This window comes from Pseudomonas sp. HAR-UPW-AIA-41 (assembly GCF_002304225.1).
Taxonomy (GTDB): Bacteria; Pseudomonadota; Gammaproteobacteria; order Pseudomonadales; family Pseudomonadaceae; genus Aquipseudomonas.
The window spans coordinates 115,344-569,354 of sequence record NZ_NSLB01000001.1; the positions used below are offsets into that span (position 1 = coordinate 115,344).

The following is a 454,011-nucleotide window of genomic DNA, read 5'->3' on the forward strand; positions in this document are numbered from 1 at the left end:
TTGTCGGGTGGAACAGTTTTTATATCGTGGCGCAGACCGAAAGGGCTGTGCTGCTGAAGTTCGGTCGCATCGTCAAGGCTGATGTGCCTCCAGGCCTGCATGTGAAAATGCCGCTGGTCAACTCGGTGCGTAAGTTTGACGGGCGTCTGCTGACGCTGGATTCGCCGACTCAGCGCCTGCTGACGCTGGAGAAGAAGGCGGTCATGGTTGACGCTTACGCCAAGTGGCGGGTGGCTGACAGCGGGCTGTTCTACACCGCTACTTCGGGCATGAAGCAGATCGCCGATGATCGCCTGTCGCAGCGTCTGGTGGCAGCGTTGTCCAACCAGTTTGGTAAGCGTTCCCTGCATGATGTGGTGGCCGGTGAGCGTGATGCGCTGATGGGCGATATCACCGAGTCGCTGAACAAGATGGCGAAGAAGGAACTGGGCATCGAAGTGATCGATGTGCGGGTCAAGGCCATCGACCTGCCCAAGGAAGTATATGCCAGTGTGTTCGAGCGTATGCGCTCGGAGCGTGAGCGCGAGGCCCGCGAGCACCGCGCCAAAGGTCGTGAGCAGGCGGAAGGCGTGCGGGCAGATGCCGACCGGCAGAAGCGTGTGATTCTGGCGGAGGCTTATCGTCAGGCTGAAGAGGTACGAGGTGATGGCGATGCCAAGGCCGCTGCCATCTACGCCAAGGCTTTTGGTCAGGATGCCGAGTTCTACAGCTTCTACCGCAGCCTCAAGGCTTACCGCGAGAGCTTCTCCAGCAAGAGCGACGTGCTGGTGCTGGATCCGGGCAATGACTTCTTCCGCTATCTGGAGAAATCCAAGCCTTAACTGCTGACCCCGGCAGAGCAAACGCGCTGCCGGGGTAGTCTGCGGGTAATTTGTGGTACCATAAGCCAGCCGGGAAAACCCCGGCTTTTTTGCGTCTGCGGGAATCATGTGGCAGCAACTGGGTATCGCGCTTTGTCTCGTGCTGGTGCTGGAAGGCATCCTGCCCTTTCTTTGCCCGCAGCAATGGCGCAGCGCAATCATGAGTCTGGCTCAGCTGAGTGAATCTCGGCTGAGGCTTATCGGGCTGGCCAGCATGCTGCTGGGAACCGGTCTTCTTTACCTGCTGCACTGAAGACCTGCCGCCTGGGCAAGAGGGGAATGTGGAAATGGCAACGGTAGATCGCTGGCTTCTGCCAGATGGCATCGAGGAAGTTCTGCCGCCGGAAGCGGCATGCATCGAAGCAGCCCGCCGTCAGGTGCTGGATCTGTTCCAGCGTTGGGGCTATGAGCTGGTAATCACCCCGCACATCGAATTTCTGGAGTCGCTGCTGTCCGGTGCCGGTCAGGACCTGGATCTGCGCACCTTCAAGGTAACCGATCCGTACAGTGGTCGTTTGATGGGGTTGCGTGCCGACATCACCCCGCAGGTGGCGCGTCTCGATGCTCACAGCCTGCGCCGCGAGGGGCCGAGCCGTCTGTGCTATGCCGGAAGCGTGCTGCACGCGAAGCCGCGTGCGCTGTCCACTTCGCGCAGCCCGATTCAGGTCGGTGCGGAACTCTACGGCGATGCCAGTCCGGCGAGTGATGTAGAAGTCATCAGTCTGATGCTCGATACCCTGGAGCTGAGTGGTGTTGCCGATGTTCACATGGATCTTGGGCATGTCGGCATCTACCGCGGTCTGGCGCGTGCGGCCGGCTTGAGTGGCGATGCCGAGCAGCAGTTGTTCGATGCCCTGCAGCGCAAGGCGGTCGATGAGGTTGAGGCCCTTACCGCCGGTATCGACGGTCCGCTGGCCAATATGCTGAGTGCGCTGGTCGAACTGTGTGGCGGTCGTGAGGTGCTCGATCTGGCCCAGGCCTGCCTGGTGGAGGCGCCGGCAGAGGTGCATCGCGCGCTGGATGAGTTGCTGGCGATCGCCGATGAGCTTGAGCTGCGTTATCCGGAGCTGCCGCTGTATTTCGATCTCGGCGAGCTGCGTGGTTACCACTATCACACGGGCGTGGTGTTTGCCGCCTTCGTGCCGGGCATGGGGCAGGCAATTGCTCAGGGTGGCCGCTACGATGATATCGGTGCGGATTTCGGTCGGGCGCGTCCGGCAACCGGCTTTTCCACAGACCTGAAGACTCTGGTGACTCTGGGCAACATGGCACCACCGGCGGCTGAGCCAGCCGTGTGGGCGCCCGATCACCATGACCTGTACCTCTGGCAGGCAGTTCAGCGTCTGCGTCGCGATGGGGTGCGGGTGGTTCAGGCTTTGCCTGGGCAGGATGTGGCTGCAGCGCGAGAGTCGGGTTGCGACCGCCAGCTGCAATGGCAGAACGGTAATTGGCAGGTGGCGCCTCTGGCGTCCTGATGAGATTTTGCTGGCTGCGGCCGGTGCAGGCTTTTCCGAAGAGGATACGTTTATGGGTAAGAATGTCGTCGTCCTGGGCACCCAGTGGGGTGATGAGGGCAAAGGCAAGATTGTTGACCTGCTCACTGATCAGGCTGCAGCGGTCGTGCGCTATCAGGGTGGCCACAATGCGGGTCACACGCTGGTCATCGATGGTGAGAAAACCGTTCTGCACCTGATTCCCTCGGGCATCCTGCGTGAAAACGTCGAGTGCCTGATCGGTAACGGCGTGGTTGTGGCGCCGGACGCACTGCTGCGTGAAATCACCAAGCTGGAAGAAAAAGGCGTGCCGGTGCGTGAGCGTCTGCGCATCAGCCCGGCCTGTACTCTGATTCTGCCGTACCACGTGGCCCTGGATCAGGCGCGCGAGAAGGCGCGTGGTGATGCCAAGATCGGTACTACCGGTCGCGGTATCGGCCCAGCTTATGAAGATAAGGTGGCGCGCCGTGGTCTGCGTATCGGTGACCTGTTTCACCGCGAACGCTTTGCCGCCAAGCTGGGCGAGGTGCTGGACTACCACAACTTCGTGTTGCAGAACTATTTCAAGGAGCCGGCCGTCGACTTCCAGAAGACCCTCGACGAGGCGCTGGAATACGCGGAAATCCTGCGTCCGATGGTGACCGACGTGGCTGCACGTCTGCACCAGCTGCGCAAGGAAGATGCCTACATCATGTTTGAAGGTGCCCAGGGCTCGTTGCTGGATATTGATCATGGCACCTACCCCTACGTGACCAGCTCCAACACCACTGCTGGTGGTACGGCTACCGGCTCCGGCTTTGGTCCTCTGTATCTGGATTACATTCTGGGCATCACCAAGGCCTACACCACGCGCGTTGGTTCCGGTCCGTTCCCGACCGAGCTGTTCGACGACGTAGGCGCCTACCTGGCCAAGCGTGGTCATGAGTTCGGCTCCACCACCGGGCGTGCCCGCCGCTGTGGCTGGTTCGATGCCGTGATCCTGCGTCGTGCCATCGAGATCAACAGTATTTCCGGTCTGTGCCTGACCAAGCTGGATGTGCTCGACGGTCTGGAAACCATCTGCATCTGTGTTGGCTATCGCGATCAGAGCGGTCAGGTCATTGACGCGCCGACTGATGCCGACAGCTACATCGGCCTGCAGCCGGTGTATGAGGAAATGCCGGGCTGGAGCGAGTCGACCCTGGGTGCACGCAGCCTGGAAGAACTGCCGGCCAATGCCCGTGCCTACATCAAGCGCGTGGAAGAGTTGGTTGGTGCGCCGATCGACATCATTTCCACTGGTCCGGATCGCAACGAGACTATCGTTCTGCGTCATCCCTACGCCTGACACTGTCAGGGGTAAGTAAAAGGGCCGCTATGCGGCCCTTTTGCATTTCTGTGCATCCGTCACGCTACCGGCTGGCTGGGCTATAACTTCCTGTGGGGCGCAATCAGTGCCAGTGGAGGTTTGCCGTGTCCGCCATTCTTGCGTTGCTGCAAAGTCGATTGCTGCGCCCGGCCTTTATTGCGCTTGGCGTGGCGTTCGTCATTCAGGTGCTGGTGGCGCTGATGCTGACGCGCTCGACCGTCAGCGGTCTGGTTGATGAGCTGGCCTCAGGTCTGGCGGCAGATACCCAGCGTGTGGCCGGCGGGCTCGAATCTGCGACGGCTGAAGTGCGTAAAAGCCTCGATGGCATGGCAGCCAGTACCCGTGACCGGCTGACGACAGGGCTGACGGCGCGCCTCGAGGAAGAGCAGCAGGAGCTGCGTGTCGAGCTCGAGCGCAGTCTCAAGCAGTCTGCCGATGACATGGCGCAGCTGCTGGCCTCCGTGGCGCCCAAGGCGATCTGGGATAACGATGTGCCCGCGTTGACTGAGCTGGCGCGGATGGCGCAGCGCAATGGCAATGTGCTGTTCGTGGTGTATTTCGATGCTCAGGGGCAGCGTTTGACGCGCCACCTTAATCGACAGGATTCACGCGTGCAGCAGTTGCTGGACAAGGGGGAAGGCAAGGGGGCCATGGATAAGGTGCTCAATGCTGCAGCAGAGGATCCCTATGTCTATGTCACCGAAGCGCAGATCAGTCCCATGGGCAGTGTGATCGGCAAGGTGCTGCTCGGTGTTTCCACGGCTCAGGTTGACGATACCTTGTCGGCGCTTGACCGGCGTTTTACCGGGTTGATCGAGAGCAGTGGTCAGCTGGTGCAGGACGGACTGAACGGGGCTGCCAAGGATAGCAGTGCGATTCTTGCCGCGCGCCTCAGGGTGGCTCATGAGGCTGCGCTGGGAATGGCCGGCAGCAGCCGGCAGTTGGTCGAGTCGGCGGCAGAGCGCTTGCTGTGGCGGGTCAGTGTCGGGTTGGTGATTGTGGCGGTGCTGGTGTTGCTGATTCTGGCGGCCATTCTGGGTTGGCGGGTCGTCAATCGTCTGCGTCTGCTGATTGGCGCGCTTGGCGATCTGGCAGCTGGCGAGGGTGATCTGACCCGGCGGGTTGAGATGCGCAGCAGTGATGAGCTGGGTGAGATGGCGGGTGTGGTCAATGGCTTCGTTGCCCGTCTGCAACCGATCATGCGTGAAGCCAGTCAGGTGGCGCAGCGGACTGATTCGGAGATTGCGGGGCTCGGGCGGCGCGGCGCGGCAGCGGAGGCTGCCACAACACGGCAGCGCGACGAGGTTGCCGGCAGCCTGCAGGCGCTGGCGCAGATGAGCAGTGATGCGCAGGCGGAAAGCCTGGCCATGCAGGATGCGCTGCAGCGTGTGGCGGCCATTCGTCAGGCGGCGGAGGAGAATGCGGCGATTGCGGTACGGGTCAATGGTCTGATCGAAGGCTTGGTGTTGCGGGTGGAAAATGGCGCCGCGGTGATTGAGCGTCTGGCCCAGCAGAGTCAGCAGATCGAAGTGGTGCTCAGCGTGATTCACGGCATTGCCGAGCAAACCAATCTGCTGGCATTGAATGCGGCCATCGAGGCCGCGCGGGCTGGCGAGAGTGGGCGGGGCTTTGCGGTGGTGGCCGATGAGGTTCGTGCGCTGGCAAGCAAGACTCAGCAGTCGACTGGCGACATCCAGAGCCATATCAATGCGCTGCAGCAGGGGGCAACTGAGGCGGTTGCTGCTGTTTCGCAGGCTGCGCTGCAGGCCCGAGAAGGGCAGGCTGCCTTGCAGCAGAGTGCTGGTCTGCAGCAGTCAATCCAGCGTTCGGTCAGTGATGTGCACGGAGCGATCGACTCGGCGTCACTGGCTGCCAGGCATCAGGCCGAAGGGGTGGATGCCGTGCGCGGGCGGGTCGAGATCATTCATGGCGAGGCGCAGCGCGTTGCCGACGTGGTCGGTGAGATGGTGGCCAGTGGTCGGGTGCTGGAGGGGTTGGCTGAACAGTTGCGCGGCAGTCTCGGCCAGTTCAGGGCCTGAAACGAAAAAACCGAGCCAGAGGCTCGGTTTTTTCTTGAAGAGTGGTGCCCAGGAGAAGACTCGAACTTCCACGGTGTTGCCACCGCTAGGACCTGAACCTAGTGCGTCTACCAATTCCGCCACCTGGGCACATTGCAATGATCGCTCATCGACTACGCGGTTTACCTGGCAAGCCAAGGGGTACTGCGCCGACCTTTACAGAATCAAGTCAGTGACTCGACTCTTTGAATAAGTGGTGCCCAGGAGAAGACTCGAACTTCCACGGTGTTGCCACCGCTAGGACCTGAACCTAGTGCGTCTACCAATTCCGCCACCTGGGCACTGGATTCGATGATTCCTCATCGTTTCCGTGTTACAACGTCTCTGCAACGCTGTGGGCGCGAACTATACGGAGCGGGTTTTGTCTTGTAAACCCCTGATGGCGAAAAAATTATTCTCAGGATTAAAGCTGACCGACAGGCGGGTTTCGCGCTTCAATAGACAGTAGATAGAGATGCGATATCGCACACACAAAGGTGACACCTGACTAATGGCCGATTGGCAATCCCTCGATCCCGAGGCCGCCCGCGAGGCGGAAAAATACGAGAACCCCATCCCCAGCCGCGAACTGATTCTGGCGCGGCTCGATGAGCGTGGCGCCCCTGCCAGCCGTGAACAGCTGGTAGACGAGTTCGGGCTGACCACCGAAGAGCAGCTGGAGGCCCTGCGCCGCCGCCTGCGCGCCATGGAGCGCGATGGACAACTGATTTATACCCGGCGCGGCACCTACGCGCCGGTCGACAAGCTGGATCTGATCTGTGGGCGTGTCAGTGGCCATCGTGATGGCTTTGGCTTTCTGATCCCTGACGATGGCAGTGATGACCTGTTTCTCAGTCCGGCCCAGATGCGTCTGGTGTTTGATGGTGACCGCGCCTTGGCGCGAGTTTCCGGTCTGGACCGACGTGGTCGTCGCGAAGGCGCGATTGTTGAAGTGCTGACCCGCGCCCATGAAACCATCGTCGGGCGCTACTTCGAGGAGGCCGGTATCGGCTTTGTCGAGGCGGATAATCCGAAGATCCAGCAGGAAGTGCTGGTTTCTCCGGGGCGTACCGCCGGCGCGCGCATCGGCCAGTTCGTCGAGATCAAGATCACCCACTGGCCGACGTCACGTTTCCAGCCGCAGGGCGACATCATCGAAGTGATCGGCAACTACATGGCGCCGGGCATGGAAATCGATGTGGCGCTGCGCAGCTACGACATTCCGCATGTCTGGCCCGAAGCGGTGATCAAGGAAGCGCACAAGCTCAAGCCGGAAGTCGAGGAGAAGGACAAGGAGAAGCGCGTCGATCTGCGTCACCTGCCGTTCGTCACCATCGATGGTGAAGATGCCCGCGACTTCGATGATGCCGTGTTCTGTGAGAAGAATGGCAGCCGCTGGAAGCTCTTTTCCGGGGGCTGGAAGCTCTATGTGGCGATCGCCGATGTGTCGCACTACGTCAAGGTGGGCTCGGCGCTGGATGAAGAAGCGACCAGGCGCGGTAACTCGGTGTATTTCCCCGAGCGCGTGGTGCCCATGCTGCCGGAAGAGCTGTCCAATGGCCTCTGTTCGCTGAACCCGCATGTCGACCGTCTGGCCATGGTCTGCGAGATGAGCATCTCCAAGGCCGGCAAGATCGTCGACTACCAGTTCTATGAGGCGGTGATTCATTCCCATGCTCGTCTGACCTACAACAAGGTCAGCACCATGCTGGAGAAGCCGAAGAGCACTGAAGGCAAGGCCCTGTGTGGCGAGTACAAGGAGGTGCTGCCGCACCTCAAACAACTCTATGCCCTGTATCAGGTGTTGCTGGCGGCACGTCATGAGCGTGGCGCCATCGACTTCGAGACCCAGGAAACCCGCATCGTCTTCGGTGAAGGGCGCAAGATCGCTGAAATCCGTCCGACGCAGCGCAATGATGCGCACAAGCTGATTGAGGAATGCATGCTGGCGGCCAACGTCGCCACGGCGCTGTTCATGCAGAAGCATGCCATTCCGTCGCTGTATCGCGTGCACGATGGTCCGCCGTCCGAGCGCGTGGAGAAGCTCAAGGCTTTCCTGGCAGAACTGGGGCTGGCCCTGCACAAGGGCAAGGAAGGTCCGACGCCGAAGGATTACCAGAAGTTGCTGCAGGGCATTCAGGATCGTCCGGATTTCCATCTGATCCAGACCGTCATGCTGCGCTCGCTCAGTCAGGCGGTTTACAGCGCGGATAACAACGGTCACTTCGGCCTGAATTACGAGGCTTACACCCACTTCACTTCGCCGATCCGTCGTTATCCGGATCTGCTGGTGCATCGCGCGATCCGCAGCGTCATTCGCTCCAAGCAGGAGACGCCGCATGTGCAGCGCGCAGGTGCGGCGACGATGCCCAAGGCGCGCATCTATCCGTATGACGAAGCTGCGCTGGAGAAACTGGGTGAGCAGTGCTCGATGACCGAGCGGCGTGCTGATGAGGCCACCCGTGACGTGGTCAACTGGCTCAAGTGCGAGTTCATGCAGGACCGCGTCGGCGAAAGTTTCGAGGGCGTCATCACGGCAGTCACCGGCTTCGGCATTTTTGTCGAGCTGCGCGATATCTATGTCGAGGGTCTGGTGCATGTCACCGGATTGCCGGGCGATTACTACCATTTCGATCCTGTCCATCACCGTCTCTCTGGGGAGCGCACCGGCCGTACCTTCCGGCTGGGTGACAGTGTCGAAGTGACGGTCATGCGGGTCGATCTTGATGAACGCAAGATCGACTTCGAACTGTCCGGCAAGCAGCTGGCGGCGCCGATCGGGCGTAAAGGCGCTGGCAGCGACAGGCGAGAGGCGGCGCCCGCCAAAGGTAATGCCAAGGGCAGCAAAACGCGTAGTCGTGGCAGCAAGCCGGCGGCACAGGCCAAGCAGCAGGCTCAGGCCGAGCGCCATGCTGCGCCGCCGCCCGCCAGCTCGCCGCGCAAGCGGGGTGCCGGCAAGGTGCAGGCGCTGGATGTGGCGCCGGAATTGTTGGCGCAGGCTGAAGAGATGCTCGGCAATACCGATGTGAAGAAAAGCCGGACGGTCAAGCAGGCCCTGCTGGCCGACGCCAAGTCGGGTGGCAAGGCAAAGACTTCGGCTGCCGGCAAGGGTGCCGGCAAGAGTAAGTCGGGCAAACCGTCCCGGCATCGCAAGGGCGCTGCCAAGCCCAAGGCAGAGGGTGCGCCGAGTAAACCCAGAGCGAAATCATGAGTCAGTTGGAACGAATCTACGGTGTCCATGCCGTAGAGGCGCTGTTGCGTCACCACCCCAAGCGGGTCAAGCAGTTGTGGCTGGCAGCGGGGCGTCAGGACCCGCGCGTGCAGGTGCTGGTGGATCTGGCTGGTCAGCAGCGCATTGCTGTTGGCCAGAAGGACCGCCGTGAGCTGGATGAGTGGGCCGAGGGCGTGCACCAGGGCGTGGTGGCCGAGGTCAGTCCCAGCCAGGTCTGGGGCGAGAACATGCTCGATGAGCTGCTCGATCGCGCTACCACGCCGCCCTTGCTGCTGGTGCTGGACGGCGTGACCGATCCGCACAACCTCGGTGCCTGCATGCGCACGGCCGATGCGGCCGGTGCCCATGCGGTGATTGTGCCCAAGGACAAGTCGGCCACCCTCAATGCCACGGTGCGCAAGGTGGCCTGTGGCGCGGCGGAAGTGATTCCGCTGGTGGCAGTGACTAATCTGGCGCGGACTTTGGAAAAGCTGCAGCAGCGCGGCCTGTGGATTGTCGGCACGGCCGGTGAGGCCGAGCAGGAGTTGTATCAGCAGGATATGACCGGTCCGACCGTGCTGGTCATGGGCGCCGAGGGCAAGGGCATGCGCCGGCTGACCCGTGAACACTGCGATTACCTAGTCAGACTGCCCATGGCCGGCAGCGTCAGCAGCCTCAATGTCTCGGTAGCGACCGGGGTATGCCTGTTCGAGGCTGTACGTCAGCGTCAGGGCAAGGCCGCCGGTTGAGCGAATCAGCTGGCGATTGTTCAAATAATCGCCAGTTTTCCTTGCGCCTACAGGGGCGCTTTCTCTAGAATGCTCGGCCTTGCCGGATTGGCAGGCGCTCGCGCGTCTTCAGTCTGACAAGTTCATCGAGTCATTCACTCCTTGCCTGACCGCGTTAGTCGGCAGGCTACAACCCGTAAGGAGCATTTATGCGTCATTACGAAATCGTTTTCCTGGTCCACCCGGATCAGAGCGAACAAGTCGGCGGTATGGTCGAGCGTTACACCAAAGTCATCGAAGAAGACGGTGGCAAGGTTCATCGCCTGGAAGATTGGGGCCGTCGTCAGCTGGCTTACGCCATCAACAACGTCCACAAGGCTCACTACGTGATGCTGAACGTTGAGTGCAGCGCCAAGGCTCTGGCCGAGCTGGAAGACAACTTCCGTTACAACGATGCCGTGATCCGTAACCTGGTCATCCGTCGCGACGAAGCTGTTACCGAGCAGTCCGAGATGCTCAAGGCTGAAGAGAACCGCAACGAGCGCCGTGAGCGCCGTGAGCGCGTTGAGTCTGACGTTGCCGATGGCGACGACAGCGACAACGCTGACGAGTAATCCACGGATCTTATTGAGGAGCCAATCTCATGGCACGTTTCTTCCGCCGTCGTAAGTTCTGCCGCTTTACCGCAGAAAACGTCAAAGAGATCGATTACAAAGATCTCAACACCCTGAAGGCCTACATCTCCGAAACCGGCAAGATTGTTCCTAGCCGTATTACCGGTACCAAGGCCAAGTATCAGCGTCAGCTGGCTACCGCTATCAAGCGCGCTCGCTACCTGGCCCTGCTGCCCTACACCGACAGCCACGGCCGTTGATAACGGGCCGTCGACGTAGGTAAGGGATAGACGCATGCGCCCACTCGCTGAATTCATTATGCGTGGACGCATGCAGGCCGCCCTCGTGGTGGTCGGTGCAACGGCATTGCCGTTGCTCTTCTGGCTAGGTGCTGCAGCAGGGGCTTTGGTTCTGTTGCGGCGCGGCCTCAGTGATGCTCTGGGCGTAGTGGCCTGGGGGCTGCTGCCGGCGCTGGCCTGGTGGTACTTCGGCGAGCCGCGCGCTCTGCTGGTACTGCTCGGCACGTTGGCACTGGCTGTGGTGTTGCGGGCTACGGCGTCCTGGACGCGTGTGCTGCTCGCCAGTGTTGCTGTTGGGGTGTTGTATGGCGTGACCCTCGATGCGGTGTTTCAGGAACCGATCCAGGCCCTGGCCAAGGAGCTGCAAGCTCTGTTGCCCCAGGTTCTGCAAGGTGTTCAGGAACTCAGTGCCGAGGAACAGGCCCGCTTGCACAGTTTGCTGGTGCCGGTTCTGACCGGGCTGCTGGCCTCGTTGCTGCAAGCAGGCAGTCTGCTGGCCCTGGCGCTTGGGCGCTGGTGGCAGGCCGCGCTGTACAACCCTGGTGGATTCGCTCGTGAGATTCACGAGATGCGTCTGCCGCCGGCGCCGATGGCGCTGCTGCTGGCCGGCATGCTGTTGGGCCCCAATCTCGGGGTGCAACTGGCCATGCTGACGCCGCTGTGCAGTGTGCCGTTGGCCTTCGCCGGTGCGGCGTTGCTCCATGGCCTGGTGGCCCAGGGGCGCTCGCTCGGTTCTGGCTGGTCGGGCTTTATGTGTCGCTGCTGATCTTCATGCAGCTGGTTTATCCGTTACTGGTGGTCCTGGCCATCGTCGACAGTCTGATTGATTTTCGCGGCCGCTCCGCGCGCAACAACGGCGCCGGGCCTGCGAACGGTGAAGGTTAAAAGTTAAGAGGTAAGACCCAATGGAAGTTATTCTGCTGGAAAAAATCGCCAACCTGGGCAACCTGGGCGACAAGGTAAACGTCAAGTCCGGCTACGGCCGCAACTACCTGCTGCCGCAAGGCAAGGCCACTGCCGCGACCGCTGCGAACATCGCTGCGTTCGAAGAGCGTCGTGCCGAGCTGGAAAAGGCTGCTGCCGAGAAGAAAGCATCTGCTGAAACTCGCGCTGCCCAACTGGCTGAGCTGGAAGTGACCATCACTGCAGTAGCTGGTGACGAAGGCAAGCTGTTCGGCTCGATCGGTACTCACGACATCGCTGACGCTCTGACTGCTGCCGGCGTGCCGGTTGCCAAGAGCGAAGTACGTCTGCCGAACGGCACTATCCGTCAAGTTGGCGAGTTCGACGTAGCTGTGCACCTGCACACCGACGTAGAAGCTACCGTCAAGCTGATCGTGGTAGCCGCCTAAGTCGAGGCGACTTGCAGGTCTTGCGTGAAAGCGCCGGCCTGCTGACAATCGGGCACGACATTGCATTTGCGGTGTCGTGCCCGTTGTTTTTTCAGCCCCGGGCAAGTGTCCGCGGGCCGCTGTGATTGAGAGTTTCAGGTGCCATGAACGATATCAGCCTGCCGCAACAGTACGATCTCGAAACCGCCGCACTCAAGGTGCCGCCTCATTCGATCGAGGCCGAGCAGGCCGTGCTGGGTGGCCTGATGCTCGACAACAACGCCTGGGAACGGGTTTCCGATGCCGTCTCTGATGGCGACTTCTATCGCCACGACCATCGCCTGATTTTCCGTGCCATCTACAAGCTGGCCGAACGCAACGAACCCTTCGACGTGGTGACCCTGTCCGAGCAGCTGGACAAGGAGGGGCAGCTGGCTCAGGTCGGCGGTCTGGCCTACCTTGGCGAGCTGGCCAAGAACACCCCGTCGGTGGCCAACATCAAGGCCTACGGGCAGATCATCCGCGAGCGCGCGACCCTGCGTCAGCTCATCGGTATCAGCAACGATATCGCCGATATGGCCTATGCCCCGCAGGGCAAGAGTGCCGTGGAGGTGCTCGACGAGGCCGAGCGGCAGATCTTCCAGATTGCCGAGGCACGCCCCAAGGCCGGTGGCCCGGTGGGGATCAACGAGATTCTGGTCAAGACCATCGACCGGATCGACGAGCTGTTCAACACCAATGAAGGCATTACCGGTATTTCCACCGGCTTTACCGATCTGGACGGCATGACCAGTGGTCTGCAGCCGGCCGATCTGGTGATCGTCGCCGGTCGTCCGTCGATGGGTAAGACCACCTTCGCCATGAACCTGGTGGAAAACGCCGTACTGCGCACCGATAAGGTCGTGCTGGTGTTCTCCCTGGAAATGCCCAGCGACTCGATCGTGATGCGTATGCTCTCGTCGCTGGGGCGTATCGACCAGACCAAGGTGCGTTCTGGCAAGCTGGATGATGACGACTGGCCGCGTTTGACCTCGGCGGTCAACCTGCTTAATGAGCGCAAGCTGTTCATCGACGATACCGCCGGCATCAGTCCTACCGAGATGCGCGCCCGCGCCCGTCGTCTGGCCCGCGAGCACGGTGAAGTGGCGCTGATCATGGTCGACTACCTGCAGCTGATGCGTATCCCCGGCTCCAGTGGTGACAACCGCACCAACGAGATTTCCGAGATTTCGCGCTCGCTCAAGGCGCTGGCCAAGGAGTTCAACTGCCCGGTGGTGGCGCTGTCGCAGCTCAACCGCTCGCTGGAGCAGCGGCCCAACAAGCGTCCGGTCAACTCCGACCTGCGTGAATCCGGGGCGATTGAGCAGGACGCCGACATCATCATGTTCGTTTACCGGGATGAGGTGTATCACCCCGAGACCGAATACAAGGGCGTCGCCGAGATCATCATCGGCAAACAGCGTAACGGCCCCATCGGTACCTGCCGCCTGGCGTTCCTCGGCAAGTACACGCGCTTCGAGAACCTGGCGCCGGGTATCTATAACTTCGACGATGACGAATAACCCCGCGCGGCTGAGATAGCCACACAGGGATCAATGAAAACGGGCGCCCAGCGGTTAAGATGGCGCCCGTTTGTTTTAGGGTGTCCTCATGCGTCCGCTCGTTGCTTCCATTGATCTCGCCGCAGTGCGGCACAACTATGCCGTAGCCAAGCGTTGTGCGCCGGGACGTCAGGCATTTGCGGTGGTCAAGGCCAATGCCTACGGACACGGTCTGCGCGAAGTGGTGACGGTCCTGGCTGATGATGCCGACGGCTTTGCCGTTGCCTGCCTGGAAGAGGCTGCGCAGGTTCGGGCCATGCATGACAGTGCACGCATACTGTTGCTGGAGGGCTGCTTCGAGATCAGTGAATACCGCATGGCTGCTCAGTTGCAGCTGGATGTGGTGCTGCACAGTGTTGTGCAGGTCGAGCAACTGCTGGCCTCTGAACTGGCCCGGCCGGTGAACGTCTGGCTCAAGCTGGATAGTGGCATGCACCGCCTGGGGCTGGATGAGGCGGCACTGCGCGACTGTCATGCCCGCCTGGAAGGGGCCGCGCAGGTGGCCGAGCTGAATCTGCTCAGTCACTTTGCCTGCGCCGACGAGCGCGGCCACAGCGTGACGGAGCTGCAGCTGGAACGGTTCCTCGATGTACTGGATCTGCCTTTTGATCAGCGGAGCCTGGCCAACTCGGCCGCCGTGCTGATGATTCCGGCGGCGCACATGGACTGGTTGCGTCCCGGCATCATGCTCTACGGCGCCAGCCCGTTCGCCGAGCTTTCCGCCGCCGAGCTGGGGCTGCAAGCAGTGATGAGTCTGACGGCCGAACTGATCGCTGTGCGCGAAATCGCCGTAGGCGAAACGGTCGGCTATGGCGCCGGCTGGCAGGCTGAACGACCTTCGCGCATTGGCACGGTGAGCTGTGGCTACGCCGATGGCTACCCGCGTCATGCGCCGGCAGGGCGCCCGTCTGGATTGCAGGTGCCTGCGTGCCGCTGGTGGGGCGGGTGTCGATGGATATGCTCACGGTTGATCTGAGTGATCATCCCACCGCTCAGGTTGGCGATGCGGTGGAACTCTGGGGGGCGAATCTGCCGGTCGATCGCGTGGCGCAGGCCAGCGGCACCATTGGTTATGAGCTGCTGACCAAGGTCACGGCGCGGGTGCCGCGCCGCTACCGCTGATCAGAGCAACCCGCTGGGGACTCTGAGCAGGTCCAGCTGCAGGCAGGTATCGCTGGACAGTTCGCCATCATCGCCGAACAGACGATAGCTGCTGCGGCCGGAGCTCTTGGCTTTGTACAGGGCCAGGTCGGCGGTCTTGTACAGCGCGCTGAACTGGCGTGCCTGCTGAGGGAACAGGGCGATGCCGATGCTGATCGAGACCTGCAGCTGATGGTCTTGATAGGAGACTGGCTGGGCCAGCTCGCTGATCAGTCGCTCGGCAATTTCCACGGCATGTTCCTGGGCATTGGGCCCGCTGATCAGTACGGCGAACTCGTCACCACCCAGGCGCGCCACCATGTCGTGGCTGCGCACGACCTGGCGCAGGCGCAGAGCTTCGGTCCGCAGCATGACGTCGCCGGCATCATGGCCGTAGGTATCGTTGATCGGCTTGAAGTGGTCGAGGTCGATCAGCAGCAGGGCCAGACTTTCCTGACGGCGAGTGGCGTCAGCCATCTGCGCTTCGGTGTGCTCAATCAGGTAGCGGCGATTCGGCAGGTCGGTCAGCGGATCGTGCCAGGCCGCGTGTTGCAGCTCCTGCTCGCGTAGCGACAGGCGCTGATTAGCGCTTTCCAGTTCGGTGGTACGGCTGTCCACTGCGGCCTGCAGCTCCTCAGCGAAATGCTGCATCTGCTCCAGGCGCGCACTTTTCTCGCGGTCAGCCTCCTCCAGAGCTGCCGCCTTCTCCTGTTTGAGTATCTGGATGCGGTAGGCCAGGGCGAAGGAGAACAGAATCGACTCGGCGGCGATGGCCAGTGGATACAGGTAGGCCGTGAACGGACCGGGCTGGATGATGCCCGCGGCGCGCATCACCAGCACGGCGGTGCTGACCAGTACGGTGCCATAGCCGATCAGGTATAGACGCGCCGGGAAGAAACCTTGGCGCATACGGATGGCGGCGCAGATCAGGGCGACCGGCATGCTCAGGATGGGGGCCAGAGCGATGATCACCGCACCGGTATGAGGGTAGCCAAGGGCGTTGATGAGGATGGCGCTGGCATACAGCAGGCAGCCCAGATTCAGCAGCCAGTGGCCCCAGCGCAGGCTGTCGCGGGTGTACAGCAGTTCCTGGGTAAAACGCATGACCAGAATGGCCCAGAGCGCCGGCAGGGTGATGCGGTCGATCCAGAACGGCACGGCCTGCTCCGGCCACAGGTACTGGAAGCCATGGCCGCTCATGCTGAGGATGAAGGTGAGTGCGCAGCCGGTGGCCAGCACGTACCAGAAATAGGCGGCGTCGCGCAGGCTGATGAGAATGAACAGGTTGTACAGCATCAGCGCCAGGATGATGCCGTAGAGCAGGCCCAGGCCGAGGTTCTCGGTGGCGGCGTACTGATTGAGGTCACTGAGCTGCCAGACCTTGAGCGGGAAGGAGTTGCCGCGGGGATCGTAGCTGCGCAGGTAGAGCGTCAGCGGCTGCTCATCGAGCAGTGGCAGGCGGAACACCTGACGGCGGTATTCATGATCGCGGCCGACGGCATAAGGCACCTGCTCACCGCTCAGGCGCTCGATCCAGCCACCCTTGCCGTCGGGCAGGTAAAGGCGCAGGTCCATGATGGTGATGCCGCTGTTTTCCAGCCACCACTGAGCCGGTGCATCGGCGGCGCGCTGCAGGCTGATCTTGATCCACCAGGCGCTGCGGCTTAGGCCGACGCTGGCGCTGTTGCTCGACGGCACGAAGCGCTGCTGCACCTCAGGGCGGGCCATATCGGCGATGTTCAGTGTGCCGCTGGTGTCCTCCAGCAACTCGATCTGGGTGTTGATCGACTGGCCACTGCTGGCGGCTGACAACAACAATGCCTGCGCCTGCTGGTATGGCAGGCAGCACAGAAGGCAAAGCAGGGCAATCCGTCGCAGCATGAAATCTCCGAGTCAAGTCGGGTCTGGATGGCGGTGGCCCGAGTATAACCACATTGTGTGTCTGTGATCACAGTTGCCCGGGGCCGATAGCGCGACGCGACTTGACCGAGCGTTGCACTCGGGTTCTGTATATTTTTTGTGCTATGATCCGCGCCCGTTTTTTTGAGTCCCGGTCGCCGCCATGCACGCCGCCACGCCGTTGTTCGACTATCCCAAGTACTGGGCCGAATGCTTCGGACCCGCGCCTTTCCTGCCGATGAGCCGGGAAGAGATGGATCAGTTGGGCTGGGACTCCTGCGACATCATCATCGTTACCGGTGACGCCTACGTCGACCACCCGTCGTTTGGCATGGCCATCATCGGTCGTCTGCTGGAGGCCCAGGGCTTCCGCGTCGGCATCATTGCCCAGCCGGACTGGACCAGCAAAGCCGACTTCATGAAGCTGGGCGAGCCGAACCTCTTCTTCGGGGTCGCGGCCGGCAACATGGACTCGATGATCAACCGCTACACCGCGGACAAGAAGATCCGCTCGGACGATGCCTATACCCCCGGTGGCGAAGCGGGCAAGCGGCCGGACCGCGCCAGCCTGGTCTACAGCCAGCGCTGTAAGCAAGCCTACAAGCATGTGCCGATCGTGCTGGGTGGCATCGAGGCCTCGCTGCGCCGCATCGCGCACTACGACTACTGGCAGGACAAGGTTCGCCATTCGATCCTGATCGATGCCAGCGCCGACATCCTGCTGTTCGGCAATGCCGAGCGCGCGATCGTCGAGGTGGCTCAGCGCCTCGCCGCCGGTGAGCCTATCGAGGCCATCAGCGATGTGCGCGGCACGGCGTTCATTCGCCGCGATACGCCGGAGGGTTGGTTCGAGGTCGACTCCACCCGCATCGATCGGCCGGGCAAGGTCGACAAGATCATCAACCCTTATGTGAACACCCAGGACCTGCAGGCCTGTGCCATCGAGCAGGAGAAGGGCGCGTTCGAAGACCCCAACGAAGCCAAGGTGGTGCAGCTGCTGCCGCACCCGCGGCTGGAGCGCGACAAGACGGTGATTCGTCTGCCGTCCTTCGAGAAAGTGCGCAACGACTCGGTGCTGTATGCCCATGCCAACCGCGTGCTGCACCTGGAAACCAATCCGGGCAATGCCCGTGCGCTGGTGCAGAAGCACGGCGAGGTGGATGTGTGGTTCAACCCGCCACCCATTCCGCTGACCACTGAAGAAATGGACTACGTGTTCGGCATGCCCTATGCGCGCGTGCCGCACCCGGCCTACGGCAAGGCGAAGATTCCGGCCTACGAGATGATCCGCTTCTCGGTCAACATCATGCGTGGCTGTTTCGGTGGCTGCACCTTCTGCTCGATCACCGAGCACGAGGGGCGGATCATCCAGAACCGTTCGCACGAATCGATCCTCAACGAGATCGAGGAAATGCGTGACAAGGTGCCGGGCTTCACCGGCGTGGTGTCCGACCTCGGCGGGCCGACGGCCAACATGTACCGCATCGCATGCAAGGACCCGGAGATCGAGCGCCACTGCCGCAAGCCGTCCTGCGTGTACCCGGGTATCTGCGAGAACCTCAATACCGACCACTCTTCCCTGATCGAGCTGTACCGCAAGGCCCGCGCTCTGCCGGGGGTGAAGAAGATCCTGATTGCTTCCGGTCTGCGCTACGACCTGGCCGTGGAGTCGCCGGAGTACGTCAAGGAGCTGGTTACCCACCATGTCGGCGGTTACCTGAAGATCGCTCCGGAGCACACCGAGCGCGGCCCGCTGGACAAGATGATGAAGCCGGGCATCGGCAGCTACGACAAGTTCAAGCGCATGTTCGAGAAGTACTCCAAGGAGGCGGGCAAGGAGCAGTACCTGATTCCGTACTTCATCGCCGCGCACCCGGGCACCACCGACGAGGACATGATGAACCTCGCCCTGTGGCTCAAGCGCAACGACTTCCGTGCCGACCAGGTGCAGGCGTTCTACCCGTCGCCGATGGCCACCGCCACGGCCATGTACCACTCGGGCAAGAACCCGCTGCGCAAGGTCACCTACAAGAGCGAAGGCGTCACCATCGTCAAGAGCGAGGCGCAGCGCCGCCTGCACAAGGCCTTCCTGCGCTACCACGATCCCAAGGGCTGGCCGATGCTGCGCGAGGCGCTGGAGCGCATGGGCCGCAGCGACCTGATCGGCAACGGCAAGCACCAGCTGATTCCGACCTACCAGCCGCAGACCGACGAGTACCAGAGTGCGCGGCGGAAGAACTCCACACCGGCCGGCAGCAAGAAGGTCGGTGCTCAGGGCAAGACGGTCGGCAAGATCCTTACCCAGCACACCGGTCTGCCGCCGCGTGGCAGTGACGGCAGCAAGGCCTGGGACAAGCGCGAGCAGGCCAAGGCAGCTGCCGAAGCCCGGCGCAAGGCGGAGAAATCCGGCGCCGGCAGGGACGCCGGCAACAAGGGTGGCAAGAAGGGCGGCAAGCGCCCGGTAGCTCCGCGCTAACTTGGTGCGCCCGCCCGCCGCTGGTGCGGCGTCGGGCGCGCTTGTGGTGCTGCAGCCCGCCTGGCGCGGGTTTGAGCCTGTGGCATAAGTCTTGCGCTGGCAGAGTCATTCCCGCCGCGCAGGAGACTCGCCGTGTCGATCCATGTCGCACTGCACCATGTCACCCACTATCGCTACGACCGCCATGTGCAGCTCGGTCCGCAGATCGTCCGTCTGCGTCCGGCACCGCATAGCCGTACGCGCATTCTGTCCTATGCCCTGAAGGTTGAACCGGGCGGTCACTTCGTCAACTGGCAGCAGGACCCGCAGGGCAATTACCTGGCGCGTCTGGTGTTCCCCGAGAAGACCGGCGAGTTCAAGGTCGAGGTCGATCTGGTCGCCGAGATGGCGGTGTTCAACCCGTTCGACTTCTTCCTTGAGCCCTACGCCGAGCAGATTCCCTTCGCCTACACCGAAGGCGAGGCGGTGGAGCTGGCGCCCTACCTGCAGAAGCTGCCGGCCACGCCGGCCTTTGCCCGCTACCTGGCGGGTATTTCCCGCGAGCCGGTGGCCAGCGTGGATTTTCTGGTGGCGCTGAACCAGCAGCTGGCCCACGACATCCAGTACCTGATCCGCCTGGAGCCCGGTGTGCAGACGCCGGAGGAAACCCTGAGCAAGGGTTCCGGTTCGTGCCGCGACTCGGCCTGGCTGCTGGTACAGCTGCTGCGTCACCTGGGGCTGGCCGCGCGCTTTGTTTCCGGTTACCTGATTCAGCTCAGCGCCGATGTGAAATCCCTCGACGGTCCGTCCGGTACCGAGCATGACTTCACCGACCTGCATGCCTGGTGCGAGGTGTATCTGCCGGGCGCTGGCTGGATCGGTCTGGATGCCACCAGCGGCCTGTTCGCAGGCGAGGGCCATATCCCGCTGGCGTGCAGCCCCGAGCCTTCATCGGCCGCGCCGATCAGCGGTCTGATCGACGAGTGCGAGTGCGAGTTTGCCCATGCCATGAGCGTCGAGCGGGTGTGGGAGGCGCCACGTGTCACCAAACCGTACAGCCCCGAGCAGTGGCAGGCGATTGTCAGCCTCGGCCAGCAGGTCGACCGCGATCTGGCTCAGGGCGATGTGCGCCTGACCATGGGTGGCGAGCCAACCTTCATCGCCCTCGATTACCCCGATGATGCCGAGTGGAACACCGCCGCGCTGGGGCCGAACAAGCGCCGGCTGGCCGCCGAGCTGTTTCACCGGCTGCGTGCACACTATGCGCCGCAGGCGCTGGTGCATTTCGGTCAGGGCAAGTGGTACCCCGGTGAGCAACTGCCGCGCTGGTCGCTCAACTGCTTCTGGCGGCGCGACGGCGAGCCGATCTGGCAGGACCCGGCGCTGTATGCCGATGAGCAGACCGACTACGGCGTGGATGCCGGTAAGGCGGCTCTGTTCCTCGCCTGTGTGGCCGAGCGCCTTGGGGTGAGCGGCGAGCATGTGTTCCCGGCCTACGAGGACTGGCTGTATTACCTGTGGCGCGAGCGCCGTCTGCCGGCCAACGTCACCCCGGATGATCCGCGTCTGGCTGATCCGCTGGAGCGCGAGCGGCTGCGCAAGGTGTTCGATCAGGGGCTGGAGCAGGTGGTCGGACATGTGCTGCCACTGGCGCGTAACCCGGCCAGCAATGCCTGGCAGAGCGGCCCCTGGTACCTGCGCGAGGAACACTGCCGGCTGCTGCCGGGCGACTCGCCGCTGGGCTACCGCCTGCCGCTGGATTCCCAGCCCTGGGTCAGTCAGGCGGACTACCCCTACGTCAATCCGGCCGATCCGTCGCAGCTCCATGGCAGCCTGCCGCCGGCTGCGCAGATCCGTCAGCAGGTCAGGGGCGTCTGGCCGGAAGGCTTCGGTGCGTCCAGTGCGCCGGCCTCGGGCATGGCGGGCATGAACGGCTCGGCTAAACCCTTGCCGGGGCAGTCGGCCAGCTGGATCACCCGTACCGCGCTCTGCGCCGAGCCGCGTGGTGGCCGCCTGTACCTGTTCCTGCCGCCGCTGGCGCACCTGGAAGACTATCTGCAGCTGGTGGCCGCCATCGAGGCGACGGCGGCCGAGCTGCAGTGCCCGGTACTGCTGGAGGGCTACGAGCCGCCGGCCGATCCGCGTCTGCTGCATTTCCGCGTCACCCCCGACCCGGGCGTCATCGAGGTGAACATCCACCCGGCTGCGAGCTGGGACGAGCTGGTCGAACGCACCGAGTTCCTCTACGAGGCGGCGCGCCTGACCCGCCTGAGTAGCGAGAAATTCATGCTCGATGGCCGTCATACCGGCACCGGTGGCGGCAATCACTTCGTCTTAGGTGGTGCCACGCCGGCCGACTCGCCCTTCCTGCGTCGGCCCGATCTGCTGCGCAGTCTGCTCAGCTACTGGCATAACCACCCGTCGCTGTCCTACCTGTTCAGCGGGCTGTTCATCGGCCCGACCTCGCAGGCGCCGCGGGTGGACGAGGCGCGCAACGATGCCTTGTACGAGCTGGAAATCGCCTTTGCGCAGATGCCCGAGCCAGGGCGTGAGTGCCCGCCGTGGCTGGTCGACCGGCTACTGCGCCACCTGCTGGTGGATGTCACCGGCAACACGCACCGTGCCGAGTTCTGCATCGACAAACTCTACTCGCCGGACTCGGCCAGCGGCCGCCTCGGCCTGCTGGAGCTGCGCGCCTTCGAGATGCCGCCGCATGCGCAGATGAGTCTGGCGCAACAGCTGCTGCTGCGCGCGCTGGTCGCCCGCTTCTGGAAAACCCCTTACGCGCCGGCCAAGCTGGCGCGCTGGGGCACCGAGCTGCACGACCGTTTTCTCTTGCCTCACTTCATCGAACAGGACTTTGCCGATGTGCTGCAGGAGCTGGGCGCGGCGGGTTATCGCCTGCGCGCCGAGTGGTTTGCCCCGCACTTCGAGTTCCGTTTCCCCAAATGCGGCGACTTCCACGTCAAGGGCATCAGCCTGGAGCTGCGTCAGGCGCTGGAGCCCTGGCATGTGCTGGGCGAAGAGGGCAGCGCCGGCGGCACCGTGCGCTATGTCGATTCCTCGCTGGAGCGGGTGCAGGTCAAGCTCGAAGGCATGGCGCCGGACCGCTACCAGCTGGTGTGCAACGGCGTACCGGTGCCGCTGCGGCCGACCGGCAAGGTGGGCGAGTTTGTCGGCGGGGTGCGCTTCCGCGCCTGGCAGCCGGCCAGCTGCCTGCAGCCGACCATCGGTGTGCACGCGCCGCTGGTGTTCGACCTGCTCGACACCTGGATGCAGCGCTCGCTGGGCGGATGCCAGTACCATGTGGCCCATCCCGGCGGGCGCAACTACGAGAGCCTGCCGGTCAACGCCTATGAGGCGGAAAGCCGTCGGCTGGCGCGCTTCTTCCGCCATGGCCATACGCCGGGGGCACTGGCGCCTAAGCCCGTTCTGCACAATGATGAGTTGCCGATGACCCTGGATCTGCGCCGCTCCTGACCTTACCCAGCCCTCCGCCGGAGGGCTGGGGGCTGCATTACTGAGACGTTCATGCCTGACCTGCTTGCCGACTACCCGCGCCCGGACGCGACCTACCATGAAATGCTCGATGCCGGGGGCAGGGTGCGTCCGCACTGGCAGCGCCTGCACGAGAGTCTGGCGCGCAGCACGCCGGCACAGCTGCAGCAGCGTCAGGCGCTGGTAGAACGGCAGATTCAGGAAAACGGCGTGACCTACAACGTCTACGCCGATCCGCAGGGCAGTGACAGGCCCTGGGCGCTGGATCTGCTGCCCAACCTGATCGACGCCGAGGAATGGCAGGGCATTGCTGCCGGGGTGGCGCAGCGCGCCGGCCTGCTCAACCGTGTGCTGGCCGATCTGTATGGTCCGCAGCAGCTGCTGCGTGACGGGTTGCTGCCGGCCGAGCTGGTGTTCGGTCACAACAATTTTCTCTGGCCCTGTCAGGGCGTGCAGGTGCCGGGCGACACCTGGCTGCATCTGTATGCGGTGGATCTGGCGCGCGCGCCGGACGGCCGCTGGTGGGTGCTGGCCGACCGTACCCAGGCGCCTTCCGGTGCCGGTTACGCGCTGGAGAACCGGCAGATCGTCTCGCGGGTGTTGCCCGAGCTGTACCGCGACCTGCGCGTGCAGTACCTGGCCGGCTTCTTCCGTACCCTGCAGGAGCAACTGCGGGAGCAGGCGCCCAGCGAGGGTGAAACGCCGCTGGTGGTGCTGCTGACGCCTGGTCGTTTCAACGAAACCTATTTCGAGCACCTTTATCTGGCCCGCCAGCTGGGTTTCCCGCTGGTCGAGGGCAGCGACCTGACGGTGCGCGATGACACCCTCTACCTGAAAACGCTGGATGGCCTGCAGCGCGTGCATGCCCTGTTGCGCCGGCTGGATGATGACTTCTGCGACCCGCTGGAGCTGCGCACCGACTCCGCCTTGGGTGTGCCTGGCCTGCTCGAGGTGGTGCGCCAGGGCCGTGTGCTGGTGGCCAATGCCCTGGGCAGCGGCGTGCTGGAGTCGCCGGGCCTGCTCGGTTTCATGCCGGCCATTGCCGAGCAGTGGCTGGGTGAGGAGCTGCTGCTGCCCTCGATCGCCACCTGGTGGTGTGGTGAGCCGCCGGTGCTGGAAGAAGCGCTGGGCAAACTCGGCGAGCTGGTGATCAAGCCGGCGTTTCCGTCACAGAGTTTCGAGCCGGTATTCGGCCGCGATCTGGATGCTGAGGGGCTACAGGCCCTGGCCGAGCGGCTCAAGGCCAGGCCCTACGCCTACATCGCCCAGGAGCTGGCGCAGCTGTCGCAGGCGCCGGTGTGGGATGGTCAGGGGCTGCAGCCACGGGCGATTGGCATGCGGGTGTACGCGGTGGCCAGTCGTGACGGATACCGTGTGCTCCCCGGCGGCCTGACCCGCGTGGCCGGCCAGGCCGGTGCCGAGGTGGTGTCGATGCAGCGCGGCGGCGCCAGCAAGGACACCTGGGTGCTGGGCGAGCGTGCTCAGGGTCAGGAGCCCTGGCACTGGAGCAAGCCGCTGGGTGTGCGTGACCTGATCCGCAGTGACCCCTACTTGCCGTCGCGGGTGGTGGAGAACCTCTTCTGGTTCGGCCGCTACAGCGAGCGCTGCGATGACGGCGCGCGCCTGCTGCGGGTGCTGCTGGAGCAGTACGTGGACGATGGCGACGATCCGCTGGCGCTGCAGGCGGCGCTGGCGCTGGGCGAGCAGACCGGCTGGCTGCCGCCGGGCGAGCGGCTGGAAGAGCGTCTGCGCGAGGCTTTGCTGGGCGATGAATGGCCCTTCAGCCTGCGCAGCAACCTGCAGCGGCTGCAGTGGTCGGCCAGTCAGGTGCGCGGCAAGCTGTCCCAGGAGAACTGGCAGGCGCTGGTGGAGCTGCAGCGCGAGGCACAGGCGCTGGAAAGCCGCGACAGCGATCTTGGCGAGCTGCTGGATTTCCTCAACCGCCTGCTGCTGCAGCTGGCGGCGCTGACCGGTTTTGCTCTGGACGACATGACCCGCGACGACGGCTGGCGCTTTCTGATGCTGGGGCGGCGTATCGAGCGTCTGCAGTTTCTGGCCGACAGCATGGCGGCTTTTCTGCGCGGCGCAGGAGCCCGCGATCAGGCGGCACTGGAATGGCTGCTGGAGTTGGGCAACAGCATCATCACCTACCGTTCGCGCTACCTGGCGGCACCGCAGCTGATTCCCGTGCTCGATCTGCTGCTGTTCGACGAGCAGAACCCGCATTCGCTGAGCTTCCAGTTGCACATGGTCGAGCGTTCGCTGGTTGCTCTCGACGAGCGCTTCGCCACGCCGCTGGAGCACAGCCTGACACTGCTGGCCGGCCAACTGGCGGCTTTCGATCTGGGCAGCCTGGACGCGCGTGGGCTGTTTGGCGAGAGCGGTGTGCAGGCAGTGCTGCACGGGTTGGCCAATCTGCTGCAGGCCGTTTCCGGAGCGGCAGGGGAGCTGTCCGACCGGCTGGCGCTGCGCCACTTTGCCCATGTCGATGCGGTCAGTCAGCAGACCCTGTCCAGTTGAGGTGGCCATGACAGCCAGCGCGCGTTACCAGATTTTCCACGACACCCAGTACCGCTACGCCGCGCCCGTGTCGCTGGCCCAGCAGCAGGCGCACCTGTGGCCGCGCGAATGCGCCTGGCAGCGGTGCCTGTATCAGGAGCTGGAGATTCAGCCCGAGCCCAGTCGCCGTCAGGATGGCCGGGATGTGTTCGGCAATCCGCTGACCCGCCTGGCCTTCGAGCGCCCGCACGCGGCGCTGCAGGTCAATGCGCGCCTGCTGGTCGAGGTGTTCGCCCACGCGCCGCACAGCCTGGCGGATTCGCCGGCCTGGGAGCAGGTGGTGGCGCAGCTGACCTACCATGGCCAGCCATTGAGCGAGGCAGAACTGGAGGCTGCGGTCTATCGCGTGGAGTCGCCCTTTGTGCGCCTCAAGCAGGCCTTCGCCGATTATGCAGAGGACTGCTTTGCACCGGCGCGGCCGTTCCTCGAGGCGGTGGCGGCGCTGATGGACAAGATCTTCCGCGAGTTCACCTACGATGGCGAGGCGACGCTGGTGGCCACGCCGCTGCTGGAAGTGCTGGAGCGGCGTCGCGGCGTCTGCCAGGACTTTGCCCACCTGATGCTGGCCTGCCTGCGTGCCCGTGGTTTTGCCGCGCGCTATGTCAGCGGTTATCTGCTGACCCAGCCGCCTCCGGGGCAGCCGCGGATGATCGGTGCCGATGCCTCGCATGCCTGGGTGTCGGTGTATTGCCCGCAGCTGGGTTGGGTCGATTTCGATCCGACCAACAACTTGCTGCCGGACCTGCAGCACATCACCCTGGCCTGGGGGCGTGATTTCGCCGATGTCTCGCCGCTGCGCGGGGTCATTCTCGGTGGCGGCAGTCACGACCCCGAGGTGCGCGTCACCGTGCTGCCGGCCGGCGAGGTAGCGCTGGAGGCGCTGTAAATTCAGGCAGGTACAGGACTCAGGGTTCCTGGCTGGCCAGGCTGACCCTGTTGCGGCCTTCGCGTTTCGAACGGTACATGGCCTTGTCGGCGTTCTGCACCAGGCTTTCGGCATTGTCGCCATGCTCGGGATATAGGCTAATCCCCAGACTGGCCTGCACCAGCACTTCATGGCCCCCGAGCAGCAGTCTGTTTTGCAGGTGGCTGAGGAGCTTCTGGGCAATGCCAGTAAGGATTCTGCCATCCTCGATCTGATCAAAGAGGATGGTGAACTCATCGCCGCCTAAACGTGCCACGGTGTCGCCCGTGCGGGTTATTGAACTGAGCAGACGTGCCATGTTGCATAAAACTTCATCGCCGATGGCATGTCCCAGCTCGTCGTTGATCTCCTTGAAGTGATCGAGATCGACGAACAGCAGGCCGACACGCTTGCCGCTGCGCTTGGCATTGGCAATGGCGTGCTCCAGACGGTCGAAGAACAGCCGGCGGTTGGGCAGCCCGGTCAGCGGATCGTGGTGGGCCATGCGCTCCAGTTCGATGCGATTTTCGTTGAGCTCGCTGATCTGACGCAGGATCTCTTCCTGCATTTCGCGCAGGTTGCGGGCCAGGCTGCCGAGCTCATCCTGACGCTCGGTGGGGAGCGGGTGCAGGCTGCGGTTGCGGGCGAAGCGGGCCATGGCCAGGCCTATCTGGTTCAGCGGGCGGGTCAGGGCGCGGGCCAGCAGCAGAGCCAGCAGCAGGGTCAGCACGCTGAGGGCGACAACGATCTGCGCACTGCGCTGCCCGAGCTGCTGGGATTCGCGCAGGATGTGTGCTTCGGGAATGGCGATGCCGAGCAGCAGCACGCTGTTGGGGCTGCGCTCGTCGATGCGTACGCGGGTGAAGGCAGCGATTCGCTCCGGTTGCCGGCGCGTGGCCGGCAGGCGGGTCAGCAGGTTTTGCGCCTTGCCTTCGACCAGCTCCCGGGTCAGCGGCAGCTCCTCTTGCAGTCGGTACTGCGGGCCGTGCGCACTGGCCTGGCGGTTTTTGCCGTCGGGGTAGAGCAGCAGGTCGCCCTGACTGTTGGCGAGAAACACCTGATAGTGTTCCGGTAGCTCGCTTTCCAGGCGCTGGAACAGCGCCTGCACATCGATGCTCAGCAGGATCAGGCCCAGCGGTTCTGTTGCCTGATCCCAGATCGGGTTGCCGATATGCAGGGTCATGGCTTCGGCGGAGCCACTGCTCGGCTGGGCAATCTCGGAAAAGTACTGTTCGCCACGCGCCAGCCGCAGTGTCTCGAAGACATAGGGAAAGTGGCCTTTCTCCGCCAGACTGCCGGCATCGGCCGGGCCCTGTGGGGTGACGCTGATGCGTTCAAGGCCATGCTCACGGGCGGTGATCAGGCGGATGCGCCGGTACTCCGGGTGAACCGCCAGCAGCGCCTGAAACAGACCGATCAGCTCTTTCTCTTCCTGGGCGCTGGCTGGACGTTGCAGCAGCACATCGCGGGGTTGCGACTGCTCGGCCAGTACCCGGGCGTCATTGGCAAAGCCTTGCAGGCTCAGTTGCAGGTTGCGGCCGAGTACCTGGCTGGCGGTCTGCAGGTCACGCTTGGCCGAGTCGATCAGAATCTGTTGGCTGCTGCTGAACAGGTAATAGCTGGCCAGGCCGGTCAGCAGCAGGCCAAACAGGCTGAGCAGGGCGGTGAGCTTGACGCTGATGCCCAGCTTCATGACGGTGAGGGCTTCATGGGCGGGTCAGATTCTCCGGGCGCTCGCCGGCGACAATGCGTTGCCACAGCTGGGCGCGTTGCTCGGCGTTTTCCACCGGCTCCAGCCAGATCAGCAGCGGCGCATTGCTGCCGCCGGGCAAGGGTTCGAGGGTATTGCCCAGGCCCTGGCGCTCGGTCAGGGCGCGGCTGACCGCAGGGGTCAGGCTGTAGTCGATCCAGCGCTCGGCCAGCTCCCGCTGCGGTGTGGCCCGGCTGACGGCCCAGCAGTCGAGCCAGGCCAGGGCGCCTTCGCGGGGCAGTACGTAGTCGACGTTGGCCCCGGCATCGCGCAGCAGTTTGAGCTGCTGGCGGCCGTAGTTGGCCAGCATCAGCGCGACCTTGTGCCGCTGGTACAGGGCCACCGACTCTTCCGGCAGGCTGTAGAAGCCCAGCACGTTGCGGCGCAGGGCTACCAGCTGCTGCAGGGTTTCACCGAGGTCGGCCTGGGGGATGCTGAAGGGCGGCTTGCCCATTTTCAGGCGCGTCAGGGAAAAGTTGTGGCTGCTGCCGTCATAGGCCAGCACCTGCCCCTGCCAGCGTGGATCCCACAGGCTGCTCAGCGAGTCAGGTGGCGTGCTGATCAGGTCGCGGTTGTAGATCAGGCCCATCTCGCCATAGGTATAAGGGATGCCATAGGTCTCGCCATCCTTGAGCAGGCCCGGGATGTCGCTGAGCTGGCGGAACTGGCGCAACTGACGGTTACGGTTGGGCAGGTTGTCCAGACGCACCGGCTGGAGCAGTTGCTGTTCGGTGAAGTGGCGGATTTCCGAGGTGTTGGCGGCAATCACATCGTAGTGGCTGCCCTGATCGGCGGTGAGTTTCTGGCGCAGCTCGTCGTCGCTGCCCACCAGGGTGACTTCGACCTCGACATCTTCCTGTTCGGCAAAGGCGCGCACCAGATCCGCATCGGCATAGCCGGGCCAGGCAAGGATGCGCAGCAGCGGCTCGGCCTGCAGCGGCAGGCTGAGCAGGCCGAGCAGCAGCGCTGGAATCATCTGACGTAGTGGCATAACTGCTCCCGCGGCTGGAACTTCTTGCAGTGTAGGCCAGCTTTATCCGCTGCAGGCAGGCGAAGGGGGCTCCGCCTGCCTGTGCAGGGCTCAGAAACGTGCGGGTACCAGCTTGAACGGGTAGGGCTTGGCCTTGACCTTGGGCTTGCCGCGCTTGGGCAGCTTGACCTTCTCGGCGGGCAGATCCTCGTAGGGCACCTGCTCCAGCAGATGATTGAGGATATTCAGGCGCACGCGTTTCTTGTCCTCGGAGTGGGCCATGAACCAGGGCGCCCAGCTGGTGTCGGTGGCGGCGAACATGGCATCGCGGGCTCTGGTGTAGTCGTCCCAGCGGGTGAACGACTTGACGTCCATGGGCGTGAGTTTCCAGGTCTTGCGGCCATCCTCGATACGGTCGCGCAGGCGCCGTTCCTGTTCTTCCTGGCTGACTTCCAGCCAGTACTTGATGAGGATGATGCCGGATTCGACCATGGCCTTTTCCACCAGGGGCACGCCCTTGAGGAACTTGTCGGCCTGTTCGTCAGTGCAAAAGCCCATGACCCGCTCGACGCCGGCGCGGTTGTACCAGCTGCGGTCGAAGATCACCACTTCACCGGCCGCCGGGAAATGCTGGATGTAGCGCTGCACGTACATCTGGCTCTTTTCCCGCTCGGTAGGCGCCGGCAGCGCGACCACACGGAACACACGCGGGCTGACCCGTTCGGTGAGCGCCTTGATGGTGCCGCCCTTGCCGGCCCCGTCACGCCCTTCGAAGACCACGATGACCTTCAGGCCCTTGGCCTGGACCCACTTCTGCAGTTTGACCAGCTCCACGTGCAGCCGCTTGAGTTCCTTCTCGTATGCCTTGCGGGACAGTTTCTCGCCGGTGGTTGCCTTGTCGGGCGTCGCGTCCTTATGCTGCTTGCTCATTGCGTTGTCCTCGTATGGTTTGCAGATCCCTGGCATCAGGCCTGAGCTGCACGGTGCGGGTAAAAAACGTACTCTGCAAGAGTAGCGAGGCTCCGGAGCGTTTGACCATGCTCCAGATCACTGCAGGCAGTTTCTTCAGGGTGGATTGGCTTCTTTACGATCACTCAGCAGGAGCTTGACCATGGAAGAAATCGGCCTCAACAACCTGTCTGTCGAGAAGGCGCAAAGCCTGATGGATCTGGGTATCCACTACGCCACCAGTTTCGGCGTGAAGATCCTCGCCGCCATTGCCTTCTGGGTAATCGGCCGCTGGCTGATCGGAACGGCGGTGAGCATGGTGCAGCGTTCGCTGGAGCGGCAGCAGGCCGATCCGACCGTGCTGCGCTACATCGGCTCGTTCATCACCGTAACCCTCAATATCCTTCTGGTAATCGGCATCCTCGGTTATTTCGGGGTGCAGACCACCACCTTTGCCGCCCTGATCGCCGCCATCGGTGTGGCCATCGGCATGGCCTGGTCGGGGCTGCTGGCCAACCTCGCGGCCGGCGGCTTCATCATCGTCCTGCGTCCGTTCAAGGTGGGGGATTTCATCAGCGCCGGCGGTGTCACCGGCACGGTCAAGGAGATCGGTCTGTTCGTCACCACCATCACCACCCCGGACAACGTGCTGACGCTGGTGGGCAACAACAAGATCTTTGCCGACAACATCCAGAACTACACCGCCACGGCGTTCCGTCGCGTCGATCTGACGGCTCAGCTGTCTGGCGCGGCCGACTACAAGGCGGCGATTGTCCTGCTCAAGGAGCGCATCGCCCAGTTGCCCAATGTGCTGGCCGAACCGGCCGTGGACGTGGAAATCCTCGAGTTCAATCTGGTGGGGCCGGTGCTGGCGGTGCGTCCGTACTGCAAGCCCGAACATTACTGGCCGGTGTATTTCGCCACCAATCAGTTGCTCAAGGATGCGCTGGGCGGGGCTGCGTTCCCGGCGCCGATGGCGGCGCAGACGGTGATCGTGCAGCAGAGCTGATGGCGTCAGGTGTAGCCAGACGGGCGGCCAAGGCCGCCCGTTTGCGTATCAGATCGGTTGCCGGGCATCCCATTTGGGCGTGACCGAGCCCTGTTGCTGTTGCAGCAGATCCAGCAGCTGTGCCGGGTCTTCGGCCTGATGCAGCAGGCCGCGATGAGGCGGGCGGATGAAGCCGGCGCTGACCGTCTGATCGAGAAAGGCGCTGAGGCCCCGGTAGAAACCGGCGACATCCAGCAGGCCGATGGGCTTGGTGTGATAACCGAGCTGGGCCCAGGTCCACACTTCGAACAGTTCTTCCAGGGTGCCGAGACCGCCGGGCAGGGCGATAAAGGCGTCGCTCAGTTCGGCCATGCGCGCCTTGCGCGCGTGCATGCCGTCCACCACCTCCAGGCGCGTCAAGCCCTTGTGGCCGATTTCCGAGCGTTGCAGGCTCTGCGGGATGATGCCGGTCACCTCGCCGCCGGCGGCCAGCACGGCATCGGCCAGTTTGCCCATCAGGCCGACTTCGCCGCCGCCATAGATCAGGCGCAGGCCGCGTTCGGCCAGCGTTCTGCCGAGAGCCTCGGCTGCCTGCTGGTAGGCCGGGTCATGCCCCACACTGGCGCCGCAGAACACGCAGATCGATTGCAGGGGCATAGGCTTCTTGTTACCTCAAGTGCTTGTCAATGCACGCTGGACTCGCCGTCACAGCCGCTACAGGCGCAGGCGTAGGCTGCGAGCAGGCATTGCAGAACAGTGGGAATGAACATGGCGCTGACTCCATGGGAGGGACAGGCTTAAGCCTAGTCGAGCCAGAGAGTGCGCGTGGTTGATTGTCTCGATCAGCGCAATAGTCAGGGTTTGACGCTGAAATCCGGCGCGCTGCCCGGGTTCTGGATGTCCTGCAGGTAGTTGCGGAAAATCTGGCTGAGCACCTGATTGGCGGCCTGCAGCTCTTCGCGGCTCATCTGCTGGGCCAACTGGTCAGCGCTGTCCATGGCTTCTTCGGCGCCGTTGATGGACGCCATCTTCAGCACGATGAAAGCCTGCACGCGGTTGGCCGGGACGCCTTCGCCGCGGGCGAACATCAGGCCCAGACGCCACTGGGCCTGAGCATGGCCCTGAAGGGAGGCCTGCTCGAACCAGGCCAGCGCCCGGGGCAGGTCCTGCGCGGTGAGCTGGCCATTGTAGTAATACTCGCCCAGTTCGAACTGGGCCTTGCTGTCGCCGCTTTTGGCATAGGCCTCGCAAGCGGCGAGCGCCTCGCCGCGCTGCTCAGCCTCGGTATTCAGGGTGCAGCGGCCGAGCGCCGGCACCAGCAGCGAATTGCCTTCGGCCAGTAGCAGGCTTGGCGAGAGTGTCAGGGCCACCCCGATCAACAGGGCGCGGCAGGTGCCGTTCATGGGCGGTTCCGTCTGATTCGGCCGGTCGGCCGCAACTGCCGTCATTATGGAGCAGTGCGGGCGACCGGACCAAGCATCACTTGAGCTGGGCGAAGGCGCGCTCGGCGGCATCCAGCGTCAGCTTCAGCTCGGCATCGCCGTGGGCAATGGAGGTGAAACCGGCCTCGAAGGCGCTCGGTGCCAGGTACACGCCGCCTTCCAGCATCAGGTGGAAGAACTTTTTGAAGCGCTCGGCATCGCTGGCCATCACGTCATCGAAGGTGACGATATCGGCCGCTTCGCTGAAGTACAGACCGAACATGCCACCGGCCTGGGTGGTGACGAAGGGGATGCCGGCGGCATCGGCGCGCTCCTTGAGACCGGCCAGCAGGCGGGTGGTGTAGTCGGAGAGTTCGGCGTGGAAGCCCGGGCGGCTGATCAGCTTGAGGGTGGTCAGGCCAGCGGCCATGGCCAGCGGGTTACCGGACAGGGTGCCGGCCTGGTAGACCGGGCCGAGCGGAGCGATGCAGCCCATGATCGCGCGCTTGCCACCGAAGCAGCCGACCGGCATGCCGCCGCCGACGATCTTGCCGAAGGTCGACAGGTCCGGGGTGACGCCGTAGTGCGCCTGGGCGCCGCCCAGGGCAACGCGGAAACCGGTCATCACTTCGTCGAAAATCAGTACTACACCGTGCTTGTCGCACTGCTCGCGCAGGCCTTCGAGGAAGCCCGGCGCCGGCGGCACGCAGTTCATGTTGCCGGCCACCGGTTCGACGATGATGCAGGCCACGCTCTGGCCGACTTCGGCCAGGGTCTTCTCGACGGCGGCGATGTCGTTATAGGGCAGTGTCAGGGTGTGCTTGGCAAAATCTGCCGGCACGCCGGCCGAGCTCGGTACGCCCTGGGTCAGCAGGCCGGAACCGGCTTTGACCAGCAGGCTGTCGGAGTGGCCGTGGTAGCAGCCTTCGAACTTGATGATGGCGTCGCGGCCGGTGTAACCACGGGCCAGGCGGATGGCGCTCATGGTGGCCTCGGTGCCGGAGCTGACCATGCGTACCATCTCCATGGACGGCACGATGCTGCAGACGAGGTCCGCCATCTCGGTTTCCATGGCGGTCGGCGCGCCGTAGGACAGGCCGTGCTGCAGCTGGTTGCGTACCGCATCAAGCACGTCCGGGTGGGCGTGGCCGAGGATCATCGGGCCCCAGGAGCCGACGTAGTCGACATAGCGCTTGTCGTCCTCGTCGATCACATAGGCGCCTTCGGCGTGCTTGAAGAACAGCGGCGTGCCGCCAACGCTCCTGAAGGCGCGTACCGGCGAGTTGACGCCGCCGGGGATGTGCTTCTGGGCATTGGCAAACAGGGTTTCGGAACGGGACATGGAAGCTCTCTCTCGAATCAGGATGAGGGGAACAGCGCGCTGAAGGCGCGCGCGCGCCTCTCCACTTCGGCAGCGGAGGGGGCAGAAAACAGGGCGTGGACCACGGCCAGCAGATCGGCGCCGGCGCGGATCAACTGGCCGGCGTTATTCAGGTCGATGCCGCCGATGGCCACCAGCGGCAGATTGAACTGGGCGCGGGCCTGACTCAGCAGTTCGATGCTGGCGGCAGGCGCGCCGGGTTTGGTCTGCGAATTGAAGAAACGGCCGAAGGCCAGGTAGCTGGCGCCTTCGCTGCTGGCGCTGGCCGCCAGCTCAAGCTGGGCGTGGCAGGTGGCTCCGATGATCGCCTTGCGGCCCAGCAGGGCGCGGGCGCGGCCAGCGAGCCGTCGCTCTTTCCACCGGCAGTAGGCGAGCCAGATCTGCAAAAGGAGCGAGGGCTGCGAACAGGCGTGGGCATTCGCCTTCGGCCAGATGAAACGGATTGCTAAGAGCCAACAGCAGCATCTGTTGGTAAATGCCGCGCAAGGTGCAAGCCGGGATAGGCTGGAAGGCTGCCGCAACGTGCTCGTCCAGGCACTGTTGGTGCTCGCCGATCCAGTAGAGCAGGTGGCTATCCAGCCAAAGGCCACGGGGCGGCTCCTGATACAGCTGGTAGTGGCGCATCACGCACTGGGCAAGGAAGTGCTGGGCCATATACAAGCACCAGGCCAGGTGAGGCTTAGAGGGTGTGCGCCCTTGTAGTATCTGCAGTAGCAGGCGTTTGAACCCGGTTGCCAGCTCATGACAGAGGCGCAGAAACAGAAGTGGCGGTGGGTTGCCATCCTGATAGGCGCTGGCGTAATGACGGTACTCATCACTGAAGTTTTGCAGCACTCGCTGTCTTTCCAGTAAGGTCAGCGCGCTGCGGTTGAGGCGGAACAACAGCTCCAGGACTTCGCGCAATGCGGCGTCCTGGGCCTGGCCGCGAGCCTGCAGCAGGCAGGCTGGCAAAGTCGCCAGCGGCAAGGCGTTTTCTTCCAGTATGTCCGGCACTTCCAGGCGCAGGGCATCCAGGGTCATAACCACCCCGCTTCAACGAGGAATAAAGGCATGCGAAAGCAGCTCCAGACTATCGTGATGATCGCAGGCAGCTTCTGGCTGACGGCGTGCAGTGAGGACTATGGTACTGACCAGCATGGCCGAATGGTATCTGCAGCACAACTGCAAGATCGCTGGTTGGTCATCAATTACTGGGCCGAGTGGTGCGGGCCGTGCCGTAAGGAAGTGCCTGAGTTGAACCAACTGGCTGCTGGTCGTCCTGATCTGGCCGTTCTCGGTGTCAACTACGACGGTTTGCAGGGCGAGGAGTTGCTCAAGGCGTCCGAGCAGTTGGGCATACGCTACAGCGTGCTTTCAATGGATCCAGCCGAGCGCTTGAAGTTGCCGCGAAGTGATGCATTGCCCTCGACCTATCTGATCGACCCGCAGGGGCGTGTGCGCGATCAGTTACTGGGTGAGCAGACCTCCGCGGGATTGCAGGCGCGACTGGCGCAGTTGCAGCAAGAGGAGTGACAGCAATGACCAGACAGTGCCGGCATGCCTACGTCAGCGGCAAGGTGCAGGGTGTGTACTTCCGCCAGGCAACCCAAGAACAGGCCGATGCGCTGGATCTGGATGGCTGGGTGCGCAATCTGGCCGATGGTCGGGTTGAGGTGTTGTTCGAGGGCGAGGCCGAGGCCGTAGAGCGCCTGCAGCACTGGTTGCAGCAAGGGCCGCAACAGGCGGAAGTCAGTGGGCTGGAGGTCAGCGAGGCGCCGCTGCAGGGGATTGCCGGTTTCATCGTGCGTCGCTAAACGCTGAGCTACTCGGCTCCGGGGTCAGCGGCCAGTCGGCCTGCCTTCTTGAGCAGCAGGTCGAGAAACTCTTTCTGCAGCTCGGGATCATTGCGCGTCAGCTCGATCAGGCTTTGTTCCAGCTCGCTGGCTTCCTCTTCCAGCCCGAGTTGGGACAGGCGCTGAACCCGGTGCACCCAGCGCTCGACGTCATCATCTTCCAGGTCGTCATAAATCAGCGCATGGGCTTCCTGCAGCTTACCGCGCAGGTTACGACTGACCAGCAGGCTGGCCTCGCTGTGGCTGCCATCTTCTGGCGCTTCCACACGCAATGTCAGCTTGCCGATGCGGCTGGCGTCCTGTTCGGCAAAGGGGCCGTCGAGCAGATTGAGATGCAGGATGCCCCTGCGGTCGGTGGTCAGCTCGAAGGACTGTTTGCCGGCACTGACCTGCACCGGGCGTTCTGCCCAGGGCAGGGTGGTGTATTCGGTGCGTTGGTCGAGACGCTTGTCGCTGAGCAGCGCCAGGTTCTGTTCGGCGCGACCGTTGGACTCGACGTTCATCGCCGGATTAAGTCCGGCAAAGCCGTATTCGATCCAGCCACGGGTAGCGCTTTCCGGCACATTGCCGAGCAATACCACGTTCAGAACGTTGGCGCCGACCCCGGCAACCACGGCCACGGCCCCCAGCGGTACCTCATACAGCTCGCGCCAGGCCTGATAGGGCGTGTAGCGGTCGTAACGGCGGGTGACCTCGTAGTCGGTGACGGCAAAGGTCTTCTGTTCCTGTATACGGATGCGCCGTTGTGGCAGCTCCAGCGTGGCTGGTTCGCCCACGTCGATGCTCAGGCTGTGTTCAAGCAGCTTGCGCTCGCTGCGTGCCTCCTGATCGCTGCGTTGCGGCAACTGGTTGGCGCAGCCGCTGAGGAGAAGGCTGCCACCCAGGGTGGCAGCAGCTGTCAGGCGGAGGAGGCAGCGAGTGGGCATGGCGATCAGCAGGTCTGTTGGGCCAGGAAGTCGAGAATGTCACCGATGGCGATGTTCTGGTTCTCGCCAGCGCGACGGTTCTTGTACTCAAGGGTACCTTCACCGAGGCCGCGCTCGCTGACCACGATGCGGTGCGGAATGCCGATCAGTTCCATATCGGCAAACTTCACGCCGGGGCTGGTTTTCTTGTCACGGTCATCCAGCAGCACTTCGTAGCCGGCGGCGGTCAGGTCGGCGTACAGCTTGTCGGTAGCGGCCTTGACCTGCTCGTTCTCGTACTTCATCGGCACCAGTGCGATCTGGAACGGAGCCAGGGCCTTGGGCCAGAGGATGCCGCGCTCGTCGTAGTTCTGCTCGATGGCAGCGGCCACTACGCGCGACACGCCGATGCCATAGCAGCCCATGGTCAGGATCACCGGCTTGCCGATCTCGTTGAGAACCGACAGGTTCAGCGCCTGGCTGTACTTGGTACCGAGCTGGAAGATGTGGCCGACTTCGATGCCGCGCTTGATCACCAGGGTACCCTGACCATCCGGGCTGGGGTCGCCGGCGACCACGTTGCGCAGGTCGGCAACCGCCGGCAGCGGCAGGTCGCGCTCCCAGTTCAGGCCGAAGTAGTGCTTGTCGTCGATGTTGGCGCCGGCAGCGAAGTCGCTCATCAGAGCGACGCTGCGGTCGATCACGCAGCTGAACGGCAGATTCAGCGGGCCCAGCGAGCCGGGGCCGGCGCCAATGGCAGCGCGAATCTCGGTTTCCGAAGCGAACACCAGCGGGCTGGCGACCAGCTCATGGTTGGCGGCCTTGATCTCGTTGAGTTCGTGGTCGCCGCGCACGATCAGGGCGATCAGCTTGCCTTCCTCGGCGGCGTGAACCACCAGGGTCTTCACGCTCTTCTCGATGGCGATGCCGAACTGGCTGACCAGTTCCTCGATGGTTTTGGCATTCGGTGTGTCGACCAGACGCAGTTCTTCGGTGGCCGCGCCACGCACGGTTTCCCGTGGAATCGCTTCGGCCTTCTCGATGTTGGCGGCATAGTCGGAGGTGTCACTGAACGCGATATCGTCTTCGCCGGATTCGGCCAGCACATGGAACTCGTGGGAGCCTGTGCCGCCGATGGAGCCGGTATCGGCCTGCACGGGACGGAAGTTCAGGCCCAGGCGGGTGAATACGTTGCAGTAGGCCTGGTGCATGCGGTCATAGGTTTCCTGCAGGGAAGCCTGGTCCAGATGGAAGGAGTAGGCGTCCTTCATGATGAACTCGCGACCGCGCATCAGGCCAAAGCGCGGACGGATTTCGTCGCGGAACTTGGTCTGGATCTGGTACAGGTTCATCGGCAGCTGCTTGTAGCTGTTCAGCTCGTTGCGGGCCAGATCGGTGATGACTTCCTCGTGGGTCGGGCCGGCGCAGAACTCGCGACCATGACGGTCCTTCAGACGCAGCAGCTCGGGGCCGTACTGTTCCCAGCGACCGGACTCCTGCCACAGCTCAGCGGGCTGGACCAGCGGCATCAGCACTTCCAGAGCGCCGGCGGCATTCATTTCTTCGCGTACGATGGCTTCGACCTTGCGCAGCACGCGCAGGCCCATGGGCAGCCAGGTATAGAGGCCCGAGGCGAGCTTGCGGATCATGCCGGCACGCAGCAGCAGCTGGTGACTGATCACCACGGCATCGGACGGGGTTTCTTTGAGGGTCGAGAGCAGGTACTGACTGGTACGCATGTTTGGCCGTTCTGTCGGTTGCGATAGGCGGGAGGTGCCCGGCATTGTACGGCGCCCGGGCCCCTGACGTACAGGCGGGCCCGCTGAAACGGAGAGCTGTGGAAATGTCGGTGTTGACTGCTGAGCAGGTGCAGGGGCTGATTCGTCTGGGCGTGCCCATGGCCGAGGATATCGACCTGTGCATCGATCATCTGGATGCCGAGCGGGCCATCGCGCGCGTGCCCTTCCACGGCAAGCTAGTCAGGCCGGGCGGCACGCTGTCCGGGCCGACCATCATGGCGCTGGCCGATGCGGCCATGTATGCCGTTGTGCTGGGGCGGCTAGGACGAGTTGAAATGGCCGTGACCTCGAACCTGAATATCAACTTCCTGAGCAAGCCAAAAGCAGTGGATCTGATTGCCGAGGCGCGGATTCTGAGGCTGTCCAAGCGACAGGCAGTGTGTGAGGTGGAGCTGTATTCGCTGGGCGGTGGGGATGATCTGGTGGCACATGTGACAGGCACATACGCTTTGCCGCTTTAAGCTTTTCGGCAGGCAAAAAGAAACCCGGCCTAGGCCGGGTTTCTTCGATCAGGCGTAAACCTGCAGGACTTAGATGATGTCCAGCGGGTATTCGATGATCAGGCGGGTGTCGTTCATGTCCGGGGCGTAGTTTTCGTTCTGAATACCGTTGCCGCGGTAGATCGAGTGACGCAGGCGGAAGGAGAGATCCTTGGCAGCACCATCCTGGATGATGTACTTGGACTCGAAGTTCCACTCGTTTTCTTCGCCGTTCGGCAGTTTCTCGCCGGCGTTGTCAACACCGTAGTCCACGTCTTCACCAGTAATGTAGCGGGTCATGAAGCTCAGGCCCGGTACGCCGTAGGTTTCCATGTCCAGATCGTAACGAACCTGCCAGGAGCGCTCGTCCTTGCCGTTGAAGTCAGAGATCTGCACGGAGTTGGCCAGCCAGATGGTGCCGTTACCGTCGATGCCGTAGTAGTAGCCGGTGTCGCCAGTGGAGCGCTGGTGGGCCAGGGTCACAGTGTGTGCGCCCAGAGTGTAGGCAGCGGCCAGCGACCAGATCTTGTTGTCGATTTCGCCGGCAATTTTCTTGCCATCGTCGTCGGACTTGTAGTAGTTCAGGTCGAAGTTCAGGGACTGATCATCGGCCAGCGGCAGGGTGTAGTTCAGGTTCAGGTACTTCTTCTTGACGAAGTCTTCTACGTCAGAAGCGTGAATGGCGCCGCTGAAGTTTTCGCTGAACTGATAGGCAGCACCGAAGATGTTGGCCGACTTCAGTGTGTAGATCTCGTCAACATCATCGCCATCCAGATCTGCTTCGGCAGTCAGGGAGTCGCGGCCGGTGGCTACCTGGCTGCTCATGGCGGTGAAGTGACCAGCGCTCAGCTCCAGGCCTTCGATCTCGTTGCTGACCAGATAGGTACCGGTAGCGGTTTCCGGCAGGATGCGCGAGTCGTCGGTGCTGAATACCGGCGAGGCAACAAACTGATTGCCGTACTTCAGAGTGGTGTTAGACAGGCGAGCTTTAACGGCGGCGCCGGCTTGGCTTTGGGTATCTTCAGCGCGGTCTTCGCTGTTGGTGCTGAACTGGCCCAGGCCTACACGGCCGCGGCCGGTGTCCAGTTTGGTGCTGGCCAGAACAAAAGTGTCAACGCCGAAGCCTACTGTGCCCTGAGTGAAGCCGGATTCGAACAGAACGCGTGTGCCGAGGCCAAACTCTTCGGCGTAGCCACTCTTGAACGAGGAGTCCTCTTCGCCGTCACCGTCGGTATCGACAGTCGGAATATGGCCAGCGCCGTTTTTGAAATCACGGTTGTGATACAGGGCGCGGTTGAACAGCTGCAGGTCGCTGTCTTCGATAAAGCCTTTTGCTTCGGATTGTGCGCTGGCCATCGCCAGTTGTGCAGTACCGGCGGTGACCGCGAGGGCCAGAACGCTCCACTTCATCACTTGCATTGTGATTGCTCCTTTGGTTTAGAAGATTCTCGCTACCTATTGATTTAAGGCGGCTCTTTCTTTTTGTGTCGGCGCCAAACTTATAGCATGTGACGCGCAACTGATAACAGTTCTGGCTTATTTTGCTCGACTAGGCGGCACTTCGTGTCGCTTTTTTGCAAGTCGTCTGTCGCAAAAATAAATCCCCCAACCTTCTTCTTAATCGCTACCGCTTTCTTTTCCGTGCTTAAGGGTCGGTTAAGACTGCCGCCACACACTGCTCCCATCACTTCCATGCCACGAGGTTCGATCATGGAGTTTCAGGGGGCACCGGCCACGCTGTTGGCTAAGATCGGTCAACAGTCTTCCCTTACGCTGAGCTTGGTTAAGCAAGACGCGTGCACAAATACACGAGAGCGCCTGGAATTTTTTATTCGTGAGCGCTTTGCCGAGCACTACGGCGCACGTATCCAGCATTTTATGCCATGCCTGCTCGGTCTGGATGATGAGCACGGGACGCTGCGCGCGGCTGTGGGGGTTCGTAACGCTGCACAGGGTGTGTTGTTTCTTGAACGTTACCTGGATATGCCTATCGAGGAGGCCATTGCCCTGCGCAGCGGCCGCTCGATTGCGCGCGATGAAATCGTCGAGGTGGGCAATCTTGGTGCGCTTGAGGCGGGGCATGCCCGCTTGTTGATCATCGCTATGACGCATTTTCTGGTCAGCCAGGGTTTCCGGTGGGTGACCTTTACCGGGACCCTGAGTCTGCTCAACAGTTTTCAGCGTCTGGGGCTCAGCCCGATTTCGCTGGGCCTTGCTGACCCTCAGCGTATGGGTGCCGATCTGGCGGATTGGGGCAGCTACTACGCCACCAAACCGCAGGTGATGGTCGGTGATATCTGGGGCGGGCATACGCGCCTTGAGGCTCATGGCCTTTACCGTCGACTGGGTCTTGAAGCCTTTTACCCGTCGCTGGAGGTGAGCGATGTCGCCTGTGGTTGAGCAGTTCTTTGCCGGCATGGCCGCGCATGGCGATCTGCCGGCCCTGAGTGAAGGTCCACGGCAGCTGAGTTATGCGCAGTTGCTGGAACAGGTTGGTGCGCGTGCCGATCTGTTGCTGCGCCATGGTGCGCGCCGGGTCAGTCTGGCTCTGGATAACGGCATTGACTGGGTGCTGTGGGATTTGGCCTGCCTGCAGGCCAACTTGCCCTGTGTGCCGCTGCCGGGCTTTTTCTCCTGTGATCAGCAGCGCCATGTTCTGGACAGCGCGGGTGTGGATACGCTGATCAGTAGCGATCCTGAGGCCTTTGCCGGATTTGGGTTTGCAGTGACTGAAGCCGGTCTGGCTCAGCGTACTCTGTCGCAAGCCGCCGAGTTACCTGCCGGCACCCTGAAGATTACCTACACCTCCGGCACCACCGGGCAGCCCAAGGGCGTGTGTCTGGATGCCGATGTGCAGCTGCGCGTGGCCCATAGCCTGTGGCAGGCGAGCCTGAGTTGTCAGGTCGAGCGCCATCTGTGTGTGTTGCCGCTGGCGACCCTCCTGGAAAACATCGCCGGGGTTTACGCCCCGTTGCTGGCCGGTGCCTGTGTCGAGTTGCTGCCCCTGGCTCAGGTAGGCCTGAAGGGCGCGAGTCAGTTCGATCTGCCGAGCTTTCTGCAAGCCCTCAACAAGGTCCAGCCGCATAGCCTGATCCTCCTGCCACAGCTGCTTCTGGCGCTGGTCACGGCTGCCGAGCGTGGGCTGCCTGTTCCGAGCTCGCTGCGCTTTATTGCCGTGGGTGGTGGCCGGGTGGCTCAGCCGCTGCTGGAGCGCGCCGGGGCGCTGGGGCTGCCGGTATTCGAGGGATATGGCCTGTCGGAGTGTGCATCGGTGGTCTGTCTTAACCGGCCCGAGGCCCGTCGTCCGGGGACTGTCGGCGAGCCGCTGGCACATGTCGAGGTGCGTCTGGCCGACGATGGCGAGGTGCTGGTGCGTGGTGCGCGGATGCTTGGCTACTTAGGCGAGCCTTGTGTTCATGACGAGTGGCTGGCGACTGGCGACCTTGGCCACTTCGAGGATTCCTTTCTGGTCCTGCATGGGCGCAAGAAGAACCAGTTCATCACGGCCTACGGACGTAACGTCAACCCCGAGTGGGTTGAGGCGGAACTGGTTCAGCAGTTGCCGATCGCCCAGGCCTGGCTGCATGGCGAGGCCCAGCCGGCCAATGTGGCGGTGCTGACGCTGCGCTTTCCCGGCACCTCCGATGCGGATGTGCAGGCCGCCGTTGATGCGGTCAACGCCGGCCTGCCGGATTACGCCCGGGTACATCACTGGATCCGCGCCGAACAACCTTTTACTGCCGACAACGGCCTGGCCACCAGCAATGGCCGGCTGCGTCGAGTTGCCCTGTTTGCTCACTATCAGACCGCCATCGAAACCCTGATGGCTACTCATACTCTTTGAGGATTGAACATGAACTTCTTTGATCTGCTGCAACAAGAAACCGCTGCCGAACGTGAATACCTGCTGGGCGCGCCAATCATTCAGCAGGCGATGGCCGGCACTGTCAGCCTGCCCAGCTATGTGGCGTTTCTGACCCAGGCCTATCACCACGTCAAACATACCGTGCCGCTGCTGATGGCCTGCGGGGCCCGTCTGCCAGAGCGTCTCGAGTGGTTGCGTGAGGCGATTGCCGAGTACATCGAGGAGGAGTACGGCCATCAGGAGTGGATCCTCAACGATATCCGCGCCTGCGGTGCCGACGCCGAAGCTGTCCGTCATGGCCAGCCGCATCTGCCGACCGAACTGATGGTCAGCTATGTCTACGACCGCATCAATCGCGGTAACCCGGTGAGTTTCTTCGGCATGGTCAACGTGCTGGAAGGCACTAGCATCGCTCTGGCCACCCAGGCCGCCGGTGTGATTCAGGGCAAGCTGGGATTGCCGAACAAGGCCTTCAGCTACCTGACCTCTCACGGCAGCCTGGATATCGAGCACATCAAGTTCTACGAGAACCTGATGAACAAACTTGAAAGCGACGAAGACAAGCAGGCCGTGATCCATACCGCACGGGTGGTTTACCGCCTGTACGGCGATATGTTCCGCAGCCTGCCGCTGTCGGCCTGAGGAGATAACCATGCAGCTCAATGAATGTCGGGCGGTGGTCACCGGTGCCAGTGGTGGCATTGGCCGTGCTCTGGTGTCGGTACTGGCTGAAGGAGGTGCGCGCTTGCTGCTGGTCGGCCGCACGGCGGCCGCTCTGGAACAGATGGCCGCTGCGTATCCGGGACAGATCGAGTGGGTGGTGGCAGACATCCGCGAGCGCGTTGGCCGCGAAGCCGTACAGTCGGCGGCTCGGCGCTTCTCCGGTATCAATGCCCTGATCAATGCCGCCGGGGTCAATCAGTTCAGCCTGCTCGATCAGCAGGATGAGGAGGCCATTGCCGAGCTGGTACAGCTCAATGTCACCGCAACGCTGCAGCTGACCCATCGCCTGCTGCCGATTCTGCGTCAGCAGGGGCGGGCGCTGGTGGTCAATATCGGCTCGACCTTCGGCTCTATCGGCTATCCCGGTTTTACCGCCTATTGCGCCAGCAAGTTCGCCATCCGCGGCTTTTCCGAGGCGCTACGCCGCGAACTGGCCGACACCCAGGTCAAGGTGCTCTATCTCGCGCCAAGGGCTACGCGTACCAGTATGAACAGCGACAGCGTAGTGGCCATGAACACCGAGCTGAAAGTGGCCATGGATGATCCACAACTGGTGGCCAGTACCGTGCTTGCGGCAATTGAGTCCGAGCGCGAGGAACTGTACATGGGCTGGCCGGAGAAGCTCTTCGTGCGTCTTAACGGCCTGTTGCCACGGGTCGTCGATCAGGCGCTGCGCAAGCAGCTGCCTGTCATTCAACGCTTTGCCCGCAAATAACCAAGACATTCCTGGGAGGAATCGCCATGCGCAAGATGAAAACGACCGCGGTATTGCTGGCCGGACTGCTGGCAGCGCCGCTGATGAGCTGGGCGGCAGACGTCAATGAGACGCTGACGCGCTTGCAGAGCCGCTGGGCCGAGGTCAATTACCAGTTGCCGGAGAAGCAGCGCGAAGCGGCTTTCGCCGAGCTGGCCGCGCAGGCCGAGACCGAGGTGCGCAACAACCCGGCTGCGGAGCTGCTGATCTGGCGTGGCATCATTCTGAGTACCTATGCCGGGGCCAAGGGCGGTCTGGGGGCGCTGGATCTGGTCAAAGCCTCGAAAGCCAGTCTGGAACAGGCGCTGGCCAAGAATGATCAGGCTCTGGATGGCTCGGCGTATACCAGTCTGGGCGCGCTGTATTATCAGGTGCCGGGCTGGCCGGTTGGCTTTGGCGATGATGACAAGGCCGAGGCCATGCTGAGCAAGGCGCTGACCCTGAATCCCGATGGTATCGATCCCAACTACTTCTACGGTGATTTCCTCTATCGTCAGGAGCGTTATGCTGAGGCTCGCGCGGCCTTGCTCAAGGCGCAGGCAGCCAAACCACGCCCTGGGCGTGAGGTGGCCGATCGTGGTCGTCAGGCGGAAATCCAGGCGCTACTGGACAAGGTCGCGGCCGAATTGAAGTAACCAGACTCTAAGGACTGCGCATGCGTTTGCTGCTGGTGGAAGATGATCCGGCCCTCGGTGAGGGTATTCGTGCAGCCCTCAAACCGGAGGGCTACACGGTGGACTGGCTGCAGGATGGTTTGAGTGCCGTGCACGCCATCGAGCAGGAAAGTTTCGACTTGGTGATTCTCGATCTGGGGTTGCCGCGCCTGGATGGTTTGCAGGTGCTTAAGCGCGTGCGCAGTGGCAAGCATCAGTTGCCGGTGCTGGTGCTCACGGCCCGCGATGCCACGGGAGATCGTATTGCCGGGCTGGATGCCGGAGCCGACGACTATCTGGTCAAACCCTTTGATGTGGCCGAACTCAAGGCGCGTTTACGCGCCTTGTTGCGGCGCAGTTTCAACCGCTCCGAACCGCTGCTGGAGTACCGCGGCATCGTCCTCGATCCTTCTAGTCAGCTGGTGACCTGGCAAGGCCAGAGCCTGAGCCTGCCGCGCAAGGAGTTTCTCCTGCTGCATGAGTTGCTGGTGCAGCCGGGCCGGGTACTGACACGTGATCGTCTGCAGCAGGTGCTGTATGGCTGGGATGAGGACGTTGAAAGCAATGCTCTGGAGGTGCATGTGCACCACCTGCGCAAGAAGTTTTTCCCCGAGCTGATCCGCACCGTGCGTGGCGTGGGCTACATGGCGGAGAAGGCCTGATGCGCTCGATTCGCGCCCGGATTCTCGGTCTGGTACTGGGCGTGCTTGTGTTCTCGTTGACGGCGATCTCCCTGAAAAGCTACTTCGACGCGCAGCATGAGATCGAAGAGTTGTTCGATGCCCAGTTGGCACAGACCGCACGCATTCTTCAGGGCATGGTCGGGGGGGATATGCCGCTGGCAACACGGGAGCTGATGCAGCGTGCGCTTAATAGTGCTCTGCTCAGTCAACGCGCTGCCAGTCCGGCATTGCCGGCAAACGGACATCCTTACGAAGGCAAGCTGGCCTTTCAGGTGCTCGACGATAACGGGCAGGTACTGCTCCAGTCCGCCAGTGCCCCTGCTGATCTGCTGCGCCGGATGATTGTGGATTTCCATCAGCAGACTGCTGAGGCGCATGCTCATCAAGGTGGCGAGCCGCTGAGCAGTACCGGAGCAGATCTGCTCGGCTATCACACCGTTCCTCTGGGGCACTACCACTGGCGGGTATTCATGTTGCACGACCAACTGGCGGGCAAGTGGATCATGGTTGCCGAGCGAGGTGATGTGCGCGGCGAGTTGGTAGAAAAAATAGCCATGCGCAGTCTGCTGCCTGATTTGCTGGGTTTGCCATTGCTTGCCCTGCTGGTTTGGGTAGCGGTGGGTATGGGCTTGTTACCCTTGCAGCAGATGGTCAATTTTCTAAAAAGTCGTGACCCGGATAACCTGGCACCGCTGGTGCTGGCCCCATTGCCCTCCGAGCTGGAGCCGATGGCTGCCTCGCTCAATCGTCTGCTGCAGCAGGTCAATGTGCTGCTGGAGCGGGAAAAGCGCTTTCTGGCCGATGCCGCTCATGAGCTGCGTACACCGCTGGCGGTGCTGCGGATTCATGCGCAGAACGCCGTTTCTGCTGTGATTGCTGAAGAGCGCGATGCTGCCCTGGCGCAATTGATCGGTGGCGTGGATCGCGCTACTCGGGTGGTCACGCAACTGCTGACCCTGGCACGGCTTGAACCCAATGCCGTGCAGCTGGCCATGCAGACCTTCGATCTGGCGGCCTTTGTGCGTCAGGAGCTGGCCGAGCTGATTCCGCTGGCGCTGGAGCGTGATCAGGAGCTGACCCTGGACCTCGATGAAACGGCCGATCTCCTGCTGCGGGGCGATGCGCCCAGCCTTGGGATTCTCCTGCAGAATCTGGTCGGTAATGCCTTGCAGTACACCCCGGAAGGCGGTCGTATCCAGATCGCTTTGCAGGGACAGGGTGACAGTCTGCTGCTCAGCGTTCAGGACAGTGGCCCCGGGGTGCCGCAGGAACAACGGGAACAATTGTTCCAGCGCTTCTACCGGCAAGGTCCGGGGCAGGGGGCCGGCCTGGGGCTGTCCATCGTGCAGCGCATCGTCGAGCTGCACCGCGGCGAAATCAGTCTGCACACGGCAGCACTAGGCGGCCTAGAGGTGCGCGTGCGCCTGCCGCGCCACTGATCGCTGCGGTATTCTCTGCGCCACGTTGCCGTCACTGATGCGGCTACGCTGAATTCGAAGGCCTTTGCGGAGAAATGCCATGTTCACCCTGGATCAACGTCTGCAGCAGGACACGCTGCTGCTGGGAGACTTCCCTCTCTGTCGCCTGTTGTTGATGAACGATGCCAATTATCCCTGGTTCATTCTGGTGCCACGCCGTGATGAGGTGAGCGAGCTGTTCCAGCTGGATGCTCAGGAGCAGCAGCAGTTGTGGCGCGAGAGCACCGAGCTGGCGGAGGTACTCAAGGACACCTTCAAGGCGGACAAGATGAATGTGGCCACACTGGGTAATGTGGTCAGTCAGCTGCACATGCATGTCATCGTGCGGCGCAAGGATGATCCGGCCTGGCCCGCGCCCGTCTGGGGCAAGCACCCGGCCAAGCCCTACAGTGACGAACAGGTCGCTGCGCTGCGGAGCAAGCTGCGTATGGTGCTGGACGATGATTTTCAGTTTGCCGGAGAGTCGGCATGAGCGTTGAGCTGCGTTTGATGGAGCTGGAGACCCGGGTGGCCTTTCAGGACGATGCTCTGCTGACCATGAGCGATGAAATAGCCCGCCAACAGCGCGATATCGAGCGGCTGCAGCTGCAGTTGGCGGCGCTGGCGCGGCGACAGGAAGACCTGGCCGGTCAGGTCGGGGAACCTCTGGGCGACGAGCCGCCCCCGCATTACTGAATCACAGACATGAAAAAGCCCAGCATTGCTGGGCTTTTTTGATCGCCTGTCTACATTAGCGGCGATTGGGTGCAGCGGCGATCACATCTTCGGCCTGCAGGCCTTTGTCACGCTGAATCACCGAGAACTCCACGCGCTGGCCTTCGATCAGGATGCGGTGGCCTTCACCGCGGATAGCGCGGAAGTGCACGAAGATATCGTCGCCGGTGTCGCGGGAGATGAAGCCGAAACCCTTGGAGGTATTGAACCACTTGACCGTGCCGGTCTCGCGATTGCCCTGGGCACCACCGGTTTCTCCGGGGGTATAGGCGAAGCTGTCACGTTGCCCGGCTTCGCTGCGGAAGTTGTTGGCAACGTGCAGCAGGGTGGCGATGGCGGCGCTGAGCAGGCTGAGCAGAATCACCGGTTGGCCGGCCAGGGTGCTGAGCGGAGCGAGGACGCCCAAGCTTTGCAGGGCCACGGCTGCAACCAGCAGGGCGGAGCAGAAGCTCTGCAGAAGCTGGCGATTACCCTGCCACTGGGGCAGTTGCGGGGCCAGCAGCAGGTTGAGCAGGCCCAGCAGGGTCAAGTAGATGGCATCAGCTTGTTGCAGATAAGGAACGGCTTCGGCACGCAGGGAGGGAATAAAGGACAACAGCAGGGCGGTAACGCCCGTCAGCAGATGGACGATTTTCAGCATTGATAATCAACTCGTGGCATGGATGGTAAATACAAGAGCCAGCAGCGCCAGCGGTGACGCTGCTTGCCTATATCGACAGGAGGGAGCTCGCTGCGACACGCGCGGTATTTAACCGCAAAGCGTATCGCCACTCAAATCAAGCGGTTAGCGGTGGCGTCTCGAGCGCTGGCTGGACCTGATTGCGGCCATTGCGTTTGGCTTGATAGAGGGCATCGTCGGCACGCTGCAGCAGTGTTTCCGGAGTGTCGCCGGTTTGTGCCATGGCAATGCCGAACGAAGCCGTAATGGTGTTGAGTACCTTGTCGGTACTACGCACCTTGACCCGGAGTGCTTGCAGCTTCGTGCGAAGCTGTTCGGCAAACGCGTGAGCGGTCTGCATGTCGGGGCAGTTGAGCAGAATGACGCTGAACTCCTCACCACCATAGCGTGCCGCTAGCGCGCCAGGCGGAAGCAGTTCACGCAGCAGCTGGCCAACATGCTGCAATACACGGTCGCCTAGCGGATGACCATATTGATCGTTGAAGCTTTTGAAATGGTCAATGTCCAGCATCAGCAGAGCCAGGTTCTTGGTGCCACGTTCTACAGCCTGGTGCAGAAGACGGTTAAATGAGCTGCGATTAAATACCTGAGTCAGTCCGTCGAGGGTGGCGGCCATATGCGCACGCTCGAGCTGATCGCGCAGGTGCTGGATTTCCGATTGAGCGGCTTGCAGACGATAGAGGAACTTTTCCTGCTGATCCTGCATGGCTTGGGTGCTGATTTGAAGGTCGTTAAGCACGTTGGGCAGTTCATCTACCACTGGCTCGCGCAGTGCATCCAGCCCGGCAATCAGGCTCTGCTGATATGCCTTGCTGCCAGCCACACTGCTGACCACATCACCTTCGATTTCGTCGACTAGTTCGATGACCTGCTGCTGCCCTGCACGGGCCTCTTCCAGTTCGCCACGGATAATGTGTTCACGAAAGAGCTTGCTGGCCGACTCTGGAGGAACTGAATCGAAATCCTTGACGATCTTGTCCAGGCGGCGGTTCAGCTCTTGGTCCTGGCCCCGGCAATAGCTGTACCAGAGGGCAAAATGCACAGGTGTGGGTGCAATGTCGTGCCGCATCATCAGGGGTACGGCATGTTTGAGCAGATCAGCAGCCTCCCGAGTCTCTTCAGGAAAGAGGTCAAGAATGGTGGGGGCTTTAGCAGGCTGAGTCATGCACGTCACTGTGAACAGGTGGGCGAATGCGCCAAGCATAGAGCAGCGCGCTTTGCGTAACCAGTCAAAGGCCCGCTTTTGCGGGCCTTTGTGAGTTGGTTAGCTGTCCAGCAGGCTGCGTAGCATCCAGGCGGTCTTCTCATGAACCTGCATGCGTTGTGTCAGTAGATCCGCTGTTGGTTCGTCGCTGACCTGCTCGATCAGCGGGAAAATACCGCGCGCAGTACGGACTACCGACTCCTGGCCCTGAACGAGCTGGCGAATCATGTCCTGAGCGTTGGGCACGCCTTCCTCTTCCTTGATCGACGACAGTCGGGCATAGGCGGCATAGGTGCCAGGTGCGGGAAAGCCCAGCGCGCGGATGCGCTCGGCGATCAGGTCAACGGCCAGAGCCAGTTCGGTGTACTGCGCTTCGAACATCAGGTGCAGGGTATTGAACATTGGCCCGGTGACGTTCCAGTGGAAATTATGGGTCTTCAGATACAAGGTGTAGGTATCAGCCAGCAGGCGCGACAGGCCCTCTGCGATGGCGGCGCGGTCTGCCTGGGGGATGCCGATATTGATTTCCATGGGATATGCCTCCTCAGGGGTAAAGGTTCATGACAGGTTAACAGTGCGGCAGCTTAGCCTGGCATGCGTTGTGTCAATGGGATTGATGTATTGCCTGCGTCAATTGCTACGACTGCCCGTCAGCCTGGCCAGAATACGGGTGTAGCTGACGGGCATCAGGCGTTGCAGGCGGTCGAGCAGGCGTGCGTCAGCGCCGATTAGGATGCGAGGGTTGTTGCGTTTGATGCCGTCGATAATGACTCGGGCCGCTTCGGCTGGCGTGGTGCGGGCGATCTTGTCGAAATTGGCGGCCGAGCGCGCGGCATCCTGATTGCCGCTCATGTCGCGGTAAAAGCGTGCGGACTTTGCGATGTTGGTCTTGATGCCGCCCGGGTGCACGCAGCTGACCTTGACCTGGGTGCATTGCACCTCCTGGCGCAGCGCTTCGGTAAAGCCGCGCACGGCGAACTTGCTGGCGTTGTAGGCGCTCTGGGTGGGCACGCCGATGATGCCGAAGATGCTGGAGATGTTGACGATGTGGCCATCGTTGTTCTTGAGCAAATGCGGCAGGAAGGCCTTGGTACCGTGCACCACGCCCCAGAAGTTGATGCCCATCAGCCATTCGAAATCGTCATAGCTGAGGTCGGCGACCGTCTGCGAAACCGCGACGCCGGCGTTGTTGATGATGATCTGTGCGCTGCCATGGTGGGCCAGCACTTCATCGGCAAAGGCATAAACGGCCGCGCGATTGGCCACATCCAGCACATGGCAGCTGACGTCGGTGTTGGTCAGGCGCAGTTCGGCAGCCAGGCTTTCCAGATTTTCCTGGTTGATGTCGGCCAGCGCCAGAGCACAGCCTTCCTTGGCCAGTTGTTCGGCCAGCGCGCGGCCAATGCCTGAGCCTGCGCCGGTGATCACGGCAACCTTGCCACTGAGTACTTGCATCTGTGCGCCTCTTTTTATGGGTCGTTATCGGGAAAGACTGGCGCAGAGTAGTCAGGCCCGCCCCTTCAGGGCAACCGGCTCAAAGCCGTGTGAGCTCCGGCTGTTGCTGGAGTGTGCGGTTGAACACTTCGACCCAGTGAGCGCTGAACTGGCGTCCGGCCTGGTTGTTGATTTCCAGAATGGCGCGCAGTCGTGGGCGTTTGCTCAGGGTCTGGTGGGCACGCTCGTGAGTCCGGGCATCGAAAGTGTCGGCAATCGCCAGAATCAGCGCGCCCGGCACAATCTCCGCTTCGTTGTGGCCCTTGGGATAACCATTGCCGTCGGCGTGTTCCTGATGCTGCAGGATGATTTCGGCTGCGGCCTGCCATTGCGGGAGGCGCCGCAGCAGGTCGTAGCCCAGGCGGGGGTGGCTCTGTACCTGGCGGCGCTCTTCGCGACTGAGGCGTTCCTGTTTGTGCAGCAGGCTGAGTGGCAGGAATGCCATGCCCAGATCATGCAGGCAAATGGCGGCAGCCAGTTGCGCGGGCTCTGCCGGGTGTCCGCCGAGGTGATTCATGGCCAGAGCCAGGGCCAGCAGGCGCAAGCCGCGTCCCTGCCAGTAGTGCGAACGCTTTTCGCTGGCCTGCATCAGTTCGATGAAGAAGGCCATGTCCTCGTCCAGCGGGATGCCGTGTCGAGCCAGGATCTGCTGGCAGTCGGGCGGGCTCTGGGCGGGAGACGCTGGCTGCAGGGGGGTAGAGGGATCAAGTTGTTGAAGCAGCAGGTGGCGCAGTTCGTCCTGACGTCCTGCCGGAGCGCCGGCCAGGGCGTGCAGGGCCTGACAGAAACTGCCGATCTGGGCGCTGGAAAGACCGCTGGGCGCACCGCCGAACGCCTCGCGCAGCAACGCGCGCAGCTGATCGAGGCTCAGAAGCAGGATATCGCCCAGAATGCTGTCGAACTGCAGTTGACCGTCACGCAGGCCCGCCAGTACGTCCTCCATGGCCTGGGGCAGGGGCGTCAGTTGCGGCAGGCCAACCACGCCAAGGTTGCCCTTTACCGTGTGCAGCAGACGGAACAGCTGGCGCAGTCGCTCGCGGTCCTGAGGATGCTGCTCCAGCTCTATCAGCAGTTGCTCGCAACGGGGCAGTTGTTCGGAGGACTCCAGGCGGAATTCCTCGAGCAGTTCGGCCGATGTGTCGGCTGATGGATTCAGGGCCATGACAGCGCTCCGGCGACAGTGAAAACTGAGTATAGGAGAGCTGCCGGCCGGCGGCTGCAAGTGCCCGGCCTTTCAGTCTATAATCCGCGACTTTGTCCAGGCAGGTGGCTTGGACATCAGGTATTTAGCGGGATTTGTGGGAAAGCAGCGATGCCAATCTACGAATATCAATGCAGTGCCTGCGGTCATCAACTGGAAGCCATTCAGAAATTCAGTGATGCCCCGCTGGTCGATTGCCCGGCCTGCCAGGCGGCAGGTTTGAAGAAGCTGTTGTCCGTGCCCGGCTTTCGCCTGAAAGGTGGCGGCTGGTACGAGACCGACTTCAAGACCGGGGCGAAGAAAAACCTGGCTGGCAGCGATAGCGCGCCGGCCTGTCCGGCCGGTGGCTGTGGAGCGGCCGGCGGATGTGGTGCCGGCGAATAAGCGGCCCTGACGACTTAAAGACTAACGAGAAGCGAACGACGATCATGATGCGCAGCCACTATTGCGGCCAGTTGAACGAGAGCCTGGACGGCCAGGAAATCACCCTTTGCGGTTGGGTGCACCGCCGCCGTGACCATGGCGGGGTGATCTTCCTCGACATCCGCGACCGCGAGGGTCTGGCTCAGGTGGTGTTCGATCCGGATCGCGCCGAGACTTTCGCCAAGGCTGACCGTGTGCGCAGCGAGTACGTGGTCAAGATCACCGGCAAGGTGCGTCTGCGTCCGGCTGGTGCGGTCAATCCGAACATGGCTTCCGGCGCCATTGAAGTGCTGGGTTATGAGCTGGATGTGCTCAACGAAGCCGAGACTCCGCCCTTCCCGCTCAACGAATACACCGACGTTGGCGAGGAAACCCGCCTGCGCTACCGCTTCATCGATCTGCGTCGCCCGGAAATGGCCGAGAAGCTCAAGCTGCGCTCGCGCATCACCTCGAGCATCCGTCGCTACCTCGACGAGAACGGCTTCCTCGACGTCGAGACGCCGATTCTGACCCGCGCCACGCCGGAAGGTGCCCGTGACTACCTGGTGCCGAGCCGCACCCACGCCGGCAGCTTCTTTGCTCTGCCGCAGTCGCCGCAGCTGTTCAAGCAGCTGCTGATGGTGGCCGGCTTCGACCGCTACTACCAGATCGCCAAGTGCTTCCGTGACGAGGACCTGCGTGCCGACCGTCAGCCGGAATTCACCCAGATCGACATCGAGACCAGCTTCCTCGATGAGAAAGACATCATGGACATCACCGAGACCATGGTGCGCAACCTGTTCAAGGAAGTGCTGGACGTCGAGTTCGGCGAGCTGCCGCACATGACCCTGGCCGAAGCCATGCGTCGCTTCGGTTCGGACAAGCCGGACCTGCGCATTCCGCTGGAACTGGTGGATGTGGAAGATCAGCTCAAGGACGTCGAGTTCAAGGTATTTGCCGGCCCGGCCAACGACCCGAAATGCCGCGTCACCGCGCTGCGCGTACCGGGCGGTGCGAGCATGCCGCGCAAGCAGATCGACGATTACACCAAATTCGTCGGCATCTACGGCGCCAAGGGCCTGGCCTATATCAAGGTCAACGAGCGTGCGGCCGGCGTTGACGGCCTGCAGTCGCCGATCGTCAAGAACATCCCGCTGGACAACATTAATGTCATCCTCGACCGCGTTGGCGCTGTCGATGGCGATATCGTGTTCTTCGGTGCCGACAAGGCCAAGATCGTTTCCGAGGCTCTGGGCGCGCTGCGTATCAAGCTGGGCCATGACCTCAATCTGCTGACCTGCGAGTGGGCCCCGCTGTGGGTGGTCGACTTCCCAATGTTCGAGGAAAACGACGACGGCAGCCTGACGGCCATGCACCACCCGTTCACCGCGCCCAGCTGCACCCCGGAAGAGCTGGAAGCCAATCCGGCCGCCGCGCTGTCGCGTGCCTATGACATGGTGCTCAACGGCACCGAGCTGGGTGGCGGTTCGATCCGTATCCACGACAAGGCCATGCAGCAGACCGTGTTCCGCGTACTGGGCATCAGCGAGGAAGAGCAGGAAGAGAAGTTTGGCTTCCTCCTTGATGCGCTCAAGTACGGTGCGCCGCCCCATGGTGGTCTGGCCTTCGGCCTGGATCGCCTGGTCATGCTGATGACCGGTGCCAGCTCGATCCGCGAAGTGATTGCCTTCCCGAAAACCCAGAGCGCGGCCTGCGTCATGACTCAGGCACCGGGTGTGGTGGACAACAAGGCGCTGCGCGAGCTGCATATTCGCCTGCGCGAGCAAGCCAAGGCCGAATAAGCCGACACAAGAAGCCTGGTTATCCAGGCTTCTTCGTTATGGGTTGTCGATAAAGTACAAACGCAACAATCGGAGTGAGTTATGGCTGGTCATTCCAAATGGGCCAACATTAAGCACCGCAAAGGGCGCCAGGACGCCAAGCGCGGCAAGATTTTCACCAAGCTGATTCGCGAGCTGACCGTGGCCGCCAAGCATGGCGGTGGCGTGCCGGCGGATAACCCGCGCCTGCGTCTGGCCGTGGACAAGGCGCTGACCGCCAACATGTCCCGCGACGTGATCGACCGGGCGATTGCCCGCGGTGCCGGTAACGATGCTGCCGACAACGTCATCGAGCTGAGCTATGAAGGCTACGCGCCAAGCGGTGTGGCTATCATCGTCGAGGCCATGACCGACAACCGCAACCGCACCGCGGCGGCTGTGCGCCATGCCTTTACCAAGTGCGGCGGCAATCTGGGCACCGATGGTTCGGTGGCCTACATGTTCGACCGCAAGGGGCAGATCAGCTTCGCGCCGGGCGTCAACGAAGATGCCCTGATGGAAGCTGCGCTGGAGGCTGGTGCCGATGATGTTGAAATGGGCGAAGACGGTTCCGCGCTGGTGTCCACGAGTTTTGCCGAGTTTCTTGCGGTCAATGAAGCGCTGACGGCGGCTGGTTTCAAGGGCGAAGAGGCAGAGATTGCCATGATTCCGTCGATCATGGCTCCGATCACCGATCTGGAAACCGCGAAAAAGGTGATGAAGCTGATTGATATGCTCGAAGACCTCGATGATGTGCAGGAGGTCTATCACAACGCGGAAATCCCGGACGAGATCATGGCTCAGCTGGACTGATCCTCGCGTTAACGCGAAAAGCCGGAATCGCTCGCGCGCTTCCGGCTTTTTTATATCAGCGCCACTCCGTATACTGGCGGCTGGATAAATAGACAGTATGTCGACCTCGGTCGGCAATGGAGCGCGCGGCGGCATGACCCTGATCCTCGGCATCGATCCCGGCTCGCGCATTACCGGTTACGGCGTGGTTCGTGATACCGGGCGCAGCTGTGAGTATGTCGCTTCCGGTTGTATCCGTACCGGGGAGGGCGCCTTGCCCGAGCGGCTACAGGCCGTCTTTCGCGGTGTCAGCGAGGTGATCCGCCTGCATGGTCCGGTGACCATGGGCATCGAACAGGTGTTCATGGCCAAGAATGCCGATTCGGCGCTCAAGCTGGGTCAAGCCCGTGGTGCGGCGATTGTGGCCGGTATCGAGGCGGGGCTGGATGTCAGCGAATACACCGCGACCCAGGTCAAACAGGCGATTGCCGGTACCGGCGGCGCCGACAAGCAGCAGGTACAGCTGATGGTCATGCACCTGCTCAAACTGGTACAGAAACCGCAGATCGATGCCTCCGATGCCCTGGCCATTGCCCTCTGCCATGCCCATCATCGGCAGAGTCTGATTCCCCACGGCCTTGCCGGCGCCAAGCGCCGTGCCGGCCGTCTGCGCCTGTGATGACGAAGGAAACCTGAAGTGATTGGACGCCTGCGCGGCACCCTGGCCGAGAAACATCCCCCGTTCCTGATCCTCGATGTCGGCGGTGTCGGCTACGAAGTCGAAGTGCCGATGACCACGCTCTACCGCCTGCCATCGGTCGGCGAGCCGCTGACCCTGCACACCCATCTGGTGGTGCGTGAGGACGCCCAACTGCTCTACGGCTTTGCCGAAAAGCGTGAGCGCGAGTTCTTCCGCGAGCTGATCCGTCTCAATGGCGTGGGCCCCAAGCTGGCGCTGGCGCTGATGTCCGGGCTGGAGGTCGATGAACTGGTGCGCTGCGTACAGGCCGGCGACACCTCGACCCTGGTCAAGGTGCCGGGGGTCGGCAAGAAAACCGCCGAGCGTCTGTTGGTGGAACTCAAGGACCGCTTCAAGGCCTGGGAAACCCTGCCGGGCATGACAGGTCTGGTGATTGAACCGAGTAGTGTTTCGCCGGTCTCAAGTGCCGAGAGTGATGCGCTGAGCGCCCTGATATCCCTGGGCTACAAGCCGCAGGAGGCCAGCCGCGCGGTGGCGGCGGTGAAGGAAGATGGCCTCTCCAGTGAAGAAATGATCCGTCGAGCCCTCAAGGGAATGCTCTAAGTGATAGACGCCGACCGCCTGATAACCGCCAGCAGCCGCGACCGCGACGAACAGATCGACCGGGCCATCCGGCCGTTGCGACTGGCCGAGTACATCGGTCAGCCCAGTGTGCGCGAGCAGATGGAGCTGTTCATCCAGGCCGCGCGCGGACGCCGGGAGGCGCTGGATCACACCCTTATTTTCGGCCCGCCGGGGCTGGGCAAGACCACCCTGGCCAATATCATCGCCCAGGAAATGGGCGTGGCGATCAAGAGCACGTCCGGGCCGGTACTGGAGCGTCCGGGGGATCTGGCTGCCTTGCTGACCAATCTGGAAGCCGGCGATGTGCTTTTTGTCGATGAAATTCATCGTCTGTCGCCGATTGTCGAAGAAGTGCTGTATCCGGCCATGGAAGATTTCCAGCTCGACATCATGATCGGTGAGGGGCCGGCGGCGCGTTCGATCAAGCTGGATCTGCCGCCGTTCACCCTGGTGGGCGCCACCACCCGCGCCGGCATGCTGACCAATCCGCTACGCGACCGCTTCGGCATCGTCCAGCGCCTGGAGTTCTACAGCACCGCCGATCTGGCCACCATCGTCAGTCGCTCTGCCGGCATTCTCGGTCTGGCCATTGATGAGCAGGGCGCGGTGGAAATCGCCCGCCGTGCGCGCGGCACGCCGCGCATTGCCAACCGTCTGCTGCGCCGTGTGCGGGATTTCGCCGAGGTACGCGGCAGTGGGCATATCAGCCGGCAGATCGCCGATCAGGCGCTCAATCTGCTGGATGTCGACGAGCACGGCTTCGATCATCTCGACCGTCGCCTGCTGCTGGCCATGATCGACAAGTTCGATGGCGGCCCGGTAGGCATCGACAGCCTGGCGGCGGCCATCAGCGAAGAGCGCGGGACCATTGAGGATGTGCTGGAACCCTATCTGATCCAGCAGGGCTATATCATGCGCACGCCGCGCGGACGGGTGGTGACACGCCATGCCTACCTGCATTTCGGGCTGAATGTGCCCAAGCGGCTGGGCGAGTCGTCGACGCCAGATCTGTTCGGGGGCGACGAATGACAAACAAATTGTCGAAATCGCCGATTGGCAAGCGAAGGGGCTGGCACTAGAGTATGCGCGCGCCGAAAGAGGGTGGGCCGTTCAGCATTCGTCTGCGGGTCTACTACGAGGACACCGATGCCGGGGGCATCGTCTACTACGTCAACTACCTCAAGTTCATGGAGCGTGCTCGCACCGAGTGCCTGCGCGCTCAGGGCTATTCCCAGGCACAACTGGCGAGCGAGGTGTTGTTCGTCGTGCACAGTGCCGAGGCGCGCTACCATGCGCCGGCCAGGCTGGATGACGAGCTGGCGGTAACGGCCGAAGTAATTGAGTTAAACCGTGCCAGCCTGCGCTTTCGTCAACAGGTGAGGCGGGTAACGGATGATGCGCTGCTCTGCGAAGGGCAGTTCGTGGTGGCCTGTGTCAGGGCCGAGAATTTGAAGCCGCAGGTGATACCGGCGGCATTGCGTGCGGCTTTTGCCGCCGTACAGAGCATGTCAGCAGGAGATTGAGTGTGGAAGTGACCGCCGCAACTGCAGCAACTGCAGCCGCAGACCATATGTCGATGTGGAGCCTGATCAGCAACGCCAGCCTCGTGGTGCAGCTGGTGATGCTTGCCCTGGTGGCCGCCTCGGTTACCTCATGGGTGATGATTTTCCAGCGCAGCACCATGCTGCGCGCCGCCAAGCGCGCACTGGACAACTTCGAGGAGCGTTTCTGGTCGGGCATCGATCTGTCCAAGCTGTACCGCCAGGCTGGCAGCAACCCGGATCCGGACTCCGGTGTCGAGCAGATCTTCCGCGCCGGTTTCAAGGAGTTCTCCCGTCTGCGTCAGCAGCCGGGCGTCGAGGCCGATGCGGTGATGGATGGCGTCAACCGCGCCATGCGCGTGGCCATCTCCCGTGAGGAAGAGAAGCTGGAAACCGGTCTGCCGTTTCTTGCCACTGTCGGTTCCACCAGCCCGTATGTCGGTCTGTTCGGTACCGTGTGGGGCATCATGAACTCCTTCCGCGGTTTGGCCCAGGTGCAGCAGGCCACCCTGGCCACTGTGGCGCCGGGTATTGCTGAGGCGCTGATTGCCACGGCTATCGGCCTGTTTGCGGCCATTCCGGCGGTTATCGCCTACAACCGTTTCGCCGCGCGCGGCGAGATGCTGATCGGCCGCTATTACACCTTCGCCGACGAGTTCCAGGCGATCCTGCATCGCAAAGTGCATTCCAGCGAAGACTGAGGCGACGACAGCAGATGGCCAGGATTCGTCAGAGACGCAAACCGCACGCGGAAATGAACGTGGTGCCTTACATCGACGTGATGTTGGTGCTGCTGGTCATTTTCATGGTGACCGCGCCGATGCTCAATCAGGGGGTCAAGGTTGACCTGCCCAAGGTCTCGAGCGAGGCGCTGCCGCAGGACAACAACTCCCGCGTGCTGACCATCTCGATCAAGGCCGACCAGAGCTACTTCTGGAACATGGGCGAGGAGGTCGATACAGATCAGGGCAAGCAGAGCGAAACCGCGACCGAACTGCCTGCGTTGATCAACACCGTGCGCGCGATCATGGCGCAGAACAGCAGCCAGGGTAAGCCGGTGCAGGTGTTCGTGCGTGGCGACAAACGTGTGCCCTATGAAGCAGTGATGAAGGTCATGGGCGGTCTGCAGCAGGCCGGCGTGGCCAATGTCGGGCTGATCACCGAGGCCCCTTGATGCATCAGCAACGCGAGAGTTCTCCCTCGGAAAGCTACTTCTGGCCTGTCGTCTGGGCTGTGGCGCTGCACGCGCTGATGTTCGTCATGCTGTTCGTCAGTTTCGCCTTCACGCCTGAGCTGCCACCGGCACGGCCGATCGTGCAGACCACGCTGTACCAGCTCAAATCCCAGAGTCAGGCGACCACGCAGACCAACCAGAAAATCGCCGGCGAGGCCAAGAAAACCTCGGCACCTAGCCATCAGGTCGAGCAGCTGGAAACCAAGAAGGTCGAGCAGGAAAAGCAGGCGGCCGCCGAAGCGGTGAAGAAGAAAGCCGAGCAGGCCAAAGCTGCCGAGCAGAAGAAAGCTGCCGAACAGAAGGCGGCTGAGCAGAAGAAGGTTGAGCAGGCGGCGATCGCCAAGAAGAAAGCTGAAGACGAGAAGAAGAAAAAGGCAGCGGAAGAGGCCAAGAAAAAGGCCGAAGCCGAGAAGAAAAAGAAGGCCGAGGAAGCCAAGAAGAAGGCTGCTGCCGAGGAAGCCAAGAAAAGGGCCGCCCAGCAGGCTGCGCGCAAGGCCGCCGAGGATAAGAAGGCGCAGGCGCTGGCTGATCTGCTCTCGGACGATACCCAGTATCAGCAGGCGCAGGCTGACACCGTTGGTGATCAGGTTGCCGGCAGTCTCGACGATCTGATTATCCGTCTGGTCAGTGAGCAGTGGCAGCGTCCGCCGTCGGCACGCAACGGCATGAGTGTCGAAGTGCTGATCGAGATGCTGCCCGATGGCACCGTCAGCAATGCCAGCGTGACCCGTTCCAGCGGCGATGCCCCGTTCGATAGCTCGGCGGTGGCGGCGGTGCGCAACGTTGGTCGCATTCCTGAAATGCAACAGCTGGATGGTGCAACCTTCAATGCGATGTATCGTCAGCGTCGAATGATTTTCAAACCGGAGGATTTGGCTCTGTGAATACCTTGATTCGTATCGCCCTGCTGGGCCTGAGCTTGCTGGTCGGTGCCGTCCAGGCAGCCGATCCGCTGCTGATCACCGCCGGTAGCGACCGCGCCACGCCTATCGCCGTGGTGCCGTTCGGCTGGCAGGGCGGCAGCGTGCTGCCGCAGGACATGGCCGAGATCATCGGCAATGACCTGTACAACACCGGCATGTATGCCCCGATCCCGCGGCAGAACATGATCAGTCTGCCGACGTCGCCGGCCGAGATCATCTACCGCGACTGGCAGGCCCTGGGAGCCCAGTACGTGATGATCGGCAATATCACTCCGGCCGGTGGTCGCCTGCAGGTGCAGTTCGCCCTGTTCAACGTGGCCACCCAGCAGCAGGTGATGGCCGGCAGCGTCAGCGGCGGCACCGATCAGCTGCGCGACATGGCTCACTACGTGGCGGATCAGGGCTTCGAAAAGCTCACCGGCATCAAGGGTTCCTTCTCCACCAAACTGCTGTTCGTGACCGCCGAGCGTTTTGGTGTGAACAACACCCGTTACACCCTGCAGCGTGCCGACTATGACGGCGCCCGTGGTGTGACCCTGCTGCAGTCGCGTGAGCCGATCCTGTCGCCGCGCTATGCGCCGGATGGTCGTCGCATCGCCTATGTGTCTTTCGAGCAGCGCCGTCCGCGCGTGTTCATTCAGCACGTGGACACCGGCCGTCGCGAGCAGGTGACCAACTTCGAGGGCCTCAACGGCGCGCCGGCCTGGTCGCCGGATGGCACCCGGCTGGCTTTCGTCCTGTCCAAGGACGGCAACCCGGAAATCTACGTGATGGATGTGGCCAGCCGTCAGCTGCGTCGCGCCACCAATCACATGGCCATCGATACCGAGCCGTTCTGGGGCAAGGATGGTCAGACCATCTACTTCACCTCCGACCGCGCCGGCAAGCCGCAGATCTACAAGCTGAACCTGGCCAGCGGCGCTACCGAGCGGGTTACCTTCACCGGCAACTACAACGCCAACCCGAAGCTTTCGGCTGACGAAAAGGCGCTGGTGATGGTGCATCGCCAGGACGGTTACACCAACTTCAAGGTGGCCGTGCAGGACCTGCAAACCGGGCGTTTGCGCATCCTCTCCGAGACCAGTCTGGACGAGTCGCCCACTGTCGCCCCCAATGGCGTCATGGTAATCTACGCCACCCGTCAGCAGGGCCGTGGCGTACTCATGTTGGCTTCCGCCAATGGTCGAGTTCGCGTGCCTCTGCCCGTGGCCCAAGGTGAGGTCAGAGAACCTTCCTGGTCCCCTTATTTGAATTAATGCCTGTAAAACCTGACTTCCTTTAGGAGTTCCACAATGGAAATGCTGAAATTTGGCAAATTTGCGCCCTGAGCCTGGCCCTGGCTGTTGCAGTTGGCTGTTCCTCCAAGAACGGTGACGAGAATGGCGACGGCGCCATCGACCCGAACGCTGGCTACAACGCCAACGGCAACGGTCTGGACGCTGGCCTGGCTGATGAAGCTGCTCTGCGCGCCATCACCACTTTCTACTTCGAGTACGACAGCTCCGACCTGAAGCCGGAAGCCATGCGCGCTCTGGACGTTCACGCCAAGGACCTGAAAGGCAACGGCGCTCGCGTCGTTCTGGAAGGCCACGCTGACGAGCGCGGCACCCGTGAGTACAACATGGCTCTGGGCGAGCGTCGTGCCAGCGCCGTTCAGCGCTACCTGGTTCTGCAGGGCGTTTCCCCGGCTCAGCTGGAACTGGTTTCCTACGGCGAAGAGCGTCCGGTTGCTACCGGCAGCGACGACCAGTCCTGGGCTCAGAACCGTCGCGTAGAGCTGCGCAAGTAAGATGCGTAGTCGCCGTCTCCTGACTCTGATGGCTCTCGCCCTGCCGCTCGCGGCAGTGGCCGAGGTTCCGGTGATCGACAGCAGCAATGCCGGCTACGGCAGCAGCTATCCGCCGGCAGGTTACGGGACGGCGGGCGCCTACGCTGGAGGCGGGGCTCAGGCCCCGGCTTCGGCGCAGAGCGAGCTGTTCATGCAGTTGCAGCAGATGCAGGCAGAGATTGCCCAGCTGCGCGGCATGGTCGAGGAACAGCAGAACGAGATCCAGCGCCTCAAGCAGGAAGGTCTGGACCGTTACAAGGATCTTGACGCACGTTTAGCCGGTGGTGCCGCAGGTGCGCCCGCCGCTCAGAATTCCCCCGCAGCTGGCGCCATCAATGCCGCCACTGCTCCGGTAGCGCCGGCAGGCCAACAGCCTGTGGCCGCTGCCCCTGGCGACCCCGCCAAGGAAAAACTCTACTACGAGGCCGCCTTTGATCTGATCAAGGCCAAGGACTTCGACAAGGCCAGTCAGGCCTTTACCGCGTTCTTGCGCAAATACCCGAGCAGTCAGTACGCCGGCAATGCGCAGTACTGGCTGGGCGAGGTGAATCTGGCCAAGGGCGATCTGCAAGGCGCCGGTCAGGCGTTCGCCCGTGTCAGCGCCTCCTACCCAAGTCATGCCAAGGTGCCGGACTCGCTGTATAAGCTGGCCGATGTCGAACAGCGCCTGGGTAACAAGGACAAGGCCAAAGGCATTCTGCAGCAGGTGATTGCGCAGTTCCCCGGCAGCTCCGCCGCGCAGCTGGCTCAGCGCGACTTACAGCGTCTGTAACGCGGCTTCCGGCTGTCCTGAAACCCGCGCCTGGCGCGGGTTTTTTGTTGGCGGCGACGGGTAGTCTTCAATGCTGTGAGGGCGATTAAAATTTCACCAGTAGCGGTTTTCGTTTAGAATTCGGGCCCCTTTTTTCGCAACGGAGGCGGATGGCCTGTTTCGCTGTCACGCCCGGTGCCTTATGACTCAGACTCTTCGTATCACCGAGATTTTCTACTCGCTGCAGGGCGAGACGCGTACTTCGGGTTTGCCCACAGTATTCGTACGCCTCACCGGTTGCCCTCTGCGCTGTCAGTATTGCGATACCGCCTATGCCTTCAGTGGCGGCGAGCTGCTGGAACTCGACAGCATTCTTGAGCGTGTCGCCAGCTACAAACCCCGCTATGTTTGCGTGACGGGCGGCGAGCCGCTGGCCCAGCCCAACTGCCTGCCATTGCTGGAACGTCTGTGCGATGCCGGTTACCAGGTCTCCCTGGAAACCAGCGGCGCGCTGGATGTCGCGGGCGTTGATCCGCGGGTGAGCAAGGTGGTTGATCTGAAGACGCCCGGCTCGGAGGAGGTGGGGCGCAACCGCTACGAGAATATCGAACTGCTGACCAGCAATGATCAGGTCAAGTTCGTCATCTGTTCGCGTGAGGATTACGACTGGGCGGTTTCCAAGTTGATCCAGTACGGTCTCGATCAGCGTGCCGGCGAGGTGCTGTTTTCGCCCAGTCACCAGCAGGTCAGTGCCCGCCAGTTGGCCGACTGGGTGATTGCCGACAACCTGCCGGTGCGCATGCAGCTGCAGCTGCACAAGATTCTCTGGAACGATGAGCCCGGACACTGAGGAGTTGCGCATGAGCGAGAAGAAAGCCGTCATCCTGCTGTCCGGTGGCCTGGATTCGGCCACGGTGGTCGCTATGGCCAAGGCCGAAGGCTACCAGTGCTACAGCATGAGCTTTGACTATGGTCAGCGCCATCGTGTTGAGCTGCAGGCCGCCGAGCGTGTGGCACAGCAGCTGGGTGTGATTGAGCACAAGGTGGTGGGCCTGAACCTCAACGGCATCGGCGGATCGGCCCTGACCGATCTGAACATCGACGTCCCGGAGGCGCCATCGGAGGGCATTCCGGTCACCTATGTGCCAGCGCGCAACACCGTGTTCCTGGCCCTCGCGCTGGGGTGGGCCGAGGTGCTGGAAGCGCAGGACATCTTTATCGGCGTGAATGCCGTGGATTACTCCGGTTATCCAGATTGTCGTCCCGAGTTCATTGAGGCCTTCGAGCGTATGGCCAATCTGGCCACCAAGGCCGGGGTCGAGGGTGAGGGGTTCCGCATTCGCGCGCCGCTGCAGTATCTGTCCAAGGCACAGATCATTCAGGCTGGCCTGGCCAACGGAGTGGACTATGCTTTGACAGTGTCCTGCTACCAGGCCGACGGGGAGGGCCGCGCCTGTGGCAAGTGCGACAGTTGCCGCCTGCGCGCCGAAGGCTTTGCCAATGCGGGTGTGGCGGATCCGACACGGTATTTCTAGTTTTTTCTCGCGGGGTGTTGATTTCTTCTTAGAAATCAGTATTATGCGCACCGCATTGGGTCGTTAGCTCAGTCGGTAGAGCAGTTGGCTTTTAACCAATTGGTCGTAGGTTCGAATCCTACACGACCCACCAAATCGCAAAAGCCAGTCGAGAGACTGGCTTTTTTTATGCCTCGAAAAAGTCCGGTGATGCCTTGTCCGCCAGCGTGTCGCGACCTCGCACCGCCCTGAGGTGGCCGAGGCCGATGGTATACTCGCCACTTGCCAACCCGCGCCTGCAGGTCTGATCAAAATGACGCATATTTCCGAACGTCTCCTGGTTCAAGCCCACCTCGATGCCAAGCAGCCTGTGCCGCTGACGCCCGAGCAGGAGGCCTTCTACCGCAGTGAAATCGCCGCCGAGCTGAAGAAGCAGAATGCCGTGCTGGTGGCGCACTACTACTGCGATCCGGTGATTCAGGCGCTGGCCGAAGAAACCGGCGGCTGCGTTTCCGATTCCCTGGAGATGGCGCGCTTCGGCAGTCAGCATCAGGCGCAGACGCTGATCGTTGCCGGGGTCAAGTTCATGGGCGAGACGGCGAAGATTCTCAACCCGGAAAAGCGTGTGCTGATGCCGACGCTGGAGGCGACCTGTTCGCTGGATCTGGGTTGCCCGGTGGAGGAGTTCTCGGCCTTCTGCGACCTGCATCCGGAGCGCACGGTGGTGGTGTATGCCAACACCTCGGCAGCGGTGAAGGCTCGGGCTGACTGGGTGGTAACTTCCAGTTGCGCGCTGGAAATCGTCGAAAGCCTGATGGATAACGGCGAGAAAATTCTCTGGGCGCCCGATCAGCACCTGGGTCGCTACATTCAGCGCGAGACGGGTGCTGACATGCTGTTGTGGGACGGTGCCTGTATCGTCCATGAGGAGTTCAAGGCCAAGCAGCTGGCCGATATGAAGGCGCTCTATCCGGATGCAGCGATTCTGGTACACCCCGAGTCGCCGGAAGCGGTCATCGAACTGGCCGATGCGGTGGGCTCTACCAGTCAACTGATCAAGGCGGCGCAGACGCTGCCGAACAAGAAATTCATTGTCGCCACCGACCGCGGCATCTTCTACAAGATGCAGCAGCTGTGTCCGGACAAGGAGTTCGTTGAGGCGCCAACCGCCGGTAACGGCGCTGCCTGCCGCAGTTGTGCGCATTGTCCGTGGATGGCCATGAACACACTGGAACGTACGCTGCAGTGCCTGCGTGAGGGTAGCAATGAAATCTTCGTGGATGCCGCGCTGATCCCCAAGGCGGTCAAGCCGCTCAAGCGCATGCTGGATTTCACTCAGGCATTGCGCCTGCAGCAGAGTGGCAACGCCTGAGGCATTTCAGGCAGAAAAAAGCCCGGCCTAGGCCGGGCTTTTTTATGGATGCGCTTAACGCATCATCTTCTTCACTTCGCGCTGCTCTTCAATGAACTGCTGCTGCCGCGCGTCGATGCGTGAGGCCAGTGGGAAGTTGTTGACGCTGGCCTTGCGCTTGGCCAGATCCAGCTGCTCGATGGCCTGGTCGTAGTCGCCAACCAGTGCGAAGAATTCGCCGCGAGCCTGGTGCAGGCCGATGATGTTGCCGTCCAGGCCGCGCACTTCCGCTACCTGATACCAAATGTCCGGATCGTTGGGGCGGTCACTGACCAGTTGGTTGAGGACCTGCTCGGCGTCCTTGGCCTTGTTTTGCTTGAGCAGCAGCTCGACCTGGGCCTGGCGCACGGGGTAGTTGCCCGGATAGCGGCTGCTCAGCGTCTTCAGTCGAGCCTGGGCGTCGCCAAGGCGAGCGGCCGCCAGATCCAGGTCAACCATCGACAGGTTGTAGATCAGCTCATTGGGCGATTTTTTCAGCAGTTGCTGCAGGTGGCTGCGCGCTTCGTCCAGCTGGCCGCCCTTGATCTGTGCCAGCGCCAGGCCATAGCGCGCCGGCTCCGAGTTGGGGTGCTCGTCCAGTACGGCGCGGAAACGCTTGGCGGTCATGCCGGGCGTGGTTTCGTACTGCAGGGCCACGCGGCTGCGAATCAGCTGGTATTGCAGGCTGTTGTTGCGGCCGCCCTCAGGGTACAACTCGGCGCGGTTGCGGGTGTCGGCGATGCGGCTTTCGGTCACCGGGTGGGTCATGAGGAATTCAGGTGGCTTGCTGTCGTAGCGGTACTGACGCATCAGGCGCTCGAACATGCTTGGCATGGCGCGTGGATCGTAGCCGGCCTTTTCCAGGTTGATGATGCCGATGCGGTCGGCTTCCTGCTCGTTCTGGCGGGAGAACCGACGTGACTCCTGAATGGCTGCCGCTTGGGTGGACGCGATGGCCGCGATGCCGGCGTCACCGGCGCCCGCTGCGGCGGCTACGATGCCGGCTAGCATGGCGGCCATCATCGGGATTTGCATGCGCTTCTGGGCTTCGATGCCGCGGGCAAAGTGGCGCTGCGACAGGTGCGCCAGTTCGTGGGCCATGACCGAAGCGTATTCGGCTTCGCTGCGGGCATTCAGAAGCAGGCCGCCGTTGACCCCGATAATCCCGCCGGGGGCGGCAAAGGCGTTGAGCTGCGGGCTGTCGAGGAGGATGAACTCCAGGCGGCGATCCTGCAGCTGGCTGGTTTCGGCCAGGCGATAGACGCTGGTTTCGACGAAGTCCTTGAGCAGCGGATCGGACAGTTGGGGGATCTGTCCGCGCAGCATGCTCAGCCAGGCGCGGCCCAGTTGGTGTTCCTGTTGTGGGGAGACGATCGAGGAGCTGGAGTCGCCCAGCGAAGGCAGATCGCTTGCCGTCAGTGCCGGACTGGCGAGCAGGCAGGCGAGGGACAGCAGGGTGGGGCGCAACAGTTTCATCCGTGGGCTACTCGTCAAGCGAAAGGCCTTACTTTAGCCGGCTGGCCGTGCCGCTGGCCAGTCCGGCGGGGCTTGGTTAAGCTGCGCGCCGGTCTGGAGATAGCTGATGAGTGAACCTTTCGAACTGGTGGTGGATGCCGAGCTGGATGCGTGTGGGCTGAACTGCCCGCTGCCGCTGCTCAAAGCCAAACTGGAACTCAATCGACTGCCTTCCGGTGCGGTGCTCAAGGTGAGTGCCACCGACGCCGGCTCGCAGCGAGATTTTCGCGCCTTTGCCCGACTGGCCGGGCACGATCTGTTGCGGGAAGAGGTGGTCGACGGCGTTTACCGTTACTGGCTGCGCAAGGCCTGAAATGCACAGGGGCCGCAAAAGCGGCCCCTGTGGCGAATCGGCATGGCTCAGCGGTGGGCCAGTGCCTGGGCCGCGGCCAGAACCTCGTCCACATGGCCGGGAACCTTGACGCCCCGCCACTCATGCTGCAGGACGCCGTTGGCATCGATGAGGAAAGTGCTGCGGTCGACGCCCAGGTATTCCTTGCCGTAGAGCTTCTTCAGCTTGATCACGTCGAACAGCTGACAAACCGCCTCGTCCTTGTCGCTGATCAGCTCGAAGGGGAACTCCTGCTTGCACTTGAAGTTCTCGTGGGACTTCAGGCTGTCGCGCGATACCCCGAAAATCAGCGTGTTGGCGGCCGCGAACTGCGCATGGGCATCACGAAAGCCCTGGCCTTCGGTGGTGCAGCCCGGTGTGCTGTCCTTGGGGTAGAAATAGATCACGACCTGCTGGCCCTTGAGGGCAGACAGCTGGATGCTCTGGCCGCTGGTGGCGGGTGCAGTGAAGTCCGGTACGGCCTGGCCGATGGCAACGGGCATGGGCATGGGCATGGGCATGGGCAATTCTCCTGCTTTACGGGTTTTGTGGGCGCCACGGCTCGATCAGAGCGTCGAGGTTCATGGCGTCGGCAAAGTCGAGGAACTGGTCGCGCAGCCAACTGATCTGGGTGCCGGCCGGCAGGGTCACGGTGATGTTGGCGTTGAGCATGGTGGTGCCGGTATGCGGTGCCAGATAGGTATCGCAGGTCAGGCTTTCCAGCTCGAGGTGGTGGTCGGTGAAGAACTGGCACAGCTCGCTGATGATGTCCGGGCGATAGGCGGCGCTGACATAAACCACATAGGGCAGCGCCTGTGGGCGACTGGTGGCATTGGCGCTGCGGGTGACATTGATGCTCAGCTCATGGCGCTTGGCCAGGGTTGGCAGCAGGCCTTCCAGGCGTGCCAGAGCATCCCAGCTACCGGAGGCCTGTGCGGTCAGTGCGCTGAATTCGCCGTGGCGGCCCAGGCGGCTGCTGATGATGGCGCAGCGGCTTTCCTGGGCGGCCTTGTTGATAACGCTGGTGAGCTCCATGGCGTTGGCGCCGTGGGCGCTGATCAACAGAAATTGTTCACGGGGCTGGGTGGTGGACATGCCGCATTCCTAAAACGTGAGAGCGCCGGCCTGCGCCAGCAAAGGTGCAGGGTAGCGAAAAGCGCTGCCAAGGGGAATCTCGCGGCAGTGTGCCGGGCTTTCCAGATGGTAGTGGTGGCTACTCGCAAAGCAACCCGGAGCCTTGTACCATTACGCCTTTCTTTATTGCGGCAGGAGCGGTTGCATGATTGCGGGCAGTATGGTGGCGCTGGTAACGCCCATGGACGCACAGGGTCGTCTGGATTGGGACAGCCTGACCAAACTGGTGGACTTCCACCTGCAGGAAGGGACCAATGCCATTGTCGCGGTCGGCACCACCGGTGAATCCGCCACCCTGGAAGTGAGCGAGCACGTTGAGGTGATTCGCCGCGTGGTCGATCAGGTTGCCGGGCGCATCCCGGTTATCGCCGGCACCGGTGCCAACTGCACCCGTGAAGCCGTCGAGCTGACCACAGCCGCCAAAGAGGCTGGCGCCGATGCCTGCCTGCTGGTCACCCCGTACTACAACAAGCCGACTCAGGAAGGCCTGTACCAGCACTTCCGCCACATCGCCGAAGCTGTGGCCATCCCGCAGATTCTCTACAACGTACCGGGTCGTACCGTGTGCGACATGCTGCCGGAAACCGTCGAGCGTCTGGCCAAGATCGCCAATATCATCGGCATCAAGGAAGCTACCGGCGACCTGCAGCGCTGCAAGGAAGTGCTGGACCGCGTGCCGGCCGACTTCCTGGTTTATTCCGGCGACGACGCCACCGCTGTCGAGCTGATGCTGATGGGGGGCAAGGGCAATATCTCGGTGACTGCCAACGTCGCACCGCGCGCCATGAGTGAACTGTGCGTTGCTGCCATGGCCGGCGACGCGGCTACTGCCCGTGCGATCAATGACCGCCTGATGCCGCTGCACAAGACGTTGTTCATTGAATCCAATCCGATTCCTGTGAAGTGGGCCCTGCATGAGATGGGTCTGATTCCGGAAGGTATTCGTCTGCCGCTGACCTGGCTCAGCCCGCGCTGCCATGAGCCGCTGCGTCAGGCCATGCGCCAGACCGGCATCCTGGCTTAATCCGAGGAATTCACACGCATGAAGCGACTGGTCGGCCTGTCCGCACTTGCCCTTGTTGTCTCCGGAACCAGCGGTTGTGGCTGGTTGTGGGGCGAAGACGGCTATTTCCGCGATCGCGGCAACGATTACCTGGAGGCGCACGAAACGGCGCCGATGAAGATGCCGGCCAATGTCGAGGCCAAGCGTCTCGATCCGCTGCTGCCGATTCCGCGCAATGTCGGTACGGCTCAGGCCAATGCCGACTTCGAAGTGCCACGTCCGCTGCCGCTGGCCAACAGCACCGACATCAGCGATTTCAGCCTGCAGAAGAGCGGCGAGTCGCGCTGGCTGGTGGCGCAGAAGACCCCGGCTGAAGTCTGGCCGGTAGCGCGTCAGTTCTTCGAAAGCAACGGTTTCCGCATTGCTCAGGAACGTCCGCAGACCGGTGAATTCACCACCGAGTGGCAGCGTTTCGACGCGCTGTCTTCCGGCATGGCGCGTCGCCTGAGTTCGCGCGTGTCCGGTGTTGATCCCGAGGCCGAGACCCGTGTGCGTGTGCGCATCGAGCCCGGCGTAGTGCGCAACACCAGTGAAGTCTTTGTCCTCACTGCCGAGCGTCCGGCCGGTACCGTGGCGGATCTCGACTGGCCGGCACGTTCCAGCAACGCCAGCCTGGAAGCGGCGCTGCTCGATGAAATGCTCTCCAGCATGGCGCGCTCTTCCGAGCAGGGCGGCTCGGTATCGCTGCTCGCTGCTCGTGATTTCGATGCGCCAAACCGCGTCAGCATGAGCAAGGACGGCAACGGCAACCCGCAGCTGGTGCTGGGCGCCAGCTTCGATCGCGCCTGGTCGAGTGTCGGCCGCGCTCTGGAAATGGCTGATGTGCGGGTCGACGACCTCAACCGCAGCCTGGGCGTTTACTACGTCAATCTCGCTGAGAAGGCCGAGAAGAAAGGCGAGGAGCCTGGCTTCTTCAACAGCCTGTTCTCCAGCGAGCCGAGCGAGGAAGAGGTCAATGCCCGTGCCGAGCGTTATCAGGTTCGCCTGACCACCGTCGGTGACGTTGTTCAGGTGACCCTGGACAAGGACCTCAACACTGTGGCCCCGGCCGAGGATGCCGAGCGCGTCCTGCAACTGATCCAGCAGAACCTCGGTTCCTGATCCACAGCCGTCATGCCATGGCATGACGGCGGACAGCTAACCGACTAATGGGCGAAATCCTTCGGGGTTTCGCCTGTTTCGTTTGATAAAGGCGGAAATCACCATGACCACCCCCAGCAGCCTCAGCCTGAAAAAGCTCTACTCCGGCAAGGTCCGTGACCTCTACGAAATCGACGACAAGCGCATGCTGATGGTGGCCAGTGACCGCCTGTCTGCCTTCGACGTGATCCTCAATGAGCCAATCCCGGATAAGGGCAAGATCCTCACCGCGATCTCCAACTTCTGGTTCGACAAGCTCAAGGACCTGGTGCCCAACCATTTCACCGGCGACAAGGTAGAAGACGTGGTGTCGGCCGCCGAGCTGCCGCTGGTTGAAGGCCGTGCCGTGGTTGCCAAGCGTCTCCAGCCGGTGGCCGTTGAAGCCATCGTGCGTGGTTACATCGTCGGCTCCGGCTGGAAGGAATACCAGAAGAGCGGCACTGTCTGCGGCATTGCCCTGCCGGCGGGCCTGAAGGAAGCGGCCAAGCTGCCTCAGCCGATCTTCACGCCCTCGACCAAGGCTGCTGTCGGCGATCACGACGAGAACATCACCTTCGCCCAGTGCGAGGCCATCATCGGTGCCGAGCTGGCAGCCAAGGTGCGTGACACGGCGATCGCCCTGTACAGCGCGGCAGTCGAGTACGCCGCCACCCGTGGCATCATCATCGCCGACACAAAGTTCGAGTTCGGACTGGACGAAGACGGCACCCTGACCCTGATGGACGAGGCGCTGACTCCGGACTCCAGCCGTTTCTGGCCGGCTGACAGCTACGCCGAAGGCAGCAATCCGCCCAGCTTCGACAAGCAGTTCGTGCGTGATTGGCTGGAGTCCACCGGCTGGAACAAGCAGCCGCCGGCGCCTCGTGTGCCGGACGATGTGGCGCAGAAGACCGCCGACAAGTACCGTGAAGCTCTGGTTCGCCTGACTCGCTAAGGCTTCGGTCGATCTGGAGAAGGGCGCCATGGCGCCCTTTTCTTGTCCGTGTGCCGGTGCAAGCACCTGAGCAGACAAGAAAAATCCTCTCCTGGGGGTTCGCCAACGCGTTTCAAACTGCTATGATGCGCGCCGACTTGGGGGAGATGCCGGAGTGGTCGAACGGGACGGATTCGAAATCCGTTGTGTCAGCAATGGCACCTAGGGTTCGAATCCCTATCTCCCCGCCAAACTAAAAAGCCCCGTAATTCAATGAGTTACGGGGCTTTTTCTTTGGTTTTGGCATGCTCAAAATCGCCTTGGGGGCAAAAAGGGGCGTTTTGGGGGCAAAAATCGCTGCTTCCAGGCCGTTACAGGCCGCTGTAGCCCTCCCCAAAACCCATCTGCTCAGACGCTCGGGGGGCCATTCGCTTGGCATCCTTCGGGATGAACTTTCCATAGTGTTTCTTGATCATGGTGGTGTCCGCATGCCCCAGCTGCTTGGCAAGCCACTCCATGTTCACGTGGCTGGATAACGCCTGGCTGGCGAAGGTATGGCGACACTGATTGATGCCTCGGTGCCGAACCTTCGCTTTAACCAGATGCCCTTTGAACCACTTGTCTAGGTCATCAGGCTTCCAAGGTTTTCCTGTCGAGCTATCACGGAACAGGAGGGTAACCGTCTCTTGTTCGCTCGTGAGATTATCCCTCTGGGTGACCTCAATCTGCTGTACTTGGCACTTGGCGGTGTCCTTCAGGATCTGGCGCATCAGTCTGGCTGCTGGCACGATCAGTTCGACACTGCGCTCGCGGAGCTCTTCCTTGGGGACGCGGAACTCGCCCTCTACGTGAGCTCGCCTCACATGGATCAGGTTGTTGGCCAGATCGATGTCTTCCCGGGCCAGGCCTAGTAGTTCAGATCGTGATAAGCCAGTCCAGCAGTTGAAAACAACCATGCGTGCCTCAGGCATGCGTCCAGCATCAGCGAGTAAGATCTGCTTGATCTCATCCCGGGTGAACGGATCAGCTTTGCTCTTTGAGTTCGGCTTATGGTTGCTGATCTCCAGCATATGGTTGTGCGGAATCAGTTGGTTGGCTTTTGCATCAGTCCAGACACCACGCAAAATGATCAGAATGTCATTCACCGTTTTGGCAGAGAGACCTTTCTCCCCAGTTTCTGGCTTTACCAAGTGATTTCTGAATAGTTTCAGGTCTTGGATTGTTACCTGGTTGATAGGCGTTTCACCGAAATGACGAGTCACATGGCCTGCTTTGCAGCGGTAGTTGATGTATGTCGTTTTCGCTGTTTGCCCCTTCATGACTCGGAGCCATTCCCTTACGCCGTCAGCCACCGTCAGCGTCTTTGGTGTCTGCGCACCAGTGCTAGCCATGGGGGGTGGTGTTGAGGGTGGCGTGGGAGTGGCTGGGGTGGATGTAGCAGCGTTCACCCGACTGCTCAGTTTAGTTGATTCGGGGAAACGCCTTTCATAGTCAAAAATCCCCTGCTCTATTTCTTCGACCACCAGAGCTCGCATCTTGCCGGCATAGTCGATGGTCTTCTGGTTGACCGGCATGTCTTTGAACACTTCGCGCTCTCGCTTGCCGTTCAGCGTGAAGCTGATGCGCACCTTGCCGCTGTGGATTTCTACCCCTTTGGGCATCACAAATTTCATACAGCACCTGCCATCCATCGTTCGATGGCTTCTCGGTTGTAGACGATCCGGTTAGCCGGGTCTCTGTTCCAGTGCTGGCCCTCATGCCATTGGTATGTTGATCGGTATTTCCTGGCCGCTTCGGGGCTAATCCCGAAGATGGGGAAAAGCAGTTCCTGCCTGACCCATTTTGCGGGCTGGACTACGATCAGCTCCTTGGTTCTTCTGGCTCGTATTGGTGTGGGTTTAGATGGTTCTGATAGTGGTTCCATAATGCACCTCTGCTGTTAATAAAAATGCAACTGCTATTATTTTAGGCAAAAAAAGGGCGCTTAGGTCATCTCCTAGCGCGAGGCCGCCTCACCATTCCGCTGACAACGCCAACAATCCGCATGTTTTCTTCAAGCTTAAGCATTCTGTCGGGATAGCTTGGATTGAGGATTTCAATGTATTGGTTGTTGAAGTTATGCCGCAGTCGCCCGAATCCTGGTCCTCCGTGAGGGTTCAGGATCACGATGTCATCGCCATTGCATGCGGTTAACTGGGGGTCGATCAGGATCAGGTCATTCTCTCGATACTCGGGTTCCATCACGTCTGTGGGTACCCTCATCCAGAAGGCAAGCTCGCTGTGGCTGAATGGGCTGTTAAAGAATCCTCTCTTGAGATGGCTCATGTGGGCACTTTCCGGGCTCGATAGAGCTTCGTCATGCCAGTCAATGATGGGTAGGAGCCTCAGTCGGTTATGCGCTTCTGCTGAGTTGTGTGGAGTTGGCTCCGCCTGCATGTTGACGAATCGCTGCAGCATTTTTTCTAGCTGCTGCTCCTTACTGAGTACCCCCATGTCGTAGCGTAAAGCGTCCCCTTTAGCCTCCTCTAGGTTTCCTCCATGCAACAGCCACTCGGGGGTTACATGTAGTGCTTTCGCTAGCTCAAGTATGCGCTTGGTGCCTTTGTTCCTTCCGGTTTCAAGGTTGCCTACGGTTGCCTGTGAAAGGCCTGCTTTTGCGGCGAGTTGTGCTTGCGTTAGTCCGCATTGCTCGCGGCGGATGATCAGGCGAGATGCCAAGCTGGATTGCTTTACGGCTAGTACAGATTCTTGGGCAGGATCTTCTGGAATTTGTGTTGGCACAGGACCTTCGCCGTTGATCAACCATTCAACGGGTACCTGTAATGCACTTGCGAGCTCAAGAGCTCGCTTAGGTACTTTGGTCGAACCACTTTCAAGCAGTGCGATGCTCGACTGGCTTATTCCAGCAAGCTTTGCTAGCTCTGACTGCGTCAGGCTCAATGACTTGCGCGCAAAGGCTATGCGGCCGCTTATGGTTTTTAGGTCGAAAGGGTTCATGGAAAGATTCCTCTAAGGATTGATCCATGATGATTGCGATCTAAAGCTTTGTCAATATATGCTATTAATAAATATTGCTTGAGGGGTTGATTCGTCTGATCGGGCGCGTTTGAGTTGGCGACCAGCGCAGCTGCAGCGAGGTAGCAAGAAAGCCAGTCAAGTGGCCGCATTTTTTGCCGGCGTGGAGCGTAGGATTTTCAGTCCTAAGGTCAGAGTTGCATGCGAGTGGTAGCAGTTGTTTGAAGTGATTCTTTCTGAGGGGGGCTGCCGGCCAAAAGCAGTCGTACCGACATCGCTTCACCCGAGTTGAGCATGCACAGTAGCGATCGAATGCAGTCACTAAATCAGGTCTGCATGGAGACTATCCATTTCGTCGACTGCCTTACGTCCTCTTCAACTCTATAAGGCAGTGATGCTTTTCCGCTCTGAAGGATTTACTGCTAAAAGAAGTGATCCACATCATTCCTCCTGCAGAACGTTGCCTAGGCATGATTTTGATCATTTCCGATGAGGTATCTGACTTCACAATTCAATCTCATTTCGTCCCTGGAGCAACCTGTGCATCCCTTGGTTGGATTTGGAGATTGTTCAGCGCTGATACTCTGCGGTGGCCAGGGCAGTCGCATGGGCGGGCGTGACAAGGGACTGATCGAGTGGCAGGGTCGACCTATGGTGAGCTGGTTGAGTCGCCTAGTGCGGCCGTTGACCGACGAGCTACTGATTTCCTGCAATCGCAATGTTGAGCGTTATGCGCCCTTTGCCGATCGTCTCTTGCGCGATGAGCATGCAGATTTTTCCGGGCCACTGGCCGGAATCCGCGAAGGCCTCAGGGGCATGCGTCATGGCTGGTTGCTGGTGGTGCCCTGTGATCTGCCGAATCTGGACCGCACGCTGCTTGATTCGCTCTGGCAGAAGGCACAGGTCAGTTCCGGCCGGCCGGTCATGCTGCGCCAGGGGGTGCACTGGCAACCGCTGGTGAGTCTTTTGCCACGCACGGCGTTGTCACTGCTTGAGCAGGCCTGGAGCGATGGCGAGCGCAGCCCTCGTGAGCTGCTGTTAAGGTTGGACGCTGTGGCGCTGGACTGTGCGGGCGATGACCCGCGTCTGCTGAATATCAATACACCGCACTTGTTGCATCAATCGCCGGTTGCGCTGCCCAGCCAGGGTAGGCGGCTGCCGGTCAGGGAGCTGACATGCTGATCGTCGACAAGCGCACTGCGCTGGCCATTCCTCCCTTGCTGCGTCTGGGGTTTCGCCCGTTCTTCTTGCTCGGCAGCCTACTCGCAGCGCTGGCGTTACCACTATGGATTTTCGCCTGGCTGGCTGGCTGGCACAGCCTGCAGCCTCAGGGTGGGTGGCTGGCCTGGCACCGTCACGAGATGGCGTTCGGTTTTGCCGGCGCGATCATTGCCGGTTTTCTGCTCACGGCCGTGCAGAACTGGACCGGTCGTCCTGGGCTCAGTGGACGGCCGCTGGGCGGTCTGGTCGTGCTCTGGCTGTTGGCCCGAACCGCCTGGTGGCAACCCTGGGCGCCGCTGTTGTTGCTGAGCAACCTGGCGTTCTTTGCTGCTGTAGCGGTGGTCATGGCCCGCCAGCTTTGGGCGGTGCGGCAGGTACGTAACTACCCAGTCGTCGGCGTGTTGTTGCTGCTGGGCCTTGTCGATGGCCTGAGTCTGGTTGGCGTGCAGCTGCGGGATGACGGCCTACAGCGCCAGGGCGTCCTGGCGGCGGTATGGCTGGTGGCGGCGATGATGGGGCTGATCGGCGGGCGGGTAATTCCGTTCTTCACCCAGCGCGGCCTCGGCCGGGTGCAGCAGGTGCCGGCCTGGGAATGGCTGGACCAGAGCCTTTTGCTCGGCAGCGTACTGATTGCCCTGCTGCATGCGGCAGGTCTGGCGCTGCGCCCCGGCCTGCTACTGGCGGTACTGTTTGCCCTTCTGGCGCTGGGCCATGGCATTCGTCTTGTGCGCTGGTTCGACAAGGGCCTGCTGCGGGTACCGCTGCTGTGGTCGCTGCACCTGGCCTATGGCTGGCTGGTGCTGGCCTGTGCCGGTATGGCGCTGTGGCATCTGGGTCTGCTCGATACGCCGAGCCCGGCGCTGCACGCGCTTACCGTCGGCGCCATGGGCGGGTTGATTCTCGGCATGCTGGCGCGGGTGTCGCTGGGTCACACCGGCCGGCCACTGGAGCTCCCGCAAGGCTTTGCCCTGGCCTTCGTGCTGCTTAATGTGGCTGCCATACTGCGCGTGTTCGGCGTCGGCATTCATTACTCGCTGGCCCTGTGGCTGGCGGCGGCTCTGTGGACGGCCGCCTTCGCCCTCTATCTGTACCGCTACGGGCCGATGCTGTGTCGCCCCCGTGCCGACGGTCATCCAGGTTGATGACTATTAAGAACGACTGTCGACCTAGCTGATGGCCCGGGCGGCGGGTTGTGTCGACCTGCCTTGATGGCGGTCAAGTTGCGAGGTGGCTGATGGGGGCGCATCAGCGCGACGCAACATGCTTCTAGCCCTGGTCTGCAAGGCATAGCTTGATCTCATCTCAACCGAGAGGAGCCGATCATGAACTTTGCCTACAGCCCGCGCGTGGAAGCCTTGCGTCAACAGCTCAACGATTTCATGGAACGCTACATCGTGCCACGTATCGGCCAGTGGCACCGAGAGGTGCAGGCCGGCCAGTATCCGGTGTCGTTCATGGGTGACCTCAAGGCGCTGGCACGCAGCGAAGGGTTATGGAACCTGTTCCTTCCTGCACTGGGCGAGGATGAGCCTGGCACGCGCCTGAGCAACCTCGAGTACGCCCCGCTGGCGGAGATCATGGGCCGAGTGGGCTGGGCCTCCGAAGTGTTCAATTGCAACGCCCCGGATACCGGCAACATGGAGCTGTTGCACCTGTTCGCCACCGAACAGCAGCGCGAGCAATGGCTGGTGCCGCTGCTGGCCGGGGAGATCCGCTCGGCCTTTGCCATGACCGAGCCGGATGTGCCGTCCTCCGACGCCAGCAATATCCAGACGCTGATCCAGCGCGACGGAGATCACTATGTGCTGAACGGGCGCAAATGGTTTATCACCAATGCCTCGCACCCCAACTGCAAGCTGTTGATCGTCATGGGCAAGAGCGATCCGCAGGGCGAGGCGCATCGTCAGCAGAGCATGGTCTTGGTGCCGTTCGACACGCCGGGCGTCGAGCTGCTGCGTAATATCCCGGTGCTCAACCATGTCTCGCCCGAGGGTCACAGCGAGTTGCTACTGCGCAATGTACGGGTGCCAGTGAGCTACCTGATAGGGCGCGAAGGCGATGGCTTCATGATGGCCCAGGCACGCCTGGGGCCAGGGCGCATCCATCACTGCATGCGCGCCATCGGCATGGCCGAACTGGCGCTCCAACTGATGCTGGAGCGCTGCCAGGAGCGCAAGGTGTTCGGCCGTTACCTCAGTCAGTACGCCAACCTCGGCGACCGTATCGCCGAGTCGCGGATTGCCATCGAGCAGGCGCGCCTGCTGGTGCTCAAGACTGCCTGGATGATCGATACGGTCGGGGCCAAGGCCGCCGCCCGGGAAATCGCCATGATCAAAGCGCTGGTGCCGCGCATGCAGGCCGAGGTGGTCGACCGGGCCATGCAGGCCTTCGGCGCCATGGGGCTGACCCCGGACACACCGCTGGCCGACCTGTATACGGTGGCGCGCGCCCTGCGTTTTGCAGATGGCCCGGACGAGGTGCACCTGCGCAGCGTGGCGCGGCTGGAGCTGGCAGCAAGCCAGGAGCGTCGTGGGGGCACGGCGGCCTGGCTGAAACCGCCGCACTGATGCGATTACCGCGCGGGGTGGCCAGGCAACACTGGCCGCCCCAATGTCGCGGCGGCGGGATTACTGGCGCAGGAAGAGGATGTTGTTTTCTAGGTGGATGTGCTCCATGAGGTCGTCATGCAGTTCCTCCAGCCCGCGGTACAGCGCACGCCAGGTGTTGCAGGCATGTTCTGGCAGCTGCAGGCCGTGGCTCAGCTCCAGCAGACGCTCTAGGGCATCGCCATGCTGATCGTGCTCGTAGCGCATCACCGAGATCGGTCCGTCGGCCATGGCGCCATAACCCTGTTCGAGCATGGGGAACAACACCTGTTCCTCTTTCTGCATATGGTTGTCCAGCTCTTCGCCGAGCACCGTGAGAAAATCGCCCAGACCACGCGGGCAGGCGGGGTTGGCGCCATGCACCTGCTCCACGCGGTCGGCCAGACGCGTCAGTTCTTCCAGCTGCTGGCGGTGACGGGCGTGATAGCGGGTAAGGATATGGGCGATCAGCGCCGCAGTCGGCTGCTCGTTCCAGTCGGTGTCCTGGCTCGGCTGCCGGCTGATTTCGGCCAGGCGCTCGGCCAGTTGCTCGGCATCCAGGCCGCGCACGCTGGCGGCGTGGCGCAGGCTCTGATCGCCGCCGCAGCAGAAATCCAGACGATGATCGCGGAACAGACGCGTGGCGCCGGGAATCTGGCTGGCCAACTGGCCCAGGGTTTGATCGACAAGTGGGGTGGTCATGCGGCAATCCTCGGTAGTAAAGACTTGCCCACCATCCTAGGCAGCACTACCCGACGCTCCTTGATGACAATCAAGGGCGTGGGAGCGGGCTGCGTTTAATCTGCCGGACAACGAGCGCTACGCAAGCGCCCACTCCATTTAACCCGGAGCAGAACATGCTGACTCATCTGGACAGCCAGGGCCGCGCGGCCATGGTCGATGTCACCGACAAACCGCCGACCAGCCGCGAGGCTGTGGCCGAGGCGCGTGTTCGCATGTTGCCGGCGACCCTGCGCCTGATCGTCGAGGGCGGCCACGCCAAGGGCGATGTGTTCGCCGTGGCGCGCATTGCCGGCATCCAGGCGGCGAAACAGACCCATGCGCTGATCCCCTTGTGCCATCCGCTGCTGCTCAGTCGCGTGGCGGTTGAACTCGCGGCCGAAGGCGAGGACAGCGTGCGCATCCGCGCCACCTGTCGGGTCAGCGGCCCGACTGGGGTGGAGATGGAGGCGCTGACGGCGGTCAGTGTCGCGGCCCTGACCATCTATGACATGTGCAAGGCGGTCGATCGTGGCATGTGCATCGAGAGCGTGCGCCTGCTGGAAAAATCCGGCGGCGCCTCCGGGCACTATGTTGCACCGTGACCGGCCCGGGTTGATGGCTCAGGCAAGGCTGATATTGCCGCAGGAACGGGAGGTGGACGATGAGCGAACAACCGGCCGCACGGTGGTCTGAGCCTACGGCCGCGGGCCTGCAGGATGGCGAGCTGCCGGGCCAGCCTTGGCCGTTGCTGCACTGCTGGCTGAGCGAAGCTCAGTCTGTGGTGGCGGATGAGGGCTTGGCCATGTTTCTTGCCAGCGTCGATGCCCAAGGCCGACCTCATGCCAGGATGTTGCTGCTTCGTGGGGTGGACGAGCACGGCCTGCTGTTCTTCAGCCACTACCAGAGTGCCAAGGGGCAGGAGTTCGCCGGCAACCCGTATGCTGCGGCGGTATTCCACTGGCCGGCGCTGCAACGCCAGCTGCGAATCGAAGGCGTGGTTGAACGCCTCGGCGCATTGCAGTCGGACCAGTATTACCAGACGCGGCCGCGGGCCAGTCGGCTGGGGGCCTGGGCCAGCGAGCAGAGTCAGGTGCTCAGCGGGCGTGGCGAGCTGGAGGCGCAGTTCGCCCTGTGCAAATACCGCTTTCTCGATCGCGAACCACCACGGCCGGCAAACTGGGGTGGTTACCGCCTGCTGCCGCAGCGTATGGAATTCTGGCAGGCGCGCCCGGCGCGCCTGCATGACCGTCATAACTACCGATTGCAGGATGGCCAGTGGCTGCGCGAGCGACTGGCGCCCTGACGAGGAATGAGCCGATGATTCGTATCAGTTATTTCGCCCGCTACCGCGAGCATCTGGGCCTGAGCGGCGAGCAGCTGGAGTGGCAGCCGTCGCTAACCAGCATCGAGACGCTGCGCCAGTTGTTGCTGGAGCGCGGCGGGGCCTGGCAGGTGCTGGCCGAGGGCAACCTGATGTGCGCGCGCAATCAGGAACTGGTCAGTCCGGCCGAACCGCTGGCCGATGGCGACGAGATCGCCTTCTTCCCGCCAGTGACCGGAGGCTGAGATGGCGGTGCAGGTGCAGACCGCAGGCTTCGATCCGGGGCAGCTTCTCAATGCGCTGCATCAGGCCGACGCCGGTGTCGGCGCGGTGGTCAGCTTCGTCGGCTACATGCGCGACTTCAACGACGGTCAGGCGGTGGCACGGATGTTCCTCGAACACTATCCGGGCATGACCGAGAAGGCCCTGCAGGCCATCGAGGCGCAGGCGCGCGAGCGCTGGCCGCTGCTGCATGTACACATCCTGCACCGGGTCGGTGATCTGGCGCCGGGCGAGCCGATCGTTTTCGTCGGGGTCAGCAGCGCCCATCGCCAGGCAGCGTTCAGCGCCTGCGACTTCATCATGGACTACCTCAAGACCCGGGCGCCGCTGTGGAAAAAGGAGCAGGGCGCTAACGGTGCGCACTGGGTAGATGGTCGCGACAGCGACCAGCAGGCTGCGGCGCGCTGGTAGTCGCTGCCGGCGGAGATACCTCCAACGGGGAATGGGCGCAGGCGCCGCTTGGGTGCAGGCTGCAGGCAATTAATCTGTGGAGATTGCCGTCATGGCCCACCTTGCTTCCAGCCAGTTCCAGGCACTGCGCATCGCCGTGCTCACCATCAGCGATACCCGAACACTGGAAACCGACACCTCCGGCCAGGTGCTGATCGATGGCCTGACCGCCGCCGGACACCAGTTGTACGAGCGGGCCATCGTCATCGACGACATCTGGCAGATCCGGGCCCGCGTCAGCCAGTGGATCGCCGATTCCAAGGTTCAAGTGGTGCTGCTCACCGGCGGTACCGGCTTCACTGCACGGGACAACACGCCGCAGGCGGTGGCGCCGCTGCTGGACAAGCAGGTCGATGGCTTTGGCGAGCTGTTCCGCCAGGTCTCGGTGGCCGAGATCGGCACCTCCAGCCTGCAGTCACGGGCGCTGGCCGGCATCAGCAATGGCACCCTAGTGTGCTGCATGCCCGGCTCGCCGAATGCCTGCCGCACGGCCTGGAGCAAGATCCTGCTGGAGCAGCTCGACAGCCGCACCAAACCCTGCAACTTCGTGCCGCACCTCAAACGTCTTGATACCGAGGCCGCCGCCTGCTGCGGTAGCCGCTCATGAGTGTCGCCTGCGGGTGTGACAGTCACGGCCTGCGCCCGGTCGACGAGGCCATCGGCGAGCTGCTCAGTCAGCTGCCGCCGACCCTGCCGGTCGAAGCCGTGCCGCTGGCCGAGGGGTTGGGGCGGGTGCTGGCCGAGCCGATCAGCAGCCCCTTTGCCGTGCCGCAGTGGCACAACAGCGCGATGGATGGCTACACCCTGCGCGCTGCCGACCTGCCGGCGGAGGGGGGCTGGTTGCCGCTGGGTGGGCGGATTGCCGCTGGCGATGCGGCGCAGGAACGTCTTGCCGCCGGCCAGGCGCTGCGCATCTTTACCGGCGCGCCACTGCCGCCGGGCGCCGACACGGTGGTGGCCCAGGAGGATTGCCGGGTGGCTGACGGCCAGGTGTGGCTGCCCCCGGTTCGGGGTGGTGAGCATGTACGCCGCCAAGGCGAGGAGCTGGCCGCCGGCACTGAGGTGCTGGCCGTCGGCAAGCGCCTGCGTGCCCAGGAACTGGGACTGCTGGCCAGCCTCGGCGTGGCCCGTGTGGTGGTTTACCGTCGCCTGCGCGTCGGCCTGCTGAGCAGCGGGGACGAGCTGCGTGAGCCGGGCGAGCCGCTGCAGCCGGGGCAGATCTACAACGCCAACCGCTACAGCCTGCTCGGCGTGCTGCACAGCCTGGGCCTGGAGGTGCGCGACTACGCCACGGTGGCCGATGACCTAGCCGCCACGCGGGACCTGCTCAGCCAGGCAGCGGGCGAGTGCGATGTGCTGCTGAGCACCGGTGGCGTGTCAGTGGGCGAGGAGGATCACCTCAAGCAGGCGATCAGCGAACTCGGCGCGCTGCAGCTCTGGCGCCTGGCCATCCAGCCGGGAAAACCGCTGGCCTTTGGCCGGGTGGGCCGCACGCCCTGGCTCGGTCTGCCGGGTAATCCGGCGGCGGCGCTGATCACCGCCCTGGTGGTGGCGCGGCCCTACCTGCTGCGCGTCCAGGGCTGTGTCGACGTGCTGCCTCAGGCCCTGCGCCTGCCGGCCGGTTTCAGCTGGAACAAGGCCAACGGACGTCGCCAGTACCTGCGCGCACGCCTGCAGTACCAGGGCGGCGAGCTACGCGTCTGCCTGCATCCACAGCAGGGCTCGGCCATGCTCACCTCGGCCTGCTGGGCCGATGGCTTGGCGCTTGTTGAGTGCGGGCAGACCCTGGCCGAAGGCGCGGCGATAGATTACCTGCCCTTCAGTCAATTGCTCTGTTAGGGGGGGAGATGGGCAACCTTGATTGCCATCATGGCCCTTACCGGGCCTGCGCCTAAAGTGGCCGACACCGATCAGCGGGGGAGCAAAACCCATGCAACTGGTATGTCCAGCAGGCAGTCTGCCTGCGCTCAAGGCCGCCGTACGCGAGGGCGCTGACGCCATCTACGTCGGCTTTCGCGATGACACCAATGCCCGGCATTTCGCCGGCCTCAACCTTGACGAGCAGCAGCTCGATAGCGGTCTGCAACTGATCCGCCAGCACGGGCGCAAGCTCTATGTGGCGGTTAACACCTACGCCCAGCCAGGTGGCTGGCAGCGCTGGCAGCGGGCGGTGGATCGCGCCGCCGACCTTGGCGTGGATGCGCTGATTGCCGCCGACCCCGGCGTGCTGGCCTACGCCAGCCAGCGCCACCCGGATCTCAACCTGCACCTCTCGGTGCAGGGGTCGGCGACCAACGCTGCGGCGCTGAGCTTCTACCAACAGCGCTACAACATCCGCCGCGCGGTGCTGCCGCGAGTGCTGTCGCTGGCCCAGGTACGCGTGCTGGCGGAAAAGACCACGGTGGCGCTGGAGGTCTTCGCCTTCGGCAGCCTGTGCATCATGGCCGAAGGCCGCTGCCATCTGTCGTCCTACCTCACCGGCGAGTCGCCTAACCTCTGTGGCGTGTGCTCGCCGGCCAAGGCGGTGCGCTGGCAGGAAGAGGCCGATGGCCTGAGTGCGCGCCTCAATGGCGTTTTGATCGACCGCTATGGGCTTGGCGAGTCGGCCGGATACCCAACTCTGTGCAAGGGCCGTTTTATGGTCAATGGCCAGCGCTTCCATGCCCTGGAGGAGCCGACCAGCCTGAATACCCTCGACCTGATCCCGCAGCTGGCCGAAATCGGCATACGCGCGGTGAAGATCGAGGGCCGCCAGCGCAGCCCGGCTTATGTCGAGCAGGTCACCCGGGTCTGGCGCGCCGCCCTCGACAGCCACGCCCGCGCGCCGCAGCAGTTTGTCGTGCGGCCGGACTGGAACGCCGCGCTGCAGAGCGTTTCCGAAGGCAGCCAGACCACCCTGGGCGCCTATCACCGGGCCTGGCAATGAACGCGAGGAGAAGCCAATGAAACTGTCCCTGGGGCCTGTGCTGTTCTACTGGCCGCGTGACCAATTGCTGGACTTCTACGCCGAGATGGCAGGCCAGCCGCTGGATGTCATCTACCTGGGCGAAACCGTGTGCTCGAAGCGCCGCGGCATGCGCCTCACCGACTGGTTAGGGCTGGCCCGCGAGCTGCGCGAATGCACCAGGGCCGAGCTGGTGTTGTCGAGTCTGGCGCTGGTGGAGGCGAGCAGTGAACTGTCCAGTCTCACGCGCCTGTGCGACAACGGCGAACTGCTGGTCGAGGCCAGCGACATGGGTGCGGTGCAGCTACTGAGCGCGCGCCGTTTGCCCTTTGTCGCCGGGCCGGCGCTGAACCTGTACAACGGCCACGCCCTGGCCGAACTGCAGCGCTGCGGTCTGCAGCGCTGGGTGCCGCCGGTGGAGTGCTCTGGCGCACTGCTGCGCGACTGCCTGGCGCAGCTGGACAGCCTCGGCCTAGCGCGTCCCGAAATCGAGCTTTTCGCCTATGGCCACCTGCCGTTGGCCTATTCGGCGCGTTGTTTTACCGCGCGGGCTGAGAACCGGCCGAAAGACGACTGCCAGTTCTGCTGTATCAATTACCCCGAGGGTATCGCGCTGCACAGTCAGGAAGGCGAGGCACTGTTCACCCTCAACGGTATCCAGACCCTCTCGGCCAAGGTCAGTAACCTGTTGGGTGATTACCCCGAACTGCAGCGCAGCGGTATCGACCTGTTGCGCCTGAGTCCACGGGCGCAGGGCATGAGCGAGGTGATCGCGGCATATCGTGCGGTCATCGATGGCGCGTTGCCGCCGCTTGCCGTGGATGGCTGTAACGGCTACTGGCATGGCCGCCCCGGCATGCTCAGCGCAGAGGAGGCGGGACTATGCTGACATTGAGCCAAGCTCTGCTGCGCCTCAGTGAACCTTTGCTGCCACGCGCCCGATATCTTCCATTCGCTGTACAACAGCAGTTATTGCAGTACCTGACAGGGCGTCTCTTTGCGGCCCCGCTTGCCAGCGGTTCATTCGATCTCTTGTGTGGACGTTGGCTCCGCTTGCAGATCAGCGATCTGAATCTGAGCTGGTGTCTGACACGGGCTGGCGGCGGGCTCAAGGTTATGCGTGAGGCACCGACAGATGTGACCATTCGAGGTAACTGGCGTGAGTTCCTTTTGCTGGCCAGCCGCCTGGAAGACCCCGATACCCTGTTCTTTCGTCGTCGGCTGGTGATCGAAGGGGATACTGAGCTGGGACTTGCACTGAAGAACCTGATCGACAGCCTCGATCCGGACGATCTACCGCCGCGCCTGTGGCAACTGCTTGGCGAGCTGGGTGCGCAGGTGAAGTCTGAGCAGATACGGGGCTGCTGAGTCATTTGCCTGGTTGTGCTGACAGAGAAAACGAAGCGCTGGCAAAGACCGGCGACCTGAGTGATGACCGTGAATGGGCTGGGGCTATGTAACAGATGGAGACTTGACCATGTTCGATGTCATCACTGATCTGATTCAGCGCAGCCTGCGCATGCTTGGCTTTCGCAGCATCAATGCGCAGTTCTTTTTTTCCTATCTGCTGATCTTCTGCTGCGCGGCGCTGACTGCGGCGGTGCTGTTCCTCTCCGTTCGTGATGCTACCCAGCTGGATATGGCTGGTGCCCAGCGCATGCTCAGTCAGAAGATGGCCAAGGAAAGCATCCTGGTGGCGCAGAAAGTACTGCCCATGAGCCAGCTTGAGCAGACCGTGCAGCGCTTTGAGAATAGTCATCGCCTGCTGCTCAAGGGCGATGCCGGGCAGAAGATCCAGCCACTGAAACTGGCCAGTGCGCGCCGGCAGTTGGAGGTTGTTGATCGTGAATGGGCACAGTACCGTCAACGGGTTATGGCGGTGGCGGGCGGCGCTGCCTCCGAGGCCGAACTGCGTGGTCTGGCGAGCGAGTCCGAGCAGATTCTCAAGGACATGAACGAGGTGGTCGGCCTGATGTCGGCCGATGCCAATAGTACTGCCGCCAGCCAGCGCTGGCTGGCTATGGGATCGACGCTGATTATTCTTTTACTGGTCGTTCTGGGCCGACTGGCCGGGATGAACTGGCTGATGGCGTCTATTGGCGCATTGCGTCACCGTCTGGAGCTAGTTAGCTCTGGGGATTTTTCGCAGCCGCTCAAGGCAAAATTCACCGACGATGAGATCGGCCAGATCACCCAGGCGTACAACCAATTGTTGATCCAGGTGGGGGAGATGATTCGTGCTGTGCGTGAGTCGGCTCAGGCGGCCGACGAAAGCTGCGCACGTATGGCTAGCATGGCATCGATTAACTCCAGCAATGTGCGTGAACAGCAGGCCGAGATCGATCAGGTGGCCACGGCGATGAACCAGATGCTGGCGACCTCCCACGAAGTGGCGCGCAGTACGGTAGAGGCAGCCAGCGCCGCCGATACCGCCGAGCGCGAGACCAGTAATGGTCACGCGGTGATGCAGGTCTCGGTCGATGCCATCCGCGATCTGACCCAGCATGTCGAGGGGCTGGCCGAAGTCATGCAGCAATTGCTGGCGGACAGTGAGGAGATCGGTCGTGTGCTGGAGGTGATCAGCAGCATCGCTGCGCAGACCAACCTGCTGGCGCTGAACGCGGCCATCGAGGCGGCACGTGCCGGCGAGCAGGGACGGGGCTTTGCCGTAGTGGCCGATGAGGTACGCAATCTGGCGGCGCGCACGCAGACCTCGGCCGGTGAGATCAGTGGTTTGATTACCCGACTGCAGACCCAGGCGGGGCGCGCCAGTGCCGCCATGGGTGAGTCACGTCAGGGCAGTGAGCTGACCTTGCAGCAGATCGAGGCGGCGCAGAATGCCTTCGAGCATATTGTCGGTGCGGTACAGACCATCCGCGGCATGGCCAACCAGATCGCTACGGCGGCTGAGGAACAGTCTCACGTGGCTGAGGAGATGAACCGCTCGCTCAATCGCATCGGTGAGGTCGCCGAGCAGTCGGCGCACTCCAGCATAGAGACCGAGAGCACCAGCCAGAGCATCAATCGCAGCATGGATGGTCTGCGTGATCTGACTCTGCGTTTCCGCCTCTGAGGCAGTCCGGCTGAGGAGCAGATGTGGGTTGCATTGAACCGCAGGGCGAAGGAGCCCAGTGTCGTCCGGTTCAGACTTATTTCACCGCCTGCAGCGGTACGCGCCGCTGCAGGCGGTCGCTGGCAATCAACTGGCTGACCTCGGTAAACAGTTGCTCGGCATCCTCGCTGGAGCAGTCTTCGCCGTAACGTTTTTTCAAACCGTACTGACTAAGGATCAGGTGCAGGTCGGCCTTCACATCATGCTGCGCCAGACAACCCTTCACGCATTGCAGGTTGCAGCCGTCGATGGCGAGGATGGGGCGTCCGGAGTTTGCCTTGTTCACCAGCGATGCGACGCGCCCGCCGACCCCGGCGATGCACGACATCTCTGCAAGGCCCGCGCGGTCTAGGCGCACCGCCAGGGTATTGGCCAGTTGCGCCACATTGGAGCAACCGGAGCAGGAGTAGACAAGCGGAAGGAGAGTGTCGGACATGGCGTCGGCTCCGTGAGGGCCGGCCCGGACGCCGGCCGGGGAAAGGTTCAGTCGCAGTAGTTGACCAGGCTCGGAGTGTCGAGGATGCGGATATTGCGCCTCTCCATGGCGATCACCCCAGCGTCGATCATGCGGTGCAGGATGCGCGAGAAGGTTTCCGGCTGGATGCCGAGTTGCGAGGCGATCAGACGTTTGGGCACATTGAGCTGGATTGCTCCGCTGCTGGCCTCCTGCTCCTGACAGAGGAAACGCACCACGCGGCGGCTGGCGTTGGCCAGGGTCAGGGTATCGATCTCGTTCAGACGCTGGTGCAGGCGGATGCTGAAGGTGGCCAGCAGATCCAGGCAAATCTTCGGCTGCTCTTCGAGGATGCGCCGGTAGTGAGAACCGTCGATGCTGACCAGACTGCTGCCCTTTAGCGCGCTGGCCGACACCGGGTAGTTCGGTGCTCCGCTGAACAGAAGAGCCTCGGCGAAACTCTGGCCAGCGTGGATGACCTCAACCAGCTTTTCGTGACCTTCGGGCAGAACTCGGGTGAGCTTCATCTGACCATCAATCAGCAGATAGAAACGGTCAGCCACATCGCCCTGGTGGAACAGGATGTCACCGCTATCCAGGCGTCTGAAGATGGCCAGGCCACAGACCTCATGGAAGGCTGCTGCCGGCAGTTTGCCAAACAGATGGTGTTGGCGAAGCGCGGTAATCGTATTGCTATCGGTCAGCATGGGGCACCTCCTTTTGCGTCCATGTTAGGAGGATGGCCCGCGGGCTCCCATTCCTCTGCCGCGCTACCGCCAAAGAGGTAGCTGCGGGCATGGGATTAAAAGCGCGAGGCCCCTGTTAAGGGGCCCCGGGAGTAGTTGGCGGAGGTAGTGGTGGTTGGTCGCAGGCGTCTGTCCCCAACCGGGATGGTTCAGTAGGTGTACTGCAGCTGCAGCCAGAACTTGTCGGTATCGACGGTCAGAGCATCGTCATCCGAACTGTAGGTGGCGTACTTGGCTAGGGCGACCAGGCCTTTTACCCCGGGGATGGGGTGGCCGTAGGAAAGGTCGATTTCGTCACCATAGCTGTCGCTGCCTTGTTCGGCATCGAAGTCGTGGTACCAGGCCTGCAGCTGGCCGCCCCAGAGCGGCGCGGTAACGCCGATGTAGGCGTCCTCGATGCCGTCTGCAGGGGTGGTCAGAAACACGTCGGCCCAGCCCTGGAAAGCATGCTTGGTCGCCAGCGGCGTCTGGAAGGCGCGGTTGCCGGCGCCATCGTCACCGCCGAGCACTTCATAGCCGCCCTTGAACAGCACGCCCTGCCAGGTGTAACCCAGCTCTGCCAGGTAGTAATCGCTGTCCAGGTCCAGCGGGTTGTCGGCGTAGTCTTTTTGCTGGGCGTATTCGGCGGCATAACTGAATGCACCGAGGGTGCCATTGGCGCGCAGGCCGTTGGTCTGGCTGGCCAGACTGCCAAGCGGCGAGGCGGCGCTGGCGGCGATATTGTCCAGACCAAGCAGGTAGCTGTAGGCGGTGAGGGTCAGCTCTGGCATGACCGCGTATTGGGCGTTGATCAGGTGGCTGTGGCCTTCGATGTTGGCCGGGTTGGTCTTGTTGTCGAAGCGGTTGTCGTCCGGTCCGAAGATGGTGTTGATATTGTCGATGTAGGCGTAGGTCAGCGTCAGGCCGGCCAGTGGCTTTAGCTGGGCCAGGGCGCCGTCATAGGTCTGCTCGTTCTGCCGCCAGGCCACGCCGCCGACGAAGCGCTGGTTATCCAGGTTGATGCGCTGGCGGCCGAACACGGCATTGCCGTACTGATGGTCGTAGCGCAGCAGGGCCTGGTTGATCTCGCTGCCGTCGGGGTCGGCGACCACCGAATAGTCGCCCTGGCCATTGCGGGTGCTGTTGTAGGAGGCGTCACCGATGCGGCTGACGTTGTCCGCTTCCACCAGGCCGGAAAGGCCGTACCACTTGCCGCTCTGCAGACCGATACGCGTGCGCAGGGTCTGGGCGTCGGCATTGTGGAGGGCGTTGTCCTGATCGACGTTCTCGTAGCGGTAGCGCGCATCGACGCTGACCTTACCCTGATTGACCAGATTGGCCAGGTCCTCGGCGGCGAACGCTGGTGCGCCGAGGGTCAGCAGCGCCAGGGTGATGGGTGTGAGTGTGGCTCTTGGCATGGCAACTCATCCTTCTAGTGTTTGGCTGAGGCCGACAATAGAACGCAGGCGGAATCTGCCCTTGATGGTTATCAAGAATGACCGGGCGATGGCAGATTTATGACGTGTACGCGATGAGCTTGAGATCTGTTAAAGCCGTGGCGAACGGGCGTTCTTGATTGCCGACAATTTCATGCGTGCGATGCCGTGTTTAGGTGGCACTGACCAAACGAGCGCGACAGAGGAGGCCGCATGGACGTCAGGCAATTGCTTAACAACAACCGTTTTTGGGCCGAATCGCTACGTGCCCGTGATCCGGACTTTTTTGCCCGTCTGGCCCGCCAGCAGCGACCTGAATTCCTCTGGATTGGCTGTTCCGACAGTCGTGTGCCGGCCAATGAAGTGGTCGGCTTGATGCCCGGCGAACTGTTTGTGCACCGCAATGTGGCCAACATGGTGGTGGCCACCGATATGAACTTTCTTTCGGTGCTGCAGTTCGCCGTCGACGTGTTGCAGGTCAAGCAGATCATCGTATGTGGCCACTATGGTTGTGGCGGTGTGCGTGCAGCTCTGGGGCATGAAGAGTTGGGACTGATCGACAATTGGCTACGCGCCCTAAAGGCGCTGTACCACCAACATCGTGAACAGTTTGTCGGGCTGTGTGACGAAGAGAGGGTCAACCTCCTCTGCGAACTCAACGTACAGAGACAGGTGCGTAATGTTTGCCACACCACCATCGTGCAAAACGCGTGGAAACGTCATCAGCCGTTAGAAGTACATGGCTGGATCTACGGCCTAAGTGACGGTCTGCTTAAGGACCTGGGCGTGACTATCAACTCTGCGGACTTGCTGGACGATACCTTTCTGTATCAGCTCTGACGCCCATATAAACCCGATTCTTTGGGGCTTATATGGTCATGAAATGCAGTCAAGAAACTGCTTTTGCAGTTTTCAAAACCAAAGGAGCCATGAGTGGCCCTAGATCCTGAAAGCATCGTACTAGCGTTCGTTTTGTTCCTGGCAGCGGTGTTGTATTCATCTGTAGGGCATGCTGGCGCTTCCGGATACCTGGCGGCCATGGCTCTTGTAGGCGTTGCGCCTGAGGTGATGAAACCGACGGCATTGGCGCTCAACATTCTGGTTGCGTTGATTGCCACAATTAAGTTTTACAGGGCCGGCTCATTTTCCTGGAAGCTTTTCATCCCTCTTGCCGTGACAGCCGTACCTATGGCGTATCTGGGGGGAAGTTTTGTTCTGCCGGCTCACTACTACAAGCCAGTGATTGGCTTGGTGTTGCTCTATGCCGCCTGGCGATCATTAGCGACCGCCAAGCAAGCTTGCTCTTATGAAGCTCGTTCCCCACGTACGCTGGTTCTGCTTATAACCGGCATTGTGTTGGGTTTTTTGGCCGGGCTTACCGGTGTTGGGGGAGGTATTTTCTTGAGCCCCTTGCTTTTGTTCATGCGCTGGGCTTCGGTAAAAGTCATATCTGGTGTTGCAGCCGCATTTATCCTGGTCAATTCAATTGCAGGGATTTTTGGTGTCCTTTCCACCACAGCAGAGTTTCACCCAGCACTGCCGTTGTGGGCGGGATTTGTCATATTGGGCGGATATATTGGCGCAGAGTATGGCAGTAAACGTCTTGGAAACCCGGCGATACAGCGGTTGTTATCGGCGGCATTGGTTTTGGCAGGCATCAAGATGATTGCGACCGCTTGATACTGCAGCTCTAACGTTTAGCGCATATGCTCCATCGCCCAAACAGCGGCTTCCACCCGTGAGCGCAGGCCAAGCTTGTGCAGCAGGTTCTTCACATGAACCTTCACCGTGCCTTCGGTGATGCCGAGCTTGTTGCCGATCACCTTGTTGCTGCTGCCTGCAGCGATCATCTTGAGGACCTGACGCTCGCGGTCGGTGAGGTCCAGCTGGCTGGCGCTGGGCGGATTACGCAGGGCCTGAGCCAGCACTCGGGTGAGTGCGGGGCTGATCACCAGCGCACCGCCCAGTGCCGCGCGGATCTGCTGGATCAGCTGTTCGGGTTCCATGTCCTTGAGCAGGTAGCCATCGGCGCCCAGGCGCATGGCATCGCGCACATCGTCCTCGTCGTCGGAAACGGTGAACAGCAGCACCTTGCCTGGGAAGTTCTGTTCACGCAGGCGCTTTAGGGTTTCCACGCCATTCATCTCGGGCATGTTGTTGTCCAGCAGGACCAGTTCGGGCTGCAGGCTGGCGACCATCTGCAGGGCCTCGACGCCGTTGTTGGCTTCGCCGATCACCACCAGGTCGTCTTCCAGTTCGAGCAGCTGGCGCATGCCGCGGCGCATCATCGGGTGGTCGTCAACCAGCAGCAGGGTGTGGGCTACAGGGTTATTCATGACAATTCCTTGTGGCTGTGGTGGCCGAGAAATTCGGGACGGAACCTCAGCAGCAGCCGCGTACCCTGAGGTTCACGCGCGCTCAGCTGAAGGCTGCCATGCAGGCTGCGGGCGCGCTCCTGCATGATGGTCAGACCGTGGTGCTGGCGTTGGTCGAAGCCCGGGGTGACGCCGCAGCCGTCGTCCTCAATCAGCAGCTCGACTTCCTCGCCGAGCTGTTTGAGGTGGATCCAGGCCTGGCTGGCCTGGGCGTGGCGGGCGCAGTTGGAGAGGGCTTCGCGGGCGATCTGCAGCAGGTGGATCTGTTCGGTGGCGCTCAGGGTATAGGCCAGCGGCTCGCTGTCCAGCAATACGCGGAAGTTGCCGCGCTCGGCGAACTCGCGGGCGGTGTCGTCCAAGGCCTGGTCGAGGCCGCCGTCCTGAATCTGCAGGCGGAAGGTTGTCAACAGCTCGCGCAGCTGACGGTAGGCACTGTTGAGGCCCTCGCGCAGTTCCTCGCTCACCTGTTCCAGTTGCTCGGGGCGCTCGCCCCGGCGAATCAGCGTCTGCAGACGGCTGACCTGCAGTTTCATGTACGACAGCGCCTGGGCCAGCGAGTCGTGCAACTCACGGGCGATGGTAGTGCGCTCGTCGAGCAGTAGCAGGCGGTTGTCCTGTTCGCGCTGGCGCTCCAACGACAGCGAGGTACCGATCAGGTTGGTCAGCGCCTCGATCAGCTCGCCTTCCCAGGCTTTCGGGCTGTGGCCGTCGAGGTAGCGGGCGCGCAGTTCACCCAGGCTGTTGCCCTGGCTTGTGATCTGGTAGGTCTGCTGATTGGGCAACTGGTGACGTTCGCAGGTGGCGCAGTCGTTGCGCGAACAGATCTCGCGTGACTCGCTACCGTGCAAGGCGATCAGGTGTTCGGCCGGCTCGCTCGGGTTACCGTGCAGGCACAGGGTCAGGCGCAGGCCGGGAAGGCGCTGCTGGAAACTGTCGATCAGCTCGTCGAGCTGTTCGGCATTGGCCGGACTGCTGGCAATGTGGCGACTGCTCTGGTAGAGCAGTTCCAGCGCCGCATTGCTCTGCGCCAGGCTGAGGGTCTTTGCCGCTACCCGGCTTTCCAGGGTGCGATGGGATTCCTCGATGGCATCGGCCATGGCGTTGAAGCTTTCTGCCATCTGCCCAAGTTCATCATCGGACCGGTATTCGATGCGCGCATCCAGGTCGCCATTGCGGAAACGTTCGGTGGTGCTGACCAGTTCCTGCAGCGGATTGATCACGCTGTTCTGCAGCTCGAACATGCCGACGACCAGAATGATCACGGTGATGATCAGCGCCGCGCCCTGAATGCTCTGCTGTAGGCCCTGGCGTTTCTCGCTCTGCTTCTGCAGCAGCAGAACAAAGCTTTCCAACTGGCCAACAAAAACTTCTGCCTGTTGTTCGAAGGTTGCCTTGTCGCCGCGCTCAAGAGCCGGGCCGAGCTGCTCCTGCCAGAGGTTGTGCAGACGATCATAGGCCAGGCGCAGTGGGTCGCTAGCGTCGTCGCCCAGCAGGTGGGTGAGGGCGGGGCTGTTCAGACGCCGTTCCAGATCGCTCTGCAGATCAGCGATATGCGCCGGGCTGGCGTCGGCTTCCAGTTGCCAGCTCAGGCGGTAGGTGGCCATACGGAGAGAGCCGGCAGTATTGATCGCTGCGGCGTCGTCCTCGCTGATCCAGGCCAGCAGGCCGGCGCTGATGGCGCTGGACAGTGCCAGCACCGCAATCAGGATCACCGCGAGGCCGGCGCGGGCGGGTAACGAGCTCTTCAGCCATTGCAGCATGGCGTTCTACCCCCAAAGAGTTCCGACCTTCGCCAAGGCTTCGGTGGCACTCTGCTTTGTGTATATAAGTGGCTGAAAATAATGGGTTTATCGGCCCTTTTTGGAACTACCTCTTTGGAGGTAGAAAGGCCTTGCCGTACTCCTGAGGCGCACTGGAGGTCTTGATATGGATCAAGTTTGAGCGCCGCTTAAGCCCTAGCCTGCAGCCATGACAACCGCATAAGGAGTCTGTCATGGCAGGCCAAAAACTACAGCAAGGCCTCGTTTTGGGCATGAGCACCTTCGCTTTCACCATGTGCTTCATGGTGTGGATGATGTTCGCCGTGCTCGGGGTGCCGATCAAGGAACTGCTGCAACTTAACGAAACCCAGTTCGGCCTGCTGGCGGCCACGCCGGTGCTGACTGGCTCGCTGGTCCGTCTGCCGCTGGGCATGCTGACTGACCGCTTCGGCGGCCGCATCGTGTTCTTCATACTGATGTTGGTCTGCGTGCTGCCGATCTACATGATCAGCATGGCCACCGAATTTTGGCACTTCCTGGTGCTGGGCCTGTTCGTCGGTCTGGCCGGCGGTTCCTTCTCAGTAGGTATCGCCTACGTTGCCAAGTGGTTCGACAAGAGCACTCAGGGCACGGCGATGGGTATCTTCGGTGCCGGCAACGCCGGGGCTGCGGTAACCAAGTTCGCCGCCCCTGCAATCATCGCCGCCGCCAGCTGGCAGATGGTACCCAAGGTCTACTCGGCGGTGATGTTCATCACCGCGCTGCTGTTCTGGTTTCTCACCTACGAGAAGAAGGAACACCGGGTGCCGAGCAGTATCTCGCTTGCTGAGCAGCTCAAGACTCTCAAAGACCCGCGAGTGTGGCGCTACTGCCAGTACTACTCGATCGTCTTCGGCGGTTATGTGGCCCTGGCCCTTTGGATGACCAAGTACTACGTGCAGGAATACGAGCTGACCCTGCAGAGCGCTGCTTTGCTGGCTGCCTGTTTCTCCCTGCCGGGCGGCGTTTTGCGTGCCATCGGTGGTTGGATGTCGGACAAGTGGGGCGCGCACAGCGTGACCTGGTGGGTGATGTGGGTGAGCTGGATCTGTCTGTTCATCCTGTCCTACCCGCAGACCGACTTCACTATCCATACGGTCAACGGCCCACAGACTTTCCACATCGGCCTCAACGTGTACGTCTTCACCGCGCTGATGTTTGCCATGGGTATGGCCTGGGCTTTCGGCAAGGCTTCGGTCTTCAAGTACATCTCCGACGAGTTCCCTACAAACATGGGGGCTGTGTCCGGAATCGTCGGTCTGGCTGGCGGTCTGGGAGGTTTCGTCCTGCCGATCATGTTCGGCGCTCTGGTGGACCTCACCGGCGTGCGCTCCTCCTGTTTCATGCTGATGTACGGCGTGGTCTGGGTCTCTCTGATCTGGATGTATGTCAGCGAAGTTCGCAAAACCCCTGTCATGGGCCATGGCTCTGCCAGCCCGATGAACGCCAGTTCCGATGTCTGAAGGAGTCTGACCATGTCTGCAACCAAGAATGCCCAGGCAGCACCGCTGCCCAATAGCGGGCCAGTGATTCATGACTGGCGTCCAGAGGATGCCCACTTCTGGGCTAGTACCGGCAAGGCGATTGCCACGCGCAACCTGTGGATTTCGATTCCGGCGCTGTTCCTCGCCTTTGCCGTATGGATGGTGTGGAGTGCTGTGATCGTCCGCCTGCCGGCAATCGGTTTTAGCTTCAGCACCGACCAGTTGTTCTGGTTGGCGGCTCTGCCGGGCCTTTCCGGCGCAACCCTGCGAATCTTCTACTCCTTCATGGTGCCGGTCTTCGGTGGCCGTCGCTGGACCGCACTCAGCACCGCTTCGCTGATGGCCCCGGCGCTGTGGATGGGTTTCGCTGTGCAGGACAGCGGCACACCTTACAGCGTGTTCGTGATCATCGCCCTGTTGTGCGGCTTCGGTGGCGGCAACTTCGCCTCCAGCATGTCCAACATCAGCTTCTTCTATCCCAAGGCACAGCAAGGAACCGCCCTGGGCTTGAACGCGGGGCTCGGTAATCTAGGAGTGTCGGTGATGCAGTTCGCCGTGCCATTGGTGGTGGGCATGGGCCTTTTCGGTGCGGTGGGTGGCAGTCCGCAGGAACTGGCTGGTGGCGGCCAGCTGTGGCTGCAGAACGCCGGCTTCCTCTGGGTACCCTTCATCCTGATCGTCAGTCTGGCCGCCTGGTTCGGTATGAATGACCTGAGTTCGGCCAAGGCATCCTTCAGCGAGCAGGCCGTTATCTTCAGTCGCAAGCACAACTGGCTTATGTGCTGGCTGTACCTGGCCACCTTCGGTTCCTTCATCGGTTTTGCGGCCGGCTTCCCGATGCTGATCAAGACCCAGTTCCCGGGTGTCGATCCGCTCAAGTTCGCTTTCCTCGGCCCGCTGGTCGGCGCGCTGGTGCGCCCGCTGGGTGGCTGGCTGTCCGACAAGTTGGGCGGCGCCCGCGTCACCCTGTGGAACTTCGTGCTGATGATCGCGGCGGTGTTCGGCGTGCTGCAGTTCCTGCCGCAGGCCGGCAGCGAAGGGAACTTCTATGGATTCCTGGCCATGTTCATGCTGCTGTTCGTCACCACCGGCATTGGCAACGGTTCGACCTTCCGCATGATTCCGGTGATCTTCCGCACCCTGCATGAGCGCTGGAGCGCCGGCAAGGATCGCGTGGCCCGTGACGAGGCGATCAAGAGCGCCGGCAAGGAGGCCGCGGCGGTGCTCGGCTTCAGCTCGGCGGTGGGGGCCTATGGCGCCTTCTTCATCCCCAAATCCTTCGGCACCTCAATGGCGCTGACAGGCGGGCCTCAAGCCGCACTCTACGTTTTTGTCGGCTACTACGTCAGCTGCATCCTGGTGACCTGGTGGTGGTACTCGCGCAAGGGTGCTGAGACTCCCTGCTAAGACCGGCGCACGCCTAATCGAATGATGACGAGCGCCGGGTTAACCGCCGGCGCTCAGCCTGAGAGGAAAAGAAAATGAGCCACATACTCGACCAGCTGCGCTTCTTCAACCGCAAGCAGGGGGAGTTCGCCGATGGTCATGGCGAGACCCGCAAGGAATCTCGTGACTGGGAGAACGTCTACCGCTCGCGCTGGCAGTACGACAAGATCGTGCGTTCCACCCACGGGGTGAACTGCACCGGATCGTGCTCCTGGAAGATCTACGTGAAGAACGGTCTGATCACCTGGGAAACCCAGCAGACCGACTACCCGCGTACCCGCAATGATCTGCCCAACCACGAGCCCCGTGGCTGTCCGCGGGGGGCCAGCTATAGCTGGTACATCTACAGCGCCAACCGTTTGAAGTATCCCAAGGTCCGCAAGCCGCTGCTGAAACTCTGGCGTGAGGCACGCATCGATAAGAGCCCGGTAGAAGCCTGGGCCAGCATCGTCGAAGACCCGGTCAAGGCGCAGAGCTACAAGAGCAAGCGCGGCATGGGCGGCTTCATTCGTTCCAGCTGGAACGAGGTCAACGAGATCATCGCCGCGGCCAACGTATACACCGTAAAGCAATACGGCCCTGACCGCGTGGTCGGCTTCTCGCCGATTCCGGCCATGTCCATGGTCAGCTATGCCGCAGGCAGCCGTTACCTGTCGCTGATCGGTGGCGTGTGTCTGTCGTTCTACGACTGGTACTGCGACCTACCGCCGGCCTCGCCGCAAGTCTGGGGCGAGCAGACCGACGTGCCGGAGTCTGCCGATTGGTACAACTCCAACTACATCATCGCCTGGGGTTCCAACGTTCCGCAGACCCGTACCCCGGACGCCCACTTCTTCACCGAGGTGCGCTACAAGGGCACCAAGACCGTGTCGATCACTCCGGACTATTCCGAGGTGGCCAAGCTCACCGACCTCTGGCTCAACCCCAAGCAGGGTACCGACGCCGCGCTGGCGCAGGCCTTCGCCCACGTCATCTTCAAGGAATTCCACCTGGAGAAGCCGAGCGAATACTTCCGCGACTACGCCAAGCGCTACACCGATCTGCCGGTTCTGGTGCTGCTCAATGAGAAGGACGGCAGCCAACGCGCCGAGCGCTTCCTGCGCGCCTCTGATCTGGCCGGCAACCTCGGCCAGGAGAACAACCCGGAATGGAAAACCATCGCCATCGATGCCAATGGCGAGCTGGTCTCGCCGCAGGGTTCGATCGGCTATCGCTGGGGCGAGAAGGGCAAGTGGAACATCGAGGCCCGTGAAGGCGGCGCCGGTCGTGAAATCGATCTGAAGCTCAGCCTGATCGACTCCGGCGAAACTGCCGAGGTGGCCTTCCCCTATTTTGGCGGCCAGGTGCACGAGCACTTCACCCATGTCGAAGGCGAGGAAATCCAGCTGCGCCGCGTACCGGTGCGCTCGATCACCCTGGCCGACGGCAGCACCGCCAAGGTCGCCAGCGTGTTCGACCTGATGGCGGCCAACCTCGGTATCGACCGTGGCCTGGGCGGCAGCAACGTGGCACGCAGCTACGACGACGCCAGCGTGCCGGGTACTCCGGCCTGGCAGGAAAAGATCACTGGTGTCAGCCGCGAGAAGGCGATCCAGATCGCCCGCGAGTTCGCCGATAACGCCGACAAGACCCATGGTCGCTCCATGATCATCGTCGGTGCGGCGATGAACCACTGGTACCACATGGACATGAACTACCGTGGCCTGATCAACATGCTGATGTTGTGCGGCTGCGTGGGGCAGACCGGTGGTGGCTGGGCTCACTATGTGGGCCAGGAGAAGCTGCGTCCGCAGTGTGGCTGGCTGCCGCTGGCCTTCGGCCTGGACTGGAGCCGTCCGCCGCGCCAGATGAACGGCACCAGCTTCTTCTACAACCACAGCTCGCAGTGGCGCCACGAGAAGATGAGCATTCACGAGGTGCTCTCGCCGCTGGCCGACAAGTCGCAGTTCCCCGAGCACATGCTCGACTACAACATCCGCGCCGAGCGCGCTGGCTGGCTGCCGAGCGCACCGCAGCTCAACCGCAACCCGCTGCAGATCTGCCGTGACGCCAAGGCCGCCGGCCTGTCTCCGGTGGATTACGTGACCAAGTCGTTGCAGGACGGTTCGCTGCGCTTTGCCTGCGAGCAGCCGGACAATCCGGTCAACTTCCCGCGCAACATGTTCATCTGGCGCTCCAACCTGCTGGGCAGCTCGGGCAAGGGCCACGAGTACATGCTCAAGTACCTGCTGGGTACCAAGAACGGCGTGATGAACGAGGACCTCGGCAAGCGCGGTGGCTTCAAGCCGCAGGACGCCGAATGGCAGGACGAGGGCGCCATCGGCAAGCTCGACTTGGTCACCACCCTCGACTTCCGCATGTCCTCGACCTGCGTGTATTCCGACATCGTCCTGCCGACCGCCACCTGGTACGAGAAGGACGACATGAACACCTCGGACATGCACCCCTTCATCCACCCTCTGTCGGCCGCCATCGATCCGGCCTGGGAAGCGCGTTCGGACTGGGAAATCTACAAGGGCATCGCCAGGAACTTCTCGGAAATGGCCAAGGGACACCTGGGCGTCGAGCAGGATCTGGTCACCGTGCCGCTGCTGCACGACAGCCCCGGCGAACTGGCTCAGCCGTTCGGCGGTACCGACTGGAAAACTGCCGGAGTCGCACCGCAGCCGGGCAAGAACTGCCCGAACATGACCGTGGTCGAGCGCGACTACCCCAACACCTACAAGAAGTTCACTTCCCTCGGCCCGCTGCTGGACAAGCTCGGCAATGGCGGCAAGGGCATCAACTGGAACACCGAACATGAGGTCGAGTTCCTCGGCGAACTGAACTACAAGGTGCGCGAAGAGGGCGTAAGCCAGGGCCGGCCGAAGATCGAGTCGGCCATAGATGCGGCTGAAGTCATCCTCAGTCTGGCTCCCGAAACCAACGGCCATGTGGCGGTCAAGGCCTGGGCGGCGCTGTCGGAATTCACCGGTCGCGATCACAGCCACCTGGCACTGCCTAAGGAGCACGAGGCTATCCGCTTCCGTGACATCCAGGCGCAGCCGCGCAAGATCATCTCCAGTCCGACCTGGTCGGGCCTGGAAGACGAGCATGTGTCGTACAACGCCGGCTACACCAACGTCCATGAGCTGATCCCGTGGCGCACCATCACCGGCCGCCAGCAGTTCTATCAGGATCACCCGTGGATGCAGGCCTTCGGTGAGCAGCTGCAGAGCTACCGTCCGCCGATCAACACCCGCACCGTCGACTATGTGAAGGGCAAGAAGTCCAACGGCAATCCGGAGATCGCCCTGAACTGGATCACCCCGCACCAGAAGTGGGGTATCCACAGCACCTACACCGACAACCTGATCATGCTCACCCTGAGCCGCGGTGGTCCGATCGTCTGGCTGAGCGAAATCGACGCCAAAAAGGTCGGCATCGAGGACAACGACTGGGTCGAGTGCTTCAACGCCAACGGCGCGCTGACCGCCCGTGCGGTGGTCAGCCAGCGTGTCAAGGAAGGCATGGTGATGATGTACCACGCTCAGGAACGCATCGTGAACGTGCCTGGCGCCGAAAGCACCAAGACCCGCGGTGGCCACCACAACTCGGTGACCCGCGTGGTCCTCAAACCCACCCACATGATCGGCGGCTACGCCCAGCAGGCCTACGGCTTCAACTACTACGGCACCGTGGGCTGCAACCGTGACGAGTTCGTGGTGGTGAGAAAAATGAACAAGGTCGATTGGCTCGACGGCACCGATGTGGGAGGCCTGGGTGGCGACGCCCTGCCGCAACCGCTGCCGACCGAGATCGAGTGAGGAGCACAGACATGAAAATTCGTTCCCAAGTGGGCATGGTCCTGAACCTGGACAAGTGCATCGGTTGCCACACCTGCTCGATCACCTGCAAAAACGTCTGGACCAGCCGTGAAGGCATGGAATACGCCTGGTTCAACAACGTCGAGACCAAGCCTGGTATCGGCTACCCCAAGGAGTGGGAGAACCAGGACAAGTGGAAGGGCGGCTGGGTGCGCAACAAGGACGGCTCGATCAATCCTAAGATCGGCGGAAAGTTCCGCGTGTTGGCGAACATCTTCTCCAACCCGGATCTGCCTTCGATCGACGACTACTACGAGCCGTTCGATTTCGATTACCAGAACCTGCATACCGCACCGCTGGGTGACCACCAGCCGGTGGCCCGGCCGCGCTCGGTGATCTCCGGCAAGCGTATGGAGAAAATCGAGTGGGGTCCGAACTGGGAGGAGATTCTCGGTACTGAGTTCGCCAAGCGCCGCAAGGACAAGAACTTCGACAAGGTACAGGCTGATATCTACGGCGAGTATGAAAATACTTTCATGATGTATCTGCCGCGTCTGTGCGAGCACTGCCTCAACCCGGCGTGTGCGGCGTCCTGCCCAAGCGGCGCGATCTACAAGCGCGAAGAAGACGGCATCGTTCTTATCGACCAGGAGAAGTGCCGCGGCTGGCGTATGTGCATCAGCGGCTGCCCGTACAAGAAGATCTACTTCAACTGGAAGAGCGGCAAATCCGAGAAGTGCATCTTCTGCTACCCGCGCATTGAAGCCGGTATGCCGACCGTGTGCTCGGAGACCTGTGTGGGCCGCATTCGCTACCTTGGCGTGCTGCTTTATGACGCCGACCGCATCCACGAGGTGGCCAGTACGGCGAACGAGCAGGACCTGTACCAGAAGCAGCTGGAGATCTTCCTCGATCCGTTCGACCCGGCCGTGATTGAGCAGGCGCAGAAGGACGGCGTGCCCATGTCGGTGATCGAAGCCGCGCAGAAGTCCCCGGTCTACAAAATGGCGGTGGACTGGAAGCTGGCTCTGCCGCTGCACCCGGAATATCGCACGTTGCCGATGGTGTGGTATGTGCCGCCGCTGTCGCCGATCCAGAACGCCGCCGCCAACGGCAGTGTGAGCATGGATGGCGTGCTGCCGGACGTCGACAGTCTGCGTATTCCGCTGCGCTACCTGGCCAACCTGCTCACCGCCGGCGACGAGAAGCCGGTCAAGCTGGCTCTCAAGCGTCTGTTGGCCATGCGTGCCTACAAGCGTGCCGAGCAGGTTGACGGTGTGCAGGACCTCAAGGTGCTGGAGTCGGTGGGGCTGTCCGTGGCGCAGGTCGAGGACATGTACCGCTACCTGGCCATTGCCAACTACGAAGACCGCTACGTGGTGCCGTCGGCCCACCGCGAAGAGGCCATGAGCGACGCATTCGCCGAGCGCTCCGGCTGCGGCTTCAGCTTCGGCAGCGGTTGCAGTGGTTCGTCGGACACCAACATGTTCGGCGCCAAGAAGGCCAACAAGCGCGACGTGCTGAAAACCGTCCAGCTGTGGGAGGAATGAGTATGCAAATCCTCAAGGTGATTTCCCTCTTGCTGGATTACCCGACCGAGGCGCTGCAAAGCGCCCGCGACGAGCTTAACGAAGCCATCGGCCGCGCCCGCGAGATCAGCCCCGCGCAGCGCACGGCGCTGATCGCGCTCCTCGACGAGCTGGCCGGCGGTGACGTGATGGACGTGCAGGAACGCTACAGCGAGCTGTTCGACAAGGGCCGCTCCCTGTCGCTGCTGCTGTTCGAACACGTGCATGGCGAATCGCGCGACCGTGGCCAGGCTATGGTCGATTTGATGGCTCAGTACCAGGACGCCGGTTTCGCCATCGACGTTCGCGAACTGCCCGATTACATCCCGTTGTACCTCGAGTACCTGGCTACCCGCGAGGATCTCGAGGCCCGCGAGGGCCTGGCCGATGTATCCCATCTGCTGGCGCTCCTCGCGGCCCGACTGGTTGAGCGTGACAGTCCTTACGCCGCCTGTTTCCAGGCCCTGCTGCAGATTGCCGGCGTGCAGCCGCAGCAGGCCGTGGCCGAGGTGCGTGAGCAGGTCGCCGCCGAAGTGCGCGACGACTCGCTCGAGGCGCTCGACAAGATCTGGGAAGAGGAAGCTGTGGACTTCATGAAGGCCGAGCAGCAGGACCGCTGCCCGAGCCAGACCTCGATGCCGGGCAAGGCGCGTGAAGAAGTGCCGGTGCCGCTGCACTGGGTGGATTTCAAGCTAGAAGGACAGGCCGCCGCGCCTGCCCAGGAGGTACGTCATGTCTAACCTGAACCTGCTGGCCTTCGGCCTGTATCCCTACATCGCCCTGGCCATCTGTCTGATCGGCAGCTGGGCGCGCTTCGACCTGTCGCAGTACAGCTGGAAGGCCGGCTCCAGCCAGATCTTCAACCGCACCCCGGCCGAACAGCGTTACATGCGCATCGCCAGTAACCTGTTCCATGTCGGCGTGCTGTTCGTGCTGGCGGGTCACTTCGTGGGCCTGCTGACCCCGGCCTCGGTCTATCACCATGTGATCAGCACCGAGAACAAGCAGCTGCTGGCGATGGTCTCCGGTGGCCTGTTCGGCGGCCTGTGCCTGATCGGTCTGCTGATGCTGCTCAAGCGTCGCCTGTGCGATGACCGCGTGCGCGCCAGTTCCAGCTTCTCCGACACCATGATCCTGGTCGTGTTGCTGGCGCAGTTGCTGCTCGGTCTGGGCACCATCTACGCCTCGACCCACCACATGGATGGCTCGGTGATGGTGATGCTGGCCGACTGGGCCCAGTACACCGTCACCCTGCAGCCAGTGAAGGCCGCCGCGTCGATCGCCCCGGTGAGCCTTGTTTACAAGCTGCACGTGTTCCTCGGCCTGACGCTGTTTGTGCTGTTCCCCTTCACCCGCCTGGTGCACATCGTCAGTGCTCCGGTGTGGTACCTGGGCCGGCGCTATCAGATCGTACGCCAGAAAGGTTGAGGTTTGTTTGGATCGGCTGCGCGTCGGCCAGCCGATCCGCCTGACCTGCTACGAGGATGGAGAGAACCGTGTGTTGCGGCTCCATCGCCAATCGAATGTGTGGAGGTGTGAAATGGGTTGTGGATGCGGTGGTAACGGAAGTGGTGGCGGCTGCGCCGGTGGCACGGCGAGGGAAGTGCCACTAGATGTCAAGCAGGCTGGCGTCCAGGCTTTTGAGCCTGCTGCCAGTGAAGCCAGCGAAGCAGTGCAGGAGCAGGATGACGAACCGGCCTCAGGGCCTGAACTGATCGTCACCAGCGAGCAGGAGTGGCCGCGGATCAAGGTCAATGGTGTGGCGCTCAGTCAGGAAGCTATTGCTCAGGAACTACAGTACCACCCGGCCAGCACCCGTCAGGAAGCGATTTTCCTCGCCAGCCAAGCGCTGGTGCTGCGCGAACTGATCCAGCAGCGTATCGCCGAGCTTGGCCTGCAGGTTGAGGTGGGCGCCGGCGAGAGCGAAGAAGAGGCTCTGACGCGCACTCTTCTTGAACTCGAAGTCCCGTTACCGCATGCCGATGAAGCGGTCTGCCGCCAATATTTCGAACGCAACCGCCAGCGTTATGCCAGCGCACCACTGCTGGCCGCCCGGCATATCCTGCTGGCCTGTCCGGCCGATGACCCCGAACAGCGCAGCGAGCGGCGCGAGCAGGCTGAGGCCTTGCTGGCTCAGCTTCAGGTTGATGGCGCGCGCTTTGCTGAACTGGCGCTCGCCCATTCGTCATGCCCCTCGAAAGAGCAGGGCGGTGCACTCGGCCAGATCAGCCAGGGGCAAACGGTGCCCGAGTTCGAGCGTCAGTTGCTGCGTCTGCCGCTGGGGCTGGCCGGCCAGCCACTAGAGAGTCGCTACGGCTTTCACGTGGTGTGGGTTGATCAGCGTATCGAAGGACAGCTGCTGCCTTTCGAGGTAGTGCAAGGTTCGATTCGGGCTGAACTGGATCAGCGTGTTTGGCAGGTGGCGGTGGCTCAGTACCTGAAGAACCTGGTCAGCATGGCCGACATTCAGGGCATTGTTTTGGATGGTGCCGAGTCACCGTTAATGCAATAAAAATGACAGTGCCAGTGTTTCTGGCTTCTGATCAGAAGCCATCGGGCAAGGCGCGGTGGGGAGTAAGTCATGATCTATAGACAATTGCAGGATGGCTTTGGCCGCAGCATTGAGTATCTGCGTTTGTCAGTGACTGATCGTTGTGATTTCCGCTGTGTCTATTGCATGGCCGAGGACATGACCTTTCTGCCGCGTCAGCAGGTATTAAGCCTGGAGGAAATCCAGCGGGTAGCTGCATTGTTCGTCGCCAACGGGGTGAAGAAGATTCGCCTGACCGGCGGCGAGCCACTGGTGCGTCAAGGGATCGTAGGCCTTTGCGAACAGATCGCCGCTCTGCCGGGCCTGCGTGAGCTGGTGATGACTAGCAACGGTTCGCAGTTGGGCAGGTTGGCACGCCCGCTGGCCGACGCCGGTGTCAAACGCATGAACATCAGTCTCGATAGCCTGAACGCCGACAAGTTTCGCGCCATCACCCGCACAGGCGATCTGGCCCAGGTGTTGGCCGGGATTGAGGCCGCCAGCAGCGCCGGCTTTGCCCGGGTCAAACTCAACGCGGTGGTGATGCAGGGACGCAATGCCGACGAGGTGGTCGATCTGGTCGACTTTGCGGTCAACCGCGGGTTGGACATCAGCTTTATCGAGGAGATGCCGCTGGGCGAGGTGGGGCGGTCTCGTGGCGAGAGCTTCTGTTCCAGTGACTGGGTGCGCGAGCGCATCGCCGAGCGCTACAGTCTGATAGACAGCGCCGAGCAGAGCGGCGGGCCGGCCCGTTATGTCCGACTGAAGGATTTCCCCGAGAGCCGCATTGGCTTCATTTCGCCGCACAGCCACAACTTCTGTAGCACCTGCAATCGTGTTCGTCTGACTGCCGAGGGGCGTCTGCTGCTGTGTCTTGGCCACGAAAATTCCATCGACCTGCGCGCCTTGCTGCGCCGCTACCCGGAAACGGACCAGCCTCTGCTCGATGCCCTGCAGGTGGCCCTTGCGCGTAAGCCGCTGCGCCACGAATTCAGCGTGGATGGTGAGGTGCAGGTGCTGCGCTTCATGAATGCCAGCGGCGGTTAATTCCGCTGGCGTGAAAATTCATACCCTCCCTTTGGGGCGCATAAGCGCCCCGTTTTTTTGCGCCAGTCGTGCTTTCTGGTGATTTTTCGTCAGCGCCTTTCCGGGCTTGACTGCAATCAAGTTGATCGCTTCGATTGCTCGTAGATTACCCATCATCTAGTGCCTGTTTATTAAATCGACAACAGCATATGGTGTTTCAGGGGGTGTCTATGCGTGACCTATCCGAGGCTGGTCTGCCAGCATTGCTGTACAAGCGTGATGGCAGTGAGGTGTGTTTCGATGCCGGGAAAATTGCCCGTGCCATCGCCGCCGCCGGGCAGGCCACCGGTGAGTTCGCGGCGGAGGAAACCGAGGCGTTGACCGCCGCCGTGCTGCAGCGCCTGAAGGGTATCCGCGCTCTGGACGTCGAGCAGGTGCAGGACCGCGTCGAGCGGGTGCTGATGGATGCCGGCTTCTACAAGACGGCGCGCGCTTACATCGTTTACCGCGAACGCCATGGCCGCCTGCGCCGTGAGCGCAAGACTCTGGTGGACGTTGCTGCCTCGATGAACGAGTACCTGAAGCGCGAGGACTGGCGCGTGCAGGCCAACGCCAATCAGGGTTATTCCCTGGGCGGGCTGATTCTCAACGTGGCTGGCAAGGTTACCGCCAACTACTGGCTGGATGAGGTCTACAGCCCGGAGATTGGCTGGGCCCACCGCGAGGCCGACCTGCATATCCATGACCTGGACATGCTCGCCGGCTACTGCGCGGGCTGGTCGCTGCGCACTTTGCTGCATGAGGGGCTAAACGGCGTGCCCGGGCGCGTCGAGGCAGGGCCGCCCAAGCACCTGTCCAGCGCCCTGGGGCAGATGGTCAACTTCCTCGGTACCTTGCAGAACGAGTGGGCCGGGGCCCAGGCTTTTAGCTCCTTCGATACCTATCTGGCGCCATATGTTCGTAAGGACAGCCTGAGCTTTGAGCAGGTGCGCCAGTCGCTGCAGGAGTTCATCTACAACCTCAACGTGCCGTCGCGCTGGGGCACCCAGACGCCCTTCACCAATCTGACCTTCGACTGGGTCTGCCCAGAAGACCTGCGCGAGCAGGTGCCGGTGATCGGTGGTCAGGAGATGCCGTTCTGCTACGGCGAGCTGCAGGCCGAGATGGAGCTGATCAACCGCGCCTACATTGAGGTGATGATGGCCGGCGACGCCAAGGGCCGGGTGTTCACCTTCCCGATCCCGACCTACAACATCACTCATGATTTTCCCTGGGACAGCGACAATGCCACGCGCCTGTTCGAGATGACGGCGCGCTACGGCCTGCCGTACTTCCAGAACTTCCTCAACTCCGACATGCAGCCCAACCAGGTGCGCTCGATGTGCTGCCGCCTGCAACTGGACGTCCGCGAGCTGCTCAAGCGCGGCAACGGCTTGTTCGGTTCGGCCGAGCAGACCGGCTCGCTAGGCGTTGTGACGATCAACTGCGCACGTCTGGGCTATCTGTACCGGCTGGACTGGGAAGGGCTGATCCTGCGTCTGGACGAGTTGCTGCAGCTGGCCTACGAGAGCCTGGAGGTCAAGCGCAAGGTCATCCAGCATCACATGGACGCCGGGCTTTACCCGTACACCAAGCGTTACCTCGGCACGCTGCGCAACCACTTCTCCACCATCGGCGTGAACGGCCTGCACGAGATGCTGCGCAACTTCACCTGCGATCAGGAGGGGCTGCACACCGAGGCCGGACGTGAGATGGCGATCCGTCTGCTCGACCATGTGCGCGGGCGACTGGTGCAGTTCCAGGAGGACAGCGGCCATCTGTACAACCTCGAAGCCACCCCGGCCGAGGGCACCACCTATCGCTTCGCCAAGGAAGACAAAAAGCGATTCCCCGACATTCTCCAGGCCGGCTCCCTCGAGGCGCCTTACTACACCAACTCCTCGCAGTTACCGGTGGGCTTTACCAGCGATCCGTTCGAGGCGTTGGAGCTGCAGGATGCCCTGCAGTGCAAGTACACCGGCGGCACCGTGCTGCACCTGTACATGGCCGAGCGGATTTCCTCGGCGCAGGCCTGCAAGCAGCTGGTGCGCACTGCGCTGGGCCGCTTCCGCCTGCCGTACTTAACCATTACCCCGACCTTCTCGATCTGCCCGGTACACGGCTACCTGGCCGGCGAGCACGAGTTCTGCCCGAAATGCGATGAAGTGCTGCTGCAGCGCCAGCATGCCTGCAGCACCTGTGCCTGACAATGACCTCTACCTCACAGCAAGGAGCAACACCATGAATCAAGCCATGCAACTGCCAGAAGCCCAACGCCAGCGCTGCGAAGTCTGGACTCGTGTGATGGGCTACCACCGCCCGGTGGCGGCCTTCAATCCAGGCAAGCAGTCCGAGCACCGCGAGCGCCAGCACTTCTGCGAACCCAAATAAGTCGCCAGCGGCGCCATCCGGCCAGGCCCGTGCGTAGATTTGCGCGGGTCTGGCTTTGTCATCTGTAACCTCAGGAGCTGGTCATGAACAGTCCTTGTCAGTCCTTCGGCAGTGGCCCGCTGGATGCTCCGCTGCGGGTGGGCGGATTGCTGCCGATGACCACCCTCGACTATCCCGATCATCTGGCCTGCGTGCTGTTCTGCCAGGGCTGCGCCTGGCGCTGCCGTTACTGCCATAACCCGGAACTGATCCGTGCCAAGGTGCCCACGCCGATCACTTGGGACGAGGTGCTTCGCTTTCTGCGCAAGCGCCGCGGTCTGCTCGATGCGGTGGTCTTCAGTGGTGGCGAGGCGACCTTGCAGAAGGCCCTGCCCGGAGCGATGCGTAAGGTGCGTGAGCTGGGTTTCAAGGTCGGCCTGCATAGCGCCGGGATCAAGCCGGCCTCATTCAAGCGCGTGCTGCCGCTGTGTGACTGGGTCGGTTTCGACGTCAAGGCGCTGGAAGAGGAGGCCGAGCTGATCACTGGTGTTACAGGTAGTGGCCAGGCCAACTGGAACAGCCTGGAGGCTCTGCTGGAAAGTGGCGTGGATTATGAGTGCCGCACCACCGTGCACTGGCAACTGTTCGACTGCCAGCGCCTGCAACGTCTTGCTGAACGTCTGGCGGCGCTGGGGGTGCAGCGCTTCGTGGTGCAGCTGGCCCGCCCTCAGCAGATGCTCGATCCGGAACTGGGCGCCGCGCCGATGCCGGTCGAGGCGGCCCAGCTTTGGCCCTACCTTGAACAACTGTTTCCCCGCTTCGAGCTGCGCGAGGCCTGAGCTGCTCTTACCAGCCCCAGAACTGCAGCCACCAGGCTGTTGCGATCAGCAAGTTGGCCAGCACCAAGGCGCTCAGGACTGGCAGGCGCTGGGCAGGCCTCAGGGCACTGCAAACCTGCCAGCCCAAGTGCAGACTCCAAAGGATTGCGACGCTCAGCAGCGCACCGCGCACGTTTGGCATCCATAGCAGGGCCAGGCCCTCGTAGCGCAGCAGTTTGACCGTGGTGGCGGAGAGACCGAGAAACAGCCCGGCCGCGCCGGTTGGCAGCAGGCACAGGGCGACCTGGCGAGCGAACACCGCGCCTTGCCCGGCCAGCCTGGCGGCGCCGGTGAGCAGCAGGTGCAGACCACCGCCGAGTAGCAGACTGCCGGCGCCCAGGTACAGGCAGATGCTCAGGCCATCGAGCCAGGTGAAGGCGTCGTTGAGCTTGGGATAATGAGTCAGCAGCCACCAGGGCGCGTCGGCCTCCAGCGGCCAGAAGATGCCACAGCGCACCAGCCATTCGGCCAGCGCTTGCTTCAGGGCGATGAACCATGGGCTGACTGTCCACTGGAAGGCGCCAATGGCCAGGCCGATCACCCCGTATAGCAGCAGGCGCACCTCCCAGGTGGTGTCGCCATCGGCGCCGTAGCGGACGATTTCCTCGTTACCGGAGCGGGCGATAAGGCGCACCGCATCGCGCTGGCCGCTGCAGCGGCCGCAGGCATGACAGGCCGAGGCGCCTCGCATGCGGCGGATATCCAGCAGCGGCGCACAGTTGGGTGGCGGTAGATGGGGCGGCTGGTTCTCGCGCCAGCGTTGTTCGTCGACATGAAAGTGCAGCGGGGCGAGCTTGGCCAGAAGGGCGAATACCCCGCTGACCGGGCACAGGTAGCGGCACCACACGCGCTTGCCGCGACCGTACAGGTAACCCACTAGCATGGCCGCCAGGGTCGAGCCGCCAAGGATCAGCAGGGCGGCCTGGGCGTAGTCATAGACGCTGATCAACTGGCCGTACAGAGTGGTCAGCAGAAAACCCAGGGTCGGCCAGCCGCCCCAGCGCATCCAGCGCGGGGTGCCGCGGCCGAGGCCGTGCTGGCTGGCCCATTCGCTGAGCGAGCCTTCCGGGCACAGCACGCCACACCACAGGCGGCCGAACAGCACGATCGACAGCAGCACGAACGGCCACCACAGGCCCCAGAAGACGAACTGGGCGAATAACGTCAGGTTGTCCAGCAGGCGTGCCGAGCCGGGCGGCAGGGGTAGCAGGGCGGGGATCACCAGCAGAGCGGCATAGACCAGCACCACCAGCCACTGCAATTTGCGGATCAGCGCGCCATAGCGGCGCATGGCGTGGCCCAGGCGGGTGAGCTGGCGGTTGATCGCCGCGTTCATGCCAGGCGACTCTGCAGGACCCTCCGCGGTTGCCGCAGCAGGTTCCAGGCGAGTAGCCAGTAACTGCCCAACAGGCCCACCTGCAGGGCGGAGGGCATGGCCCGGTAGCCGCTCAGGCTGGCCAGCAGCGCGCCCGGCTTGCTGCCGTCGTCAAGCAGCGCCGAGCTGTCCCACAGCGGCTCGCTGAGCAGGGTGTAGAGCTGTTCGGGCAGGTCCATGGCCATCCACTGACCGCTGGCGCGGTCTACAGCGCTCATCAGCAGGGCGCCGCCAAGCAGCAACAGCAGCACTTCGCTGACCAGGAAGAACTGGCGCCAGGCGATGAAGCGGCTCCCGGCCTGCAGCAGGGCGAAGCACAGCAGGCCGAGCAGCAGGCCAAGGCCAGCGCCAAGCGCCAGGCTGGCCAGATCGGCTTGGTTGGCAGCGGAGGCGCTGACGCCATACAGGAAAATCACCGTCTCGCTGCCTTCGCGTGCCACCGCCAGGGCCACCAGCAGCGACAGGCTGGCCAGACGGCCGTGCTGCAGGGCGCTATCGGCCTGCTGTTCGAGCTGGTGGCGCAGTTGCCCGCCATGGCGGGCCATCCATTGCACCATCTGCAGAATCAATGCGCAGGCGAGCAGGCTGAGGCCGGACTGGAACCATTCCCCGCCCGGTCCACTCATCCAGTCGCCGGCCAGAGCCATCAGCGCGGCCAACACCCCCGCCAGCAGCAGGCCGGCGCCGACGCCGCCCCACAGATGCAGCAGGGCGTGCTGCTGGCCGCCCTGGCGGTGCAGCCAGGCATACAGAATGCCGATCACCAGCAGGGCCTCGACGCTTTCGCGCCAGACGATTACCAAGGCTTGCTCCATAATGTTTGCTCCTCGAGGAATGCGGGTCAACGGGCCTCGATCACGCCTTGCGGCAGTTCGGGGTGGAACTCGTCGAAGAACTGGTAGCGCCCGGGCTTGAGGGGGTGGATCACGACGAAGGAGCTGACGCCGGGGCTGAGCACCTTCTCCACACGCAGAGGTGTGCTCTCGAATTCGATGGGGCCCTGGCCGACGTTGTGCACGACGATCTTGAAGCGTTGCCCGACGGGTACCTGCAGGCTGGCCGGGGTGAAGTGACCGTCACGAATGCTCAGCTCGTAGCTCGGTAGCGGGGCGGCCAGAAGGGCCCCGGGCAGGGCGGCGAACAGCAGGCAGAGGGCTTGGTAATGCATAGGGCACTCTCCGGGGAGAATGGCGCGCATGGGCGCGCCGCGGGGGATTAGTAGCCGCCTTTCTTGCCGATGCCTGCGTAGGTGAAGCTGTAGTGCAGCTCGCAGGTGGCGAACCAGGGCGCCACACCGGTTTCCTTGTCGGTGTGGCGGCCGAAGTGCTGGGCGTGGCTGCCGACGGGAGCACCGACCCAGTAGGTCAGTTCATACTGGCCGGGGCCCATGAGCTTGATGTTGTCGCCATAGTGCGGGCCGTCGTTGGCTACCATGGCGTGGAAGTCGCCTTGCAGGGTCTGCTCGCTGCCGACCTTGCTCAGGCGGTAGCGCACGCTCAGATAAGGCACGAAGCTGCCTTCCTGGAAACCGTGGGCGTTGTTCTCCAGGGCGCTGATGTCGGCCTCCATGTGCACGTCGGAATCTACCGCCGGGCGCATCATGCCCGGTGGGTCCATCTCGATCGGTTGAAGGTACACAGCACCTACTTCCATCCCTGCGCAGGTCTGGGGTTCTCCGATGGGGTATTCCTTGGCGCTGAGCAACGGAGTGGCGAGCAGGGCGCAGAGAGACACAAGGGCAGGGCGTAGCATGACGAACTCCTGAAGAGAGGTAGATGGCGTCATGCTAGAAGGCATTAATCTTTATGATAATGATTATCGTCAATTTCTCTGAGCGGTGAGCAACAAGAAGCTCTACCTTTCAGCCAAAGGTCTCGAGCGGAAATTAGAAGCCACTGCAGAGGATGAGGGGCAGATCTTTATCTGGCTGAAATCGGCCAATAGCGGTCATCTGTCGATTTTGAAACCAATAGCAATTTATGCCCTTACGCTCGTATCAACTAGATACGGGTGCTGGGGTAGCTCGATGTGAAAACCTGTGAGGCCCTCTACCGAAGTACACCAGATGCGGCCTTTGTGGGCTTCGATGATGGAGCGGGTGATGGCCAGGCCCAGGCCGGCATTGCTCGGGCTGCCTTCGCGCCGGGCAGGGTCGACCCGGTAAAAGCGGTCGAAGAGTTTCGCCAGGTGCTCCGGGGCTATTGTCCCGCCCGGGTTCTCGATGCTGAGGCCAGTGGTGTCGGCTGTCTGGTGGATGCATAGCGCAATCGTCTGTCCCGGCGGCGTATAGCGCAGGGCATTGGACAGCAGGTTGGAGATCGCGCGGTCGAGCATCAGCCGGTCGCCCTGCACTCGACCTGTTCCCGTTACGGCGATTCGGATGTCGCGCTCTTCGGCCAGCAGGCGGTAGTACTCGGCCAGCTTGGCGGCAACGTCCGCCAGTTCGATGTCGGTTTGTTCCGGGACGATCAGGCCGTTATCGGCCTTGGCCAGAAACAGCATGTCGTCGATCATCCGGGACATGCGCTTCAGGTCTTCCAGGTTGGCGTAGAGGTTCTCCTCGTAGGCCTCGGTATCGCGCTTTTGACTGAGCACCACCTCGGTGTGGGTCATCAGGTTGCTGAGCGGAGTGCGCAGCTCGTGGGCGATGTCGGCGGAGAAATTGGAGAGCCGGACGAAGGAATCTTCCAGCCGGGCCAGCATCGCGTTGAAGGATAGAACCAGTTGCTGCAGCTCCTGCGGTACCGGTCCCAGGGGAATGCGCTCCTGCAGAGAGCGGGCAGACATCGCGGTGGCTACCTGGGTGACCTGGCGCAGGGGGCCAAGGCCACTGCGTGCCACTGCCCAGCCCAGCGCGGCGCTGACCAGGGCGCTGAGGGTCAGGCCGATCCAGAACCAGCGCTGCAGGTTGTCGAGAAAGTGTGCGTGACTGGTGACGTCGAGGGCGAGTATCGCGGTGAGCGGCTGGGGCTGCCCCGTGACCTGGATTTTGGCGGTCACGCCCTGATATGTGTGCTCACCGTCTTGCCAGTCCCACATCCCGGCTTCGGCTCGCTTGGCAATGTCGGGAATCTTGACGGCTGCGGGCGCGGAAAACAGCACGGTGCCATCGCCGGAGAGGATGGTCGCCAGCAGATCCTGATGAGCGCCCAGCAGGGCCCGCAGTTGCGGTAATTCGGCGGCCAGGTTCGCGCCCTTGGCATTGCCGAGGATGTAGCGGGTGGATTCGAGTTTCTCGCTCAGTGCCTGCTGATCGAGCATCTTGAAGTGGTGCTGGCTGAGCATGTTGAAGCCCAGCCCCGCTGCGGCCAGGACGGCAATCACCACGGACATGAACATCAGACTCATGCGCGCGGTCAGCGACAGGTGACTGAACCTCACTCCGGCGCATCCATCATGTAGCCCATGCCACGGGCGGTATGGATCAGCTTGAGCTCGAAATCGTCGTCGATCTTGGCGCGCAGTCGGCGCACGGCAACCTCGATGACGTTGGTATCGCTGTCGAAGTTCATGTCCCAGACCTGGGAGGCGATCAACGACTTGGGGAGCACCTCGCCGCGTCGGCGTAGTAACAACTCCAACAATGAAAACTCCTTGGCTGTCAGGTCAATTCTTTTACCACCGCGGACAGCGCGCCGCTTCATCAGGTCGACTTCCAGGTTGGCTATCTTCATTGTGGTCTGTGACGTAGATGCAACACCCCGGCGCAACAGCGTTCTGACCCTGGCTAGCAGCTCTGAGAAAGCAAATGGCTTGATTAGATAGTCGTCCGCGCCAAGCTCCAGGCCCTTGACGCGATCCTCCACGCCGTCGCGAGCGGTCAGGAACAATACGGGAACATCCTTGCCTGCGGCGCGCACTCTGCGCAGCACCTCCCAGCCGTCCAGCCCCGGCATCATTACATCCAGTATTAGCAGGTCATAAGAGTCATTCAGCGCATGCTGAAGAGCATCTGTGCCTGTCATAACTCGGTCGACGTTAAAACCAGCCTCGGTGAGGCCTTGCTGCAGGTACGTACCGGTTTTGGGCTCGTCTTCAGCAATCAGTAGTTTCATGCGCGAACACTCCTAGGGTCATGGGCCTTGAAGTTTGCAGGCAGTAAGTGGTGGTAACCAGACGCTTACGAAAATGTAATTCTGGCTTCAGCTCGCTGACAGGGTGGCTTGTCTAAGGTGCAAGCATGAGCACTAGGTTGTGCTCTCGGCCCTCGACAGACCAAAAGCAGAGGTGCCGGCCATAGTTTGCACTGATGGAGACTGTCCCATGAAATCGCTGAAACCTTTGCTTCTGGTTGGCTCGCTACTGCTCTCTTCTATGGCTTGGGCCGAAGGGGGCAGCGACCGTGTATTCGAGCGCATCCAGCAGATGCGCGACAAAGCAGAAGTCGTGCTGATCCAGGCGGAGAAGGCCCCGGTCGGCGAGCGGCATGTGCACATGAAGGCGCATATGAACATGCTCGAAGACATCATGAGCCAGCTGCACAACGAGCATCCCGCGCCGAACATGTCTGCCGAAGAGCATCTGGCCTGGATGGAAAAGCATGACAAGTTGGTAGACGACGTGCTGGGTCAAATGATTCGAGAGCACAAGTTGATGATGGCCGATAAGGAATGCCATCAGTAAAGATTTCCCCCATCTTCCAGGCCTTTCGTGATTGCTCCTTTGGCCTAGCGGCGCCTTTGTGGCGCCGTGCTTTTTCCCAGCTGACGCAATTGTAGTTCTGGGGTCAGCGGCCTGGCAGCAAGCGGGGAATAGCATGAGATTTCCAGCACCCATCGCGAGGTCTCACCATGAAACGCTTACCCCTTAAACTGCTGATCAGCACTCTGTTCATCAGCACCACCTTTCCGGCATTTGCCGAGGTCGGCGGCAGTAGCAATGGCATTGGGCAGCAGGCCCAGGCGACGCCAGCGACTCGTACCATCTTGGTAAAGATGGACGACATCAACTACAGCCAGAAAACGATCGATGTGAAGCCAGGTGAAACCGTGCGCTTCGTTCTGAAGAACGAGGGCGCGTTGATGCACGAGTTCAACATCGGGCAGGCAGCGTCCCAGCTGGAGCACCAGCGCAAGATGGCGTCCTTGTTCAAGGACGGCACACTGACCCCGACCGGCATGGCCGAGCGTATTGTCTGGCATGAGCGTTATGGCACGGGAGACTCCAACCCTCCAGGCTATCCGGAAGTCATCAAAGCCAAGCATGACGACCCGAACGCGGTTCTCGTCGAGCCCGGCACAACTAAAGAGTTCGTGTGGACCTTCCCTCAGGCGGGCAGTTTGAGCTTCGCCTGTACATTGCCTGGGCATTACCAGGCGGGAATGGTCGGTGAGTTTGCTCTGCGTTAGTCCGGCACCGGTGCTACCCGTTGGCCGCGGGCTGGGTAGCACCGATCTGACGAACCTTACTGCGATGTAGTTTTCGCGTCAGCGTACCGCCAGTTGCACCTCATTAGCATCGGGACTCATCCCTCCTCAACACCTCAGAGGCACACCATGAAACTCAGACCCGCTTTCATAATCACCACCCTTGGTTTACTGCTCAGTGCTGCCAATGCGCTGGCCAGCCCGGGCCACAAGAAAGACAGTATCGGGCAACCGGGAGACAGTCAGGCAGTAGATCGCACCATCGAAGTCCGGATGGGGGACATCTTCTTTGAACCCAAGGCAATGGAAATCAAGGCGGGCGAGACGGTTCGCTTCGTACTGCTGAACGAGGGAGCCCTGCTGCACGAGTTCAACCTTGGCAAAGCGGCATCCCATGCTGCGCATCAGAAAGAGATGGCTGCGATGTTTCAGAACGGCACGCTGTCCCCGACTGCAGCGCATGACATGAGCAAAATGGACCACGCCATGGGCGGCATGAAGATGGTCGGCATGGAGCACGACGATCCCAACAGCGTTCTGGTCGAGCCAGGTGCACGCGAAGAGCTGATCTGGACCTTCTCCGACGCTACTGATCTGGAGTTCGCCTGCAATGTTCCTGGACATTATCAGTCGGGAATGGTCGGTAAGGTGACCGTACGCTGAACTCCATTGATACGCGTCAACTCTGCCTGGCTAGAGCAACCTATGCTGATTCTATGGTCATTGAACCGAGGCTATTGTCATGGATCACACGCACCACACTGGCACTACGGAACCACCTTTTTGGAAGAGCAAGATTGGCATCGCACTGATCATGCTGGCCGTAATCGGCATCTTCTATGTCGCGCGCGAGCATTACGGTCATCTTTCGCAGGCTTTGCCATACCTCATCCTGCTGCTATGCCCGCTGATGCATCTGTTTGGCCACAATCATGGCGGGCACTCCCACTCCAGCGGAGCCGCAGTTTCCAAGGACGAGGATAGGAAGTAACTCGAATGCAAAAGACCTCCTGCCATCATGACCAGGGCCATGCACATCACTCGCACGGCCATCCAGAGAGCCCACGCGATCCGGTGTGTGGCATGGAGGTCAAATCTGATAGTCCTTACCAGGAGAACTTTGAGGGAAGGGCCTATCGGTTCTGCAGTACAAAATGCCAGGAGAAGTTCCAGGCAGCCCCTCATCAGTACATGAGCCATCAATCGCATGCCGGGCACCACCAGCATGCCGCTCGGCCAGAGTACTCAACTCAGGCAGGACTGGGGGCTGAATACACCTGCCCGATGCATCCCGAGATTCGCCAACCGAGCCCTGGCAACTGCCCGATCTGTGGGATGACGCTCGAACCCGTCATTCCAGAGCTGGAGGACGAAGAAAATCCGGAGCTGAAAGACTTTTCGCGACGGTTCTGGTGGACCCTGCCATTGACCGTCATCGTGACCGTGCTGGCGATGGCTGGTCATTCCTTGCAGCTGTTCCATGGAACATCCCAGAACTGGGTTGAGCTGGTTCTGGCAACGCCCGTGACGCTTTGGGGTGGCTGGGTATTTTTCACTCGCGGAATAGACTCCATCCGGCAACGCAGCCCTAATATGTGGACCCTGATCGGATTAGGAACTGCAGCCGCCTACCTCTACAGCGTGGCAGCCACCCTGGTGCCGCAGTGGTTCCCGGCGGCCTTCGTTCAGGATGGACGCATCGGCGTCTACTTCGAGGCCGCCGCGGTGATCATCTCGCTCACGCTGTTGGGCCAGATGCTCGAACTCAAAGCCCGCTCGCAGACCTCTGCCGCCATTAAGTCACTGCTGGGATTGGCCCCCAAGACTGCCCGGCGCATCAGGCCTGACGGCCAGGAAGAAGATATTCCGCTGACCCACGTCCATCAGGGTGACCACTTGCGTGTCCGGCCGGGCGAAAAAGTCCCGGTGGATGGCACCGTGCTGGAGGGCGAGAGCGCTGTCGACGAGTCGATGCTCACCGGCGAGCCGGTGCCCGTCACCAAGCGGGCAGGGGATACCCTCATCGGTGCCACCCTGAACACCCACGGCAGCCTGGTGATGGAAGCGCAGAAGGTGGGCGCCGAAACCATGTTGTCGCAGATCGTCCAGATGGTGGCTAAGGCCCAGCGTTCCAAGGCGCCCATGCAGCGTATGGCCGATGCCGTGGCAGGGTATTTCGTGGTGGGGGTGATCCTGATCGCGATCCTGACATTTTTTGGCTGGGGGGTGTTCGGGCCGGAATCAGGTTGGGTATTTGGCCTGATCAACGCTGTGGCCGTACTGATCATTGCCTGCCCATGCGCCCTGGGCTTGGCAACGCCGATGTCGGTCATGGTCGCGACCGGCAAGGCCGCCAGCAGCGGTGTGTTGTTCCGCGATGCCAGCGCTATCGAGAACCTCTGCAAAATCGACACCTTGATCGTCGACAAGACCGGGACACTGACGCAGGGGCGGCCGGCCTTTCATAGTGCAGAGGGAACCGGGCCGTTCGACTCGGTCGAGGTTCTGCGCTTGGCCGCAAGCCTGGACCAGGGCAGCGAGCATCCGCTGGCGCATGCCATTGTCGATCATGCGCGTGAACAGGGTCTTGCCCTGGTGAAACCGGAGACCTTCGAATCTGGCTCAGGTATTGGTGTACGCGGACAGGTCGATGGCCATCAACTGCAGCTTGGGAACACAGCGTTGATGGAGGAGGCGGGCGTCGATATTACTCCGCTGCGTAACCGTGCAGAGCAACTGCGCCTGGAGGGCATCAGCATCATCTATCTGGCCGTCGATGGTCGCCTGGCGGGTCTCCTGGCCGTTTCCGATCCAATCAAACCGACCTCCCAACAGGCTGTTGCTCAACTCCAGAACGCTGACGTGAAGGTCATCATGGCCACTGGCGATGGCCTCACCACAGCAAGAGCCGTGGCGAAGCAGTTAGGCATCGAGGAGGTGCATGGCGAGGTGAAACCGCAGGACAAGGAGAAATTAGTCGCCGAACTGCAGAGCTATGGCCGGCGTGTTGCCATGGCGGGCGACGGCATCAACGATGCGCCGGCCTTGGCCAGGGCCGACGTAGGCATCGCTATGGGCACGGGCACCGACGTGGCGATGAACAGCGCCCAGGTGACCCTGGTCAAGGGAGACCTGATGGGCATCCTGCGGGCGCGCACCTTGTCGGTGGCCACGGTGAAGAACATGAGGCAGAACCTTGCCTTTGCATTCCTCTACAACGCGATGGGAATCCCGCTAGCGGCCGGGCTGCTGTATCCGCTGACAGGACATCTTCTGTCGCCCTTGATCGCTGCGCTGGCGATGAGTGTCAGCTCCGCGTCCGTGGTGTTTAACGCCTTACGGCTGCGGCAGTCACGGATCGATTAGACCTTGCGGTAGCTAACATCGTTTGCCTCGGTCGACGAAGGGCAAGCTGACGCCATTTCATCGTAGGGGCATTCCCCATCGCCCACGACATAGCAATCTAAGAGCCTCGCCATCAGGCGAGGCTCCTCTTGGGGCTAGCTCAGAGTATCGGCAGGCTGTAGCTGACGATCAGGCGGTTCTCGTCCTGGTCGGCGGCGCTGGTGTTGCCACGCAGGCTGGCGTTACGCCAGGAGAAACCGAGGCCTTTGAGGGCACCGTCCTGAAGCACGTAGTCGAGGCGGAAGTCGCGTTCCCATTCCTTCTTCTCGCCGTCGGCCGAATCGATGTTGTCGCCGGATAGATAGGTGACAGTGGCCTTCAGACCTGGTACGCCGGCCTTGGTGAAGTCGTAGCCGTACTCGGCCAGCCAGGTGCGCTCGCCGGCACTGGCGAACTTGCCGATCTGCCGGTCGGTGATCAGGTAGGCGGTGGCGCCGTCGCCCTGGTTCAGGTAGGGGAAGTTGCTGTCGCCGGAGACTTCCTGGTAGCCGGCGCTCAGCCCGTGGCCGCCGAGGCTGTAGGTGAACAGGGCGCTCCAGGTGTCGTTGTCCACTTCGCCCTTGGTGATCGCCTTGCCGGCCGCGTTCAGACCGTAGTAGCCAGTGCTGGCATAGCCTTTGGCCACCCCGGCGGCGCTGTCGTTCTTGCCGTCGGCGTCGCTCTTGAAGTAGCGCAGGTCGGATTTCAGCGCGCCCGGGCCGATGGCCAGGCTGTGGGTCAGGCCGAGGAAGTGCTGGCGGTAGAACTCGTTCAGCTCGCCGTAGTAGTACTGCGCCAGCAGGTCCTTGCCGATCTTGTAGTCGCCACCGGCGTAGTAGAACTTGTTGCTGAACTGGCCGGTCTTGGCGTTGTTGGCTCCGGAGATGGACAGGCCTTCGTTGTTGCTCGAACTGCGCCCCTTGGCGTGTTCCAGCTGGCCGCCGACCAGGGTCAGGTTGTCGATCTCGGCTGAAGTGATCTGGCCACCCTCGAAGGTCTGCGGTAGCAGGCGACCGTCGCTGAAGGTGACCACCGGCAGCTTGGGCTGCAGGGTACCGATGCGTGCCTCGGTCTTCGACAGACGCACCTTGCCGGTCAGCCCCAGGCTGCCGAAGTTGTCCACCGCGCGACCGTTCTCGTCGGTGGGGAACACGGTGCCGCCGTATTTGCTGGAGTCGGGGTTGTAATGGCGACCCTTGCCGGAATCCAGCTTGACGCCGAGCAGGCCGAGAGCGTCGACGCCGAAGCCGACGGTCCCCTCGGTGTAGCCGGAGATGTAGTTGAACTGGAAGCCCTGACCCCATTCTTCCTGGGTGGCGCCGTCCGCGTTGCGGGTGTCCTGGTTGATGTAGAAATTGCGCAGGCCGAGGCTGGCCTTGCTGTCTTCGATGAAGCCGGCGGCGTATACATGCTGGCTCAAAAGTCCCAGTGCTAGGGAGGCACTTATTTTTTTCATGGTGATGCTCCGGGGTAAAGGCGGCTCAGCCGTATGTGAGATCACAGCGGCTAAGGCGATAGAAGTCAGCTCAGCTGTCTTCTCTGCTTTCCGATTCCGGCACGCACCAGGCTCGTTGGAGTTTCTGGCGCGCGAGGGAACAACAATCGGAAAACGGTGTAGTTGCCCGGCACGCTGGACACATCGACGGTGCCTTGGTGCAGGCTCATGATGGAGCGCACGATGGCCAATCCCAGGCCCGTGCCTCCCTCTGCTCGGGATCTACTGGTATCTACTCTGTAGAAGCGCTCGAACAGATGAGGAATGTGCTGGGCTGGGATACCAATCCCTGGATTGCCAACAGACAGCGAGACCGTCTCATGCTGCTTTTCAATCAGCAGCGAGATGCTGCTGTTGCGGGGGCTGTGACGTATGGCGTTCGACAAGAGGTTCGAGACGGCCCTTTGGATCATCAATCGATCACCGAAGGTGTGGCCTGCCCCACTGATGTCTATCGCAATCTGCTTTTCCTCGGCGGAGATAGAGAAGAGGTCTACAACTCGCCGTGCTTCGTCGTCTAAATCAATTCGCTCGAAAGGCACCAACGAAGCGGGGTGACTTACCTGAGCGAGGAAGAGCATGTCCGAGACAATGCGTGTCACGCGCCCAAGCTCCTCGGTACAGCATTCAAGGACCGCCTTGTACTCTTCTGGTGGACGCTCTCGTGAAAGCGTTACTTGAGCCTTACCCATCAGATTGCTGATGGGGGAACGTAGCTCGTGGGCCAGGTCGTCAGAAAACTGCGAGAGCTGTTGAACGCCACTGTCCAGGCGATGGAGCATGAAGTTGATGCCGTGTGCCAGCTCGCTTAGCTCTTGAGGCAGTCGATCTATTGGTATGCGATGGGTCAGGTCCTGAGTGGAAACCTGTGACGCTATTTTTCTGAACTGGCGCAGCGGTGACAATCCGCGTTGGACAATCCACCAAGCTCCAACGCCAATGAAGAGCAGAAGAAAAGGCAAGGCGATCATGGTGGATCGCAGGTACGCCGTTAGCAGTGCGTCGTCTGCAGAGCGATCTATAGAGAGCTGGATCGTGACTTCATTGCCATCTTTCAAGCGCACATGCTTCGAGGCCGTCAGAAAACTGTGCTTGGTGCTATCCAGCCATTCGTGGAAGAAAACGCCCACGGCGCCTTCAGAATGCAGTTTCGGAGCGTTCGACCTGTTGCTAACGCTCAGCAGCTTCTTCCCTTCAGGCCCTCGCTCATAGATGGCAAGTTGTAGGTTGTCGTGGCCTACAACAAGGTCGAGCAGTCCATGCGGTTGCTTGGCGATGTCGGCACTCGATATCGAATCTTCTTTGAGTCGGTGCTGGATCTGCTCAAGCTTGCCGTTCAGGCTGCTTCGGGCCAGCGAGGCCAGCTCGTGCGTCAGCGAGAAGTAAGCAAGGGCGGCCAGGAGCACCACCAATGCGGCTCCCATCAGGGCGACAGATAGCCCTAATCGCATGGAGAGGCTGGCAGGTTTCATTCCCGCTCCTCGAGTACATAACCAACCCCTCTGAGGGTATGGATGAGCTTCCTTTCAAAGGCGTCATCGATTTTGGCGCGCAAGCGGCGGATGGAGACTTCGACCACATTGGTGTCGCAATCGAAGTTCATGTCCCACACCAACGAAATGATCTGAGTGCGTGAAAGCACCTCACCCGAACGCCTCATCAACAAGTGCAGCAGCGCAAACTCTTTGGTCGTCAGGTCTATCCGTTGCTCACCGCGGAAGGCTCGATGTCTGGCAGGGTCCAGCTCTAGGTCTGCTACACGTAGAGTTTCTGGTGCCGGAGCCTGCTCGCTGCGACGCAGAAGGGTGCGAACTCGGGCCAGCAGCTCAGGAAACTCAAAGGGCTTCACCAAGTAGTCATCCGCACCTAGGTCCAGGCCCTTGATCTTGTCTGCCAGCCTTCCTCTGGCGGTGAGCATCATGACCCTTGTGTTGTTATCACGGCGAAGGTTTTCTAATACGCCCCAGCCATCTATCTCTGGAAGGTTTACATCCAGAATGACCAAGTCGTAAGTGTGTTGGCGCACAAGATGAAGACCATCTAATCCAGTAGAGGCCTTGTCGACTACATAGCCACTCTCGGTCAGTCCTTGATGCAGATATTCGGCAGTTTTGGGCTCGTCCTCGATAACTAGGATTCGCATATTAAATTTACCCAGGCAGGCGGCATATTGTTGTTTATTGGGCCGCGTAAAGTTTCATAAATTAATAATGACGTGGCATGAAGAGGCTTTTAGCGCACGATAGGAGTAGACAATCCTAAAGCCTGTAGCGGCTACAGGGTCAATGCGCAAGCCTTGCTGTGACTGGCATTGCGACAAGCTGTCACATTTAGCGAGTATTTCAGGCAGATTTCCCTGGTGGGGTTACTGATTTCCCTAAAGGTTCCTTCGCTGACGCTATATTTGTATCAGCATGTAACTTCACAGGACTCTCTGATGGGGGCATCTTAATCCAGCGAAATAGCCTGTAGGCCTTGATTACATATTTGTAATTTTCCAGTCACCTTGGCGATATGAACTGATATCTAAATTCTGCGGCTAACTCATTTCCTGTCTTCATCAGCTGACCGCTACTGCCGGGTCGAGCCGTTTTAGTCAGGGATGATCATTGGTTGCGGAGGATTAACCCTTGCTCTCTTGCGATGGTGGTGTTGCAGGTTTTTATCGGAAGTTGCTTCCGGTGTTACTGGTGTCCCTATGGGTGGTTGGCCGGCCAGCAGTCGCTGCGTCCTCGGAGCTGTCGCTGGCTGAAGCATTGCGCCAGGCGCAAGACAACAGTCCGACTCTCTCGGCTGCGAGCCGATTGGTAGACATCTCTTTGGGCGAGCGGCAGCAAGCCGGCCTGCTGCCAAACCCAGAGCTGTCATGGGAGGTGGAAGACACCCGCAGCAACACGCGGACCACTACCACCCAGATTACGCAGCCGATTGAGCTTGGGGGAAAGCGAGGGGCACGCATCGAGCTAGCGGAGAAGGGGCAGAGTGCGGCATCGGTCGAGCTAGAGCGCAGCCAGAATGAGCTGCGCGCCGATGTCATCCAGTCGTTCTACGACAACCTGCAAGCAAGGATGCGCGTCGAGCTGGCGGAGCAATCTCTCGCGCTGGCTGAGCGAGGAGTTCAGGGGGCCGAGGGGCGAGTCAAGGCGGGCAAGGTTTCACCAGTTGAGCTAACTCGGGCCCAGGTGCAGCTCTCTGAGGTCCGACTTGAGCTACGTCGAGCTCAACGGGATCAGGCTAGAGCCCATTCTCGACTGCAGGCTGTCATCGGTGGCAACGCAGACATCAGGGTTGTTGGGAGTGCGACCAGCATCCCAGAACCGCCAACAGTCAATCAGCTGTGGTCTGCCTTGGAGACAACCGCAGAAATGCGCCTAGCCCGGCTGTCTGTGGATCAGCAAGAGGCTTCATTCGAGCTGGAAAAGACCCAGCGCATTCCAGACCTGAATGTGAGCCTGGGCAGCCAATACAGCGCTGAAGATCGGGAGCGAGTCAACGTAGTTGGCCTATCGATGCCGATCCCTCTCTTCAATCGTAACCAGGGCAACATTCTCTCCGCTGCACGTCGCGCCGACCAAGCCCGCGACCTGCGCAACGCGACCGAGCTACGCCTCAGGGCAGATGTAGAGCAAGCCATGGATCAGTGGGTCGTTGCGAAGGAGGAGATCAACTCGTTCGACCAGACGATTCTCCCATCGGCCAAGAGCGCTGTTGATAGCGCTACCCGCGGATTTGAGATGGGCAAATTCGCTTTTCTCGATGTGCTGGATGCTCAGCGCACGTTGATTAGTGCCCGCACGCAGTATGTCGACGCCCTGGCCTCAGCCACCGCGGCATGGGTGCAGTTAGAGCGCGTGTATGGCGATGTATCAGCCATCCCCGCTGCACGTTGAGCCGCTGAGTTTCTACCGACCTTCTTGGTGACCCGCATCTGGAGTGCGGGTCGCTGCATTTCCTTTAGGAGTTGCTTATGAGCAAAAAATTACCCCTCGTACTCGCGATCATTGCAGGCATAGGGCTTGTTAGCGGCGGAGTACTCCTCATGGATAAGGAGAAAGGCCAGAGATCTGATGGGCATGCCGAGACAAGCAGCCATCAGGACACAGAGCACCATGGTGAAGAAGCGAAGCCGGGGCACGGCGATGCTGGTGATCACGGGGATACCGAGCATCACGCCCGCGGCCCTAACGGTGGAACGCTGTTCACTCAAGATAGTTTCAGCGCTGAGCTAGTTGCACCGGAGAGTGCAGATGGAAGTACTCCCATGTCGTTGTATCTAGCGCAGGGAGGGCAGCAGATTCTGCCTGGCGACAACACTCGGGTGTCCATGGAGATCAGGCGACCTTCAGGGGAAGTGAATACCCTTCGGTTCGAGCCAAAGGGTAACGCCTTCGTCAGTGCAACAGGTATCGCCGAGCCGCACTACTTTGAGGCTCGCATCCTGATTGAGCGAGTAGGAAGGGCTTACCGTTTCAGCTACTCCAAAGAGGAAGGCCTCATCGAGCTCAGCAACGAGCAAATCGATGCCGCTGGAGTCCAGTTGGCTAAGGCTGCTGCTGGAGTGATGAGCGCTACTATCACCCTCCCCGGTGAGATTCGCTTCGATGAGGACCATACAGCTCACGTGGTTCCTCGAACGGCCGGTGTCGTGGAAAGCGTCAAGGTCAACTTGGGCGAGTCTGTTAAGAAGGGCCAACTCCTGGCAGTCATCGCAAGCCAGCAAATATCCGATCAGCGCAGTGAGTTTGCTGCGGCCCAGCGCAAAGTCGAGCTGGCCCGCACAACCTTTGAGCGGGAGCAGCAACTGTGGAAGGAGAAGATTTCTGCAGAGCAGGATTATCTGCAGGCTCGCCAGTCGCTACAGGAAGCAGAGATTGCTCTTGGTAATGCCCGCCAGAAAATGGGGGCCCTGGGCGAAAACGTCGCTCTTGCAGGCGGTAACCGCTACGAGCTGAGAGCCCCGTTCGATGGCATTGTGGTGGAGAAGCACCTAGTACTTGGCGAGGTCGTGAACGAGGCGAGCAATGCCTTCACCATCTCAGATCTCAGCCGTGTCTGGGCAACCTTCAGTGTTGCACCTCGGGACTTGGGCAAGATTCAGGTCGGCAAGCCGGTCAAGATCAGTGCCCCGGAGCTGGAGGCTGAGGTTGTAGGCAACGTTTCGTACGTGGGTAACTTGCTTGGCGAGCAGACACGCACGGCGACTGCCCGCGCCACTCTCGAAAATCCAAATGGCGCATGGCGCCCAGGCCTCTTCGTATCCGTCGCGTTGTCAGCCGACTCCCGCCAGGCCAACGTCACCGTTCCAGTCCAGGCAATTCAGACCATCGAAGAGAAACCCACGGTTTTCGTTCGCGTGGACGATGGATTCGTGGCGCTTCCCGTGGTGCTAGGCGCCCGTAGCGAAGGGGCTGTGGAAATTACCCAAGGCTTGGCCGCCGGAGCGCAGGTAGCGACAGAAGGGAGCTTCATCCTCAAGTCCGAGCTGGGCAAAGGCTCCGCCGACCACGCCCACTGACCTGCCATTGACGGGAAATTCGTATGTTCGAACGCATAATTCAGTTCGCTATCGAGCAGCGCATCATCGTGATGCTTGCCGTACTGGCGATGGCTGGCTTAGGTATTGCCAGCTACCAGAAGCTCCCCATAGACGCTGTCCCTGATATCACCAACGTTCAGGTACAGATCAATACCGCAGCAGCAGGCTTCTCACCTCTAGAAACCGAGCAGCGCATTACCTTTCCGATCGAGACGGCCATGGCCGGCTTACCGCACCTCAAACAGACCAGGTCGCTATCGCGCTCTGGTTTGTCGCAGGTGACCGTAATCTTCGAAGACGGCACGGATCTCTACTTTGCCCGCCAGCTCGTCAATGAGCGCCTGCAGGTTGCCCGCGAACAACTGCCAGAAGGAGCAGAGGCAATCATGGGCCCAATCTCGACAGGATTGGGTGAGATCTTCTTGTGGACGGTCGAGGCTAGAGAGGGGGCGTTGAAGGAGGACGGCACGCCATACACGCCCACCGACCTGCGGGTAATCCAGGATTGGATCATCAAACCTCAGCTGCGCAATGTTCCAGGCGTGGCCGAGATCAACACCATCGGTGGCTTCGCGAAGGAATACCAGATCGCCCCGGACCCCAAGCGTTTGGCCGCTTATAAGCTCACCTTGGGAGACCTGGTCACTGCGCTTGAACGCAACAATGCCAACGTTGGTGCCGGTTATATCGAGCGCAGTGGCGAGCAGCTGCTGATTCGGGCTCCCGGTCAGGTCGCCACTGCAGCGGACATCGCCAACATTGTCATTAGCAACGTCGACGGGACCTCCATTCGGGTCAGCCATATTGCGGATGTGCAGATTGGCCGAGAGTTGCGTACTGGCGCTGCCACCGAGAACGGTCGCGAAGTTGTGCTCGGCACGGTGTTCATGCTCATTGGCGAGAACAGCCGCAGCGTCTCGCAGGCAGTTGCCGCCAAGCTGGAGCAAATCAATCGATCGCTCCCTGATGGGGTAGTAGCCATCGCGGTCTACGACCGAACCGATCTGGTGGACAAGGCCATCGCCACGGTTAAGAAAAACCTCATCGAGGGCGCGATCCTGGTAATCGCCATCCTCTTCCTGTTCCTCGGCAATATTCGTGCAGCGATCATCACCGCGATGGTGATCCCGCTGTCGATGCTCTTCACCTTCACTGGCATGTTCACCTACAAGGTGAGCGCTAACCTGATGAGCCTCGGTGCTTTGGACTTCGGCATCATCGTTGACGGCGCGGTGGTCATTGTCGAGAACGCCATTCGCCGGTTGGCTCATGCACAACAGCACCATGGCCGGATGCTTACCCGCTCCGAACGCTTGCATGAAGTGTTTGCCGCCTCACGAGAGGCGCGCAGAGCCCTGATCTTCGGCCAACTGATCATCATGGTGGTCTACCTTCCGATCTTTGCGCTGACAGGGGTTGAAGGGAAGATGTTCCACCCCATGGCGTTCACTGTGGTGATTGCTCTGTTGGGAGCGATGATTCTTTCCGTGACCTTCGTTCCAGCTGCGATTGCGCTCTTCATCACCGGCAAGGTCAAAGAGGAAGAGAACTTCGTTATGCGTGCCGCCCGCAAAGGCTACGAGCCGGTACTGGGCTGGGTCATGGGCAACCGAACCGCAGTATTTACCGGTGCAGTTACCTTGGTGGTGTTGTCCGGTGTATTGGCAGGTCGCATGGGCAGCGAGTTCATCCCTAGCCTCAGCGAGGGGGACTTTGCTTTGCAGGCGTTGCGGGTACCAGGAACTAGCCTGACGCAGTCGGTGGAGATGCAGGCGCGCTTGGAAAAGAGACTGGTAGAGAAAGTGCCGGAGATCGAGAGGGTATTTGCCCGGACCGGTACCGCTGAGATCGCCTCTGACCCAATGCCGCCGAATATCTCGGATGCCTACGTCATGCTCAAGCCCAAGGACCAGTGGCCTGATCCGGACAAGTCGCGAGAAGAGTTGATAGCTGACCTGCAGCGTGTGAGTGCGGAAGTTCCAGGTAGCAACTACGAGCTTTCTCAACCCATCCAGTTGCGCTTCAACGAGCTGATTTCAGGTGTGCGCAGTGACGTCGCGGTGAAGGTGTTTGGTGACGATATGGGTGTGCTCAACAGCACTGCTGCTGAGATTGCGGAAACCTTGGAGAAAGTAGAGGGCGCTTCCGAGGTAAAGGTGGAGCAAACCACTGGGCTGCCCGTGCTGACCATCAACATTGATCGTGACAAGGCTGCTCGCTTTGGCCTGAACGTAGGCGATGTTCAAGACACTATCGCTTTCGCGGTGGGAGGCCAGCGTGCAGGCACCTTGTTCGATGGCGACCGCCGCTTTGACATGGTGGTGCGGCTCTCGGATCGGCTGCGTACGGATATCGAGGGCCTTTCCCGCCTGCTGATTCCTGTTCCTGCGCTATCAGGCGGAGCGGCAGAACAGATATCGTTCATCTCACTATCTGAAGTCGCCAGCCTCGACCTGGTACTTGGCCCCAACCAAGTCAGCCGTGAGAACGGCAAACGCCTGGTGGTGGTCAGTGCCAACGTGCGGGGACGGGATATCGGATCCTTTGTTCAAGAGGCCAGCGATCGCCTGCTGCAGGATGTGAAGGTTCCGGCTGGATATTGGACCACCTGGGGTGGCCAGTTTGAGCAGCTGCAGTCAGCAGCCAAGCGGCTTCAGATCGTAGTCCCGGTCGCTCTGCTCTTGGTCTTCACCTTGCTATTCATGATGTTCAATAACGTCAAGGATGGCCTAGTGGTGTTCACAGGCATTCCCTTCGCGTTGACTGGTGGTGTACTCGCCCTTTGGCTGCGAGATATTCCCCTGTCCATCTCGGCTGGCGTCGGCTTCATTGCCTTGTCGGGCGTCGCGGTTCTGAACGGCTTGGTGATGATTTCCTTTATCCGTAATCTGCGCGAGGAAGGAAAGACGCTGCACGAGGCAATCATTGAAGGCGCTCTGACTCGCTTGCGGCCGGTCTTGATGACAGCGTTGGTGGCGTCGCTGGGTTTTGTGCCAATGGCGCTGGCGACAGGTACCGGGGCCGAAGTGCAGCGACCTCTGGCATCAGTCGTCATCGGAGGGATCCTATCCTCCACGACCCTCACGCTCTTGGTACTGCCGGTGCTATATCAGTGGGTACACCGGCGGGATGAGGAAGAGGAAGAGGATTCTGAGTCGGAAACCGATGGAGATGTAGCCTTGCACAAGGGCTGACGTTACTCGAATGAACCAGGTGGTCCGTACCCCAGAGAGTATCGGACCATCACATGGTCAACCCACCTTCGCTTTCGCAATCTCATCGAGAGCCATTTTGCGCAGGACTTCTGGGCCGAACTCCTGCAGCGGCTAGCCGTTCACGAAGAGCGCGGGCGGACCTGAAACACCGATCCCTGATACAGCCTGCAATCGGCTTCGAGCTTTTCATCGATGCCAGGTGAACTCATCTCAGCCGCGGTCAGCTCCACATCAAGGCCCGCTGTAACTGCCCAAGTCTTCTAGCATCGGATCGCCAGGCCTACCAGGTTGGGCTGCCAAGGCAGCTTCAAACATCTCTGGGTATGCATCTGCCCCCATCTATTGCACCCAGCGCAAGGTGTAACGTCAGACTCCTAGCGTCGATCGGCAGCAGCAACCGCGAGGATTACCGTCATAAAGGCGCGTTGAATCAGCCAGAATCGCAATGGGCTACCCCCGCTCCTGGCCAACAGCAAAGCCAACTGCTGGAATGGCTTATTGGGGCTTCGCCTCCGCAGCGGCTGGATCTGAGATCGCGTGATGAGTTACGTGATGCGCACTGACGCCATAGCAAAGCCGCTGAACTCGGTTTTTGAGCATGAGGGCTGTAGCTAAGAGGTAGGCAAAGAGGCGAGTTTCTGTCCAGCCGGGGATGGCAGAGCTCAGCGGAGACAGGGATAAAAAAAGCGCCCTAGTAGGGCGCTTAGGGTACACCTCTTTCCAAAGGAGCTCGTGGAGCTTCTAGAGGTGGACTCGGTAGGGGAAAAACAATTAGCCTTCGTTGGTTGTGTTGTTGCCTTTGGCAGCGTCTTTTTCAGTAGCTCCGCTTTTCTGGCTTTCTACTTGAACCGCCTTATTGTCTTTCCCGTGAATTTTTTCTTGGTTTTCTCGAAATTTTTTCACCGCCTCCAAAGAGCGTCCGTAGCCATCTTCTGCAAGTGCAGAAGTAGCGGTGCCGAGTGCGAGAATTCCAATAAGTGCAATATTTGCAATCTTCATAAGTTAGGCCTCGTTCAGTTGCAATGAGCTATTTATTTACGCTCTGTGAAGATGCCTAGATCTTACGAAGGTGAAGCTAACGGGAGCATGAGCTCAAAATTACAATATTGACATGCAGCGCTAGAGAGAGCGGGCAAGTAGTTGCCCGCTCCACTTTCTAGTCAGAGCACTTCCAGTGGGTACTCAACAATCAGACGAACTTCATCCAGGTCGGACTCGTAGTCGGTAGCGCGAGTGGTCATTTGGCGAACACGGAAAGACATATCTTTCAGCGAGCCAGACTGCACTACGTACTTCGCTTCGATGTTTCGCTCCCAGCGTTTCTGATCGGTCAGCGGGTTGCCGTTTTCATCACGGCGCATGTAGACGTTGTTCGCATCGGAGTAGTCGGCATCGGTACCAAAGGCGTAGCGGGTCATGAAGCTCAGGCCAGGGACGCCAAAGGTGGCCATGTCGAGATCGTAGCGAAGCATCCAGGAGCGCTCATTCGGGGAGTTGAAGTCGCTGTACTGGATCGAGTTGTCGAGGAAGATCGAGTCGGACTGACGCAGGTAGTCGAAGTCATCATCGCCGTTGTTGCGCTGGTGGGATAGGGCCAGGGAGTGGGCACCGAACTTCACACCGACCTTGCCGCTGTAGATGTCGTTGTCGAACTCGCCCAGCAGCTTCTGCCCCTGGTCAACGGCCTTGTAGTAGTTCAGACCGCCGAACAGCGAGACGTTCTCAGAGAGCGAGTGGCTCCAGGACATGCCGGCATAGTGCTGATTCCAGGCATCTTCCAGGCGGCTGGTGTAGAGGCTGAACGCCAGGTTGTCATTCAGGGTGTAGTCGCCACCAAAGTAGGCTGCCCACGGCGCATCCACGCCGCCGGCGTAGAAGGTGGCGAAGTCTTCGCTCATGCCGCTCTGCTGCGGTTGGCTCATCGCATGAACTCGACCACCCTGCAGGGTCAGACCATCAACGCTGTTATTGACGACGGTGACGCCCTTGAAGCTTTCCGGAAGGAGGCGAGAGTCGCCATAGTGAAGAACCGGGGTCATCGGGAACACATCGCCGGCCTTGATGACCGTATCGAAGAGCTGAGCTTTTACGGCTCCGCCCAGCTTGGAGTACTCGTCTTCCGCTTCCCCATCGCTGTTCACGGGAAGCAGGTTGATGCTGCCGCCTGGGCCAAAGCGACCATCACCGGTATCCAGTTTGATGCCCAGCATGGCGAACGCGTCGATACCCACCCCGACGGTTCCCTCGGTAAAGCCGGACTCAAAGTTCACCATGACGCCATGCGCCCATGCCTCGGAATAGCCATTTCCAGTTGAGCTGGACTGACCATTGCGGAAGTCACGGTTCATGTAGAAATTTCGATTGAGGATATTAAGGCTGCTTCCTTCTACGAAACCTTCGCCTTTTGTTTCCTCAGCAGTGGCCACCATGGGGCTGATTCCAATGATTGCCGAAAATACTGCAAGAGATAATTTGGTCTTGCTCATTAATTGCTCCTTTATTCTTGGCAGAATTGGATATTTGCCATGACTGTTCTTGTAGGTATGGAGCCCCGGTGCGAGAGCAGCCAGAGGCGGTCGCACCTATCGTTGCAAGCCGTAGATAACTTGAAGATGATTGGAAAATTACAATTTTGTAATCTTCGAAAAGATGAGGGAGGGGGCTACTTAATTTGACATTTTTTGCACAAACGACGCCCAGCGCGCACGCGAATGGTGCGCATGGCCGAGGGCATCAGTTCTGGTTTAGTTATCGTTTGCGAGGAGCTGCTGCAGATCTTCTGGGACGGGCATGGGGAGGAATGCGCTAACTCGTGCACGCCCAGTATTGCCAATGGGAACCCAGATGCGTGAGAAAAGTAGTGCAGCCACTATGCGAGGTATTTGCCCAAGGACCTCCCGATAGTCCTTGGTCTGCAGGCCCAGGCGTAGCATCAGCCAATGTGACTTTGCATGCAGGTAGGGATGCCGTTGAGTCAGGATGTGGGCGCGCTCTAACCACTCGAATGCTCTGCCAGGCTGCTTCAGCCGCAGGTTTGTATCGGCTTGCGCAAAGGCCTCTGCAATTGCTGATTTCAGTTGAGATTGCATGGCTACCTCCCATTACTGTCTGAGCAGCCTCAGGCCGTTAAACACCACGAGCAGGCTGACGCCCATGTCAGCGAAGACAGCCATCCACATGGTGGCGCCTCCTGTGATGGCCATGCCCAGGAAGATCGCCTTGATGCCAAGTGCCAGGGCGATGTTCTGCTTGAGGATGGCAGCAGTACTACGAGATAGACGGACGAACGTAGCGACCTTGCGCAAGTCGTCATCCATCAGTGCAACGTCCGCGGTTTCTATCGCCGTGTCGGTCCCTGCACTACCCATGGCAAAGCCAATCTGAGCTTTTGCCAACGCTGGGGCATCGTTAATGCCGTCTCCCACCATGCCAACCGTTAGACCTTGGGCCTGCATGTCAGCGATGACTGTGAGCTTGTCTGCCGGCAGCAGGTTGCCACGAGCCTCATCAATACCCACCTGCTGGGCGATCGCCAGGGCTGTGTGCTCGTTATCGCCACTGAGCATGCAAGTCTTTACCCCAAGCTCGTGGAGCTGCCGCATGGCATCGGCACTGGTCTCTTTCACGGTGTCTGCGACTGCGAATAGAACAAGGGGCTGTTGGCCGTCGCACAGGATGACGACGGTCTTACCCTGACGCTCCAGCCGCTCCAGCGTAAGCTCCAGTTCCTTCGAACAGAGCCCCAGCTCCTCAACCAGACGATGGTTGCCTAGATACAACAGTTGGCCTTTCACACGGCCTTTGACTCCCCGTCCAGGAAGCGCTTCGAACTCCTTGACGTCCAGTAGCGACACATCGTTATCCATCGCATGTCGAGCGAGTGCTTTTGATACCGGGTGATCAGAGCGAGCAGCTAGGCTAGCGGCACTGACACGATGCATTTCGATATCTGTTTCTTTGAGCGGCAGGAAGTCTGTCTGAACCGGCCTCCCTTGAGTGATGGTTCCAGTCTTGTCGAGTGCAAGCAGTGCCAGATCTTTGCCGCTCTCCAGATAGACCCCACCTTTGATGAGGATGCCTTTGCGAGCCGCCGCTGCCAGGCCGCTGACGATGGTAACGGGAGTGGAAATGACCAGCGCGCATGGGCACGCGACGACCAGCAATACCAGCGCTCGATAGATCCACTCCTGCCATGCGCCACTCAGCAATAGCGGTGGGAGCAAGGCGACCCCTAGGGACACCAAGAACACGGCGGGGGTGTAGATCTGAGAAAAGCGGTCAACGAAACGTTGGGTCGGCGCCCGAGAGCCCTGAGCCTCCTCCACCGCATGAATGATCCGAGCCAGGGTAGTGTTGGTAGACGCTGCTGTTACCCTGAACTCCAACGACCCTGCCTCGTTTATCGTGCCCGCAAAAACCTGATCTCCAATGCTCTTATCTACCGGCAAGCTCTCGCCGGTTATAGGTGCTTGATTGACGGTGGAGGTGCCTGCCGTCACCTCGCCATCCAAGCCAATTCGCTCACCTGGCCGTACCCGAACAACAGCGCCAAGTGCTACCGCCTTGATGTCCGCATCTAGCCAGGATCCATCCGCCTGCAAAACAGTGGCCCGCTCGGGGCTTAAGTCCATGAGTCCACGGATGGCGTTACGTGCACGCTCCAGTGAGCGCGCTTCAATAACCTCGGCTACCGCGAAGAGCACCATAACCATGGCCGCTTCGGGCCATTGGCCAATCAATACGGCACCGGTTACAGCAATGCTCATGAGGGCATTGATGTTCAGGTTGCGGTTCTTGAGCGCAATCCAGCCCTTCTTGTAGGTACCGAGCCCACTTAGCGCTATCCCCACTATTGCTAAGGCTGCAACCGCCCATTCGGGGGCCAACTGCCCAAAGTGGATTATTTCGGCTGAAACCGCAGCGATCCCCGCGATCGCCAGCGGCCACCAATGCTTCTTCTTCGTTGGGGTAGGTTCCTGGCGGTCGGCACTCTCCTCGACAACCGGTGAAAGCCCGAGCTCCTGGATGGCTGCCATGAGCTGAGGTAACAGCTCTGGAACATGGTCTACGACCAGAGTGCGTTGCAGCAGGTTGAACTGCAGATTGCTGATGCCTTTCTGGTTAGCGAGCTTGTCGCGAATGAGCTTCTCCTCAGTAGGACAGTCCATCTGCTCGATGCGAATTCGTGTTTGTACATGAGCGTCCGTGGGCTCGGCCTGCATACCCAGGGAGGCGATCACATCAATGATGGGGGTGACCGAAGGGAGACTGTGCTGTACCCCTAGAACGCGAGTCATCAAGTTAAAGTCGAGCTGGTGTATCCCGGCCAGCGAGCCAAGCTTGCTCTGAATCAGGCTCTGCTCTGTCGGACAGTCCATCGCCTGGATGTGGAAAGCGCTGAATGTCGTTCCTGGTGGCGCTGGCTCGCGCTTTTGGTCTTCAGGTTTATGATGATCCGAGTGGTCGTGACTGCAGCAACTGCTCATGGCGGGACCTCTTATCTAAGTCATTGCAGAGTCAACACCCTGAAGCCACTATAGGGTCAAGCATTGATCAGGAGATTCGTCCCATGAAGATTGGTGAGCTCGGAAAGCAGGCTGACTGTCAGGTGGAGACTATTCGTTACTATGAACGTGAAGGGCTGCTGCCTGTTCCTGGTCGAAGCGAGGGGAACTACCGGGTCTACGGGAAGGAGCACCTAGAGCGGCTCGTATTCATCCGTAACTGCCGAACCCTGGACATGACGCTTGATGAAATACGGCGGCTGCTTTTGCTCATCGATCGTCCGGAGGAGAGCTGCGATAGCGTTAACGGCTTGGTAGACGAGCACATTCGCCATGTGGAGCTTCGGATCAACAGTCTGTTAGCTCTGCAGAAGCAGCTCGTTGAGTTGCGCCATCGATGCGCCGCGGAGAGAAGTGTCGATGCATGCGCAATCATCCAGCAACTTAGTTCGAGCGGAGGGGTTCAACCTTTGCCTGAGGCAGAGCATACGCACGTTGGCAAGAGCCATCGCCACTGAAGCATCAATCAACTCGTTGCTGTGTTTCCCCACATGGAATGAGGTGTTCTGGGCCTATTCATAGCAAGGATCTTCATTGGCCTTCCTTGAGCGGACCAGTAGCTCGTCACTTCAGCCAGATCGCAGCCTGCATTGGCGCTTGAACCTCTTGTAGAGTACGGGCTTGACCTTGCCATCGTGTCAAGGTCGATGCTGTCCGTGCGGTAACTTGAGCCGCGGACGAAATGAGGTGAAAGACATGTTTAGTCTGAGTGTTGCGGGGATGGGCTGTGGCAGTTGCGTGAGCAAAATCACGAAGGCCATTCAAGCTCTGGATCAGGATGCACGAGTAGAAGTGGATCGAGCGGCCGGCAAGGTCACCGTTGAGAGCACAGAAAGTGCCGAATCGATCCGCGAACTCATCCAGGAGCTTGGCTATTCGGCCCAGGTCAGCGCTTGAGCGCTGACCTGCTATCCCACTAAATCTCCAGTTCTGAGAGCTCTTTTAGCCCTGGGATACTGGTGACCTCGTTGGTCATACCTTCTGAACCATCTCGGCCGCGAAGCCAGTTTGAGTGATCGCCTGGCTCGCGCATTTCCAGCGTGTCATAGGAGTACCGCTTGCGCTTGAACAGGCTTTTCAATGCAGCGAACTCGTGGCTTTTTTCGTCTTCTATGCCGACGACTTCTCCTGCAAGCCGCTCCCAGTGACCAACGCCGTCGGCCAGCATTGCCTGATAGGTCTCCGGGTCAAGCAAGGCTTGCTGTTTGAAATGAATGATGCGGTGAGTCATAGAAGCGCTCGGAGTGGCCAAAGAGAGAGCGCTAGCCTAAAGGTTCCGGGTCATTCGTGTAATAGCTGGCCGCGCTTTAGCAAACCGTCGTTGACCCACAACTTCAACCAGGTCGCGGCTTGCAAGGGAGCTTGCTCGCCATGCGTGGCGCTCAACGACTCGCAGAGTTCAGCGAACGATCCGCCCTCGATGAGAAACTGCAATGCCGAAGCCTCCGCTGGCTCCAGGCTCCGGTACTGGCAGACGAGTTCATGACGCCAAACAAGACAGGCTAGGTTCGTTGGCAGGCGGGTAATATCAGGCAGCAAGCTGCCGGACTTGGCGGCTTTCCACAACTCCAGCGTGTTGTACTGCAGCTGCAACCACCGGGCAGATGCAGTCAGGGAAACCCTGAGTGAAATCCAGTCTTCAGCCGAAAAATCACTGATGGCCTGCAGTGAAAGCACTTCGACGTCCTGAGCATCGAAAGCCAGTGTAAAAGCCCACTCAAGCTCCGCGAGTTCGCGCATCGGCGATAGTTGGGGTTCTTCGACGTAGCTGCTAATGAACTCGGGCAGCTTCTCGCCCAGCCAGCGAATGCTGAAATGTCGTGGTGGCCAGGCGGCCAAGTAGGCCAGTGCGAGCTGCTCGAATGATTCGTTGCCGATCCAGTGAAGCAGGGCAGGGAAGTCTTCTCGCAAGACCGCAAGCAGGCGCGAACGGTAAGCGTTGTGGTAGATCTGCAGGCCTTCGAGAGCACTCAGCGCTGTGCTACCTCGGATCTGCTCCAAAAGCTCGTTGGAGGGCAGGGCACTGCCACCTGTCAGGTAAGTTTCAAATGCAGTCTGTAGGGCGATCAGGCTCAAGGGGTGGCCCCCGATATCACAGATTTGGCGATAGCACGGGCATGTGCTAATTCGGACAACAGCTCTTCCAGCGGCGGAAACTGGTCATCCCGCTCGATCAAGGTCGATGTCGGGCCCAAGTAGCTCAAAGTCTTGCTGTAGAGAGACCAAACCGGATCAGCGATGGGCTGGTCATGGGTGTCGATGAGGTACTGCCCGTAATCGCTGTGCCCGGCCAGATGAATTTGACGAATCCGCTCGTGCGGCAATTCCAAGATGAACTGCCATGGGTCGAAATCCTGATTTCGTGCGCTGACGTAGACGTTGTTCACGTCAAGGAGCAATTCGCAACCGGTCAGGAAACTCAGTTCCGAGAGAAACTGCGATTCGCTCATGCTGGACGTCTTCCACTGCACGTAAGAAGAAACGTTCTCCAGCACAATGGGACGTTCCAGAACATCCTGCACTAGACGCACCCGCGCGGCGACATGCAGCAGGCTTTCTTGGGTAAACGGCAGCGGCAGCAGGTCGTGGAGTTGATGGGCGTTGCCGCGACTCCAGCACAAGTGGTCGGAAACCCACTGGGGCTGTATCCGGTCCGCCAGTTGCTTGAGCTGTCGTAGGTAGCCCATGTCCAGGTTATGCGAACCGCCGATCGACAGCGATACTCCGTGCATCACCAACGGGTATTGCTCGCCAATCGCATCGAGAAAGTAGAGGGCCTTGCCACCGCCCACCAGGTAATTCTCGGAAATGATCTCAAACCAGTCGACCGCAGGTCGCTGTTCAAGAATCTGCTGGTAATACTCACTGCGAAGGCCAAGACCGAAACCCAGTGTTTTGCGCTTACTCATTCAAGACTCCAGCAGGGGAGTGGCAGGCACTCCCCGCAACGGCATTATTCGCTGGTCTTGCCACCGGCCTCATCGCACTTGGCCTGAGTCATCAGCTTGAAGCCCTGGCCTTTGCATTCTCCCTGGCCTTTGCAGGCATTTTTGGCGGTCATGCAGTCGTTCTGGCCCTTGCAACCGTTGACGCCGAAGCACTTCACTTCAGCTGCTTTGGTGTCCTGGGCGGCCTGGACAGGCAGGGTAGCAAACAGGCTGGCGGCCACGAGAGCCAGAGCGGCACCGGTAGCGACGTTGGATTTATTCGACATAGTGACAATCTCTCTTAATTGTTGGTGGTCTTATCCGCGGGTGCGAATGACCCTGAGTAGCTTAGGCATCGCTGCCGAGCATGCCCTCTCAAGAAATTCGCAAGGCTTTATGAGGGCATGAAAGACAGTACCGAGCCTTCTGGATGGGCTACAAGAAAGAAATAGCAACCTGACAGAACTGTAATGTTCGGCTCAGGTTGCTGACAGGCCCTCTTAGTTAACGTGACATCGAGCCTAAAGCTCGGCCTCTGCAGTTGCAGGGACCACTTAACTTACGAGGAATACCCAAAATGAAATCGATCAAAGCTCTGCTTGTAGTTACTGCTCTGAGCATCTCCAGCTTGGCAATGGCTGAAGGTGGTGCTGACCGAACCTTCGCGCGCATGGAGCAGGCACGCCAGACGTCTCTGGAGGCCTACCGGGTGGCCCAGCAGCAGAAAGTTGAGGCTCCTGTAGCCAGCAGTCCAACCGAGCAAGCAGAGCACACCAACTGCTGAAGTCATCTACCTTACAGAAATGTAATCACCCGGATGGTTGGGATATGGCAGTTTCATACTGCTCATCGTCGGTAAGGCTTGTGCAATGCACCGACGTGGAAAGTTGAGGGGTAAATCCCCGACATTGAAGCAGCCATGAACCCGAGACCGGGCACACCATCACCGGCTCATTTGACGGATTGGACAAAACGGCATGCAAAGCAAAACCACAAGGCGCACCTTCGTCAAAGGCCTGGCAGCCACCGGTATTATCGGCGGACTTGGCCTGTGGCGCACGCCGGTCTGGGCGGTGAACAGCCCCGGCCAGCCCAACGTACTGACTGGTAACGAATTCGACCTATTCATCGGTGAAACCCCGGTGAACATCACCGGCGCAGCGCGCACGGCCATGACCATCAACGGCTCGCTCCCTGGGCCGATTCTTCGTTGGCGCGAAGGCGATACCGTCACATTGCGCGTGCGCAACCGCCTCAAGGAGGACACCTCCATCCATTGGCACGGCATCATCCTGCCGGCGAACATGGATGGTGTTCCTGGCCTGAGCTTCCATGGCATCGCCCCTGACGGCATGTATGAGTACAAGTTCAAGGTCAACCAGAACGGTACCTACTGGTATCACAGTCACTCGGGGCTGCAGGAGCAGGTCGGCGTATACGGCGCGCTGGTCATCGATGCCAAGGAGCCCGAGCCCTTCAGTTACGACCGTGATTACGTCGTGTTGCTGAGCGACTGGACGGATGAAAATCCAACGCGGGTACTGGCCAAGCTCAAGAAACAGTCGGACTACTACAACCAGCACAAACGCACCGTTGGTGACTTCATCGATGACGTAAGCGAGATGGGTTGGTCCGCCGCCGTAGCCGATCGCAAGATGTGGGCCGAGATGAAGATGAGCCCGACGGATCTCGCTGACGTCAGTGGCTACACCTACACCTACCTGATGAATGGCCAGGCACCCAATGGCAACTGGACCGGCATATTCAAACCAGGCGAAAAGATCCGCCTGCGCTTCATCAACGCCTCGGCGATGACCTATTTCGATGTGCGCATCCCGGGCCTGAAGATGACTGTGGTTGCGGCCGATGGTCTGCACGTCAAACCGGTCAGCGTCGACGAGTTCCGTATCGCCGTGGCCGAGACCTACGACGTGATCGTCGAACCAGACAGCGAACAGGCGTATACCGTGTTTGCACAATCCATGGATCGTACTGGCTATGCGCGCGGCACCCTTGCTGTACAGGAGGGGTTGAGTGCACCAGTACCCAGCCCCGACCCGCGTCCGCTGATTGCCATGGGCGACATGGGTATGGATCACGGCAGCATGGGCGGTATGGATCACGGGAACATGGCCGGGATGGATCAGGGCAATATGGCGGGAATGGATCATGGCAGCATGCAGGGTGGCATGGCTGGTATGGATCACAGCCAGATGGCCGGAATGGATCATTCAAACATGGCTGGCATGGCTGGCATGGCTGGCATGGCTGGCAACATGCAGGCACACCCGGCCTCAGAGACCAACAATCCTTTGGTCGACATGCAGACCATGACGCCGACGCACAAGCTGGACGACCCAGGTATCGGCCTGCGTGATAACGGCCGGCGCGTGCTGACGTACTCTGACCTGCGCAGCACCTTCCCTGATCCGGACGGGCGTGAGCCAAGTCGCACCATCGAGCTGCACCTCACCGGGCATATGGAGAAATTCTCCTGGTCCTTCGATGGAATCAAGTTCTCTGACGCCGAGCCTCTACGCCTCAAGTACGGCGAGCGTGTTCGCATCACGCTGGTCAACGACACCATGATGACTCACCCGATCCATCTTCATGGCATGTGGAGTGATCTGGAGGATGCGAACGGCAATTTCCTGGTGCGTAAACACACCATCGACATGCCGCCAGGTTCCAAGCGCAGCTATCGGGTGACCGCCGATGCGTTGGGGCGTTGGGCCTACCACTGCCACCTGTTGCTCCACATGGAAATGGGCATGTTCCGTGAAGTCCGTGTGGATGAGTAAAGGAGATTTCTGATGAGTACTTTTATGAAGCGTAATGCCCTGTTTGGCAGCGCAGCGATGTTCAGTTTTTTGGCTGCTTTGTACGCGCCGACGTCATTGGCAGGTGAGGGGCACAGCGAGCACGAACAACATGCTGCCGAGTCGGCTGCGCCCGAGGCCATCAGTGACAAGCCTGCAGATCAATCGAAAGGCAAGGCCGCTGGCCAGCAGATGGATCATGGCACCATGGATCATGAGGGCATGAACCATGACGATATGGGGCACGAGAAGATGATGGATAAGCATGGCGGCACCGAAGCCGAAGCAGGTTCGAACCATGACCACTAGGTTTTCACGCCCGTCCCTCATAGCGCTGGTCGTGTCGCTGAGTGCACTCAGCGGCGGCGTTACCCAGGCTGCGGAAGAAATGGATCATTCGGCAATGGGGCACGGCTCCATGTCGATGGACCACAGCCAGATGGGCCACGGTTCCGCCAAAGCGCCGATGGAGGGCATGGATCACAGCAAGATGGATCATGGTGCCATGCAGAGCGAATCGGGCAGCATGGATCATAGCCAGATGGGCCACGGCCAGAGCCAAGAGAAGGCCCAGGCTATGGATCACAGCAAGATGGGGCATGGCGCCATGCAAGGACAGATGGAGGGCATGGATCATTCAAAGATGAACCATGGCTCCGCTGAAGCCCCGAGAACCACCAGCCGTACGCCGATTCCCGTTCTGACGGATGCTGATCGCCAAGCGGCTTTCCCGCCATTACCTGGCCACAAGGTGCATGACAGCGCCATCAACAGTTTTTTCCTGCTCGATCAGCTCGAATACCAGGACGCAGATGAGGGCAGCACCCTGGCCTGGGATGCGTCGGGCTGGGTAGGCGGTGATATCAACCGGGTCTGGTTCCGCTCCGAAGGCGAGCGTACCAACGGCGTTACCGAGGACGCTGAATTACAGCTGCTGTACGGCCGCTCGATCGGCCCTTGGTGGGATGTCGTCGCGGGCGTTCGCCAGGACTTCAAACCGGAGTCGCCGCAGACTTGGGCCGCCTTCGGTATCCAGGGCATGGCGCTTTACGCCTTTGAGGCCGAAGCCACGGCCTTCGTCGGCGAGAATGGCCAAACTGCTGCCCGACTGGAGGGCGAGTACGACATTCTGCTGACCAACCGGCTGATTCTCCAGCCAACTGCCGAAATGAACTTCTACGGCAAGAACGATCCTGAGCGAGGTGTGGGGTCCGGGTTGGCCAATACCGAGCTCGGCTTGCGTCTGCGTTACGAGATTGTCAGGCAGTTTGCCCCCTATATCGGGGTTTCCTGGAGCCGCTCCTATGGCAACACGGCAGACATGGTGCGCGACGAGGGCGGTGATGTAGACGAGGCGCGTTTTGTCGCCGGTATCCGGATGTGGTTTTGAGAACCTGACATGAAAAGAACAATTAAAACTTTGGTGGCGGCCGGCGTGGTCGGTAGCACAGCTGTCCTGGCCGGCGCCTACTTTGGCGTGGTCAACGTGGGGGCCGACGATCCCCATTTTCCTGCAGTGCATGCGTTTCTCACGATGGCCCGTGACCGCTCTATCGAAGTCCGTTCGCGGGACATCGAGGTTCCCAACCTGGATGATCAAGCTCTTATTCGCGCCGGTGCGGGCAACTACAACTCCATGTGTATCGGCTGTCATTTGGCGCCAGGTGTGGCGGAGACCGAGCTAAGCCAATCGCTTTATCCTGCGCCCCCCAACCTCGCCAAGATCGGTGTCGATGGCAATCCGTCAGCAGCGTTCTGGGTGATCAAGCATGGCATCAAGGCAACGGGTATGCCTGCGTGGGGCAAGAGCATGGGAGACGAGTACATCTGGGGCATGGTTGCCTTCCTCAACCAACTGCCGACGATGGATGCCAAGCAATACCAAACACTCGTCGCATCCAGTGGCGGCCATCAGCACGGTGGTGGGGAAACGCAGATGCATAACCATGAAGGACAGCACGGCGACAACAAGCCTGGCCATCATGACAATAGTGGCGGTGGCGATGACCATCATGGATCAGGTGATGCTGGAGAGCCTGGTCATCACGATGCCGCGGCTACGGATAGCGAGGGTGGCTCCGCACCTAAGGCAGGTCACCATTCGGATATGAGTGGCGATGACCACCATGCTGGGGATGAGGCGTCGTCCAACGGAGATGATCATCACGCCGAGCAGGCTCCGAACGCCTCGCCCAAGACCCACACCCACGCCGATGGCAAAGAGCACGTGCATGAAAGCTAAATATCTGGCCTTGCTGGCCGCTCTCTCCGTCACAACTGGAGTTCAAGCCGCTGATGCCCTGACGATTGATGTCCATCGTGATGCTAATTGCGGATGTTGCAAGAAGTGGATCTCACACCTCGAAGCGAATGGCTTCAAAGTCGTCGACCATGTCGAAAGCAACATGTCGGCAGTGAAGCAAAGTCTGGGCGTTGCGCCGCGGTTGGCGTCTTGTCACACCGCGGTGATTGACGGCAAGTTCGTCGAAGGTCATGTGCCGGCGGCTCAGGTCATCGAGCTCACCAAGCGCGATGATCTCGTGGGCATCGCTGTTCCCGGGATGCCGGCGGGCTCCCCCGGTATGGAAGTCGATGGCGTACAGCATGCCTACCAGGTCATTGGCTTGACCAAGGCGGGGTCTGATCAGGTCGTTGCAGAATATCCCGCTCAGTAGTACTGCCTGCCAGCACGGCCGCTTGTGTGTAGTGGCCGACTCTTTTTCATACGCCCTTTAACCTAAGTAAAAAAGGCGCCCGAGGGCGCCAAGGGCTGTCTCCAAACCAAAGGAGCACTATGAGGGGACAGCAGGACCAAGGCGCGAGCGGGCAATCAACCCGCCCGCTTGCCAGGGTTAGAGAACTTCCAGCGGGTACTCGACAATCAGGCGGACTTCATCCAGATCCGACTCGTAATCGGTCGCGCGAGTGGTCATTTGGCGAACACGGAAAGACATATCCTTCAGTGATCCAGTCTGCACAACGTACTTGGCCTCGATGTCCCGCTCCCAGCGCTTCTGGTTGGTCAACGGATCGCCGTTGTCATCACGGCGCATATAGACTTCGTTGGCCTTGCTGTAGTCGGCATCCCAGCCTTGGGCATATCGAGTCATGAAGCTCAACCCAGGCACACCGAAAGGCTCCATATCCAGGTCATAGCGCACTTGCCATGACTTCTCCTTCGGCGAGTTGAAGTCGCTGTACTGGATGGAGTTGTCGAGGTAGATGGAGTCCGATTGGCGCAAGTAGTCGAAGTCATCATCGCCATTGTTGCGCTGGAGACCCACCAGCACTGTGTGAGCGCCGAATTGGATGCCGACCTTGCCGCTCCAGATGTTGTTATCGAAGCTCCCGAGGAGCTGCTTCCCTTCATCGACCGCCTTGTAGTAGTTCAGCCCGCCGATCAAGGCGACATCGTCCGCAAGCGGGTAGCTCAGCGTGGTGCCCGCGTAATATTGATTCCAGGCATCCTTGAGGCGGCTGGTGTAGAGACTAAAGCCGACGTTGTCATTAAGCGTGTAATCACCACCGAAATAGGCGATCCATGGCGAGTCCACTTCGCCTGCGTAGAAGGTAGCGAAGCCGTCGCGCATGCTGCTGGTATTGGGTTGGCTCATCGAGTGGAGGCGACCACCTTGAAGCGACAGTCCTTCCACGCTGCTGTTGAGCACGGTGATACCTCGGAAACTCTCCGGTAAAAGCCGCGCATCACCGTATTGGACGACAGGGCTGACAGGAAAGACGTCGCCTACCTTGATCTCGGTATCCATGAACCGAGCTTTCACCGCGCCACTCAGTTTGGAGTAGTTATCCTCAGCCTGCCCGAGGCTGTTGTAAGGCAGCACATCGACTGAGCCACCGGCTCCTGAACGGCCGTCGCCGGTGTCAAGTTTGAGTCCTAGCATGGCAAAGGCATCGACACCGAAGCCTATGGTGCCCTCGGTGAAGCCAGACTCGAATCGGCCTATCACGCCATGCGCCCACTCTTCCGAATAGCCATTACCCGAGCTGCTGGACTGGCCTTTGCGGAAGTCACGGTTGAAGTAGAGATTTCGATTGAGGATGGTCAGGCTGCTGCCTTCGATAAATCCCTCGCCTTTCTCGTCGGCGGCCATTGCAGCTTGCCCGGTACTGATGCTCAGAGCGAGTAGAGAAAGTCCTAACAGGGTTCTGTTATTCATAAATGCTCCTGATGTTATTGGCAGTTGTCATTGTGTGGTTGCATATATGTGCCAAGCGCGCCGGGCATAACCAGGCGCGCCTTGGCCATATTTCCACATGCCAAATAACGTCAGGGTGACTTGAAAATTACTTTTCAGTCAGCGCGATGTCATTTATTAGTTTTGGTTCCGGCAACCTGTTCCGGCTGCACGGTATTCAAGAATATTCAGATCGCCGTTGGAGTCCTCGTAGGTCATCTGGGCTGGCATCACATTGCAGCTAGAGTCCGTTGAGGTAGTGGCCACGACCCTGGCGATATCGAGCTTCATGCCGTAGCGGTAATGAATAACTTCAGGCGGATTCTTTCCGTTAGCGGCAGCATACTCTTGCATGGCCTGCTCATTGGCCTGAATCATCCGACCATAAACACGATCAGCGCCGCCTTCTGCCAGAGTGGCAGAGGAAACAACCATAGCGGCAAGGGCTGCAATAACTTTGAGGCTTTTCATGTTTAATCACTCCTTCAAGGTGGTGATTAAAATATATCCGCTCAACCTGTCATAAAAATGAAGTCAAAGTTACATCGCCGTAATGCTTCCTGCCGCGTTACCCGGGCGAGTCAGCTTGGCGCGTGGCTTGCCCGGGTTTGTAAAGCTATAGCTCCTGCGGTGCGCGAACCTTCTGTGTACGCTGCCTTCGCATCAGCCAGTACGCGGCCGGCAAAACCAACATGGACATCAGCGGCGCGGTAATCATGCCGCCGACCATGGGCGCGGCGATGCGCTTCATCACTTCAGATCCGGCACCTCCGCCCCAGAGGATTGGCAACAGGCCGGCGATGATCACGGCCACCGTCATCACCTTGGGCCGCACGCGCAGCACTGCGCCTTCACGAATTGCCTCCAGTAGTGCCGAACAGTCGCCGCGTCCGGCATCCACTCGCGCCTGCCAGGCGTTCTTCAGGTACAGCAGCATGATCACCCCGAACTCGGCCGAGACCCCGGCCAGGGCGATGAAGCCCACCCCGGTGGCCACCGACAGGTTGAAGCCGAACCAGTAGAGCAGCCAGATGCCGCCCGACAGGGCGAAGGGCAGGGTGGCCATGATCAGCAGGGCCTCGCCGAAGCGGCTGAAGGTCAGGTAGAGCAGCACGAAGATGATCAGCAGGGTCGCCGGCACCACCCAGGTCAGCCGCGCATTGGCGCGCTCGAGGAACTCGAACTGGCCGGAGTAGGAGACGGTCATGCCGGCGTCCAGCCGCACACGCTCGGCGACGCGCTGTTGCAACTCGCGCACGGTCGAGGCCAGGTCGCGCCCGCGGACGTCGACATATACCCAGCCGGACAGTCGCCCGTTCTCGCTGCGCAGCATCGGCGGCCCCTCGCTCAGGGCAATCTCGGCCACCGTGCCCAGGGTGATCTGCTGTCCGCTGGCGGTCAGCACCGGCAGGCGCCGCAGCGCCTCCGGGCTGTCGCGCCACTCCCTGGGATAGCGCAGGCTGATGGGAAAACGGGCCAGTCCCTCGACCGTCTCGCCGATGTTGCTGCCGCCGATGGCGCCGGCCACCACCGACTGCACGTCGGCGATGCTCAGGCCGTAGCGCGCGGCGGCCAGGCGGTCGATCCGGATGTCCACGTAGCGCCCGCCGGTGAGGCGCTCGGCCAGCGCCGAACTCACCCCGGGCACCGCCTTGGCCACGGCCTCGATGTCGCGGGTGATGCGCTCGATGTCAGCCAGCTTGGTGCCGGCAACCTTGACCCCGATCGGGCTCTTGATCCCGGTGGCCAGCATGTCGATGCGGTTGCGGATCGGCGGTACCCAGATATTGGACAGGCCGGGAACCTTCACCGCGCGGTCCAGCTCCTCGATCAGCTTCTCCGGCGTCATCCCCTCGCGCCACTGCTCGCGTGGCTTGAACTGCACCGTGGTCTCGAACATCTCCAACGGCGCCGGGTCGGTGGCGGTTTCCGCCCGTCCGGCCTTGCCGAATACCCGCGCCACTTCCGGCACCGTGAGGATCATGCGGTTGGTCTGCTGCAGCAGCTGGCTGGCCTTGCTGGCCGGCAGGCCGGGCAGGGCCGAGGGCATGTACAGCAGATCACCCTCGTCCATGGGCGGCAGGAACTCCCCGCCGAGCTGGCTCAGCGGCCAGAGGCTGGAGAGGAACACCAGCACGGCCATGGCCAGCGTGGCCCTGGGCCAGGCCAGCACCTTCTCCAGTACCGGCCGGTAGGCCTCGATCAGCCAGCGATTCAGCGGGTTCTGCTGTTCGTTGGGGATGTGCCCGCGGATCCAGTAGCCCATCAGCACCGGCACCAGGGTCACCGAGAGTCCGGCCGCGGCGGCCATGGCATAGGTCTTGGTGAAGGCCAGCGGGCCGAACAGCCGGCCCTCCTGGGCCTCCAGGGTGAACACCGGGAGGAACGACAGGGTGATGATCAACAGGCTGAAGAACAGCGCCGGGCCGACCTCGGCCGCCGCTTCGCCGATCACCCGCCAGTGCGCCTCGCCCTGCAGCTGTTCGCCTGGGTGCCGGGCCTTCCAGGCCTCGATGTGCTTGTGCGCGTTCTCGATCATCACCACGGCGGCGTCGACCATGGCGCCGATGGCGATGGCGATGCCGCCGAGCGACATGATGTTGGCGTTGATGCCCTGGTAGCGCATGACGATGAAGGCCATCAGGATGCCCAGGGGCAGGGTGATGATCGCCACCAGCGAGGAGCGCAGGTGCCAGAGGAAGATCAGACAGACCAGGGCGACCACCGCAAACTCTTCCAGCAGCTTGTAGCTGAGGTTGTCGATGGCGCGGTCGATCAGCTGGGCGCGGTCGTAGGTGGTGACCACTTCGACGCCGGCCGGCAGGCTGCCCTTCAGGCTGTCCAGCTTGGCCTTTACTGCGGCGATGGTGTCGCGGGCGTTCTTGCCCGAGCGCAGGATGACCACGCCGCCGACCACTTCGCCCTGACCGTCCAGCTCGGCGATGCCACGGCGCATCTCCGGCCCCAGCTGAATGGTGGCCACCTGGCCCAGCAGCACCGGCACGCCGCTGGCCGAGGCTCGCAGCGGCACCTGGCGGAAGTCCTCCAGGCTCTGCAGGTAGCCGGAGGCCCGCACCATGTACTCGCGCTCGGCCAGCTCCAGGATGGCGCCACCGGTCTCCTGGTTGGCGCTCTTCAGCGCCGCCTCGACCTCCTGCTGGGTCACGCCGTAGGCCACCAGCTTCTGCGGATCGAGCAGCACCTGATACTGCTTGACCATGCCGCCGAGGGTGGCCACCTCGGCCACGTTGGGCAGGCTTTTCAGCTCGTACTTGAGGAACCAGTCCTGCAGCGCCCGCAGCTGGGCCAGGTCATGCCGGCCGCTGCGGTCGACCAGGGCGTACTGGTAGATCCAGCCGACGCCGGTGGCATCCGGGCCGAGGGTGGTGGTGACGCCTTCGGGCAGGCGCTCCTGGGCCTGGTTGAGGTACTCCAGTACCCGCGAGCGGGCCCAGTAGAGGTCGGTGTCGTCCTCGAACAGCACGTAGACGAAGGAGTCGCCGAAGAACGAGTAGCCGCGCACCGTCTTCGCCCCCGGCACCGAGAGCATGGTGGTGGCCAGCGGGTAGGTCACCTGATTCTCGACGATCTGCGGTGCCTGGCCGGGGAAGCTGGTGCGGATGATGACCTGGGTGTCGGACAGATCCGGCAGCGCATCCAGCGGCGTGCTGCGCACCGACCAGATGCCCAGGGCGGTGATGAACAGGGTCGCCAACAGCACCAGGAAGCGATTGCCGATCGACCAGTGGATCAGGCGCGCGATCATGGCTGCTCCCCCTGCTTGTCGAGCTGCTCGATCAGCAGCCCGCCATCCGTCAGCCGGGCGCCGATGCGCACGTGGTCGCCGAGCTTGAGGCCGGCGGCCACCGAAGGACTGGCCAGGGGAAAGGGCATGGTCATGCCGGGCATGTTCAGGCTCTCGAAGGGGCCGTGCTCCAGGGTGACCCGCTGGCTATCCAGCGCCCGGATCACGCCATGGGACTCGTGCAGCCCTGGGGCGAGCGCCTGCTCCGCCTTGCCGGCCATGACGCCCTGCAGGCTGGCCTCCGAGTCGATCAGGAACTGGCCGGAGGTGACCACCGCCTGACCTTCCGCGAGACCGGACAGCACCTCCAGGCGGCCATCGGCCTCGCGGCCCAGGGTGATTTCCTGGGGGCGGTAGCGTCCGTCGTCTTCGGCCAGCATCACCAGCGCGCGCTTGCCGGTACGGATCACCGCCTCGCTGGGCACCAGCAGTGCGGGCTGCTCGGCTGCGCTGTTCAGGCGCACGGCGGCGAACATGCCGGGGCGCAGTTTGCCGGTCGGGTTGGGCAGTTCACTGCGTACGGTGACGGTGCGGGTCTGTGGGTCCGCACTCGGCAATAGGGCGATGACGCGGCCCTGCAGCGGCTGCCCGGGAAAGGCCGTCAGATTGGCGTGGATCTCGCTCCCGACCGTAACCGTTCCGGCCATGGCCTCGGGTATCGCCGCATCGAGCCAGACCGTGGACAGCCCGTTGATCCGCGCCAGGTCCTGGCCGGCGGCCACGGTCATCCCGGCGCGCACTTCCAAAGCCTGCAGTTCGCCGGCGATGGGCGTGGTGAGGGTCTGCACTGCCCTGGGTTTGCCGCTGCGGCGAACCTGCTCGATCAGCTCGCGGGGCATGCCGAGCAGGCGCAGGCGCTCCTGGGCCGCGGCGATCAGGCGGGCGTCGGCGGTCGCCAGCACGGCGAGGAACTCCAGCTGCGCGGCGGACCACTCGGGAATCAGCAGGTCGACCAGGGGCGTGCCGGCGGGCAGCACATCACCCGGCGCGCGGCCGTAGATCCGCTCGACGAACCCGCCGGCGCGGGCCTGCAGGTTCGCCACCTCGCGCTGGTTGTAGGCCAGCGAGCCGACCGCCTCGATGCCCGAGGGCAGCACGCCGCGCACCACGGTCGAGGTGCGCATGCCCAGGCTCTGCACGGCCTGGGCCGGCACGCTCAGGGCGGCGGAATCCTGCTCGGCGCCCGCGTATTTGGGCACCAGCTGCATGTCCATGTAAGGCGATTTTCCCGGCTTGTCGAAACGCTGCTCCGGCTGCATCGGGTCGTACCAGTAGAGCACCGGACGCTCCTGCGTCGCAGTCGCCTCTGTCTTGGCGCCATGCCCGGCCTGGCGCTGGGCCAGCCAGTAGCCGCCAGCGGCCGCGCCAATGCCAACGGCCAGCAAGGCGAGGGTGAATCCTGCTACCGAGACTCTCATTGCAGACCCTCCACATAGGCGTAATGCAGGCCGGCGGAGAGCTGGCTCAGTTTGCGTTGTTGTTCGATCTGCCGCAGCTGCGCCTCGATCAGCTCGCGCTGGGTGGCGATGACGGCGCCCAGCTGGCTGTTGCCGGCCTGGTAGGCGGCCAGTTCCAGGTCGGCCCGTTTGCTCGCCAGCGGGATCAGGCTGTTTTCGGTGCGGGCCAGGGTCTTGCGCAGTTGTTCGAGCTCGGCCAGGCCGCTTTCCAGGTCGGCCCGATGGGCGCGCAGCAGCACCTCCTGCTCGGCCTCCATCTGCGCCAGGCTCTGCTGCTTGGAGTCAATCCTGGGGCCCTGGCGGGTGCCGACGAACATCGGCAGGTCGAAGGTGAACTGCACCATCAGCATGTCGCCGAACTGGTTGTCGCGGTTGTTGTAGGCCAGCTCGACGCCCCAGTCGGGCGTTTTCTCGGAGATGGCTTCATCCAGCTCGGCGCTGGCTTCGCCAACCCGGGCCGAGGCGGCGCGCAGCTCGGGGTGTGAAGCCATGCGTTGCTTCAGATGCGCAGCCTCCAGGCTCAGGTCGGGCGCGTCCCCGCTCAGCGGCTGGTCGGCCTCGTTGCCTATCCAGCGGCGCAGTTTGGCGCGGGCGATTGCCGCATCGCGGCTCAGCTCATCGCGCCGATCCTGCAAGGCCAGGGCTTGCTGGTCGGCCTCCAGCAGCTCGCCAGGCTGGGCGTTGCCACCGGCGATCCGGGCCTGCACGGTCGAGCGGAGCATGTCGATCTGCCTTGCCAGTCGATCAAACAGGTCGACGCTGCGTTCGGCGTAGTAGACATCCAGCCAGCTTGCCGCCGTCTGACGCTGGATCTCCAGTTGCATGGCGCGCTGCTCGGCTTCGGCCCGCACCACGGAAGCTTCGGCCAAGTGGCGCCGGGCCAGGCGCTTGTCGCCGTTGGGGACCTCCTGCATGAGCCCGATGCGGCGCATGGTCATGAAGTCCCGATTCAGGGTGTAACGGTCAGGGCCTTCGACGGGCAGGTTGTCGACGCCGAGAATTAGTTTGGGATCGGGCAGGGCATCCGCCGGCTCCACCGCCTGTTGTGCCGATGCCACCTGCGCCTGGCGCGCGAGGTTCTCGGGGGCACTCTGCTCGGCCAGTGCTTGAGCCCGTTCGAAGGTCAGCGGCTGCGCCTGCGCGGCAAGCCAGGGAGCCGCCCAAAACGCGGCAGCCAGCACGCCCATGCAGGCACGGCGTGCGAAAAGGAAAGCGGACATGCTTTCGCCTCCAATGCGATTGATCGAAGTTGCTACCTCGCAGTGCAGGGTAGCCACGGCGCGCCAGCCATACCGGCGCGGTGGATCACGGCATCAGGCGAAACGGGGAGGGCGCCAGAGTTCGGCGGGCTCGCGCTCGATCACCGCCTGGCTCGGCAATGCCTCGGGGCGGGAAAGGCGTGGGGGGAAGGTCTTGATCACGACGGTCTGCAACAGGCTGGCGGTCTTGCAGTCTTGGCCGGGTTTGCAGGGGGACTTGCTGGCCAGCCCATCCGCCTGGTCCGCGTGGTCGCAGCAGGGGGCGTCGGCCATCGCGTGCCCCGGATGATCGCCGCTCTGCATCGGGCAGGGTTGCGCCGGCATGCTGAATGCCATGCCACCGAAAGCCGGCAGCACGAGGCTGACAATCAGAAGCAGGACCAGACCAATTCGGCGCACGGCAATCCATCACATGAGGTTTCAAACGCGACGATAGCAGATAGTTTTATGTGGCGGCGTATTTCTGCAATAGGTAATGGATGTGTGTTGATCTGGGTCAGAAAATTGAGCTCGGAAGGTCTGTCCTGATCATCATGAGCAACACATCAACTCGGAGGCTATAGGACACCAAAAAACCTTGAAGGCTGATGACTGCTTTTGGCCGATTCCAGCCTGTTGCAATCAGTATTGGGTATGGCCGTCTGCTTTCTCCCACGGGCGATAGCTTATTCGTTTTGATGGTTTGGGCCCGTTGAGGAGCCTGGAAGCCAGCCACGAGTAGCGGCTGGAAATTCAATCAGGCCAATCACCCTACCGTTTCCGTATCGTGGAGGACTCTTGGGTTTTCGTACCCTGGACAGGTCAATGCCCTCTGCGGGTCTGATGTGGCTTTTTCGGTCTGCGCCAGAGCGCCCATCGCCGTAGACGCTGATCGATTCTGTGGACTGATGCCCCATGATGTAAGCCATGCCGGCGGGGCTTTCTCCGGATGCTTTCAGAATTGAGCCTACCTGGTGGCGGAAGCTCTTCAGCGTTGGATGCTTCTTTCTTCTGGGCCAGAGGCTTCGGCATTCTTTGCGAAAGCGATCTCTGATCGCTGTGTTGGTGCGTAGGCACTTCGACATTCGATGTGCGGCCCATTCCACCAGTTTTAAAATGTTGGGCTTGTTGATCAGTAGAGTGCGGTCAGCACCGCGGTGTAGCTCGGCAGACTTTTTACCGCCGATGATGTGGACCAAATTGCCTCCGACAGTGATCGTGCGCATTTCGCAAGGGCGTACACCCAGGTAATTGGCAAGCACCAGAGAGGCGGCCTCGTCGAGGTAGCCGCATTGATGCAGGTGCTTGTAGAGCACCTTGAAATCCTCGAAGGGGACTTTCCGAATCTGTTTGAGCTTGGGCTTTTTCGCTATCTGACTGCCTGGTGCCGTGACCGGGTTGACCAGCGCTCTGATGGTGTTTGCTGCCTCGATGTTTCGTCGGGCAAGCTGGTCATTCACCAGGGTGTTCTTGAGGGTGCTGAACGCATTCGGTCGATAGTCCGGCGCACAGGCAAGCAAAGCCGCGCAGATCTGCGCTGAAGTTGGATCGTCCTCACCGCAGTGATTCCGATAGAAGTTTTGTGCTCGGGTTTGGTACCGCTGCAATGTCGTTGGCTGCATGGCTGTCATCTCTTTCTTGTTGTTTTGATGACAAAGCTAAGCCGCTTCGCGAATGGCGTTGGTGCGGCTCAGACTCCTCTGAAACCCCTCCGCCTTCGCTACGTGTTTTCTCGTTCCGTCTGAACCGCCCCAACGCCCTCTTACTCGCGCCGCGAGTAAGAGGTGCGCGCTCTCACTCACGCGACACGCTTCATCTTTATTCAGCGTGCGCTGTGAGCAAAAGCGCGCGCAAGCCTTTTGTCATCAAAATCAAAAAGCAGCCAGCGCCTGGGGCGCTGAAGGGCGAGCCTGGTGAAGCGATTCGCCAGCGTATCGCTGACGCGCCGAAAGCGGTGCATTCAAAATGCTAGCCACAAGGTTACGATTTGGTTATGAAATAAGTCATTGAATTGTTATTTTTCAATGACTTAAACGATTTTATAACCGAAAAAAGCAGTGCCAGTACGGGCACGTTTAGTGCCACAACTGGCCTGCTCGGTGACGATTCAGGCTTGATTCAGCGCCGTATTGGGCACACAAACTGCCGCTAGCGGCACGATGCTCGTGTCGCAGGGCTATGTTGCGACATACAGGGTGTATCGCTGCGACATGGCCGGGGTGTCGCAGCATGCGCGTGCGATACTCCGAGTGTGTCGTATAGGTGGTTCTGCGACACTCGCTGAGTGTCGCAGTGCTTTCCTGCGATACTCAGGCTCTGTCGTAGCCTGTGATCACATCACTGCCAAATGTGTTGGCTCGATCAGAAAATGCTTGCAACAGCATCTGAGTTGGCTTGGATGCGGGTGCCTGGGCCTAGCAGCAGGTAGACGCTGTTGAGCGTTTTGAAGTGGAAGCCCTCATAGTTGTGCAAGAGTGAGGTTCGTACGAAGTCACCAACGTCCCAGCGACGTTCGCTGTCATAGATGACCTTATGCGCATAGATCAAAGCAGGCCGCCTTTGGGTTGTCGCCAGCTGTAGACGCTGGCTTTCGGTCACCTGCAGTTCAATCCAGCGCCAGTTTCGTACCAGGCAGTAATTCCCGTAAGGAAAAGACTGCCTGGCATAGGCTAGGGCTTCATCGTCGCTCATGCTGCTGCCGCTCATGGGCTCACCTGTCGAGTACAGAACGTCCATCACTTCCCTAAGTGTCGTCACGGGCTGGGCGTTTCGTGCTGAGCGCTACGGTGGTACTGCTCCTCAAGTTCGATGCCGCACAGCAAAGCTGCGAAGTCCGATTCGAGCAAGTGGATGCGTTGAGGCCGGGCATCGATGATTGATTTGATAATCGTATCGACACGCTGCGATACAGGCGTATGACTTGGTGTCTTCGCGCGATCATGCTGATAGATGATCGTGCTCAGTGACGCAACAGCTCCGCGTAACTGGTGCTCCCGGGCATCGCAGATTTCAAAACCGTTCTTCTCGCGAAACTGGCTAGTGATCTGCTTGGACAATTCCGGACGGTCAGAAGGCTCAGTCTGCTGCAGGCGCCAGTTCAGAATGCGGCTCAGGACCTTAGGCGCAGCAGCTGCCAGTCCCTCTGGGTGCTTCTTCTCGGCTGAAGCATCGCCGAAGAAATGTGCGCGCAACTGGTCCACGCGCAGTCGGGCAGTGCGATTCACTTTGCGCGAGTTCAGCCCTTTGAGCCAGAACTCGAATTCTGCCTGCGACAAGCAGAGTACCTGCTTCATGGGTGGCTGCCCTGGCAAGCACACATCGTGCTCGCGGGGGGTATACCTAGGCGGATGTAACTTTGCAGCTTGGCTGTGCCAGTTCAGCTCGATGGCTTCGCACAATGGGCGCATCGGCCAGTAGCGCTCCCCGTTACTGCTGGTCAGAACAGGAATAGTCATCGCCTGAACTTTGATTTTGGACGTACGCATCTAACTACAGTGCCCCCTGAGTGGTGTTGGCAGAAGCAATTCCCTGCGAAGGCTTTAGGGGGGAGGCGTTATGAAGCACGTAGTCTGGGTCAATTCCGCCATCTTCAGGCTTCTTGGATAGCTTCAGCATGGCTGCTATGGGGATTACTGCCGACAGGGCGTGACTTCTGTCCCTAAAGAGGATTGCTTGAGCCCTACTTTCAGCGCTCAACTGATCAAGGATTTGATCAATGAAATTGGGAAGCATTGAAACGGGCAGGTAGTGAAGCGGATGCCCTGTGTCAGGATCTTCTTTGGTCAGGATGTTGTCCTCCCACATGGCGATGGCTGCCTGGCTCTGAACGAGAGGCAAACCAAACCACTGCAGTAGGGCGTTCAGCTCCATGAGTACTTCGAGTGTCTCTAGGTTCAGCTGGAACTGCATATTGCTGTTGGGTGGTGAAGGTTGATTTGGGCTTTTCATGATGGGCTCCTGTAAATCGAATACCTGAATATCTGTAAATCGGATATCCGAAGATTAGATATACCTTTGAGGCTTGTCAAGGAGCCAGGTGCGTTACGTGGAAAAGTCGGTGTATCGAGATGAGAACCTAATTCTGCTTAGGTTGCTAAAGCAGTGCCGCGTGGAGGCAGGGATGACCCAGGCGGCGTTTGCCCAAGCGCTTGAGCGTCCGCAGTCATTCGCGAGTGATATCGAGCGCGGCTTGCGCCGCCTCGACCTCGTTCAGCTGCGCGATATTTGCGAGGCGTTAAATATCAGCCTGGTCGAGTTTGTGCAGCGATTTGAAAATGAACTGGCGTTATCAAATCGAGCAGGCGAGTAATGCCTGCTCTTGCCGCAAGGGGCTAGTGGCGCTCGGCCTGCAGTGCTTGCCAGGCTCCGGCATAGAGGGCGGCAGCATCTTCGCTGAGGATGCGTATAGCTTGGATGCAGCACTGCAAGCTTGAAGGGCTCAGTTCGTTAGAGGCTGGGGCGCTGCTAAGCGCGCAAAGCACGCCGAGGAGGGCGGACTGGCGAAGCGTTGCTTCATCGTAAAGGTCGGGCGCTGATGCGCTGCTGAGATAACCGATCACGCAGTGAGGTTCATCGTGACGGAGCGGGGTGAAGCCATTTTCTGTGCCGCTATCGGAAACAGCTTGGCCGGCTTCGCTTTGCAAAGTGATGGTTTCATTCATGGTGTGATCCTCAGAACGGAAAGTTCTGCCACCCAACGCCAATTGGGTGAGCAGACCGCACGGGTTGGCGTACCGGTCTGAGGGCCGGCGCATCCGAAGATGCCCCGCACGGCCCGCCCATAAAGACACAGCCATGCTCAGAGCTAAGCCTCGCTTAGCCCTGTCTCAGACCGGAACGCCAATCCCGTCCCCTTTAAAGGGGAGCACAAACCTATTGGAGTGCTGCCTGAGTGTCAATCTGCGAGGCGCTCTGCCCGATAGGTCGTTTCTATCATTGGCCCTGGAGTGCCGCGTGCGTAATAGTGGGCTGCGCAGCTAAAAGGTCGCACTAGGTGGATAGCACGGTGCGATTTGTTGCCCCCGCAGATTTGGGGACAAAATTTGGGGCAAAATCGGCACCGCTGCAAACCGTCTCATTCCGGGGAGCCCCGAAAGCACTAGGGTTGGCATGGCCTCAGACGATCTGTATAGGCCGCTGGAAGCGTTCGAATCCCTATCTCCCCGCCATATTCAAAACCCCGATGCCTCCCCGCATCGGGTTTTTTTATTGTTTGCGATTTATTCCGCTTTGACGCTCCAGAGCTGATCGAAGCGGGTGGTGTAGCTGGGGCTTTTCATCTCGCGGCGCATGCTCCATTCGGCCTGTTGTGGGACCCGTGCGGGGCGCAGGGTGTCGCGACCCCAGCGAGCATTGATCTGGTCGAGCACCTGCATGGCTTTCTGGCTGGCGTTGCTCTGGCGTGGCTTGAACAGGTCGTCGCTGAATTCGCCGGGCTGGCAGAGGTCGAGCAGGTGCACTTCCGCCTTGCTGTAGGACTGATCCTGGCGATAGATCGCCTGCAGCAGGTGCTGCGCCGTATCGCTCAGCTCGCGCACGTCATTGCTCGGGTAGGGCAGTGGGCAGGCGGCGCTCCAGCCGCCGCGTTGCCCATCCATCTGCCGGGTGCGCAGGTTCAGTTGCAGCTGGCGGCACAGTGAACCTTGTGCCCTGAGTCGAGTGGCCGCCTGGTGGGTGTAGCTGGCGACGGCCTCCTGCAGCGCCTTAAGGCTGCTTTGCGGGCGATTGAACATGCGACTGCAACAGATGCTTTGTCGTGCGCTGACGGGCTCATCCAGCTGCAGGCAACCAATGCCGGCGAGTTCGGCGGCAGTTTTTTCCACCACCACGCCGAAGCGCTTTCGTATTAGCTGTCGGTCGCTTTGTGCCAAATCCCAAGCCGTGCGGATACCCAGAGCAAGGAGTTGTGGCGCCAGGCGCGGGCCGATCCCCCACACGCAATCAACGGGGAGTTTCCTGAGCACTTTCTCGCGGAGGGGCTGCGGGCGGATATCCAGCACGCCGCCGGTGCGCTCCTGCCAGCGTTTGGCGGCGTAATTGGCCAGCTTGGCCAGGGTCTTGGTCGGTGCAATACCCACGCTGACCGGAATTCCGGTGCTGCGCAGCACCGTCTGCTTAAGGTGCTCACCAGTCTGCTGCAGGGGCTCGGGCAGACCGCTGAGGTCGGCGAATGCCTCGTCGATCGAATACACCTCTATTTGCGGCACCAGGCTTTCGATCACCTGCATGACGCGGGCGCTCATGTCGCCGTAGAGGGCGTAGTTGGAGCTGAAGGTGGCCACCTGCTGCCGTCGCAGTTGCTCGCGCACCTGGAAGTAGGGGGCGCCCATGGCAATGTTGAGTTTTTTGGCTTCTTCGCTGCGGCTGATGATGCAGCCGTCGTTGTTGGACAGCACCACGATCGGCTTGCCGTTCAGATCCGGGCGGAAGACGCGCTCGCAGCTGCAATAGAAGCTGTTGCAGTCGATCAGGGCGATGGCCGGTTCAGTCATGCTGGCCGTGCCGGTGGATGCTGTGGCGTACCACGCCCCAGATTTGCAGCTCGTCCTCGGCGTTGATCTGGCGCGGCGGGTAATGCGGATTGGCCGAGTGCAGGCTGATACCCCGTGCATCCTGTTGCAGACGTTTGACGAAGACCTCACCGGCCAGCGCGGCGATGACCACGGCGCCGCTGTATGCCGGCAGGGCGCGGTCGACCACCAGCAGATCCCCGTCGTAAATGCCAACGCCGGTCATGCTGTCGCCGCTGGCGCGGACCAGATAGGTGTGCGGCGCGCGAACGTTCAGCAACTCATCCAGCGATAGCTGGGCCTCCAGATGGTCCTGGGCGGGTGAGGGGAAGCCCGCGGGAATTCGTGAGGAAAGAAAGCAGCTCGTGAGCCGAGCTGCCTGCTGGCCCGAGAAGGATTGCGTTGGCCATGAGGGGACTTCCGTAATGCTGTATTTATATACAGTATTGTCCGCTCGGGTATGTCGTCAAGCGTCAGTGACAGCCGTTTGCCTTGAGCACACGTTCCGTCGAGGCGGGATAGCGCTCCAGCTTGTTGAGTGGACGACGCGGACGTGGCTGCAGCTCGCCGCCGCAATTGGGGCAGCGCTGGCCGAGCCGTTCCGCGCACTGGGCACAGTAGGTGCACTCGAAGGAGCAGATGCGGGCATCGGCGGAGTCGGCCGGCAGGTCACAGTCACAGCATTCGCAGTTGGGGCGTAGTTGCAGCATGGTCCGCGTCCTCGGTGGGTGTTGGTACTGTAAAGGCAGGTGCCTGTGCCTGCCCAGTCCGGGCTCCACGGGTTACCATCGCTGGCCTGGATTGCCATGACAGAGGAGTCGGCCAATGAAATACCTGCATACCATGGTGCGAGTCACCGATCTTGAGGCTTCGCTGGCGTTCTACCGTGATGCTCTGGGGCTGGAAGTGATCCGTCAGCGCGAGTATCCCCAGGGGCGTTTCACCCTGGTTTACCTGGCCGCGCCGGGAGACAGCGATGCGCAACTGGAGCTGACTTACAACTGGGACCCGGAGGTTTATACCGGCGGCCGCAACTTCGGCCATGTGGCCTATGAGGTGGACGATATCTATGCCCTGTGCCAGCGCCTGCAGGAGCATGGCGTGACCATCAACCGCCCGCCCCGTGACGGTCACATGGCCTTCGTGCGGTCGCCGGACAATATCTCCGTCGAGCTGCTGCAGAAGGGCGAGCCGCTGGCTCCGGCCGAGCCCTGGGCGTCGATGGCCAATACCGGCAGCTGGTAAGTAGGCTGACTGCCTTGAGCGATTCCTGGACGAGCCGACTGCTGGCCCTGCTTGGTTCTCCGGCGGCGATGGCGGGCAGTTATGTCGAGTCGCTGCTGCCGGCTGCCGCCGCTCAGGGCTTGCCTGTCGATACCTTGCTGGCCGAGGCTGGCATCGAGGCCGGGCAGCTCGCGCTGCCGGGCTATCGCCTGCCACTGTACAAGGCCTTCCGCCTGCTGCTGGCCGCCGAGCGCCACAGCCAGGATGACCTGATAGCCCTGCGTCTGGCCGCCGCGGTGCGCCCGCGCTCGTTTCAGGTGCTGGGGTATGCCGCGATGAGCTGTACCACCCTCGGCGAAGCCATTCAGCGGCTGCAGCGTTTTGAAGCGCTGGTCTGGGATATCGGAGATACCCGTCTGGAGTTGCAGGATCAGTGGGCGGTGCTCAGTTGGCAGCCCCGGCTGTTGCCCTGGGTGCCACGCCAGGCGGTGGAAATGGCTCTTGGGGGCTGGCTGGCCTTTGGCGACTGGCTGAGTGAGGGGCGAGCCAGGCCGCAGCGCGTGGAGTTCCGCCATGCGGTGAATGAGGCGGCCTGCAGCGCGTTGCTGGGTTGCCCGGTGCAGGGCAACGCCGCACGCCATGCCGTGATCTTTGCCCGCGAACTGCTGGATCTGCCGCTGCGCGAGGCAGACCCGCATCTGCGCAGCCTGATGGATGCCCAGGGCGAAGCCTGCCTGGCCAATTACCGCCTGCACAGCAACCTGGCCAACGAGGTACGCGCTGCGCTCTGCACCGGTCTGGGGCAGGGAGACTTTTCGCTGGAGTGCACGGCGGAGCGTTTGCAGCTCAGCCCGCGGATGTTGCGCCGTCGCCTGAGCGAGGCCGGTCTGAGCCTGGCGGATCTGCTGGACGAAGTGCGCCAGGATCTGGCGTTGCTGTACCTGCGCCATACCGACTGCAGTCTTCTGGAAATTGCCTGCCTGCTCGGTTTTGCTGAACAGAGTTCCTTCTCCCGCGCCTTTCGCCGCTGGACCGGACGCCCGCCGGCCGAGTATCGCCGCGAATACAGCCCACAAAGCCCCGAAAAAGGGCATGCGCAGTGCCCCTAACAGAGACTTGTGCACAATCGCAAGGCATCTCTGCCGGGTGCGGCAAAAAAGCTGATTTTTTCTGTCACCAACCCTGTTGACTTTTTAACTTATTGAAAAATAAAGATTTTTTATTGTGGTTAAAAAGTAGCCAGTTTGAGCGGGAGGCCCATTTCATCGGGGGTCGGCTGGGTTTTCACCTTCTTTCCCACAGAGTTATCCACAGCTTCTGTGGATTGTCCCGAGCGCTTGCTCCGGGGCCGCGAAACAGACGCTTTGCACGACCGTGCCAGCATTTCGCCAGCCTTATTTTTCCTCTGGTCTGTCAAAAATTCCCGGGCAATTGCGCCGGGTAAAGAAATGCGGCTGCGTATAATCGCCGCCATCTGATTGGGAGAACCGCACATGATCCTCGACCCCGCCAACCTGCTGTTGGGCCTGCTGCTGGCCGCTGCGCCGCTGACCCTGCTGCTCTGGCGCCAGCATCGCCAGCTGCTGGAGCAGGGCGCCACCCTGGCTCTGCAGGAGGAGCGTCTGAGTACCGCCGTACTCGCCCGCGAAGGGCTGCAGGTGCAGCTGGAACAGGCGCAGACCGAGGCTCGCCAGCAGAGTGAACAGCTGGCGGTGCAGCAGGCCAGCGTGGCGGCCCTGCGCAAGGAGGTCGAGCTGCTCCAGCGCGAGAGCCAGCAGTTGCGCCAGCAGGGGGAAGGTCAGGAGGCCGTGCGCCTGGCGCAGGAGGCCGAGTTGCGTCGCCTGGAGGCCGAGCGGGCCGGCTTGAGTGCCGAGCTGCGCGAGCAGCAGGAGCACCAGCAGCAGCGTCTGAATGATCTGCAGGGCGCACGCGATGAGTTGCGTGCGCAGTTCGCCGAGCTGGCCGGGAAGATCTTCGACGAGCGCGAGCAGCGTTTTGCCGAGACCAGCCAGCAGCGCCTTGGCCAGTTGCTCGACCCGCTCAAGGAACGCATCCAGGCCTTCGAGAAGCGTGTCGACGAGAGCTACCAGCAGGAGGCGCGCGAGCGTTTCTCCCTGGGCAAGGAGCTGGAGCGTCTGCAGCAGCTCAACCAGCGTCTGGGCGATGAGGCGACCAACCTGACCCGTGCGCTCAAGGGCCAGAAGACCCAGGGCAACTGGGGCGAGCTGGTGCTGGAGCGGGTGCTGGAACAGGCCGGGCTGGAAAAGGGTCGCGAGTACGAGACGCAGGTCAGCCTCAAGGGCGCCGATGGCGAGCGCTTTCAACCGGATGTGCTGATTCAGCTGCCGGGCGACAAACAGGTGATCGTCGATGCCAAGGTCAGCCTCACCGCCTGGCAGCAGTTCATCGGTGCCGAGGACGAGGCGCAGCGTCAGCAGGCACTCAAGCAGCACCTGCTGTCGCTGCGCAATCACCTCAAGGGTCTTTCCGGCAAGGACTACAAGCGTCTGGAGGGGCTGCACAGCCTGGATTTCGTCCTGCTCTTCGTGCCTATCGAAGCGGCGTTTTCCGCCGCTCTGCAGGCCGATGCGGAGCTGTTCCAGGATGCCTTTGCCCAGCAGGTGGTGATTGTCAGTCCGACCACCCTGCTGGCCACCCTGCGGGTGATCGACAGCCTCTGGCGTCAGGAGCGGCAGAGTCAGAACGCCCGCGAGATCGCCGAGCGCGCCGGCCAGCTGTACGACAAGTTCGTCGCCTTCATCGGCGATCTGGACGAGGTCGGCAGCCGCCTGCAGCAGCTGGACAAGGCCTACGCGGCGGCGCGCAACAAACTGGTGGAAGGGCGCGGCAATCTGGTTGGCCGGGTGGAAAACCTCAAGCTGCTGGGGGCTCGCGCCAGCAAGGCGCTGCCCGGCGAGTGGCTGGAGCGCGCGGCGCTGCCGGTGGCCGAAGCCGACAGCGACTGAGCGGACTCAGGCTGATTGTGCCAGCCGTATGCGTGACTGCTGGCGAGCCAGATAGTCGAGGATCAGGCGGGCCATGCTGTTGGCTTCCACCAGCAGTTGCCAGTGGCCGGCCGGCAAGTCATGACGCTCCAGCTCCGTCACCCAGTTGGGTAGGTCATCGAGCAGTTGCGGGCGGACGAACATATCCTTCTGCGCCACCAGCAGGTGCACGGGCACGCGCGTATGACGTGGCTGCGGATGCAGCAGGCGTTCGATGAAGTTGGCCCGGTACAGGGCGATGCCTCGGCAGGCATTGCCCAGCTGATCCGGATCGGGGGCCGGCCGGTAGCCTTCCAGAGCGCCGATCAGGGCATTCCAGTGTTTGGCCATACCGGCGCGCCAGCTCCATTCGGGAATTCTCGGCAGCTGGAAAAAGGCGATATAGCCCGAGTGCAGCAACTGGCTGATGGCCTGCCACCACAGGCGCGGGCTGCGGCTGGCAAAGCAGCGGCGCAGCCAGAAACTGGCGTGATCCAGGCAGGGGCCGGAGAGGCTGGTGAACGAGGCGAACAGCTGCTCCATGCCGTCGGCGCAGATGGCTTCCCAGCTCTGGATGGAGCCCCAGTCGTGGGCGATCAGGTGTACCGGTTGGCCATGGCCGACAGCACGGGCCACCGCGCGCAGATCGTTGGCCAGGTGTTCCAGGCGATAGTCGCGCACGGCAGCGGGGTGTGAGGACTGGCCGCTGCCGCGCACGTCATAGGCCACTACCTGATAGTGAAGGCTCAGGCGTTCGATCAGCGGCAGCCAGGTATGGTGACTGTCCGGGTAGCCGTGTACCAGGAGCAGCACCGGACCACTGCTGCGGCCCCAGCGGTAGCAGGCCAGGCGCACACCGTCGCCGTCGACGAAAAAACGGGTGGAGGTAGACATGTTGTTTCCTCGGCAGGCAAAGCCTGAGTCTGCCTGTGCCCGGCGTGGCCCCGACACCGGCGCAAAGTCGGGTGGGGTGGGGGACGATTGTTGCCGGGGGGCGCCGCGGCTATCATCGCGCCCCATGAACAGTCCCACCCAGCTACTGCAGCGTCTGCTTGGCCGCCTGCCGCCGGTTGCCGATGAGCGCGAATACAGCGTCGACGAGCTGGCCCGGGCTGGCGAAACCACCGTGCGCAACGTGCGCGCCTACCAGGACAAGGGCCTCTTGCCACCACCGGAGCGACGTGGCCGGGTGGGGGTTTACCGGGGCGAGCATCTGGCCCGGCTGCGTCTGATCGGTCAGTTGCTGGAGCGCGGTTACACCATCGCCAGCATCCGCGAGCTGTTCGATGCCTGGGAAAAAGGCCAGGGTCTGGCTCATGTGCTGGGGCTGGACGAGGCGATCCGTGGCTCTGCACAGCCGGAGCCCGTGGCGACCCTAGGCTTTGATGAGCTGCAGGCAATCTTCGGCGAGGCCCTCGACGACGAGATCATCGACCGCAGCACCGAGCTGGAATTGCTGGAGTTCGCCGGTGATCACCTCCGGGTCAAGAGCCCGCGCCTGTTCGCCGCCGGCGTGCAGCTGCATCAGGCCGGCCTGCCGCTGCCGGCGCTGCTGGACGAGTTGATTGCCATTCGCGGCCATGTCGAGCAGCTGTCGACGGGCATCGTCCAGCTGATCGTTGCCAATCTGGTCAATCCGCTGCTGACTTCCTCCTTGCCCCGGGTGGACGAGTTGGAAGGTCTGAGCCGGCAGATTCACGCGCTGCGCCCGCTGGTCGAGCAGGTGGTCGAGGCGGAACTGGCCCGCGCCCTGCCGCTGGTGGCCGAGCGCGAGCTGAGCGGGCGGGTGCAGCAGTTGCTCGAAGGCTTCCTTCAGCCGGTCAGGCCCACAGCAGACTGAGCGCGGCCAGCACCAGGCCGGCGGCCATCACCGGCAGTGTGCGCCAGGCCAGGGCGCGACCACCAATCAGGGCGATCAGCCCTCCCTTGACCAGGCTGTTGCTCAGCGCCGCGAGGAAGATGCCCTGCACGGCGACCTCGGCGGCCAGCTCGTGGCGGGCATTGCGCGCCAGGGTCAGGGTGATCGCATCGACATCGGTCAGCCCCGACAGCAGCGACACCAGATACACCCCCACATCGCCGAAACCGCGCCGGGCGGCCTCCACCAGAAACAGGATGACCACCAGCAGGGCGGCAAAGCGCAGTGCCGGGCCCAGCTCGAAGGGGTTTTTCAGCGGTGGTTCGGCGTTGTTCTCCAGTTCGTTGCCGGCCTGACGGAACAGCAGCAGCGCGCCCAGGGCATAGACCAGCGCCGCAATGCCCAGTGGCCAGCTGAGCTGACCGAGCAGGGCCGGGTTGAGCAGGCCGACCGCTAGCAGGATGCGCGGAAACATCAGCGCCGAGGTGGCCAGCAGGCCGGCGCTGAGCAGTGCCTGCAGGCGTTTGCCGTCGTGCAGGCGAGCCAGGGTGATGGTCATGGCGGTGGACGACACCAGACCGCCAAGCAGGGCGGTGACCAGCAGGCCGTAGCGTGCACCGATCAGGCGGATGGCGATGTAGGCGGCAAAACCGATGCCGGCGATCAGCACCACCATCCACCAGGTGGCGTAGGGGTTGAAGGCCTCCCAGGGACCGAAGCCCTGGTTGGGTAACACCGGCAGCAGCACCACGGAGATGAACAGCAACTTCAGCGCGCCGGACAGCTCATCCGCGCTGAGACGACGCAGGCCCTGATGCAGCGGCTCCTTGAGACTGAGCAGAAGAGCAATCACCACGGCACAGCCGGCGGCCAACGTGCGCTGGTCGTTCATCGCCAGACTGCCGAGCAGGAAGGTGGAGAGCATCGCAAATTCGCTGGTCAGCGACAGGTCGCCAACCTTGCGCTGCTCACCCAGGTAGCGAGCGATCACCAGTAAACCGAAGATCAGCAGGCTGGCGCCCCACGCCAGCAGCCCCAGTTGCTGGCCGAGCAGTGCGGCCAGACCGCCGAGCAGGCCGGTCAGGCCGAAGGTACGGATGCCGGCGATCAGGCGGGCATCCTCGGTGGCGCGGGCGCTCCAGCCGCGCTCGGTACCGATCAGCAGGCCGACACCCAGGGCCGTGGCGAGGTTGAGCAACTGGTCGTGGAACAGAGGCATGCAGGCATCCTTGAGCGGTGGGGCATGCTGGGAAGTGTAACGGTCTCACTTCGCCTCTGCCTGCCGTGCATCAAGGCTTGCGGTGATTTCAGGCCACGTCGACCAGCACCACTTCACTGTCTTCCAGAGCTTCAATCAGCAGCTCCGGCTCGCCGCTGACCGCCACACCATCGCGATCCCCGGCCAGTACGCCATTGACCCGGATGCTACCGCCGCAGGCTACCAGATAGGCCTTGCGTCCCCCGGTCAGGCTGTAGCGGCATTGCTGGCCGGACGGCAGGGTGGCAGCTGCCAGACGGGCGTCGGCCCGGATCGGCAGTGCTTCATGGTCGTCGGCAAAACCGCTGGCCAGGACCACGAACTGCCCGGCGCGTTCGCCCTTGGGGAAGGGCTTGTTGCCCCAGCTCGGTTCGCCGCCGCGCTGTTCGGGAATGATCCAGATCTGGAATATCTTGGTGGTGATGCGTTCACGGTTGTATTCGGCATGGCGGATGCCGCGGCCAGCGCTCATCACCTGCACATCACCGGCCTCGGTGCGGCCCTGGTTGCCCAGGTGGTCCTGATGGGTGATGGCACCTTCGCGCACGTAGGTGATGATTTCCATGTCGCTGTGCGGGTGCGGCGGGAAGCCTGTGCCGGCGGCGATTTCGTCATCGTTCCACACGCGCAGGTGCCCCCAGTGTACCCGCGACGGGTCGTGGTATTCGGCAAAGGAAAAGTGGTGCCGGGCATTGAGCCAGCCGTGATCGGCATGGCCAAGGCTGGCAAATGGGCGGATTTCGATCATGGTCATCTCTCCACGGCCCCGGCAGGGGCCTCGCTGGAGGTGATGATCTATCCGGCCTGATCGATTTAAAAGCGCAAAAAATGCGCTATTTGAATCGATCTATTCGATCAGTTGATGGGCAGGTGCCGGCTCAGAAGGGCGCGCAGGGCGGCGGGCTTGACCGGCTTGGCCAGGTAATCGAGCCCGGCGGCATGCACCGTGTCGATCAGCTCCGGCCGGCCGTCGGCGCTGATCACCACTCCGGGCACCGGTTCGCCCAGACGGGTGCGCAGCCAGGCCATCAGCTCGGTGCCGGTTTCGCCTTCGTCGAGGTGGTAGTCCACCAGCGCCAGGCGCGGGCGGACGTCCTCGTCGAGCAGGTGCTCGCACTCCAGGCGGTTGCGCGCCGTCCACACCTGACAGCCCCAGCGTGACAGCAGGCTGTGCATGCCGGTGAGGATGCTGTCCTCGTTGTCCACACAGAGCACCTGCACGCCACCCATGTCGTGCCCGGCGCTGACCGGCGTGGCGGCCTGGGCCGGCTCCAGACGGGGCTCCGGAAGGCAGGGCACGCTGACGCTGAAGACGCTGCCCTTGCCCGGCCAGGAGCGTACCTGCAGTTCATGGCCGAGTACCCGGCACAGGCCGTCGGCAATCGCCAGGCCCAGTCCCAGTCCCTTCTCGGCACGGGTCTGGTGGCTGTCCAGGCGTTTGAATTCTTCGAAGATGAACTGGCGCTTGTCTTCGGGGATGCCCGGGCCGCGGTCCCAGACTTCAATGCGCAGGCGTTCACCTTCACGGCGCACGCCCAGCAGCACGCGGCCACTGGCATAGCGGAAGGCGTTGGTGAGGAAGTTCTGCAGTACCCGGCGCAGCAGTTTCTGGTCGCTGTTGAGCCACAGGCGGCTGCCGCGCACGCGAAAGTTCATGTGCTGCTCGACGGCCAGGGCCTGGAACTCGACCTTGAGGGTGTCGAGCAACTGGTTCAGGGGGAAGTGCGCCAGGCTTGGGGTGACCCGGCCGCTTTCCAGGCGCGAGATGTCCAGCAGGTCGGTGATCAGGTCTTCGGCCGAGCGCAGCGAGCTGTCCAGGTGCTGCACCAGCTCGCTGGCATCGCGGGGCAGGTCGTTATGGTGGCTGAGGGCGGCGGAGAACAGCCGCGCGGCATTCAGCGGCTGCATCAGGTCATGGCTGACGGCAGCAAGGAAACGGGTTTTCGACTGGTTGGCCGTTTCGGCATGGGCCTTGGCTTCACCGAGCGCCTGGTTGAGCAGTGACAGCTCGCCGGTGCGCTCGGCCACGCGCTGCTCCAGCCCTTCGTTGGCCTCCTTGAGGGCGCGTTCGGCTTCGCGGAAGGCGGTGATGTCGGTAAAGCTCATGACGAAACCGCCGCCCGGCATCGGGTTGCCGATCAGCTCGATCACCCGGCCATTGGGGAACAGCCGTTCGGATTTGTGCGGCGTACCCTGGCGCATCCAGGCTAGGCGCTTGCGCACGTGCAGGTCGGGGTCGCCGTCGCCGAGCAGGCCGCGCTCGGCGTTGAAGCGGATGATGTCGCCAATCGGCCGGCCGACCTGGATCAGGCCCTCGGGGTAGTCGAACAGCTCGATGTAGCGGTGGTTCCAGGCCACCAGTTGCAGGGACTGGTCGACCACGCTGAGCCCCTGGCTGATGTTCTCGATGGCACCCTGCAGCAGGGCGCGGTTGAACTGCAGCACCTCGCTCGCCTCGTCGGCGATGCGCACCACGTCCTCGACCTGCATCTCGCGGCCTTCAATGGCCGCCTTGACCACCGCCCGGGCCGAGGATGCCCCCAGCACGCTGGCCAGCAGGCGCTCGGTGTGGATGATCCACTCGGCGTTGGCGTTCTGCGCGGGGTTGAAGCCCTTGCCCTGCTTGAAGGCGAAGCGGGTGAAGCTCTGCCGCGCGCGGTCTTCGCCAACGAAGCGCGCGGCCAGCATCAGCAGGTCCTGCAACTGCACGGCAAGCAGCGAGCGGCTGCGGCTGGGCGAGCCGACTTCCTGGCCGATGAAGCGGCTGGCCTGCCAGTGCTCGGAGACGCGGGTACGGGAAACCAGCGACACACCGATGAACAGGGCGAAGTTGCCGATCAGTGAAATCACCACGCCCTGGGTCAGCGGGTCCATCGGCAGTCGCCAGGGGTTGGCCTGCAACCAGGCCAGCAGCGGCCAGCCTTCCAGCGACCAGCCAAGGCCCCTGGCCAGAACCGGCAGTACCAGGCAGTAGGCCCAGAAGAAGGCACCGGCGGCCAAACCGGCAAACACGCCGCGGCGGTTGGCCTGTTTCCACAGCAGGGCGCCGATCATGGCCGGGCCGAGCTGGGCGATGGCGGCGAAGGCAATCTGGCCGATGGTGGCCAGACTGGCGCTGGAGCCGAGCAGGCGGTAGATCACATAGGCCAGCAGCAGGATGACCACAATGGTCACCCGGCGCACCGACAGCAGCCAGTGGCGGAACAGTTCGAACGGCCGCTCGGCGTGCTGTTTGCGCCGCAGCAGGGCGGGCAGGACCATGTCGTTGCTGACCATGGTCGAGAGTGCGACGGCCTCGACGATGACCATGCCGGTGGCGGCCGAGGCACCGCCGATGAACGCCAGCAGTGCCAGACCGGGATGAGCTTCGGCCAGCGGCAGGTTGATCACGAAGGAGTCCGGCATCACCCCGCCGGGCAGGTGCAGCATGCCGGCCAAGGCAATGGGGACAACGAACAGTGCGGCGAGAATGAGGTAGGCCGGAAATACCCAGCGGGCCATCCGCAGATCCCGGCTGTCGGTGTTCTCCACCACGGTGACATGGAACTGGCGCGGCAGGCACATCAGGGCGGTCATGGCCACGCCTACCTGAACGAGCAGCCCCGGCCATTGCGGGTCGTTTTGCCAGAAGGCCTGCAGCTGCGGCGCGGCCAGTGCCTGGTCGAACAGATCGCCCGGCCCATCGAACAGGCCCCAGGTGACGAAGGCGCCAACCGCGAGGAAGGCCAGCAGCTTGATCAGCGATTCGAAGGCCACCGCCAGCACCATGCCACGGTGATGCTCGGTGACATCCAGGCTGCGGGTACCAAACAGAATGGTGAATAGCGCCAGCACTAGGCTGACGATCAGTGCCGTGTCCTGAGCACGAGCGCCCGCCGATTCGGCGCCGGCGCCGGAGAGCAGGTTGACGCCGAGGACGATGGCTTTGAGTTGCAGGGCGATATAGGGCAGCACGCCGACCAGGCAGATCAGCGCCACCACTACCGCCAGTGACTGCGACTTGCCGTAGCGCGCGGCGATGAAGTCGGCAATCGAGGTGATGTTTTCCTGTTTGCTGATGGCCACCATTTTCTGCAGCACCCAGGGGGCAAACAGCATCAGCAGCACCGGGCCCAGGTAGATCGGCAGGAACGACCACAGCTGGTTGGCCGCCTGGCCGACGGCACCGAAGAAGGTCCAGCTGGTGCAATACACCGCCAGCGACAGGGAAAACACCCAGGCGCGCAAACGCGGGGAGAGCGGCGTCTTGCGCCGGTCGCCCCAGAAGGCGATGGCGAACAGAATGGCCATGTAGACCAGGGCAACGGCGGCGATCAGTCCGCTGGACAGCGACATGCAGGCTCCAGGCGCGAGGGGATGAAAGTGCTCCACACCTTACCGCAGTTTTGTCGTGGAGGCGGTGATGTGCCAGCGCACATCGACCAAGGTCTAGAGTGCCCTTGAGTGGTGCGCGGCAGGCTGCTAGCGTGGCGGGCCGATTTCTGACCGAACGGACGATTATCATGTCTCTCGCGGCACCGGCCGAGCAGCATCTGTCTCCCCATCAAGAGTTCCTGCAGGGCATGCGCGACATGCTGCCCATGCTGATCGGGGCCATACCGTTCGGCATCATTTTCGGCAGCCTAGCGGGCAGTGCCGGGCTGACGCCGTGGCAGACGGTGGGGATGTCGCTCCTGGTGTTTGCCGGGTCGGCGCAGTTCATTGCCCTGAGTCTGCTCAGCGGTGGAGCCAGCCTGGCGGTGTTGCTGCTGACCACGCTGGTGGTCAATCTGCGTCATGCGCTGTACAGCGCCAGCCTGCAGCCATTTGTGCGTCATCTGCCGGTGCGCTGGCGCATGCCGCTGGCCTTCTGGCTGACCGACGAGGCCTTCGCCGTGGTCCAGCACCGCTATGCCGAGCTGGACGCCTCGCCGCACAAACACTGGTATTTCCTTGGTGCGGCATTGGCCATGTATGGCAACTGGCAGCTGTGCACGCTGATCGGCCTGTGGTTTGGCCAGAGCGTGCCGGACATTGCCCGCTGGGGGCTGGATTTCGCCATGCTGGCCACCTTCATCGGTATTGTTGTGCCGATGCTCAGAAACCGGCCGCAAGTGGCGGCAGCGCTGGTCGCCGGAGCGGTGGCGCTGGTCTGTCACGGCCTGCCTTATCAGCTGGGGCTGCTGGCGGCGGCCGCCTGTGGCATTGCGGTCGGTGTCTGTCTCGAACGCCGTGTGGCGGTCTCTTCTGTGGAGGTGGCGTCATGAATCACTGGCTGTTGATCATTGGCATGCTGGCGATCACCTTCGCCACCCGTTACAGCCTGTTTGCCTTTCCGCACCTGCAGTTTCCGGCTGTGGTCCGGCAGGCCCTGCATTACGTGCCGACGGCGGTGCTGACGGCGATCGTGGTGCCGGGGATGTTCTATCAGGAAGGGGCGCTGGCGCTGCGCTGGGACAATGCCTATCTGCTGGCCGGTCTGGCCACCATTGCCATCGCCGGGCTGACACGTCATCTCCTGGCGACCATTGGCGGCGGCCTGCTGCTGTTCTTCGTGCTGCGCTGGCAGCTCGGGCAGTTGCCCATCTGAGAGGTCGGTAGAAAAAGCGCGTGCAGGGAGTGGCTTTTTAGTCCGGTTTTGCCGTCCAATTCAGGACGCCACTTCTGGCCTTCTGCATCGGGTATCAAGGGACCATGACTTCCGAATCGCAATTTGCCTTGCTCGGTAAACGCCGCTTCCTGCCATTTTTCGTGACGCAACTGCTGGGCGCGTTCAACGACAACATCTTCAAGCAGTCGCTGATCCTCGCCATCCTCTACAAGCTGGCGGTGAGCGCTGACCGGCATATGCTGGTCAACCTCTGTGCCTTGCTGTTCATTCTGCCGTTCTTCCTGTTTTCCGCCCTCGGCGGGCAGTTTGGCGAGAAGTTCGCCAAGGATGCGCTGATTCGGGCGATCAAGCTGGCTGAAATCGTGATCATGGCCGTGGGCGCCGCCGGCTTCATGCTGGATAACCTGGTGCTGATGCTGTTGGCCTTGTTCGCCATGGGTACCCATTCGGCGCTGTTCGGCCCGGTCAAGTACTCCATCCTGCCGCAGGCGCTGCAGGAGCAGGAGCTGATTGGTGGCAACGCGCTGGTGGAAATGGGCACCTTCCTGGCCATCCTCGCCGGCACCATCGGGGCAGGGATCATGATGTCCTCAGCCGATTACCAGCCGGTGGTGGCCGTGGCCATTGTCCTTGTGGCTACCTGCGGCTACCTGGCCAGCCGGCAGATTCCCCGTGCCCATGCGGCCATGCCGGAGCTGGTGCTGGACTGGAACATCTTTCGCCAGTCCTGGCAGATCCTGCGCCTGGGGCTGGGACAGCGGCCTTCGGTGTCGCGCTCGCTGGTGGGCAACTCGTGGTTCTGGTTTCTTGGCGCGGTGTACCTGACGCAGATTCCGGCCTTCGCCAAGGAGTTCCTGCACGGCGATGAAAGCGTGGTGACGCTGATCCTCACCGTGTTTTCGGTGGGCATCGCCATGGGCTCGATGCTTTGTGAGCGTCTGTCCGGCGGCAAGGTGGAGATCGGTCTGGTGCCGTTCGGCTCGATTGGTCTGACTCTGTTCGGCATCCTGCTCTGGTGGCACAGCGGCGGTTTCCCGGCCGGCAGTGAACCTTACGGCTGGCTCGCGGTGCTGGGGCATGCACAGGCCTGGTGGATACTGGCCGACATCTTCGGCATCGGCCTGTTCGGCGGCTTCTACATCGTGCCGCTGTATGCGCTGATCCAGGCGCGCACGGCTGAAAATGAGCGGGCGCGGGTGATTGCCGCCAACAACATCCTCAACGCGCTGTTCATGGTGATCTCGGCGATTGTCTCGATCCTCTTCCTCAGCGTGGCCGGCTTCAGCATTCCCGAGCTGTTCCTGGTGGTGTCGCTGATGAACGTGGCGGTCAACAGCTACATCTTCAAGATCGTGCCCGAGTTCAGCATGCGCTTTCTGGTCTGGCTGCTGGGCCACTCGATGTACCGCGTCGAGCACAAGGGGCTGGAGGTGATTCCGGAGGAGGGACCGGCGGTGCTGGTGTGCAACCACGTCTCCTTCGTCGATGCACTGCTGATCGGTGGCGCCATCCGCCGTCCGGTGCGCTTTGTCATGTACTACAAGATCTACAACCTACCGGTGCTCAACTTCATTTTCCGCACTGCCGGCACGGTGCCGATTGCCGGACGCAGCGAGGACCTGCTGATCTATGATGCGGCGTTCAAGAAGATCGCCGAGTACCTGCGCAATGGCGAGGTGGTGTGCATCTTCCCCGAGGGCAAGCTGACCAGTGATGGCGAGCTCAACGAGTTCAAGGCGGGCGTTGAGCGAATCGTCGAGGAGAATCCGGTGCCGGTGATCCCCATGGCGCTGCAGGGGTTGTGGGGTAGCTTCTTCAGTCGCGATCCGAACAAGGGATTCTTCAAGCGCCTGTGGTCGCGCATTACTCTGGTGGCCGGTCAGCCGCTGGCTCCGGAGCTGGCCAAGTGCGAGGTGTTGCAGGCGCAGGTCAGTGCACTGCGGGGCAGTCAGCGCTGAGACTGTGACACCCAACAAAAAGCCCGGCATGTGCCGGGCTTTTTGTTGCGCGTGGCATCAGATGCCCTGAGGGATTTCCTCACCGCCCATGGCTTCGATCAGCTGCGGCAGGAACTCGATGAAGGTCAGCATCATCAGGGTGAAGCTGGCATCGAGCTGGCCCAGCGCATCGTCGCCGCCGTCCTGTTCGGCCTGATCCTGCAGCAGGTCTTCAAAACGCAGACGCTTGAGCGCCAGCTTGTCGTCGATCAGCAGGGACAGTTTGTCTTCCCAGGCCAGGGCCAGTTTGGTGACGATCTTGCCGTTGTTCAGGTGCTGCTGGACCTCGTCGCTGGCCAGGTCGTGGCGCTTGACCCTCACGATGCCGCCGTCTTCCTGAACATCACGCAGCTCGCACTCGTCCAGCACGGTCAGGCCATTGCTGGCGCGCTGGTTCTTCAGCCAGTCGGTGAAGGTGGCTGTGGGCGCCATCTTCACCGAAAGCGGCCGTACCGGCAGGCTGCCAAGCACTTCACGCAGGGTGGAGAGCAGGTCTTCGGCGCGCTTGGGGCTGGAGGAATCCACCAGAATCAGGCCCTGGGCCGGGGCGATGGCGGCAAAGGTCGCCGATTTGCGCACGAAAGCGCGGGGCAGGAATGCCTGGACGATTTCGTCCTTCAGCTGGTCGCGTTCCTTCTTGTAGACCTTGCGCATCTGCTCGGCTTCGATCTCGTCGACCTTTTCCTTCAGCGCGTCACGCACCACGCTGCTGGGCAGGATGCGTTCTTCCTTGCGGGCAGCCAGCAGCAGAAACCCCTGAGAGCTGTGTACCAGCGGGGCGTCGGCACCTTTGCCGAAGGGGGCAACAAAACCGTAGGTGCTCAGTTCCTGGCTGGCGCAGGAGCGGGCGGGCTTGCTGGCCAGAGCCTGTTCCAGCTCCTCGGCAGTGAGGGGCAGGGGCTGGGTCAGACGGTATACGAGCAGGTTACGAAACCACATGGCGGCAAGACTCTCCCTTGATAAAGGCCCGCATTATTCCGCCCCGGTGAGCATTGGCCAAGTGCGATGCGTCTGCTGGCAAGAAATGTCCGGCATGACCCTGCAGTCAGCCCAGTAAAAACGCTAGGCAGCGCTAAGCCTTTGGAACAACAGAAAATTTTTTTCAGAAAAGGCTTGCCAGGGTTCGCTCTCGTCCGTATAGTTCGCCCCACTTCGAGAGCAAACGGGTGATTAGCTCAGCCGGGAGAGCATCTGCCTTACAAGCAGAGGGTCGGCGGTTCGATCCCGTCATCACCCACCACTCTTGAAGAGTCGCGCAGCGGTAGTTCAGTCGGTTAGAATACCGGCCTGTCACGCCGGGGGTCGCGGGTTCGAGTCCCGTCCGCTGCGCCACTTTTTCCTCCCTCCCTAAGTGACAATCTTCTTAATTTCCCTTCTGTCGATTACTTCAGGTTTGAGTTGATCATCCTGGGGATTTTTGCATTTCCCATAGCCCCTCCCGATGTGCCCTGATAAGCTCGCGTGCTGTTTAGCACCAGCCGTAAGGCGTTCAATCCTAAGGAAGCTACATGAAACAAAATCGCTTGGCGGCGGCTGTCGCCCTGGCCGCTCTGGTTCTCGCCGGCTGCGACTCGAAGACCACCGTAGAGCTGAAAACCCCGGCCCAGAAAGCCTCCTACGGCATTGGCCTGAACATGGGCAAGAGCCTGGCTCAGGAAGGCATGGATGATCTGGATTCCGCTGCCGTTGCCCAGGGCATTGAAGACGCCATTGGCAAGAAGCCGCAGCAACTGACTGATGAAGAGCTGGTTGAGGCTTTTGCCTTCCTGCAGAAGCGTGCCGAAGAGCGCATGGCCGCTCTGAATGACGAAGCCGCCAAGGCCGGCAAGAAATTCCTCGAAGAAAACGGCAAGCGCGAAGGCGTTATCACCACCAAGTCCGGTCTGCAGTACGAAGTGGTGAAGAAAGCCGAAGGCGCACAGCCCAAGCCCACCGACGTGGTGACCGTTCACTATGAAGGCAAGCTGACCGATGGTAGCGTGTTCGACAGCTCCATCCAGCGTGGTAGCCCGATCGATCTGCCGGTCAACGGTGTGATTCCGGGTTGGGTTGAGGGTCTGCAGCTGATGCACGTTGGTGAGAAGTACAAGCTGTACATCCCGAGTGAGCTGGCTTACGGCGCACAGAGCCCGAGCCCGGCCATTCCGGCCAACTCGGTGCTGGTATTCGATCTGGAGCTGCTGTCGATTAAGGACGCAGACAAGGATCAGCCGGCGCAAAACTAAGCCGTGTTTCCTGGTTAACACCAACGCCCCGCAAGTCGGGGCGTTGGTGTTTCTGCGGGGCTGTAAAAGCAGGTGACTGCAAGGTCATAATGGGGCGTTTTCGGTTGATGTGTTACGGTTATGCACATTCAGCGGTTACCGGTAAATGCTGACACTGTGGCGTCGGTTCAAGTTGTTACATGATTTATAAGTTGTTGATTTTAAATGGCTTTTGTTGCTGAGCAAAAAACGCGCGATCTGTCCTGAAGCCGCGTGGTGTCTCGCTCGCAGCGATTCATTCAACATCTGCTCACAGACTTATCCACAGCTTCGGTGGATAACGTCAGCCAGCCCGCCAGGCATGCGGGGAGGAGAAAAGACCACATGGCGATGCCTCTGAATTTTTCCCGTTACCTGCACATTGCACAGGCGTTTCTCGCGCGTGGCCGATTGCCGGCGCTGTTGCTGGCAGTGACACGCAAGGCGAGTAAAGGCGGATTGCGCATGCGTCCGTTGCAGGATGATCTCAAGCTCATGCGCGCACTTTGTGTGGCCTGGTGGCGTGGCGAATACCGCGAGGTGGATCGCCAGACCTTGCTCGCAGTCATGGCTGCGCTGGTGTACTTCATTACCCCTGTCGATGCAGTGCCGGATTGGGTTTTGATGCTGGGTTTGCTGGATGACCTGGCCGTGCTCGGCTGGGTGTTGCGGCGCTGGCGCAGTGAACTGGATACCTTCCGTGGCTGGTATGACACTCAGCCCCGGCAAAGGCAGCAGATGCTGCAGCAACTGCCCGAGCTGCCGGAGCGAGTGGTGGCGGAAAACCCTCCGGTGAACAGCTAGACTGTGCACATGGGCGGCTGAGAGCTGTATGGCATTTGCCGGCTTTCTGGCCTGTTAACATGCAGGCCGGAAGGGCGCTGAGGTACAGGGAGTAGAGGCATGAATGCACTAGCGCGTGTAGGGGTTGAACAGTGGCGGAGGGCTGGCGAATGAGCGTACGCATCAGTCGTCAGCACTGGCAGGCGCTGCTCGATGAGCTGGATGATGCCCGGCGTCAGCGCCATCTCCTGACCTACAGGGCGCTGGTCGAGCGTCTGCAGCTGCCGACCCCGGCGATGCAGACCCTGACGGCCGCTCTGGAACACCTGGCCGCGCTTGATGCGCGTGCCCAGCGGCCAATGCGCAGTGCTCTGGTGATCAGTCAGGGCGCCAGTCGTTTGCCGCGCCCGGGTTTCTTCGAGTGCGTGGTCCGTCTCGGACGCTTTCAGGGCCCGGTCGACGGACTGGCCGCTGCCGCCTGGCATGCGGCCGAGGTGGCACGAGTGTTTGAATTCGATTATCGCGAGGCGGCATGAAAGTTTGGTGGCATCTGCGGGCGCTGTGTGGGTATTGGGTGGCGCGCCGTTTGTTTGCCTGGCGCTGGCTGGTTGCTCAGCCCCGTGCCTGGACATGGATGCAGGGGCAATATGCGCGCATGGCCGCGCTCGGCCACGTCGGGGCGCAATCCTTCTATGGTCATCTGCTGTTGTTCCGCGGCCAGGGCTTTGGTGTGCGCGGCGAAGCCTTGCGTCTGCTCAAGGCGGCGGCAGAAGCTGGCGACGGCAAGGCGGCCTATCAGGTCGGCCGACAACTGCTTGCCGGCGATGTGCAGGAAGCGGCCGATGCTACTCAGGCGGCGCACTGGTGGGTGTTGGCCGCCGAGTCTGGCCATGCGCTGGCGGCCCACCAGCTGGCTGAGCTGTACCGTTCCGGCCAAGGCAATCTGGCCGCCGATGCGCAGGCTGCCGAGCTCTGGCAGCGGCGGGCCACCGAACTGGGGCTTTAGAGCCCAGGGTCCTCAGGCCGCCTGAATCACATGCAGGCTGTAACCCGGAATCGCCTTGGCCTGCCGTTTGGCTTCCGATGCCAGGCTGGCGAGCTGGTCTGCATCGAGGTTTTCGCAGGCCGCGCCCGTTAACTGCACCACGCCCAGCGATAGCGACAGCAGCGGATACTCTTCGCGTTGTCCCTGGCGGTTGCGTGCAATAAAACAGCCGGCCAGCAGGTCCTCTGGCTTGTAGAAACGTCGGCACTGGCTCTGGAAGTCTTCCAGCAGGCGGTTGAGGCGGGCGCGCCAGTCGGCTGAGCCGAGCACCAGCATGAAGTCATCACCGCCGATATGGCCGACGAAATCGCGGCTGGGGTCTACCGCCTCGTTCAGGCATTGCGCCAGACATAGCAGCACTTCGTCGCCGCGGGCATAGCCGTACAGGTCGTTGAACGGCTTGAAACTGTCGATGTCGACGTAGCAGATGACCGCATCGCGACTCTGCTCCAGCAGGCGTGTGAAGCATTGCTGGATCGGCACGTTACCCGGCAGCAGGGTCAGCGGATTGGCGTGACGTGCCTGCTGGATCTTGCGTTCGGTGATCAGCTTGAGCACGTCGATTACCCGGCCCAGACCGCAGTACTGGCCCTGGCGAGTGATGATGAAGTCTTCTTCGATGCGCTGGCGCGCACGACTGGTCAGCAGGCGGCTGACCTGTTGCAGCGACTGGCTCAGCTCCACGGCCAGGTAGTCGCTGCTCATCAGGCGACTGATGGGTTTGCGTGCCAGCAGGTCGGTGGCAAAGGGTTTGAGCAGGGCGTCGGAGAGGCTGTGGCGGTGAATGATGCCCACTGGTTGCAGGGCTTCATCGAGCACGGCCAGTGAATTGAGATTGGCCTGGGCGCGAAAGGCTTCGAGTACACCGGCAATTGGCGTGTTCTGATCAACGGCCGGCTGCTCCAGCAGCAGGGCCTGCAGGTCACCTGTGTCTTCGCCGAGGCTCGACTGGCTGGCACTCAGCAGTGGCAGCAGACCGCCGATCTCGCGCGGCGGTTTTTCCTGAGGCCGGCAGAGCAGGTAGCCCTGCACCAGATCGACGCCCATCTCCACCAGCACGGCCAGCTCTTCGGCCAGCTCGATGCCTTCGGCGATGACCTGAGCGCGCGAGGCGCGGGCCATCTTCAGAATCGACTCGACGAACTCGCGTTTGACCGCATCCTGGTGAATGCCGTCGATGAAGTGACGGTCGATTTTCACATAGTCGGGGCGCAGCTCGGACCACAGGCGCAGGCTCGAGTAACCGGCACCGAGGTCGTCCAGGGCAATGGAGAAGCCCATGGCGCGGTAGTGGTGCAGCGCGTTGTCGAGCAGGCTGAAGTCTTCGGTCGGTGATTGCTCGGTCAGCTCGATCACCACCCGGTCCGGGGCAATGCCCAGGTCCTGCAGCAGGCGCCGGGTCCGCCCGGGCTGATGCCTTGGATCGAGCAGCGACTCCGGCGAGACGTTGAGGAACAGCTTGCCGTCCAGCTTGAGGTTGTCGAAGCGCAGGCAGGCATTGCGTCGGCAGGCCTGCTCCAGTTCGCTCAGGCGACTGGCGTGGCGGGCCACGGCGAAGAGCGTCAGCGGTGAGTGCAGCGGGCTGTTCGAGGGGCCGCGGGTGAGGGCTTCATAGCCGTGGATGCGCCGTTCCGATAGCGACACTATGGGTTGGAAGAGCGTGTGCAGATCGCCACTGGCGAGAATCTGCTGCAGCGCGCTGAGCTGCTCGGTGACCGTCATGATGCAATCCGCAGGCGAAAAAAACGGGGGCCGGTGTGACCGGCCCCCGCATTTCAGCGCAGCGATATGACTGTCTGATGACAGATCAGTGCTTGGCCAGGCTGTTGGACAGCCCCAGGTAGTCGATGAGGATCTTGCCGGTTTCGGCCAGGTAGGCGTCGTCTTCCGGGGTCGATTTGTCCGGCTCGGCTGCAGCGGCCTCCTCGTCCTCCTCGCTCTTGATTTCCTTGAGCAGCTCCTCGCCCTTGGCCTTGCGCCGGGTGTTTTCCAGCGCCAGCTGTTGCTGTTCGATGCTCAGTTGCAACTGGCGCCGCTCGGATTCCTCCAGCGGTACGCTGGTGTCCTTCATCAGGCGCTGGGCCAGGGCCAGACGTTCGCGGGTGAAGACAAAGTCCGGGTCGTTGGCGGTACGCGCCTCATGGCGGGCAGTCAGCTCGCTGAGGAAGGGCTTGAACGGATCACTGACCGGCTTGACTACCGGGCGGATGCTGTCCCACGGCAGGGCTTCGGGCAGTGCGCTTTCGCCGATTTCATGGGTGTCGACCATGGACGGGTAGGCGATATCCGGAAGCACGCCCTGGTGTTGAGTGCTCTGCCCGGACACGCGGTAGAACTTGGCCAGTGTCAGCTTCAGTTCGCCGTGGTTGAGCGGCTGCACGGTCTGCACCGTACCTTTGCCGAAGGTCTGGCCACCGATGATCAGGGCGCGGTGGTAGTCCTGCATGGCGCCGGCGAAAATCTCCGAGGCCGAAGCGGACAGACGGTTGACCAGCACGGCCATCGGGCCGCGGTAGAAAACGCCGCTGTCCTCGTCGTTGAGCACGTCGACGCGGCCATCGCTGTTGCGGACCAGCACCGTCGGGCCCTGATCGATGAACAGACCGGTCAGTTCGGTGGCTTCCTGCAGGGAGCCGCCGCCGTTGTTGCGCAGGTCGATAACCACGCCGTCGACCTTTTCCTTTTCCAGTTCACCAAGCAGGCGCTTCACGTCGCGGGTGGTGCTCTTGTATTCGGGATCGCCGGCGCGGTAGGCCTTGAAATCCAGATAGAAGGCGGGAATCTCGATGACGCCGAGTTTGTAATCGCGACCGTCGTGGTTGAGCTTGAGCACCGACTTCTTCGCTGCCTGCTCCTCCAGCTTCACCGCTTCGCGGGTGATGCTGATGATGCGGCTGGTCTGGTCGCTCGGGGCGTTGCTGGCCGGAATCACTTCCAGACGCACCAGCGAGCCCTTCGGACCGCGGATCAGCTTGACCACCTCGTCCAGGCGCCAGCCGATCACGTCGACCATTTCCTTGTTGCCCTGAGCGACGCCGATGATCTTGTCGGAGGTGTGCAGCTGCTTGCTCTTTTCCGCCGGGCCGGCCGGCACCAGGCGCATCACCTTCACGTACTCGTTGTCGTTCTGCAGCACGGCACCGATACCCTCGAGCGATAGGCTCATGTTGATATCGAAGTTTTCCGCGTTATCCGGCGACAGGTAGTTGGTGTGCGGGTCGTAGGTCTGGGCAAAGGCGTTGATGTAGGCCTGGAAGACGTCCTCGCCCTTGGTCTGCTTGAGGCGCTTGAGCTGATTCTCGTAGCGCTTGGTGAGCAGCTCCTCGATGGCCTTGGGTTCCTTGCCGGCAATCTTCAGGCGCAGCACTTCATCCTTGAGTTTTTTGTGCCAGAACGCATCCAGCTCGGCGACGTCCCTGGCCCAGGGGGCCTTTTCGCGATCGGTTTCCAGGCGTTCGCTGACGCTGAAGTCGAGCTTGTCGACGCCCTGATTGAGCAGGCCCAGGGTGTATTCGATGCGCCCACTCAGGCGCTCGAGGTGGCGCTTGTAAATGGTAAAGCCAGGCTCTAGGTCGCCGCTCTTGAGGAAGTCGTCGAAGCGCAGGCGCCAGGCATCGAACTCCTGGATATCGGCGGCGGTGAAGTACATCCGCGCCGGGTCCAGCAGCTTCAGGTAGCTCTCGTAGATCATCTGCGAGCGCGCATCATTGAGCGGCGGCTTGTTGTAGTGGTGACGCTTGAGCAGCTCCACCACGTTCAGGCTGGCGATCACCTGCTCGCGGTCGGGCTCCAGGTAGTCCCAGTTGGTTGTGCCGGGGCTGGCCCACAGCGACAGACTGCTCAGGCTGAGAACGAGTGACAGGGTGGAACGGGTGAGGATGCGCTTCATGCTGAATTCGACGTCGTGGCGGGCTTGCCGCATAGTGGGCCGCAGAGAATGTCGGCCGGGGTTGTCGCGTCCTGCGACGACTCGTCCGACTTTCCAGTCGGTACCGGGGACAAAAGAACTATGGGGGCACTGTGAAGGCATTGCAAGGCGTCAAGGGCCAGTTGCACTGGCAGGAACAACCCAGCGAACCACTGGCTGCAGGGCAGGTCAGGATCAAAGTGGCGGCAGCCGGGCTAAACCGGGCTGACCTGCTGCAACTGGCCGGGCACTATCCGCCGCCGCCCGGAGCTCCCGGGACGCTGGGGCTGGAGTGCAGCGGAATCATCAGTGAAGTGGGGGCCGGTGCCAGCTGGCAGGTGGGTGAGCGGGTCTGTGCTCTGCTCGCCGGAGGCGGCATGGCCTCGGAGGTCGTGGTCGACGCCCAGCACGTGTTGCCGGTACCCGAAGGCATCAGTCTGGCCGAGGCGGCGGCATTGCCGGAGGTGTATGCCACCGCCTGGCTCAATCTTTACCGTCTGGCGGCCCTGCGTCCGGGCGAGAAGGTGCTGCTGCATGCCGGGGCCAGTGGCGTCGGCACGGCGGCTATCCAGCTGTGCAAGGCCTTTGGCAATCCGTGCTGGGTCAGTGTCGGCTCGGCCGAGCGCTTGCAGCATTGCCAGAAGCTGGGTGCCCGTGGTGGCGTGCTGCGCGGTGAAAACCTGCAGGGCCTTCGTGACTTTTCGCCTTTCGACGTGATTCTGGATCCGGTCGGGGCGGCTTATGCGGCGCTCAATCTGCAGTTGCTGGCGCTGGACGGGCGCTGGGTGAATATCGGCCTGATGGGCGGGCGCGAGGCTCAGCTGGATATGGCGCTGCTGCTGGGCAAACGCATCCAGCTGACAGGCTCGACGCTGCGCAACCGCGACGAGGCCTTCAAGGCCGAGCTGGTCAGCGAGCTGGCGCGTGAAGTCTGGCCACTGTTTGCCCGTGGACAGCTCACGCCACAACTGGAACAGGTCTATCCGGCTACCGAGGCGGAGGCTGCCTTTGCTAAGCTCGCCAGCAATCAGGTGGCAGGCAAGCTGGTGTTGTGCCTCGACGATAGCCTGAGCTGATCATCCGCTGGCGGTGATTGGCAGAAACAATCACCGTCATCGTTTCAATCAATGGGCCAAGAAAGCCGATGGGGCCTATTATCCTCCCCGTCAACTTTCAACCGCACATTTCAACCCTCACAAGGAGTTCACTGATGTCTCTGATCAACACTCAAGTTCAGCCGTTCAAGGCCAATGCTTTCCACAACGGCAAGTTCATCGAAGTCACCGAGCAGTCCCTGAAGGGCAAGTGGTCGGTACTGATCTTCATGCCGGCAGCATTCACCTTCAACTGCCCGACCGAGATCGAAGACGCCGCCAACAACTACGCCGAGTTCCAGAAGGCCGGTGCCGAGGTCTACATCGTTACCACCGATACCCACTTCTCGCACAAGGTATGGCACGAGACTTCCCCGGCTGTCGGCAAGGCTCAGTTCCCGCTGATCGGCGACCCGACCCACGTGCTGACCAACGCCTTCGGCGTGCACATTCCGGAAGAAGGCCTGGCCCTGCGCGGCACCTTCGTGATCAACCCGGAAGGTGTGATCAAGACCGTGGAAATCCACTCCAACGAAATCGCCCGTGACGTCTCCGAGACTCTGCGCAAGCTGAAAGCTGCTCAGTACACCGCTGCTCACCCGGGCGAAGTGTGCCCTGCCAAGTGGAAAGAAGGCGAGAAGACCTTGGCTCCGTCCCTGGATCTGGTTGGCAAGATCTAAAAACGGCCGGAAAGCTACTGCACTTGCTGTGGCGTTGTTGAAATCAGGCTCGGGCTGCTCATTTACAGCTCGTAAACTCCGCGCCCTCGCCTGATTTCGCCTAGCCCCAGCTTCGTTCGCGACGCTTTCCAATCCGTTTTACCGCGCTTGGAGTCGTAACCCGACTCAGACAAGTGCCCGAACGCCCGGGCGCGATCCGTCCGGGCGTTTGTTTGTCCGAAATTTGCTTTGAGGAACCCCGTCATGTTGGACGCCACTCTGAAATCCCAGTTGCAGGCCTACCTCGAGAAGGTCACCCAGCCGTTCGAGATCGTTGCTTCCCTCGATGACGGCGAGAAATCCCAGGAGCTGCTCGGACTCCTCAACGATATCGTCGGCCTGACCGACAAGATCACCCTGCGGACTGATGGTAACGATGCACGCCGTCCGTCTTTCGCCCTGAACCGTCCGGGCGCCGATATCGGCATTACCTTCGCCGGTATCCCCATGGGCCACGAGTTCACCTCGCTGGTGCTGGCACTGCTGCAAGTCGGTGGTCATCCGTCCAAGCTGGACGCTGAGACCATCGAACAGATCAAGAGCATTGAAGGGAAGTTCGAGTTCGAAACCTACTTCTCGCTGTCCTGCCAGAACTGCCCGGACGTGGTCCAGGCGCTGAACCTGATGGCGGTGCTCAACCCCAATATCCGCAACGTGTCGATTGACGGCGCGTTGTTTCAGGAAGAAGTCGAGCGTCGCCAGATCATGGCGGTGCCGAGCATCTACCTGAACGGCGAGGTCTTCGCTTCCGGCCGTATGGAAGTGAAGGAAATCCTCGCCAAGATCGATACCGGTGCGGCCAACCGCGATGCCGAGAGAATGAGCGCCAAGGAAGCCTTCGATGTGCTGGTCATTGGTGGTGGCCCGGCTGGCGCTGCGGCGGCTATCTACGCCGCGCGCAAGGGCATCCGCACTGCCGTCGCCGCCGAGCGTTTCGGCGGCCAGGTGCTCGATACCATGGCCATCGAGAACTTCATTTCGGTGAAGGAAACCGAAGGGCCGAAACTGGTGCGCGCCTTGGAAGAGCACGTGCGTGAATACGAAGTCGACATCATGAACCTGCAACGCGCCTCCGCCCTGGTTCCGGCCAGCGCCGAAGGTGGCCTGCATGAAGTGAAGTTCGACAATGGCGCCAGCCTCAAGGCCAAGACCGTGATCCTCTCCACCGGTGCGCGCTGGCGCGAGATGGGCGTGCCCGGCGAGCAGGAATACAAGGCCAAGGGCGTGTGCTTCTGCCCGCACTGCGACGGCCCGCTGTTCAAGGGCAAGCGCGTGGCGGTCATCGGTGGCGGCAACTCCGGTGTGGAAGCGGCGATTGATCTTGCCGGTATCGTCAGTCATGTGACCCTGCTGGAGTTCGCCGACACCCTGCGTGCCGACGCCGTGCTGCAGAAGAAGCTGTACAGCCTGCCCAACGTCACCGTGATCAAGAGCGCGCAGACCACCGAAGTGGTGGGCGACGGTCAGAAGGTTACCGGTCTGGTATACAAGGACCGCACCAGCGAGGCGCTGCATACCGTCGAGCTGGAAGGCATCTTCGTGCAGATCGGCCTGCTGCCCAACAGTGACTGGCTCAAAGGCACCGTGGAGCTGAGCCGCTTCGGCGAGATCATCGTCGACGCCAAGGGCGCCACCAATATCCCCGGCGTGTTTGCTGCCGGTGACGTGACCACCGTGCCGTACAAGCAGATCGTCATCGCCGTGGGCGAGGGGGCCAAGGCTTCGCTGAGTGCCTTCGATCACCTGATCCGCAGCTGATAACGCGCTGCAAGGCAAACCGGGGGCGGACTGGTGTGAACCAGCCCGCCCTCGGCGTTTCTGCGACGCCGCTACACATAGGCCCGAAGCGGTACTCGGTGTACGCTTGGCCAATCATTGTCGTGGAGTTGCACCGTGTCTGCTGCCTCATCCCTTGCTGCGCAGATTGCCCTGATCGAGAAGAAGCGGGCAGTGCTGCTTGGCCTGACCCAGCTGGTGATCAGCCTTGAGCGACTGCATGCTTCGCTTGAGGCGGTACTACTTCTTGGCGGTAACCGTCAGCAACTGACTGAAGCCGAGTTGCGCTCGGTTGAAATCATTCGTCAGCGTGTGGCCAGTCTGAGTGATACGGAACTCAGGGCCGCCGTGCTCAATCTTGATGGGTTGGTCAGCGACAGCCTGCTCAACCTCAGTCGTCTGGCCCTGCAACTGGTGGATGATCCGCTGGTGCGCCTGGATCAACTCGAGTCCATTCACCCGCAGGTCAATACCTTCAACCGGAATGCGCGAACGGCTATCGCTTTGCGCGCTTTGCTGGCCAAACGTGGGGAGGTAGTAGCTGCCCTGCATCTACCTTTGCCCCGTTTGGCGATCCAGCAGCGACTGCAACAGGTTGATGCACGAGAGCAGGTGATTCGCCAGCGAGTTGTCGAGCACATCAACGAGATGCGATGTGATATTGCGCAGGTTCTGAACAACCCCGAGTGTTCGGCAGCACAACGTACGATGTATGAAGTTCTGGACCAGTCTCTGGCTGATAACCTCGCGCACATTCAGGCAGGGCTGAGCCTCAGTGAACTGCCTGTAATGATTGAGGATATTGAAGTGGTTGAGGCCGACCACATGGCTGTCCAAGAGTCGCAACCAGTGGATGTTCCCGACGCTCCGAAGCTGACCCCGGATGCCGGAAGCCCGGGGCTTGTGCGTCGGGTACGCGATTGGTTGAACGCTCCGTGGAATTCCGGCAGCTGGCGGCGCTAAGGTTTGAGCAGCTGTTCGCGGCTCAGCCATAGCTCTTTGCGTTGTAGTGGGGTGGCTTTTGGCAAAAGCGGGTTTCTCAACTCGATCAGATGGCGCTCGGAGAGTCGCGCGCGCTTCAGCGCCTCGCCGTGGTAGTTCAAGAACAGCTGATCAAAGGAGCCGTCTGCCCGTGCTTTCTCCAGACCTTGCTGCAGTTCTTCGGCCAATGTCTGGTTGTCGGGGGCGACGAAAAAGTAGAAGGCCGTCGGGTAGAGGAGCAGCAGGTTAGGGTCGACCTGCAGTGCACTGTTCTGTGGTTGATCAGCCTCTTCCCAGATTTCCAGCAGCGAGCGGGGGAAGTATTCGAAGCGTCCTGCTTCGAGCATCCTGAATAGGCTCGGGTAGCTGGCGCTGGTGACCACGGGCAGGCCGTTTTCACTGAGGATCTGGGTATCCGGCCAGTCATGGCCCTGGCCGGCGCGCAGTTGTGTCAGGTCTTGCAGATCGTCGACGGCCGCCAGCGGCTGGCGCGCCTGCTTTTTCACCAGAGCCAGGCGCCAGCCGAGCAGGCCCTTATCCAGCGGGAAGCGGATTGGCCGCAGCTGAGCTTCACGCTCGTTGCTGGTCATGCTCCAGACCACATCCACGCTGCGGTTCTGCTGCAGCTCGCGCAGGGCGCGGCTTTGCTCCATATGGTGATCCGAAGGCAGCAACTGGCGTGAGCTGCCTGCCTTGTCCAGCGCCAGCTGCAGGAGTGCCAGGATGTAGTCGTTACGATGCTCCAGGCCGGGCAGCGGGCGCGGATAGCGCAAGTGCTCGGCGGCCTGCAGCGGGCTGACCGCCAGCAACAACAGCAGGAGGATGTGGAAACGCAAGACGGTGCGCACGTGGCCAGTTCCTTGGCGATGAGCTTTGCCGTGAGTATGTCTGGCCCTTGCCGGCAAGGCGTTGGCCGAGTTGCCAGTCAGCGGCGCTCGCGCAGGGTCAGCCCCTTGAGGAACTTGCGCAGCAGCTGGTCGCCGCACGGCCGGTAGTTGTGGTGGCCGGGCTTGCGGAACAGGGCACTGAGTTCGGGTTTGGACAGCGGAAACTCGGCGGCGTCGAGGATGGCGTGCATGTCTTCTTCCTTGAGTTCGAAGGCCACGCGCAGCTTCTTCAGGATGGTGTTGTTGCTCAGCGGCAGTTCCAGCGGCTGCGGCGCACGGCTGTCGTCACGCCCGCGACGATGAACGATCAGGCCGTCGAGCACAGAGCCCAGCACCGCATCGCTGCAGGGCACAAAGCCCTCTTCATCGTCATTGCACAGGTAGGCCGCAATGGCCTCGCTGCTGATGCCGGCATCGGCCAGTTGGGCAATGGCGGCCAGTTCGGCGTCACTGATGTCGAGCAGGTAGCGCAGGCTGCGCAATACGTCGTTGGGGAGCATGAGGTGTCCTGAAAGGGGGAGGCGAAAGGTTGCCGGCGTAAAGGTCAGAAACGCTCGCTGGCGCCAAGGTAGCGCCACTGGCCGAGCGGCAGCTTACCCATGGCCACGCCGCCGATACGGATGCGCTTCATAGCCGTGACCTTGAGGCCGACGCTGTCGCACAGACGCACGATGATTGCGGGGGCGGGGTTCTTCAGGGCGATACGCAGGTGGGTCTCGTTCTGCCAACTGGCTTTGACCTTGGGCAGTACCTCACCGCGGATGGTTTGCACCTGGCTCAGGCGCTTGAGGCCGTCGGCGGCAATCTGGCCGATCACCTCGACGATGTATTCCTGTTCCAGCTTGGCCGCATCGTCGTTGAGCTTGCGCAGGGTGCGCCAGTCCTGGGTGAACACCAGCAGGCCGCTGGCCCCGGCCTGCAGTGGCAGGCAGGTCTGCTGGCGGGCGAAGTGGCTTTTCAGCGTGCGCTGATCGCTGGGCTGTTCGGCCCAGCGGCTCTCCGGGGTGATCAGGCTGAGGGCCTGTTCAGAGTGCTGCGCGGGCGGCTGGTTGAGCAGCAGGGTGACCGGCTCGCTCGGTGCGGCCACGGCCCCGGGCAGCAGCTCGACCTTCTGTGTCTGCACCATGAACTGCGGCGCATCGACGACCACACCATCCACCGTGACCCAGCCACCCTCGATGTACAGCTCCGCCTCGCGGCGCGAACAGCCGAGCAGCTCAACCAGGCGTTTGGACAGGCGGATGGCTTCAGACATGGTGATGACCTGGAAAAAGGGCGGTCATTGTACCCGGCCGGGGCAGTCCCTGCCGGGCTTATCGTCAGGCGGTCACGCCGGCGCGCAGGAACTGGCCGAAGCCGCGCTGCTGGCCAAGCTGTTCGTTGAACTGCTCGCCATCGAAGGCCAACTGGCCGTTGATCAGCACGGCGCGCACGGCATCACCGCGGTTGACCATGCGTTGCAGACCACCGAAGGCCTCCATCGGCGCCTCGTGGTACTGGCTCAGGCTGTCGTCCAGGCGGCTTGGGTCGACCACCACCACGTCGGCGCGCCGGCCCAGTTGCAGGGTGCCGGCATCGACGCCGAACCACTGCCCCAGCTCGCCGGTCAGGCGCCACACCGCCTGCTCCAGCGGCATCACCGGCTGGCCGCGCTGCTCAGCATCGCGCACCAGCTTGAGCAGGCGCAGGGCGAAGTTGTAGAAGGCCATGTTGCGGATATGGGCGCCGGAGTCGGCAAAACCGATCAGCGTGCTGGGTTCGGCCACCAGTTTTTCCACCACCTCGGGGCGGTGGTTGGCGATCACCGTGCGCCAGCGCAGGTGCGGGCCGTGCTCGACCAGCAGATCGAGGAACAGATCGCCGGGATGCTGGCCGCGAGCCCTGGCCAGCTCGCCGACGCTGTGGCCGACCACGCTGGCATCCGGGCAGGCGACTATCCAGGCATCGTCGAAGTCGCGGTGCCAGACGCGTGGGCCGAAGCGCTTGTCGACGTCTTCACGGAAGCGCCGGCGGTAGTCGCTGTCCTTGAACAGTTCGCTGCGCAGGTCGTGGCTGGCCAGGTGCAGGGCGGCCTCGCCGGCGGGAAACTCCTCGAACACCACGAACTCCATGCCGTCGGCATAGGTTTCAAAAGGCACCGGCAGGGTCTGCCAGCGGAAGTCGCCCCGGCCCAAGCGGTTGAACCAGCGGGTCAGCGGGCCGAGCAGCCTGGCCAGCCAGGGATCGGTCTTGACGTCCATCAGGGTGATCAGCGTGGTCTTCAGCGGCTTGCGCAGGAACAGGCCGAGGCTGGCCCAGAGAAAGGCCAGCACGTTGTATTTGGTCACCAGATTCGGTGCGCCCTGATGGATGCGCCCGCGGCGCCGCAGCACCCGGTTGAGGGCGGCGTATTCGCGCCACGGCGCATACACCGAGGGCAGCGACTTGGAGCGCTCGCGCTCGCCGTCGAGCTTGTCCCAGGGGTTGGTCATGCTCGACAGACCGAGCAGGCCTTCGTCGAGGGCTTCATCCAGCAACTGCTGCATGCGCTGCAGTTCTCTGGCGCTGGGCCGGATACCAGCATCCACCGCACGGCTCAGGCCCATCACCGCCACGCGCAGATCGGAGTGGCCGAGGAAGGAGGCCACGTTCGGCCCCAGCGGGTGACGGTCGAGAAAGTCAGCATATTCGCGTGCGCTGGACCATTGCTTGCGTTCTTGCAGCAGCGGCAATACGTGCTCGCGCGGTACCGATTCGACGCGGGTGAACAGGTCCGAGCAATCCTCGGGTGCCGACAGCACCATGCTGATCGAGCAACTGCCGATCATCACCGTGGTCACGCCGTGGCGCACCGATTCCTTGAGCGCGGGGGCGGCCACCAGTTCGGCGTCGTAGTGGGTGTGCATGTCGATGAAGCCGGGCATGACCCAGCAGCCCTGGGCGTCGATCACCTGCGGGCAGCCTTGGGTGTCCAGCGGCTCACTGCTGAGGGTAACCAGCTTGCCGTCGCGGATGCCCAGATGGCGCAGCGCGCCGGGGTTGCCCAGACCGTCGAAGAACAGGCCGTTGTTGATCACGACATCGAACATGCATGGCGCTCCACCGGAGTTGTACGAACGTACAAGCATAGGGTGGCTCTGGCCGATGACCAGCGGCAAAGCGGCACAGCTGGCGGCTGATTCGGTCAGCCGCCGGGCAAGAGGTTTTTCAGGACTTGTCAGGCTGGCTGGCGCAGGTAACGCTCGGCCTGGATTTCAGGCAGGTCCTGGCGGCGCAGGTACAGGCGCAGCGGCTCGCTGATCTGCAGGCGATCATCGACGTTCTGGTCGATCAGCAGCTGCAGGCGCTCGCGGCTGAGGGTCATCAGGTTGCCCAAAAGCGGCTTCCAGACGAACTCGCAGGCCGGGACGATGCGGTCGTCGGGGACATCCTTGCCGAAGGAGTCCTCGCTGAAACGGACGATGTACTGGCAGGTCTTGGCGTTGTAACCAACCAGCCCCTGCAACTGGTCGGCGGCGGCACAGATGGTGGCGGAGGTGATGCTCATGGCGGGTCCTCTGGATAACTGACCAGGCATCCTAGAGAGGCATCACGGGCAAACCTTGAGCCTGATCAATAAGCCGTGCGTTGCCAGGTGCGGCGCCGCGTCGCGCTGGCGGTCCTAGCAGGTGTTTAGCGCGGGCAGCGGGCCAGATCGACCGGACCCACATGCGGGTTGCCCCAGCCCATCACGCAGGCCAGTTGCTGGTTGCGCTGGCGTTCCCAGGTGCTGACCGGGTACTGCCGGTTCCAGGCGCTGAACAGCTGGCGCTCTTGCTGGGACAGGTGCAGTGCATAGCGGTCGCTCATGTAGAAATAGGTGCGGGCGATGATGCCGCGCACCTTGGCCCGTGGCATGGCCTTGCGGGCCTTGAAGTCGACCACCATCGGGCAGGCACCGTACTGCGTCGGGGGTTGCGGCAGCCAGGCGAAGCGGTAGTTGCCACGGTCTCCGTTGACCTCTCCGATGCTCGGCACTAGGTTGAACAGATCGGCTTCGGCGCGCTGAAAGACCCGGTCGCTGCGTGCGCAATACTGGCGGCCACCGTCCTGCCAGCACTGGCGCTGGTGGCCGATGACCCAGGCCGGGACTATATGTTCCCACTCGATACGGGCGGCGCGTTTGCTGTTCTTGCGCGGCACGTAGCCACAGCTGGCCAGGTCGACGCGGTTGCCCTGGTAGCGGCAGCCGCAATAGAACTCCACCGACTGCGGCGCATACAGGCGCCAGGCGATCTGCTTGGCTTCGCTGAAGGTGCGCGGCGGGGTGGCCTGGGCAGGGAAACAGAGCCCCAGAATGCCGGTCAGCAGCGTGAGGAACAGCAGGTAACGCGAGGGCATCTACGGCATCCCGGCAAAAGCGCCGCATCATAGCGGGGTGCAGGGTTTTGCCAAGGTCTCAGTGCAGGCTGGAGGAGGCTGTGCCGTGCAGGCTCTGGGCGTTGCTGAGGCGTTCCAGCTCGCGGCGCACCATGCTGGCGAACTCCGGCGGCTTGAGTGCATACAGCTCGGTGGCGACCCAGGCCAGCCAGCGCGGGCCGAGGGCCTCGCGCTGTTCCAGCAGGCGCAGCGCCTCGGCGCGGGCGCGCCCGGCGTGCTCCTGATGGAATTGCTGGCGACTCACGGCTTAGTGGGCGTCCAGACCGACGTAGACGTTCTGCACGTCGTCGTGGTTGTCCAGGGCCTCGAGGAAGGCTTCGACTTCTTCCAGTTCGGCGCCGGACAGGCTGACCGGGTTCTTCGCCTTGTAGCCGAGCTTGGCCGAATGCACGGTGAAGCCGAAATCCGGCAGTGCCTTGCTCACGGTGTCCAGGTCGGTCGGCTCGGTGTAGAACATCGCCAGGCCGTCTTCACCGGCGGTTTCGAAGTCCTGAGCGCCGGCTTCGATGGCGGCCAGTTCGACGTCGGAATCGGCGCCGGTCGCTTCAGCCTCGATCATGCCGAGGTGATCGAAGTCCCAGGCCACGGAGCCGGCGGCACCCATCTGGCCTTTGCGGAACAGCACGCGGATTTCCGCCACGGTGCGGTTGATGTTGTCGGTCAGGCACTCGACGATCAGCGGCACGCGGTGCGGGGCAAAGCCTTCATAGAGGGTGCGCTCGAAGTTGACCACTTCGCCGGACTGGCCGGAGCCTTTCTTGATCGCGCGCTCCAGGGTGTCCTTGGGCATCGAGGCTTTCTTGGCCTGGTGCACGGCCAGACGCAGGCGCGGGTTCATGTCCGGATCGGCGCCGTTACGCGCGGCGACCATGATTTCTTTCACCAGTTTGCCGAAGATCTTTCCTCTGGCGTTGGCGGCGGCTTCTTTAGGTTTGGCTTTCCACTGGGCGCCCATGGCGTTTCTCTCGCTGACTTCATCTGGAAGCGCAAAGCCCTTGGCTTTGCGCGGGATTCAGGGGGCAGATTCTAGCGAGGTTGGCGCCGGCTGGCACCCGGCAAAGCATGTGAGGCGGTGAAGGCGCGGCGACGCCGGACCGGTGGCGACGCCGCAGACGGTTTCACTGGGATGAGTGACTGCCCAGCAGAGTCTGGTTGTGCTTCTTGTCGCGCTTGGCCATGCGCTTGTCATGGGCCGACTTCAGCGGTTTTTTCCTGGTTTCCTTGTGGGATTCATGGTTCTTGCTCATGGTCGCGATCCTCGGAAGAAAGGGGGGTGGACAATACAGTTCACAACCATGGGCACCTCCAAGGCGCAGCGGCCAACGCAGGCTGGTTCTGTCAGCGTAGTCCTGCCGGGCCGCAGTGGCGCGTGGCGGGACGGACGGTGGGCGCGGACGGGCAGGGCGGTCAGTTCAGGTGCAGACCGATAGCCAGCAGTACCGGCAGGAGCAGGGTCATAGCGACGTTGGCGGTCATGGCCGGCAGCAGGGCCGGCACCTGCAGCTTTGCCTGCCGGCAACGCCGTGCGGTCCACAGCGCCAGTGGGGCGAGCAGCAGGCTCAGCGCCACGCCGGGCGGGCACAGGCCGAACAGGGCCAGGAGCGCCGGCAGTAGCAGGGCCAGGGCCCACTGCAGACTGAGCACTCCGAGGATGGCGCGCGGGCTCAGGCACATGGGCAGGGTCAGGCGTCCAGCCGCGCGGTCGGCGTCGATATCCGGCAACTGGTTGAGCAGCAGCAGGTTGTTGCCGAGAAACAGCGGCGCCAGGCTGAGCAGCATGGCTGAGCCGCTGGTCTGCCCGCTCAGGGCCAGTTGGCCGCCGATCAGCATCAGCGGGCCGAAGGCCAGGCCGGGGGCGAACAGGCACAGCCAGGGCTTGCGGGTCAGCCAGGGGGTGTAGGCGAGAATCAGCGCGCAGCCGAGGCCGCCGATCAGCAGCAGCGCCGGCCAGGCCGGGCTGGTGAGAACGAAATAGGCGCCGATCGAGAGGGTCAGCGCCAGGCTGAGAATACCCAGCCACAGCGCCGCGCCGACCAGTTGCGGGTTGCCGGGCAGAGTGCCGCTGCCGCCGCTGAAGGGCGTGCGCTGCGTGCTCAGGTCGAGGCCGCTGCGAAAATCGTGGTGTTCGTTGAAGGCGTTGACGCTGACATGCGCGGCCAGTGCTGCCAGCAGAACCAGCAGCGCTTCGCCTAAAAAAAACGCAGTCACTGCGCTGCCTGGCCAGGCCAGGGCGACGGCCAGCAGCACGGTGTTCAGGCTGAGCAGAAGGAAGGGGCCACGGGCAATGCTGAGCAGGGCCGGGAGAGGAGGCATGCAGTTCCCCGCGAGCTATTTCCGGGATGGTAGGCGGCTGCCGGCGAGCCTGTCCAGCGTCGCGCGCCGGCTTTTGCGGCGGGTCTGATGCAGGTCACGCCAGAGTGTTTCGGCATGCAACAAATTCCCCCCAAGTGTGCCGACATGACGTAGGCTGAAACTGTCGCAGGAGCTATTCGCGACACTTCAGTTGTTTGGTTGAATAAGGAATGCCGTATGCAAATCCAGGTTCACAGTGACAACCATATCGATGGCAGTGCCCGTCTGGCTGATTGGGTCAGCACCTGTGTTGCCAGCAAATTCGAACGTTATGACGAGGATTTGACCCGCGTTGTCGTGCACCTCAACGATGAGAACGCGCACAAGGCCGGCGCCAATGACAAGCGCTGCCAGATCGAGGCGCGCCCCAAGGGCCAGGCGCCGATTTCCGTAACCCACAAGGCCGAGTCGCTGGAGTTCGCCCTCGATGGCGCTCTGGAAAAACTCGGTCATGCCCTCGACCACCAGATGGGCAAGCTGCGTACCAAGCGCGCCGCGGCCCAGCGTGAGAACGGTGAGCTGGTCGGCAACGCCGATCAACTGCTGGAAGAAGACTTCCTCGCCGATGAACTGATCCGTACCGCCTGATTGTTCAGGCCATAAAAAACCGCCGGTGGCGTGAGCCCCGGCGGTTTTTTCATGCCCGGCATTTAACCGGGGCAGGCACTCAGTCCCGACGGCTGGTGACTTCCAGCAGGTGGTAGCCGAACTGGGTTTTCACCGGGCCCTGCACCACGCCGACCGGCGCGCTGAACACTACGGCGTCGAATTCCTTGACCATCTGGCCACGGCCGAACGAGCCGAGGTCGCCGCCCTGACGGCTGGACGGGCAGGTGGAGTTGTCCTTGGCGACCTGGGCGAAGTCGGCGCCGGCTTCGATGGCAGCTTTCAGTTCGTTGCACTTGGCTTCAGTGGCAACCAGGATGTGACGGGCAGTGGCGCGGGCCATGGGATGACTCCTTGAATGAAGGGGGGGAGGTCCAGCAAAGGCGCACAGCCTAGCGCAATCGGCGGGGGATTCAACCGCGCAGGCTGTACGGGCTTGTCAGTGGTGGCTCAGGGCACCATGGCGAGGAACAGGAAGACGGCGAACACCACCAGATGCACGGCGCCTTGCAACACGGTGGCCCGCCCGCCGGACAGGGTCATGCTGGTCAGCAGCAGCGTCAGGGCCAGCAGGGCGATCTCCTTGGGTGGCAGTCCCAGAGCCAGTGGCAGGTCAAGGCTGATGGCGGTGATGGCGACGGCGGGGATAGTCAGACCGATGGTGGCCAGGGCCGAGCCAAGGGCCAGGTTGAAACTGGTCTGCATGCGGTTGGCCGCAGCGGCGCGGGTGGCCGACAGGGTTTCCGGCAGCAGCACGATCAGGGCAATGGCGATACCGACCACCGCATTGGGCATGCCGGCGGCATCTACCGCCGCTTCGATGGAGGGTGCTATGACCTTGGCCAGACCGACCACGGCGATCAGGGCCACCACCAGCAGCGCCAGGCTCACCAGCGCGACACCCGTGCCCGGTACTGTGGTGTGTTCGGCTTCCGTGGCGGAGCCTTCGGGCAGGAAGAACTCGCGGTGCAGCACGGTCTGAACGAAGACGAAAATGCCCCACAGCACCAGCGAAACCACGGCGGCAAAGATCAGCTGGGCGCTGGAATAGGTCGGCCCGGCGCTGCTGGAGGTGAACACCGGCAGTACCAGCGTAAGGGTCGCCAGCGTGATCAGAACCGCCAGAGCCGGCGTGGTGCCTTCCATGCGAAAACCGATAACCCGGTGACGGATGCTGCCCATGAGCAGGCACAGGCCGATCACCCCGTTGCACACGATCATCACGGTGGCATACACCGTGTCGCGGGCGAGGCTGGCCGAATCCTCGCCACCGGCGAGCATCATCGACACGATCAGCGAGGCTTCGATCACCGTGACGGCCAGGGCCAGCACCAGAGCGCCGAAGGGTTCGCCAACGCGATGGGCGATAACCTCGGCGTGGTGTACGGCGGCCAGCACCGAAGCCACGAGCACGGCGCCTGCCAGCATCACCAGCGGCCAGCTGGCCGACTGGCCGAACAGAGCGGCGAGCAGGGCGCAGCCAGCCGGTGGCAGCAAGAGTGTCCAGAGAGGGAGGTGGTGGGTGAGTCGCGACATGAATCTATTCCAGAACAGGCGACCGCTTCAGGCGGGCGCGTGAAAACCAGTTGACCGGGGCAGTATGACAGGCAGTGACTGTTTCGGTTCGTTTGCTCTGCAACTGCCTGTTGTTGTCTGTTCGCTCTGCAGGTGCTGCCACAGTGGCGCGCAATCAAGCATCATGGCGGCATTCAACCGAGGAGGTGGTCATGCGTGTGAGTTCTGTTGCCGTTGCCTGGCTGGCGGGGCTGTTGGGGGGCGCGGCGGCCTGCAGTGCCAGTGCCACGGAAGAGGCGCAGCTGATTGCGGCGATCAATACCTACCGCAGCCAGGTGCAGCTGTGCGCCGGTCAGGGCACTGGAGAGCTGCCGCCGTTGACCAGCGATACCCGTCTGGCCCTGCCGGTCGGTGCCGGCGGTGATCTGCAGGCGCAACTCAATGCCACGGCCTACCCGATGATGCGCGTGCAGTCGATCAACCTGTCCGGCCCGCGCGAGGCGCAAACGGCGCTCAAGGCGCTGAGCGAGAGTTTCTGCAAGGTGCTGCTTGACCCGCAGTTCGTCGATATCGGCGTCAGTCGGGTCGACCGCGACTGGCGCATCGTCCTGGCGCGGCCGCTGCTGGCCGGCAAGCTGGGCGACTGGCAGGCCGAAGGGCAGAAGCTGCTGGAGGCGGTCAACACGGCGCGGGCCCAGGCCCGTCAGTGCGGCAGCCAATCGTTCAATGCCAGCGCGCCATTGAGCTGGAATGCCACTCTGGGCAGCGTGGCCGAGGCCCATAGCCGCTCTATGGCCAACGGCAACTACTTCAGCCACAAGGACCGCGACGGCCGCACGCCGGGCGACCGGGCCGAACTGGGCGGCTACAGCGGCATGCAGATTGGCGAGAACATCGCCGCCGGCCTCGACACCCCGCGGCGCGTGGTTGATGGCTGGCTGGCCAGCCCCGGCCACTGCGCCACCCTGATGAACCCGCAGTTCCGCGAGCTGGGCTCGGCCTATGCGACCGATCCCAAGAGTGACGCGGGTATCTACTGGACGGCGCTGTTCGGCGCGCCCTGATACGTTGGCCTGACCGGCATCTGCGTTTCGTTCAGGGGTGATTCAGGTGCCGTTGATTATCGTGATGGCTGAACGCCGCCCATCGCCTGGGCGGCCTCTGTCGAGATGGCATCATGATCACACGTACCTTTGCTCTTGGCGCACTGGCCTTATTGGCCGGATGCTCCGAACTTCAACGCCTGCATGAGGAACAGGTGGCACGCGACTGCCTGCCGGCTTTTTCTCAGCAGAGGGGGCAGCGCGATGGAGCCTATGGGCAGCCTGCCGATGTCGGCTGGTTCAAAGCCTATTGTCCCCCACATCAGCAGGCCGCGGCGGTACAGGCCTATTCGGCCGGCTATAACGCCGGTCGGCCGCAAATTCAGCCGCCTTTGACGCGGCCGTCGGTCACGCCACAGATCCAGCCGCCGGCACAGCCTCAAACCCAACCGCCTGCCATTCGCCCGCAGGTTCAACCACCGGTTGTGATTGTGGTGCCAGGCAGCACTGAGCGGCCTGGAACGGCGATAGTGGTTCCCGAAAAGGGGCGCCCGGAACAACCTCAGGTGGTTCCGGATTACGAGGATTTGGCTTGGAAGGAACTGCCCGTCGTGGTGCCCGATCATCAGGATCAGGTCGGTCAGGTGGTACCTGAACCACTGCCGGATTACGGCAACTGGGTGCAGCAGGAGCCGCAAACGCTGCAGGAGCTGCCACAAGTGCAGCCACCGATGCTGGAACCGGGGGCTGGTCATTTCGGGGCTGAACAACCCTGGGAGGGCAGGGCTGAGGAGTCCTGAGCCAACGCCATGGCGCCGGCTCAGTTCGCGGTTCTGCCTTGAGGTTCTGTCCTCTAGCGAACACTTGCCGGCTGGCTGGCCCCGGCGGACCAGAGCCGGTAGCGCACCTCAACGCCGGTTGGCGCGTAGATCACCACCGGTAGTTTGCTGTTGTAGCGCAGCAGCGGCACTTCACCTGCAACCGGCACGAAGGCTTGCCGACGCGTATCGTCCGGGCAGGCCATGAGCGTGCTCATACCGGGGCCCACCTGGTCGAGTTCGTAATAGTCGTAGCCCCAGCCTTGCACGGTTTTCTGTTGCCACTGTCCGGCGAGGCGCTGTTGGTTGCAGTCCACGGTCTGGGTTTTGCCGGCGATCAGCTCAACCTTCAGAGACTCTTCATCGGGCTGTTGTGGTAGCTCGATTACATGGCGCTCAAAGCCCTGCATGGCGGCTGGGTAGGGTTTGAGCAAATCGGATGATGCAGCCATTGCCTGCAGTGGCATGAGGCCGGCCATAGTGAGCAGGAGAACGGTTTGGGAGGTCATTGTCTGTCCTTGCGTGGGGCGTGCAAATCAACGCGAGAGTAGCTAGGACTGCAGGTCAGCCAAGTCGGTTCCGGCTGCGGTGCTGAAACAGTGACTGCGGACGAAGCGATCAAACTCGTCCGCAGTGCCGCGCTTAACGCGCCAGTTCGGTTTCCGAGACGCCTTTGCGGCCTTCAGCCTCGGAAACTTGTTCCAGATTGGCGCCGCCAACGAACAGGCCGATCTTGATGTACTGGCGCACGAAGTGGTTCTTGCCCGCTTCGGCGTTCAGTACCAGGGTGTTATCGCCAAACTCGGACTCAGTGGCCAGCACGTGCTGTCCTGGAGTGATCTCGCGATAGAGGTAGGTGTTGATGGCGGTTTCGCCAATTGTCTGATCATCGATCTTGACGGTCTTCTTCAGCACGGGGCCAAGGGATGAGTCGCGGAAGATGTACAGACCGGCTTTGTCCTGCGCGGGCGCGGGGAAGGCCTTCAGAGCCTTGTCCTGCTCCGGGGATTCCATCGGCACTGAAGCGCAGCCGGAAAGCAGCGCGATAGTCAGGGCTGCCGAACACATCATGAAGTTTTTAGACATGGGTTACTCGTTCCTGAGTGGTGTCTTCTAGAGCGGCAATCTCACTGATGCCGGCGCGCACCATATCCGATCAACCTACTAATGCAAGCGCCGCATTCGGGGCTCAGGCTTTGTACTGACGGGTCAGCTCAGTGCAAGCGTTTGGCACCGCGGCGTTCTTCAACCAGCGCCTCTGCCTGCCGTGCCAGCTGGTCGAGCAGGCGGTCGCGTTTGCGTTCCGCGTCGCGCATGGCTTTCTCGCCATGCTGTTTGACCAGATAGGTATGGATCTGCCGCACTTCCTTGGACTGGAAGATGGGCGCCAGATCCTGCACCGCCACTGCGCCGTCCGAGGCGCGGTTACGGGTGTTCATCAGCACCTGTGGCCCGCGTGCGCCGAGCACGGCAAAGCCCATGGCCTCGAATACCGGCACCTGACTGGCCACGCAGGCCAGCGCGGCATGGGGGTGCAGCAGGATCATCCGCTGCAGCATGGCGCGGGCGATGCCCCGGCGGCGGTGGCCGGCCTGCACGGCCAGATAGAGCAGGGTGCAGGCCTCGGGGTCCTCCGGGCTGGGCAGGTAGAGGGCAAAACCCAGCACCTGCGACGGATCCTCGTCATCCAGGGCGAGGATCAGCCGGGCGCTGCCTGCGTCACTGCCCATGGCCTGCAGATACAGGTGCACCTCGAAGCCGATCACGTACTGATACAGCTGATAGAGCGGGTTGCTTGGCGTCAGCGGCGCGGGGCTGATGTCGCTGAAGTAGTCGACCACCATCTGCAGCACCTGGCTTTTCAGCGATTCGGGAGGCGGGCTGGTCAGCAGGGTGAGGGTGAACATCGGCAGGCAAACTCCGGGCAGGGCGGCGGTGGCCGGCCATTGTAAGCGAGCGCTGGCGGTTGCTCAGCGCCGTCGGGCCAGATTATCTGGTCGGGCGGACAAGACTTCCCGGCCAAAAGCCGGATAATGGCGGCCATTTTGTCTTGCCTGCGTCTGGTACCTCCCATGGAAATCAAGGTCAACTTTCTCGACAACCTGCGTCTCGAAGCCAAGTTCGATGACTTCACGGTGATCGCCGACCAGCCCATCCGCTACAAGGGCGATGGCTCGGCGCCGGGGCCGTTCGACTACTTTCTGGCGTCCTCGGCGCTGTGCGCGGCCTACTTCGTCAAGCTGTACTGCCAGACGCGCAACATCCCCACCGACAACATTCGCCTGTCGCAGAACAACATCGTCGACCCGGAAGACCGCTACAAGCAGATCTTCAAGATCCAGGTCGAGCTGCCTGCGGATATCTCCGAGAAGGATCGTCTGGGCATCCTGCGCTCGATCGACCGCTGCACCGTGAAGAAGGTGGTGCAGACCGGCCCCGATTTCGTCATCGAGGAAGTGGCCAATCTGGACGCCGACGCTCAGGCCCTGCTGATGCCGGCGCTGACCGAGGGCGAGGGCACGCGCATCCTCGGCAAGGACCTGCCGCTGGAAGAAACCATCGCCAACATGTCGGGCATCCTCGCCGGGCTGGGCATGAAGATCGAGATCGCCTCCTGGCGCAACATCGTGCCCAACGTCTGGTCGCTGCATATCCGCGACGCGCAGTCGCCGCTGTGCTTCACCAACGGCAAGGGCGCGAGCAAGGAGAGTGCGCTGGCCTCGGCGCTCGGCGAGTTCATCGAGCGGCTGAACTGCAACTTCTTCTACAACGACCAGTTCTGGGGCGAGGAAATCGCCAATGCGCCCTTCGTGCATTACCCCAACGAGCGCTGGTTCAAGCCGGGCCCGCGCGACGCGCTGCCGGAAGAGATCCTCGACGAGTACTGCCTGGCCATCTACAACCCGGACGGCGAACTGCGTGGCTCGCACCTGTACGACACCAACTCCGGCAACAAGGCGCGCGGCATCTGTTCGCTGCCCTTCGTACGACAGTCCGACGGCGAGGTGGTGTACTTCCCCTCCAACCTGATCGAGAACCTGTATCTCTCCAACGGCATGAGCGCCGGCAATACCCTGGCCGAGGCGCAGGTGCAGTGCCTGTCGGAAATCTTCGAGCGCGCGGTCAAGCGCGAGATTCTGGAGAACGAACTGGCCCTGCCGGATGTGCCGCAGGAGGTACTGGCCAAGTACCCGGGCATCGTCGCCGGCATCAAAGGGCTGGAGGAGCAGGGCTTCCCGGTGCTGGTCAAGGATGCCTCGCTCGGCGGCGAATTCCCGGTGATGTGCGTGACCCTGATGAACCCGCGCACCGGCGGTGTGTTCGCCTCCTTCGGCGCGCACCCGAGCTTTGAGGTGGCGCTGGAGCGCAGCCTCACCGAACTACTGCAGGGGCGCAGTTTCGAGGGGCTGAATGACCTGCCTGCGCCGACCTTCGAAAGCCAGGCGCTGACCGAGCCGAACAACTTCGTCGAGCACTTCATCGATTCGAGCGGCGTGGTGTCCTGGCGCTTCTTCAGCGCCAGGGCGGACTACGAGTTCGTCGAGTGGGACTTCTCCGGCCACGGCGAAGAGTCCAACGCTCAGGAAGCCGCGACCCTGTTCGGCATCCTCGAGGACATGGGCAAGGAGGTGTACATGGCGGTGTACGACGACCTCGGCGCCAACGCCTGCCGCATCCTGGTGCCGGGCTATTCGGAAATCTATCCGGTCGAGGACCTGATCTGGGACAACACCAACAAGGCGCTGATCTTCCGTTCGGACATCCTCAACCTGCACAGCCTGAGTGACATGCGCCTGCGCAGCCTGCTCAAGAGCCTGGAGCAGTGCGAGGTGGATGACTACACCGACATCACCACGCTGATCGGCATCGAGTTCGACGACAACACCGTGTGGGGCCAACTGACCATCCTCGAACTGAAGCTGCTGATCTACCTCGCCCTGAAACAGTTCGAGCCGGCCAAGGAACTGACCGAGGCCTTCCTGCAGTACAACGACAACACCGTCGAGCGCGGCCTGTTCTATCAGGCGCTCAACGTGGTGCTGGAAGTGCAGCTGGACGACGAGCTGGAGCTGGCCGACTACGAGGCCAACTTCCGCCGCATGTTCGGCAACGAGCGGATGGATGCGGCCATCGGCTCGGTGGACGGCAGTGTGCGCTTCTATGGCCTGACCCCCACCAGCCTGAAGCTGGAAGGGCTGGACAAGCACCTGCGCCTGATCGAGAGCTACCAGAAGCTGCACGCCGCACGCGCCAGGGCCGCCGGCCTCGCCGGTTGAGTACGGTCTGACGGGCCCCGCCCGTCGGTGCGCTTACTGCACGCTGCTCAGGCGCTGAGCGGTGAAGCCACAGACCACCCCGGCGCGGCTTGGGCTATGATGCGCGCCCTTGTTCACGCCGGTTAGGTCCTCATGTCTGCCAATGCGCTCTACAGCGACCTTTCCGGTTACTACGATCTGATGTGTGCCGACATCGATTACCAGGCACAGAGTCATTGCATTCACCGGCTGCAGCAGCTGTTCGGCAATGGCGGCGCCCGCCATCTGGACATGGCCTGTGGCACCGGCCCGCATATCCGCCATTTCATCGATGCCGGCTATGCCAGCAGCGGCCTCGACATCAACCAGCCGATGCTCGATCTCGCGGCGGCCCGCTGCCCCGAGGCGCAGTTCTCCCAGCAGGACATGTGCGCGTTCAGCGTGGCCGAGCGCCTGGACCTGATCACCTGCTTTCTCTACTCCATCCACTACAGCGCCGGCATCGAGCGCCTGAAGGCCTGTCTGGCCAGCGTGCATGCCGCGCTCAACAGTCAGGGGGTGTTCTGCTTCAACGCGGTGGACCGCGAGCGGATTGATAACGCGCTGTCGGTGACGCACAGCGTGCAGCACGAGGGCAGCCATTTCACCTTCAGTTCCGGCTGGCATTACCCGGGTACGGGTGAGCGGCAGTCGCTACAGCTGTGTATTGAAAAGGCCTCGGCCGGGGAGACGCAGATCTGGCGCGACGAGCATCCCATGGTGGCGGTGAGCTTTGCCGAGTTGCAGGCGCTGCTGCAGCCTTACTTTGAGGTGCATGTGTTTGCCCATGACTACCAGAAGATCATTCCCTGGGATCAGACCTCGGGCAATGCCATTTTTGTCTGCGTGAAGCTCTAGCCGGGCGCCACCTGCGCAGGCGCAAGCCTGACGTGTGGCTGCTCAAAGGGGGGTGGAAGAGGGGAGAAAGCGGTGAAGCCCCGGGGGAGAGGCTTCACCGAAACGACGGACCTGCCGACCGTCGATCAGGAGCAAGCGATAACGCGATCAGAATGTCTTGCTGACACCCAGTACGGCGGTGGCGCTGCAGTAGCTGTCTTTGCCCCAGAAGCCGGCGCAGTCTTCGTCATCGATATTGGTGTCGATGTAGCTGAGCGACCAGTCGATGCCGAGCATGGTCTTGCTGACTTTGACTTCCCAGTCGTTGTAGCTGTCGTCGCTGAAGTTGTCGAACAGCGGGTCTTTGTAATCGGCGTTGCCGTAATTGACGAACAGCGAGATGTCCTGCGGCAGGGCGAAGGTGTAGCCCAGGCTGTTGTACCAGAACACTTCTTCTTCGAAGACGTTGGTCGAGTAGTAGCTCTGCCACTTGGCGCCGTACGCATCCAGCACGGCGTAGCGCTCGCTGTAGTTGGCGCTGCTCTGACCCGGGTACATGTACTGGATGTAGCCGACGTTCAGCTTGAGGTCTTCGTTGAAGGTGTGCAGGTAGCCCACATAGGCGCGCTGCTCGGTGCCGGCTTCATTGGCCGGAACGCCGTAGTCACCGTCTTCGAAGTCGACGTTGGAAATCCAGCCGCCGGCATACAGTCCGCTGCTGTGGAACAGCGTGGCCTGGCCTTGAATGGCGGGGTTTTCCTTGGTCTGCGAGACACCGAACAGGCGGTAGTCGCTCAGTGCGCTGGCGGTGAGGTAGAGGCTGAAGTCTTCATTCAACTGAACGGCCTGGCTTGCACCCCAGGGTGCCAGCAACAGGCTGGTCAGTCCGACTTTCAGGACGTTTTTCATAGCATTACCTTTTGTTGTTGTTAGAAACGCTATGCCCCGGGAGTGATTCGATCTTTGCCATGGCGCGGGTTGTGGCGTGCCGGTATTGGGCGTGATCTGGGGCTTTGGCGTTTTTATACAGAGCGGGCAGGCACCGCAGAACTAGTTAAAAATGAAGGTGCCGTTCGGTTTTGCCGAATGCTGTTTGGGGGTATTGGATGGGGGCATGCGCCGGTGCTGGTTGTTGAGCTGGCTGAGGCATGGGTCTGCCCCGTTGGCTATTTCATGTGCCTCTGCTGATTTTCGAGTTGGCTGAGGCATGGGTTCCGCGCTGCTGGGCGGGTTTCTTTTGGTATTGCACCAAGAGGAACCGAAAGGGCTTGGTTCTGGGTTTGCTGCGTGCCGCTGCTGATTATCGAGTTGGCTGAGGCATTGGTTCCGCCCTGCTGGGCGGGTTCCTTTTGGCATTGCCCCAAAAGGAACCAAAGGTCTAGCCCCACCATCCGGCCCTCCGCTGCGCTCCGGGTTCGTTCGCTCCATCATTGCTCCGAGGGTCGGCTTACAAGGGCCGTCCATGGCCCTTTAAGCCTTTCGCCGCATCCATGCGGCTCACCCCTCTACGCAACGATTCCGCTCACCCTCCTGAAGGGGCGTTTGGTGCCGCCTGAAGGTTCAGAGTGTGAATCCCTCTCCCGCTGGCGGGAGAGGGGGAGAAAAGCAAACGAACCTCAACAACCAAACCAACCGAACCATCAAGCAACTCGGAGCCCGAGTCCCCGTCAGGAGGCCGAGTGGAGGTGTTGCGCAGGGGGACGAGCGGCCTGGATGGCCGCGAGAGGCATAACGGGCCAAGGATGGCCCGTGTATGCCGGCCCCCGGAGCGGCACCGGAGGGAGGGAAGTCGCGCGCAGCGCGACCCGGATGTCGGGGTGCCTTTCTCTTTGGTTACTTTCTCTTGGGCACGCAAGAGAAAGTAAATCGCCGTAAGGGCGAAATCGGAGGCTTTTTATGAGTGAGGCTCCTTTTATTTTGCTTATGTAAAGTAAGTTTTTGAAAACTGATCTGCGAAACTGTCTGTTCGGATGTAGTCTCGAATTTGCTCTCTGTTCTTTGCAGGTGATTCTGCGATCATATCTTCGATGTGTTTTGATACTTTTTCTGTAAGTGTGATGAATTTTTCTGGATTTAATATTGTGGTAAGTGCTTCTTTGCAAAATTTTTTTTGGCTTTTGGGTGGGGCGCTTAATATTGTTGGTTGCTGCCAGAGGGATCGTGAAATTGCGAATAGTGCGTAGAATTTGTAGATAGATTTTGCTCTATCTATCTTTGATGTTCTTACTAAATAGTCGAATTTGTAAAGTGCTAGTGCTGCGGTGTGGTAAAGTTCTACGCTATGATTTGCCAGGAAGATTTTGTCTGAAAACTCTTTCCTGATACCGCGGTGATCACGAGCTGCTCTGTGTGGTTGATGAAAAAACATTGCAGCAGCAACTTTCATTAGGTCGGATGGGCGCATTACTCTAGTGCGCTCTGCGGTTACATCCCTGTACTGGTTTTCCCGTCTTTCAATTAGGATCTTTGCATCGCCATCTTGCGAAGCACAATATATTTCAAGATCCTTCATGAAGGGTAGTAACGCCCAGAATTGATCGTCCCTGACCTCGTTCTGTTTATTGGTGCCAATGATGATACTGGCGACAAATTCCGCATCGGAACTGCCTATGATGCGAAACGGAACCATCACTGAGTTTGCTTTTTCTTTGGTGCTTGCAAGGATATTTGTTGTTTGGCAGCCGTTTACTATTTGGAAATCGCTTATGGTGAAAGAGTCTCCCTTCCTTGAGACCTCTTTGGCAACTACAGTTATCCCATTGTTTTTAAATACGAATGATGAATGGTCGCCAGATTGTAGTTCGGTAATTATAGACTTGTTGATGTCTGATTCTGGATTGAAATCACGGACGTTATCGTAGAATACGGACCTTATGATGTGTTGCTCGCCGTTGCTGTCGGGGTCGCTTAGTGCGATTTCAAGTATTTGGTCAGCAGAAATATATCCGATGTATGCTTCGTCAACTTTTTCGTGTGGCGGCATTGTTATGGCTTTAGGGAAGCTTATGGTTGCCGTTCTTGAGTTTGTTGCTGATCTGAATCCGGACTGAATATCTTTCGCTCCAAGGATTTCTATTGCAACTGCTGAGAAAATATTTAACTCTTCGATTCTTTTTTTGTTGCTTTCAATTAGCGTCTTTATTGGTTGCGATATTTGGCCTGAGCCGGTAGTGCAGTAATAACATCTGAGCTCTGGGTTTGATCGGGTTGCGGATTCAAATACTAGATCTTTGGCTGCTGCAAGATCGTCAATTTGAGCACCATTGAGTAGTTTAAGTTCTGTGAAGAAGTCGTAAGTTGCATCAAGGAACTTTGCTATGTCGCCATAGTCAAGACTTTCTGATGTTTTTGACTGAAAAAAGTGAAAGGCAGTACTGTGGTTTTTTCCTGATGATAATGCCGATGAGGCTTCGTCTGCGTCTGTGCAGACTGCGCCTTGCACTAATATGGCAATTCCATCGACGCCAAATTCGCTGCCGCTTAGATGAATTTTGAATGGATCTATATTTTCTCCTAGAACTCCATTTTCAACTGAGAATATTGACATTACTTCAAAGGCTTCGGCTTCATCGTTATACATTCCTGGGTTGGAGTGCATGAACTCTTTTAGTTGTGCTTTGATGATTGGATTCATTTTTAATTTATTTCAGGTTTTAAATAAAAAAGCCCCGCACAAGGCGGGGCTTTTAGTCTTTCTAATCGCTGCCCCAAACTTCCATTTCAGGTAAAGCGTTTCTTATGTATTGCCTAATGGTTTTGACCCAAAATCAATCCCAGCTCAGCGCCCCACCAGTCTGATACTCGATCACACGGGTCTCGAAGAAGTTCTTCTCCTTCTTCAGGTCCATGATCTCGCTCATCCACGGGAACGGGTTGGTAGTACCCGGGTACTCTTCCTTCAGACCGATCTGGGTCAGACGACGGTTGGCGATGAACTTCAGGTAGTCCTCCATCATCGCCGCATTCATGCCCAGCACGCCGCGCGGCATGGTGTCACGCGCGTATTCGATCTCCAGCTGAGTGCCCTGCAGAATCATCTGGGTGGCTTCGTCCTTCATCTGGGCATCCCACAGGTGCGGGTTCTCGATCTTGATCTGGTTGATCACGTCGATGCCGAAGTTCAGGTGCATGGACTCGTCACGCAGGATGTACTGGAACTGCTCGGCCACGCCGGTCATCTTGTTGCGGCGGCCCATGGAGAGGATCTGGGTGAAGCCGCAGTAGAAGAAGATGCCTTCCAGTACGCAGTAGTACGCGATCAGGTTGCGCAGCAGTTCCTTGTCGGTCTCCACGGTGCCGGTGGTGAAGGTCGGGTCGGAGATCGAGCGGGTGTACTTCAGACCCCAGGAGGCCTTTTTCGCCACCGACGGAATCTCGTGGTACATGTTGAAGATCTCGCCTTCATCCATGGCCAGGGATTCGATGCAGTACTGGTAGGCGTGGGTATGGATCGCTTCCTCGAAGGCCTGACGCAGGATGTACTGGCGGCACTCGGGGTTGGTGATCAGGCGGTACACGGCCAGCACCAGGTTGTTGGCGACCAGGCTGTCGGCGGTGGAGAAGAAGCCGAGGTTGCGCTTGACGATGCGGCGCTCGTCTTCGGACAGGCCATCCTTGCTCTTCCACAGAGCAATGTCGGCGTTCATGTTCACTTCCTGCGGCATCCAGTGGTTGGCGCAACCATCCAGATACTTCTGCCAGGCCCAGTCGTACTTGAAGGGTACGAGCTGGTTGAGGTCGGCGCGGGCGTTGATCATCTGCTTGTCGCCGACCTGCACGCGGGCGCTGGCGCCTTCCAGTTCGTCCAGACCTTCCTGCACGTCGAGGGCGTCGAGGGCCTTCTTGGCGCGGGCGACGGCGTCGGAGTCGTTGGCGGAAACGGCGCGGGCATCTTCCACGGAGCCGGCGGCTTCGTTGTCGAGGCGGTCGAGGCTGGCCTCGATCACCGGTGCGGCAGGCTTGGCGGCGGCAAGCGCGTCGCCAGCGTCTTCTTTGTCAAATTCGTCCCAGCTCAGCATGGTCAATCTCCTGCTTGATCGAGCGGGCCGGCAAGCGTTTCCGGCCTGTATGGATATCCAGTTTTCTAATTGTGTTCCGTTGCGTACAGCGCGCAAGGGGTAAAGCCGTTCCACCGGACCGGTGGTACCCCGGCCCGCAGGGCGGGCGAGGGTGGTATTCGTGGGGCGGTGCCCCTGTCCCCGAAGGGAAACCGAGTTGCCTGTCTTACCGACAGACCACTCGGTGCGAGCGCGTAGCTGGGCGAGTTCCCGCTAGGCGCCGGGTAGGTTCGAGCCCCTGAGCGTACTGATGTACGCGATGGGGGCGGACCTGCCCGGCAACAACGCGGGGGCCGCTCAGATACGTGCGCCTTCCATCACTGGCAAGCTTCGCAGTCCGGGTTGTCGATGGAGCACGCCTTCGGCACCGGAGCCGGACCGGCCGGGGCGGCGAAGTTGCCCTCGTCAATCGCACCACTGGACACGGCGTTGAGCTTGCCGGTGTTGATGGTGGACTTCTCGGTGCTGGTAGCGGCCAGGGCACGGAGGTAGTAGGTGGTTTTCAGACCACGGTACCAGGCCATGCGGTAGGTCACGTCCAGCTTCTTGCCCGAGGCGCCGGCGATGTAGAGGTTCAGCGACTGAGCCTGGTCGATCCACTTCTGGCGGCGGCTGGCGGCGTCGACGATCCACTTGGTTTCCACCTCGAAGGCGGTGGCGTACAGGTCTTTCAGATCCTGCGGGATGCGCTCGATCTGCTGCACGGAACCGTCGTAGTACTTGAGGTCGTTGACCATGACCGGGTCCCACAGGCCACGGGCCTTGAGGTCGTGAACCAGGTAGGGGTTGATCACGGTGAACTCGCCTGACAGGTTCGACTTCACGTACAGGTTCTGATAGGTCGGCTCGATGGACTGCGACACGCCAATGATGTTGGAGATGGTCGCGGTCGGCGCGATGGCCATGATGTTCGAGTTGCGGATGCCTTTCTTCACGCGCTCGCGGATCGGGGCCCAGTCCAGGGTCTCGTTCAGGTCGACGTCGATGTACTTGGAGCCACGCTGCTCGATGAGGATCTGCTGCGAGTCCAGCGGCAGGATGCCCTGGCTCCACAGCGAGCCTTCGAAGGTGCTGTAGCTGCCGCGCTCGTCAGCCAGGTCACAGGAGGCCTGGATGGCGTAGTAGCTGATGGCTTCCATGGAGCGGTCGGCGAACTCGATGGCCGCTTCGGAGCCGTAGGCGATGTGCTGCAGGTACAGGGCGTCCTGGAAGCCCATCAGGCCGAGGCCGACCGGACGGTGCTTGAGGTTGGAGTTGCGTGCCTGTGGTACCGAGTAGTAGTTGATGTCGATGACGTTATCGAGCATGCGCACGGCGGTCTTCACGGTGCGGCCGAGTTTCTCGACATCCAGCTTGCCGTCGACGATGTGGTTGACCAGGTTGACCGAACCCAGGTTGCAGACGGCGATCTCGTCCTTGTTGGTGTTCAGGGTGATCTCGGTGCACAGGTTGGAGCTGTGGACCACGCCCACGTGCTGCTGCGGGCTGCGCAGGTTGCACGGGTCCTTGAAGGTCAGCCACGGGTGGCCGGTTTCGAACAGCATGGAGAGCATCTTGCGCCACAGGTCCTTGGCGGCGATGGTCTTGAACAGCTTGATCTTGCCGTAGCCGGCCATGGCTTCGTAGTACTCGTAGCGCTCTTCGAAGGCGCGGCCGGTCAGGTCGTGCAGGTCCGGCACTTCGGACGGGCTGAACAGGGTCCACTGGCCGTCGTCGAACACGCGCTTCATGAACAGGTCCGGAATCCAGTTGGCGGTGTTCATGTCGTGGGTACGGCGACGGTCGTCACCGGTGTTCTTGCGCAGCTCGATGAACTCTTCGATGTCCATGTGCCAGGTTTCCAGGTAGGCACAGACAGCGCCCTTGCGCTTGCCACCCTGGTTGACCGCCACGGCGGTGTCGTTGACCACTTTCAGGAAGGGCACGACGCCCTGGCTCTTGCCGTTGGTGCCTTTGATGTAGGCGCCCAGTGCGCGCACCGGGGTCCAGTCGTTGCCCAGGCCGCCGGCGAATTTGGACAGCATGGCGTTGTCGTGGATGGCCTGATAGATGCCCGACAGGTCGTCCGGTACGGTGGTCAGGTAGCACGAGGACAGCTGCGGACGCAGGGTGCCGGCGTTGAACAGGGTCGGGGTCGAGGCCATGTAGTCGAAGGACGACAACAGGTTGTAGAACTCGATGGCGCGCTCTTCCTTCTTCGGCTCTTCGATCGCCAGGCCCATGGCCACGCGCATGAAGAACACCTGCGGCAGTTCGAAACGGATGCCGTCTTTGTGGATGAAGTAGCGGTCGAACAGGGTCTGCAGACCCAGGTAGGTGAACTGCTGATCGCGCTCGTGGTTCAGCGCGGCGCCCAGCTTGGCCAGGTCGTAGCCCTTGAGCTTGGGATCGAGCAGTTCGAATTCCACGCCCTTGTCCACGTAGGCCGGCAGGGCCTTGGCGTAGAGGTCGGCCATTTCGTGGTGGGTGGCGCTCTGGGCGATGCCGAGGAAGCCCAGGGCTTCGGCGCGGATGTTGTCCATCAGCAGGCGCGCGGTGACGTAGGAGTAGTTCGGCTCGCGCTCGACCAGGGTACGGGCGGTCATCACCAGGGCGGTGTTGACGTCCTTCTCGGCCACGCCGTCGTACAGGTTCTTCAGGGTCTCGCTTTCGATCAGCGCGCCATCGACTTCGGCCAGGCCTTCGCAGGCTTCGCGGATGATGGTCTGCAGGCGGCCCATGTCGAGGGCAACCAGGCTGCCGTCGGCAGCGGTGATACGGATGCTCGGGTGCGGCTGGGCAACATCGGCGGCGCCTTTCTTGCGCGCCTGGGCACGGGATTCGCGGTAGATCACGTAGTCGCGGGCAACCTTCTGCTCGCCGGCACGCATCAGGGCCAGTTCGACCTGGTCCTGGATTTCCTCGATGTGGATGGTGCCGCCGGACGGCATGCGGCGCTTGAAGGTGGCGGTGACCTGCTCGGTCAGACGCGCCACGGTGTCATGGATACGCGAGGAAGCGGCAGCAGTGCCGCCTTCAACGGCGAGGAACGCCTTGGTGATGGCCACGGTGATCTTGTCGTCGGTGTAGGGAACGACAGTGCCGTTGCGCTTGATCACGCGCAGCTGGCCCGGGGCGGTGGCAGCCAGATCCTGGGTGGATTCGGTGCTGTGCCGCACAGTGGCCGGCTGGTTCTCGACGTTGCTCTCGGTATGCATGGGTGTCTCCATGTTCTCTATTTGTTGGTGTGGACACTTGGCGTGCCCGCCTTGCCTTGCTTCCCATTCCATTGCAATGCCGCCCGTGCGGCACAAATGCCGACGAACAGCTGACTTTGAAGGCAGGAGGAAACGACTCAAGCGCCTCCCTGGCTCAAAAGTCAGCGGGTTACGCAGACTGCGCGTAACCACTATCCCTAGTGGTGGCGATCTAACTGCCGCCAATCACTACCGGAGCACCGCGCACACATCGGAAGTGGCGGGCCGGACCAGGCGCAGGGCGCCTGGCGGGGGTTTAAAGAGCGGTGTGACGCACCGGTGGACGGCCACTGAAAGGGCCTTGGCATTTCATTCTGGTTGTGTCCGGTGGTCTGGCCTAAACCCAATATGTAGGGGTTTGGCGTTTCGTGGCTACAAGATAATGCGCTGTCTGCGCTAATGCAAGGCGGGCGGAAGTGAACAAGCTGTGGATAAATTGTGGGCGGTTTGTGGGTGACTGGCCGGGCATGGCGCAGAGCCGCAGGCAGACTGGGGTACACCGTTCGTCGGTGCCGGATGGCTGACTTCACGGTCGCTTTGCAGTCGCTGCTTCTGTGAAGGCTACCACAATATCTAGTGTTTCCGGACGGGCGGCGACCGCTGCCTGGACGGGCCGTGGCGTCATTGCCCCCGTGCCGTCGGCAATCTCTGCCGGGGTGACGGCTGCGTTGCTACAATGCCGCGCGTTTGGCAGTCACGAGGGTGGTGGAAGGTGGAGCAAGCAGTCTCGCAGATTCTTATTGTCGAGGACGATCAGCGTCTGGCCGAGTTGACCCAGGAGTACCTGGAGAGCAATGGCCTGAAGGTCGCCATCGAGTCCGACGGCGCCCGCGCGGTGGCCCGCATCCTCGCCGACAAGCCGGATCTGGTGGTGCTCGACCTGATGCTGCCGGGCGAGGATGGCCTGTCCATCTGCCGGCAGCTGCGCCCTCGTTACGAGGGGCCGATCCTGATGCTCACCGCGCGCTCGGACGATATGGATCAGGTGCTCGGCCTGGAAATGGGCGCCGATGACTATGTATGCAAGCCGGTGCGTCCGCGCGTGCTGCTGGCGCGTATCCGCGCGCTGCTGCGGCGCAGTGAGCCGGGCGAGGTGGAGCCGCTGCCGGCCGGCGAGGTGCGCCGTCTGCAGTTCGGCCCGCTGCTGGTCGACAGTGCCCGGCGCGAAGCCTTCCTCGGCGGCGCGCTGATCGAACTGACCAGTGCCGAGTTCGATCTGCTCTGGCTGCTGGCGGCCAATGCCGGGCGCATTCTCTCGCGTGAGGAAATCTTCGCGTCATTGCGCGGCATCGAGTACGACGGCCAGGACCGTTCCATCGATGTGCGCATCTCGCGCATCCGTCCGAAGATCGGCGACGACCCCATGCACCCGCGCCTGATCAAGACCGTGCGCAGCAAGGGCTATCTGTTCGTCGGCGAAGCCTTCAGCGAGTAGCGCCGTGAACTCGATCTTCCTGCGCATCTACGGCGGCCTGCTGCTGTCGCTGGTGCTGGTTGGCGTGCTGGGCGTGGCCACGGTGCATGTGACCAATCAGGTGCGTAATGACGAGTACCGCGAGAACCTGGCGCGCGGCACCTTCCGTCTGATGAGCGACAATCTGCAGTCGATGAGTGGGGTTGAGCGTCGACGCGCTCTGGTGGTTTGGAGTCGTCTGCTGGGAGTGAGCCTGAGCCTGCGCCCGCTGAGCGACCTGAAGCTGGACTCCGGGCAGATCGCCGGCCTGCGCAGCGGCCAGGTGCTGGTAGAGCAGACCGGACCGCATGCCGCGCAGGTCATCAGTATGCTGAGCCGGGATGAGCCGTTATTGCTGACCACCGAGGTGGAGCAGGTCAGTGAGCAGTTGGCGCGCGCCACCCTTTATCTGCTGATCGACGAGTTGCAGCGGCTGGAGCCGGGTGAGCAGCCAGGACGGTTGGCGCGTATTCACCGCGACAAGCAGTTCGGCTTCGACCTGCGTCTGGTCAAACTCGATGAGGCCGATCTGGACGATGACCAGCGCCGCCGGGTGGAGGAAGGCGACACGGTGATGGCCCTGACCAAGGGCGGCGACGGCATCCGTCTGGTGTCCGGCCTGCTCGACAGTCCCTGGGTGCTGGTGATGGGGCCGATCTACCGGATGGACGACTACCCGCCGGAGCTGCAGGCGCTGATCGCGCTGATGGGGCTGGGACTGGTCGGCCTGATCATTTATCTGCTGGTGCGCAATCTGGAGCATCGCCTGCTGGCGCTGTCGGATGTGGCCACCCTGATCGCCAGCGGCAAGCTCGGTGCCCGCGTGCCGGTGCGTGGCAGCGATGCGGTGGGGCGCCTGGCCACGGTGTTCAACGAGATGGCCGAGCAGCTGCAGCGCCTGCTGAATATCCAGCGCGAGATGGTGCGTGCCGTGTCCCACGAGCTGCGTACGCCGGTGGCGCGCTTGCGCTTCGGTCTGGAAATGATCGCCGATGCGGAAAGCGACAGCGCCCGCCGCCGCTACATGGACGGCATGGACGGCGACATTCAGGAACTCGACAAACTGGTCGACGAGATGCTGACCTACGCGCGCCTGGAGCAGGGGGCGCCAGCGCTGAGCTATCAGGAAGTCGACCTCACCCGCCTGCTGGACAAGGTGGCCGGCGAGCTGGCGCCGCTGCGCGTTGGTGTGCATATCGAGCGTGGTCCCTGCCAGCTGGCCGCCGACAGCGGCGACAGTTGCGTGCTGGCCGAGCCGCGCTATCTGCAGCGGGCGGTGCAGAATCTGGTGAGCAATGCCCTGCGCCACGCCGAGACGCAGGTGCGGCTGTCGTTCAGCATCGGTCTGGAACAGTGCCGCATCGATGTCGAGGATGACGGCCCGGGCGTGCCCGAGGCGGAGTGGGAGCGGGTGTTCACGCCCTTCCTGCGCCTGGACGACAGCCGCACCCGTGCCTCCGGTGGCCACGGGTTGGGGCTGTCCATCGTGCGGCGGATCATCTACTGGCACCACGGCCGTGCGCAGGTTGACCGCAGTCAGGTGCTGGGCGGGGCGCGCTTCAGCCTGATCTGGCCGCGCCAGCAGCCGTCGGAAGACTGAGCGCTACCCGGCTGCCACCGCCACCAGACTGAGCAGCTGGCCGTCGATCTCGGCATGGTGCGCCGGCAGTTCGCATCCGGCTGTCCACTCGGCGGAGAGGGTTTTCAGTAGGCGCAGTTGCGCGATGCCCCGATCGGCCATCAGCAGTTCGGCATCCTGAAAGTAGAAGCGCACCCCGGTCAGCGGGTAGAGCGCCTTGAACAGGCTTTCCTTGAGCGAGAAGGTCAGGCTCACCCGGGCGGCGTGCGCGTCGTCGGGCAGAGCCTGCAGACGTTGCTGCTCGGCGGGGGTGAGGATCTCGGCGCACAGGCGCCGGGCCCGGTCGTCACTCAGCTGGGCTTCCAGATCCAGGCCCAGACTGCGCCAGGCCGACTGCCGGCCGACCACGGCCAGGGCCACGCCCTGACTGTGGCTGATCGAACCGCAGAAGCCCGGTGGCCAGAGCGGGGCGCGGTCGTCGCCGCGGCCGGGCACGTTCAGGCAGCCGAAGCTGCGCAGGGCAATGGCGGCGCAGTAGCGCCCGGCCAGGTATTCCATCTGCCGCTTGGCGACGCCAGGGACGGTGCCGATCCTCAGGCGGGCAAAGTCGCTGCCGTCCAGAAGGGCCGGGTCGAACTGGCAGCGTTGCAGGCTCAGGCCATTGGCAGCAACGGACCAGGGCCAGTCGCTCAGCGCCTCGCTGCAGCCCCGTGGCGGGAGAAGAGTGTGGGTCATGCCGGCATTCTGCCCGGCGGCCTGGGCGCCTGTCATGTGCCGGGCGCCAGTACGGCCAGCAAGCCCGGGCGGGTCACGGCTTCGTAGAAGCTGGCGAGTTTTTCCGCAGGTTGTTGCAGGTCGTCACGCAGCCAGCGCATGAGAAAGGCAAGGGCCGTGGCGGCTATGCTGTCGATCAGGTAGGGCATCAGGCTGCTGTCATGCAGGACCAGCTGGCGCTGACTGAGAAAGCGCCCGACCAGGCGTGCGCCGTAATGACGAAAACGTTGCTGCATGGCGTTTTCCAGCCCCGCGTCGAGCAGGGCACGAAGCAACTGGTGGTGCTCCTGCCATTGGGCGAACAGCAGGCGGGTGATCGTCTGGGTGTTGAGCTCGGCCTGGGGCAGATGCGGTTCGATGGCGGCGAAGAACTGTTCGAACACCTCATCCATGAAGCCGAGCAGGGCCTCCTCCTTGCCGGAGAAGTGCAGGTAAAAGGTGGGGCGCGCCACGTCCGCGCGCTGGCAGATCTCCGCCACGGCGATGCGGCTGAACGGTTTATCCTGCAGCAGGCTGAGCATGGCGGCGAGGATGGCCTTGCGTGAGCGCTGGCTGCGGCGGTCATGGGGGTTGCTGGACATGATCGTGCATCTGTCTGTTAGTGGACGCCGGGCGCTGCCTGTCGTCTGTGCAGGGCGGGGAGCAGGAGATAAATAGACAGCTGTCTATTATCTGTCAAAGGATTTCCCCCATGCCCCTGCGTCGCCATGTTCATACCCGCCAACTGGCCGAGCTCGACCCGCAGCAGGATTACGCGCAGATGCTGCGTATTTTCGCCCGCCACGAATTCCCTCTGGACATGCTGTTGTCCGGCGAGCTGGCCCAGCTCAAGACCTTCGCCATTCCGCGCATGTCGGCGCTGCTGCACCGTACCGGGCAGTACGAGCAGCACAGCCTCAAGCGTCTGGACGACACCCGGGCGATCCTCACCGAGATTCTCCAGGACGGGGTCGATGGCCCGCACGGGGCGAAGATGGTGGAGCACCTCAACCGTATCCACGGGCATTACAAGATTGCCAATGACGACTACCTGTACACCCTCTCGCTGTTCATCTACGAGCCGATACGCTGGCTGCGGCGCTTCGGCTGGCGGGCGATGACAACGGCCGAAGAGCAGGGGCTGTTCATGGCGTTCCGCGCGCTGGGCGAGGCCATGCATATCCGTGACATACCGCCGACGCTGGCGGCCTTCGAGAGCTGGCGCGAGGACTACCGGGCGCGCATGGAGGTGTATGCGCCGAGCAACCAGCAGGTGTGCGACGGTGCCATCCATGGCCTGAGCCAGATGCTGCCACGCCCGCTGCGCGGGTTGGCCCGGCCGCTGGTTAAGGTGCTGCTGGATGATCCGGCGCTGTTGGCGGCCCTGGGCCTGGGCAGACCATCGCGGCCTCTCGGTGTCGTTGTGTGGCTGGTTCTCAAGGGGCGGGCCTGGTGGCTGCGGCGCTTCAATCCCTGGGAGGTGGCGTCGTTTCAGGACAGCCCGCTGGCGCGGCACTACGCCAGCTATCCGCACGGCTACCAGCCGTTCCGCCTGGGGCCGGAGAAGATCATCCGCCTGCTGGAGCGTCAGGCGGCCTGAGGCCGTGAGTCCGATGGCGGGCGCGAGGCTGATTACAAAGCGTTACAAAGCAGTAACAAAGCTAAACGGATAGCGCCATGCACATTTGCAAAACTAAACGGGCGTTTCAATTTGAAGCGCAGGTGAGGTTGTAGTTGGAGTGGCGGCCGGATTTGGCCGGCTCTGACATTTCTCGATTGAGTACGGGAGCCCTAGGGCTCCCGTTTTTTTGCTTCCGCCGGGCTGCTGCCGGGTTGGCGACTGCTGCCAGCTGGCAGCTTTGTGCTGTTGATCTGGTGCCAAACCGCCGGTACTGCTTTTTCTGTCACTGCCAACCCGGCACGCCATGCATGTCCGGCAACTGGTGGGCGATGCCCTTGTGGCAGTCGATGCAGGTGGCCTGGCCGCTGGCCAGGGCTGTGGAGTGCATCTCCCTGGCTCGCGGGCTCTGCCGGGTGAAGTCCATGTAGTCGAAGTTGTGGCAGTTGCGGCACTCCAGCGAGTCGTTGGCCTTGAGCCTTGCCCACTCGTGCTCGGCCAGCTCGCGGCGTTTCTCGAGGAATTTCTCGCGGGTGCTGATGGTGCCGAAGATCTTGCCCCAGACCTCCTTGGAGGCCTGCATCTTGCGGGCGATCTTGTCTGTCCACTGGTGTGGCACGTGGCAATCCGGGCAGGTGGCACGCACCCCGGAGCGGTTGCTGTAGTGGATGGTGTCCTTGAGCTCGACGTACACGTTGTCGCGCATCTCGTGGCAGGAGATGCAGAACGTCTCGGTGTTGGTGGCCTCCAGCGCGGTGTTGAAACCGCCCCAGAAGATGATGCCTGCCACGAAGCCGCCGAGGGTGAGAAAGCCCAGGCTGTAATGCACGCTGGGCCTGCGCAGTACGCCCCAGTAAAGGCGCAGCCATTGGATCAGTCGCTTCATGCGTACCTCACGGAGTCTGGCCGGCCTGCTGCACGGCATCCTGCAGCACCTGGTCGATGGTGCGGAACTGGTTTTCCACCAGAGGTTTCACATCCTTCTGCGGCACATGGCACTGGTTGCAGAAGTAGCGCCGTGGCGATACCGCGGCCAGGGCCTGGCCGTCACGATCCATGTAGTGGGTGATGCTGATCATCGGTGCCTGGCTTTTGGCACTGTTGGCGCGGCTGTGACAGGCCAGGCACTTGTTGCCGTTCTTGTCGACCTGATAGCCGCGGATGGCGTGGGGAATGGTCGGCGGTTGCTCGGGGTAGCTGCGTTCGCGTTTGATGTCCTTGTTTTCATCGTCCACCAGCGCCGGGGCTGGCAGCGTCTGAGTCAGGGTGCCTCCGGCACGCCGGCCATCCGGGGCCGGTGCGTCCAGCGGGTAGTCGGTGGCCTGCGCGGTGCAGGCCAGCAGGGTGAGCAGCAGGGGCAGGATTCTCATCATCAGGCTCCTCAGGCCAGGCTGACCAGTTCGATGCGCACGGCGCATTTCTTGTAGTCGGTCTGCTTGGAGATGGGATCGGTGGCGTCCAGCGTGACCTTGTTGATCAGCTTGTTGGCATCGAAGAAGGGCACGAACACCAGGCCACGTGGAGGCTTGTTGCGGCCGCGGGTTTCCACCCGGGCGCGAATCTCGCCACGCCGGCTGACCACCCTGACCTCGCTGCCACGGCGCAGCTTGAGTTCGCTGGCATCGTCCGGGTGCATGTACACCAGCGCATCGGGTACGGCCTTGTACAGTTCGTCGACGCGCTGGGTCATGCTGCCGGTGTGCCAGTGCTCAAGCACGCGGCCGGTGCTGAGCCAGAACGGGAAGTCCTTGTCCGGACTCTCGGCTGGCGGCTCGTAGGGCAGGGCGAAGATGATCGCCTTCTTGTCCGGGTAGCCGTAGAACTGCACACCGCTGCCTTTCTCCACATAGGGGTCCAGGCCCTCGCGGTAGCGCCAGCGGGTTTCCTGACCATCCACCACCGGCCAGCGCAGGCCGCGTTCGGCGTGGTAGGTGTCAAAGGGGGCCAGATCATGGCCGTGACCTCGGCCGAAAGCGGCGTATTCCTCGAACAGCCCCTTCTGCAGGTAGAAGCCGAAGGCCTCGGCTTCATCGTTGGCATAGCCCTTGGCCAGGTCGCTGGCCGGGAACTGGTCCACCTGGCCGTTCTTGAACAGTACCTCGAACAGGGTTTTACCCTTGAACTGCGGTGCCTTGGCCAGAAGCTCTGCCGGCCACACCTCGTCGGTGGTGAAGTGTTTGGAGAATTCCACCAGTTGCCACAGGTCGGATTTTGCCTCGCCCGGTGCCTTCACCAACTGGTGCCAGAACTGGGTGCGCCGCTCAGCGTTGCCGTAGGCGCCCTCCTTCTCCACCCACATGGCGCTGGGCAGGATCAGGTCGGCGGCCTGGGCTGAGACGGTGGGGTAAACGTCCGAAACGATGACGAAGGCCTCCGGGTTGCGCCAGCCGGGTAGGATTTCCTGCATCACGTTGGGCCCGGCCTGCATGTTGTTGGTGACCTGGGTCCAGTACACCTTGAGAACGCCGTCCTTGAGCATGCGGCTCTGCTGCACGGCGTGGAAGCCGGGCTTCTCCTGAATGGTGCCTTCGGGCAGCTTCCAGATCTTCTCGGCGGTGGCGCGGTGCTTGGGGTTGGCCACCAGCATGTCGGCCGGCAGGCGGTGGGCGAAGGTGCCCACCTCGCGGGCGGTGCCGCAGGCCGAAGGCTGGCCGGTGAGCGAGAAGGGGCTGTTGCCTGGCTCGCTGATCTTTCCGGTGAGCAGGTGGATGTTGTAGATCAGGTTGTTGGCCCACACGCCGCGGGTGTGCTGGTTGAAGCCCATGGTCCAGAACGACATGACCTTGCGCTTGGGGTCGGCATACAGTTCGGCCAGGGCCTTGAGCCGCTCGGCCGGCACCCCGGATTCTTCGGCGGCGCGCTCCAGGGTGTAGGGTTTGACGAAGGCGGCGAACTGCTCGAAGGAGATGTCGCTCCAGGTATTGGCGGTGGCGGCGTTTTTCGCCTTCTGTTCCAGCGGGTCGGTGGGGCGCAGGCCGTAGCCGATGTCATCGGCGCCCTTGGCGAACTTGGTGTGGCGGCTGACGAAGTCCTGATTGACCGCGCCGCTTTCGATGATGTGGTTGGCGATGTAGTTGAGGATGATCAGGTCGGTCTGTGGCTTGAACACCATGGGGATGTCGGCCAGATCGAAGCTTCTGTGCTCGAAGGTCGACAGCACCGCTACCTTGACCTGCGGCGCGCTGAGACGGCGATCGGTGACCCGGGTCCAGAGCACCGGATGCATCTCGGCCATGTTCGAGCCCCAGAGCACGAAGGTGTCGGTGGCTTCGATGTCGTCGTAGCAGCCCATCGGCTCGTCCATGCCGAAGCTGCGCATGAAGCCCATTACCGCCGAGGCCATGCAGTGGCGGGCATTGGGGTCGATGTTGTTGCAGCGCAGCCCGGCCTTCATCAGCTTGTTGGCCGCGTAGCCTTCCCACACCGTCCACTGGCCGGAGCCGAACATGCCGATGGCTTCGGGACCATGGGCCTTGAGTGCGGCCTTGGTCTTCTCGGCCATGATGGAAAACGCCTGCTCCCAGCTTACCGGCTGGAATTCGCCCTGCTTGTCGTAAACGCCGTTCTTCATGCGCAGCAGCGGCTGGGTCAGGCGGTCGCTGCCGTACATGATCTTGGACAGGAAGTAGCCCTTGACGCAGTTCAGGCCGCGGTTGACCTCGGCTTTGACGTCGCCGTGGGTGGCCACCACGCGGCCGTTCTTGGTCGCCACCATCACGCTGCAGCCGGTGCCGCAGAAGCGGCAGGGCGCCTTGTTCCAGTCCAGCGTGGTCTGCTCGGCGTCGGTGATCAGGTTGCTCGCCGTGCTGGCGATCGGCAGACCGGCGGCGGCCGCCGCAATGGCAGCGGCCTGGGCCTTGGCAAATTCTCGGCGGGTCAGACTCATGCGGTGGCTCCTTCCGGGCTGAGGAGTTCGTGATAGATCAGCGCGACGTTGAGTACGCCAGGCAGTTGTTGCAGTTGCTCGATGCGTTCGAGGATCTGCTGTTCATGACGGGTCTCCAGTACCACGACCAGCTTGCCTTCCGGGCTGTGCTGGTACAGCTCCACGTCGGGCAGGCACTGCAGGTTGGTCAGCAGCGGCGGCAGCAGTTCGGGGCGGCAGTGCACCAGCAGGCTGGCGATATGCACGGTGTCATCCATGAGGGGATCCTTGGCGTTCAGAGCGGCGAGCCGGGCGGGCCCATGATTAGTTGCAGCATCCACACGATGAAGCCGAAGCCACCGACCAGCGCGATCGACAGCAGGGGAAAGAACAGCACGATGAGGAACAGGAACAGGCGGGTTTCCTTGTCCTTGTCGGCTGGCGGTAGAGGGGCTTGGGCCATGACCGGTGACTCCGCAGGCAATTCCCAGCAAGCGTAGACGTTCACTGCGGCTGTGCCAGACCTCTATCGGGTGAGTCAGGTATTTATCTTCGCTTCGGTGACTGGGCTGGCTATAGTCCAAAGAGGACGTTCATTCGTGCAGGAGGCTTCCCCTCGCCATGCCAGCTCCGATCGCCACTGCTATCAGTCAGGCACTGTGCAGCGTTGTACGCACGCAGCTGCCGGACGCTCTGCGCGAACTGTTGCAGGCATTGGAGTTGGCGCTGGGTGAGCAGAGTCTGCAGGCGTTTTCCAATCGGGATGCCGAAGCTTGCAATGAGCTGCGGCGAGTCTGTCGTACCCATGGTCGTCAGGCCATCGAGCAAGTAGTGGCACGTCTCTGTCAGTACTTGCCGCTGGGCGAGGGTCCACAGGTCGAGGAGGAAGACAACAGCAATCAGTGGAGCCTGGTGGATGACGCCGAGGTAGATGATTTGCTGGAGGCCAAGCGTCTCGTACGTAGTTTGCGCGAAACCCTCGGCCCACTGGAGTGGCGCGTCTGTTCCTGTCTCAATCGTCTGAGCAACCTGCAGCCCCGTGAGGGTGATCATCCACTTGGTCTGGAGTTTCTATTGCGTCAGCTACAGGAGGCCTTGCAGTTACGTCAACAGGCTCCTCTGGCGCGTCTCGTGTTTCAGAACACGGTTCAGCGCGTGCTCTCGACAAGCCTGATGGGCTACCTGCAGGCACTTATGCAGGTACTCAACCAGCATCATGTGGAGCCTCTTGAGCCGAGTCCAAGCCCTCAATCATCACTGAGGCAGACAGTGGTTCCGCAGCGTCAGGCTGCTCTGGCTAAGCCCTATCAGGCGTTTCATGAGTTGCGACAGGCGCAGGATGGACGTCAGGCGCGGCGGCCGGTTGGTCATGCCATAGGACAGGGTGCGGTTGGTTCGCCGTATTCAACGAGTGCAGACCTGCCATCGGGTAGCGAGGCAGGTCTACCGCTGGCAGAGGGCTTTGCCGGCGTGCAGCGACCGCCTGCCGGTGAGCATTGGGCGGCTTCCAAGTGGTTGCACGAGTTGGAATCGCAGGGTTGCATGATCAGCCCCCGGCAACGCGAAGATGCTCTGCTGGTGGGCGAACTGTTTGATGCGCTGGACCAGGAGGAGCGTTTGGCCGCCGGGCTTAAACCGGCGCTGCGCAGCCTTCTGCCCACGGTGCTGCAGGCTGCTCTGACCAATCCGGCTGCTTTTGCCGATCCGGCTCACCCCCTGCGCGCCACGTTGGACAAGGTGCTGCGGTTGGCTGATGCCTGTGATCCTCCCAATCGTGCCCTGGAGGCTCGGCTGCAGAGCGTGATCGAAACGCTCAATGCCAGCTATCAGGGCGATGTACAGGTGTTAAGTGCCCAGGCGTCGGCTCTGGACGAGCTGTTGGCTCTGCAGCAGCGTGCCTACCGCAACAGTGCTGAGCGGGTAATGCAGGCACATCGTGGTCGCGACACACTCGAGGGCGCGCGCCGGCAGGTCGATGCGGCCATGTATGGGTTGCATGGTGGTCGGGCCGCGCAGGTCCTGCTGGACTGGTTGGCCGCTGGCTGGAAGGAACTGTTGGTTCATGAGCTGATCCGCAACGGCGAAGACAGCGTTGGTTGGCGTGGTGATCTGGCCCTGACATCGTTGCTTAATCGTTGGCTAGAACGCAGTGAGGATTTGTCGGCGCTTGATCATGATGATGTAGAGCGCGCCTACGAAGTGGAGCATCTGCTGGATATCCTGCGTCGGCGCATGGAGAGCTTTCTGGTTGGCCAATACCAGTACCTGACGGTACTGACGAGCCTGCGCAGGCAGTTGCTGGGCGAGGAGCCCATCGAGTTTGTCACGGTTGCGCCGCAGATCAGTGCTCAGCCACTGGTACTGGACTCCACCGAGCAGCGCTGGCGCGAGCGCCGCGATGCCCTGCAGGCCGGCGACTGGTTGCGTGATGCCCAAGGGCAGGCCTTGCAACTGATCTGGTGCAATCCGTCGATGGATCACTATGTTCTGGTCGACACCCAGGGGCGTGAGGCCGGCAATCTCAACGGAGATCAACTGCTAGCTGCGCTGGCCAGCGGTAGCCTGTTGCTCAGTGATGCTGAGGCTGCTGGCGAGGGACTTATCCAGAACACCTTGCAGGATATCGTTGGTCGTCTCTATCACGAGATCACCCATGCGCGCAGCCATGATGAGCTGACGGGGCTACTGAATCGGCGCAGCTTCGAGGTGTCGGTAGCGCAATGCCTTGCAGGTCCGCTGCCGCAAAGCTTCCTGTTGGCACATATCGATTTGTTCATTCTGCTCAATCAGCATGCTGGTCCTGTGGCGGGGGATGCCTGTCTGCGTGAACTGGCTGAGCGCCTGCTTAGGCTGCTGCCCGCCAATGCCAGTTTGGCGCGGGTGGGTGGCGTCGACTTTGCCATAGCTCTGCCTGGGCATGACGAGGCGCAGGCGCTGGGGCTGGCCGAGCGTCTGCGTAGTGAGGTCGAAAGTCAGGGCTTTGTCTGGGAAGAGCGCCGCCACAGCTTGACTGTGAGCATCGGTGTGGTTGAGGCCAGCAGCCGCCATGACGTGGCGAATGTCATCGGCGATTTGCAGAGTGCTGCTAACTCGGCGAAACAGAGTGGCCGTAATCGTGTGCATTGCTATCGCGAGGAGCAGGATGGCGAGCACAACGGCCTGCTGGCTATCGCTGCGCGGGTTGACGATATTGTCGAGCGCGAAGAGCTGAGTCTGCGTTTGCAGCAGATTGCGCCGGTGGCCGAGGACAGCGATGAGCTGCCACATTACGAGCTGTTGCTGGTGATGGAGAACGACCTGCAACTGGTCGACTTCATTGCCGCCGCTGAACGTTACCAGCGCATGCCCAAGGTTGATCGCTGGGTGCTCAAACGAATTTTCTACGAGCTGGAACGGCACCCACACGTGTGGCAGCACAGCAGTTCGATTTCCATCAACCTGTCCGGCAGCAGCCTCAATGACGACAAGCTGCTGGGCTTTATCGAGAGTCTGTTTGAACAGCATGCGGTCGAGCCGTCACGCATCTGCTTCGAGCTGACCGAAACTGCTGCGGTGGCCAATCTGGCCAAGACCGCCGATCTGGTACGTCACCTGCAACTGGCGGGCTGCAGCTTCTCGATTGACGACTTCGGTGTCGGTTTTTCCTCCTTCGATTACCTCAAGCGTCTGCCGGTGGATTACGTGAAGATCGACGGCAGCTTCGTCAAGGAAATCGAGCGTTCGCCCAGCGACCTGGCCATGGTTCGCTCGATCAATGAAATCGCCCATGCGCTAGGGCGCAAGACCATCGCCGAGTATGTCGAGACGGCGAGCATCCGTGCGCGTCTGCTCGAACTGGGTGTCGATTATGTGCAGGGCTATGGTGTGGAAAAACCGAAGCCGCTGGAGCAGTGGCTAAGGTTGGGCTGATGTAATCAGCCATTAGCCCAGACAGCGGCATAAACGAAAACGCCGCGACTCGAAGGTGAGGGGTCGCGGCGTTTTAATTGAGGCGTTTGTTCAGCTTCGTGTCAGACCGGTTCGGCCCACAGGTCGTACTCGTCGGCATCGATGATGCGCACGCGGATCTTGTCGCCCGGCTTGACCGCAGTGGTCTCGATATAGACGTTGCCGTCGATTTCCGGGGCGTCGGCCCAGCCGCGGCCGACCGCGCCTTCATCGTCCACTTCGTCGATCAGCACTTCGATTTCCTTGCCGATCTTCTGTTGCAGGCGCGCGGCGCTGATGGCCTGCTGGTGCGCCATGAAGCGCTCCCAGCGCTCCTGCTTGATCTCGTCCGGCACCGGTTCCAGATCCATGTCGTTGGCCGGAGCGCCGTCCACTGGGCTGTACTGGAAGCAGCCGACGCGGTCGAGCTGGGCTTCGGTCAGCCAGTCGAGCAGGTACTGGAAGTCTTCCTCGGTCTCGCCGGGGAAGCCGACGATGAAGGTCGAGCGGATGGTCAGTTCCGGGCAGATCTCGCGCCAGGCCTTGATGCGGGCCAGGGTCTTGTCCTCGAAGGCCGGGCGCTTCATGGCCTTGAGCACTTTCGGGCTGGCGTGCTGGAAGGGAATGTCGAGGTAGGGCAGCAGCTTGCCGGCGGCCATCAGCGGGATCACGTCATCCACGTTCGGGTACGGGTAGACATAGTGCAGACGCACCCAGACGCCCATCCCGGCCAGGGCCTGGCAGAGCTCGAGCATGCGCGTCTTGACCGGCTGGCCGTTCCAGAAGTCGGTCTTGTACTTGGTGTCCACGCCGTAGGCGCTGGTGTCCTGGCTGATCACCAGCAGTTCCTGTACGCCGGCCTTGACCAGACGTTCGGCTTCGCCCAGCACCTCGCCGACCGGGCGGCTGACCAGCTTGCCGCGCATCGACGGGATGATGCAGAAGCTGCAGCTGTGGTTGCAGCCTTCGGAAATCTTCAGGTAGGCGTAGTGGCGCGGGGTCAGCTTGACGCCCTGCGGCGGCACCAGGTCGATCAGCGGGTTGTGCTCGGTTTTCGGCGGCACGACTTCGTGCACGGCGTTGACCACCTGCTCGTACTGCTGCGGGCCGGTCACGGCCAGCACGCTGGGGTGCACATCGCGGATCGCCGACTGGTCGACGCCCATGCAGCCGGTGACGATGACCTTGCCGTTCTCGGCAATCGCCTCGCCAATGGCATCCAGCGACTCGGCCTTGGCGGTGTCGATGAAGCCACAGGTGTTGACCACCACCACATCGGCGTCCTGATAGGTCGGCACGACCTCATAGCCCTCCATGCGCAGCTGGGTGAGGATGCGCTCGGAGTCGACCAGAGCCTTGGGGCAGCCCAGGGAAACGAAACCGACTTTGGGAGTGGTGTTGGACGACATGGAAAACCTCAGAGAGCCGTGCGCAGGGCTGCGCTGATCAAAAAGTGCGCAATTCTAGCGGCGTCATCGCGCCTTGGCCAGAGGAAAGCCAAGCTGGATGACGGCAATGCGGCTGTCAGCCTCAGCGTATTTTCAGCGGATTGGTGATAGAACACGGAATCGATCCTGGCCGGGAGTGGCTATGAACTTTAGTGAGTATGGAAACCCTTCGGGTAAGCCCGTTGTGTATTTCCATGGGGTACCCGGTTCGCCCATTGAGGCTTCAGTGTTCGAGAGCAGCGCGCGAGCACTGGGGTTGCGCGTGCTCTGTTTCGATCGATTCTCGATCGATCCATCCGTCAGTGGTGCCCTCTACTACCAGCGCATCGCGCAGGCTATTGATGAGGCGGTTCGCGGAACTCCGGTCGACTTCATCGGTTTTTCCATCGGCAGTCACGTTGCATTGGAGGTCTTCCGGCAGATGCCGGGTAGGGTGAAAAGTCTGCATCTGGTTTCGGCGGTGGCGCCGCTCGATGAGGGCGACTTTCTCAACGAGATGGCCGGCAAGGGCGTTTTTTCTCTGGCCAGGAACCGGCCCGTGCTGTTCAGCGGGCTGGCAAAGTCGCAGGCATTCCTGGCTTCGCTGCTGCCTGGCGTATTGGCTCGTTTACTGTTTGCCAGTGCGGCAGGGCAGGACAAGGCTCTTGCCAGTCAGCCGGCGTTCAGGACGCTGATGAAGGATGTCCTGCAGTCGTGCTTTACCCAGGGCGCCAGTGGCTACATGAGAGACATCAATCAGTTTCTTGCGCCGTGGTCGGCCGGCATCTTCGAGTGTGAGGCGAGTGTTCATCTATGGCACGGCACGCACGACAACTGGTCACCGGTCGCTATGGCCGATTATCTGGCCCGGACTTTTCCGGGCGGGGTGACCATGGAGCGACTGCAGGGAGGCTCTCATTACTCGTGTCTCCTCGATGCGGCAGCGAAGATATGCCTGCAGTTGTCCAGCGCCTGATCGTTGCTCTGCGTCTGCTGTTCAGCCGGCCCGCCGGCCTGCCGTCGGTTAGGGCTCAGGCTCGCCCGGCAGCCAGCGCTGGTAGATGCGGCTGAAACTGCCGTCGGCTTTCATCGCGTCCAGTTCGCGCTGCCAGCGCTGGATCACGGCCGGATCGGTGCCGTGCCAGAAGGTGATGTAGCCCAGTGAGGCGCGGTAGGGCAGGGCGACCTCGACATCCTTGGCCGTCAGGTAGTCGACCTGCTGCGCGGCGTCACCGGTGCTGTAGAAACTCAGGTTGTCGGCCACGATCAGCTTGACCCGGCCACGCTTGAGCATCTTGAACATCTGTTCGGGTTCGGTGACGCCCAGCAGGTTTGTCAGACCAAGATTGCGCAGTTCCTGATAGCTGAACCAGTCGCGGGGCACGGCGACCGGACCGGCCTTGGCTACATCCGCCAGATCGTGCAGCTGGATGCCTGAATTCTTCAGGGCGTAGAAGCTGTCCTGCGCCAGCAGGATGGGGCCGACCCAGCGGAACAGCGGTTCGCGTTCGGCATTGCGGATGGTGGCGAACAAGGCGGTATTGGGCGTCTGCTGCACGGTGTGATAACCCCTTGCCCAGGGCACCACACTGATTTCCCCGGATTCACCAAGGCGTTTGAGCAGTTCGCGCACCAGCTCGTTGGCCATGCCTTCGGCACGACCTTTTACAGAGAAGGATACCGGCGGGTATTCCTCGGTATACAGCTGCAGTGGCTCTGCCTGACTCAGCAGCACCGACAGACTGAGGGCCAGAACACTGCAGCGAGAAAGCCAATGGGGCATGGCAGAGGCTCGTGCGATAACAGTTGCAGGTTACGCCAGTATGACCGCCCCGGCCACGCTTTTGCCCAGGCGTTAAGGCTTGCGTGCGATCAGTACGGCGCGGGTCGGCGCCGGCAGGTTCTCGACGGTGCGGCTGTGATCATTGGGGGCGAGGAAGTCGGGCAGCGACTGAAAGCGCATCCACTCGGTGGCGCGCTGCTCCGCCACGCTGGTCACCGAGACATCCACGCAGCGCACGTCAACAAAGCCGGCACGGCGCAGCCACAGCTCCAGGGCCGGTACCGACGGCAGAAACCAGACATTGCGCATCATCGCGTAACGGTCCTCGGGCATCAGCACCTGCTGCGCATCGCCTTCGACCACCAGCGTTTCCAGTACCAATTCGCCGCCCTTGCGCAGGCAGTCCTTGAGTTCCAGCAGGTGATCGATGGGTGAGCGACGGTGATAGAGCACGCCCATGGAAAACACGGTATCGAAACCCTGCAGCTTGGCCGGCAGTTCCTCGGAGGCCAGTGGCAGGTGCCAGGCAGGCAGGTCCGGCAGGTAGCGCTTGGCCGCGAGGAACTGGCAGAGGAACAGCCAGTTGGGGTCGACGCCGATCACACTGCCGGCGCCGGCCCCGAGCATGCGCCACATGTAGTAGCCATTGCCGCAGCCGACGTCCAGCACGCGCTTGCCTTTGAGGTCGAGATGCGGAGATACGCGCGCCCATTTCCAGTCCGAGCGCCATTCGGTATCGACATGCACGCCAAACAGCTGGAACGGCCCCTTGCGCCAGGGAATCAGCCCCTGCAGGGCATGCAGCAACTGCTCGCGGGTGGCCTCATCGAGCGGTGCGTCCAGACGAAATTCATTGACCAGCTCGGTCTGGCTTGGCGTGATCGCCGGCAGAGCGGCCAGTGCGGCCTGCCAGCGCTCCAGGTCGCCGTGGCCGACGGCCAGCTTGGCACCGATCTGCGCCGGCAGGTCGTCAGCCCATTCGGCCAGCGGGCTGCCGGCCAGGCTCTGTTGCAGGCGGGCGAGGTCCAGTTGTTCGATCATGGCAGGGCCACCAGCGAGGCGAAGTTGAGGCACTGGAACCAGGGCGTGACCTGACGGAAACCGGCGGCCAGCAGGCGCTCGCGGTGCTGCTGCAGGCTGTCGGGTTTCATCACGTTTTCCAGAGCGCTGCGCTTTTGCGCGATCTCCAGCTCGCTGTAGCCATTGGCGCGCTTGAAGGCGATATGCAGGTCGGTGAGCAGCGTCTGCTCGGCTTCATCTTCGAAACGCAGCTTCTCCGAGAGAATCAGCGCGCCACCCGGCAACAGGCTCTGGCGGATGCGCGTAAGCAGTTCCAGACGGCGCTCGGGTGCAATGAACTGCAGGGTGAAGTTCAGCGCCACCACCGAGGCTGGCTGGAAATCGAGGGCGAGGATGTCGCCTTCGATCAGCTCATAAGGCAGCAGTTCCTGAAACATCGAGTCCTGAGCGTGCAGGTATTCGTGGCAACGCGCGACCATCGCCGCCGAGTTGTCCACGCCGATCACCCGGCAACCTTCGCTCTTCACATGACGGCGCATGGCCTGGGTCACCGCGCCCAGCGAACAGCCCAGGTCATACAGCGCGCTGCCCGGCTGGGCGAACTGCGCGGCGAGCACACCGAGGTTCTCGACAATGGTCGGATAGCCCGGCACCGAGCGTTTGATCATGTCCGGGAACACGCGCACCACGTCTTCGTTGAAGGCGAAGTCGCTCACTTGGGCCTGCGGGGTGGCGTAGATGCGGTCGGGGCTGTCGGTCACGGTGAAGCTACCAGGGGGAAACGGGCCGGCATTTTACCCAAGCCCGGTGCCCTGCGTCACAGCAGATCCATGAGCAGGCGTCAGCCATGCTTACGCTTGTGCGGAAAATGAATGGTGCCCAGAGGTTCATGCCCCCTCTGCGCTGGATTGGCGCCTTCAGAGCTGGTCGGCGATGAACTCGCCGGCGCCCTGCAGCGGGCCGAGCGGGTTCTTCTTCGACTCGACCCGGCGCACATTGGGCTCGCCGCTGCTGACCTTGTGCACCAGCTTGTCATCGATCAGCACAAATACCGGACGGAACGACCAGCTGTGGATCTCGCGCTTCTTGCGGAAATTGAACAGGTCGGCCCAGAAGCTGCCAACCCGCTCGGTGTTGGTCTTGGTGAACTCGAAGGAGTAGCCCACACAGCGGTCCTTGGCCTCCAGGCATTCCACCAGACCGCTGGGCAGGTAGTCGATGGGCACATTGGGCTGGACGAACATCAGGCGCACGTCGATGAACGACAGCATGCGACCGTTGCCTTCGGCCAGCGGATCGAAGCCCAGATGTGCCAGTTCGGCGCGTGTGGTGCGGCCGGGCTTGGCCTGGGCAAAGCTGATCTCGGCGTCCAGGTAGTCGCTGAAGGGCGATTTCACCTCGTTGCGCTCGCTGGGCAGCAGGCTGCCACAACCGCCGAGAACCAGGGTAGAGAGCAGGGCTGCAACCGGGAGATGAATGCTGGACATAGGGCCTCCTGCGCAAGTGGAGTTATGTCTATAGCTCATGCGCAGGTGGCCTGCCGTGCTTCACTCCGATTTATCCGCGGCGTTGGAAGGCCGAAGCGGCGATACCGAACTGGCCGAGCCAGTAAGTCACGATGATCGCGTAGCGGGCAGCGTCGAACGGGGCCACGAAGCGGTTGATGCCGATCAGGCTGTCGGAGATGACGAACAGCACCGCACCGACTGCCGCGAGCCAGGCCGAGGCGCGCGCGATGTTCGGCTCACCAATCCGGGCCAGAGCGCGCCAGAGCATGGCGCTTATGGTCAGGGCGTAGAACGCCACCGGAATCAGCAGTGGGCCCAACGGCCGGCTGGCCAGCACGGCGAACATGCCGCCGCCTGCCGCGAGCGCCAGCAGCAGCGCCAGCGGGGCAAAACGCCGGCTGTCACTCAGGTAGGCCACCAGGTAGCACAGGTGACCGATGAGGAAGGCGCCCAGGCCGAAGACGAACAGATCGGCCGGCCAGTCGAGGATGATGTCACCCGCCAGGGAGAACAGCAGGCCGAGACTGATCCAGCGCCGGTAGGGCCCCTCGGGTGCGCTGCGCAGCCAGAAGATCAGCGCCAGCACGGGCAGGCCCTTGGTCAGCAGGCGCAACTCGGTTGAGTCGATTGCCAGGCCATAGATGAACAGCAGGGCAGAACACAGGGCGAAAATCAGCCAGCGCATGGGCGTCCTCCGTTGATGAAGGCGCCACTATGCCGGGTACGTTCGTGCAAACACAGGCCGCAGGCGACAAAACCCCCGGCGATTGGCGTCAGTCCACCTGCACCGCGCAGTCGTAGATCAGTGCCGGCGCCACCCCCTGTTCCCAGGGGCGCTGGTACTGCAGCAGCAGGCGGCCCTGACCGGGTTGAACTGACTGGAAGCGCCAGGTGGAGACCCCGGCACTGCCGACGATGCCGGCCTCTTCGGGCACGCGGTAGACCTCGGGGCCGAGGGTTTTCAGCACGCTGGGCGCGGCATCGAACAGCTGCCAGCGAAAGCCGGTGGTGGGGTTGCTCGGCAGGCTTAGGATCAGCGTCTGCCCCTGCTGGAGCTCGATGGGTTTGCAGCGTGCCGACTGACCGGGGCTGACCTGCAGCGCCTTTGCCGAGGGTTCGATGCTGACGGTGGCGGGTTGGGTGGCGCAGCCGGCGAGGGTGGCCAGGGCCAGCAGCAGACTGGTGGGGCGCAGCAGAGACATCGGGCGACTCCTGTCACAAGGGCGAAAGCGGATGCTCAGGATAGAGGCCCGCTGCGCCCAGGGCAAAAAGTCTGGCGGTTTCAGCCAAGGCTCATGTGGATCTCGCGCAGACGGCCATCGATCAGCGGGGTGAGCAGCGCGAAGCAGTCGCCGGGGCGGATGCGTACCTGCGGCGCGTCGATCAGCTCGTGCTGCAGTCTCTGCAGGGGCAGGTACCACTGCGGGTGGCGGGCGTCGGCGTTCAGGCGCTGGCACAGGTAGCGCATCTGTACCTGCAGGGGCAGCGGGCAGTGCGCATGCTGGGCGCCGCGCACGGCCAGGCCGCGAAGCTGGGCCAGGTCTTCCAGTTCGCGGCAGGCCTGGGCCAGGCCACTGACCCGGCGCTGGCGTGTGGCCAGGCGCAGCTCCAGCTGTTCGAGGGCGTTGAGCAGTTGCTCGATCAGCCGGCAATGCCCGGCGAAGTCGGCCGGCGTCTGACGCAGCGCGCGCCATTGACCATCCAGCTCGGCCAGCCCGCTGTCGTCCTGCGGGCAGCGTCGCCACAGATTTCCGATTTCTTCACCAAGCTGGCGGCATTTTTCTGCTGCCTCAGCGCTGTTCTGGCCACCCAGCCCGCGGTGCTGCTGCAGGCGCTGCAGCAATTCAAGGGTGACATGCAGGGTGTTCAGCCAGGCCGCGGTCTGGCGGCGCAGGGCCTGCTGACGCAGGCGGGCGGCGAGCAGCGCCGGAATCAGCAGGCCGGCGAGCAGGAGCAGGGCGCTCAGGGGAGTGGTCATGGGCGGGCCTCCAGAGCTTTCTCCCGTTGTGGCTGTGCCGCAACGGGAGCGGAACCGAGAATGAGGGTCATCTGGGTCAGGTACAGGGTCAGCTGATGCAGGCGCTGGTTGTCGCTGCTCTGCCGGTTCAGTACATCGCTGATCTGCTGCAACTGTTGGTTTAGTGACTGGTTGGCCTGGCTGTGTTCGCCGAGGGCCTGGCGCATGCTCGCCAGCTGTTCGAGATTGCTGCGGCTGTCGCTGGCCAGGGCGTCGAGATTGCTGGCCAGATGCAGGCTCTGCTGGTTGCCGGCAACCAGCAGATGGCGGTGCTCATCGACCTGATGGCGCACTTCGGCCACGGCCTGGGCGATCGCGCCGACCACCTGGGTGATGTCGCTGGCGGCCTGGCTGGTGGACAGGGCAAGGTGGCGCACTTCGTCGGCAACCACGGCAAAGCCGCGGCCCTGCTCGCCGGCGCGGGCCGCCTCGATGGAGGCATTCAGCGCCAGCAGCTGGGTCTGCTTGGCCAGACCCTGGATGCTGCCGACGGCTTTCTCGACGGCGGCGGTGCAGCTGAGCAGTTCACCGACCGCGCCGCTGGTGCGGCCCAGGCTCTGTTCGATATCGAAGAGTGCGCTGCCCACTTTATGGGCATCCTGGCAGCCGTCTTCACTTCTTTGGTGCGTTTGGCCGAACGCCTGCATGGCGTGCTCGGCATGCTCGCGGATCTGCAGCAGGGTCTGACTGATCTGTTCGCTGGCCGCCGCGATCATCGCGACCCGCTGGCTCTGCTGGCTGGCCTGGGTCTCGGTGTGCTCGGCCATCTGCTCCAGCGCCTGGCTGGCGAACTGCACCTCGCTGCGCAGGCGCTCGGCCATCCGCTGCTGCTCGCGGCAACGCACCAGCAGTGCTTCGCCCTGGGGAGGGCTGGCCAGGCTTTCACCTAGCAGAGTGAGTGTGTGCTGCAGGGGTCGCAGATGGCGCTGCCAGCGTTGCTGCAGCGCCGCCAGCAGATACAGCGCCAGGCCCAGCAAGGCCACGGCAGCTCCCGCCTGTTGCCGCCAGGCCAGTAACACGGCGAGGCAGGCTAGCAGGGCGGGCAGCCAGGCGCGCAGGGCGCCGCAGCGGTTGAGAATGAAAATGCCGAACTCCAGCATGGCAGTCTTCCTTGTGACCAGTCACTACAACAGGGTTCAGCAGGGTGATAGCAAGATACTGGCCAGCCTCTGATCTATCCGTTAGTCGCAGTGATGGCGCATGGCCGGGCTCCAGTGGTTACAGTAGGGCCCGAATCTGCCTGTGTGTCCGCCCATGTACAACGCCCGCCTGCTGCGCCTGGATGATCAGGCCCACGAACATGCCCATGATCACCACCAACTGGTGCTGTCGCTGTCCGGGCGTGCCGAGTTCGAAGTCGGTGGTCGCGGCGGCGAGGTCTGCCAGATGCGCGCCTGTCTGGTGCCGGGTGATGCCGGTCACCAGTTCGCCGGGGTGGGCGACAACCGCATGCTGATTCTCGATCTGGCCGAGCCGGTGAGCGCGGACGAGGATGGCGCACTGCTCGCCCAGCTGTTCGAGGTGCCGCGCTACCCGACCCTGGATGCCGACTTCCATCACCTGCTCAGCTATGCCGGCGCCGAGCTGGCCCGCTATGGCAGCGACCCGCAACTGGCCCGTGCGCTGGGTGGCGTGCTGCTGCGCGCCCTGCACCTGCGCCTGTTCGGCGAGCAGCCGCGACGGGCGCCGAGCGCGCTGGATTTGCAGCGTCTGGATGCCTACATCAACAGTCACCTGGCACGGCGCATCAGCGTGGCCGAACTGGCCGGCGTGGTGTGCCTGAGCCCGAGCCATTTCCACGCGCAGTTCAAGGATGATGTCGGCCTCACGCCGCACCAGTACCTGCTCAAGACCCGCCTCGACCATGCCAGCCGTCTGCTGCGGGAAACACCGCTGCCGCTGGTGCGCATCGCCGAGGAGTGCGGCTTTTCCAGCCAGAGCGCGCTGACCACAGCCATGCGCCGCTACCTCGGTCTGACCCCCAGACGCCTGCGCCGGGCCGAGTGACGGCCGCCGTTCAAACGGTCGTTTTGCCCTGCGGAGTTTTCTGCAAAAACTCCGCAGTTTCCTGCAAGAAGCTGTCATCACCCTGCCACTACATTCGCTTATCCCGCCCGGGACTGGTGCTGATCGCCTGTTGATCTGACGCTGGCCGGGCAATGGGCTAGACCGAATAACAACAGTTCTCCACAAGAGAGGAGGGGCGTGATGTTCACAGCCAGTCACGTCTTGCAGGGCGACTTTCTCAAAAAGACAGCCGCCGAGTTCTTCCCCGCCATCAGCGCCAATTACGCCGTCGACGAGGAAGCTTACCTGTATGAGCTCCTGCAGCTCGCCGACCCCGGCCCTGCCGGTATCGAGGCTATCCGCCGCGATGCCCGCGCCCTGATCGAACAGGTGCGCAGCCGGGACAATGCCGTCGATACCCTCGACGCACTGCTACGCCAGTACAGCCTCGATACCCAGGAAGGGCTCATGCTCATGTGCCTGGCCGAGGCTTTGCTGCGCGTGCCGGACGCCGCGACCGCCGACGCGCTGATCCGTGACAAGTTGAATGCCGCCGAATGGGAACGGCATGTCGGCAAGAGTGACAACGTGCTGGTCAACTTCGCTGCCTGGGGCCTGGTCATGACCGGCAAGGTGGTCAACCTGGAGAGCCCGCAGGGCAAGGCCGGCAGCGTGCTGGGCAAGCTGATCCAGCGCTCCGGCGAACCGGTGATCCGCGCGGCGATGAACCAGGCCATGAAGCTGATGGGCAAACAGTTCGTGCTGGGCCGCAGCATCGGGGAGGCACTGAAGAACGGCCGGCCGTGCCGCGAACAGGGCTACACCTATTCCTTCGACATGCTCGGCGAGGCGGCCCTGACCCAGGCCGACGCCGAGAAGTACATGGCCGACTATCGTCAGGCCATCGATACCGTGGGCGCTGAACCACAGGTTGGACCAGGCCCGCGTCCGTCGATCTCGATCAAGCTGTCGGCGCTGCACCCGCGTTACGAAGTGGCGCAGCGCGAGCGCGTGCTCACCGAGCTGTTCGCCAATGTGCGCGAGCTGGCCATCCGCGCGCGCAAGCTGAATGTCGGCATCTCCGTGGACGCGGAGGAGGCCGACCGCCTGGAGCTGTCCCTCGAACTCTACGAGAAGCTGATGCGCGACCCGGCCATTGCCGGCTGGGGCGAGTTCGGCCTGGTGGTTCAGGCCTATTCCAAACGCTGCCTGCCGGTGCTGGTGTGGCTGACCCTGCTGGGCAGGGAACTCGGCGCGAAGATGCCGCTGCGCCTGGTCAAGGGCGCCTACTGGGACAGCGAGATCAAGCAGTGCCAGATGCAGGGCGCGCCGGGCTACCCGGTCTTTACCCGCAAGGAAGGCACCGACACCTCGTACCTGGCCTGTGCCCGCTTCCTGCTCAGCGAACACACCCGCGGCATCATCTACCCGCAGTTCGCCAGCCACAACGCGCACACTGTCAGCTGCATTCTGGCGATGGCCGCCGAGCAGAAGCAGCCGCGCGAATTCGAGTTTCAGCGCCTGCACGGCATGGGCGACGCGCTGTACGACACGGTGCTGGAGCAGCACCGCAAGACCGTGCGCATCTATGCCCCGGTCGGCGCACACAAGGACCTGCTGCCGTACCTGGTGCGACGCCTGCTGGAAAACGGCGCCAACTCCTCCTTCGTTCACCAGCTGGTCGATCCGGCCGTGCCGGTGGACTCGCTGATCGAGCACCCGGCCAGCCAGCTGCGCCAGTTCCGCACCTTGCACAACGACCGCATTCCCCTGCCGCTGGCGCTGTTTGGTAGCGCGCGGCAAAACTCTCAGGGCATCAACATGAATATCCTCAGTCAGTGGGCCGGTCTGGAGGCCGACTTCAACGCCCAGTTGGGCAAGACCTGGCAGGCCGCACCGGTGATCAATGGCGAAAGCCTCGCCGGAACCGCACAGGATGTGCGCTGCCCCTACGACCTCAACCGACTGGTCGGCACCGCCCGGTGGGCCAGCGCCGCCCAGGCTGCCCAGGCCATGGACGTGCTGGCCGGCGCCTGGCCGCGCTGGAATGCCACGCCGGTGGACGAGCGCGCGGGCATCCTCGAACGCCTGGCCGACCTGCTGGAAATCCACCGCGCCGAGCTGATGGCACTGTGCACCCTGGAAGCCGGCAAGAGCCTGCAGGACGGCATCGACGAGGTACGCGAAGCAGTCGACTTCTGCCGCTACTACGCCCAGCAGGCCCGCCTGCGCCTGGGCCGCGAGGAACTGCAGGGGCCGACCGGCGAGCGCAACGAGCTGTTCCATGAAGGCCGTGGCGTGTTTGCCTGCATCAGCCCGTGGAACTTCCCGCTGGCCATCTTCCTCGGCCAGATCAGCGCCGCGCTGGTCGCCGGCAACTGCGTGCTGGCCAAGCCGGCCGAGCAGACCAGCCTGATCGCCGCGCGCGCCACCCAGCTGCTGTTCGAGGCCGGTCTGCCTAAGGACGTGTTCGCCCTGCTGCCGGGCGATGGCGCCACCCTGGGCGGCGTGTTCTGCCGCGATGCGCGCACCGCCGGGGTGTGCTTCACCGGCTCCACCGAGGTGGCCCGCCTGATCAACCGCCAGCTGGCCGACAAGCCGGGGCCGATCGCCGCGCTGATCGCCGAAACCGGCGGGCAGAACGCCATGATCGTCGACTCCACCGCACTGCCCGAGCAGGTGATCAAGGATGCCGTGGCGTCCGCCTTCACCAGCGCCGGCCAGCGCTGCTCGGCCCTGCGCGTGCTCTATGTGCAGAGCGACATCGCCGAGCGGGTCATCGACCTGCTCAAGGGCGCCATGGCTGAGCTGACCGTGGGCCCGACCCACCGGCGCGAGAGTGACGTGGGCCCGGTGATCGACGGCGAGGCCAAGGCCGGTCTGGACGCTCACATCCAGCAGCTCAAGGCGGCCGGCAAGCTGATTGCCGAAGCCAGGCTGCCGGCTGGTCTGAATGGCCACTTCGTCGCGCCAGTGGCGTTCGAAATCGGCGGCATCCACGAGCTGGGCAAGGAGCACTTCGGCCCCATCCTGCACGTGGTGCGCTTTGCCGCCAGCGAGCTGGAACAGGTGGTGGCGGCGATCAATGCCACCGGCTACGGCCTGACCCTCGGCGTGCACAGCCGCAACGAGGAAACCGCCCGGCGCATCGAGCAACTGGCGCGGGTGGGCAACCTCTACGTCAACCGCAACCAGATCGGTGCGGTGGTCGGCGTGCAACCCTTCGGCGGCTGCGGGCTGTCCGGTACCGGGCCCAAGGCCGGCGGGCCGAGCTACCTGCTGCGCTTTGCCAACGAGCGCACCACCTCGGTCAACACCACCGCGGTGGGCGGCAATGCCTCGCTGCTGTCGCTGGGCGACAGCCACTGATCCAGGCATCACGCGACTGTGCTCCGGCACCGTCGCCGTTGTTTTATCCACTTCAGGAGGGAGTGGCGTGATGCGCCGCCGGTGAGCGGCGTCAATCAGAGACATCTGTCGGCAGATCGCCGCAGATCGACACCGAGGCCCGTTATCCGCGGGCAACTTGCCAGCCAATCGCCGCGCGCTACCCGTCGCGGCGCATAACAACAACCAAGAGGGTATCCCCCGATGACTGCTAGTACTCCCATGCTGATCACTTTCGTGGTGTATATCGCCGCGATGGTCCTGATCGGCCTTGTTGCCTACCTGCGAACCAAGAACCTCTCCGACTACATTCTCGGTGGCCGCAGCATCGGCAGTTTTGTCACCGCCCTGTCGGCCGGCGCTTCGGACATGAGCGGCTGGTTGCTGATGGGCCTGCCGGGCGCCATCTTCATCGCCGGCATCTCCGAGAGCTGGATCGCCATCGGCCTGATCGCCGGTGCCTACCTCAACTGGCTGTTCGTCGCCGGTCGCCTGCGCGTGCAGACCGAGCACAACGGCAATGCCCTGACCCTGCCGGATTACTTCACCACCCGCTTCGAGGACAACAGCCGCATCCTGCGCATCTTCTCGGCGCTGGTGATTCTGGTGTTCTTCACCATCTACTGCGCCTCCGGCGTGGTGGCCGGTGCCCGTCTGTTCGAGAGCACCTTCGGCATGAGCTACGAGACCGCCCTGTGGGCCGGCGCCGCGGCGACCATCGCCTACACCTTCATCGGCGGCTTCCTCGCGGTGAGCTGGACCGACACCGTGCAGGCCACCCTGATGATCTTCGCCCTGATCCTCACCCCGGTGGTGGTGATGCTGGCCACCGGCGGCGTCGATCCGACCTTCATGGCCATCGAGGCGGTCGACCCGAGCCACTTCGACATGCTCAAGGGCGCCACCTTCGTCGGCGTGATCTCGCTGATGGCCTGGGGCCTGGGCTACTTCGGCCAGCCGCACATCCTGGCGCGCTTCATGGCCGCCGAGTCGGTCAAGGCCATTCCGGCTGCCCGCCGCATCTCCATGACCTGGATGATCCTCTGCCTGGGCGGCGCCGTGGCCGTGGGCTTCTTCGGCATCGCCTACTTCTCCGCCCATCCAGAGCTGGCCGGCGCGGTCAAGGAAAACCCCGAGCGCGTGTTCATCGAACTGGCCAAGCTGCTGTTCAACCCGTGGATCGCCGGTGTGCTGCTGTCGGCCATTCTGGCAGCGGTGATGTCGACCCTGAGCTGCCAGCTGCTGGTGTGCTCCAGCGCCCTGACCGAGGACTTCTACAAGGCCTTCCTGCGCAAGAACGCCAGCCAGAACGAGCTGGTGTGGGTCGGCCGCGCCATGGTGCTGCTGGTGGCCGTGGTGGCCATCGCTCTGGCTTCCAACCCGGAAAACCGCGTGCTGGGTCTGGTGTCCTACGCCTGGGCCGGTTTCGGCGCGGCCTTCGGTCCGGTGGTGATTCTCTCCGTGCTGTGGAAGGGCATGACCCGCAACGGCGCCCTGGCCGGCATGGTGGTCGGTGCGGTGACCGTGGTGGTGTGGAAGAACTGGATCGGTCTGGGCCTGTACGAAATCATCCCGGGCTTCATCCTCGCCACTCTGGCCATTGTGCTGTTCAGTCGCATCGGTAGTGGCCCGAGCCAGGGCATGGCTCAGCGCTTCGACAAGGCCGAGCAGGAATACCGCGACGCTCAGTAAAACGCGCTGCAATAAAAAACGCCCGCGCTCCGAGAGGAGGCGGGCCGTTTTTAATGGGTGATGCCGTAGGTTGGGTTGAGCGCAGCGAAGCCCAACAACGGGAGTGTGCTTTAGGCCTGACGCTGTGCCAGCCAGCGCCGGTAGCGGCGCGTCAGGCGGCTCAGGCGCAGGCGGTCGAGCAGCAGCGAGACTGCCGGGGATGCGTCCGGTTTGCTGGCCCGGCGGCTGCCCAGGCGACGCAGCTGGCGGCGGATAACAGCCATGGTGGCCACGGCCGAGAGCACCTTGTCGTTCCAGTTCACCACCGGCAGTTCGGCCACGGCATCGTCACCGGCCTGCCAGCGGGCCGGCAGGTCCGGGATCACCGTCAGCGCCGTTGCCATGCCGACCACGGCCACGCCCTGGCTCAGCACCTCTTCGGCCACCGCGCGGCGGCGGATGCCACCGGTGGTCATCAGCGGCATGCGCGCCTGGCCTGCCAGTTTGGCGGCAAACTCTAGGAAGTAGGCTTCGCGGGCCAGGGTGCGGCCATCGGCGGTGCGCCCCTGCATGGCCGGGCTCTCGTAGCTGCCGCCGGACAACTCGACCAGATCCACCGGCAGTTCGTTGAGCAGCTGCAGCACGGCCAGGGCGTCGGCGTCATCGAAGCCGCCGCGCTGGAAGTCGGCCGAGTTGAGCTTGACCGCCACGGCAAATCGCGGCGAAACGCGAGCGCGCACGGCCCGGATCACTTCCACCAGCAGGCGCGCGCGGTTTTCCAAGCCGCCGCCCCAGCGGTCGCTGCGCTGGTTGGTCAGCGGCGAGAGGAACTGCGACAGCAGGTAGCCATGCGCGGCGTGGATCTGCACGCCGTCGAAGCCGGCTTGCTCGGCCAGCTGGGCGCTGCTGGCGAAACGCTCGATCAGCTCGGCGATGTCCTGCTCCTCCATGGCCCTGGGTACGCCGAACAGCTTCGAGTGCTTGCCCAGATCCAGCGCCACCGCCGAGGGCGCCCACAGCTTGCCGCCCAGGTTGGCGTAGGTCTGCCGGCCCGGATGGTTGAGCTGCATCCACACCTGCGCGCCGCCGGATTTGGCTGCCTCGGCCCAGTCGCGGAACGGCTGCAGCGGCACGCCCGCTTCCAGCACCACGCCACCGGGGCCTGTCATGGCGCTGCCATCGACCATGACATTGCCGGTGATCAGCAGGCCGGTACCGCCCTGGCTCCAGCAGCGGTACAGGTCGGTCAGGGTGGCGCCGGGCAACTGGCCGGCTTCGGCAAGGTTTTCCTCCATGGCCGCCTTGCCCAGACGGTTGGGCAGCACGGCGCCGCAGGGCAGTGGCAGGGGGCTGAACAGGACGGAAGAGGACATTGAAAACTCCGGGGATTCGGGATGACGGTGTGATCCTAAGATTAAAGTCAACTTTAAGGTCAAGTCCGGATCGCAGTTTCCGGCTGGCCGTAGGTTGGCGTTGAGCGAAGCCCAACCGCTGGTGCTGCAGCTCGTTGGGCTTCGCCGCAGGGCGACTCAACCCAACCTACGCGAGGCTGGATCGCAGTGACTAGACTGTGTTAATCGACCAGCCAAGGAGTGCTCATGTCCCATCTGCATGATCTTCAGGAACCGGGCCCTCTTCAGGCCAAACTTCGCTACCTGCTGGCAACTCTGCAGAGCAAGTACCCCGAGGTGCAGCGCCTGGCGGTGGCGCTGTATGACCACGGCAGCGATTGGGTGAAGACCTTTGTGGCGGTGGAGGACCGTGATAACGCGCTGCCGCATTATCACGCGCTGTTGCAGGAAACCACCTGGCTCAAGGCGGTGGCAGACAGCCAGGCACCGCGGGTGATTGCCGATTTCAGTGTGCTGCAGGACAGTCAGAAGGTGCATGTGCAGGCGCTGCTGGAGGCGGGTTACCGCTCCAGCTACACCTTGCCGATGTGCGTCAATGGCTACTTCTTCGGTTTCATCTTTTTCAACGCCCGACAGATCGGGGTATTTGAAGGGGCGCTGCTCAGTGAACTGGATGTACTGGGCCACCTGGCCAGCCTCATGGTTTACAACGAGCGCGCCAACGTGCGCACTCTGCTGGCCACGCTCAAGTCTGCGACCAGCTTGACCCATGCCCGTGATCCGGAAACCGGCAACCATCTTGAGCGCATGTCGCGTTATGCACGGCTGATTGCTCAGGATCTGGCGGATGAGCAAGGGCTGGATGACAGCTTTGTCGAGCATGTCTACCTGTTCGCTCCGCTGCATGACCTGGGCAAAATCACCATTCCCGACCGCGTGCTGCTCAAACCTGGACTGCTGACAGAGGATGAGCAGGTGATCATGCGTGAGCATGCCCGTGCTGGCCTGCAACTGGTTGACCAGCTACTGGAGAACTTCGGCCTGGGGGGCGTCGGGCAGGTCAGCCTGCTGCGCAACATCATCCTTCATCACCATGAGCTGGTGGATGGCAGCGGCTACCCGGATGGCTTGGTTGGTGATGCTATTCCGCTGGAGTCGCGCATCGTCACCGTGGCGGATGTGTTCGATGCGCTGACCAGCGAGCGGCCCTACAAGCAGGCCTGGAGCAATGAGAAAGCTTTTAGCTGGTTGCTCGAACAGGCCGGGCTGAAGTTTGACCGGCGCTGCGTGGAAAGTCTGCTTGGGCGCGCCGGTGAGGTCGAGCATATCCAGCGCTGCTTCTGCGAAAACGCCTACGGTTGAAACTGGCTGCCACGCCCCTTCACAGGTGTGGCAGTGGTTCAGAGGGCGGTCTGTTTGTCGCTACGCGGTAGTGGCAGTTTCTCCAGCAGGTGTTCCGGCAGATCGAGCAGGTCGTCCTCGCTGGTCTCCAGCGGCGGCGGGTGCTTCTCGAAGCGTGAGCCGAGCAACAGCAGACAGGGCGTCAGCAGTTGGGTCAGCACCGTGGCGAACATCATGCCGCCGGCAATGGCGCTGGACATCTGCGTCCACCACTGGGTTGAGGGCGCACCGATGCCCAGGCTCGGGCCGAGCAGATCGACGTTGACCCCCAGCACCATCGGCACCAGACCGAGGGCGGCGGTGACCGCGGTGAGTACCACCGGACGCAGGCGCAGGCAGGCACTTTCCAGCGCCGCTTCGTAGGGCGGGAGGCCCTGACGGCGCAGCTGGTTGTAGCAGTCGATCAGCACGATGTTGTTGCCCACCACCACGCCGGACAGGGCGATCAGGCCCATGCCGACCATGACGATGCCGAATGACTGGCCGGCGAACAGCAGGCCCAGCAGTACCCCGGCGGTGGACAGGACGATGGCCGAAAGCACCAGAAAGCTCTGGAACAGGCTGTTGAACTCGATCACCAGGATCAAGAGCATGAGGAAGATGGCCACGCCGAAGGCGGTGCTGAGGAAACTGGCCGCCTCCTGCTGGTCTTCCTGCTCGCCGCCGAACTTCATCTGCACCCCGGCCGGTGGTTCGCCGGCGGCCGCCAGCAGTGCCGGCAGGCGTTCATCCAGACGGAAGCCCTCGGCCAGATCGGCCTGCAGGGTCAGGGTGCGTTTGCCATCGACCCGACGCAGGGTGCCGACCTTGGGTGCCGGCGCCAGCGAGACGAAGTTGCCCAGCGGCACCTGGCCCTTGGCGGTGGACAGGGTCAGGCGGTTGAACTGATCCAGCGAGCGCCAGCTCTCCGGCAGGCGCACGCGGATATCCACTTCGTCTGTGGCGTCCTCGGGGCGGTAGGTGGCCACCTTGAGGCCGTTGGTGACCATCTGCACGGCGTTGCCCACGCTCAGCACATCGGCGCCGAAACGCGCGGCGGCTTCACGGTCCACGGTCAGGCGCCATTCGATGCCGGGCAGCGCGCGGTCATCTTCCACGTCGGTAAAGCCGCCGAGCCGCTCCATTTCCGCGCGCAGCCGGTCGGCCCAGGCCAGCGCCTGAGCCGGGTCGCTGGCACTGATCTTGAGGTTCACCGGCTTGCCGTCGTTGGGGCCGTGCTCCTGCTTGCGGAACTCCAGAATCACCCCGGGGATGTCCTGGGTGCGCTGGCGCATGTCGGCCAGAATCGCGCTGGCCGGGCGGCGCTGGTGCCACTCGATGAACTGGAACTGCAGGGTGCCGATCACGTCTTCGCCCAGACGGTTTTCCGCCTGACTGCTGGCAAAGGAGCGGGCATAGATGGCCTTGAGTTCTGGCATGCCGAGCAGGCGTTTCTCCACGCCCTGCAGCAGCTGATCCTTCTCCACCACCGACAGATCGCCACGGGCACGCACCAGTACCTGAGCGCTGTCGGGCTCGACCTCGGGGAAGAATTCCACGCCGTGGTTGAACTGGGCATAGGCCAGATAGATCAGCCCGATCAGGCCGAGCATGCCGAACAGGGTCATCGCCGGGCGGCGCAGCAGCCGGCTGAGTACCTGCCGGTACAGCCGGCTGCCCTGGTGAGGGCGGGGCTTGTCGCGCAGCTGCGGGTTGCCGCCGGCGACGGCGCCAAGCACCGGCATGAACACCAGGGCCATGATCAGCGAGGCGGCCAGACAGAGGATCACCGTGGCCGGCAGGTACTTCATGAATTCGCCGACCACACCGGGCCAGAACAGCAGGGGGATGAACACCACCATGGTGGTGGCCGTGGAGGAGAACACCGGCCAGGCCATCCGTGTCGCCGCGTTGACCCACGCCTGGCGCGGCGTCTGGCCCTGGCCCAGATAGCGGTCGGCCAGCTCGGACACCACGATGGCGCCGTCCACCAGCATGCCGGCCACCAGAATCAGGCTGAACAGCACCACGATGTTGAGGGTAAAACCCAGCAGCCAGATCAGCAGAATGCCGGTGAAGAAAGCGCCGGGGATGGTCAGCCCGACCAGCAGCGCCGGGCGCACGCCCATGGTGGCGACGATGATGATCAGCACCAGCACGATGGCGGTGAGGACGTTGTTCAGCAGGTCGCTGAGCATGTCCTGCACTTCCTTGGACTGGTCCATGATGTAGCTGACGCGCAGGCCGTCGGGCAATTGCGGCTGGGCCTTGGCCAGCAGCGCCTTGACCTTCTCGATGGTGGCGATGATGTTGGCGCCGCTGCGCTTGGAGATTTCCAGCACCACGGCCGGCTGGCCGTTGATCCGGGCAAAGCCCAGCGGGTCCTTGAAGGTGCGGCGGATAGTGGCCACGTCGGCGAAGGTCACCACACTGTTGCCCTGCACCTTGATCGGCAGGGACATGACATCTTCCAGGTCCTCGATCACCCCGGGCACTTTCATGGCCAGACGGCCTGCACCGGTGTCCAGGCTGCCGGCGGCGACCAGCCGGTTGTTGCGGGTGACGAAGTTGAACAGGTCGTTGTAGTCGATGCCGTAGCTGTCGAGCACCTGCGGGTCGACCAGAATCTCCAGCAGGTCCTCGCGGTCGCCGCCGATCTCCACCGAGAGCACCTCGGGAATGCCCTCGATGTGCTCCTTCAGCTCGCGCGCGGTGTACACCAGCTGTTCTTCGGTCAGCGGGCCGGACAGGCCCACCGACAGCACCGGGAACAGCGCCACGTTGATCTCGTGCACCTCCGGCTCGTCGGCTTCCTCGGGCAGCTTGCTGCGCGCGGTGTCGACCTTTTCCCGCACATCGGCCAGCGCCTGCTTGGCATTGAAACCGGCGTCGAACTCCAGGGTGACCGAGGCATGGCCTTCGCTGGCCATGGAGGTCATTTCCTTGATGCCTTCCAGACTGCGCAGCTCCTGCTCCATGGGCCGCACCAGCAGGCGCTCGGCATCTTCCGGGGCGATGCCTTCCAGGCTCATGGACACGTAGATCACCGGGATGCTGACATCCGGGTTGGATTCCTTGGGCATGGCCACATACGCAGTCAGCCCGCCGATGATCAGAAAGGCCAGCAGCAACAGGCTGGCGCGGCTGCGCTCCAGTGCGGCGGCGATCAGGGCACCCATCTCAGTTCACCCGCCCGGCTTCACGGGCCACGACCTGCTGGCCGGCTTCGACAAAGCCCTGGCCGGCGGTGATCAGCGCCACCCGCTTGGGCAGACCGGCGACCCAAGCGGTCTGGTTGCTGACGCTGATCAGCTGCACGGGCGTGAACTGCACCACCTGCTGCTCGTTGAGCCACTTGACCCCCGGCCGGCCGTCCTTATCCAGACTGAGCAGGGCTGGCGAAACCGCGTGGGCGAGGGCTTCGCCGGTATCGATCAGCAGGGTGGCGCTGGCACCGGCCAGACGCAGGTGCTGCGGATTGGCCACCGCCACTTCGATGCGGAAGCTGCGTGTGCCGGGCTCGGCGGCGGCGGCGATGAAGTGCAGGGCACCTTCCAGTTGCGCGCCATCGAGCAGTTGCACGCGGACCGGCTGGCCGATGGCCAGGCGCGCCACATCCTGCTGGGGAATCTGCGCGCTGACCTTGAGTCGGCCGATCTCGACCACGCTGAGCAGGCTCTGGCCGGGCTCGACATAGTCGCCCAGTTCGACGCGGCGTTCGTCATACACACCGTCGAACGGCGCCCTGATGCGCGTGCGGCTCAGGGCCAGGCGGGTAGCGTCGAGCCGCGCGCGGGCGCTGGCCAGCTCGCTCTCGACCTTGAGCAGGTCATTGTTGGACAACAGCTTCTGCCCATACAGGCGCCGGGCGGCGGCCGCGGCGGCTTCCTGCTGGCGCACATCGGCTTCATCGCGCGCCAGTTCGGCCGGGCGGCTGTCACCCGAGAGGGTCAGCAGTACGTCACCGGCGGCCACGCTGCTGCCCTTGTCGCGATCCAGCGCGACAACGCTGGCGTTGATCTGCGCGCGCAGATCGACCCGACGCCAGGCCTCCAGCTGGCCCTGTACCAGGTGCTGGCGCTGCATCGGCTTGGCCTCGCGCCACTCGAACTGCACCTGCGCCAGAGCATTCTGCTGGGCCGGTGGCTGATCGGCCGGCGCCTGCTCGCTGGCCTTGAACCAGTTGCCGGTGACCAGCCAGAGCAGCAGGGCGACGCTCAGGACAATGGCCAGCAGCCAGGGACGTTGAAAGAAAGCACGCAGCATGATCAGTTCCCTTGCAGCCGTGGCTGAGCGAGTAGGCGCGCGGCCTGGCCGTGCAGGCCGGCAATGATGAAATCGGTGATCTGGTCGAGGTAGGCGTCCATGGCGGTATCACCCAGCCAGTCGCCCAGGCGGCCGCTGGTGATGCGCAGCATGGCGCCGGAGAAGCAGGCATCCATGGCAGCCAGCAGGAGCAGGCAGTCCCTGGCTGGCAGCGCCAGATCCCCAAGCGCCTGACTGACCAGCGTGCTGAAGTGCTCGGCAAAGGCCGCCTCCATGGCGGCGAAGCGCTGGCGGTACTCGGGGCTCAGGCGCTCCTTGAATTCCGGGCGCTCGCAGTGCATGCACAGCTGCGCCATCAGCGGGTCGCGCTGGCAGTCGGTCAGCCCCTGACGAATGCTCTGGCGCAGGCGCTCGTCGGGCGTTGTGCCGGCCGGCAACCGGCGGTAGCCCTCCAGGCAACGCTGGGAGAAATCCAGCACCAGTTCGGCGAACAGCGCCTCCTTGCTGGGGAAGTGCTTGTACACCGTGCCCTTGCCGATGCCGGCGGCTTCGGCCACTTCGGCGATGGTCACGGTTTCCCAGCTGTGCTGGCGAAACAGCACCAGGGCACTGTGCAGAATGGCCTGTTCGCGGTGCTGAAACTGTTGATCCTGATAACGCATGGCAGGCTTCAATGAATGGTTGTGACCGGCGGTCATGCTATGACTGTTGGTCACGTCCTGGCAATCTTCTGGTCGTCGTCAGGTTGCGACAAGGTGTTTCTCGGGCATGTTGCGCTACGCTGTTCGGCGCATGCCCGGGTTATTCCCAGACTGCCCAGGCAATCCGGAGGTGTGAGATGAATGAGGGATTCAGTGATCACTTCGCCCGCGTGGCCGGTCACTACGCCAGCAGCCGGCCGGGTTACCCGGCGGAGCTGTTTCTCTGGCTGGCCGAGCAGTGCAATGGCCATGCGCTGTGCTGGGACTGTGCGACAGGCAGCGGGCAGGCGGCGCTGGATCTGGTCGGTTATTTCCGTCAGGTGGTGGCCACCGATGCCAGTGCCGCGCAACTGGCCGAGGCCGCCGAGCATCCCCGGATCAGCTTTCGTCAGGCGCCGGCCGAGAACAGTGGTCTGGCCGATGCCAGTGTTGACCTCGTCGTGGTGGCTCAGGCCCTGCACTGGTTCGATGTGCCGGCCTTCCATGCTGAAGCGCGACGCGTGCTCAAGCCCGGCGGGCTGATTGCCGAATGGTGCTACGGCGTGCAGGCGCTGGAAGGCGACGGGCCCAACCACCTGCTGCAGCACTTCTATCACGAGGTGGTGGGGCCTTACTGGCCGGCCGAGCGGCGCCATGTGGAGAACGGCTATGCCGAACTGGCGTTTCCGTTTCCGCTCATCGAGGTGCCGCCCTTTGCCATGCGCCAGCACTGGAATCTGGCGCAGTTGCTCGGCTATCTGCGCAGCTGGTCGGCCAGCGGACGTTGTCTGCAGGCCAGCGGGACCGATCCGGTCGCTGCGCTGGAGACAGAACTGGCTACGCTCTGGGGCCAGCCTGAGCAGACCCGTGAGGTGGTCTGGCCGCTGACCGTGCGGGTGGGGCGTAAGGAATCCTGAACGTAATGTTCAATAAAGGCTTGCTTGCGTGAATTTTTAATGGCTAATATTCATGAAATTGGATTCTAATAATTTCATGGTGTGCCATGTTCAAACAGTCCGCCCAGCACGTTGCCAGTTACTACGCCGCCACCTTCCCCGGCAGCATTCCCCTGCGCAGCACCCTGCAGGAAACCCTGCAGGCCGATGTGCTGATCATTGGATGCGGTTTCAGCGGGCTGCACACGGCGCTGCGCCTGACCGCCGCCGGCAAGAAGGTGGTTGTGCTGGAGGCCAGCCGACTGGCCTGGGCGGCTTCCGGGCGTAACGGTGGTCAGGCGCTGCTGGGCTGGTCGTGCGACATGCCGCCGCTGGAGAAGGCGCTCGGCGTGGACCGCACCCGTCGTCTGTGGGACAGCATGGTCTGGGCTGCCGAGGAAATCCGCCAGCTGCCGCAGCGCCATGGTTTCGATATCGACTACCGCCCGGGCAGCCTGTGGACGGCCGTGCTGCCGCGCCGCGTCGGCATGCTGGCCGAGGCGCTGGAAGAGGCGCAGCACAAGTGGGGCTATGACCAGCTGCGCCTGATCGGCCGCGACGAGCTGCCCGAGTGGATCGGCAGCGAGCGTTACCAGGCCGCGTTGTACGACCCGCAGGCCGGTCATCTCAATCCGCTGAAGCTGGCCCAGGGCCTGGCGGCGGCCATCGAGCAGGGCGGCGGCCGGCTGTTCGAACAGAGCCGCGTGCTCAGCTACGGCGAGCAGGGCGAGGGTTATGTGGCCCGTACCGAGCGGGGTGAAGTGCGCGCCGACCAGATCGTGCTGGCCTGCAACGCCTACATCGACCGTCTCGACAGCGACCTGTCCAGCCGTCTGCTGCCGGTGGGCTCCTATCAGGTGGCCACCGCGCCGCTCGACCCGCAACTGGCGGCGTCGCTGCTGCCGAAGAACAGCTGCGTGATCGACAACCAGTTCGTCCCCGATTATTTCCGCCTGACCCCGGACCACCGCCTGCTGTTCGGCGGCGGCTGCACCTACCTGGGCGGCATCCCGGCGGATGTCGCGGCGGCCACGCGGCCCTATCTGGAGCGGGTGTACCCGCAACTGGCCGGTGTGGCCATCGATTACGCCTGGGGCGGCCATATCGACGTGAGCATGAAACGCACCCCGGATGTCGGGCGCGAAGGCGGCCGCTACTGGCTGCAGGGTTTCTCCGGGCATGGCGTGTTGCCGACCCTGGCCGCGGCCAGGGCGGTCAGCGATGCCATCCTCGGCGATACGGAACTGCTGGAGCTGTACCAGGGCCTCGACAACCCGCGCTTCCCCGGCGGCAGTCTGCTGGCCGCCCCGCTGGAAGCCGCCGGCAAGGCCTGGTACCGGTTGCGCGATTTCTTTTAATGATCCGGCCCACGGTTGGGCCGGTGCTGGAGACACACTATGGATATGCAGGATGAAGTCGAAGGTCTGGCGATCCTGATTCGCGACCTGCGCAAGCACAAGGGCGTGACCCTCAACGAGCTGGCCGAGCAGATCGGCCGCTCGGTGGGGTTCCTGTCCCAGGTCGAGCGCGGCAAGTCACGCCCGACCGTGGCCGATCTCACCGCCATCAGCGAGACGCTGGGCGTGCCGACCACCTATTTCTACAGCCTGAGCAAGCCCCGCGAAGTGCGCTGGGTGACCCGTCCGGGCGAGCGTCGCACCCTCTACTACGCCGGCGGCATTACCGACGTACTGGTTTCACCGACCATGAGCGGCGGCTTCTCCATGCTCGAAAGCCATCTGGCGCCGGGCGCCAGCAGTGGCGACAAACACGTCAATGACAGCTCGGAGCAGGGCGGTTTCGTCCTTGAAGGCGAGCTGTCGATCTGGCTCAACGATGCAATCGAGCCGGTGGTGCTGTACGCCAACGACAGCTTCCAGCTGCCGCCCTTTGCCCAGTTCCGTTACGCCAACCAGAGCGAGCAGCCCACCCGCGTGCTCTGGGTATTCACCTAGGTTCTGTACGAAAAGTGCCTGCGCTCGGTGATGCGTCGTTAAAAACCGGTTCGGACTGCTCATTTACCATTCGTAAACTCCGCTTCCTCACCGATTTTTGCCTAGCCTCGCCTTCGCTCGACGACTCCTCGTACAGAACCTGAACACTTCTGTTACAGACCCGTAGGACAATAACAATGACAACCTCCACCACCTTCCCCGATCTGCTCAGCGAAGTCCGCGCCTTCCGCGCGGCCAACCCTGAGGTGCGTTATGTCGACCTGATCTGTCTGGACATCCCCGGGCATTTCTACGGCAAGCGCTACCCGCTGGACATGCTGGAGAAGGTTGCCGCCGGCAGCCCGCTCAAGCTGCCGCAGAACTGCGTGCTGCTCGGCGTTCAGGGCGGCCTGTACCCGATCGGTGACTACTGCTTCCACGACGGTGACCCGGATGCACCGCGTCGTCTGGTGCCCGGCACCCTCAAGCCGGTGCGCTGGGAAGGCCAGCCGCTGGGGCAGATGCTGATCACCTCCGACGGCACCGAGGCGCCCATTGAGTTCGAGCCGCGGGAAGTGCTGGCTCAGGTGCTCAATCGCCTGGAAAAGCGCGGCATCCGCCCGGTGGTGGCCTTCGAGCTGGAGTTCTACCTGTTCGACCGCAAGCTCGACGCCGGCCTGCCGCAGTTCCCGCGTGATCCGCTGACCGATGACGAAGACGACCAGCCGAACATGCACATCGAGCGCCTGTCGCGCTTCTCCGGCGTGCTGCATGAGATCGTCGAGGCGGCCCGCGAGCAGGGCGTGGATGCCAACGTCATCACCGCCGAACTCGGCCCCGGCCAGTTCGAGATCAACTTTGCCCACAACCGCGACCCGCTGCAGGCGGCCGACTGGTCGGCACTGTTCTGCCGCAGCACCCGCGGTGTGGCCATGCAGCACGGCTACCGCGCCAGCTTCATGAGCAAGCCGTATCTGGATGCGCCGGGCAGCGGCATGCACGTGCATGTCAGCCTCTACGACAGGGACGGCAACAACATCCTCGACGCTGACCAGCAGCGTCCGCTGCGCCATGCCGTGGCCGGCTGCCTGGAGCTGCTGCCGCGCTGCATGCCGATCTTCGCCGCCAACCACAATGCCTTCCGCCGCTACGGCGCCATGGTCAATGCCGCGAGCAAGGCCAGCTGGGGCTTCGAGGACCGCGATGCGTGCATCCGCATTCCCGAGTCCGATGGCAAGAACCTGCGTATCGAGCACCGTCTGGCCGGTGCCGACGCCAACCCCTATCTGGTGCTGGCGGCGATTCTCTCGGGCATGGAACACGGCCTCGACGCACAGCGCGAGCCGATCGCTTCGCTCAACGAAGACCGCTCCAGCGGCATCGACTTCCCCAAGGACATGCTGACTGCCGTGGCCGCGATGGAGTCCCATCCGGTGGTCAAGGACAAGCTCGGCAGCGAGTTCGTCTACGTCTACTGTGAGAACAAGCGCCAGGATCATCTGGCCTTCATGCACGACATCAGCGCCCGCGAATACCGCTGGTTCCTCTGAGACACGAACGGCAACGGCCTGCGGGCGGGTGCCGGACGCAAGGAGTGGTCATGTATATCGGTGAACTGGCCCGGCGCAGCGGCGCCACCCCCAAGGCCATCCGTCTGTATGAACAGCTGGGCCTGCTCGGGCAGATTGCCCGCGAGGGCAGCTACCGGGTGTACGACGCGGCACAACTGCAGCAGGTGCAACTGATCCGTCAGGCCCAGCGTCTGGGTTTCAGCCTGGCCGAACTGGCGCAGGCGCTGGGTAGCGACCCGGCGCAGCCGGACTGGCGCACGCTGCTCGACCGTATCGAAGCCAAGCGCCATCAGGTGCTGGCGGAGATCGCCCGTCTGCGCCAGCTGGAACATGACCTGGGCGTGGTCGGCGAGGAAATCGCCGGCTGCCTGCACGGCCAGCCGGCCTGCGAAATCGACGGCGCTTGACTCTGCCCCTAGGGGCAGACCTTAGCCTGTACCGCCACCTGCCAGGAGACGGTCATGGGCAAACGCATCTTGCTGATTCAGGGTCACCCGGCGCCGGACAGTTACTGTCAGGCGCTGGCCAGCCGTTATGCCAGTGCCGCACGGGCGGAAGGGCATGAGCTGCGCGAGCTGACACTAGCGCAACTCGTTTTTGACCCGTTGCTGCATCAGGGCTACCGCGGCGAACAGCCACTGGAGGCGGATCTGCTCGCTGCCCAGGCGGACATTCTCTGGGCCGAGCATCTGGTGTTAGTCTACCCGATCTGGTGGGGCAGTGTGCCGGCGCTGCTCAAGGGCTTTCTCGACCGCGTGCTGCTGCCGGGCTTTGCCTTCCGTTATCACAAGGGCAAGGCCTTTCCCGAGGGGCTGCTCAAGGGCCGCAGCGCCGACCTGCTGGTGAGCATGGATACCCCGCCATGGTACTTCCGCTGGTTCTACCGCCAGCCGGGCATCTGGCAAATGAAGACCACCACTCTGGAGTTCTGCGGCGTCAGGCCGGTACGGGTACTGCGCTGCGGGCCGCTGATCGGCTCGACACCTGTCCGGCGTGAACGCTGGTTGGCGCAGGCCGAAGCGCTTGCCCGGCGTTTATAAGACGCAGCTCAGGCTGCCTTGGCATCGGCCCGGGCCAGGCGCCAGTCACGCCACAGCACCCAGACCATCAGGCCCACGGCGAACAGCCGAAGCCACAGGGCCAGTGTGGTATCCCAGTGCAACAGGCCCCACTGACCGAGGATGAAGCCCCAGTCGTGATCCCCTCCGCCGACCAGAGGCAGTTCCTGGCGCCGGGCATCGGCCATGTAGCGCGCCACGTTCAGCAGGTTTTCCGCCAGCCACAGCAGGCACAGGTGATAACCCCCGAACTTGCCCTGCCGGCGCAACTGCCAGGCTGCCGCCGCCGGCATCAGCAGCTGCATCAGCGTGCCGCCATACACCATCAGTCCCGGAGCCAGCAGACCGAACAGCGGGTGCCCGGCTTCATGAAACGCCAGATTGGCCGAGTCCAGAATCGGCACCCAGCCCCAGTGGGCATGACACAGCAGAAAGAGGGCGGCTACGGCGGTGAGGGCGAGTGTGCGCATGAGGAGTCGGAGAAGGGGGGGGGGCTTTCTGAAGATTAAGCTAACGGGCGGTCAAAAGCGTAGCTTTTGGAAACCCTGCCAGCGAAGTGAGCGGCAATTGAACGCACAGTAAGAGGTGCTCCTACGGTGCCTGAATGTGCTTAATCCAGAATGGTGCGGTGTAGCCAAGAATCACACCTACGATGACGGCTAGAGCATAGCCTTCTGGACCAGCATGAATATAAAGAGCAACTAAAAGACAGCCTATGACAGAGCAACATACCTGCCACGTAATGGGGTATTTAAAGGCCTTAGGCTCAATGTAAGGAGCTGCAATAGAACCAAGAGTGGCACCGAATGCTGCAAACCCAGCAACGCTTTGTAGCGTGAAGCCATGACTCAGCCCACCGAAAATGGCGAAGACAACTGCACAGGCTGCGGCCACTAAAAGGGCAATAGCGAAAGCAGGGCGAGTACTCCGAGCCATTGAAACCTCTAACTTTTGAGCTAAGGCCGCGGCCCGTCAGGGCCGTCGCGCCTGCAGCGAATTGTTGGGCACCTTACTTGCCTGATTTGCACTCTCCAGACGCATAAAATCGAAGATCATTCTCTGGCCCTTCCTCCAAGAAGCGAACCACCTTGCTAATTGGCAAGGTCATGGCTCCTGTTGTCGACGCCAACACGAACTGCGTTCCAAACGAATAAGGGATTAGATTTCTAAGGCTCGGCTTCTGCGTTTTCATGTACTCCTCGTAAGGAAGCCACACGTAAGGCGTTTTTGCGCAACGCTTTATGACTTCACCAACATAGGCACCAGACCAAATTATTGTTTCGGCAGCCTCCTCTGAGTCGGCATGAACCCCATGCTTTCGCAGAACTGAAAGCCATGCGCTAACTATATCTAGACTGTCAAGTGAGTAGTTGAGCCGATTTCGATCTAGCTTTTCAGGGAACAAAACATCAGTTTCTCCGCGAAGGCTTCCAGAAAAGAATTCGGCCACCTCCGCTATTTGAGAATCGAGTTCATTGGAAGATGACATTGCGACTCCAGGAGACAGAAACATCAACACGGAGAAAATTGCCTTCATTAAATTCACGCACAACCTCCTTAAGGTGCCCAACGATTAAGCTAAGCTCAGGGGCCGGCTTTAGCCTGTCCCAGTGAGCGAAGCGAACGATTTGAGCGCATTGTTAGGTGCGATCGCGATTTAATACTTGACTGATAATTCAATATTGTTACTTTCAAAATTGAACTCCACTGTGCAACTTGACCAGGGATTTTCGGCTGTGCAGTAGTTGTTATGGATAAAAAATTTTCTTAGCTCAACAAAAAGATCGAGTAATTCCGAGTCTGCGCTGGCAGTTGCAGGGATGAACCAGTCTTTTACTCCGGAGTTGTCGATATAGTCATAAGATATTTTAGCGTGATCATTATTTACGGATAATTCTGCTGTGCAGACTGTTTGGGTTGAATTGCTGGGTGTAATTTCTTTTAAGATAACTGCAATTCTATTGTAGATATCGTTTTCGGATGTATTGCTCATCTGTAAGACACCTAACGTGGAAGTGAGGGGCAGCCGGAGCGCGTAGCGCGGAGGGAGCCAACAAGCGCAGCTTGTTGGCTGTCCCGCTCGACTGCAGGGTTAGGTGACTCGTTCAACCTGGCAGGTTTTTTTCTTCCCATAGTTCAATTGCATCCAGTATGGCTTCTTCGTATTTGGATTGACTATTTCGGCTCTTGTACTCGGAAGTACTGGCCCTAGCGATTGGTGCCGAATAATTTATGGCTTCGGCTAGTTCATTAAGGTAAGACCTGCCGCTTTCTTTGAATCTTCGCGTTTCTTCTTCTGAAAGAAGCAGAGTGAAGTCATAGCCAACAAAGCTATGCTCACAGCTAACGTTGAGAATGAGTTGTTCATTCTCTGTAAGCAGACACCAAAACTTTGGCTCACAATCGATAACGTGCATAGTCACCTAACGTTTGGTTAAGGGGCGGGCTTTAGCCCGTCCCAGTGAGCGAAGCGAACGATTTAAACCAGTTGTTAGGCGACTTAGAATTTAAATTCGCCTTCAAAAACCTGATGATTATCGAGCGCGACGCTACACTTCCTTGCAGTCTCTACTGGGTATACCTTGCCTAGCATAGGTGCTAAATATTTATAAAATACTTGGTCGCAATTGGTGTCTTTTTTGAAGGGCAATGAGTTGCCGGCTGTGTCTGTTTGTATATTGCAGCCCGATACAAGCTCTGCGGGTAAAGAGTTAACTTTTATTAAATTTTTAGTAGATGCGTCTTTAATTTCTACGACGCTATCGCAGGATCCATTAACTACTCCATCCTGTGTTTTCTTTTCAAAAGCTACTCTTGTGTAGTCAGTACCTATAAATACTGGTTGCTCGTTCACTGTTACTAAATATTTTGAGGGTTTGAACATTATTTTTTTGATGCAGAAACTTGTGTTGACTGCTTTATTGTTGATGGTGGCTTGACCTGACTTGCAACCAGGAATTGCGCCTGTAAATTCCGATTTTTGTGTGCTCATGCATCCTGAGATAGATACGAAGCAGATGATTGCGATAAGCTTTTTCATAACCTTCCTTGATTGTGGATTTAACAGAGTGTTGCCTAACGTTTGGTTAAGGGGCGGGCTGTAGCCCGTCCCGAGTGAGCGGAGCGAACGACCTTGAACCACTAGTTAGGTGATTATTGCGAGTGATAAGTCTCCAGCACCTCGCCAGTTGTAGCGCATACCTCGCTTTCAGGCGTACCGCCAAGCATCTCTGGTAGGAGAGTTCCATGAACATGCCAAATATTATTGGTTTTTTCTGCCGCAAATGGCTCGAAGCCTGCCAGGTATTCGGGTTCGTATATTTTTAGCATCGCGCTTTTGGCAATTTTAATGGCGTGTATAGATGATGTTACAGCCATGGCTTGGCTGGCCTGAGTTTCAGGACATGTGCTGTCTGCATTTGCAGCTCCGACTATGAAGGGAATAAGGAGCAGCGCTGATTTAGACATAATTACCTAACGATTAAGCTAACGGGCGAGCAAAAGCGTAGCTTTTGCGAGTCCAGCGAACGAAGTGAGCGATAGTTGAGCGCATTGTTATGTAGCAACACACTATTGCCATGATGCCCAAAGACTAGCGGCTTGATCATGAGTGGATACTCCTCGATAGAGGGCGTCGAAGAGCGGTTCTGATTGTTCCGGGCTTAGTATTGAGCCTGAAACTACGGGAGCTGCCGGCCCCAAGAGCTTGAATGTTCCAGTGGCGAATGGCTGGAAGGGTTGAATATATGTAATTGGTTCACTCATTCCCTCTGCCCACGCCTCAACAACAAGTACATCAATCTTGCCTGTGCTTGTGCTTATTTGGCCTTCTCGTGCCAAGGCCCAGGCTGAAGCCGTAGGCTGTTGCTCCGATACAAATGCTTTTCCAGCGTCTATTGCTTGTTCTTGAGTTTCAGCTTCGAAGCGAGTGAGTTTTCGACCTGCTTCAGTCTCAACTATGGCTAATGGCACTAGAAGATCACCTTCGGGAAGGTCAGAGACACTCCAGGCTGCGTGAGCAAGAACGAACCCGGCGAGTAAACTTGCTGTTTCAGGTATGGCCACGATCTATCCTTGATACATAACAATTGGTTAAGGGGCCGGCTTTAGCCGGTCCCGAGTGAGCGAAGCGAACGACTTGAACCAGTTGTTAGAGGGCGCTCACTCCAAGGGCTCTGAGCACTGGGTCGACTCACCTGGGTATAAAACGAGTACGGGTTCTTTTTGAAACTCGTCGCTACCCGTGTAGTAGGTTTGAAGTGTCGCATATCCACTCTTGCTAACGCACCAGTTCCAAAAGAAAACCTCTACGCCATGCAGCATAAGAGGCATTTCAATTCGCCACTCATTGATTTTTGCAAACTCAGCTTCTCCGACAGAATTTGTGCGCCGAATGACACGGAATCTTTCTGAGCCGTATGGATAAGAGCTGATTATTAGCTCTACTTTGGCATCATCAATTGGTTCGCCGGCGCGGTCTGTTACTTTTGCGGTAGTGCTCGGCTGAAGTGTTTTGTATGTTGGGAAAGGAACGCATCCAGATATTAGTGTCAGGATTAATGTGCCAAGTAGGAGCCTCATGAGTAGCCCTCTAACGATTAAGCTAACGGGCGAACAAAAGCGTAGCTTTTGGACGTCCAGCGAACGAAGTGAGCGATAGTTGAGCGCATTGTTAGGCGCGATACCACTCACTGCTTTTGTATTTTTCAGGTATTTCTTGCTCAAACGGGTCGTCATATCCGAGCTTTTCTAGCTCATCGAACCATTGGTCACGTTTTGATTCAGGTAGCCTTGAACCGCACCAAGGGCAAAAATGGATCGTGATTGAAGACGTACCGCCGTCATGAATAATTATTCCGTACTCATTGAATTTATCAGAGTACTTGATTAGGTGGTCTGGGCATTCAAATGCATCAGCATGAAGATCACACCTGTGATTTGCCTGGCCTCTCATTTGCTCGCAGCAGTGATTCATGTAGTGCCTAACGATTAAGCTAACGGGCGGCCAAAAGCGTAGCTTTTGGACGTCCAGCGAACGGAGTGAGCGGCAGTTGAGCGCATTGTTAGGGGATTCACCCTAGTAGCCCTGCTATTAGGAAGCCCAGTATCGCGGGGGTAATGAATATATTAAATAATGTTATGCAAAGGCAGTAGAGGTGGAAGTTTTCTTTGCTCTCGACTGGGAGATGGAAAATTGCAAGCTGGAAAATAATGAGATAGGTGGAGATTATTAAAAATATTGCGCCACCTGCTAGGCTTGCTGACCAAGAGTTTGATAGTGCTGCCAGTGCAAAGATAATTAGTATTGGGGAAAGGGTGTACGGAAGATACCCTTTCTTGAATTTGTAGGCTGCTGGAGATTCCATTTTTCCCCTAACGATTAAGCTAACGGGCGGCCAAAAGCGCAGCTTTTGGACGTCCAGCGAACGGAGTGAGCGGCAGTTGAGCGCATTGTTATGTTGCAGCCTTGCAGGCATTTTCAACCTCAGTATTGAAGTTGACCGCGCTTGCAATGTGCTGCCGAACATCTGCACCCATTATTGGGTCAGGATCAAGCCACGATAGCTTGGCTAGCTTGATGAGCTGGTCAGCGCTAGGTGTTCGGTGTAGCCACCAATGGAACGCCCCACATCTTTCATGCTCTGAACCGGCTTCGTTGCCAGGTTTATAGCCGCTGAGCTGGATTTTAAATAGCTCATCAGGATACATGCCAAAGGTTTCCCATTCGGCAGGGAAGTTGAGTATGTGTAGTAACTCGCTTTTGGTCATCGGCTGATACATAACGATTAAGCTAAGGGGCCGGCTTTAGCCGGTCCCAGCGAACGGAGTGAGCGCTTTGAGCGCATTGTTAGAAGGCAGCTTCATAGTAGATAACCGCTCTTTATCCATGAAGCAACCACGACCTTGACCGTTTCAACAACTGTGTCCCAGTTATTTGGATTGAGGCCGTGTGATTCAATACCGTTAAGTGCGGCGACTGCTAAGCGCTGAGCACGTTCTTCGGGCACATGAAAGTGTCGCTGAATTAGCGCGGTAGTTTTGTGCTCGATTTCTGGCGTGTAGTACGCAGCCATGGTGCCTTCTAACTATAAGTAGACACCAAATGGTGTGTTTAAACGCACCATTTGGTGGATAACGTTCCTTGTCGTCACTGGCTTTCCCTGTCTAGTCTGAGCTGTGCAGCGCATCGTGCGCATTAAGGGAGCGGTATACACCATGGACGGCAAGCCTAAGCTGCTGGATCAACTGCGTGAGCAGATCCGGGTTCGACACTATTCGATTCGCACAGAACATGTCTACGCCAAGTGGGTGCGGGACTTTATCCGCTTTCACGGTTTGCGCCACCCTGCCGAATTAGGGGCGGTGGAAGTTGAGCAGTTTCTTTCGTATCTGGCCGTGCAGCAGAATGTCTCGGCTTCCACTCAGAATCAGGCGCTGTCTGCGCTGCTGTTTTTGTACAAGCATGTGCTGCATATCGATTTGCCCTGGCTGGACGATATCGTTCGTGCCAAGCGACCGGCCCGGTTGCCTGTTGTGTTATCCAGAGAGGAGACACAGCAGGTTCTGGAGCATTTTGAGGGGCAGATGGCATTGGTCACGGGGCTGTTGTACGGGGCCGGCTTAAGGCTGATGGAAGCCTTGCGGTTGCGGGTCAAGGATGTGGATTTCGCGTTGCGTGAAATTCTGGTGCGCGATGGCAAGGGGATGAAGGATCGGGTCACGGTGCTGCCTCAGTCTCTGGTGCTTCCCCTCCAGCAGCATTTGCTGTGGGTGAGGGCTCAGCATGAGCTGGACCTTCAGTCTGGTTTCGGCTCTGTCTATCTGCCGTTTGCCTTGGCGCGCAAATACCCTGGCGCGGCGCGTGAGTGGGGTTGGCAGTATGTGTTTCCTGCCTCGGGCATTAGCCGTGATACGCGTTCGGATGAGCGCCGTCGTCACCATCTGGATGAGAAGCGTGTGCAGCGGGCGTTTAAAGCGGCGCTGCGCAAAACGGCGATTACCAAACCCGCCACGCCCCACACCTTGCGCCATTGCTTTGCCACCCATCTGCTGGAGGCGGGGCAGGATATCCGTACGGTGCAGGAGTTGCTGGGCCATGCGGATGTGAAAACCACGATGATCTACACCCATGTGCTCAACCGTGGCGGGTTGGCGGTGCTCAGTCCGCTGGACCGGCACTGAGCGTACTCAGCTCTCCTGCGCGCGGTAGGCGCCGGGGGTCAGGCCGGTCCATTTCTTGAAGGCGCGGTGGAAGGCCGATGGCTCGGAGAAACCGAGCTGTTCGGCGATGCTCTGTATGGCCAGTTCGTCGCGGCCGAGGTGGTAGATGGCAAGGTCGCAGCGCAGGTGGTCCTTGAGTTCCTGAAAGCTGGAACCTTCCTCGCGTAGGTGGCGGCGCAGGGTCTGCGGGCTGATATGCAGCTGGGCGGCCACGGCGTCGAGGTCGGGCCAGTTGGCGCAGTCGCGGCCGAGCAGGCGGCGGATCTGGCTGGTCAGGCTGTCGCCGCCATCCGGGCGGGCCAGCAGGTCGGCGGGTGAGTGTTCAAGAAACTGTTTGAGGGTGCGCTCGTCCTGCAGCAGCGGCATGCTCAGGTAGCGGGCGTGGAACAGCAGGCTGGTCCGCCCGGCGTTGAAGCGCCGCGCACAGGGGAAGATCAGGTCGTACTCGGCGATGTGCGCCGGTTCCCCGTAGGTGAAGGTGGCTTCCTCCAGCCTGATGCGCTGGCCGATCAGCCAGCTGCCGAGGCGGTGCCAGATGACCAGCAGGCATTCGACCAGGAAGTGGTCCGGGTCCCACAAGCTGGAGTCGTCCACCGACAGACGGGCCCAGTCGCCTTCGCGCTCCAGGCGGATGGTCGGCGCATCGGGGAACAGGCCGTAAAACAGCGCGCCCCGGCTCAGGGCTTTTTCCAGTGTGCGGCAGTGAATGATGGCGTGCCCCATCATGGCGAAGGTGCCGCGTTTGCTCTTGAGGCGGCCGAAGCCGAGGTATTCGTCGTCCAGCGCTTCCCACAGCAGCTGCACCAGCCGGGCGAACTGCTGTGGATCGATGCGCGCACGCGGCTCTTCCAGCACGGCGGGCTGCACGCCGGCCTGACGCAGCAGCGGCAGGCAGTCCAGCCCCTGATGCTGGGCACCGCGCAGGGCGGCACGGACGAAGTGGCTGGCAATGGTGCGTTCGCGCATGGGGCTACCGGCTCGGACGGGGAGGTGGGCGATGGTAGTCAGCCCGCAAGGCTGCCGACAAGCGCCGAGCGATTGCGTCAATCGCCCTGAGCGCATGGGTCATTGAGGGGCGGGGAGGGCGGCGCCTACTCTGCGGCACGACCTCAGGGCCTTGGCCCTGACCACCTCACCTGCACGGAGATGCAGCATGCAGCGCAATCATTTCGAAACCGAACACAACATGTTCCGCGAGTCCTTCCGCGCCTTCCTGCACAAGGAAGTGGTGCCGCATCAGGAAGCCTGGGAAGAGGCCGGCATGGTCAGCCGCGAGGTCTGGCTCAAGGCCGGCGAGCAGGGCTTCCTGCTGCCCTGGGCCGAGGAGGAGTACGGCGGTCTGGGCCTGAAGGATTTCCGCTACGAGCAGATCATGTGCGAGGAACTGGCGCGCATCAACGAAGCCGGTTTCATGATTCCGCTCCACTCGGCCCTGTGCGGGCCCTACATTGCCGAGTACGGCAATGCCGAGCAGAAGGCGCGGCTGATGCCGGGCATCATTCGTGGCGAGATCATCCTCGCGGTGGCCATGACCGAGCCGGGCGCGGGTTCCGATCTGGCCGGCATGCGCACTACCGCGGTGGACAAGGGTGACCACTGGGAGCTGAACGGCTCCAAGGTGTTCATTTCCAACGGCTACCTGGCCGATGTGGTGATCGTCGCGGCCAAGACCGATCCGACCAACAAGCATGCCATGGGCCTGTTCCTGGTCGAGCGCGGCATGGAAGGGTTTGAGCGCGGCAAGAAGCTGAAGAAGCTGGGCATGCACAGCCAGGACACCGCCGAGCTGTTCTTCAACAACGTGAAGGTGCCCAAGGCCAACCTGCTGGGTGACGCCAAGGGCGGCTTCTTCTACCTGATGAACATGCTCGCCCAGGAACGCCTGACCAATGCCTGCGGCGCGGTCGCCGGAGCCGAGGCGGCCCTGCAGACCACCATCGACTACGTGAAGGAGCGCGAGGCCTTCGGGCGTCCGGTGTCGCACTTCCAGAACACCCGCTTCAAGCTGGCCGAAATGCGCACCCAGGTGGACGTGGCTCAGGTGTTCACCGACCGCTGCGTGATGGATCACAACCAGAAGAAGCTCACCCCCGAGGTGGCCGCCGAGGCCAAGCTGTTCACCACCGAGCTGCTGTGCAAGGTGGTCGACGAAGGCGTGCAGCTGCACGGCGGCTGGGGCTACATGTGGGAATACCCGATCTGCAAGATGTACGCGAACGCGCGCATCCAGCGCATCTTCGCCGGCACCTCGGAGATCATGAAGGAGATCATCAGTCGCGGGATGAAGCTCTGAATCTCTCACGTCTTGGCGCGTCGTTGGGCGCGCCTTGCCCTGTAAACAAAGGAGCCGAGTGATGAACCGAGCCATCGATGTCTGGGCTCAGCCCGCCAATGGCCTGTTGCGTGAGCGCGTGCCGGAAGTGGCTCGTCTGTTTGAAAAATCCGGCAGCGGGCACTTGCTCGACCAGCGTCTGAGCCCGGAGCAGACCGTCGCGCTGATGGATGAAGCGGGCGTGGAAAAACTTATGCTGGCTGCCTGGTGCCGGCCCGAGGGTTGGGCCATCAGCAATGAAGAAGTGGCCGTCTATACCCGGGCCTTTCCGGACCGTTTTGTCGGCGTGGCCACGGTCGATCTGAGCAAGCCGGTTGTCGCCGTGCGCGAGCTGGAGCGGGCCGTGCAGGAACTGGGCTGCAAGGCCCTGCGCATTGTGCCCTGGTTGTGGAAACTGCCGCCCAATCACCGCCTGTATTACCCGCTGTACGTCAAATGCATCGAACTGGATATCCCGTTCTGTACTCAGGTCGGCCACACCGGCCCGCTGATGCCGTCCGAGACGGGGCGCCCGGTGCCGTATCTGGATGAAGTGGCGCTGGACTTCCCCGAGCTGCGCATCGTCGCCGGGCATATCGGCCATCCCTGGACGGACGAAATGATCGGCGTGGCCTGGAAGCACGACAACGTCTACATCGACACCTCAGCCTACCTGCCGCGCTATTACCCGCAGCCACTGCTGCAGTTCATGCAGAGCTACGGGGCGGACAAGGTCATGTTCGGCAGCAACTTCCCGCAGCTGTCGCACAGTCGCTGCATGACGCAGGTGCAGGAACTCGGGCTGAAGCCTGAGGTGCTGGACAAGTTTCTGAGTGGCAATGCCCGGAGGGTCTTCAAGCTGTAAGCTCAGGTTCCAACGATTTCTGCCAGTTGCCCCACAACAGTCGCCCATAACAACAAGAGTGCCGCGATGACCGATCAACTGCCTTTGCAACGTTTCAACCACTGGCTTGAACAGCAGCCCGATACCGTCTGGCTGCGTCAGCCGGTGGCAGGTGTGTGGCACGACTTCACCTGGCGCCAGGTCGACGACCAGGCCCGCCGCCTGGCCAGCGCGCTGCTGGCTCTGGGCTGCGTGCCGGGTGACCGGGTGGCGCTGCTGGCGAAGAACTGCGCCGAGTGGTTCATCAGCGATCTGGCCATCCAGCTCGCCGGTCTGATCAGCGTGCCGCTCTACCCGCTGCAGGCGCCGGAGCAGATCGCCTATGTGCTGGAGCATGCCGACTGCAAGGTGATTCTGGTCGGCAAGCTGGACGAGCCGGACAAGCTGGCGACCGGGATCGCGCCGCACATCACGCGCATCGCCATGCCTTATCCGACCATGCCCACGGCGCATGACTGGCACAGCCTGTTGGCCCGTCACGCGCCGCTGGCCGGCACCCGCGAGCAGCAGGCCGATGAGCTGCTGTCGATTCTCTATACCTCCGGCACCACCGGCGCGCCCAAGGGCGTGATGCTCTCTGCCGGCGCCATGGCACGTTCGGCGGCCTGGGCCACCGGCGAGCTGGGCATCGGACCGGGCGACCAGTTCTTCTCCTACCTGCCGCTGTCGCATGCTGCCGAGCGTTTTCTGGTGCAGTTCAACAGCCTCTACAGCGGTGCGCCGGTGGCCTTCGTCGAGTCGCTGGAAACCTTCGCCAGCGACCTGCGGCATGTCCGCCCGACCGTGTTCTTCTCGGTACCGCGTCTGTGGACGCGCTTCCAGCAGGGCGTGCTGGAGAAGCTGCCGCAGAGCAGGCTGGACCGCCTGCTGGGCATCCCGCTGCTGGGCTGGCTGGTGGCGCGCAAGATTCGTCAGGGTCTTGGGCTGAACCGCGCGCGTATTCTGGTGTCCGGCGCGGCGGCTATCTCCACCGGGCTGCTTGAGTGGTACCGGCGCATCGGCCTGACCATCTGCGAGGGTTACGGCATGACCGAGCACTTCGCCTATGGCTGCTTCAACCGGCCGGGGCAGGTGCGCCTGGGCAGCGTGGGTCGGCCGATGCCGAACCTTGAGGTACGCATTGCCGAGGACGGCGAAATTCTGCTGCGCAGCCAGACCCTGATGCAGGGCTATTACCGCGACCCGGAGAAGACCGCCGAGACGCTGCGCGATGGCTGGCTGCACACCGGCGACAAGGGCGCGGTAGATGGCGACGGCTACCTGCGCATCACCGGGCGGGTCAAGGACATCTTCAAGACCAGCAAGGGCAAGTACGTGGCGCCGGCGCCCATAGAGGGTGAAATCGCCAAGTGTCAGTGGGTCGAGCAGGTCTGCCTGATGGGCAGCAACCTCGACCAGCCGCTGGCGCTGATCGAACTGTCGCCGGCGGCACGTCAGCAGCCCCGGGAACAGGTGGCGGCCGATCTGCAGTCGCATCTGGCCGTGCTCAACAGTCATCTGGAGCCCCACGAGCGGGTCAGCCACTTCGTGCTGGTGCGCGAGCCCTGGACGGTAGACAACGGCTGCATGACGCCGACCATGAAGATTCGCCGCAATGTGCTGGAGGCGCGCCACGCCGATCTCATTGAACGGCTGCCGGCGCACCAGCCGCTGTTGTGGGAATGATGCTTGTGGGAATGAGAAGGGTGCCAGCGCGGGCCTGCTCCGCGCCGCACGTTGAACTGTATTGAGGAGCTGTTATGTCCGGTCCGTTGTCTTCGCTGAAAGTGCTGGATTTCTCCACCCTGCTGCCGGGGCCATTCGCCTCGCTGCTCCTGGCCGACATGGGTGCCGAGGTGCTGCGCGTCGAGTCGCCTTCGCGCATGGACCTGGTACGGGTGTTGCCGCCCCACGATCAGGGCGTGGCGGCCAGCCATGCCTACCTCAACCGCAACAAGCGCGGCATTGCTCTGGACCTGAAGAAGCCCGAAGCGGTAGAGCTGGTCAAGCAACTGGTGCAGGACTACGACATCGTGCTGGAACAGTTCCGCCCCGGCGTGATGGACAAGCTCGGCGTCGGTTACGAGGCGCTGCGGGCGGTCAACCCGAAACTGATCTACGTGTCGATCACCGGCTACGGTCAGACCGGCCCCTACAAGGACCGCGCCGGGCACGATATCAACTACCTGGCCCTGGCGGGGCTGGCCAGCTACACCGGCCGGCGCGATACCGGGCCGCTGCCGCTGGGCATGCAGGCCGCCGATATCGCCGGCGGATCGCTGCACGGGGTGATCGGTTTGCTGGCGGCCGTGGTGCAGCGTCAGGTGACAGGGCAGGGGCAGCAGGTGGATATCAGCATGACCGACTGCGCGTTCAGCCTGAACGCCATGTCCGGCGCCGGTTATCTCGCCTGCGGCGTGGAGCCGGACATGGAGAATCAGGCGCTCAATGGCGGCAGCTTCTACGACTACTACCGCACCCGCGACGGTCGCTGGTTCTCGGTGGGCAGCCTGGAGCCGCAGTTCATGCAGCAGTTCTGCGCTGCCATCGGTCGTCCGGAACTGGCCGCCCGCGGGCTGTCGATGAAGCCCGAGGACCAGCAGGCGCTCAAGCGTGAGATTCAGATGGAGTTCGAGCGGCGCGATTTTGCCGAGTGGCGTGAGGTCTTCGCCGCGCTGGATGCCTGTGTCGAGCCGATGCTGAGTCTGGCCGAAGCGGTGGAGCATCCACAGCTCAGGGCCCGCGAGCTGGTCGCCGAAGTGCCGCGCGAAGGCGCTGCGCCGCAGCGGCAGATCGCCTGCCCGATCAAGTTCTCCGGCGGTCTCGATGCGCCCCGGCATATCGGCGAGAAGGTGGGCGCGCACACCGATCAGGTACTGGCCGAGCTGGGCTGTTCGGCCGAGCGTATTGCCGAACTGCGTGCCGCCAAGGTTGTGGCCTGAGGCCGGATTATTCCTTGCGCTGCTCGCCGGTGAAGCTCAGGGTGACCTTGCAGCGCCGGCAGAAGTAGCGCCTGCCTTGTGCCACCAGCCGGTGACGCTGGCTGGAGAAGGGAAACTCGCCGCCTTCGCTGCACGCGCAGCGGTAGATGTAGCGGGTTTGCGCGCGGCGCTGCACCTCGTAGTTGTGGCAGCGATTCGGCGGCAGTTCGTAGACGCCGCGCATGATCAGCTGCCACTCCTCACCGTGAGGCGCGATGCGCGGGCCGAACATCTGGTGGGCAATCAGGTGGGCCACTTCATGAGCGACGGTCTGGCGCAGGAAGTCTTCCCGGTTGGCCTGGTACAGCTGCGGGTTGAAGCGCAGTTTGTTTTCTGTCAGGTGCGCCACGCCGGCCTTCTGCCCGCGCAGCCGGAAGCTGATTTCCGGGCGCGGGAAACGGCGCTGGAAGAAGGCTTCGGCCTGCTGGTAGCAGGTTTCCACCCGTTGTCTGAGGTGATCTGGCATGCGGGCATTATGCCCAAGGCCCCGGGCACCCGTCCTGCTGAAACGACGAAACCGCCCTCAGGCGGTTTCGTTGGCGTAACAGCTGACGCGGTCAGCTGGTGTAGACGGGGCCTACGCCAAAGCCCCAGAGGATTACCGACGTGGCAATCATCGCCACCAGCACCACCAGACCAACGGCCAGCACCGAGCTGGAGAACATGAACCCTTCATCGCTGGGTATGTTCATGAAGGTGGGGATGCCGATGTAAAGCAGGTACACCGTGTAACAGATGGCGGCGGTACCGACGATCATCGCCAGCCACAGGCTCGGATACAGGGCGGAGATCCCGGCGATGAACAGCGGGGTGGCGCAGTAGGCAGCGAACACCACGCTTTGCGTCATGCTCGGGTTGGCGTCGTAGGTGCGTGCCATCCAGTGCACGAAGGCGCCCATCACGGCTACTCCGCCCAGCATGGCGATGTAGGTAAGGATGGTCATCTGTAGCGCACTGGCTTCGGTGAGCATCACGGGCGCTCCGTCGCCAATGGTCCAGCCCACTCTGGTGGTGCCGAAATAGGCGCAGATCACAGGTATGGCAGCGAGAATCAGGACGTGGGTGAGATACATGTGGCTGATGCTTTCTTCCTCGCCACGGATCTCCTGCCACTCTTCATCGGGATGGGTGAAAAGCCCCCAGACATGGTGGATCATGCTGTACACCTCCTCATTATTTTATCGGTCGCTTGACCTAAGCGCCGGGGGCGCGTGGACCAGCGCCGCCCGGTGCTCAGTCGCTAAGGCGCGACCTTATGTCGCAGTATAGGAAAGCCCTGCAGACCGCGTGAGGTGTGGCTTTAGAGTAATTTCGCCTCTGCACGTCAGCTGTAATAGCGTTGCAGTATTTCCATGGCCAGGTTGATCGACTGCAGGCGCTGGGTGCTGCCGCCGCGATCCGGGTGGTGCTGGCTGACCAGCTGGCGGTAGCGCTGCTTGATCAGCGCCAGGGTCAGGCGCTGCTGGCTCTGGTCCAGCTCGAACAGCTCCAGCGCGGCCTGTTTCTCCTCGCCGCCGTGCATGCGTGTCCAGAAGCTGGCGAGCAGTTTCTCCACGTCGCGCTCGCTGGTGTCGCGCAGGTGGTTCATGTCCAGGTAATAGCTGCGCAGCGGATCGTGTTCGGTCAGTGCCTCCGTGCCGGCCTGGTAGGGCAGCAGGCGGATGCACAGCGGAGCGATTTCCAGATGAGCGCTGCGCGCTGCCCAGAGCTGATCGCGCAACTGGTACAGCGCGTTGAACAGCAGGAAATGGGTGCGGAACAGCACCAGCGGCTCATGCAGCTGCAGGTGCGGGATATGGGTGCTGTGCCGGGCCTTGAGGGTCTGGATCAGCTGGTATTCGCTGATGCCGTCGGCATGCTCGTCGAGTAGCTGCCGGACCTGTTCGATCAGGCTCAGATCGCCGGTAAATTCAGTAGACATGCACGCAGCCTAGCGGGAAGGGCTGGGGCGCGTCGCGCTTTATGCGTAAAATACGCGCCTTTTCGCATTCCCCCAGGTTTTCACGCGCCATGCCCAGCACCCTTTCGGTCAACCAGAACAAGCTGCAGAAACGCCTGCGTCGTCTCGTCGGCGAAGCCGTTACCGACTTCAACATGATCGAGGATGGCGACAAGGTCATGGTCTGCCTGTCCGGCGGCAAGGACAGTTACACCCTGCTGGATATCCTGCTGTACCTGCAGAAGGTGGCGCCGATCAAGTTCGAGATCGTGGCGGTGAACATGGACCAGAAGCAGCCGGGCTTCCCCGAGCATGTGCTGCCGGCTTATCTGGAGTCCATCGGTGTGCAGTACCACATCATCGAGAAGGACACCTACTCGGTGGTCAAGGAGAAGATCCCCGAGGGCAAGACCACCTGCTCGCTGTGCTCGCGCCTGCGCCGCGGCACCCTGTACACCTACGCCGACGAGATCGGCGCGACCAAGATGGCGCTGGGGCATCACCGCGACGACATCCTGGAAACCTTCTTCCTCAACATGTTCTACGGCGGCACGCTGAAGGCCATGCCGCCCAAGCTGTTGTCCGACGACGGGCGCAACGTGGTGATCCGTCCGCTGGCCTACTGCAACGAGGCGGATATCGAGGCCTACAGCAAGCTCAAGGAATTCCCGATCATCCCGTGCAACCTGTGCGGCTCGCAGGAAAACCTGCAGCGTCAGGTGGTCAAGGAAATGCTCAACGAGTGGGAGCGCAAGTCGCCCGGTCGTACCGAGATCATGTTCCGCGCCCTGCAGAACGTGGTGCCGTCGCAGCTTGCCGACCGCAACCTGTTCGATTTCCAGAGCCTGAAAATCGACGACAGCGCCACGCCGCGTTTCGTCGATGTGATGAATCTGTAAACGCTACAGAATCATGAAGAAGGGCTGCTGCGGCAGCCCTTTTTTGTGGCTGGCATTCAGTGCGCGCCGCCACCGGTGCCGGCCATGCCGGCGGGCAGTGGTTTGGTCAGCAGCACGGCGAGCATGCTGATGCCGAGGACGATACCGATGGCATGGAAGGCGTCGTTGTAGGCCATGATGGCGGCCTGCTGGTGCACCTGCTCGCTGAGTTTGCCCAGCGCCGCGCCCTCACTGCCCAGACGTGCGCCCAGTTCGGCCAGACGCTCGGCCACCTGCGGGTTGGCCGGGGTCACAGCTTCGCGCAGGTAGTCGTAATAGACCTTGGCCCGTTCATCCAGCAGGGTGGCGAGCAGGGCAATACCGATGGCACCGCCCAGATTGCGCAGGATGTTGAACAGGCTGGAGGCCGAGCCGGCGTCCTGCGGCAGGATGTAGGCGGTGGCGATCAGTGAGATGGTCACCATCACCAGCGGCTGGCCCATGGCGCGCAGCAGCTGGATCTGGTTGAACTGCGGGCCGGCGAAATCCAGATTGAGTGCGCCGGAGAGAAAGCTGGCAGCGCCGAACAGGCCGAAGCCCAGGGCGCACAGGCGCTTGGGCGTGATGAACTGCATCAGCTTGGGCACCAGCGGAATCAGGAACAGCTGCGGCACGCCCATCCACATGATCACCTCGCCGATCTGCAGGGCGTTGTAGCCCTGGATCTGCGCCAGGTACAGCGGCAGCACATAGATCGAGCCGTACAGGCCCATGCCCAGGCCGATGCTGCCGATGCTGGCAAAGCCGAAGTTGCGGTTGCGCAGGATGTGCAGGTTGATCAGCGGGTTGGGTTTGGACAGCTGAATGATCACGAAGCTGATCAGGCTGACCAGCGCGATCGAGCCGAGGGCGACGATCAGTGGCGATTCCAGCCAGTCCTTGCGGTGGCCTTCCTCGAGAAACACCTGCAGGCAGCCCAGACCCAGACCGAGGGTGACGATGCCGGCGTAATCGGTACTTTTCAGCAGTTCCCAGTGCGGCGCCTTCTTCTCCAGTCCGTACATCAGCCCGGCGATCATCAGAAGGCCCGGCGGCACGTTGATGTAGAAGATGTATTCCCAGCCAAAGTTTTCCGTCAGCCAGCCGCCCAGTGTCGGACCGATGGAGGGGGCGAAGGTGGCGGTGATGGCGAACAGCGCCATGCCCTTGGCGCGGTGGTGTTCCGGCAGCTTGATCAGGGTCATGGTGAAGGCCAGCGGGATCAGCGCGCCCCCGGTAAAGCCCTGCATCGCGCGGAACACGATCATGCTCTCCAGGCTCCAGGCCAGCGAGCAGAGCAGGGAAGAGGCGAGAAACCCCAGCGATACCCACAGCGCCAGGCGGCGGGCCGAGAGCACCTGCACCAGCCAGGCGGTCAGCGGAATCATGATGATCTCGGCGACTAGGTAGGACGTGGAAATCCACGAGCCTTCCTCCAGTGTGGCCGACAGCGCGCCCTGGATGTCCTTCAGCGACGAGTTGGTGATCTGGATGTCCAGCACGGCCATGAACGCGCCGAGCATGGCCGAAAGCACGGCGATCCAGTCGCGCCGGCTTGGCTCGCCCGTGGCGCGGATCAGCTGGTCACCGGCCATGCTTATTCAGCCGAGTCGAGGTCGACGTCGACTTCCACCGACATGCCTGGGCGGATCTTGCCGGCCAGCGGGTTGTCCGCGGCAAAGGTCAGCTTGACCGGGATGCGCTGGACCACCTTGGTGAAGTTGCCGGTGGCGTTGTCCGGCGGCAGCAGGCTGAACTGCGCGCCGGAGGCGGCGAACAGACTGTCGACGCGGCCTTCGATCGGCTGGTCGGGGAAACTGTCGAAGACCAGTTCGGCCTTCTGTCCCGGCTGCATGCGGCCGATCTGTGTTTCCTTGAAGTTGGCCTGAACCCAGATGGCATTGTCAGGCACGAGGGCCAGCAGGTGAGAGCCTACCTGCACATACTGGCCGCTGCGGGCGGCGCGGTTGCCGACCAGGCCGGCGACCGGGGCATGGATGTCGGTGCGCGACAGGTTGACCTCGGCCTGCTGCAGGTCGGTGCGGGCACTGGCGAGCATGGCTTCCAGACGCTGGATGTCGGTGGTCAGGCTGTCGATCTGGATGCGCTGGGCCTGCAGGTCGGCCTGGGCCTTGCTCATCTGCGAGCGGGCGACGTTGGCATCGGCGGAAAGGGTGGTGACGCGTTCTTCGGAGATGAAGCCGGGCTTGCGCAGGGCCTGGGCGCGGGACAGGTCGATCTGGGTGCGCCCCAGGGTGGCCTGGCTGGCTGCTACGTCGGCCTGCTTGGCGGCAATCAGACTGGCCTGCTGCTCCAGACGGGTCCTGGCCTGGGCCAGTTCGGCTTCACGGGTGGCCACGGCCGCCCGGGCCCGCTCCACGGCCAGGGTGAAGTCGCGCTTGTCCAGACGCACCAGCAACTGGCCTTTTTCCACATGCTGGTTGTCCTGCACCAGCACCTCGTCGATGCGTGCCGACAGCTGGCTGGAGAGGCGGGTGATCTCGCCCTGCACGTAGGCGTTGTCGGTTTCCACATGGTGACGGCCGACCAGCAGCCAGTGACCGAACAGGGCGGCGCCGATCAGCGCGACGACGATCAGGAACAGGGACAGACGACGTTGCAATTGCGCGGGCATGGGGAAATCCGGACAGCATGGACAGGTTCGGCAATCTAGCAGTGTTCGATCAGACTCAACAGCTAGTATGCTTCGGACACTTTGTTGCGATTAAGGAACAGTCATGGGGCTGGATGATGCCTTGATCTTCACGCGCGTCGTGGAGTGCCACAGCTTTACCCTGGCGGCGGCCGGTCTGGGCATGCAGAAGTCCACGGTCAGCCGGCGCATTGCCCAGCTGGAGGAGCGCCTCGGCGTGCGGCTGCTCAACCGCACCACGCGCAAGCTGCGCCTGACCGAGGTGGGGCAGGCCTACTACGAGCGCTGCCGGCAGATCATGCTCGACTTTGCCGAGGCCGAGCAGGCGGTGATGCAGTTGCAGCAGGCGCCGGCCGGGCTGTTGCGGATTACCGCGCCGATCGAGTTCGGCCAGCTGTTTCTGGGTGGCCTGCTGGGCGCTTTTATGCGCGATTATCCGCAGATCACCGCCGAGGTGGAGCTGACCTCGCGCCTGGTCGATCCGCTGGAGGAGGGGGTCGATATCGCCATTCGCGTGGGCGTGCCACAGGACTCCACGCTGATTGCCCGTAAATTGTTCGAGAGCCGGCGCGGCCTCTTTGCCAGCCCGGACTACCTGGCGCGGCAGGGCATGCCGCTGGTAATCAGTGATCTGGCCAGCCACCGCGCCGTGGTGCAGAGCCACGACACCGGCCGCTACTGGCCGCTTCTGGAGGCGCAGGTCAGCTGCCAGCAAGCCCTGGTGTGCAACAACATCACCTTCCTGCGCGAGGCTTTGCTGGCCGGGGCGGGCATCGGCTGCCTGCCGGTGATGATCTGCGGCGAGGCACTGGCCAGTGGGCGTCTGGTCGAGGTGCTGGAGCAGGCCCGTTTGCCGGTGGGAGAGATCTATGCGGTGTACCCCTCGCGGCGTTTTCAGGCGACCAAGGTCAAGACCTTTCTCGACTTCCTCATGGCCAGCCTGCCGTCATACGGCGGGCGGTTGCTGGAGCCGGCAGGGCCCGGCCTGTTAACATCGCACCTTTGATTCCTGCTGCGGCTCGCAGCCCGTCATTAGAGAGCCTCCATGACCACCGTCCGTACCCGCATTGCGCCGTCGCCTACCGGTGACCCGCACGTAGGCACTGCCTATATCGCCCTGTTCAACCTGTGCTTCGCCCGTCAGCATGGCGGCCAGTTCATCCTGCGTATCGAAGATACCGATCAGGTGCGTTCCACCCGCGAGTCCGAACAGCAGATCTTCGATGCCCTGCGCTGGCTGGGTATCGAGTGGGACGAGGGTCCGGATGTCGGTGGCCCGCACGGCCCTTACCGGCAGAGCGAGCGCGGCGCTATCTACAAGAAATACTCGGATGAGCTGGTCAGCAAGGGCCATGCCTTCCCGTGCTTCTGCAGCGCCGAGCGTCTGGACGAGGTGCGCGCCCAGCAGATGGCCAACAAGGAAACGCCGCGTTACGACGGCCATTGCATGCACCTGGATCCGGCCGAAGCGCAGCGCCGCATTGCGGCCGGCGAGTCCCATGTGGTGCGCATGAAGGTGCCGAGCGAAGGCATCTGCAGCGTGCCGGACATGCTGCGCGGCAACGTGGAGATTCCGTGGGACCGCATGGACATGCAGGTGCTGATGAAGGCCGACGGTCTGCCCACCTACTTCCTGGCCAATGTGGTCGACGATCACCTGATGGGCATCACCCACGTGCTGCGCGGCGAGGAGTGGCTGCCGTCGGCGCCCAAGCTGATCAAGCTGTACGAATACTTCGGCTGGGAGCAGCCGGCACTGTGCTACATGCCGCTGCTGCGCAACCCGGACAAGAGCAAACTGTCCAAGCGCAAGAACCCGACCAGCATCACCTTCTACGAGCGCATGGGCTACCTGCCGGAGGCCATGCTCAACTACCTGGGGCGCATGGGCTGGTCGATGCCGGACGAGCGCGAGAAGTTCTCGCTGGCCGAGATGATCGAGCACTTCGACCTCAACCGCATTTCCCTCGGCGGGCCGATCTTCGATCTGGAGAAGCTCTCCTGGCTCAATGGCCAGTGGCTGCGCGAACTGCCGGTCGAGCGCTTTGCCGCCGAGGTACAGAAGTGGGCGTTCAACCCGCAGTACCTGATGCAGATTGCCCCGCATGTGCAGGGCCGCGTGGAAACCTTCAGCCAGATCGCTCCGCTGGCCGGGTTCTTCTTCAGTGGCGGCGTGGCCCCGGATGCCAAGCTGTTCGAGCACAAGAAGCTGTCGCCCGATCAGGTGCGTCTGGTTCTGCAACTGATCCTGTGGAAGCTCGAAGCCCTGCGTCAGTGGAACAAGGACAACATCACCGCGATCATCCAGAAGGTGGCCGAGCATCAGCAGCTCAAGCTGCGTGACTTGATGCCACTGATCTTCCCGGCCATCAGTGGTCAGGCTAGCTCCGTCTCGGTACTCGACGCCATGGAAATCCTCGGTCCGGATCTGTCGCGTTTCCGTCTGCGTCAGGCCGTCGAGCTGCTCGGTGGTGTGTCGAAGAAGGAAACCAAGGAGTGGGAGAAACTCCTGGGCGAGATCGCCTGATCGCGCAAGGGGCGCCGGCTTGCCCGGCGCCCGCCGATAAGTGGTTGTTCTGTTTGAAGAAAAAATCAGCCTATCGGCGAAAATAGTGTTGACAGCCTGGCGGGTCGCCCCTAATATGCGCCCCGTCCAAGCGACGGGGCTATAGCTCAGCTGGGAGAGCGCTTGCATGGCATGCAAGAGGTCGACGGTTCGATCCCGTCTAGCTCCACCAAATTTCCAGCAAGCTGCGTAAGCGGTTTGCACGAAGGTTTCGTCCCCTTCGTCTAGTGGCCTAGGACACCGCCCTTTCACGGCGGTAACAGGGGTTCGAGTCCCCTAGGGGACGCCACTTTAGATTTGCAGAGTCCACCCAGCCGGAACTGCAAATCGCGATCTGAAAAGTTCGCACCCTGTTTCAGGGGTTACTTGTTTCACGGGGCTATAGCTCAGCTGGGAGAGCGCTTGCATGGCATGCAAGAGGTCGACGGTTCGATCCCGTCTAGCTCCACCAAATTTCCAGCAAGCTGCGCAAGCGGTTTGCACGAAGGTTTCGTCCCCTTCGTCTAGTGGCCTAGGACACCGCCCTTTCACGGCGGTAACAGGGGTTCGAGTCCCCTAGGGGACGCCAATTTTCATTTCCCGGTTTTCGGGTTCAAGGGCCATCCCACGGGATGGCCCTTTTGTTTTGTCTCGATTTTCTCTTCCGTCGCTGTTACCGGCGTGTGGCTGCCGGCGCCTGCTCGAATGGGGCATGATGAGGCCTGATGTCAGGAGAGACTGATCATGTCCGCCGTTCTGCATACCTTTGCGACCCGCAGCGCCTGTCTGCAGGCTCTGGCTGATGAGCTGGTGACCCGCCTGCAGCGCGCCGTTGCCGGGCAGGGGCATGCCAGCCTGTTATTGCCCGGTGGCAGCTCTCCCGCCCCCTTGTTGCCGTTGCTGGCTGCGGCCGAACTGGACTGGTCGCAGGTAATGGCCAGCCCCAGCGATGAGCGCTGGGTTCAAGCCGGGGACGAACAGAGCAATCTGCGCCTTCTGCGCGCGGGTGTTCCGGGCGCGCAGTGGCTTGATCCGCGCCAGGGTTCGACGCCAGAGCAGGCGGCGCAGCGCTGGGGAGAGCAACTGCAGTCGTGGCTGCCCATGACCGCCGTGTTGCTGGGGATGGGTGAAGATGGCCATTTTGCTTCGCTGTTCCCGGGCATGCCAGGGCTGGAGGCGGCGCTGAATGTGGCCGCCGAACCGGCAGCGCTGCCGGCGCAGGCGCCGAGCGAATCGCGACTGCGCCTGACACCGAATCTGGCCCTGTTGCGGCGCAGTGACTGGCTGGGCCTGCTGGTGTTCGGCGGCGCCAAACGTGCGCTGCTGGAGCAGGCACAGCAGGGGCAGGGCGACTGGCCGGTGCGTAAACTGCTGGAGTCGGGTATGGTGCAGGTCTACTGGGCCGAGTAAGGCCGCAGCGCGTTATGCTCGCTGCGCGGCTGACGTCCCCGTCCCAGAGCCGTTACACTCAGCGCATTCGCCGCTGAAGGACGTGCCTCATGCTGCATCCCGTGCTGGAACAGGTCACTGCCGCCATTGAGCAGCGCTCGGCGCCACGCCGCCGTGCCTACCTCGAGCGGTTGCAGCTGGCCAATCAGCGAGAGCCGCGGCAGCACCTGGGCTGTTCCAACCTGGCCCACACGTTGGCGGCGCAGCCCGAGGCGGCCCGGCTGATCGTGCGTCAGGGCGGTTCGCCGCACATCGCCATCGTTTCCAGTTACAACGACCTGCTCTCGGCCCATGCGCCGCTGCGTGACTATCCCGAACAGCTCAAACAGGCGCTGGCCCAGCATGGTGCCAGCGGGCAGTTTGCTGCCGGGGTGCCGGCTATGTGCGATGGCATTACCCAGGGCGAGCCGGGGATGCAGCTGTCGCTGTTCTCCCGCGACCTGATTGCCCAGGCCACGGCCATCGGTCTGACCCATGGTGTGTTCGATGGCGGTCTGTATCTGGGTGTGTGCGACAAGATCGTGCCGGGTCTTCTGATCGGCGCCCTGCATTTCGGCCATCTGCCCGCCGTGTTCGTGCCGGCCGGGCCCATGAGCTCGGGGCTGCCGAACAAGGCCAAGGCCGAAGTGCGCCAGCGTTTCGTGCGTGGCGAGGCCAGCCGGGAGGAACTGCTGGCGGCTGAGCTGGCGGCCTATCACGGTGAGGGCACCTGCACCTTCTACGGCACCGCCAATACCAACCAGTTGCTGATGGAGTTCATGGGCCTGCATGTGCCGGGATCGGCCTTCGTTCCGCCGCATGGCGAGTTGCGTCCGGCCATCACCGCGGAAGCGGCGCGTCTGGTGGCGCGCAACAGTCGGCATGGCGAGCGCCCCTTGCCGCTGGGCGTGCAGATCGATGCGCGGGTGCTGGTCAATGCGGTGGTCGGTCTGCTCGCCAGTGGCGGCTCGACCAACCATACCCTGCATCTGCCGGCGATTGCCAGGGCGGCGGGTTACGAGCTGAGCTGGGACGATATTGCCGCGCTGTCGCGGGTGGTGCCGCTGCTGGCGCGGGTCTACCCCAATGGTGCGGCGGACGTGAACCAGTTTCAGGCAGCCGGCGGCCCGGCCTGGCTAATCCGCCAGCTGCTTGAGGGCGGCCTGCTGCATGGCGAGGTGGCCACCGTGGCCGGTGACAGCCTGGATGACTATGCCCGCGAGGCATGGCTGGATCAGAGCGGTCTGAGCTGGCGTGAGGTGCCGGCTGAAACCTTCGCGCCGGACATCCTGAAGCCCCTGTCGACGCCCTTTGCTGACGAGGGCGGACTGGTCCTGCTACAGGGCAATCTTGGCCGTGCCATGCTCAAGACCTCGGCGATTCCACAGTCTGCCTGGCAGGTACGGGCGCAGGCAAGGGTCTTCGACAGCGAGGCGGCGGTGCAGCGTGCCTATGCCGCCGGCGAATTCAGCGGTGACCTGGTGCTGGTCGTGCGCTTCCAAGGACCACGAGCCAACGGTATGCCCGAGCTGCACAAGCTGATGCCCTTGCTGGCCAATCTGCAGCAGCAGGGACAACGGGTGGCACTGGTGACCGATGGCCGGCTGTCCGGTGCCTCCGGTCAGGTGCCGGCGGCCTTGCACCTGACGCCTGAAGCCGCGTGCGGCGGTCTGCTGGCCCGGGTGCGTGATGGCGACTGGTTAACTCTGGATGTGGCGGCAGGCACCTTGCATCTGGAGGTGAGTGAGGCGGAGCTGGCCCAGCGGGTGCCGGCCACTGCCAGTGAAGCGCAGGCGGTCGGTTATGGCCTGGAGCTGTTTGCCAGCCAACGCCGTTGGGTCGGACCCGCCGATCGCGGGGCCAGCTGGTTCGATGCAGGAGAGTGATGATGTTGACGATGGATCAGGTGTTGCAGCGTGCCCGCCCGGTGTTGCCGGTGCTGGTGATCGAGGATGTCGGTCTGGCTGTTGATCTGGCCCTGGCGCTCAAGGCCGGTGGCATCGAGGTGCTGGAGGTGACCCTGCGCACGCCGGGCGCGCTGGATGCGCTGCAGGCGATCCGTCAGGCGGTGCCGGACCTGCTGGTCGGTGCCGGCACGGTCATTCATGCCGAGCAGTTCAGTGAGGCCCGCGATGCCGGCGCCCAGTTCGCCGTCAGCCCCGGTTGCACCGAGCGTCTGGCCGCCGCCGCCGATGACTCCGGACTGCCGTACCTGCCGGCGGTGATGACGCCGTCCGAAGTTTTGCTGGCGCTGGAATATGGCTACCGCTCGCTCAAGCTGTTCCCGGCCAATGGCGCCACCAGCGTGAAGATGCTGAAAAGCTTCAAGGGGCCTTTCACCGGCATCCGCTTCTGTCCCACCGGCGGCATCACCCCGGACAACCTGCTGAGTTTCCTGCGCCTGCCCAATGTGGCTTGTGTCGGCGGTACCTGGATTGCCCCGGAGAATCTGGTCAAGGCGCGTGCCTGGGATCAGATCACCCAGCTGGCCGCCGAAGCCCGCGACATTGCCTCGACGCTGGAGCGCCGGGTGTGAGCTGGGGGCTGCCTGATCCCTTTGTCATCGATATCGTCGTGCAACCCGAAGATATCGATGGCCTCGGCCATGCCAACAATGCGGTCTATGTCAGCTGGCTGGAGCGCTGTGCCTGGCGCCATTCGCAGAGTCTTGGGCTGGACCTGGCCGAGTACCGCCGGCTGGACCGCGCCATGGCGGTTGTGCGCCATGAGGTGGACTACCTGGCCAGTGCCTACGAGGGGGATCAGCTGCAGCTGGCGACCTGGATCGTCGAGTCGGATCAGCGCCTGAAGATGACCCGGCATTTCCAGCTCAGGCGCCCGGCCGATGACCTGACCTTGCTGCGGGCGCAGACCACCTTTGTCTGCATCGAGCTTTCCACCGGCAAGCCAAAACGCATGCCGGCGGAATTCGTCGAGGGTTATGGCCGGGCACTTCTGACGCCGGTCGGTGCCTGAGATTCAGAACCCTTCCAGAACGATCTTGCCTCGGGCCTTGCCACTCTCCAGCAAGGCGTGGGCGCGTCGCAGGTTGCTGGCATTGATCTGCCCGTAGTGTTCGCCCAGCGTGGTGCGCAGCGTCCCCTGGTCAATCAGGCGGGCTACCTCGTCCAGCAGCTCGTGTTGCGCCTGCATGTCAGGCGTTTCGTAGAGCGAGCGGGTGTACATGAACTCCCAGTGCAGGGAGAGGCTCTTGCGCTTGAGTTTGAGGACGTCCAGCGATGCCGGATCATCGATCAGGGCGAGCTGTCCTTGCGGCGCCAGGCATTCGACCAGTTGATCATAGTGGGTGTCGGTGTGAGTCAGGCTGGCCACATGGTCGACCTGGGACAGGCCCAGTGCCTGCAGCTGTGGCAACAGGGGCTGGCTGTGATCGATGACGTGGTGAGCGCCCAACTGCCGCACCCAGTTCATCGTTTCTTCACGGGAAGCGGTGCCGATCACGGTAAGCCCGGTGAGTCGTCTGGCCAGCTGCGTAAGTATCGAGCCGACACCGCCAGCGGCGCCGATGATCAGCAGGGTTTGCCCGTTGCTGGAACTGTCCCGACGGATTTTCAGGCGCTCGAATAGCAACTCCCAGGCGGTGATGGCGGTCAGTGGCAGCGCCGCACTCTGAGCAAAGTCCAGGCTGGCAGGTTTGTGGCCGACCAGGCGCTCGTCGACCAGATGCAGCTCGCTGTTGCCGCCGGGGCGTTGCAGAGCGCCGGCGTAATACACCGTATCACCCGCTTTGAACAAGCTGACTTCGGCGCCAACCGCGCGTACCACCCCGGCCACGTCCCAGCCGAGTACCTTTGCCTGGCCAGCCTCAGGCGCGACGTTACGACGGATTTTGGTGTCTACCGGATTCACCGAGATGGCCCGCACTTCCACCAGTAGGTCCCTTGGTCCTGGTATGGGAGTGGACAGCTCAACGTCTTGCAGGCTCTGCTCATTGCTGATGGGCAGCGAGTCGAAATAGGCGACAGCTTTCATGGGGGTTCCTGTTTACGAGAGGGTGTGAGGCGCGGCCGTGTCCGCCAGCGCCGGGTAATCGGTGTATCCGTGAGCATCGCCGCCAAACAGCGTCGAGCTCTCGAAGTCTGCCAACGGGAGGTTGTTGGCCAGTCGCCGCGGCAAGTCGGGATTGGCGATAAAGGGGCGGCCGAAGGCGATCAGGTCGACCAGTCCCTGCTCCAGCAATGCGTTGCCGCGCTCGGCGGTATAGCGTCCGGCAACCATGATGGTGCCCGTGTAAGCTGCCCGCAGGGCCTGGCGGAACGAGTCGGGAATCTGTGGTGCATCGTCCCAGTCGGCTTCGGAGAGGTGCAGGTAGGCAATCTTCTGTTGCTGCAGATAGGCCGCCGCTTCGAGGATAGTCGGGATGATGTCCGGGCAGTCCATATTACGGGCGGTGATGAACGGCGCCAGGCGAATACCAACACGATGTGCGCCGAGTTCGTTGGCCACGGCGGCAACAACTTCGCGGAGAAAGCGCAGCCGGCCGTGACGGTCGCCGCCGTACTCATCGCTGCGCTGGTTGGAGGTGGTGCGCAGAAACTGGTCGATCAGATAACCGTTGGCGCCGTGAATTTCCACCCCGTCGAAACCTGCCAGGTCAGCACGCCGGGCGGCCTGGCGGAAGTCCTCGATGATGTTCTTGATATCGCTTTGGCTTAGGGCGCGGGGCGTCGGACAATCGACCATGCGGCCGACACCATCGTCGCCAACTACCCAGACCTGGGCGTCCGGGGCCAGCGCCGACGGCGCTACTGGCAGACCATCGGGGTGAAAGCTGGCATGCGACATGCGCCCCACATGCCATAGCTGCAGGAAGATGCGTCCGCCTGCGGCATGCACCGCTTCTGTCACCTGACGCCAGCCGTCGACCTGCGCCTGACTGTGAATGCCAGGGGTGAAGCTGTAACCCTTGCCCTGCGGACTGATCTGGGTGGCCTCGCTGATGATCAGACCGGCAGAGGCGCGCTGGGCGTAGTAGCTGGCCATCAATGCAGTGGGAATATCGCCGGGCTGGCCACTGCGGGCGCGTGTCATCGGCGCCATGACAATACGATTGGGTAGGCTCAGCGTGCCCAGGGACCCTGGGGAAAACAGTTTTGCGGTGGTCATCACCTTCTCCTAAGCGTCGGTCATTGTGCAGGCTAGCCTCAGCGGGCCGGTGTTTGGGGCGTTTTTCTGGCGTTGAGTTCCAGCAGCAGACCACCGGGTAGTTGTACGAAGCATTGCCACAGGGATTCCCCCGGAACCTCAGTCAGGTGGTAAGGCAGTCCGCTGAGTTCCACCCGCTGCAATACCATCTCGGCTGGGCTGTCTGTATGCAGTGCCAGATGGCTCAGATGATCGTGACTGAAGGCGTCGCGTTCGATGATGTGCACCAGAGCCTGACTGCCTTGGTAGAGCCAGCGACCAGGGAAAGGAAAGGGTGGGCGAGCTCCAGGTTGCAGATCCAGTAAAGCGGAAAAGGCCTCCTGCAGATGGGCGCCATTGGCGCTATTGAAGGCCAGATGATCAAAGTGCCAGTGCATGGTTCGCTCTCCGTTTTCAAGAGAACTTATGATCATCTACTAATAATTCGCTATAAAGTGCCTGTATTCAGAATGACCTGTTAAGAAAATTTAAGAATGACCACGCTTCTGGATTTGGAAATCTTTGTTCGCACGGCAGACAGCGGTAGCTTTTCGGCGGCTGCCCGCAGTTTGGGGCTCACGCCTGCGGCGGCGAGTCTTTCCATCAAACGCCTGGAAAAAAGCCTGGGTATTGCCTTGCTGGTGCGTTCAACGCGCAGTCTCCGACTGACCGAGGAAGGTCGTCACTACCTCGATAGCGTGCGTCTGGCCCTCGGCGCCCTGAGCGAGGCCAAGCAGGCACTGGGTCAGCAGTCATCTGGGCTCAGTGGCACGCTTCAGCTCACGGCACCCTCGGACTTTGGCCGCAATGTTCTGTTGCCGTGGCTGGATGAGTTCCGTCTGGAGCATCCTCATCTTCGTCTGAACTTGCGCCTCAATGACCGCAACACCGATCTGATTCGTGAACCGGTGGATCTTGCCCTGCGCTATGGCGTGCCCAACGACTCCTCTCTGGTGGCGTTACCCGTGGTGCCGGAACACCGTCGTGTGGCTTGTGCCAGTCCTGAGTACCTGGCTCGTCATGGCTGTCCGGCCAGCCCGCTGGAGTTGGAGCAACACAAGGCAGTGCTCTATCGGCTCGGTGACCGCCGCTATGACGAATGGCGCTTCAGCCAGGGTGATATGACGCAGGAAGTAGGGGTCCGTGGTGAGCTGGAGTGTGATGATGGGGAGGTGGCGCGTCGCTGGGCGTTGGCCGGGCATGGCATCGTCTATAAGGCGCAGCTGGATGTGCAGGCCGATTTGCGTAGCGGTCGGCTGGTTGCTCTGTTTCCCGACTGGCAGGGTGAGCGAGTTCCACTGAACCTGCTATGCCCGCAACGGGCGCAGGTGACTGAGCGAGTCCGGCTGTTGCAGCAGTTCCTCCGGCACCACTGCAACGAGTGGCTGAGCGTCTGAGCGGCGTTTGGCGACCGACGTGGCTTGGATTTGCCGGGGTGGGCCTCTAGAATCGCCGCCCCGTTTGCCTGCCGAGACTGCTGCCGTGCAAATCGCCTTGGCCCCGATGGAGGGGCTGGTCGACGAAATCCTGCGTGATGTGCTGACGCGTGCCGGTGGCATCGACTGGTGCGTGACCGAGTTCATCCGCATCTGTGACCGCCTACTGCCGGCCTCGGCCTTCTACAAGCTGGCGCCGGAGCTGGCGCATGGCTCACAGACCCGGGCCGGCACGCCAATGCGTGTGCAGCTGCTGGGCTCCGATCCGGTCTGTCTGGCTGAGAATGCGGCCTACGCCTGCGAGCTGGGGGCGCCGGTGATCGACCTGAACTTCGGCTGCCCGGCCAAAACGGTGAACAAGTCGCGCGGCGGGGCCGTGCTGCTCAATGAGCCTGAGCTGCTACATCGCATTCTCTGCGAGGTGCGCCGCGCAGTACCGGCGGCCATACCGGTAACAGCGAAGATGCGACTGGGCTATGACGCTCCGGATGGCGCTCTGGATTGCGCGCGTGCTCTGGTCGACGGCGGGGCAGCGCAGCTGGTGGTGCATGCGCGGACCAAGCGCGACGGCTACAAGCCGCCGGCCCATTGGGAGTGGGTGGCCCGTGTGGCCGAGACGGTCCGGGTACCGGTGCTGGCCAACGGCGAGGTCTGGAGCCTGGCCGATTACCAGCGCTGCCGCGAGGTGAGTGGCGTTGCCGACATCATGCTGGGTCGCGGCCTGGTCTCACGCCCCGACCTGGCCCGGCAGATTGCCGCCTGGCGCGATGGCGCCGATACCACGCCGATGACCTGGGCCGAACTCTGGCCCCTGCTGCAGGACTTCTGGCGGCAGGCGCGCGGCAAACTGGCACCGCGCTACGCCCCGGGCCGGCTCAAGCAGTGGCTGGCCATGCTGACGCGCAGCTACCCGGAGGCGGCGCAGCTGTTTGCCGAGCTGCGCCGGGAAAACGACTGCGAGCGCCTGGATGCACGCCTGCAGCAGTCGGTTATTGTTTGATATCTGTAAAACCAAAGATCGGGAAAAACTGATTTATTCAACGCAAATCCGCGTGCGACCCTGCATTCAGTCAGGTTTTTCCGGATCGCCCATGGCGCTTTTAACCCTTTCCACACTGTTCGGTGCTCTGTCTTTCATGGCAGGCAAGCACTGTCGCTGCAGTATGGATGGCTTGCGCTGTTTGCCGCTGGCGTTCTGGGCACTGTGGCACTGCCGTCATGCCCGTCCACCGGATATCAGTCCGTCATAGCACTGACCCATTTCAGATCGAGCCCTTTGGCTCAGCGGTTGTTGCAGGTCGTCAGTACCGGACAACCGAACCGTTTTGCCGCACCGCTGTGGTGCCGCCTCCCATAACCGCTTTGAATAACAGGGAATCCCCATGAACGCTGCGATCAAGCCCGTGACGCCTGCGCCCGAGCGCTGCAAGTCCTATTACACCGCCACGCTGAATTACGAGACCGATTACCCGACGGTACAGGGCACGGTGAAGGTCGATGTGGCCATTATCGGTGGCGGCTTCACTGGCGTGGCCACGGCGGTGGAACTGGCCGAGCGTGGTCTCAAGGTGGCGGTGATCGAAGCCAACAAGATCGGCTGGGGCGCGACCGGCCGCAATGGCGGGCAGGTCACCGGCAGCCTGTCCGGCGAAGGGGCCATGCACAAACAGATGAGTAAGACCCTCGGCAGCGAGGTCGAGGATTTCATCTGGCACCTGCGCTGGCGCGGCCACGAGATCATCAAGAACCGCGTGGCCAAGTACGGCATCCAGTGCGACCTCAAGCACGGCCACCTGCATGCGGCGATGAAGCCGGTGCACATGGCCGAGCTGGAAGCGTCCTACGAGGAGGCCGTGCGCCGTGGCATGGGCAGTGAGGTAACCCTGCTCGATGCTCAGGGCGTGCGTCAGCACCTGGAAAGCGACCTGTACTACGGTGCGATCAAGAACACCCGCAACATGCACCTGCACCCGCTGAACCTGTGCATCGGCGAGGCCAAGGCCGCCGAGAGTCTGGGTGCGCTGATCTTCGAACATTCCGAGGTGCTGGATATCGTGCACGGCGCCAACCCGGCGGTGGTCACTGCTCAGGGGCGGGTCGAGGCCAAGCAGGTGATGCTGGCCGGCGATGTTTACCACAAGCTCGAGCGCAAGAAGCTCAAGGGTCTGATCTTCCCGGCCATGGGCGGCATCGTGACGACCAAGCCGCTGGGCGACCTGGCCAAGCAGATCAACCCGCAGGATCTGGCGGTGTATGACTGCCGCTTCGTGCTCGACTACTACCGCCTGACCGCCGACGGCCGTCTGCTGTTCGGCGGTGGTGCCAACTACTCCGGGCGTGATTCGCGGGATATCGCCGGCGAACTGCGTCCCTGCATCGAGCGTACCTTCCCGGCGCTCAAGGGCGTGGACATCGAGTTCCAGTGGAGCTGCGCCATGGGCATCGTGATGAACCGCATCCCGCAGCTGGGCAAGCTGTCGGACAACGTCTGGTACTGCCAGGGCTACTCAGGTCACGGCGTGGCCACCACCCACATCATGGGCGAGATCATGGCCAATGCCATGACCGGCACGCTGGAGAAGTTCGACACCTTCGCCTCGTGCAAGCACATCAAGGTGCCGATGGGCGACATCTTCGGCAACCCGATGCTGGCTGCCGGCATGTGGTACTACCAGATGATGGAAAAACTGCGCTGATTGCCGCCCCACAGGCCTGTCTGGCCTGAGCTAAACAAAACCGATGCCAGGACCTGACATCGGTTTTTTAATGCCCGTGCCTTCGGTCCCGGGTCGATGCTCGGCGTGCGTTTGTCCTGCATCAACGCTTCGCACGGCCATGGCGCTATGCTCTCAAAGAGTTTGCAAACGGGAAGGACAAGGCTATGGGCAACGCCGCGATCAAACTGCGTGGGGTGAATCTGGGCAGCTGGCTGGTACTGGAGAAATGGATGGTGCCCAGCCTTTTCGAGGGGCTGGCGGCCACCGACGAGACGACCTGGTGCGCCGAGCTGGGCGAGGCTGCCGGGGAACGCCTGCGGGCCCACTGGCAGCGCTGGATTACCCGCGAGGATTTTGCCTGGCTGGCCGAGCGTGGCATCAACGCCGTGCGCATTCCCGTGGGGCACTGGATTTTCGGCCCGGATTATCCCTATCACCCCAGCTACGGCGAGGCCCGTCATCCCTTTGTCGAAGGCGGCATTGCCGTGCTCGACAATGCCATGGCCTGGGCGCAGGAGTTTGGTCTGCAGGTGGTGCTCGATCTGCACGCCGCGCCGGGCTGCCAGAACGGTTTTGACAACGGCGGCATCAAGGATGTCTGCGAGTGGCATACAAGGCCTGAATACCTGGAGCACTCGCTGGCGGTGCTGGAACGACTGGCCGAGCGCTATGGCCGGCATCCGGCGCTGCATGCCATCGAAGCCCTCAACGAGCCGCGCTGGGACGTGCCGACCGACTACCTGAAGGCCTATTACCTGCAAGCCTATGAGCGCATCCGCCGGCATGCGCCGGCCGAGCAGGTGGCGGTGGTGTTCCACGATGGTTTCCGCGATTTTCGCGAATACCTGGGCTTCATGCAGGCGCCGGAGTTCAGCAATGTGCTGTTCGATATCCACCGCTACCAGTGCTTCGAGCGTGGCGACATCGACATGGATATCTACGGGCACATGCGCAAGGCGGCCGGTGAGTGGAAGGCCGAGGCCGATGCCATCATCACCGAGCTGGGCCTGCCGACCTTCTGTGGCGAGTGGAGCCTGGGGCTGGACCTGAAAGTGGTGTCGCTGTGGGCGCAAGGGCCGTTCAATCATGCGCTGGAGCGCATGGACGATTTCCAGCAGAACGTGGCCTACCGTGGTTACGCCGCCGCCCAGTTGGCGACCTTCGAGAAGTATCAGGGCTGGTTCTTCTGGAACTACAAGACCGAGACCACCCCCGCCTGGTGTTTCCGCGAGTGTGTCGAGCGCGGCTGGTTGCCATCGAGCTTCGTGTCATGAGCGCCTGTGCCATCAGTTCTGGCGCAGCGTGCAGGTCGGCTGTGAGCAGTTCAGGAAGCGCGGTTCAGCCAGGCGGTTGAGCACCAGCTTGCGGCTGAAGTGACGCTCCAGCCCCGGGTGGAAACTGATCGACAGCAGGGTGCTGTTGGGCAGCTCCTGGTGCAGCACATCCAGCAGGCAGTCCTCGCCATTGGCGTCCGAGGCATCGGTAGCCTGCTCCATGAACACCCAGGCCGGGCGTTGCAGGATGACGCGGGCAATGCCCAGGCGCTGCTGGGCGCGCATCGGCAGCACGCGGTCCCAGCTGTCGCTTTCATCCAGCCGCGCAGTCAGCCAGGCGACGCCGGCGCATTCCAGCGCGTGCCGCAGTTCGCTGTCGCTGAAGTGGTTGATCGCATAGGGGTAACTGAGGGCCGCGCGCAATGGACCTTCCGGGAGAAACGGGCGTTGCGGCAGGAACACCAGCGGTGTTTCGGCGGGCAGGCAGATCTCGCCGCTGCCCCAGGGCCACAGACCAGCCACGGCCTTGAACAGGCCGATGGTCACGGCGGGGTCGCCGGCAATCAGGATGCGCTCGCCGCGCCGCACGCGCAGATCGAGATGCTCCAGCAGCACTTCGCCATCGGGGTTGGCCAGGCACAGGTTATTCAGGCTGAGGTGGCCCGAGTCGCCCGGGCGCAGCTCGATGCGATGCTCCATGGGTTCGCGCGCCTGCTGCTCCAGATCGAGCATGTCCTGATACAGACTGACCACGCGGTCGGCCGAGGCGCGGCAGCGGGCCAGCTCGCCCAGGTTGTCCACCGGCCAGGACAGGGCCGAGGTCAGGCGCTGGAAGGCCATGGCTGCCTGCATGAGGATGCCGAGGCTCATGAGCCCGGCGATGTACTGCGGGGCGGCGACCAGAATCGGGAACACCGGCAGCAGCGCGCCATAGCCGGCGGAGAACGAGACGATGCCCAGGTAGCCGAGGGTCTGGCGGTTCCAGCCGCGGCCGACATCGGCGAACAGGCGCTCGGCATGTTGGCGCTCCACAGGCTCGCCGTGCATCAGGGCAATCGATTCGGAGTGCTCGCGGGTGCGCGCCAGGCCAAAGCGCAGGTTGGCCTCCACGGTCTGCAGGTGGTTGGTGGCCTTGACCAGCGGGCGGCCGAGCAGCAGGCCGAGCAGGGTTCCGCCGCCAGCGTAGAGGAAGGCGAGGATCACCAGATAACCGGGCACAGCGATGTCGGTGCCGGGAATCGGCAGGCTGCCGGACAGGCCGTAGAGAATGTCGATGAAGCTGCCGAGAATCAGCAGCGAGTAGATCAGCGAGTGGGCCAGACCGATGGCTGAATCGGTAACGATGCGGATGTCCTCGGCGATGCGCCCGTCCGGGTTGTCGTGCTCGCCTTCCTTGAACAGCAGCTGGTAGTGATGGCCGCGACTGAGCCACTGGTCGAGCAGGCGTTCGGTCATCCAGCGGCGCCAGTCCAGCTGCAGCCAGCGTTTGACATGCAGGTGCAGCGCGGTGACCAGCATGGTCAGCAGGAAGATCACGGCGAAGGTGGCAATCTGCACCAGCAGCGCCTGCAGCGAGCGGTCTTCCAGGGCATCGAACAGTTCGCGCTGCCAGTAGCTGGTCCAGATCACCAGACCGACCTGGCCGAGTGTCAGGCCCAGCAGCAGGGCCACGGCAGTGCGGATGGTCCATTTGCGCTCGCTGCGCCAGTAGGGCGCGGCCAGACGCAGGAAGCGCCAGCGCTGACGGGGCGGACGGCTGCTGGGCTGCATGGCTAGTGCCGCCGCGCCAGTTGCAGGGCGACCTGGGCGGCGCCGTGCAGGCCGAGCAACTCATCGCGCACCACATGCAGGCCGATTCCGCTCAGCAGTGCCTGCATCGGCGGCTTGTCGGCAAAGGCCTGCAGCACGGCGGGCTGTTGCAGGTACGGCAGCATCTTTGGTGCGATACCCCCGGAAATATAGACACCACCCTCGGCCAGGCTGGTCAGCGCCAGGTTGCCGGCGGCGCTGCCGAGCAGGCGGGCGAACAGCTCAAGGCTCTGTCGTGCGGCGTCATCGCCCTGTTCGGCCAGCCGGCTGATCTGCCGGGCGTCGGGCAATTGCGGATGGTCGGCGGCTTGTGCGGTGAAGAAGGCATACAGGCGGCTCAGGCCACGACCGCAGAGGAGTAGTTCCAGACTCACGCGCCGGTAGTGACGACGCAGAAACTGCAGCAGCTCGATCTGCTGCTCATCGGCCGGGGCAAAATCGGCATGCCCGCCCTGGCTGGCCAGCGCCAGCGGGTGCTGGGCCGTGCCGCCCAGCAGAGCCATGCCCAGACCGGTGCCGGCACCGAGCAGGGCGCGGGTGCCGAGGCGGCTGGTGCCCGCCTGCAAGGTGGTGAGCGCTGAGTCAGGCAGCAGAGGCAGGCCATGGGCCTGGGCGGCAAAGTCATTGATCAGTTGCAGGTGCGGGATGTGCAGCTGGCGGCTGAGCTCACCGGCATCCACCTGCCAGGGCAGGTTGGTCAGTTGCACCTGCTGCTGGTGGACCGGGCCGGCAAGGGCCAGGCAGGCGCTGTTGGGCTGCTCGCCCGGCTCAAGGAACTGCGCCAGCAACTCCTGCAGGCTGGCGAACGCCTGACTGGGCAATACGGCCTGGCGCACGGGCTGCCACTGGCTGCCCTGAGCTTCGGCCAGTAACAGCCGTGCCTGGGTGCCTCCGATGTCTGCCGCCAGAATGATCATCCGTGCCTCGCTCATTCGCCTATTGCGCAAGACTAACCCGAAGCGTCCGGCTTTGCCTTGATCTGTGCCGGTGGGCCTGGCTCTAGCTAGCGAGCCTGTGAACAGGCTCTAATGCGTGTCCTTAGCTCTTGTCCGGGATGTCGTCCTTTGTCCAAATCCCTGCCTGCCGCCAGTCGTCTGCACCTGCCGCGTGGTCCCTGGCACACCGTGCTGGAGTGCCTGTGCGCGCGTTTTCCGGCGTTGCCGAGGATGTCTGGCGTTCGCGCATGCAGCGCGGACTGGTGCAGGACTTGGCCGGCCAGCCGCTGAACGAGTGCAGCCCTTACCGCGAGGGTCTGGGGGTGCAGTATTTCCGCGAGGTGGCGGACGAGCCGCAGATTCCCTTCGAGCTGGAGATTCTCTATCAGGACGAGCACCTGCTGGTGGTCGACAAGCCGCACTTTCTCGCCTGTGCCCCGGTGGGACAGTGGGTCGAGCAGACGGCGCTGACCCGCCTGCAACGGCTGCTGGACAATCCGCAGCTGGTGCCGCTGCACCGCCTGGATCGCCTGACGGCCGGGTTGTTGATGTTCTCCTGTCAGCCGTCCAGCCGCGATGCCTACCAGGCGCTGTTTCGTGAGCGGCGCATCGACAAGACCTACGAGGCGCTGGCGCCGGCGCTGGAGCAGCTGCAGTTTCCCTACCTGGCCGAGCATTGTCTGGAGCGGGGCGAACCCTTCTTTCTGACCCGCATCGCCGAGGGGCCGGCCAACAGTCAGACGCGTATCGAGGTGCTGGAGCGGCGTGCTGACTGCTGGCTCTATGCGTTGTACCCGCACAGCGGACGCAAGCATCAGCTGCGCGTGCAGATGGCGGCGCTTGGTGCGCCGCTGCTCAATGACCCCTGGTACCCGGTGGTTCAGGCCGAGGAGGCCGATGACTTCAGCCGGCCGCTGCAACTGCTGGCGCGCCGCCTGAGCTTTACCGATCCGCTGAGCGGCGAACTGCGCGAGTTCGTCAGTCGCCGTCAGCTGAGCTGATCAGGCACCGAGCCGTCACAGGCCGGCAGCAACAGCTGGCAGAAGTCCTGCAGGGGGACTGGTTTGCTGAACAGATAGCCCTGGCACACGTGACAGCCCTGGGCTTCCAGCAGCGCCAGCTGCTGCGGGGTTTCCACCCCTTCGGCCACCAGGGTCAGGCCCAGACTTTGCGCCATGGCGACAATGGCGCGGATGATCTCGGCATCGTTCTGATCGATGCAGGCATCGCGGACGAACGACTGGTCGATCTTCAGCACGTCCACCGGCAGGCGCTTGAGGTAGGTCAGCGAGCTGTAACCGGTGCCGAAGTCGTCCATGGCGAAGCTGACGCCGAGTTTCTTCAGGCGGTTCATCTTGGCGATGGTGTCGTCGAGGTTCTGGATCACGATGCCTTCGGTGATTTCCAGCTTGAGCATGCGGGCCGGCAGGCGCGAGTTTTCCAGGCAATCCATCACCTGCTCGACGAAGTCGACCTGACGGAACTGCCGCGGGCTGATGTTGACGCTGATGCTGAACTCTTCACGTTGCACCAGCCCCTGCTCCAGCAACTGTTGAGTCTGCAGGCAGGCCTGACGCAGTACCCAGTTGCCGACTTCGAGAATCAGCCCGCTCTCTTCGAGAATCTGGATGAACAGCGCCGGTGACTGCTGGCCCAGCGTGGGGTGTTGCCAGCGCAGCAATACCTCGGCGCCGACCATGCGCTGCGACTGGCTGTCGACCTGGGGCTGGAAGTGCAGGAGGAATTCGTTGCGTGGCAGGGCCAGGCGCAGGTCGCTTTCCAGACGCAGGCGTTCGCTGGCCACGGTCTGCATGGTTTTCTGGAACACCTGCACGGTGTTGCGCCCGGAGTCCTTGGCCCGGTACAGGGCAATGTCGGCCCGCTTGAGCAGGTCGGCCGGGTTGTCGCCGTGGTCGGGCAGCATGGCGATGCCGATGCTCGGGGTGATCTGCAGACGATGACCTTCAATGAGCATCGGCTCGGCCAGCAGGGTGCGCAGCTTGTCGGCAACGCTGCGTGCCTCGCGGGTGGCCTCGGTGCGCTTGCCTTCCAGACCGCTGAGCAGCACGACGAACTCGTCGCCACCCAGGCGCGCCACGGTGTCCTCCATGCGCACGCAGGATTCCAGGCGGGCGGTGACCATCTTCAGCACCGAGTCGCCAACCGGGTGGCCGAGTGAGTCGTTGATGTGCTTGAAGTGGTCGAGGTCCAGATAGAGCAGGGCGCCGCGCAGGTTGTGACGCTTGAGCAGCGCGATCTGTTGGGTCAGACGGTCGAGCAGCAGCGTGCGGTTGGGCAGGTTGGTCAGTGGATCGTGGTAGGCCAGATGCTGGATCTGTGCCTGAGCCTGTTTGAAGGCGGTGACGTCACGGGAGATCAGCAACAAGCAGTCGCTGCCGGCAATGCTGATCGGCTCGGCGGAGACTTCCACGGTCATGGCCCGGCCATCGCGGCTCAGCGCCTGTAGCTCGAGATTGTGTACATGGCCGTCGCGTTGCAGGTGGTCGATCAGCAGTTGGCGCTGGCTGGCATCGGCCCAGGTATTGAGTTCCAGGGACGTCCGTCCGAGTACTTCCTCGGGCTGATAGCCGGTGAGACGGCAGAAGCCGGCGTTGACCTCAAGGAAGCGGCCGGTGCTGCGCTCGCTGATGCTGATGGCATCGGGCGAGGCGTGGAACGCCTTGGCAAATTTCTCCTCGCTGTACTTGAGCAGGCGTTCGGCATTTTCGCGGTCGGTTACGTCGCGGAAGGTCGAGACGATGCACAGCTGACGGTCGACGCGGATAAAGCGGCTGGACACCTGGCAGGTCAGGAGATCGCCGCCCTTGGTGTTGTACTGCGCCAGTTCATTATCCAAGCCTTGTTGAGCTTTCAGTTTTTGGAACAGGCGTTGGCGCTCACTGGCCAGTGCCCAGAAGGGCACGCTGCCGGCGTCGCGGCCTAGCAGATCGTCGAGGCTCCAGCCAAAGATCTGGGTGAAGCTTGGATTGATGTCGATGAAATGGCCGTCGCGAATGCGCGATACGCAGATCGGGTCCGGGCTTGAGTTGAACAGGGTGACGAACTTTTCCTCAGATGCAGCAATTTGCCGCTCGCGCTGTGTCCGCTCGGTGATATCGGCGACCACACCGGTGATGCGGCGCGGTTGACCCTGTTCGTCCAGGTAAAGAGTGGCCGTACTCTCAAGATGAAGATGACCGCCTTGAGGAAGCCTGACCCTATAGTGCAGCTGGCGAGCTTGGCCAGGCTGGCGCTTCATCTCTTCAAATTGTTCGCGAAGGTGCTGCTGGTCATTGCGCTCAAGGTGGACGAAGAACTGCCTGTAGTCGGCATGGAACGGTTCATCAGACAAACCGTGCAGTCTGCTGCAGCGCGCTGAGGCGAAGAACTGCAGCGTCTTCAGATCCCAGTCCCAGGTGCCCAGTTGTGCCGAATCCAGGGCCAGTTTGAGACGTTGTTCACTGCTACGCAGTGCCTGCTCCTGGCGGCGTTGCAGAGTGATGTCGCGCAGTGTCAGGGCCAGGCAGGTGCGTCCTTCAATCTCGCATTCGGCACCATACAAGAGGTTGGTGCTGGTTGCGCCGTTACGGTGGCACAGCTCGGCCTCAAGGTGTTCGAGTCGTCCTTGGGCGTCGAGTGCATCAATCATCCGCTGGCGGTCTTGGGGATCACCCCAAATACCCAGTTCCAAGGATGTCTTGCCAATCGCTTCGGCGGTACTCCAGCCAAATTGCTTCTCGAATGAGGGGTTGACGGCGATAAAGCGTCCCGTCGTACGGTCTGTGATGACAACCGTGTCCGGCGTGGTAAGGAAGGTTTTAGCGAACTTTTCCTCACTGCTATGCAGAGCTTGTTCTGTCGCAATGCGTTCGCTTTCATCAAGAAAGCTGCACAGCAGGCAGGGTTCGCCATCGATCACGATGCTGCGCGCCGAGAGCGTGCCACAGAGTTGCTGGCCATCGCGTCGGCGAAAGAGGGCGAAGAGCGTGACGGGCTTTTCGAGATGGCGGCTGCGGCGCCGCAGTTCATCGCGTTGCTGGGTATCGACCCATAGCTCCAACTCCATGGCTGTGTGTCCCAGGCAGTCCTGCCGTGACCAGCCAAAGAGTTCACAGAACTGGTCATTGACATCGATGATGCAGCCATCGCAATAGCGCAGCAGTGCCATGGGGCCGGGGTTGAGCTGGAACAGGGCGCTGTAGCGTGCCTGAGTAGCGGCTTGCTCAGCCTCGCGCTGTTGCAGGTGGCTGATATCGCGCAATACGCCAAGCAGGCTGGGCTTGCCGTCGGCCTGGGTCAGCAGTTGGCCACTCAGTTCCAGCCAGCGTAAGGTGCCGTCCGCCAGTTTAATGCGATGCTTCAGGGCTAGCTCACGGCCGGGTTGCTGATCGAGCGAGGCCAGGGTGGCAATCAGTTCTGCGCGGTCTTCCTCAATAATCAGTTCGATATAGTCGCTGAGTTGACGCAAGGGCTGCTGCGGGTTTCGGCCAAGCAGGCGCAGGCAGCCGGGCGAGAGATTGAGCAGGTCAGCTTGCGGGTCCCAGAACCAGGTACCCAGTTGCGCGGCATCCAGCGCCGCACTGAGTTGACTCAGATGGGCGTGCAGATCGGCAGGCGCGGCGGGTGAGGCTTCAGCCATAGGCAGCAGTTCCACTACATGTCGGCACGTACTGGTCCGTGCTCGGACAAGGGTGCTGATCGTTATTGTCCGGTCACACTAGCCCCGTTGCCGGCTTACCTGCAAGCAACATTGCCGGCTCAGTGGCGCTGCTCTTCCAGCAAAGCAATAAAGGCGCGCGCGGCGTTGGACAGAGTGCGTTCGGTATGCACGATATAGCCTAGTCGACGCATCAGCTGGACGCCGGGGAGTGGCAGGGCGGCGACCTGACTGTCGAGCATGGTGCGCGGCAGCACGCTCCAGGCAATGCCGATGGACACCATCATCTTGATGGTTTCCAGGTAGTTGGTGCTCATGCCGATGTTCGGCTTGAGCCCTTCGGCCTCGAACAGGCGGCGCACGATGTGGTGGGTAAAGGTGTTGTCGCCGGGAAATACCGCCGGATGCCGCGCCACGTCGGCCAGGCTGACGGCGCCGTTGCGCGCCAGCGGGTGTTCGGGGGCGGCGACGAAGTCCAGTACATCGTCCCAGATTGCCGTGGCGGCCACCGGTGGCCGGGTTTCCGGGGCCAGGGTGATCACCGCCAGTTCGGCGCGACCGTGCAGCACTTCCTCATAGGCCACTTCCGAGTCGAGGAACTGGATGTCCAGCGCAACCTGCGGGTGGGCGCGGGTAAAGGCACGCAGCAGAGGGGGCAGGCGGTGCAGGCCGATGTGGTGGCTGGTTGCCAGGGTCAGGCGACCGCTGATCTCGCCGTTGAGGTTGGTCAGGGCGCGGCGGGTATCGTCCAGTACATTGAGGATCTGGTAGGCGCGCGGCAGCAGGGCCCGGCCGGCCTCGGTCAGGCTGACTTCGCGGCCGATGCGGTCGAACAGGCGCACATTGAGCTGCTGCTCCAGACCGGCGATGCGCTTGCTCACGGCGGGCTGGGTCAGGTGCAGTCGCTCGCCGGCTTCGGAGAAGCTGCCGGCCTCGGCGATGGCGATGAAGGCATTGAGGTTGGCCAGATCCATGTTGGATTCCTTTTGGTTATCCAGGTGATGAAAATTATGAATTTGAGTTATTCAATGCAAGCCCCTAGCATCGCCTCATGCACAAAAGGGCGTTCGACCCTTGCTTGCAAATGACCTGATTCGCGCGGGCAGCCCGCGCAAACCGATAGAGGAACAGCAGATGGCCGGCAAAACGCTGTACGACAAGCTCTGGGACATGCACGAGGTGAAGCGCCGCGACGACGGTTCGTCGCTGATCTACATCGACCGGCAGATCCTCCACGAAGTGACCTCGCCGCAGGCCTTCGAAGGGCTGCGTCTGGCCGGGCGCAAGCCGTGGCGCATCGACGCCAACATCGCCACCCCGGACCACAACGTGCCGACCACCAAGGCCGAGCGCCAGGGTGGCCTGGAAGCCATCGTCGATGAAGTGTCTCGCATTCAGGTGCAGACCCTCGACGAGAACTGCGATGACTTCGGCATCCTCGAATTCAAGATGAACGACAGCCGCCAGGGCATCGTTCACGTGGTCGGCCCGGAGCAGGGCGCCACCCTGCCGGGCATGACCGTGGTCTGCGGCGACTCGCACACCTCCACCCATGGTGCCTTCGGCGCGCTGGCCCACGGCATCGGCACGTCCGAGGTGGAGCACGTGCTCGCCACCCAGTGCCTGGTGGCCAAGAAAATGAAGAACATGCAGGTGCGTGTCGAAGGTCAGTTGTCCTTCGGCGTTACCGCCAAGGACATCGTGCTGGCCGTGATCGGCAAGATCGGCACCGCGGGTGGTAACGGCCACGCGCTGGAATTTGCCGGCAGCGCTATCCGTGACCTGTCGATGGAAGGCCGCATGACCATCTGCAACATGGCCATCGAGGCCGGTGCGCGCGTCGGTCTGGTGGCTGTCGATGAAAAGACCATCGCCTATGTCGAGGGCCGTCCGTTTGCGCCCAAGGGCGCTGACTGGGCCAAGGCCGTCGAGCAGTGGAAGGGCCTGGTGTCTGACGCGGATGCGCAGTTCGATACCGTGGTCGAGCTGAAGGCCGAAGAGATCAAGCCGCAGGTGTCCTGGGGCACCTCGCCGGAGATGGTTCTGGCTGTGGATGAGAAAGTGCCGGACCCGGCAGCCGAGGCCGACCCGGTCAAGCGCGACTCCATCGTCCGTGCGCTCAAGTACATGGGCCTGACCGCCAACCAGCCGATCACCGAGATCAAGCTGGACCGCGTGTTCATCGGCTCCTGCACCAACTCGCGGATCGAAGACCTGCGCGCCGCCGCCGAGGTGGCCAAGGGGCGCAAGGTCGCCGCTACCGTCAAGCAGGCGCTGGTGGTGCCGGGTTCCGGTCTGGTCAAGGCGCAGGCCGAGGCCGAGGGGCTGGACAAGATCTTCATCGAAGCCGGTTTCGAATGGCGTGAGCCGGGCTGCTCCATGTGCCTGGCGATGAACCCCGACAAGCTGGGCAGCGGCGAGCATTGCGCCTCGACCTCCAACCGCAACTTCGAAGGCCGTCAGGGCGCCGGTGGCCGTACCCACCTGGTCAGCCCGGCCATGGCCGCGGCAGCTGCCGTGACCGGTCACTTCATCGACGTGCGCGAACTGATCCAGGCCTGAGGAGACAGATGATGAAAGCCTTTACCCAACACACTGGCCTGGTGGCTCCGCTGGATCGTGCCAACGTCGACACCGACCAGATCATTCCCAAGCAGTTCCTCAAATCCATCAAGCGCACCGGCTTCGGCCCGAACCTGTTCGACGAGTGGCGCTATCTGGATGTGGGGCAGCCGAATCAGGACTGCTCGAACCGTCCGCTGAACAAGGACTTCGTGCTGAACTTCCCGCGCTATCAGGGCGCCAGCGTGCTGCTGGCCCGCGAGAACTTCGGCTGCGGTTCGAGCCGCGAGCACGCGCCATGGGCGCTGGACGAATACGGTTTCCGCACCGTGATCGCGCCGAGCTTTGCTGACATCTTCTTCAACAACAGCTTCAAGAACGGCCTGCTGCCGATCATCCTCAAGGATGAAGAGGTCGATGCGCTGTTCCAGCAGGCCGAGGCCATCGAGGGCTATCAGCTGACCGTGGACCTGGCGGCGCAGACCGTGACCCGTCCGGATGGCGTGCAGTACAGCTTCGAGATCGATGCCTTCCGCAAGCACTGCCTGCTCAATGGTCTGGACGACATTGGCCTGACCCTGCAGGACAGTGATGCCATCAAGGCCTTCGAAGCCAAACACCAGCAGAGCAGCCCCTGGCTGTTCGGCGCGATCAAGTAATAAGGATTGAGCATGAGCAAGCAGATTCTGGTTCTCCCGGGCGACGGTATCGGCCCGGAAATCATGGCCGAGGCGGTCAAGGTACTGAACCTGGCCAATGAGAAGTACAACCTCGGTTTCGAGCTGTCCTTCGATGATCTGGGTGGCGCCGCCATCGATCGTTACGGCGTACCGCTGGCCGACGAGACCCTGGAGCGGGCCCGTGCCTCCGATGCCGTGCTGCTCGGCGCTGTGGGGGGGCCGAAGTGGGACAGCATCGATCCGGCCATCCGCCCGGAGCGCGGCCTGCTGAAGATCCGCTCGCAGCTGGGCCTGTTCGGCAACCTGCGTCCGGCCATTCTCTATCCGCAGCTGGCCGAGGCTTCCAGCCTCAAGCCGGAAGTGGTGGCCGGCCTGGATATCCTCATCGTCCGTGAGCTGACCGGCGGCATCTACTTCGGCCAGCCGCGCGAAAGCAAGGTGCTGGAAAACGGCGAGCGCATGGCTTACGACACTCTGCCGTACAGCGAGAGCGAGATCCGCCGTATCGCCAAGGTCGGCTTCGACATGGCCATGGTGCGCAACAAGAAGCTCTGCTCAGTGGACAAGGCCAACGTGCTGGCCTCCAGCCAGCTGTGGCGCGCCGTGGTCGAGGAAGTGGCCAAGGACTATCCGGAGGTCGAGCTGTCGCACATGTATGTCGACAACGCCGCCATGCAGCTGGTCCGTGCGCCCAAGCAGTTCGACGTGATGGTCACCGACAACATGTTCGGCGACATCCTCTCCGATGAAGCCTCCATGCTCACCGGCTCCATCGGCATGCTGCCGTCGGCATCCCTGGACGCCAACAACAAGGGCATGTACGAACCGTGCCATGGTTCGGCACCGGACATCGCCGGCAAGGGCATCGCCAACCCGCTGGCGACCATCCTCTCGGTGTCCATGATGCTGCGTTACAGCTTCAACCAGTCCGCTGCCGCTGATGCCATCGAGCTGGCGGTGAGCAAGGTGCTGGATCAGGGCCTGCGCACCGGCGACATCTGGTCGGAAGGCAAGACCAAAGTTGGCACCGCCGGCATGGGTGATGCGGTAGTCGAAGCGCTGCGTAGTCTGTAATCTTTCCAGCCCCGTCGTGACTGTAGCGGCGGGCTGTTAACAAGGGTGTAGTCGTTATGAAACGTGTAGGTCTGATCGGTTGGCGCGGTATGGTCGGTTCCGTGCTCATGCAGCGCATGCTGGAAGAGCGTGACTTTGACCTGATCGAGCCGGTGTTCTTCACCACCTCCAATGTCGGCGGCCAAGGGCCTGCCGTGGGCAAGGACATTGCCCCGCTGAAGGATGCCTACAGCATCGACGAGCTGAAAAGCCTGGACGTGATCCTGACCTGTCAGGGTGGCGACTACACCAGCGAAGTCTTCCCCAAGCTGCGCGAAGCCGGCTGGAATGGCTACTGGATCGACGCTGCCTCGACCCTGCGCATGGCCGATGACGCCGTGATCGTGCTGGACCCGGTGAACCGCAAGGTCATCGATCAGCAGCTTGATGCCGGCACCAAGAACTACATCGGCGGTAACTGCACCGTCAGCCTGATGCTGATGGCGCTGGGCGGTCTGTACGAGGCCGGGCTGGTCGAGTGGATGAGCGCCATGACCTATCAGGCGGCTTCCGGTGCGGGCGCGCAGAACATGCGTGAGCTGATCAAGCAGATGGGTGCCATTCACGGTGCCGTGGCTGACGATCTGGCCAACCCGGCCAGCGCCATCCTCGACATTGACCGCAAGGTTGCCGAAACCATGCGTGGCGAAGCCTTCCCGGTGGACAACTTCGGTGTGCCACTGGCCGGCAGTCTGATCCCCTACATCGACAAGGAACTGCCCAACGGTCAGAGCCGTGAAGAGTGGAAAGGTCAGGCCGAGACCAACAAGATCCTCGGCCGCAACAAGAGCCCGATTCCGGTGGACGGCCTGTGCGTGCGTATCGGGGCCATGCGCTGCCACAGCCAGGCGCTGACCATCAAGCTGAACAAGGATGTGCCGATGGCCGACATCGAGCAGCTGATCAGCCAGCACAATCCTTGGGTCAAGCTGGTGCCGAATCAGCGTGAAGCCAGCATCCGCGAGCTGGGCCCGACTGCCGTGACCGGTACGCTCAGTGTGCCGGTGGGCCGTCTGCGCAAGCTGAACATGGGTTCGCAGTACCTGGGCGCCTTCACCGTGGGCGACCAGCTGCTCTGGGGTGCTGCCGAGCCGCTGCGGCGCATGCTGCGCATCCTGCTGGAGCGCTGATCGGCAGTTGCTGACTGTTGGACAAAAGGGCCGGCTTGTTCCGGCCCTTTTGCTTTTCTGCAGGCGCTCGTTAGAGTGCCGCGCAGTGTTTCTCTCTATGGGGTCTGTTCATGTCTCAATCCTTTGCCATTGCCCTGATTGGTGCGACCGGCCTGGTCGGTGAAACCCTTATCGAACTGCTGGAGGAACGCGAATTTCCGGTGAGTACGCTGCATCTGCTGGCCAGTGCCGAGTCGGCCGGGCAGAGCTTTGCCTTCCGGGGCAAGAATCTGCGGGTGCGCGATGTCGCTGAGTTCGATTTTGCTCAGGTGCAGATCGCCTTTTTTGCGGCAGGCGAAGCGGTGACCCGCAGTTTTGCGCCGCGCGCCCGGGCGGCGGGCTGTGCGCTGATTGATCTGTCCGGCGCGCTCTTGCCTGATGAGGCGCCGCGCATCGTGCCTGAAGTCAATGCCGGGGCGGTCGCTGCGCTCAAGCCGCCCTACGTGCTGGCCAGCCCGTTGAGTCCTGTGGTCATGTTGGCCTGCGTGCTGGCGCCGCTGGCCCGTGAGCATACTCTGCGTCGCTTGACAGTGACGGCGGCGCTGGCGATTTCCCAGCGAGGCCGCGAAGGCGTGACCGAGCTGGCCAGGCAGACCGCCGAGTTGCTCAATGCCCGGCCGCTGGAACCGCGTCTTTTTGATCGGCAGGTGGCGTTCAATCTGCTGGCTCAGGTCGGTCAGGTCGATGGTGAAGGTCAGGCGCTGCTGGAACGGCGTCTGGCGGCCGAGTTGCGTCAGGTGCTGGCGCTGCCTGAACTCAAGGTCAGTGCCACTTTCGTGCAGGCTCCGGTGTTTTTTGGCGATAGCCTGAGTGTCAGTCTGCTGTCTGCAGAGGCGTTAGCGCCGGAGCAGGCAAGGGCGGCGCTGGCCTGCGAGAGTGCGCTGGAAGTGGTCGAGGAGGGTGACTATCCGACGCCTGTGGGCGATGCCGTAGGGCAGGATGCCATTTATGTCGGTCGACTGCGTCAAGGTCTGGACGATGCAACCGAACTTAATTTGTGGATTACTTCCGATAACGTACGCAAAGGCGCGGCGCTAAACGCTGTGCAAATAGCCGAGTTGTTGATAAAACACTATCTGTAAAAGATACTTACCGGAAAATTTGAAGAATTTTTCTAGCTTGACAATACTGGCTTGACTGAACGCTGGCGGGGCTTCGTGCAAACGGAAGCGGGTAGCGTTCAATCTGACCCCTCTCGCGCGTCGAGAAAAAAAGATAAAACAAGGGAAAACGCTATGGTTCGGGTTCGCAAACTGGTGCTGGCAATCGCGGCGGCGTCTTCGCTGTCAACCGGAATGGCACATGCGCTAGGGCTGGGGGAAATCAACCTCAAGTCGGCACTGAACCAGCCGCTGAACGCTGAGATCGCACTGATGGAAGTGCGCGATCTGGCTTCCGGTGAGGTGGTTTCCACCCTGGCATCGCCTGAGGAGTTCAGCAAGGCCGGTGTTGATCGCCAGTACTTCCTGACCGACCTCAAGTTTACTCCGGTGATCAAGCCCAACGGTCAGAGCGTGATTCGCGTGACCTCGAGCAAGCCGGTACGCGAGCCCTATCTGAATTTCCTGGTCGAGGTGGCCTGGCCAACCGGCCGTACCCTGCGCGAATACACCGTGCTGCTTGATCCGCCGATGTATTCGCCTCAGGCCGCCGCAGCGCCGCAAATGCCTGTTGCTGCTCCGGTAACCCGCCCACAGGTTCCGGTGGCCGCGGCACCTGTCAGCAAACCTACTTACACCGCTCCGGCACCGCGTCCGGCGGCTGCTCCGGCAGCTTCTTCGCGCATCGAAGGCAATCAGTACAAGACCACCGGCAACGACACGCTGTGGGAAATTGCCGCTCGTGTGCGTCCCAATAGTCGTGTCTCGGTTCATCAGACCATGCTGGCCATTCAGGATCTCAATCCGGATGCCTTCCTGGCCGGTAACATCAATCGCCTGAAAAACAATCAGGTACTGCGCCTGCCCGACGAGCAGCAGATCAAGGCCCGCAGTCAGGCCGAAGCGGTAGCTCAGGTTGCCGAGCAGAATGCGGCGTGGCGTGAAGGTCGGGCCGTGGCTGCTGCGCCGGCCGGTGCCCGTCAGCTGGATGCCACCAAGCGTGCGAGCGCTGGTGCCGCTCCGGCCAAGGTCGAGCAGCAGGACAGCCTGAAGCTGGTGTCGGCCGACAGTGGCAAGGCTGCTGGCGGTAGCGAGAAGGGCGCCGCTGAAGCCAAGGCGCTCCATGACAAGCTGGCGGTGACCAAGGAGAGCCTTGATTCGACCCGCAGCGAAAATGCCGAGCTGAAAGATCGCATGAGCGATCTGCAGAGCCAGTTGGACAAGTTGCAGAAACTGGTGGCGCTGAAAGATGCGCAGATGGCCAAGTTGCAGGCCGATCTGGCTGCCAAGGATAAGGCCGCTGCGGCTCCTGCGGCCGCAGCAAAGCCGGCAGCTCCTGCTGCTGTCGAGCCGACTAAGGCCGATGCGAGCAAACCGGCGGCCGTTGTACCGCCAGCCAGCAAACCTGCAGAAGCCAAGCCGGTTGAAACTAAGCCGGTTGAAGTCAAACCTGCCGAGACCAAGCCGGCTCAGGCTGACTTCAACTATGCGGAAGAGCCGGCCAAGCCTGCTGCTCCTGCTGCTCCTGCTGCTCCTGCTGTTAAGCCTGCAGCTGAACCTGCTGCCAAACCGGCTGAAGCAGTCAAACCAGCAGAGCCGGCCAAGCCTGCAGTACAGCCGGTCAAACCGGCGGCGGTGCCTGCCCCGGCTCCGGCCGAGCCGGCCAGCTTCATTGATGAGCTGATGGCCAATCCGTTGCTGCTTGGCGCTGCCGGTGGCGGTGCGCTGCTGTTGCTGTTGGTTGGTCTGATGGTGCTGTCGCGCCGTAACGCCATGAAGGAAGCCGAGCTGCAGAGTACGCTGGCCGGACAGTCCGAACAGAATCTGGAAGCTGATCTTGATATGCCGGAGAGCAGCTTCGAGGGACTGTCTGAAGAAGTCGAGAGTGCACAGGCTCCCGTCGAAGAGGAGCGAGTGACTCCGCAGACCGGCGATCCTCTGGCTGAAGCTGATATCTACATCGCCTATGGCAAGTTCAGTCAGGCTGCTGATCTTTTGCACAATGCCATCAATCAGGAGCCGCAGCGCAGTGACCTGCGACTGAAGCTGATGGAAGTGCTGGCCGAGATGGGTGATCGCGAAGGCTATCAGCGTCAGGCTGGTGAGCTGGCGGAAATGGGTGGTGCACAGTCTCAGGTTGAGCAGCTCAATGCCAAATACCCGGCAATGGTGGCCGCTGCCGCTGTGGCTGCCGCATCGGTCTCCGCGCTGGACGATCTGGGTGATTTCAGCCTGGATGATCTGACGCTGGATGACCCGGTCAGTGAGCCGGCCAAGGCGCAGGCAAGTGATCTCGATGACGCATTTGATCTGAGTCTGGATGATCTGGAAGCTGATCTGGCGGCTGACCTGCCGAATACGTCCGATGCTGGCAGTGCCCCGGAGCTTTCGCTGGATGATGACTTTAGCTTCGATCTGCCAGCAGAGCCGACGTCGGCGCCTGCACCGGCTGCGCTGGCCGAAGATGATCTGGGCTTTGATCTGGAACTGGCTGATGAGCCGTTGCTCAGTGCGGATTCCGGTCAGCCGTCGGATGACCTGGCTGACTTCAGTCTGGAGCTTGAGGCTGATCTGCCGGCCGCTGCGGATGACGAAGAGTTCACGCTGAGCCTGGAAGACGATGCTCCGGCTGCGCTGTCCGACGATCTGGCTGATTTCAGTCTGGATGAGCCATTGGCTGCGCCTGCTGCAGCGTCGGCCGCTGAAGAGCTGGATCTGCCGATGGACTTCGATCTGTCCCTGGCTGATGAGCCGGTTGCCGCTCCGGTTGTAGAGGCTGATGACTTTGCTGCTCAGTTGGAGCAGGTCAGTGCCGAGCTGGATCAGATGGCTGAGACGCTGAGTGAGCCGGCACCGGTCGAGCCAGCTGCAGCACCTGTGACTGCTCCGCTGGCGGATGCTCTGGAAGGCGAAGAGGACTTCGATTTCCTTTCCGGTACCGATGAGACTGCCACCAAGCTTGATCTGGCGCGCGCTTATATCGATATGGGCGACAGCGAGGGTGCACGTGACATTCTTGATGAAGTTCTGGCTGAAGGTAACGAGGCTCAGCAGGGCGAGGCCCGTGAGTTGATCGCAAAACTGGTTTGATAAATGGTTGATGTACTAACCACAGCGGCGGCCGATTCGGCCGCCGCTGGCGTTTTCAGGATTGCTCTGGGCGTTGAATACCGGGGTTCGCGTTATCGTGGTTTTCAGCGTCAGCGTGCCGGGATTCCGTCCATCCAGGAAACGCTGGAGAAAGCCCTGACCAAGGTCGCGGGTGGCGTTCCGATTACCATCAGTTGTGCCGGGCGGACCGATGCGCTGGTGCATGCCTCGGGTCAGGTGGTGCACTTCGATACTCCGGTCGAGCGCAGCATGCATTCCTGGATGATGGGGGCCAACCTCAATCTGCCAGCGGATATCAGCGTGACCTGGGCCAAGGCTATGCCGCGGGAGTTCGATGCGCGTTTCAGTGCAATGGCCAGGCGTTACCGGTATGTGATCTACAACGATCAGATTCGTCCGGCGCACATGGCCGAGGAAGTCACCTGGAATCACCGCCCTCTGGATGTTTCGCGCATGCGCGAGGCGGCGCGTCATCTGGTGGGAACTCATGACTTCACTTCATTCCGTGCGGTGCAGTGTCAGGCCAAGTCCCCCGTCAAGACGTTGCATCACCTGGAGGTGATCGAGCATGGTCGTCTGATCGTGCTGGATGTGCGTGCCAATGCCTTTCTGCACCATATGGTGCGCAACTTTGCCGGCGTGCTGATGACCATTGGTGCCGGAGAGCGTCCGGTGGAGTGGGCGGCCGAGGTGCTGGCTGCACGCGACCGGCGGGCTGGCGGTGTCACGGCGCATCCGTATGGTCTGTATCTGGTTCAGGTGGAGTATCCCGAGCAGTTCGATTTGCCGAAACGTTACATCGGGCCACATTTTCTCAGCGTTCTGCCGGATGTGGTGAGCTGACGGCGCTTTGCTTCGTTTGCTAACATCCCGGCACTTTCTCATTAGGTATCTGCACAGTGTCTGCCGTTCGCAGCAAGATTTGTGGCATTACCCGCGTCGAGGATGCTCTGGCTGCCGTTGCTGCCGGGGCGGATGCCATCGGCCTGGTGTTCTACGCCAAGAGCCCGCGTGCCGTCTCTGTCAGTCAGGCACAGGCCATTGTGCGGGCGTTGCCGCCCTTCGTGACCACGGTTGGTCTTTTCGTCAATTCCAGTCGTTGTGAAGTTGCTGAAACCCTGGACGCCGTGCCGCTCGATCTTTTGCAGTTTCATGGCGATGAGGATTGTGCGGCCTGCGAAGGCCATGGTCGTCCGTACATGAAGGCGTTGCGGGTCAAGGCGGGTGATGATGTTGCTGCTCAGGTCCGCGCCTTCCCCTCGGCTCAGGCTGTATTGCTGGATGCCTATGTGCCAGGCATTCCTGGTGGAACTGGCGAGGCTTTCGACTGGGATCTGGTTCCGTCACATCTGCCCAAGCCGGTTGTGCTGGCAGGCGGACTGACACCCCAGAACGTGGCGGAGGCCATTGCTCGCGTGCGGCCTTACGCCGTGGATGTCAGTGGCGGCGTGGAGTTGGCCAAGGGAATCAAGGATGCAGCCAAGGTTCAGGCGTTTATTCAGGCGGTGCGCAATGCGTGACAGGTTGCTCATGGTATGTGACGTCGCCGGTCTGGCTGCCGTCCACAGGCCAGTCATGATTGATCGTCATGCTCTGTGCCAGGGTGGGTTCATCAATGGCCAGTAAGCAACCGAATACGCTGGAGCTGCCGCGCGATCCGAATGCTGGCAGTTCTGCAGAAGGACTGGAGAACACGCGCATGAGCAACTGGTTGAGAGACAAGCTGATCCCTTCGATTATGCGGTCGGAATCGAAGAAGAGTTCGGTGCCCGAAGGGCTGTGGCACAAGTGCCCTTCCTGTGATGCGGTGCTGTATCGCCCTGAGCTGGAAAAGACTCTGGATGTCTGCCCCAAGTGCCATCACCACATGCGTATCGGCGCGCGGCAGCGTCTGGATATCTTCCTCGATGCCGAGGGGCGCGAGGAGCTGGGTGCCGATCTGGAGCCGGTCGATCGCCTCAAGTTCCGGGACTCGAAGAAGTACAAGGATCGCCTGCTCGCGGCGCAGAAGCAGACGGGTGAGAACGACGCGCTGATTGCCATGCGCGGCAAGCTGGCCGGCATGCCGGTTGTGGCCTGTGCGTTCGAATTCGATTTCATGGGCGGCTCCATGGGCGCCATTGTTGGCGAGCGCTTCGTGCGTGCCGCCAATGCAGCTCTGGAGCAGCGCTGCCCGATGCTGTGTTTTGCCGCCTCCGGTGGTGCGCGCATGCAGGAAGCCCTGATTTCCCTGATGCAGATGGCCAAGACCAGTGCTGCCCTGGCTCGCCTGCGTGAAGAGGGTATTCCGTTTATCTCCGTGCTGACCGACCCGGTATATGGCGGGGTTTCGGCCAGTCTGGCCATGCTGGGCGATGTGATTGTTGCCGAGCCGCGTGCGCTGATCGGTTTTGCCGGCCCTCGGGTGATTGAGCAGACGGTGCGCGAGAAACTGCCCGAAGGCTTCCAGCGCAGCGAATTCCTGCTGGAGCATGGCGCCATCGACATGATTATCCCGCGCAATGAGCTGCGTCCGCGTCTGGCGCGCCTGCTGGCACAGATGCAGCACAAGCCTTCTCCCGTACTGGAAAGCGCATGATTCAACGCGACCTCGCCGGCTGGCTGAGTTATCTGGAGCAACTGCACCCCACTGCCATCGATATGGGGCTGGAGCGCAGCCGGCAGGTCGCTACCCAACTCGGGCTCGGTCGTCCCGCGCCGCTGGTGATTACTGTGACCGGCACCAATGGCAAGGGCTCGACCTGTGCCTTTCTGGCCAGTCTGCTGACGGCCAGTGGTCTGAAGGTTGGGGTGTACAGCTCTCCGCACCTGCTGAGCTACAACGAGCGGGTACAGATTCAGGGGGTGGAGGCCAGTGATACGGCGCTATGTGATGCCTTTGCCGCTGTCGAGGCGGCGCGAGCCGGCGTCAGCCTGACCTATTTCGAAATGGGCACGCTGGCGGCCTTCTGGCTGTTCGAGCAGGCGGCGCTGGATGCGGTCGTGCTCGAAGTCGGTCTCGGTGGCCGTCTGGATACGGTCAATCTGATCGATGCTGATCTCGCGGTAATCACCAGCATTGGTCTGGATCATGCCGACTGGCTGGGTGATACCCGCGAATCAGTGGCCTTCGAGAAAGCCGGCATCTGTCGTGCCGCAAAGCCGGTGCTCTGCGGCGATCGTGATCCGCCCCTGCCTCTGCTGGAGCAGGTTGCGCTGCTCGATTGTCCTTTCCTCCTGCGTGGTCGTGACTATGACCTGGAGATCGGTGCAACGGGTTGGCAGTGGCGAGGGCTGACTTCAGAGGGGCTGCCGCTGCAGTTGGACGATCTGCCGCTGCTCGATCTACCGATGGAGAATGCGGCGCTGGCTGTGCAGGCCTTTGCACTGCTGGATTTGCCCTGGAAGGCGGATTTGATCGCGGCGGCATTGCGTACCACCCGTGTAACCGGGCGCCTGGATCGCCGTGATCTCACCTGGGGCGGCAAGCGCCTGCAGCTCATGCTGGACGTCGGGCATAACCCGCATGCCGCCAGTTATCTGGCCGAGCGTCTGGGGCAAGGTGAGCAACCCGTCGAGCGCCTGGCGGTCTTCGGCTTGCTGGCGGACAAGGATTTGCCGGGTGTTCTGGCCCCTCTGCAGGCGCTGGTGAATCGCTGGTACGTGGCTACCCTCGATTCGCCGCGTGCGCGCCCTGCTGTGGAGCTGGAAAGTGCCTTGCTTGCCGGTGGTGCCAGCGTGGAGAATGCCGGCACGGTGGCGGCTGCACTCACACAGGCCGCCGATGATGCTGTGGATGGTGCGCAGATTCTGTTGTTTGGATCGTTCTTCTGCGTGGCCGAGGCGCTGCAGTGGCTGCATCAGCACAATGGGCATGGGGTCGAGTAGATGGCTGAGCTGGACAAGGGCTTGAAACAGCGCATGGTTGGCGCGCTGGTGTTGGTCGCGCTGGCGGTGATCTTCCTGCCGATGCTGTTTTCCCGTCCGGATGAACAGCGGCAGATTGTGGTCGATGCCCCGGCCATGCCTGCAATGCCTGCCATGCCTGAACATCCAGTGGTGCCGGCAGAGGTGCCTGAGCCTGAGCCCATTCCCGAGCCGCCGCAATTGCCCCAGACTCAAACAGAGCCTGCGGTCGCTGAGTCGGCACCGGCACCGGCTGCGGTTGTGCCTCCGCCTGCGCCTTCCGAGCCTGCCAAGCCGACCAGTCATCTGGACGCCAACAGTCTGCCGGTCAGTTGGTCGGTGCAACTGGCCAGCCTTTCCAGTCGCGAGCGTGCGGTCGAGCTGCAGCAGCGCTTGCGGTCGCAGGGCTACAACGCCTATGTGCGCAGTGTCGATGGCATGAACCGGGTCTTCGTCGGCCCGGTGATCGAGCGGGCCGAGGCCAATCGCCTGCGCGACCAGCTCAATCGTCAGCAGAAGCTGAACGGCTTTATCGTGCGTTTTCAGCCTGAGCAAGGCTGAGGTCAAGACTTACCGGCAAAACAGGGCTCTGCTAGAATGCAGGGCCTTTTTCGATTGTGGGATGCAGCGTGGCTTTCACCTGGGTTGATTGGGCCATTGTCGCCATCATCGGTGTTTCTGCCTTGATCAGTATCAAGCGTGGATTCGTCAAGGAAGCCCTGTCACTGGTGGTCTGGATCGTTGCAGGCGTTGTCGCCTGGCTGTTCGGCGGGGCCGTGGCGCAGCATCTTACCAACTTCATCGACATTCCCTCGGCACGTGTGATTGCCGCCTGTGCTTTGCTTTTCGTGGCGACGCTGCTGGTCGGTGGTCTGGTCAGCTTTCTGATCGGTGAGCTGATCCGGGTGACCGGGCTGAGCGGGACCGATCGTTTTCTCGGCATGTTTTTCGGCGCGGCGCGTGGCGCCCTGCTGGTGGTGGTACTGGTGGGGCTGCTGAGTCTGGCGCCGGTACAACAGGATATCTGGTGGCAGCAGTCGACCTTGCTGCCACATTTTCTGATGGTGGCCGATTGGTCCAAGAACCTGATTCTGGGCCTGGCCGGTCAATGGTTAGCTGGTGGTTTGCCCGCTCAGGGCCTGCCTTCTCTGTAATGCGTTTAGCTTGAATCAATAGGGGTTCCGTCACATGTGTGGCATCGTCGGTATCGTGGGCAAATCCAACGTCAATCAGGCGCTGTATGACGCCCTTACTGTGCTTCAGCACCGCGGCCAGGACGCTGCCGGCATTGTGACCAGCCATGACGGCCGGTTGTTTCTGCGCAAGGACAACGGTCTGGTGCGCGATGTGTTCCAGCAGCGCCACATGCAGCGTCTGGTCGGGCATGCCGGCATCGGCCATGTGCGTTACCCGACAGCCGGCAGTTCGAGTTCGGCCGAAGCCCAGCCGTTCTACGTCAACTCGCCGTACGGCATTACCCTGGCGCATAACGGCAACCTGACCAACGTCGAGCAGCTGTCGCGCGAGATCTACGAATCCGACCTGCGCCACGTCAACACTAACTCCGACTCGGAAGTGCTGCTCAACGTGTTCGCCCATGAGTTGGCAGTGCGTAACAAGCTGCAGCCGACGCCCGAAGACGTGTTCGCGGCCGTCAGCGGCGTGCACAAGCGCTGCCTGGGCGGCTATGCCGTCGTTGCGATGATCACCGGCTACGGCGTGGTCGGCTTCCGCGATCCCTTTGGTATTCGCCCGATCGTCTTCGGTCAGCGTCACACCGATGAGGGCGTTGAGTACATGATCGCGTCGGAAAGCGTGGCACTGGATGTGCTCGGCTTTACCGTGATCCGTGATCTGGCTCCGGGTGAAGCGGTGTACATCACCGAAGATGGCAAGCTGCATACCCGCCAGTGTGCCGAGAACCCGCAGTACGCTCCCTGCATCTTCGAACACGTCTACCTGGCTCGCCCGGACTCGATCATGGACGGCGTCTCGGTGTACAAGGCGCGCCTTCGCATGGGCGAGAAGCTGGCCGAGAAGATTCTCCGTGAGCGTCCGGATCACGGTATCGATGTGATCATTCCGATTCCTGACACCAGCCGCACCTCGGCGCTGGAGCTGGCCAATCACCTGGGCGTGAAGTTCCGCGAGGGCTTCGTCAAGAACCGCTATATCGGCCGCACCTTCATCATGCCGGGCCAGGCGGCGCGCAAGAAATCGGTACGCCAGAAGCTCAACGCTATCGAGCTGGAATTCCGCGGCAAGAACGTGATGCTGGTGGATGATTCCATCGTGCGCGGCACCACCTGCAAGCAGATCATCCAGATGGCCCGCGAAGCCGGGGCAAAGAATGTCTACTTCTGCTCGGCGGCACCGGCCGTGCGCTACCCGAACGTCTACGGCATCGATATGCCGAGCGCCCATGAGCTGATCGCCCACAACCGCAGCACCGAGGAAGTGGCCGAACTGATTGGCGCCGACTGGCTGGTGTATCAGGATCTGCCGGACCTCATCGAAGCCGTTGGTGGTGGCAAGGTGAAGATCGCCAACTTCGATTGCGCAGTGTTCGACGGCAAATACGTGACCGGCGATGTCGACGAGGCCTATCTGAACAAGATCGAGCAGGCGCGCAACGACGCTTCGAAGAACAAGGTCAACGTGGTCAGCGCGATCATCGATCTGTACAACAACTGAGGGCAGGGCGGCGCGGGCCGCCCGCAGAGGCACGAGCATGAGTAACGAGTGGCAGGCAGGTCGGCTGGACAGCGACCTCAGCGAAGCAGGTTTCGATACGCTGGCGGTGCGTGCCGGCCAGCGTCGCTCGCCGGAAGGCGAGCATGGCGAAGCCCTGTTCATGACCTCCAGCTACGTGTTCCGCAGTGCTGCCGATGCTGCTGTGCGCTTCTCCGGCGAGGTCGCCGGTAACGTTTATTCGCGTTACACCAACCCGACTGTGCGCACTTTCGAGGAGCGTATGGCGGCGCTGGAGGGTGCCGAGCAGGCGGTAGCGACTGCGTCCGGCATGGCCGCGATCATGGCCTGTGTGATGAGCCTGTGCTCGGCCGGTGATCATATTCTGGTCTCGCGCAGCGTCTTTGGTGCCACCGTCACCCTGTTCGAGAAGTACTTCAAGCGCTTTGGCATTCAGGTCGATTACGTCACCCTGGCGGATCTGGGGCAGTGGCAGGCGGCGTGCAAGGCCAACACCAAGCTGTTTTTTGTCGAGTCGCCGTCCAACCCGCTGGCCGAACTGGTGGACATCGCGGCGCTGGCCGAAGTGGCCCATGCCAATGGTGCGCAGCTGGTGGTCGACAACTGCTTCTGCACCCCGGTACTGCAGCAGCCGCTGAAGCTCGGGGCCGATATCGTGATCCATTCGGCGACCAAGTTCATCGACGGTCAGGGTCGTTGCCTCGGTGGCGTGGTGGCCGGCCGTGCCGAACAAATGAAAGAGGTGGTCGGTTTCCTGCGCACAGCAGGGCCGACCCTCAGCCCGTTCAATGCCTGGGTGTTCCTCAAGGGGCTGGAAACCCTGCGTCTGCGCATGCAGGCCCACTGCGCCACGGCGCAGCAGCTGGCCGAGTGGCTGGAGCAGCAGCCGCAGGTGGAAAAGGTCTACTACGCAGGCTTGCCCAGCCACCCTCAGCATGAGTTGGCCAAACGCCAGCAGAAGGGCTTTGGCGCGGTGGTCAGCTTCGAGGTCAAGGGTGGCAAGGAAGGCGCCTGGCGTTTCATCGACGCCACCCGGCTGTTTTCCATTACCGCCAACCTGGGCGATGCCAAGAGCACCATCACCCATCCGGGCACGACCACCCATGGTCGTCTGAGTCCGGAGGACCGGGCCAAGGCCGGCATCCGTGACAGTCTGGTCCGCATTGCCGTGGGCCTTGAAGAGCTTGAGGATCTCAAGGCCGATCTGACATTAGGTCTGGCAGCGCTGTAAAACGCCCCGTCAGTTTCCTAAAGCCCCCGCTGGTCGGGGGCTTTTTATTGCGCCACTCAGAGGCTGGGCACATACGCATTGGCGAGGAGCTTCTATAGTGGAGGGGCATATCGCTGCCAGAGAAGCGTGCCATGCCTTCACGACGAATTCCGCTCTACGTGCACATTTCCTATTTGTTCGTTGGCCTGCTGCTGGCGTTTGCATTGGTCAGCAACAGCTACCAGTTCATCCAGACCAGTGAACTGATGGTCAATGGTGCGAAGAAGCACTTCGAACTGGTTCGTCAGCGTTCGATTGCCGAACTGGATGCCCTTTACCGGCCAACGGTTGGCACTGTGTCTTTAATGGCACATCAGCGTTTGATTCGAGCGAAAAACCTGCAGGAACGGCTAGATAGTCTGCAGTTTCTGGTCACCGCTCTGGATAGTCAGCCCTCGGTGACGGCCTTGTATATGGGCTATGACAGCGGCGATTTTTTCATGATTCGTCCCTGGCGAAATGAACCTGCTCTGGTGACGCTGTTCAAACCACCAGCTGGCACCCAGTGGCTGGTGCAGAGTATCCAGATGGTCGATGGCAAAGCGGTTGGCGAGCATCTGTTTATTGGGGTGGACTTTCAGGTCATTGAGCGCCGACTGAAGTCCGACTACCAGTTTGACCCTCGCACTAGACCGTGGTTTCTCAGCGCCAAACAACGTGGTGACCTCTATGTCACCGATCCCTACCGTTTCTTTAGTACCGGGCAAGTCGGCGTCACTTTTGCCTACCCGGCAGAGAATGGTCTGGCGGTGGCAGGTGCTGATGTAACGCTGCAGTCCCTCAATACTCTGCTGCAGGAAATTAAAGTCACACCTGGCAGTAGCATTGCACTACTCAATCCTATGGGAGAAGTGCTCGGCTGGCACAAGGGGGCGCCAGAATTGATCAAGGCGGCAGATGGCAGCATGCATCTGCCGCGTCTTGGCGAGTTACCGGCGCCGATGCTGCATAGGCTGGTCAGTGAGCTTAACCAAACGGGTAAGGATGATCTGACGTTTTCCATGGAGGGAGCTGACTGGCAAGGCATACGCGTGGTGTTACCTACTGTTGGTGGGCAGGCGCTTAGTTTGTTGATGGCGTCGCCCCATTCGGAATTGCTGGCCGAGGCCTATGAGCTGCGATGGCGCGGCATGCTGATAGCCGTCGTCCTCCTGGTTCTGGGCGTCATGCTGGCATTGGCTATGGCGCGTCTGGCGTCGAAGCCTTTGCATGCGTTAACTGCTGAGGCAGAGAAAATTGAGCGTTTCGACTTTGATGATCCGGTCAAGGTTGAGTCTCAGATTGCCGAGGTGGTCGACCTTTCTCGTGCCATGGGCAATATGAAAAGCACCATCCATCGATTCCTTGAAATGTCGATTGCGCTTTCAAGTGAAACGAACTTCCAGAGCCTTTTGGCTCATCTCTTGCGGGAAATGCAGGAAATTACCAATGCCGAGGGTAGCCTAATCTACCTGGCCGATGCTGACTCCAGCCACATCGAACTGGCTCGTATGCGTTGGGGCGGTAGTCTGCTCGAAGGTGATACAGATAATGCGATTGATCTGGCCATGGCGCATGGTCATCCGGTGGTGCGAGCCATGCGTGCAGGTAAGCCCTGTTCGCTGTCTGCGGAAGAGTTGCAGACCTATTTGCCCATGCTCAGCGATATCAACAAACCGCTTTCGCTGTGGGTGTTACCGCTCAAAAGTCGGGCCGGGGACCTACTGGGTGTGCTTGCACTCCTGGTTGACGAGCAGCGGCACAAGCTGACGCCAGAACTGAGGGCATTCGTCGAGGCGTTGTCGACCACTTCGGCGGTGGCCCTCAACACCCAGCGCTTGATTGATGAGCAGAAGGTACTGCTCGAATCATTTATTCAGCTGATTGCCGGTGCGATCGACGCCAAGAGCCCCTATACCGGTGGTCATTGCCAGCGCGTGCCGGAGCTGACCAAAATGCTGGCGCGGGCAGCCTGTGCCGAACAAGACGGGCCATTCGCCAGTTTTGCCTTGAGCGAGGAGCAGTGGGAGGAGCTGCATATTGCGGCCTGGTTGCACGACTGTGGCAAGGTCACCACGCCTGAGTATGTGGTGGACAAGGCGACCAAGCTGGAAACGCTGTACGACCGTATCCATGAAGTGCGCATGCGTTTCGAGGTGCTCAAGCGTGATGCCGAAGTAGCCTGCTGGCAGGCCATTGCGGAAGGTGCCGAGGCCACGGCAGCGCAGCAGGCGCTGGCCGAACAGCTGCAGCAACTGGATGATGACTTTGCTTTTGTCGCCCAGTGCAACGAGGGAGGCGAGTTCATGGCGCCGGAGCTGCTGGAGCGCCTCCGGCGGATCGCCCAGCGTACCTGGCGACGCACGCTGTCTGATCGTATCGGCATTTCCCATGAGGAAAAGGAACGCAAGAACCGCACGGCTGAGCCGAGCTTGCCGGTGCTGGAGCCCTTGCTGGCGGACAAGCCCGAACACCTGTTTCCGCGCGGCCCACGCGAGCAGATGGCGGCTGACAATCCCTGGGGATTCAAGGTCAATGTGCCTGAGCATCTGTACAACCGTGGCGAACTCTACAACCTCAGTGTCGGTCGCGGGACGTTGGCCGAGGAGGAGCGTTACAAGATCAACGAGCACATCATCCAGACCATCATCATGCTGGAGAAGCTGCCATTTCCGCGTCACCTGCGCCGTGTTCCGGAAATCGCCGGGGGCCATCACGAGAAGATGGACGGCAGCGGTTATCCCAAGCGCCTGACCCGCGAAGAGATGAGTGTGCCGGCGCGGATGATGGCGATTGCCGATATCTTCGAGGCGCTCACGGCGGTGGATCGGCCATACAAGAAGGGCAAGACCCTGTCCGAAGCGATCAAAATCATGGGCTTCATGCGCAAGGACCAGCACATCGATGCCGATCTCTTTGCATTATTCCTGCGCTCGGGCGTTTATCGTGACTACGCCGAACGGTACATGCCCAAGACCTTGATCGACGAAGTCGATATCTCCGCCTATCTCTGAGGTTTTCCCGTCAAAGGTTGGCGGGATAGTGCGAGGCTGGTCACATTCGCTCAGGGTTAGGCAACCTACTCTGCGGGCGCAGCGTCGAGTACGTTGCCAACAACAATAAGAATAATGCCCGCATGAGGCCTGCTGTATGGACTGCCGAGTCACCCCGCTGCCGGTGTCACTGGGCGTGCTACGTCCGGGTTTATTGCAACTGCTCAGCCACAGCGAGCGTTATGCCCTGACCCTCTTGCTGGCGCCTGCCGGCTCAGGCAAGAGCACGCTGTTGGCTCAATGGCTGCAGCGTGAATCCAGCACCCGACATGTATTGCTCAATCTACAGGCTCGCGATAACGAGCCGGTGCGCTTTTTCCGCCGCCTATTAGCTGCCATCCGTCAGCAGGTCAGTGATTTCGATCCCTCCTGGTTCGACCCCATCGGTGCCGAGTTTTCGCGTTCGCCGGTGGTTGCCGGTGAGTTGCTGGCCGAGGCGCTGGAGCGTGTCGGCGGCAATCTGCAGCTGGTGTTTGATGATTTCCATCATCTGACCGACAGCGTGATTGTCGATGCCCTGGCGGCATTGCTCGACAGCCTGCCTGACAACGTGCGGTTGCTGATCGCCTCGCGCAAGCATCCGGGGTTTTCCCTGACCCGCTTGAAGTTGCAGGACCGTCTGCTGTGTATCGACCAGCATGACCTGCGCCTGTCGGCCGAGCAGGTGCAACAGCTCAATCGTCACCTCGGTGGGCCGCCGCTGAGTGATGACTACTTGCGCAGCCTGCAGGGCATGACCGAGGGCTGGGTGGCCGGAGTCAAGGTCGCACTGCTGGCCTTTGCCCGCTATGGCATCACTGCTCTGGAGTGTTTCAGTGGCACCCAGCCGGAAATCGTCGATTACTTCGGTGAGGTGGTGCTCAAGCAATTGGCGCCGGAGTTGCGCGAGTTCTTCCTTGGCTCGGCGCTGTTCGATCAGTTTGATGGGGCGCTGTGTGACCACGTTCTGCAGCGCAGTGGTTCGGCTCTGTTGCTGGAACAGCTGGCTGAGCAGCACCTGTTCATGCTGCCGGTCGAGCAGCGTCCGGGCACCTATCGCTATCACGCTCTGTTGCAGGACTTTCTCGGGGCGCGCTTGCGTATCGAGAGTCCGGAAACCGTGCTTCTGCTGCGTCGCCGTGCTGCCGAGTATTACCAGCGTCAGGGGGATGTCGAGGCGGCCCTGCAGCAGGCTCAGGCAACGGCTGATCAGGCCCTGTTCATCAGCGTACTGGAGCGGGCAGGCAGTGCCTGGGTGGGTAGCGGCCGTTTTGAGCTGATCCGCAAATGGTATGGGCTGCTGTCCGATGAGCAGTTGCAGGAGCACCCGCCGCTGCTGGTGACCCTGATCGGTGCCCTGACCTTGTCGCGGCGCTTTCATCAGGCCGAGTTCTACCTGCAGATGCTCCAGCAACAGGTCGCGCAGGGCAGGGCGCCGCAGCTGGGTACGCATGCCATGCAGTTCATGCGTCTGACCCTGAACCTGTTCCAGTTCGACAGCGAGGCCGATATCCAGCGTGATGCGCCGAGCCTGCTGGATGAGCGGGTATGCCCGGAAACCCGGGTTCGCGCGCTGACTGCGCTGGCCTATCACGACCTGATGGGTGGTCGTCTGAGCTCTTCCCTGCGAAGGGCCAGTGAGGCCAAGGTGTTGCTCGAACAGGGCGGTAATTTCTTCATGGCCAGCTACATCGATCTGGTCATTGCGCTCTGTCACCGCGCTGCGGGACGGGCGAGCGAGGCGCGGCAGGCGGTGTATGCCGATTATCAGCGCACCGAGCGGCATGAGCCGGCCTGGATCAACCGGGCGACAGCCATGGTGGTGGCGCTGTACGAGCAGAATCAGCTGGCCGCGGCGCAGCAGTTGTGCGAGGACCTGCTAACCGAAGTCAGTTCCTCTTCGGCCACCGAGGCGATCGCCACGGTGCATATCATCCTGTCGCGGTTGCTGAACGGGCGCCAGTTGCCCGGACGTGCTCAGCGTCTGCTCGATCAGTTGCTGCGCATTCTGGAGTTGGGTCGCTTTCCCCGCTTCGTCAGTCAGGTGGCACAGGAGAGTCTGCGCCAGGCGCTGCTGGCCGGTAAGCCGGCGGCGCTGGAAAGTGCTGCGCAACGCTTCGGTCTCACCGAGCGTCTGCAGGCGGGTGAGTGGGATACGGTACGGCCTTATGAAGAGTGCTGGGAACGCTATGGTCTGGCGACGGCATATTGGCTTATCGGACGTGGCAATGCCGGGCGTGCTGTGCGGGTGCTCAAGGTGCTGGCCGAGTCGCTGCGCGGCAGCGAGATGCATGTGCGCAGCCTGGTGGTCGAGATCAATCTGTGGTTGCACAGTCCGGAGTTGGCATCTGACAGTCAGCGAGTAAGAGTGCTGCGCCAGTTGGTGGCGCGCTACGGGGTGCATAACCTGACTCGCACCATCCTTGATGAGGCACCGGGCTTCGGGCCCATCCTGGCGCAGTTGCAGCAGGCCGGCCTGCTGCAGATTCCCTCACGTTACTGCGAGCTGTACGCCGAGTTTTTCCAGGCAGGAGCGGTGGCGCGACAGTCGATCAACCCCCGTTCAGTGCTGACCGACAAGGAGTTGGAGGTGTTCCATGGACTGCTGGCGGGCTGGTCGAATGGCGAGATCAGTCAGCGCGCGGGCATTGCGCTGTCCACCACCAAGTGGCACCTGAAAAACATCTATTCCAAGTTGCAGGTTGCCAGTCGTACCGAGGCGATTCTCGCCGCGCGCGAGCATATCTGGCCGGTCTGAGAGTCTGCTTGCGCCCTTCTGAATCCTGAGCCAGGCCAAGCGAAACCGGTCTGGGTAGACGCACGCCCTGGAGACTGCAGGTACTGGCGTAAAGCAGCCAGCAACTGGCCTGAGCATTAGAAATCACCGTGGTTGCCGGATGGCCGCGTCGCAGGAGGCCGCCAGCGCTTCTGAGCGGTCTGTCGCAATTTCTCCTCACTTTCCTCGGCCAATGCCCCCGCCCCCCCTCCGGGGAGGGGGGGCGGGTACGGCGCTTTTCCCTAGTCTGCCGAGCATGGCAAAAGCCGAGTCAGTCCGGCTGTCGCCAGGTGTCGCACCTTGCCGATACCCCACCTGCGTTTCACACAACAATAACGAGGAGAACACCATGGCTGTATGGGTCACGTGGCCAGCTCTAACCAAGCTGGGTACTCTCGGCGTAATGGCCGGTCTGATTACGCTTGCGATCGAGCGTCAGGAACTGTTCGATAACAACCTGTTCGATCTGGAAAACTACGGGCCGTACAACGCGGCGATCAACTGCGACGAACGCAGCAAGACGGCGCGCACCGAAGATGGTACCTGTAACATCCTCGAAAACCCGGCCGAGGGCTCGGTCTACCGTCGTTTCGGGCGCAATACCGATCCTGCCACTCTGGCTGCCGAAACCACCACGCTGCTGAGCCCCAACCCCCGTGAAGTCAGTAACGTGCTGATGGCGCGTGGCGAGTTCAAACCCGCCACCAGCGTCAACTTCATCGCGGCAGCCTGGATTCAGTTCATGACCCATGACTGGTTCGACCATGGCCCGAACGCCGATGGCAACCCGATCGAAGTGCCGCTGCCGGCCGGTGATGTGCTCGGCTCCGGGACCATGAGCGTCAAGCGCACCCAGGCCGACCCGACCCGCACCGGCGCAGATGCCGGCAAGCCGAGCACCTTCCGTAACCACAACACTCACTGGTGGGATGGCTCGCAGATTTACGGCAGCAACAAGGACACCAGCGACAAGATCCGTACCTTCGAGGGCGGTAAGCTGAAGATCAACGCTGACGGCACCCTGCCGGCTGAGCTGTTGTCCGGCAAGCCGGTTACCGGCTTCAACAACAACTGGTGGATCGGTCTGAGCATGCTGCACCAGATCTTCACCAAGGAACACAACGCCATCGCCGACATGCTGGCCCAAAAATACCCGGGCAAGAGCGATCAGTGGCTGTATGACAAGGCCCGCCTGATCAACGCCGCGCTGATGGCCAAAATCCACACCGTGGAGTGGACCCCGGCGATCATTGCCAACCCGGTCACCGAGCGTGCCATGTACTCCAACTGGTGGGGTCTGCTTGGCCAGGGTGGTCCGCGTGATGACTTCCAGGCCGAAGCGCGCAAGCTGCGTGATGACCTGACCAAGTCCGATTCTTTCGTCAAGGCGATTCTCGGCTTCGACCCGAATGCCGCCGATGGCGTTGGCAACAGCGCGATTGACCATGCCCTGACCGGTATCGTGGGTTCGGCTGCCCCGAACAACTACGGTGTACCGTTTACCCTGACCGAAGAGTTCGTGTCCGTTTACCGCATGCACCCGCTGATGCGCGACGACGTTCAGGTCTACGATATCGGCAGCAACGTGCCGAGCAAGACCGTTGCCCTGCCGGCCACCCGCGATGCCGATGCCGAGAGCATGCTGCGCAGTGAAGGCGCCGACCGTCTGTGGTATTCCTTCGGTATCACCAATCCGGGCTCGTTGACCCTCAACAACTTCCCGAACTTCCTGCGTAACCTGTCGATGCCGCTGGTTGGCAATATCGACGTGGCTACCATCGACGTTCTGCGTGACCGTGAGCGTGGCGTGCCGCGTTACAACGAGTTCCGTCGCCAGATTGGTCTGAACCCGATCACCAAGTTCGAGGACCTGACCAGCGACGCGAAAACCCTCGCAAATCTGAAACGCATCTACAGCAACGACATCGAGAAGATCGACACTCTGGTCGGTATGCTGGCTGAGACCGTACGTCCTGAAGGCTTCGCCTTTGGTGAGACCGCGTTCCAGATCTTCATCATGAACGCCTCCCGTCGTCTGATGGCTGACCGCTTCTACACCAAGGACTACACCCCAGAGGTGTATACCCCGGAAGGCTACAACTGGGTTGAGCACACCACCATGGTGGATGTGATCAAGCGTCACAACCCGAGCCTGGCTGCTAGCCTTGCCGGCGCTGAAAACGCGTTCAAGCCCTGGGGTCTGAAGATTCCGTCCGACTATGAAAGCTGGAAAGGCGCTACCAAGCAGGAACACCTGTGGGTCAATGGTGCCCTGCGTACCCAGTACAAGGCGGGTGAAATGCCGGCTCTCAAACCTGTAGATGTCGGTGGTCTGATCAGCTCAATCCTGTGGAAGAAGGTGCAGGAGCGCACTGACGTGGCGCCGGCTGGCTACGAGAAGCCGATCCACCCGTACGGCGTGATGGCCAAGGTGAAGTTCAATGCTGTGGCCGGCAACCCGTACAGCGGTCTGTTCCAGGGTGCCAGCAGCGGCCTGCTGCGCCTGTCGGTAACTGGCGATCCGGCTGACCGTGGCTTTGCTCCGGGTCTGGCGTGGAAGGCCTTTGTCGATGGCAAACCGTCGCAGAACGTATCGGCGCTCTATACCCTCTCGGGTCAGGGCGGCAACTACAACTTCTTCGCCAACGAACTCTCGCAGTACGTGCTGCCGGAAGTGAACGAGACCCTGGGTACCACCACCCTGTTCTCGCTGGTCAGCGCCAAGCCGACCAAGCTGCGTCTGGATGATATGTCGGAAGTGACTCAGACCGGTGCTGTGGTGGCCACGCCTAAAGCGCCGACGCAGATCTACTTCGTGCCGCGTGCCGAAGTGAAGACCCGTTTCAGCACCGCTGCGCATGACTTCCGTAACGACCTGCTGACTCTGCCGGCCGGCACCAAGCTGTATGACGTGTATGCCACCTCGATGGAGATCAAGACCTCGATCTTCCCGTCGATCAGCAAGAGCTACGCCACTCAGCGCCGCAACAGTGCGGTGAAGATAGGCGAGATGGAGCTGACTTCGGCCTTCAATGCTTCGGCCTTCGGTGATGGTGGTGTGTTCTTCAAGCACCAGCGTGACGAAGACAAGTAAGTTCTAGCTGCAACCGCGTCACACAAAACCCCGGCCTCGGCCGGGGTTTTGCTTTTATGGGGCGTTGCGGAGGTTGGCCTGCGTGGCCGGTCGGGCTGATGATGTGTTGTCGGTGTCGAGCGCAGGTGGGCTGGCATGGGTGGTGTGAACGCGCAATCTGCTGCAGCTTTAACTATGGCGCGCAATCAGCGTGGCTTTCCGTTAGCCAAACAAAAGCCCCGCAATTGCGGGGCTTTTGTTTGTTACTGACTCGACTGTTACTGGCGCAGGTCGATGGCGCGTGCGCCCTGACCGTCGAACAGGCGATCCGGCGAGGTTGGCAGCACGGCACGGCTGGCATCGCGGCTCTCGTCGCCGAGGATACGGATGTCGCTGTACTTCTTGCCTGACAGTGCCGCCAGGCCGGCGCTGTCACGAACCAGACTGGGACGCAGGAAGACCATCAGGTTGCGCTTGATGTGCGAGTCCTTGGTCGAGCGGAACAGCCGGCCGATCAGTGGCAGGTCGCCGAGCAGCGGAACCTTGGAGTCGGCTTGCGTGACATCGTCCTGAATCAGGCCGCCGAGCACCACCACCTGACCGTCCTCGGCGAGGATGGTGCTCTTGATCGAGCGCTTGTTGGTCACCAGGTCGACGGCCTGCGAGTTGAGCGAGGTGCTTGGGGCAATCGAGGAAATTTCCTGCTCGATCTCCAGGCGCAGGACGCGGCCTTCATTGATGTGCGGGGTGACCTTGAGTGTCACACCGATATCTTTGCGTTCGATGGTGGTGAACGGGTTGCTCGCGCCATCGGTGGCGGTGGTGTAGGAGCCGGTCTGGAAGGGCACGTTCTGGCCGACCAGAATTTCAGCCTTCTGGTTGTCCAGAGTGAGCAGGCTCGGTGTAGACAGCAGGTTGCTCTTGCTGTTGGCCGACAGTGCCGTGATCAGCGCACCGAAGTTGTCGGTGCCGATGCCGATGATGGCGCCGTCGGGGAGAGTGGTGTTTTCCGGAATCTTGTCGTTGGCGATGGCATTGATGATGGTGCCCACCGACAGGCCGGTGTTACCAAAATTGACGCCGCCCAGGCCGCCGGTACTGCCGCGGGCATCAACGGCCCACTGTACGCCCAAGGCGTCGGTGATATCGCCGGCGACTTCGACGATGGCCGCCTCGACCAGCACCTGAGCACGCGGCACATCGAGCTGGCGCACGATATCTTCAAGCGTCGCGACCATGTCTGGCTCGGCCAGCAGCACCAGTGCGTTGAGGCTCTCGTCGGCGCGAATCATGATGTTCTGTGGCTTGCCGGCCGCTTCGCCACCGCCATCGGCTTGTTTCAGCTGTTCGGAAATATCGCCGAGGGTTTCGGCCAGGGATTTGGCATCGTTGTGGCGCAGACGAATCACGCGGGTGTTGGCCGAGCGCTCGGTCGGTGTGTCGAGCGACTGGGCCAGACCTACCAGCCGGGCGCGAGCCTGCGGTGGGCCGAGCAGGATCAGACGATTGGTGCGGGTGTCGGCGATGACCTGGGTGCCGCTTGTGCCTTTGCTCTGGCCACGGGCCACGGCATTGTTGAGTACTTCGGCGGCATCCACCACCCAGGCGTGGCGCAGGTTGAGCACGCTGTAATCATGCTCGCCTTTCTGGTCGAGCTGGCGCACCAAATCTTCGACACGGCTGATGTTGGCGCTGCGGTCACTGATGATCAGCGCGTTGGCCGAGGTCACTGCGGCCAGATGGCCGTATTGCGGCACCAGTGGCCGGATCAGCGGGATCAGCTCGGTGACTGAGCCGTGCTGTACCTGAATCAGCCGGGTTTCCAGTTTGTCCGGCGCATTGCGGCCGCCATTAGCTTCGGCCTTGGCTTCGGCGTTGGGCACGATGCGGGCCTGATCGCCCTGGGTGATCACGGTAAAACCGTGGGTGGCCATGACCGAGAGAAACAGCTGGTAGACCTCACTGAGTGACAGCGCGGTTTTCGACACCACGCTGACCTGGCCCTTGACCCGCGGATCGACGACAAAGGTCTGTCCGGTGATTTCCGCCACCTGGTCGACGAACTCGCGCAGCTCGGCGTCCTTGAGATTGATGGTCCAGCGTTCTTCCTGCTGGTCGGCGACGGTCTGGATGCCGGTTTCCGCAGCCATCAGCAGAGGAGGGGCGGCCAGAATAGCGGCAGCCAGTGCAAGCGACAGGTGGTTAAGCTTGAACGTCATGTCAGGGGGTTTCCGCGGAGGTGGGCTCGGAAGGTGTCGTGCTCGGCTCGGCACTTCCCATTTGTTCGCGCAGTTTTGCCATGCGCTCACGAAGTTGGATGAACTCGTCGTCCTGCAGCATTTCCAGTTGCTCGGCACTGGCGCTTGGGCTGTCTTGTGTGGCACCGCTTTCGACGTTGCCAAAGTTGCTGATCAGTTTGTTGGCGGTGCTGGCCCGGCGGGGGAAACTCAGGGTTTCCAGATGCCCCTGGCGCTCCAGCTCGATACGGTCGGGATACACCGCGTGCAGACGAATACCGTCCTGTACGTTGTCGCCCACCCGAAAACGCTGCGGCTTGCCGTCGTCCTTGCGGATGATGGCGCTGGAGCGCTGGCTGTCGGGATGGACAAAGCTGCCGAGCAGGCTCAGGCGCAGATTGGTGGTGGGGGGGGCTGAGTTTGTTTTGGCTGGCGTGCCGAACAGCGGCAGCAGGCTCACCGGGTCCGCTGCGGGAGCGGGCTGGCTAGCGTTCTGGCTGAGCGGCGGGCTGGAACTGTGCAGCAGCTGCATGGCCTCGCGAGTCTGCCAGGCGAGGCTGAGGCTGAGCAGGATCACCAGGGCAACGCCCAGCAGCATGGGTGCCTGGATGGGCAGGCGGGTGCCGATGAAAGGCAAGCTGATCACTCCGTGATTCTCATTGTTATGGCGCCGGAGGCGAGGGTCGATCATAACAGTCTGCTCGGTCTGTTCCAGCCCCCATAAAGAGGGGTTATCGGTTTGTCGGGCGTTGTCTTGTAATGCTGGCGCGAAGTTGTGACACAAGGACTGTTATCGGCTCAGCGCACTGCCTTGTTTGGGTTCTCTGGTACGCACTATCGGCAGGCCTGAGGCCGTCAGACGGCACCGCCATGGTGCGGTTTTTGGGCGTGTCATGGTCGGCCGCTGCTAGGCAAAAATGTGTTGGAGAGAAAAAAGTTCAAGCAGGGTGTTGACTTAGGATTCGGCTCTGCTTAAAGTGCGCGCCTCGCAACACAGAGCGGGTGATTAGCTCAGCCGGGAGAGCATCTGCCTTACAAGCAGAGGGTCGGCGGTTCGATCCCGTCATCACCCACCAAGTTGTTGTGAGACCGACGCGCAGCGGTAGTTCAGTCGGTTAGAATACCGGCCTGTCACGCCGGGGGTCGCGGGTTCGAGTCCCGTCCGCTGCGCCATATACGAAAGCCCCGAGTCGAAAGACTCGGGGCTTTTTCTTTGTCTGCGATTTACATTCTGTAATTTTTTTGTCACCCGGGATCTTTAGCTTCACTGGCACGGTCTTTGTTAGGATCGTTTTGTCAGTAAAGGAGGAAGCCCAATGGACGATTATCAGGAAGAGTGGCTCGAACTGCATGCCTGTGAGCAGGACGCAGCAGAGCCGGTGGATGACGCCACCGAGATGTAATCAGCCAGCCGCCTGCTGGCGCTGGAGTCGGCGGAACTCTCCGGGAGTCAGTTCGCTCCAGCGCTTGAAGGCACGCTGGAATGCCTCGGCCGAGGCAAATCCCAGCAGGTAGGCAATTTCACCGAACGCCAGTTCGGTGTCACGTATGTAAGTCATCGCCAGGTCGCGTCGGGTCTCGTTGAGGATGACGCGGAACTGCGTGCCTTCTTCGGCCAGTTTGCGCCGCAGTGTCCAGCTGGGCATCTGCAGCTGCTGCGCCAGCTCCTCAAGTTGCGGTTCACGTCCGTGCAGTAGCGGGCCTAGGCGCTGGGTCAGGCGTTCGCGCAGGCTGCGCGTGCGGGTCAACTGTTCCAGCTGTGCCTCGGCCAGTTCCAGCATCTGTTGCCAGGTGCTCGGGCAGTGGGTCGGGATTTCAATATCCAGGCTGGCGTTGTTCAGGCGCAGGGCATTGCCTGACGCCGAGAACTCGGGGGCAACGCCAAAGCAGCTTTCATAGCGTTCGGCATAGCTGGGAGGGGCAAACTCGATGTGCACCCGTTCGGCTGTCAGGGCGCGACCGCACACACCGCTGAGCTGATGCAGCCAGCCGGCCAGTACCGAGTCGACCACGAAGTGATTGAAGTGGTTGTAGGGGCTGATCGAGTAAAAGCGCAGCCAAGCACCCTGCGGGTCCTCGCTGAAACTCGACTGACCGCGGTAGTTGTGAGCGTATAACGGCTCGAAGCGAATCAGGGTCCTGGCCGCCTCGCGGAGTGTGGGGGCCTGGGCGGCAGTGACTCCCGCCAGGCCTGCCTGGCTGATATGCCCCAGCTGTCCCATGAGCAGCCCAAGTGCTGGCTCGCCAGTAAGGCTGATGGCGGCATGTCCCAGGCGCATGAAACGGGGAATGGACAGGCGTTCGCGGGCTTTGCTCAGGCGTTGAGGGCTGAGATGAAACTGGCTCAGCAGCGCTGCCGGATCGGCGTCCAGCTGACGCATGGCGGCCGCCAGGCTCTGCACGAAACCGACGGACAGATCGCCCAGACGCACGCGCAGTTTGCTGCTGTTCAGAGCCACAGGTTGACCAGTTGTGTGCCGGGTTGATCGGGGGCGAGCAAGTGCCGGTCAGGTAAGGCAAGCATGCTGCGTCCGTCACTGCCGAGGTTCCACAGCTGGCCGCGCATGAACACGGTCAGTCCGGCGCGAGCCGGTGTGCTGCTCAGGCGGGCAGGCAGCGAGTGACGTTGCCAGGCTTCGCCCTCACTGATGCTGGTGGGGGCTGTATCGACATCCCCGGGCGTGCCGGCGAAGGTGGTATAGCCCCCCCAGGGTTTCTGCCAGTGCCGGTTGCCGGTGAGAAAGGCCGGAACCGCCAGCAGATCGACCTGGGCCTGAGTCAAGGGAAGGTAACTGTCGGGGTACCAGCTGTCGGCACAGATCAGCACGCCGAGGCGTCCGGCAGGCGTTTTGATGACCTGCAGTGCAGCGCTTGGCGCGGCGGCAGTGAAGCCGGTTTCGTCCGGGATTGGGAAGGCTTTGCGCTGCGGCTGGCCCAGCGGGGCGCCATCCGGGCCGAAGACCAGACTGATGTTGTACAGCGGGCCATCCCCGATGCGCAGAATGCCGTCTACGACTTCAGGCTCCGGCAGCACGATGGAGCCTGCGACCAGGGTTACGCCAAAGGACTCGGCCAGGCCCCCGAACAGGCTCTGGTAGTCATTGGCCATCTGTTCGGCCTTCATGCGAAACAGTGCGTCGCTAAGTCGGTCACTGCCCTGACTGGCAAGGAGGGCCCCGAGCAGGTCGAGTGGATGGTTGAGGGCTAGCCAGAGCATGGCCTCGTCCAGTGTCTCTGAGGCAAAGACCTGCGGTTTTTCTCCGGCGGCGACCAGCCAGGTACCGATGTGCTCGGGCAGGATCACGATACTGCGCGCATTGAGCAGACCTTCATGACGAGCTTTTTCCAGGTAGGCGGAGAGCTTGAGATAAAGATGCTGGCTACTCTGGTAGTCGGTGCTGAACAACTCGGGCTGGATGCCCAGCAGATTGCCGCGAGTGCCCGGGGTGCCGTAGTTGAGGGTAACGCTGCTGCGCAGATCACTGAGGTAGTGGCTTTGCGGTTGCCACTGGGTCCAGCCGGCGTAGACGGCCAAAAGCGCAGCAGGCAGTAGGCTGAGGCGGATGGCGCGGCGCATGCTGGAGTCCGGATGGAGGCTGAGGCTGCAGAGTAAAAGGCGCTGCCGGGTTTGCCAAGCCTTGCTGTTATTTAGAGTCATTAAGTTGTCAGTTTTGATCATTGAGCCCCGGCGGGTGGCTCTTTATCGTCTGCTGCATAAACCGATCGCCTGGTCATGAGCCGGCGGCATACCGTGAACCTGACTGCTGTGGAGTGACCATGACTGTCGCGCAATATCCGAATTTGCTGGCCCCGCTGGATCTGGGTTTCACCACCCTGAAGAACCGGACCCTGATGGGCTCCATGCACACCGGTCTGGAAGAGAAGCCGGGTGGTTTCGAGCGCATGGCCGCTTATTTTGCCGAGCGTGCCCGCGGCGGCGTCGGCCTGATGGTGACCGGTGGCATCGGCCCGAACGAGGAAGGTGGCGTCTATTCCGGTGCGGCCAAGCTGACCACACTGGAAGAAGCTGAAAAGCACAAGATCGTGACCCGCGCGGTACATGAGGCCGATGGCAAGATCTGTATGCAGATCCTGCATGCCGGTCGTTATGCCTACAGCCCCAAGCAGGTTGCTCCGAGCGCCATTCAGGCGCCGATTAACCCGTTCAAGCCCAAGGAGCTGGACGAAGAGGGCATCGAGAAGCAGATCGCTGATTTCGTCAATTGCGCCAAGCTGGCTCAGGTCGCCGAGTACGACGGCGTCGAGATCATGGGTTCGGAAGGTTACTTCATCAACCAGTTCCTGGTAGCTCACACCAACCAGCGGACTGACCGCTGGGGCGGCAGCTACGAGAACCGCATGCGCCTGCCGGTCGAGATCGTGCGCCGCGTGCGTGAAGCCGTTGGCCCCAACTTCATCATCATTTACCGCCTGTCCATGCTCGATCTGGTCGAGGGCGGCAGCACCTGGGATGAAATCGTCCTGCTGGCCAAGGCCATCGAGAAGGCCGGTGCCACCATTATCAACACCGGTATCGGCTGGCACGAGGCGCGCATTCCGACCATTGCCACCAAGGTGCCGCGTGCGGCGTTCACCAAGGTAACGGCCAAACTGCGTGGCGAGGTCAGCATTCCGCTGTGCACCACCAACCGCATCAATACTCCGGATGTGGCCGAGGAAGTGCTGGCCGCCGGTGATGCCGACATGGTCTCGATGGCCCGTCCGTTCCTGGCCGACCCGGAATTCGTCAACAAGGCCGCTGCCGGTCGTGCCGACGAGATCAATACCTGCATCGGCTGCAACCAGGCCTGTCTGGACCATACCTTTGGTGGCAAGCTGACCAGCTGTCTGGTCAATCCGCGCGCCTGCCATGAGACCGAGCTGAACTACATCCCGACCACTCAGGTGAAGAAGATTGCCGTGGTGGGTGCCGGTCCTGCGGGCCTCTCGGCAGCCACAGTGGCGGCTGAACGTGGCCACAGCGTGACGCTGTTCGATGCGGCCTCCGAGATCGGTGGTCAGTTCAATGTGGCCAAGCGTGTACCGGGCAAGGAAGAGTTCTACGAGACGCTGCGCTACTTCAAGAAGAAGCTGGAATCGACCGGTGTCGATCTGCGCCTGAACACCCGCGTATCGGCTGATGATCTGGTCAAGGGCGGCTTCGACGAGATCATTCTGGCCACCGGTATCGTGCCCCGCACCCCGGGCATTCCGGGTATCGAGCACGCGAAGGTGATCAGCTATCTGGATGCCATCCTGCAGCGCAAACCGGTTGGGCAGAAAGTGGCTGTGATCGGTGCTGGGGGTATCGGTTTCGATGTTTCCGAGTTCATCACTCATCAGGGCGAGGCCACCAGTCTCAACCGTGATGCGTTCTGGCACGAGTGGGGTATCGACACCACGCTGGAAGCGCGCGGCGGTGTTGCGGGTATTCAGCCTGAGCCCCATGCTCCTGCGCGTCAGGTATTCCTCCTGCAGCGCAAGAAATCCAAGGTGGGTGACGGTCTGGGCAAGACCACCGGCTGGATTCACCGTGCCGGTCTGAAGAGCAAGCAGGTGCAGATGCTCAATTCGGTGGAGTACCTCAAGGTCGATGACGCCGGTCTGCACATCCGCATTGCCGAAGGCGAGCCGCAGGTTTTGCCGGTGGATACCGTGATCGTCTGTGCCGGTCAGGACCCGCTGCGTGAACTGCAGGCTGGCCTTGAAGCTGCGGGGCAGAAGGTGCACCTGATCGGCGGGGCCGATGTGGCTGCCGAGCTGGACGCCAAGCGCGCCATCAACCAGGGTTCTCGACTGGCTGCGGCGCTCTAAGCCGGGCTGACAGGCGCCCGCCATCCTTCCAGGGATGGCGGGCGTTTTTATTGGTGCATGCGTTTGGTCACAGTTTTGCGGTGCTGCGCTTTCTTCGTGGCGGTGGCCGGCGGGCGAGTGCCAACCCAGTCACATTGCCCGTCTGAGCTTTTCCCCTAGACTGATGGGGAAATCGCTTGCGCCAGCCAGGGTTCTGGCTGAGCGCCTGCGTGTGCCTGAGGTGAGAGGAATTGTCATGAGCCTGCAGAACAAACCACAGATGGTGGAAGCCGTGCTGTTCTTCAATGAACGCGGCATCTGCAAGGAGATGCATTATCCGGAATTCGAGGCGTTGCTGGATAACGTGGTGCGGATGCATGACTTTGCCGATCAGCAGGTGCGTTGCGCCTATGTACTGATCAATCCGCGTCTGCTGGTTCGCTCGGTGGTGCTTTTCTTGCTCGATTTCGACGAGCGTGGCGAGGCCGACAAAGGCTGGAATATTCCGCTGCGGCACCTGGCCGAGCGTGCCGGGCGTGGTCCGGATCTGGGCGCAGGCCCGATCCGCCTGGCCTGCCGTAGCCAGTGTCCGGTTTCCTGGCACCAGATGCACCTGTGGGATCCCAATCTGTCCTCCTCGGGCAACGATTTGGCGCTGATTCGCGATGCGGTCAAACGCAACAATCTGGGGATTCTGGTCGAAGAGGAGATGCCGCAGCCGGTGGAGCTGGACCGCCTGCAGATGGTTTCCGAAGACCGCTGGTATGCCCCGGCCTCGGCCAGTCAGGAAGAGATCGAGAAGCGTGCGGCCGAGCTGGAAGAGCAGCACCGACAGAAGACGGCGCACCTGATCCAGCAGGAACGCCTGCGCATCGCCACCCTGAGCCAGCAGCACGAGGAGGAGCTCGCCAAGTTCCGTCTGGTCGCGGAGCAGCAGCTGGCAACACTTAAGCAGCAGGCGCAGGCTCTGCAGCAGCAGTTGAAGCAGCAGGAAGAACTCAATGCCAGCCTCAAGGCGCAGCTGGCGGCGCAGGCCGATGCGTTTGCTGCCTCGCGTGAGGAGATCAGTCAGCAGCAGCGTGAGTTGGAAAAACTCGGCAAAAACCAGGTCGACTTGCTGCGTGCCCAGTTCGACAGCGAGCTGAAGGCCAAGATTGCCGCTGCCGTGGTGGAACACCAGGAGCAGGTGGCCTTGCGTGATGTCGAGTTGGCCTATCGCAAGGAGCAGGAGACTCAGTTGCGGGAGGAAATTGCGCGCCTGCACGAGCAGGTGGAGCAGGCCCGCGGCCAGGGTGACGGGCAGGTTCTCGAGCAGTTGAGCAAGCTGGGTGTGGTGTTTGTGGTTTACCACCCGGGGGCAGGTCACCTGACCATCGCCCTGCAGGACATTGCGCGCTATCAGGAAAACCCCATGGCTTACGTGGCGGCCAAGTGTTTCGTGTCCGAGCCACAGTATTGTCAGTGGCTGGCGCACTATCAGATGCCCAGCTGTGAGGCGCTGCTGCCCAACGGCGAGCGTTGCGGAATGCCGATTGACCGGGTCGACACGCCAAGCCGCTTCATCAGTGGCGACTCCAATTGCTGTGCCCGGCACAAGGCCAGCAGCAAGCTGCGTACTGTCAGCTGAGTGACCTCGGCCTGGCATCAATGGGCGCCGCGTGCGCCCTTGCAGTCCCTGAATCTGTCCTGGCTTGAGGCTGCTGGCATCGAGGCCGCGATCCTGCGCCTGGATCTGCTGGATCCACTGCTCAGTGGCAACAAGTGGTTCAAGCTCAAGGGCCACCTGCGGGTTGCCGAGGCGGGTGGATCGCCTGGGCTGATCAGTGTCGGCGGTGCTCACTCCAATCATCTGCATGCTCTGGCGGCTGCCGGGCAACGCTTTGGTTTCTCCACGGTCGGCCTGCTGCGCGGTGAGCCGCAAGATACGGCTACGGTGGCTGATTTGCAGGCCATGGGTATGCAGGTGCACTGGCTTGGCTACGGCGAGTACCGGCAGCGCTATCAGGCTGCATTCTGGCAGCCCTGGCTGGAGCGCTATCCGGGCTATCACCCGGTGCCCGAAGGTGGCGGAGGCCTGCCTGGAACCGAAGGCTGTGCCGCGATTGCCGAAATGATCGAGGCGCAGTTGGAGGGGCTCGGTTGGGACGATTACCAGCAGTTGTGGTTGGCGGTAGGCAGCGGCACCACGCTGGTCGGTTTGCAACTGGCCTTGCCGGCAGGGCCTGAACTGATTGGCGCACTGGCTGTGCCGGCGCGCTATGGCGTGGGGGAGCAGATCGAGGCGCAGTTGCAGCAGGCGCAGTGCGAGCGCCGGCAGTTCCGATTGCTGGAGGCTTGTGGCGCCGGCTTTGGCCGATTCGATCAGGCGCTGCTGGACTTCATGCAGGATTGCGAGGCGCAGAGCGGTATGTACTTCGAGCCGGTTTACAGCGCCAAGTTGCTGCTGGCGTTGCAGCAGCAGGCGGCTGGCGGTTACCTTGCTGCCGGTAGCCGTGTGGTTCTGCTGCACGGTGGTGGTCTGCAGGGGCGGCGATCCCTGTTGGCCAGATGAATGTTCGAGTGTGCGGAGTTAGCGCAGCCATGAGCCATCCCCTGAGTCCTGAACAGTTGCGCAGTCTGACGCCGCTCAATGTGCTGTCGGAGTTGCAGTGGCGTGAGCTGCGTCCGCAACTGGTGCCTCGGTTGCTGTTGGCCGGGCAGCGGCTGTTCGCGCTGGGCGAGCAGACGGCACTGACCTATTACCTGCTCAGTGGCGAGTTGCTTCTGCGGGACGCACAGGGTGTCGAGCAGGTGCTGCAGGCCGGTTCGGCAGAAAGCTGCCACCCGCTGTCGCCTACCTTGCCGCGCCTGCACGAGGCGGTCGCGCTGAGCGATGTCAGCGTGCTGGCGCTGGACAGTGCCACCTTCAACCGCCTGCTGACTTGGCGCCTGTCCTATCAGGATCTGCTGCTGGAACTGCAGGATACCGGCGAGGATGTGGAGTGGCTGGAAGCGCTGCTGGCCAATCCGCTGTTCAACAAGGTGCCGCCGGGCAATGTGCGCAGCATGTTCCAGCGCATGCAGTCGCTCAGCGTACAGGCTGATCAGCGCATCATCAGTCAGGGTGAGCTGGGGGACTGCTGCTACTTCCTCAAGAGCGGTCGCGCCGAAGTCATGCGTGATGAAGGCTCGGCGCAGCAGGTGCTGGCCGAACTGGAGGTGGGGGCCTGTTTCGGTGAGGAGGCGCTGCTGGCCGACCGGCCGCGCAATGCCAGCGTGACCATGCTGGAGGATGGCGTGGTACTGCGGCTGGATCGCGACGACTTCCTGGCTCTGCTCAAGGCCCCGGTGGTGCATGAGGTATCCCTCGGTGAGGGGGCACGTCTGCTGGCCGAGGGTGCGCAGTGGCTGGATGTGCGTCAGCAGGAGGAATATGAGCGGGCACATGCCCTGCAGGCGCTGAACATGCCGCTGCACCTGTTGCGGCTCAAGGCGCGTCTGCTCGATCCGCAGCGTACCTACCTGTGTTACTGCGACAGCGGCAAGCGCAGTGCTAGTGCGGTGTTCCTGCTCAGTGAGCTGGGCTTCAGCGCCTACGCCCTGCGCGATGGCGTGGACGCCCTGCCGGCCGTGCAGCGCGATGGTCTGCTGTGCGAGACCGGCTCAGGTTATCTGGCCCGTTCCGGCGGGCGTACCGAGCGCAGCAGCTGACGCCCAGTCATCGGCGCAGATGAAACTGCGCCGTACTTCCTGCCAATGGCCGTCGTGCGTTGACTCCAGCAAGGCAATCAATTGCGCGCGTGGGGGCTGCTGCGGCAGGGTATCCCACCAGGCCGGCAGGTCGCTGATGGGGTGGCAGGACTGATTGCTGCGATCGGCGGGGGCCAGCCATTGCAGTCGCTCCAGTAGTACCCAGCGGCAGTCGGCATTTTGCTGCACATAATCGTCCAGTTGCGCCCGGTGCAGCCAGTCGCCGCTCAGTCCTTGTGGGTTGGCGCCGACGGGGTCTGCAACGGGTATCTGCCAGGGCCGGAACAGGTAGCCACCCAGCCAGGCAGCGGCATTCACCGTGTCGGTCGCCAGGCTGCGCAGCAGTTGGCGCGCGGCATGGGATTGCGCCAGCTGCAGCTGATGCTGGCGCAGGTGATTCAGCTTGCGGTCCAGGCGGTCCTCCCGGCCTGGGCCGATCCAGCGTTGCCATTGTTCGGTGAGGGGTGGGCAGCCGAGGTATAACTTTACCGCCAGTTCCAGATGATGCACGCCGTCGCGGTCCTCCAGCAGCAGATCCAGCTCGCCCAGGGTCAGTTGGCCCTGACGCACCGGCAGATTGGCCGCCAGCAGGCGCACACCGGGTGCCTGCTGCAGGGCGAATTGCCAGAGGCGTTCGTAGTAATGACCCAGGCGTTGGTTGTGACTGCTTTGCAGCCAGTGCTGCAGGGGTTCCGGCTGTTGATCGAGGTGCGTCAGCCAGGCGGCCAGGCGCTCGGGGTTGTCGGCCCAGTGGCTGCCCGCCAGCGGATGGCGCTGAGCGATGCCCGCGTCCAGCAGCAGGGGCGGCGAGGTCAGGGTCCAGGCCAGGTCGCGTAACGCCGGCTGGTGCAGGCGGTGGGGCAGATCGGCCAGTTCGCTAAAGGGATGCATGGCGCCAGCATAGCGCAGCGCGGTTTGCCCGGGCTTGCGGCAATAGCCCATAATCGGCGGCATCGTTGCCGCGTCTCTGGCGGCTGTGCCAGCCCTCAGTGGTGCGTTTGCGCCCCGCGGGTCTGTCGTTCAGGGAGTGCCATGGATCAGTTTCGCAATATCGGCATCATCGGTCGTCTGGGCAGTTCCCAGGTGCTCGATACCATTCGCCGCCTGAAGAAATTTCTTCTCGATCGTCAGCTGCATGTGATCCTCGAGGATGCCATCGCCGAGATGCTGCCCGGCCATGGCCTGCAGACCAGCACGCGACGCCATCTGGGCGAGATCTGTGATCTGGTCATCGTCGTCGGTGGTGATGGCAGTCTCTTGGGCGCCGCCCGCGCGCTGGCCGGCTCCGGCGTGCCGGTCCTGGGCATCAACCGCGGTAGCTTGGGCTTTCTCACCGATATCCGCCCGGACGAGCTGGAGCTTAAGGTCGCCGAGGTGCTCAAGGGTGACTACCTGACCGAAAGTCGCTTTCTTCTGCAGGCCGAAGTGCGTCGGCATGGTGAAGCCATGGGGCAGGGCGATGCGCTGAATGACATCGTGCTGCACCCGGGCAAGTCGACCAAGATGATCGAGTTCGAGCTGTATATCGACGGTCATTTCGTCTGCACACAGAAGGCCGATGGCCTGATCATCGCCACGCCAACCGGCTCCACGGCGTACTCGCTGTCGGCGGGCGGGCCGATCATGCATCCCAAGCTGGATGCCATCGTGATTGTGCCGATGTGCCCGCACACCCTGTCCAGCCGGCCGATCGTGGTCGACAGCAGCAGTGAGCTGAAGGTGGTGGTCTCGCCCGATCTGCAGATCTACCCGCTGGTTTCCTGCGACGGGCAGAACCACTTCACCTGTACCCCAGGCGACACCATCACGGTGGGCAAGAAACCGCAGAAGTTGACGCTGATTCATCCGCTGGATCACAACTACTATGAGGTCTGTCGAACCAAACTGGGCTGGGGGAGTCGCCTCGGCGGGAGCGACTGATGCTCGACTCCTCGCGTGGCTATGACCTGATCGGCGATGTGCATGGTTGTGCGCTGACCCTGGCGCGCCTGCTGGAGCAGCTGGGTTACCGTCAGCAGGCGGGCGTGTGGCGTCATCCGCAGCGCATGGCGCTGTTCGTCGGCGACATCATTGACCGTGGCCCGCGCATCCGCGAGGCGCTGGAGATTGTCCGGCGCATGGTCGAGGGCGGCAGCGCGCTGTGCCTGATGGGTAATCACGAATTCAATGCCCTGGCCTGGACCACCCCGGCCACGGCGGGTTCGGCGCAGCAGTATGTGCGTGAGCACACGCCGCGGCATGAACGGATGATCCGCGAGACCCTGGCGCAGTTCGAGCAGCATCCGCAGGAGTGGCGCGACAGCCTCGACTGGTTCTATCAGTTGCCGCTGCTGCTGGATGCCGGCCGTTTCCGTCTGGTGCATGCCTGCTGGGACCCGGAACTGGTGCAGGCCCTGCGCACGCGTCATGCCGATGCGCGCATCGACCGGCAATTCGTGCAGCAGGCCGGCGAGCGCGGCAGCGTGGCGCACCGGATCAGCGAGCGACTGCTGCGCGGGCTGGATCTGCGTCTGCCCCACGGCCTCACGCTGACAGGGCATGACGGTATTACCCGTGCGTTTTTCCGCACCCGTTTCTGGGAAGCCGATGATGAGCCGCAGACCTATGGCGATGTGGTGTTTCAGCCCGATGCCTTGCCCGAGGGGATTGCCGGTCATCCGTTGTCCAGCGAACAGAAATCCCGGCTGATGCTCTACGGGCGCGATGAGCCGCTGCTGTTTGTCGGTCACTACTGGCGGGCCGGCACGCCGGCGCCGATCCGTCCGAATCTGGCCTGCCTCGACTACAGCGCGGTCAAGTACGGAAAGCTGGTGGCCTATCGCCTGGACGATGAAACGCAGCTCGACCCGGGCAAGTTCGTCTGGGTCGATGTCGAGCGGCCGGAGCGCCGGCCATGAGTGCGGTACTGGCCATGCGTTTGCCGGTCGAGCAGGATCTGGCGGCATTCGTGCAGTTGCTGCAGCGCCTGCAACTGCCTCACCGGGTCACCGAAGAGGCGGGTGAGCAGTTGCTCTGGGTACCGGATGAGGCGGTGGCCGAACAGGTGCGCGGGTTGTTCGAGCGCTACCCGCAGGGCGCCGAGCTGCCGGCCGCGCCGGTTGCCGCCGGGCGACCGGGGTTCTGGCGCACGCTGCGCGCGGCGCCGCTGACGCTGGTGCTGCTGGCGGTGACCTTGCTGGTGGCCTTGCTCAGCTGGGGTGGCGAGAACCTGGCAGTGGTGCGCTGGCTGAGCTTCATGGATTTCCGGGTAGAGGGGCAGCACCTGTTGTTCGTGCCCCTGAGTGACAGTCTGGCTGCCGGCCAGTGGTGGCGCCTGTGGTCGCCGGCGCTGCTGCATTTCGGCGTGCTGCATCTGGCGATGAACAGCCTGTGGATCTGGGAGCTGGGGCGCCGCATCGAGTGGCGCCAGGGCGGTCTGGTGCTGCTGATGCTGGTGCTCAGTTACAGCCTGATCAGCAATATCGGCCAGTACGTCTGGAGCGGGCCGGGCCTGTTCGGCGGACTGTCCGGCGTGCTCTATGGCCTGCTCGGGCATTGCTGGATCTACCAGAAGCTCGCACCCAATCCACTCTATCGCCTGCCGCCGGGTGTGGTCGGCATGATGCTGATCTGGCTGCTGGTGTGCATGACCGGTATCTTCGAGCTGGTACAGCTGGCGGCCATTGCCAATGCGGCGCATGTCGCGGGCCTTCTGGCGGGTTGTGGTACCGGTCTGCTGGGCGGTGCGCTGGCGCGTTCGCGCCAGTAGAATGCCCGGCATATTCAATTGCTGTTGCGGAGTGAGTCCATGTCGAATTTTGCTGAAGTGGCCAGCACCATCAGTGTCGAAGTCTATGAGAGCTTCAAGTTGGCGGTGGAAATCGGCAAGTGGCCGGATGGGCGCAAGCTGAGTCAGGAGCAGAAGGAGCTTTGTCTGCAGGCGATGATTGCCTATGAGCTCAAGCATGTCCCGGAAGATCAGCGTACCGGTTACATGGGCCCGCAGGAGTGTCAGTCCAAGGCTCATGAAGTGCCGAACATCCTGTTCAGCAGCAAAGCGGATACCCTGCACTGATGGCATTGCTGGGCCAGGGCGCGCTGCGCAAGATGGCGGCGCAGCTGGCGGCGCCGGTCAGTTATCAGTTCTGTCTGGATGATCAGCGGGTCGAGGTCAATCCGCTGATCGGCCAGTCGCTGCGTATCGAATATCTCGGGGCGATCCACTGCACCCACTGCGGGCGCAAGACGAAAAAGAGCTTTTCTCAGGGGTACTGCTATCCCTGCTTTACCAAGCTGGCGCAGTGCGACAGCTGCATCGTCAGTCCGGAAAAATGCCACTACGAGGCGGGAACCTGCCGCGAGCCGAGCTGGGGCGAGCAGTTCTGTATGACCGATCATGTGGTCTACCTGGCCAATTCCTCCGGGGTGAAGGTCGGCATTACCCGCGCGACCCAGGTGCCGACGCGCTGGATCGATCAGGGCGCCAGTCAGGCGCTGCCGATTCTGCGGGTAGCCACCCGGCAGCAGTCCGGACTGGTCGAAGACCTGCTGCGCAGTCAGGTGGCTGATCGCACCAACTGGCGCGCGCTGCTCAAGGGTGACGCCGAGGCGGTTGATCTGCCGGCGGTGCGTGAGCAGCTGTTTGACCATTGCTCCGAAGGGGTGTCGGCGCTGCAGCAGCGTTTTGGCCTGCAGGCCATTCAGCCGCTGGCGGACGCCGAGCTGGTAGAAATTCGCTATCCGGTCACGGCTTATCCGGCCAAGATCGTCAGTCTGGATCTGGAAAAAACGCCACTGGTCGAGGGTACGCTGCTGGGCATCAAGGGCCAGTATCTGCTGCTCGATACCGGCGTGATCAATCTTCGTAAATTCACGGCCTACCAGGTCGCCATTTCTCAGTAAGGGCCACAAGCCATGCGCAACGATCAACCGAAAGTCATTTTCCTCAAGGACTATCAGGCCCCCGACTACCTGATCGACGAGACTCACCTGACCTTCGAGCTGTTCGAGGACCAGGCCCTGGTTCACGCGCAGCTGATCCTGCGCCGCAATCCGGCGCGTGGCACTGATCTGCCGCCGCTGGTGCTCGATGGCCAGCAGCTCGAACTGCTCTCGCTGAAACTCGATGATCGCGAGCTGGCGGCTGGCGACTACCAGCTGGATGACAGTCACCTGACCCTGCAGCCGACGCAGGCCAGCTTCGTCATCGACAGCACGGTGCGTATCCATCCGGAGGCCAATACCGCGCTGGAAGGCCTGTACAAGTCCGGCAAGATGTTCTGCACCCAGTGCGAGGCCGAGGGTTTCCGCAAGATCACCTATTACCTCGACCGCCCGGACGTGATGAGCAAGTTCACCACCACGCTCAGCGCCGATAAGCAGCGCTACCCGGTGCTGCTGTCGAACGGCAACCCGATTGCCAGTGGTGAAGAAGAAGGCGGCCGGCACTGGGCAACCTGGCAGGACCCGTTCATGAAGCCGGCCTATCTGTTTGCCCTAGTAGCTGGTGACCTCTGGTGCCTGGAAGACAGCTTCACCACCATGAGCCAGCGCGAGGTGGCGCTGCGCATCTACGTGGAGCCGGAAAATATCGGCAAGCTGCAGCACGCCATGGACAGCCTGAAGAAGTCCATGAAGTGGGACGAGGAGGTCTACGGCCGTGAATACGATCTGGATATCTTCATGATCGTGGCGGTCAACGACTTCAACATGGGCGCCATGGAGAACAAGGGCCTTAATATCTTCAACTCCAGCTGCGTGCTGGCGCACCCGGAAACCGCCACCGATGCCGCCCACCAGCGGGTCGAAGCGGTGGTGGCCCACGAATACTTCCACAACTGGTCGGGTAACCGGGTGACCTGCCGTGACTGGTTCCAGCTGTCGCTCAAGGAAGGCTTTACCGTGTTCCGCGATGCCGAGTTCTCGGCTGACATGAATTCGCGCACGGTCAAGCGCATCGAGGATGTGGCCTTCCTGCGTACCAACCAGTTCGCCGAGGATGCCGGTCCCATGGCTCACGCGGTGCGCCCGGAGTCCTTTATCGAGATTTCCAACTTCTACACCCTGACCGTTTACGAGAAAGGTTCGGAAGTGGTGCGCATGCTGCGAACCCTGCTGGGGGCCAAGGGCTTCCGTCAGGGCAGCGACCTGTACTTCGACCGTCATGACGGCCAGGCCGTGACCTGTGATGATTTCATCAAGGCCATGGAAGATGCCAACGGCGTCGATCTGACCCAGTTCAAGCGCTGGTACAGTCAGGCCGGTACGCCGCGCTTGGAGGTCAGCGAGAGCTATGACCCGGCGGCCAATACCTATCGCCTGGCGTTCCGCCAGAGCTGCCCGGCCACGCCGGGGCAGGGCAAGAAGGAGCCTTTTGTCATTCCGGTGGAGCTGGCGCTGCTCAATGACCAGGGTCGTGAGCTGCCGCTGCAGCTGGTAGGGGAGGACGCGCCAGTGGGTATTGTGCGCGTCCTGCAGATCACCGAGAGCGAGCAGGCCTTCACCTTCCTCAATCTGGCCGACAAGCCGCTGCCATCCCTGCTGCGGGGCTTCTCGGCGCCGGTCAAGCTGCACTTTCCCTATAGCCGCGATCAGCTGATGTTCCTCATGCAGCACGATTCGGACGGTTTCAACCGCTGGGAGGCTGGTCAGCAGCTGGCGGTGCAGGTGTTGCAGGATCTGGTTGGCCAGCATCAACGTGGCGAGCCGCTGGTGCTGGATGTGCGCCTGGTTGAGGCGCTGCGCAGCGTGCTGGACAATGAGGCGCTGGACCCGGCCATGGTTGCCGAAATGCTGGCGCTGCCCAGCGAGGCCTACCTCACCGAGATCAGCGAGGTGGCGGATGTCGAGGCCATTCATGCGGCGCGTGAGTTTGCCCGTCTGCAGCTAGCCATGGCGCTCAAGCCCCAATTGCTGCAGCGCTACCAGCAGGCCCGCGCGGCTTCGCGCGCCGAGCCCTATGCGGCCACGGCCGGGCAGATTGCCCGCCGGGGCCTGCAGAATATTGCCCTGTCCTACCTGATGATCCTGGGCGATGCCGAGGTGCTGGCGGCGTGCGAAGAGCAGTTTGCTGCCGCCGACAATATGACCGAGCGCCTGCATGCCATGGCGGTGCTGGTCAATTCATCCCATGAAGCCGAGAAGTCGCGCGCATTGGCGCAGTTCGCCGAGCAGTTCAAGGATGATCCGCTGGTGATGGATCAGTGGTTCAGTGTGCAGGCTGGTTGCAGCCTGCCGGGTGGTCTTGAGCGAGTGCAGGCGCTGATGGCGCATCCGGCTTTCAGCCTGAAGAACCCGAACAAGGTGCGCTCGCTGATCGGCGCCTTCGCCAATCAGAATGCGGTGAACTTCCACCGGGCTGATGGCGCCGGTTACCGCTTCCTGGCCGACCAGGTGATCATCCTCAATGCCCTCAATCCGCAGATCGCCTCGCGCCTGCTGACGCCGCTCACCCGCTGGCGCAAGTATGCCCCGGCACGGCAGGCGCAGATGCGCGAACAGCTGCAGCGCATCATGGCCGAGCCGGCGCTATCGCCGGATGTTTATGAGGTTGTGAGCAAGAGTCTGGCTTAAGGCTTGTTACCGAATATTTTCTGTAACGCTCCGTGTAACTTTTTTACACGTTTTGGTTGGGTTGGATGGTGCTCAATGCTTGGGCCGTGCCGGCGAGGTTGTGGCGATCTGTAGCAATTGGCGCCAAAGGGGGTGGCCAATTGCGCCGTTAGCGGGGGTGTTGTTCGGAATTATCCGAGTGAATCGTTGGTCATTTTTTGAATATGAGTAAATCGAGCGTGTGGGGCTTTGTGCTCTGTTTTTTGGCTTGATCTTTGCGTTCAAAAAACGGTTTTGTGCTGATGCTGCGGTTTGCGGGCGTCGCGTTGGCTAGAAGGGTCGTGGTTAGCGACTTATAAGTGCCCTGTCTGCGGGGCTATAACGATCTGTCCTGGAGTAAATGTCGATGGAAATCAAATGCCGTAAGCCAATGCTCGGCTTGGCGCCGATCAAGGCCGGTTTTGCCCTTGCGGGCGTGTTGCCGCTGCTGGTCGCAGCACATGCCAATGCAGTTGAATTCAGCTTCGCCGAGGGCGAAGTCAATGGATCCATCGATACCACCGTGTCCTACGGCCAGTTGTGGCGCGTGCAGGGGCAGGACAAGACCAATAACGATATCAACGGTAACGACGGCAACCGCAACTTCGATACCGGCTTGGTTTCCGAAGTGTACAAGGTGACTTCCGATCTGGAAGTGACCTATCAGAATTACGGCGCCTTTGTGCGCGGCACCGCTTTCTATGACACCCAGATCATGGATAAGCGCAACGATTACTACGATGCCAATACCCCGGTTCAGCCGTCGCAGAACTACCCGAACGACGACAGCTTTACCTATGAGACCCGCCACAAGGCCGGTCGTAATGCTGAAATCCTCGATGCCTATGTCTACGGCAACTGGGATGTGGCCGATATGCCGGTTGGCGCCCGTCTGGGTCGTCAGGTATTCAACTGGGGTGAGGGTATTTTCTACCGTGGCGGTGTGAACACCACCAACCCGGTGGATGCTGCCAAGTTCCGCCTGCCGGGTTCGGAGCTGAAGGAAGTGCTGGTGCCGGTGGAGGCGCTGAGCTTCAACCTGGGTCTGACCGACAACCTGTCGATGGAAACATTCTACCAGTTCAACTGGAAAGAAACGGCCATTGATCCGGTAGGTACCTACTTCTCTGAAACTGATCTGTTTGCTGATGGTGGTAATACTGCTTACAACCAGAGCGGTTCGCTTGCGGGCCTGCTCTCGCCTGGAGCCGCGTTCTTTAGTGGAGTTCCGAATCCGGGTGTGAACAATACTTCGCTGTATAACATGCTTGCGTATGGTGGGTTCTCAGGGATTACTGGCGCGGTTGCTCCAGGGACTGGGGGGCTTCAGGGTAGTCAGTTTGCCAATGGCAATGCCTTCAATGTCGCTGATATTGGCACCGATATAAATGCCAAGAACGATGGGCAGTTCGGCGTCTCCTTCAAGTATGTGATGGAGGAATTGAATTCGACCGAGTTTGGAGCCTACTTCGTCAATTACCACTCGAAGGAGCCCTACATCAATGCTGACATCAATACTGCATATGATGGTATTACCGGTCTCGAATATAACGCTCTTGTAACTAATGGCAACGTTGTCGCGGCGGCGGGTGGTGGTGGCTTGGCTGCTCAGCAGCGTGTTGCTGCCGGCTTGCTGGCTGTCGATGTTGCCAATCAGGTGGGTGCTCGCCGTGAGTATGTGGAAGATATCCGTACGTATGGCCTGAGCTTCAATACCACCCTGGATGAAACCTCGGTCTTTGGTGAGTTGGCTTACCGCCCGAATCTGCCGATTGGTATCGCAACGACTAACGATCTGCTGGGTCAGTTGCTGGGGCAGGCAACTCAGGTCGCGCTGGGGCAGAATGTCAGCGTAGGCGGTCAGTCTGTTGGTCTGAATGGCAATCGCACACTCTCCAACTATGAGCGTGTCGAAGCCTTCAATACCTCCATTGGGGCGATTCAGAACTTCGGAACGGCGCTGAGCTTTGACTCGCTGTTTGGCGTAGCTGAGCTGGCTTCCGAGCACGTGCGTGGCAGTGATCTGCAGTACATGGGGCTGAATGCCAGTACTGGCCGTGTTGAGAATTTGTACTACGCCGGTCGTGCGAACGGCTCCTATGCTTCGGGTTACGATCGCGATGACCAGATCAACAAGAATGCCTACGGCTATACCCTGTTGCTGCAAGGTACCTGGAACGACGTCTACGCTGGGGTAAACTTTTCGCCTTTTGTGGTCTACAAGGATGACTTCGAGGGTAACTCGCACCAGACTGGCAACTTCATCGAAGGTCGCAAGGCTTATACTCTGGGTCTGCGCGCCAGTTACATGAATGCGCTGGAAGCCGAGCTGCAGTACACCGAGTTTTACGGTGCCGGTCAGAACAACAACACGCGCGACCGCGACAACGTCGGTCTGAACGTCAAATACTCCTTCTAATAACTATTAAAAATGCACCGGGTACGTCTGTGCCCGGCTGCTGATTCACCACGGAGAACCACAATGCTGAAAAAGCACACGCTGATTGGCGCGGCTGTTGCCTTTGCGCTTTCTGCTGGTAGCGCCCTGGCGGCTGTTTCCTCGGAAGAGGCTGCCAAACTGGGTAAATCCCTGACTCCCTTCGGCGCCGAAAAAGCGGCCAACGCGGCTGGCACCATTCCTGAGTGGACCGGTGGCATCACCAAGGCTCCGGCTGGTTACAGCAAGCCGGGTCAGCACCATGTTGATCCGTTTGCCGGTGACAAGCCGCTGTTCACCATTACCAAGGCCAATCTGGATCAGTACAAGGCCAACCTGACCCCAGGTCAGATCGCCCTGTTCAATGCCTATCCGAACAGCTTCCAGATGCCTGTTTACCAGAGCCGTCGCTCTGGTTCCGCGCCGCAGTGGGTGTACGACAACACCATCAAGAATGCCACCAGCGCCAAGCTGATGGATGGCGGTAACGGATTCTCTGATGCCTACGGCGGTATTCCATTCCCGATTCCGCAGAATGGTGTTGAGGCTCTGTGGAACCACATCGCCCGCTACCGTGGTTCCTACATCGTGCGCCGTGCTTCGGAAGTGGCCGTGCAGCGTAACGGTGCTTACACCCTGGTGACCTCGCAGCAGGAAGCCATGTTCAAGTACTACGATCCGAAAGGCTCGTACGCTGACCTGAACAACATCATGTTCTACTACCTGTCCTTCACCAAGAGCCCGGCGCGTCTGGCTGGTGGTGCCGTACTGGTACATGAGACTCTGGATCAGGTGAAAGACCCGCGTCAGGCCTGGGGCTATAACGCTGGTCAGCGTCGCGTGCGTCGTGCGCCGAACCTGGCCTATGACACCCCGATTGCTGCTGCTGACGGTCTGCGTACTGCCGACGACACCGATATGTACAATGGTGCGCCGGATCGCTACAACTGGAAGCTGGTCGGCAAGAAAGAAGTCTATATCCCGTACAACAACTACAAGGTCACCAGCCCTGACGTTAAGTACGAGGATCTGCTGAAAGTTGGCCACCTGAACCCGCAGTTTACTCGCAACGAGCTGCACCGCGTGTGGGTTGTTGAAGGCACTCTGAAGTCCGGTGCCCGTCACATCTACTCCAAGCGTACCCTGTTCCTCGACGAGGACAGCTGGCAGGCTGCGGTTGTCGATCAGTACGACGGTCGTGGTGAGCTGTGGCGTGTGTCTGTGGCTTATCTGAAGAACTACTACGAGCTGCCGACCACCTGGTCTGCGCTGGATGTGTTCCACGATCTGCAAGCGCGTCGTTACCACGTGCAGAACCTGGATAACGAAGAGCCTGCAACCATCGATTTCAGCCAGGCGATTCCGGATGACGGTTACTTCAAGCCGTCTGCCCTGCGTCGTCGCGGTACCCGCTGATTCGTCTGTGTTGAACAAAAAGGCCGCTACTTGTAGCGGCCTTTTTGTTATGGTCGTCAAGTCATGGCTTACAAAACATAACGACACGCCGATTGTCAGGGCTTTTCAAAGCTGGATAGCATAGGTGTTCTGTTGGGGAGCCCTGTATCCCTGCTACACCACCTATAACAATAAGGGGGAAAGGTGTATGTGTGAGCCCGTCATGCGGCGCACTACGTTTGATGCGCGTGCGCGCCAGGGAATGTCGGCCTTGAGTCTGCGTTCGCCACTGGCCAAAGCGCTTTCGCTGTTTGGCGCATTGTCACTGCTGACTGCTGCCGCTCTGCCGGTTCAGGCCGAAACTGCGCCTGCCAGCGTCTATTCGGTTATCTCGCCAAAAGCTCAGCACAGCCTGCTGATGGATGTTGCGCTGGCCGGCAATCGTCTGGTGGCGGTGGGTGACCGCGGCCATGTCCTTTTCTCCGATGACAACGGCGTCAGCTGGACTCAGGCCAAGGTGCCTTCGCGTCAGATGCTGACGGCGGTGTTTTTTGTCAGCCCGCAGAAGGGCTGGGCGGTCGGTCACGATGCGCAGATTCTGCACACCACCGATGCCGGTGCCACCTGGACTTTGCAGTTCGAAGATCTCGAACGTGAAGCGCCACTGCTGGATATCTGGTTCCAGAACGAGCAGCACGGTTTGGCCGTGGGTGCCTACGGTGCGCTCCTAGAAACCACCGACGGTGGCCAGAACTGGGAAGATGTCAGCGACCGTCTGGATAACGAGGATGGCTATCACCTCAACAGCATCGCCGCCATCACCGACTCCGGTCTGTTCGTGGTGGGCGAGCAGGGCAGCATGTTCCGCTCTGCTGACTGGGGCACAACCTGGGAAACCGTCAAAGGACCCTACGAGGGCTCGTTGTTTGGCGTGAGCGGTAACGGTGCCTCGGCCGGCGTGCTGGTCTATGGCCTGCGCGGTCACCTGTTCCGTTCCACCGATTTCGGTGGCAACTGGCAGCAGGTCGAGCTGAGTGCGGCCAATGGTCCGCTGGAGTTCGGTCTGTCAGGTGCCAGCCTGTTGTCCGATGGTTCGCTGGTCATCGTCGGTCACGGCGGCAGCGTGCTCAAGAGCACTGACGCCGGGCGTACCTTCAGCGTGCTCAATCGCAGCGATCGTCTGTCTCTTTCTTCGGTTAGCGCCGCAGCTGACGGCAATTTGATCCTGGTCGGGCAGGGCGGTGCGCATGTCGCTTCGCCGACGGGCGCCAGCCTGGACCAACAATAACAAGCCGGGGCTTTTTACAAGGATAAGACTGCGATGAGTAACCATCACCAGGACAAGGCGACCTTTCTCGAACGCCTTATTTTCAACAACCGGCCTGTGGTCATTCTGCTGTGTACCCTGGTCACTCTCTTCCTCGGCTGGCAGGCGACACAGATTCGTCCGTCGACCAGCTTTGAGAAGATGATTCCGCTGAGCCATCCGTTCATCCAGAACATGATGGAGCACCGCAACGACCTGTCGAACCTCGGCAACACCGTGCGGATCTCGGTGGAAGCGGTCAATGGCGATATCTTCACCAAGGAGTACATGGAAACCCTGCGTCAGGTCAGCGACGAGGTGTTCTATATCCCCGGTGTTGATCGTGCCGGTCTGAAGTCGCTGTGGAGCCCGAGCGTACGCTGGACCGAAGTGACCGAGGAAGGCTTTGCCGGTGGCGAAGTGATTCCGCAAACCTACGACGGTTCGGCTGCCAGCCTGGAAGAGCTTCGCAACAACGTGCTCAAGTCCGGCCAGATCGGACGCATGGTGGCGAACAACTTCAAGTCCAGTACCGTGGACATCCCGCTGTTGGAGTCGTACCCCGACCCTGAGGATCAGGGCAAGCTGATCAAACTGGACTACCGTGAGTTCTCCCACCAACTGGAAGAAAAGGTACGTGACAAGTTCCAGGCGCAGAACCCCAATGTGAAGATTCACATCGTGGGTTTCGCCAAGAAGGTCGGCGACCTGATCGATGGTCTGATCATGGTGGTGGCGTTCTTCGGTATCGCGCTGGCGATTACCCTGGTGCTCCTGTACTGGTTCAGCTGGTGTATCCGTTCGACCATCTCGGTGGTATCCACCACCCTGATTGCCGTGGTCTGGCAGTTGGGTCTGATGCACACCGTGGGCTTCGGTCTCGACCCGTACTCCATGCTGGTACCGTTCCTGATCTTTGCCATCGGTATTTCTCACGGCGTGCAGAAGATCAACGGTATTGCCCTGCAGTCCAGTGGCGCGGATAACGCCCTGACCGCAGCGCGCCGCACCTTCCGCCAGCTGTTCCTGCCGGGCATGATCGCCATTCTGGTGGACGCTGTCGGCTTCATCACTCTGCTGGTGATCGATATCGGCGTGATCCGTGAGCTGGCCATCGGCGCTTCGATCGGTGTGGGCGTGATCGTCTTCACCAACCTGATTCTGCTTCCGGTGGCGATTTCCTATATCGGCATCAGCAAGAAGGCAGTCGAGCGCAGCAAGGCCGATGCCGTGCGCGAACATCCGTTCTGGCGTCTGCTGTCGAACTTCGCCCACCCGGTTGTGGCACCGGTTTCGGTGGTGATTGCTCTGTCCGCCGGTGTGGCTGGCTTCTGGTACCAGAAGGCCCATCTGCAGATCGGTGACCTCGATCAGGGTGCACCGGAGCTGCGTCCGGATTCTCGCTACAACCAGGACAACGACTTCATCATCAAGAACTACTCGACCAGCTCCGACGTGCTGGTGGTGATGGTCAAGACCGGTCCGGAAGGGTGCTCGACTTACGACACCCTGGCGCCCATCGACGAGCTGATGTGGACCATGCAGAACACCCAGGGTGTGCAGTCGGCGATTTCCCTCGTGACCGTCTCCAAGCAGGTCATCAAGGGCATGAACGAGGGCAACCTGAAGTGGGAAACCTTGTCGCGCAACCAGGACGTGCTGAACAACTCGATCAGCCGCGCCGAGGGCCTGTACAACACCGATTGCTCGCTGGCGCCGGTGCTGATCTTCCTTGAAGATCACAAGGCCGAGACCCTCAAGCGTGCCGTTGCAGCCGTCGAGGCTTTCGCAGCCGAGCATGACAGCGAAGACCGCAAGTTCCTGCTGGCTGCGGGTAACGCCGGTATCGAAGCGGCAACCAACGTGGTAATCGCCAAGGCCGAACTGCAGATCCTGATTCTGGTGTACATCTGCGTTGCCGTAATGTGCCTGATCACGTTCCGCTCCTTCGGCGCCATGCTCTGCATCATCCTGCCGCTGATCCTGACTTCCATCCTGGGTAACGCGCTGATGGCCTGGCTCGGTATCGGTGTCAAGGTGGCAACCCTGCCGGTGATTGCGCTGGGTGTGGGTATCGGTGTCGACTACGGCATCTACATCTACAGCCGTATGGAGAGCTTCCTGCGTGCCGGTCTGCCGCTGCAGGAGGCCTACTACGAGACGCTGCGCTCGACCGGTAAGGCGGTGCTGTTTACCGGCCTGTGCCTGGCGATCGGCGTGGTGACCTGGGTCTTCTCGGCGATCAAGTTCCAGGCCGACATGGGCCTGATGCTGACCTTCATGCTGCTGTGGAACATGTTCGGTGCCCTGTGGCTGCTTCCGGCACTGGCTCGCTTCCTGATCAAGCCGGAGAAACTGGCCGGCAAGCAAGGTGGTTCGCTGTTCGCTCACTAAGCGACCGGTAATGAAAAACCGCGGCCATGAGCCGCGGTTTTTTATGTCTTCTGAAAAGCCGGATGATTAATCCGGTGAGGCTGGCACTTAGCGGGGGTAGAGCGGCGGCAAGCTGTTTTCCGGGGTTGCCGTCTCGGCGCTGAGTGCCGGCAGGCCTTTGACCGCTTTCCACAGAGCTTCGCCCTGCCAGTTCTGCCCGCTTTCGCTGTAGAGTGCACCATTGAGACCGTCGAGCGCTTCGGAGAGCGGGGCAAAGCGTGCGGCCATGTCAGCGAGCGTTTCCGGTTGCTGGCGGGCCCAGGCGTCCAGTGCCTGCCGGGTGGCCTGTGAGTCGTTGGCCAGACAGGCGCGCTTGAGATCGTCGAGCAGGGTACGCGGGCTTGGTCCGGTACTGGCTGTCGCGGCAACAGCCGGCTGTTTGCGCGCGCGCCACCAGAGCCCAAAGCCCAGCGCTGTGGTCAGGGCGAAGAGACCGGTGGACAGCTGCCATGGCCACAGGCGCTGGCTGCCTTGCGTCCCCTCGGCAACTGCACCGCCGGGCATGGCTTCGGCCTGCAATTGCGGATTGATCGCCACCTGCAGGCGGCGCTCAGGCAAGCGGGCGTATTCAAGGCTGTCGGTACGGGTGTTCCACCACGGCACTTCGATGGCCGGCAGCACGATCTCACCGCTGCGGGTGGGTACCAGCGCCACACTTTCCTCGCGGCTGCCGAGCAGTCCGCGTTCATCCGCCTGATTACGCGTCTGTGGTTGCTCGGGGTAACGGCGCAGTCCGCTCACCTCGGCCTGCTCCAGCGGCGGCAGCTGAGAGCCGGACAGACCATCGGCCTTGAGCAGCACGTTACGCGTCAGCGATATGCCCTCCATGGCTTTCTGTGGCTCCGGGCTCCAGGCCTCGCTGAGGCTGACGGCGGCGGCCGGCAGCCAGGGCGCATCGGCAGGGAACTCGGCGGGGCGTGGTTTGACCCGCAGCGGAATCTCCGGCGATTTGACCCGTGCTGCTTTGCCCGGACGCGAACCGAAGGGCATGAAATCCTGATTCTGACGCGTATCGACCATGGTGGCGCTGAACAGTTGGGCGGGGATCAGCAGATCACCGCTTTTTTGCGGGTAGATGGCGTAGCGCAGTTCGATCACGCCATGGCGGACGCCGTTGATGACCTGCTCGAAGGTCTTCGGTTCACCCAGCGGTTCGACCCGGGCATCGCTCATCTGCAAAGGGGTCAGGCTGCTGTCGTCGTACAGCGACACCGAGTGATAGATACGCAGGGTAAGGATCGTCTGGGCCTGCACATAGACTTCCTCCTGAGACAGACTGGCATCGATGAAGACAGGCGCCACGGACGTGCTGCCGGTCGCGTTGCTGGTATCGACCTGCAGTTGCAGCGCCGGGCTGTGGCTGTCGCCGATCTGCAGGGCGGGAATTTCCAGCTGACCGGTACGCCGCGGCAGCAGGCTGATGAGCCAGCGCGTGCTTTGCTGTGTGCCGCCAGCGCCGGTGCTCAGACTGCTGACCTGGCGTGAACCGAGAATCTCGAAGTCCTTCTGCAAAGGGCTCAGGTCCGGCGTGCTCTGAAGCATAGCGCCCTGACTCTGCAGGGTCAGCTCGACACTTTCGCCTTCGCTGACCTGAGTGCGGTCCAGGCTGGCGCTGATACCGGCGGCCAGGCAGTTAAGGCTGAACAGAGCCGGCACGGCGGCGCGGAGAATGGGATTCATGGCCGGTTTTCCTGGCGTTGCTGTTGTTCGATCCAGAACTTGCGCTTGAGCAGTTCGGCAGGGTCGTCGGGAATCTGCCGAAGCCACTGCTCCAATGCCTGTTGCTGCTCGCTGCTGAGACCTTCGCTGGCGATGCTGGCCGGCTGCTCAGGCTTCTCTGCTGTTGCCGTGTCACGCTGAGCAGCATCGCCCTGGCCTGTATTGGCGGGCTCTTGGGGTTTTGCCGTCGATGGAGGCTGGGCTTGATCCGGACGCTGTTGGGTGGAAGGTGCAGGATTCTCCGCGGGCTTCTGGGCTGTACCGGATTCGCCCCGCTGTTTATCAGTGTCTTGCGCAGGGGAGGGCGGCGACTGTTGTGCACCCTGACCGTGCTGATCGCCGGAGCTTGGCTCCTGCTGGCTTTGTTGCTGTTGCTGTTGCTGTTGCTGTTGCTGGCGCAGCAGTTGCTCGACCAGCGCCCGGTTGTGGCGGGCGGCCTCGAGATCGGGTTGTTTCTCCAGGGCGATGTCATAGGCATCCAGCGCGGCGGCCAGCTCGCCACCCTTGGCCAGGGCGTTGCCACGGTTGTAATGGGCGCTGGCCGTGTCGAACTGGGCAAAGCGCTCGGCAGCGGCGGCGTAGTCGCCGGCCGCGTAATGCGCCATGCCTTGCCATTGTGGATCGTTAAAGCGCTTGGCCGCTTCGCCAGCTTTGCCTTGCTCAAGCAGTTGGGCGCCTTGCTGATCGGCCCGCTGCCACAGGTCGGCCCATTCCAGAGCGCGTGCCTGAGGCTGCCACAGCGGGCAGAGCAGCACCAGAAACAGCCAGCCGCGACGGCCGGCGCAGGCTGCCAGCAACAGCAGGGGCAGCAGCAGCCAGTAGCCCTGATCGGACCACAGGGCGAGGATCGCCGGGTCCCCTTCTTCGCGTAGACTGTCCGGACTGCCGAGCAACTGCAGGCGCTGTAGGTCGGTGTCATCCAGGCTCAGGCTGGCATAGCGCCCGCCCTGATCGGTGGCCATGCGGGCAAGCGAGCTGTTCTGCAGGCGCGGAATGACGATGGCGCCGGCGGCATCCTTGAGAAAGCCACCGCCCTCCAGAGCAATGGGCGCGCCGGCGGCAGTGCCGACACCAAGGATATCCAGGCGTACCGGCTCACCGCGCAAGGCCGCGCTTATCCCGTCCTGTTCTTCGCCGCTCAGCTGGCTGGTCAGCAGGAGGATGCGGCCGCTGGCGGCGCCGGCCTGCTGTAACAGTTCAACCGCGTGGGCAATGCCCAGGTCGGCACGCTGGCCGCTCTCGGGCATGATCGAAGGCTGCAGGGCCTGCAACAGGTTGCGGCTGGTCATCAGGTCGTCGGACAGCGGCACCACGGTGTGGGCGCTACCGGCATACACCACCAAAGCGGTCTGTGCCTCCTCTCGGGCCTTGAGCAGGTCCTGCAGTTTGCGCCGGCTCTGTTCCAGACGGTTGGGCGGCAGGTCGGCGGCGAGCATTGCCGGCGTCAGGTCGAGTACCACGACCAGCGGGTCGGCGCGCTTGATGCGGCTGTGTTCGACGCGCTGCCAGCTGGGGCCGAGCAGGACCAGTACGGCCAGCAGCCAGGCGACACCCAGCAGCCAGGCGCCGCGATAGCGTTGGCCTCGGCCAGTGCTGAGCAGGGCTTGCTGCATCAGCGCCGGCAGCAGCAGTTGCCAGCGACCGCTGCGCTTCTCGCGATGCCACAGTTGCCACAGCAGCCAGCCGAGCAGGGGCAGAGCCAGTAGCCAGAACGGTCGCAGCCAGTGCGGCCATAGCTCTTCGATCATGCCGACCTCCGGCGCAGGCGCTGCCAGGCATCCGGCCACAGCTCCAGGGCTACCAGAAGCATGCTGGCCAGCAGAGCCAGACCCAGTGGCCAGGCATGCAGGCCGTAAGTGGGGCGGGCCGAAGTGGCTTTCTGGCTGACCGGCTCGAGCTGGTCGAGGGTCTGGCCGATCTGTTGCAGTTCATCGGCGCTGCGTGCCCGGAAGTACTGACCACCGCTGAGACTGGCGATTTCGCGCAGGGCCGGCTCGTCCAGATCCAGACCTGGACTCAGGCCCAGCATGGCGGCCACACCGGACTGCGCCGGCTCGGCACCGATACCGATGGTGTAGATACGAACCCTGGCTTCGGTGGCGAGTTTGGCTGCAGTGGCCGGGTTTATCTCTCCGGCGGTGTTGGCGCCGTCGGTAATCAGCACCAGCACGCGGCTTTGTGCCGGACGCTGACGCAGGCGTTTCACCGCCAGACCGATGGCGTCGCCGAGGGCGGTATTCTTGCCGGCGATGCCGATCTGCGCTTCCTCCAGCCAGGTCCGCACGGTGTGACGGTCGAAGGTCAGCGGCGACTGCAGGTAGGCCTGGCTGCCGAACAGGATCAGACCGACCCGGTCGCCCCGGCGGCCTTCGATAAAGTCGGCAAACAGCGCCTTGACCAGCTCCAGGCGACTGATGTCCTCGCCCTGCCAGTGCATGTCGGGGTAATCCATGGAACCGGAGACATCTACGGCCAGCAGCAGGTCGCGGCCGCTGGTAGGCAGTGGTTGCGCTTCACCTATCCATTGCGGACGTGCCGCGGCCAGTAACAGCAGCAGCCAGATCAGGGCGAACGGTGCCTGTCCCTGCCAGGCAGGCAGGCGGGCTTTGGCGCGGCGGCCGGCAAGGCCTTCGAGTTCGCCGAGAAAACTCACCCGCAGCGCAGATTCGCCGCTGTCGGCGGCGGGCAGCAGGCGGCGCATCACCCAGGGCAGCGGCGCCAGAAGGAAGACCCACGGCCAGGCAAATTCAAACATGCTTGCGAATCCAGGTGCTGACCGCCTGCTGCAGGCCGGCGACAGCCTTCTCGTCGAGGCGGACATCGGCGCGGTAAGCCCCTTCGACCAGCACCATCCAGCGGGTCAGGCCGGCAGCCGGGCAACGCGAGTCGAGATAGGCCAGCCAGGCACGGCCACTCAGGGTCAGGCTGGGATCGTGGGGGTGGCGGCTCTGGCACAGGCGCTTGAGCAACTGGTTGAGCTGCTGCAGCCAGGGGCCGGCGGGCTCGCCGGTCTGCGGTGTGGGCAGGCGCTCCAGCTCCAGTAGGGCGGCTAAACGCAAGGGGTCGATGAGTTTCTCCTCGCCCGGTTGCTTGCGCCGTGGGCGGCGTTGCCACAGGCGCCAGAGGCCCCAGAGCAGAGCCGCGAGCAGAATGGGCAGCAGCCACCAGCCGGGGGCTGGCGGCCAGGCGCTGATGGCCGGAGGGGCGATGAGGGGCTCAAGCTGATCCAGCGGGTTCATCGCCTGGCTCCCAGTGGATGCAACTGATCGCGCAGTTGCTCGACCAGTTCGAAGCGGGTCGACAGTGGCAGCAGGGGCACGCCGAGTTTCTGTGCCAGCCGCTGCCAGCGCGAGCGGCGGGCGTCGGCCAGTTCGCGGTAGCTGTTGCGCAGGTGTTCGTCCTGGGTGTCCAGCTCCAGCTCGGCCTCGCCCTCGGCAAAACGCAACAGGCCGGCGCTGGGCAGGGTATGGTCGAGTGGGTCGTTGAGCGGCAGCAGGATCAGGTCGGTATGCCGGGCAAGCAGCGCCAGCTGCTGTTCGGCGGTGTCGTTGAGGGTGCGCTCGTCGCAGAGAATCACCACCAGGCTGCCGGGGCGCAGCACTTCGCGGGCACGCCGCAGGGCCAGGCTGAAGGTTTCCCGTGGGGCGCGGCCGTCGCTGCAGCCCAATTGCTGATTGCTGCGTACCAGCACGTTGAGCAGTTGCAGCAGGCTCTGTTTGCTGCGCCTCGGTTTGATCTCATGGTGTTCCTGGTCACTGAACACCAGGCCGCCAATGCGGTCGTTGTGGTTCAGCGCGGCCCAGCCGAACAGAGCCGCGGCCTGGGCGGCAAGCACTGACTTCAGGCACAGAGCCGAGCCGAAGAACAGCCGGCTGCTCTGTTCGATCACCAGGAAGACCGGACGTTCGCGCTCCTCATGGAATAGCTTGGTGTGCGGCTCCTGGGTACGGGCAGTTACCCGCCAGTCGATGGTGCGTACGTCGTCGCCGGCTTGATAGGCACGCACCTGATCGAAGTCGACGCCACGGCCGCGCAGCTTGGAGTGGTGCAGGCCGATCAGCGGGCTGCGCCGGGCCGGGGTGGAAAACAGCTGTACTTCGCCGATCCGATGGCGCATCTCGATGAGTTCGCCGAGTGAGACGCGGATGCCGGGTTGCGAGGGCAGCTGCATGGGCGGGATCTGTCCGTGGCCGTCAGGCCACGGCCACCACGTCGAGAATGCGCTGGATCACGCGGTCCTGATCAATACCGGCGGCTTCGGCCTCGAAGGTCAGGATCAGGCGGTGGCGCAGCACATCGAACAGCACGGCCTGCACGTCTTCGGGGCTGACGAAGTCGCGTCCGGCCAGCCAGGCATGGGCACGTGCGCAACGATCGAGGGCGATGGTGCCGCGTGGACTGGCACCGTAGGTCAGCCAGCCGGCCAGCTCGGCATCGAACTTGGCCGGAGTACGGGTGGCCATCACCAGCTGCACCAGGTACTCCTCCACGGCGTCGGCCATATACAGACCGAGGATTTCGCGGCGCGCGGCAAAGATGGCGTCCTGGGTCACCGGTTGGGGCGGCGGGGCTTCGCCATTGAGGGCATCGCCACGGGCCTGCTGGAGAATCTTGCGTTCCACGGCCGCATCCGGAAAGCCGATCTTCACGTGCATGAGAAAACGGTCGAGTTGGGCTTCGGGCAGCGGGTAGGTGCCTTCCTGTTCGATCGGGTTCTGCGTGGCCATCACCAGAAACAGCGGCGGCAGGTCGTAGGTGCTGCGGCCGATCGATACCTGGCGTTCGGCCATCGCTTCGAGCAGCGCCGACTGCACCTTGGCCGGGGCGCGGTTGATCTCGTCGGCCAGCACCAGGTTGTGGAAGATCGGCCCCTGCTGAAAGGTGAAACTGCCGGTTTCCGGGCGATAGATCTCGGTGCCGGTGATGTCGGCCGGCAGCAGGTCGGGCGTGAACTGGATGCGGTGAAACTCGGCCTCGAGGCCGGAGGCCAGTTCCTTGATGGCCTTGGTCTTGGCCAGGCCTGGGGCGCCTTCGACCAGCAGGTGTCCGTCGGCTAGCAGGGCAATCAGCAGGCGCTCAACCAGTTTTTCCTGGCCGAGGATCTGGGTTGCAAGAAAATGTCGCAGCGTGACAAGCGCTTCACGGTGATCCATCGCTATGCTCTTTTCAATTGTGACCACTGGGTCAGAACCGCCGGCGGCGGGCGGCAGCCACTTTAAATCATTCGGCTGCGCTTCGACCAACTCGCTGCCTGCAAGTTGCATCACGGTTCTGCATTTATGTGGCTCGCCTATGCTTCCTCACAGCAACGTTTTTCAGAGCAACGCTTCCTCCCAACAACAAAACCTGCGGAGCATCACCATGGCGTTTTTCACTGCTGCCAGCAAAACCGACTTTCAGCACCAACTGCAAGCGGCGCTGGCCCAGCACGTCAGCGAACAGGACTTGCCACAAGTAGCCCTGTTCGCCGAGCAGTTCTTCGGCATCGTGCCCTTGGACGAGCTATGCCAGCGGCGCCTGTCCGATCTGGTTGGCTGCACGCTGTCGGCCTGGCGTTTGCTTGAACGCTTCAAATCCGATGCGCCGCAGGCGCGGGTGTACAACCCCGACTACGAGAAACATGGCTGGCAGTCGACTCATACCGCGGTGGAGGTGCTGCACGCCGATCAGCCGTTCCTGGTCGACTCGGTGCGCATGGAGCTGAACCGCCGCGGGTACAGCATCCATACCCTGCAAAACAGTGTGTTCAGTGTGCGTCGCAACAAGCAGGGCGAACTGCTGGAGCTGCTGCCCAAGGGTAGTACCGGCAAGGATGTGCAGCATGAAGCGCTGATGTATCTGGAGATCAACCGCTGCGCCAATGTCGGCGCGCTGAAGACTCTGGAGAAGGCGTTGCAGGAAGTGCTGGCCGAGGTGCGTCTGGCAGTTGCCGATTTCCCGGCGATGAAGGCGCGCGCCGAGGCCTTGCTGGCGGGCATGGGCAAAAGCAAACGCAAGGGCGATGCCGGCGAGCTGGAAGAGGTCAAGGTGTTCCTCAGCTGGCTGATCGACAACCACTTCACCTTCCTCGGCTTCGAGGAGTTCAGCGTGGAGGAGCAGGGCGGTGTGTCGCGCATCGTCTACGACGAAGGCTCGCTGCTGGGCCTGAGCAAGATGCTGCGTCAGGGGCTGCCGGCCAGTGAGCGGGAGATTGACAGCGAAGCCGCCAGCTACCTGCGCGAGCCGATCCTGCTGTCCTTCGCCAAGGCCTCCGAGCCGAGCCGGGTGCATCGGCCGGCCTACCCGGATTTCGTTTCGCTGCGCGAGCTGGACAGCAAGGGCAAGGTGATTCGCGAATACCGCTTTATGGGCCTGTACACCTCGTCGGTGTATGCCGAGAGCGTGCATCACATTCCCTACATCCGCCACAAGGTGGCCGAGGTGGCGCGCCGCTCAGGCTTCGATGCTCAGGGGCATCTGGGCAAGGAGCTGGGCCAGGTCCTCGAAGTGCTGCCGCGTGATGATCTGTTCCAGACGCCGGTCGATGAGCTGTTCAACACTGCGATCAGCATCGTGCAGATTCAGGAGCGCAACAAACTGCGCATCTTCCTGCGTCGCGATCCCTACGGACGTTTCTGCTACTGCCTGGCCTATGTGCCGCGCGATGTGTATTCCACCGAGATCCGCGTGAAGATCCAGCAGATTCTCATGGAGCGTTTGCAGGCCAGCGACTGCGAGTTCTGGACCTACTTCTCCGAGTCGGTGCTGGCACGGGTGCAGTTCATTCTGCGTGTCGATCCGCGCAACCGTGTGCAGGTGGATATTGCCCGCCTGGAGCAGGAAGTGATCCAGGCCTGCCGCTCGTGGAAGGACGACTATACCAGCCTGATGCTGGAGAGCCTGGGCGAGGGGCACGGCACCCAGGTGTTGGCCGATTTCCCAAAAGGCTTCCCGGCCGGCTACACCGAGCGATTTGCACCGCACTCGGCAGTGATCGATATGCAGCATCTGCTCAGCCTGTCCGAACAGCGGCCGCTGGTGATGAGCTTCTACCAGCCGCTGGCCCAGGGCGAGTCGCAGCTGCACTGCAAGCTCTACCACGCCGATACGCCGCTGCCGCTGTCGGATGTGCTGCCGATTCTGGAAAACCTCGGCTTGCGGGTACTGGGCGAGTTCCCCTACCGCCTGCGCCGCCAGGATGGCCGCGAGTTCTGGATTCACGATTTCGCCTTCACCTATGCCGGCGCCCAGATGCCGGATATTCAGGTGCTCAACGAGACCCTGCAGGATGCCTTTGTGCACATCGTCAACGGCGATGCCGAGAACGATGCCTTCAACCGTCTGGTGCTGGCCGCCGGTCTGCCGTGGCGTGATGTGGCGATGCTGCGGGCCTATGCCCGTTACCTCAAGCAGATCCGTCTGGGCTTCGATCACGGCTACATCGCCAGCACGCTGATCAACCATGCCGACATCGCCTGCGAGCTGGTGCGGCTGTTCAAGACCCGTTTCTACCTGGCCCGCAAGCTGACCGCCGACGATCTGGAAGCTAAACAGCAGAAGCTGGAGCAGGCCATTCTCGCCGCGCTGGACAATGTCGCGGTGCTCAACGAGGACCGTATCCTCAGGCGCTATCTGGATCTGATCAAGGCCACCCTGCGCACCAACTTCTATCAGCCCGATGCCAGTGGCCAGGCCAAGTCGTACTTCAGCTTCAAGCTCAACCCTCGCGCGATTCCCGACATTCCGCGACCAGTGCCCAAGTTCGAAATCTTCGTCTACTGCCCGCGCGTCGAGGGCGTACACCTGCGCTTTGGCGACGTGGCCCGTGGCGGTCTGCGCTGGTCCGACCGCGAGGAAGACTACCGCACCGAGGTGCTGGGCCTGGTCAAGGCGCAGCAGGTGAAGAACGCGGTGATTGTGCCGATGGGCGCCAAGGGTGGCTTCATCCCGCGCAAGATGCCGGTGGGTGGCAACCGTGATGAGGTACTGGCAGAGGGCATCGCCTGCTACCGCATTTTCATCAGTGGCCTGCTGGATATCACCGACAACCTCAAGGATGGTCAGGTCGTGCCGCCGAGCAACGTGGTACGCCACGACGCCGACGACCCTTATCTGGTGGTGGCAGCTGACAAGGGCACGGCGACCTTCTCCGATATCGCCAACGGTATTGCCCTGGATTATGGCTTCTGGCTGGGCGACGCGTTCGCCTCCGGCGGTTCGGCCGGCTACGACCACAAGGGCATGGGGATTACCGCCAAAGGCGGCTGGGTCTCGGTGCAGCGGCATTTCCGCGAGCAGGGCATCGACATCCAGAAGGATTTGACCACGGTGATCGGCATCGGCGACATGGCTGGTGACGTGTTCGGCAATGGCCTGCTGCTGTCGGACAAGCTGCAGATGGTCGCTGCCTTCAACCACATGCACATCTTCATCGACCCCAACCCGGATGCGGCGAAGAGCTTTGCCGAGCGTCAGCGAATGTTCGCCCTGCCGCGGTCCTCCTGGGCCGACTATGACACCGCGCTGATCTCCGAGGGTGGCGGCATCTTCCTGCGCAGCGCCAAGAGTATTGTCATCACGCCGCAGATGAAGGCGCGCTTCGGCATCGAGGCCGACAAGCTGGCCCCCAACGACCTGATCAACGCGCTGCTCAAGGCGCCCGTGGACCTGATCTGGAATGGCGGCATCGGCACCTATGTGAAGTCGAGCAGAGAGACCCACGCCGATGTCGGCGACAAGGCCAACGACGGCCTGCGGGTCAACGGCTGCGAACTGCGCGCCAGGGTCTTCGGCGAAGGTGGCAATCTGGGCATGACCCAACTGGGCCGGGTCGAGTTCGGTCTCAATGGCGGCGCCGGCAACACCGACTTCATCGACAACGCCGGTGGGGTGGACTGCTCCGACCACGAGGTAAACATCAAGATTCTCCTCGGTGGCGTGGTGCAGGCCGGCGACATGACTGAGAAGCAGCGCAACAAGCTGCTGGCAGAGATGACCGATGAAGTGGCTGCGCTGGTACTGGGCAACAACTACAAACAGACTCAGGCGCTGTCTCTCGCTCAGCGGCGCGCCGGTGAACGCATTGGCGAGTACCGCCGGCTGATGGCGGCACTGGAATCTGCCGGCAAGCTCGACCGGTCGCTGGAGTTTCTGCCTTCCGAGGAGGAGGTCAGCGAGCGTCTGGCCAACGGCCAGAGCCTGACGCGTCCGGAGCTGTCGGTGCTGATTTCCTACAGCAAGATCGATCTCAAGGAAGCCCTGCTGAAATCGCGTGTGCCGGATGATGATTATCTGATCCGCGACATGGAAACGGCTTTCCCGCCCAAGCTGGTGGCCAAGTTTGGCGCGCAGATGCGTCAGCACCGCCTCAAGCGCGAGATCGTCAGTACGCAGATCGCCAACGATCTGGTCAACCACATGGGCATCACCTTCGTGCAGCGGCTCAAGGAGTCTACCGGCATGAGTGCGGCCAATGTCGCAGCGGCCTATGTGATCGTCCGCGACGTGTTCCGTCTGCCGCACTGGTGGCAGCAGATCGAGGCACTGGATTACCAGGTGCCGGCCGAGCTGCAGCTGGCGCTGATGGACGAGCTGATGCGACTGGGGCGTCGTGCTACCCGCTGGTTCCTGCGCAATCGCCGCAACGAGCTGGACGCAGCGCGAGATGTGGCGCACTTTGCGCCGCGGGTGGCAACCCTGACCGGCAAGCTGGATGAATTGCTCGAAGGGCCTGCTCGCGAACAGTGGCTGGCGCGTTATCAGGGCTATGTGGAGGCGGGCGTGTCGGAGCAACTGGCGCGTCTGGTGGCCGGCACCAGCCACCTGTACACCCTGCTGCCGATCATCGAGGCGGCAGATGTCACCGGGCAGGATGTGGAGCAGGTCGCCGAAGTGTTCTTCGCGGTCGGCAGCGCGCTGGACCTGTCCTGGTATCTGCAGCAGATCACCGCGCTGCCGGTGGAGAGCAACTGGCAGGCACTGGCGCGTGAGGCCTTCCGTGATGATCTGGACTGGCAGCAGCGCGCCATTACCGTGGCGGTGTTGCAGCAGCCGGGCAAGGCGGCCAGCAGCGAGCAGCGTCTGGCGGCCTGGAAGGAGCAACATAAGGTGCTGGTAGAGCGCTGGCGTGGGATGCAGGCCGAGCTGCGTGCGGCCACCGGTGCTGACTACGCCATGTATGCCGTGGCCAGTCGTGAGCTGATGGACCTGGCTCTGAGCGGTCAGGGCGGTAGCTGATCGGTTACTGCAACGAAAAAGGCCCCGGCATTTTCGGGGCCTTTCTTTTTAAGAGCTTGTTCAGTATGCGGCTTGCAGCTGGCGCAGGTAGGCCACCGCATCCGGGGCGCCAGCCAGGCGCAGACCTTCGCCAAGGGCGGCTGAGTCCGGGTTACGCTTGGGCAGCAGGAGAAACTCGGGCGCGCCGGGTGTGCGCAGCAGGGACAGGCGCGCATAGGGCAGGCCGGTAAGCAGCAGATCCATGAAGTGCGGATCGCTCCAGCTCTGTGGCGGCATGGCCAGCATGAAGTAGCGGTTATCCAGTTCGGCAAGTCCGGCTGGGTTGAGGCGGTAGTGGGTCAGCTCGGCCGGCAGTTGCAGTTCCAGACCGCGTCGCCGCGCGTAGATGATGGCGCAGGCCAGGGCAACCTGCTGCTGTTCACCGCACCAGTAGAGGCGCGGGCCACGCCAGTCGGCGCTTTTCAGTTGCAGGGCTTCGCCGACCAGATGACGCGGCAGTGCCAGATTCAGCGTCTTGACGAAATCCTTGTAGCTGATGATGCGCAGCTGCTTGCCGGCGGGGCTGTTGGCAATGTCCTCCAGCGACTGCCAGTCCTCGTTGGGCTGGCCGCAGAGGCCGTCGAGCTGACGCAGGTCGAAACTGTCGAGGCTGCTGTGTTCTTCGCGGACCAGGCCCAAAAGCACCGCACGGGCTTCTGCCTTATCCTCCTGCACCGGGCCGGAGAGGGCGCCATGGGTCATGTCGACCAGACGTTCAAGCGGGGCACTGTGTTGCCACCACAGCGAGTCGCGCGGGGCGGGTAGTGACTGGAAGGGGAGATGGAGTTCCTGCGCGCGCTGGCCCAACAGCCGACCACGCCCACTCAGGCCCAGGCGCTGGGCGAGGGCAGACAGGCGTGATGACAATGTCGGGGGTGACAGGCTCATGCCAGATTGAAACTCCATCTTCAAGTGCTGCCAGTTTGGCAGAGCTGCGCGCGTTGTGCATCCTTCTTGTGGCATGTGCCACGCCGTAGCGCAAGTGCTGCAGCGGCTATGTCACACTAGGCGGCATTACAGGGGAAGATGATGCCCAGTCTGATTTTCGATCTGGCGTTGCCGGCCGAGCGTTTTCTCGCGGTCTACCGCGGTCAGGCGAACCGTGTACAGGTGCTCAGCCGCGATGGCCGCAAGGTCAGTCTGCCGGCCCGCCACCTGCAGCCTTTTCTTACCCATGAAGGCATCTATGGCTGTTTTCGTCTGGATTTCAGTGCCTCCGGCGAGTTGCAGGAACTGGTGCGCTTGTCCACTACGGGTGCTCCGCGACCAGGTGGACTACAGGTCTGAGTGCCGCAGCAGCTATAATCGCTGCCCCTTTGCCTCGCTGAAGCCGCACTCATGTACACCCTGGCCCGCCATCTGCTGTTCAAACTTGCCCCGGAAACCTCCCACGAGCTGTCCATCGACCTGATTGGCGCAGGTGGCCGCCTGGGCCTGAACAAGCTTCTGCTGCCGGCGCCGCGTCGTCTGCCGGTCAAGGTCATGGGGCTTGAATTCGATAATCCGGTAGGGCTGGCGGCTGGTCTGGACAAGAACGGCGATGCCATTGATGGCTTCGCCCAACTGGGTTTCGGCTTCATCGAGATCGGCACCGTGACCCCGCGTGCACAGCCGGGCAACCCCAAACCGCGCATTTTCCGCCTGCCCGAGGCCACGGCGATCATCAATCGCATGGGCTTCAACAACCATGGCGTCGACCATCTGCTGGAGCGGGTCAAGAGCGCCCGTTACCGTGGCGTGCTGGGCATCAATATCGGCAAGAATTTCGATACCCCGGTCGAGCGCGCAGTCGACGACTACCTGATCTGCCTGGACAAGGTTTATGCCCACGCCAGCTACATCACGGTCAATGTCAGCTCGCCGAACACCCCGGGCCTGCGCAGCCTGCAGTTTGGTGATTCGCTCAAACAGCTGCTCGGCACCCTGGCCAGTCGCCGTGCCGAACTGGCCCGCGAGCATGGCCGTCACGTGCCGCTGGCGATCAAGATCGCCCCGGACATGAGCGACGAAGAAACCGTGGAAGTGGCCCGCGCGTTACTGGAAACCGGTATGGATGCGGTGATTGCCACCAACACCACGCTCAGCCGCGAAGGCGTCGAGGGGCTGCCGCATGGCGCCGAGGCCGGTGGTCTGTCCGGTGCGCCGCTGCGTGAGAAGAGCACCCACACGGTCCGAGTGCTGGCGGCTGAACTGGCCGGGCGTCTGCCGATCATCGCGGCCGGCGGTATCACCGAGGGTGCCCATGCGGCAGAGAAGATTGCTGCCGGTGCGAGCCTGGTGCAGATCTACTCCGGCTTCATCTATCGCGGGCCTGAGCTGATCCGTGAGGCGGTGGATGCTATTGCTGCCATGCCGGGCCGTAGCTGAGGCAATAAAAAGGGCCCCTGAGAAGGGGCCCTCTGGGCTTGCGCCCGCCGTCCGGATGGGACGCGCTTGGTGAATTCGGGTGATCCAGCCTTTAACCGACGGCGTGGAGTTCGTTTAACCGGTGAATGCCGGCAGTGCCGGTGAAACCGTCCCAGTTGTCGCTACGCCCTTCACGCCAGCCATTGAGCCAGGCCTGTCGGGTGGACGGGTGAGTAAAAGGACACAAGTCGCGGGATTTGCCATGGACGCCGTGCTGATAGCCGCGCATGAAAGCTCGATCCATCGGGTCACGCTTAAGTCTCTTCATAGGGTGTTGCCCTCAGTTATTGACTGTTTTCTCCTATGGCCTCCGGAGAGGACCCGGCAGAATGGTTCTGCCTTCGACCTTCGCTGCCGGCGTGGCGAAGGTCGCCCGGCAACATTGCGCTGACGGGTTAAGCTGAGTTCTAAACAATGCGTCCTACCCTGTGAATGACTGATTTGTCATAAAGGGTTAATGCTTATGGAATATAGCCATAAGCATTTTTGCCGCTGTCCGCTGCGCAGATACCCGAAGCCGCAGCCGGACTGGCCGAGGCGGCAGCAGATGAGTTTCCGAGCAGTGGCTGCCTGAGTGGCCGCTGATGATCAAAGTTCCGACGAAGGGTATTTCCCTTTCGTCCTGGCGACAGCGGGCTGCAGCCCGGTCTGTCCACTGAAAAGGCGTAGTCATGTCCGAGAGTGTTGAGCTGATCCTGACCTGTCCCAAGGGCCTGGAAGCCCTGTTGGCGCAAGAGGCCGGCGGCCTGGGCCTGGAGGAAGTGCGCGAGCAGCCGGCGGCCCTGCGTGGGCGTGGCAGCCTGGAAGTGGCCTATCGCCTGTGCCTGTGGTCGCGCCTGGCCAACCGTGTGCTGCTGGTGCTGGCGCGCACTCCGGTGAGCGATGCCGAGAGTCTGTATGCCGCCGTCCATGCGCTGGACTGGAGCGAGCACCTGGCGGCCAACGGCAGCCTGGCGGTGGAGTTCAGCGGTCGCGGAGCCGGTATCGACAACAGTCACTTTGGCGCACTCAAGGTCAAGGACGCGATCGTCGACCAGTTGCGCGCGCGCTTCGGTCAGCGCCCGGACATCGACAAGGTCAATCCGCAGGTGCGCGTTCACGCTCACCTGGAACGGGGTGAGCTGGTGCTGTCGCTGGATCTGTCCGGGCACAGCCTGCATCAGCGTGGCTACCGCCTGCAGCAGGGCGCGGCACCGCTCAAGGAAAACCTTGCCGCTGCCATTCTGATTCGTGCCGGCTGGCCGGAGCGTGCTGCCCGCGGTGAGGCGCTGAGCGACCCGATGTGCGGTGTCGGCACCTTCCTGGTCGAGGCCGGCATGATGGCCACCGATCTGGCGCCGAACCTCAAGCGCGAGCAGTGGGGTTTTTCCCACTGGCTGGGGCATGTGCCGGCACTGTGGAAGAAACTCCATGATGAAGCGCGCGAGCGCGCCGCGGTTGGTCTGGCGAAAACGCCACTGTGGATTCGTGGCTATGAGGCCGATCCGCGCCTGATTCAGCCCGCGCGCAACAACATCGAGCGCGCAGGCCTTGCCGACTGGGTGAAAATCTATCAGGGCGAGCTGGCCACCTTCGCGCCGCGCCCGGATCAGGGGCAGACGGGGCTGGTGGTGTGCAACCCGCCCTACGGTGAGCGCCTGGGGGATGAAGCCAGCCTGTTGTACCTCTACCAGCATCTGGGCGAGCGCCTGCGTCAACAGTGCGCCGGCTGGGATGCAGCGGTATTCACCGGGGCGCCCGAGCTGGGCAAGCGTATGGGCATCCGCAGTCACAAGCAGTACGCCTTCTGGAACGGCGCGCTGCCGTGCAAGCTGCTGCTGTTCAGAGTCACGGCCGATCAGTTTGTCACCGGCGAGCGTGGTGAGCGGCGTGCCGCCGAAGCGGCCGGCGAGGCGCCTGCGCCGAGTCAGGCCAGTGAGCCGGCGCGCCTCTCCGAGGGCGGTCAGATGTTTGCCAATCGACTGCAGAAGAACCTCAAGCAACTCGGCAAGTGGGCGAAGAAGGCCGGCGTCGAGTGCTACCGTCTGTATGATGCGGATATGCCTGAGTACGCCGTGGCGGTCGATCTGTACCGCGACTGGGTGCATGTGCAGGAATACGCCGCGCCGCGTTCGATCGACCCGCAGAAGGCCCAGACCCGTCTGCTCGATGCCCTGGCGGCCATTCCGGTAGCGCTGGCTATCAGCTCCGACAAGGTGGTGATCAAGCGCCGCGAGCGTCAGAGCGGCACACGGCAGTACGAGCGTCAGGATCAGCAGGGTCGTTTCATGGAAGTCAGCGAGGGCGGTGTCAAGCTGCTGGTCAATCTCACCGACTATCTGGATACCGGCCTGTTCCTCGATCATCGTCCGCTACGTCTGCGCATCCAGCGCGAGGCCGCCGGCAAGCGCTTCCTCAACCTGTTCTGCTACACCGCCACGGCCACCGTGCATGCCGCTCGCGGTGGCGCGCGTAGCACCACCAGCGTCGATCTGTCGAAAACCTACCTCGACTGGGCGCGCCGAAACCTGGCGCTCAACGGTTTCTCCGACAAGCAGCGTCTGGAACAGGGCAATGTGATGCAGTGGCTGGCCGAGGATCGCGGCGAGTACGACCTGATCTTCATCGACCCGCCGACCTTCTCCAACTCCAAGCGCATGGACGGGGTGTTCGATGTACAGCGCGATCAGGTCGAGCTGATCGATCTGGCCATGGCGCGTCTGGCACCGGGCGGAGTGCTGTACTTCTCCAACAACTTCCGCAAGTTCGTCCTCGATGAGGGACTGCAGGCGCGCTACCGGGTCGAGGAAATCAGCGAGCAGACGCTGGATCCGGATTTTGTGCGCAATCCGAAGATTCATCGCGCCTGGATGATCCAGGCCAAGGTTTAACAGCAGACGAGGGCTAGACTGGACTCCATCGGCCGTGGGCGGTCGCTTGCAGCGGGATGTGGTAATGCCCTGGATTCGTCAGTTATTTAGCCGTGAGTCGGTTCCGCCTGAGGTGCCCTTGCGCGTGTTGTTACTGGCGGTGGCGCTTGGCGGGTTACTGTTGACGCTCCTCCTGGCCAGCATCGTCTGGTGGCAACAGACACATCAGATGCAGGAGCGCTTCGAGCATCTGGCGCAGGAACGGCGCACGCTGATTGAAGAACAACTACTGCTGCAGCGGCGCAATCTGGAAAGCCTGGCCAGCTTCATGCAACTGAAGCCGAATGTCAGCCGCCAGCAGTTTTCTTCCTTCGTTCAGCCCTTTGTTCAGGATGCTCTGGCGTACTCATGGATACCACGCGTCAGCGGTAGTCAGCGAGAGGCTCTTGAGCGCGAGGTGGCTGCTAGCGACTGGGCAGGCTTCCGCATTCTTGACCTGCAAGGCGATGGTCGTCTGCAACCAGCTGCTCCGCGCGAGTTCTATTACCCCTTGCTCTACAGCCAGTCGGCGCGACTGCCGAGCTTGCCTATTGGGCTTGACCTGTTGTCACAGCAGACTCGGCGTACAGCTCTGCTGGCTGCGGTCAATCAGGCTCAGGCTGTGGCTTCTGGTTTGTTACGTCCGGTTGGTGCCAGCCAGCAAGACACGGCGGCTGTAATCCTTTTCATGCCGGTGTTTCGCGAGGCGCGCCTGCCACCTGCGGCATTGCGGGCGCGCGAAGCTCTTGGCGTGGTTTCGGTGGTTATCAGTCTGTCGCAGGTGCTCGAAAGTCACAGTGAGCGTGGAGCGAAGCAACTTAGTCTCGAATTGACGTTAGAGCAGTCGGGGGAGCGGTTTTATCAATCGCGTCAGGCGGCTGATGGCCGACTGAAATGGGAGACTCAGTTGCGCCTCGGGTTGAGCGAGTACCGTTTGCTGATTCGTCCAACGGCTGCCTTTACCGCGACTAACCGCTCGCTGGCTTTCCTCTGGGTGGCATTAGCTGGTGCGCTGTTCAGTGTTCTGCTGGTGATGTTGCTCAGCCTGCTTCTGGGGCAGCGTCAGCGGGCATTGCGTTTGGTTGCAGAGCGTACCCAGGAGCTGCGCTGGAGTGAGGCTGAGCTGCGTCAGGCATCGGCGCGTCTTGGGCATGCTCTGGATGGTAGTGGCGATGGTATCTGGGACTGGACTCTGCACTCCGATGAACTGTTCTGCTCAGTAGCCTGGGCCAATATTCTTGGCATATCCGACAGTGAGCTACCGCGCACTCGCCAAGATTGGTTGTCGCGTGTGCACCCGCTGGATCGTGACGACATGCTCCGGGAGCTCAATGCCCATCTGCAGGGCGGTAGTGCCTTCTACAGGCATGAGCACCGCCTGCAGTCGGGGGCGGGCGAGTGGTTGTGGGTGCTCGATCGAGGCCGTGTGGTTGAACGGGATGAGCAAGGTCGGGCTCTGCGCATTATCGGCACCATGACCGATATCAGTGTGCGTAAAAACGGGGAGTTGCAGCTGGCGCGAACCCTGGGTCAGCTACACGCGATTCTTGATTCGGCCACGCAGGTTGCAGTGATCGCCACGGATTTGAGCGGCGTCATCACGACCTTCAATGTGGGGGCTCAGCGCATGCTCGGTTATACCGCCGATGAGGTGGTGGGCCAGCACACGCCTCTGCTGTTTCACGATCGGCAGGAGGTGGCTGAGCGTGAGCAGCGACTCTGTGAGCATCTCGGGCGTCGTGTGCATGGCTTTGAGGCCTTGGTGGCGGGGGCTTTGGGTTTGCAGGACAGTGATGCTCGGGACTGGAGTTATCACTGTAAAAATGGACGCCGCCTTACGGTCAATCTGCTGGTCACGGCTATGCGGGACCCAGATGGTGTGCCGCAGGGCTATCTGGGCGTGGCCATTGATGTCAGTGCCGAGCGCCAGGCCCGCGAGGCCTTGCTGGACCAGCAGGCGTTGCTTAATAAGCTCTCCGCTCAGGTTCCTGGCGTAATCTACCAGTATCTTCTGCGGCCTGATGGCAGCAGCTGTTTCCCTTGGTGTAGCGAAGGCGTACGGCAGATCTATGAGGTGGCGCCTGAGGACGTACGTGACGATGCTAGTGAGGTTTTCGGTCGCATTCTGCCCGAGGAGAAGGAAACGGTAAGTTTGAGTATCAGGCGTTCGGCTCAGCAGCTATCGCCCTGGTGTGAGGAGTTTCGTGTGCAGCTGCCGAGTCGTGGCCTGCGTTGGTTGCGTGGCGAGGCTTTGCCAGAGCGCTTGGCTGATGGCTCGGTTCTATGGCACGGCTACATCACCGACATCAGCGCCGGCAAGGCCATTGAGGAAGAACTTCGGCAGTTGGCGGTGACCGATCCCCTGACTGGTGTGTTCAATCGGCGCCATTTCCAGCTGCGCCTAGAGGAGCACTTACAGCTTGCACAGCGCATTGCCGCACCGCTCGCACTGATCATGCTGGATATCGACTATTTCAAACTGGTCAACGATACCCACGGGCATGATGTCGGTGACGAGGTGCTCAGAGAGCTGTGTCGTCGTTTGGGGCAACGCTTACGGCGCACGGATGTGCTTTGTCGCATCGGTGGTGAAGAGTTCGTCGTGATCTGTCCTGGCAGTCGGGGGGATCAGGCTCGTGATCTGGCCGAGAGTCTGTGGCAGGTGGTGCGTGAAAAACCGTTCCCCATAGTCGGACAGGTGACAGCCAGTTTTGGGGTGGCCAGCTGGCAGGTGGCAGATGATGCCGACAGCTTGCTGCGCCGCGCCGATGAGGGCGTATATGCGGCCAAGCAGGCGGGGCGTGACCGGGTCATTCAGCTCGGTGCCGACTGACCCGGAGGCATGCGGTCAGCGGCGTGCCGGCTGGTTGTACAGCGCCACCAAGGCCTGGTCGAGAATGGCCGAGGCACCCCATGGGCGTTTGTCGTTGAGAATGGCCACCACCGCCCAGGTATCGCCGTTGCGGTCGCGGGCATAGCCGGCGATGGCGCGCACGGTGTTCAGCGTACCGGTCTTGATATGGGCCTGGCCCTGCAGCGCGGTGCGCTTGAGGCGCTTGCGCATGGTGCCGTCCATGCCCACCAGTGGCATCGAGCTGATGAACTCGGCGGCGTAGGGACCGCGATAGGCCGCCTGCAGCATCATGGCCATTTCGCGGGCGCTGATGCGTTCGGCGCGCGACAGACCTGAACCGTTTTCCATCACCAGATGACTGGCCTGGATGCCCTTGCGTGCCAGCCAGTTGCGGATGACCCGCTGAGCGGCCCAGGCGTCGTCCTTGTCGGCTTTGTCGCGGTATTGCGCGCCGATGCTGAGGAACAGCTGGCGGGCCATGGTGTTGTTGCTGTACTTGTTGATGTCGCGAATGATCTCCACGGTATCCGGGGAGAAGGCGCGTACCAGCAGTCGCGCGCCCTTGGGCAGGGTGCCTTCGCGGTCCTTGCCATTGATCGAACCGCCCAGTTCCTTCCAGATGGCGCGCACGGCACCGGCAGCATAGGCCGGGTGGTCGAGCACCGAGAGGTAGGTCTGGGCGCTGCAACCATCGGGAATTTTGCCGCTGACGGTGACCTTCACGCTGCCGTCGGCCTGTGCCACCGGGCTGAAGCGCACGTCCGGCCAGCTCGGGCACTTGGCCGCCCGCTGCAGCTGGACCTTGTTGTCGAGCACGATGGTGGCAATCGGCGGCTCAACCGCGACATTGACCTTGCCACCCTCGGCGCGGGTGATGAAACGCACAGCCTTGAGGTTGACCAGCAGGGCGTCCGGACCGACCAGGAACGGCTTGTTGTCATCGCCTCCGTCGTCGTTGAAGGTTGGCAGCTGTGGCTGGTTGAAACGCGAGCGGTCGAGTACCAGGTCGCCGGTAATCTGGCGCACGCCATTGGCGCGCAGATCGCGCATCAGCAACCAGAGTTTCTCCATGTTCAGCTTCGGGTCGCCGCCACCCTTGAGGTAGAGGTTGCCGTGCAGCACGCCGTCGCGCAGCTGGCCATCGGTGTAGAACTCGGTCTGCCATTGGTGGGTGGGGCCGAGGATGTCGAGGGCGGCGTAGGTGGTGACCAGTTTCATGGTCGACGCCGGGTTCATTGATACATCCGGGTTGACCAGGGTGGTGGTACCCGGGCCGGTCAGCGGCACCATCACCAGCGCCAGTGAGTTGGTGCTGATCTTGTTGGCCGCCAGGGCCTTGGCCACGCTGGGGGGCAGGGCATTGCTGACAGAGGGTGCGGCTTGGGCGGTCAGGGGCAGGAGTAGGGCGGCCAGAGCCAGATGACGAAGTGAGGTAAACATACAGAAGCAACCCGATGACGATAGGCAAGATGAAGAGGTGAAAATGGCCTGGCAGTCGCTGGGCGAGTGCCTGCAGAACGCCGCGCATTATGCCCGAGTTGTCTCGTGCGTGCCCGTGGCTGCCGCGATTGCGCATAGGCGCCGACCCTGTGGGCTGCTAAAGTGGCGCCTCATTTCATTGTTGAGGATTCACCCATGGCCACCCGTTCCCGCCGTCTGCGCAAAAAACTCTGTGTCGAGGAGTTCCAGGAGCTCGGTTTCGAACTGGCCTTCACCTTCGCCGACAGCCTGAGCGATGACGACTATGAGGCATTCTTCAATGCCTTCCTCGATCAGGTGGAAGATACTGGTCTGGTCTACTCCGGTTGCGACGAGTTCGGTTTCGTCTGCCTGGCCAAACGCGGCTCGGTCAGCGCCGAGCAGCGCCAGGCGCTGGATGCCTGGCTCAAGGGCCGTAAGGAACTGCAGAGCTACAGCATCGGCGAGCTGGTCGATGCCTGGTACCCTGACGTACCGGTCAATACTCAGGCCTGAGTGTGCGCGATTACGCCTGGCTCTCCAGCTACTGCCTGAACCGCTTTGGCGGTGTGGCGGAGCTGGAGGCGCGTCTGCCGCAGCCGCGCAGTGCTGAAGCGCTGCGCGCGCTGGGCGATGATCGCTACCTGTCGCTGATTGCCCTGCGCGTGTTTCGCGCGGGGCTCAAGCACAGTCTGGTGGATGCCAAATGGCCGGCATTCGAGGAGGTGTTCTTCGCCTTCGATCCGCACAAGGTGGTGCTGATGGGCGCCGAGCACCTGGAGCGGCTGATGCAGGACAGTCGCCTGATCCGCCATCTGGGCAAGCTGAAAAGCGTGCCGTGCAATGCCCAGTTCATTCTCGATGTGGCCCGTGAGCGGGGCAGCTTCGGCCAACTGATTGCCGACTGGCCGAGCAGTGACATCGTCGGGCTGTGGAAATACCTCGCCAAAAACGGCAGCCAGCTCGGTGGCCTGTCGGCACCGCGGCTGTTGCGCATGATGGGCAAGGACACCTTTATTCCTACCGATGACCTGGTTGCCGCACTCAAGGCTCAGGGTATCGTCGACAAGGCCCCCACCAGCCAGAAAGAACTGGCTGCGGTGCAGGCCGCCTTCAATCAATGGCAGGCCGAGAGTGGCCGGCCGCTATGCCAGCTGTCGGTGATGCTGGCGCATACCGTCAACCACTGACCGCCATGCCAACTTCACTGGCTGCGCAGATCGCCGAGGTGGCTGCCCGGCTGGCCAGTGCCCGGCGCATTCTGATCATCACCGGGGCCGGTCTTTCCGCCGAGTCGGGCCTGCCGACCTACCGCGGCCTCGGTGGCCTGTATAACGGTCGCACGGCCGAGGGGCTGCCGATCGAGGTGGCGTTGTCCGGCGACATGCTGCGCGAGCGTCCGGAACTGTGCTGGAAGTACCTGGCCGAACTGGGGCGCGCCTGTCTGGCGGCTGAGCCCAATCCCGGGCACCGGGCACTGGCCGAGTTGCAGCGACGCAAGCCAGGTTGCTGGCTGCTGACGCAGAATATTGATGGCTACCATTTGGCCGCTGGCAGTCCGGCCGAGCGCCTGATTGAAATCCATGGCCAACTGGCGCCGCTGTACTGCCAGTCCTGCGGCCAAATGAGTGCCGAGCTGGCGGAGCATCTGCAGCGACCGCTGCCTCCCCGCTGTTCGCGCTGCGCCGGTATCCTGCGGCCTCCCGTGGTCCTGTTCGGTGAAATGCTTCCTGAGCAGGCCATCGACAGGCTTTACCACGAGCTGCGTGAGGGCTTTGATCTGGTCATGGCCATCGGCACCACGGCCAGCTTTCCGTATATCCGCGAACCGCTGCTGCGCACGCGGCAGAAGGGTGGTTTCACGGTGGAAATCAACCCGCAGGCCACGGAGCTGACCGCCTCGGTTGATCTCAGTTTGCGTTGCGGCGCTGGAGACGTTCTGCTGGAACTACTGAGTCACAGTTTGTCTGATTAAATTTGCAAATCGATTTGATAGCCGGCATAGTCGCGTCCTTTATAAGAAATCGACACGGTTGTGCCCATGCATATTCGCTTCGCACCCATCGTGCCTATCGCACTGACATTGCTACTGACCGCCTGCGCCGGCTACGCCCCGCAGCAGTCGCTGACCCAGACTCAACCGCCGGTTGTGCAGACTTCGGTCGATGAACCGAGCACCGAGCAGATGGCTGAGCTGACGGACGATGAGTCCTACGAGCTGCCGTCCCTGGCCGACAGCATGCTGGCCCACGGCCTGTCCCTGGTGGGTACCCGTTACCGTCCGGGCGGCACCTCGGTGCAGAGCGGTTTTGACTGCAGCGGTTTTGTCGGCTTCCTGTACAAGCAGGAGCTGGGCATTCAGCTGCCGCGTTCGACCCGCGAAATGATTACTCTGGATGCGCCGAAGGTGGCACGCAGCGATCTGGAACCGGGCGACATCATCTTCTTCAACAACCGTGGCCGTGGCCGCGTGAGTCATGCCGGGATTTACCTGGGTGACAACCAGTTCATTCATTCTTCGAGCAGCCGCAGTGGCGGCGTACGCGTCGACAGTCTGGCCGACCGCTACTGGAACTCCAGCTACATGCTGGCCAAGCGTGTGCTCGACGAACATCAGTTGCCGGCCACCAGTGCCGGTCCGCAGCGCCGCTGATTGCCTGCTCAGGCTTGCGCCGCTGTGGCGGCGCGGGCAGAGTAGGGCGGTCGCTTCAACGGACTGCCCGCCATGCGCCTGACGGCACGCATCACTCTCCTCGCTTCGATCCTTCTGCTGGCCGCCTGCGCCGGTCGCTCTCCTGATCCCCAGCCCCTGCCGCCGCCTGTTGTGCAGTCCGGTGCGGCTGAGGACGTGCTGTTTCGTGCGCTGGGACTGGTCGGTACGCCTTATCGCTATGGCGGCAATACGCCGGACAGTGGTTTCGACTGCAGTGGCCTGATCGGTTTTGTCTACCGCGATGCGGCTGGCCTGCAGCTGCCGCGCTCGACCCGTGAGCTGATTCGCCTGCCAGTGCCGCCGGTGCCGCGTCAGGCGCTGTCGGCTGGTGATCTGGTGTTCTTCGCCACCAGTGGCGGCGGCCAGGTCAGTCATGCCGGCATCTATGTCGGCGAAGGTCGCTTCGTGCATGCGCCCAGTTCAGGCGGTACGGTACGGCTGGACAGTCTGTCCAGTCGCTACTGGCAGCAGACGTATCTCGATGCCCGTCGCGTGCTGGTGGCCGGCACGCACTGATGGCTTGCCCTCTTCGGGCGACTGTTCAGTCATACGCTGCGTGATGTGGCCCGCCAAGGCATAATTGCGCCCCTGCGGCGGAATCGCCCCGATCACGGACCCTTTGCGCCATGAGTGCCGAACCTTTTTCCAGCAGCGAACGTGCGGCGGTCTACCGGGCCATTGCCGAGCGCCGCGATATGCGCCATTTCAGCCCAGGCGAGATCCCGGCCGAGCTGCTGCAGCGCCTGCTGAGTGCCGCCCATCAGGCGCCCAGTGTCGGCCTGATGCAGCCCTGGCGGTTTATCCGCATCACCCGCCCCGAGTTGCGCGTAGCCATTGCCGAACAGGTCGAGGCCGAGCGGTTGCTGACGGCCGAGGCGCTGGGTGAGCGCTCTGACGAGTTCATGCGGCTCAAGGTCGAAGGCATCCGTGATTGTGCCGAGTTGCTCGTGGCGGCCCTGATGGACGGGCGAGAGGCACATGTTTTCGGGCGTCGCACCTTGCCGGAAATGGATCTGGCCTCCTTGTCCTGTGCCATCCAGAATCTGTGGCTGGCTGCGCGTGCGGAAAATCTTGGCATGGGCTGGGTCTCGCTGTTCGATCCACAGGCGCTCGGCGAGCTGCTGGGCCTGCCGGCCGGGGCCAAGGCGGTGGCGATTCTGTGCCTGGGTCCCGTGACGGAGTTCTACCCGGCGCCGATGCTTGAACTGGAAGGCTGGGCCAGTGTCCGACCGCTTTCAGAGCTGCTCTACAGCGATCGCTGGGGCGCGGTGGCCGAGGAGTAGTCATGCGTGAACTGATTCTCGGCGGGGCTCGCTCCGGCAAGAGCCGACTGGCCGAACAGCAGGCCCTGGCCAGTGGTCTCGCCGTGACCTATATCGCCACCAGTCAGGCGCTGGACGCTGAAATGACTGCGCGAATTGCCCATCACCAGGCACGGCGACCGGCGGAGTGGGCGCTGTGTGAAGAACCGCTCGAACTGGCGCGGGTGCTGCGCGACAATGCCGCCGCCGATCGCTGCCTGCTGGTGGATTGCCTGACCCTGTGGCTGACCAACCTCCTGATGCTGGATGACCCGCAGCGGTTGCAGCATGAGCGCGATGCGCTGCTGCAGGTGCTCGGTGAGTTGCCCGGGCGGATCATTCTGGTCAGCAACGAAACCGGTCTTGGCGTGGTGCCGCTGGGCGAGCTGACCCGGCGCTATGTCGATGAGGTTGGCTGGCTGCATCAGGCTCTGGCCAGCGCCTGTGACCGGGTGATTTTTACCGTGGCCGGTTTGCCGATGGTTCTCAAAGGAGAGGCGCTGTGAGCAGCCCCTGGTGGCAACAACCCTGTCGTGCCCTCGATGCCCATGCCGCGGCTGCGGCTGGCCGGCGTCAGGCCCAGTTGACCAAGCCGTGCGGCTCGCTGGGCCAGCTTGAGGGTATCAGCCTGCGCCTGGCTGCTCAGCAGGGCCGTGAGCGCCCGAGCCTTGAGCGTATCTGGATTGCCATCTTTGCCGGTGACCATGGCGTGGTTGCCGAGGGCGTCTCGGCCTATCCCCAGGCGGTCACCGCGCAGATGCTCGGCAATTTCGTCGCCGGCGGTGCCGCGATCAGCGTGCTGGCGCGTGAGCTGGGCGCCCATCTGGAAGTGCACAACCTCGGTACCGTCGAGCCGCAACCGGCCATGGCCGGGGTCAGCCAGCACCAGCTGGCACCCGGCACGCGCAATTTAGCCTTGCAGCCGGCGATGACGGCAGAGCAGTGTCTGGCCGCGCTGGCCGTCGGCCGCGAAGTCGCCGAACGGGCCGCCGCCGAAGGCTGCCAACTGCTGATCGGCGGCGAGATGGGCATCGGCAACACCACGGCGGCCAGTGCCCTGGCCTGTGCCTTGCTCGATGCACCGCTGGACGAACTGATCGGCCGTGGCACCGGTCTGGACAGCCAGGGCCTGGCGCGCAAGACCCGGGTCATCGAGCAGGCCCTGAGCCTGCATGCCGGCGAACGCACGCCGCTGGAATGGCTGCAACGGCTTGGTGGCCTGGAAATCGCCGCGCTTAGTGGTGCCTACATCGCCTGCGCCCAGGCCGGTATCAGCGTGCTGGTCGATGGTTTTATCTGCAGCGTGGCGGCCCTGCTGGCCGTGCGCCTGAATCCCGGCGTGGCCGACTGGCTGCTGTTCAGCCACTGCGGCGCAGAACCCGGACACCGTCACGTGCTGCAGGCCCTGGATGGCCAGCCGCTGCTGCACCTGGGCCTGCGCCTGGGCGAGGGCAGCGGCGCGGCACTGGCACTTCCCCTGTTGCGCCTGGCCTGTGCTCTGCACGGGCAGATGGCGACTTTTTCCGAAGCTTCCGTTGAGGACCGTACTCCATGACTCTGCAACTCGAACTCCTGCGCCACGGTGAAACCACTGCCGGTGGCGGTTTCCATGGCAGCACCGATGCACCGCTGGCCGAGCGTGGCTGGCAGCAGATGCGTGCCGCTGTGGCCGCTCAACCCGCGTGGGACCTGATCATCAGTTCGCCGCTGACCCGCTGTGAGGCCTTTGCCCGTGAGCTGGCCGAGCAGACGGGCGTGCCGCTGCGTATCGAGGCGGATCTGCGTGAACTGCATTTCGGTGACTGGGAAGGGCGCAATTCGGCGGAAATCCTGCTGGAAGACAGCGAGGCCCTCGGCCAGTTCTGGAACGACCCGTACCGTTTCACTCCGCCGAATGCCGAACCGGTTCGCGACTTCGCCAACCGCGTGCTGGCTGCCATCGAACGCCTGCACAGCGAGCTGGATGGCCAGCGCGTGCTGCTGATCACCCACGGTGGCGTCATTCGCCTGCTGCTGGCGCGTGCCCGTGGTCTGCCGGAAAACCAGTTGCTGCAGGTAGAAGTTGGCTTCGGCGCTATGCATCGCCTGCAGGTCGAGGCCGGTCTGGGCCTGACCGAAGCCTGACATGCTGCCCACGCCGCTGCTGATTGCCCTGCAGTTTCTGACCCGTCTGCCGGTTCGCCTGCCGGGCATGCCGGCGCCTGAGCAGGTTGGCCGCTCGCTGCTCTGGTATCCGCTGGTAGGGTTGCTGCTGGGCGCTCTGCTGCTGGCGGCGCAGGCGTTGCTGAGTCAGCAACCGGCGGTACTGCAGGCGGCGCTGTTGCTGACCCTGTGGGTGGCGCTGAGCGGTGGACTGCATCTGGATGGTCTGGCCGATACCGCCGATGCCTGGGTGGGCGGCTACGGCGACCGCGAGCGCACCCTGGCGATCATGAAGGATCCGCGCAGCGGGCCCATTGCCGTGGTCGTGCTGGTGCTGCTGTTGCTGCTCAAGTTCGCTGCGCTGCTGGTGTTGCTGCAGGCCGGGCAGACGCTGGCCCTGCTGCTGGCTCCGTGGCTGGGACGCAGTGCGCTGCCACTGTTGCTGCGCAGCACCGTCTACGTGCGGCCGGGCGGGCTTGGGGCACAGCTGGCCGAGCATCTGCCACGGCGTGAGTTGCCCTGGGTGCTTGGCCTGCATCTGGCTCTGCTGGCCCTGACCGGCCTGAGCGGGCTGTGGGCGCTGCTGGCGGCGACGCTGGTCTTTGTCCTCTGGCGGCGCGCCTTGCTGGCGCGCCTGCAGGGCACCACGGGCGATACTGCCGGAGCACTGGTCGAGCTGACCGAAGTCGCTGTTCTGCTGGTATTGGCCCTGCTCATAGCGCATTGAAGCAGCGCAACAGCATCGATTCTGGCCTAGGGTTAAAGGGTGTTATGGAGAACCCCGGATGCCACGTTTGTTGCTGCTGTTTCTGCTTCTCGGTCTGGCCTGTGGCGCCAGGGCCGCGGAGTCGCTGACCTGGCTGCTGTTGCCCATTCCCGGTGCCATCAACCTCAAGCAGGGTGTGCCTGATGATGGTATGGCGCTGGAGTTGCTGCGTGCGCTGGAGCCGGGGCTTAAAGCGCGTGGTGTCGATGTGCGCTACGAAGTCGGCAACGTGCCACGTATGCAGCAGTATCTGGAGCAGGGGCGCCAATTGTGTACGGCGGTTAATTTGCGCAGCGTCGAGCGTGATCGTCTGGCGTTGTTTGTTCCGTTGCTGGTTGTGCCGCCGATGCAGTTGGTGGTGCGTGCCGAGGACCGCGCACGCTTGCCGCTGGAGAACGGCCAGGTTGCCTGGCAGGCACTGCTCGAGAGTGGTCTGCATGGGGCCGTGCACAGTCAGCGGGTCTATCCGGAAATCGTTCGTACGAGCATGCAGCAGGCCCTGAGCGATGGTCGCCTGCAAGCGGTGACACTGTCCGGCAATATCGACAAGCACCTGCTGATGCTCAGCCATGGCCGCTTCGATTTCACCCTGGAGTTTCCGCTGGTGGTCAGCCAGGTCATGCGCACTGGTCAACTGAAGGCACCGCTCGCCGTGCTTCCGCTGCAGCAGATGGAGCAGCTGGAGGTGGCCGGTACCTACTGTACGCGCGGTCCGTGGGGTGAGGAGATGGCCCGGCAGATTGATGCCAGTCTGCGTGAGCTGTTGCAGGCACAATCGCTGGAGCCGCTGTACCTGCATTGGCTGCCGGCGGAAAGCTATCAGGTCTATCAGGAACCGATTCAGCGTTTTCTGCGAGAGCGCGCCCAGCAGCCGGCGCAGCTGGACTAGCGTGTGGAGTGGGGGCATTGCTGCCCCCGAAACACCACTGCAAGGACCAACAGGCCCGGTTGGCCTTCAGTCGAAGGCGAAGTGCGCCTGATCCAGCTGCATGGTCGACTTGACCGGCTTGAGCATTGCCGCGGCATGGCCCTTGGCCCGTGGCAGCAGGCGCTGGAAGTAGAAGTCGCTGGTGGCGATCTTGGCCTGGTAGAACTCCGCCGACTCCTGACCGCCTTCGCGCAGCTTGCGCCGGGCCACCGCCTCCTGCTGCGCCCAGGCCCAGGCCAGGGTGGCGTAGCCGGAGTACATCAGGAAGTCGTGGCAGGCGGTGCTGACCATGTCGCGCTGACGGCTGGCAGCGAATGCGATCCGCAGGGTCAGATAGTTCCACTGGCCGACGATCTTGAGCAGGGTGAGTGCGCGCAGGCGCATGGCCGGCTCGGTCTTCAGCAGCTCCAGGGCGAAGCGGGCGATCGGCTTGGTGAACTCGAACACCGCCTTGCCCTTGCTCATCATCAGTACCTTGCGCCCGAGCAGGTCCAGCGCTTGGATGCCGGTGGTGCCCTCGTACAGGGTAGAGATGCGCGCATCCCGCACGATCTGCTCCATGCCGTGCTCCTGGATATAACCGTGGCCGCCAAACACCTGCACGCCCAGGTTGGCCGCTTCCAGTCCCAGTTCGGTCAGGCAGCCCTTGAGGATCGGGGTCAGGAAGCCCAGCCGGTCGTCCCACTCGGCATACTGGGTGCTGTCATTCTTGAGCAGACCCTCGATCATCTTGTCGGCATGCTGGCTGGCCAGGTAGATCAGCGCCCGGCCGCCTTCGGCGATGGCCTTCTGGGTGAGCAGCATGCGGCGCACATCGCCGTGGTGGATCAGTGTATCGGCAACCTGGGTCGGTTCCTTGGTGCCGGACAGCGCGCGCATGGAGCGGCGCTCCAGGGCATAGGCCAGGGCGCCCTGATAGGACAGTTCGGCATGGGCCAGGCCCTGCAGGGCGGTGCCGATTCGGGCCGTGTTCATGAAGGTGAACATGCACTCCAGACCCTTGTTGGGCGGGCCGATGAGAAAAGCGGTAGCGCCGTCGAAGTTCATCACGCAGGTGGCATTGCCGTGAATGCCCATCTTGTGTTCCAGCGAGCCGCAGCTGACCTGATTGCGTTCGCCCAGGGAGCCGTCGGGGTTGACCAGAAACTTGGGCACGATGAACAGGCTGATGCCACGGGTGCCTTTGGGGGCGTCGGGCAGGCGTGCGAGGACGATATGGATGATGTTCTCGGTGAGGTCATGTTCACCCGAGGAAATGAAGATCTTGGTGCCGGTCAGCGCGTAGCTGCCGTCGCTGTTGGCCTCGGCGCGTGTCTTGACCTGACCTAGGTCGGTGCCGCACTGGGGTTCGGTCAGGCACATGGTGCCGGTCCAGCGGCCTTCTGTCAGCGGGGTCAGGTAAGTCTGTTTTTGTGCTTCACTGCCATGTTGCATGAGAGTGTTCATGGCGCCCAGTGAAAGGCCCGGGTACATGGTGAATGACCAGTTGGCGGTGGCCATCATCTCCGACTTGAGCAGGCCCAGGCTCATCGGCAGACCCTGGCCACCGTACTCAACCGGGTGGGACAGGCCCTGCCAGCCACCAGCTACATAAGCGTCGTAGGCCTCTTTGAAGCCCTTGGGTGTGCGTACCTCGCCCTTATCCCAGGTGCAGCCCTGTTCATCGCCTTGCTGGTTCAGTGGGCTGAGTACTTCCTCGCTGAATTTGGCGCACTCGCTAAGGATGGCGTCGACCATATCCGGGGTGGCGTCGGCACCATTGACCAGTTGCTGGTAGTGGGCCGGGAAGTCGAGTACTTCATTCAGCAGAAAGCGGGTGTCACGCAGGGGGGCTTTGTACGCGGGCATGCAGGTAACCTCATAAAAACGGCAGAAGCGCCAAATGACGCGGCGATTTATACGGGGCTCCTCTGGTGCCGGCCTTGGCAGCGGCAACAGCCTGTTCTGTCAGTTGGGACAATCATCGAACGCGGGCGATTGCCTGAGCGGGTTACTCGGGTTAGCGTGACGCACAGTCTGTTCAAGGATACTGACCATGAGAAAAACACTGCTGCTGGTAATGCTTTCTTCGTTCTCGCTGCCGGTGTTTGCCGCCGATTGCCCCGCACTGCTGCAGGGTGAGCTGCCCAAGCTGCGCTCCAAGGAGGTGATCAACCTCTGCGAACAATACGCCGGCAAGCCGCTGCTGGTGATCAATACCGCCAGCCACTGCGGTTTTACCAAACAGTTCAAGGGGCTCGAAGCCCTGCACCAGAAGTACAAGGCGCAGGGGCTGGAAGTGCTCGGCGTGCCATCCGACGACTTCAAGCAGGAAGCCGATAGCGCCGAGGAAACCGCGACCATCTGCTATGGCAACTACGGAGTGACCTTCAGCATGACCGCCACACAGGTGGTGAGCGGTGACAACGCCATTCCGCTGTTCCGCGAGCTGACGGCGCAGAGCAGCGCCCCGCGCTGGAACTTCTACAAGTACGTGGTCGATCGTCAGGGCAAGGTGGTCGAGAGTTTTTCCAGTCTGACCGAGCCGGATGACCAAGACCTGGCGGCCGCCATCGACAAGGCCATCGCGTCCAAGCCTTGAGCCCTCTGTGCGACAGGCAACGCCGCCCTTTGGCGGCGGACTTTGCCAGCCCGGAAACTTTCGAGGCGGCGCTGCTGGACCAGCAGCGCCGGGGTTACCGACGGCTGCGTTTCGTCGAGCCGCTGGAGGTGGCTTACCAGGACCATGCGGCGGCGGTGATGCGCCGGCGCCTGCCGCTGATCATCAGCGCCGGTGTGTTGATGCAGTGTGCCTATGCGCTGCTCGATCTTTGGCTGATGCCGGCGGCGTTGGCCGGTGAGATGCTTGCCTTGCGCGGCGTGGCGCTGCTGGTCACGCTGCTCTGTTACCTCTACTGCCGGCGGCCCGAGGCGCCGGCGTCGCGCGCGCTGGCTTGCTACGGGCTGGCCTATGCCGTCAATGGTCTGTGCGTGTCGCTGTTGATCCTGCCGGGGGCGCAGCATGGCGTGGATATGCCTTATGAAGGCCTGTTTCTGCTTTTGCTGTTTGGCTATGGCGTGCTCGGCCTGTCGCTGCGCGTGGCCAGTGCTGCCAGTTGGCTGTTCAGCACCGTGCTGGTGGTGTTGGGCTACTGCTTAGGGAAACCTTTCGGTGAGCTGCTCAACCAACTGCTGTTTCTCGGCTGCGCCAACCTGATCGGGGGTGTCGGCAGCTATATCCAGGAGCATGGTCAGCGAGGCGCCTGGCTCAATGCTCGTCTGCTGGAGCAGGCACGGCAGCGGGCCGAAGCGCAGACACTGAGTCGCGGGCGTTTGCTGGCTGCCGTCAGCCATGACCTGCGCCAGCCGCTGCATGCCATGGCGCTGTATGCCGAACAGCTTGGCGAGGGGCGGGTAGCCGAAGCTTCGCGGGTTCAGGACATCGGTCAGCGCCTGGCTCAGTCTGTGGGACAGCTGGGCGGCATGTTGCAGGCTCTGCTCGACTACAGCCGGCTCAGCGTGCCTGGTGGACTCAGTGTGCGTCGTAGCCACTTCGAGCTGTTGCCCCTGCTGCAGCGCCTGCTGGATGAGGCGGGCGGGCAGGCCCGGAGTCAGAATTGTCAGTTGGAACTGCAGGCGTCGCCCTGCTGGGTCTACAGCGATGCCCTGCTGGTCGAGCGCATCGTACGTAATTTGCTGAGCAATGCCCTGCAGCATGCGGGGGCTCAGCATATCCGTCTGCATTGCCGGCAGCAGGGCGGGCAGTGCTGGCTGAGTATTAGCGATGATGGCCGGGGCCTCAGCGAGGATGAGCAGCAGCGGGTGTTCGAGGAATTCCAGCAACTGCACAACCCGGGGCGTCAGCGCGAGCAGGGGCTCGGGCTGGGATTGGCCATTGTGCGTCAACTGAGTCTGCTGCTGGAGCTGCCTTTGAGTCTGCAGGCCAGTCCTGGGCAGGGTTGCACCTTCACGCTGCAGCTATCGCTCGGGGAGGCCCAGAGCCCGATGGTAGCCGAGGTGCCTGTGGTCGAGATGGGACGGGTGCTGCTGATCGAGGACGATGCGGCCAGCCGTCAGGCGCTTGGCGAATTGCTCCAGGGCTGGGGCTGGCAGGTCAGCGTGGCCGATGGGCCGCAGCAGGCACAGGAACAGATGGGGCTCATGTGCCCGGAAGTGCTGCTCAGCGACTATCGACTGGCGGCGGAGATCGACGGGCTGCGCTTGCTGGAACAACTGCGTGAGCAGGCCGGCAGCATGTTGCCGGCGATTCTGCTGACGGCTGACCTGGGTCCTGAGCTGGCCGAGCGTTGCGCCCGCCAGCATGTGCGCCTGCTTGGCAAGCCTCTGTTGCCGCTCCGCCTGCGTCAGGCGCTCACAGCCAGCCGCGCTGTCGCGCGACCGTGACGCAGGCAGTTCTGGTGTGCACCTGGAGCGTCTGAAACAGGCTGCGCAGGTGCGTCTTGACGGTTTCCTCGGAGAGTTTCAGGCGGCGCCCGATGGCCTTGTTGGGCAGGCCTTCGGCGAGCAGAAGGAGGATTTCCCGCTGCCTGACCGTCAGTTCGGGGGCGGGCTCGTTCTCCGGTAGAGGCAGGTTTTCACCCAGCAGCAGACGGCCGACGGCTTCGCGCAACTGCGCCCCGCTGGCACTCTTCGAGATGAAGCCGAGGGCACCGGCCTGCCTTGCCGCGTGGGCATCCTGAGCCGACTCGCTGGCACTGAGAATGGCCACCGGTGTACTCCGCCCCTCACGCTGCCAGCGCTGCAGCACGCTTAACCCGGACTCGTCGGGCAGTTTCAGGTCCAGCAGTACCAGATCGTAGTCGTGGCTGGCCAGGCATTGTTCGGCGGCTTCCACCGAGGGGGCGCTGTCTACCCGCAGGTCTTTGGCCAGTGGCGCCAGGGCCAGGCTCAGGCCATCAAGGAAAATCAGATGATCATCGACCAGCAGCAGTGACACACCGTCAGGCACGGTTGTCGGGACCAGGTTCATGCATGGCAACCTTGTAGGTATTTTTGTTCGAATGGTTGTGCCGGCAGTGTACTGCCCGCGCGCGCTCCTGGCATCACCGGAACGGGGGAATGCTTTTAGGCGAGAGCGGTCTCAGGCAGCAGTGGCATGCAGGGCCAGGCGGTTGGCGTGCAGGTAGAAGCTGCGCAGGCGGCCGCGCGGTGCCAGGCACTGGCGCCACAACCTGGCCAGGCTGGGCAGGTCGGCGTTCGCCGGCGGCACACCGGCTTGGGCGATCACGCTCATCCAGGCAATGGCGCAGGCGTAACGCAGGTTGACGCACAGCTCCAGTTCGGGGTCGGTGAGGAAGGCGTGCTGACTGGCAAGCCCGCGTACCCGGCTGGCCAGTTCGGCATCACGGGCGAGAAAGTCATCCCACAGGAGGCGGTGCTGTTCGCGACTGCAGCCCCAGGGGCCCAGTTGCTGGCCATCGGCGAGACTGCCAGCGTGGCTGCCACGGCATTGTGCGGCGACCAGCAGCAGGGTTTCGCTGGCGGGGTTCAAGGCATCAAGTTGATGCAGGGTTGGGCGGATCACATGCTGGCATAGCTCACTGGCACTGATTCCCATAACGACCTCGAAACAAGGTGACCGGCGGGGTCAGGGCGTGTGGCAGCTTCTTGTAATTAGGCTGGGACCCCGCCGGAAGCCCTAGAGGGGCTTGAGTTGAAGTCTAGTTTGAGAATTGTGCTGTAAAGGGCTGTTTTTAAATTGTTTTTGGATTTTGGTTATTGGTGATATAGCCACGGGTGATTAAAAAACAGACAGTTTGAGCGCCCGTGGTGGGCGCTCTTCGCAACTCAGCTTTCCTGAGCGCTGCTGCCGTCAGCTTCTTCGTCGAGTTCTTCCAGGGCTGTCGCGGCGCCTTCGTGGTCCTGCTCGGCCGCCTTGCGGTACCACTGGCGGGCCTGTTTGAGGTCGCTGGCCAGACCCTTGCCGACCCTGTAGAAGTTGCCCAGTTCGAACTGGGCATCGGCATCGCCCTGAGCGGCCGACTTGCGGTACCAGTACAGTGCCTGGCTGTAGTCCTGCTCGACACCGCTGCCCTCCTCGTAGCACACGGCGAGGTTGTACTGAGCATCGCTGTCGCCCTGTTTGGCGGCCTGCTGATACCAGTAGGCTGCCTGGCCGAGATCGACATCCAGGCCCAGGCCGCGTTCGTAACCCACGGCGAGGTTGTACTGGGCGCAGGCATGCCCCTGTTCGGCGGCTTTGGCATACCACTCGGCAGCCTTGACGGCGTCCTGCTCGAAGCCGTCATTACCTTCGTCGTAGCTCAGCGCGAGGTTGTACTGTGCCGACACGTGGCCGTCTTCGGCCGCTTCGACCATTTCCTGGCCTTCCAGGCTGGAGTAGGCATCCTGCAGGTCGCAGGGGTTGGCCTCGAACTCGGCGGCGGCCAGGTTGAGGCTGGTGCCCAGCAGCAGGGCCAGCAGGGCAGGGAACGCATGACGCATGGTTAACACTCCTTGTTGAACAGTCGCTTGAGTCTGCGCAGCCGGGCCTGAGCGGGCAAGCCCGGCTCGCGCGGTCAGTCGCCGCAGGCCAGCGGGCGTTGCGGGTCGGTGATCCATTCGCTCCAGGATCCGGCATACAGCGGCAGCAGCGAGTAACCGGCCAGGCACAGGGCGAACAGGTTGTGGCAGGCAGTTACGCCAGAGCCGCAGTAGGCCACCAGTTGCTCGGCAGGACGCTGGCCGAGCAGGGCGCTGAAGCGCTCGCGCAGCTGCTCCGGGCTCTTGAAATGGCCATTGCCGTCCAGGTTGTCGGTGAACACTGCGCACTGTGCGCCGGGGATATGCCCGGCCACCGGGTCGATGGGTTCCATCTCGCCGCGAAAGCGCGGCAGGGCGCGGGCATCGAGCAGGGTCAGCTGTGGCGTACCGAGGCGCTTTAGCAGGGCGTCGGCGCTGACCAGCAGGCTGGCATCCGGCGTGCCCTGCAGATCGCCCGGGCTGACCGCTGGCGTGGCGCTGTCCAGAGGCAGGTTGACCGCGCGCCAGGCATTCAGGCCGCCATCGAGCAGGAATACACCTTCACGCTTGCCCAGCCAGGCCAGCAGCCACCAGGCACGTGCGGCAAAGGCGCCAGGGCCGTCGTCGTACAGCACGATCTCGCTGTGCTGGCTAATGCCCAGCGCGCGCAGACGCTCGAGCAGCTGCTGCGGATCGGGCAGCGGGTGGCGTCCGGTGATGCCGCGCTGCACCGGTGCAGACAGGTCGTGCTCCAGATCGATGAAACGGGCGCCGGGAATATGCCCTTCGGCGTAGACGCGTGCGCCGTAGGTGGGGTCTTCCAGGGCGAAGCGGCAGTCGAGCACGATCAGTGCAGGCTGGTTCAGGCGTTCGGCCAGTTGTGCCGGGCTCAGCAATTGCGCGAGGGACATTCCGGGTTTCCTGTGTCCAAAGTCGGATTGCCTGCATCTTAACCGGCGATGCCATCGTTTTGCTTGTCGAGGTCGTCTTCCATGCTCAGTCTGCAACCGCTTATCCAACCCGCTACTCTGCTGCGCCGCATCGGCGTGGTACTCGGCTCGGTGCTGGTCACAGCCTTTTACTGCGTGCAGGTGATAGTGCTCGCGGCTTGCAGGCGCCTGGATCGCCGCCGGGTAGACCGGATCACCCGAGCCTGGTCTGGCACTCTGCTGCGTCTGGTACGCATGCGTCTGACCGTGCACGGACAGGTTCCGCAGTTCAACGACGGCCGGCGCTATCTGGTGCTCTGTACCCACTCCAGTCATTACGACATACCGGCCAGTTTTGTCGCCCTGCCGGGCTCGGTTCGCATGCTGGCCAAGCGCGAGCTGTTTCGCATCCCGCTGCTGGGAGCGGCCATGCGCGCAGCCGAGTTTCCCTCGGTAGAGCGGCGCAACCATGCCCAGGCGCGCAAGGACCTGGCCCGCGCCCGCGCCATGATGGAAAGCGGCATCGTGCTCTGGGCCGCGCCTGAAGGTACCCGTTCCCGGGACGGGCGCCTGCAGCCGTTCAAGAAGGGCTGTTTCCACCTGGCTATCGATACCTCCGCGATCATCATCCCGGTGGCCATTCGTGGCATCCATGAGGTGCTGCCGGCGCGCACCTGGCGCTTCAACCTCGGTCTTCCGGTGGAACTGTGTGTCGGTGAGCCGATCGACGCGGCGCGCTACAGCCCCGAGCAGCTGGAACAGCTGATGGCCGATACCCGGGCGCGCATCCAGGGGCTGCTCGATGGCGCGCCGGCTGTTAACCTGCAGCGGCATCCCGTGGCAGAGCTGGCCGAGGCCTGAATGAGTGATAAACCCGAGGTGGTGATTACCTACTGCACCCAGTGTCAGTGGCTGCTGCGTGCGGCCTGGCTGGCCCAGGAGCTGCTGAGTACCTTCAGCGACGAACTCGGCCGGGTGGCACTGGAGCCGGCCACCGGCGGGGCGTTCCGCATCACCTGCGATGGTGTGCAGCTCTGGGAGCGCAAGGCCGATGGCGGATTCCCCGAGGCCAAGGTACTCAAGCAGCGCCTGCGCGACCTGATCGATCCGGCGCGTGATCTCGGCCACAACGATCGTTAAGGCATCGCAGATTCTCCGCCAGAGGTACTGCTGAAACAGCCGGGCGCCGCCTGGTGTGTTGCGGGCCTTTGCCCGCACGCGGTCATGTGTTGGTCGCACGGTTGTCATCGACGGGTCATCTGCGCCGTCCAGGCTGGGCAAAACAGCCGGAGAGCGCGCATGAGCAGCGAACAACGCATCGAGATGCCCGTCAGGACCACCCCGCGCAAGCAACGGGTCCGTACCCTGTGGATTTCCGACGTGCACCTGGGCACGCGCGATTGCCAGGCCGAGCGTCTGGCGACCTTTCTCAAGCAGTACCACGCCGACCGCATCTACCTGGTCGGCGACATCATCGATGGCTGGAAGCTGCGGGGCGGCATCTACTGGCCGCAGGCGCACACCAACGTGATCCGCCGCCTGCTGACCCTGAGCAAGCGCGGCTGTCAGGTGATCTACGTCACCGGTAACCACGACGAGTTCCTGCGCCGCTACTCGAAGCTGATCCTCGGCAATATTCAGCTGGTCGACGAGGCTGTGCATGAAACCGCCGATGGTCGCCGGCTTCTGGTGATTCACGGCGACCAGTTCGACGTGATCACCCGTTATCACCGCTGGCTGGCCTTTCTGGGTGACTCGGCCTACGAGTTCACCCTGACCCTCAACCGCTGGCTCAATCACTGGCGCGAGCGTTATGGCTACGGCTACTGGTCGCTGTCGGCCTACCTCAAGCACAAGGTTAAGACAGCGGTGAATTTCATCAGCGATTTCGAGGAGGCGATCGCCCACGAATGCAGCCGGCGTGGCCTAGATGGTGTGGTCTGCGGGCATATCCACCATGCCGAGATCCGCCGGGTCGGTGCGGTGGAGTACCTCAACTGCGGCGACTGGGTGGAGTCCTGCAGCGCGCTGATCGAACACTGGGACGGGCAGATCGAGCTGTACCGGCTGGCCGAGGCTCAGGCCCGGCAGGCTGTGCCGCTGGTGGAGGTGCTGCCATGAGGCTGCTGATCGTCAGCGATGCCTGGCTGCCCCAGGTCAACGGTGTGGTCACCTGCATCCAGGCACTGGTGCGCGAGCTGCATGCGCTGGGCCATCAGGTGAAGGTGCTTGGCCCCCAGGATTTCCGGCATGTGCCGTGCCCGAGCTATGGCGAGATCGCCCTGGCCTGGGATCTGTGGCGGGTGGCGCCGATGCTGCGCGACTTCCGGCCGGACGCTGTACACATTGCCACCGAGGGGCCACTGGGCTGGGCCGCGCGGCACTACCTCAAGCGCCGCGGTCTGGCTTTTTCCACGGCCATCCACACGCGCTTTCCGGAATACGTGACCACCCGCTGGCCTTGGCTGCCTCTGGACTGGGGCTATGCCTACCTGCGCCGCTTCCATGCCGCCAGCCAGGCGGTGATGGTGAGCACGCCCAGTCTGCGCGGCGAACTGGCCAGCCAGGGCATTGCTCGCCTGGCACTGTGGCACAAGGGCGTGGACAGCCAGCTGTTCAACGCCAGCTCGCCGCAGACGGCAGAAAAACCGGTGTTTCTCTATGTGGGGCGTCTGGCGGCGGAGAAGAACCTGCCGGCCTTTCTCGACCTGCAATTGCCGGGTGAAAAGTGGGTGGTTGGCGATGGCCCGCAGCGGCAGAGCCTGCAACAGGCCTACCCGCAGGTGCGCTTTCTTGGCTACCAGCGTGGCGCCGAACTGGCGCGCTGCTATGCAGCGGCCAGCGTGCTGGTCTTCCCGTCGCGCACCGACACCCTCGGTCTGGTGATGCTCGAAGCGCTGGCCTGCGGCACGCCGGTGGCAGCCTTCCCGGTGCGTGGTCCGCTGGATGTGCTGGAGCAGGGCGTTACCGGCTGGATGAGCGAAGACTTGCAGGAGGCTTGCCTGCAGGCCCTGCAACTGGAGCGCGCCCCGTGCGCTGCGGCGGCCCGGGCTTTTTCCTGGCGTCACTCGGCGCAGGTGTTTCTGCGCCAGCAGCCGCTGCTGGATGGCGAGCTGGTCGATGACACGAATTGGCAGGCAGTGGATGCCTGAGGTATTTGCCGGTTCGCCTTGAACCGGCAGGCGATTTTAGAAAATCACCTTGTCGCGCAGCTTCTCGGCGGCCTGCTGCAGCGCCTTGATCACCCGTTCCTTGTCCACGCCCTGGATGTTGTTGGTGTCCAGGTACATGGAGAATCCGGGCAGCTCATGTTCGAGGAAGCTTGAGGTGGCGCCGAGGTCGCGGCGGAAGTCGACCACCTGGTAGACCTGCACCGGACGGCTCATGCCCTTGACCGTCAGCTGGCCCTTGTCGCGGCACATGATCACGTCCTTGATCAGCGAGTAGGTCTCGTGGGAGACCAGAATCTCGCCGGCTTCGGCGTTGCTCTCCAGCCGGCTGGCGAGGTTCACGTCGCGGCCGATGATGGTGTAGTCCATGCGCGTGTCGGCGCCGAAGTTGCCCACGGTGCAGTAGCCGGTGTTGATGCCCATGCGGATTTCCAGCGGCTTGTCGATGCCCTGGGCGCGCCACTGCTGGCGCAATACCTTCATGTGCTTGCGCATGGCGATGGCCATGGATACCGCAGCCACGGCGTCCTTCTTGGCGCCCTGAGTGGTCGGATCACCGAAGAACACCATCACCGCATCGCCGATGAACTTGTCGATGGTGCCGCCATGCTTGAGGGCGATCTTCGACATCTCGTTGAGGTAGTTGTTGAGCATGTCGGTAAGGGCTTCGGCTTCCAGCTCCTCGGACAGCTCGGTAAAGCCCTTGATGTCGGAGAAAAACACGGTGAGCTTCTTGCGCTGGGTTTCCAGACGCACGCTCTTCTTGCCGCTGAAGATCGATTCCCACACCTGTGGCGACAGGTACTTGGCCAGATTGCGGGCCAGGCGTGCGGCCTTTTCCTGTTCGCGCTTGATCTCACCGCGGGCGATGCTCAGACGCAGCCCCTGCAGGTGCACGAAGTAGGCGGTGATGCAGATATACAGGGTGGTGAACATAATGCTGACGAAGGCCACCAGCGCGGGGGTGGCCGGGTGCAACTTGATGTCGCTGACAGCAGCGCAGAGCAGGGTGCCGCTCAACATGACGAGGCCTGCCAGGCCCATGTAGCGCAGGCCACCGATGATCAGGGCGCTGAAGGTCAGGGTCAGCACGATCATCAGGCTGGGCACCACGCTGAAGTCGAGCAGGCTGATAGCGGCCCCGGCGTGCAGGGCATCGATGAACAGCAGGGTCAGGTGGGTCTGCTGTGGGTATTCGTGTTTGAAGCGTTGGCTGATCTGGTGGGCCAGGTGTGGATAGAGCAGTGCGTAAGGCACCATCCACAGAATGTCGTAGCTGAAATACTGCGAATAGGTGCCGGCGGCGATACAGGCCGCGGTGGCGATATACGCCAGCACGCGGGAATAGTATTCGCGCAGCGGCGGCGTGGGCAGAACAATGCTGGCCGGCTTGGCAATAGGCTTCATGAGGTACGGCGTTCCCTGGATGCTGGGACATCTCTTTGGATGTCTTTCTTGTTGTCCCGCTTCTGCGGGAGCTTTTAGGGCGACAAACGTACTAAAGCTGGGCGGGAATTGCGACCCCTGGCAGATTGCCGGCACGCCGCAGGGATTGGCCGGCCGTGGCATGGCCGGCACTTGAGGATCAGAAGCGGATACGCCCGGTGAAGGCATCCTTGAGCATGACCCAGTCGCCCATGAAGGAGTACAGCGGGTATTTGAAGGTGGCGGGCTTGTTCTTCTCGAAGACGAAGTGGCCGACCCAGGCAAACCCATAGCCGGCGATTGGCAGCGTCCACAGCAGGGCCCATTGCTGGGTGCCGATGGTGTAGGCGAGGATGCCCAGCACCAGCAGGCTGCCGACATAGTGCAGGCGACGGCAGGTGTCGTTGCTGTGCTCCTGCAGGTAATAGGGGTAGAACTCGGCAAAGCTGTTGAAGGTTTTCACGCTTTCAGTGCTCACGGCGCACCTCCATTCTTGTTATCGGTGTTGGGTAGTTATGGCTGTTGCTGAGAAGGCAGTGTAAGCCGCTGCCACCTGTCAGCCACTGACATTCGCTGCCAGTTTAGTATCCTTGCGAACACCCTGACGGCAACTGACTTTTCGAGCCAGACCTTTTCCGGCAGGATTCAGCCTTGCCTGCGGACATTACAACGACAATATGCCGACTCCCTTGAGAACCACCTCTTCCAGCTGGGCGCTGGCTATCGTGCATGCCCTGGAGGCCGAAGGCATCGACTGCCAGGCGCTGTTTTCCGAGCTGGGTCTGAACCATGCCGCCCTGCATGATCCCGATGCGCGCTTTCCCCAGGATGGCATGACGCGGCTATGGCAGCGGGCGGTTGAGTTGTCCGGTAATCCGGCGATCGGCCTGAACATGGTCAAGGTGGTGCGACCGGCCTCGTTCAATGTGGTTGGCTATGCCCTGATGTCCAGTCGCACGCTCAAGGATGGTTTCGCCCGGCTGGTGCGCTACCAGCGCATCATCGCCGAAGGCGCCGACCTGAGTTTTCGGGTGATGCCGGATCGTTATGTGCTGACCCTGGCCATCCACGGTGACAGCCTGCCGCCCACCCATCAGGCCGCCGAAGCCTCGCTGGCCTACACCCTGACGTTCGTGCGCTGGATTACCGGGCGGCCGATCCGGCCATTGTGCGTGCAGTTGCAGCGCGCCGCCCCGGCCGATCAGCAGCCCTATCAGGCGGTATTCGATGCGCCACTGCGCTTCAATGCCGAAGGTTATGCCCTAGAGTTCGCCCGCGCCGATCTGGAGGCGCCGTTACCTTCGGCCAACGAGGCGCTGGCGCAACTGCATGATCGTTTCGCCGGCGATTACCTGGCGCGCTTTGCCGGCAGTCGGGTGACGCATCAGGTACGGCAGATTCTCTGTCGCCTGTTGCCGCAAGGCGAACCCAAGCGCGAAGTGGTGGCGCAGGAGCTGCTTCTGTCCGAACGCACCCTGCAGCGCCGACTGCAGGAGGAGGGGGCAAGTTTCCAGCAGTTGCTCGACGATACCCGGCGTGAACTGGTTGGGCAGTACATGGCACAACCCAGCCTGACCCTGCTGGAAATCGCCTACCTGCTGGGCTTTGCCGATCCGAGCAATTTCTTCCGTGCCTTTCGCCGCTGGTTTGGCTGTACGCCGGGTGAGTACCGCGCCCGTCACCAGCCCTAGCCGGTCAGTGACGCCAGAACAGCGGTGACAGCAGCACCAGCACGGTGAGAATTTCCAGGCGCCCGAGCAGCATGCCCAAGGTCAGCAGCCATTTGGCGGTGTCCGGCAGACTGGCGTAGTTGCCCGCCGGGCCGATGATCGGCCCCATGCCCGGGCCGACCCCGGAAACGGTGGCGGCGGCGCCGGTCAACGCAGTGATCCAGTCCAGCCCGCAGAAGGCCAGGGCCAGCGCCAGGGTGGCGATGGTGATGGTGAAGAAGAACGAGAAGGCCAGAATCGAGCGGACGATGTCTTCGTCCAAGCGATGGCGGTTGTAGTTCTGCTTGACCACCGCCCGCGGGTGAATCAGCTGCTTGAGGTTGACCTTGAGCAGGATGTAGGCGACCTGAAAACGGAAGATCTTCAGGCCCCCGGCGGTGGAGCCGGAGCAGCCGCCGACGAAGCCCAGATAGAAGAACAGCATGCTGGCGAACGGCCCCCACAGGCTGTAATCGCCCACGGCAAAACCGGTGGTGGTCATCACCGAGGTGATATTCACCGCCACATGGCGCAGGGCTTCCAGCCACGGCAACTCGGTGGTCAGGGTTTTCCACAGGGTCAGCACCAGCCAACTGCTGAGCAGAACAAAGAAGAAGCCACGGACCTGTTCGTCGCGAAACACGGCCAGGTAGTTGCCACGCAGGGTCGAGACGTAAAGGACAAAGGGCAGGCTGCCGAGGATCATCACCAGCACGGCGACCCAGTGCACCGCCGGCTGCTGCCAGTTGCCAAGGGAGGCATCGGAGGTGGAGAAACCGCCGGTGGCGATGGCCGACATGCAGTGGTTGATGGCATCGAACCAGCTCATCCCGGCCAGCCAGAAAGCCAGCACGCCGATGGCACTCAGGCCGACGTAGGCGAGCACCATGTACTTGGCGACCATGTGCGAGCGGGGCATGACCTTGTCCGAGCGGTCCGAGGATTCGGTCTGGAACAGGCGCATGCCACCAATGCGCAGCATCGGCAGAATGGCCACGGCCATGGCGATGAAGCCGATGCCGCCCAGCCAGTGCAGCAGAGAGCGCCAGATCAGCAGGCCGGGTGACATGTTGTCCAACCCGGTCAGCACGGTGGCGCCGGTGGCGGTGATGCCTGACATGCTCTCGAAGAAGGCGTCGGTGATCCCGCTGTCGCCGGCAAAGAGAAAGGGCAGCGCGGCGAAGCTACCGACGACAATCCAGCTGGAGACGGTCAGCAGGTACATGTCGCGGGGACGCAGTGGGCTGTGCCGGGCATAGCCCCGGCTCATCAGACTCAGACCGGCGGCGAAGGTGATCAGGCTGGACCAGAGGAAACCGCTGATCAGATGAGGCTGTTCAAAGATCAGTAGGGTGATAACCGGCACCAGCATGCTGACTGCCAGGGTCAGCAGGAAGATGCCGTTGATGAAGCCGATGGTGCGCAGGTTCGGCAGCCCCACCGGTCAGTGCTTCCAGAACGTGCGGGTGAAGGGCACCAGCACAGTGAGGATTTCCAGACGGCCAAGCAGCATGCCGATGGTCAGCAGCCACTTGGCGCTGTCCGGCAGGGTGGAGAAGTTGCCGACCGGGCCGATGATCGGGCCCAGGCCGGGTCCGACGTTGCACACCGCAGTGGCGGCGCCGGTCAGCGCGGTAACCCAGTCCAGGCCGGTGAGGGTCAGGCCGAGGGCGATGACGCCAATGGTGATGGTAAAGAAGAAGGAAAAGGTGATCAGCGAGCGGACAATGTCCTCATCCAGATTGTGGCCGTTGTACTGCTGTTTGATCACGGCGCGGGGGTGGATCAGTTGCTGCAGGTTGGCCTTGAGCAGTACGTAGGCGACCTGGAAACGGAAGATCTTCAGGCCCCCGGCGGTGGAGCCGGAGCAGCCGCCGACAAAGGTCAGGTAGAAGAACAGCAGCACCGCGAAACTGCCCCACAGGGTGTAATCGCCCAGTGCCACGCCGGTGGTGGTGACCACCGAGGTGACATTGACCGCGACGATACGGAAGGCATCCAGCCAGGCATAGTCTGAGTTGGCCCACAGCCAGGTACCAACCACCAGCCAGGTGAGCAGCAGAAAACCGAGGAAACCTCGCACCTGATGATCTTTCAGCAGCGCCTTGCGCCTGCCACGCATGGTGGCCACATAGAGGGTGAAGGGCAGGCTGCCGAGGATCATGAACAGTACGGCCACCCAGTGCACTGCAGGCTGCTGCCAGTTGGCCATGGAATTGTCCGAGGTCGAGAAGCCGCCGGTGGAAATCATCGACATCGAATGGTTTATGGCGTCAAAGGGCTTCATGCCAGCAGCCCAGAAGGCAAAAAAACCCAGCAGGGTCAGCAATGCATAGATGCCCAGAATGTATTGCGCGGCGACGTGCGAGCGGGGCATGACTTTCTCGCCCCAGTCCGAGGATTCGCTCTGGAACAGGCGCATGCCGCCCACTCGCAGCAGCGGCAGGATGGCCACGGCCATGCCGATAAAGCCGATACCGCCCAGCCAGTGCAGCATGGAGCGCCAGATCAGCAGGCCGGGAGACGCATGATCCAGGCCTACCAGCACGGTGGAACCGGTGGTGGTGATACCGGACATGGTCTCGAAGAATGAGTCGGTGTAGCTGATGTGCTGAATGATCACCATCGGCAGGGCGGCAAAAGTACATACCACCACCCAGCTCAGGGTGGTCAGCAGGTACATGTCACGCGGGCGCATGTGGGCATTTTGGGGTTTGCCCGGCGCCACCAGCACCAGACCGGCCACAAAGGTGATCAGGCTCGACCAGAGAAATGCATCCAGATCGTCCTGGCGCTGGTACAGCAGCAGGGTCAGCATGGGAATGACCATGCTCACGGCCAGGGTGATAAGGAACAGGCCGATGATGAAGCCGATCATGCGCAGGGTGGAAAGAGCCATCAAGCAAGTCTCGGGAACTGAGGGGCGCCATTCTACGGATGACGCAGTGGCTGTAAACCGGCCTGGGTCATCTTCACAGCGCATTGCCACCGCATACAATAGGCCGTCTCTTCCTTATCCGCCGTCGCGTTCTATCCATCATGTCTTCCAACAACCCCTGTCTGAGCTGTGGCGCCTGCTGCGCTCACTTTCGTGTGTCCTTCTACTGGGGCGAATGCCAGTCCGGCGGTGGCCTTGTGCCGGATGAACTGGTGGTGCAGATCAGTCCGCAGCGGGTGGCGATGCTCGGCACCGAGACCCGCCCGGTGCGCTGCACGGCGCTGCAGGGCACGGTCGGGGAGAGTGTGTCCTGTAGCAACTATGCCTGTCGCAGCAGTACCTGCCGCGAGTTCACCGCCTCCTGGGAGGATGGCCAGGCCAACCCGCACTGCGACAAGGCGCGTGCGGCCTATGGTTTGCCGCCGCTGGGCCCGGAGCACTGGCCGGATCGGTTAGACTGCCAGCACCTTATTGTGGAGTGAGCATCATGGATGCCCTTGTTGCCCTGACTCAGCGTGTTTCCGTATCCCGTCTGGTGGAACCTGCGCCTTCGGCCGAGCAGCGCGAGCTGCTGTTCAAGGCCGCGCTGCGCGCCCCGGATCATGCCCAGTTGCGCCCCTGGCGCTTTCTCAGCATCGAGGGAGATGCCCGCCAGCGTCTGGGTGAACTCTTTGTCCGGGCTCTGCAGGAAAGCGCGGAGGTTGCTCCGGCGGCGCTGGACAAGGCACTGGCGGCGCCGTTGCGTGCGCCGCTGCTGCTGGTGGTGATCGCCAGCCCCAAGGATCACCCCAAGGTGCCGACCAGCGAGCAGGTACTGTCGGCCGGTTGCGCCGCTCATGCCCTGCTGCAGGCTGCCCACGCTCAGGGACTGGGTGCTATCTGGCGCACCGGCGAGCTGGCCTATCACCCGACGGTGGCCCGCGGGCTGGGGTTGGCGGAGAGCGAGCAGGTAATTGCCTTCATCTATCTCGGCACCCCGGAGGGCGCCCTGCGTCAGCCGGCGGCGCTGGCACCGGCCGATTTCGTCCAGTCCTGGCAGGGCTGATCAGCGCGGCAGGGTCAGGCGGGCGACAAAACCGCCATCTACGTGATTGAGCAGCGCCAGTTGGCCGCCGTGGCGCTCGGCGCTGCGGCGCACGATGGCCAGCCCCAGACCGTGGCCGCTGCCGCTCTGCTGCGGAGCGCGGAAGAAGGGTTCGCCGAGGCGAGCCAGGTGCTCGTCGGCAACGCCGGGGCCATGGTCGCGGATTTCCACCTGCCAGGTGTCGGCCTGTGCCGTTACCCGGATTTCGACTGGCTGCCCGACCGGGTTGAAGCGCAGGGCATTGCGCAGCAGGTTGTCCAGAGCCCGTTCCAGCATGTCGGGCCAGACAGAGAGGACGGCGCTGTCCGGGCAGTCCAGTCTGATCTGCTGCTCGGGGTGCAGCAGCCGCGCATCCTCGATCAGTTTTTCCAGCAGTGGTCGCAGCGGCACGGGCTGACGCGCGCCGGGTTCGCTGTCGAGGCGGGCGAGGGTGAGAATTTCCTGAATCAGGGCTTCCAGGCGATCACATTCCTGACCCAGGCGCGGCCACAGCTGTTCGCGCTCCTCGGCGGGCGCGCGCTCGGCCAAGGCCAGGGCGATTTTCAGGCGCGCCAGGGGCGAGCGCAGCTCATGGGAAACATCACGCAGCAGCTGGCGCTGACTGCCGATCAGCCCCTGCAGGCGTTCTCCCATGTGGTTGAAGTCCTTGGCCAGCAGACCCAGTTCATCGGGACGACGGGCCAGCTCGTCGAGGCTGTGCTGCTGGTAGGCGGTGCGGCCGAGGTCATGCACTGCACTGCGCAGGCGTTCCAGCGGACGGGTGATGGACAGCGTCAGGCGCAGGCTGAGAATGGTCAGCACCAGCAGCGCGATGGTCAGCGCGCCAAGGGGCAGCAGCACGCTGTCGCGCTGCCAGCCGTGCAGCTCCGGGTGGGGAATGCGGTAGATGAACAGGTAGGTGGTGCCGTTGCTGCCCTCGACGCTTTCGGTCAGGCGTCGCCACGGCAGACGGTTTTCCCGGACACGTGCTTCAAGAGCGGCGGCACGGGGTGGAAAGGTACCGCGTACCAGCGGCTCGCCATCATCGTCGAGCACCTGGACATTCAGACGATAGCGGCGCTTGGGGTTCTCCAGCAGGCGCTGTGCTGCCTGAACCCCCTGCGTCTCATAGCGCTCAACCCACTGCTCGGCCAGACCGCGCAGGGCCGGGTGTGTGGCGAGGATCAGCGCATCCTGATTGAACACCCGGCCCAGCAGCAGGGACAGGCCGGCGACCAGCACGATGGCCAGCCAGAAACTGGCGAAGATGCGCCAGAACAGGGTGCGCATGGGCATTCCTCAAACAGGACCGCCAGCACTGGGCTGGCGGTCGATCGCAGATTTATTCGGCCTTGTCTTTCTCGGCCTTCCAGGCTTCGAACTCGGCGCGTTCGGCGCGGCGTTCTTCCATCTTCTTGGTCAGCTCGTCAAAGCTCTTCTGCTGCTCGGGCTTGAGCAGGGCGCGGATGCTGTCGTGCTGCTGCTTCCTGCCGGCTTCCAGCTCCTCCTGCATGGCCTTGCGCTCGGCTTCCGGCAGTTTGTCGAGATAGCGTTGGGTGATGTCACGCTGGGACTTCATCTGCTCGCGCATCAGCTTGCCGATGGACTCGCGCTGTTCGCGGCTGAGGTCGAGTTCCTTGAACATCATACCGTGCGGTTCGCCGCGCATGCCGCCCTGGTGGCGGCCTTCGTCGGGCATGGCCAGGGCAACGGTGGGCAGGGTGGCGGCGAACAGCAGGGCGGTGAGGGTCTTGCGCATGATGGATCTCCTGGTCTGGATTCCGGTCGTTGTCCGGATGTGCCCAGTCTAGGGCGGGCAAGGTCAAGCGCCGTCAGGTCAGGGTAAAGGCTGGGTAAAGACGGCCTGCTACAGCTGGTACAGGTAGCCACGACCGCGCAGGGCCTGGATACGTGGCCGGCCATCGGCGTGCGGGCCGAGCTTCTTGCGCAGGTTGCTGACGTGCATGTCCAGACTGCGGTCATACAGGCTGAGTTTGCGGCCCAGTGCCAGTTGCGCCAGTGCCTGCTTGTCCACCGGCTCGCCCGGGGTTTGCAGCAGCGCCTCGAGAATGCGGCCCTCGGACAGGGTCAGGCTGACCTCATGCTCACCAATACTGGCGGTGCCGCGTGCGACGCTGTAACTGAGATCGCCGAGGTCCTGCAGCTGGGGTTTGACTGTGGCCTGACTGCGGCGCAGTACCGCCCGCAGGCGGGCCGTCAGTTCGCGGGGGTCGCAGGGTTTGGCCAGGTAATCGTCGGCGCCCAGCTCCAGGCCGAGGATGCGGTCCAGCGGCTCGCCGCGGGCGGAAAGCATCAGCACCGGCAGTTCCGGGTGATCCTGGCGCAGTTGCTTGAGTAGCTCCAGACCGCTGCCATCGGGCAGCATGACATCAAGGATCACCGCGTCCGGGCTCTGGGCCTGCAGCTGCTGGCGGGCCTGCTGGCCGTCGTGGCTGGCGCTGACGACAAAGCCTTCCTGGCTCAGCCAGCGGCTGAGCAGGTCGCAGAGTTCCAGATCATCATCGATCAGCAGCAGATGGCTCATGCTGGGTCGTCAGTTCAGCCAGTGCTTGCGCGATTTGCCGAGGCCGGCACTGAGTCTGCCGATGATCAGGGCGATCAGTGTCAGAGCTCCTCCCAAGGCAAACCAGGTCTGCTGTTCGCTCAGCCAGCGAGGCCCCTGTCCGGCCAAAGCGGCTTTGAGCTGCAGCTTGAGGCGCTGGTTTTCCTGGCGCAGGCGGCTGACCTGAGCGCTTTCCTGCAGCTGGTTCTGCTCCTGCAGTTGTGCCTGCAGCTGGTCGCGCTCGGCTTGCATGAGCTTGAGCTGTTGCTGGAGTTCGACGTTCGGCGTCGTACTGGGCTGAGGTGTGCCGCTGCTGGTTTGCAGCAGTGGCAGGGAGACAGATTCCTCTGCCTGCACGGCAAGACAGGGCAGCAACAGGGCAAACAGCGGGGCCAGCAGGCGCATCGGAACTCCTGTAGGGCGGCGCTGCCACCCGCGCGGGTTTACGGAAGAACGAGCTTGAATGGCTTGACGATGACGCTGGCGTAGACGCCGGCGCTGCGGTACGGGTCGGCATCGGCCCAGGTTTGTGCGGCCTGCAGCGAGTCGAATTCCGCGACCACCAGGCTGCCGCTGAACCCTGCTGAGCCCGGGTCGTTGCTGTCTACCGCCGGGTGTGGGCCGGCGAGAATCAGCCGGCCTTCGGCCTTGAGTTGCAGCAGACGATCGAGGTGGGCAGGGCGGGCGGCCATGCGCGCGTCGAGGGTGCCGGGATGATCGGTGGCGATGATGGCGTAGAGCATGTTCAGTCCTTGGTTTCGGGGGCGGGCTCGTCGTGGAGGTGACGCGAGAGATAAACGCCCTGGGCCACCAGGAACAGCACGGTCAGGCCGAGGCTCCCGAAGACTTTGAAGTCGACCCAGATCTCATGGAAGGTGAAGGCAACGAACAGGTTGGCGAAGCCGCAGAACAGGAAAAAGCCGATCCAGGCCAGGTTCAGGCGTTTCCAGACTTCAGCCGGCAGAGTCATGGCATGGCCGAGCATGCGCTGGATCAGCGGTTTGTCGCCGATGAAGTGGCTGGCGATGAAGGCCAGGGCAAACAGCCAGTTCACCACCGGCGCTTTCCACTTGAGGAAGGTTTCACTGTGGAACGCCAGGGTCATGCCGCCGAACAGCAGGCAGGCGCCGAGCGTCAGCCACTGGCCCTTTTCCAGCTTGCGCTGGTGGATCAGCAGGGCGCCATAAACCACCACGGAGGCCAGAATCAGCACGGCGGTCGCACTGAAAATACCGCCCAGGGTAATGCTGTGGCCGGCCAGTTCAATGGCGCGTGGTTCGAGCTTGTAGACGATGAAGAACAGGATCAGCGGAATAAAGTCGATGAATTGTTTCACGTAGCGCAGCCAGAAATGGGTTGTGCCGGCATAATAACAGGAAGAATCTGGCGCAGAAGTCCCTGCTTTCCAGCCCGTGAACCCCGTTCAGCGAGACCCCATGGAGATTGATCTGCATTGCCACAGCACCGCCTCGGACGGCGCCCTGAGCCCGGCGACGGTGGTGGCGCGCGCCCACGAACGTGGTGTGCGGGTGCTGGCGCTGACCGATCACGACACCGTCGAGGGTCTGCCCGAAGCGCAGCAGCGCGCCGCCGAGCTGGGGCTGCAGCTGGTCAATGGCATCGAACTGTCCTGTACCTGGGGTGGCGCCACCATTCACGTGCTGGGTTATGGCTTTGCTCTGGATGCCCCGGCCATTGAGACGGCGGTGCAGAGCCTGCACACCGGGCGCTGGGCCCGTGCCGAGGAAATCGACCGGCGTCTGGCGCGGGTCGGCTTTACCGGTTGTCTGCAGGGCGCCCGCGCCGTGCAGCAGGAGCTGGGTGACAGTGGCAACGCGCCGGCCCGCCCGCATTTCGCCGAATATCTGGTGCGCGCCGGTTTCGTTGCCGACCGCGCCGAGGCGTTCCGCAAATGGTTGGGTGCCGGCAAGCTGGGAGATGTGAAGCAGCACTGGCCGAGTCTGGCCGAAGTGCTGGCAACGCTGCGCGCGGCCGATGCCTGGATCAGCCTGGCCCATCCGGCCCAGTACGATTTCACCCGCAGCAAGCGCCGGCGGCTGGTCGGCGAGTTCGTCAGCGGTGGCGGGCATGCCATCGAGGTGGTCAATGGCCTGCAGCCGGCCGAGCAGGTCGGCACCCTGGCCATTCTGGCCCGCGAATTCGGCATGCTGGTCAGCGCCGGCAGTGATTTCCACGCACCGGGCGACTGGTCGGAGCTGGGTATGTACCGGCCCGTCCCGGATGATCTGCCGCCACTCTGGGCGCGCTTCGATCATGTCCGCGCTGCATCTTGAACAGGGAGCGTCTATGAGTCAGTTCTTCCAGGTCCACCCGGAAAATCCCCAGGCGCGCCTGATCAAACAGGCGGTGGAGATCATTCGCCAGGGTGGCGTGGTGGTGTTTCCCACCGATTCGTCCTACGCCGTGGCCTGTCATATCGGCGACAAGACAGCGGTGGAGCGCATTCGCCGCCTGCGCCGGCTGGACGACAAGCACAATTTCACCCTGATCTGCAGCGACCTGTCGCAGCTGGGCCTGTTCGCCAAGGTCGATACGGCCGCCTTCCGCCTGCTCAAGGCGCATACGCCGGGCCCCTATACCTTCATTCTCAATGCCACCCGCGAAGTGCCGCGCATGCTCCTGCACGAGAAGCGCCGCACCATCGGCCTGCGTGTGCCGGCGCATCCCATTCCTCTGGCCCTGGCCCACGAGCTGGGTGAGCCGCTGATGAGCGTCAGTCTGATCCTGCCGGGGGAGACGCTGCCGATGTCTGATCCTTACGAGATGCGCCAGATCCTCGAGCATCAGGTGGATCTGATCATCGATGGCGGTTTCGGCGGGCTGGAGGCCTCGACAGTGGTCAGCCTGCTCGACGATTCGCCCGAGGTGCTGCGTGTCGGGGCCGGCGATCCGACGCCGTTCGAGAACGACTGATGAGTGAAGCTCCCGAGACCGTCGCGCCCCAGCAGGGGGAGTTGCCGCTGGCGCTGGTCTACGGCCAGGCGGTCACCGAACTGCCGCTGGATCTGTATATCCCGCCGGATGCTCTGGAGGTGTTCCTCGAGGCCTTCGAGGGGCCGCTGGACTTGCTGCTGTACCTGATCCGCAAGCAGAACATCGACATCCTCGACATCCCGGTGGCCGAAATCACCAAGCAGTACATGGGCTATGTCGAGCTGATGAAATCGGTGCGCCTTGAGCTGGCCGCCGAGTATCTGGTGATGGCGGCCATGCTGGCCGAGATCAAGTCGCGCATGCTCCTGCCACGCTCGGCTGAGGCCGAGGAGGAAGAGGAGGATCCGCGCGCCGAGTTGATCCGGCGTCTGCAGGAATACGAACGCTTCAAGGCCGCCGCCGAGGACCTCGACGGCCTGCCTAGGGTTGGCCGCGAGCTGCAGGTGCCGCGCCTGGATGCGCCCGAGGCGCGGGCGCGCAAGCTGCTGCCGCAGGTCAGCCTGGAAGAGGTATTGCTGTCGATGGCCGAGGTGCTCAGGCGTGCCGATATGTTCGAGAGCCATCAGGTCACCCGCGAAGCCCTGTCCACCCGCGAGCGCATGAGCGAAGTGCTGGAGCGTCTCAGGGGCGGTGCTTTTCTGCCCTTTATCAGCCTGTTCAGCGCCGAAGAGGGGCGGCTGGGCGTGGTGGTGACCTTCATGGCGGTACTCGAACTGGTCAAGGAATCGCTGGTCGAGCTGGTACAAAATGAGCCTTTTGCCCCGATCCATGTGCGGGCCCGTGCGGAATAGCCTGTGATGAACCTGTCTGAGCCCAAAGAACTAGCCCTGGTCCTCGAAGCCTTTCTGCTTGCCTCGGGCAAGCCGCAGTCGCTGGAGCGGCTGATGGAGCTGTTCGAGGAGGGCGAACGCCCAGAGCCTGGCGTCTTCAAGAAAGCCCTGACGGTGCTGGCCAAGAGCTGTGAGGGACGCGCCCTGGAGCTGAAAGAGGTGGCCTCCGGTTATCGCCTGCAGGTGCGCGAACGATATGCCCCCTGGGTCGGCCGGTTGTGGGAAGAGCGCCCCCAGCGCTATTCGCGTGCGCTGCTGGAAACCCTGGCGCTGGTGGCTTACCGGCAGCCGATCACCCGGGGCGAAATCGAGGATATCCGCGGCGTGGCGGTCAACAGCCAGATCGTCAAGACGCTGCTGGAGCGCGAGTGGATTCGCGTGGTCGGTCATCGCGATGTGCCTGGGCGCCCAGCGATGTTCGCCACCACCAAGGCCTTTCTCGATCACTTCAACCTGAAGAGCCTCGACGAGTTGCCACCTTTGGCGGCACTGCGCGAACTGCAGCCTGATCCGGCGCTGCCTCTGGATGACGAGGACGGCGTGCCGGCCGGTCTGCAGGCGCGGGCCGATCTGGCATTGGCCGATGACGATGCCGGCACTGAGCAGGCCGAGCCGCGGGAAGAAACCAGTTTCCGCAGCCTGCTGGCCGAGCTCGACAGCATGGAACAGGGGCTGAAAACCGATTTCAGCGATCTGCCTGCATCGGCCGAGAGCGACGACGAGGGCGAAACATTGGCTGAGGATGCCGGCGAGCTGCCTTTGCTGCATTGATTTTGCCGGCTGACCGCATCCGCTGAGTGGCGGTGCGCGGCGCACGCTAAAGGCGTATGATGCACGCCCTTTTTGGCCGATAGTGCCATTCGCCCACATCACTACACCGGGAGGTGCCCAGATGGACGAGCAACAACACAGCCCCGCAGGGGAAAAACTGCAGAAAGTCCTGGCCCGCATGGGTCTGGCTTCGCGTCGCGATATCGAAACCTGGATCAGCAGCGGTCGCGTACAGGTCAATGGCGTAGTGGCCACCCTGGGCCAGCGCGTGGATCTGCATGACGCCATCAGCGTCGATGGGCGCGTGCTGCGTCGCGAGGAAGAGCAGGAAGAAGTTCGCCGGGTCCTGATCTACAACAAGCCCGATGGCGAAGTCTGCACCCGCAACGATCCGGAAGGCCGTCCGACTGTCTTCGACCGTCTGCCCCGGCCGCGCAATGGCCGCTGGATCAACGTCGGCCGCCTCGACATCAACACCACCGGTCTGCTGCTGTTCACCACCGACGGTGAGCTGGCCAATCGCCTGATGCACCCTTCCTACGAGATGGACCGCGAGTACGCGGTGCGTGTGCGTGGTGAAGTGACCGACGAGATGATCGAGCAGCTCAAGGCCGGCGTGATGCTGGAAGACGGCCCGGCCAAGTTCACCGACATCAAGCAGGCTCCGGGTGGCGAAGGCTACAACCACTGGTATCACTGCGTGGTGATGGAAGGCCGCAACCGTGAAGTGCGCCGCCTGTGGGAGTCTCAGGGCGTGGTGGTCAGCCGTCTCAAGCGCGTGCGTTTCGGACCGGTGTTCATGACCTCAGACCTGACCATGGGCCGCTGGCGCGAAATGAGCCAGCGCGAGATCGACATCCTCTCCGCTGAAGTGGGGCTGACGCCGGTCGAGCTGCCGGGTGTCAAAAGCAAGTTCCGCGACAAGATGGAGCGTTTGCAGCGCAAGTCGCCCAAGCCGGTTGGCGTGCGCAAGCCGCGTCCGGCCGAGGGCGAGCGTGGGCCGCGTGGTCAGGCGGTGATTGCCGAGCGCCCTGATGCGGCGAAGAAGCGTCCGCAGCGTGGCCGTGATGAGCCGAGCCTGGGCGAGCGTCCGGCACGCAAGCCGGCAGCGCCAGCCCAGCGTCGCCCGCAACCGGCGGGTGAAGGGCAGCGTCCGGGTTTCGGGCGTAAGCCGCGGTAATCACCGGTAAACGAAAAAGGGACCCAAGGGTCCCTTTTTTCATGTCCGCTTCGAGCAGGCAGTCAGTCGATCAGCCGGCCAGGGCCAGGCGGTTGCGGCCTTCGCGTTTGGCTACATAGAGAGCGTTGTCGGCGCGGCGCAGCAGGCTGTCGGAGGACTCGCCCGCCAGCAGGGTGGCGCAGCCCAGGCTGATCGAGACATCCAGGGCGCGGCCCTGCACCAGATACTGCAGCTCCATGACCGCCATGCGCAGGCGCTCGCCCACCATGGCTGCGGCTTCGCGATGCGTGTTGGACAACAGCACGAGGAACTCCTCGCCACCGAAACGGAACACCATGTCGACGTTGCGCAGGGTGTTCTTCAGGGTGCTGGCGACGGCGCGCAGCACTTCGTCGCCGGTGTGGTGACCATGTTCATCGTTGATCTTCTTGAAGAAGTCGATGTCCAGCATCAGTACCGACAGCGGTTGCAGGTGGCGGCGGGCCATTTCCACTTCGCGCTCCAGTGCCTTCTCCATGGCGACCCGGTTGCCGGTGCCGGTCAGACCGTCACGCAGCGCGTTCTGCACCGCGGCGCGGTACATCAGGGCATTGCGCAGGGGGAACAGCAGGCTGGCCAGCAGCGACTCGAGCTGAGCCAGTTCGTCATCGGAAAAGCGCTGGTTGCGGCGGAACAGCAGTTCGCCCATGTATTCGCCTTCGTGGCTCAGGCGGTAGCCGGCCGAGTGACTGCCGCGGCCGCCGAGTTCCAGACGCAGGTCGCTGCTGGCCTGCTGGTAGCTCAGAGCATCCAGCGGCACCAAGCGCTGCACCTGACGGTAGAAGAGTTCAAGGATGCGTTCGATATCGAGCGTGGTCTGCAGCTGCAGGGCAAGCTCGCGGCGCAGTTCGATCAGGGTGACCGGCTTCAGCGACGGCTGACGTTGGCCAGGAAAGCCCAAGCGCTGCAGCTTGGCTGCATCGAAATTGATGGTGTTGGACTGACTGGGCGTGCTCATGATCAACCTCTGGCGCTTGAAGGCGGCGACACCATGCCTACAGCGATTTCCGTGCCAGTTGTCGATTTATCTTGAAAAGTGCTTTTAAATCATTGAGTTGCAGATATTTGATGCGGGTTATTCAGACTGGGGAGACGGTTTTCTGGCGAGTCACGCGGCAAGGCCTTGCCGCTGTGATAAGGCGGGCGCCGGAAAACGGCGCGCGCCGGGGTAGCGCGCGCTGGGCTTACTGAGCGTCAAATGCCTGGCTGTTGACGCCCTTGCTGTCGGGGCCCATGAGGTACAGATAGATCGGCATGATGGCTTCGGGCAGCGGGTTGTTGGTCGGGTTTTCGCCCGGATAGGCCTGAGCGCGCATGCCGGTGCGGGTGGCGCCGGGGTTGACGCTGTTGGCGCGTACCTGAGTGCCGTCGACTTCGTCGGCCAGAACCTGCATGAGGCCTTCGGTGGCGAACTTGGAGGTGGCATAGGCGCCCCAGTAGGCACGGCCCTGACGGCCGACGCTGCTGGAGGTGAAGATCACCGAGGCGTCTTCGGAGAGCTTGAGCAGCGGCAACAGTGTGCTGGTCAGCATGAACATGGCGTTGACGTTGACCTGCATGACGCGCATGAAGTTGTCGCCGGAAAGCTGCTCCAGCGGGGTGCGCGGGCCGAGGATGGCGGCGTTGTGCAGCAGTCCGTCGAGGCGGCCGAACTCGGCCTCGATGGTGGCGGCCAGCTCGTCGTACTGGTGCGGCAGGGCGGTCTCCAGATTGAAGGGGATCACCACAGGCTGCGGATGGCCGGCCGCTTCGATCTGGTCGTACACCTCATTGAGGTTGTCTTCATTCTTGCCCAGCAGCAGCACGGTGGCGCCGTGCGCGGCATAGGCCTTGGCGGCGGCCTCGCCGATCCCGCGACCGGCGCCAGTCACCAGAATCACGCGGTCTTTGAGCAGGTCGGGGCGGGCGCTGTATTCGAACATGCGGTCGGTCTCTAAACGGAAAGAAAGTGAAATGGTTCAGCAGCTGCACAATGCGCGGTCGAGTACGGTGCGCAGTTCGCTGGGGTGGTTGACGATCACATCGGCGCCCCAGTGGCCGGGGTTGTCATCGGGGTGGATGTAGCCCCAGGTGACGCCAGCGGTACGGCAGCCGGCGGCGCGGCCGGCGGCGATGTCGCGCTCGTCATCGCCGACGAACAGGACTTCGGCCGGTTGCAGGCCGAGTTGCTGGCAGGCCAGCAGCAGCATGTCGGGGGCAGGCTTGCTCTGGGCTACATGGTCCGGGCAGAGCAGGACGGCGCTGCGCTGATCCAGTTGCAGACGCTGCATGATCGGCGCGGCAAAGCGCAGTGGCTTGTTGGTGGCCACGCCCCAGCGCAGCTTGGCATGCTCGATGTCGTCGAGCAGTTCGCTGATGCCGGGATAGGGCTGGGTCAGTACGGCGCAGTGCGCCTGGTAACGCTCGAGGAATTCCAGGCGCAGGGCTTCGAATTCGGCAGAGCCTTGCTCGGCATCGAATGCCGCGGCGACCATGGCGCGGGCGCCGCCGGAGACGACATCACGCACGGCCTGTGCCTCCACGTCAGGCAGCTCGCGGGCTGCGCGCATGGCCTGAACCACGGCGACGAAGTCCGGCGCGCTGTCGAGCAGCGTGCCGTCCATGTCGAAAAGCACCGCTCGCAGACGCATCAGGCCTCCTTGAGCGTCTGGATCATGTAGTTGACATCCACATCTGCTTCCAGTTTGTAGTACTTGGTCAGCGGGTTGTAGGTCAGGCCGATGATGTCTTTGACCTCAAAACCGGTCTGCCGGCACCAGGCGCCGAGCTCGGAGGGGCGGATGAACTTCTTGAAATCGTGGGTGCCGCGCGGCAGCAGGCGCAGCACGTATTCGGCGCCGACAATGGCGAACAGGTAGGCCTTGGGATTGCGGTTGATGGTGGAGAAGAACACCTGACCGCCCGGTTTGACCATTTTGTAGCAGGCGCGGATCACCGACGCCGGATCCGGTACGTGTTCGAGCATTTCCAGGCAGGTGACCACATCAAACTGCCCGGGCATTTCCTCGGCCAGAGCTTCGGCGGTGATCTGCCGGTATTCGACCTCGACGCCCGACTCCAGCTGGTGCAGCTGAGCCACGGCCAGCGGGGCTTCGCCCATGTCGATACCCATCACCGTGGCGCCACGCTGGGCCATGGATTCGCTGAGGATGCCGCCACCGCAGCCGACATCCAGCACCTTCTTGCCGGCCAGGCCGACGCGCTCGTCGATCCAGTTGACGCGCAGCGGATTGATTTCGTGCAGCGGCTTGAACTCGCTTTCGCGGTCCCACCAGCGGTGGGCGAGGGCCTCGAATTTGGCGATTTCGGCGTGATCGACGTTGCTCATGGGCGTTCCAGTGGCATGGGCCAGGTCGCAGCAGGCTGCTGGTGGCCGGGCAAAATGGGATAGCTGCGTATATTGCCAGTTTCCGGGCGCTGGCGGCAGCTTTGCCGCGCAGGCCAGTTTGTCGCAGCGTGCTTCAGCGCTGGGCGATACGTTCGCCCCAGGCGCGGGCGCGCTCGTTCAGTTCGTGTTCGTCGAGACGGGTCAGTTGGCCGTCCTCGACCAGTGCCTTGCCGTCCACCCAGACATGTCTGACCTCGTGCCGCGAGCAGGCGTAGAGCAGTTGCGAGACCGGGTCATAGACCGGTTGCTGGGCGAGGCCGGACAGGTCGAAGGCCACCAGATCGGCCTGTTTGCCGATTTCCAGCGAGCCGATCTGCTGTTCCAGGCCCAGGGCGCGGGCGCCATTGAGGGTGGCCATGCGCAGGGCGCTGTGGGCATCCAGGGCACTGGGGTTGCCGGCGATGGCCTTGGCCAGCAGAGCGGCGGTGCGGGTTTCGCCCAGCAGGTCGAGGTCGTTGTTGCTGGCTGCGCCATCGGTGCCGATGGCCACGTTGACGCCGGCCTGCCAGAGCTTGTCTACCGGGCAGAAGCCACTGGCCAGCTTGAGGTTGGACTCGGGGCAGTGGATCACGCTGCTGTTGCTGGCGACAAGCAGCTCGATGTCCTGTTCGTTTATCTGGGTCATGTGCACGGCCTGGAAGCGAGGCCCGAGCAGACCCAGGCGCTGCAGGCGTGCCAGCGGGCGTTCGCCCTGCTGCTGGAGTGCCTGTTCGACCTCACCGGCGGTTTCGTGCACGTGCATGTGAATGGGGGCGTCGACTTCCTCGGCCAGCATGCGGATGGTTTCCAGCTTGTCATCGCTGACGCTGTAAGGGGCGTGCGGGCCGAAGGCGATGCGGATGCGCGGGTGATGCTTGAGGTCGTCGAGCAGTTGCAGGCCCTGGCGGATGGCCTCACCTGCGTCATGGGCGCCGGGAATCGGGAAGTCGAGGATCGGTATGCTGATCTGGGCGCGAACGCCAGTCTCATGCACGGCGCGGGTCGCTTCGGCCGGGTAGAAATACATGTCGGCATGGCAGGTGATGCCGCCCTTGAGCTGTTCGGCGATGGCGATCAGGGTGCCGTCACGGACAAAGTCCTCATTGACCCACTGCGCCTCGGCTGGCCAGATGCGCTCGTGCAGCCACTCCTGCAGAGGCAGGTCGTCGGCATAGCCGCGCAGCAGAGTCATGGCGGCGTGACCGTGGGCATTGATCAGGCCGGGGCAGAGCAGCATATCCGGCAACTCGCGTACCGTCCTTGCGCCGATGCGCAGCGCCTGGTCGCGTGGTGCGAGCAGGGCAATGCGGCCATCGCGAATGCCCAATGCATGCTCGCGCAGTACCACGCCGGCCGGCTCCACCGGCACTATCCAGGTGGGCAGCAGGAGCAGGTCGAAGGGGGCTTTCGATGTCGGCATGGTCGGCGGTCCGTGGTGCTGGAGAGGCGCCAGTATAACCAGGCTCCTGGGGTATAATCGGCCGCTTTGCATGAAGAACGGAAGGTGAACTGTGCGCATGCGCGAGCGACTGCTGGTCGCGGAAAAGGTCAAGGCCATTGAATGGCAGGGTGATGCCCTGTTACTGCTCGATCAGCGTCTGTTGCCGCAGCAGCAGGTCTGGCTGCGTTACACCGAGGCGGCTGCGGTGGCTGAAGCGATCACCCTGATGGTGGTGCGCGGCGCCCCGGCCATCGGGATTGCCGCCGCCTACGGCGTGGCGCTGGCGGTACGTCAGCGGCTGGCCGAGGGCGGGGACTGGCGGGCCGCGGTCGAGAGCGACATGCGCCTGCTGGCCGAATCCCGCCCCACGGCGGTCAACCTGTTCTGGGCACTCAACCGCATGCGCGACTGTTTACAGCAGATTCAGGGCGATGCCGATGCGATGGCGCTGATGACGGCCGAAGCTGAGGCTATTCATGCCAGCGACCGTGAGGCCAATCTGGTCATGGCTCAGCTGGGTGCCGAGCTGATTCGCAGGCACGGCGACAAGCCGCAGCGCCTGCTCACCCACTGCAATGCCGGTGCGCTGGCAACCGGTGGTTTTGGCACGGCGCTGGGTGTGATTCGCGCGGCGCATGCCGAAGGTCTGGTCGAGCAGGTGTTTGCCGACGAAACGCGCCCCTGGCTGCAGGGTTCTCGACTGACCGCTTGGGAACTGGCGGCCGATGGCGTGCCGGTGACGCTCAATGTGGATGCCGCGGCCGCGCACCTGATGAAAACGCAGGACATCAGCTGGGTGATAGTCGGTGCCGACCGTATCGCCGCCAATGGCGATGTGGCCAACAAGATCGGCACCTACCAGCTGGCGGTCAATGCCATGCACCATGGCGTGCGCTTCATGGTGGTGGCGCCCAGCTCGACTATCGACATGGCGCTGGAACACGGCGACGACATCCCCATCGAAGAGCGTGCCGGCAGCGAGTTGCTGGAGCTTGCTGGCCGGCGTGTCGCCGCCGAGGTAACCGCCTGTAATCCGGTGTTCGATGTGACCCCGGCGGACCTGGTGGATGTGATCGTCACCGAGAAAGGCGTGGTAGAGCGTCCGGATGCCGAAAAAATGGCCCAGTTGATGTGCCGTAAGCGGCTGCACTGAACGGCACTTGCCGTCCGGGAGCGGGGTAGGTCCACGGCAATCGCCTGTGGTAAGCTCCGCAGGTTATCAAGGGGCCGGATGAGCCCTCCAATGCGTAGGCTCCCGTCAGGGAGCGACATAAAAAGGAACCAGGCTTCTCATGGGCGAACTGGCCAAAGAAATTCTCCCGGTCAATATCGAAGACGAGCTGAAACAGTCCTACCTCGACTACGCGATGAGCGTGATCGTCGGGCGTGCCTTGCCGGACGCACGGGATGGTTTGAAGCCCGTGCATCGGCGCGTGCTGTTCGCCATGAGCGAACTGGGCAATGACTGGAACAAGCCCTACAAGAAATCGGCCCGTGTGGTCGGTGACGTGATCGGTAAATACCACCCGCACGGCGACGTGGCTGTCTACGACACCATCGTGCGTATGGCTCAGCCGTTCTCCCTGCGTTACATGCTGGTTGATGGTCAGGGTAACTTCGGCTCGGTGGACGGCGATAACGCAGCCGCCATGCGTTACACCGAAGTGCGTATGGCCAAGCTGGCCCATGAACTGCTGGCCGACCTGGACAAGGAAACCGTCGACTGGGTGCCCAACTACGACGGCACCGAGCAGATTCCGGCGGTCATGCCGACCAAGATCCCCAACCTGCTGGTCAATGGCTCCAGCGGTATTGCCGTGGGTATGGCGACCAACATTCCGCCGCACAACCTTGGCGAAGTAATCGACGGCTGTCTGGCTCTGATGAGCAATCCGGAGCTGACCGTCGATGAGCTGATGCACTACATCCCGGGCCCGGACTTCCCGACCGCGGGCATCATCAACGGCCGTGCCGGCATCATCGAGGCTTACCGTACCGGCCGTGGCCGCATCTACATGCGTGCCCGTGCCGAGGTCGAGGAGATCGAAGGCAAGAGCAGCGGCCGCCAGCAGATCGTTATTACCGAGCTGCCGTACCAGCTGAACAAGGCGCGTCTGATCGAGAAGATCGCCGAGCTGGTCAAGGAGAAGAAGCTCGAAGGTATTACCGAGCTGCGCGACGAGTCCGACAAGGACGGTATGCGCGTGGTCATCGAGCTGCGCCGTGGCGAGGTGCCTGAGGTCATTCTCAACAACCTCTACGCCCAGACCCAGCTGCAGAGCGTGTTCGGCATCAACGTGGTGGCGCTGGTCGATGGTCAGCCCAAGACCATGAACCTCAAGGACATGCTTGAGGTCTTCATTCGTCACCGCCGCGAAGTGGTCACCCGTCGTACCGTGTTCGAGCTGCGCAAGGCGCGTGAGCGCGGGCACATCCTCGAAGGCCAGGCGGTGGCGCTGTCCAATATCGATCCGGTAATCGAGCTGATCAAGAGTTCGCCGAGCCCGGCCGATGCCAAGGAGCGTCTGATTGCCACTGCCTGGGAATCCAGTGCCGTGGAGGCCATGGTTGAGCGCGCTGGTGCCGATTCCTGCCGCCCGCAGGATCTGGACGAGCAGTACGGTCTGCGCGATGGCAAGTATTACCTGTCACCGGAGCAGGCTCAGGCCATTCTGGAGCTGCGTCTGCACCGTCTGACCGGCCTGGAACACGAGAAACTGCTGGCCGAGTATCAGGAAATCCTCACCCTGATTGGCGAGCTGATCCGCATCCTGAACAATCCCGAGCGCCTGATGGAAGTCATCCGCGAGGAGCTGGAGAAGGTCAAGGCCGAGTTCGGCGACGCCCGTCGTACCGAGATCATGGCTTCGCAGATGGACCTGACCATCGCCGACCTGATCACCGAGGAAGAGCGCGTCGTTACCATCTCCCATGGCGGCTATGCCAAGTCTCAGCCGCTGGCTGCCTATCAGGCACAGCGTCGTGGTGGTAAGGGCAAGTCGGCCACCGGGGTCAAGGACGAGGACTACATTGAGCACCTGCTGGTTGCCAACAGCCACGCCACCCTGTTGCTGTTCTCCAGTAAGGGCAAGGTCTATTGGCTGCGCACCTTCGAGATTCCGGAAGCCTCCCGCGCCGCGCGTGGTCGCCCGCTGGTGAATCTGCTGCCGCTGGATGAGGGCGAGCGCATCACCGCCATGCTGCAGATCGACCTGGAGGCCCTGCGTCAGCAGGCTGCCGAAGAAGGCGAGGATCTGGACGAAAACGAAGGCGTGGTGATCGAGGGTGAGGTAATCGAGGCCGAAGGCAGCGATGACGCCGATGTCGACAGCGCGGATGACGAGCAGGACGAGCCGACCGGCGCCTACATCTTCATGGCCACCGCCTTTGGTACCGTGAAGAAGACGCCGCTGGTGCAGTTCAGCAAGCCGCGCTCCAGTGGTCTGATCGCGCTGAAGCTGGAAGAGGGCGACACCCTGATTGCCGCGGCCATCACCGATGGCGCCAAGGAAGTCATGCTGTTCTCCGATGCCGGCAAGGTGATCCGCTTCAAGGAAAAACACGTACGCACCATGAGCCGTATCGCGCGCGGTGTGCGTGGCATGCGTCTGGCTGATGGCCAGCGCCTGATTTCCATGCTGATTCCGGAGGCCGGTGCGCAGATTCTGTCCGCTTCCGAGCGCGGCTATGGCAAGCGCACGCCGCTTGAGGACTACCCGCGTCGCGGTCGTGGTGGTCAGGGCGTGATTGCCATGGTCATCAACGAGCGTAACGGCAAACTGGTCGGTGCGGTGCAGGTGCAGGATGGCGAAGAAATCATGCTGATTTCCGACCAGGGCACCCTGGTCCGTACCCGTGTCGACGAGGTTTCGTCCTCTTCCCGTAACACTCAGGGTGTGACCCTGATCAAGCTGGCCAAGGATGAAACCCTGGTCGGTCTGGAACGGGTGCAGGAGCCCTCGGGCGGCGATGACGACGAGGATGCGCCGGAGGTCGAGTTCGCCGAGGCGGTGACCGATGCTGATGAAGTCGCTGAGGCTGCCGATGCGCAGGCCGGTGACGAGCCAGCCGATAACCAGTAAGTGCAATCGCCGCTCCGTCATCCGGAGCGGTGCAGGCTGAACCCAGGCGGGCAGATCGTGTAAGCGATGCTGTCCGCCATGCATTTAAGTGAGAGCAAACGTGAGCAAGCGAGCCTTTAACTTCTGCGCCGGCCCGGCCGCGCTTCCCACCGCCGTACTGGAACGTGCCCAGGCCGAGATGCTCGACTGGCAGGGCAAGGGCCTCTCCGTGATGGAGATGAGCCACCGCAGCGACGAGTACGTGGCCATCGCCGAGAAGGCTGAGCAGGATCTGCGCGACCTGCTGGCCATTCCATCGGACTACAAGGTGCTGTTCCTGCAGGGCGGCGCCAGCCAGCAGTTTGCCGAGATTCCGCTGAACCTGCTGCCGGAAGACGGTGTGGCCGACTACATCGACACCGGCATCTGGTCGAAGAAGGCTATCGAGGAAGCCCAGCGTTTCGGTAGCGTCAATGTGGCCGCCAGCGCCAAGGGCTACGACTACTTCGCCATCCCGGGGCAGAACGAGTGGCAGCTGTCGAAGAATGCGGCCTACCTGCATTACGCCAGCAACGAGACCATCGGTGGTCTGCAGTTCGACTGGGTGCCGGATGCCGGCGATACCCCGCTGGTGGTGGACATGTCTTCGGATATCCTCTCGCGCCCGATCGATGTGTCGCAGTACGGCCTGATCTACGCCGGTGCGCAGAAGAACATCGGTCCGTCCGGCCTGGTCGTCGCCATCGTTCGTGAAGACCTGCTCGGTCGTGCCCGCTCCAGCTGCCCGACCATGCTCAATTACAAGGTCGCTGCCGACAACGGCTCGATGTACAACACCCCGGCGACCTATTCCTGGTACCTGTCGGGTCTGGTGTTCGAGTGGCTCAAGGAGCAGGGTGGTGTCGAGGCGATCGCCAAGGTCAATCGTGCCAAGAAGGACCTGCTCTACAAGGCCATCGATGCCAGCGACTTCTACACCAACCCGATCGCGCACAATGCCCGCTCGTGGATGAACGTGCCGTTCCGTCTGGCCGACGACAAGCTCGACAAGCCCTTCCTGGCGGGTGCCGAAGCGCGCGGCCTGCTCAACCTCAAGGGGCATCGCTCGGTGGGCGGTATGCGCGCTTCCATCTATAACGCCGTAGGCCTGGATGCCGTCGAGGCGCTGGTTGCCTACATGGCCGAGTTCGAGAAGGAGCACGCCTGATGAGCGAAGCTGATCAGCTCAAGGCCCTGCGGGTGCGCATCGACAGTCTCGATGAGAAGATTCTCGAGCTGATCAGTGATCGTGCGCGCTGTGCTCAGGATGTGGCGCGGGTGAAGATGGCCTCGCTGCCGGCCGGGGAAACTCCGGTGTTCTACCGTCCCGAGCGCGAGGCTTGGGTGCTAAAGCACATCATGGAGCTGAACAAGGGGCCGCTGGACAACGAGGAAGTGGCGCGTCTGTTCCGCGAAATCATGTCCTCCTGCCTGGCGCTGGAACAGCCGCTGAAGATTGCCTACCTCGGCCCAGAGGGAACTTTCTCTCAGGCGGCCGCGCTCAAGCACTTCGGGCATGCGGTCATCAGTCAGCCGATGGCGGCCATCGACGAGGTATTCCGCGAAGTGGCTGCCGGGGCGGTGAACTTCGGCGTGGTGCCGGTGGAGAACTCCACCGAGGGCGCGGTCAATCACACCCTCGACAGCTTCCTCGAGCACGACATGGTCATCTGTGGCGAGGTGGAGCTGCGTATCCACCATCACCTGCTGGTGGGTGAGACCACCAAGACCGACCGTATCACCCGCATCTACTCCCATGCTCAGTCCCTGGCCCAGTGCCGCAAGTGGCTGGATGCGCATTACCCCAACGTCGAGCGTGTGGCGGTGTCGAGCAACGCCGACGCGGCCAAGCGGGTCAAGGGCGAATGGAACAGTGCGGCCATTGCCGGTGATATGGCGGCGCAGCTGTATGGCCTGAGCAAGCTGGCCGAGAAGATCGAGGATCGTCCGGATAACTCCACGCGCTTCCTCATCATCGGTAATCAGGAAGTGCCGCCGACCGGTGACGACAAGACCTCGATCATCGTTTCCATGCGCAACAAGCCTGGGGCGCTGCATGAGCTGCTGGTGCCGTTCCATACCAACGGTATCGACCTCACCCGCATCGAGACCCGGCCGTCGCGCAGCGGCAAGTGGACCTATGTGTTCTTCATCGACTTCGTCGGTCACCACCAGGATCCGCTGATCAAGGACGTGCTGGAGAAGATCGGCAACGAAGCGGTGGCGCTCAAGGTGCTGGGTTCGTACCCGAAAGCCGTACTCTGAGTCTGTAAGTCTGCCTGCGCCCGACCGCCTGACCGCGGCCGGGCGTTTGCTTTTTCTGGAGTGAGCATGAGTCTGGAGACGTTGCCGGCCCCCGAGCAGCACAGCTGGCTGGAAGATGTGCAGGCGCTGCTCAGCGCCACGCTGCTGATTGCCCTGGCGATCAATCTGTACAAGGGCGCCGGGCTGTTGACCGGCGGTACGGCCGGTCTGGGTTTTCTGCTCAGCTACCTGACGCCGCTGTCCTTTGGTGTGGGTTATTTTCTGATCAATCTGCCGTTCTATGTGCTGGCCTGGCGGCGCATGGGCTGGCGCTTTACCTTGCGTACCCTGTGTGCGGTCAGTCTGGTCGCGCTGTTTGCCGATCTGGGCAGTCGCTGGGTGCGTTTCGAGGCGCTGCAGCCGCTGTATGCGGCGGTGCTGGGCGGCATTCTGATGGGTATCGGCATGCTCATCCTGTTTCGTCATCGTGCCAGTCTGGGTGGGGTCAACCTGCTCGTGCTGTACCTCCAGGACCGCCATGGCTGGCGGGCCGGCAAGGTGCAGATGGCCATTGACTGCCTGATTCTACTGGCTGCCCTGACGGCGCTGGGCTGGCAGGCGATTGGCATTTCCGTGCTGGGTGCTGTGGTGCTCAATCTGGTGCTGGCCTTCAACCACAAGGCCGGCCGTTACACGGCGATCAGTTGAAAAAACGCCTTCCGGGGTCGCTGGCGGCCGCGCCTTGGCTTAAGATGGCCGGCTTCATTGCCAGCCCTCCGCGAACAGGGATCAATCATGAGCTGTGATTTTCTCGCCTTGGCCCAGCCGGGCGTACAAAAGCTGTCGCCCTATGTGCCCGGTAAGCCGGTGGACGAACTGGCGCGCGAGCTCAATCTCGATCCGGCCGGTATCGTCAAACTGGCCAGTAACGAGAACCCGCTGGGTCCCAGCAGTCAGGTGCTGTCGGCCATTCAGGCGGCGCTGCCGGAGCTGACCCGTTACCCCGACGGTAATGGCTTTGAACTCAAGCAGGCGCTGGCGGCGCGTTATGCGGTAACGGCCGCGCAGGTAACCCTGGGCAACGGCTCCAACGATATTCTCGATCTGGTGGCGCGGGCTTATCTGGCGCCGGGTCTGAATGCCGTGTTCAGTCAGTTCGCCTTTGCCGTCTATCCGATTGCGACTCAGGCTGTGGGTGCTGAAGGTCGTGCCGTTCCTGCCAAGGCCTATGGTCATGATCTGCCGGCCATGCTGGAGGCCATCGATGCCAATACCCGCGTGGTTTTCCTCGCGAACCCGAACAACCCGACCGGCACTTGGTTCGACAGTCAGGCGCTGGAAGCCTTCCTGAGTGCTGTGCCGGAGCAGGTGCTGGTGGTGCTGGACGAGGCGTACATCGAGTACGTCGAGGCTGGCGACAACCTGCCGGACGGCGTGCAGTTCCTTTCGCGCTTCCCCAATCTGCTGGTCTCGCGCACCTTTTCCAAGGCCTATGGTCTGGCGGCATTGCGCGTGGGCTATGCATTGTCCTCGGCGCAGATTGCCGATGTGCTCAACCGTGTGCGTCAGCCTTTCAACGTCAACAGCCTGGCCCTGACAGCGGCGGTAGCGGCCCTGGCTGATACTGCGTACCTGGAGGCCGGGCGCGCGCTCAACAGTGCCGGCATGCGCCAGCTGGAGCAGGGACTGGCTGTACTGGGGCTGAGCTGGATTGCCAGTAAAGGCAACTTCATTGCGGTGGACTTCGCGCGCGACGCGGCACCGATCAACCAGGCGCTGCTGCAGGCCGGAGTGATCGTGCGGCCGGTGGCGGGCTACGGCATGCCGACCTTCCTGCGCGTGTCGATCGGAACCGAAGCGGAAAATGCCCGCTTCCTCGCCGTGCTTGGGCAGGTGCTTGCCCGTGACTGAGCCGATGGCTGCGGTGAACAAGCCGCTGGAGCGGCTGGTGGTGATCGGTCTTGGCCTGATTGGCGGCTCGTTTGCCAAGGGCATGCGCGAGGCGGGTCTGTTTCGCGAAGTGGTTGGCGTCGATCTGGATGCCGAGTCCTGCCGTCTGGCTGTCGAGCTGGGTGTGGTCGACCGCTGTGAGTCCGATCTGGCAGCGGCCTGCGTCGGCGCCAGTGTCATTCAGCTGGCCGTGCCGATTCTCGCCATGGAGAAGCTAGTGGTCAGTCTGGGTCGCTTGCCGCTGGGCGAGGCGGTACTGACAGATGTGGGCAGTGCCAAGGGCAATATTCTGCGTGCCGCCCGCCGTGAGCTGCAGCAGCAGTTGCCGCGCTTCGTACCCGGCCATCCGATTGCTGGCTCCGAGCAGAGTGGCGTCGAGGCTGCAAGGGCAACCTGTTCCGTCGCCATAAGGTGATCCTCACGCCGCACGAAGCCTGTGAGCCTGCTGCCGTGGAGCTTGTCGATCAGCTCTGGCGGGTGCTGGGTGCCGATGTCGAGCATATGCAGGTGGAGCACCATGACGAGGTCCTTGCGGCCACCAGTCACCTGCCGCACCTGCTGGCTTTCGGGCTGGTCGACTCGCTGGCCAAACGCAGTGAGAATCTGGAAATTTTCCGTTATGCCGCCGGCGGCTTCCGTGATTTCACGCGGATTGCCGGCAGCGACCCGTTGATGTGGCATGACATCTTCCTCGCAAATCGCGAGGCGGTGCTGCATATCCTCGATGACTTCCGTGACGACCTCGATGCGCTGCGCAACGCGGTCGACACACAAGATGGGCATCATCTGCTCGGCGTGTTTACCCGCGCCCGCGTGGCCCGTGAACACTTCAGCAAAATCCTGGCCCGCCGGGCCTATGTGGACGCTATGCACAATACCGACCTGATTTATCTGGCCATGCCGGGTGGCAAAGTTTCCGGCCGTATCCGCGTACCGGGCGACAAGTCCATTTCCCACCGCTCGATCATGCTCGGCTCGCTGGCTGAGGGCACCACCGAGGTGGAAGGCTTCCTGGAGGGTGAAGACGCCCTGGCCACCCTGCAGGCTTTCCGCGATATGGGTGTGGTGATCGAGGGGCCGCATCACGGTCGCGTGACCATCCATGGCGTCGGCCTGCATGGCTTGCAGCCTCCACCCGGCCCGCTCTATCTGGGTAACTCCGGTACGTCCATGCGCCTGCTCTCGGGCCTGCTGGCGGCGCAGCCGTTCGACACCACCTTGACTGGCGATGCATCGCTGTCCAAACGTCCGATGAACCGCGTGGCCAAGCCGCTGCGCGAGATGGGCGCGGTGATCGAGACCGGTCCGGAAGGGCGACCGCCGCTGCAGATCAAGGGTGGTCAGCGCCTGACCGGCATGGATTACGAAATGCCGATGGCCAGCGCGCAGGTCAAGTCCTGTCTATTGCTGGCGGGCCTCTATGCCGCGGGGCAGACATCCGTGACCGAGCCGGCGCCGACCCGTGATCACACCGAGCGCATGCTGCAGGGCTTTGGCTATCCCGTGACGGTCGATGGCAATGTCGCTACCGTCGAGTCTGGCCACAAGCTGAGCGCCTGCCACATCGAAGTGCCGGCGGATATTTCTTCGGCAGCCTTCTTCCTGGTGGCGGCGAGCATTGCCGAAGGCTCCGAGCTGGTGCTGGAGCATGTTGGCATCAACCCGACCCGTACCGGCGTGATCGACATCCTCAAGCTGATGGGGGCCGACATTGCTCTGGAAAATCAGCGCGAAGTCGGCGGCGAGCCGGTGGCGGACCTGCGCGTGCGCTCGGCCAAGCTGAAGGGCATCGATATTCCCGAAGATCTGGTACCGCTGGCCATCGATGAGTTCCCGGTGCTGTTCGTGGCGGCGGCCTGTGCCGAAGGACGTACCGTGCTGCGTGGCGCTGAAGAGCTGCGCGTCAAGGAGTCCGACCGTATCCAGGTGATGGCCGATGGTCTGCAGGCTCTGGGCGTGAAAGCCGAGCCGACGCCGGATGGCATCATTATTGACGGTGGCCCGATAGGTGGCGGTGAAGTGATCAGTCATGGCGATCACCGCATCGCTATGTCCTTCAGTGTGGCCTCCCTGCGTGCCAGTGCGCCGATCCGCATCCATGATTGCGCCAACGTCGCCACGTCGTTCCCCAACTTCCTCGGTCTGGCCGCGCAAGTCGGCATTCGCGTGGCCGAGGAGGGCAAGTGATGAGTCTGGCTACGGTCATCACCCTCGACGGGCCGAGCGGCTCGGGCAAGGGCACCATCGCCGGTCTGCTGGCCGCCAAGCTGGGCTGGAAGCTGCTGGACTCCGGTGCTCTGTACCGGCTGCTGGCCTTTGCTGCCGGCAACCACGGCATCGATCTGACCAATGAGGAAGCGCTGAAGACCCTGGCCGCCCACTTGGACGTGCAGTTCGTCGACAAGCGCATCATTCTCGAGGGTGAGGAGGTTACTGACGCCATCCGCAACGAACAGGTTGGTGCAGGCGCTTCCATGGTCGCCTCGTTGCCGGCCGTGCGCGAGGCGCTGCTGCAGCGGCAGCGTGCCTTCCGTGAGGCGCCGGGCCTGGTGGCCGACGGTCGTGACATGGGTACGGTGGTGTTTCCCGATGCGCCGCTGAAGATCTTTCTGACCGCCAGTGCCGAAGAACGTGCCCGTCGCCGCTATCATCAGTTGAAAGGCAAGGGTGAAGATGTTAGCCTGCCGAGTCTGCTAGACGAGATTCGTGCGCGCGATGAGCGAGACATGCAACGTGCAGTTGCCCCGCTCAAGCCCGCCCTCGATGCCATCCAGCTGGATTCGACCGAAATGTCGATCGATCAGGTGCTGGAAAGAATCCTCGATGAGGTTGCGCGCCGCGACCTCGTTGTGTGACCAAGAAGCCGCCAGGGGACCAGTCATAGTCCTGTCGGCCTCTTTTATATGAACGTACCCATATTGTCTGGAATATGGTTTGGGCAGATTTCCTGCCCTTGATCAACAGGAATCAACATGAGCGAAAGCTTTGCAGAACTTTTTGAAGAAAGCCTGAAATCCCTCGACATGCAGCCGGGTGCCATCATCACCGGCATCGTGGTCGACATCGACGGTGACTGGGTCACCGTGCATGCTGGCCTGAAATCCGAGGGCGTCATCCCGGTCGAGCAGTTCTACAACGAACAAGGCGAGCTGACCATCAAGGTTGGTGACGAGGTCCACGTTGCTCTGGACGCGGTTGAAGATGGCTTCGGTGAAACCAAGCTGTCCCGCGAGAAAGCCAAGCGCGCTGAATCCTGGATTGTTCTGGAAGCAGCTTTCACTGCTGAAGAAGTGGTCAAGGGCGTTATCAACGGTAAGGTCAAGGGTGGTTTCACCGTTGACGTTAACGGCATTCGCGCGTTCCTGCCGGGCTCCCTGGTTGACGTGCGTCCGGTGCGTGATACCACTCACCTGGAAGGCAAAGAGCTCGAGTTCAAGGTCATCAAGCTGGACCAGAAGCGCAACAACGTTGTCGTTTCCCGCCGCAGCGTGCTGGAAGCCGAGAACAGCGCCGAGCGCGAAGCTCTGCTGGAATCCCTGCAGGAAGGCCAGCAGGTCAAAGGTATCGTCAAGAACCTCACCGACTACGGTGCGTTCGTTGACCTGGGCGGCGTCGATGGTCTGCTGCACATCACCGACATGGCCTGGAAGCGTATCAAGCATCCGTCGGAAATCGTCAACGTTGGCGACGAGATCGATGTCAAGGTTCTGAAGTTCGACCGCGAGCGCAACCGCGTTTCCCTGGGTCTGAAGCAACTGGGCGAAGATCCATGGGTTGCTATCAAGGCTCGTTACCCGGAAAACACCCGCGTCACCGCGCGCGTTACCAACCTGACCGACTACGGCTGCTTCGCTGAGCTGGAAGAGGGTGTGGAAGGTCTGGTGCACGTTTCCGAAATGGATTGGACCAACAAGAACATCCACCCGTCCAAAGTCGTTCAGGTTGGCGACGAAGTGGAAGTCATGGTTCTGGATATCGACGAAGAGCGTCGTCGTATCTCCCTGGGTATCAAGCAGTGCAAATCCAACCCGTGGGAAGATTTCTCCAGCCGCTTCAACAAGGGCGACAAGATCTCCGGCACCATCAAGTCGATCACTGACTTCGGTATCTTCATCGGTCTGGAAGGCGGTATCGACGGTCTGGTTCACCTGTCCGACATCTCCTGGAACGAAGTGGGCGAAGACGCCGTACGTCGCTTCAAGAAGGGCGATGACCTGGAAACTGTCATCCTCTCCGTTGATCCGGAGCGTGAGCGCATTTCCCTCGGCATCAAGCAGATGGAAGATGATCCGTTCTCCAACTACGTCAGCATCAATGACAAGGGCGCGATCATTCGCGGCATCGTCAAGGAAGTTGACGCCAAGGGCGCCATCATCACCCTGGCCGACGATGTTGAAGCTGTTCTGAAAGCTTCCGAAATCAGCCGTGACCGCGTTGAAGACGCCCGTAACGTGCTGAAGGAAGGCGACGAAGTCGAAGCCAAGATCATCAGCGTCGACCGTAAGTCGCGCGTTATCTCCCTGTCCGTGAAGTCGAAAGACGTGGACGATGAGAAAGACGCCATGAAAGAACTGCGCAAGCAGGAAGTTGAAAGCACTGGTCCGACCACCATTGGTGACCTGATCCGTGCTCAGATGGAGAATCAGGGCTAATCACCCCGATCCTGCACCAGAAAAAGGGCGACTTCGGTCGCCCTTTTTTGTGGGCGAAAAAAGCAGTCACGGGATGGGCTGTTCAAAGCGATTGGGTCATGCTAAAAACACTTGAAGCTGATCTAGCCGCTTGAATAAAAAGGGAAAACCATGACCAAGTCGGAGTTGATCGAGAGGATCGTAACCCACCAGGGGCAGCTTTCCTCCAAGGATGTTGAGCTCGCCATCAAGACCATGCTCGAGCAGATGTCGCAGGCGCTATCGACCGGCGATCGCATCGAGATCCGTGGTTTCGGCAGCTTCTCCCTGCATTTCCGCGCGCCACGCGTAGGGCGTAACCCCAAGACGGGCCAGTCCGTAACCCTCGATGGTAAGTTCGTGCCGCATTTCAAACCGGGTAAGGAGCTGCGGGATCGGGTCAACGACTGAGCTAGTTCAGTGAGTCTTGGTTGGCCTTTCTATCGCACTCTGTTGAGTATTGCTTGGTAGGCTCTTAGTAGTAAATGAGCAGAGTGGTTTGACAAGTCGCGTGAGGCAGCTAGTTTTGGATTGCGGCTCTGGATTTATGCCGCAATCCAAAATGAAAAGGAGCTTCTATCATGCGTAAAACCGCCATTAATTCCCTCGTATTCGCTGTTATCTCCTGTTCTTCCTTGTTTGCAGCTGCAAGTGAAACTGCTGCTCCAGTACCTGCTGCCGTGGTGCAGACTCAGTCAGCTTCTGAGTCCGCGCAGACATCACTCATCAATATCAACACTGCTGATGCCGTGACTCTTGATCGCGAGCTCAATGGTATTGGGGCAGTCAAAGCCAAGGCCATTGTTGAGTATCGCGATGCTAATGGCCCCTTTGCGTCGGTTGATGAGTTGCTGGAAGTGAAGGGTATTGGAGCAGCAACACTCGAAAAGAACCGCGATAAGCTCGGCGTGAACTGAGTAGCCATGAAGTAACCCTCGCAGGCCGATCATTGATCGGCCTGTTTTGCTTATGGAGATCGGTTGATGAATGTGTTGCCGGATTACTCTGAAGGCTACAAGGTCTACCCTGAGGTTCAGGAGCTCTTGCTGATGCTGGCACAATGCTGGGATGCGCTGAAACCCTATCTGTTGCCGCCGGTTTCCGAGGCTGATTACGACCGTCAGGCGCTGCTGCTGGTTGAGCTCTACATCCTGATCGGCAAGCAGCAGGCTCACCCTATGGCGTCGCTTGTGGCGCATCTGGAGAGGCTGCAGCGTGAATATGATCAGCAGGTGCGTTTGCTGCCCTGATGCGACGATTGATTTTGCTAGGAGAAATAAAAAAGCCCCAAGTATTCACTTGGGGCTTTTGCATTTGGCTCCGCGACCTGGACTCGAACCAGGGACCCAATGATTAACAGTCATTTGCTCTACCGACTGAGCTATCGCGGAACAACGGTGCGTATCCTACTGATTCGGAAGGGGAAGTCAACACTTTGCAACTGACTTCCCCTGACTTTTTCAGAGCACCTTGGCGATGGCCTGGGTCACGTTTTCAAGGTTGTGACTGTTCAGTGCGGCCACGCAAATGCGACCGGTACCGACGGCATAAATGGCGTATTCGTCTTTCAGGCGTTCGACCTGAGCAGCGTTGAGGCCCGAGTAGGAGAACATGCCGCGCTGGCGGGTCACGAAGCTGAAGTCGTGCTGAGGGGCAGCCGCGCTCAGTTGCTCGACGAAAGCCTGGCGCATGCCGCGGATGCGCTCGCGCATCTCGCCCAGCTCCTGCTCCCACATGGTGCGAAGCTCTGGGCTGTTCAGCACATTGCCGACTACCGTGGCGCCATGGGTCGGCGGGTTGGAGTAGTTGGTGCGGATCACGCGCTTAACCTGGGACAGCACGCGGCCTGCTTCTTCCCTTGAGTTGGTGACGATCGACAGGGCGCCGACACGTTCGCCGTACAGGGAGAAAGACTTGGAGAAAGAGCTGGAAACGAAGAAATTCAGTCCGGACTCGGCGAACAGGCGCACGGCACTGGCGTCTTCCTCAATGCCATCGCCAAAACCCTGGTAGGCGATATCCAGGAAAGGCACATGCTCGCGCTCGCGCAGTACCTCCAGTACGGCCTTCCAGTCCCCCTGGTTGAGGTCGACACCGGTCGGGTTATGGCAGCAGGCATGCAGGACGATGATCGAGCGTGCCGGCAGGTTTTTGAGGTCTTCCAGCAGGCCGGCACGGTTCACACCGTGGCTGGCGGCATCGTAGTAGCGATAGTTCTGCACCGGGAAACCGGCGGACTCGAACAGGGCACGATGGTTTTCCCAGCTCGGATCGCTGATGGCCACGGTGGCGTTGGGCAGCAGGCGCTTGAGGAAGTCTGCGCCGTTCTTGAGGGCGCCGGTTCCGCCGATGGACTGAGTAGTAACCACGCGGCCTTCGGCCAGCAGCGGCGAGTCGGCCCCAAACAGTAGCTTCTGCACAGCGCTGTCGTAGCTGGCGATACCTTCGATCGGCAGATAGCCGCGCGGAGCATGGGCGGCAATGCGGGCCTTTTCGGCCTCGGCAACGGCGCGCAGCAGGGGAATGCGGCCTTCGTCGGTGAAGTAGACGCCTACGCCCAGGTTGATCTTGTTGGCGCGAGTATCGGCGTTGAAGGCTTCATTCAGACCCAGGATGGGATCGCGCGGGGCCATTTCGACGGCGGAAAACAGACTCATGATGCGGCAGCTCGAACTGAGAAGAGGTGGGGGCAACACCCTCTGACGTAACCAGGTTGGGGGTTGCGCAAACGGGCCGTATTATAGCGGCCATGCCTGCTGCGGGCGACAACGACCGCAGGCTTTTACACAGGCTTTGACGCACAATTTTAGTGCGCGTCACATGCCATTGCCGAGGTGCTGCATGTCTGCGTTTGAACTGGTCACCCGTTATACCCCTGCCGGCGATCAGCCAGAGGCCATTCGTCAGCTGGTCGAGGGGCTGCAGGCTGGACTGTCGCACCAGACGCTGCTGGGGGTTACCGGTTCAGGCAAGACCTTCAGCATTGCCAATTTGATTGCCCAGGTACAGCGCCCGACGCTGGTTCTGGCGCCGAACAAGACCCTGGCGGCGCAGCTGTATGGCGAGTTCAAGAGTTTCTTCCCGAACAATGCGGTGGAGTATTTCGTTTCCTATTACGACTACTACCAGCCGGAAGCCTATGTGCCGTCATCGGACACCTTCATCGAGAAGGATGCCTCGATCAATGATCACATCGAGCAGATGCGCCTGTCGGCCACTAAGGCGTTGCTGGAACGTCCTGACGCGATCATCGTCTGCACCGTTTCGTCGATCTACGGTCTGGGTGATCCGGCGTCTTACCTGAAAATGGTTCTGCATGTGGATCGTGGCGACAAGCTGGATCAGCGCGAGTTGCTGCGTCGTCTGACCGGCCTGCAGTACACGCGTAACGATATGGATTTTGCCCGCGCTACCTTCCGTGTGCGTGGCGATGTGATCGATGTCTTCCCCGCCGAATCCGACCTCGAGGCCATCCGCATTGAGCTGTTCGATGATGAGGTGGAGAGTCTCTCGGCCTTCGATCCGCTGACCGGCGAGGTGATTCGAAAGCTGCCACGCTTCACCTTCTACCCCAAAAGCCACTATGTGACCCCGCGTGAGGTGCTGCTGGAGGCGGTGGAGAAGATCAAGGTCGAGCTCAAGGAGCGTCTGGAGTATCTGCGTGGCGAGAACAAGCTGGTTGCAGCCGAGCGTCTGGAGCAGCGCACGCGCTTCGATCTGGAGATGATTCTGGAGCTGGGCTACTGCAACGGCATCGAGAACTACTCGCGCTATCTGTCCGGGCGCGGTGTGGGCGAGGCGCCGCCCACCTTGTATGACTACCTGCCAGCCAACTCACTGCTGGTGATCGATGAGTCCCATGTCTCGGTGCCGCAGGTCGGGGCCATGTTCAAGGGCGACCGTTCGCGCAAGGAAACTCTGGTCGAGTACGGCTTCCGTCTGCCCTCGGCGCTGGACAACCGGCCGCTGCGTTTCGAAGAATGGGAGGCCATCAGCCCGCAGACCATTTTTGTTTCCGCAACGCCGGGCCCTTACGAGGCCGATCATGCCGGTCGCGTGGTCGAGCAGGTAGTGCGCCCGACGGGGCTGGTTGACCCGGAAATCGAAGTGCGTCCGGCGACCACTCAGGTCGATGACCTGCTCTCGGAAATCCGCAAGCGCGTGGCCGTCGAGGAGCGGGTGCTGGTCACCACCCTGACCAAGCGCATGGCCGAGGACCTTACCGATTATCTGGCTGACCACGATGTGAAGGTGCGCTACCTGCATTCGGACATCGACACGGTGGAGCGGGTGGAGATCATCCGCGACCTGCGTACCGGCGCCTTCGATGTGCTGGTGGGTATCAACCTGCTGCGTGAAGGGCTGGATATGCCCGAGGTGTCGCTGGTGGCGATCCTCGATGCCGACAAGGAAGGCTTCCTGCGCAGCGAGCGCTCGCTGATTCAGACCATCGGCCGTGCGGCTCGCAACCTCAATGGCCGGGCGATTCTCTATGCCGACCGCATGACCGGTTCGATGGAGCGTGCCATTGGCGAGACCGAGCGGCGCCGGGCCAAGCAGGTTGCTTTCAACGAAGCCCATGGCATCGTGCCCAAGGGCGTGAAGAAGGATATCCGCGACATACTCGAGGGGGCTGTGGTGCCCGGCGCGCGCGGCGGCAAGCGAAAGGGACTGGCCAAGGTGGCCGAGGAGAGTGGGCGTTACGAGAACGAGCTGCGTTCACCCAGCGAGATCACCAAGCGTATTCGCGTACTGGAAGAAAAGATGTACAGCCTGGCGCGCGACCTCGAATTCGAGGCCGCGGCCCAGCTGCGCGACGAGATCCAGAAACTGCGTGACCGTCTGCTGCAGGTCTGATCAGACCGGGCTGGAGCGCCCGGTCATTTCCCGCGCCATTTCGGTGGCATAGCTGTCGGTCATGCCGGCGATGAAGTCGATCACCCGCAGGAAACTGTGGTACAGCGGCTGTTGCGGGTCTGGTGCGTTGTTGCCGAGTAGGTCGAGAATGCGCCGGTTCTTGAAGGAAGGGGCATTGCCGCCGTGCTGCTCCAGCGCCGCGCCGCAGAAAGCATTGAGAAGAATTTCCAGGGTGGTGTAGGCACCGATCTCGTGCAGCGTCTTGCGCTTGTCCTGAAAGATCTTTTCCCGGGCGATGGCCTTGGCCTGCAGCACGCAACGTTTGGCCGGGCCGTGCATGTGCTCGACCAGATCGCCCTGCAGTGAGCCGCTCAGCAGGGCGTGCTGCTGCTCGACAAAGGCATGTGCCGCCGCGTTGGTCAGGTGTTCGATGGCCTTGCCGCGCAGGATGGCCAGCTTGCGCCGGCGCGAGTCACGTGGCCCCAGTAACCGGTAGGTTTCCGGCAGGTCGTCACCCACCAGATCAAGCAGCAGGGCTTCGACCTCGGCGTACTCGAGCAGGTCCATTTCCAGGCCGTCTTCCAGGTCGATCAGGCCATAGCAGATGTCATCGGCGGCTTCCATCAGGTACACCAGCGGGTGTCTGGCCCAGCGCTGGTGCTCCAGTTGCGGCAATCCCAGCTTGTTGGCGATCTGTTCCAGCAGTGGCAATTCGCTCTGGTAACAACCGAACTTGTGCTTCTTGTAGCCCAGTGCATCCGCGTGACGGGCAGTCCAGGGGTATTTCAGGTAGGCGCCGAGGGTGGCGTAGGTCAGGCGCGTGCCGCCGTCGAACTGGTGGTATTCCAGCTGGGTGAGCACACGAAAGCCCTGGGCGTTGCCCTCGAAATTGAGGAAGTCACCGCGCTGCGCTTCGTTCATGTCATCCAGCCAGCCACGGCCGGCGGCCTGCTGGAACCAGTAGCGGATGGCGTCCTCGCCTGAATGGCCGAAGGGCGGGTTACCAATGTCGTGGGCCAGACAGGCCGACTGCACGATTACGCCAAGATCGCTCGGTTCGCACCAGTCCGGCAGTTCCTCGCGCAGCATTTCACCGACACGCATGCCCAGTGAGCGGCCGACGCAGCCGACTTCCAGCGAGTGGGTGAGGCGCGTGTGAATGTGGTCGTTGCTGGAGACCGGATGCACTTGTGTCTTGCGTCCCAAGCGGCGAAAGGCGCCGGAGAAGATGATGCGGTCATGGTCTTTATGAAAGGGGCTGCGGCCCAGCTCTTCCGAGCTGTGCAGAACTTTACCCAAGCGTTCGCGGGTGAGCAGGTTGTGCCAATCCAAAGCCATTCCTCGGGTGATCGCTGAATGCCTTAGCTTCGGGCTTGTTGTCGCGGCGTGCAAGGTCACTAATGCTTGGGTTGTGACCTCTTGTGGTGCGCTGCACTTTTATGGGCATGGACCTTGCTGAGTGATGGTGCGCAAGGTGTGGGGTGCATCCCCTGCCAGGCGCAAGTGTAATGTGCGTTCAGAGCAATAAAGCCCTTAAAACCAAGGCTTTCGATCGAATCAGTGGTGTGCGCAGGCAGCCCGGCCAACGGAGCTGGCGTCGATGAAGTCAATGAAAGGGTAAGGTTAGTGCATTGAAATGGTGCGCTATTCGAGTTGCGTGAACTTATATGGTGCCAACCCTTAGCGACGGAGCCTTGTTCGTCAATGGAAAACCTCAATAGTGCCGTGGAAACGCTGATACACGGCTCCAATACCCTGTTTATTCTGCTGGGTGCCATCATGGTTCTGGCCATGCACGCCGGTTTTGCCTTCCTTGAAGTGGGCACGGTGCGGCAGAAGAATCAGGTCAATGCCCTGTCGAAGATCCTCGCCGATTTCGCCATGTCGACCCTGGCTTATTTCTTTATTGGCTACTGGATCGCCTATGGTGTGACCTTTCTCGAGCCCGCCAGCGCGCTGACGGCCGACAGTGGCTACGCCCTGGTCAAATTCTTCTTCCTGCTGACCTTCGCGGCGGCGATTCCGGCAATCATCTCCGGTGGTATCGCCGAGCGGGCCAAGTTTGGTCCGCAGTTGTGCGCCACGCTGCTGATCGTGGCCTTCATCTATCCGTTCTTCGAAGGTCTGATCTGGAATGGCAACTTCGGTGTGCAGGACTGGCTGAAAGCCAGCTTTGGCGCCCCGTTCCATGACTTTGCCGGTTCGGTGGTGGTGCACGCAGTCGGTGGCTGGCTGGCTTTTGCCGCCGTGCTGCTGCTGGGGCGCCGCGACGGGCGCTATCGTGATGGTCGTCTGGTGGCCTTTGCGCCCTCGAACATTCCGTTCCTGGCTCTGGGCTCCTGGATTCTCATCGTCGGCTGGTTCGGCTTCAACGTCATGAGCGCGCAGACCGTGGCAGGCATCAGCGGTCTGGTGGCGGTCAACTCGCTCATGGCGATGGTCGGCGGTACGGTGACCGCGCTGCTGGTTGGCCGCAATGACCCGGGCTTCCTGCACAACGGTCCGCTGGCGGGGCTGGTGGCCGTGTGTGCCGGTTCCGATCTGATGCATCCGGTCGGTGCGCTGATCACCGGTGCCATTGCCGGCGCGCTGTTTGTCTGGGCGTTCACTGCGACGCAGAAGAGCTGGAAAATCGATGATGTGCTGGGCGTATGGCCTTTGCATGGTCTGTGCGGCGTTTGGGGCGGCATCGCCTGCGGCATCTTTGGTCAGGAGGCGCTCGCCGGCCTTGGTGGTGTCAGCCTGCTCAGCCAGCTGGCCGGAACTGCCATGGGCGTGGTGATCGCGCTGGTTGGTGGTTTTGCCGTGTATGGCTTGCTGCGGGCGACGCTGGGCATTCGCCTGAGCCAGGAGGAGGAGTACTACGGTGCCGACCTCTCGGTACACAAAATCGGTGCGGTCAGCGCGCACGATTAATCCGATGCCGACAAAAAAGCCCGCCAACTGGCGGGCTTTTTTATGCGTACCGGATCAGATGACCCGGGAAAAGCGCTGGCGGCTCTGCTCGCTGAGGTAGCGGTCGAACAGCATGCAGACCGAGCGGGCCAGCAGGCGGCCGGCTGGTTTGATGTCGATACCGGTGTCGCTGAGACTTATCAGACCGTCGCGGGCCATTTGCTGCAGGTCGGGCCAGACATCGGCGAAGTAGTCACGGAAGACGATGCCGAACTCCTGCTCGATGGGCGCAAACTGCAGTTCGAACTCGCAGATCAGGCGCTGGATGACCTCGCGCCGCACGCGGTCATCGGCATTGCAATGCAGGCCGCGCTTCACTGGCAGCTCGGGGGCGTCCAGCGTGTCCTGATAAACCGCCAGGTCGCTGCTGTTCTGGCTGTAGAGGTCGCCGATCTGGCTGATCGCCGACACACCGAGGCCAATCAGGTCGCAGTGGCCGTGGGTGGTATAGCCCTGGAAGTTGCGCTGCAGGCGGCCGTCTTCCTGGGCGATGGCCAGCTCGTCGTCGGGCAGGGCGAAGTGGTCCATGCCGATGTAGCGGTAACCGGCAGCGGTCAGCTGTTCGATGCTGTTGTGCAGCATGGCCAGCTTCTGTGCCGGGCTCGGCAGGTCTTCGGCATTGATCCGCCGTTGCGGCATGAAACGTTCCGGCAGGTGCGCATAGTTGAACACCGACAAGCGATCGGGCTGCAGGCGGATGATTTCCTCTACCGTGCGGGCGAAACTTTCCGGGGTCTGCTTGGGCAGGCCATAGATCAGGTCGAGGTTGATCGAGCGGAACTGCAGGGTATGCGCGGCATCAATGATGGCGCGGGTTTCCTCCAGCGTCTGCAGGCGATTGACCGCGCGCTGCACTTCCGGGTCGAGGTCCTGCACGCCGAGGCTGATGCGATTGAAGCCCAGCTCGCGCAGCAGACCCATGGTCGACCAGTCGGCTTCGCGCGGATCGATCTCGATGCCGTAGTCACCACTGTCGTCATCCAGCAGATGGAAGTGCTGACGGATAACACTCATCAGCTGGCGCAGTTCATCATGGCTGAGGAAGGTCGGAGTACCACCACCAAAGTGCAGTTGTTCAACCACCTGGCGGTCATCCAGGTGACGGCTGATCAGGGCGATTTCCCGCTCGAGGCGTTCGACGTAGGGCAGGGCGCGACCGCGATCCTTGGTGATGACCTTGTTGCAGGCGCAGTAGTAGCAGATGTTGGCGCAGAACGGCACGTGCACATACAGCGACAACGGGCGCCGGGCTTTGCGGCTGTCCTTGAGGGCGTGCAGCATGTCGAAGCTGCCAACGCCATCGTGGAACTGCACGGCAGTGGGGTAGGAGGTGTAGCGCGGACCCGCCTGATCGTAGCGGCGAATCAGGTCGGCGTCCCAGCGGATCGCGTCGAGCATGGCGGCGTTCCCAGAATCTGGTGAATATGGGGCGAGTCTAGGGAATCGGCGCCACGGGGGCCTTGACCTGTATCAAGCGCTCCGGCGCTGTGCTGGTGACTGGGCGGGAATAGTGGGAGGCTGAGCGCCTCAGTGGCCCATCAGCCAGTGTTGGTGAGGGCCGGGCAGGGTCCACAGGCCAAAGGCAATGACCAGCAGACCACCAGTCAGACGTACACCGCGGCGGCGCAGAAAGTGCCCCAGGCGTTCTGCAGCCAGGCCACTGAGCAGGAGTGCAGGCCAGGTACCGAGACCGAAAGCCAGCATCAGCAGGCCGGCCTGCCCGGGAGAGCCCTGGCTGGCGGCCCACAGCAGAGTGCTATAGACCAGACCGCAGGGCAGCCAGCCCCACAAAGCGCCCAGCAGCAGGGCGCGGGGCAGAGTGGTGACCGGCAAAAGCTTCTGTGCCACGGGCTGAATGTGGCGCCAAAGGCCACGGCCAAGGGCTTCGATGCGGGTCAGTCCGCTCCACCAGCCGGCGAGATACAGGCCCATGGCGATCAGCAGCAGGGCAGCGGCGATGCGCAGCCCGCTGGCCAGCGGACTGTTGCTCAGGGCCCAGCCGGCACTGCCAAGCAGCAGGCCGGCACTGGCATAGCTGAGGATGCGGCCGAGGTTGTAGGCCAGCAGCAGTTGCAGACGACGACTGCGCTGTTCGGGTGGAATGGCTAGGGTCAGGGCGCCCATCAGACCTCCGCACATGCCAAAACAATGCCCGCCGCCGAGAAGGCCGAGCATTAGGGCCGAGGCGAGCAGGGGCAGCAACTCAAGCATGCGGTGGGTTCTTGTCCTGTTTGTCGGCTGCCTGCTCGACGCCGGCCTTGTGCTTTGGGTCTTCGTCGTCGAACAGAATGCTGTGGGCCGGGCCGTCGAGGTCATCGTACTGGCCACTGTCGACGGCCCAGAAGAACAGCCAGATGGCCAGGGCGACCACGATTATGGCGATGGGGATCATCACATACAGAGCGGGCATAGCATCTCCGGGAAACTCATCAGCGGCTCAGGCGCAGGGCGTTGATCACCACCACGAGCGAGCTCAGCGACATGCCCAGTGCGGCCCAGCCGGGGGTAACCCAGCCCAAGGCAGCGAAGGGCAGGATCAGGCCATTGTACAGGCAGGCCCAGCCGAGGTTCTCGATAATGATGCGGCGGGTACGGCGGGCCATGGCGAAGGCTTGCACCAGGCTGTCCAGCCGATTGGATAACAGCACAGCGTCGGCACTGGTCTTGGCCAGATCGGTGGCCGAGCCCATGGCAATGCTGATATCCGCCGCAGCCAGAACCGGTACGTCATTGACCCCGTCGCCCAGCATCAGCACACGCCGCCCCTCGGCGTGCAACTGGCGCAGTACGTTCAGCTTGTCGTCGGGTGTCAGGCCGCCGCGGGCATCGTCGATGCGCAGTTGTCTGGCCAGCGTCTGCACCATGGGTGAGCTGTCGCCGGAGAGCAGCAGCACGCGCCAGCCGCGCTGGCGGGCCGCGTCCAGCAGTGCCGGTGCATCGCTGCGCAGGCGGTCGTCGAGCACCAGCCAGGCCAGTGGCCCCTGTTGGTCGCCCAGTAGCAGCCACTGGCCCTGATCGCCGGGGATGGCCGGGGCGTTCTGACCGCTCAGTTGCGCAACGAAAGCGGCCTGGCCGATGCGTAGCTGGCGGCCATCGACCACGCCCTCGAGGCCCAGTCCAGGGTGGCTGATCAGCCCGGTGGCCGGTTGCACGCGACCGAACGCGCGGGCAATCGGGTGCTCGGAGCCGCTTTCGAGGGCAGCGGCCAGGGTCAGGCAAGTATCGCTGTCGAGGTCACGCAGGGGCAGTACGCGGCTGAGGGTAAGGCGACCTTCGGTAAGGGTGCCGGTCTTGTCGAGGATCAGTGTGTCTATCTGATTGAGACCTTCCAGCACATGGCCGCGGGTCAGCAGCAGGCCCAGCTTGTGCAGGCTGCCGGTGGCGGTTGTCAGCGCCGTGGGGGTGGCCAGCGACAGGGCGCAGGGGCAGGTGGCAACCAGCAGGGCGAGGACGATCCAGAAGGCCCGCTGCGGGTCTATCTGCCACCAGACCAGGCCGACTACTGTCGCGACGCCAAGCACGATGAGCAGGAACCACTGGGCGACCTTGTCGGCCAGTTCGGCAAGACGCGGCTTGTCGGCCTGAGCCCGTTCCAGCAGGCGGACGATGGCGGAGAGCCGGGTAGCCGCGCCCAGTGCCTGAACTTCGATGGTCAGCGGTCCTTCGACATTCAGTGTGCCGGCTGTGACGCTGTCACCCACCGTGCGCGGCAGCGGCAGATACTCACCGGTGAGCAGCGATTCGTCGATGCTGGACTGGCCGGCGAGGATGCGGCCGTCGGCCGGCAGGCTGTGCCCCGGCGGGATCACCACCTGATCGCCGACGCTCAGCTCGCTGACCAGCACGCGCTGGCTGACTCCGGCGGCATCCAGGCGCAGACAGGAAGCGGGGAGCAGGTTGACCAGCTGTGAAGTGGCTGCTGCCGTGCGCTCGCGGGCTCGGCGCTCCAGGTAGCGACCGGCCAGAAGGAACAGGGCGAACATGCCGACGGCGTCGTAGTACAGCTCACCGACCCCCGTCACGGTGGACCAGATACCGGCCAGATAGGCGCCGCCAATGGCCAGGGATACCGAGATGTCCATCGTCAAGTGGCGGGTACGCAGGTCGCGCAGGGCACCCTTGAAGAAGTCGGTGCAGCAGTAGAAGACAATCGGTGTGGTCAGAAACAGGCTGGTCCAGCGCAGGATGCGGTCCATGTCGGCCGACAGGTCGAGATTGAACTCCGGCCAGGTGGCCATGGCGGCCATCATCACCTGCATCCACAAAAGCCCGGCCACGCCCAGTTGACGGAGAGCCCGGCGGTTTTCCCGCTGTAACAGTTCAGCGGCCTGATCGGCCTGATAGGGGTGAGCGACGTAACCAATCTTGCGCAGCTCGCCCAGCAGTTGGCTGAGCGGCAGCTGGCTGTCGGCCCAGCGTACTTGCAGGCGCTGGTTGGACAGGTTGAGCTGGGCCTCGGCGATCGCCGGCAGACCGCGCAGGTGGCGCTCGATCAGCCAGCCGCAGGCAGCGCAGCTGATGCCCTCGATCAGCAGACAGGTTTCAGCCAGCTCCCCTGCATGCTGCACATAGCCAGCCTGCACATCGGGACGATCGTAGAGTGCCAGTTCATCCTGCAGCTGGCGGGGCAGGGCATCTGGGTTGCTGGCATTTTCGGTGCGGTGACGGTAGTAGCCGTCGAGCCCGCCGGCAACGATGGCCTCGGCTACCGCCTGGCAGCCCGGACAGCAGAAGGCCCGCGGCTCATCGAGCACACGGGCCTGAAACCGGCTGCCGGCCGGAACCGGCAGGCCGCAATGAAAGCACGCGGTGGGGCTGTTCATCGCTCAATCAATCAGTAGCCAAGCTGCACAGGCTGGCTGCCCGTCAGCGTCTTCTCTTCATACAGGCGCCATTGCTCACCGCCTTCACTGCCAAGCACTTCGATGAAGCGGCGACCCTGAGGGAAGTCCTGTAGCAGGCCGCGGTACAGATCGCCCTCAGCCGGTTGCAGAACGACCCGGCGATCACGCTCGGGCTGGGTTGGCGAGATCAGGTTGAGCTCCAGCTGTTGCGGCTTGCTGATGCCCTGCAGGCGCAGCTCGGCGATGCCGGTTTCTTCATGCAGGGTGAGGCTGCCGCGCATGCCCAGGCGCTTGGCCAGGTCTTCGCGCTTGAGCGACTGGTTGATGCCTTTGCCGACGTCGTAGTAGTTGTCGACCACCAGACTGTCGCCCTCGTTGACGGCGATGTACACCAGACTGAGCCCGAGTACCACTGAGCTGGCCAGAATGGCAATGATGAACCAGGCCCAGAACTGCTTGTACCACTGGCTTGTAACGGGGGCTTCAGACTGCATGGCAAACCTTATCAACGTACGCTCGGGCCGATGAAGCGGCTGTCCGAGTCACTCTGGATGGACGGGTCATCCACCGCTTTGACGGTGAAGACAATTTCATTGGTGCTCGAGGGCAGCTTCTCCGGATCGATGGACAGCTCCACGGGCAGCGAGAAGACTTCACCTTCGGCAGCAGTGATTTCACGCTTGCCTTCATAGTGCAGGCCTTCCAGGCCGCTCACTTCGATCACGAAGGTCTGCTCGCGCTGGGCCTTGTTCATGATCTTGACGTTGTACACGTTCTCGATACGGCCTTCTTCGTTCTCGCGGTACAGCACGCGGTCCTTGAGGACATCGAGCTCGACCAGGGAGCGGTTGAGCACCGCATAGCCGAATAGCGTCATCATGACCAGCAAGGCTGCGGCGTAGCCTATCAGGCGCGGGCGCAGCAGGTGCGTCTTCTGGCCAGATAGATTGTGTTCAGTTGTGTAGCTGATCAGGCCGCGCGGGTAGCCCATCTTGTCCATGATGCTGTCACACGCGTCGATACAGGCCGCGCAGGTGATGCACTCGAATTGCAGGCCGTCGCGGATGTCGATGCCAGTGGGGCAGACGTGCACGCACATCTTGCAGTCGATGCAGTCGCCAAGGCCCTGAGCTTTATAGTCCGCATCCTTTTTGCGGGCGCCGCGGCCTTCACCACGGCGAGCGTCGTAGGAGACGATCAGGGTGTCCTTGTCGAACATGACGCTTTGGAAACGGCCGTACGGACACATGTAAATACACACGTTCTCGCGCAGCCAGCCGGCATTGCCGTAGGTGGCAAGGGTAAAGAACGCGACCCAGAAGTACGCATAGCCGTCAGCTTCACCACTCAGCAGCGAGGGAATCAGTTCACGTACGGGGGTAAAGTAGCCGACAAAGGTCAGGCCGGTGACCAGGCCGATGAGAATCCACAGGCTGTGCTTGGCGCTCTTGCGCAGCAGCTTCTGCAGGCTCATGGGCTGCTTGTCGAGTTTCATGCGCTGGTTGCGGTCACCCTCGGTGACTTTCTCGCACCACATGAAGATCCAGGTCCAGACGCTCTGCGGGCAGGTATAACCGCACCACACGCGTCCAGCGAAGACGGTAATGAAGAACAGGCCAAAGGCGCAGATGATCAGCAGCCAGGACAGCAGCATGAAGTCCTGTGGCCAGATGGTCATGCCGAAGATATAGAACTTGCGCTCGGGAAGGTCCCAGAGAACAGCCTGGCGATCGCCCCAGTTGATCCAGGCGGTGCCGAAATAGAGCAGGAAGAGAAAGGCTCCGCCGACCATGCGCAGGTTGCGGAAGAGGCCGGTGAAGGCTTTGGTGTAGATCTTTTCCCGGCTGGCGTAGAGATCAACGGTGTTCTTGCCGTTGTTCGCCTTGGGAGTGACGTCTTTGACTGGAATCTGTTCGGTCATCACGGCGTACCACTGCTTTATTTAAGTATCCAGTCAGGTTTCCCTGACTGGAATAAGCTTATAACTAAATCATATGGTACGCCTGATGGCGGTCTGCCTGTGTGCGACAGGGCGTCGCGGCAGAGGTGGGGAGTGCTTACTCCCCGGACTTCTTCTGCGACAGGCTGTACACGTAAGCAGCCAGCAGGTGCACCTTGTCATTGCCAAGGAACTCGGCCTGAGCCGGCATACGACCATTACGGCCATAGCGCAGCGTCTGCTGAACCTGGGCGAAACTGGAGCCATAGAGCCAGGTCTTGTCGGTCAGGTTCGGCGCGCCCATGGCGTGCTGACCTTTGCCTTCAGGACCGTGACAGGCTACACAATTGGTGGCAAACAGCTGTTGACCTGCAGCAACGTCAACCCCTTCCGGGTTCTTCAGACCGGACAGGCTGCGCACGTAGGCGGCAACGTTCTTGATGCCGTCTTCCCCGATTACTGCTGCCCAAGCCGGCATTGCTGCCTGACGGCCGCCCATGATGGTGGTCTTGATGGTTTCAGGTTCACCACCATACAGCCAGTCATTGTCGGTGAGGTTGGGGAAGCCGTGGTTGCCCTTGGCGTCGGAACCGTGGCAGACCGAGCAGTTGGAAGCGAATAGGCGGCTACCCATTTTCAGGGCCTGCTCATCCTTGGCTACTTCCTCGATCGGCATGGCGGCATATTTGGCGAAGATCGGACCGTACTGCTCGTCCGCCTTGGCCATTTCCTTTTCCCACTGGTGCACGCCGGTCCAGCCCTTTTCACCACTCTTGAAGCTGGTGGCGTCCTGGTAGCCCGGCAGCAGGCCTTTCCAGTTACCCATGCCCGGGTACAGCAGCAGGTAGCCAACGCCAAACACCAGGGTGCTGACGAAGAGCATGAACCACCACTTGGGCAGCGGATTGTCGAACTCCTGAATGCCGTCAAAGGCGTGGTCCAGGGTTTCTTCAGTAGTGTCCTTGCGCTGGCCCTTGCGGGTGGCAAAGATCAACCAGGTCAGCCCCACGAGGGTGCCGCCGGTCAGGATGGTGATGTACCAACTCCAGAAAGTGGTCATTCGCTCTTACTCCTAGAAGCTTTTTCGTCACGCGCAGCGGCATCGGGCTCATCGGCGAAGGGGAGGTTGGCGGCTTCGTCAAATTCGCTCTTGCGACGGCTGCTGAAGGCCCAGAGGATCAGGCCGACAAAGGCGATGAGTACGACTGCGGTGCCAAGACCGCGAAGAGTCCCGATATCCATCATGCGTTACCGTGTGTTCTTGAGGCTGGTGCCCAGCACTTGCAGGTAGGCCACCAGGGCATCCATTTCGGTCTTGCCCTTGACGGCATCCTTGGCGCCAGCGATGTCTTCGTCGGTGTAAGGCACGCCCAGGGTGCGCATGGCTTCAAGCTTCTTGGCGGTATTCTTGCCGTCCAGCTTGTTTTCCACCAGCCACGGGTAGGCCGGCATCTTCGATTCCGGTACTACGTTGCGCGGGTTGTACAGGTGGGCACGGTGCCAGTCGTCGGAGTAGCGGCCGCCTACGCGGGCCAGATCCGGACCGGTACGCTTGGAGCCCCACAGGAACGGATGGTCATAGACACTTTCACCGGCAACGGAGTAGTGGCCATAACGCTCGGTTTCAGCGCGGAACGGACGGACCATCTGTGAGTGGCAGCTGACGCAGCCTTCGCGGATGTACAGGTCGCGACCTTCCAGTTGCAGGGCGGTGTACGGCTTGAGGCCAGCTACCGGCTCAGTGGTTTCTTTCTGGAAGAACAGCGGCACGATCTGCACCAGGCCGCCGATGGAGACGGCCAGAACCATGCACAGGGCCATCAGGCCGATATTCTTCTCGAGGAGTTCGTGTTTGCTGCTCATCAGTGGGCTGCCTCTACAGTGAACTTGGCTGCAGCTTCATATTCAGCCGGGTTGGCGGCACGCACGGTACGCCAGGTGTTGTAGGCCATCAGCAGCATGCCGGTAACGAAGAAGGCGCCGCCGATCATGCGTACCAGATAGCCGTAGTGGCTGGCTTCCAGGGCTTCAACGAAGGAGTAGGTGAGGGTGCCGTCTTCGTTGACTGCGCGCCACATCAGACCCTGGGTGATGCCGTTGACCCACATGGAGGCGATGTACAGCACGGTGCCGACAGTGGCCAGCCAGAAGTGAGCGTTGATCAGGCCGATGCTGTGCATCTGCTGACGGCCGAACACTTTCGGGATCAAATGGTAGATGGAACCGATGGAAATCATGGCTACCCAGCCGAGGGCGCCAGCGTGCACGTGGCCGATGGTCCAGTCGGTGTAGTGAGACAAGGCGTTGACGGTCTTGATGGCCATCATCGGGCCTTCGAAGGTGGACATGCCGTAGAAGGCCAGGGACACCACCAGGAAGCGCAGGATGGGGTCGGTGCGCAGCTTATGCCAGGCGCCGGACAGGGTCATCATGCCGTTGATCATGCCGCCCCAGCTCGGAGCCAGCAGAATCAGGGACATCACCATGCCCAGGGACTGAGCCCAGTCCGGCAGCGCGGTGTAGTGCAGGTGGTGCGGACCGGCCCAGATGTACAGGGTGATCAGTGCCCAGAAGTGCACGATCGACAGGCGGTAGGAGTAGATCGGGCGGGCAGCCTGCTTCGGTACGAAGTAGTACATCATGCCGAGGAAGCCGGCAGTCAGGAAGAAGCCCACGGCGTTGTGGCCGTACCACCACTGGATCATCGCGTCAGTCGCACCCGAATAGATCGAGTAGGACTTCAGGGCGCCAACCGGCAGCTCCAGGTTGTTGACGATGTGTAGCAGGGCGACGGTGAGAATGAATCCACCGAAGAACCAGTTACCGACATAGATATGCTTGGTGGTGCGCTTGACGATGGTGCCAAAGAACACTAGGGCATAGCTCACCCACACTACTGCAATCAGGATGTCGATCGGCCATTCCAGCTCGGCGTATTCCTTCGAGGTGGTATAACCCAGCGGCAGCGTAATCACGGCAAGCACGATGATTGCCTGCCAGCCCCAGAAGGTGAAGGCCGCCAGCGAGTCAGAAATCAGTCGTGCCTGGGACGTGCGCTGTACCACGTAATAGGACGTGGCAAACAGGGCGCAACCGCCGAAGGCGAAGATCACTGCGTTGGTATGCAGAGGACGCAGACGGCCGAAGCTTGTCCACGGGAGGTTCAGGTTGAGTTCCGGCCACACCAGTTGTGCGGCGATCAGAACACCGAGAGCCATGCCAATGACCCCCCAGATCACCGTCATGACGGCGAACTGGCGGACCACCTTATAGTTATAAGCAGTCTGACTGATTGCTGTGCTCATGCTAGGGGTTCCACGGTTAGAAGGAAGGCGCGCGACGCAAGGTCGCACCCGCTCAAAAAAGCGGCGGCAAGTATGGAGAAAGGCCTTTTTCAATGCAACGACACACACTGAAACATTACGCCTAGTAGGGACTTGCAGCCGTTATTGATGACACGCCACTGACACTGAATGCTGTTCAGCGGAGTGCATCCAATCTGCGCGTAAAAAAAGGCTCGCCTTGGAGTTGTGCGGGTGGCGATGCAAAACAGCTTAGCGTGCTCTGAGCAAAGACCAAGTCGTTTTGTCGGGTAAAGAGGTGCGACATCGGGTCGCAGTAGGCGGGCGGGCTAACCGTGCAGGTGCGCTGAAGTTGGTCAGCCTGTTTGGCGCTGAGTCTGGAAAGGTTAGCGGCGCATCCCTGCGCCGCTGTTCTTGCAGTTACTTGCTGGAGACTTCAGCCGGTTGTTGCGACAGGCTGTAGACGTAGGCTGCGAGCAGGTGAACCTTGTCGTTGCCCAGGTACTGCTCTTGCGCCGGCATCTGGCCGTTGCGGCCATAGCGCAGGGTCTGCTGAATCTGAGTAAGGCTCGAACCATAGATCCAGGCCGAGGGCTTGGTCAGATCGGGTGCGCCCATCATCGGCATACCTTTGCCTTCAGCACCATGGCAAGCGGTGCAGTTGGTCGCGAACTGCTGCTTACCGGCAGCCAAGTCTGCCTGGGTGCCTTCCGGCTGTTTCAGGCCAGCGAGGTCCTGACGCACATAGGCAGCCACATTTTTTACGCCTTCCTCACCGAGGATTGCGCCCCAAGCCGGCATGGCAGCCATGCGACCGTGCAGGATGGTGGTCTTGATGCTGGCAGTGTCGCCGCCCCAGCGCCAGCTGTTGTCAGCCAGGTTGGGGAAGCCCGGTGCACCTTTGGCATCAGAGCCGTGGCAGATCGAGCAGTAAGTGGCGAACAGACGGTTGCCCATCTTCAGTGCCTGCGGATCTTTGGCAACATCTTCCAGTGGCATGGCTGCATATTTGGCGAAGATGGGGCCGTATTGCTCGTCAGCACGGCTGACTTCGCGCTCCCACTGCTTGACCTGGGTCCAGCCGCCTTCATAACCCGGCAGCAGGCCTTTCCAGTTACCCAGCGCTGGGTAGAGGGCGAAATAGATCACGCCAAACACGATGGTGCCGACGAACAGCAGGAACCACCACTGCGGCAGCGGATTGTCATATTCCTCAATGCCGTCGAAGGCATGGCCCATGGTCTTGTCGGTGACGCCCTTCGTCTCACCCTTGCGGGTGCTGAAGATCAGCCACGTCAGCGCCACCAGGGTGCCGATGGTGAGGAGAGTGATGTACCCACTCCAGAACGAGGTCATGGTTGTTTACTCCTGATTTTTCGAGTTGCGGTCGTCGGCGAAGGGCAGCAGGGCGGCTTCATCGAAGCCGCTCTTGCGCTTGCCACTGAAGGCCCAGAGCACCAGACCGACAAAGGCCATCAGTACCAGTGCTGTGCCGAGACCCCGCAGAGTTCCGATATCCATGGTTGCTTACCGCTTGTTCTTCAGGCTGGTGCCGAGAACTTGCAGGTAGGCCACCAGGGCGTCCATTTCGGTTTTGCCCTTGACCGCGTCGCTGGCACCGGCAATGTCCGCATCGCTATACGGCACGCCTAGGGTGCGCATTGCTTGCATCTTCTTGGCGGTGTCCTTGCCGTCGAGCTGGTTTTCCACCAGCCATGGGTAGGCCGGCATCTTCGACTCCGGCACTACGTTGCGCGGGTTGTACAGGTGAGCACGATGCCAGTCATCGGAGTAGCGACTACCGACGCGTGCCAGGTCCGGACCGGTACGCTTGGAGCCCCACAGGAACGGGTGGTCGTAGACGCTTTCGCCGGCAACGGAGTAGTGGCCATAACGCTCGGTTTCAGCGCGGAACGGACGCACCATCTGCGAGTGGCAGCTGACGCAGCCTTCCTTGATGTAGATGTCGCGGCCTTCCAGTTGCAGGGCGGTGTAGGGCTTGAGGCCTTCCACCGGCTGAGTGGTTTCTTTCTGGAAGAACAGCGGCACGATCTGCACCAGACCACCGATGGAGACGGCCAGGATCATGCACAGGGCCATCAGGCCGACGTTTTTCTCGAGAATTTCGTGTTTGCTGTTATTGCTCATCTCGCTGCTCCTCAGGCTGGCTGGCCGGCGGCTTGTACTTGTTCCGCCGTCGCGGAGCTCACGGTGCGCCAGGTGTTGTAGGCCATCACCAGCATGCCGGCGAGGAAGATCGCGCCGCCGATCATGCGTACCAGATAGCCATAGTGGCCGGCCTCAAGGGCTTCAACGAAGGAGTAGGTGAGGGTGCCGTCTTCGTTGACTGCACGCCACATCAGACCCTGGGTGATGCCGTTGACCCACATCGAGGCGATGTACAGCACGGTGCCGATGGTGGCGAGCCAGAAATGGGTGTTGATCAGGCCGGTGCTGTGCATCTCTTCACGACCGAAGACTTTCGGGATCAGGTGATACAGCGAGCCGATCGACACCATGGCTACCCAGCCGAGGGCGCCGGCGTGTACGTGGCCGATGGTCCAGTCGGTGTAGTGGGACAGGGCGTTGACGGTCTTGATGGCCATCATCGGGCCTTCGAAGGTGGACATGCCGTAGAAGGCCAGGGACACCACCAGGAAGCGCAGGATGGGGTCGCTACGCAGTTTGTGCCAGGCACCCGACAGGGTCATCATGCCGTTGATCATGCCACCCCAGCTCGGAGCCAGCAGAATCAGGGACATCACCATGCCCAGGGACTGAGCCCAGTCCGGCAGAGCGGTGTAGTGCAGGTGGTGCGGACCGGCCCAGATGTACACGGCGATCAGTGCCCAGAAGTGCACGATCGACAGACGATAGGAGTAGACCGGGCGGCCTGCCTGCTTCGGTACGAAGTAGTACATCATGCCGAGGAAGCCGGCAGTCAGGAAGAAGCCCACGGCGTTGTGGCCGTACCACCACTGGATCATTGCGTCAGTCGCACCGGCGTAGGCCGAGTAGGACTTCAGGGCGGTGACTGGCAGTTCGGCGTTGTTGACCAGGTGCAGGATTGCCACGGTCAGGATGAAGCCACCGAAGAACCAGTTGCCTACGTAGATGTGGCTGGTCTGGCGCTTGGCAACAGTGCCGAAGAACACGATGGCATAGGCCACCCAGACGACAGTGATCAGAATGTCGATCGGCCATTCCAGCTCGGCATACTCCTTGGAGGTCGTAATGCCCAGCGGCAGGGTGATGGCCGCCAGCAGGATCACCAGTTGCCAACCCCAGAAGGTGAAGGTTGCCAGTGGGCCACCGAACAGGCGGGCCTGACAGGTGCGCTGTACGGTGTAGTAGGAAGTGGCAAACAGTGCGCAACCGCCGAAGGCGAAGATCACCGCGTTGGTGTGCAGCGGACGCAAGCGCCCGAAGCTGGTCCAGGGAAGACCGAGGTTGAGTTCCGGCCAGACAAGCTGGGCCGCGATGAGGACGCCAACGGCCATCCCGACGATGCCCCAAATGACCGTCATAATGGCGAATTGGCGGACCACCTTGTAGTTGTAGGCAGTCTGCTGTGTGGTTGCTGTGCTCATGTTATGGGCTTCCATACACGGTTATGGATACTGGCTGCGCTTTTGCGCAGAACAAGCATCCGCAAAGCACGACTTGCGGTTATTGACTGAGATCAATTGTCACAGTCTCGGTGAGGTTTTATGGAACTGCTTTGGAATCATGCTGTCGGGGCGGCTTCGGCCACCTTGATCTTGGCGCACGGAGCGGGTGCCGGGATGGACTCGGTGGTGCTTGAAAAACTGGCTCAAGCGCTTGCTGCCCGTGGCTTTGCGGTAGTGCGCTTCGAGTTTCCCTACATGGCTGCCCGGCGACTGGATGGCAAGCGTCGCCCGCCTGATCCGCAGCCCCGTTTACTGGCCAGTTGGCGTGAGGTTTATGCCAGCGTGCGACAGCAGGTCGCAGGATCTGTGTTGCTGGGGGGTAAGTCCATGGGTGGGCGCATGGCCAGTCTGCTGGTCGACGAGCTAGGAGCCGATGCGCTGGTCTGTTTTGGCTATCCCTTCCATCCCGCCGGCAAGCCGGACAAGCTGCGCGTGGAGCACTTGCACGGTATTCATGCCCCAGCCCTGATTATTCAGGGAGAGCGTGATGCGTTGGGTAATAGAGCGGAGGTCGAAGGTTACGATTTGCCGTCGCGTATCGCCATGCACTGGCTAGCAGCGGCAGACCATGACTTGAAACCACTCAAGAGCAGTGGTTTCAGTCATGAGCAGCATCTGCAGGCTGCTGCCTACGCGGTGGCAGCCTGGGTGGAACGCATTATCGATTGAAGCGCTCTACCAGAGAGAATTGCCCTTTGGCTGTTTCGCTCAAGCCCTGGCTCAGTTCGGCGGTGCGATGAGCAGAGCCTGTGGTTTCTTCGGCGAGTTGGGCAATGGTTTCTACTTTGTGGTTGATGTTTTCGGCTACTGCGCTCTGCTCATCGGCAGCTGCCGCGATCTGGTTGGCCATATCGGCGATATGTGCCACCGCATCGCTAATGCCGACCAATGCGTCGTCTGCCTGCTGTACCTTGAGCACACCCTCGTCAGCCTGACGACGGCCGTTGTCCATGGTGGCTACGGCCTCCTCGGCGGTGCGTTGCAGTTTGGCGATCAGTTGGTGAATCTGCCCGGTCGACTCGGCTGTGCGGCTGGCCAGGGAGCGTACTTCATCGGCAACCACGGCAAAGCCACGGCCCATCTCACCGGCGCGGGCCGCTTCGATCGCGGCATTGAGTGCGAGCAGATTGGTCTGGTCGGCAATGCCCTTGATCACATCGACTACGCCACCAATCTCACTGCTGTCCTGGGCCAGACGAGTCACTGTCTCGCCTGTCTCACTGACCGCATTGGACAGGCGCTGAATAGCGTCTCGGGCCTCGTCAGTGATATGTCTTCCTGACAGGGTCAGTTGATTGGCCTGCTGGGTGGCATCAGCCGTGCGTTGTACGTTGCGGGCTACTTCTTGGGTGGTGGCAGCCATCTGCTGAACTGCCGCTGCCACCTGTTCGGTTTCCAGGTGTTGTAGTTGAAGCCCGTCGGCACTGCTGCGGGCCAGTCGGTCGGCGTCATTTGCCTGGGTGGTGAGCTGTTCGGCGGTATCTTGCAGGCGTGTCAGGCAGGTTTTCAGGCGGGCCTCCTGACTGCGCATGGCCAGCTCCAGACGTGCTTCGTCACCTTCACTGTCGGTGTACATCTGGGCAATCAGTGGGTCGGAGGTGGCCTGTTCAGCGATTTTCAGCAGGCGCCTGGTGCTTCGCCCTTGCCAGGCCAGGCCCAACAGACCGAGCGGAATGGAGAGCAGGGCAGCAAGGATGAATCCCCAGTGCCCGTCCAGCCAGGCACCGATGGCCCAACCCACCTGGCTCAGGAGAATGAATGGCAGCCAGTTTCTTACCATCGGTAGCCAGCGGTTACTCGCAGGGATAGCGCTTTTACCACTGTTGATGCGCTGATAAAGGGCTTCGGCGCGCCGTATCTGCTCGCTGCTGGGTTTGACCCTGACCGACTCGTAGCCGGTCACTTGGCTGCCTTCAAATATCGGCGTGACATAAGCGTTGACCCAGTAGTGGTCACCGCTTTTGCAGCGGTTCTTGACGATGCCCATCCAGGGTTTGCCTTGCTTAAGAGTGGTCCACATATGGGCAAACACGGCTGGTGGTACATCGGGATGACGTACCAGATTGTGCGGGGCTCGCATCAGCTCTTCACGGCTATAGCCACTGATCTCGATAAAGGCTTCGTTGCAATAGGTGATCAGACCTTTTTGATCTGTCGTTGAGATCAGGCGCTGTTGCGCTGGGAAAGTGCGTTCGCGCTGGGTCACGGGCTGGTTATTACGCATGGCGGGATCAACTTTCTAATGTGAGTCACTGCTCTTTGGCAGGATTTCTTATTTATCGCCTGGCTGCGTCGTAAGTTTAGTCAGCCGGAACTCGTAAAACGCTGGGCCAGGTGACTGGCCAATGCGTATAGGTATAGACGCTGTTCCTGTATCGCAGAAGGTTGTGTGCTGCTGCTCAGGTATCATGCGCGCCATTGCATAAGAGGCTGCTGGCAGCCGGAGTGGGAAATGAACAGTCTGTTGCTGCATTGTCGTCCGGGATTCGAGGGTGAGGTCTGTGCCGAGATCAGTGATCTGGCGGCGCGTCATGAAGTGGCGGGCTATGCCCGCAGCAAGCCGAACCAGGCCTATGCCGAGTTCGTCTGCACCGAGCCGGGCGGTGCCGAGCGACTGATGCGCAAGCTGCGGTTCAGCCGTTTGATCTTCATCCGCCAGTGGGCGCGCGGCAGTTTCCTGGCTCTGCCGGAGACCGATCGCATCAGCGTCTTGCAGGAGGCTCTGGCCGATTACCCGCAGGCCGGCAGTCTGTGGCTGGAGGTGTTCGATACCAACGAAGGCAAGGAGCTGTCGGGGTTCTGCAAGAAGTTTGAGGCGCCGCTGCGCAAGGCCCTGAACAAGACCGGCAAGCTGGTGGAAGACCGTCTCAAACCGCGACTGCTGCTGACCTTCAAGAGCGGTCGTGAAGTCTTTCTCGGTCTGGCCGAAGCCGATAACTCGGCGTTCTGGCCGATGGGCATTCCGCGCCTGAAGTTCCCCCGCGAGGCCCCCAGCCGCTCGACGCTGAAACTGGAGGAGGCCTGGCACCACTTCATCCCGCGGATGAGTGGGATGCACGCCTGGCGCCGGCGATGACCGCCGTGGATCTGGGGGCGGCCCCCGGCGGCTGGACCTGGCAGCTGGTCAACCGGCATATTCGGGTGACGGCGGTGGACAACGGACCCATGGCCGAGAGCCTCATGGACTCGGGGCTGGTGGAACATCAGCGGGCTGACGGCTTCACTTTCAAGCCGCGCAAGCCGGTGAACTGGATGGTCTGCGATATCGTCGAGAAGCCCGCACGGACAGCGGCGATGATCGAGACCTGGCTGGGCGAGGGCTGGTGCCAGGAGGCGGTGGTCAACCTCAAACTGCCCATGAAGCAGCGTTTCGCCGAGGTGCAGCGCCTGCTGGAGCGTATCGAGGATGGACTGAAGGCGCGTGGCCTCAAGGTCAGCATCGGCTGCAAGCAGCTGTACCACGACCGCGAGGAAGTGACCTGCCACCTGCGCCGTTTATAACGACGCAGGCAGCCATGCTTAGCGCGTTGCCAGCGGGGCGTTGAGCGGCAGCAGGGCGGGTAGCTCGACTTCGCCCTGCAGGGCTACCGCGCGCGGGCTCCATGAGCTGTTGAACAGGTACTGACCGCTGAAACCGCTGAACTGCAGGCCCAGCACGTCTCCGGGCTCTAGTGCCGCGCTGACACTGGTCAGCTGCAGCTCGCTGCGTTGCCCCAGCGGCGTGACCTGCTCATTGAGCGTCTCGATCCGGCCATCGGCCCGCTTCACCGCCATGGCGGCAAACACCTGTTCTCGTTCATGGCTGCCCTGCAGGGTCAGGCGGGTGCTGCCCAGCAGGGCGCTGGGTTGCTCGATGGTGCGCAGCGGTACGAACTGGCTGGGGCTGAGCAGGCCGCTGGTCAGCGGTCGTACTTCGGTCAGCGGCAGTGCCACGCGCTCACCGGCGGATGGCAGCGCGTTCAGCGCCAGACCCTGGTCCAGATTCAGGCTCACGCACAGCTCCGGCACGCTGGCTGCCACGCCCGGGCGGCCACGCAGTTTCTCCTCGTACCAGGCAACGATGGCCTGGTAGTAGTTGATGGCCCGTTCCCCGCAGTGCAGCACCGGCTCGTTGTTGAAGGGCGGCAGGCCACTCCAGGTCTGTGTCGGCGGCGGCAGGATATGCCCGGCCTGCATGCCGAGCAGGCGCACGTCGCGCTGGCCCTGCTGCAGGCAGTCACGAATCTTGAGGCTCTGGTCGAGGGGGAACAGGGTGTCGCGCATGCCCTGAATCAGCAGGGCGTCGGCCTGCGGGCGCTGCCCACGGTCACAGTAACTGGTCAGGCTGTGTGCCTTGAGCTCGGCTTGCACCTCGGGACGCATGGTGCCGTCGGCGGTGCGCAGGTAGGGCGCCTGGACGAACTTGCCGAGGTCGTAGCCGGTGGCCAGACCGAGGCCGAGCAGCACGCCGCCCCAGCCGATCTTCAGGTCGCCCTGCGGGGCCAGGGCATCGGCCAGGTCGTACCAGGTGGCAATGGGCACCAGCGCGTCGATGCGTGAGTCCTCGGCAGAGGCGAGCAACTGCACGGCGCCGCCATAGCTTTCGCCGAGCATGCCGACGCGTGGATCGCCGGGGGCGTCCATCTGCAGACGTGGCAGGTGGCTGGCTGACCAGTCGATGACCGCCAGGGCGTCCTGCACCTCGTAGCGCGGGTCCATCATTTCGATGTCGCCCTCGCTGCCGCCCCAGCCGCGCTGGTCGTAGCTGACCACCCAGTAGCCGGCTCGCCAGGCGGTCAGCGCCGCGCGGCCGGACATCATCTGGGTGCCGTAGAAACCATTCGGCCCGGTGACCCGCCAGCCGCCCCAGCCATGGGTGTGTACCACCAGCGGCGCCTGTTCGCCGGCCTTGAGAGCAGGCTGGAACACGGTGGCGGAGAGGCGCGTGCCATCACGACCGGTGATCACCGTTTCGAAATGGGTGGCCGGCAGGTCGCGCTCGGCGCTCTGGCTGTAGTCGGGCAGTTGCTCGCGGGCGGCGCAGCCGGCCAGCAGCAGGCTGGCGGCGCAAAGGGTGATCAGGCGCATGGTGTTTTCTTGTTCGGGTCGCGGTGGGCGCAGCTTGCCCGAGGCTCCCGGCACAAGCCGCCCATCCAAGGTTGTGTGGTCAGAGGTGACCCTGTGCGCGCGATCGGCGAGAATGCTTGCCTGTCTTCGGAGGTTGCTGATGTCCCTGCAAGCTGACTCGATTCTCGATGCCACCGGCCTCAATTGCCCTGAGCCGGTGATGATGCTGCACAACAAGGTGCGTGACCTGGCCCCCGGCGGCCTGCTCAAGGTTATCGCCACCGATCCCTCGACTCGCCGCGATATTCCCAAGTTCTGCATGTTTCTCGGCCACGAACTGATCGAGCAGAGTGAGTCGAAGGGCACCTACCTGTACTGGATCCGCAAAAAGGCCGAGTAAGCCATGCCTTACTATTTCGCCTATGGCTCAAACATGAACCCGGCGCGCATGCGCAGCCGTGGCCTGCTGTTTGACGAAGCGCTGGCAGGGCAGCTGTCTGGTTTTGCTCTGTGCTTCAACAAACGCGCCCATGACCGTCCGGGGCGTTCATACGCCAATATCCGCTACCAGCGTGATGGTGTGGTCGAAGGGGTTCTCTACCGGCTGAGCCATGCCGATGAAATCCGCAAGATGGACCCTTTCGAGGGCACCCCCGTCTTTTACAGCCGCGAACGTATGCCCGTGCTGACTGCGCGGGGCGTGATCGCGGCTTGGGTCTATGTGGCCAATCCGGCCATGCGCGAAGAGGGGCTTTGGCCCACCAGAGCCTACCTCGAGCATCTGCTGGCCGGGCGTGAGTTTCTCAGTGAGGCATACTGGCAGGCATTAGCCGCGGTTCCGGCGCATCACGACTGAGCGCCGGCTGCGCGGATATGCCGTCTGGCACTACGGGCCAGGCGAATGCCCAGCAGCAGGGCCGCGCAGCTCAGACCGACCACCAGCCCCTGCCACAACCCCCGCGGGCCGCTCGGCTCGCCCAGCCAGTCGGTCAGGCCCAGGCTGTAACCCACCGGCAGGCCAATGCCCCAGTACGCCAGCAGGGTAATCAGCATGGTTACGCGGGTGTCTTGATAGCCGCGCAGGGCGCCGGCGGCAGTGACCTGGATGGCATCGGAAAACTGGAAGAACGCCGAGTAGATCAGAAGCGAGCCGGCCACCCCGATCACGGCCAGGTCCGGGGTGTAGATTTCGGCGATATCCGTGCGCAGCCAGAGCATGCCGCTGGCCGACAGGCAGGCATACGCCAGGGCGGTGGCCATGGCCACGCCGGCGGCAAAACGTGCTTCGCGCGGTTCGCGGCGCCCCAGCGCCTGACCCACCCGCACGGTGGCGGCCATGCCCAGCGAGTAGGGGATCATGAACACCATGGAACTGAAGTTCAGCGCAATCTGATGGCCCGCCACCACGGTGGCGCCGAGCCCGCCAATCAGCAGGGCAATCACCGAGAAGATGCTGGCTTCGGCAAAGATCGACACCCCGATCGGCAGGCCGACGCTGAGCAGACGACGGATCACCGAGCCCTGCGGCCAGTCGAAACGCCGCAGCAGTCCGCTGGCCTGGTAATAGGGCGCCCAGGCTACCCAGATCAGCATGCCCAGCAGCATGGCAACCATCACCAGCGCGGTGGCCCAGCCACAACCCACGCCGCCCATGGCCGGCAGGCCGAGCTTGCCGTAGATGAAGATGTAGTTCAGCGGGATGTTCAGCAGCAGTCCCAGCAGCCCCAGCACCATGGTCGGGCGGGTATGGCCAAGGCCGTCGCTGAAACAACGCAGCACGTGGTACAGCGCCACCGCGGGGAAACCGCAGGCCACTGCGCGCAGGTAGCCCATGGCGGGCTCGATCAGCGAATCATCGACCTGCATCCAGTGCAGCACCGGTTCGGCATTCCACAGGGCGACAGCGCACAGCAGGCCTACAGCCAGAGCCAGCCACAGGGCCTGGCGCACCAGCGGGCCGATCTCGCTGTGGTTGCCTGCACCAAAGCGTTGCGCCACCTTGGGTGTGGTGGCCAGCAGCACGCCGGTCATCAGCAGGAAAACCGGCACCCACAGCGAGTTGCCCAGCGCGACCGCGGCCAGATCGCGCGGGCTGACGCGGCCAGCCATCACGGTATCGACAAAGCCCATGGCGGTATGCGCCAGCTGGGCAATGATGATCGGGACGGCGAGGGCCAGCAGGGCGCGCAGCTCGGTGCGGATGCGCTGCAGGCGGGGGGCAAAGGAGGACACGCGGCTTCAACCTGACAAGGAAAAGCGGCCTAGTCTACGCCCTGACGCACCGGTCAGAAAAGCCGCGGCGGGTCGCGATGACGTAGAATGCGCGGCATTGATGGGAGAGGGCGCCATGCTGCTAGTTGCCGACGAAAACATTCCACTGCTCGACGAGTTCTTTGCCGACTTCGGTGAAATCCGCCGCTACCCGGGGCGCAGTATCAGTGCCGAGCAGGTGCGAGATGCCGACGCGCTGCTGGTGCGCTCGGTGACCCGGGTGGACGAGGCCCTGCTGGCCGGCAGCCGGGTGCGCTTTGTCGGCACCTGTACCATCGGCACCGACCATCTGGATCTGGCCTATTTCGCCAGTGCTGGTATCCATTGGGCCAGTGCGCCGGGCTGCAACGCGCGCGGTGTGGTGGATTACGTGCTCGGCAGCCTGCTGGCGCTGGCCCAGCAGACCGGCCGGCGCCTGGATCAGCTGGTCTACGGGGTGGTGGGCGCCGGCCAGGTGGGCAGTCGCCTGGTTCGCGTGCTGCAGGGGCTGGGCTGGCAGGTGCGGGTGTGCGATCCGCCACGCCAGGCGGCCGAAGGCGGCGATTTCGTCGAGCTGGCGCAGATTCTCGGCGAATGCGATGTGATCAGCCTGCACACGCCGCTGACCCGCGAGGGTGCCCATCCGACCCATCACCTGATCGGCGCCGCGCAATTGCAGGCGCTCAAGCCTGGCGCCTGGCTGATCAATGCCAGCCGCGGGGCGGTGGTGGATAACGCAGCCCTGCGGGCGCATCTGGAGGCGGATGCCGAGCTGGAAGTGGTGCTGGATGTGTGGGAGGGCGAGCCGCAGGTGGATGTCGAGCTGGCAGCCCTTTGCCAGCTGGCCACCCCGCATATCGCCGGCTACAGCCTGGACGGCAAGCTGCGTGGCACGGCGATGATCTATGAGGCGTTCTGCGCTTTTCTCGGACAGGTGCCGCAGCGCCATCTCAGCGACTTGCTGCCTGCGCCCTGGCTGAGTGAGTTGCAGGTAACGCCCGAGGCATCGCCGGAGTGGCTGCTGGCTCAGGTGTGCCGCGCCGTCTACGACCCGCGCTTGGATGACGCCAACTTCCTGCGTTCGTTACAGGGCGATGCCGCCACGCGGCGTGCTGCGTTCGATCAGCTGCGCAAGCACTATCCCTACCGACGCGAGATCGACGGGCTGAGGGTCAGGCTGCAGGGGGACAATCCGGCCCAGAGCGCACTACTGCGCGCCTTGGGGGTGCAACTGGTGTAATCAGCCGCGCTTGGCAGTGGCGAGGCTGCAGTTGTCCAGCTCGCGGCAAGCCAGCTGGACCATGGCTTCGGTGATGGGGACTTCGCGGCCCTGAGCATCGATGATGCTGCCGCCCAGTGCCTGATTGGCGGCTGGGGCAGTGAAACGAGGGGCCTGCTGGACGTTGTTCTGTGCTTGCATGGTGACTTCCTCATCAGGGTGTGCTGGCAGTCTAGGTCGTGGTCATGACTGCTCTGTGACAGTGTCGGCAACTGGCCGGAAGGTTCAGGCTAGCCGGCTTTTTCTCCGGCGCACGGTTATTCATCGGCGCCGAATGGTTAGGTGTGAGGTGTATGCATGACGGCATTCAGGCTGGGCTTGATCATCAATCCGCTGGCCGGGCTGGGCGGCCCGGCAGCCCTCAAGGGCAGCGATGGCATGGCCGCCGAAGCTCTGGCTCGCGGCAGCGAACCGCGTGCCAGCGAGCGCACCCGGCTGGCGTTGCAGTGCCTGCTGCCACTGCGTGAGCGCCTGCAGTTCCTCTCCTTTCCCGGCGCCATGGGCGCCGACCTGCTGCACGAACTTGGTTTCGCCCATCAGGTACTGGGAAGCCTCAGTGACGCGGCGACCAGCGCGGAAGACACAAAAGAGGCGGTGCAACAGCTGCAGGCTGCCGGTTGTGGGCTGATCCTTTTTGCCGGCGGTGACGGCACCGCGCGCGATGTGTGCAGTGTGGTGCAGGAAGGCCAGCCGGTACTGGGTATTCCGGCGGGTGTGAAGATCCACTCCGGGGTCTATGCCATCAGCCCGCGCGCTGCCGGTGAGCTGGCCGCGCGCCTGGTGGAAGGCGGTCTGGTGCGCCTGGCCTGCGGTGAGGTGCGCGATCTTGACGAGGCGGCGCTGCGCGAGGGGCGGGTGGCCGCGCGCTGGTACGGCGAGCTGACGGTGCCGGAAGAGGGCCACTTCATGCAGCAGACCAAGCAGGCCGGCATGGAGTCCGAGGAACTGGTGCTGCTGGAGCTGGCCGACTGGCTGCAGGACAGCATGGAGGACGGTGTGCGCTACGTGTTTGGCCCCGGCTCGACCCTGCACGGTCTGGCGCATAACCTGGGGCTGGAGACCACGCTGCTGGGCGTGGATGTGATCGAGAACGGCCGGGTGCTGGCCCATGATGTCACCGAGGCGCAGCTGTTCGAGCTGGTCGACGGCTATCCGAGCCGGCTGCTTGTCACCGCCATCGGCGGTCAGGGCCATATCCTCGGGCGCGGCAACCAGCAGATCAGTCCGCGGGTGTTGCGTGCCATCGGCCTGGATCACCTGCGGGTGGTGGCCACCAAGCGCAAGCTGGGCACCCTGCAGGGGCGGCCGCTGCTGGTCGATAGCGGCGATCCGCAACTGGATGACAGTTTCCCCGCGGCGGTGCGGGTATGGGCCGGGTACAAGGAAGAGCTGCTCTATCCACTCGGCTGGCAGCATGAGGACGCGACATAGGGCAAGCTGCCCATCTGCATTGAGGGAGGTGTTGTCTTGAGTCTGCTATCACCGCGTCATCGCACTGCCCTGGGTCTGGCGGCCAGTTTTATAGCGCCTTACCGTCTGCGCGTGGCAGGTGCCCTGCTGGCGCTGCTGTTTACCGCCGCTATTACCCTGTCGATGGGGCAGGGCATCCGCTTATTGGTCGACCAGGGGCTGGCGACGCAGTCGGTGACGGCCCTCAAGCAGTCGCTGCTGCTGTTTCTCCTGTTGGTGCTGGCGCTGGGTGTCGGCACCTTTGCCCGTTTCTATCAGGTGTCCTGGCTGGGCGAACGGGTGGTGGCGGATATCCGCAGGCGGGTGTTCGATCATCTGCTGACCCTGCATCCGGGCTTCTTCGAAGCCAACCGGGCCTCGGAAATCCAGTCGCGACTGACCGCCGACACCACGCTGCTGCAGACGGTGATCGGCTCCTCGCTGTCGCTGGCGCTGCGCAACGCCATCATGCTGCTCGGTGGCATCGTCCTGCTGTTTGTGACCAACGCCAAGCTGACTGCCATCGTGGTGCTGGCCTTGCCGCTGGTGCTGGTGCCGATCCTGTTGTTCGGCCGGCGGGTGCGCGCGTTGGCGCGGCAGAGCCAGGACCGGGTGGCTGATGTCGGCAGCTATGTGGCCGAGACTCTGGGCCAGATCAAGACGGTGCAGGCCTACAACCACGAGGCCGAGGACCGTCAGCGCTTCGCCGCCACGGTGGAGGCGAGCTTTGCCACCGCGCGCCGCCGCATCACCCAGCGTGCCTGGCTGATCAGTGTGGTGATCATCCTGGTGCTCGGCGCCGTGGGGCTGATGCTCTGGGTCGGCGGTCTGGATGTGATCGAGGGGCGGATCAGTGGCGGCGATCTGGCGGCATTCGTGTTTTACAGCCTGATCGTCGGCGGTGCTCTGGGTACCCTGAGCGAAGTGATCGGCGATCTGCAAAGCGCCGCCGGTGCCGCTGAGCGTATCGCCGAGCTGCTGGCCAGCCGTAGCCTGATTGCCCCTCCGGCGCAGCCGCGCAGCTTGCCTGTCGCTGTGCAGGGCACCTTGCAGCTGGAACGGGTGCGTTTCACCTACGCCGGACGTGAGCATCCGGCGCTGGATGGCGTGGATCTCGAGGTGCTGCCCGGTGAGACTCTAGCGCTGGTCGGTCCTTCCGGGGCGGGCAAGTCGACCCTGTTCGATCTGCTGCTGCGCTTTCATGACGTTGATGAGGGGCTGATCCGCCTCGACGGCATGCCTATCACCGAGCTGGAACCGGCCGCGCTGCGCCGCTGCTTTGCGTTGGTGTCGCAGCAACCAGCACTGTTCCACGGCACGGTGGCGGAGAACCTGCGCTACGGCCGGCTGGATGCCAGCGATGCCGAGGTCGAGGCTGCTGCCCGTGCGGCCCATGCCCATGAGTTCATTGTTGCGTTGCCGCAGGGTTACGACACGCCGCTGGGCGAGGCGGGGCAGGGGCTTTCCGGCGGTCAACGCCAGCGTCTGGCGATTGCGCGCGCCTTGCTCGCCGATGCGCCCATTCTGCTGCTGGATGAGGCCACCAGTGCGCTGGATGCCGAGAGTGAGCATCTGATCCAGCAGGCGCTGCCGCAACTGATGGCCGGGCGCACCACGCTGGTCATCGCCCACCGTCTGGCCACGGTCAAGGATGCCGACCGCATCGCCGTGCTGGAGCACGGGCGTATTCGCGCCATTGGCCGGCATGCGCAGCTGATCGAGAGCGATCCGCTGTATGCGCGGCTGGCCGAACTGCAGTTCGAAGTTGACAGGGAGTAGTCCATGCGTGTGCTGGTACTGGGGGGATATGGCAACTTCGGCCAGGTGATAGTGCGGGCGATTGCCGCCATTGCCGGCGTCGAGGTCTGGGTGGGCGGGCGCGATCAGGGCAAGGCCAGAGCACTGGCGGAAGCTGTCGGAGGACAGGGAGTCGCCTTGGATATCGGTCAGCCAACGCTGGCGCAGCGTTTGCGGGAACTCTGCGCCGATCTGGTGATTTCGACGGTTGGCCCTTTCCAGGGGCAGGATTATCGGGTGGCTGAGGCCTGTATGAATGCCGGCGCGCATTACATCGACCTGGCCGATGCGCGCGATTTTGTCTGCGGTATCAGTTACCTGGATCAGGCTGCGCGTGAGGCCGGCGTTCTGCTCTGCAGCGGGGCGAGTTCGGTGCCCGCGCTGAGTGCTGCAGTGGTCGACAGCCTGCAGCTGCGCTTTGCCCGGCTCGACGGTATCGAGCATGGCATCAGCTCATCGGAGAAGACCCCGGGTCTGTCGACGTTGCAGGCGGTTCTCAGTTATTGCGGCAAAGCGTTCCAGCAGTGGCGGGCGGGGCGCTGGCAAACCGTCTATGGCTGGCAGGAGCCGCGCCGGCATGCTTTTCGCGCGCCCATGGGGCCTCGCTGGATGGTCAACTGCGACGTGCCCGATTTGGAGCTGTTCCCGCAGCGCTACCCCGGGGTGCAGGCGGTGCGCTTCAGTGCCGGTGTGGGGCTGCGTCTGACCCAGTTCGGTACCTGGATGCTGTCCTGGCTGGTGCGCAGTCGCCTGTTGCCAACCGCCTTGCCGCTGGCCCCGCTGCTGCGGGGTATCGCCCAGCGCTTGGAACCCCTGGGCGATGGTTATTCGGGCATGTTTGTCGAGCTGACTGGCACAGGGACGGATGGGCAGCCACTTAGGTTGTGCTGGGAACTCTTGGCATTAGGTAACGATGGCCCGAACATCCCGTGCATGGCCGCCGTGGCGCTGGTACGCAAGATGGCAATGGGGCAGCTTGAACACTGCGGCGCTCGGCCATGCCTGGGGCTGCTCAGCGTCGAGGAATACCTGGCGGAGCTGGCAGGGTTCGCCATCAGCGTTGAGCTGCGTTAAGCATAAAGAAACCGGCCATTGAGGCCGGTTTTCATAACGCGGAAAACTTAGCGGTATTCGCACAGGTAGGCGGTGTCTTCGGCGACCTTCAGCTGGAACTTGCTGTTGGCCGGGACGGTGAACTTGCTGCCGGCGGCGAAGGTTTCGAAGGCGTCGCTGCCCGGCAGCTTGACGGTCAGGGCGCCGGCAACCACGTGCATGACTTCCAGCTGGCTGGTGCCGAACTCGTACTCGCCCGGGGCCATCACGCCGATGGTGGCCGGACCTTCGCTCATGCCGAAGGCGATGGATTTGACGGTGCCGTCGAAGTACTCGTTGACCTTGAACATGGGGATTCCTCGGAAGGGGGTCAAAAAAGGGCGGCCAGTATGCCCAAGCCGGCTGCCCCAGTCACTAGGC

404 protein-coding genes, 13 tRNA genes and 14 pseudogenes (2 of these 431 running past the window's edge) are annotated in these 454,011 nt (G+C 62.2%); 240 read left to right on the plus strand and 191 right to left on the minus strand.

All coding sequences use genetic code 11. The annotated features are described in order from the left end of the window. The 6 genes and pseudogenes from hflC to CK486_RS18440 all read left to right on the plus strand — a co-directional run. Positions 1–821: the 3' portion of a protease modulator HflC gene (gene hflC, locus CK486_RS00510; protein ID WP_095938355.1), read on the plus strand. 49 nt of this gene lie to the left of the window's left edge; only the last 821 of its 870 coding nucleotides appear in the window; its start codon lies off the left edge, out of view; its stop codon occupies positions 819–821. A gap of 106 nt (positions 822–927) precedes the next feature. Beyond that, entirely contained in the window at positions 928–1,113 is a 186-nt protein-coding gene (locus CK486_RS00515) for a DUF2065 family protein (protein WP_095938356.1), read from the plus strand. A gap of 34 nt (positions 1,114–1,147) precedes the next feature. Then, positions 1,148–2,335: an ATP phosphoribosyltransferase regulatory subunit gene (locus CK486_RS00520; protein WP_095938357.1), complete on the plus strand. Its 1,188-nt coding sequence runs from the start codon at positions 1,148–1,150 to the stop codon at positions 2,333–2,335. 52 nt (positions 2,336–2,387) lie between these two features. Next, positions 2,388–3,680 (plus strand): adenylosuccinate synthase, encoded by a 1,293-nt coding sequence (locus CK486_RS00525; RefSeq protein WP_095938358.1) that lies wholly within the window; start codon positions 2,388–2,390, stop codon positions 3,678–3,680. 941 nt (positions 3,681–4,621) lie between these two features. Further along, a pseudogene (locus CK486_RS18435) lies at positions 4,622–4,882 on the plus strand (HAMP domain-containing protein); the annotation flags it as partial. Positions 4,883–4,900: 18 nt separating this feature from the next. Further along, a complete protein-coding gene (locus CK486_RS18440; protein WP_371915470.1) occupies positions 4,901–5,740 on the plus strand; it encodes a methyl-accepting chemotaxis protein in 840 nt (279 codons plus the stop codon). Between the two features lie 42 nt (positions 5,741–5,782). On the opposite strand, the gene CK486_RS00535 is transcribed toward CK486_RS18440, so the two are convergent. Together CK486_RS00535 and CK486_RS00540 are read right to left on the minus strand one after the other, a co-directional pair. Then, positions 5,783–5,869, minus strand: a tRNA-Leu gene (locus tag CK486_RS00535). Positions 5,870–5,973: 104 nt separating this feature from the next. Continuing rightward, positions 5,974–6,060 (minus strand) — tRNA-Leu (locus CK486_RS00540). 209 nt (positions 6,061–6,269) lie between these two features. On the opposite strand from CK486_RS00540, the gene rnr reads away from it, so the two are divergent. The 8 genes and pseudogenes from rnr (at position 6,270) to alr (ending at position 14,664) form a co-directional block, all read left to right on the plus strand. Then, positions 6,270–8,969 (plus strand): ribonuclease R, encoded by a 2,700-nt coding sequence (rnr, locus tag CK486_RS00545; protein ID WP_095938360.1) that lies wholly within the window; start codon positions 6,270–6,272, stop codon positions 8,967–8,969. Beyond that, positions 8,966–9,718: a 23S rRNA (guanosine(2251)-2'-O)-methyltransferase RlmB gene (gene rlmB, locus CK486_RS00550; protein WP_095938361.1), complete on the plus strand. Its 753-nt coding sequence runs from the start codon at positions 8,966–8,968 to the stop codon at positions 9,716–9,718. The genes rnr and rlmB overlap by 4 nt, the downstream gene beginning before the upstream one ends. A 188-nt stretch (positions 9,719–9,906) precedes the next feature. Beyond that, positions 9,907–10,311: a 30S ribosomal protein S6 gene (gene rpsF / locus CK486_RS00555; protein WP_095938362.1), complete on the plus strand. Its 405-nt coding sequence runs from the start codon at positions 9,907–9,909 to the stop codon at positions 10,309–10,311. A gap of 29 nt (positions 10,312–10,340) precedes the next feature. After that, positions 10,341–10,571: a 30S ribosomal protein S18 gene (gene rpsR / locus CK486_RS00560; protein ID WP_095938363.1), complete on the plus strand. Its 231-nt coding sequence runs from the start codon at positions 10,341–10,343 to the stop codon at positions 10,569–10,571. A gap of 34 nt (positions 10,572–10,605) precedes the next feature. Beyond that, positions 10,606–11,495: pseudogene (locus CK486_RS00565) on the plus strand (hypothetical protein). A 20-nt stretch (positions 11,496–11,515) separates the two neighbouring features. Continuing rightward, a complete protein-coding gene (rplI, locus tag CK486_RS00570) occupies positions 11,516–11,962 on the plus strand; it encodes a 50S ribosomal protein L9 (RefSeq protein WP_095938364.1) in 447 nt (148 codons plus the stop codon). Between the two features lie 143 nt (positions 11,963–12,105). Then, positions 12,106–13,503: a replicative DNA helicase gene (dnaB, locus tag CK486_RS00575; protein WP_095938365.1), complete on the plus strand. Its 1,398-nt coding sequence runs from the start codon at positions 12,106–12,108 to the stop codon at positions 13,501–13,503. Positions 13,504–13,591: 88 nt separating this feature from the next. Next, positions 13,592–14,664: pseudogene (gene alr, locus CK486_RS00580) on the plus strand (alanine racemase). Here alr and CK486_RS00585 read toward each other — a convergent pair. Further along, on the minus strand, positions 14,665–16,563 hold the full coding sequence (locus CK486_RS00585) for a diguanylate cyclase (RefSeq protein WP_095938366.1): 1,899 nt from the start codon (positions 16,561–16,563) through the stop codon (positions 14,665–14,667). Between the two features lie 181 nt (positions 16,564–16,744). Here CK486_RS00585 and CK486_RS00590 point away from each other — a divergent pair, with 181 nt between their 5' ends. The 4 genes from CK486_RS00590 to CK486_RS00605 all read left to right on the plus strand — a co-directional run bounded on the left by CK486_RS00590 (position 16,745) and on the right by CK486_RS00605 (position 25,979). Beyond that, positions 16,745–19,057, plus strand: a complete 2,313-nt coding sequence (locus CK486_RS00590) for a YgiQ family radical SAM protein (RefSeq protein WP_095938367.1) — start codon at positions 16,745–16,747, stop codon at positions 19,055–19,057. A 132-nt stretch (positions 19,058–19,189) separates the two neighbouring features. Continuing rightward, positions 19,190–22,516: a DUF2126 domain-containing protein gene (locus CK486_RS00595; protein ID WP_095938368.1), complete on the plus strand. Its 3,327-nt coding sequence runs from the start codon at positions 19,190–19,192 to the stop codon at positions 22,514–22,516. A 51-nt stretch (positions 22,517–22,567) separates the two neighbouring features. Continuing rightward, positions 22,568–25,054: a circularly permuted type 2 ATP-grasp protein gene (locus tag CK486_RS00600; RefSeq protein WP_095938369.1), complete on the plus strand. Its 2,487-nt coding sequence runs from the start codon at positions 22,568–22,570 to the stop codon at positions 25,052–25,054. A 7-nt stretch (positions 25,055–25,061) separates the two neighbouring features. Continuing rightward, entirely contained in the window at positions 25,062–25,979 is a 918-nt protein-coding gene (locus CK486_RS00605) for a transglutaminase family protein (protein WP_095938370.1), read from the plus strand. A 19-nt stretch (positions 25,980–25,998) separates the two neighbouring features. On the opposite strand, the gene CK486_RS00610 is transcribed toward CK486_RS00605, so the two are convergent. The 3 genes from CK486_RS00610 to ppk2 all read right to left on the minus strand — a co-directional run bounded on the left by CK486_RS00610 (position 25,999) and on the right by ppk2 (position 29,647). After that, complete coding sequence (locus tag CK486_RS00610; RefSeq protein ID WP_095938371.1) at positions 25,999–27,690, minus strand: GGDEF domain-containing protein; 1,692 nt, start codon at positions 27,688–27,690, stop codon at positions 25,999–26,001. Between the two features lie 13 nt (positions 27,691–27,703). Then, on the minus strand, positions 27,704–28,738 hold the full coding sequence (locus CK486_RS00615) for an extracellular solute-binding protein (RefSeq protein ID WP_095938372.1): 1,035 nt from the start codon (positions 28,736–28,738) through the stop codon (positions 27,704–27,706). A 90-nt stretch (positions 28,739–28,828) separates the two neighbouring features. Then, positions 28,829–29,647, minus strand: coding sequence for a polyphosphate kinase 2 (gene ppk2, locus CK486_RS00620; RefSeq protein WP_095938373.1), 819 nt, complete (start codon positions 29,645–29,647; stop codon positions 28,829–28,831). 250 nt (positions 29,648–29,897) lie between these two features. Between ppk2 and CK486_RS00625 the strand changes: the two are divergent. Then, a pseudogene (locus CK486_RS00625) lies at positions 29,898–30,674 on the plus strand (mechanosensitive ion channel family protein); the annotation flags it as partial. A 48-nt stretch (positions 30,675–30,722) separates the two neighbouring features. Here the strand turns inward: CK486_RS00625 and CK486_RS00630 are convergent. The 5 genes and pseudogenes from CK486_RS00630 to CK486_RS00650 all read right to left on the minus strand — a co-directional run. Continuing rightward, on the minus strand, positions 30,723–31,310 hold the full coding sequence (locus tag CK486_RS00630; protein ID WP_095938375.1) for a TIGR00730 family Rossman fold protein: 588 nt from the start codon (positions 31,308–31,310) through the stop codon (positions 30,723–30,725). A gap of 197 nt (positions 31,311–31,507) precedes the next feature. Beyond that, a complete protein-coding gene (locus tag CK486_RS00635; protein ID WP_095938376.1) occupies positions 31,508–32,056 on the minus strand; it encodes a tetratricopeptide repeat protein in 549 nt (182 codons plus the stop codon). A gap of 76 nt (positions 32,057–32,132) precedes the next feature. After that, complete coding sequence (gene hemL, locus CK486_RS00640) at positions 32,133–33,416, minus strand: glutamate-1-semialdehyde 2,1-aminomutase (RefSeq protein ID WP_095938377.1); 1,284 nt, start codon at positions 33,414–33,416, stop codon at positions 32,133–32,135. A 17-nt stretch (positions 33,417–33,433) separates the two neighbouring features. Continuing rightward, positions 33,434–33,787 (minus strand): annotated as a pseudogene (locus CK486_RS00645) (thiamine phosphate synthase); the annotation flags it as partial. Positions 33,788–33,821: 34 nt separating this feature from the next. Next, positions 33,822–34,475 (minus strand): annotated as a pseudogene (locus tag CK486_RS00650) (PilZ domain-containing protein); the annotation flags it as partial. 30 nt (positions 34,476–34,505) lie between these two features. Here CK486_RS00650 and CK486_RS00655 point away from each other — a divergent pair. Together CK486_RS00655 and CK486_RS00660 are read left to right on the plus strand one after the other, a co-directional pair. Next, positions 34,506–34,967, plus strand: coding sequence for a TlpA disulfide reductase family protein (locus CK486_RS00655; RefSeq protein ID WP_095938378.1), 462 nt, complete (start codon positions 34,506–34,508; stop codon positions 34,965–34,967). A gap of 5 nt (positions 34,968–34,972) precedes the next feature. Next, positions 34,973–35,248 (plus strand): acylphosphatase, encoded by a 276-nt coding sequence (locus CK486_RS00660; protein ID WP_095938379.1) that lies wholly within the window; start codon positions 34,973–34,975, stop codon positions 35,246–35,248. An 8-nt stretch (positions 35,249–35,256) separates the two neighbouring features. On the opposite strand, the gene CK486_RS00665 is transcribed toward CK486_RS00660, so the two are convergent. Continuing rightward, on the minus strand, positions 35,257–36,213 hold the full coding sequence (locus CK486_RS00665) for a hypothetical protein (RefSeq protein WP_095938380.1): 957 nt from the start codon (positions 36,211–36,213) through the stop codon (positions 35,257–35,259). Positions 36,214–36,218: 5 nt separating this feature from the next. Beyond that, positions 36,219–37,931: a proline--tRNA ligase gene (locus CK486_RS00670; protein WP_095938381.1), complete on the minus strand. Its 1,713-nt coding sequence runs from the start codon at positions 37,929–37,931 to the stop codon at positions 36,219–36,221. A gap of 113 nt (positions 37,932–38,044) precedes the next feature. Here CK486_RS00670 and CK486_RS00675 point away from each other — a divergent pair, with 113 nt between their 5' ends. Continuing rightward, on the plus strand, positions 38,045–38,452 hold the full coding sequence (locus CK486_RS00675; protein ID WP_256574351.1) for a PaaI family thioesterase: 408 nt from the start codon (positions 38,045–38,047) through the stop codon (positions 38,450–38,452). 69 nt (positions 38,453–38,521) lie between these two features. Here CK486_RS00675 and CK486_RS00680 read toward each other — a convergent pair whose 3' ends face one another. Together CK486_RS00680 and CK486_RS00685 are read right to left on the minus strand one after the other, a co-directional pair. Next, positions 38,522–39,889, minus strand: a complete 1,368-nt coding sequence (locus CK486_RS00680; RefSeq protein WP_095938383.1) for an OprD family porin — start codon at positions 39,887–39,889, stop codon at positions 38,522–38,524. Positions 39,890–39,969: 80 nt separating this feature from the next. Further along, on the minus strand, positions 39,970–40,182 hold the full coding sequence (locus CK486_RS00685) for a hypothetical protein (protein WP_095938384.1): 213 nt from the start codon (positions 40,180–40,182) through the stop codon (positions 39,970–39,972). Here CK486_RS00685 and CK486_RS00690 point away from each other — a divergent pair. The 9 genes from CK486_RS00690 (at position 40,181) to CK486_RS00730 (ending at position 47,301) form a co-directional block, all read left to right on the plus strand. Beyond that, positions 40,181–40,870: a thermostable hemolysin gene (locus CK486_RS00690; protein ID WP_095938385.1), complete on the plus strand. Its 690-nt coding sequence runs from the start codon at positions 40,181–40,183 to the stop codon at positions 40,868–40,870. The genes CK486_RS00685 and CK486_RS00690 overlap by 2 nt on opposite strands. Further along, positions 40,854–42,314, plus strand: a complete 1,461-nt coding sequence (locus CK486_RS00695; protein ID WP_095938386.1) for an AMP-binding protein — start codon at positions 40,854–40,856, stop codon at positions 42,312–42,314. The genes CK486_RS00690 and CK486_RS00695 overlap by 17 nt, the downstream gene beginning before the upstream one ends. 9 nt (positions 42,315–42,323) lie before the next feature. After that, positions 42,324–42,977, plus strand: a complete 654-nt coding sequence (locus CK486_RS00700) for a TenA family transcriptional regulator (RefSeq protein WP_095938387.1) — start codon at positions 42,324–42,326, stop codon at positions 42,975–42,977. A gap of 10 nt (positions 42,978–42,987) precedes the next feature. After that, positions 42,988–43,773, plus strand: coding sequence for an SDR family oxidoreductase (locus tag CK486_RS00705; protein ID WP_095938388.1), 786 nt, complete (start codon positions 42,988–42,990; stop codon positions 43,771–43,773). Between the two features lie 83 nt (positions 43,774–43,856). Next, complete coding sequence (locus CK486_RS00710) at positions 43,857–44,447, plus strand: tetratricopeptide repeat protein (protein WP_256574352.1); 591 nt, start codon at positions 43,857–43,859, stop codon at positions 44,445–44,447. 20 nt (positions 44,448–44,467) lie between these two features. Continuing rightward, complete coding sequence (locus CK486_RS00715) at positions 44,468–45,127, plus strand: response regulator (RefSeq protein ID WP_095938390.1); 660 nt, start codon at positions 44,468–44,470, stop codon at positions 45,125–45,127. Next, the gene (locus CK486_RS00720; RefSeq protein WP_095938391.1) at positions 45,127–46,587 is read left to right on the plus strand and encodes a HAMP domain-containing sensor histidine kinase; all 1,461 of its coding nucleotides are present in this window, start codon (positions 45,127–45,129) and stop codon (positions 46,585–46,587) included. Before CK486_RS00715 ends, CK486_RS00720 begins: the two co-directional genes overlap by 1 nt. Positions 46,588–46,666: 79 nt before the next feature. Next, a complete protein-coding gene (locus tag CK486_RS00725) occupies positions 46,667–47,098 on the plus strand; it encodes an HIT domain-containing protein (RefSeq protein WP_095938392.1) in 432 nt (143 codons plus the stop codon). Beyond that, positions 47,095–47,301 (plus strand): SlyX family protein, encoded by a 207-nt coding sequence (locus tag CK486_RS00730; RefSeq protein WP_095938393.1) that lies wholly within the window; start codon positions 47,095–47,097, stop codon positions 47,299–47,301. The genes CK486_RS00725 and CK486_RS00730 overlap by 4 nt, the downstream gene beginning before the upstream one ends. Positions 47,302–47,356: 55 nt before the next feature. Here the strand turns inward: CK486_RS00730 and CK486_RS18255 are convergent. The 6 genes and pseudogenes from CK486_RS18255 to CK486_RS00755 all read right to left on the minus strand — a co-directional run. Further along, positions 47,357–47,575, minus strand: a pseudogene (locus tag CK486_RS18255) (cold-shock protein); the annotation flags it as partial. Positions 47,576–47,710: 135 nt separating this feature from the next. Next, positions 47,711–47,980: pseudogene (locus CK486_RS18385) on the minus strand (cold shock domain-containing protein membrane protein); the annotation flags it as partial. A 136-nt stretch (positions 47,981–48,116) separates the two neighbouring features. Beyond that, on the minus strand, positions 48,117–49,184 hold the full coding sequence (locus CK486_RS00740; RefSeq protein WP_095939024.1) for a GGDEF domain-containing protein: 1,068 nt from the start codon (positions 49,182–49,184) through the stop codon (positions 48,117–48,119). A 99-nt stretch (positions 49,185–49,283) separates the two neighbouring features. Further along, entirely contained in the window at positions 49,284–49,754 is a 471-nt protein-coding gene (locus tag CK486_RS00745) for a Dps family protein (RefSeq protein ID WP_095938395.1), read from the minus strand. Positions 49,755–49,853: 99 nt separating this feature from the next. Continuing rightward, positions 49,854–50,678, minus strand: coding sequence for an SDR family oxidoreductase (locus CK486_RS00750; RefSeq protein ID WP_095938396.1), 825 nt, complete (start codon positions 50,676–50,678; stop codon positions 49,854–49,856). A 79-nt stretch (positions 50,679–50,757) separates the two neighbouring features. Further along, the gene (locus CK486_RS00755; RefSeq protein WP_095938397.1) at positions 50,758–51,879 is read right to left on the minus strand and encodes an HD domain-containing phosphohydrolase; all 1,122 of its coding nucleotides are present in this window, start codon (positions 51,877–51,879) and stop codon (positions 50,758–50,760) included. Between the two features lie 150 nt (positions 51,880–52,029). Here CK486_RS00755 and CK486_RS00760 point away from each other — a divergent pair, with 150 nt between their 5' ends. From CK486_RS00760 to nadA, 17 genes and pseudogenes are all read left to right on the plus strand, one after another. Then, a complete protein-coding gene (locus CK486_RS00760; RefSeq protein WP_095938398.1) occupies positions 52,030–52,302 on the plus strand; it encodes an FmdB family zinc ribbon protein in 273 nt (90 codons plus the stop codon). Between the two features lie 44 nt (positions 52,303–52,346). Further along, positions 52,347–54,122, plus strand: coding sequence for an aspartate--tRNA ligase (gene aspS / locus CK486_RS00765; RefSeq protein WP_095938399.1), 1,776 nt, complete (start codon positions 52,347–52,349; stop codon positions 54,120–54,122). Between the two features lie 81 nt (positions 54,123–54,203). Beyond that, positions 54,204–54,953 carry a YebC/PmpR family DNA-binding transcriptional regulator gene (locus tag CK486_RS00770; RefSeq protein ID WP_095938400.1) on the plus strand — a complete coding sequence of 250 codons (750 nt, stop codon included), beginning with the start codon at positions 54,204–54,206 and terminating at the stop codon, positions 54,951–54,953. Between the two features lie 133 nt (positions 54,954–55,086). Continuing rightward, a complete protein-coding gene (ruvC, locus tag CK486_RS00775; protein WP_095938401.1) occupies positions 55,087–55,611 on the plus strand; it encodes a crossover junction endodeoxyribonuclease RuvC in 525 nt (174 codons plus the stop codon). Between the two features lie 18 nt (positions 55,612–55,629). Further along, on the plus strand, positions 55,630–56,235 hold the full coding sequence (ruvA, locus tag CK486_RS00780) for a Holliday junction branch migration protein RuvA (RefSeq protein WP_095938402.1): 606 nt from the start codon (positions 55,630–55,632) through the stop codon (positions 56,233–56,235). Next, positions 56,236–57,285 carry a Holliday junction branch migration DNA helicase RuvB gene (gene ruvB, locus CK486_RS00785; protein ID WP_095938403.1) on the plus strand — a complete coding sequence of 350 codons (1,050 nt, stop codon included), beginning with the start codon at positions 56,236–56,238 and terminating at the stop codon, positions 57,283–57,285. It abuts the gene before it with no gap. Positions 57,286–57,338: 53 nt separating this feature from the next. Beyond that, on the plus strand, positions 57,339–57,779 hold the full coding sequence (ybgC, locus tag CK486_RS00790) for a tol-pal system-associated acyl-CoA thioesterase (protein ID WP_095938404.1): 441 nt from the start codon (positions 57,339–57,341) through the stop codon (positions 57,777–57,779). A 47-nt stretch (positions 57,780–57,826) separates the two neighbouring features. Continuing rightward, positions 57,827–58,498, plus strand: coding sequence for a protein TolQ (tolQ, locus tag CK486_RS00795; RefSeq protein WP_095938405.1), 672 nt, complete (start codon positions 57,827–57,829; stop codon positions 58,496–58,498). 14 nt (positions 58,499–58,512) lie between these two features. Next, positions 58,513–58,971, plus strand: coding sequence for a protein TolR (gene tolR / locus CK486_RS00800; RefSeq protein ID WP_095938406.1), 459 nt, complete (start codon positions 58,513–58,515; stop codon positions 58,969–58,971). After that, positions 58,971–59,915 (plus strand): cell envelope integrity protein TolA, encoded by a 945-nt coding sequence (tolA, locus tag CK486_RS00805; RefSeq protein ID WP_095938407.1) that lies wholly within the window; start codon positions 58,971–58,973, stop codon positions 59,913–59,915. The genes tolR and tolA overlap by 1 nt, the downstream gene beginning before the upstream one ends. After that, positions 59,912–61,210, plus strand: coding sequence for a Tol-Pal system beta propeller repeat protein TolB (gene tolB / locus CK486_RS00810; RefSeq protein ID WP_095938408.1), 1,299 nt, complete (start codon positions 59,912–59,914; stop codon positions 61,208–61,210). The genes tolA and tolB overlap by 4 nt, the downstream gene beginning before the upstream one ends. Positions 61,211–61,246: 36 nt before the next feature. Beyond that, positions 61,247–61,743 (plus strand): annotated as a pseudogene (gene pal, locus CK486_RS00815) (peptidoglycan-associated lipoprotein Pal). Between the two features lies 1 nt (position 61,744). Continuing rightward, positions 61,745–62,554 carry a tol-pal system protein YbgF gene (gene ybgF, locus CK486_RS00820; protein ID WP_095938409.1) on the plus strand — a complete coding sequence of 270 codons (810 nt, stop codon included), beginning with the start codon at positions 61,745–61,747 and terminating at the stop codon, positions 62,552–62,554. Positions 62,555–62,735: 181 nt separating this feature from the next. Beyond that, positions 62,736–63,383 carry a 7-carboxy-7-deazaguanine synthase QueE gene (gene queE, locus CK486_RS00825; RefSeq protein WP_095938410.1) on the plus strand — a complete coding sequence of 216 codons (648 nt, stop codon included), beginning with the start codon at positions 62,736–62,738 and terminating at the stop codon, positions 63,381–63,383. Between the two features lie 10 nt (positions 63,384–63,393). Further along, entirely contained in the window at positions 63,394–64,068 is a 675-nt protein-coding gene (gene queC / locus CK486_RS00830; protein ID WP_095938411.1) for a 7-cyano-7-deazaguanine synthase QueC, read from the plus strand. A gap of 57 nt (positions 64,069–64,125) precedes the next feature. After that, positions 64,126–64,201, plus strand: a tRNA-Lys gene (locus CK486_RS00835). 159 nt (positions 64,202–64,360) lie between these two features. Further along, complete coding sequence (gene nadA, locus CK486_RS00840) at positions 64,361–65,419, plus strand: quinolinate synthase NadA (RefSeq protein WP_095938412.1); 1,059 nt, start codon at positions 64,361–64,363, stop codon at positions 65,417–65,419. A gap of 54 nt (positions 65,420–65,473) precedes the next feature. Here the strand turns inward: nadA and CK486_RS00845 are convergent, their stop codons facing one another. After that, on the minus strand, positions 65,474–66,913 hold the full coding sequence (locus tag CK486_RS00845; RefSeq protein ID WP_095938413.1) for a M48 family metalloprotease: 1,440 nt from the start codon (positions 66,911–66,913) through the stop codon (positions 65,474–65,476). Between the two features lie 106 nt (positions 66,914–67,019). Between CK486_RS00845 and CK486_RS00850 the strand changes: the two genes are divergently transcribed. Then, positions 67,020–67,265 carry a sulfurtransferase TusA family protein gene (locus tag CK486_RS00850; protein WP_095938414.1) on the plus strand — a complete coding sequence of 82 codons (246 nt, stop codon included), beginning with the start codon at positions 67,020–67,022 and terminating at the stop codon, positions 67,263–67,265. Positions 67,266–67,312: 47 nt separating this feature from the next. Here the strand turns inward: CK486_RS00850 and CK486_RS00855 are convergent, their stop codons facing one another. Beyond that, a complete protein-coding gene (locus CK486_RS00855; RefSeq protein WP_095939025.1) occupies positions 67,313–67,786 on the minus strand; it encodes a peroxiredoxin in 474 nt (157 codons plus the stop codon). Positions 67,787–67,820: 34 nt separating this feature from the next. Beyond that, on the minus strand, positions 67,821–68,378 hold the full coding sequence (locus tag CK486_RS00860; RefSeq protein WP_095938415.1) for a glycine cleavage system protein R: 558 nt from the start codon (positions 68,376–68,378) through the stop codon (positions 67,821–67,823). Positions 68,379–68,562: 184 nt separating this feature from the next. Between CK486_RS00860 and dapA the strand changes: the two genes are divergently transcribed. From dapA to CK486_RS00880, 4 genes are all read left to right on the plus strand, one after another. Continuing rightward, the gene (dapA, locus tag CK486_RS00865; RefSeq protein WP_095938416.1) at positions 68,563–69,441 is read left to right on the plus strand and encodes a 4-hydroxy-tetrahydrodipicolinate synthase; all 879 of its coding nucleotides are present in this window, start codon (positions 68,563–68,565) and stop codon (positions 69,439–69,441) included. An 18-nt stretch (positions 69,442–69,459) separates the two neighbouring features. After that, entirely contained in the window at positions 69,460–70,581 is a 1,122-nt protein-coding gene (bamC, locus tag CK486_RS00870; RefSeq protein WP_095938417.1) for an outer membrane protein assembly factor BamC, read from the plus strand. A gap of 103 nt (positions 70,582–70,684) precedes the next feature. Beyond that, positions 70,685–71,554 carry a phosphoribosylaminoimidazolesuccinocarboxamide synthase gene (locus CK486_RS00875; protein WP_095938418.1) on the plus strand — a complete coding sequence of 290 codons (870 nt, stop codon included), beginning with the start codon at positions 70,685–70,687 and terminating at the stop codon, positions 71,552–71,554. A 140-nt stretch (positions 71,555–71,694) separates the two neighbouring features. Continuing rightward, positions 71,695–71,784, plus strand: a tRNA-Ser gene (locus CK486_RS00880). A gap of 120 nt (positions 71,785–71,904) precedes the next feature. Here the strand turns inward: CK486_RS00880 and CK486_RS00885 are convergent. From CK486_RS00885 to CK486_RS00895, 3 genes are all read right to left on the minus strand, one after another. Further along, a complete protein-coding gene (locus CK486_RS00885) occupies positions 71,905–73,206 on the minus strand; it encodes an Arm DNA-binding domain-containing protein (protein ID WP_256574333.1) in 1,302 nt (433 codons plus the stop codon). Then, the gene (gene xisR, locus CK486_RS00890) at positions 73,203–73,397 is read right to left on the minus strand and encodes an excisionase family protein (RefSeq protein ID WP_371915471.1); all 195 of its coding nucleotides are present in this window, start codon (positions 73,395–73,397) and stop codon (positions 73,203–73,205) included. The genes CK486_RS00885 and xisR overlap by 4 nt, the downstream gene beginning before the upstream one ends. 125 nt (positions 73,398–73,522) lie before the next feature. Beyond that, positions 73,523–74,530, minus strand: a complete 1,008-nt coding sequence (locus tag CK486_RS00895; protein WP_095938420.1) for an XRE family transcriptional regulator — start codon at positions 74,528–74,530, stop codon at positions 73,523–73,525. A 507-nt stretch (positions 74,531–75,037) separates the two neighbouring features. Between CK486_RS00895 and mobA the strand changes: the two genes are divergently transcribed. The 3 genes from mobA to CK486_RS00910 all read left to right on the plus strand — a co-directional run bounded on the left by mobA (position 75,038) and on the right by CK486_RS00910 (position 78,336). Continuing rightward, on the plus strand, positions 75,038–75,730 hold the full coding sequence (gene mobA / locus CK486_RS00900; RefSeq protein ID WP_095938421.1) for a molybdenum cofactor guanylyltransferase MobA: 693 nt from the start codon (positions 75,038–75,040) through the stop codon (positions 75,728–75,730). Continuing rightward, positions 75,724–76,911, plus strand: coding sequence for an NnrS family protein (locus CK486_RS00905; RefSeq protein ID WP_095938422.1), 1,188 nt, complete (start codon positions 75,724–75,726; stop codon positions 76,909–76,911). Before mobA ends, CK486_RS00905 begins: the two co-directional genes overlap by 7 nt. Positions 76,912–77,091: 180 nt before the next feature. After that, positions 77,092–78,336 carry an acyl-CoA dehydrogenase family protein gene (locus CK486_RS00910; RefSeq protein WP_095938423.1) on the plus strand — a complete coding sequence of 415 codons (1,245 nt, stop codon included), beginning with the start codon at positions 77,092–77,094 and terminating at the stop codon, positions 78,334–78,336. Positions 78,337–78,396: 60 nt separating this feature from the next. Here CK486_RS00910 and ytfE read toward each other — a convergent pair whose 3' ends face one another. Beyond that, the gene (gene ytfE / locus CK486_RS00915; RefSeq protein ID WP_095938424.1) at positions 78,397–79,056 is read right to left on the minus strand and encodes an iron-sulfur cluster repair protein YtfE; all 660 of its coding nucleotides are present in this window, start codon (positions 79,054–79,056) and stop codon (positions 78,397–78,399) included. A gap of 155 nt (positions 79,057–79,211) precedes the next feature. Here ytfE and moaC point away from each other — a divergent pair, with 155 nt between their 5' ends. From moaC to CK486_RS18450, 11 genes and pseudogenes are all read left to right on the plus strand, one after another. Further along, positions 79,212–79,679, plus strand: coding sequence for a cyclic pyranopterin monophosphate synthase MoaC (moaC, locus tag CK486_RS00920; protein WP_095938425.1), 468 nt, complete (start codon positions 79,212–79,214; stop codon positions 79,677–79,679). A gap of 59 nt (positions 79,680–79,738) precedes the next feature. Then, the gene (gene pdxH, locus CK486_RS00925) at positions 79,739–80,380 is read left to right on the plus strand and encodes a pyridoxamine 5'-phosphate oxidase (RefSeq protein ID WP_095938426.1); all 642 of its coding nucleotides are present in this window, start codon (positions 79,739–79,741) and stop codon (positions 80,378–80,380) included. Positions 80,381–80,394: 14 nt separating this feature from the next. Next, positions 80,395–80,643, plus strand: a complete 249-nt coding sequence (moaD, locus tag CK486_RS00930) for a molybdopterin converting factor subunit 1 (protein WP_095938427.1) — start codon at positions 80,395–80,397, stop codon at positions 80,641–80,643. Between the two features lies 1 nt (position 80,644). Continuing rightward, entirely contained in the window at positions 80,645–81,091 is a 447-nt protein-coding gene (gene moaE, locus CK486_RS00935; RefSeq protein WP_095938428.1) for a molybdopterin synthase catalytic subunit MoaE, read from the plus strand. Between the two features lie 91 nt (positions 81,092–81,182). Continuing rightward, entirely contained in the window at positions 81,183–81,737 is a 555-nt protein-coding gene (gene moaB, locus CK486_RS00940) for a molybdenum cofactor biosynthesis protein B (RefSeq protein WP_095938429.1), read from the plus strand. Next, positions 81,734–82,969, plus strand: coding sequence for a gephyrin-like molybdotransferase Glp (gene glp / locus CK486_RS00945; protein ID WP_095938430.1), 1,236 nt, complete (start codon positions 81,734–81,736; stop codon positions 82,967–82,969). Before moaB ends, glp begins: the two co-directional genes overlap by 4 nt. Positions 82,970–83,060: 91 nt before the next feature. Further along, positions 83,061–84,056: a peptidase U32 family protein gene (locus CK486_RS00950; RefSeq protein ID WP_095938431.1), complete on the plus strand. Its 996-nt coding sequence runs from the start codon at positions 83,061–83,063 to the stop codon at positions 84,054–84,056. Between the two features lie 16 nt (positions 84,057–84,072). Continuing rightward, positions 84,073–84,963, plus strand: a complete 891-nt coding sequence (locus CK486_RS00955) for a U32 family peptidase (RefSeq protein WP_095938432.1) — start codon at positions 84,073–84,075, stop codon at positions 84,961–84,963. Beyond that, complete coding sequence (locus tag CK486_RS00960) at positions 84,957–85,442, plus strand: SCP2 domain-containing protein (RefSeq protein ID WP_095938433.1); 486 nt, start codon at positions 84,957–84,959, stop codon at positions 85,440–85,442. Before CK486_RS00955 ends, CK486_RS00960 begins: the two co-directional genes overlap by 7 nt. A gap of 151 nt (positions 85,443–85,593) precedes the next feature. Next, positions 85,594–86,277 (plus strand): annotated as a pseudogene (locus CK486_RS18445) (type IV pili methyl-accepting chemotaxis transducer N-terminal domain-containing protein); the annotation flags it as partial. Positions 86,278–86,553: 276 nt separating this feature from the next. Further along, a pseudogene (locus CK486_RS18450) lies at positions 86,554–87,147 on the plus strand (methyl-accepting chemotaxis protein); the annotation flags it as partial. Between the two features lie 76 nt (positions 87,148–87,223). Here CK486_RS18450 and CK486_RS00970 read toward each other — a convergent pair. The 3 genes from CK486_RS00970 to CK486_RS00980 form a co-directional block, all read right to left on the minus strand. Further along, positions 87,224–87,622, minus strand: coding sequence for a putative zinc-binding protein (locus CK486_RS00970; RefSeq protein ID WP_095938435.1), 399 nt, complete (start codon positions 87,620–87,622; stop codon positions 87,224–87,226). Between the two features lie 47 nt (positions 87,623–87,669). Then, positions 87,670–88,347, minus strand: coding sequence for a Crp/Fnr family transcriptional regulator (locus CK486_RS00975; RefSeq protein WP_095938436.1), 678 nt, complete (start codon positions 88,345–88,347; stop codon positions 87,670–87,672). Between the two features lie 188 nt (positions 88,348–88,535). Beyond that, a complete protein-coding gene (locus CK486_RS00980) occupies positions 88,536–89,783 on the minus strand; it encodes an alginate export family protein (RefSeq protein ID WP_095938437.1) in 1,248 nt (415 codons plus the stop codon). Positions 89,784–90,014: 231 nt separating this feature from the next. Here CK486_RS00980 and can point away from each other — a divergent pair, with 231 nt between their 5' ends. Both can and CK486_RS00990 read left to right on the plus strand, forming a co-directional pair. Next, on the plus strand, positions 90,015–90,641 hold the full coding sequence (can, locus tag CK486_RS00985; RefSeq protein WP_095938438.1) for a carbonate dehydratase: 627 nt from the start codon (positions 90,015–90,017) through the stop codon (positions 90,639–90,641). A gap of 93 nt (positions 90,642–90,734) precedes the next feature. After that, positions 90,735–91,481 carry a sulfite exporter TauE/SafE family protein gene (locus CK486_RS00990; RefSeq protein WP_095938439.1) on the plus strand — a complete coding sequence of 249 codons (747 nt, stop codon included), beginning with the start codon at positions 90,735–90,737 and terminating at the stop codon, positions 91,479–91,481. Positions 91,482–91,498: 17 nt separating this feature from the next. Here CK486_RS00990 and narL read toward each other — a convergent pair whose 3' ends face one another. Both narL and CK486_RS01000 read right to left on the minus strand, forming a co-directional pair. Continuing rightward, the gene (gene narL / locus CK486_RS00995; protein WP_095938440.1) at positions 91,499–92,137 is read right to left on the minus strand and encodes a two-component system response regulator NarL; all 639 of its coding nucleotides are present in this window, start codon (positions 92,135–92,137) and stop codon (positions 91,499–91,501) included. After that, complete coding sequence (locus tag CK486_RS01000; RefSeq protein WP_095938441.1) at positions 92,134–93,936, minus strand: HAMP domain-containing protein; 1,803 nt, start codon at positions 93,934–93,936, stop codon at positions 92,134–92,136. The genes narL and CK486_RS01000 overlap by 4 nt, the downstream gene beginning before the upstream one ends. 233 nt (positions 93,937–94,169) lie before the next feature. On the opposite strand from CK486_RS01000, the gene CK486_RS01005 reads away from it, so the two are divergent. The 11 genes from CK486_RS01005 (at position 94,170) to CK486_RS01055 (ending at position 109,083) form a co-directional block, all read left to right on the plus strand. After that, positions 94,170–95,438: a nitrate/nitrite transporter gene (locus CK486_RS01005; protein ID WP_095938442.1), complete on the plus strand. Its 1,269-nt coding sequence runs from the start codon at positions 94,170–94,172 to the stop codon at positions 95,436–95,438. A 12-nt stretch (positions 95,439–95,450) separates the two neighbouring features. Further along, a complete protein-coding gene (locus CK486_RS01010; RefSeq protein ID WP_095938443.1) occupies positions 95,451–96,866 on the plus strand; it encodes a NarK family nitrate/nitrite MFS transporter in 1,416 nt (471 codons plus the stop codon). A 74-nt stretch (positions 96,867–96,940) separates the two neighbouring features. Next, positions 96,941–100,711 carry a nitrate reductase subunit alpha gene (locus tag CK486_RS01015; RefSeq protein WP_095938444.1) on the plus strand — a complete coding sequence of 1,257 codons (3,771 nt, stop codon included), beginning with the start codon at positions 96,941–96,943 and terminating at the stop codon, positions 100,709–100,711. A gap of 11 nt (positions 100,712–100,722) precedes the next feature. Then, positions 100,723–102,261, plus strand: coding sequence for a nitrate reductase subunit beta (gene narH / locus CK486_RS01020; protein ID WP_095938445.1), 1,539 nt, complete (start codon positions 100,723–100,725; stop codon positions 102,259–102,261). Positions 102,262–102,263: 2 nt separating this feature from the next. Continuing rightward, a complete protein-coding gene (gene narJ / locus CK486_RS01025; RefSeq protein WP_095938446.1) occupies positions 102,264–103,019 on the plus strand; it encodes a nitrate reductase molybdenum cofactor assembly chaperone in 756 nt (251 codons plus the stop codon). Then, positions 103,012–103,707 carry a respiratory nitrate reductase subunit gamma gene (gene narI / locus CK486_RS01030; protein WP_095938447.1) on the plus strand — a complete coding sequence of 232 codons (696 nt, stop codon included), beginning with the start codon at positions 103,012–103,014 and terminating at the stop codon, positions 103,705–103,707. Before narJ ends, narI begins: the two co-directional genes overlap by 8 nt. 112 nt (positions 103,708–103,819) lie before the next feature. Next, positions 103,820–104,791: a peptidylprolyl isomerase gene (locus tag CK486_RS01035; RefSeq protein WP_095938448.1), complete on the plus strand. Its 972-nt coding sequence runs from the start codon at positions 103,820–103,822 to the stop codon at positions 104,789–104,791. Between the two features lie 69 nt (positions 104,792–104,860). Continuing rightward, a complete protein-coding gene (moaA, locus tag CK486_RS01040; protein ID WP_095938449.1) occupies positions 104,861–105,856 on the plus strand; it encodes a GTP 3',8-cyclase MoaA in 996 nt (331 codons plus the stop codon). A gap of 209 nt (positions 105,857–106,065) precedes the next feature. Beyond that, positions 106,066–108,081 carry a ribonucleoside triphosphate reductase gene (locus tag CK486_RS01045; protein WP_095938450.1) on the plus strand — a complete coding sequence of 672 codons (2,016 nt, stop codon included), beginning with the start codon at positions 106,066–106,068 and terminating at the stop codon, positions 108,079–108,081. A 34-nt stretch (positions 108,082–108,115) separates the two neighbouring features. Further along, a complete protein-coding gene (nrdD, locus tag CK486_RS01050) occupies positions 108,116–108,265 on the plus strand; it encodes an anaerobic ribonucleoside-triphosphate reductase (protein WP_095938451.1) in 150 nt (49 codons plus the stop codon). Positions 108,266–108,384: 119 nt separating this feature from the next. Beyond that, positions 108,385–109,083: an anaerobic ribonucleoside-triphosphate reductase activating protein gene (locus tag CK486_RS01055; protein ID WP_095939027.1), complete on the plus strand. Its 699-nt coding sequence runs from the start codon at positions 108,385–108,387 to the stop codon at positions 109,081–109,083. Between the two features lie 7 nt (positions 109,084–109,090). Here CK486_RS01055 and CK486_RS01060 read toward each other — a convergent pair whose 3' ends face one another. The 6 genes from CK486_RS01060 to CK486_RS01085 form a co-directional block, all read right to left on the minus strand. Next, the gene (locus tag CK486_RS01060) at positions 109,091–110,458 is read right to left on the minus strand and encodes a 4Fe-4S binding protein (RefSeq protein ID WP_095938452.1); all 1,368 of its coding nucleotides are present in this window, start codon (positions 110,456–110,458) and stop codon (positions 109,091–109,093) included. Next, positions 110,455–111,312 (minus strand): FTR1 family protein, encoded by an 858-nt coding sequence (locus tag CK486_RS01065; protein WP_095938453.1) that lies wholly within the window; start codon positions 111,310–111,312, stop codon positions 110,455–110,457. The genes CK486_RS01060 and CK486_RS01065 overlap by 4 nt, the downstream gene beginning before the upstream one ends. Before the next feature lie 26 nt (positions 111,313–111,338). Then, positions 111,339–111,665 carry a cupredoxin domain-containing protein gene (locus tag CK486_RS01070; RefSeq protein WP_095938454.1) on the minus strand — a complete coding sequence of 109 codons (327 nt, stop codon included), beginning with the start codon at positions 111,663–111,665 and terminating at the stop codon, positions 111,339–111,341. A 47-nt stretch (positions 111,666–111,712) separates the two neighbouring features. Next, a complete protein-coding gene (locus CK486_RS01075) occupies positions 111,713–112,249 on the minus strand; it encodes an iron transporter (protein WP_095938455.1) in 537 nt (178 codons plus the stop codon). 225 nt (positions 112,250–112,474) lie between these two features. Then, on the minus strand, positions 112,475–113,878 hold the full coding sequence (locus tag CK486_RS01080) for a heavy metal sensor histidine kinase (protein WP_095938456.1): 1,404 nt from the start codon (positions 113,876–113,878) through the stop codon (positions 112,475–112,477). Further along, positions 113,875–114,552 (minus strand): heavy metal response regulator transcription factor, encoded by a 678-nt coding sequence (locus CK486_RS01085; RefSeq protein ID WP_093986763.1) that lies wholly within the window; start codon positions 114,550–114,552, stop codon positions 113,875–113,877. The genes CK486_RS01080 and CK486_RS01085 overlap by 4 nt, the downstream gene beginning before the upstream one ends. Positions 114,553–114,760: 208 nt before the next feature. Between CK486_RS01085 and CK486_RS01090 the strand changes: the two genes are divergently transcribed. The 5 genes from CK486_RS01090 to CK486_RS01110 all read left to right on the plus strand — a co-directional run bounded on the left by CK486_RS01090 (position 114,761) and on the right by CK486_RS01110 (position 119,229). Then, positions 114,761–115,120: a co-regulatory protein PtrA N-terminal domain-containing protein gene (locus CK486_RS01090; protein WP_095938457.1), complete on the plus strand. Its 360-nt coding sequence runs from the start codon at positions 114,761–114,763 to the stop codon at positions 115,118–115,120. Positions 115,121–115,287: 167 nt separating this feature from the next. After that, positions 115,288–115,845 (plus strand): plastocyanin/azurin family copper-binding protein, encoded by a 558-nt coding sequence (locus CK486_RS01095; protein ID WP_021221949.1) that lies wholly within the window; start codon positions 115,288–115,290, stop codon positions 115,843–115,845. Between the two features lie 147 nt (positions 115,846–115,992). Then, on the plus strand, positions 115,993–116,526 hold the full coding sequence (locus tag CK486_RS01100; RefSeq protein ID WP_021221948.1) for a plastocyanin/azurin family copper-binding protein: 534 nt from the start codon (positions 115,993–115,995) through the stop codon (positions 116,524–116,526). Positions 116,527–116,605: 79 nt separating this feature from the next. Next, complete coding sequence (locus CK486_RS01105) at positions 116,606–116,854, plus strand: DUF2933 domain-containing protein (RefSeq protein WP_009686142.1); 249 nt, start codon at positions 116,606–116,608, stop codon at positions 116,852–116,854. Between the two features lie 5 nt (positions 116,855–116,859). Further along, a complete protein-coding gene (locus CK486_RS01110; RefSeq protein WP_095938458.1) occupies positions 116,860–119,229 on the plus strand; it encodes a heavy metal translocating P-type ATPase in 2,370 nt (789 codons plus the stop codon). 139 nt (positions 119,230–119,368) lie between these two features. On the opposite strand, the gene CK486_RS01115 is transcribed toward CK486_RS01110, so the two are convergent. The 3 genes from CK486_RS01115 to CK486_RS01125 form a co-directional block, all read right to left on the minus strand. Continuing rightward, the gene (locus CK486_RS01115) at positions 119,369–120,703 is read right to left on the minus strand and encodes an OprD family porin (RefSeq protein WP_021703182.1); all 1,335 of its coding nucleotides are present in this window, start codon (positions 120,701–120,703) and stop codon (positions 119,369–119,371) included. Between the two features lie 65 nt (positions 120,704–120,768). Beyond that, the gene (locus tag CK486_RS01120) at positions 120,769–122,214 is read right to left on the minus strand and encodes a heavy metal sensor histidine kinase (protein ID WP_090432324.1); all 1,446 of its coding nucleotides are present in this window, start codon (positions 122,212–122,214) and stop codon (positions 120,769–120,771) included. Continuing rightward, positions 122,211–122,885, minus strand: a complete 675-nt coding sequence (locus CK486_RS01125; RefSeq protein ID WP_021703097.1) for a heavy metal response regulator transcription factor — start codon at positions 122,883–122,885, stop codon at positions 122,211–122,213. Before CK486_RS01125 ends, CK486_RS01120 begins: the two co-directional genes overlap by 4 nt. 538 nt (positions 122,886–123,423) lie before the next feature. On the opposite strand from CK486_RS01125, the gene CK486_RS01130 reads away from it, so the two are divergent. From CK486_RS01130 to CK486_RS01145, 3 genes are all read left to right on the plus strand, one after another. Beyond that, entirely contained in the window at positions 123,424–124,632 is a 1,209-nt protein-coding gene (locus CK486_RS01130) for a TolC family protein (RefSeq protein WP_256574354.1), read from the plus strand. 371 nt (positions 124,633–125,003) lie between these two features. Next, positions 125,004–126,257: an efflux RND transporter periplasmic adaptor subunit gene (locus CK486_RS01140; RefSeq protein WP_095938460.1), complete on the plus strand. Its 1,254-nt coding sequence runs from the start codon at positions 125,004–125,006 to the stop codon at positions 126,255–126,257. A gap of 23 nt (positions 126,258–126,280) precedes the next feature. Next, on the plus strand, positions 126,281–129,472 hold the full coding sequence (locus CK486_RS01145) for a CusA/CzcA family heavy metal efflux RND transporter (RefSeq protein WP_095938461.1): 3,192 nt from the start codon (positions 126,281–126,283) through the stop codon (positions 129,470–129,472). A gap of 792 nt (positions 129,473–130,264) precedes the next feature. Here CK486_RS01145 and CK486_RS17840 read toward each other — a convergent pair. From CK486_RS17840 to CK486_RS01165, 4 genes are all read right to left on the minus strand, one after another. Further along, positions 130,265–130,492, minus strand: coding sequence for a hypothetical protein (locus CK486_RS17840; RefSeq protein WP_141248858.1), 228 nt, complete (start codon positions 130,490–130,492; stop codon positions 130,265–130,267). 161 nt (positions 130,493–130,653) lie between these two features. Continuing rightward, positions 130,654–131,922 carry an OprD family porin gene (locus CK486_RS01155; protein WP_228723615.1) on the minus strand — a complete coding sequence of 423 codons (1,269 nt, stop codon included), beginning with the start codon at positions 131,920–131,922 and terminating at the stop codon, positions 130,654–130,656. A gap of 315 nt (positions 131,923–132,237) precedes the next feature. Continuing rightward, a complete protein-coding gene (locus tag CK486_RS01160) occupies positions 132,238–132,582 on the minus strand; it encodes a DUF3703 domain-containing protein (protein ID WP_095938464.1) in 345 nt (114 codons plus the stop codon). A 12-nt stretch (positions 132,583–132,594) separates the two neighbouring features. Then, entirely contained in the window at positions 132,595–134,979 is a 2,385-nt protein-coding gene (locus tag CK486_RS01165; protein ID WP_371915469.1) for a heavy metal translocating P-type ATPase, read from the minus strand. 83 nt (positions 134,980–135,062) lie between these two features. Here CK486_RS01165 and cadR point away from each other — a divergent pair, with 83 nt between their 5' ends. Together cadR and CK486_RS01175 are read left to right on the plus strand one after the other, a co-directional pair. Beyond that, a complete protein-coding gene (cadR, locus tag CK486_RS01170) occupies positions 135,063–135,515 on the plus strand; it encodes a Cd(II)/Pb(II)-responsive transcriptional regulator (RefSeq protein WP_074918645.1) in 453 nt (150 codons plus the stop codon). 238 nt (positions 135,516–135,753) lie between these two features. Further along, on the plus strand, positions 135,754–135,954 hold the full coding sequence (locus CK486_RS01175; RefSeq protein ID WP_003246756.1) for a heavy-metal-associated domain-containing protein: 201 nt from the start codon (positions 135,754–135,756) through the stop codon (positions 135,952–135,954). Positions 135,955–135,973: 19 nt separating this feature from the next. Here the strand turns inward: CK486_RS01175 and CK486_RS01180 are convergent, their stop codons facing one another. Genes CK486_RS01180 through CK486_RS01195 form a run of 4 tightly spaced genes read right to left on the minus strand, consistent with a single transcriptional unit; the run spans position 135,974 to position 138,271 of the window. Further along, positions 135,974–136,288, minus strand: a complete 315-nt coding sequence (locus CK486_RS01180) for a hypothetical protein (protein WP_004374672.1) — start codon at positions 136,286–136,288, stop codon at positions 135,974–135,976. Positions 136,289–136,338: 50 nt separating this feature from the next. Beyond that, positions 136,339–137,133 carry a DNA-binding domain-containing protein gene (locus CK486_RS01185; protein ID WP_062832780.1) on the minus strand — a complete coding sequence of 265 codons (795 nt, stop codon included), beginning with the start codon at positions 137,131–137,133 and terminating at the stop codon, positions 136,339–136,341. Continuing rightward, on the minus strand, positions 137,130–137,966 hold the full coding sequence (locus tag CK486_RS01190; RefSeq protein WP_003452318.1) for a DUF692 domain-containing protein: 837 nt from the start codon (positions 137,964–137,966) through the stop codon (positions 137,130–137,132). Before CK486_RS01190 ends, CK486_RS01185 begins: the two co-directional genes overlap by 4 nt. A gap of 44 nt (positions 137,967–138,010) precedes the next feature. Further along, a complete protein-coding gene (locus tag CK486_RS01195; RefSeq protein ID WP_004577564.1) occupies positions 138,011–138,271 on the minus strand; it encodes a membrane protein in 261 nt (86 codons plus the stop codon). Positions 138,272–138,561: 290 nt separating this feature from the next. On the opposite strand from CK486_RS01195, the gene CK486_RS01200 reads away from it, so the two are divergent. The 6 genes from CK486_RS01200 (at position 138,562) to CK486_RS01225 (ending at position 143,478) form a co-directional block, all read left to right on the plus strand. Next, positions 138,562–138,768, plus strand: a complete 207-nt coding sequence (locus CK486_RS01200; RefSeq protein ID WP_003139535.1) for a co-regulatory protein PtrA N-terminal domain-containing protein — start codon at positions 138,562–138,564, stop codon at positions 138,766–138,768. Positions 138,769–138,961: 193 nt separating this feature from the next. Beyond that, a complete protein-coding gene (locus CK486_RS01205; protein ID WP_090432320.1) occupies positions 138,962–140,785 on the plus strand; it encodes a copper resistance system multicopper oxidase in 1,824 nt (607 codons plus the stop codon). Positions 140,786–140,797: 12 nt separating this feature from the next. Then, positions 140,798–141,112: a hypothetical protein gene (locus tag CK486_RS01210; RefSeq protein ID WP_024616826.1), complete on the plus strand. Its 315-nt coding sequence runs from the start codon at positions 140,798–140,800 to the stop codon at positions 141,110–141,112. Further along, a complete protein-coding gene (locus CK486_RS01215; protein ID WP_095938466.1) occupies positions 141,102–142,193 on the plus strand; it encodes a copper resistance protein B in 1,092 nt (363 codons plus the stop codon). The genes CK486_RS01210 and CK486_RS01215 overlap by 11 nt, the downstream gene beginning before the upstream one ends. A 9-nt stretch (positions 142,194–142,202) precedes the next feature. Continuing rightward, complete coding sequence (locus CK486_RS01220; RefSeq protein WP_095938467.1) at positions 142,203–143,045, plus strand: cytochrome c; 843 nt, start codon at positions 142,203–142,205, stop codon at positions 143,043–143,045. Further along, positions 143,035–143,478, plus strand: coding sequence for a DUF411 domain-containing protein (locus tag CK486_RS01225; protein WP_004574337.1), 444 nt, complete (start codon positions 143,035–143,037; stop codon positions 143,476–143,478). The genes CK486_RS01220 and CK486_RS01225 overlap by 11 nt, the downstream gene beginning before the upstream one ends. Positions 143,479–143,655: 177 nt before the next feature. Here CK486_RS01225 and CK486_RS01230 read toward each other — a convergent pair whose 3' ends face one another. The 10 genes from CK486_RS01230 to CK486_RS01275 all read right to left on the minus strand — a co-directional run bounded on the left by CK486_RS01230 (position 143,656) and on the right by CK486_RS01275 (position 155,447). Then, positions 143,656–144,981, minus strand: coding sequence for an OprD family porin (locus CK486_RS01230; protein ID WP_095938468.1), 1,326 nt, complete (start codon positions 144,979–144,981; stop codon positions 143,656–143,658). A 156-nt stretch (positions 144,982–145,137) separates the two neighbouring features. Continuing rightward, a complete protein-coding gene (locus tag CK486_RS01235) occupies positions 145,138–145,470 on the minus strand; it encodes a DUF2790 domain-containing protein (protein WP_003452302.1) in 333 nt (110 codons plus the stop codon). Positions 145,471–145,615: 145 nt separating this feature from the next. Continuing rightward, on the minus strand, positions 145,616–148,765 hold the full coding sequence (locus tag CK486_RS01240) for an efflux RND transporter permease subunit (protein WP_095938469.1): 3,150 nt from the start codon (positions 148,763–148,765) through the stop codon (positions 145,616–145,618). Continuing rightward, positions 148,762–150,222 (minus strand): efflux RND transporter periplasmic adaptor subunit, encoded by a 1,461-nt coding sequence (locus CK486_RS01245; RefSeq protein ID WP_095938470.1) that lies wholly within the window; start codon positions 150,220–150,222, stop codon positions 148,762–148,764. The genes CK486_RS01240 and CK486_RS01245 overlap by 4 nt, the downstream gene beginning before the upstream one ends. After that, on the minus strand, positions 150,219–151,481 hold the full coding sequence (locus tag CK486_RS01250; RefSeq protein WP_095938471.1) for a TolC family protein: 1,263 nt from the start codon (positions 151,479–151,481) through the stop codon (positions 150,219–150,221). Before CK486_RS01250 ends, CK486_RS01245 begins: the two co-directional genes overlap by 4 nt. A 93-nt stretch (positions 151,482–151,574) precedes the next feature. Further along, positions 151,575–151,919, minus strand: a complete 345-nt coding sequence (locus CK486_RS01255) for a hypothetical protein (protein WP_176481626.1) — start codon at positions 151,917–151,919, stop codon at positions 151,575–151,577. Between the two features lie 266 nt (positions 151,920–152,185). After that, positions 152,186–153,121 (minus strand): site-specific integrase, encoded by a 936-nt coding sequence (locus CK486_RS01260; RefSeq protein WP_256574334.1) that lies wholly within the window; start codon positions 153,119–153,121, stop codon positions 152,186–152,188. Between the two features lie 739 nt (positions 153,122–153,860). Beyond that, positions 153,861–154,205: a hypothetical protein gene (locus tag CK486_RS01265; protein WP_095938473.1), complete on the minus strand. Its 345-nt coding sequence runs from the start codon at positions 154,203–154,205 to the stop codon at positions 153,861–153,863. 47 nt (positions 154,206–154,252) lie between these two features. Further along, positions 154,253–154,984, minus strand: coding sequence for a phage antirepressor N-terminal domain-containing protein (locus CK486_RS01270; RefSeq protein ID WP_256574335.1), 732 nt, complete (start codon positions 154,982–154,984; stop codon positions 154,253–154,255). 4 nt (positions 154,985–154,988) lie between these two features. After that, the gene (locus CK486_RS01275) at positions 154,989–155,447 is read right to left on the minus strand and encodes a hypothetical protein (protein WP_141248859.1); all 459 of its coding nucleotides are present in this window, start codon (positions 155,445–155,447) and stop codon (positions 154,989–154,991) included. Between the two features lie 97 nt (positions 155,448–155,544). Between CK486_RS01275 and CK486_RS01280 the strand changes: the two genes are divergently transcribed. Continuing rightward, on the plus strand, positions 155,545–155,808 hold the full coding sequence (locus tag CK486_RS01280) for a helix-turn-helix domain-containing protein (RefSeq protein ID WP_095939030.1): 264 nt from the start codon (positions 155,545–155,547) through the stop codon (positions 155,806–155,808). Positions 155,809–155,830: 22 nt separating this feature from the next. Here CK486_RS01280 and CK486_RS01285 read toward each other — a convergent pair whose 3' ends face one another. The 4 genes from CK486_RS01285 to CK486_RS01300 form a co-directional block, all read right to left on the minus strand. Then, on the minus strand, positions 155,831–156,160 hold the full coding sequence (locus CK486_RS01285; RefSeq protein ID WP_048512709.1) for a hypothetical protein: 330 nt from the start codon (positions 156,158–156,160) through the stop codon (positions 155,831–155,833). 558 nt (positions 156,161–156,718) lie between these two features. After that, on the minus strand, positions 156,719–157,990 hold the full coding sequence (locus tag CK486_RS01290; RefSeq protein ID WP_095938476.1) for a Y-family DNA polymerase: 1,272 nt from the start codon (positions 157,988–157,990) through the stop codon (positions 156,719–156,721). Beyond that, the gene (locus tag CK486_RS01295) at positions 157,983–158,435 is read right to left on the minus strand and encodes a LexA family transcriptional regulator (protein ID WP_095938477.1); all 453 of its coding nucleotides are present in this window, start codon (positions 158,433–158,435) and stop codon (positions 157,983–157,985) included. Before CK486_RS01295 ends, CK486_RS01290 begins: the two co-directional genes overlap by 8 nt. Positions 158,436–158,481: 46 nt before the next feature. After that, a complete protein-coding gene (locus tag CK486_RS01300; protein WP_095938478.1) occupies positions 158,482–158,718 on the minus strand; it encodes a DUF1272 domain-containing protein in 237 nt (78 codons plus the stop codon). 115 nt (positions 158,719–158,833) lie between these two features. Here CK486_RS01300 and CK486_RS01305 point away from each other — a divergent pair, with 115 nt between their 5' ends. From CK486_RS01305 to rmuC, 3 genes are all read left to right on the plus strand, one after another. Next, positions 158,834–159,253: a VOC family protein gene (locus CK486_RS01305; protein WP_095938479.1), complete on the plus strand. Its 420-nt coding sequence runs from the start codon at positions 158,834–158,836 to the stop codon at positions 159,251–159,253. 14 nt (positions 159,254–159,267) lie between these two features. Continuing rightward, the gene (locus tag CK486_RS01310) at positions 159,268–160,341 is read left to right on the plus strand and encodes an AraC family transcriptional regulator (RefSeq protein ID WP_141248860.1); all 1,074 of its coding nucleotides are present in this window, start codon (positions 159,268–159,270) and stop codon (positions 160,339–160,341) included. Between the two features lie 498 nt (positions 160,342–160,839). Further along, positions 160,840–162,198, plus strand: a complete 1,359-nt coding sequence (gene rmuC / locus CK486_RS01315; RefSeq protein ID WP_176481636.1) for a DNA recombination protein RmuC — start codon at positions 160,840–160,842, stop codon at positions 162,196–162,198. A gap of 6 nt (positions 162,199–162,204) precedes the next feature. Here rmuC and CK486_RS01320 read toward each other — a convergent pair whose 3' ends face one another. Next, the gene (locus CK486_RS01320; protein ID WP_095938482.1) at positions 162,205–163,110 is read right to left on the minus strand and encodes an alpha/beta fold hydrolase; all 906 of its coding nucleotides are present in this window, start codon (positions 163,108–163,110) and stop codon (positions 162,205–162,207) included. A 124-nt stretch (positions 163,111–163,234) separates the two neighbouring features. Between CK486_RS01320 and CK486_RS01325 the strand changes: the two genes are divergently transcribed. Further along, positions 163,235–164,056, plus strand: a complete 822-nt coding sequence (locus tag CK486_RS01325) for a MerR family transcriptional regulator (RefSeq protein WP_095938483.1) — start codon at positions 163,235–163,237, stop codon at positions 164,054–164,056. Here the strand turns inward: CK486_RS01325 and CK486_RS01330 are convergent. The 3 genes from CK486_RS01330 to CK486_RS01340 form a co-directional block, all read right to left on the minus strand. After that, positions 164,037–165,293 (minus strand): MgtC/SapB family protein, encoded by a 1,257-nt coding sequence (locus CK486_RS01330; protein WP_095938484.1) that lies wholly within the window; start codon positions 165,291–165,293, stop codon positions 164,037–164,039. The two genes, CK486_RS01325 and CK486_RS01330, sit on opposite strands and share 20 nt — an antisense overlap. Before the next feature lie 88 nt (positions 165,294–165,381). Further along, on the minus strand, positions 165,382–166,080 hold the full coding sequence (locus CK486_RS01335) for a pirin family protein (RefSeq protein WP_095938485.1): 699 nt from the start codon (positions 166,078–166,080) through the stop codon (positions 165,382–165,384). Positions 166,081–166,187: 107 nt separating this feature from the next. Further along, entirely contained in the window at positions 166,188–169,667 is a 3,480-nt protein-coding gene (locus CK486_RS01340) for a PAS domain-containing hybrid sensor histidine kinase/response regulator (RefSeq protein ID WP_095938486.1), read from the minus strand. Positions 169,668–169,864: 197 nt separating this feature from the next. Between CK486_RS01340 and CK486_RS01345 the strand changes: the two genes are divergently transcribed. The 3 genes from CK486_RS01345 (at position 169,865) to CK486_RS01355 (ending at position 172,880) form a co-directional block, all read left to right on the plus strand. Then, entirely contained in the window at positions 169,865–170,578 is a 714-nt protein-coding gene (locus CK486_RS01345) for an AzlC family ABC transporter permease (protein WP_095939031.1), read from the plus strand. Further along, entirely contained in the window at positions 170,575–170,901 is a 327-nt protein-coding gene (locus CK486_RS01350; protein WP_095938487.1) for an AzlD domain-containing protein, read from the plus strand. The genes CK486_RS01345 and CK486_RS01350 overlap by 4 nt, the downstream gene beginning before the upstream one ends. Before the next feature lie 104 nt (positions 170,902–171,005). After that, positions 171,006–172,880, plus strand: coding sequence for a 1-acyl-sn-glycerol-3-phosphate acyltransferase (locus CK486_RS01355; protein WP_095938488.1), 1,875 nt, complete (start codon positions 171,006–171,008; stop codon positions 172,878–172,880). 57 nt (positions 172,881–172,937) lie between these two features. Here CK486_RS01355 and rdgC read toward each other — a convergent pair whose 3' ends face one another. After that, positions 172,938–173,858: a recombination-associated protein RdgC gene (rdgC, locus tag CK486_RS01360; protein WP_095938489.1), complete on the minus strand. Its 921-nt coding sequence runs from the start codon at positions 173,856–173,858 to the stop codon at positions 172,938–172,940. A 225-nt stretch (positions 173,859–174,083) separates the two neighbouring features. On the opposite strand from rdgC, the gene CK486_RS01365 reads away from it, so the two are divergent. The 6 genes from CK486_RS01365 (at position 174,084) to CK486_RS01390 (ending at position 176,951) form a co-directional block, all read left to right on the plus strand. Continuing rightward, positions 174,084–174,159: transfer RNA gene (locus CK486_RS01365), tRNA-Val, on the plus strand. 15 nt (positions 174,160–174,174) lie between these two features. Then, a tRNA-Asp gene (locus tag CK486_RS01370) sits at positions 174,175–174,251 on the plus strand. 176 nt (positions 174,252–174,427) lie between these two features. Further along, entirely contained in the window at positions 174,428–175,144 is a 717-nt protein-coding gene (locus CK486_RS01375; RefSeq protein ID WP_095938490.1) for an FKBP-type peptidyl-prolyl cis-trans isomerase, read from the plus strand. A 363-nt stretch (positions 175,145–175,507) separates the two neighbouring features. Beyond that, on the plus strand, positions 175,508–175,966 hold the full coding sequence (locus CK486_RS01380) for a YkvA family protein (protein WP_095938491.1): 459 nt from the start codon (positions 175,508–175,510) through the stop codon (positions 175,964–175,966). A 149-nt stretch (positions 175,967–176,115) separates the two neighbouring features. Beyond that, positions 176,116–176,481, plus strand: coding sequence for a hypothetical protein (locus CK486_RS01385; protein ID WP_095938492.1), 366 nt, complete (start codon positions 176,116–176,118; stop codon positions 176,479–176,481). Further along, positions 176,478–176,951, plus strand: a complete 474-nt coding sequence (locus CK486_RS01390; RefSeq protein WP_095938493.1) for a sel1 repeat family protein — start codon at positions 176,478–176,480, stop codon at positions 176,949–176,951. Before CK486_RS01385 ends, CK486_RS01390 begins: the two co-directional genes overlap by 4 nt. A gap of 12 nt (positions 176,952–176,963) precedes the next feature. Here the strand turns inward: CK486_RS01390 and CK486_RS01395 are convergent, their stop codons facing one another. Both CK486_RS01395 and CK486_RS01400 read right to left on the minus strand, forming a co-directional pair. Next, positions 176,964–178,712, minus strand: a complete 1,749-nt coding sequence (locus tag CK486_RS01395) for a bifunctional diguanylate cyclase/phosphodiesterase (protein WP_095938494.1) — start codon at positions 178,710–178,712, stop codon at positions 176,964–176,966. Positions 178,713–178,797: 85 nt separating this feature from the next. Further along, positions 178,798–180,879: a carboxy terminal-processing peptidase gene (locus CK486_RS01400; protein WP_095939032.1), complete on the minus strand. Its 2,082-nt coding sequence runs from the start codon at positions 180,877–180,879 to the stop codon at positions 178,798–178,800. A gap of 131 nt (positions 180,880–181,010) precedes the next feature. Between CK486_RS01400 and CK486_RS01405 the strand changes: the two genes are divergently transcribed. The 4 genes from CK486_RS01405 to CK486_RS01425 all read left to right on the plus strand — a co-directional run bounded on the left by CK486_RS01405 (position 181,011) and on the right by CK486_RS01425 (position 185,449). Continuing rightward, a complete protein-coding gene (locus CK486_RS01405; protein WP_095938495.1) occupies positions 181,011–181,973 on the plus strand; it encodes an NAD(P)H-quinone oxidoreductase in 963 nt (320 codons plus the stop codon). Positions 181,974–182,107: 134 nt separating this feature from the next. Then, the gene (gene ahpC / locus CK486_RS01410) at positions 182,108–182,671 is read left to right on the plus strand and encodes an alkyl hydroperoxide reductase subunit C (protein WP_095938496.1); all 564 of its coding nucleotides are present in this window, start codon (positions 182,108–182,110) and stop codon (positions 182,669–182,671) included. A 243-nt stretch (positions 182,672–182,914) separates the two neighbouring features. Further along, positions 182,915–184,468, plus strand: coding sequence for an alkyl hydroperoxide reductase subunit F (gene ahpF / locus CK486_RS01420; protein WP_095938498.1), 1,554 nt, complete (start codon positions 182,915–182,917; stop codon positions 184,466–184,468). 135 nt (positions 184,469–184,603) lie between these two features. After that, a complete protein-coding gene (locus CK486_RS01425) occupies positions 184,604–185,449 on the plus strand; it encodes a hypothetical protein (protein WP_095938499.1) in 846 nt (281 codons plus the stop codon). On the opposite strand, the gene CK486_RS01430 is transcribed toward CK486_RS01425, so the two are convergent. The 10 genes from CK486_RS01430 to CK486_RS01470 form a co-directional block, all read right to left on the minus strand. Continuing rightward, positions 185,446–186,315, minus strand: a complete 870-nt coding sequence (locus CK486_RS01430; protein WP_218192077.1) for an ABC transporter substrate-binding protein — start codon at positions 186,313–186,315, stop codon at positions 185,446–185,448. The two genes, CK486_RS01425 and CK486_RS01430, sit on opposite strands and share 4 nt — an antisense overlap. A gap of 77 nt (positions 186,316–186,392) precedes the next feature. Beyond that, positions 186,393–186,854 carry a DUF1456 family protein gene (locus CK486_RS01435; protein WP_095938500.1) on the minus strand — a complete coding sequence of 154 codons (462 nt, stop codon included), beginning with the start codon at positions 186,852–186,854 and terminating at the stop codon, positions 186,393–186,395. Positions 186,855–186,898: 44 nt separating this feature from the next. Then, complete coding sequence (locus CK486_RS01440) at positions 186,899–187,609, minus strand: rRNA pseudouridine synthase (RefSeq protein WP_095938501.1); 711 nt, start codon at positions 187,607–187,609, stop codon at positions 186,899–186,901. 64 nt (positions 187,610–187,673) lie between these two features. Next, positions 187,674–189,422, minus strand: a complete 1,749-nt coding sequence (locus CK486_RS01445; RefSeq protein WP_095938502.1) for an amidohydrolase family protein — start codon at positions 189,420–189,422, stop codon at positions 187,674–187,676. 128 nt (positions 189,423–189,550) lie between these two features. Beyond that, entirely contained in the window at positions 189,551–189,880 is a 330-nt protein-coding gene (locus CK486_RS01450) for a DUF2025 family protein (protein ID WP_095938503.1), read from the minus strand. A 125-nt stretch (positions 189,881–190,005) separates the two neighbouring features. After that, entirely contained in the window at positions 190,006–190,713 is a 708-nt protein-coding gene (locus CK486_RS01455; RefSeq protein ID WP_095938504.1) for an endonuclease, read from the minus strand. A gap of 58 nt (positions 190,714–190,771) precedes the next feature. After that, positions 190,772–190,996: a hypothetical protein gene (locus tag CK486_RS01460; RefSeq protein ID WP_095938505.1), complete on the minus strand. Its 225-nt coding sequence runs from the start codon at positions 190,994–190,996 to the stop codon at positions 190,772–190,774. A gap of 3 nt (positions 190,997–190,999) precedes the next feature. Further along, on the minus strand, positions 191,000–191,707 hold the full coding sequence (locus CK486_RS01465) for a YebC/PmpR family DNA-binding transcriptional regulator (protein WP_095938506.1): 708 nt from the start codon (positions 191,705–191,707) through the stop codon (positions 191,000–191,002). A gap of 163 nt (positions 191,708–191,870) precedes the next feature. Beyond that, entirely contained in the window at positions 191,871–191,999 is a 129-nt protein-coding gene (locus tag CK486_RS18260) for a hypothetical protein (protein ID WP_256574336.1), read from the minus strand. A gap of 160 nt (positions 192,000–192,159) precedes the next feature. Further along, on the minus strand, positions 192,160–193,065 hold the full coding sequence (locus tag CK486_RS01470; RefSeq protein ID WP_095938507.1) for a prenyltransferase: 906 nt from the start codon (positions 193,063–193,065) through the stop codon (positions 192,160–192,162). 216 nt (positions 193,066–193,281) lie between these two features. Here CK486_RS01470 and CK486_RS01475 point away from each other — a divergent pair, with 216 nt between their 5' ends. Continuing rightward, positions 193,282–193,692 carry an HPF/RaiA family ribosome-associated protein gene (locus CK486_RS01475; RefSeq protein ID WP_095938508.1) on the plus strand — a complete coding sequence of 137 codons (411 nt, stop codon included), beginning with the start codon at positions 193,282–193,284 and terminating at the stop codon, positions 193,690–193,692. Positions 193,693–193,771: 79 nt separating this feature from the next. Here CK486_RS01475 and CK486_RS01480 read toward each other — a convergent pair whose 3' ends face one another. Both CK486_RS01480 and CK486_RS01485 read right to left on the minus strand, forming a co-directional pair. Beyond that, positions 193,772–194,053: a peptidylprolyl isomerase gene (locus tag CK486_RS01480; RefSeq protein WP_095938509.1), complete on the minus strand. Its 282-nt coding sequence runs from the start codon at positions 194,051–194,053 to the stop codon at positions 193,772–193,774. 107 nt (positions 194,054–194,160) lie between these two features. Beyond that, on the minus strand, positions 194,161–195,246 hold the full coding sequence (locus tag CK486_RS01485; RefSeq protein WP_095938510.1) for a calcium:proton antiporter: 1,086 nt from the start codon (positions 195,244–195,246) through the stop codon (positions 194,161–194,163). Positions 195,247–195,437: 191 nt separating this feature from the next. Between CK486_RS01485 and CK486_RS01490 the strand changes: the two genes are divergently transcribed. Together CK486_RS01490 and CK486_RS01495 are read left to right on the plus strand one after the other, a co-directional pair. Then, complete coding sequence (locus tag CK486_RS01490; protein WP_095938511.1) at positions 195,438–196,289, plus strand: CAP domain-containing protein; 852 nt, start codon at positions 195,438–195,440, stop codon at positions 196,287–196,289. Positions 196,290–196,402: 113 nt separating this feature from the next. After that, positions 196,403–197,068: a hypothetical protein gene (locus CK486_RS01495; RefSeq protein ID WP_095938512.1), complete on the plus strand. Its 666-nt coding sequence runs from the start codon at positions 196,403–196,405 to the stop codon at positions 197,066–197,068. A 53-nt stretch (positions 197,069–197,121) separates the two neighbouring features. On the opposite strand, the gene eco is transcribed toward CK486_RS01495, so the two are convergent. The 3 genes from eco to CK486_RS01510 all read right to left on the minus strand — a co-directional run bounded on the left by eco (position 197,122) and on the right by CK486_RS01510 (position 198,993). Beyond that, positions 197,122–197,595, minus strand: a complete 474-nt coding sequence (eco, locus tag CK486_RS01500; protein ID WP_095938513.1) for a serine protease inhibitor ecotin — start codon at positions 197,593–197,595, stop codon at positions 197,122–197,124. Between the two features lie 133 nt (positions 197,596–197,728). Continuing rightward, the gene (locus tag CK486_RS01505) at positions 197,729–198,172 is read right to left on the minus strand and encodes a DUF2846 domain-containing protein (RefSeq protein ID WP_095938514.1); all 444 of its coding nucleotides are present in this window, start codon (positions 198,170–198,172) and stop codon (positions 197,729–197,731) included. Positions 198,173–198,300: 128 nt separating this feature from the next. Continuing rightward, positions 198,301–198,993, minus strand: coding sequence for a GNAT family N-acetyltransferase (locus CK486_RS01510; RefSeq protein ID WP_095938515.1), 693 nt, complete (start codon positions 198,991–198,993; stop codon positions 198,301–198,303). Positions 198,994–199,158: 165 nt separating this feature from the next. Between CK486_RS01510 and CK486_RS01515 the strand changes: the two genes are divergently transcribed. Together CK486_RS01515 and CK486_RS01520 are read left to right on the plus strand one after the other, a co-directional pair. Beyond that, the gene (locus tag CK486_RS01515) at positions 199,159–201,363 is read left to right on the plus strand and encodes an OsmC domain/YcaO domain-containing protein (RefSeq protein WP_095938516.1); all 2,205 of its coding nucleotides are present in this window, start codon (positions 199,159–199,161) and stop codon (positions 201,361–201,363) included. A gap of 132 nt (positions 201,364–201,495) precedes the next feature. Next, a complete protein-coding gene (locus CK486_RS01520; RefSeq protein WP_095938517.1) occupies positions 201,496–202,239 on the plus strand; it encodes a class I SAM-dependent methyltransferase in 744 nt (247 codons plus the stop codon). A gap of 147 nt (positions 202,240–202,386) precedes the next feature. Here the strand turns inward: CK486_RS01520 and CK486_RS01525 are convergent, their stop codons facing one another. The 4 genes from CK486_RS01525 to CK486_RS01540 all read right to left on the minus strand — a co-directional run bounded on the left by CK486_RS01525 (position 202,387) and on the right by CK486_RS01540 (position 210,472). Next, on the minus strand, positions 202,387–203,127 hold the full coding sequence (locus tag CK486_RS01525; RefSeq protein ID WP_095938518.1) for a TorF family putative porin: 741 nt from the start codon (positions 203,125–203,127) through the stop codon (positions 202,387–202,389). Between the two features lie 1,012 nt (positions 203,128–204,139). Further along, a complete protein-coding gene (locus CK486_RS01530) occupies positions 204,140–205,852 on the minus strand; it encodes an AIPR family protein (protein ID WP_095938519.1) in 1,713 nt (570 codons plus the stop codon). A gap of 133 nt (positions 205,853–205,985) precedes the next feature. Continuing rightward, positions 205,986–207,236 (minus strand): ribonucleotide-diphosphate reductase subunit beta, encoded by a 1,251-nt coding sequence (locus CK486_RS01535; RefSeq protein ID WP_095938520.1) that lies wholly within the window; start codon positions 207,234–207,236, stop codon positions 205,986–205,988. A gap of 356 nt (positions 207,237–207,592) precedes the next feature. Continuing rightward, entirely contained in the window at positions 207,593–210,472 is a 2,880-nt protein-coding gene (locus CK486_RS01540) for a ribonucleoside-diphosphate reductase subunit alpha (protein ID WP_095938521.1), read from the minus strand. A 751-nt stretch (positions 210,473–211,223) separates the two neighbouring features. On the opposite strand from CK486_RS01540, the gene CK486_RS01545 reads away from it, so the two are divergent. Together CK486_RS01545 and CK486_RS01550 are read left to right on the plus strand one after the other, a co-directional pair. After that, complete coding sequence (locus CK486_RS01545) at positions 211,224–211,946, plus strand: response regulator (RefSeq protein ID WP_095938522.1); 723 nt, start codon at positions 211,224–211,226, stop codon at positions 211,944–211,946. A 4-nt stretch (positions 211,947–211,950) separates the two neighbouring features. Next, positions 211,951–213,564, plus strand: coding sequence for an ATP-binding protein (locus tag CK486_RS01550; RefSeq protein ID WP_095938523.1), 1,614 nt, complete (start codon positions 211,951–211,953; stop codon positions 213,562–213,564). A gap of 3 nt (positions 213,565–213,567) precedes the next feature. Here the strand turns inward: CK486_RS01550 and CK486_RS01555 are convergent, their stop codons facing one another. Both CK486_RS01555 and CK486_RS01560 read right to left on the minus strand, forming a co-directional pair. Continuing rightward, a complete protein-coding gene (locus CK486_RS01555; protein WP_256574337.1) occupies positions 213,568–214,314 on the minus strand; it encodes a 4'-phosphopantetheinyl transferase in 747 nt (248 codons plus the stop codon). Next, a complete protein-coding gene (locus tag CK486_RS01560) occupies positions 214,311–214,898 on the minus strand; it encodes a TetR/AcrR family transcriptional regulator (RefSeq protein ID WP_095938524.1) in 588 nt (195 codons plus the stop codon). The genes CK486_RS01555 and CK486_RS01560 overlap by 4 nt, the downstream gene beginning before the upstream one ends. Before the next feature lie 110 nt (positions 214,899–215,008). Here CK486_RS01560 and CK486_RS01565 point away from each other — a divergent pair, with 110 nt between their 5' ends. Continuing rightward, entirely contained in the window at positions 215,009–215,896 is an 888-nt protein-coding gene (locus CK486_RS01565; protein ID WP_095938525.1) for an oxygenase MpaB family protein, read from the plus strand. Positions 215,897–216,200: 304 nt separating this feature from the next. Here CK486_RS01565 and CK486_RS01570 read toward each other — a convergent pair whose 3' ends face one another. The 5 genes from CK486_RS01570 to CK486_RS01590 are packed head-to-tail and all read right to left on the minus strand — an operon-like array spanning position 216,201 to position 220,242. Beyond that, entirely contained in the window at positions 216,201–216,800 is a 600-nt protein-coding gene (locus CK486_RS01570) for a cytochrome c3 family protein (protein WP_095938526.1), read from the minus strand. 7 nt (positions 216,801–216,807) lie between these two features. Next, a complete protein-coding gene (locus CK486_RS01575; RefSeq protein ID WP_371915472.1) occupies positions 216,808–217,290 on the minus strand; it encodes a nitrate reductase cytochrome c-type subunit in 483 nt (160 codons plus the stop codon). Between the two features lie 5 nt (positions 217,291–217,295). Next, the gene (napA, locus tag CK486_RS01580) at positions 217,296–219,800 is read right to left on the minus strand and encodes a nitrate reductase catalytic subunit NapA (RefSeq protein WP_141248861.1); all 2,505 of its coding nucleotides are present in this window, start codon (positions 219,798–219,800) and stop codon (positions 217,296–217,298) included. Further along, complete coding sequence (locus tag CK486_RS01585) at positions 219,797–220,057, minus strand: chaperone NapD (RefSeq protein WP_095938528.1); 261 nt, start codon at positions 220,055–220,057, stop codon at positions 219,797–219,799. The genes napA and CK486_RS01585 overlap by 4 nt, the downstream gene beginning before the upstream one ends. Before the next feature lie 17 nt (positions 220,058–220,074). After that, complete coding sequence (locus tag CK486_RS01590; protein ID WP_095938529.1) at positions 220,075–220,242, minus strand: periplasmic nitrate reductase, NapE protein; 168 nt, start codon at positions 220,240–220,242, stop codon at positions 220,075–220,077. Positions 220,243–220,400: 158 nt separating this feature from the next. On the opposite strand from CK486_RS01590, the gene CK486_RS01595 reads away from it, so the two are divergent. Further along, entirely contained in the window at positions 220,401–223,688 is a 3,288-nt protein-coding gene (locus tag CK486_RS01595; protein ID WP_095938530.1) for a DUF1631 family protein, read from the plus strand. Positions 223,689–223,789: 101 nt separating this feature from the next. On the opposite strand, the gene rimO is transcribed toward CK486_RS01595, so the two are convergent. Continuing rightward, a complete protein-coding gene (gene rimO / locus CK486_RS01600; protein ID WP_095938531.1) occupies positions 223,790–225,115 on the minus strand; it encodes a 30S ribosomal protein S12 methylthiotransferase RimO in 1,326 nt (441 codons plus the stop codon). 181 nt (positions 225,116–225,296) lie between these two features. On the opposite strand from rimO, the gene CK486_RS01605 reads away from it, so the two are divergent. Then, positions 225,297–226,109, plus strand: a complete 813-nt coding sequence (locus tag CK486_RS01605; RefSeq protein ID WP_095938532.1) for an alpha/beta fold hydrolase — start codon at positions 225,297–225,299, stop codon at positions 226,107–226,109. Positions 226,110–226,157: 48 nt separating this feature from the next. On the opposite strand, the gene CK486_RS01610 is transcribed toward CK486_RS01605, so the two are convergent. From CK486_RS01610 to CK486_RS01645, 8 genes are all read right to left on the minus strand, one after another. Next, positions 226,158–226,916 carry an ABC transporter substrate-binding protein gene (locus tag CK486_RS01610; RefSeq protein ID WP_095938533.1) on the minus strand — a complete coding sequence of 253 codons (759 nt, stop codon included), beginning with the start codon at positions 226,914–226,916 and terminating at the stop codon, positions 226,158–226,160. A 72-nt stretch (positions 226,917–226,988) separates the two neighbouring features. Next, positions 226,989–227,957, minus strand: coding sequence for a tRNA 5-methoxyuridine(34)/uridine 5-oxyacetic acid(34) synthase CmoB (gene cmoB / locus CK486_RS01615; protein ID WP_095938534.1), 969 nt, complete (start codon positions 227,955–227,957; stop codon positions 226,989–226,991). Continuing rightward, complete coding sequence (gene cmoA, locus CK486_RS01620; protein ID WP_095938535.1) at positions 227,954–228,697, minus strand: carboxy-S-adenosyl-L-methionine synthase CmoA; 744 nt, start codon at positions 228,695–228,697, stop codon at positions 227,954–227,956. Before cmoA ends, cmoB begins: the two co-directional genes overlap by 4 nt. A gap of 156 nt (positions 228,698–228,853) precedes the next feature. Further along, a complete protein-coding gene (locus CK486_RS01625; protein ID WP_095938536.1) occupies positions 228,854–229,423 on the minus strand; it encodes a hypothetical protein in 570 nt (189 codons plus the stop codon). Positions 229,424–229,493: 70 nt separating this feature from the next. Further along, the gene (locus tag CK486_RS01630) at positions 229,494–230,129 is read right to left on the minus strand and encodes a lysoplasmalogenase (RefSeq protein WP_095938537.1); all 636 of its coding nucleotides are present in this window, start codon (positions 230,127–230,129) and stop codon (positions 229,494–229,496) included. An 88-nt stretch (positions 230,130–230,217) separates the two neighbouring features. Next, positions 230,218–230,637, minus strand: a complete 420-nt coding sequence (locus tag CK486_RS01635; protein ID WP_371915473.1) for a protease inhibitor I42 family protein — start codon at positions 230,635–230,637, stop codon at positions 230,218–230,220. A gap of 89 nt (positions 230,638–230,726) precedes the next feature. Beyond that, complete coding sequence (locus tag CK486_RS01640) at positions 230,727–231,422, minus strand: hypothetical protein (RefSeq protein ID WP_095938539.1); 696 nt, start codon at positions 231,420–231,422, stop codon at positions 230,727–230,729. Further along, positions 231,419–232,561, minus strand: coding sequence for a methyl-accepting chemotaxis protein (locus CK486_RS01645; protein ID WP_095938540.1), 1,143 nt, complete (start codon positions 232,559–232,561; stop codon positions 231,419–231,421). The genes CK486_RS01640 and CK486_RS01645 overlap by 4 nt, the downstream gene beginning before the upstream one ends. Positions 232,562–232,715: 154 nt before the next feature. On the opposite strand from CK486_RS01645, the gene CK486_RS01650 reads away from it, so the two are divergent. From CK486_RS01650 to putP, 3 genes are all read left to right on the plus strand, one after another. Beyond that, entirely contained in the window at positions 232,716–233,468 is a 753-nt protein-coding gene (locus tag CK486_RS01650; protein ID WP_095938541.1) for an AraC family transcriptional regulator, read from the plus strand. 201 nt (positions 233,469–233,669) lie between these two features. Next, positions 233,670–236,837 (plus strand): bifunctional proline dehydrogenase/L-glutamate gamma-semialdehyde dehydrogenase PutA, encoded by a 3,168-nt coding sequence (gene putA / locus CK486_RS01655; protein WP_095938542.1) that lies wholly within the window; start codon positions 233,670–233,672, stop codon positions 236,835–236,837. Between the two features lie 222 nt (positions 236,838–237,059). Continuing rightward, positions 237,060–238,547 (plus strand): sodium/proline symporter PutP, encoded by a 1,488-nt coding sequence (putP, locus tag CK486_RS01660; RefSeq protein WP_095938543.1) that lies wholly within the window; start codon positions 237,060–237,062, stop codon positions 238,545–238,547. Between the two features lie 110 nt (positions 238,548–238,657). On the opposite strand, the gene CK486_RS01665 is transcribed toward putP, so the two are convergent. Then, on the minus strand, positions 238,658–239,899 hold the full coding sequence (locus CK486_RS01665; RefSeq protein WP_176481627.1) for an NADH:flavin oxidoreductase/NADH oxidase family protein: 1,242 nt from the start codon (positions 239,897–239,899) through the stop codon (positions 238,658–238,660). A gap of 225 nt (positions 239,900–240,124) precedes the next feature. On the opposite strand from CK486_RS01665, the gene CK486_RS01670 reads away from it, so the two are divergent. Then, positions 240,125–241,240 (plus strand): HD-GYP domain-containing protein, encoded by a 1,116-nt coding sequence (locus CK486_RS01670; protein ID WP_095938544.1) that lies wholly within the window; start codon positions 240,125–240,127, stop codon positions 241,238–241,240. A 38-nt stretch (positions 241,241–241,278) separates the two neighbouring features. Here the strand turns inward: CK486_RS01670 and CK486_RS01675 are convergent, their stop codons facing one another. The 3 genes from CK486_RS01675 to CK486_RS01685 are packed head-to-tail and all read right to left on the minus strand — an operon-like array spanning position 241,279 to position 246,186. After that, positions 241,279–244,437: an efflux RND transporter permease subunit gene (locus CK486_RS01675; protein ID WP_095938545.1), complete on the minus strand. Its 3,159-nt coding sequence runs from the start codon at positions 244,435–244,437 to the stop codon at positions 241,279–241,281. Position 244,438: 1 nt separating this feature from the next. Further along, complete coding sequence (locus CK486_RS01680; RefSeq protein ID WP_095938546.1) at positions 244,439–245,524, minus strand: efflux RND transporter periplasmic adaptor subunit; 1,086 nt, start codon at positions 245,522–245,524, stop codon at positions 244,439–244,441. 2 nt (positions 245,525–245,526) lie between these two features. Next, entirely contained in the window at positions 245,527–246,186 is a 660-nt protein-coding gene (locus tag CK486_RS01685; RefSeq protein WP_095939036.1) for a TetR/AcrR family transcriptional regulator, read from the minus strand. A gap of 176 nt (positions 246,187–246,362) precedes the next feature. On the opposite strand from CK486_RS01685, the gene CK486_RS01690 reads away from it, so the two are divergent. The 6 genes from CK486_RS01690 (at position 246,363) to CK486_RS01715 (ending at position 251,684) form a co-directional block, all read left to right on the plus strand. Further along, positions 246,363–247,121, plus strand: coding sequence for a class I SAM-dependent methyltransferase (locus tag CK486_RS01690; RefSeq protein ID WP_095938547.1), 759 nt, complete (start codon positions 246,363–246,365; stop codon positions 247,119–247,121). 86 nt (positions 247,122–247,207) lie between these two features. Continuing rightward, positions 247,208–248,497 (plus strand): FAD-binding oxidoreductase, encoded by a 1,290-nt coding sequence (locus CK486_RS01695; RefSeq protein WP_095938548.1) that lies wholly within the window; start codon positions 247,208–247,210, stop codon positions 248,495–248,497. Between the two features lie 39 nt (positions 248,498–248,536). Further along, a complete protein-coding gene (locus CK486_RS01700; RefSeq protein ID WP_095938549.1) occupies positions 248,537–249,094 on the plus strand; it encodes a helix-turn-helix domain-containing protein in 558 nt (185 codons plus the stop codon). Positions 249,095–249,270: 176 nt separating this feature from the next. Beyond that, complete coding sequence (locus CK486_RS01705; protein ID WP_095938550.1) at positions 249,271–250,623, plus strand: glutamine synthetase family protein; 1,353 nt, start codon at positions 249,271–249,273, stop codon at positions 250,621–250,623. Positions 250,624–250,673: 50 nt separating this feature from the next. Further along, positions 250,674–251,051 (plus strand): MerR family transcriptional regulator, encoded by a 378-nt coding sequence (locus CK486_RS01710; RefSeq protein ID WP_095938551.1) that lies wholly within the window; start codon positions 250,674–250,676, stop codon positions 251,049–251,051. Positions 251,052–251,105: 54 nt separating this feature from the next. After that, positions 251,106–251,684, plus strand: coding sequence for an NAD(P)H-dependent oxidoreductase (locus CK486_RS01715; protein WP_095938552.1), 579 nt, complete (start codon positions 251,106–251,108; stop codon positions 251,682–251,684). 8 nt (positions 251,685–251,692) lie between these two features. Here the strand turns inward: CK486_RS01715 and CK486_RS01720 are convergent, their stop codons facing one another. From CK486_RS01720 to CK486_RS17870, 11 genes are all read right to left on the minus strand, one after another. Then, positions 251,693–252,172 (minus strand): hypothetical protein, encoded by a 480-nt coding sequence (locus tag CK486_RS01720; RefSeq protein ID WP_095938553.1) that lies wholly within the window; start codon positions 252,170–252,172, stop codon positions 251,693–251,695. A gap of 539 nt (positions 252,173–252,711) precedes the next feature. Beyond that, the gene (locus CK486_RS01725; protein WP_141248862.1) at positions 252,712–253,248 is read right to left on the minus strand and encodes a hypothetical protein; all 537 of its coding nucleotides are present in this window, start codon (positions 253,246–253,248) and stop codon (positions 252,712–252,714) included. Between the two features lie 111 nt (positions 253,249–253,359). After that, a complete protein-coding gene (locus tag CK486_RS17845; RefSeq protein WP_141248863.1) occupies positions 253,360–253,695 on the minus strand; it encodes a hypothetical protein in 336 nt (111 codons plus the stop codon). Positions 253,696–253,807: 112 nt separating this feature from the next. Further along, a complete protein-coding gene (locus tag CK486_RS17850; protein WP_141248864.1) occupies positions 253,808–254,119 on the minus strand; it encodes a hypothetical protein in 312 nt (103 codons plus the stop codon). Between the two features lie 83 nt (positions 254,120–254,202). After that, a complete protein-coding gene (locus CK486_RS17855) occupies positions 254,203–254,742 on the minus strand; it encodes a hypothetical protein (protein ID WP_141248865.1) in 540 nt (179 codons plus the stop codon). Between the two features lie 113 nt (positions 254,743–254,855). Further along, positions 254,856–255,170: an NTF2 fold immunity protein gene (locus CK486_RS01730; RefSeq protein ID WP_095938555.1), complete on the minus strand. Its 315-nt coding sequence runs from the start codon at positions 255,168–255,170 to the stop codon at positions 254,856–254,858. 102 nt (positions 255,171–255,272) lie between these two features. Then, positions 255,273–255,767 (minus strand): hypothetical protein, encoded by a 495-nt coding sequence (locus CK486_RS18020; RefSeq protein WP_176481628.1) that lies wholly within the window; start codon positions 255,765–255,767, stop codon positions 255,273–255,275. 96 nt (positions 255,768–255,863) lie between these two features. Continuing rightward, positions 255,864–256,439 carry a hypothetical protein gene (locus CK486_RS01735; RefSeq protein WP_218192078.1) on the minus strand — a complete coding sequence of 192 codons (576 nt, stop codon included), beginning with the start codon at positions 256,437–256,439 and terminating at the stop codon, positions 255,864–255,866. Then, positions 256,375–256,677 (minus strand): hypothetical protein, encoded by a 303-nt coding sequence (locus CK486_RS18455; protein ID WP_095938556.1) that lies wholly within the window; start codon positions 256,675–256,677, stop codon positions 256,375–256,377. The genes CK486_RS01735 and CK486_RS18455 overlap by 65 nt, the downstream gene beginning before the upstream one ends. A gap of 479 nt (positions 256,678–257,156) precedes the next feature. After that, positions 257,157–257,471 carry a hypothetical protein gene (locus CK486_RS17865; RefSeq protein WP_141248867.1) on the minus strand — a complete coding sequence of 105 codons (315 nt, stop codon included), beginning with the start codon at positions 257,469–257,471 and terminating at the stop codon, positions 257,157–257,159. Between the two features lie 92 nt (positions 257,472–257,563). After that, complete coding sequence (locus CK486_RS17870; protein WP_141248868.1) at positions 257,564–257,776, minus strand: hypothetical protein; 213 nt, start codon at positions 257,774–257,776, stop codon at positions 257,564–257,566. A 142-nt stretch (positions 257,777–257,918) separates the two neighbouring features. Here CK486_RS17870 and CK486_RS01745 point away from each other — a divergent pair, with 142 nt between their 5' ends. Next, positions 257,919–258,884: an integron integrase gene (locus tag CK486_RS01745; RefSeq protein WP_095938557.1), complete on the plus strand. Its 966-nt coding sequence runs from the start codon at positions 257,919–257,921 to the stop codon at positions 258,882–258,884. Positions 258,885–258,890: 6 nt separating this feature from the next. Here CK486_RS01745 and CK486_RS01750 read toward each other — a convergent pair whose 3' ends face one another. Further along, positions 258,891–259,889, minus strand: a complete 999-nt coding sequence (locus tag CK486_RS01750) for an AraC family transcriptional regulator (protein WP_095938558.1) — start codon at positions 259,887–259,889, stop codon at positions 258,891–258,893. 187 nt (positions 259,890–260,076) lie between these two features. On the opposite strand from CK486_RS01750, the gene CK486_RS01755 reads away from it, so the two are divergent. From CK486_RS01755 to CK486_RS01770, 4 genes are all read left to right on the plus strand, one after another. Continuing rightward, positions 260,077–261,216 (plus strand): acyl-CoA dehydrogenase family protein, encoded by a 1,140-nt coding sequence (locus CK486_RS01755; protein WP_095938559.1) that lies wholly within the window; start codon positions 260,077–260,079, stop codon positions 261,214–261,216. Positions 261,217–261,277: 61 nt separating this feature from the next. Beyond that, the gene (locus tag CK486_RS01760; protein ID WP_095938560.1) at positions 261,278–262,099 is read left to right on the plus strand and encodes an amidohydrolase family protein; all 822 of its coding nucleotides are present in this window, start codon (positions 261,278–261,280) and stop codon (positions 262,097–262,099) included. A gap of 66 nt (positions 262,100–262,165) precedes the next feature. Further along, positions 262,166–263,803 (plus strand): AMP-binding protein, encoded by a 1,638-nt coding sequence (locus tag CK486_RS01765; RefSeq protein ID WP_095938561.1) that lies wholly within the window; start codon positions 262,166–262,168, stop codon positions 263,801–263,803. Between the two features lie 74 nt (positions 263,804–263,877). Then, positions 263,878–265,059, plus strand: a complete 1,182-nt coding sequence (locus tag CK486_RS01770) for a CaiB/BaiF CoA-transferase family protein (RefSeq protein WP_095938562.1) — start codon at positions 263,878–263,880, stop codon at positions 265,057–265,059. Positions 265,060–265,066: 7 nt separating this feature from the next. Here CK486_RS01770 and CK486_RS01775 read toward each other — a convergent pair whose 3' ends face one another. From CK486_RS01775 to CK486_RS01785, 3 genes are all read right to left on the minus strand, one after another. Further along, complete coding sequence (locus CK486_RS01775) at positions 265,067–265,564, minus strand: SprT family zinc-dependent metalloprotease (RefSeq protein WP_095938563.1); 498 nt, start codon at positions 265,562–265,564, stop codon at positions 265,067–265,069. Between the two features lie 91 nt (positions 265,565–265,655). Then, positions 265,656–266,255: a Yip1 family protein gene (locus CK486_RS01780; protein WP_095938564.1), complete on the minus strand. Its 600-nt coding sequence runs from the start codon at positions 266,253–266,255 to the stop codon at positions 265,656–265,658. A 167-nt stretch (positions 266,256–266,422) separates the two neighbouring features. Further along, positions 266,423–267,019, minus strand: a complete 597-nt coding sequence (locus tag CK486_RS01785; RefSeq protein WP_095938565.1) for a DNA-J related domain-containing protein — start codon at positions 267,017–267,019, stop codon at positions 266,423–266,425. Between the two features lie 89 nt (positions 267,020–267,108). Here CK486_RS01785 and ttcA point away from each other — a divergent pair, with 89 nt between their 5' ends. After that, on the plus strand, positions 267,109–267,936 hold the full coding sequence (gene ttcA / locus CK486_RS01790) for a tRNA 2-thiocytidine(32) synthetase TtcA (protein ID WP_095938566.1): 828 nt from the start codon (positions 267,109–267,111) through the stop codon (positions 267,934–267,936). 56 nt (positions 267,937–267,992) lie between these two features. Here ttcA and CK486_RS01795 read toward each other — a convergent pair whose 3' ends face one another. Both CK486_RS01795 and CK486_RS01800 read right to left on the minus strand, forming a co-directional pair. Further along, on the minus strand, positions 267,993–269,489 hold the full coding sequence (locus CK486_RS01795) for an MDR family MFS transporter (RefSeq protein ID WP_176481637.1): 1,497 nt from the start codon (positions 269,487–269,489) through the stop codon (positions 267,993–267,995). A gap of 62 nt (positions 269,490–269,551) precedes the next feature. Then, the gene (locus CK486_RS01800) at positions 269,552–270,589 is read right to left on the minus strand and encodes an HlyD family secretion protein (RefSeq protein WP_095938568.1); all 1,038 of its coding nucleotides are present in this window, start codon (positions 270,587–270,589) and stop codon (positions 269,552–269,554) included. Between the two features lie 103 nt (positions 270,590–270,692). Between CK486_RS01800 and CK486_RS01805 the strand changes: the two genes are divergently transcribed. From CK486_RS01805 to CK486_RS01850, 10 genes are all read left to right on the plus strand, one after another. Next, positions 270,693–271,613: a LysR family transcriptional regulator gene (locus CK486_RS01805; protein ID WP_095938569.1), complete on the plus strand. Its 921-nt coding sequence runs from the start codon at positions 270,693–270,695 to the stop codon at positions 271,611–271,613. A gap of 39 nt (positions 271,614–271,652) precedes the next feature. Continuing rightward, entirely contained in the window at positions 271,653–273,134 is a 1,482-nt protein-coding gene (gltX, locus tag CK486_RS01810) for a glutamate--tRNA ligase (RefSeq protein WP_095938570.1), read from the plus strand. Between the two features lie 135 nt (positions 273,135–273,269). Continuing rightward, positions 273,270–273,345, plus strand: a tRNA-Ala gene (locus CK486_RS01815). 41 nt (positions 273,346–273,386) lie between these two features. After that, positions 273,387–273,462, plus strand: a tRNA-Glu gene (locus CK486_RS01820). A gap of 86 nt (positions 273,463–273,548) precedes the next feature. Continuing rightward, positions 273,549–273,624: transfer RNA gene (locus tag CK486_RS01825), tRNA-Ala, on the plus strand. Between the two features lie 41 nt (positions 273,625–273,665). Next, a tRNA-Glu gene (locus CK486_RS01830) sits at positions 273,666–273,741 on the plus strand. A 155-nt stretch (positions 273,742–273,896) separates the two neighbouring features. Next, on the plus strand, positions 273,897–274,562 hold the full coding sequence (locus tag CK486_RS01835; RefSeq protein WP_095938571.1) for a 6-phosphogluconolactonase: 666 nt from the start codon (positions 273,897–273,899) through the stop codon (positions 274,560–274,562). 92 nt (positions 274,563–274,654) lie between these two features. Next, entirely contained in the window at positions 274,655–276,466 is a 1,812-nt protein-coding gene (edd, locus tag CK486_RS01840; protein WP_218192091.1) for a phosphogluconate dehydratase, read from the plus strand. Then, positions 276,466–277,116, plus strand: coding sequence for a bifunctional 4-hydroxy-2-oxoglutarate aldolase/2-dehydro-3-deoxy-phosphogluconate aldolase (locus tag CK486_RS01845; RefSeq protein ID WP_095938573.1), 651 nt, complete (start codon positions 276,466–276,468; stop codon positions 277,114–277,116). The genes edd and CK486_RS01845 overlap by 1 nt, the downstream gene beginning before the upstream one ends. Then, a complete protein-coding gene (locus CK486_RS01850; RefSeq protein WP_095938574.1) occupies positions 277,113–277,556 on the plus strand; it encodes a thioesterase family protein in 444 nt (147 codons plus the stop codon). Before CK486_RS01845 ends, CK486_RS01850 begins: the two co-directional genes overlap by 4 nt. Before the next feature lie 3 nt (positions 277,557–277,559). On the opposite strand, the gene CK486_RS01855 is transcribed toward CK486_RS01850, so the two are convergent. Genes CK486_RS01855 through CK486_RS01865 form a run of 3 tightly spaced genes read right to left on the minus strand, consistent with a single transcriptional unit; the run spans position 277,560 to position 280,123 of the window. Then, a complete protein-coding gene (locus tag CK486_RS01855; RefSeq protein WP_095938575.1) occupies positions 277,560–278,573 on the minus strand; it encodes a zinc-binding alcohol dehydrogenase family protein in 1,014 nt (337 codons plus the stop codon). Positions 278,574–278,585: 12 nt separating this feature from the next. Beyond that, positions 278,586–279,707 carry an alkene reductase gene (locus CK486_RS01860; RefSeq protein WP_095938576.1) on the minus strand — a complete coding sequence of 374 codons (1,122 nt, stop codon included), beginning with the start codon at positions 279,705–279,707 and terminating at the stop codon, positions 278,586–278,588. A 38-nt stretch (positions 279,708–279,745) separates the two neighbouring features. Further along, positions 279,746–280,123 (minus strand): hypothetical protein, encoded by a 378-nt coding sequence (locus CK486_RS01865; protein ID WP_095938577.1) that lies wholly within the window; start codon positions 280,121–280,123, stop codon positions 279,746–279,748. A 96-nt stretch (positions 280,124–280,219) separates the two neighbouring features. On the opposite strand from CK486_RS01865, the gene CK486_RS01870 reads away from it, so the two are divergent. The 4 genes from CK486_RS01870 (at position 280,220) to CK486_RS01885 (ending at position 285,152) form a co-directional block, all read left to right on the plus strand. Further along, the gene (locus CK486_RS01870; RefSeq protein ID WP_095938578.1) at positions 280,220–281,122 is read left to right on the plus strand and encodes a LysR family transcriptional regulator; all 903 of its coding nucleotides are present in this window, start codon (positions 280,220–280,222) and stop codon (positions 281,120–281,122) included. 85 nt (positions 281,123–281,207) lie between these two features. Further along, on the plus strand, positions 281,208–282,161 hold the full coding sequence (locus tag CK486_RS01875; protein ID WP_095939038.1) for a tRNA-dihydrouridine synthase: 954 nt from the start codon (positions 281,208–281,210) through the stop codon (positions 282,159–282,161). 382 nt (positions 282,162–282,543) lie between these two features. Continuing rightward, a complete protein-coding gene (locus tag CK486_RS01880) occupies positions 282,544–283,857 on the plus strand; it encodes an FAD-binding oxidoreductase (protein ID WP_095938579.1) in 1,314 nt (437 codons plus the stop codon). 185 nt (positions 283,858–284,042) lie between these two features. Then, positions 284,043–285,152: a glycoside hydrolase family 5 protein gene (locus CK486_RS01885; protein ID WP_095938580.1), complete on the plus strand. Its 1,110-nt coding sequence runs from the start codon at positions 284,043–284,045 to the stop codon at positions 285,150–285,152. Between the two features lie 12 nt (positions 285,153–285,164). Here the strand turns inward: CK486_RS01885 and CK486_RS01890 are convergent, their stop codons facing one another. Both CK486_RS01890 and glk read right to left on the minus strand, forming a co-directional pair. After that, a complete protein-coding gene (locus CK486_RS01890) occupies positions 285,165–286,922 on the minus strand; it encodes an ABC transporter ATP-binding protein/permease (RefSeq protein WP_095938581.1) in 1,758 nt (585 codons plus the stop codon). A 2-nt stretch (positions 286,923–286,924) separates the two neighbouring features. Next, the gene (glk, locus tag CK486_RS01895; RefSeq protein ID WP_095938582.1) at positions 286,925–287,893 is read right to left on the minus strand and encodes a glucokinase; all 969 of its coding nucleotides are present in this window, start codon (positions 287,891–287,893) and stop codon (positions 286,925–286,927) included. Positions 287,894–287,989: 96 nt separating this feature from the next. On the opposite strand from glk, the pseudogene CK486_RS01900 reads away from it, so the two are divergent. Further along, positions 287,990–288,897, plus strand: a pseudogene (locus tag CK486_RS01900) (pseudouridine synthase). Here the strand turns inward: CK486_RS01900 and CK486_RS01905 are convergent. Together CK486_RS01905 and CK486_RS01910 are read right to left on the minus strand one after the other, a co-directional pair. After that, positions 288,885–292,535, minus strand: a complete 3,651-nt coding sequence (locus CK486_RS01905) for a PAS domain S-box protein (protein WP_095938583.1) — start codon at positions 292,533–292,535, stop codon at positions 288,885–288,887. The pseudogene CK486_RS01900 and the gene CK486_RS01905 sit on opposite strands and share 13 nt — an antisense overlap. A 119-nt stretch (positions 292,536–292,654) precedes the next feature. Then, entirely contained in the window at positions 292,655–293,527 is an 873-nt protein-coding gene (locus CK486_RS01910; RefSeq protein WP_095938584.1) for a LysR family transcriptional regulator, read from the minus strand. 160 nt (positions 293,528–293,687) lie between these two features. Here CK486_RS01910 and leuC point away from each other — a divergent pair, with 160 nt between their 5' ends. From leuC to CK486_RS01995, 17 genes are all read left to right on the plus strand, one after another. Then, positions 293,688–295,115, plus strand: coding sequence for a 3-isopropylmalate dehydratase large subunit (leuC, locus tag CK486_RS01915; protein WP_095938585.1), 1,428 nt, complete (start codon positions 293,688–293,690; stop codon positions 295,113–295,115). An 11-nt stretch (positions 295,116–295,126) separates the two neighbouring features. After that, the gene (gene leuD, locus CK486_RS01920) at positions 295,127–295,774 is read left to right on the plus strand and encodes a 3-isopropylmalate dehydratase small subunit (RefSeq protein WP_095938586.1); all 648 of its coding nucleotides are present in this window, start codon (positions 295,127–295,129) and stop codon (positions 295,772–295,774) included. Between the two features lie 12 nt (positions 295,775–295,786). Then, a complete protein-coding gene (gene leuB / locus CK486_RS01925; RefSeq protein ID WP_095938587.1) occupies positions 295,787–296,869 on the plus strand; it encodes a 3-isopropylmalate dehydrogenase in 1,083 nt (360 codons plus the stop codon). Between the two features lie 56 nt (positions 296,870–296,925). Further along, positions 296,926–298,038 (plus strand): aspartate-semialdehyde dehydrogenase, encoded by a 1,113-nt coding sequence (asd, locus tag CK486_RS01930; RefSeq protein ID WP_095938588.1) that lies wholly within the window; start codon positions 296,926–296,928, stop codon positions 298,036–298,038. A gap of 110 nt (positions 298,039–298,148) precedes the next feature. Beyond that, the gene (locus tag CK486_RS01935) at positions 298,149–299,159 is read left to right on the plus strand and encodes an aspartate-semialdehyde dehydrogenase (RefSeq protein ID WP_095938589.1); all 1,011 of its coding nucleotides are present in this window, start codon (positions 298,149–298,151) and stop codon (positions 299,157–299,159) included. A gap of 153 nt (positions 299,160–299,312) precedes the next feature. Beyond that, on the plus strand, positions 299,313–302,267 hold the full coding sequence (locus tag CK486_RS01940) for a FimV/HubP family polar landmark protein (RefSeq protein ID WP_095938590.1): 2,955 nt from the start codon (positions 299,313–299,315) through the stop codon (positions 302,265–302,267). Positions 302,268–302,270: 3 nt separating this feature from the next. Continuing rightward, on the plus strand, positions 302,271–303,131 hold the full coding sequence (gene truA, locus CK486_RS01945; protein ID WP_095938591.1) for a tRNA pseudouridine(38-40) synthase TruA: 861 nt from the start codon (positions 302,271–302,273) through the stop codon (positions 303,129–303,131). 56 nt (positions 303,132–303,187) lie between these two features. Next, complete coding sequence (locus CK486_RS01950; RefSeq protein ID WP_095938592.1) at positions 303,188–303,808, plus strand: phosphoribosylanthranilate isomerase; 621 nt, start codon at positions 303,188–303,190, stop codon at positions 303,806–303,808. Positions 303,809–303,987: 179 nt separating this feature from the next. Beyond that, positions 303,988–304,866, plus strand: a complete 879-nt coding sequence (gene accD, locus CK486_RS01955) for an acetyl-CoA carboxylase, carboxyltransferase subunit beta (protein ID WP_095939039.1) — start codon at positions 303,988–303,990, stop codon at positions 304,864–304,866. Continuing rightward, a complete protein-coding gene (gene folC, locus CK486_RS01960; protein WP_095938593.1) occupies positions 304,863–306,155 on the plus strand; it encodes a bifunctional tetrahydrofolate synthase/dihydrofolate synthase in 1,293 nt (430 codons plus the stop codon). The genes accD and folC overlap by 4 nt, the downstream gene beginning before the upstream one ends. Next, on the plus strand, positions 306,156–306,734 hold the full coding sequence (locus CK486_RS01965) for an SPOR domain-containing protein (RefSeq protein ID WP_095938594.1): 579 nt from the start codon (positions 306,156–306,158) through the stop codon (positions 306,732–306,734). Positions 306,735–306,802: 68 nt separating this feature from the next. Then, positions 306,803–307,327 (plus strand): CvpA family protein, encoded by a 525-nt coding sequence (locus CK486_RS01970; RefSeq protein WP_095938595.1) that lies wholly within the window; start codon positions 306,803–306,805, stop codon positions 307,325–307,327. 34 nt (positions 307,328–307,361) lie between these two features. Beyond that, entirely contained in the window at positions 307,362–308,867 is a 1,506-nt protein-coding gene (gene purF / locus CK486_RS01975; RefSeq protein WP_095938596.1) for an amidophosphoribosyltransferase, read from the plus strand. Between the two features lie 37 nt (positions 308,868–308,904). Next, complete coding sequence (locus CK486_RS01980; RefSeq protein WP_095938597.1) at positions 308,905–310,116, plus strand: O-succinylhomoserine sulfhydrylase; 1,212 nt, start codon at positions 308,905–308,907, stop codon at positions 310,114–310,116. A 344-nt stretch (positions 310,117–310,460) separates the two neighbouring features. After that, complete coding sequence (locus CK486_RS01985) at positions 310,461–313,148, plus strand: HD domain-containing phosphohydrolase (RefSeq protein WP_256574338.1); 2,688 nt, start codon at positions 310,461–310,463, stop codon at positions 313,146–313,148. Positions 313,149–313,284: 136 nt separating this feature from the next. Next, the gene (locus CK486_RS01990; protein WP_095938599.1) at positions 313,285–315,924 is read left to right on the plus strand and encodes a LuxR C-terminal-related transcriptional regulator; all 2,640 of its coding nucleotides are present in this window, start codon (positions 313,285–313,287) and stop codon (positions 315,922–315,924) included. Between the two features lie 367 nt (positions 315,925–316,291). Beyond that, positions 316,292–319,036 (plus strand): peroxidase family protein, encoded by a 2,745-nt coding sequence (locus CK486_RS01995; protein WP_095938600.1) that lies wholly within the window; start codon positions 316,292–316,294, stop codon positions 319,034–319,036. A gap of 257 nt (positions 319,037–319,293) precedes the next feature. Here the strand turns inward: CK486_RS01995 and gspD are convergent, their stop codons facing one another. Together gspD and CK486_RS02005 are read right to left on the minus strand one after the other, a co-directional pair. Continuing rightward, entirely contained in the window at positions 319,294–321,234 is a 1,941-nt protein-coding gene (gene gspD / locus CK486_RS02000; protein ID WP_095938601.1) for a type II secretion system secretin GspD, read from the minus strand. A gap of 1 nt (position 321,235) precedes the next feature. Beyond that, the gene (locus CK486_RS02005) at positions 321,236–321,898 is read right to left on the minus strand and encodes a type II secretion system protein N (RefSeq protein WP_176481629.1); all 663 of its coding nucleotides are present in this window, start codon (positions 321,896–321,898) and stop codon (positions 321,236–321,238) included. 354 nt (positions 321,899–322,252) lie between these two features. Here CK486_RS02005 and CK486_RS02010 point away from each other — a divergent pair. Beyond that, positions 322,253–322,328, plus strand: a tRNA-Val gene (locus tag CK486_RS02010). A gap of 20 nt (positions 322,329–322,348) precedes the next feature. Continuing rightward, positions 322,349–322,425 (plus strand) — tRNA-Asp (locus CK486_RS02015). A gap of 230 nt (positions 322,426–322,655) precedes the next feature. Here the strand turns inward: CK486_RS02015 and CK486_RS02020 are convergent. Then, positions 322,656–323,633 (minus strand): AraC family transcriptional regulator, encoded by a 978-nt coding sequence (locus CK486_RS02020; protein ID WP_095939040.1) that lies wholly within the window; start codon positions 323,631–323,633, stop codon positions 322,656–322,658. Between the two features lie 68 nt (positions 323,634–323,701). Continuing rightward, positions 323,702–324,829, minus strand: coding sequence for a carbon-nitrogen hydrolase family protein (locus tag CK486_RS02025; protein WP_095938603.1), 1,128 nt, complete (start codon positions 324,827–324,829; stop codon positions 323,702–323,704). Between the two features lie 200 nt (positions 324,830–325,029). Here CK486_RS02025 and CK486_RS02030 point away from each other — a divergent pair, with 200 nt between their 5' ends. From CK486_RS02030 to CK486_RS02045, 4 genes are all read left to right on the plus strand, one after another. Further along, positions 325,030–327,066: an NADPH-dependent 2,4-dienoyl-CoA reductase gene (locus tag CK486_RS02030; protein ID WP_095938604.1), complete on the plus strand. Its 2,037-nt coding sequence runs from the start codon at positions 325,030–325,032 to the stop codon at positions 327,064–327,066. Positions 327,067–327,301: 235 nt separating this feature from the next. Continuing rightward, positions 327,302–328,672, plus strand: a complete 1,371-nt coding sequence (locus CK486_RS02035) for a chromosome partitioning protein ParA (RefSeq protein WP_095938605.1) — start codon at positions 327,302–327,304, stop codon at positions 328,670–328,672. A 39-nt stretch (positions 328,673–328,711) separates the two neighbouring features. Beyond that, positions 328,712–329,596, plus strand: a complete 885-nt coding sequence (locus CK486_RS02040; RefSeq protein WP_256574339.1) for a 1-aminocyclopropane-1-carboxylate deaminase/D-cysteine desulfhydrase — start codon at positions 328,712–328,714, stop codon at positions 329,594–329,596. 29 nt (positions 329,597–329,625) lie between these two features. Next, the gene (locus CK486_RS02045) at positions 329,626–330,735 is read left to right on the plus strand and encodes a cyclic nucleotide-binding domain-containing protein (RefSeq protein ID WP_095938607.1); all 1,110 of its coding nucleotides are present in this window, start codon (positions 329,626–329,628) and stop codon (positions 330,733–330,735) included. Here CK486_RS02045 and CK486_RS02050 read toward each other — a convergent pair. Continuing rightward, on the minus strand, positions 330,688–331,728 hold the full coding sequence (locus tag CK486_RS02050) for a DUF1853 family protein (protein ID WP_256574340.1): 1,041 nt from the start codon (positions 331,726–331,728) through the stop codon (positions 330,688–330,690). The two genes, CK486_RS02045 and CK486_RS02050, sit on opposite strands and share 48 nt — an antisense overlap. A 78-nt stretch (positions 331,729–331,806) precedes the next feature. Here CK486_RS02050 and CK486_RS02055 point away from each other — a divergent pair, with 78 nt between their 5' ends. The 10 genes from CK486_RS02055 (at position 331,807) to CK486_RS02100 (ending at position 345,875) form a co-directional block, all read left to right on the plus strand. Further along, positions 331,807–332,694, plus strand: coding sequence for an NAD(+) kinase (locus CK486_RS02055; RefSeq protein ID WP_095938608.1), 888 nt, complete (start codon positions 331,807–331,809; stop codon positions 332,692–332,694). Continuing rightward, on the plus strand, positions 332,694–333,671 hold the full coding sequence (locus CK486_RS02060; RefSeq protein WP_095938609.1) for a metallophosphoesterase: 978 nt from the start codon (positions 332,694–332,696) through the stop codon (positions 333,669–333,671). Before CK486_RS02055 ends, CK486_RS02060 begins: the two co-directional genes overlap by 1 nt. Beyond that, positions 333,668–334,522: a rhomboid family intramembrane serine protease gene (locus CK486_RS02065; RefSeq protein WP_095938610.1), complete on the plus strand. Its 855-nt coding sequence runs from the start codon at positions 333,668–333,670 to the stop codon at positions 334,520–334,522. The genes CK486_RS02060 and CK486_RS02065 overlap by 4 nt, the downstream gene beginning before the upstream one ends. 39 nt (positions 334,523–334,561) lie before the next feature. Beyond that, entirely contained in the window at positions 334,562–334,828 is a 267-nt protein-coding gene (locus tag CK486_RS02070) for a YeaC family protein (RefSeq protein WP_095938611.1), read from the plus strand. Next, entirely contained in the window at positions 334,828–335,655 is an 828-nt protein-coding gene (locus CK486_RS02075) for a DUF2797 domain-containing protein (RefSeq protein WP_095938612.1), read from the plus strand. The genes CK486_RS02070 and CK486_RS02075 overlap by 1 nt, the downstream gene beginning before the upstream one ends. Positions 335,656–335,667: 12 nt before the next feature. Then, the gene (gene pepN, locus CK486_RS02080; protein ID WP_095938613.1) at positions 335,668–338,325 is read left to right on the plus strand and encodes an aminopeptidase N; all 2,658 of its coding nucleotides are present in this window, start codon (positions 335,668–335,670) and stop codon (positions 338,323–338,325) included. A 385-nt stretch (positions 338,326–338,710) separates the two neighbouring features. Beyond that, positions 338,711–340,762: a DUF1302 domain-containing protein gene (locus CK486_RS02085; protein ID WP_095938614.1), complete on the plus strand. Its 2,052-nt coding sequence runs from the start codon at positions 338,711–338,713 to the stop codon at positions 340,760–340,762. A 63-nt stretch (positions 340,763–340,825) separates the two neighbouring features. Further along, positions 340,826–342,196 (plus strand): DUF1329 domain-containing protein, encoded by a 1,371-nt coding sequence (locus CK486_RS02090; RefSeq protein WP_095938615.1) that lies wholly within the window; start codon positions 340,826–340,828, stop codon positions 342,194–342,196. A 187-nt stretch (positions 342,197–342,383) separates the two neighbouring features. Beyond that, a complete protein-coding gene (locus CK486_RS02095; RefSeq protein ID WP_095938616.1) occupies positions 342,384–343,463 on the plus strand; it encodes a YCF48-related protein in 1,080 nt (359 codons plus the stop codon). Between the two features lie 33 nt (positions 343,464–343,496). After that, positions 343,497–345,875 carry an RND family transporter gene (locus tag CK486_RS02100; RefSeq protein ID WP_095938617.1) on the plus strand — a complete coding sequence of 793 codons (2,379 nt, stop codon included), beginning with the start codon at positions 343,497–343,499 and terminating at the stop codon, positions 345,873–345,875. A gap of 87 nt (positions 345,876–345,962) precedes the next feature. Here the strand turns inward: CK486_RS02100 and CK486_RS02105 are convergent, their stop codons facing one another. Genes CK486_RS02105 through CK486_RS02130 form a run of 6 tightly spaced genes read right to left on the minus strand, consistent with a single transcriptional unit; the run spans position 345,963 to position 352,786 of the window. Further along, positions 345,963–347,594, minus strand: a complete 1,632-nt coding sequence (locus CK486_RS02105; RefSeq protein WP_095938618.1) for a BatD family protein — start codon at positions 347,592–347,594, stop codon at positions 345,963–345,965. Further along, the gene (locus tag CK486_RS02110) at positions 347,591–349,381 is read right to left on the minus strand and encodes a VWA domain-containing protein (RefSeq protein ID WP_256574342.1); all 1,791 of its coding nucleotides are present in this window, start codon (positions 349,379–349,381) and stop codon (positions 347,591–347,593) included. The genes CK486_RS02105 and CK486_RS02110 overlap by 4 nt, the downstream gene beginning before the upstream one ends. After that, entirely contained in the window at positions 349,378–350,388 is a 1,011-nt protein-coding gene (locus CK486_RS02115) for a VWA domain-containing protein (protein ID WP_095938619.1), read from the minus strand. The genes CK486_RS02110 and CK486_RS02115 overlap by 4 nt, the downstream gene beginning before the upstream one ends. Continuing rightward, positions 350,381–350,872: a DUF4381 domain-containing protein gene (locus CK486_RS02120; protein WP_095938620.1), complete on the minus strand. Its 492-nt coding sequence runs from the start codon at positions 350,870–350,872 to the stop codon at positions 350,381–350,383. The genes CK486_RS02115 and CK486_RS02120 overlap by 8 nt, the downstream gene beginning before the upstream one ends. After that, positions 350,869–351,804 (minus strand): DUF58 domain-containing protein, encoded by a 936-nt coding sequence (locus tag CK486_RS02125; RefSeq protein ID WP_095938621.1) that lies wholly within the window; start codon positions 351,802–351,804, stop codon positions 350,869–350,871. Before CK486_RS02125 ends, CK486_RS02120 begins: the two co-directional genes overlap by 4 nt. Positions 351,805–351,826: 22 nt before the next feature. Further along, a complete protein-coding gene (locus CK486_RS02130) occupies positions 351,827–352,786 on the minus strand; it encodes a MoxR family ATPase (protein WP_095939043.1) in 960 nt (319 codons plus the stop codon). Positions 352,787–352,994: 208 nt separating this feature from the next. Between CK486_RS02130 and CK486_RS02135 the strand changes: the two genes are divergently transcribed. Continuing rightward, complete coding sequence (locus CK486_RS02135; RefSeq protein ID WP_095938622.1) at positions 352,995–357,848, plus strand: NAD-glutamate dehydrogenase; 4,854 nt, start codon at positions 352,995–352,997, stop codon at positions 357,846–357,848. Positions 357,849–357,908: 60 nt separating this feature from the next. Here the strand turns inward: CK486_RS02135 and CK486_RS02140 are convergent, their stop codons facing one another. After that, complete coding sequence (locus CK486_RS02140; RefSeq protein ID WP_095938623.1) at positions 357,909–358,775, minus strand: DUF6685 family protein; 867 nt, start codon at positions 358,773–358,775, stop codon at positions 357,909–357,911. A gap of 141 nt (positions 358,776–358,916) precedes the next feature. Between CK486_RS02140 and CK486_RS02145 the strand changes: the two genes are divergently transcribed. Together CK486_RS02145 and CK486_RS02150 are read left to right on the plus strand one after the other, a co-directional pair. After that, positions 358,917–359,174, plus strand: a complete 258-nt coding sequence (locus CK486_RS02145) for a DUF2835 domain-containing protein (protein WP_095939044.1) — start codon at positions 358,917–358,919, stop codon at positions 359,172–359,174. Between the two features lie 51 nt (positions 359,175–359,225). After that, positions 359,226–360,254: a quinone-dependent dihydroorotate dehydrogenase gene (locus tag CK486_RS02150; RefSeq protein WP_095938624.1), complete on the plus strand. Its 1,029-nt coding sequence runs from the start codon at positions 359,226–359,228 to the stop codon at positions 360,252–360,254. 91 nt (positions 360,255–360,345) lie between these two features. On the opposite strand, the gene rmf is transcribed toward CK486_RS02150, so the two are convergent. Then, positions 360,346–360,561, minus strand: a complete 216-nt coding sequence (gene rmf / locus CK486_RS02155) for a ribosome modulation factor (protein ID WP_095938625.1) — start codon at positions 360,559–360,561, stop codon at positions 360,346–360,348. 403 nt (positions 360,562–360,964) lie between these two features. Between rmf and rlmKL the strand changes: the two genes are divergently transcribed. Beyond that, positions 360,965–363,163 carry a bifunctional 23S rRNA (guanine(2069)-N(7))-methyltransferase RlmK/23S rRNA (guanine(2445)-N(2))-methyltransferase RlmL gene (gene rlmKL, locus CK486_RS02160; RefSeq protein ID WP_095938626.1) on the plus strand — a complete coding sequence of 733 codons (2,199 nt, stop codon included), beginning with the start codon at positions 360,965–360,967 and terminating at the stop codon, positions 363,161–363,163. A gap of 64 nt (positions 363,164–363,227) precedes the next feature. Then, on the plus strand, positions 363,228–366,014 hold the full coding sequence (locus tag CK486_RS02165; protein WP_095938627.1) for a diguanylate cyclase: 2,787 nt from the start codon (positions 363,228–363,230) through the stop codon (positions 366,012–366,014). Between the two features lie 15 nt (positions 366,015–366,029). Here the strand turns inward: CK486_RS02165 and dacB are convergent, their stop codons facing one another. Next, a complete protein-coding gene (dacB, locus tag CK486_RS02170) occupies positions 366,030–367,475 on the minus strand; it encodes a D-alanyl-D-alanine carboxypeptidase/D-alanyl-D-alanine-endopeptidase (RefSeq protein ID WP_095938628.1) in 1,446 nt (481 codons plus the stop codon). Positions 367,476–367,670: 195 nt separating this feature from the next. Here dacB and CK486_RS02175 point away from each other — a divergent pair, with 195 nt between their 5' ends. The 11 genes from CK486_RS02175 (at position 367,671) to CK486_RS02225 (ending at position 375,304) form a co-directional block, all read left to right on the plus strand. Beyond that, entirely contained in the window at positions 367,671–368,009 is a 339-nt protein-coding gene (locus CK486_RS02175) for a YggL family protein (protein WP_095938629.1), read from the plus strand. A gap of 2 nt (positions 368,010–368,011) precedes the next feature. Then, the gene (locus CK486_RS02180) at positions 368,012–368,683 is read left to right on the plus strand and encodes a DNA-3-methyladenine glycosylase I (RefSeq protein ID WP_095938630.1); all 672 of its coding nucleotides are present in this window, start codon (positions 368,012–368,014) and stop codon (positions 368,681–368,683) included. 5 nt (positions 368,684–368,688) lie between these two features. After that, the gene (locus tag CK486_RS02185) at positions 368,689–369,468 is read left to right on the plus strand and encodes an NAD-dependent deacylase (protein ID WP_095938631.1); all 780 of its coding nucleotides are present in this window, start codon (positions 368,689–368,691) and stop codon (positions 369,466–369,468) included. A gap of 66 nt (positions 369,469–369,534) precedes the next feature. After that, on the plus strand, positions 369,535–370,146 hold the full coding sequence (locus CK486_RS02190; RefSeq protein WP_095938632.1) for a C40 family peptidase: 612 nt from the start codon (positions 369,535–369,537) through the stop codon (positions 370,144–370,146). Between the two features lie 72 nt (positions 370,147–370,218). Continuing rightward, complete coding sequence (locus CK486_RS02195; protein ID WP_095938633.1) at positions 370,219–370,722, plus strand: C40 family peptidase; 504 nt, start codon at positions 370,219–370,221, stop codon at positions 370,720–370,722. Between the two features lie 110 nt (positions 370,723–370,832). After that, positions 370,833–371,489 (plus strand): 5,6-dimethylbenzimidazole synthase, encoded by a 657-nt coding sequence (bluB, locus tag CK486_RS02200; RefSeq protein WP_095938634.1) that lies wholly within the window; start codon positions 370,833–370,835, stop codon positions 371,487–371,489. 2 nt (positions 371,490–371,491) lie between these two features. Beyond that, the gene (gene cobU, locus CK486_RS02205) at positions 371,492–372,013 is read left to right on the plus strand and encodes a bifunctional adenosylcobinamide kinase/adenosylcobinamide-phosphate guanylyltransferase (RefSeq protein ID WP_095938635.1); all 522 of its coding nucleotides are present in this window, start codon (positions 371,492–371,494) and stop codon (positions 372,011–372,013) included. Beyond that, the gene (gene cobT / locus CK486_RS02210) at positions 372,010–373,062 is read left to right on the plus strand and encodes a nicotinate-nucleotide--dimethylbenzimidazole phosphoribosyltransferase (RefSeq protein WP_095938636.1); all 1,053 of its coding nucleotides are present in this window, start codon (positions 372,010–372,012) and stop codon (positions 373,060–373,062) included. Before cobU ends, cobT begins: the two co-directional genes overlap by 4 nt. Further along, on the plus strand, positions 373,059–373,631 hold the full coding sequence (gene cobC, locus CK486_RS02215) for an alpha-ribazole phosphatase (protein WP_095938637.1): 573 nt from the start codon (positions 373,059–373,061) through the stop codon (positions 373,629–373,631). The genes cobT and cobC overlap by 4 nt, the downstream gene beginning before the upstream one ends. A gap of 1 nt (position 373,632) precedes the next feature. Further along, the gene (locus CK486_RS02220) at positions 373,633–374,376 is read left to right on the plus strand and encodes an adenosylcobinamide-GDP ribazoletransferase (protein ID WP_095938638.1); all 744 of its coding nucleotides are present in this window, start codon (positions 373,633–373,635) and stop codon (positions 374,374–374,376) included. 58 nt (positions 374,377–374,434) lie between these two features. After that, the gene (locus CK486_RS02225; protein WP_095938639.1) at positions 374,435–375,304 is read left to right on the plus strand and encodes a hypothetical protein; all 870 of its coding nucleotides are present in this window, start codon (positions 374,435–374,437) and stop codon (positions 375,302–375,304) included. Between the two features lie 66 nt (positions 375,305–375,370). Here CK486_RS02225 and CK486_RS02230 read toward each other — a convergent pair whose 3' ends face one another. Then, positions 375,371–377,191 carry an acyl-CoA dehydrogenase C-terminal domain-containing protein gene (locus CK486_RS02230; RefSeq protein WP_095938640.1) on the minus strand — a complete coding sequence of 607 codons (1,821 nt, stop codon included), beginning with the start codon at positions 377,189–377,191 and terminating at the stop codon, positions 375,371–375,373. A gap of 187 nt (positions 377,192–377,378) precedes the next feature. Between CK486_RS02230 and CK486_RS02235 the strand changes: the two genes are divergently transcribed. Beyond that, a complete protein-coding gene (locus CK486_RS02235; protein ID WP_095938641.1) occupies positions 377,379–377,924 on the plus strand; it encodes a glutathione peroxidase in 546 nt (181 codons plus the stop codon). Continuing rightward, positions 377,921–379,726, plus strand: coding sequence for a hybrid sensor histidine kinase/response regulator (locus CK486_RS02240; protein ID WP_256574343.1), 1,806 nt, complete (start codon positions 377,921–377,923; stop codon positions 379,724–379,726). The genes CK486_RS02235 and CK486_RS02240 overlap by 4 nt, the downstream gene beginning before the upstream one ends. Here the strand turns inward: CK486_RS02240 and CK486_RS02245 are convergent. The 4 genes from CK486_RS02245 to CK486_RS02260 all read right to left on the minus strand — a co-directional run bounded on the left by CK486_RS02245 (position 379,695) and on the right by CK486_RS02260 (position 382,716). After that, positions 379,695–380,312 carry a response regulator transcription factor gene (locus CK486_RS02245; protein WP_095938642.1) on the minus strand — a complete coding sequence of 206 codons (618 nt, stop codon included), beginning with the start codon at positions 380,310–380,312 and terminating at the stop codon, positions 379,695–379,697. The two genes, CK486_RS02240 and CK486_RS02245, sit on opposite strands and share 32 nt — an antisense overlap. A gap of 111 nt (positions 380,313–380,423) precedes the next feature. Next, on the minus strand, positions 380,424–380,900 hold the full coding sequence (locus tag CK486_RS02250; RefSeq protein WP_095938643.1) for a hypothetical protein: 477 nt from the start codon (positions 380,898–380,900) through the stop codon (positions 380,424–380,426). A 230-nt stretch (positions 380,901–381,130) separates the two neighbouring features. Next, positions 381,131–381,787, minus strand: coding sequence for a tetratricopeptide repeat protein (locus CK486_RS02255; RefSeq protein WP_095938644.1), 657 nt, complete (start codon positions 381,785–381,787; stop codon positions 381,131–381,133). 74 nt (positions 381,788–381,861) lie between these two features. Next, positions 381,862–382,716, minus strand: coding sequence for a sulfurtransferase (locus CK486_RS02260; RefSeq protein WP_095938645.1), 855 nt, complete (start codon positions 382,714–382,716; stop codon positions 381,862–381,864). Between the two features lie 81 nt (positions 382,717–382,797). Here CK486_RS02260 and CK486_RS02265 point away from each other — a divergent pair, with 81 nt between their 5' ends. The 4 genes from CK486_RS02265 to CK486_RS02280 all read left to right on the plus strand — a co-directional run bounded on the left by CK486_RS02265 (position 382,798) and on the right by CK486_RS02280 (position 385,886). After that, positions 382,798–383,595 (plus strand): 1-acyl-sn-glycerol-3-phosphate acyltransferase, encoded by a 798-nt coding sequence (locus CK486_RS02265; RefSeq protein WP_095938646.1) that lies wholly within the window; start codon positions 382,798–382,800, stop codon positions 383,593–383,595. Further along, positions 383,596–383,874, plus strand: a complete 279-nt coding sequence (locus CK486_RS02270; protein WP_095938647.1) for a SelT/SelW/SelH family protein — start codon at positions 383,596–383,598, stop codon at positions 383,872–383,874. 183 nt (positions 383,875–384,057) lie between these two features. Beyond that, positions 384,058–384,855 carry a UDP-2,3-diacylglucosamine diphosphatase gene (locus tag CK486_RS02275; protein WP_371915474.1) on the plus strand — a complete coding sequence of 266 codons (798 nt, stop codon included), beginning with the start codon at positions 384,058–384,060 and terminating at the stop codon, positions 384,853–384,855. Then, positions 384,852–385,886 carry a glycosyltransferase family 1 protein gene (locus tag CK486_RS02280; protein ID WP_095938649.1) on the plus strand — a complete coding sequence of 345 codons (1,035 nt, stop codon included), beginning with the start codon at positions 384,852–384,854 and terminating at the stop codon, positions 385,884–385,886. The genes CK486_RS02275 and CK486_RS02280 overlap by 4 nt, the downstream gene beginning before the upstream one ends. A gap of 36 nt (positions 385,887–385,922) precedes the next feature. On the opposite strand, the gene CK486_RS02285 is transcribed toward CK486_RS02280, so the two are convergent. Both CK486_RS02285 and CK486_RS02290 read right to left on the minus strand, forming a co-directional pair. Continuing rightward, entirely contained in the window at positions 385,923–387,311 is a 1,389-nt protein-coding gene (locus CK486_RS02285) for an adenylate/guanylate cyclase domain-containing protein (RefSeq protein WP_095938650.1), read from the minus strand. A gap of 178 nt (positions 387,312–387,489) precedes the next feature. Further along, entirely contained in the window at positions 387,490–387,807 is a 318-nt protein-coding gene (locus tag CK486_RS02290) for an Mpo1-like protein (protein ID WP_095938651.1), read from the minus strand. Between the two features lie 199 nt (positions 387,808–388,006). Between CK486_RS02290 and CK486_RS02295 the strand changes: the two genes are divergently transcribed. Next, positions 388,007–389,020 (plus strand): AraC family transcriptional regulator, encoded by a 1,014-nt coding sequence (locus tag CK486_RS02295; RefSeq protein ID WP_095938652.1) that lies wholly within the window; start codon positions 388,007–388,009, stop codon positions 389,018–389,020. A 4-nt stretch (positions 389,021–389,024) separates the two neighbouring features. On the opposite strand, the gene CK486_RS02300 is transcribed toward CK486_RS02295, so the two are convergent. Continuing rightward, a complete protein-coding gene (locus CK486_RS02300; protein ID WP_095938653.1) occupies positions 389,025–390,479 on the minus strand; it encodes a TrkH family potassium uptake protein in 1,455 nt (484 codons plus the stop codon). 3 nt (positions 390,480–390,482) lie between these two features. Next, entirely contained in the window at positions 390,483–391,937 is a 1,455-nt protein-coding gene (locus CK486_RS02305) for a TrkH family potassium uptake protein (RefSeq protein ID WP_095938654.1), read from the minus strand. Positions 391,938–392,077: 140 nt separating this feature from the next. Here CK486_RS02305 and CK486_RS02310 point away from each other — a divergent pair, with 140 nt between their 5' ends. After that, positions 392,078–392,458 carry a YkgJ family cysteine cluster protein gene (locus CK486_RS02310; RefSeq protein WP_095938655.1) on the plus strand — a complete coding sequence of 127 codons (381 nt, stop codon included), beginning with the start codon at positions 392,078–392,080 and terminating at the stop codon, positions 392,456–392,458. 5 nt (positions 392,459–392,463) lie between these two features. Then, positions 392,464–393,021 carry a nitroreductase family protein gene (locus CK486_RS02315; RefSeq protein ID WP_095938656.1) on the plus strand — a complete coding sequence of 186 codons (558 nt, stop codon included), beginning with the start codon at positions 392,464–392,466 and terminating at the stop codon, positions 393,019–393,021. Here the strand turns inward: CK486_RS02315 and CK486_RS02320 are convergent, their stop codons facing one another. From CK486_RS02320 to CK486_RS02345, 6 genes are all read right to left on the minus strand, one after another. Then, on the minus strand, positions 393,022–394,329 hold the full coding sequence (locus CK486_RS02320) for a HAMP domain-containing sensor histidine kinase (RefSeq protein WP_095938657.1): 1,308 nt from the start codon (positions 394,327–394,329) through the stop codon (positions 393,022–393,024). Positions 394,330–394,381: 52 nt separating this feature from the next. Continuing rightward, positions 394,382–394,798: a Spy/CpxP family protein refolding chaperone gene (locus CK486_RS02325; protein WP_095938658.1), complete on the minus strand. Its 417-nt coding sequence runs from the start codon at positions 394,796–394,798 to the stop codon at positions 394,382–394,384. 108 nt (positions 394,799–394,906) lie between these two features. Then, positions 394,907–395,584, minus strand: coding sequence for a response regulator transcription factor (locus CK486_RS02330; protein WP_095938659.1), 678 nt, complete (start codon positions 395,582–395,584; stop codon positions 394,907–394,909). A 9-nt stretch (positions 395,585–395,593) separates the two neighbouring features. Next, positions 395,594–396,007 (minus strand): translation initiation factor 2 (IF-2, GTPase), encoded by a 414-nt coding sequence (locus CK486_RS02335; RefSeq protein WP_095938660.1) that lies wholly within the window; start codon positions 396,005–396,007, stop codon positions 395,594–395,596. A 38-nt stretch (positions 396,008–396,045) separates the two neighbouring features. Continuing rightward, positions 396,046–396,345: a YciI family protein gene (locus tag CK486_RS02340; RefSeq protein WP_095938661.1), complete on the minus strand. Its 300-nt coding sequence runs from the start codon at positions 396,343–396,345 to the stop codon at positions 396,046–396,048. 2 nt (positions 396,346–396,347) lie between these two features. Then, positions 396,348–396,938 carry a septation protein A gene (locus tag CK486_RS02345; protein ID WP_095938662.1) on the minus strand — a complete coding sequence of 197 codons (591 nt, stop codon included), beginning with the start codon at positions 396,936–396,938 and terminating at the stop codon, positions 396,348–396,350. A gap of 100 nt (positions 396,939–397,038) precedes the next feature. Between CK486_RS02345 and CK486_RS02350 the strand changes: the two genes are divergently transcribed. From CK486_RS02350 to rluB, 5 genes are all read left to right on the plus strand, one after another. Beyond that, positions 397,039–397,896 (plus strand): PHP domain-containing protein, encoded by an 858-nt coding sequence (locus CK486_RS02350; protein WP_095938663.1) that lies wholly within the window; start codon positions 397,039–397,041, stop codon positions 397,894–397,896. A 13-nt stretch (positions 397,897–397,909) separates the two neighbouring features. Next, positions 397,910–398,536, plus strand: coding sequence for an L-threonylcarbamoyladenylate synthase (locus CK486_RS02355; RefSeq protein ID WP_095938664.1), 627 nt, complete (start codon positions 397,910–397,912; stop codon positions 398,534–398,536). Positions 398,537–398,649: 113 nt separating this feature from the next. Further along, positions 398,650–399,348: a ScpA family protein gene (locus CK486_RS02360; protein WP_176481638.1), complete on the plus strand. Its 699-nt coding sequence runs from the start codon at positions 398,650–398,652 to the stop codon at positions 399,346–399,348. Positions 399,349–399,354: 6 nt separating this feature from the next. Then, positions 399,355–400,158, plus strand: coding sequence for an SMC-Scp complex subunit ScpB (gene scpB, locus CK486_RS02365; RefSeq protein ID WP_095938666.1), 804 nt, complete (start codon positions 399,355–399,357; stop codon positions 400,156–400,158). Between the two features lie 121 nt (positions 400,159–400,279). After that, positions 400,280–401,338, plus strand: coding sequence for a 23S rRNA pseudouridine(2605) synthase RluB (gene rluB / locus CK486_RS02370; protein WP_095938667.1), 1,059 nt, complete (start codon positions 400,280–400,282; stop codon positions 401,336–401,338). Between the two features lie 70 nt (positions 401,339–401,408). On the opposite strand, the gene CK486_RS02375 is transcribed toward rluB, so the two are convergent. From CK486_RS02375 to CK486_RS02395, 5 genes are all read right to left on the minus strand, one after another. Beyond that, complete coding sequence (locus CK486_RS02375) at positions 401,409–402,335, minus strand: GGDEF domain-containing protein (RefSeq protein ID WP_095938668.1); 927 nt, start codon at positions 402,333–402,335, stop codon at positions 401,409–401,411. Positions 402,336–402,561: 226 nt separating this feature from the next. Further along, a complete protein-coding gene (locus CK486_RS02380; RefSeq protein ID WP_095938669.1) occupies positions 402,562–403,299 on the minus strand; it encodes a YciK family oxidoreductase in 738 nt (245 codons plus the stop codon). Positions 403,300–403,335: 36 nt separating this feature from the next. Then, positions 403,336–404,007 (minus strand): N-acetylmuramic acid 6-phosphate phosphatase MupP, encoded by a 672-nt coding sequence (gene mupP, locus CK486_RS02385; RefSeq protein WP_095938670.1) that lies wholly within the window; start codon positions 404,005–404,007, stop codon positions 403,336–403,338. Next, positions 404,007–404,705: a bifunctional 2-polyprenyl-6-hydroxyphenol methylase/3-demethylubiquinol 3-O-methyltransferase UbiG gene (gene ubiG, locus CK486_RS02390; protein ID WP_095938671.1), complete on the minus strand. Its 699-nt coding sequence runs from the start codon at positions 404,703–404,705 to the stop codon at positions 404,007–404,009. The genes mupP and ubiG overlap by 1 nt, the downstream gene beginning before the upstream one ends. A gap of 133 nt (positions 404,706–404,838) precedes the next feature. Then, on the minus strand, positions 404,839–406,164 hold the full coding sequence (locus tag CK486_RS02395; protein WP_095938672.1) for a TRZ/ATZ family hydrolase: 1,326 nt from the start codon (positions 406,162–406,164) through the stop codon (positions 404,839–404,841). Between the two features lie 97 nt (positions 406,165–406,261). On the opposite strand from CK486_RS02395, the gene mtnA reads away from it, so the two are divergent. The 12 genes and pseudogenes from mtnA to CK486_RS02455 all read left to right on the plus strand — a co-directional run bounded on the left by mtnA (position 406,262) and on the right by CK486_RS02455 (position 420,399). Then, positions 406,262–407,338, plus strand: a complete 1,077-nt coding sequence (mtnA, locus tag CK486_RS02400; protein ID WP_095938673.1) for an S-methyl-5-thioribose-1-phosphate isomerase — start codon at positions 406,262–406,264, stop codon at positions 407,336–407,338. Positions 407,339–407,477: 139 nt separating this feature from the next. Then, a complete protein-coding gene (gene gyrA, locus CK486_RS02405; protein ID WP_095938674.1) occupies positions 407,478–410,267 on the plus strand; it encodes a DNA gyrase subunit A in 2,790 nt (929 codons plus the stop codon). 100 nt (positions 410,268–410,367) lie between these two features. After that, a complete protein-coding gene (serC, locus tag CK486_RS02410; RefSeq protein WP_095938675.1) occupies positions 410,368–411,453 on the plus strand; it encodes a 3-phosphoserine/phosphohydroxythreonine transaminase in 1,086 nt (361 codons plus the stop codon). Next, positions 411,453–412,550 (plus strand): prephenate dehydratase, encoded by a 1,098-nt coding sequence (pheA, locus tag CK486_RS02415; protein ID WP_095938676.1) that lies wholly within the window; start codon positions 411,453–411,455, stop codon positions 412,548–412,550. The genes serC and pheA overlap by 1 nt, the downstream gene beginning before the upstream one ends. A 66-nt stretch (positions 412,551–412,616) precedes the next feature. Beyond that, the gene (locus CK486_RS02420; RefSeq protein WP_095938677.1) at positions 412,617–413,237 is read left to right on the plus strand and encodes a YitT family protein; all 621 of its coding nucleotides are present in this window, start codon (positions 412,617–412,619) and stop codon (positions 413,235–413,237) included. Positions 413,238–413,324: 87 nt separating this feature from the next. Then, a complete protein-coding gene (gene hisC, locus CK486_RS02425; RefSeq protein ID WP_095938678.1) occupies positions 413,325–414,440 on the plus strand; it encodes a histidinol-phosphate transaminase in 1,116 nt (371 codons plus the stop codon). Between the two features lie 4 nt (positions 414,441–414,444). Then, positions 414,445–416,666: pseudogene (locus CK486_RS02430) on the plus strand (bifunctional prephenate dehydrogenase/3-phosphoshikimate 1-carboxyvinyltransferase). Next, on the plus strand, positions 416,666–417,334 hold the full coding sequence (gene cmk, locus CK486_RS02435; RefSeq protein WP_095938679.1) for a (d)CMP kinase: 669 nt from the start codon (positions 416,666–416,668) through the stop codon (positions 417,332–417,334). Before CK486_RS02430 ends, cmk begins: the two are co-directional and overlap by 1 nt. Before the next feature lie 117 nt (positions 417,335–417,451). Beyond that, positions 417,452–419,131, plus strand: a complete 1,680-nt coding sequence (rpsA, locus tag CK486_RS02440) for a 30S ribosomal protein S1 (RefSeq protein WP_095938680.1) — start codon at positions 417,452–417,454, stop codon at positions 419,129–419,131. Positions 419,132–419,281: 150 nt separating this feature from the next. Then, on the plus strand, positions 419,282–419,560 hold the full coding sequence (gene ihfB / locus CK486_RS02445) for an integration host factor subunit beta (protein WP_095938681.1): 279 nt from the start codon (positions 419,282–419,284) through the stop codon (positions 419,558–419,560). A gap of 170 nt (positions 419,561–419,730) precedes the next feature. Beyond that, positions 419,731–420,066: a ComEA family DNA-binding protein gene (locus CK486_RS02450; protein WP_095938682.1), complete on the plus strand. Its 336-nt coding sequence runs from the start codon at positions 419,731–419,733 to the stop codon at positions 420,064–420,066. Between the two features lie 66 nt (positions 420,067–420,132). Further along, complete coding sequence (locus tag CK486_RS02455; RefSeq protein WP_095938683.1) at positions 420,133–420,399, plus strand: hypothetical protein; 267 nt, start codon at positions 420,133–420,135, stop codon at positions 420,397–420,399. 65 nt (positions 420,400–420,464) lie between these two features. Here the strand turns inward: CK486_RS02455 and CK486_RS02460 are convergent. Both CK486_RS02460 and CK486_RS02465 read right to left on the minus strand, forming a co-directional pair. Further along, positions 420,465–420,540, minus strand: a tRNA-Asn gene (locus CK486_RS02460). 69 nt (positions 420,541–420,609) lie between these two features. Then, on the minus strand, positions 420,610–421,806 hold the full coding sequence (locus CK486_RS02465) for an amino acid aminotransferase (protein ID WP_095938684.1): 1,197 nt from the start codon (positions 421,804–421,806) through the stop codon (positions 420,610–420,612). A gap of 184 nt (positions 421,807–421,990) precedes the next feature. On the opposite strand from CK486_RS02465, the gene uvrB reads away from it, so the two are divergent. Beyond that, entirely contained in the window at positions 421,991–424,006 is a 2,016-nt protein-coding gene (gene uvrB / locus CK486_RS02470) for an excinuclease ABC subunit UvrB (RefSeq protein ID WP_095938685.1), read from the plus strand. On the opposite strand, the gene CK486_RS02475 is transcribed toward uvrB, so the two are convergent. Then, on the minus strand, positions 424,007–425,338 hold the full coding sequence (locus CK486_RS02475) for a deoxyguanosinetriphosphate triphosphohydrolase (RefSeq protein ID WP_095938686.1): 1,332 nt from the start codon (positions 425,336–425,338) through the stop codon (positions 424,007–424,009). A 372-nt stretch (positions 425,339–425,710) separates the two neighbouring features. On the opposite strand from CK486_RS02475, the gene CK486_RS02480 reads away from it, so the two are divergent. Next, on the plus strand, positions 425,711–426,922 hold the full coding sequence (locus tag CK486_RS02480) for an ammonium transporter (protein WP_095938687.1): 1,212 nt from the start codon (positions 425,711–425,713) through the stop codon (positions 426,920–426,922). A 54-nt stretch (positions 426,923–426,976) separates the two neighbouring features. Here the strand turns inward: CK486_RS02480 and hemN are convergent, their stop codons facing one another. The 14 genes from hemN to ccoN (CK486_RS02550) all read right to left on the minus strand — a co-directional run bounded on the left by hemN (position 426,977) and on the right by ccoN (CK486_RS02550) (position 440,636). Then, entirely contained in the window at positions 426,977–428,359 is a 1,383-nt protein-coding gene (gene hemN, locus CK486_RS02485) for an oxygen-independent coproporphyrinogen III oxidase (protein ID WP_095938688.1), read from the minus strand. Positions 428,360–428,488: 129 nt separating this feature from the next. Continuing rightward, positions 428,489–429,172: a sulfite exporter TauE/SafE family protein gene (locus CK486_RS02490; protein WP_095938689.1), complete on the minus strand. Its 684-nt coding sequence runs from the start codon at positions 429,170–429,172 to the stop codon at positions 428,489–428,491. Next, the gene (ccoS, locus tag CK486_RS02495; RefSeq protein WP_095938690.1) at positions 429,165–429,371 is read right to left on the minus strand and encodes a cbb3-type cytochrome oxidase assembly protein CcoS; all 207 of its coding nucleotides are present in this window, start codon (positions 429,369–429,371) and stop codon (positions 429,165–429,167) included. The genes CK486_RS02490 and ccoS overlap by 8 nt, the downstream gene beginning before the upstream one ends. Before the next feature lie 19 nt (positions 429,372–429,390). Further along, a complete protein-coding gene (locus CK486_RS02500; RefSeq protein ID WP_095938691.1) occupies positions 429,391–431,784 on the minus strand; it encodes a heavy metal translocating P-type ATPase in 2,394 nt (797 codons plus the stop codon). Between the two features lie 11 nt (positions 431,785–431,795). Then, on the minus strand, positions 431,796–432,299 hold the full coding sequence (locus tag CK486_RS02505) for a FixH family protein (protein WP_095938692.1): 504 nt from the start codon (positions 432,297–432,299) through the stop codon (positions 431,796–431,798). 11 nt (positions 432,300–432,310) lie between these two features. Next, positions 432,311–433,726: a cytochrome c oxidase accessory protein CcoG gene (gene ccoG / locus CK486_RS02510; RefSeq protein WP_095938693.1), complete on the minus strand. Its 1,416-nt coding sequence runs from the start codon at positions 433,724–433,726 to the stop codon at positions 432,311–432,313. 136 nt (positions 433,727–433,862) lie between these two features. Next, complete coding sequence (ccoP, locus tag CK486_RS02515; protein WP_095938694.1) at positions 433,863–434,804, minus strand: cytochrome-c oxidase, cbb3-type subunit III; 942 nt, start codon at positions 434,802–434,804, stop codon at positions 433,863–433,865. Further along, on the minus strand, positions 434,801–434,986 hold the full coding sequence (locus tag CK486_RS02520) for a cbb3-type cytochrome c oxidase subunit 3 (protein WP_095939046.1): 186 nt from the start codon (positions 434,984–434,986) through the stop codon (positions 434,801–434,803). The genes ccoP (CK486_RS02515) and CK486_RS02520 overlap by 4 nt, the downstream gene beginning before the upstream one ends. A 6-nt stretch (positions 434,987–434,992) precedes the next feature. Then, entirely contained in the window at positions 434,993–435,607 is a 615-nt protein-coding gene (gene ccoO, locus CK486_RS02525; protein ID WP_095938695.1) for a cytochrome-c oxidase, cbb3-type subunit II, read from the minus strand. Next, complete coding sequence (gene ccoN, locus CK486_RS02530) at positions 435,607–437,049, minus strand: cytochrome-c oxidase, cbb3-type subunit I (protein WP_095938696.1); 1,443 nt, start codon at positions 437,047–437,049, stop codon at positions 435,607–435,609. The genes ccoO (CK486_RS02525) and ccoN (CK486_RS02530) overlap by 1 nt, the downstream gene beginning before the upstream one ends. Before the next feature lie 417 nt (positions 437,050–437,466). Then, positions 437,467–438,402 carry a cytochrome-c oxidase, cbb3-type subunit III gene (gene ccoP / locus CK486_RS02535; RefSeq protein ID WP_095938697.1) on the minus strand — a complete coding sequence of 312 codons (936 nt, stop codon included), beginning with the start codon at positions 438,400–438,402 and terminating at the stop codon, positions 437,467–437,469. A gap of 6 nt (positions 438,403–438,408) precedes the next feature. Next, positions 438,409–438,567, minus strand: a complete 159-nt coding sequence (locus CK486_RS02540) for a cbb3-type cytochrome c oxidase subunit 3 (protein ID WP_095938698.1) — start codon at positions 438,565–438,567, stop codon at positions 438,409–438,411. Between the two features lie 6 nt (positions 438,568–438,573). Then, positions 438,574–439,194: a cytochrome-c oxidase, cbb3-type subunit II gene (gene ccoO / locus CK486_RS02545; RefSeq protein WP_095938699.1), complete on the minus strand. Its 621-nt coding sequence runs from the start codon at positions 439,192–439,194 to the stop codon at positions 438,574–438,576. 11 nt (positions 439,195–439,205) lie between these two features. Beyond that, positions 439,206–440,636, minus strand: a complete 1,431-nt coding sequence (gene ccoN, locus CK486_RS02550) for a cytochrome-c oxidase, cbb3-type subunit I (RefSeq protein WP_095938700.1) — start codon at positions 440,634–440,636, stop codon at positions 439,206–439,208. Between the two features lie 120 nt (positions 440,637–440,756). Here ccoN (CK486_RS02550) and CK486_RS02555 point away from each other — a divergent pair, with 120 nt between their 5' ends. Further along, positions 440,757–441,386: an alpha/beta family hydrolase gene (locus CK486_RS02555; protein WP_095938701.1), complete on the plus strand. Its 630-nt coding sequence runs from the start codon at positions 440,757–440,759 to the stop codon at positions 441,384–441,386. On the opposite strand, the gene CK486_RS02560 is transcribed toward CK486_RS02555, so the two are convergent. Then, positions 441,376–442,941 (minus strand): PAS domain-containing methyl-accepting chemotaxis protein, encoded by a 1,566-nt coding sequence (locus CK486_RS02560; RefSeq protein WP_095938702.1) that lies wholly within the window; start codon positions 442,939–442,941, stop codon positions 441,376–441,378. The two genes, CK486_RS02555 and CK486_RS02560, sit on opposite strands and share 11 nt — an antisense overlap. 228 nt (positions 442,942–443,169) lie before the next feature. On the opposite strand from CK486_RS02560, the pseudogene rlmM reads away from it, so the two are divergent. Beyond that, positions 443,170–444,218, plus strand: a pseudogene (gene rlmM, locus CK486_RS02565) (23S rRNA (cytidine(2498)-2'-O)-methyltransferase RlmM). Positions 444,219–444,236: 18 nt separating this feature from the next. Here the strand turns inward: rlmM and CK486_RS02570 are convergent. Beyond that, positions 444,237–445,784, minus strand: a complete 1,548-nt coding sequence (locus CK486_RS02570; RefSeq protein WP_095938703.1) for a S9 family peptidase — start codon at positions 445,782–445,784, stop codon at positions 444,237–444,239. A 139-nt stretch (positions 445,785–445,923) separates the two neighbouring features. Between CK486_RS02570 and tusA the strand changes: the two genes are divergently transcribed. Together tusA and CK486_RS02580 are read left to right on the plus strand one after the other, a co-directional pair. Next, complete coding sequence (gene tusA, locus CK486_RS02575; RefSeq protein ID WP_095938704.1) at positions 445,924–446,163, plus strand: sulfurtransferase TusA; 240 nt, start codon at positions 445,924–445,926, stop codon at positions 446,161–446,163. Positions 446,164–446,166: 3 nt separating this feature from the next. Next, positions 446,167–446,619 (plus strand): gamma-glutamylcyclotransferase family protein, encoded by a 453-nt coding sequence (locus CK486_RS02580; protein WP_095938705.1) that lies wholly within the window; start codon positions 446,167–446,169, stop codon positions 446,617–446,619. Here the strand turns inward: CK486_RS02580 and CK486_RS02585 are convergent. Continuing rightward, positions 446,610–447,995 (minus strand): MATE family efflux transporter, encoded by a 1,386-nt coding sequence (locus tag CK486_RS02585; protein ID WP_095938706.1) that lies wholly within the window; start codon positions 447,993–447,995, stop codon positions 446,610–446,612. The two genes, CK486_RS02580 and CK486_RS02585, sit on opposite strands and share 10 nt — an antisense overlap. Positions 447,996–448,110: 115 nt before the next feature. Here CK486_RS02585 and pdxB point away from each other — a divergent pair, with 115 nt between their 5' ends. Next, positions 448,111–449,253: a 4-phosphoerythronate dehydrogenase PdxB gene (gene pdxB / locus CK486_RS02590; protein WP_095938707.1), complete on the plus strand. Its 1,143-nt coding sequence runs from the start codon at positions 448,111–448,113 to the stop codon at positions 449,251–449,253. Here the strand turns inward: pdxB and CK486_RS02595 are convergent, their stop codons facing one another. Further along, positions 449,254–449,433, minus strand: a complete 180-nt coding sequence (locus tag CK486_RS02595) for a PA1571 family protein (RefSeq protein ID WP_095938708.1) — start codon at positions 449,431–449,433, stop codon at positions 449,254–449,256. A 156-nt stretch (positions 449,434–449,589) separates the two neighbouring features. Between CK486_RS02595 and CK486_RS02600 the strand changes: the two genes are divergently transcribed. From CK486_RS02600 to CK486_RS02610, 3 genes are read left to right on the plus strand one after another with little or no spacing between them, the layout of a single operon-like run. Next, complete coding sequence (locus CK486_RS02600; protein WP_095938709.1) at positions 449,590–450,723, plus strand: ATP-NAD kinase family protein; 1,134 nt, start codon at positions 449,590–449,592, stop codon at positions 450,721–450,723. Between the two features lie 36 nt (positions 450,724–450,759). Next, positions 450,760–452,520 (plus strand): ABC transporter transmembrane domain-containing protein, encoded by a 1,761-nt coding sequence (locus CK486_RS02605; RefSeq protein ID WP_095938710.1) that lies wholly within the window; start codon positions 450,760–450,762, stop codon positions 452,518–452,520. A 3-nt stretch (positions 452,521–452,523) separates the two neighbouring features. Continuing rightward, the gene (locus CK486_RS02610; protein ID WP_095938711.1) at positions 452,524–453,612 is read left to right on the plus strand and encodes a saccharopine dehydrogenase family protein; all 1,089 of its coding nucleotides are present in this window, start codon (positions 452,524–452,526) and stop codon (positions 453,610–453,612) included. A gap of 47 nt (positions 453,613–453,659) precedes the next feature. On the opposite strand, the gene CK486_RS02615 is transcribed toward CK486_RS02610, so the two are convergent. Then, complete coding sequence (locus tag CK486_RS02615) at positions 453,660–453,941, minus strand: pyrimidine/purine nucleoside phosphorylase (RefSeq protein ID WP_095938712.1); 282 nt, start codon at positions 453,939–453,941, stop codon at positions 453,660–453,662. A 64-nt stretch (positions 453,942–454,005) separates the two neighbouring features. Next, positions 454,006–454,011: the end of an exonuclease domain-containing protein gene (locus CK486_RS02620; RefSeq protein ID WP_095938713.1), read on the minus strand. 552 nt of this gene lie beyond the right edge of the window; the window shows 6 of its 558 coding nt (coding positions 553–558); its start codon lies beyond the right edge, outside the window; its stop codon occupies positions 454,006–454,008.

Coding starts and splice junctions, on each gene's coding strand:
- CK486_RS00515 (WP_095938356.1), top strand. CDS start 928: ATGTGGCAGCAACTGGGTATCGCGCTTTGTCTCGTGCTGGTGCTGGAA.
- CK486_RS00520 (WP_095938357.1), top strand. CDS start 1,148: ATGGCAACGGTAGATCGCTGGCTTCTGCCAGATGGCATCGAGGAAGTT.
- CK486_RS00525 (WP_095938358.1), top strand. CDS start 2,388: ATGGGTAAGAATGTCGTCGTCCTGGGCACCCAGTGGGGTGATGAGGGC.
- CK486_RS18440 (WP_371915470.1), top strand. CDS start 4,901: ATGCGTGAAGCCAGTCAGGTGGCGCAGCGGACTGATTCGGAGATTGCG.
- rnr (WP_095938360.1), top strand. CDS start 6,270: ATGGCCGATTGGCAATCCCTCGATCCCGAGGCCGCCCGCGAGGCGGAA.
- rlmB (WP_095938361.1), top strand. CDS start 8,966: ATGAGTCAGTTGGAACGAATCTACGGTGTCCATGCCGTAGAGGCGCTG.
- rpsF (WP_095938362.1), top strand. CDS start 9,907: ATGCGTCATTACGAAATCGTTTTCCTGGTCCACCCGGATCAGAGCGAA.
- rpsR (WP_095938363.1), top strand. CDS start 10,341: ATGGCACGTTTCTTCCGCCGTCGTAAGTTCTGCCGCTTTACCGCAGAA.
- rplI (WP_095938364.1), top strand. CDS start 11,516: ATGGAAGTTATTCTGCTGGAAAAAATCGCCAACCTGGGCAACCTGGGC.
- dnaB (WP_095938365.1), top strand. CDS start 12,106: ATGAACGATATCAGCCTGCCGCAACAGTACGATCTCGAAACCGCCGCA.
- CK486_RS00585 (WP_095938366.1), bottom strand. CDS start 16,563: ATGCTGCGACGGATTGCCCTGCTTTGCCTTCTGTGCTGCCTGCCATAC.
- CK486_RS00590 (WP_095938367.1), top strand. CDS start 16,745: ATGCACGCCGCCACGCCGTTGTTCGACTATCCCAAGTACTGGGCCGAA.
- CK486_RS00600 (WP_095938369.1), top strand. CDS start 22,568: ATGCCTGACCTGCTTGCCGACTACCCGCGCCCGGACGCGACCTACCAT.
- CK486_RS00605 (WP_095938370.1), top strand. CDS start 25,062: ATGACAGCCAGCGCGCGTTACCAGATTTTCCACGACACCCAGTACCGC.
- CK486_RS00610 (WP_095938371.1), bottom strand. CDS start 27,690: ATGAAGCTGGGCATCAGCGTCAAGCTCACCGCCCTGCTCAGCCTGTTT.
- CK486_RS00615 (WP_095938372.1), bottom strand. CDS start 28,738: ATGCCACTACGTCAGATGATTCCAGCGCTGCTGCTCGGCCTGCTCAGC.
- ppk2 (WP_095938373.1), bottom strand. CDS start 29,647: ATGAGCAAGCAGCATAAGGACGCGACGCCCGACAAGGCAACCACCGGC.
- CK486_RS00630 (WP_095938375.1), bottom strand. CDS start 31,310: ATGCCCCTGCAATCGATCTGCGTGTTCTGCGGCGCCAGTGTGGGGCAT.
- CK486_RS00635 (WP_095938376.1), bottom strand. CDS start 32,056: ATGAACGGCACCTGCCGCGCCCTGTTGATCGGGGTGGCCCTGACACTC.
- hemL (WP_095938377.1), bottom strand. CDS start 33,416: ATGTCCCGTTCCGAAACCCTGTTTGCCAATGCCCAGAAGCACATCCCC.
- CK486_RS00655 (WP_095938378.1), top strand. CDS start 34,506: ATGCGAAAGCAGCTCCAGACTATCGTGATGATCGCAGGCAGCTTCTGG.
- CK486_RS00660 (WP_095938379.1), top strand. CDS start 34,973: ATGACCAGACAGTGCCGGCATGCCTACGTCAGCGGCAAGGTGCAGGGT.
- CK486_RS00665 (WP_095938380.1), bottom strand. CDS start 36,213: ATGCCCACTCGCTGCCTCCTCCGCCTGACAGCTGCTGCCACCCTGGGT.
- CK486_RS00670 (WP_095938381.1), bottom strand. CDS start 37,931: ATGCGTACCAGTCAGTACCTGCTCTCGACCCTCAAAGAAACCCCGTCC.
- CK486_RS00680 (WP_095938383.1), bottom strand. CDS start 39,889: ATGCAAGTGATGAAGTGGAGCGTTCTGGCCCTCGCGGTCACCGCCGGT.
- CK486_RS00690 (WP_095938385.1), top strand. CDS start 40,181: ATGGAGTTTCAGGGGGCACCGGCCACGCTGTTGGCTAAGATCGGTCAA.
- CK486_RS00685 (WP_095938384.1), bottom strand. CDS start 40,182: ATGATCGAACCTCGTGGCATGGAAGTGATGGGAGCAGTGTGTGGCGGC.
- CK486_RS00695 (WP_095938386.1), top strand. CDS start 40,854: ATGTCGCCTGTGGTTGAGCAGTTCTTTGCCGGCATGGCCGCGCATGGC.
- CK486_RS00700 (WP_095938387.1), top strand. CDS start 42,324: ATGAACTTCTTTGATCTGCTGCAACAAGAAACCGCTGCCGAACGTGAA.
- CK486_RS00705 (WP_095938388.1), top strand. CDS start 42,988: ATGCAGCTCAATGAATGTCGGGCGGTGGTCACCGGTGCCAGTGGTGGC.
- CK486_RS00710 (WP_256574352.1), top strand. CDS start 43,857: ATGAGCTGGGCGGCAGACGTCAATGAGACGCTGACGCGCTTGCAGAGC.
- CK486_RS00715 (WP_095938390.1), top strand. CDS start 44,468: ATGCGTTTGCTGCTGGTGGAAGATGATCCGGCCCTCGGTGAGGGTATT.
- CK486_RS00720 (WP_095938391.1), top strand. CDS start 45,127: ATGCGCTCGATTCGCGCCCGGATTCTCGGTCTGGTACTGGGCGTGCTT.
- CK486_RS00725 (WP_095938392.1), top strand. CDS start 46,667: ATGTTCACCCTGGATCAACGTCTGCAGCAGGACACGCTGCTGCTGGGA.
- CK486_RS00730 (WP_095938393.1), top strand. CDS start 47,095: ATGAGCGTTGAGCTGCGTTTGATGGAGCTGGAGACCCGGGTGGCCTTT.
- CK486_RS00740 (WP_095939024.1), bottom strand. CDS start 49,184: ATGACTCAGCCTGCTAAAGCCCCCACCATTCTTGACCTCTTTCCTGAA.
- CK486_RS00745 (WP_095938395.1), bottom strand. CDS start 49,754: ATGGAAATCAATATCGGCATCCCCCAGGCAGACCGCGCCGCCATCGCA.
- CK486_RS00750 (WP_095938396.1), bottom strand. CDS start 50,678: ATGCAAGTACTCAGTGGCAAGGTTGCCGTGATCACCGGCGCAGGCTCA.
- CK486_RS00755 (WP_095938397.1), bottom strand. CDS start 51,879: ATGGCCCTGAATCCATCAGCCGACACATCGGCCGAACTGCTCGAGGAA.
- CK486_RS00760 (WP_095938398.1), top strand. CDS start 52,030: ATGCCAATCTACGAATATCAATGCAGTGCCTGCGGTCATCAACTGGAA.
- aspS (WP_095938399.1), top strand. CDS start 52,347: ATGATGCGCAGCCACTATTGCGGCCAGTTGAACGAGAGCCTGGACGGC.
- CK486_RS00770 (WP_095938400.1), top strand. CDS start 54,204: ATGGCTGGTCATTCCAAATGGGCCAACATTAAGCACCGCAAAGGGCGC.
- ruvC (WP_095938401.1), top strand. CDS start 55,087: ATGACCCTGATCCTCGGCATCGATCCCGGCTCGCGCATTACCGGTTAC.
- ybgC (WP_095938404.1), top strand. CDS start 57,339: ATGCGCGCGCCGAAAGAGGGTGGGCCGTTCAGCATTCGTCTGCGGGTC.
- tolQ (WP_095938405.1), top strand. CDS start 57,827: ATGTCGATGTGGAGCCTGATCAGCAACGCCAGCCTCGTGGTGCAGCTG.
- tolR (WP_095938406.1), top strand. CDS start 58,513: ATGGCCAGGATTCGTCAGAGACGCAAACCGCACGCGGAAATGAACGTG.
- tolA (WP_095938407.1), top strand. CDS start 58,971: ATGCATCAGCAACGCGAGAGTTCTCCCTCGGAAAGCTACTTCTGGCCT.
- ybgF (WP_095938409.1), top strand. CDS start 61,745: ATGCGTAGTCGCCGTCTCCTGACTCTGATGGCTCTCGCCCTGCCGCTC.
- queE (WP_095938410.1), top strand. CDS start 62,736: ATGACTCAGACTCTTCGTATCACCGAGATTTTCTACTCGCTGCAGGGC.
- queC (WP_095938411.1), top strand. CDS start 63,394: ATGAGCGAGAAGAAAGCCGTCATCCTGCTGTCCGGTGGCCTGGATTCG.
- nadA (WP_095938412.1), top strand. CDS start 64,361: ATGACGCATATTTCCGAACGTCTCCTGGTTCAAGCCCACCTCGATGCC.
- CK486_RS00845 (WP_095938413.1), bottom strand. CDS start 66,913: ATGAAACTGTTGCGCCCCACCCTGCTGTCCCTCGCCTGCCTGCTCGCC.
- CK486_RS00850 (WP_095938414.1), top strand. CDS start 67,020: ATGAGTGAACCTTTCGAACTGGTGGTGGATGCCGAGCTGGATGCGTGT.
- CK486_RS00855 (WP_095939025.1), bottom strand. CDS start 67,786: ATGCCCGTTGCCATCGGCCAGGCCGTACCGGACTTCACTGCACCCGCC.
- CK486_RS00860 (WP_095938415.1), bottom strand. CDS start 68,378: ATGTCCACCACCCAGCCCCGTGAACAATTTCTGTTGATCAGCGCCCAC.
- dapA (WP_095938416.1), top strand. CDS start 68,563: ATGATTGCGGGCAGTATGGTGGCGCTGGTAACGCCCATGGACGCACAG.
- bamC (WP_095938417.1), top strand. CDS start 69,460: ATGAAGCGACTGGTCGGCCTGTCCGCACTTGCCCTTGTTGTCTCCGGA.
- CK486_RS00875 (WP_095938418.1), top strand. CDS start 70,685: ATGACCACCCCCAGCAGCCTCAGCCTGAAAAAGCTCTACTCCGGCAAG.
- CK486_RS00885 (WP_256574333.1), bottom strand. CDS start 73,206: ATGAAATTTGTGATGCCCAAAGGGGTAGAAATCCACAGCGGCAAGGTG.
- CK486_RS00895 (WP_095938420.1), bottom strand. CDS start 74,530: ATGAACCCTTTCGACCTAAAAACCATAAGCGGCCGCATAGCCTTTGCG.
- mobA (WP_095938421.1), top strand. CDS start 75,038: ATGAGGTATCTGACTTCACAATTCAATCTCATTTCGTCCCTGGAGCAA.
- CK486_RS00905 (WP_095938422.1), top strand. CDS start 75,724: ATGCTGATCGTCGACAAGCGCACTGCGCTGGCCATTCCTCCCTTGCTG.
- CK486_RS00910 (WP_095938423.1), top strand. CDS start 77,092: ATGAACTTTGCCTACAGCCCGCGCGTGGAAGCCTTGCGTCAACAGCTC.
- ytfE (WP_095938424.1), bottom strand. CDS start 79,056: ATGACCACCCCACTTGTCGATCAAACCCTGGGCCAGTTGGCCAGCCAG.
- moaC (WP_095938425.1), top strand. CDS start 79,212: ATGCTGACTCATCTGGACAGCCAGGGCCGCGCGGCCATGGTCGATGTC.
- pdxH (WP_095938426.1), top strand. CDS start 79,739: ATGAGCGAACAACCGGCCGCACGGTGGTCTGAGCCTACGGCCGCGGGC.
- moaD (WP_095938427.1), top strand. CDS start 80,395: ATGATTCGTATCAGTTATTTCGCCCGCTACCGCGAGCATCTGGGCCTG.
- moaE (WP_095938428.1), top strand. CDS start 80,645: ATGGCGGTGCAGGTGCAGACCGCAGGCTTCGATCCGGGGCAGCTTCTC.
- moaB (WP_095938429.1), top strand. CDS start 81,183: ATGGCCCACCTTGCTTCCAGCCAGTTCCAGGCACTGCGCATCGCCGTG.
- glp (WP_095938430.1), top strand. CDS start 81,734: ATGAGTGTCGCCTGCGGGTGTGACAGTCACGGCCTGCGCCCGGTCGAC.
- CK486_RS00950 (WP_095938431.1), top strand. CDS start 83,061: ATGCAACTGGTATGTCCAGCAGGCAGTCTGCCTGCGCTCAAGGCCGCC.
- CK486_RS00955 (WP_095938432.1), top strand. CDS start 84,073: ATGAAACTGTCCCTGGGGCCTGTGCTGTTCTACTGGCCGCGTGACCAA.
- CK486_RS00960 (WP_095938433.1), top strand. CDS start 84,957: ATGCTGACATTGAGCCAAGCTCTGCTGCGCCTCAGTGAACCTTTGCTG.
- CK486_RS00970 (WP_095938435.1), bottom strand. CDS start 87,622: ATGTCCGACACTCTCCTTCCGCTTGTCTACTCCTGCTCCGGTTGCTCC.
- CK486_RS00975 (WP_095938436.1), bottom strand. CDS start 88,347: ATGCTGACCGATAGCAATACGATTACCGCGCTTCGCCAACACCATCTG.
- CK486_RS00980 (WP_095938437.1), bottom strand. CDS start 89,783: ATGCCAAGAGCCACACTCACACCCATCACCCTGGCGCTGCTGACCCTC.
- can (WP_095938438.1), top strand. CDS start 90,015: ATGGACGTCAGGCAATTGCTTAACAACAACCGTTTTTGGGCCGAATCG.
- narL (WP_095938440.1), bottom strand. CDS start 92,137: ATGAATAACCCTGTAGCCCACACCCTGCTGCTGGTTGACGACCACCCG.
- CK486_RS01000 (WP_095938441.1), bottom strand. CDS start 93,936: ATGCTGCAATGGCTGAAGAGCTCGTTACCCGCCCGCGCCGGCCTCGCG.
- CK486_RS01005 (WP_095938442.1), top strand. CDS start 94,170: ATGGCAGGCCAAAAACTACAGCAAGGCCTCGTTTTGGGCATGAGCACC.
- CK486_RS01010 (WP_095938443.1), top strand. CDS start 95,451: ATGTCTGCAACCAAGAATGCCCAGGCAGCACCGCTGCCCAATAGCGGG.
- CK486_RS01015 (WP_095938444.1), top strand. CDS start 96,941: ATGAGCCACATACTCGACCAGCTGCGCTTCTTCAACCGCAAGCAGGGG.
- narH (WP_095938445.1), top strand. CDS start 100,723: ATGAAAATTCGTTCCCAAGTGGGCATGGTCCTGAACCTGGACAAGTGC.
- narJ (WP_095938446.1), top strand. CDS start 102,264: ATGCAAATCCTCAAGGTGATTTCCCTCTTGCTGGATTACCCGACCGAG.
- narI (WP_095938447.1), top strand. CDS start 103,012: ATGTCTAACCTGAACCTGCTGGCCTTCGGCCTGTATCCCTACATCGCC.
- CK486_RS01035 (WP_095938448.1), top strand. CDS start 103,820: ATGGGTTGTGGATGCGGTGGTAACGGAAGTGGTGGCGGCTGCGCCGGT.
- moaA (WP_095938449.1), top strand. CDS start 104,861: ATGATCTATAGACAATTGCAGGATGGCTTTGGCCGCAGCATTGAGTAT.
- CK486_RS01045 (WP_095938450.1), top strand. CDS start 106,066: ATGCGTGACCTATCCGAGGCTGGTCTGCCAGCATTGCTGTACAAGCGT.
- nrdD (WP_095938451.1), top strand. CDS start 108,116: ATGAATCAAGCCATGCAACTGCCAGAAGCCCAACGCCAGCGCTGCGAA.
- CK486_RS01060 (WP_095938452.1), bottom strand. CDS start 110,458: ATGAACGCGGCGATCAACCGCCAGCTCACCCGCCTGGGCCACGCCATG.
- CK486_RS01065 (WP_095938453.1), bottom strand. CDS start 111,312: ATGGAGCAAGCCTTGGTAATCGTCTGGCGCGAAAGCGTCGAGGCCCTG.
- CK486_RS01070 (WP_095938454.1), bottom strand. CDS start 111,665: ATGCATTACCAAGCCCTCTGCCTGCTGTTCGCCGCCCTGCCCGGGGCC.
- CK486_RS01075 (WP_095938455.1), bottom strand. CDS start 112,249: ATGCTACGCCCTGCCCTTGTGTCTCTCTGCGCCCTGCTCGCCACTCCG.
- CK486_RS01085 (WP_093986763.1), bottom strand. CDS start 114,552: ATGAAACTACTGATTGCTGAAGACGAGCCCAAAACCGGTACGTACCTG.
- CK486_RS01090 (WP_095938457.1), top strand. CDS start 114,761: ATGAAATCGCTGAAACCTTTGCTTCTGGTTGGCTCGCTACTGCTCTCT.
- CK486_RS01095 (WP_021221949.1), top strand. CDS start 115,288: ATGAAACGCTTACCCCTTAAACTGCTGATCAGCACTCTGTTCATCAGC.
- CK486_RS01100 (WP_021221948.1), top strand. CDS start 115,993: ATGAAACTCAGACCCGCTTTCATAATCACCACCCTTGGTTTACTGCTC.
- CK486_RS01105 (WP_009686142.1), top strand. CDS start 116,606: ATGGATCACACGCACCACACTGGCACTACGGAACCACCTTTTTGGAAG.
- CK486_RS01110 (WP_095938458.1), top strand. CDS start 116,860: ATGCAAAAGACCTCCTGCCATCATGACCAGGGCCATGCACATCACTCG.
- CK486_RS01115 (WP_021703182.1), bottom strand. CDS start 120,703: ATGAAAAAAATAAGTGCCTCCCTAGCACTGGGACTTTTGAGCCAGCAT.
- CK486_RS01120 (WP_090432324.1), bottom strand. CDS start 122,214: ATGAAACCTGCCAGCCTCTCCATGCGATTAGGGCTATCTGTCGCCCTG.
- CK486_RS01125 (WP_021703097.1), bottom strand. CDS start 122,885: ATGCGAATCCTAGTTATCGAGGACGAGCCCAAAACTGCCGAATATCTG.
- CK486_RS01140 (WP_095938460.1), top strand. CDS start 125,004: ATGTCGTTGTATCTAGCGCAGGGAGGGCAGCAGATTCTGCCTGGCGAC.
- CK486_RS01145 (WP_095938461.1), top strand. CDS start 126,281: ATGTTCGAACGCATAATTCAGTTCGCTATCGAGCAGCGCATCATCGTG.
- CK486_RS17840 (WP_141248858.1), bottom strand. CDS start 130,492: ATGAAGATTGCAAATATTGCACTTATTGGAATTCTCGCACTCGGCACC.
- CK486_RS01155 (WP_228723615.1), bottom strand. CDS start 131,922: ATGGTGGCCACTGCTGAGGAAACAAAAGGCGAAGGTTTCGTAGAAGGA.
- CK486_RS01160 (WP_095938464.1), bottom strand. CDS start 132,582: ATGCAATCTCAACTGAAATCAGCAATTGCAGAGGCCTTTGCGCAAGCC.
- CK486_RS01165 (WP_371915469.1), bottom strand. CDS start 134,979: ATGAGCAGTTGCTGCAGTCACGACCACTCGGATCATCATAAACCTGAA.
- cadR (WP_074918645.1), top strand. CDS start 135,063: ATGAAGATTGGTGAGCTCGGAAAGCAGGCTGACTGTCAGGTGGAGACT.
- CK486_RS01175 (WP_003246756.1), top strand. CDS start 135,754: ATGTTTAGTCTGAGTGTTGCGGGGATGGGCTGTGGCAGTTGCGTGAGC.
- CK486_RS01180 (WP_004374672.1), bottom strand. CDS start 136,288: ATGACTCACCGCATCATTCATTTCAAACAGCAAGCCTTGCTTGACCCG.
- CK486_RS01190 (WP_003452318.1), bottom strand. CDS start 137,966: ATGAGTAAGCGCAAAACACTGGGTTTCGGTCTTGGCCTTCGCAGTGAG.
- CK486_RS01195 (WP_004577564.1), bottom strand. CDS start 138,271: ATGTCGAATAAATCCAACGTCGCTACCGGTGCCGCTCTGGCTCTCGTG.
- CK486_RS01200 (WP_003139535.1), top strand. CDS start 138,562: ATGAAATCGATCAAAGCTCTGCTTGTAGTTACTGCTCTGAGCATCTCC.
- CK486_RS01205 (WP_090432320.1), top strand. CDS start 138,962: ATGCAAAGCAAAACCACAAGGCGCACCTTCGTCAAAGGCCTGGCAGCC.
- CK486_RS01210 (WP_024616826.1), top strand. CDS start 140,798: ATGAGTACTTTTATGAAGCGTAATGCCCTGTTTGGCAGCGCAGCGATG.
- CK486_RS01215 (WP_095938466.1), top strand. CDS start 141,102: ATGACCACTAGGTTTTCACGCCCGTCCCTCATAGCGCTGGTCGTGTCG.
- CK486_RS01220 (WP_095938467.1), top strand. CDS start 142,203: ATGAAAAGAACAATTAAAACTTTGGTGGCGGCCGGCGTGGTCGGTAGC.
- CK486_RS01225 (WP_004574337.1), top strand. CDS start 143,035: ATGAAAGCTAAATATCTGGCCTTGCTGGCCGCTCTCTCCGTCACAACT.
- CK486_RS01230 (WP_095938468.1), bottom strand. CDS start 144,981: ATGAATAACAGAACCCTGTTAGGACTTTCTCTACTCGCTCTGAGCATC.
- CK486_RS01235 (WP_003452302.1), bottom strand. CDS start 145,470: ATGAAAAGCCTCAAAGTTATTGCAGCCCTTGCCGCTATGGTTGTTTCC.
- CK486_RS01240 (WP_095938469.1), bottom strand. CDS start 148,765: ATGATCGCGCGCCTGATCCACTGGTCGATCGGCAATCGCTTCCTGGTG.
- CK486_RS01245 (WP_095938470.1), bottom strand. CDS start 150,222: ATGAGAGTCTCGGTAGCAGGATTCACCCTCGCCTTGCTGGCCGTTGGC.
- CK486_RS01250 (WP_095938471.1), bottom strand. CDS start 151,481: ATGTCCGCTTTCCTTTTCGCACGCCGTGCCTGCATGGGCGTGCTGGCT.
- CK486_RS01260 (WP_256574334.1), bottom strand. CDS start 153,121: ATGCAGCCAACGACATTGCAGCGGTACCAAACCCGAGCACAAAACTTC.
- CK486_RS01265 (WP_095938473.1), bottom strand. CDS start 154,205: ATGAGCGGCAGCAGCATGAGCGACGATGAAGCCCTAGCCTATGCCAGG.
- CK486_RS01270 (WP_256574335.1), bottom strand. CDS start 154,984: ATGCGTACGTCCAAAATCAAAGTTCAGGCGATGACTATTCCTGTTCTG.
- CK486_RS01275 (WP_141248859.1), bottom strand. CDS start 155,447: ATGAAAAGCCCAAATCAACCTTCACCACCCAACAGCAATATGCAGTTC.
- CK486_RS01285 (WP_048512709.1), bottom strand. CDS start 156,160: ATGAATGAAACCATCACTTTGCAAAGCGAAGCCGGCCAAGCTGTTTCC.
- CK486_RS01290 (WP_095938476.1), bottom strand. CDS start 157,990: ATGACTGAACCGGCCATCGCCCTGATCGACTGCAACAGCTTCTATTGC.
- CK486_RS01300 (WP_095938478.1), bottom strand. CDS start 158,718: ATGCTGCAACTACGCCCCAACTGCGAATGCTGTGACTGTGACCTGCCG.
- CK486_RS01305 (WP_095938479.1), top strand. CDS start 158,834: ATGAAATACCTGCATACCATGGTGCGAGTCACCGATCTTGAGGCTTCG.
- CK486_RS01320 (WP_095938482.1), bottom strand. CDS start 163,110: ATGTCTACCTCCACCCGTTTTTTCGTCGACGGCGACGGTGTGCGCCTG.
- CK486_RS01325 (WP_095938483.1), top strand. CDS start 163,235: ATGAACAGTCCCACCCAGCTACTGCAGCGTCTGCTTGGCCGCCTGCCG.
- CK486_RS01330 (WP_095938484.1), bottom strand. CDS start 165,293: ATGCCTCTGTTCCACGACCAGTTGCTCAACCTCGCCACGGCCCTGGGT.
- CK486_RS01335 (WP_095938485.1), bottom strand. CDS start 166,080: ATGATCGAAATCCGCCCATTTGCCAGCCTTGGCCATGCCGATCACGGC.
- CK486_RS01340 (WP_095938486.1), bottom strand. CDS start 169,667: ATGTCGCTGTCCAGCGGACTGATCGCCGCCGTTGCCCTGGTCTACATG.
- CK486_RS01350 (WP_095938487.1), top strand. CDS start 170,575: ATGAATCACTGGCTGTTGATCATTGGCATGCTGGCGATCACCTTCGCC.
- CK486_RS01355 (WP_095938488.1), top strand. CDS start 171,006: ATGACTTCCGAATCGCAATTTGCCTTGCTCGGTAAACGCCGCTTCCTG.
- rdgC (WP_095938489.1), bottom strand. CDS start 173,858: ATGTGGTTTCGTAACCTGCTCGTATACCGTCTGACCCAGCCCCTGCCC.
- CK486_RS01375 (WP_095938490.1), top strand. CDS start 174,428: ATGAAACAAAATCGCTTGGCGGCGGCTGTCGCCCTGGCCGCTCTGGTT.
- CK486_RS01380 (WP_095938491.1), top strand. CDS start 175,508: ATGGCGATGCCTCTGAATTTTTCCCGTTACCTGCACATTGCACAGGCG.
- CK486_RS01385 (WP_095938492.1), top strand. CDS start 176,116: ATGAGCGTACGCATCAGTCGTCAGCACTGGCAGGCGCTGCTCGATGAG.
- CK486_RS01390 (WP_095938493.1), top strand. CDS start 176,478: ATGAAAGTTTGGTGGCATCTGCGGGCGCTGTGTGGGTATTGGGTGGCG.
- CK486_RS01395 (WP_095938494.1), bottom strand. CDS start 178,712: ATGACGGTCACCGAGCAGCTCAGCGCGCTGCAGCAGATTCTCGCCAGT.
- CK486_RS01400 (WP_095939032.1), bottom strand. CDS start 180,879: ATGAAGCGCATCCTCACCCGTTCCACCCTGTCACTCGTTCTCAGCCTG.
- ahpC (WP_095938496.1), top strand. CDS start 182,108: ATGTCTCTGATCAACACTCAAGTTCAGCCGTTCAAGGCCAATGCTTTC.
- ahpF (WP_095938498.1), top strand. CDS start 182,915: ATGTTGGACGCCACTCTGAAATCCCAGTTGCAGGCCTACCTCGAGAAG.
- CK486_RS01435 (WP_095938500.1), bottom strand. CDS start 186,854: ATGCTCCCCAACGACGTATTGCGCAGCCTGCGCTACCTGCTCGACATC.
- CK486_RS01440 (WP_095938501.1), bottom strand. CDS start 187,609: ATGTCTGAAGCCATCCGCCTGTCCAAACGCCTGGTTGAGCTGCTCGGC.
- CK486_RS01445 (WP_095938502.1), bottom strand. CDS start 189,422: ATGTTCGATGTCGTGATCAACAACGGCCTGTTCTTCGACGGTCTGGGC.
- CK486_RS01450 (WP_095938503.1), bottom strand. CDS start 189,880: ATGAGCATCACCTCCGCCACCATCTGTGCCGCCGCCGACCAGTTGCAG.
- CK486_RS01455 (WP_095938504.1), bottom strand. CDS start 190,713: ATGCCCTCGCGTTACCTGCTGTTCCTCACGCTGCTGACCGGCATTCTG.
- CK486_RS01465 (WP_095938506.1), bottom strand. CDS start 191,707: ATGGGCGCCCAGTGGAAAGCCAAACCTAAAGAAGCCGCCGCCAACGCC.
- CK486_RS18260 (WP_256574336.1), bottom strand. CDS start 191,999: ATGAGCAAGAACCATGAATCCCACAAGGAAACCAGGAAAAAACCGCTG.
- CK486_RS01470 (WP_095938507.1), bottom strand. CDS start 193,065: ATGCCTCCTCTCCCGGCCCTGCTCAGCATTGCCCGTGGCCCCTTCCTT.
- CK486_RS01475 (WP_095938508.1), top strand. CDS start 193,282: ATGCAAATCCAGGTTCACAGTGACAACCATATCGATGGCAGTGCCCGT.
- CK486_RS01480 (WP_095938509.1), bottom strand. CDS start 194,053: ATGGCCCGCGCCACTGCCCGTCACATCCTGGTTGCCACTGAAGCCAAG.
- CK486_RS01485 (WP_095938510.1), bottom strand. CDS start 195,246: ATGTCGCGACTCACCCACCACCTCCCTCTCTGGACACTCTTGCTGCCA.
- CK486_RS01490 (WP_095938511.1), top strand. CDS start 195,438: ATGCGTGTGAGTTCTGTTGCCGTTGCCTGGCTGGCGGGGCTGTTGGGG.
- CK486_RS01495 (WP_095938512.1), top strand. CDS start 196,403: ATGATCACACGTACCTTTGCTCTTGGCGCACTGGCCTTATTGGCCGGA.
- eco (WP_095938513.1), bottom strand. CDS start 197,595: ATGACCTCCCAAACCGTTCTCCTGCTCACTATGGCCGGCCTCATGCCA.
- CK486_RS01505 (WP_095938514.1), bottom strand. CDS start 198,172: ATGTCTAAAAACTTCATGATGTGTTCGGCAGCCCTGACTATCGCGCTG.
- CK486_RS01510 (WP_095938515.1), bottom strand. CDS start 198,993: ATGTTCACCCTCACCCTGCTGACCAGCCCGCCTCCCGAATCGCTGAAA.
- CK486_RS01515 (WP_095938516.1), top strand. CDS start 199,159: ATGGAAATCAAGGTCAACTTTCTCGACAACCTGCGTCTCGAAGCCAAG.
- CK486_RS01520 (WP_095938517.1), top strand. CDS start 201,496: ATGTCTGCCAATGCGCTCTACAGCGACCTTTCCGGTTACTACGATCTG.
- CK486_RS01525 (WP_095938518.1), bottom strand. CDS start 203,127: ATGAAAAACGTCCTGAAAGTCGGACTGACCAGCCTGTTGCTGGCACCC.
- CK486_RS01530 (WP_095938519.1), bottom strand. CDS start 205,852: ATGAATCCAATCATCAAAGCACAACTAAAAGAGTTCATGCACTCCAAC.
- CK486_RS01535 (WP_095938520.1), bottom strand. CDS start 207,236: ATGCTGAGCTGGGACGAATTTGACAAAGAAGACGCTGGCGACGCGCTT.
- CK486_RS01540 (WP_095938521.1), bottom strand. CDS start 210,472: ATGCATACCGAGAGCAACGTCGAGAACCAGCCGGCCACTGTGCGGCAC.
- CK486_RS01555 (WP_256574337.1), bottom strand. CDS start 214,314: ATGACAGGCGCCCAGGCCGCCGGGCAGAATGCCGGCATGACCCACACT.
- CK486_RS01560 (WP_095938524.1), bottom strand. CDS start 214,898: ATGTCCAGCAACCCCCATGACCGCCGCAGCCAGCGCTCACGCAAGGCC.
- CK486_RS01565 (WP_095938525.1), top strand. CDS start 215,009: ATGCCCCTGCGTCGCCATGTTCATACCCGCCAACTGGCCGAGCTCGAC.
- CK486_RS01570 (WP_095938526.1), bottom strand. CDS start 216,800: ATGAAGCGACTGATCCAATGGCTGCGCCTTTACTGGGGCGTACTGCGC.
- napA (WP_141248861.1), bottom strand. CDS start 219,800: ATGAGTCTGACCCGCCGAGAATTTGCCAAGGCCCAGGCCGCTGCCATT.
- CK486_RS01585 (WP_095938528.1), bottom strand. CDS start 220,057: ATGGATGACACCGTGCATATCGCCAGCCTGCTGGTGCACTGCCGCCCC.
- CK486_RS01590 (WP_095938529.1), bottom strand. CDS start 220,242: ATGGCCCAAGCCCCTCTACCGCCAGCCGACAAGGACAAGGAAACCCGC.
- CK486_RS01595 (WP_095938530.1), top strand. CDS start 220,401: ATGCCAGCTCCGATCGCCACTGCTATCAGTCAGGCACTGTGCAGCGTT.
- rimO (WP_095938531.1), bottom strand. CDS start 225,115: ATGTCGTCCAACACCACTCCCAAAGTCGGTTTCGTTTCCCTGGGCTGC.
- CK486_RS01605 (WP_095938532.1), top strand. CDS start 225,297: ATGAACTTTAGTGAGTATGGAAACCCTTCGGGTAAGCCCGTTGTGTAT.
- CK486_RS01610 (WP_095938533.1), bottom strand. CDS start 226,916: ATGCCCCATTGGCTTTCTCGCTGCAGTGTTCTGGCCCTCAGTCTGTCG.
- cmoB (WP_095938534.1), bottom strand. CDS start 227,957: ATGATCGAACAACTGGACCTCGCCCGCCTGCAACAGAGCCTGGCCGGC.
- CK486_RS01625 (WP_095938536.1), bottom strand. CDS start 229,423: ATGTCCAGCATTCATCTCCCGGTTGCAGCCCTGCTCTCTACCCTGGTT.
- CK486_RS01630 (WP_095938537.1), bottom strand. CDS start 230,129: ATGCGCTGGCTGATTTTCGCCCTGTGTTCTGCCCTGCTGTTCATCTAT.
- CK486_RS01640 (WP_095938539.1), bottom strand. CDS start 231,422: ATGACCACTCCCCTGAGCGCCCTGCTCCTGCTCGCCGGCCTGCTGATT.
- CK486_RS01645 (WP_095938540.1), bottom strand. CDS start 232,561: ATGCTGGAGTTCGGCATTTTCATTCTCAACCGCTGCGGCGCCCTGCGC.
- CK486_RS01650 (WP_095938541.1), top strand. CDS start 232,716: ATGTACAACGCCCGCCTGCTGCGCCTGGATGATCAGGCCCACGAACAT.
- putA (WP_095938542.1), top strand. CDS start 233,670: ATGTTCACAGCCAGTCACGTCTTGCAGGGCGACTTTCTCAAAAAGACA.
- putP (WP_095938543.1), top strand. CDS start 237,060: ATGACTGCTAGTACTCCCATGCTGATCACTTTCGTGGTGTATATCGCC.
- CK486_RS01665 (WP_176481627.1), bottom strand. CDS start 239,899: ATGTCCTCTTCCGTCCTGTTCAGCCCCCTGCCACTGCCCTGCGGCGCC.
- CK486_RS01670 (WP_095938544.1), top strand. CDS start 240,125: ATGTCCCATCTGCATGATCTTCAGGAACCGGGCCCTCTTCAGGCCAAA.
- CK486_RS01675 (WP_095938545.1), bottom strand. CDS start 244,437: ATGGGTGCCCTGATCGCCGCCGCACTGGAGCGCAGCCGCGCCAGCCTG.
- CK486_RS01680 (WP_095938546.1), bottom strand. CDS start 245,524: ATGCTGCGTGCTTTCTTTCAACGTCCCTGGCTGCTGGCCATTGTCCTG.
- CK486_RS01685 (WP_095939036.1), bottom strand. CDS start 246,186: ATGCGTTATCAGGATCAACAGTTTCAGCACCGCGAACAGGCCATTCTG.
- CK486_RS01690 (WP_095938547.1), top strand. CDS start 246,363: ATGAATGAGGGATTCAGTGATCACTTCGCCCGCGTGGCCGGTCACTAC.
- CK486_RS01695 (WP_095938548.1), top strand. CDS start 247,208: ATGTTCAAACAGTCCGCCCAGCACGTTGCCAGTTACTACGCCGCCACC.
- CK486_RS01700 (WP_095938549.1), top strand. CDS start 248,537: ATGGATATGCAGGATGAAGTCGAAGGTCTGGCGATCCTGATTCGCGAC.
- CK486_RS01705 (WP_095938550.1), top strand. CDS start 249,271: ATGACAACCTCCACCACCTTCCCCGATCTGCTCAGCGAAGTCCGCGCC.
- CK486_RS01710 (WP_095938551.1), top strand. CDS start 250,674: ATGTATATCGGTGAACTGGCCCGGCGCAGCGGCGCCACCCCCAAGGCC.
- CK486_RS01715 (WP_095938552.1), top strand. CDS start 251,106: ATGGGCAAACGCATCTTGCTGATTCAGGGTCACCCGGCGCCGGACAGT.
- CK486_RS01720 (WP_095938553.1), bottom strand. CDS start 252,172: ATGCGCACACTCGCCCTCACCGCCGTAGCCGCCCTCTTTCTGCTGTGT.
- CK486_RS17845 (WP_141248863.1), bottom strand. CDS start 253,695: ATGAGCAATACATCCGAAAACGATATCTACAATAGAATTGCAGTTATC.
- CK486_RS17850 (WP_141248864.1), bottom strand. CDS start 254,119: ATGCACGTTATCGATTGTGAGCCAAAGTTTTGGTGTCTGCTTACAGAG.
- CK486_RS17855 (WP_141248865.1), bottom strand. CDS start 254,742: ATGAAAAAGCTTATCGCAATCATCTGCTTCGTATCTATCTCAGGATGC.
- CK486_RS01730 (WP_095938555.1), bottom strand. CDS start 255,170: ATGTCTAAATCAGCGCTGCTCCTTATTCCCTTCATAGTCGGAGCTGCA.
- CK486_RS01735 (WP_218192078.1), bottom strand. CDS start 256,439: ATGACGACCCGTTTGAGCAAGAAATACCTGAAAAATACAAAAGCAGTG.
- CK486_RS18455 (WP_095938556.1), bottom strand. CDS start 256,677: ATGAATCACTGCTGCGAGCAAATGAGAGGCCAGGCAAATCACAGGTGT.
- CK486_RS17865 (WP_141248867.1), bottom strand. CDS start 257,471: ATGACCAAAAGCGAGTTACTACACATACTCAACTTCCCTGCCGAATGG.
- CK486_RS17870 (WP_141248868.1), bottom strand. CDS start 257,776: ATGGCTGCGTACTACACGCCAGAAATCGAGCACAAAACTACCGCGCTA.
- CK486_RS01745 (WP_095938557.1), top strand. CDS start 257,919: ATGGACGGCAAGCCTAAGCTGCTGGATCAACTGCGTGAGCAGATCCGG.
- CK486_RS01750 (WP_095938558.1), bottom strand. CDS start 259,889: ATGCGCGAACGCACCATTGCCAGCCACTTCGTCCGTGCCGCCCTGCGC.
- CK486_RS01755 (WP_095938559.1), top strand. CDS start 260,077: ATGCAGCGCAATCATTTCGAAACCGAACACAACATGTTCCGCGAGTCC.
- CK486_RS01760 (WP_095938560.1), top strand. CDS start 261,278: ATGAACCGAGCCATCGATGTCTGGGCTCAGCCCGCCAATGGCCTGTTG.
- CK486_RS01765 (WP_095938561.1), top strand. CDS start 262,166: ATGACCGATCAACTGCCTTTGCAACGTTTCAACCACTGGCTTGAACAG.
- CK486_RS01770 (WP_095938562.1), top strand. CDS start 263,878: ATGTCCGGTCCGTTGTCTTCGCTGAAAGTGCTGGATTTCTCCACCCTG.
- CK486_RS01775 (WP_095938563.1), bottom strand. CDS start 265,564: ATGCCAGATCACCTCAGACAACGGGTGGAAACCTGCTACCAGCAGGCC.
- CK486_RS01780 (WP_095938564.1), bottom strand. CDS start 266,255: ATGATCCACCATGTCTGGGGGCTTTTCACCCATCCCGATGAAGAGTGG.
- CK486_RS01785 (WP_095938565.1), bottom strand. CDS start 267,019: ATGTCTACTGAATTTACCGGCGATCTGAGCCTGATCGAACAGGTCCGG.
- ttcA (WP_095938566.1), top strand. CDS start 267,109: ATGCCCAGCACCCTTTCGGTCAACCAGAACAAGCTGCAGAAACGCCTG.
- CK486_RS01800 (WP_095938568.1), bottom strand. CDS start 270,589: ATGCCCGCGCAATTGCAACGTCGTCTGTCCCTGTTCCTGATCGTCGTC.
- CK486_RS01805 (WP_095938569.1), top strand. CDS start 270,693: ATGGGGCTGGATGATGCCTTGATCTTCACGCGCGTCGTGGAGTGCCAC.
- gltX (WP_095938570.1), top strand. CDS start 271,653: ATGACCACCGTCCGTACCCGCATTGCGCCGTCGCCTACCGGTGACCCG.
- CK486_RS01835 (WP_095938571.1), top strand. CDS start 273,897: ATGTCCGCCGTTCTGCATACCTTTGCGACCCGCAGCGCCTGTCTGCAG.
- CK486_RS01845 (WP_095938573.1), top strand. CDS start 276,466: ATGATGTTGACGATGGATCAGGTGTTGCAGCGTGCCCGCCCGGTGTTG.
- CK486_RS01855 (WP_095938575.1), bottom strand. CDS start 278,573: ATGAAAGCTGTCGCCTATTTCGACTCGCTGCCCATCAGCAATGAGCAG.
- CK486_RS01860 (WP_095938576.1), bottom strand. CDS start 279,707: ATGACCACCGCAAAACTGTTTTCCCCAGGGTCCCTGGGCACGCTGAGC.
- CK486_RS01865 (WP_095938577.1), bottom strand. CDS start 280,123: ATGCACTGGCACTTTGATCATCTGGCCTTCAATAGCGCCAATGGCGCC.
- CK486_RS01870 (WP_095938578.1), top strand. CDS start 280,220: ATGACCACGCTTCTGGATTTGGAAATCTTTGTTCGCACGGCAGACAGC.
- CK486_RS01880 (WP_095938579.1), top strand. CDS start 282,544: ATGAACGCTGCGATCAAGCCCGTGACGCCTGCGCCCGAGCGCTGCAAG.
- CK486_RS01885 (WP_095938580.1), top strand. CDS start 284,043: ATGGGCAACGCCGCGATCAAACTGCGTGGGGTGAATCTGGGCAGCTGG.
- CK486_RS01890 (WP_095938581.1), bottom strand. CDS start 286,922: ATGCAGCCCAGCAGCCGTCCGCCCCGTCAGCGCTGGCGCTTCCTGCGT.
- glk (WP_095938582.1), bottom strand. CDS start 287,893: ATGAGCGAGGCACGGATGATCATTCTGGCGGCAGACATCGGAGGCACC.
- CK486_RS01905 (WP_095938583.1), bottom strand. CDS start 292,535: ATGGCTGAAGCCTCACCCGCCGCGCCTGCCGATCTGCACGCCCATCTG.
- CK486_RS01910 (WP_095938584.1), bottom strand. CDS start 293,527: ATGGATCTGGCCAACCTCAATGCCTTCATCGCCATCGCCGAGGCCGGC.
- leuC (WP_095938585.1), top strand. CDS start 293,688: ATGGCCGGCAAAACGCTGTACGACAAGCTCTGGGACATGCACGAGGTG.
- leuD (WP_095938586.1), top strand. CDS start 295,127: ATGAAAGCCTTTACCCAACACACTGGCCTGGTGGCTCCGCTGGATCGT.
- leuB (WP_095938587.1), top strand. CDS start 295,787: ATGAGCAAGCAGATTCTGGTTCTCCCGGGCGACGGTATCGGCCCGGAA.
- asd (WP_095938588.1), top strand. CDS start 296,926: ATGAAACGTGTAGGTCTGATCGGTTGGCGCGGTATGGTCGGTTCCGTG.
- CK486_RS01935 (WP_095938589.1), top strand. CDS start 298,149: ATGTCTCAATCCTTTGCCATTGCCCTGATTGGTGCGACCGGCCTGGTC.
- CK486_RS01940 (WP_095938590.1), top strand. CDS start 299,313: ATGGTTCGGGTTCGCAAACTGGTGCTGGCAATCGCGGCGGCGTCTTCG.
- truA (WP_095938591.1), top strand. CDS start 302,271: ATGGTTGATGTACTAACCACAGCGGCGGCCGATTCGGCCGCCGCTGGC.
- accD (WP_095939039.1), top strand. CDS start 303,988: ATGAGCAACTGGTTGAGAGACAAGCTGATCCCTTCGATTATGCGGTCG.
- folC (WP_095938593.1), top strand. CDS start 304,863: ATGATTCAACGCGACCTCGCCGGCTGGCTGAGTTATCTGGAGCAACTG.
- CK486_RS01965 (WP_095938594.1), top strand. CDS start 306,156: ATGGCTGAGCTGGACAAGGGCTTGAAACAGCGCATGGTTGGCGCGCTG.
- purF (WP_095938596.1), top strand. CDS start 307,362: ATGTGTGGCATCGTCGGTATCGTGGGCAAATCCAACGTCAATCAGGCG.
- CK486_RS01980 (WP_095938597.1), top strand. CDS start 308,905: ATGAGTAACGAGTGGCAGGCAGGTCGGCTGGACAGCGACCTCAGCGAA.
- CK486_RS01985 (WP_256574338.1), top strand. CDS start 310,461: ATGGCACATCAGCGTTTGATTCGAGCGAAAAACCTGCAGGAACGGCTA.
- CK486_RS01990 (WP_095938599.1), top strand. CDS start 313,285: ATGGACTGCCGAGTCACCCCGCTGCCGGTGTCACTGGGCGTGCTACGT.
- CK486_RS01995 (WP_095938600.1), top strand. CDS start 316,292: ATGGCTGTATGGGTCACGTGGCCAGCTCTAACCAAGCTGGGTACTCTC.
- gspD (WP_095938601.1), bottom strand. CDS start 321,234: ATGACGTTCAAGCTTAACCACCTGTCGCTTGCACTGGCTGCCGCTATT.
- CK486_RS02020 (WP_095939040.1), bottom strand. CDS start 323,633: ATGCGTCAGCTGGACGCCGATCCGGCAGCGCTGCTGAGCCAGTTTCAT.
- CK486_RS02025 (WP_095938603.1), bottom strand. CDS start 324,829: ATGCGCCGCGCCATCCGCCTCAGCCTACTGCCTGCTGCGCTTTTGGCC.
- CK486_RS02030 (WP_095938604.1), top strand. CDS start 325,030: ATGACTGTCGCGCAATATCCGAATTTGCTGGCCCCGCTGGATCTGGGT.
- CK486_RS02035 (WP_095938605.1), top strand. CDS start 327,302: ATGAGCCTGCAGAACAAACCACAGATGGTGGAAGCCGTGCTGTTCTTC.
- CK486_RS02045 (WP_095938607.1), top strand. CDS start 329,626: ATGAGCCATCCCCTGAGTCCTGAACAGTTGCGCAGTCTGACGCCGCTC.
- CK486_RS02050 (WP_256574340.1), bottom strand. CDS start 331,728: ATGCCGCCGATTATGGGCTATTGCCGCAAGCCCGGGCAAACCGCGCTG.
- CK486_RS02055 (WP_095938608.1), top strand. CDS start 331,807: ATGGATCAGTTTCGCAATATCGGCATCATCGGTCGTCTGGGCAGTTCC.
- CK486_RS02060 (WP_095938609.1), top strand. CDS start 332,694: ATGCTCGACTCCTCGCGTGGCTATGACCTGATCGGCGATGTGCATGGT.
- CK486_RS02065 (WP_095938610.1), top strand. CDS start 333,668: ATGAGTGCGGTACTGGCCATGCGTTTGCCGGTCGAGCAGGATCTGGCG.
- CK486_RS02070 (WP_095938611.1), top strand. CDS start 334,562: ATGTCGAATTTTGCTGAAGTGGCCAGCACCATCAGTGTCGAAGTCTAT.
- CK486_RS02075 (WP_095938612.1), top strand. CDS start 334,828: ATGGCATTGCTGGGCCAGGGCGCGCTGCGCAAGATGGCGGCGCAGCTG.
- pepN (WP_095938613.1), top strand. CDS start 335,668: ATGCGCAACGATCAACCGAAAGTCATTTTCCTCAAGGACTATCAGGCC.
- CK486_RS02085 (WP_095938614.1), top strand. CDS start 338,711: ATGGAAATCAAATGCCGTAAGCCAATGCTCGGCTTGGCGCCGATCAAG.
- CK486_RS02090 (WP_095938615.1), top strand. CDS start 340,826: ATGCTGAAAAAGCACACGCTGATTGGCGCGGCTGTTGCCTTTGCGCTT.
- CK486_RS02095 (WP_095938616.1), top strand. CDS start 342,384: ATGTGTGAGCCCGTCATGCGGCGCACTACGTTTGATGCGCGTGCGCGC.
- CK486_RS02100 (WP_095938617.1), top strand. CDS start 343,497: ATGAGTAACCATCACCAGGACAAGGCGACCTTTCTCGAACGCCTTATT.
- CK486_RS02105 (WP_095938618.1), bottom strand. CDS start 347,594: ATGAATCCCATTCTCCGCGCCGCCGTGCCGGCTCTGTTCAGCCTTAAC.
- CK486_RS02110 (WP_256574342.1), bottom strand. CDS start 349,381: ATGATCGAAGAGCTATGGCCGCACTGGCTGCGACCGTTCTGGCTACTG.
- CK486_RS02115 (WP_095938619.1), bottom strand. CDS start 350,388: ATGTTTGAATTTGCCTGGCCGTGGGTCTTCCTTCTGGCGCCGCTGCCC.
- CK486_RS02120 (WP_095938620.1), bottom strand. CDS start 350,872: ATGAACCCGCTGGATCAGCTTGAGCCCCTCATCGCCCCTCCGGCCATC.
- CK486_RS02125 (WP_095938621.1), bottom strand. CDS start 351,804: ATGCAGCTGCCCTCGCAACCCGGCATCCGCGTCTCACTCGGCGAACTC.
- CK486_RS02130 (WP_095939043.1), bottom strand. CDS start 352,786: ATGGATCACCGTGAAGCGCTTGTCACGCTGCGACATTTTCTTGCAACC.
- CK486_RS02135 (WP_095938622.1), top strand. CDS start 352,995: ATGGCGTTTTTCACTGCTGCCAGCAAAACCGACTTTCAGCACCAACTG.
- CK486_RS02140 (WP_095938623.1), bottom strand. CDS start 358,775: ATGAGCCTGTCACCCCCGACATTGTCATCACGCCTGTCTGCCCTCGCC.
- CK486_RS02145 (WP_095939044.1), top strand. CDS start 358,917: ATGCCCAGTCTGATTTTCGATCTGGCGTTGCCGGCCGAGCGTTTTCTC.
- CK486_RS02150 (WP_095938624.1), top strand. CDS start 359,226: ATGTACACCCTGGCCCGCCATCTGCTGTTCAAACTTGCCCCGGAAACC.
- rmf (WP_095938625.1), bottom strand. CDS start 360,561: ATGAAGAGACTTAAGCGTGACCCGATGGATCGAGCTTTCATGCGCGGC.
- rlmKL (WP_095938626.1), top strand. CDS start 360,965: ATGTCCGAGAGTGTTGAGCTGATCCTGACCTGTCCCAAGGGCCTGGAA.
- CK486_RS02165 (WP_095938627.1), top strand. CDS start 363,228: ATGCCCTGGATTCGTCAGTTATTTAGCCGTGAGTCGGTTCCGCCTGAG.
- dacB (WP_095938628.1), bottom strand. CDS start 367,475: ATGTTTACCTCACTTCGTCATCTGGCTCTGGCCGCCCTACTCCTGCCC.
- CK486_RS02175 (WP_095938629.1), top strand. CDS start 367,671: ATGGCCACCCGTTCCCGCCGTCTGCGCAAAAAACTCTGTGTCGAGGAG.
- CK486_RS02185 (WP_095938631.1), top strand. CDS start 368,689: ATGCCAACTTCACTGGCTGCGCAGATCGCCGAGGTGGCTGCCCGGCTG.
- CK486_RS02190 (WP_095938632.1), top strand. CDS start 369,535: ATGCATATTCGCTTCGCACCCATCGTGCCTATCGCACTGACATTGCTA.
- CK486_RS02195 (WP_095938633.1), top strand. CDS start 370,219: ATGCGCCTGACGGCACGCATCACTCTCCTCGCTTCGATCCTTCTGCTG.
- bluB (WP_095938634.1), top strand. CDS start 370,833: ATGAGTGCCGAACCTTTTTCCAGCAGCGAACGTGCGGCGGTCTACCGG.
- cobU (WP_095938635.1), top strand. CDS start 371,492: ATGCGTGAACTGATTCTCGGCGGGGCTCGCTCCGGCAAGAGCCGACTG.
- cobC (WP_095938637.1), top strand. CDS start 373,059: ATGACTCTGCAACTCGAACTCCTGCGCCACGGTGAAACCACTGCCGGT.
- CK486_RS02220 (WP_095938638.1), top strand. CDS start 373,633: ATGCTGCCCACGCCGCTGCTGATTGCCCTGCAGTTTCTGACCCGTCTG.
- CK486_RS02225 (WP_095938639.1), top strand. CDS start 374,435: ATGCCACGTTTGTTGCTGCTGTTTCTGCTTCTCGGTCTGGCCTGTGGC.
- CK486_RS02230 (WP_095938640.1), bottom strand. CDS start 377,191: ATGCCCGCGTACAAAGCCCCCCTGCGTGACACCCGCTTTCTGCTGAAT.
- CK486_RS02235 (WP_095938641.1), top strand. CDS start 377,379: ATGAGAAAAACACTGCTGCTGGTAATGCTTTCTTCGTTCTCGCTGCCG.
- CK486_RS02245 (WP_095938642.1), bottom strand. CDS start 380,312: ATGAACCTGGTCCCGACAACCGTGCCTGACGGTGTGTCACTGCTGCTG.
- CK486_RS02250 (WP_095938643.1), bottom strand. CDS start 380,900: ATGGGAATCAGTGCCAGTGAGCTATGCCAGCATGTGATCCGCCCAACC.
- CK486_RS02255 (WP_095938644.1), bottom strand. CDS start 381,787: ATGCGTCATGCGTTCCCTGCCCTGCTGGCCCTGCTGCTGGGCACCAGC.
- CK486_RS02260 (WP_095938645.1), bottom strand. CDS start 382,716: ATGTCCCTCGCGCAATTGCTGAGCCCGGCACAACTGGCCGAACGCCTG.
- CK486_RS02265 (WP_095938646.1), top strand. CDS start 382,798: ATGCTCAGTCTGCAACCGCTTATCCAACCCGCTACTCTGCTGCGCCGC.
- CK486_RS02270 (WP_095938647.1), top strand. CDS start 383,596: ATGAGTGATAAACCCGAGGTGGTGATTACCTACTGCACCCAGTGTCAG.
- CK486_RS02275 (WP_371915474.1), top strand. CDS start 384,058: ATGCCCGTCAGGACCACCCCGCGCAAGCAACGGGTCCGTACCCTGTGG.
- CK486_RS02280 (WP_095938649.1), top strand. CDS start 384,852: ATGAGGCTGCTGATCGTCAGCGATGCCTGGCTGCCCCAGGTCAACGGT.
- CK486_RS02285 (WP_095938650.1), bottom strand. CDS start 387,311: ATGAAGCCTATTGCCAAGCCGGCCAGCATTGTTCTGCCCACGCCGCCG.
- CK486_RS02295 (WP_095938652.1), top strand. CDS start 388,007: ATGCCGACTCCCTTGAGAACCACCTCTTCCAGCTGGGCGCTGGCTATC.
- CK486_RS02305 (WP_095938654.1), bottom strand. CDS start 391,937: ATGGCTCTTTCCACCCTGCGCATGATCGGCTTCATCATCGGCCTGTTC.
- CK486_RS02310 (WP_095938655.1), top strand. CDS start 392,078: ATGTCTTCCAACAACCCCTGTCTGAGCTGTGGCGCCTGCTGCGCTCAC.
- CK486_RS02315 (WP_095938656.1), top strand. CDS start 392,464: ATGGATGCCCTTGTTGCCCTGACTCAGCGTGTTTCCGTATCCCGTCTG.
- CK486_RS02320 (WP_095938657.1), bottom strand. CDS start 394,329: ATGCGCACCCTGTTCTGGCGCATCTTCGCCAGTTTCTGGCTGGCCATC.
- CK486_RS02325 (WP_095938658.1), bottom strand. CDS start 394,798: ATGCGCAAGACCCTCACCGCCCTGCTGTTCGCCGCCACCCTGCCCACC.
- CK486_RS02330 (WP_095938659.1), bottom strand. CDS start 395,584: ATGAGCCATCTGCTGCTGATCGATGATGATCTGGAACTCTGCGACCTG.
- CK486_RS02335 (WP_095938660.1), bottom strand. CDS start 396,007: ATGCGCCTGCTGGCCCCGCTGTTTGCCCTGTTGCTGCCCTGTCTTGCC.
- CK486_RS02340 (WP_095938661.1), bottom strand. CDS start 396,345: ATGCTCTACGCCATCATCGCCACCGATCATCCCGGCACCCTCGACGCG.
- CK486_RS02350 (WP_095938663.1), top strand. CDS start 397,039: ATGGAGATTGATCTGCATTGCCACAGCACCGCCTCGGACGGCGCCCTG.
- CK486_RS02355 (WP_095938664.1), top strand. CDS start 397,910: ATGAGTCAGTTCTTCCAGGTCCACCCGGAAAATCCCCAGGCGCGCCTG.
- scpB (WP_095938666.1), top strand. CDS start 399,355: ATGAACCTGTCTGAGCCCAAAGAACTAGCCCTGGTCCTCGAAGCCTTT.
- rluB (WP_095938667.1), top strand. CDS start 400,280: ATGGACGAGCAACAACACAGCCCCGCAGGGGAAAAACTGCAGAAAGTC.
- CK486_RS02375 (WP_095938668.1), bottom strand. CDS start 402,335: ATGAGCACGCCCAGTCAGTCCAACACCATCAATTTCGATGCAGCCAAG.
- CK486_RS02380 (WP_095938669.1), bottom strand. CDS start 403,299: ATGTTCGAATACAGCGCCCGCCCCGACCTGCTCAAAGACCGCGTGATT.
- mupP (WP_095938670.1), bottom strand. CDS start 404,007: ATGCGTCTGCGAGCGGTGCTTTTCGACATGGACGGCACGCTGCTCGAC.
- ubiG (WP_095938671.1), bottom strand. CDS start 404,705: ATGAGCAACGTCGATCACGCCGAAATCGCCAAATTCGAGGCCCTCGCC.
- CK486_RS02395 (WP_095938672.1), bottom strand. CDS start 406,164: ATGCCGACATCGAAAGCCCCCTTCGACCTGCTCCTGCTGCCCACCTGG.
- mtnA (WP_095938673.1), top strand. CDS start 406,262: ATGCGCGAGCGACTGCTGGTCGCGGAAAAGGTCAAGGCCATTGAATGG.
- gyrA (WP_095938674.1), top strand. CDS start 407,478: ATGGGCGAACTGGCCAAAGAAATTCTCCCGGTCAATATCGAAGACGAG.
- pheA (WP_095938676.1), top strand. CDS start 411,453: ATGAGCGAAGCTGATCAGCTCAAGGCCCTGCGGGTGCGCATCGACAGT.
- CK486_RS02420 (WP_095938677.1), top strand. CDS start 412,617: ATGAGTCTGGAGACGTTGCCGGCCCCCGAGCAGCACAGCTGGCTGGAA.
- hisC (WP_095938678.1), top strand. CDS start 413,325: ATGAGCTGTGATTTTCTCGCCTTGGCCCAGCCGGGCGTACAAAAGCTG.
- cmk (WP_095938679.1), top strand. CDS start 416,666: ATGAGTCTGGCTACGGTCATCACCCTCGACGGGCCGAGCGGCTCGGGC.
- rpsA (WP_095938680.1), top strand. CDS start 417,452: ATGAGCGAAAGCTTTGCAGAACTTTTTGAAGAAAGCCTGAAATCCCTC.
- ihfB (WP_095938681.1), top strand. CDS start 419,282: ATGACCAAGTCGGAGTTGATCGAGAGGATCGTAACCCACCAGGGGCAG.
- CK486_RS02450 (WP_095938682.1), top strand. CDS start 419,731: ATGCGTAAAACCGCCATTAATTCCCTCGTATTCGCTGTTATCTCCTGT.
- CK486_RS02455 (WP_095938683.1), top strand. CDS start 420,133: ATGAATGTGTTGCCGGATTACTCTGAAGGCTACAAGGTCTACCCTGAG.
- CK486_RS02465 (WP_095938684.1), bottom strand. CDS start 421,806: ATGAGTCTGTTTTCCGCCGTCGAAATGGCCCCGCGCGATCCCATCCTG.
- uvrB (WP_095938685.1), top strand. CDS start 421,991: ATGTCTGCGTTTGAACTGGTCACCCGTTATACCCCTGCCGGCGATCAG.
- CK486_RS02480 (WP_095938687.1), top strand. CDS start 425,711: ATGGAAAACCTCAATAGTGCCGTGGAAACGCTGATACACGGCTCCAAT.
- hemN (WP_095938688.1), bottom strand. CDS start 428,359: ATGCTCGACGCGATCCGCTGGGACGCCGACCTGATTCGCCGCTACGAT.
- CK486_RS02490 (WP_095938689.1), bottom strand. CDS start 429,172: ATGCTTGAGTTGCTGCCCCTGCTCGCCTCGGCCCTAATGCTCGGCCTT.
- ccoS (WP_095938690.1), bottom strand. CDS start 429,371: ATGCCCGCTCTGTATGTGATGATCCCCATCGCCATAATCGTGGTCGCC.
- CK486_RS02500 (WP_095938691.1), bottom strand. CDS start 431,784: ATGAACAGCCCCACCGCGTGCTTTCATTGCGGCCTGCCGGTTCCGGCC.
- CK486_RS02505 (WP_095938692.1), bottom strand. CDS start 432,299: ATGCAGTCTGAAGCCCCCGTTACAAGCCAGTGGTACAAGCAGTTCTGG.
- ccoG (WP_095938693.1), bottom strand. CDS start 433,726: ATGACCGAACAGATTCCAGTCAAAGACGTCACTCCCAAGGCGAACAAC.
- ccoP (WP_095938694.1), bottom strand. CDS start 434,804: ATGACCACTTTCTGGAGTTGGTACATCACCATCCTGACCGGCGGCACC.
- CK486_RS02520 (WP_095939046.1), bottom strand. CDS start 434,986: ATGGATATCGGGACTCTTCGCGGTCTTGGCACCGCAGTCGTACTCATC.
- ccoO (WP_095938695.1), bottom strand. CDS start 435,607: ATGAGCAGCAAACACGAACTCCTCGAGAAGAATATCGGCCTGATGGCC.
- ccoN (WP_095938696.1), bottom strand. CDS start 437,049: ATGAGCACAGCAATCAGTCAGACTGCTTATAACTATAAGGTGGTCCGC.
- ccoP (WP_095938697.1), bottom strand. CDS start 438,402: ATGACCTCGTTCTGGAGTGGGTACATCACTCTCCTCACCATCGGCACC.
- CK486_RS02540 (WP_095938698.1), bottom strand. CDS start 438,567: ATGGATATCGGAACTCTGCGGGGTCTCGGCACAGCACTGGTACTGATG.
- ccoO (WP_095938699.1), bottom strand. CDS start 439,194: ATGAGCAATAACAGCAAACACGAAATTCTCGAGAAAAACGTCGGCCTG.
- ccoN (WP_095938700.1), bottom strand. CDS start 440,636: ATGAGCACAGCAACCACACAGCAGACTGCCTACAACTACAAGGTGGTC.
- CK486_RS02555 (WP_095938701.1), top strand. CDS start 440,757: ATGGAACTGCTTTGGAATCATGCTGTCGGGGCGGCTTCGGCCACCTTG.
- CK486_RS02560 (WP_095938702.1), bottom strand. CDS start 442,941: ATGCGTAATAACCAGCCCGTGACCCAGCGCGAACGCACTTTCCCAGCG.
- CK486_RS02570 (WP_095938703.1), bottom strand. CDS start 445,784: ATGCGCCTGATCACCCTTTGCGCCGCCAGCCTGCTGCTGGCCGGCTGC.
- tusA (WP_095938704.1), top strand. CDS start 445,924: ATGTCCCTGCAAGCTGACTCGATTCTCGATGCCACCGGCCTCAATTGC.
- CK486_RS02580 (WP_095938705.1), top strand. CDS start 446,167: ATGCCTTACTATTTCGCCTATGGCTCAAACATGAACCCGGCGCGCATG.
- pdxB (WP_095938707.1), top strand. CDS start 448,111: ATGCTGCTAGTTGCCGACGAAAACATTCCACTGCTCGACGAGTTCTTT.
- CK486_RS02595 (WP_095938708.1), bottom strand. CDS start 449,433: ATGCAAGCACAGAACAACGTCCAGCAGGCCCCTCGTTTCACTGCCCCA.
- CK486_RS02600 (WP_095938709.1), top strand. CDS start 449,590: ATGACGGCATTCAGGCTGGGCTTGATCATCAATCCGCTGGCCGGGCTG.
- CK486_RS02610 (WP_095938711.1), top strand. CDS start 452,524: ATGCGTGTGCTGGTACTGGGGGGATATGGCAACTTCGGCCAGGTGATA.
- CK486_RS02615 (WP_095938712.1), bottom strand. CDS start 453,941: ATGTTCAAGGTCAACGAGTACTTCGACGGCACCGTCAAATCCATCGCC.